Below are 365,552 nucleotides of genomic sequence, written 5' to 3' on the forward strand. Positions count from 1 at the left end.
CCGATGATCGCCGGCGTCACCGAAGCGATGTGCCTGCTACTGGTGTTCATAGCGGTCATCATCATCTGTCCTCACCTGGCATAGCGGCGATCCGCCTCCCCTTCCTATCCGACTCCCTCCCCGACCATAGTCCCATTTCAGAGGCCGCAGAGGGGACTTTGGCGGGATGAGGTGGCCGTGTTGTTCGTGAGGCAGGTCACAGCGCAGGCGCTCCCCTATGTGAAGCCCGCGTTGAAGCGCCCCGCGTGCTGCATTATCGTAATCACCGTGACAAAATCGCAAGCTGCACAGATCAAACCCATCACGGCGCATCACGCCAACCAGCTGTACCAGCACGGCACGCTGGCGCTGCTGGTGCCCGGACTGCTCGAAGGCACCACGACCATCGGCGAACTGCTCACCCACGGCGACACCGGCATCGGAACCGGCGAAGGGCTCGACGGCGAGCTCATCATCCTCGACGGAGAGCTCATCATCCTCGACGGCGTCGCCTATAAGGTCGGACAAAGCGGCGTGGCGGAACGCGTGCCGGACGATTTCACCATGCCGTTCGCGAACGTGCATCACGCCGCGTTCCAATACCAGTGCGAGCGCCGCGATATCGGCCTGGAGGATCTCAACAACCGCATCGTCGAGGCGAACGGCCGCGCCAACACGTTCTTCTCGGTCATCGTGCGAGGCACCTTCAGCTTCATCAAGACGAGGGCGGTCATCAAACAGCAGGCCCCGTACCCGACTCTGGTAGAGGTCGCCGACCGGCAGGCGATGTTCCTGCGGCACGACGTGAAGGGCACGATGCTGGGATATTTCTCGCCGGAGATGTTTCATGGAGCCGCCGTCGCCGGTTTTCACGAGCATTTTCTGTCAGACGATCGCACGTTCGGCGGTCACGTGCTCGACGCGGTGCTCGATCACGGCAAGATATACAGTCAGGTGTTCGACACGCTGGTGCAGCATCTGCCGGTGGATGATCCTGAGTATCGCAACCACGATTTCCGGCATGATCCGATAGCCGAGGCGATCACCGCCGCGGAGGGAGACAAGGCAGGTAATTGACGGATTCAGTGGGTAGTCGCGAAGAGAAGATTAGTGGAGGTAATCACTGAATCCGCGTGACCACCCACCGGCACTACGTGCCACCTCCCGCCAGCGGGAGGCAGGAATGGCCTGAAATAATTGTGGGGGCCTTCCGCATAGGAAGACCCCCACATTGGTTCAATCACCTGGGATGGGTGATGTCATGCCATCGTCAGACGCGCTCGGACGCCTCTTCGGTGGCGGCCACGCCCTCACGCTCAACGCGAATCTTGTGGCCTTCGGCCTGCGGCACGCCGTAGTATGCGGCCACGGCGATGTCCTTCATGTCCTCGATCATCGGGATGCGCGGGTTGGCCGGGGTGCACTGGTCCTCGTAAGCGCGCATGCCGATCTGGTCGAGCACGCTCCAGAAGTAGTCCTCTTCCACGCCGCAGTCCTGGAAGGACTTGTTCATGCCGAGCTTGTTGTCGCGGTAGTCCTCGACGGCCTTCGCCAGGTTCTCGACGCCTTCGGCCGGGGTCTTGCCCGGGTCGATGCCGATGATGCGGGCGATGTCCTGGTAGCGCTTGTCGGCGACGTACTTGTTGTACTTCGGCCAGCTGGTCGGCTCCTCCGGGACGGCACCGTTGTAGCGGATCACGTACGGCAGCAGGATGGAGTTGGTGCGGCCGTGGGCGATGTGGCACAGGGCGCCGATGGTGTGGGCCATGCCGTGGCACATGCCGAGGAACGCGGAGCCGAACGCCATGCCGGCCATGGTGGCGGCGTTGTGCATCTTCTCCTGCGCGTCGGTCTTGGCGAGACCCGGCTCGCCGTTGACGGACTCGGCCAGGTTGTCCCAGATGAGCTTGGCCGCGTGCAGGGCCATGCCGTCGGTGAAGTCGTTCGCGTACACGGACACGTAGGCTTCCATGGAGTGGGTCAGGGCGTCGAAGCCGGCGTCGGAGGCCAGCTTGCGCGGCTGGGTGCGGGCCAGCACCGGGTCCACGATGGCCACGGACGGGGTCAGCGCGTAGTCGGTGATCGGGTACTTGTATCCGGTCTTGTGGTCGGTGATCACGGCGAACGGCGTCACCTCCGAACCAGTGCCCGACGAGGTCGGGATGCACACGAGCTTGGCCTTCTCGCCCAGCGGCGGGATGCGGAACGCGCGCTTGCGGATGTCGAAGAACTTCTCACGCACGTCGGAGAAGGAGATTTCCGGGTGCTCGTAGAGCAGCCACATGATCTTGGCCGCGTCCATCGGGGAGCCGCCACCGACCGCGATGATCGTGTCGGGCTCGAACTCCTCGCGCATCATCTCGGCGCCGCGCTCGACGGTCTCGACGGAGGGCTCCGGCTCGACGTAGTCGATGATTCGGAAGGTGACGCGATTGTCACGGGCGCGCAGCTGGTCGATGACCTTGTCGACGATGCCGAGCTGCTCCATCACCTTGTCGCACACGATGACGGCCTTCTCGATGCCGTGCATGTCGCGCAGGTACTTGATGGCGTTCGGCTCGAAGTACGTCTTGGCCGGAATCTTGAACCACTGCATGTTATTGTTCCTCCGAGCGATGCGCTTGATGTTGATCAGGTTCACGGCCTGGACGTTGCCGGACACCGAGTTGCCGCCGTAGGAGCCGCAGCCCAGGGTCAGCGACGGGGCAATCGCGTTGTAGATGTCGCCGATGCCGCCGAGCGAGCTCGGCTGGTTCCAGATGATGCGGCAGGCGTGCATGCGCAGGCCGTACTCGCGCACCAGCGCCTCGTTGTTCGTGTGGATGGCGGCGGTGTGGCCGGCACCGAGCTTGAGCATCTTCTCGCACATCTCGAAGGCCTGCTCCTTGTCGTCGGCCTTGAGCACGGCCTGCACCGGGGCGAGCTTCTCGTGGGTCAGCGGCTCGTCGTCGGAGACCTCCTTGCATTCGGCGGCGAGGATCGTCGCGTCGGCGGGGATCTCGAAGCCGGCGGCCTTGGCGATGAACTGCGGGGACTTGCCCGGCACCACGGAGTTGAGGACCGGCTTCTGGCCGGAGCCGGCGGTGCAGCCGAACATGTACTGCTCCAGCTTCGCCTTCTCGTCCGCGTTGACGAAGTATGCCTTGCGGCGCTTGAGCTCCTTGACGAGCGGCGCGTAGACGTCCTTGTGGGCGATGATGGCCTGCTCGGTGGCGCAGATCATGCCGTAATCGAAGTGCTTGGAGAGGATCAGGTCGTTCGCCGCACGTTCGATGTCCACATCGGTATCGATGTAGGCCGGAGCGTTGCCGGCGCCGACGCCGAGGGCGGGCTTGCCGGAGGAGTACGCGGCCTTGACCATGCCGGGGCCGCCAGTGGCCAGGATGGTGGCGACGCCCGGGTGCTTCATCAGCGCGCCGGTCGCCTCGATGGACGGGTGTTCGATCCACTGCACGCAGTTCTCGGGTGCGCCTGCTTCGATCGCGGCGTCGCGGACGATCTTCGCGGCGGCCACGGACGACTTCTGGGCGCCCGGGTGGAAGCCGAACACGATCGGACAGCGGGTCTTGAGTGCCAGCAGCGACTTGAAGATGGCGGTGGAGGTCGGGTTGGTGACCGGGGTGACACCGGCGACGACGCCGACCGGCTCGGCGACCTCGTCGATGCCCATGACCTCGTCCTCGCGGATCAGGCCGACGGTCTTCTGCCCGGCCATGTAGTGGGTGACGTGCTCGCAGGCGAAGATGTTCTTGGTGGCCTTGTCTTCGACGAGACCACGGCCGGTCTCATCGACGGCCATCTTCGCGAGCACCAGATGCTTGTTCAGGGCCGCGACGGACGCCTTGGCGACGATGCGGTCGACCTGCTTCTGATCGAGCTTCTCGAACTCGTCAAGGGCCTTGAGACCCTTCTTGACAAGGGCGTCGACCTCGGCTTCGGCCGCCGCGCGCTTCTCCTCGGGGCTCGGCTTGGCGGGCGCCTCGACCTGTGTTGCTTCTGCCATGAATACTCCTCGACTAGCTGTGGTTTCATTCCGTTGTCGTTGCCGCCATCACCTGGCGGATCATCCATCCACATGCTCGCTATTGCGCATCTGTGGCCTACGTCACAATCTACGTGATACACTGCGCAAACGCACACGAACAAAAACGACGGCGTTTCGTGTTTGTTTTTGGTATTTATTTGTTGCTATTTGTTACATTTAACCTTGTTTTGCTGCCGATATTCCACGAAATGATATCTTTTGTTCGCTTTTTGCGACATCGCACACCATCAAACGAATTTCCGAGACACAACTTATATAAAGTATGTTTATAAAAGTTGCACTCGTCAACAAACTTTTATAAAATTATTTATTAAAAGCGGTGTCATGCGTCCGGCACCACACGGAATCGACCCAGCAACGAGGCTCCAATGACGACCACGGACACCGACATCGCCACAACCCGAAACATCACCAAGACGCGCAACAGGCAGGCCATCATCCGCCACCTCGCAACGCACGGCAACGTCACCAAGCGCCAGCTGCAGCTCGATCTGCAGCTGAGCCTGCCGACCATCACCGGCAACATCCGCGCGCTCGAACACGACGGCATCATCGCTTCCGGCCCCCTGACCGACTCCACGGGCGGCCGCAAATCCCAAAGCTACCGGTTCAACCCGAGTCATCGCACCGCAATCGGCGTCACCATGCACCGCAGCACCCTGCGCCTATGCGCCATCGACCTGCAGGGGTGCCCCATCGCCACCCTCTCGCGCACGCTCCCCTATGCCAACACCAACGCCTACTACCAGCGGATGGGTTCGGCGATCAACGATTTCGCCGCGGAGACCGAAAAGGCCCACGGCCCCGTGCTCGGCGTATCCTTCGCCATCCCCGGTGCCATCTCGGCCGACGGCACCGTCATCACCTTCAACGACTCGACCGGAGCGACCGGCGTCACCATCGACACCATCGCCCAGTCGGTGCGCTACCCGCGTCAACTAATCCGCGAGGCCGCGGCCATCGCCATGACCGAAACGCTGCACGACACCGCCATCAGCGACGCCATATGCCTGTACCTGAACCGCAGACCCAGCGGCGCGCTCATCATGAACGGCCGCCTGCACCGCGGCCCGAACCTGTGCGATGGCGCCATCGAACACATGACGCTCGTCCCAGGCGGCAAACCGTGCCACTGCGGCAGGCGCGGCTGCATGGCCGCCTACTGCTCTCCCGAAAACCTGCCGGAGGACTACGAGAGCATCCCCGGCTTCTTCAGCGTGCTGGAGCAAGGCGAGACCCATCACCGCGAGCGCATGAACGACTGGCTCGACCACGTGGCGCTGGCCATCGCCAACGTGCGGTGCGTCATCTGCGCCGACGTCGTCATCGGCGGGGAGGCGGCGCTGTACCTCGACCACGACAACATCGCCGACCTGCAGCGGCGGGTCACGGCCCTCAGCGTGTTCGGCACCGACCATCTCACCCTTCGGCTGAGCCGCAGCGACGAGAACAGCGGCGCCATCGGCGCGGCCATGCAGTTCACCGACCCCTACATGGACGCGCTGTGCGGCTGGAACACGGGCCCGCACCCGTCCTCGCCCGCTCCGACACGGACGAAAATCGACACCGCTACAATGGGTGTATGAAACACGCGATACCTCAGCGGTATGCAATCCCTCATCGCTATGCGACACGACCGGGCCTGTACTTCACGGAAGACGGCGGCGCCGATGTCATCGTCCGTTCCGAAACAGCCGATCAGGTGTGGCTCTGCATCTACGAGAAGGTCGATCAACCCACCGCCTTCTTCAACGACGCCATCCGCATCTTCGATGATTCAGCAACGCCGTTCATCAACGAAATACACGAGCACGCCGTCTGCACGCGCATCATCGAGCCCATGTACGTGCGCGAGACGCTGTTCCGCATGGATGGGCCGAACTACGGCCTGTGGTACGTGCATCTTCCCAAGGCGTGGGACGGCATGCGCTACGCCTACCGAGTGGACGGCGCGTGGGATCCGAGCAAGGGGCTGCGGTTCAACCCGTACAAGCTGCTGCTCGACCCGTATGGCAAGGGGATCGACGGCCGCATGAAGCTGTCGCCGGCCGCGTTCTCATACCAGTGCGACGTCAACGAGGACGGCAAGGTGCGCGGCTCCGCGTTCGGGCCGATGAGCACCGTCGACGCACTGGGCAACATGCCCGTGTCGGTGGCCATCGACGACCGGGACAAGAGCAAGCACGACGCCGACCCCTCGCACCCGCACGTGCCGTGGAGCAAGACCGTGCTGTATGAGCTGCACGTCAAGGGATTCACCGCGAACGCACCCTGGCTGCCCAAGGAACTGCGCGGCACGTACGCGGGCCTCGCCCACCCGACCACGCTCTCGTACCTGCAATCCCTGGGCGTCACCTCCATCGAGCTGCTGCCCATCCAGGCCAAGCAGGACGAGCTGTTCCTGCAGGAGCGCGGGCGGCACAACTACTGGGGGTACTCGCCACTCAGCTACTTCTCCCCCGAGCCTTCGTACGCCACTGCCGAAGCCCAGCGCAAGGGGGCCCGGGCGGTCCGCGACGAGGTCATCGGCATGGTGCGCGCGCTGCATGAGGCCGGGTTCGAGGTCATCATGGACGTGGTGTACAACCACACCTGCGAAGGCGGCGTGGAAGGGCCGACGACATGCTGGCGCGGTCTGGACGCGCTCTTGTATTACCGGCGTCAGAAGGGCAATATCGGGCGGCTTGAGGACACCACCGGCTGCGGCAACACCTTCGACTTCACCAACACGCACGTGGTGACGTTCGCCGTGGACTCGCTGCGGTATTGGGCCAAGCGCATCGGCATCGACGGGTTCCGATTCGATCTCGGCGTGTCGCTGGCGCGGCTGGACGGGGACTTCACCAAGCATCACCCGTTCCTGTATGCGTTGCGTTCCGACCTGCTGCTCGGCAACCTGAAACTCATCATGGAGCCTTGGGACCTGGGGCCGCAGGGATGGAGGACCGGCGGATTCGGCATGCCGTTCAGCGAGTGGAACGACCGGTTCCGCGACACGGTGCGCCGATTCTGGATCACCGACACCCAACCGGGGGCGCCCAGCGGTATCGGCATGCAGGAGATGGCCACGCGACTGTGCGGTTCATCCGACCTGTTCGCCACGGAGCCCGGGCGCGGATGCGTGTCCTCGATCAACTACGTCTCGTGCCACGACGGATTCACGCTCACCGACCTGACCCGATACGCGGTCAAGCACAACGAGGCCAACGGCGAGAACAATATCGACGGATCGAACGTGAACCACTCCGCGAACTTCGGTGTCGAGGGGCCGTCCGACGACCCGGCGATCATCCGCAAACGCGAGCAGGCCGCCATGAACATGCTCGGCACGCTGATGCTGTCGCTGGGCACACCGATGATGCTGGCGGGCGACGAATTCGGCAACTCGCAGAGCGGCAACAACAACGCCTATGCGCAGGACAACGACATCACCTGGCTGAACTGGGACTGGATATACCAGCCCCGCAAAACCATGCAGATGCACCGCCTGGAGACGGTGTCCCGACTGCTGTCGATACGCAAATCGCTGGGACTGTACCATCACGAGGAGTTCTTCACGCGGCTCACGCAGCTCGGCCTGTTCAAGCCGTCGAGCCGCGTGCAATGGTATCTGCCCGACGGCACCACACCGATGGATCGGGACTGGTTCGACACGACGATACGCAGCTTCGCGATGCGACTGCTCTCGCAGGATGAGGTCGATGTGCTCATCGTGATCAACGGCGTCGACGAGGTACGCCGGTTCACCCTGCCGAGCGACTGCTCCTGGCAGTGCGACTGGAGTTCCGCGACCGCGGTCGGACTGCGGCCGGCGCCGGGCGATCGGCTGCAGCGTATCGGCAAGAACCAGGCGCTGCGCAGCAACTGGATCATGTCCGTCAGCGAGAAGGACAACATCCATCAGCTGTTGAAGACCGTTCAGGCGTCGCTGGCCGAGCAGGACAAGCTGGATCTGCTTGGCGCCACCACAGAGCATGCCGATGTGCTGTTCGAGGATGACGAGCAGGCCCCGGGCGTTGGCGCGGATGTTTCGGCGACCATGTCTGCGGCCAGTACCGTGCATGGCGCTTCCGCGTCGGCCCGTGATGGCGGCAACGCTACGGTTAACGGGTCGGTGGTATGGACGATGCCCGCACTCAGCATCAGCGTGATGCGCAGGCTGCAGTAGAGGTGCTCATAACGAACGAGGCCCTTCCGGGAAACGATGTTTCCGAAAGGGCCTCGCGATAGCCAGAACTGGCGTATATTAACGCTTCGAGAACTGCGGAGCGCGACGTGCCTTGTGCAGACCAGCCTTCTTGCGTTCCACGACACGGGAGTCGCGGGTCAGCATGCCGGCCTTCTTCAGGGCGGCGCGGTTGGCGTCACGGTCGATGGCGTTCAGAGCGCGGGCAACGCCGAGACGGATGGCACCGGCCTGACCGGTGGTGCCGCCGCCGTCAACGAGGACGATCGCGTCGAACTTGCCTTCGAGCTTGAGCAGCACGATCGGGGAGTTGACCTCACGCTGCAGCAGCTTGGAGGGGAAGTACTCCTCCAGGGTGCGCTTGTTGATGGTCCACTTGCCGGTGCCGGGAACCAGACGCACGCGGGCGACGGCTTCCTTGCGGCGGCCGGTGCCGTAGCCCGGAGCAATCGCGGAAGTGCCGGTGCCGGCACCCGCGTTGGTCTCGGTGGTGTAGCTGGTGAGCTCCTCTTCGGTTGCCTGAACCGCGGAGTCGTTGGTGTTTTCAGCCATGATTCTCTATCTCCCTTCGGTTCACTTGGCCTGCTGCGAGACCTGAGCGATCTCGAAAACCTGCGGCTGCTGCGGGGTGTGCGGATGCTCGGCACCACGGAAGATGCGGAGACGGTCCAGCTGCACCTTGGACAGACGGTTCTTCGGCAGCATGCCCTTGACGGCAGCCTTGATGATGCGCTCCGGCTTGTTCGCCAGCAGCTCGGCGTAGCTATCGCGACGCAGGCCACCGGGACGACCGGAGTGCGAGTACAGTTCCTTGCCCATCTTGTTGCCGGTCAGAGCGATCTTGTCGGCATTGATGATGATCACGTGGTTACCGGAATCGGCGTGAGGCGCGTAGGTCGGCTTGTTCTTGCCGCGCAGCAGCGTGGCGACCTGAGTGGCCAGACGACCGAGCACCACGTCGGTGGCGTCGATGATGTACCAGTCATGAGTCAAATCGGCTGGTTTCGGAGTGAAAGTTTTCACTGGTGTACCTTTTCTTGCTTATTGTGTTCCGGGCTTGGACTGCCGCGCTGGTCAGGCTTGGCGGTTTCGGCCTCATTATCCGTGGGCTCCCTGAAAGTCCTCGATGGCGAGTGGGAAAGCGCTTTGAAGGACCCCTTAGGGAAACACAACAATCCTCTATGATAACGCCACCTTTGACATTTCGCAACGCCGCACGACACACTTCATCATCCGGCCGAACGACACCTCATGTACGGCCGGATGGCATGCCCATATCGCACCCTCAGCGCCCCTGCATGACCTTGGCGAGCGAGAGCAGACGCGTGTTGGAGAACAGCTCCTCCAGCGGCACGACATTGCCCTTGCCGTCGGCCAGCGGGATGCGCCAGTTCGGATATTCGTTGTTGGTGCCGGGCTGGTTCTGGGCGCGTCGCTCTCCCACGCCGTCCACGATGGACGCCGCGAGCAGCTTGCACGGGGAGCCGCGCAGACCGCGGTACAGCGCCTCGACGATCTCCTGCTCGTGGGCTTTCTCATCCTTCAGCAGGTCGGGGTCGAGATAACCGTTGACGATCAGCATGACCATCATGGCCTTGTGCTCGGCGCGCGCGTTCTGCTCGAAGTCCTCGACCGATCCTTCGATCAGTCCCAGGCGCTCGCGCAGTTCGACGTGCTCGTACGCGAGATATCCGGCTGCGGGCGGCAGGTCGTGCGTGTTCACCGAAGCGAGCGAGAACTCGCGCCAATCCTTCGGGGCGCGGAACTTGCCGTCCATCTGCTCGAACCATTCGACGGCGCAACCCAGCACCTGATGCGCGGACAGCGACGTCGAGACGTGGTCCGGCACGACGCCCAGATCCTCGCCGACGACCACGCCGTGGGCGCGCGACGCCTCAAGTGCCAGGATGCCGAGCATGATCTCGGAATCGTACTGCACATAGGCGCCGTCCTTGGGCGCGTGCCCGGAGGGGATCCACCACAGGCGGAACAGGCCGAGGATGTGGTCGATGCGCACCGCGCCTGCATGGGCGAACATGCCCTGCACCATGTGACGATACGTGAGGTAGCCGGTGTTCTCCAGCTCGATCGGGTTGAGTGGCGGCTGGCTCCAGTCCTGCCCCTGCTGGTTGAAGTAATCCGGCGGCGCGCCGACCGTGGCGCCCTTGGCGAAACGCTCCGGGTTCCACCACACGTCGGAGCCGGACGGATGCACGCCGACCGCCATGTCGGCCATGAGGCCGATCTGCATGCCGGCGTCCTTCGCGGCCTGCTGAGCGGCTTCCAGCTGCTCGTCGGCGATCCATTCCAACCAGCGGTAGAAGTCCAAGGTGTCGGGGAACTGTCGACGCAGCCCCTGCACCTCGTCGCTGTTCTTGTCGAGGCGCTTCTCCCAGCTGTCGGCTTCGCCGGTCGGCGCGCCCCACTTGTCGTAGCACAGGCACCACGTGGCGTAGGCCTCGAGCCCTTCGGCGGACGTGCTCTTGTAGTCGTCGAACGCCTTCTGACGCTCCTCGCTGCGCCCGGCCTTAAAAATCAGCCACAGGGCGTGCATCTTCACGCGCCACATCGAATCACGGTCGATAATCTGCGCGTCCCCGTTCAGCGGTTCGGCCTGCGCGTGCAGCTCGCCGATCTGCGATTTCAGGTCATCGCCGAGGCCGGCATATTCCTCGATCGCCTCGGGACGAATGTACGTGAAGTTGATGAAGCGGCGGGAAATCGGCAGGTACGGCGACGGGGTGAGCGGCGCTACCGGCTCGCACGCGTGCAGCGGGTTGACCAGCATGAAATCGGCGCCGGTCTTGCTGTGCGAATCGACCATGAGGGTCTTGAGGTCCTCGAAATCACCCACGCCCCAGGATCCGGCGGACCGGATGGAATACAGCTGGGCCATCCAGCCCCACAGCTGGTCATGTTCCATGGCCGGCAGCATCGGAATACGCTCGGGGGCGCTGATCAGCGTGGCGTCCTGCGTGCGGTCGCCCACGCTGACATGCAGCGTATGGTATCCCATCGGCAGATCCGCGGGTATGGTGATGGATGCCGTCGCCACGAACTTGCCGTCGACCTCGTACGCCTGCGATCCGTCTCCGGCTCCCGGCTCCAGCGCACCCTGGTATTCGTCGCCGTTTTCCAGCGTGATGGTTGCGGAGGGAATCTGCATGATACCGGTGTTGAGCAGCACACGATCTTCCTTGCCGACGACATGCAACACGGTCGGGGCGACGAGACGCCCGTGGCGCTCGCGAAGGATACGGACAACGGAATCATCGATGGCGTCATCGTCATGGGCGTCCACGCCCAACGCACCCAGCAACGCCTTCAGGACATCATCATCGATCTCGTGATAGTCGTCGCTCATGCCGATGTAGCTCGTGGCCAATCCAACCAGACGCGCCAGATGGATTAGCGGACGCGCGAGACGCTCCGCACTTTCTGTACTCTCTGTCATATTCCTTAGTGTAAGCCCGCTTTTGCTCGGCACGCTTACGTATACCGCGAATTGCGCCAGATTTTACCCGCGATTATCGCCTGATCCGCCGGCGGCGGACGGGTCGGAACGAAACGGGGTCAGTACGGGGGTGGCAGGAGGGAGCGCAGGGAGGGTGTCGCGCAATGATGCGTCACGAGGCGTCCGAGGTCCGGCTCGCCGCGGCTTTCGCCACTTCGGGCGAAGGGTCGTCGCGCAACCGGTCGAGCGTCTCCTGCGAAGTGCCGGGGTTCAACGCCACCGCGCGCCGCACCATCGTCGCGAGAATCGCCGGGGCACCGGATTCCTCCGATACTCCGAGCCTTGACAGCACGTCCAGGGTGTCGGCGTCAAGATCGGTGTTCTGCGCTCCCTCCAGCCGCATCTTCCATGATGTGCGCTTGTTGCGCAGCGCCGCGTCGCGCACCTCGGGGACCTCGTCCTTGGTCAGGCGCCCCACCAGCCAGTTCTTGTCGTCCTCGTTGGCCGCCACGGCCCTGCGCACGTCCGGACTCGGGTCCGTCGACAGCTTGACCAGGATGTTCGGGAACGGCATCGTCTCCGCCAGCATGATGCGATCTTCCAACGGCGTGTGCCGGTTGCCGGCGACGGCCTCCAGTAGTGCCGTCGCACGGGAGAACGCCGCCTGATCGGAACGGTCCGGCAACGGACGGCGCGCGAACTCGGACAGTTCCGCGCTATCGGTGGAGTGCCGCAGCCGCTCATACGTGGCGGTCAGAGGCTCGAAGGGCGTGGAGTCAGTGGCGCTGTCGGGCTGAGACTGCGTGTCAGGCTGAGACTGCGCTGCAGTCTGCGCCATGGCCTCGCGCACCGTGGCCTCGTCATCATGTCGTTGCATCTCGCTCATAGTCATCACCATACCCGAGGGGTCGCCGAACCGAACCATATCTTCCGCAAAGTATTGCGTTCCTGCTGACGGGTGAGCTGAGTACCACAAAAACCACCCCCAGTCATACTACGCATGACAGCCCCCGCCAGCGGGGGCGATTAGGAGGTGGACATGCTGCGCATAACATCGCACCTGTTTAGATTGCGACGGGACGGCTTATCAGTTCACCGGATTCGGGCGTCACCGTCGCGCTGAACGTCTCACGCACGCGCCGGAGAAATTCCCGCTCACGCTCCACCGGCACCACCGCGTCCAGTACGACACGGTCACTGTACCGCTCATTCTCCAGCGCGGCCCCGCAATCCGAGGCGAGTTGACGGAACACGTCAAATTGCGGGTACTGCAGCGCTGTCGTGTATCTGCGGCACGTCTCGATGGACGCCAGTCTGGCCACCTTGACGCCCAGCGAGGCGGCGGACGAATACGCGCGAATCAGCCCGCCCGACCCCAGCAGGATACCACCGAAATACCGGGTGACCGTCACTGCGCAGTTCATCAGATCTCCCTGCCGCAGCACGTCGAGAATGGGCTTGCCGGCGGTGCCGGATGGTTCGCCATCATCGCTCATCCTCTCCCGCACGCGACCATCGCCGTCGACGCATATCGCGGCGTACGCCACATGCCGGGCCTTGGGGTGCAGCTGGCGAACGGAATCGACGAACAGCAGCGCCTCGTCCAACGCATCCACATGGCACACATCGGCGATGAACTCGGACTTCTTCTCCACCAGTGCGTCATGCGCCGGCCGGTCGGACGTGTCAAGAACGGTTTTCATCGGTGATGTTCCACTCCTTCACGACGTTCTTGTCGGCGCCCATCGAATAGATGACGTTCCATATGCGCTGGCGCACCTGCGCATCCTGCGATTCGGACCAGCATGTGCCGTTGGGATGGTCGCTGGAGATCGGGCACCACTGGTATGAGCCCTGCCGCATGTTCGCGGTCGGCACCCAGTCGATGCGGCTGACGCGCCATGCCCCGGCCACGCCCTTGCGGCCGGCGAACTGGATGCGGGCGGTCACGCCCTGATTGTTGACGATTCTGCTGGCGGGGGCGCTGACCGTCACCGTGTTGCCAAGCCCGTAGATGATCCACGTGCCGTTGTAGTTCTCGATGGGCTGCGCACAATGGCATCCGGCGCCGTAGATCACGTCGAACGCGCCGGTGTCCGCGAGCTCATGCGCCTCGGAGACCTGCCACGAATCGGCGTAGTCGATGTATTCCTGCACCGAATGCATGGCCATGGCCACCACGTCGGCGCCCTGTTCACGGGCGGCCTTGGCCTTGGCGACGGCACGGTCGATGTCGGACTGATGCTGAGGGTCGCCGGCTTCGCGCAGGCGGTCGACCTGCCAGTCATGGTCGGCGGTCATGCCGTTGAGCGACACCGTGCCGGTGACCAGGCCGAGCTTGCCGCCGCCCGTGGGCGAGTCGATGACCAGCGGCTTGGTGGAGTCCTCCTCGGTCTTGTACGAACCGGTCTGCGCGATGCCCTTGGACGCGAGCGTATCCCACAGGCGGGCGATGCCGTCGGCACCCTGATCCCATGAATGGTTGGTGGCGTGCGTGCAGGCGGTGTAGCCGACCGAGGCCGCGGCATCGGCGACCTCCGGCGGCACGTTGAATACCGGATAGCCGGTGTAGGGACCGCCGCGTTTGGCGATCGGCGTCTCGAACTCGCACACGGCGATGTCGGACGCCTGGATGTATGGCTTCATGGTTTCGAACAGCGGCGTGAAATCGAACGCCGTGCCGTCGGTGGCGGCGGTGTTCGCACCGGCGAAATGCTTCCACAGGTTCGGATGGAACAGCAGGTCGCCGTTGACCAGCATGGAGATGCAGTCGGTGTCCGGGCAGTCGGGCGAATTGCCATGGTGCTCCACAACCGGTTCGGGTACGGCCTGCTTGTTGTCGAGATCGACCCGGGTCACCGTCGCGGCCTTGTCCGGTTTCGCGACGGGAGCGGCGGCCTGCATATGCCGCACGACCAGCCATCCGCCGCCGACGAGCACCGCCACGATGACCAGCACGACGACGAGCGCCCTGACGGGCGAATGCGATGCCGTCGTCCTGTGATGCCCTTTTCCCCGGATGTGCCCCATCGTACGCTCCTTGCTCATCTCGTCCTGATGGTTCTCAGTCTAACGCCCGTCAGCTACTGTCCAGTAAGCGGACACGACACGCGCGGGCGAATCTCCCATACGACACAAGCACAGACGTGCGACACGCGCGGGAAACCGGCATATGCAATCACATTGCGGCGGCATCTTTCTTACTATGTGAACGATGACATCATTATGCCACGGTAAACGAAGGGGGTAGAATGACTGCTTGGAGACGGACGGACAATGGCGTACCTCCGCCCCCCCTGCTTCGCTACAAGGGACGATACGCCTTGCCCGGATGACCGGTCGCGCGGATTATGCACAACCGGCTTTCTCATATCATGACCACACAAATCCCAGCGGACATTCAGCTTTTCGCGGCTTACCGATTCCCCACCAGTCACACAGCATCGACCCACGCGCCGGCGGCTCCAGCCTGCTGCCATAATACGGGCTGCAATAGTCGTTCTTGACGTCCCTCGAGAAAGACCCGGAAAAAGCAAAAAGCCCCGGGCAAACGTCCGGAGCCTAGTCGGCGGAGACAGAGGGATTCGAACCCTCGAGCCGCTAAACACGACTAACACCTTAGCAGGGTGCCCCTATCGGCCACTCAGGCATGTCTCCATGTTGCACATTGGCGCAACAACATGGCATCTTACCATCGTCCCCCGGACTTCAGCAACACGGTGTGCCGCACGCGGCGTCATACGGGGCCTGACGGCGGGTCAACGCGCCGGATTCGAGTCGCCCGTGAACGTGACGATCCCCGCGACGATCAGCAGCGCGACGCCAGCAATTTCGCGGCGCCCTGCGCTCCGACAGGCCAGGCCACGCGCGGGCGGCAAAGAGATTGCGACGGCCGCTCCCCAACCGGTACGGCAAGGCCCGCTCCATCCCGGCCCGGCACGGTACGATAAGGGATATGAGTACCGCACCTAGACTGGCCGCCGCCAAACGCGATTGGGGGCATGACGAGACCGGCTGCACGGTGCTGCACATCGACATGGACGCCTTCTACGCCTCGCTGGAAGTGGCACGTCATCCCGAACTCAAAGGCAAGCCGGTGATCATCGGCACCGGGACGCGCTCGGTGGTGTCGGCGGCGAGCTATGAGGCACGGCGTTACGGCGTCAATTCGGCGATGGCGAGCGCCCGTGCCCGTCAGCTGTGCCCGGACGGCGTGTTCCTGCCGGTGGACATGCACTACTACCGGATGATGTCTCGGCGCATCATCGAAGAGGTGTTCAGCCAGGTCACTGACCGGTTCGAGCAGGTTTCGGTGGATGAGGCGTATATGGACGTGTCGGGGGCGCTGCTCGCCTGGCAACGGCCGACCCGGATCGGCGCCTGGATACGGCAGGAGGTCGCCTCGCGGTTCCATGTGACCTGTTCGGTGGGCGTCGCCGCGAACAAGCTGGTCGCGAAAATGGCGTCGACGAATGCGAAGCCTGATGGCATGCTGCTGATTCCCGTCGCCCGGCACGCCGAGTTCGTACAGATGATGCCGCTGCGGGGCATACCCGGCATCGGGCCTTCGCTGGAGCGGCGGCTGGCGGAGTGGGGCGTGAAGACCGTGGCCGACCTGGCGAAGATGAGCGAGCAGACGCTGGCCACGGCCATCGGCTCGCAGACCATGGCCCACGGCCTGTGTATGGCCGCGCGTGGCATGGATGGGCGTGCGGTGACGCCGTACACTCCGGAGAAGTCGATCGGCTCCGAGAGCACGTTCCCCGAGGACACGCGCGACATGCGCCGGGTATGCGACCTGCTGCGCCGGTGCTGCGACGAAGTGGCGAGCTCGCTACGCAGACGCGGTCTGGTGGCGCGGACGGTGACGGTGAAACTGCGGTTCGCCGATCTGAGCTACAAGTCGATGTCACACACCATGGAACGCGCCGAGGACACGGCCGCCGCGCTGTATCCGCAATCCGTAGAACTACTGTGCCGGATGCTGGGGATCGAGGATGGCGTCGCCGCCATGCGGAGCCCCGACACTCCCCTGCCGCGAGACATCCGGCTCGCCGGCATGAGCGCGAGCGGACTGGCGAGGTCGGCTGGTTCGACCGTGCAGCCGACGTTGGATGACGTGCTGGAGGAGACCGAGGCACAGTCCGCCGGAACCGTCACGCGGTCGGCGCGGCAGCGCGACGCGGAGCAGGCGCTGGACGCGATACGCCGCAAATACGGCAAGGGCGCGGCGTCGCTGGGATTGTGAGCCGGTGGGTGAGCCGACCAACATCAGCGCGAGAGACGCCTCGCCGCGTCGGCGACGGCATCGTCACTCGCGGTGGCGGAGAAGCGCAGGCATTCCGGCGCTCCGTAGAACTCCCCGGGGCTCGCTATGATGCCGAGCGCGGCCAGATCGTCCATGTCGCGCCAGCAGTCGCCCGACTTCGCCCGCACCCACACGTACAGCGCCCCCTGCGGCATGCGGGCGTCGTATCCGGCGGACCGCAGCGCGCCGACCAGCGTCTTCAGACGGCGGCGATAGCGCGTCCATTGGGTTTTCGCCGCATCGAAATCACGCAATCCCGTGGCCATCGCGGACTGCACCGGACCGGGGATGATCTGCCCGATCTGCTTGCGGTACGCCGACATCTCACGCACCAGGCCGGCGTCTCCCGCGATGAACGCGGTCCGGTATCCCGCCATGTTCGACTGCTTGCTGAGCGAGTACAGCACTAGGATCCGGTCTGCGGTACCATCGCAGACGGTGGTGTTCAACGCGCACGGGGACGTCGCCAACGACACCGGCGTCGACGTGCCGGCCTCGGCACCGTCCACGTGGAAATCACGCGAATTCGACGACCAGCACATCAGGGCATAGCACTCGTCGGACAGCACCACCGCGCCGATGCGACGCGCCGCCGCGACGATATCGGACAGCCAGCCGCCGGACAGCACGCCGCCGGTGGGATTACACGGCGAATTGACCCATACCGCCTTCACACCCGGCACATGGCACCATGAGTCGACATCCGAGACGTCATCGACCTTCAGCACGCTCGCACCGGCCAGCTGCGTGCCGATCTCGTACGTGGGGTACGAGACCTTCGGCTGGACCACGACATCGCCCTCGCCGAGGTGCAACAGCGAGGCCATCAGCGCGACGGCCTCCTTGGAGCCGACCGTGGGCACAACGTCGGCGTTGATGGATTGCAGGTCCACGCCGCGCACGGCACGGAACCATTCGAAGATGGCGTCGCGCAGATCACCGGATCCGGCCGTCACCGGATAGCCGTGCGCGTTCTTCGCGTCCGAGGCCGCGGCAAGCGCCTCACGCACGGATTGCGGCACCGGGTCGACGGGAGAGCCCACCGACAGGTCGACGATGCCGCCCGGCACCTGTGCCGCCTTTGTCTTGTACGGGGCGATGCGAGACCAATCGTATGGCGATGAATAAGCGTGAAAGCCCATGCTGGTCCTTTCCTCGACGTCCTCCGGCCGGCCGTGGCGTGTCACCCGGCGAAGGAACCGTGCTCTATGAAAGCGGCCGCCGCACAAGGCGACGGCCTGCAGAATGATACCGGGCGGATCAGTCCTGATTCTGAGGCGGCAACGCGGCCACCTGCTCGGGATCGTGGCCGATCGGGCCGTGTGCGGAAGCACCGCCGAAATCACCGACCTCGGCGAAGAAACTCACCGCGGCATCCTTGTACCAAGCCCACTCGTCGGGCAGGTCATCCTCGTAGAAGATGGCTTCGGTCGGGCACACCGGCTCACACGCGCCACAATCGACGCACTCGTTCGGATTGATGTACAGGGAACGCGAACCCTCGTAGATGCAATCGACCGGGCACTCGTCCACACAAGCCTTGTCCTTGACGTCCACGCACGGCTGGGCGATAACGTATGGCATGACTCCTCCTTGGCTTAGCTTGACTTACCACAGTACGCGGCAACGGGGACGCACGGTCACGCTCCCGCCTTGCTCCACCCCGCGAAAGTCCCATTTAACGCGCACGAGATGGGACTTTGGGCGGCTAACGCAGGTCCATGCCGACGACGACCGGCTCGGGGACGAGGCGGACGCCGAACGCCGCCTCCACGCCGTCCTGCACGGCATGCGCCAGCGCCGCGATGTCGGAGGCGGCCGCATCCCCGCGGTTGGTCAGTGCCAGCGCGTGCAGCGTGGACAGGCCGGCCGGCGAGGATTCGTCGACCTTGAACCCCTTATGGAATCCTGCATGATCGATCAGCCAGGCGGCGGAGGTCTTCACGCCCGCCGTGCCATCCGGCAGCGTCGCGGGGAAACGCGGGGCGTCCTGCGGCAACCTATCGGCCGCATCGGCGGGAAGCACCGGATTCATGAAGAAGCTGCCGCAGCTGTGCCGGTCGGGATCGCGCACGACGGGCGTGTCCGCGCCTGCGGCCAGCTGGCGACGCTGCGCTTCGAGCGCGATGCGCACGTTGACGTCGCGCTTGGTGCCGGCCATCGCCGGCTGAAGATAACGCGCGGCATCCTCCAGCATCCCCTTGGCCGCACGGACCTTGAGCACGGCGTTGCGGATGGCCGCGGTCTCCATGCGGTCACAGACCTCGACTCCCAGCGCCTTGGCGAGCTGTCCGTAACCGACCGTGCCGGTGGCGCTGTGCCGCAGCGCGAATGTCACCGACAGCACCACGTATCGCGGCGTCGGGAAGAACTCGCCGGCCGGCACCGCCGGAGCCTGATACATGCTCGTCTTGAGAGCGCTCATACGGTATCCGAATCCCATGTCGGCAGCCGCGATGTTCAGCGTCCGCTTGTCCCGACGGTCCCACGCTTCCACGGATTCGACCGCGCCTGCGACTTCCTGTCCGTACGCGCCGATGTTCTGCACCACCGAGGCGCCGACTGTGCCGGGGATGCCGGACAGACCTTCCACGCCCTCCAGCCCGAGCTCGACGGTGAACGCGACGAAATCATCCCAGTTGCAGCCGGCTTCGGCGTTGACGTGCACGATTCGCTCGCCGTTCTCGACCGGCGCGGCCTCGTCGGGCACGGTGATCTGCCGGCGGGCGTCGCGCACGACGACGCCATTGAACGGCCCATCAGCGACCAGCAGATTGGATCCGCCGCCAATCACGCATAGCGGCAGCCCTTTGGAGTCCGCGTCCTCCACCGCTTCAATCACCCCGACGCGCGAGGTCGGTTCGATGAATCGGGCGATATGGCCGCCGACGCCGATAGTGGTCAGATCTGCAAAACTCGTCATGCTCTCTAGGGTACACGCGCCCGTCCCGCGAGCGGCGGCCGTGCGACGGCCGGGGCGATGAAACGACAAAAGCCCGACCGGTGAAGGTCGGGCTTTTACGACAAAGACTTGATAAAGCTCAGCGGGTCTCGCGGTGCACGGTCTGCTTGCCGCAACGCGGGCAGAACTTCTTCAGCTCAAGACGGTCGGGCGTATTACGACGGTTCTTCGTCGTGATGTAGTTACGCTCCTTGCACTCAGTGCATGCCAGCGTGATGCCCGGACGGATATCGGCGCTTTTGCTTGCCATGTGGTTCACCTCTGTGGTCGTTGTTTACCGGTGGCTTACCGGCCTTTGTAGCGAGAAAGAGACTCGAACTCTTGACCTTACGATTATGAGTCGTACGCTCTAGCCAGCTGAGCTATCCCGCCAGAGAGCCCCGAGTGAGAATTGGACTCACGACCTCTTCCTTACCAAGGAAGTGCTCTACCACTGAGCTATCGGGGCGTGGCGGATAGTGGATTCGAACCACTGAAGCACGAAGCGGCTGATTTACAGTCAGCTCCCTTTGACCGCTTGGGAAATCCGCCATGGCTGCTTGTCGAGGCTGTGGCCTCAACCGGCAACTTGGCTATCTAAACACAAGTCGCCAACTTTTGCAACTCGCGTGTCGCGCACGGCATGTCGCAAGTATTTCCAAGGTATCACGGCATCTCACCTTCGATACTCGCATCATGTTTTTCTGCGCAATGACGCCGGGAACGGCCATCTGAACATCCGCCAGACCGCATTGCCGCGTCGTTTCGCGGCGACGGCGCACCGGGCGTACAACCCGCGCAACGGTTCCGGCGACGGCGCGACGGACGTCGGACGCGCCGGCTGTCACATGGTCCGCGAGTTCGGCCAGATACGCGCCGAAATCGGACTCCCCTTCCGGCGTCACGGCTTCCAGACATTCGGCGATGCGACCGGCAATACCGCGCTCAGTGTCGACAGGCGACCATCTCACGCCCGCGCCCCATGCCGAATCGCACGCCTCGCGCCACGCCGCACGCCAAGCCCGCCCCATGCCGTTCGTCGCGTCCGGCGATCCGGTCTCTCCGACCGCCTCCATCAGGCCGAACCGCATCCGGCGTCGATGCCGGCGCACCCTCGATGGGCGAGCACCGGGACCACCACCGAGCGCACGTCATCCGCCATCACGAAATCACGACCCTGCATCAGCGCCCGCGCACGGGTCATCGCCGCCACGTTGAGGCTGCCTCGCGGCGACACTCCGAACCGCACGCCCTGCGCGTCACGGGTCGCCGCGGACAGCGTCATTACCGCGAGCTCAATCACCTCGCGGGAGCACGACAGCACACCGGCAAGCGCGTCGATGATGTCGCCGATGACCGCCGCCGACATGGCGGGAGTGTCGATCGCGATGTCTTCGTCAGCTCCGCCGTTGCTTTCGATACCTGTTGCGCGTACCACCCCAGTCGGCTCCGCCGACAGCCCCCGTCAGCGAGGTGCGGCTATTGTGCGGCGTCCCATACGGCGCGGGACAGTTCGGTGATCTGGCTTGGGGCCACGGCTGAGGAGATGTCGTTGCTCATCACCGCGAGCACATACGGATGGGTGCCGAACACGATCGCCACGTCGTTCTGAACGGCCGCCAGCTCGCCGGTCTTGTTGGCGACCTTCACACCGGACGGCACGCCCGCGGGAATCTTGGTGCGCCGCGTCTGGCCGAGCAGCAGCTGCATCATGCGTTCGCTGGCGTTTTTCGACACCAGCGTCCCGGCGTACACCTGAGAGAGGAACGAGCCGCAGTCGCGCGTCGAGGTCCAGTTCTCCACCGCGTTGCCCGAGGCCATGCCGGTCAATGTGCGCAGCTCCTCGCTGGAGGTGAAGCCGTATCGTTGCGCGATCGCGGTGACGGTGGCGATGGCGGCTTTGCCGTCGCCGTTGCCGATGCGCGACAGCAGCCCGTTCGCAGCTTCGTTCGAGCTGACGGTGATCATCTGCTTCAGCAGGGCGTCCACGTTCACGTCATCGGTGATGGTGCCATGCTCGATGCCGTCGAACACGGCCAGCATGATGTAGAGCTTGACCAGTGACGCCGCCACGAGTTTCTCGTCGTTGACTGTGACGTCGCGGCCGCTTTCCAGATCGATGTAGGTCGCCGACCATGTGCCGCCGTACTGCGCGAGCTTGGTATCGAGCACCTGTTTGACGGCAGCGACACGCGTCTCACTCGGGTCGGGTTCTTTCGGCGCTGCGGGCACGGGCACGGCCGTGACCTCCCGCGCTGATCGGCTTGCCGCAATTCGGACATACCATCATGATTGCCTGCCTCATCGGAATTCCCTTGTATCGTCTTCCCTTCCCGCGCAGTCTACCAAACGAGTGCGGCCAGACATAGGAAAACCCCGGCGCATATCATGCGATCCGGGGTTCCGTGCTGACGGCGCTGTCGTGCAGCGTTCACTCAGCCAAGAATGGCGAGCACGTCACGAGAGGAGACGATCAGGTAGTCCTCGCCCTCGTAGTGCACTTCGGTGCCACCGTACTTGGAGTACAGCACCTTGTCACCGACCTTGACGTCCATGGGGATGCGCTCGCCCTTGTCGTCACGACGGCCGGGGCCGACGGCCAGGACTTCACCCTGCTGCGGCTTCTCCTTGGCGTTGTCCGGGATGAACAGACCGGACGCGGTCTGGGTCTCGGCAGCGGCCTGCTTGACGATGATCTTGTCTTCCAACGGTGTGAGCTTGATCGACACTGTGGGTCACCTCGTATTCTTGAAATCCAATCGTATGGTCCCGCGATGGAATGCCGCCATTCAGAGGCTGACGATCACTTCGGGCATCATCCCTTCGCGCTAGCACTCATCGTAGCGCGATTGTTAGCACTCTGCCAACTCGACTGCTAACGCTCTGAGAGAAAATCACACGCAATCACGACGAGCGGCGCGCGAGAATCGCCTCAAGGCCGGTTCCCAGCGAGTCGGAGGACGCATCCGGGGCATCCACGCTTGACCGCACCTCCGTCTGATGGAACGCGTCGGTATCGTTCACCGAGGCGTCATCCATGACCGCGGCGACGGTGGCATCCGCATCCGCCTGCCCTGCATCGCCGCCGTCCACGGTGGCGGGCTGCTCGGCAACCAGTGCGGGAACGGCCTTCGCGACCTGCTTCGTCGATTTGATCTCCAGGCTCTCCGGCGCGGGCGCATGGCGGTCGACGCCATTGCGCGGCTCACCCAGCGAGAACGAAATCAGATCCTGAGACGCGGCCACTTCGAAGGCGTCCAAGGCCGCGGCCGGGTGCACCCGATCCAGTTCCGTGGTCATGTCGCCGCCCGAGGGGGCGCTCCCCTCCTCGACGACCACTTCGGCATGGGAGTCCGCGGGCTCCACGACATTCGTCGCGGACTCGTCCGCGGACGGCTGCGCGACGGCATCCTGCCGCGGCTCAGGCTGCACGGCCGACGTTACGGCCGCTTCCGGCTGTTCCGATGCCGCATCCACATCATGCCGGCCGTTTTCGGACGCAGCCATCGCATGAGCCTTCTGCCTCGCCTCACGGGCGGCCAACGCGCGATCCTGCTCGATACGTGCGCGGTGAAGCGCCTGACGAATCTCCCGGCGTTCCATCACGTCGGTCTTCACTTCGGTCTCGGCAGAGGGATTCGCGGTGGCGGTTACCTGGTCACCGGCCGTATCAGCGATTGCCTTCGCCGCAGACTTGTCTGGGGACGTGGACTTTGCCTGAGACGGGGACTTTGCTCGCGGGCGGGCACTCGCCCCGGCCCGTTTCGCCAGACGTTCCCTGCGCCGCGCCTCGGCCAGCGCATGCTCCCAGCGACGGGCCTGACTGGAGGCCCGCACGCCCAACGCCAACACGACCGCCAGCAGCACGCCCGGAATCAGCGCGAACAGGGCGCTGAAAGGCAGGACCATCGACAGCACCAGTACCAGCACCGTGATCAGCAGCAGCGATAGCGCCAATATGCGCCGACGACGGACCGCCGCACGCCGAAGCTCGCGAATATGCGCCACTTTCGCCGTGGTCGGCGTCGTGGTGCTCGTTTGCGCCCGCTGCATAATAGCCCCTTTCGGCTGCGGCGTATGCTCGTCGGAGAATCGAGTACCGCTGTCGGCATCCACCAGATGCAACGACGACGAGTACCTGTCCTGACGGTGCTCGGCCACCTTTTTCATGCTGTTGACCGTCCGCCTGGGCAGCCAGCCAACCGCGATAACCATCAGAATCACCAGCACCACCACGGTGCTCAGCGACTCATAACCCATGTCCTTAAGAATAGGAGACTCCCCTTACGATTGCACTGATTCCGGCATGGCGTGTCGAGCTATCAGACGATGGATGAACCCGTCGCCGGCGTCCTCGGCGAACAGGCTGTAGGTCTCATGATCGCGCCACTGCCCGTTGACGAACATGTACCGGGGCCGCACGCCCTCATAATGACACCCCACTTTACACGCCACCCTGCGGGAGCGCTCGTTTTCCGGCAGTAATGCGATTTCCATGCGGTGCAGCCGAGGGCCGGTCGGATCACAGAACGCCCAGTCGGCGAGCAGCGCCACCGCCATCGGTGCGAAGCCATGCCCCGCGTACCGCTGATCGACCCAATACCCGATCACACCGGTGCGCATGGATCCCAGATCTATCGCTCCCAGCGAAATCTGGCCGACGATATGCTCATGATAATCGATAGCGAACACCACTCCGCGGCCGGTCTGCTCGTTGTGACGCATCTGCTGCATCCACTGGTTGTAGGTCATCGGCGAGCCGTGCATGGGATCGCCTGACTCCCATGGATGCAACCACGCATCGTTGCGCCACCGCACCTCGTTCCACTCCTCTTCGTCGTCCGCCGTGATCGGCCGCAGCTTTATCGGGCACTGCGGAATGCCGATCCACCGCGGCACGCGGATGGATGGCGCTGCCGGCTGCCGGAACACGGCGCATATCGATTGCAAAACGGACACGCACCCATTGTGCCATCGTCGCGTCTCCGACACGGCGCACCGTCCGCCGATGACGGACATTCGTCCGTGATAGAACGTAACCATGAACCTTTGCCAACGCCGGCAGACGACCGATGCCGATATGTCGGACGATCTGCGCAAGAGACAGCTGAGACGGGACGCCATCGCGCGGCGTAAGACCGTGACGCGGCAGGAACGGGACGCGGCCGCGGCGGCACTGGCCGAACACATTGTGCCGTTGCTGGACTTGGTCGGCGTGCAGGCCGGCACGTCTGGCGTCATGTCCGCGCCACACGGCCGCGGACACCGGCCGCCGACCGTGGCCGCCTACGTGTCGATGGGCAGCGAAATCCCCATGCGGCCGCTGCTGTCCCTGCTGCTCGACCGCGGGCTGCGCGTCCTTGTGCCGCGCTTGGGCTCCGGTCTGGACGTGGGATGGGCTCTGCTGCCCGACATGGCCTCATTGCATGGCGTGACCTGCGAGGGAACCGGCATGGCACAACGGCCGGATGAGCCGGATACGCAGACGCTTGGCCCGGCGGCCCTTGGCGATGCCGACCTGATCATCGTGCCCGCGCTGGCCGTGGATGCGCATGGCGTCCGGCTTGGGCGCGGCGGCGGCTGGTATGACCGCGCGCTGACATACCGACGCGGAGGCGTGCCGGTCGTCGCCGTCTGCTGGCCGTGGGAATGCATGGCAGACGACCTGCCCCGCCAGTCTCACGATATCCCGGTCGACTGGGTGGTCACGCCGCAGGGAGCCCAACGCCTGTAGTTCGCCATCCGCGCAAGTTCGCGGAGGGAACAAAACGAGACGTCGAGCGGCGCGGTGTCCGCGTGACGACTAGGATATGAACGGACTTGATGCGTATGCCGGGCATCGCATACGTGCCGGAATCATATAATGAGCTTCGACCAGGGAGGAACCGTGCCAACCTATCATTACCGTTGTAAGAACTGCGGATACGATTTCACCGAGCAGCAGTCGTTCGAGGACGACCCGATCACCGTGTGCCCCCAGTGCGGGCAAGAGCAGGTGCGCAAGGTGTATTCCGCCGTGCCGATCGAGTTCAAGGGGCACGGCTTCTACCGCACCGACGGGCGCGGCGGCTCCGGCAAATAAGCAGCTGCCATTGGCGCGTTCGCCGTCTTCCGGCGGCCAGTGCTCGGCCCGCGCATGTGCGACACGCCCAAGATGTGGATAACTGCCGAGCCTTCGACCACATTTTCGTCACGGCTTGCGCATCGGAACAACGTTCAGTCACCATGCTTGCATGGTGACTTTTTCTATATTGGAGAAGCTGAAGCGCCCCACGTTGCGCCAACGTCGGATGCTGCGGCTCACACGGCGGCTGATGGCGGCCTGTTGCACGGCCATTGCAGCATTCGCGACACTGCAATGCGTGACGGCGAGCATCGTCACGCAACCGGTCGTGGTGGCGGCACGGCTCATCCCACGCGGCGCGCGTATCGGCGCGGAGGACGTGGAGATCCGGCAGATGCCCGTATCGGATGGTTGGGATACGGCGCTCGATGCGGCGAATCAGGCGGCGGGAGGCATCGCGCAGACGGACATCGCCGCCGGGCAGCCGCTGTTCGGCGCCATAGTTTCGCGGCGGCCGGTGGCGGAACCCGGTCAGACGGTGATCGATGTACGGGTCACCGGCACTGTGGACGGCATCGCGGCCGGTGATGTCATGGATCTGGTATCCGGCACCCCTTGCGACGCTTCGACTGGTACGACTTCATCGCGTGACGAATCCGCAGGCGGCCGGTCATGCGTTCTCGCGCGATCGGCCACGGCGATGGATGCCGCCCATGACGATGCGATGACCGGCGGCACGCTCATCACGTTCGCTTTGACTCCCGACGAAGCCATATCAATCATCAACGCACAGGAACTCGGTCCGATTATGGCCGTCACTGCGCAATAGCTGCAGTTGCTCAGCCGCAGCAGCCACCTCCAGTCTCGCTGTTCGCGCGACTGGGGTGGTCACCACACTCAACGTTTGTCGTTGAAGATGGCCCAGTGGGGTGGCAGTTCGCCGAGGATGCGTTTGTCGTCGTCGGCCTCGCGCTGCTGCTCGGTACGCATATCGCCCGGTTCGAGTTTCACGCCGTCTGCATCGAAGCGCTCGGTTCCGTGGAACACGACGCGTTTGTGCTCGCGCCGCGTACGACGCGAGGCACTGTACGGCCTTGGCTCCGAGGCATCTGCGGCCACACGATCCCCGTCACCAGTAGTATCGCCGCTCATCGCACATCCCCGTAGATCTCGCCGATGCGCGACACGATCGCATCGACCTCCTTGTCCGGGTTGACGAATGCGCCGACACTCCACACGCTCATCACCGACCAGCCCAGCGACGCAAGGTCCTGCATCAGGCCGCGATGCCGTTCACGCGTGGACTGCACGCTCATGAACTGCGCGTCGTCGGTCAGCACGGCCAGCGCGAACGGCTTGTCGGGCAACCCGACGACCATCGGAATGTGCAGGCCGCGGTCGAACCCGTAGTCGACGGCGGCGTTCAGTCCGCGGGACCGCACGCGCTCCGCCAGATCATTGAACAGCACATTGTTCGACCGGGTGATGGTCACCGGACGCACCACGTGGTCGTCCAGCTGCTCCACCCAGCGCAGCATGGCATGCAGCAGCTGCGGTCCGGGCTGGTGAAGTCGCTCATCGTCCAGATCAGACTCGTCGAACGCCGAAACGATATCGAGATGGCGGTCGCACAGCGCCAGCGCATCCAGCAGCATGGCACGTCCGCCTTCGCCCTCCAGCACGCCGAACTGCTGCAGCAGACGCCCATGCACGGTCTTCGCGTAGCACAACGACAGAATCACGTCCGTCGACTGGGCCCCGGCGATCTCCGGCAGCGCGACGATGCGCACGTGGCGCAGGAACTGCCCCATGGTCTTGTTCTTCGACGCCAGCGATTTCAGTTCCGCACCGAGTCGCGAACGGAACGCGTCGGTGAGCGTGACCACGGTCAGCGTGTAGCCGACTGGCACCACGTTGAAACTCGCCGCGCGTTCGGTGATGATGCGGACGACCTCATCGATCTCCTGCTGGCTGCTCTCGACCAATCCGGTGGCCATGACCGGCGTTCCGTTCGCCTCGACCTTGTGGAAGGCCACCCGGCCTTGCGACGGCTCGGTCGTGACGTCATAGCGCACCTCGCCATACCCCTGGGATTCCAAGAACGCGGCGAGCCTGGGCGCGCGCCGCACGGGGTGGGAGCGGACCTTCACGCTCGGCAGCAGCTCCATCAGCGCCTTCACGCTCGGCGAGGTCACGGTGGACCGGTGGGCCAGCACGGCCACCTGCTTCGCGCGGCAGACGATGGTCAGCAACTGGATGGCCGGAATGTGCGCGGCCGCGTCGATGATTGCCACGTCGGCGAGGGTCGTCGGATCGGTGAGCGCGGCAAGCGTGGCCGGGGTCGCCACGATGATGGGCTTGGCCGCGGCCAGGATCTCGGGGTGGTCACGGCGTATCCGGCTGAGCGGGATGCGGGTCTTGCCGGCCAGCACCGTGTGCAGCTGGTTGGATTCCTGCGTGCGGGAGAACAGCATTTCACACAGGCGGCGCATGGATTCCTGCGCGACCATCGGACCGACCGAACGCACGTGTTCGGTGTCCACCTGCGCGAAACGATCCGCAGCGGACTGCAACGCCGACCCATCCTGATTGGAGATGATCGCGGACGCCCGCACGATGTTCTCGAACACCGTGGTCCACCATGCCAGCTGCAGTTCGGCATCCACCGATTCCACCGGCACACGGCGCGTGTGCAGGTCCTCGACCAGTTCGGTGAGCCCGGCCGTCTGGAATTCATGTTCGAGACGGCAGCGCTCCGGCAGTGTGTCCAGCGCGAGATGGTCGTCGAACAGCGCCTTCAGACGTTCCTCGACGGCGACGAAATCCTGCGATTCCAGATCGCCGCCCTGCACGGTGGTGGACAGTACGGCGTCCAGCGCCGTCAGGTCGCGGGCCAGCTCCTCCTGCGTGGCGATGATGTCGTCGAGTTTGTTCGGCAGCACCGGCCACCCGCCGTGAGGCACGAACATGCGCCATTGCGCGGCCTGCTTGGCCACGACCTGCAGCGCATCGTGCAGGTTCTCGACCTGTGCGCCCACGCGCAGCAGGCTCTTGGCCTCCTTGATATGGCGGCGACGCTCCCAGAATCCGATAGTGGTGCCTTCGGCCTTGCGTTCGGCCTTGGACTTGCTCGACTCGATCATCGCGTCGATGTCGCGCTCGAAGATCTCCGGCTGGAACACGTCGAGCACGCGGCGCAGGTTCTTCAGCACCTGCACCTGACGGCCCCACTCCTGCTCGGTGTTCGGTATCGGGAACCCGCATGTCTGCACGGTGGACGACACCTGTTCACGGGTCAACGGCAGCAACTTGCGCAGCAGATCGACCACACGCTGGTAGACGGTCACAGCCTCGTCCTCGGACGTAATGGAGGCCTTGAACCAAGCGGTATCCTCCGGTCCGAGCGTGAATTCGCCGAGCTCGCCGGCACGCCTGAGCTTCGCCGCCCATTCGTCCAGATGACCGCCGATCTCACGCGCGGTCTCCTTGCGCAACCGCACTCGGGTGGCGGGATGCGCGGGCAACGTGGCGATTTCGGCGAGGTTCTGTATGGTCTGGTACGCGGACACGCCCCACTGCTTGTCGGTGCAGTGCAGGTCACCCAGATACCGGGTGAGACGGGAACGCACGCCGACCAGCTCATCGGCGATCTGGTCGAACCGGGAGCTGGCGACGCCGGGCTGGAATCCGACCGCGGCGATCAGCTGATGGTCGATGCTGTCATTGCAGCGCTCGTCCGAGACGTCGAGCACTTGGCCGCTGAGCTCATTGGCGCTGATGGCCTGACGGAAACGACGCTTCTGATCGGCGATGCACGGCACGTACAGTACGCTGCGGCCGTTCATCACGCAGCGCGACGCGATGGCGGCGGCGTAATCGGCGGTGTCACGCCCGTTGACGACATCGACTCCGAGTGAATGCCCGGCTGCGACCATATCGGCCGCGTACCGCACGGCGTTGTCGACATCGCCGACTTCGAACTCGTTGTGCGGATCGGCGTCGAATGGGCTGAACGCAGGTGCGCCGGAGTCCTTGAGCGCTTCGGCGGCCTCCTTGCTGCCCGCGAGCGCGTCCAGCACCGTGTTGCCGGTCGCCCCCTCGGCCAGCGTATCGATAATGTGCTGGCTTTCGGCAAGAATCAGCGAGCCGGGCGACATGAAGCAGCCCAGGATAATCTGCCGCTCGATGGTGAAATCGGGGAACACCTTCTCCGCACGCTTGGTGATCGCCGCGAACACCGCGGACGTTTCGGGCGTGCCGCTCTCGTAGTTGGCGCCGTTGAACAGCTCCCGCTCGTCAAGTTCGACGTGCTGCTCGCGCATCACCGTCACGAACGCGGGGTTGAGCCGGACATGCCCGACGAACCGGATCACCGCCACATCGCCTTCATCCTGGGCGCTTTGCACGGATACCGGATACAGCAGCACCGGCATGGCACCGTCGTCCCATGTGGCGACTCCCACGGTGAGAGACAGTTCCGCGACGCCGCTGACGCGCAGTTTCGCGGCCTTCTCGTCAAGCACCCGCTCCAGTCGGCGGTTCGCCGCACGCAGCATGCCGTTGTCGCGGAACAGCAGATCCAGCGACGCGCGGCCTCCCGCGAACAGCTGGGCGATGCCGGAGGGATGCGCATGGGTCAAATCGAGCTTCGCCCCAAGCTGGTTGATGTCCTCCAATGGGGACGGCACCAATCCGGCGCGGTACTGCTCATGCCATTGACGCATGCGTTCCAGCGATTGGGGCGCCTGTTGCATGCTTTCGCTCATGACCCGACTCACTTCCCTACCGCTTTGCGGTAACTCTTGTAGCCCTCATTGTTCTCCAGCGCGGCGTCGATGTCCGATTTGCCCTGATCTTCCAGCCAATTATAGAGGTCATCGTACAGCAATGGATTCATGGCAAGGAACGGCAGCAGCTCTTCGCAATTCGCGATGGCGAACTGCTCGGTGTAGTCTTCCGTGGTCTTCGCCTGGTCAGAGGTGTACCCGTTGACTTCGATTTTCGGTTCGGCGGCGGCAAGCCTGCCTTTCGACACGAGTTCGAACACCGATCCCGGCTCGAATGCGGGTCGGAACGAACCGGTCGAGTCCGCCTCGTCGTCGTTCGGTTGCGCGAACCGGCGGTGCTCTTCCGGAATCTCCCCGTGGGCGATGTCCGTATCGGCTTTCACGACGCCGTCGCCTGCCACGGCGCCGGCGGTGACTTCCACACCGGCCGCGTTGGCTGCGACCTCGTTCACCGCCTGACGGATGTCGTCGTGCGCCTCCTGATCGGATGACGCCTGCTGGAATCGGTCGTCGGACGGCTGTCCGTTCGCCAACTGATCCGCCTGCTCTGCGGGCGCGGTGGACTGCCCGGCCTCTTCGCTGTCCTCGGCGAGCGCGTCGGCGAACAGGTCGCGGGGCAACGCCACCACCGGCTTAGCATCGGCACCGGCCACGTTCAACGGCATGGAATCGGGCTCGCTCGGCTCATCGTTGGTCTGCGATTGGGCCGCGGTCACTACAGAATCAGATACAGCGGAATCAGCCGGTACCGTATCCGCGGCGGACTCGGATGCCACGGTTCCAGAAGTCACGGTTTCAGGCGATGCCGTATCGGATGTCGCAGTCTCAGTGGATACGGCCGCGTCCGCGGCATCAACGGCATCCGCAGGCGCCGCATTCTCGGAGGACTCGGCGGCTTCCGGAACCTTGGTCTCGGCATCGCTCTCGGCAGCGTCGGCCTCAGCCGGCGACACGGTTTCGGCCAGCACCGCGGCCTCAACGGGCATGGCAGCATCCGACGAAACGGCAAGCTCCGAATCCAGCTCAGCGGCGCCGGCCGCGGAATCCGCCGCCAATCCATCCGCCGTGGTCGTCTTCTGCGGCGGGAACGTCTGCGATGCGGCGGCATTCAGCTCACCGACACGCTTGCGCACGGTGGCAGCGCTGATCGCGGCGGTAGGTTCCCCGGCACGCAGGTCAAGAATGTCATCCACCGACATGTCGGCCACATCCGGCTCCTGCTTGACGGTCTCCAAAGCGTATCCGAACAGGTCGGGCACGACAAACGTGTCGCTCACCGGCTGCTCCACACGAATGAAATCGACGGGGACATCGCCGAATTGCAGGCGCATCGGTGAAGTCGGCAGCAGGAAATCGACGTTCGGCGGCAGACGCATGAGATCGCCATTGCCCCGCACCACATATGACCCGTTGGTCGAGCCCAGATCGCGCACGGTGCCGCCGCCGTTCTGACTCACCGCGAAGGTCGCATGGCGTTTCGACATGGACCGCGTGCCGTCCGCTATCTCCAGGCGTTCGGTGCCGTCATCGGGCAACGGCCGCAACGGCTTGCGCCCGATTTCGATGTTGTCTCCCGGCTTCACGGTTTTCTGATCGATGCCACCGATTCTCACCGTCCACTGCTGTATCGTCCGCTGATCGCCAGTCACGTGCCGCCCTTCCTTTCACGCTCGTTCGCATACTATGTGCCATTGTGTCATGTCCCGCTGTGTTTTCAGGGATTGATGACCGATGAATTGACAACATTATCGCATTGATGCCGGTATTTCGGATTGTAGCGCACACCGGTGCGGAACGCCCATGTCAGGCCGTGTCAGGCGTTCACAGAAGCGGTCTCGGCTCCGGTGCGCGGACCGCCGCATACGCGCAGACCCTGCGGCCGCATGTGCGACAGCAGGGTCTGTGAAAAGCTGCAATGTGCGGGTTTCACTCCCGCGATCATTACTTGAGCTCGACGGTGGCGCCAGCCTCTTCCAGCTGAGCCTTGGCCTTCTCGGCGTCTTCCTTCTTGGCCTTCTCCAGGATGGCCTTCGGAGCGCCATCAACCATGGCCTTGGCGTCAGCCAGGCCAGCGTTGGTGATGGCCTTGACAGCCTTGATGACCTGGATCTTCTTGTCGCCGACAGCGGTCAGGACGACATCGAACTCGGTCTTCTCTTCCTCTTCGGCGGCAGCGCCGGCAGCCGGAGCGGCAACGGCGACGGCGGCCGGAGCGGCAGCCTCGACGTCGAACTTCTCTTCGAAGGCCTTGACGAACTCGGAGAGCTCGACGAGGGTCATTTCACCGAAAGCTTCCAGCAGCTCTTCGTTGGTGTACTTAGCCATGATGGCTTCCTTTCATTCTGGCGGCGGCCTTCAGCGATTGCCGTCCGCCTGATGTGTGTTGTTTTCCGATTGTGGTTCATGCGGCAAGCCGCATGAGAATCAAGCTGCCTTTTCCTGCTTCTCGCGCAGAGCGTCGATCGTACGCACGGCCTTGGTAGGCACAGCGACGAACAGGTACGCGGCCTTGGCGGTCGTGGCCTTGAGGTCGCCTGCGAACTTGGAGAGCAGCTGCGGACGGGACATCATGTCCGCCAGCTTGGTAGCACCCTCGCCGTCGTAGACGGTGCCGTCGGCATAACCGCCCGAGATAACGAGAGCCTTGTTGGTCTTGGCAAAGTCACGCAGCGTCTTCGCAGCCTCAATGAAGTCGCCCTTCACGAAGGTGATGGCGGTCGGGCCCTTGAGCAGGTCGTCAAGACCCTCAATGCCCGCTTCCTTGGCGGCGATGCGCGCCAGCGTGTTCTTAGCCACAGTGTAGGAAGTATCGCGGCCTAGCTTTTCGCGCAGTTCGGAAACCTGCGGAACGGTAAGCCCGCGGTACTCGGTCAGGTAGACAGCGTCGGCGTTACGGAACTGTTCCGTAAGCTGAGCGACTACCGCTTCCTTTTCGGGCCTCTTCATGGCGTTCCTTCCTAGATCGGCCATTGATCCTGCGAAGTCCCGCGCACCCTGCCAGGGCAATAAAAAAGCCCTGCGCACAGGCAGAGCAACATACAACCGTTTCCGGCGAGCCGTATTACGGGCACATATTTCTCAACCTGCGCTGGCTTGGCGAACCAAACTTCGTGAGTGCTTGCACACTCCAACCAACGGTCTGTGGTTTACAAGTCATATAGAATACGGTCGCGAGCGGACACCTTCAACCCAGGCGTGTCGCGACCGTCCGCCCAGCACGAGCGCCGCTCCGGTAATGCCCGCCGACAGCATGGCTATGATGGCCACGACGGCATCGGAGCCGCGCAGGGCATCCCGTTTCCCGTTGCCATCGGACGAATCGCCGGCGTTCCCGGCGGCGGTACCCTGCGAGGTAAGGCCGAATTCCACGCCGGCTCTTTTCGTGGCGCCGTTCTCCGTCTCGTTTGCGATGACCCGCTCCCTTCCGGTGGAGCCGATGATCTGCGCCGACCGGTGCATGACGCCTGCGATCTGCTCGGCGAGGAACCGGTACCCGTCGTCGTTGAAGTGAACGCCGTCGGCGTCATACAGCTGCCGCCGGTTCGCGGTCGCCGCGTACAGGTCGATGGTGTTCCAACGCTCGTCACGGATCAGCGACTCCTGTACGGGATGTAACCTGTTCACGGAGTTGACGGAGACATATTTGGTACCGGGGGCGACCCGGTATGAGTGCGGTGAACTCGCGAAATACACGACCGGTCGGCTGGCGAGATCCCGGTACACCCTCACCAGCTCCTTCGCCTCGGTCCTGTACAGTGTCTCGTTCCAGTAGGCGTCCTTGGAATCGTTGGTGCCGAGCATGATGATGACGATATCGGGGGCGAACTCCTTGCTCTGCCGGAATTCGGCCGAATCCCAATATGACCAGCCCGTGCCCCGCAGCAGCGTGTCACCAGCGGCGCCGAAATTGCGCACGTCATAGCCACTGCCGAGGATGCGGCCGAGCCACGCCGGATATGCGGTGTCGCCTTTCTTGCCGCCACTGGATTTGGAGCCGTCCGTAAGGCTGTCGCCCACGCATGCGATCTTGATGGGCGCGGCTGCGTGCGCTTCTCCCTCGCACGGCACCATAACCGCCAATAAGGTCAACGTCAGCACGGCGAGCGCCGCGGCGAGCAGACGGAACGGCGAATCGCCGGCGCGCGAATTGCGATGAATCACACGGTTCCTCATGTCGCAGACCTCGCTATCCCTTCACGGCGTCAAGCATTATCAACGCCACGCTGCCAATACCATAAGTTTCTCACGGCAATCGTGGCCATAAGTGAGGATTTGCCAGCGAAGACCTATGCGGCTCACATCGGTCCGGAATGTTGACTAAACAGGCGGCATTCCATCGCGACACGCCCGGAGTGCTCAGCAAGATCGGCATGCCGAATTTCATGAAACGCCGCCATGGAGCCGATTCCCGCAAACGCGCGCGACGATTGTGCTACGCACTCCGGGCGTGTCGTGGTCGGAGGCTGCAAATAATCGGCCCGTCGGACGAAAAATCTCCGTCCGACGGGCCGACCGCCCCATGGCGTCTCAGCGCTTGGCCAGTGCGAGCGCCGCGCCGGCCATGAGCGTCAGGGCCGCGGCGGCGATCGGAACGATGCCGGCACCGGTGGCGCTCAGCCCGCCCTTCTCGCCGGTATCGGGCTTGGTCTCGTCGCCCTTGCCCGGCTTGCCGGGATCGGGCTTGCCGCCGTCGTCAGGCTTGCCGTCACCCGCGCCGGGCTTGCCACCATCACCCGGTCCGGGCTTGTCACCGTCATCCTTGGCCTTCAGCCCGTCGACGGCCGCATTCAGACTTGCGAGCGCAGCGTCAATCTCGGCCTGCGTCGCATCAGGATCGGCGGAGACCTTCTCGGCTGCGGCAAGCGCATCACGCACCGCCCGGACGGACTCATCCGTATACCCACCCAGATCCTTGGCCTTGACCTGCGCGATCACGGCGTTCAGCTCGTCCTTGCTCACCTTGCCGGGATCGGGATCCGGCGTCTCGGCGGGCTTCAGCCCGTCGATGGCCGCATCGATGGCGGCGACGAGCGCGTCAACCTGCGCCTGTTGCAGGGATTCGTCGGCGTCTCCGGCCTTCGCGGCCTTCACTGCGGCATCCATCTTCGCCCACGAGTCAGCCGTGTAGTCGGCCGCATTCAGCGCCTCTGCCCGCTTGATTGCCGCCTTCAGTCCGCTGCGGTCGATGAGACCGTTCGCGTATTCGACCTCGCCGAGCTTGAACTTCGCCTGCTTGATATAGCAGCGGTCGGTGGTGACGCCGCCGGGCCAGTTCTGCGAGAATTCCTTGTCCCAGTGACCGTACGTGTCCATGATGAACGTACCGTCGTCGAGCACCGCTACGCCCGCGTAGCCGGTGTCGCCCGACTTCGCGTTGTTCGCCCAGTCCTCGGCCAGCAGGATGCGGTATTCGCCGTCCTCCTGGTTAATGAGCTGGTCGTAGGTGCCGACCCAGGCCACCCAGTCGCCGGCGTTCCAGTCGCTGCCGCCGTCGAACCGGTTGTTGCCGTTGAGATCGTAGTTGATCTCGCGGAACGTGACCAGCAGACGGCCGGAAATCGGATCGTAGGCAATCTTGTGCCGTTCGCCCGCCAGCGAGCCGGGCAGATCCATTGGCTTGCTCCACGTCTCGCCTTCATCATCAGAGTAGATCAGTGTCGCCGGGTTGTTGTGCGACTGGCTGCGCGCCAAACCGATGATCCGCTTGCCGTCGGGAGAACGGAACATGCCGATCTCGCACATCTGGTATGCGCTTTCGATGCTGCGCCATTGCGCAAGATACGGCTCCGATTCGCTCCACTGCTCGTCGCCGTTCTCGTCGAAAGTGAGGTACGTCCTGAAATTGACGTACGCGTAGTTGTGGTAGACGCCCATCCATTTCTGGATGTCGTTGCCGTCGGAGTCCTTGAGCTGCACGAGGCTTGCCATGGCGACGATGGCATCGTTGTTGGCGTTGTCGTACGTGCGGTTGGACTGCCAGTGCCGGTATTCGGTCCAGGTCTCACCGTTGTCGTCGGAATACGATGTGTTCCATCCGTACCTGTTGCCGGCGGAGTCGGTGCCCCAGCCCGGGCAGGCGGTGATCATCATGATGCGTTCGGTGCCGTCGGCCAGGTTGAGCACGTACAGGGTCGGCGTCTCCTGCGAACCGGCCCACGACGCGGGGATGTCGGTCTTGCGCGTCCAGGTGGCGCCGTCGTCGTCGCTGATCTTCATGATCAACGGTCCCTTGCCGTGCCCTTGCGGGAACGAGGTGATCAGACGGCCGCTCTTCGTGCGGATCATGTCGGGCTGGCCGAAGTACTGGTTGGACGTGTCGAGTGACTTGTGCACGTCCATGACCTTCGTCTGGTCGAGCTTGTATTGCGGCAGCGTGTTCTTGATGGTGAGTTCGCGGCTCACGTTGACGGTCACCATGTCGGTGAATCCACCTCCCCGGACGGTAATGACCGCCGTTCCGCGGGACACTCCGGTAACGGTGCCGGAGGCGTCGACCTTGGCGATGGTCGGGTCGCTCGACTCGAACGTGACTGTACCATCACCGTCGCCGCCCTGCAGGTTGGCGACGATGGTGTACGTCCCGCCGATGTACATATCGGTCTCATGCTCGGCGAGGTTGAGACCGGGCAGCAGCATGCCGGCCGCGATCTCGGTGTCGGAGAGCACGCGCTTGTAGATCTTCACCTCGTCGATCAGGCCAGTGAAGCCGGGGCCGCCGATCACGTCGATCGGGGCGACGACATCGTGCATCTTCGTCCACGTGTTCGTCGCGCCGATCTTCGTGCCGTTGACGTACATGGTCAGTCCGGCTGCCTTGTCCTGAGTCCACGCGATGTAATACCACGTGCCCGGCTGGAAGTCGTACCGGAAGGTGAGCACGTCGCCGCTGGCGGTGCCGACACGGAAGCCGGATTCGCGGTCGGCGTCCATCTTGAGGTCGGCCGAGTACTTGCCGTCCGCGCTCGTCATCACGGCCGAGCGGCCGGTGAGTTCGGCGTCGGAACGCACCCAGTAGCCGATCGTCCACGGATCCGTCTTCGCGATGTCGTTGCCGCCGGCCAGGGTCACGCCTTTGCCGTCCGTGACCTTGAGCGCCTTGCCGGACTTGCCGTCAACGTATTGCGCCGTGGCGTCGGCGGTGCCGTTGCGGGTGCCCCAGGAGTCGTTGGCGTTCGAGTTGTCGAACGAGTAGTAGTGCAGCCCCTGCGCCACGACCTGTGGCGTCACGGTGAGGGTGATGCTCGCCGATTTCGTCGGGTCGGCCTTGGATGTGGCGGTGATTGTGGTGGAGCCCACGCCGGCGGCGGTCACCACGCCCTTGGCGGATACCGTGACGACGCCGGTCTTGGACGAGCGCCATGTCACGGACGCGTTCAGCAGGTTCGCCGGCTTGAGTGTCGCGGTCAGCTGCTTCGCCGTGCCCAGCATGATCTCCTGGTCGCCGCCGTCGATAGCAACGGATTCCACCGTGCTCGTGCCTTGCGCCTTGAGGGATATGTACTTGTCGGTGAGCGTGTCGAGGTCACCCTTGAATCCGCTCATCTCATTGGCAAGCTGTGTGACCTGCGCGTCGGTCAGATACGAGTGCGAGGTCGTCACCGTCGTTCTGATCTTCGCGTACATCGCGTCGGCATCGGCCTGCAACGAGGGGATCTCGGTGACCATGAGCCTGATCTTGTTCACGTCGCGCACGCCCTCGGCGATGCGCTCCAGGCGCACGGACGACTTGGACACCTTGTCTCCGCTCTTCTCGCTCGGATAAATCAGGAACGGGTCGCCGGGCTCGAAGGCGTTGTGCGTGGCGTCGTTGAGCGGGTCGGCCACCCATGCGTCGTACGCCCAGCGCAGGAAGCCGCTGGTCTGCTCGCCCGCGTTGACCACCGACCAGTAGCTTTCGACCGGGGCGGACAGCGAGAAGTTGCCGGGCTCATGCTCGGTGCAGGAGTACAGCGTGGTGCGAAGGTCCTTTGCCTCACGCGCCTCGATCAGCCGGGTGAAGTCGGTGGGATGGGCCGCCGCCGCGGTGTCGCCGACGTTCAGGTCGGTGACGCGCAGCGCCAGGTCGAACTTGTTGACGAAGCCGTCCATCGCGCCGGCGGTCTTCAACGGCACGTCGTGGATATTCCGTATCGAGTCGATCAGGTCGAACGCGTCGGCGCTGAAGCCGCGCTCGTCGATGCCGATGTACGACTCATCGAACCAGCCCTTGTCCATCAGATGCTCGATGAGCTTGCGCAGGAAGTCGGTCCACACGCTCCTCCAGCGCTCGGATCCGACCGTGTATCTCTCGGACTTCATCGTCCCGTTCTCCCAGTACGTGAAGTTGCCGTGCCAGGGCGCGATGCTGTATATCACGATCTTGTCGCCGATGCCGAGTCCCTTGTTGAACGTCACCCACTTGTCGAAGTCGGTGAAGTCGTAGGTGAACCCGCCCCCGCTCTTGGTCCACTTCACCATCGACGGGTAGTGGATGGCGTTGGCGCTGTAGGTCTGGCCGGACCATGCGTCCTCGTTGATGGTGGTTGTGATGGCGTGGCCGCCGATGGACTTGTACAGTTCCATGCTTGATCTGAGGATCTGCAGGTGCTCGTCCGAGAACGGGGTGACGCCGTAGTATTCCGCGGAGGAATACGGGTACTGCCACAGTTCCACGTCGAAGTTCTTCTCATACTCTGCCGGATCAGGCAGCGTAGCGGCCTTCACCTCGATGGTGTAGGTGAATGTGAGCGGCGTTTCCATCCCGTCTGCGGTGGCGGTCAGCGTGGTGGTGTAGGTGCCGGCCTTGGCGTCCTTCGGTATGGCGAACGATACCCAGATGTTCTGCACCTGATTGGCCTTCACCGTGATCGGGCCGCTTTGGTAGAGGATGTCGTTGCTTTCGGAGCGGTTGGTCTCGGTGGCGGCGGGCACCTCGCGGTTCGGGTCTCCGTAGCCGAGATAGCTGCCGTTGTATGCCTTGGTGGACTTGATGAACGTGGCCGTGACGTTGCTTTTGGCGATGACGTCGCCGCCCTGCGATGTCAGGTCGCTTGCGGTGACCGTCAGGTTCGAGACGGTGGTGCCGACCGCGGCGAGCGAGATCTCGCTGTTGACCTTGTCGTTCTTCCACGCTTTCAGCGCCCGGTTGTTCGTCGTGAGGGCCTTCACCTCGTCGAACCGCTTCTGCGTGTATTGCGTATCGGGGTCCACGATGCCGCCGGTCAGGTTCGGTGCCATCCTGGCGACGGTGACGTCGACGGTCTTGCTGATGCCGGCCGCAGTCGAGGCCACGGTGATGGCGGTGGCTCCCGGCGCGACCGCGGTGACCGTGCCATCTGCGCCGACTGTGGCGACACTCGTGTCGCCGCTCGTGTAGGTCATGTCATCGATGGTCGCGTAATCGGGCGCCACCGTATACGAGATCCGCTTGCTGTCGCCAACGCCCAGCGTCATCGAGGTCGTGTCGAGTGTGACGCCGGTGACCACGTACGGCTGATGGGTCACGACGACCTTGGCGCAGTCGATCAGCGCGTTCGTGGAATTCGTGTCCCGCTCGCCTGTGGCCACCGCCTTGAACACGTGCTCACCTTCGTCAAGCCCGGTGAACGACGCGATTTTCGTCTCGTTGATGTTGGAGGCGTTGTACAGGCTGTACGTGCCTTTTTCCGCTCCGTCAATATAGTATTTCACCTTGCCCATGGGCCTGTTCTTGCCTGCATAGACGTCGATTGCGCTGCCGAAGAATCGGACCGTATACCAGATGTCCTCCGCCGGGAGGCTGTCGGATGGCGCCTTGGACCACGTATGCACGTCGTTGCCCGGATCCCAGGCGTTGTCGGCGAACGTGAAGTAGTTGCCGTCGCCGGTGATCTTGGTGTGCGAGATGGTGGTGGTCTGCATGGGCTCGACGGCCTGCGCCCGCATCCCCGCGAAATGGGGGCCCATGACCGTCGCCAGCATCATGGATACCGTGGCGATCACGGCGGCGGCAGGTCTCCATGGAGAGCCACGACCGCGCAACCACATAGATATTCTTCGGTTCATTTATGGACATCCTTTCTTTCACCTTTGAAAATCGGCCACCCTATTGTGTCCCAGCCTTTATCTTTGCCAGCTGTTTCTGATTGTCCAGTATGCCAATCGCGACCTTGCGCTCAGCATCCACTCAGTCTATGTGTTATGAAAGACAACGGCCTCGATCTTATCAGGACACAAGCTTGGCGAGATCGTTGCCGTATTCGCCGAGCCTCGGCAGGTCGACCTCGCGCCCGTTGAACGGCTCCTGCTGCCATGAGCTGTAGGAGCATGTCACCGTGACGTCCTTGCCGCGCCGGTACTGGCTGTCGAGCAGCTGGCCGCTGATGTAGATCTCGCAGGCCACGATCTGATCGTCGTCTGCGGACGGATCGCCGCCCACCGTCAACACCATCGTCGCGACGGGTGGTACAGGGCAGTCCGTTCTGTCCCTTACATCCATCGTATTGCCGAGAGAGCAAACACACAAGACGGCACGATACGAATCCGGCCCCCGCTGGAAAACCAACGGGGGCCGGGATTCAAGGCAGGGCAGATGCCATTACAGCACTGCCAGCAGGATGAAGTTGAGGATGAAGAGCAGCGAGACAATCCAGATGATCGGGTGAACGCTCTTGGCTTCCTTCTTGCAGGTCTTGACGATGCAGTAGGTGATGAAGCCGGCGGCGATGCCGTAGCTGATCGAGTACGCGAGCGCCATGAACACGGCGGCGAAGAACGCCGGAATCGCCTCGGAGATGTCGCTCCACTCGATCTCCTTGAGGCTGGAGGCCATCATGCAGCCGACGATGACCAGCACGCCGGCCGTCGCTGCGGACGGCACCGCGGAGATCACCGGGGACAGGAAGATCGACAGCGCAAAGCAGATGGACACGACCACGGAGGTCAGGCCGGTGCGGCCGCCCGCCGCGATGCCCGCGGAAGACTCGACGTAGGTGGTGGTGTTCGAGGTACCGCAGATCGCGCCGATGGAGGTGGCGATCGAGTCGGCGAACAGGGCGCGATCCAGCTTGGAGGAGAAGCCCTTGCCGTCCTCCATGTGCTTCATGTCGTCATCGGAGAAGATGCCGGTGCGGCGGCCGGTGCCGATGAACGTGCCGAGCGTGTCGAACGTGTCGGACATCGAGAACGCGAAGATCGTGACCAGCACGAGCGGCAGTTTGGATACGTCGGAGAACAGCGCCGGGAAGCCATCGGCGCTGAAGATCACGCCGAAGGTCTGCGGCAGCTGGGCGAACGTGTCGGAGATGGACACGGAGTTGGACATGCTGGTCAGGCCCATCGGGATGCCGATGATCGCGGTGATGACGATGGTCAGCAGCATGCCGCCCTTGAGCTTGAGCACGGTGAACACGATGGCGAACAGCAGGCCGATCAGGAACAGCCACAGGGTCGGGGTGTTCAGCGTGGCCAGACCAGGCGTGGCGCCGGTGGCCAGGCCCTTGCCGGCGGCCTTGGTGTCCTTCGGGGTGAAGGTGACGAGGTTGACGTTGAGCATGCCGACGTAGGCGACGAATATGCCGATGCCGCCACCGATGGCGTTCTGCAGCATGGGCGGGATCGCCTCGATGATCATCTTGCGGATCTTGGTGACGGTGATGATGATGTTGATGAGGCCGCACAGGAACACCATGCACAGTGTCTCCTGCCACGTGAACTTCAGACCGAAGCACACCGTGTAGGTGAAGAACGCGTTGAGACCCATGCCGGCCGCCTGCGCGTACGGCACATTGGCGAACAGGCCCATGACGAGCGTGCCGATGATGGCCGCGATGATCGTTGCCAGGAACACGCCGCCCCACGGCATGCCGGTCTGGTGCAGGATCTGCGGATTGACGACGATGATGTAGCTCATCGCGAAGAACGTGGTGAGGCCGGCCACGATCTCCGTGGACACGGTCGTGCCGTTCTCCTTCAAATGGAAGAACTTCTCCATACTTTCTCTGCTTCCTTGAATGTGCGAGGCCATCCGGCCTCGGCGAGACAAACTGCTATTCGCCCGGTTTCCCGAACACGCCCACCATAACATCTTCATAAGTCATGGATGTTATGGTGTCGGACGGCCTGTGGATATATGTGGATAACCCGTTCTCCATCCACATATCCACAGAAATCCCGCCGTCGGTGGCGCGCGGGCCCCCGACCCGCTAGCGTTGCGCCCATGAACGATTACGAACCGATACCGGGCGAGCCGACAGCCACCATGTTCCAGTCATTGGAACAGATTAGGCGGCAGACTCTGCAACGCTGCACCGCCACGGTAGGGCAGTCCGACCGCCAGCTGCTCTTCGGCATGACCACCGCTCTGGAACTGCAAGGCGTGCCGGTGCCCTCCCACTGCAATCTCGACACGGCCGCGCTGCATGTCACGGTGCGGACGCGCTCCGGCAGGCCTCATATTCGACCGTTGAAATCCGTCCCGGTCATTGTCCACATCTGGAGCCATTGCACTCCGCAATCACTCATCCACATATCGAATGGCGTGCACGCATTGCACGTGTTTCATGTGTGGGCGCAGCTGTCCCCATATCTTTCGACAGAGGATCTTGTTGTGCTCGGAGATTCCATTCTCACGATGCTGGTACGCAATGGCGCGCCGGACGCGGACAAATTGTATCTGGAGTTGCAGCGTTTCATAAAAGAGATGCCGCCGTTCCGAGGAAAAAGCATTTGCAGGCAAGCCATGACACTGGTACGCCCCAATATACGGTCTCCCGCCGAAAGCTCGCTACGGCTGGGCGTTCAACGCCACGGAATACCGGATGGACGATGCAATGTCGTGGTTCCTGGAATCACCTTTCGTTCAGGAGCAGCCATTTCGCTGGACATCGCATGGGTCGAGTTCAAGGTCGGAGTGGAATATGACGGCGATCATCATCGAACGGATAAGGTCCAGTGGCGCCGAGACAACGAAAAAAGGGAACGGTTGCGGGCCCACGGCTGGATATTAATCATCGTGACCGCTCAAAATCTGATTGACGAGATGTCGATTGCGGAACTGGCCCTGCGTATAGCAAGACGACTCGCCGAGCGCGGAGCTTCGAGGTCATCGCAATCAGCCTAGAGGGACTGGCAAGGAAGCACGGGTATCGGTATGACCGAAGACGATAGGCGTCGAATCATGCTATGACCGGGAACAACGCGAACGTTCTCGGGTGGAGCGGAGCGTGACAATCAAGAATGTCGTTGTACAACATCTGCAAAATCGCACAACACGGCAGTTGTCCAGCATCGCCGTCGCTTCTTCTATTCCGGAGCTCCCCCTCACAAACGCGAAGACCCCGCGCGGAGGCGGGGTCTTGTGGCGATGGACGCGCGGGCGGATGCAACGCATGCGATCCGCCAGCGCGCCGCCGATCAGCCGAAACGACCGGAGATGTAGCGCTCGGCTTCGGCGTTCTGGGGGTTGTTGAACATCGTGGTGGTGTCCGCGAAGTACTCCAGGTGGCCGGGCTCGCCGACGGCCTTCAGGTTGAAGAAGGCGGTGTAATCGGCGATACGGGCGGCCTGCTGCATGTTGTGGGTCACGATCACGATCGTGTAGTCGCCCTTGAGCTCGTTGATCAGGTCCTCGACGGCCAACGTCGAGATCGGGTCGAGCGCGGAGCACGGCTCGTCCATCAGCAGCACCTGCGGGTGCACGGCCACGGCGCGGGCGATGCACAGACGCTGCTGCTGACCGCCGGACAGGCCGATGCCCGGGTTGTCGAGACGGTCCTTGACCTCTTCCCACAGGTTGGCGCCCTTGAGCGCCCACTCGACCAGGTCGTCGGCGTCGGACTTGGAGATGCGGCGGTTGTTCAGGCGCACGCCGGCGAGCACGTTCTCACGAATCGTCATCGTGGGGAACGGGTTCGGGCGCTGGAACACCATGCCGACATCGCGGCGCACGGCGACGGGGTCCACGTCCTTGGCATACAGGTTCTTGCCTTCGAGCTCGACCTCACCCTTGACGTGGGCGCCGGGGATGATCTCGTGCATGCGGTCGAGGGTGCGCAGCACCGTGGACTTGCCGCAGCCGGACGGCCCGATGAACGCGGTGACCTTGTTGGGTTCGATGTTGATGTTGACATCCTCCACGGCCAGGAAGTCGCCGTAGTAGATGTTCAGATGTTTGACGTCAATGCGTTGTCCCATATGAATTCCTTTATTGATGTATATACAGTGTACGGCGGCTTACCGTTCGGACTTCACGGCGAAGACGCGAGCCACGACACGGCCGATGAGGTTGAGGATCAGCACGATGATGATCAGCACCAGGGCGGCGGCCCAGGAGCGTTCCATCGGGATCGTGGTGACGCAGGAGGAGCCGGCGTTGGGCGGGCAGTTGGCACGCAGCTTGCTGTATTCCTGGTAGACGAACACGGGAAGCGTGGTCATCTCGCCGCTGAACAGGTTCACGTTGGTGAACGTCGCGTAGCCTGCGGTCATCAGCAGCGGCGCGGTCTCGCCGATCACTCGCGCGATGGCCAGGATGACGCCGGAGACGATGCCGGGCAGGGCGGTGCGCAGCACGATCTTGCAGATGGTGCGCTGCTTGGAAACGCCCAGCGCGTACGAGGCCTCACGCAGGTCGCCGGGCACGACCTTCAGCATCTCCTCACTGGTCTTGACGACGGTCGGGATCATCAGCAGCGAAAGCGCGACGGAGCCTTCGAAGCCGCTGATGGTGCCGGGGCCGCCGATGAGCGAGAACATCGAGTAGGCGAACAGACCGGCGACGATGGACGGGATGCCGCTCATCACGTCGACCAGCAGGCCGATGGACTTGGCGAGCTTGTTGCCGCGGGCCGCGTACTCGATCAGGTAGACCGCGCACATCAGGCCGACCGGCACGGAGATGACCATGGCGCCCAAGGTGATCTCCAACGTGCCGATGATGGCGTGCAGCACGCCGCCGTATCCGCCGGAGGGCGTCTGGCTGCCGCCGACGACGCCGGACATGTTGTACGAAAGGAAGTTGAGGTTCAGTCGCTTGATGCCGTTGGCGACGGTCGTCCACAGCACGGAGATCAGAGGGATGCACGCGATGATGAAGGCGAGGCAGATCAGGCTCTTCATGAAGACGTCCTTGCGCTTGCGGGACGCGGCGAAGGAACGGCTGGTCTTGAACCGGTCGAAGTCGATGTCGGGCAGTTGCTTGTCGTTGCGTGCGGCGGGCGTCTTCTTCACGGCGTTCGCGTCGACGCTGATGGTGCTCTTTACAGTTGCTTCACTCATCATGCGCTCGCTTTCTCGGTGATCTTACGGGCGACGAAGTTCACGAGGAACGTGATAACGAACAGCACGAGGCCGGTGCCGATCAGCACGGGCACGCCGATGTTCGGGTCGGCTTCCGGGTATTGCGCCGCGATGTTCGCCGCGATGGTCTGGTTCTGGGATGCCCGCAGCAGCTTGATCGAGTACGTCAGGCCGGGGGAAAGAATCATGAGGACGGCCATGGTCTCGCCGAGTGCGCGGCCCAGGCCGAGCATGGATGCGGAGACGATGCCGGACTTGCCGAACGGCAGCACGGCCAGCTTGATCATCTCCCACTTGGTGGCGCCCAGGCCGATGGCCGCCTCCTCCTGCAGACGCGGGGTCTGCATGAAGATGTCGCGCGACACCGAGGTGATGATCGGCAGGATCATGACGGCCAGCACGACGGCGACCGTGGCGACGGTTCGCGAGGGGCTGTCGGCGACCGACGGGTCATTGAGCGATCCATCGAAGATGTAGGTCCACCTCAGGTACTTCGCGAACCAGTTCCACACCGGCTGGATGGCCGGCACCAGAATCAGGCCGCCCCACAGGCCGTAGATGACGGACGGGATGGCGGCGAGCAGGTCGACCACGTAGCTCAGCGCGGTCGCCAGCTTCTTGGGTGCGTAATGCGAGATGAACAGGGCGATGCCGATCGAGATGAAAAACGCGATGATCAGCGACAGCGCGGAGACAAGCACCGTGCCGAACACCAGCGGGCCCACGTACTGCCAGAAGTTGTGCGCGCGGTTGCCGGTGAATGATTCGATGGTGGCGGTGTTCGCGGCCTGATCGCCTCCGATCAGCGGCCACGCCTGAAACAGCAGGAACAGGAACACCGCCGCAAGCGCGACGAGAATGAGAATGCCGGCAGCATAGGCGATCGTCTTGAACACGACATCGCCGGTCTTGCCTGTACTGGCCGGACTGTCTGCCGCTTTGTCTTGCGAACTCACAGGTTCTCCTTCGTATGCATTTTCAATGGTGGCTTCACGGCCGTGTACAACCGACAGAAGCCGCAGACACCTTTCATTGTGTCAGGTGTTCTGCGGCATCCGCCATACGGCGTGTCAGCTCACGCTGATCACTTGGTCTTGATGGCCTCGATGGACTTGGTGACCTTCTCGACGATGTTGCTCGGCAGCGGGGCGGAGCCGGCAGCGGAGGAGGCGGTCTTCTGGCCTTCGTCGCTGGTCACGTAGGTGAGCCAGCTCTTGACGAACTTGGCGGTGTTGGCGTCCTTGTAGGCGGGGCAGGCGATGTCGTAGGAGACCAGCACGATCGGGTAGGCGCCCTTGGCTTTGGTGGCGTGGTTGATCTTCACGACCACGCGGTTGTCGCCCTTGGCGGATGTGTCGATCTCGGAATCCTCGATGACCTTGGAACCGGCGTCAGCGGAGATCTCGTTGTAGTTCTCGCCGACCTTGATGGCCGCGGTGCCCAGGTCGCCGACCTGGGAGAAGTCGGCGTAGCCGATGGTGCCGTCGGCCTGCTTGACGGCGGTGACGACGCCCGAGGTGCCCTTGGCGCTCTGCTGGCCGGGGATGTCAGGCCAGTTCTCGGAGAGCTCATGGGTCCAGGAGTCGGGGGCCTGGTCCTTGAAGTAGCTCACGAAGTTCTGCGTGGTGCCGGACTTGTCGGAGCGGTGCACGACGGTGATCTGGGTGTCGGGCAAGGTCAGGTCCTTGTTCTGGTTGGCGATGGCCGGATCGTTCCACTTGACGATCTTGCCGTCGAAGATCTTGGCGGCGGTGTCGGCATCGAGGTTGATGTGCTTGCCGGCGTCGGAAACGCCCTTCAAGTTGAAGATGATGGCGATCGGGGAGATGTAGACCGGCACGTCGAACGCGGTGGTGCCGTTGGCGCACGCCTTGTCGGAGGACTGGGTGACCTCGTCATCGGAGAGGGCCTTGTCGGAGCCGGCCCACGCGGTGGCGCCGCTCAGGAAGGTGGTGACGCCCGCGCCGGAACCGGTCGGGTTGTAGGTGACGTTCGCGCCGGAGTTCGCCGCCATGTAGGCGGAGATCCAGGCTTCCTCGGCCGCCTGCTGGGAGGTGGCACCAGCGCCGGAGAAGCTGCCGGTAATCTTCTCGGTCGAGGTGGAACCGGAGTTGTTGCCGGCGGACGAAGTGTTGTCGCCACAGGCGGCGAGCGACGCCAGCATCACGATGCCGGAAACCGCCGCGATGGAACGAACGAAGAGATTCTTACGCATTGTTTCTTTCCTCTTATCAACTGTCATAGCGGCTCGTGTCATACGATTCAGAGCCGATTCCTTTTCATGACAGTTACTAGCCTATGGGCTGTTCGAGGGGTCGGAAGACAAAATCGGTAAACAGAAGATGAATAGTTGCCGACCTTGCCACGTAGTTGGAATGCGCGGTTTGCGGGATATGGTTCGGCCCGCCTGCACCGGGTGGTTCAGGCGGGCCGAGGGCGCTTTATACCGGGTGCGGGCCGGTCACTGCTGCGGGCTGTCGATCTTGTAGCCGAGGCCGCGCACGGTGGTCAGGTACTGGAGATGGGCCGGATCCTCCTCGATCTTGGAGCGCACGCGCTTGACGTGCACGTCGAGGGTCTTCGTGTCGCCGACGTAATCGGAGCCCCAGATGCGGTCGATGAGCTGGTGTCGGGTCATCACGCGCCCCTTGTTCTGCATGAGGTATTCGAGCAGTTCGAATTCCTTGAGCGGGAAGAACACGCTTTCGCCGCGCACGGTGACCTGATGCTGGCCAACCTGCATGGAGATGTCGCCGCACACCAGCGGGATGTCGTCGTCGACCACACCGCTGGCCTCGACCGCGCCCTGATTGCGCCGCAGGACCGCGCGGATGCGCGCGAGCAGCTCGCGGAACGAGTAGGGCTTGGTCACGTAATCGTCCGCGCCGATCTCCAGACCGACGACTTTGTCGATCTCGGCGCTTTTGGCGGTGAGCATGATGATCGGCACGCGGCTCTGCTCGCGGATGCGCCGGCACAGGGCCGTGCCGTCGATGCCCGGCAGCATCAGGTCGAGCAGCACCAGGTCGATGCCGCCCTTGGTGAACAGCTCCAGGCCCTCCTCACCGCTGGCTGCGGCGGAGACGTCGTAGCCCTCGCGCGTCAGCTGGTACACCAAGGGCTCACGATATGATTCCTCGTCTTCCACGATGAGAATGCGTGTCATGTTTACCTTTCACACATACTGTGTTCAATGTCCGTACCGTCACCATCGTAGCGTGTTCCGGCACCGCCCGCATTCGGCTCCGAAGACTACGTTGCTTTTCCGCGGGTTTCACGATGGGTGGCCGACGCGCCGGGGAGACCGTGGCGGCGGGTCTACTCCTGCGTCGCGGCGTCGCCGCCTCCCGGCGCGCCGACGGTCTCGCCGGGCGCTTCGCCGTCATCCGCCCGCTCGCCGTCATCGTCATCCGGTTCGGGGGCGACCGGCAGCTCGATGGTGAACGTGGAGCCTTCGCCCTCGCGCGACCATACGGAGATCGTACCGCCGCACTCCTGCACGCAATGCTTGGTGATGGCCAGGCCAAGCCCCGAGCCGCCCGTGGCCCGCGACCGCGCCGGATCGACCCGGTAGAACCGTTCGAATACGCGGTCCAGCGACGCCGAGGGGATGCCGATGCCCTGGTCGATCACGCGAATCGTCATGGAGCTTGGGTCCTTGCACAGCGAGACGCTCACGCTGACCGTCGTGTATTCGGGCGAGTAGCGGATGGCGTTTTCGACGAGGTTCTTCACGGCCATGGTGAGGGTCTCCCGGTCGACCATGATGGCGATGTCGCGCTGCGCCTCGTCGTCCGCGGCGGCGTCAGCGTCGACCGGCGCCTGCTCGCCGCGCAGCGACAGCCGTATGGCGATGTGCTTCGCACCGGCCTGCACCAGGTTCTCGCCGACGGCCGCGCGCACCACCGACATGGCGGATATGCGCTGCGCCTTGAGCATCGCCGGCGCGTCCTGCGCGCGCTGCAGTTCGATCAGGTGGGTCACCAGTTCGGTCAGCCGCGCGGACTCCTTGGTGATGCGGCCGGCGAAATACCGCACGGCGCCAGGGTCATCCGCCGCGTCGGAGACGGTTTCGGCGAGCAGCGAGATCGCGCCTGCGGGGGTCTTCAGCTCGTGGGAGACATTGGTGACGAAGTCGCGGCGCATCCGCTCGAACCGACGCTGCTCGGTCACGTCGTTGATGAACACCGCGTACAGACCGTCGCAGATATGGCCGACGCGTACGCGCAGGTAGCTGTCGGAGGGCGCAGAGCTGCCGGCGGTGACACCTCGTCCGGAAATCGCGCTCGACATGCGGGTCAGGTCGAGCGAGACGCACATCTCGCGTTCCCGCACGCCCCCGTTCTCCACCACGACGTGCAGGATGTCGAGGATCTCGTCCTTGACGATCCAGCCGTTCTCGATGACATCGACGTTCACCTGGCTTTTGCTGGAGCACCGCACGGAACCGTTGCCGTCGCAGACGATCACCTCGGACGGCATGACGTCGATGAGCCCCTGTTCCGCCTCGCGCACCGGCACGTCGGTGCCGAACAGCGAGCCGGAATCGCTCCCCTGTCCCGCCAGCGTGTCGCGTTCGCCGGACTCGCGCCCCAGCGCGTACGACCTCGATACGGCAATCACCAACACGATAATCGTCACCAGCACCGCCAACGCCACATGCACCCATGTCATCGGACCCGTCCCGCCTTTCCTCGGCCCTGCACCGCTCTCATCCACCCGCACCGATGATGCGGATGCGGATGGTTTCAGCGTAACGGCTCCGCACGTCCCGCCGCCAGCGCGACTACGTAAGTTTGCCAGTTGTTCAACTTGCCGTGTCCTTCCGCGGCACAGCCCGTCGGAGCGAGCCGCGCACGGCGTCACATGCGCCGCAGGATGTCGAGCACGATGCGGGCCGCGGTATCCGCGTATTCGGAGATGTCGAAGCCCTTGAACTCCTCGTAGTCGGTGTCGGCGTTGTCGCTCAGCGCGCGGATCACCAGCGCGGGTACTTCGTTTCGGGCGGCGACGTGCGCCACGGATGCGCCTTCCATCTCGACGGCGTCGGCGCCGGTGTCGTGGATGACCTTGGCGATCTGCGCCGGCGTATCGACGAAGTAGTTGCCGGACGCGATGATGCCGATGATGTGCGTGACGCCCATGGCCGCGAGCGCCTGGTCGGCGAGGGACAGCAGACGGTCGTCGGAGTGGAATTCCTCGACGGGCTGCTGCTCGGTGCCGGGCTTCCATTGGCCGACGAGTCGCATGTCGGTGTCGAGGTAGCGCAGTGTGCCGCCGAGCACCACGTCGTTGATGTGCAGGTTCCGGTTGAGGTTGCCGGCGATGCCGGAGAAGATCACCGCGTCGGGATGGTATGCGTCGATCAGGTGCTGGGTGGTGGCGGCGGCGTTGACCAGTCCCATGCCGCCGACGGTCGCGACGGCGGTGACGGTGCCTCCGTCGTTGGTTCCCAGCGTGCCGCGCGTCACGTCGAGGCCGGCTTGGCGGTCGTGGGTGACGTCGTTCAGTGATGCGGCGATGAGTGCGACTTCGTCGTCCAATGCGCCGATGATGGCGATGGTGGTCATGGGAATCCTTTCCGTGTGGTTGTTCGTGAAGAGTGATGGACGCCGTTTCAGCGCCAGCGCCGGGCGGACACCGCGTCGGCGAGCTCGTGCAGCAGCCGTTCCGTCTCGTCCCAGCCGATGCAGCGGTCGGTGATCGACTTGCCGTAGACCAGTTGGTCGAGCGGGGCCGCCGGCTGGTTGCCGCTTTCGATGAAGCTTTCCATCATGATGCCGGTGATGCCTTCCTCGCCATCGGCTATGCGCCGGGCGATGTCTCGCACGACCTCTGCCTGCCGGTGCTCGTCCTTGCCGGAGTTGCCGTGCGAGCAGTCGATGATGAGCCCGTGGGTGGCGGCAGATTCTGCCGGCATCATCGCGCGCACGTCGTCCATCGCACGGCGCACGGATGCGGTGTCGTAGTTCGGCCCGTGGATCGAGCCGCGCAGCACCACGTGGCAGTCCGGGTTGCCGAGCGTCTCCACCGCGCAGGCCCGGCCCATGTGGTCGATGCCGAAGAACGTGTGCTGCTGCGCGGAGGCGTAGCAGCCGTTGACGGCGGCCTTGACGGACCCGTCGGTCGCGTTCTTGAATCCGATCGGCATCGACATGCCGCTGGCGAGCTGGCGGTGGACCTGCGATTCGGTGTTGCGGGCGCCGATCGCGCCCCAGCTGACCGCGTCGGAGATGAACTGGGGGCTGGTGGGCTCCAGGAATTCCGTGGCGGCGGCGAGTCCTTCGCCCAGCACGCCGATCAGCGTCTTGCGCGCGAGCAGCAGGCCCTTGCGGATGTTGTGGCTGCCGTCGATGTCGGGGTCGTTGATCAGCCCCTTCCAGCCAACCGTCGTTCGCGGCTTCTCGAAGTACACGCGCATCACGATGAGCAGTTCGCCTTCGGTCTCCTTCATCACCTTCGACAGCCGGTGCGCGTAGTCGAGCGCGGCGTTCGGGTCGTGCACCGAGCAGGGGCCGACGATGACGAGCAGACGGTCGTCCTGCCCATACAGGCAGGCGCGTATCTCGTCGCGCGAGTAGGCGACGATCTCCTGCGCGGCGGAGTCAAGAGGCAGTTCCGCCAACACCTGGGCCGGGGTGGGCAGCGGTTCGAGCTCCAGCACACGGCGGTTGATGATACGGCTGACGCCCACCTGATCCTCCCAGCGCGGCACGCCCGTGGCGAGCAGCGGGTTCTTGCCCTCGTCCATGGCCTGCCGGATGGCCCGCAGCTCCTCCGGCGTGTTCAGCGGCTTCGGGCCGGCGTGACGCGGCGTGCCCTGCGGCGTACGCTCTCCCATGTTCTGCTGCTGCATGACGTGATGTCTCCTTGCCTTGTTCTCTCCCCCAAGGATAAGGCACGGCCCTGTACTTGGCCATACACGGGCCGCGCCAGCCCGTATCCGCCGCGCATGACGAACGTCCCCATGCCCCGCGTCGAACGGGCACGGGGACATTACGATGTTCTGGAGCGCTGCCGTCTCGCCGGCCGCGGCGTCCTTGTAGTCGCCGGCCGCGATCGCGACCACCGGCAACACCGCCAGGATCGTCTTCCAGGGAGTTTTGCGCCCTGAGTGCCGTGCCGATTCCGCCATCACGCGCCCTCCTTCACCGACGCGAACAACGTCACGCCTTCGCCCACAGTTGCCGTGCATTCATCATGATGAGCCATGCCCTTTCAGTCTTCTTTGACTTGCGCCACGCTGCGGTCGCGCACTAATACCCCCCTGCCCGCGCTGGCACCTATGCCAACACGCGCCGGTATCCGCGGTGTTTCTTGAAGGAGAGGAACCACCGCTTGAACTCTTATGCGAGCCTAACATGAAACGGGAAAAAAACGGGGGCACTTGATTTATACAAGAGTTGTTGTACAATATTTCTTGTCAATTGGATATCGCTTCATAACATGAGCGCAGCATCACACGCGACAGGTGTCATGAGGCACGGAAGGAACGGACATGGCACAGGCTTCCGACACGGCGCAACCGCAGACGCCGCCCCGCCGCGACAACCCCGCGACAGTCACCGACACGAACCGCCTGAAGGCGCTGTCGCACCCCACACGACTGCGCATACTGACCGTGATGAGCGACACCGAACCCGTCACGGTCGGCCAGATCGCCGAACAGCTCGGAGAATCGGCCGGAACGGTCAGCTATCACCTGAAACAGCTCGAAAAGGCCGGATTCGTCACGCAAACGCCATCACCCGACGGAGACAACCGCAGAAGCTGCTGGCTGGCCGCCCAACGCAGACTGGAAATCAACGCGGACGCGGCCGTCGATTCGGCAATGGCGACGACAATGGATCAGGTCAGCTCCACGCTTCGGCAAGAGGCATGGCAGCGATACAGGTCGGCCTCTGACAACCTGCCCAAACAGTGGACGGACCCAACGGTGACGAGCAGCAGCGTGCTGCGGCTGACAAGCGAGGAATACGCGCGCATGTCACAGGAGTTGCGCGAGCTCTTCAACACATGGACATCACGCGACCTCGCACACGAGGAAGGGGACGGCTCGCAACCCGTCATGCTCAACATCGACGCCTTCAGATGGCTGCCATAACGGCGGCCTGACATACCCTCTCACCCCACGCCCTGCGCCCACAATGCAATGGGCGAGCGCAAGCATACGCAATTTCACCCCTCGACGCACAACACCCCTCAACTTATTCAAAGGAAACATCATGCCCGAATCATCGCAGGCGCAAACCGCGCCACACCGCGAACGCACTTCCCCGCAACGCAGTGAATCGCTGTGGGGCAACCCCACATATCGTCAATGGTTCACTGCAGACACCGCCTCGACGATCGGAGCCGCGATGAGAGGCTTCGCGATCTCGCTGATCGCCTTCTCGCTCACCCAATCGGTGGTGCTCGCCGGATGGCTCGCCACGTTCAGCCAAATTGCCACGCATGTCAGCGACGTGTTCGGCGGCACGGTCGTGGACCGGCACAACCGCAAAGGGCTCATCATCGCCAACGCCGTGTTCGGCACGCTGCTGTGGGGAACGGTGTTCGTGCTGATCGCCCTGCATGCGATCGCATTCCCGATATTCGCCATCGTGACGGTCGCGGCGTCAGCGGTCAACGGACTACTCGCCAACGCGACCAACGCGATGCTGCGCACGATCATACCGACCCGCGAATATCCGAAGGCGCAAAGCCTCAATCAGGGGCGCGATTCCGTGGTCAGCATCGCGGGATCCCCGCTCGGCGGTGTGCTGTACGCGGTCGCGCCGTGGCTGCCGTTCGCGGTCGCCTCGCTGATGTACGCGATCAGCGGTGTCAGTGCCGCCCAGCTGCGCGTCGACGAACATGTCCGCGACATGGTGACGACAGATCGCAAGAGCAAGCGCCCCGACACCGCGTCGCAAGCGGACTGCACGTCCGATGCCGCCGTCGCGCCCGACGCCGATGCGACAGCAGAGTCGGCGCACACCTCGTTCTTCGAGGATTTCATCGAAGGATGGCGCTGGACGCTGCGCAGGCACACGCTGCTGGCGATCTGCGTAATCGCCGCGCTGGTGAATTTCGGGCTCAACGGCGTGTTCGCCGCGGTGAACCTGCAACTGGTGAGCACCCACGTGGACTCCGTGCGACTCGGTTTCGTCAACACCGTCATGGGAGTCGGCATGCTGATCGGCGCGGTGATCGCCGCACGGGTATGCGAGCGAGTGCACATGGGCACCGGTCTGGTCGTCCTGTCGGTGACGTCGCTGCTGACATTGCTGCCGATGCTGTTCAGCAACGATTACCTGGTGATACTGGCGTCATCGCTGATCGTCGGGCTGCCCATCCCCACCATCAACTCGCTGCTGATGGGATTCGTGTTTGCCAAAGTGCCGAGCGAGATGCAGGGACGTGTCGAGTCGGCGAGCGGCATGCTGTCGATGATACCCACGCTGTTCTGCTCAGCGCTCGCCGGCTCCCTGCTGCCACGCATCGGGTTCGGCGCCACGATTGGCCTGTTCCTGGCCGTGCTTGCGGTCAATGTGGTCATCGCGCTGCTGATGCCGTCGATCCGCTCGCTCCCCGCCGCCGACCACTGGGACGACGCGTCGCTGTGACGATGCATCACTGAAGCAGCGCCAATGCAAAAAAACGGTTCGGCGCGGCCTCTCGAACAGACAAGGCCACGCCGAACCTACGTATATGCTAACAGCCATGTATTGTGGCATGCCCCACCTAGCGGCCTAGGCCGGGCACCGGATCAGAGCGCGCGACGCGCGTCGATGGCGTCGGCGAGCGTGTGCAGCAGCTCCTCGGTGCGCTCCCACGGCACGCAGGAGTCGGTGACCGACTGGCCATACACCAGCTGGTCGAGCGGTGCCGGTTTCTGATGCCCGCCCTTGAGGAAGCTCTCCATCATGACGCCGAGGATGCCCGGCTCTCCATCGGCGATACGCGAGGCGATGTTCTCAATGACCTCGGCCTCGACGTTCTCATCCTTGCCGCAATTGCCGTGCGCCGCATCGATGACCAGACCGCGTTCGCTCGGACCGCTCGCCTTCGACGCGCGCAACGCCTCAAGCGCGGCCGCCACGGAAGCCGCATCGTAGTTCGGGCCGGTGTTCGACCCACGCAGGATCAGATGGCAGTCCGGGTTGCCCTTCGTTTCGGCGGAGATCACGCGGCCATCCAGGTTGATCGACAGGAAATGGTGCTCGAACCCGGCCGCGAAACACGAGTCGGCGGCCGGCTTGATCGAACCGTCGGTCGCGTTCTTGAAGCCGATCGGCATCGACATGCCGCTCGCCAGCTCACGATGCACCTGCGACTCCGTGTTGCGCGCGCCGATCGCCCCCCAACTGATCAGATCGCAGATGTACTGCGGCGTAATCGGATCCAGCCATTCGGTCGCCGTCGGCAGCCCCAGGCCAAGCACGTCGGTCAGCACCTTGCGCGCCAGCCACATGCCCTTGCGGATATCGAAGCGGCCATCCAGATCCGGGTCGTTGATCAGACCCTTCCAGCCGATCGTCGTGCGCGGCTTCTCGAAATACACGCGCATCACGATCATCAGTCGGTCCTCAAGCTCGCCCTTGAGCGCCGCAAGACGCTGCGCGTACTCGTGCGCCGCTTTCGGATCGTGAATCGAGCACGGGCCGACGATGACCAGCAGACGATCATCGCGACCGTGCAGGATGTCGCGGATCTGCTGACGCGATTGCAGCACCAGGTCGCTCATATCATCGGTGAGCGGCAGTTCCCTGAGAAAATACCGCGGTGCCGGAATCGGGTCGAGCTGGCGAATGTTCACGTCCACCGTTTCAGGGAACACGGCATTCCCGCCCAAATGCCGCTCGTCCTCGGAACTGTCCGGACCACGAAGCCCTGCCATCGCTCTGCTCTCCTTCCGCACCGCAGGCCGGCGTCTTTCGACCCGCGCCCTCACGTCGCATACCAATACCGAACACACAATAGTAGGTGCCGTCGGAATACGGAAAACAACGGCTGCAATGCGGGCACGGCGGAGCCGCGAAACCGTCACCCGGCGAAAGTCCCATTCCGGCGGCTGCGGATGGGACTTTCGCGGGATGGAGATGGGGCGCTATTCGCAGGCGACGCCGTCGCCGTCGCGATCGAGTTTGGTCGAGTAGCCGGGCTGCCCTTTGTATAGCGGCGCTTTGCCGGCTGCACGCACCGCGGCGCAGTTCTTGTAGTAGACATCGGAACTGTCGCCGTCAGACGGAGCGGCCGGCTCCACCACCGTGCCCGACTCGGACTGTTCGCCCGATGAACCGTCCTGCGATGAGCTGCCTTGCGACACGTCCTCCTGCGGCGCCACTGATTCCGCGCCGTCGCCGGTCGGAACGGTCTGGGCCGGGCAGGACGACAGCACGCGCGACATCGCATCATGCTCGGCCTGCGTCACCCACAGCGAGTACTTCGCCTTCACGCCGATCTGCCGAGCCACGTATGAGCAGCGGAACGATTTGTTGGCGGGCAGCCAGGTCGCCGCGTCGCCGTCGGACTTGCGCTGGTTCGACGGGCCGTCCACCGCGAGCAGGTTGTACGGGTCATTCGCCAGCTGCTTGCGCCGGTCGGCGATCAGCTGCTGCGCGCCCTTCTGCCATGCGTCCGACAGCGCCACCACATGATCGATCTGCACGGCCGCCGAGGTGCTTTGCCCGCGCACGAAATCAATCACCGCGGCGGTGTACGGGTCGACGAGCCGACCGCTGGTCACCACGCAATTGTGCGTACCGGCCTTGTGAGTCTTGTTGGTGAGGTCACGGTTGAGGATGTCGTTGCGCGTGTCGCACCCGTTGTGGTCGACGTCGGCCCATGCCGCGCCGAACTGGTCGCGCGAATAACCGGTTTTCGGTGCACGTCCCTTGACCGGCAACGTCTCCAGCACGCTCGTGGCGAGCTGTCCGCCGGACGCGGAAGCCGAGCTTGACGGTTCGGACGACTCAGCCGATTCGGATTGTCCGGACGACTGACGCTCAGCCGACCCCGCATCGGAGCCGGGAGTTCCGCATGCGCCGACGGTCAACACGAACGCGATCGGGATAAGACACGTCAGTATTCGATTGAATGTATTGAATGATGTGCGGCTTCCGACCAACGCTTTCTTCATCATGCAGCTTTCTCTGGGCTTATTCCGCTATGCCGCAACCGATGCGCGGTCCTCTGGCTAGAAACATCATTGTCATCCAACAATAGCGGAAGACCGCCGCCAATGACGATTCCCCACATCGAACGGCACATTCCTTTCGTAAAATGTCCATCCGACACGGGGAATCGACGAAATCGGTCATTCAGTCTCGTGCTCGACGCACGGGCCGATACCTCGCTCAGGCCAGCGCACCCATCGGATCCCATGCGGGGAGCATGGTGGCGGGCTCGGCGAGCGCGGCCTGATACTCGGCCGGGAGCATCGCCTTGGGCACGGCCACCTCGTACACGTACTCGGTGAACCAGTCGTCGCTCATCGTGAAGTAGCCCTTGTCGGCAATCTTGTCGCCCCAGGAGTTCTCCACGCGCCAGCGACGGGTCGTGGTGCCGTCATCGGCCACGTCCACGCCGACGAACGCCATCGCATGGTTCATCGCGGAGTCGCCGAAGCGTACGCGCGACTCCTTGTCCATGTCGAAGTCCACATCGTAGACGCTGCCGTACTCGAACAGGTCAGTCGCCCACGCGCCGCGCTCGCGATCCATGAACGGACCGCAGTCCGCGCCGAACCACACCGGGATGCCCTTTTCGGTCAGGATCGCGCGCACGCAATCCTTCATGAACTGGTTCGGCACGTTCAGGTACTCGGTCGGGTTGCCGCCGGCCACGTTGCCCAGGTGCTCGATGCCGATCTTCTTGCCCTTGGCGTGCTCGCGGCGCGGATCGTCCACGAGGCACACGTAATCCTCAAGGTCGGCGGTGCCCACGTACTTCTTCCAGAACTCGACGGGCGTGATTTCGCCGTCGCGGTGGAACATGCCCTCGGAGTCGGTCCACTCCCAGTCGAAGCTCTTCGGCGGCTCGCCCAGGTGAATCGTCAGGATGCGGTGGCCGGCGGCGACGGTCTTGGCGACCTCGTCGTCGATCGACGCGGGGTCGGAGTACATGTGCGCCACGGCAGTGTGCAGCAGGTGGCGCAGCTGCGTGTTCATAGCGCCCGTGTTCTTCGAGGATTCGGTCTCCGGGAACAGGTCCTTCGGCACGGCACCGTACTTCTTGTACACGTTCAGCGCCATCGTCCACTGGCCTCCGTCACCCATCACGTCGGCGAGCAGGTGCTGGATCAGGCGCGAGTCGGACGGCTCTCCGGCACGAACCAGCGCGGCGACGTCCTGCAGGAAGTAGTTGACACGCTCCAGCTTGTCGAAGTACATCGCGTAGTTCTGGGAGAACTCGAACTCCTTGACGCCGAGGTTCTTCTTGGCGACGAAACGGGCCACATTCAGCGAGCTGAACAGCCAGCAGCGACCGGAACGGTCCTGATGGGTGACCTCGCCGTTGTCGACGGTGACGGAGAAGCGGCGCTGCAGCAGACGGGAACGGTCATAGTTCAGCGCGACCTTGTCGATACCGGCGGCGGTGACGGCGTTCATGGCCAGACGGTTGGACTGGCTGGCATCGAATGATGTGACCAGATCGTTCAGCTGCTCGCCGGACAGCGGTGTGATTTCAGACGATGACGTGTTCTCGGTCATGCTGCTCCTTTGACTTGGGACGTGCGCGGCCGGTTTTGTGGCCGCAATGAAACGTGGCATCCAGCGTTTGACCGGATGCCACGACGGGTCTCTAATGAGTGTAGCGGCGACAGCGGATTCCCGCCATCGAACCGGTTCAATACCTTGATTCGGCAGGAGCTCGGCGACTTCTACAGCCGCCTGCGGGCCGGACGGCGAAGCCCGGCATCCGACGCTTCGGAATCCCGGCCGACTGCTATTCGGCGGTTTCGGCCTCGCCGGCCTCGGTGTGCTCGGCCACATGCTCGGCGACCGGCTCGGCGGCGACCGCTTCCGCATCCTGATTGTCGTCATGCTCCGCGACGGCATGCGACTCATACGCCGGTGCCGGCTCATCCTGCGCGGCGGCATTGTACAGCGGCACATCGGGCGCTCCCTGATGCGACGCGGCGCCAGGCCGCTCCGCCCCCTGCTCGTTCATGAACCCGAATCCGCTGAACGCCTTGGTAAACATCGAACGCAGCTCGGACACGCGCTGCGTGATGGCCGCCTCACGCGATTGCAGCTCGGCGATGCGCCCCTGAAGATCCTCCAGCTCGACCTGCGCGGCCTTGCGGCGATCCTCGATCTGCGACGCCGCATCCTCGCCGGCCTTTTCCAGGATCTGCGCGGCCTGATCGTCGGCCTCCTTGCGCTTGCTCGCCGCATACGTGTCGGCATCCTCGCGCACGGTCTTCGCCTGGCCGATCAGCTCGTCGGATTCCTTCTTGGCGGCCACGCGACGCTCTTCGAGGTTTTCGAGCAGCTCGCTCACCTTCTTGGTCGCTTCGTCCTGCTGGGCGGCGATGTCAGTGCGAATCTGCTCGACCTCGGCGTTGACCTGGCTCATCGTCTGCGTGTGGCGGACCTCGGCGTCGTCGCGAATCTCCTGCGCCTTCGCCTTGGCCGCATCGATAATCTCGCCCGCCCTGCGCTGCGCGTCGGCCATCATCTTGGACACCTGCTCGCGCACGTCGGACAGTTTCTTGTTCGCCTCCGCGAGCGCCGCCTGAATCTGGTCGTTGGACTCGGACTTGAGCTTGGCAATCTCCTCGTTCGCGCTCCTGCGCTGCGAGGCGATCTGCTGGGTCGCCTTCGCCTGCATCTCGGCGATCTCGCGCTCCTGCTTGGCGCGCTCCGACGCCATGCGCTTTTCATGCTCCTCGCGCGAATTGGTGAGTTCGAGATCGACGGACTGACGCTGCTCGGTCACGATCTTCGCCGTTTCGGCGCGCAGCTGGGCGGCGTCCTGCTGCGCGCTGGTCGTAATGGTCTGCGCCTGATTGGTGGCGTTGCCGGTAATCGTATCGGCCTTGGCCTGAGCGTCATCGAGAAGATGCTGCGCATCCAGCTTCGCATTGTTGATCAGCGTCTCCGCCTGAGCCTTGGCGGACGCGCGAGTCGAGGCGGCATCCTGCTTGGCACGCTCCAACAGCTCGGTGCTGGTCTGCTCCGCGGAGGCAAGCATCTGCTGGGCGTTGGCGCCCAACGAGGCGAACGTGTGGTTCTTGGACGACTGACGGTTGCGCTCCTCCTGCAGCTTCGCCTGCAACTGCAGCAGACGATCCCCGTCCTGCTTGATCTGCGCACGCAACGCGGCCAGCGTCTGCTGCGCGCTGGCAAACGCCCGGTCCACCTGCTCCTTATCGTATCCACGTATCACAATCGGGAACTGGTCCGCCATGTTCGGTTCCTTTCGCCATTACACCTGCTCGTTAGCACAACCACACACGACTGTACCGCATGGCGTCAAGCCCACGCCAGAAACGCGACGAACCATACGCGAACGTACACACATGCCAGCAAGAAACCAGCTGCATCCCAGCAAAACGTCAGGCGATGAGAATATCCCCGGACGACGGCTGCAGATAATAACGGACCGTCTCGCGCACCACATCGCGCCCGGCACGCACCTGCTGGCGCAGATCCAGGCCGTTCTGCAGCCTGCTGCCGCCATTGATCGGAGGGAAGCTGACGAAGCCGGCCAGCACACGATCCTGTGTCGCCGTCCAGTGCAGCAGCTGGTAGAACAGCGAATTGCATACGAACGTGCCCGCGTCGGAACTGAGCGTGGCGGGTATGCCGTCGCGCGCGAAATCGTTGATGATGGCCCGCAACGGCAAACGGGTCCAATATGCGGCCGGGCCGTCCTTGATGATCGGCTCGAACCGCGGCAGCGCGTTGTCGGCGTCAGGGCGGGCAGCGTTCATCAGGTTCGTGGCGCAGCGTTCCATCGCCACGCTGTGCGCCGCATGCTTGAGACCGGTCGCGATCACGATGTCCGGCCGGGTCGCGTCCAAGGTCTCCAGCAACGTGGGCCAAGCGTTGGCGAAGCTGACCGGGAGCGCCACGGTGTTGATGGACACGTTGGCGTCATGCAGCGGATCGTCCACGTCGGACGGCTCCCCGATGCCGTCGCGGACGAGCGCCTCGGGCACTTCGTACGACGGGTTGACGTCGATGTTCTCGTAGTGGTCGAACCCACAAATCACGACATTGAGCTGCTGCATGATGCCAGTGTACCCCGCGAACGCCTGCCGCTGCTATTGCTCGCGGACCTGGGCGAACACCTGATGCATCCGTTCGCGTGCGAGACGCTTGCGGATCTCCAGCGAGATCTGCTCGGCCTGGGGCAGGTCGTCGCGCGTGGTGATCTTCATGTTGGTCCGGGAGCCGGCCACGATGGCGACCGGGACGTCGGGCAGGTAGTCGACGACCACGCGCGTATCATCGGTCGGATGGAAATCGGGGTCGCGCGAGGCTAGCTCGTATGCGCGGCGGATGGTCTCGAACCGGAATGCCTGCGGAGTCTGCGCCCGGAACATGTTCGCGCGGTCCGGGACGGAGCGCACGACCTTGCGGTCGCCCAGATCCTCGGTGAGCAGCATCGTGTCGGTGGAGGCGAATGCGACCGTGGCTGCCTCGAACTCGTCCAGCGCGGTGACGCATCCGTCGATCGAGGACTGCTCGACAAACGGGCGCACCGCGTCGTGGATCAGCAGTTTCGCGCGGGGCGGGATGCCAGCTGCCCCCAGCGCCTGCAGAGCCGCCGCAGTGCTGTCGGCGCGTTCGGCGCCGCCGTCAATGATCATGCGCACCTTCGGGTAGCCGGCCTCATCGACCAGGCGTTCCACTTCATCGCGCACCTGCGGGTTGACGACGACGATGGTGTCGGTGACATGCGGGTTCTGCTCGAACGCCTCGATGGACCAGCAGACGATCGGCTTGTCGTCGACGCTCACCAGCTGCTTGGGGTTGTCCGGATCGAAGCGCGTGCCGAAGCCGGCGGCCAATACCACGGCGACGACCGGTGCTTCGGGTTCTCTGTCATCTCTCTGAGTCATACCGCCCACCGTATGACCCGCCCTGCCCGGGTGTGACGGAAGCCACACTCTTCTGCACGGAATTTTTTCTGATTCGACGACGAACAGGCCGCCGACACCGGTGTCGGCCCCGCCGCAACGGGCTATCTCGCTTTCGAGGGGTTGATTTCGGCTCGGCCGAACATCTATCTGCGTTTCAAGGGGTTGCCAAAACACGATACCGCGAGTATTAAGCGCCAAACGCCATTGGAATCATGCGGTTTAGGGCCTTGGGCTACTTGGCCATCAACCTCACGAAACGAAGATAGATGTTCCCGACCGGTGGAATCAACCTCACGAAACGAAGATAGCGGCCCGATTCGTCACAACCGAGGCAAATCGGGGTCAGCCGCGCATGATCAGGGCGAGCAGGCGTCCCTCGTGCGCCTTGCCGGCGAGCGAGGCGCGGCGGTGGGAGTACCACAGCGGGTTCTCCAGCGTGCACATGCTGTGGCGCACGGTGCTCCAGCGGTCGGCGAGCGCAGGCTCGCCTTCGCCGTCGGCGGCACACAGCGAGGCAAGCTCTTCGTCTTCATACAGGTATTGGGAGGCGGCGTTGACGCGCGGGCGCGAATCGACGATGCTGTCGGCGGGAACACCCGCCTTGGCAAGCTCCATGCGGGCGGCCTTGGCGATGTCGATGCCGGGGCCTCCGAATCGCGTCAGAGTGAACGTACCGGGGAATTGCGCGTCGAACTCGCCGGCGATGGCGTCGCCGACCTCGTAGCAGTCGCCGCAGATGCACGGTCCGAGCGTGGCCGCGATGCGCTCCGGCGCAGCGCCCTTGGCCACCATCGCATCAATCGTGGCACCGATGATGCCGCGCTGCAGGCCCTTGCGCCCGCAGTGAGCGGCGCCGATCACGCCGGCCTGGGCGTCGGCCATCAGCACCGGCAGGCAATCCGCAGCGAACATGCCCAGCGCCACACCCGCGCGATACGTGACTTGCCCGTCCGCCTCCACGACGGTCGCGGCCTGCGCCTCGCCGTCGGCGGTCACCTCACCGGGCGTGCCGGACACATCGAAGCCGAACGGGGTGTTCAGATGCCATGATGCATCCACGTCCACCGCACGCCCGGAATGCACCTGACTGACCAGCGAGAGCCCGCAGCCGACGGATTTCGCGAGCGACACGCGATTGGCGAGAATCGCCTGCAGGTCGTCGCCGCCCTTGCCGCCGAGATTGCAATCGCCGAAATCGCCGTGGCTCACCCCGCCCAGGCGCGTGGTGTAGACGACAGTGACACCAGGCGCCAGCGCGATCGGGATCGTCACTGGAACCGGGTTGCCCTCCTCGTCGGTGGGGCTGATGGCGTTGCTGTCCAGAATCTCATCATCAAACTGCGTATCGCTCATGATTCCTTATCCTATGTGATTGCATGCTCTTCGGCTCGGCGATTGGCGTCAGGCGGCTTTGAGGGTGGGGTGCTTGGTGCGGGAGCGGATCGCGGCGTTGACCGGCACCTCATGCGGGCACGGCATGGAGAACACGTGCGCCGGATTGTTGATGGCTTGCACCCAGTTGCCGTCGGCGTCGCGAAGGCCGTTTTCGGGCACGGTGTAGATGAGCGGCGCATCGCCCGGCAGCAGGAATTCGATCTCCTGGCCGGGTTCGATCTTGTTGCGGCTCATCAGCGTGACGCGACCGCCTTCGTCCGGGCTCCACGACAGCACTTCGCCGACGACCAGCCATGAGCGGAAGTAGCCGCTGCGGTTGGTGTTCTCGGTGACCTTGCGGTCCGGGTAGTAGAAGCCGGTGGAGTATTCGCGGTGAGCGACCTTGTAGGGTTCCTCTTTCAACCATTCGGGCAGTGTGACGGGCGGCGCGGGCGCGACGGCCGCATGCTGCCAGCCGTTCGTGTCGATCGGGGACTCGTCGCGCGTGTTCGATTTGCGGCGCGTGCTGCGGGCCTGTTGTTCAAGATCGGAGATACGGTCTGGGGCGGTGGGGCTCTGGCCGACTTCCAGGACGCCGTCGTCGCCGGGGACGCCGGCGAAGGCGACGTCGGCCTGTTCCATGATGTGGTCCGTGAGATCGGCACCGGACAGTTCCGCCGCGTACGGGTCATCGTTCAGCCAGACGGGGGCGGGCGCGTCGGTGCGAATCACGCGGTCGTGGAACGGGCGCAGCGTGTTGCCGTCCGCGGCCTCGAAACCGCGCTGCACCATGTATTCGTTGACGGCGGTCTTGTAGGCGTTGGTCATCGCGGCGATGTAGTACGCGCTTTTGGCCCGGCCCTCGATCTTGAGGCTGGTGGCGCCGGAGTCGATCAGGTCATCCAGGTGCTCCATCATGCACATGTCCTGCGAGTTGAACAGGTACGTGCCCTCTTTGGTCTCCTCGACCGGGAAGTACTGGCCGGGACGCTTCTCCTCGACCAGCGAGTACTTCCAGCGGCACGGCTGCGCGCATTCGCCGTGGTTGCCGTCGCGACCGGTCAGATAGTTGGAGATCAGGCAGCGTCCGGAGAACGCCATGCACATCGACCCGTGCACGAAGCATTCGACATCCATGTCGTCGGGAATGTTGGCGCGGATGTCTCGCACGGCCTGCAGATCCATCTCGCGGGCGAGCACGACGCGTCTGGCGCCGAGGTCGTACAGCGCGTTGGCGGCACCGTAGTTCGTGACGCCCGCCTGCGTGGAGACGTGCAGTTCCAGCTCGGGGGCGACGCTATGCGCGGTCATGAGCACGCCGATGTCGGTGACGATCAGCGCATCCACACCGGTGCCGGCCAGCTGGCTGATGTATTCCTGGATGGCCCTGACCTCGTTGTTGCGCGGCAACACATTGCAGGTCACATATACGCGGGCGCCCCGCGCATGGGCGTAGCGGGCGCCCTCTTCGAAGTCCTCCAGGCTCAGGTTCTTCGGAGCACTTCTCATGCCGAACGCCTTGCCGCCGCAATATACGGCGTCGGCCCCGTAATCGACCGCAGCCTTCAGCCCGCGCAGGTTGCCCGCCGGAGCCAGCACTTCCGGCTTACGCCGGGCCATTCGTTGTTGAGATTCAAGCACCCCACCAGTGTAGTGCATGGAATCTGGTGCCAATGTCGCGCCTCTGACATCAGGCGTCAAGTACACCCCCCCCCCTTAACAAAATCCGCTCGGCGAGTTCTAGTGATCGTTGCAACACCTGACCTACCGCAAGGAGGGTCAGGTGACCGGGAGCCACCGAAACGAAGACCGTGGCGGGGAACGCCGTTGGGCGTTCAACGGCGTCGAATATCCGACGAGGAAGCTGATGTGCGAGGCGAGGCGCGAGGAGTACGTGCGTCTGCCGGACGAGGAGGGCATGAACTTCACCCAAGCCGCCCATGCGGTCGGGGTCTCCAAGCGCAACGGCAAGGTATGGCGCAACGGGCGCACCCGCGCCACCGGGAGGAACAAAAAGGCAAGCATGGACTGGTATCGTTCCACCATGGACAAACCCAAACGGATCCACGCGCGCTACCTCAATCAGGAGGAGCGCATCCCGATCGCCGACCGGCTGCGCCCGGGCGATTCGATCCGCGCCATCGCCCGGCTGTCGGGACGCGACCCCGGCGCGGTCAGCCGCGAGGTCGAGCGCAACAGGAACCCCGGGACCGGCGACTGCGAGCCCTGCCGCGCCCAGCAGAAGGCGGCCGGCCGGCTCAAACGCCCCAGACCGCGCAAGGCGGCCGACGGCACGCCGTTGTGGGCGGAGATACCGGCCGGGTTGCGCAGGCATTGGAGCCCGGAGCAGATATCCAACCGGCCGAGGCGGAGGACCGGGCGGTCCCCGGCCACTGGGAGGGCGATCTCATCACCGGCAGCCGCAACAAAAGCGCGATCGGCACGCTCGTCGAGCGCACCACCAGGTTCACGATCCTGCTGCACCTGCCCGACGGGCACGACGCCGAACACGTCCAGCGGGCCATCATCGACAAAATGGCCTCGCTGCCCGAACTCCCGCGCAATTCGCTGACCTGGGACCAGGGAGCCGAGCTCGCCCTGCACAAGCGCATCACCACCGCGCCGGACATGCAGGTCTACTTCTGCGACCCGCACAGCCCGTGGCGGCGCGGGTCGAACGAGAACACCAACGGACTGCCGCGCCGGTACTTCCCCAAAGGCACCGACCTATCCGTCCACCCGGAGGACTACCTCGACGCGGTCGCCGAGGAACTCAACGACCGGCCACGCAAGACCCTCGGCTTCATGAAACCAAGCGAGAAGATCATCGAACTACTCGACGCCGCGTGATAGCCTCAACAACCGACAACGTGGCCATGGAAGGCCGCTCAAACCTCAGGCGCTGCAACCACCACTAGAATCCACCTCATGCAACGCATGACTGGGGTGGCCATGCCCTGGAGTCGCAAGACTCCAGTGAGACTACAAAAGCAGGCTCTCAAAACTCGCGGATAGACAAGGAAAACCGCTATTCCACCGGTGTATCTGCGAGTTTTGAGAGCCTGTCGCCTTAAAGCCTCACAAGCTCGTCGGGGGTGAGCTCCAAATCGCCGGCATGCAGGCTGTCGAGGATGGTCTCGGGGCGGTGGGCGCCGGGGATGACGAAGACATGGTCGCCCTTGGCGAGCTCCCACGCGAGCACGACCTGCTGGTAGGAGACGCCACGAGCCGCCGCGATCTCGCGGAACGGGTCGAACTTGGTTTCGTCCTTGGGCTTGCGGAAGCCGCCCAGCGGGCTCCAGCACACGAAGTTCAGACCGACTTTCGCCGTGTATTCCAGCGTATCGGCGGTGTCGAGGTAGATCGGCGAGTACTGGTTCTGCACGGCGATGAGCTTGTCGCCGAGGATGCCGCGCGCGATGTCGATCTGCTCGATGGAAGCGTTGGAGATGCCGGCCTCCTGCGCCACGCCCTCGTCCACCAGCTGCTTGATGGCTTCGACGGACTCGTTGTACGGCACCTTCGGGTCGGGGCGATGGAAGTAGAGCAGGTCAATCGTGTCGACGCCGAGCGCGAGCGCGCTCTCCTTGCCGCGCTTGATCAGGTTTTCAGGGCGCCCGTCCACGTCCCAGGTGGGGCGGCCGTCGGTGAAGTTGCGGAAATGACCGACCTTGGTGGCGATGGTGACCTCATCCTTCGGGCCGTTCCAAGAGGCCATGGCCTCGCGGATCAGCTTTTCGCCGGTCTGCTCTTCGCCGCCGGAGCAGTAGTAGGCCCAAGCCGTGTCGAGGTGACGGCAGCCGGCGTCGAGTGCGGCGTGGATGGTCTCGATGCCCTTATCGTGGCCGAGGTTGTTCTCGATGGTCAGCGGCATTTCGCCGAGGCCGATGGCGGTGGTGCCGAACGGACCGAGGTTGCGGTGCAGTACCATGTGCATCTCCTTGATGGTCATATAGTGTCGCCCTCCACAATACGCCGAGGCCGCGGCGGATACGACCCCGGTAGCAGCGAACGGTTCTCAATAAGAAACGTGCGAGGATTCCGCACAATTTCGCACAATCGCACAAATAGGCAAAGTCCCGGAATTCCAGGGCTCAGCCGATTTTGATGTTCATTTCGGCCGACAGCAGGCTCGCACCTTTCTTATTGAGAACCGTTCGCTGCTACAAATCCGCCCGGAGACCGCTCATGTGACTATCCCCACATTTCACACCGACACCAAAAATCCACCATCGCCCAAAATCGGCATCATCCCAACGAAACACTACATATAGTGACCACACACTGCGCGCGACACGACTTGTAGGGGTTCTTGACTGCAAATTACAACGCTGTAGTCTGAGCGAGTCAACACGTTCACCCCAGCGCATCAAGGGAGCAACATGACCGTCACCGTGTTCACCAAACCGTATTGCCCGCAGTGCGACGCCACCAAGCGCCAGCTCACCAAGCAGGGCGTGATTTTCGAGACCGTGAACCTGGAGCAGAATCCGGAGACCCTGGCACAGCTGCAGCATGCCGGCTTCCAGCAGGCTCCCGTCGTGATCACCCCCGATGCATCCTGGACCGGCTACCGCCCGGACCTGATTCGCGAGCTGGCCAAGAAACTGGCCAAGAAGACCGCGCCGGTGGCCGCATGAACGGCAGCGCCCCCGCCACCCCCGGCACGCCCCAGCCTCATCCGCGCAGCACCCCGATCGACCTGACCGCCGCGCACGCCATCCCCGCCGCCGACAGCACCACGCCCAGCACCCCCGAGCAGCCGGCCGGCAACACGGTCGAGCACATCGGCGCAGTCGTGTACTTCTCCTCCGCCTCCGAGAACACGGCCCGGTTCATCGAATCCTGCCAGCTGAGCGGCATCGGCATCGCCGTGTACCGCATCCCCCTCAAGCCGGGCTCGGCGCCGCTCAACGTGCGCGAGCCGTACGTGCTGATGGTGCCGACCTACGGCGGCGGCGACGCGAAAAAGGCCGTGCCGCCGCAAGTGAAGCGCTTCCTCAACAATCCCGCGAACCGCGCGTGGATCCGCGGCGTGGTCGCGTCCGGCAACACCAATTTCGGCACCGCATACTGCGCGGCAGGTGACATCATCGCCGCGAAATGCCGTGTGCCGTTCCTCTACCGTTTCGAGCTTATGGGCACGCGAGAAGACACGCGCAAGGTGCGCGATGGACTCGCGCGTTTCTTCCGGGACCACCGCGGCTGAACGCGCCACAATCACCGTTATTCCAGTTACTCCAAGGGAAAACTATACTCATGACTGACTTCACCGACACCGAGCTGCCGCTCGACAACACCACCGACACCACTGTCGAGCAGTACGATCCGGCGCACGACTACCATGCGCTCAACGCGATGCTGAACCTGTACGACGCCGATGGGCGCATCCAGTTCGGTAAGGACAAGGCCGCCGAACGCGAATACGTCACCGGCCACGTGGCCACGAACACGAAGCGCTTCGAATCCACCGGCGAGCGCCTGCGCTACCTGATCGACCACCAGTATTACGCCCCGGCGGTGTTCAAACGCTACTCCCCCGAGTTCCTGGACGGCTTCTACGCGCACGCCGAATCCTCCGGATTCGAGTTCGGCACGTTCCTGGGCGCGTTCAAGTTCTACACGTCATACGCGCTGAAGACGTTCGACGGCAAACTGTATCTGGAGGACTTCCCACAGCGTTGCGCGGCGGTCGCGCTCGAATTGGCGGCCGGCAACGAGCAGCGGGCCGTCGAATACCTCGACGAGATGCTCTCCGGCGCGTTCCAGCCGGCCACGCCGACGTTCCTGAACCTCGGCAAGGCGCAGCGCGGCGAGGCGGTCAGCTGCTTCCTCGTGCGCATCGAAGACAGCATGGAGTCGATCTCGCGCGGCATCAACGCGGCCCTGCAGCTGTCGAAGCGCGGCGGCGGCGTGGCGCTGCTGCTCAGCAATCTTCGCGAGCTCGGCGCCCCGATCAAGCACATCGAGAACCAGTCGAGCGGCGTGATCCCGGTCATGAAGCTGCTGGAGGACTCGTTCTCGTACGCGAACCAGCTTGGCGCGAGGCAGGGTGCCGGCGCGGTGTACCTCAATGCGCATCATCCGGACATCCTGCGCTTCCTCGACACGAAGCGCGAGAACGCCGACGAGAAGATTCGCATCAAATCACTGGCGTTGGGCGTCGTAATCCCGGACGTCACGTTCGAGCTGGCCAAGAAGAAGGCCAAGATGGCGCTGTTCAGCCCGTATGACGCGGAGCGCGTGTACGGCAAGCCGTTCGCCGACATTTCCGTCACCGAGCATTACGACGAGATGGTGGCCGACGACCGCATCAGGAAAACCTATATCGACGCGCGCGAGTTCTTCACGACGCTGGCCGAAATCCAGTTCGAATCCGGCTACCCGTACATCGTGTTCGAGGACACGGTGAACCGCGCGAACCCGATCGCCGGGCGCATCACGATGTCGAACCTGTGCTCCGAAATCCTGCAGGTGCAGGAGGCGAGCTCCTACAACGAGGACCTGACCTACTCGCACGTCGGGCGCGACGTGTCCTGCAACCTCGGCTCGCTGAACATCGCCAAGGCGATGGACGCGGGCCTGGCCGGCACCGTCGAGACGGCGATTCGCGCCCTGACGTCGGTGTCCGAACACACGCGCATCGACGCGGTGCCCTCGATCCGCCGCGCGAACGATGAAGGGCACGCGATCGGCCTGGGACAGATGAACCTGCACGGTTTCCTCGCCCGCGAGGGCATCCAGTATGGTTCCGAGGAAGCGCTCGACTTCACCGACATGTATTTCATGACGGTCGCCTACCACGCCTACCGCGCCTCGCACACGCTGGCCGTCGAGCACGGCACGGCGTTTCGCGGCTTCGCCGATTCGGCGTACGCCAAGCCGGCCGGCGAGGGCAATTATTTCGACAAGTACACCGACGGCCGCCGCTCCCTCGCCCCGCGCACCGAACTCGTGCGCGCCCTGTTCGAGCGTTTCGGCGTCGCGATCCCGACCGAGGCCGACTGGGCCGAGCTGCGCGACGACATCCTGCGCGACGGCATCTACAACCAGAACCTGCAGGCCGTGCCGCCCACCGGCTCGATCTCGTACATCAACCATTCCACCTCGTCGATCCACCCGATCGCCTCCAAGATCGAGATCCGCAAGGAAGGCAAGCTCGGGCGCGTCTACTACCCGGCCGCCTACATGACCAACGAGAACCTCGAATACTACAAGGACGCCTACGAAATCGGCTGGAAGGCCATCGTCGACACCTATGCCGAAGCCACGCAGCATGTGGACCAGGGACTCTCGCTCACGCTGTTCTTCCCCGACACCGCCACCACCCGCGACCTCAACAAGGCCCAGATCTACGCCTGGCGCAAGGGCATCAAGACCCTCTACTACATCCGCATCCGCCAGCAGGCGCTGGAAGGGACCGAGGTGCAAGGCTGCGTCTCCTGCACGCTCTGAGGAATCGGTGGATGATGTATGCGTATACCGCCTTTCTTCGGCGCTCGACGTACCTTCGTACGCCTTCGGCCTCAGACGGCGGTCTCCACACACGTCATCCACCAATTCCGCTCCACAGCCCTGCGCACGCCCGCAACTCAAGGAACCCACATGTCGCCAATGATCTACCGGCTCATACTCCGTCTGACCGCGCCGGAGGAGTTTGAAGACAAACCCGCCGACGACGAGATCGACGTCATCCGAAAGAACGTAACAGACCACCCCCAACAACGAAAGGCAGACAACCATGGCACCAAGCTCCGTACCGCGCAAACCGCTCAAGCTCATCGACCGCGTCTCCGCGATCAACTGGAACCGTCTGGAGGACGAGAAGGATCTCGAAGTATGGGACCGCCTGACCGGCAACTTCTGGCTGCCCGAGAAGGTTCCCGTCTCCAACGACATCCCCAGCTGGCAGAAGATGAGTGACGACGAGCACACGCTCACCATGCACGTGTTCACCGGACTCACGCTACTCGACACGATTCAGGGCACGGTCGGCGCGGTCTCGCTGATTCCCGACGCGCTCACCCCGCACGAGGAGGCCGTGTACACGAACATCGCGTTCATGGAGTCCGTGCACGCCAAAAGCTATTCGAGCATCTTCTCGACGCTGTGCTCCACCAAGGAGATCGACGCGGCGTTCGACTGGAGCGAGCGCAACGAGTTCCTGCAGAAGAAGGCCGAAATCGTGCTCGACTACTACGAGGGCGACAGTCCGCTGAAGCGCAAGGTCGCCTCCACGCTGCTCGAATCGTTCCTCTTCTACTCCGGCTTCTACCTGCCGATGTATTTCTCGGCGCACGCGAAGCTGACGAACACGGCCGACGTGATCCGTCTAATCATCCGCGACGAGGCCGTGCACGGGTATTACATAGGCTACAAGTATCAGCGCGGGCTTGAGCGGGTGAGCGACGCGAAGCGCGAGGAGATGCGCGAGTACACGTACAACCTGCTCAACGAGCTGTACGACAACGAGGTGGAATACACCGAGTCGCTGTACGAGCGTGTGGGACTGACCGACGACGTGGAGAAGTTCCTGCGCTACAACGGCAACAAGGCCCTGATGAACCTCGGGTATCCGGCGCTGTTCCCGGCCGAGGCGTGCGACGTGAACCCGGCGATTCTGGCGGCGCTGTCGCCGAACGCCGACGAGAACCACGACTTCTTCTCCGGCTCCGGCTCGTCCTACGTGATGGGCAAGGCCGAGGAGACCGACGACGAGGACTGGGACTTCTGACGGATGTGTGCCCTCGCACGGTGGCTGAAATTGCGTCACCGTGTGAGGCGCACAGCGTGACGGTACCCTGAAAACCGTTGCAAATACTGGGCTCTAGCAACACCGTCACTGTGAGAGGGCACACACAGTGACGGTGGCCTCACACAGTGACGCTTTGAGCGGTACCCCTGCGCCCCTCAGCGCGACGGTTCTTTGCATGAGGGGCTATCAACCGTTGGAATCGCACCGGTTACGCGCGTAGGCGTTCGCCAGCGGAGTGGCGGCGCTGACGGCCACGTTCACGACCGTGCTGAACCGCGGCGACCACGCGATCTTCTCCGACACGGCCGGCACGCTGCTGTCGGTGGACAATACGTTCATCTCGCCGTTCAACGCATGGCTCATCAACCGCGGCTTAGTCACGCTGCCGCTGCGCATGAGGCAGCACAACGCCTCGGCCCAGGCCATCGCCGAACACCTGCAATCACTGCCGCAGGTGCGGTTCGTGGCGTATCCGGGGCTCGAATCGCACCCGCATCACGCATTCGCCGCCAGCCAGCTCGCCCGCCCGGACGCCGGTTTCGGCGGGGTACTCACGTTCGGACTGAACACCGACCATGACGGACACAACCGTTTCGTCAGCAAACTCAACGTCATCACGTCGGCGGTGTCGCTCGGCCATGACGAAAGCCTCATCGTGTTACTGGGCGAAGACGACGAACGGCAGTACCTGTATCCGCCCGGGTTCCATCAGGGTTTCTTCCGTCTCGCCGTCGGTCTGGAGGATATGGACGACCTGATTCGCGACATCGACCACGCGCTTAGCTGAGGTCACGCTCTCAAAACTCGCAGATAGAGGGGCTTTTCAGTCGAGAAGCCCCTCTATCTGCGAGTTTTGAGAGCGTGACTTCAGCGGCCTCCGAAAGATCCGCCGCCAATGCCGCCGGAGGAGCCCCCGAAACCGCCACCGCCCGAGAACGAACCGCCCGAGATACCGCCGAAACCGCCACCACCGGACGTCGCCGCGTGGATGACGGAGCCGATCTCGGAGAAACCGGCATTCAGCCGCGCGCCGAAGTCACCAAAGTTCGCGCTGAACGACGCCGGGTCGAAACCACCGCCGACGCCGCCGGCACCCGCCCCGGCGGTCGGACCTCCCATATAGCCATACCCGTACGGGCGGTAGCTCCAGTACAGCAGCGAGCCGGCGCCATGCGCGTCCAGCCATTGCGGATCGGTCACCTGCGGGTACGCCTTGGCGAACTCCGCCATCACGCGGTCCGAAATGCCGAACGCCGCGGCATACACCAGATACCGGTCCCACAGCACCATGTCGGCCACCCCGCGGTCACTGAAATTGCTGAAATCCTGCAGATACCGGTACAGTCCCTGCACCTGTCCCGCATACCGTTGGCCGGAAGACGTCAGCACGCTGGACGCAGCATATGAGCACACGACGATCGACAGCATCATGATCGGTGCGGAAATGATCAGCGCCAGTGCAATATTGCCGCCGAACACCGCGATGATGCCGGAGACCAGCGCCAGTGCGGCGCCGAGGCCGCCCATCCAGCTGGCCAGCGTGCCGCCGTTGCGCGTCGCTCCAAGCATCGCGAACTCGGACGAGCACGCTTCGGTGAACAGGTTCAGCGCCTTGTACCCGTTCTTCCAGTCCTCGCAATGCCGCTTCATGCCGTCCAGATCGAACACGGGAGATCCGACGCGCTTGGAGACCTTCTGCATCAGGCTCAGCGCGGCACGCTCGCTCTGGCTCAGGTTGAGCTCCCGCTCCGCGTCCTTGTCGAATCCCGCCGGCAACAGCACTATGGTCATCGTCTTGCCCAGCGACTTCGCCTTGCCCTCGTCGGCGCCAATCATGCCGGCCAGCCGCACGTTGTCGGCATTGCTCATATCGATGCCCCGGTACAGGCTCGACGGACCCGGATAGATGGCGATCGCCTTCTTCGAGGCGAGCGACAGCATCGTCGCCGTCATCTGCAGCGAGTCGACACTGCCCTTGGACAGTCCCATGACATCCGCCATCTTCGCGGCCGAGGCAGGGCTCATGTCCGGCGGCTCACGCCAGTATTCGATGTCGCCGTGGTATTGGGATTCGCGATAGCTGCGCACCGCCGCGACCATGCCGATGACGAACAGCGCCAATCCGGCGAGGACTACTGCGATCCACAAGGCCACGCGCACGCGGGCCGGGCCGGCCTGCTGTTGCCGCCACGCGATTTCCTGCTGGTCTTCGGATTGCTTCAGCTTCGGCAGGTACGTGCGGCCGGTCTGCTGGCGCACCCACGCGGCATCGCCCTGCCGCCATCCGGACGGAGGCTTGACGGCGGAGGCGTCGTAGGCCGCCACCACGTCGAGATACTGCCCGGCGCGAACATCGGACGCACTGAAACGCAGCGAGCCGTCGTCCATCCGGGAGGTTTCGGAGACGCCGGCGTAGTGCAGCCATGCCCAGCTGCTGGAGGCGTCGATGCCGTCGGGGAAGCGCACAATTCCGGTGACCTTGCCGATGGGGATCAGGTTGCTGTCACCGAACGGCTCCCACTGCCACGATGCCACGTCCTTGTAGAGCGTGGTGCCGCCGTGGAGCGTCATCGTCACGTCGAACTTGAGACTGCTGGCTTTTTTGGTCGCGGGGATGTTCCAGCCGATCTCCACGTCTTTCGACCGCCGCGAGGTCGTGTTGTCGCTGATCTCGTACCCGTCCTTGGCGGGATCGAACGGCTGGGGGTTCTCGGCCCCGTCGGTCACGTCCGCGATGTACCAGTGCCCGGCGTATTCGCGGTCCCATGACGTATCGGAATGGTCGGCCGGCGATGCCAGCGCGCCCTGCTCATAGTTTTCGCCGGCGGTGACGTTGCGCACGCTGATGTCGGTGATGTTGGTCAGGCCGTCCTCTCGCAGCGTGTACTTCTGGTACAGCTGCCGCCATGGTGTGTCGCCGTCGCGCGTGCGGAGCTTCATGTCGATGTGCTGGGTAACCTTCAGGCTGCCGTCGGCTTGAACCGCGACGTCATAGTCCAGCGTGCGGTAGCTCAGGTCGGGCGAGCTTCCGCTCAGCATCAGGCCGGCGCCGATGACGATGGCGAAGACGACGAGTGTGCCGGCCAACGCCGTTGCCAGCGAGCGGAGCAGACGTTTCAGGTTCATGGCGATCTCCAATGATCAGCAGCGGCGATGGTTCCGGCGGTCGGTGACGTCGGGCGTCAGAAACGCACCTGCGGCACCTGGCGGGACCCCTCGTCGGCCTGGAAGTACTGTGCCTGCTCGAAGTGGAACATGCCGGCGATGATGTTGCTCGGCACCGTCTCGATCTTGGTGTTGTACTTGAGCACCACATCGTTGTAGAACTGCCGCGCGTAGGCGATCTTCGTCTCCAGGTCCTTGAGCTGCGCCTGCAGATCCATGAAGTTCTGGTTCGCCTGCAGCTGCGGGTACGCCTCCATGGTCGCCTGCAGGTTGAACAGCGCGCGGGACAGCGCGTTTTCGGCGGTGGCACGCTCGACGGTGGTCGCGTTCGGGTTCGCCGCGGCCGCAGCGGCTCCGGCGCGCGCCTGGGTCACCTGGGTCAGCACGGAGGATTCATGCCCGGCGTACCCCTTGACCGTTTCGACCAGGTTCGGTATCAGGTCGGCGCGCTGCTTGAGCTGCACGTCGATCTGTGCCCAGCCGTTCTTCACGCGATTGCGCAGCGCGACCAGCGCGTTGTAGGCACCGACCGCCCACAGCACCAGCGCGATGATGACGACGATGACTATCGCCAGAATGATCCACCCCATGTGCACTCCTTCGTATCGTTGTTGCCGCCATTGAAGCATGACTATGTGAAATGATACGTCACCGTGTCGCCGTCCATGTCCTTCACTCCGCACGGTATCATCAAAGGACGTGGCCGCCCTCGCCGGCGTCGCGCAGAGCACCGTGTCGTATGTCATGAGCGGCAACCGGCCGATCTCGCAGAAGACGCGGGACAAAGTCGAGAAGGCGATGCGGGAGCTCGGCTACGTGCCCGACGCGCACGCCCGGGCCATGATCAGCAACCGCTCGCACATCATCGGTCTGCTCACCGAAACCACGGGGACCACGCAAGGCGCGGAGCTGTTCCCATCCTGCGGGCCATCCGCGCCACCGCGAAGGAACACGGCTACGACCTCATCCTGATGTCATCGACCTGCACGACCGAAGACCTCGCCGACATGCGTCGGCTGGGCAAAGGCAACCTCGTCGACGCATTCATCATGCTGGACATCCGGCATCATGACGGGCGTCTGAAATCCGCAATGAAACTCGGCCTGCCCATCGTGCCGTACGGCGACCCCGGCGAGCCGTACCACTACCATTGCGTGGACTCCGACACGAAGGCGATCGTGGGCATGGCGTTCTGGGAGATGCACGCCATCGGCGCGAAGAAAGCGGTGATCGTCGAGGACCCGCGCGGCGACCACGAGTTTCCGTTCATCAACATCTTCGACCGGGAGAGCGTCATATGCGCCGAACGGCATGGGATACAGCTGGAGCGGTTCGAGGCGAAGGACACGCGCTGGCAATCGTTCGAGCCGCTGACAGGGAAGTTCCCGGAGTGGAAGGGCAACGGCGTATGCATTTACACCCGCTCGCCGCGGACGCTGGCGTGGATAGAGCAGATGATGCTGCTCACCGGCGTCACCCCAGGCAAGGACATCGGGCTGATCGGCGAGGGCGGTCGAAGTCGCCATCGAGCAGATCGAAGGCAAGGAATTCGAGCCCGGCGTAGAACGCACGCCGCCGAGATTCACCCGCCGCGAGACCACGATTCTCGGATTCGCGGGCTGAGGCCGCACAAGGGGCATGCGGCCTTTGCCGCAGGCCACATCCGGAAACGGTGCCATCTCACTTACCGTGGCGAATGCCCCGCCAGGCCGGATCATCCCCAAATTACGGGTTGAAATTGTCGATATCTATGATTCCCCGTGCGAAATCGCCGTTTTAGGGCCCGAAAGCGGCGATTTGACACGGGGAATTGCGAATAACGACAATTTCAACCCGTAATTTGACGTGCAGGATGGGCGCGCGGCACAGAAAACACAAAAAAGGGAGCCCCGTGATGGGGCTCCCCGTAAGTGAGGCGCAGGCTACCCGCGTTGGCTCAGAGGACGCCGGCTCTCGGACGTCGAGCCGTTAGTGCGAGCGGCCATGCCGCAAGAGATCAGTTCTCGAACGGATCGAAGTCGCGACGCACGCGGCGGCGCGGACGCTCGGAGCGCTCCACGCGGTCGGCGCGGTACTCGTCGTAGTTCTCGTCGGTCGCGTAACGCGGGTTGCGATCGTAACCGCCACGACGGCCACCACGGCGATCATCGGAACGGCCGCCACGGCGGTCGTCGCGATCGTAATCGCGGTCGTCACGGTCGGAACGGCGACGCGGACGGTCATCGCGGTCATAGCCGCGGTCGTCACGGTCGTCGTAGTCGCGGTCGGAACGACGACGGCGCGGGCGATCGTCGAAATCGTCATCGCGGTCGTCACGGCGGGAGGAGCGACGCGGACGGTCGTCGTAGTCGCGGTCGTCACGGCGGTCATCGCGGTCGGAACGGCGACGCGGGCCTCCGCGGCGGTCACCACGGTCGCCACGGTCGTCACGACGACCACGGCCGGCGTTGTTCTCCTGGTCCTCGAAACCGGGGATGGCGAGCGAGATCTTGCCGCGGTCATCCACGCCCTGCACGACGACCTCGACGGTGTCGCCTTCCTTGAGCACATCCTCGACGGCGTCGATGCGCTCGCCGTTGGCGAGGTTGCGGATCTGCGAGATGTGCAGCAGGCCGTCGGTGCCCGGGGTGAGGTTGACGAACGCGCCGAACGACGTGGTCTTGACGACCTTGCCGTTGTAGGTCTCGCCGGCTTCCGGCACGTGCGGGTTGGCGATCTGGTCGATGATGGCCTTGGCCTTCTCGGCCGCTTCGCCGCCTTCGGAGGAGATGAACACGGTACCGTCATCCTCGATGGCGATCTCGGTGCCGGTGTCCTCCTGGATCTGGTTGATCATCTTGCCCTTCGGCCCGATAATCTCGCCGATCTTGTCGACCGGAACGGTGGTGGTGATGATGCGCGGGGCGTACTCGCTCATCTCGGCCGGGCCGTCGATGCACTCGTTGATGAGGTCGAGGATCGTGGTGCGGGCCTCGTGAGCCTGCTGCAGGGCACCAGCCAGGATATCGGCCGGAATGCCGTCAAGCTTAGTGTCGAGCTGCAGGGCGGTGATGAACTCGGAGGTGCCGGCGACCTTGAAGTCCATGTCGCCGAACGCGTCCTCGGCGCCCAGGATGTCGGTGAGCGTCTTGAAGACGTGCTGGCCATCGACGTCACCGGAGACCAGACCCATCGCGATACCCGCGACCGGGGCCTTCAGCGGCACGCCGGCGGCGAGCAGCGACAGCGTGGAGGCGCACACGGAGCCCATCGAGGTGGAACCGTTGGAACCGATGGCCTCGGAGACCTGACGGATGGCGTACGGGAACTCCTCGCGGCTTGGCAGCACCGGCACGATGGCCTTCTCGGCGAGGGCGCCGTGGCCGATCTCGCGGCGCTTCGGGGAGCCGACGCGGCCGGTCTCACCGGTGGAGTACGGCGGCATCTCGTAGTTGTGCATGTAGCGCTTGGACTGCGGGCCGGAGAGCGCGTCGATCTGCTGCTCCATCTTGAGCATGTTCAGCGTGGTGACGCCCAGGATCTGGGTCTCGCCGCGCTGGAACAGGGCGGAGCCGTGCACGCGCGGCACGATGTCCACCTCGGCGGACAGGGTGCGGATGTCGCGCAGGCCACGGCCGTCGATGCGGTAGTCCTCGGTGAGGATGCGGCGGCGCACGATCTGGCGCTGCAGCTCCTTGAACGCGTTGCCGAGTTCCTTCTCCTTCTCGGCATCGTCCATGTCGGTGAACTCGTTCGCGAGCACCTCACGCACGTGCTCCTTGATCTCGTGGATGCGGTCCTGGCGCGGCAGCTTCTCCGCGATGGACAGTGCCTCGTTGAGGTCCTCGTGGGCGATCTCGTCGATGCGGGCGTACAGCTCGTCGGTGTACTCGGGGAACAGCTGGAAGTCCTTGGTCTCCTTGGCTGCCTTCTCCTTGAGCTCGTTCTGGGCTTCACAGATCACCTTGATGAACGGCTTGGCGGCTTCGAGACCCTGCGCGACGACTTCCTCGTCCGGCTTGATCTGGCCTTCGTCGTAGATGAGGTGCCAGGCGTTCTTGCCGGCACCGGCTTCGATCATGGCGATGGCGACGTCACCGTTCTCGATGACACGGCCGGCGACCACGATCTCGAACACGGCGCGCTCACGCTCGCTCCAGCGCGGGAAGGCGACCCACTGGCCGTCGATCAGCGCCAGACGCACGCCGGAGACCGGGCCTTCGAACGGCAGGCCGGAGATCATCGTCGAAGCGGAGGCCGCGTTCAGGGCGATGACGTCGTAGGCGTCGTCGGGATCGATGGACAGCACGGTCTCCACGACCTGCACTTCGTTGCGCAGCGTGTGCGGGAACAGCGGGCGCAGCGGACGGTCGATGATACGGCACGCCAGGATCGCCTCGGAGCTCGGGCGGCCTTCACGGCGGAAGAACGAGCCCGGGATCTTGCCCGCGGCGTACATCTTCTCCTCCACGTCGACGGTCAGCGGGAAGAAGTCGTAGTTCTCCTTCGGGCTGGAACCGGCGGTGGTGGTGGACAGAATCATCGAATCATCGTCAAGATAGGCTGCCACCGCGCCATCCGCCTGCTGTGCGAGACGACCCGTCTCGAAGCGCAGGGTTCGTTTTCCGAACGAACCATTGTCAATAACGGCCTCCACGGCCTTGATTTCGGGACCCTCCATAGGGTTCCTCCTTTTTTTGTTCTATTGTCTGCTGATATCTGTAATCCACATCGAGACGCCGAAATCCCGATTTGTTCAAGCTTGTCGGCTTTTCTCATTGACGCGGCCCGTCCCGGACCGCACCCGTTCATTCCAGATTCTTCTTCATCATCGGCCCTCAACCGCCGGGCCACAGTATGTCATCCGCGAATTCGCAACATCCTCATCCACATGCCGATATGCAAAACGCCCGAGCAAGGAATGCCCGGGCGAAAGTTCTCTTATCGACGGAGACCGAGACGCTCAATCAGGGAACGGTAACGGTTGATGTCGACGCGCTTGAGGTAATCAAGCATACGACGACGGTCACCGACCATGAGCAGCAGACCACGACGGGAGTGGTGATCGTGCTTGTGCTCCTTCAGGTGCTCGGTCAGGTCGGCGATACGCTTGCTCAGCAGCGCGACCTGGACCTCGGGGGAACCCGTGTCGCCTTCGTGCGTCGCGTACTTGGTGATGATTTCCTGCTTTTCTTCAGCCGTAAGTGCCACGGCATCCTCCTTATAGTTGCTGCGCGGTGCACCCGGCTTTATGCCGGTGCGCTCTCTATCCGCGGGCGAAACACGCCAATGGGATAGTATAGGCAAGGGGTCGGACTACTTCCGGCCTTTCGCGGCAGGGTCTCACACCGCCGTCAGCAATCCGCCGAACAGCACAATGAGCAGCGCCGCGGTCTCGATGGCGAAGAACAGGATGAACGAAGCCCAGCTGCGCGTCAGCACGTTCAGCGGAGAGTCCTTCTTGATGAGGATCAGCAGGCCGACCCACACGACCGCATACACCGCCACGCCGACCCCGGCCGCGATGATTCCCAGATTCGCCGCATTCGGCAGCCGCGCGGAGTCGCCGTACACCACGTACGTGGAGTACCAGAAATTCAGTTTGAGCAGGCTCAGGCCGGCGATGAACTGTTCGGCGGCCAGCCCGACCACGAACACGATGCGCCACAGCCAGTTGCGCGACTCCACCACGGCGAGACCGAGTCCGGTGAACGTTGTCAGCGTCACGGTCCACGACACGAAGGCCACGCCGCGCGGGGGGAACAGGTTCAGATGGGTGATCAGCCATTGCGTGTGGCCGACCGCCAGGGAGCGTCCGAGCCAGTACGGCGCGATGATGGCGGCCAGCACCGCCACGATGAACACCGCCCATGGCACCGGGTGCGACTGCCGCCGCTCGATATCGGCCAGAGACAGGTCGGTCACCGGGATGGATGGGTCCGGATGCTTGGAAACGTCAACGGTTTCGACGTGGTCACCGACCAGTTCCGTCGCCTCGTTGTTATTGGTTTCGTCCGCCATGTTCGCCTCGCTCGCCATATGTTCTTTACTGACTTCCATGCACGACAATACGGGCTGAAATAGACGGAATCCGGGATTCACCGTACAATATCGCCGTTTCGGCACCGCGAAACGTACCATTTCGTACGGGGAATCTTGGATTCCGGCCATTTCAGCCCGAAATTGCCAGCGTCGTCCGGGCCGATGCCCCGGCTCTCACGAGCGAGGGCGACCGCCCGGACTCATGCCGAATCAGCCGATCCGCTTGCGCAGGCCGGCCATCGTCACGCCCGCCGCGGCCAACATCGTCATTGCGGCGATGAGACCGAAGACGTCGGCGCCCGTGTTGGACAGCTTGCCGTCGGCGCCGGGCTTGTTGACACCCGGCTTCTCACCGGGCTTGTTCTCGCCGGGCTTGTTCTCGCCGGGCTTGTTCTCGCCGGGCTTCTCGCCAGGCCGCTCCGGCTCGGTGCCGTCGCTCTTGACCAGGCCCTTGATGGCCTTGTCGAGTGCAGCGCGCAGCGCGGTGTAGGTGGCGGGATCGCCCTCGCCGTTCGGGTCGGCCTTCAGCTGCTTGCTCAGGGCCTCATACGCGACGGTGAACTTGGCATAGCTGTCCTTGGTGTACTCGGAAGCCTTGCCCGCGTAAGGCTCGGCGTCGTTCAGCGCGAGCTGCGCGTAGTCGCGTGCGGACTGGTCGTAGCGCAGCGTGGACTTCGCGGCGGTGTAGGCCGCTTCCAGCGCCTCGCCGTCGGCCTTCGCCAGATCGTCGGCGTTGGCCAGCGCGGCGGCGAAGTCGTCGTACGCGGACTGGTACTTGTTGTAGCTCGCCTCGGTGTAGGTGGCATTGTCGTTGGAGACGTGCTCGGCCTTCAGCTGGTCGGCGGTCTTCGCCGTGTACCGTTCGACACCCTTCATCGCCGATTCGAGCGCGGCGACGGCGGCGTCGACCTTGGCCTGCGTGGCGTCCTGGTCGGCAGCGACGGCCTTGGCGGCGGCAATCGCGCCGGCGAGAGCCTCGCGGCTCGACTTGGTCCAGTCGGCGGAGTCGACCTTCTCGGCTTCGGCGACCTTGGCGTTCAGCGCGTCCTTGGTCACCGTACCGGGTTCGTCGATCTTGGTGGCGGACAGGTCGTACACCTTCCACCACTTGGAGGTCTGGGCCAAGTTGGTGATGCGCACGGCCTTGACGGTCGCGGCGGAGTCCAGCGTGAAGATCTGCTTCTGGTTGCCGTTCACGTCGCCGATCTTGGTCCAGTTGCCATCTGCATCCTGGTATTCGATCTTGCCGTTGACGATCGTGTCACCGCCCTTTTCCGCCTGGATGAAGCGGAACTCCTTGGCCTTGCGGGCCTCGGCGTAGGTGACGGTGAGGGCGGCGTTGGCCTTGACACAGTCGCAGCCGGCGGACTGCATCCAGAAGAACGTGCTGTCGTCACCGTCGATGACGGCCTTCGGATCGACGTTCTCATGCCATGCCGCGGCACCCACGCCGTTCGTGCTGACCGTGGCGTCGGAGGGCATCGGGGTGACGCTGCCGCTGGTCTTGGCCTTGACGAAGGAATCGAGCGCCTGCACGGTCGGGCGCATGATGACCAGGCCGCCACGGGCGGGCTTGTTGCGCTGGTAGTAATCGGCGATCGTATGCGTGTCGGACTTGGCGAAAGCGGCCTTCGCGGTTGCGTAGGTCGCCTTCGCGGCCTCGGTGTCACCCGCGAGCGCCTGCTTGGCGGCGGTGATGTAGTCGATGGCGGAGGCGGTCAGGTCGTCCCAGTAGCTGATCCACGGTTCGATCTGGTCAAACATGTTCTTGTCGCCGGGGTTCGCGCGGTAGTTCTTCGCGGCGCGCTGCAGCGTGGTGTAGACGGTGAGCGCCTGGCTGAAGTCGGCCGCGGTGGCGGTGCCGCCGTCCAGCTTGCCCTTGAGTTCGGTCAGGACGCCCTTGACGTCGAGCTTGCCGGTGTAGTCGACGGACTCATTGTTGATCCACCACTTGTTAACGGCGTCATACTCGGCATCCTTGTGCGCGCCGTCGATGCCGCCGTCGTTGAGGATGCGCATGTTCATGGCGAGGTCACGCAGGCCACGGGAGCCCTTGGACGCGATCGGCGAGTTGTGGTCGATGTAGCTGAAGGAGTCCTCCCAGGACTGTTGTCCGTCCTTTTCGCTCTGCCACAGGTTCCAGCTGTAGTCGGCGGCCATGAAGATGCCCTGCTTGCTCGGCTCGGACTGCTGCATCGGGTTGAGCATGATGCCGTCGTAGGTGCCGTATGTGGCACCGGGCTTGAGGAAGTTGTTCTGGCCTCCCATGACCAGGTACTGGTAGGCGGTGTTGCGGTTCATGTCGGAGCACGGCCAGTTGATCCACATGAACGGGGCGCGACCGGTGTTCTTGGTGAACGTGTCGGCGAAGTCCTTGCTGGCCACGCCGAAGGTGCGGCCGCCGGTCATGACGATCTGCACGTTGGATGGGATGTCCTTGTACCAGGCGTCACCGGCTCCGGTGTAGCTGTACAGGGCCGGGCAGTAGAGGATCGTGTCCTTGAGGCCCTCGTACTTCGCGGTGCCGTCGTCGTTCTTCTCCTGCTGCAGCTCGTGGATCCAGTCGGTCAGGTCCTTCAGCACGCGCACGTAGGTGTTGTCGTTGCCGTACTGCGCACCCCAGTCGGTGGAGTCGTCGGCGAGCAGTGCGATCTGGCGTACGCCGGCGTCAATGGTCTGCATGTACTTGGCCTTGAGTTCCTTGAGGTCCTTCTGGTAGTGCTCCTCGGTGTCGAAGCGGAAGTGCTTGCCCCTAGCCTCGCCGTCGTTATGGAACGGCGCGAGCGCGTAAACGAAACGCACCTTCGACTTGTTGCCGGCCTCGGCCTGCGGCTTGATCTCGTTCTCGATCTGGTCTTTGGTGTACAGGCCGCGCCAGTTGTTGCGGTGCAGCGGATCGTCCTTGGGGGCGTACACGTAGGTGTTCATCTTGTAGTAGCCGCCCCAGGTCATCAGGTTCACGCGGTCCTTGGTGCTCCACGGGCTGCCGTAATAGCCCTCGATGAAGCCGCGGGACTTGACGTCGGCCCAGTCGCTGAAGGTCAGGTTGCTGACGGCGCGGCCCGGCAGCTGCTGGAAGATCTGGTACAGGGTAGTCAGGCCGTAGAACGCGGAATCGGTGTCGCGGCCGAGCACGAGGATCGTGTCGGGCGTCTTCGCGTTGCCCTGACGGACGGCAAGCACATAGGAGTCGTTCTTGGAGAACGTGCTGTCGTCCACCTTCAGGGTGCCGTCGGCGATCAGCTGCTTGGCGTACTTGTCGACCACGCCGTTGGATCCGTTGATGCCGACCAGCACGTTGAGCTGGTACGCGGTTTCGGGCACGGCGTCGGCCGCGGTGGTCTCGATGCCCTTGAGCTTCAGGGCCTCGTTCAGACGGGCCTTGGTGGCGGAATCGATTCCCGGTTCCACGACGGTGTTCGCCTTGTCGCGCAGAATCAGACTGCCGTCGCCATACTCGGTGTTCTGCGGCTGGGGGTAGATCTTGTACTGGCCCGACTGTTGGGTCGTGCCGGAGTCGGCCGCCGTGTCGCTGTCGCTGGCCGCCATGGCCGGAACCGCGAACGCCGCGGTCATGGCGATCGACGCGATGGCCGTCACGATTTTGCCTAGAATCTCATGCGTGGAATTACCATTCGCTCGCATTTGTTTCCTTATCTGTTCTTGTGATACTGTGCACCGCCCGCGCATATGCCTCATCACATGACCAAGCCCACATCCCGGTGGGCCTGTCCTCGTCGCTACGGTATATCTGGCGTGCGGCGAAACGATTGCGTTCCCGCGGGTTTTCGCCAGATGCCGCGATCCATATTTCAGCTTCTCGTGGCAGTCGTCATCGACGACGCGTTCTCTCAACCGTTCCGATTAGTCATGCTAGTTTTACTATCGAATCACGTCAAACGCGATTGGACGGCCGGACTTGCCGGTGAAGTGGCAGTGGAGCGGATGACGGGAATCGAACCCGCGTAATCAGTTTGGAAGACTGAGGCTCTACCATTGAGCTACATCCGCGAAAATGTCGCTTTTGGCGACTTGAGCTATTATACACATCGCCGACGCTTTGGCAACTCCCGTGTCCATGCGGAACAGGACCGTCAAAACAGGACCGCCGGAACAGGCGTCACACCATGAGACCGATATCGCCGGTGCTCAGCCTCTCCGTCTCCCCTGATGCCGTGCGCACGCTGATCGAAGCGTCATCGTTGAGCGATACCACCTTGCCGGCGATCGTCCGGCCGTCGATGAGCTGCGCGTCGATCTGCCGCCCCATCATCCAGCAGACGTGGTGCATCTCGGAGCGCAACCGGGAACTCTGGATGAGCGGCATCTGCACGAACGCCTCCAGACGGGTGCGCAGTGAAGCGACCAGGCGCGCCGCGATCATGTCAATCAGTTCCGCGGTCGGCGGCAGCGGCGCGACGTGCATCCGCAGCGACGTGGATTCCGGCGTCGGCAAACGATCCGCGGGCACCGACAGGTTGACGCCCACGCTGAAGATCACGGCGACGTCACCGTGCCGGTCGGGCGGCGAGGCGACCTGGGTGAACGTGCTGCCAAGCTTGAGTCCATGGCAGTAAATGTCGTTCGGCCATTTGAGATGGAACCCGCATTCGGGGTCGAACGGGACCGCGCCGCACTCGTCCAGGGTTCCTTCGATGGCGTCCAGAGTGGCCAGGCCGGCAATCATCGACATCCAGCCGTTGACCGCGTCATCGGTCGCCACCGATTCGGGGATGGTCACGATGAACGATATGGCGAACGAGTGCCCGGGAACGCATGCCCACGGCCGGCCGAGCCGTCCTCGGGCGTCGTCCATGGCACCGGCGGCGACCACGGTGATGGCGATGCCGCCGTCATCGTTGCGCGCGAACCTCCCCCGCTCGATGAGTCGGCGTGCCTTCGCATGGGTGGAATCGATGCGTTCATAGGCGGCCACCTCGTCCGCCGCTTTTGCAGTCCGGTCAAGTCGCGGCGCTGCGACTTTGTGTAAGGCAATCATGATGATACTGTACGCCGGAAGATATGGCAGCGTCAAAACGGATGTATCGTCACACAAGCGTCGGCCGCATACGATACGACCCGCTGGTGCGTCTCCCGGGAGTCTTGCCCGAGCCTCGCACCAGCGGGCCGTAAACAGCCGACGAGCCCGATGCCGGATTCTGCCCCGACATGGATGGCGTACACTCGCCAGCCGATGCCTGCGGACGCCCCAACGGATATCCGCCTGCATACATACCTATGACGCACGCTTATTTTGAGCGTCGTCTTCAAAGAGCCTGAGAACTGTCCGTATAGCGGCGTCATGACTGCCGAAAACCGCCGTCACACGGTCAACATGGCGACGGCCGAGGCGATACCGCCATCATGGCTCAGCGAGACATGCCACCGAAAAACCAAGGAAACCGATGCGCTCGACGCCGCAGCCGGCGCGGAACCCGTGCTCACCGGAGTCACGATCGGCATCCGCATGACCGCAGGCCCCATCCTGACCAACCCGGGCGCGCCCGACATTTCATCGGAGTTTCTGGAGGCTGCGGGGGGCAGCAACGCACACAGCTTCCGCTCGACGTCCGGCCGCAACGCAACGCACGGTCGGCCGCGCGAATCATCCACGATTTCAATGCCGTTCCACGGGAAATTCTCGATGGTATACGGGTTCGGCATGTCGCCGAGCGCGTCGCACCAGGCTTTCAGCACCGCTTCCTTGCCGGCCCACTTCGCCGCCAAGTGGGTGGACTCGTCATCGTTCTTGCGTCTGGCCCGCTCGCCGGCCTGCCTCACCTCGCGCACAGAGAACAGCCCTCGCATGCGCGAACCCGGTTCCGCAAGCTGTTCGGCGAACGCCGAGACATCGACGACATCGTGCCCGAGACCGAGAACCGACATACCGCGCCACCTTTCCGAGAGACCTGTTCCAGTGTATGACGGGTCCGGGCCGCTTTGCGTCCTTAAGTGCGCGCCGAAACGACAAGTGTGCGCACTTAAGGACGCAAATGGGCTGGTTTGCGTCGCTATGTGCGCGGACACGTCGTTTCGGCGCGCACTTACGAACGCAAAATGGGCCCACACGCGGAAACGTGCGGGCCCATCATTCAGCAGTCAGACGTGACTCGGCAGATCAGGCCTCGAAGAAGCCGGACTGACCGAGGCGGGCGTCAGGCTGAGCCATCAAAACGGGGAGTCCAGTGAACTCCCCGTAGGCGAAGCGAGCGGGCGCGCTACCTGCGCCCGCGAGGGAATCCTGACGAACGACTCGGCAGATCAGGCTTCGAAGAAGCCGGACTGACCGAGGCGGGAGTCAGGATTCAACAGCATGGCCTTTTCGACTTCGTGGCCGTTGTAACGATTGCCGTCGGCGAGCTTAGTGCCGTCCTCGCGGAAGCGACGGTTGTCGATCGGCTCGTAGAGCGCCGCGCGACCCATCATGCCTTCCTCAAGGTGACGCTGGCCGGCAGCCAGACGGGCGTTCGCGCGCTCGCGCCAGGCGTTCAGTGCGTCCTCACCCGCGGTGTGTGCCACGGCCGCCTCGAAGGCGCCCGGGTTCACGATCGCGGCGAAACCACTCACGTGGCCGAAGCCGAGCGAGGTGGCGAGGCCGGCCTTGACGCGGCCGACGTGCAGCGGCTTGGTGAGCCACACCATGTGGTCGTCGCGCTCCAGCTTCGGGTCCACGCAGTCGAGCGAGGCGTTGGCCGGGATCACGCCGGACTTGAACAGCTGCGTCAGGCCGTTGACCTGGAAGATGCAGGCGCCGCCCTTCGCGTGGCCGGTGAGCGTCTTCTGGGAGATCACGAACAGCGGGTTGCCGTTCGTGCGGCCGATGGCGTGCGCCAACGTGTTGTGCAGCTCGGACTCGTTCGGGTCGTTCGCGTTGGTGGACGTGTCGTGCTTGGAGACCACGGCGATGTCGTCCGGGGTGACGCCGAGCGCGGCCAGATCGTGCACGAGCTTCGAGTCGCGGCCGCCGAGGCCAGCCGCCAGGGCGCCGAGGCCCGGGGCCGGGATCGAGGTGTGCGCGCCATCCGCGTACGAGTGGATGAAGCCGACTACGCCGGCGACCGGCAGACCCATGCGAAGCGCGATGTCACCGCGCGTCAGCAGGATCGTGCCGCCGCCCTGGGACTCCAGGAAGCCGCCGCGGCGACGGTCGTTCGCACGCGAGAAGAAGCGCGCGTCGATGCCCTTCGCGTACATCTCCTCCGAGTTGGCGGTGGCGTTCATGTTGCCGAAGCCGATCACGGATTCCACGCCGATGTCGTCAATCGCGCCGGTGACCACGAAGTCGGCCTTGCCGAGGGCGATCTTGTCGGCGCCCTCCTCCAGCGACACCGCGGCGGTGGCGCAGGCGGAGACCGGCTGGATCATGTTGCCGTAGCCGCCGACGTAGGACTGCATCACATGCGCGGCCACCACGTTCGGCAGGGCCTCCTGCAGGATATCGGTCGGGATCTCATGGTTGAGGAAGCGGTCAAGGTACAGCTTGCGCATCGACATCATGCCGCCGAAGCCGGTTCCCTGCGTGCTCGCCACCATCGAGGGATGGATGGCCTGCAGCACCTCGGTCGGCGTGAAGCCGGCGGACAGGTAGGCGTCCACGGTGGTGACGATGTTCCACAGCGCGATCTTGTCGACGTCGCCGACCATCGAGGCCGGGATGCCCCACTTGAGCGGGTCGAAGCCCTTCGGGAACTGGCCGCCGACCGTGCGCGTCATCGTGGCGCGACGCGGCACGCGAATCATCGAACCGGCGTGACGGGTGACGTTCCATTCGCCCGACTCCGGGTCGGCCGCGATGGAGGTGTGCGCCTCGTCCATCTTGACGTATTCCTTGGCGATGTCCTCGGTGGGCACGGAGAAGGTGACGCCGTGGTCGAGGAAGACCTCGGTCTCCTCTTCGTCGGCGCCGTCCTTGTAGTCGTTGCCCATGCCTTCATCGAACGGACGGATGCCGGAGCGGGCCACGACCTCGTCATGGTAGCGTTCGGCGATGTCCTCTTCGGGCACGAGGTTGCCGTCGGTGTCGTACCAACCCGGCTTCGGACTGTCCTGCCATTCGACCAGACCCATGTTCCACGCGAGTTCGAGCACCGCGCCGGCGGACAGGTCGACGCTGCCGTCGGAGTGGATTCCGAGCTCCGCCTCGAAGCGGGTGCGGCCGGAGCCCCACGGGCCCAGCTCGCCGATGGAGACGATGACGATCTCGTCCTCGGGCTTGGCGGTGACGTTCTGCCAGTCGGCCAGGTCGACCGGCGCCTGCTGCGGCACGTGCGGGCTGGGCAGCGCCTTGATGCTCAGGCCGGATGCGGCGGTCTTCGCGGAGGTGGAGTCGTCGTCCGACTGCTGTGCGGAGGCCGCGGCCTTCTCTGCGTCGGCCATCGCCTCGGCGCGCAGCGCCTTGATATCGATCGGGGCGTTGCCGAGCCCGCCGGTCAGGTCCACGTCGAGCGGATGCTCAACTGCTTCCGCGCGGGATTCCGCGGTGCACAGGTCGAGCAGCTTCACGGCGATCTGTTCGGTGGAGTACGTGTGGATGCCGTGGCGTTCGACGACCTCGACCAGCGGGTCGTTGCCGCCCATCAGGCCGGTGCCGCGCACCCAGCCAATCTTCGGGTGGGCGAAGGTGACACGGGACGACCATACCTTTTCGGCATGGGCGCGGTTGACGATCGCGTCAAACGCGCTCTTGACCTCGCCGTACGCGCCGTCGCCGCCGAAGATGCCGCGGTTCGGGGAGCCGGGCAGCACCACATGCAGCTTGTGCTGCACGTCGGTGTCGGCGCCGATGGCGGATAGGCCGGCGATCGCGCGTTCCACGCCCCACAGCATCAGTCGCGCCTGGGACTCGAACAGTTCGCCGGAGTCGGTCAACGTGCCGTGCACCGGCGGGGCGGCGAACGGGAAGAACAGCGTCGGCTCGTATGCGGGCTTCAGGATCGTGGTGGTCGCGCCGGAGGTCTTCTTCTGCACGTTGCCGATCCACTGGACCAGTTCGTCCACGTCGCGGTAGCTGGACAGGTTCGCGGGAACCAGCCACAGCTTGGCGCCGCCCACCGCGTGCTCGCGGTAGGTTTGCTTCGCCCACGCCTTGACGGACGGACGGAAGCTGTGCGAGGTGGCGATGACGGTCGCGCCGCCGGCCAGCAGGCCGTTGACGACCTGCGCGGCGATCGAGTTCGGAGCCACGCCGGTCACCACTGCGATGTCGTTCGCGAAGCGGGATGCGTCAGGCACGTCGGCGACCGATTCGAGGGCCTCGGTGGCGATGCGGTCGAAGATGTCGGCGAGCTGTCCATGGCTCTTGGACGCGAACCACTTGGCCTGGTCGGCGACGTCCTTGCCGACGCCGACAAAGCTCAGGGACTCGACAGACTGGTCGCCGTTGTAGAACAGGCGAGCCAGGTCTTCGCGCGCGGATGCCCAGCGGTCATCGAAGAGGATGGCCTTGCGGGAGTCGAAGCGCGGCTCGACCTGCTTGGGCCAGTCGGAGCCGAGCTCGGCGTCGACGGCAGCCACGACGGCCGCGTTCTCGTCCTCGCCGGGTTCGGCGGCCGGAGCCGTCACGCCCAGCTCGTTGAGCACGTAACGGGCGGTGGAGGCGAGCACGCCGTTGGCACCGGTGACCTTCTCCGCGAAGGCGTCGAGCGCCGCGGAATCCACCACGGCACCGCCGGCTGCGCCGCCGGCGCTCGGCTTGGAGACAGCCACGCCCTTGGTCTGCCCGACCAGGGTCACCGCATCGTCGATGAGCTGATCGGCGGCGGCCGCATTGGCGGCGGCGCCGGTGGGCAGCTTGGCCAGATCACCGCCACGCGAGCTGGCACCCTCGCGGGTGTCGAGCAGCAGGGTCGCGGTCACGGCGGCAACCCAGCCTTCGCCGAGCTGCCACACGTTGGTCACGCGTTCGCGGATGTGCGCGGGCTTGACGCCGGCGGCACCGAACAGCGCGCGCAGGCGGTCACGGATCGCATCAGACAGTACCGGGCCGAACGCCTTGTAGTTCGGGGCGACCTTGTTGACGAGCTGTGCAAGCTGGGTGAGCGTCGCCTCTGCGGCGCCATCCACACTGGCCACACCCAGCTCGGAGCTGATATCCATCAGCAGCTGGTTGCGGCGGGACGACACGCCATTGGTCAACGTGTCGGTCGTGTCGTTCGCGCCGATTTGGTCGAGGCGGATCTTTGTGGAGTAAGCCATGAGCACACCGATGGCGTCGGACGCCTTGAACGGCAGGTCGTCGACCGGGCCGCTGACGGCGGAACCGAGTTCGGCGACGGCGGAACCGACCTGAGCGGCGGACGGCGCGGCGGCGACTGCCGGAGCCGCGGCGGGCGCGGCGGCAGCGGGCGCAGCCGGAGCCGGGGCAGCAGCGGGCGCCGCGGTCTCGGTCTCCTCCGGCTCATCGTCCGGCACCAGCGAATCAGAGTCGGCCATGTACACACGGCCCTCATCGCGGCCGACGTTGTACACGGTCACGTCACAACCCGAGAAATCGGGCAGTCGCAGCGTCTTGGAGCCGAGATTGGCGAGCGTCGGCGAGTTGCCGAGACCGACCTCCACGTACTCCTCCACGCCGAGACCACCGCGGTTGGCGGGGTTGAACAGCAGCGCCTGGGTCTCGATCCAGCGCACGGGGGACGCGAACTGCCACGACAGCAGTTCGGTGAGCAGCAGACGGCCGAGCTTCTGGTCGTCGGCGGCGTAGGAGTCCCACACTGCCGGGTCGTCCAGAGCGGCCTTGATGCGCTCGGACGGCACGACTTCGAGGATCTTGGCGGCGAATTCCTTCGTCATCTCGAACGGGGACGCCACCAGGTTCGGGATGTAACGGTCGACCAGACGGCCACGGTAGTCGATGTACTGCGGCAGCAGCGCGTCGAGCTTATCGCGGAACTCCGGCACGCCCTTGCGAAGCAGCGTGGAGTGGAACGGCACGTCGATGCCCGGCACCAGCATGAACGGCGGCTTGCCGCCATATTCCTTGGCGCGGCGGGACGCGTCGGCCTGCAGGTACTTCAGGCCGGCGATCGTGCCGGCGATCGCGTACTGCTGGCCGGCGAGGTTGTAGTTCACGATCTCCAGAAACTCGCCGGACGCCTTGGCGACGGACTCGACGTATTCCTTGACGTGCGCGTCGTTGACGCCGAACTGGTTCGGACGCAGCGCGCCCATGCGGTAGTTCGAGCGGCCCTGGGCGTCGCGCTCGATCAGGTGGTGCATGGTGGAGCCGCGGTGGAACACCAGTTCCAGCTCGGTTTCCAGCGGGATGATGTCGGCGAACGCGGACAGCGCGTTGTACTCGCCGAGCGAGTGGCCCGCGAAGTACGCCGGCCAGATGTCGGAGCCGGCCTCGCGCAGACGCGCGGTCTGGGCGTAGGCCACCGTGGCGAGCGCCACCTGCGTGAACTGGGTGAGGTTGAGCAGGCCGTCCGGGTGACGGTAGGTCACGCCGTTGGCGGTGAGCTCCTTCGGGTTGTCGCGCACGACCGCGAGGATCGAGAAGCCCAGCTTGGAGCGGGTCAGCTTGTCGGCGCGCTCCCACACGCTGCGGGCGGCGGGCGACTTGGCACGCTCGTCAAGCACCATACCCTGTTTCTGGATGCCCTGGCCGGGGTAGACGAACGCGGACTTCGGCGCGCGGACCAGCGCAGTGCCGCGCGAGACCAGCTGACCGTCGATGCGGCAGGTCACTTCGAATGCCATGCCGCCGTGCTCGACCTTGCCGACGCGCTCGATGGAGATCTCCACCTTGTCGTCAAGCTGCACCATGCCGTACATGTTGTAGGTCCAGCCTGCGATCTCGTAGTGAGCCCCCTTGTCGTCCAGCGCCTGGACGACGTGCTGGGCGGTGGCGGACAGCCACATGCCGTGCACCAGCGGGGCGGCGAGCCCGGAGATGCGGGCGCCGCGCGTGGAGGTGTGGATCGGATTGAAGTCGCCGGAGGTACGCGCGAATGCAGTCATGTCATCGGGCGCGGTGACGGTGACGCGGCGCAGCAGACGGCGAGGCGTGGCCTGCACCGTGGCTGCGGCGGAGCCGTCCTCCTGCTTGGCTTCGAGGGCGCCACCGTATTCGGGGGCGTCGGCCGGCAGCGCGTCGGAGTAGACGCGGCCGCGAATGGCGAAGCGCTCGGTCTCGCGGGCGAGCACGGTGCCGTCGGCGGCGGTGTGCAGCACGTGGATGGTCACGACGCGGCCGGACGCGGACTCGAAGTAGTCCTCGGCCCAGCTGGTGAGCGTGATGGTCTCGTCGACGTGCTTCAGCAGCTCGTCCTCGGTCTCCTCAAGCTCGATGAGGTGGTCGAGATGCACCGCGTTGAGCAGTCCCTCGATGACCGGGTAGCCCTTGACGTACACGGAGCCGAGCGCCGCGTAGATCGCCGGCCATGCCGGGCCGACCAGCGCGTCGGGGGCGATGCGCGAGGGCGCGAGGTCCTGCGGCAGCGCGCCGCCGGTGGCCGCCTCGTGGTCGTAGCCGAGGTTGGCGGACAGCGTGTAGGTGGCCGACGCGGTGCCGAACGGGTAGGCGGCCTTGTCGTCGGACGAGGTGATCTTCGGCATGTCGGTCAGCTTGTCGCCGGTGATGGCGGTGTTGCCGATGCCTGCGGTGGCGGCGAGCATCGCGTAGACGTTGCCGACCAGGCGCTCGCGGTTGACGACCGGCAGCAGGCCGGTTTCGGTGCCGCGCAGCGTCAACGGGATGACGATGTCGCGCACGGCGTGCTTGGAGACGCCACCGCCCGGATCGTTGTCCCAGTACGTGTCGAGATGGATGTCGAGGTCGTATTCCTCGCCCTGCTCGGAAGCGCCGCGGTCGATGATCTCATAGTTGGCGTCGCCGACCTGCGTGCCGTATGCCGGGTTCGTGGTCAGGTGGCCGACCCAGGAGATGTTCGGGCAGGTGCGGATGAACGCTTCGGCGCTCTCGGCGCCGCCGAGCTCGCTGTAGGCGTCGGTGGAGGCACCGGACTGCAGTTCGCGGGTGCGCTCCAGGGCCGCGGCCTCGAAACGGCCGAGGATGTGGGCGACGGGCTCGTCGACGGTGGTGATGCCGGCCACGGAGATCGGGCCGGGAATCACGCGCACGGAATCGGCGGAATAGCGGGCGTCCTCGGACTGCCACAGCTGATCCTGGCCCCACCGGCGCAGCAGGTCATTGTCGATGACCGGCACGAACGGCATGGGCTTGGGATATTCGCTCACGAGTACCGGGAACCAAGCCACATCGGCCGGGGTCACGTGGATTTCGGCAACCTGCGGGTAGGCGGCTTCCAGCTTGGCGATGGCGGCCTTCGGATCGGAGGCGACATCGTCCACGCCGGCGAACAGCGAGGTGAACTCGCCGGATTCCTGACCGCACACACGGGCTTCGATGCGCTGCAGCAGGTGCAGGAAGCGCAGCGAATACGTCGGGTCGACCACGGGGAACACCAGGTCGACGAAACGCTCGGCCCACTCGACGTAGGTCATCGAGGCGAGGTCACCGAAGTACGGCTTGGCGGTGGCGTCGAGCGCCTTGATGATCTCGTCGCGGCGGCTTTCCAGCTCTTCGGGGTGCTTCATGACGCGCACCAGCAGACGACCGCAGGCGGCGGAGGCGTTCTCGACCTCGTAGATGTCGGCGTGAAGGTGGCTCAGGCCGGAGGAGACTCCGCCGACTGACTTGCCGGACGGCACCCACTTCTCGCCGGCGGGCGCGAACGGGTCGGCGTCGGCCGACGTGTCGGTGATGCCGGGTGTCTTGACGAGCAGCTGCTTGACCGCGGGGCTGGTGTGGGCCTCCTTGGCGGTCATGACGGCGGTGCCGATGAGCACGCCGTCGACCGGCATGTCGGGCAGGTCGTAGGCGCGCGCCCACTGGCCGGAGATGTAGTCGGCCGCGCGCTCCGGCGTACCGATGCCGCCGCCGGCGACCAGCACGAGGTTGCTGCATGCGCGCACCTCGGCGTAGGTGGAGGTCAGCAGGTCGTCCAGCGACTCCCAGGAGTGGTGGCCGCCGGCCGAACCGCCTTCGACCTGCATCAGGATCGTCGTGGGGGCCACGGCCTTGGCAATCGCCACGACCTGGCGGATCTGCGCGACGGTGCCGGGCTTGAAGCCGACGTAGGGCAGGCCGTCCGCCTGCAGGGAGGCGACGAGCGCCTTGGCCTCGTCGAGCTCGGGGATGCCGGCCGAGACGATCACGCCGTCGATCGGCGTGCCGGACGCGCGCTTCTTCGGCACGATGCCGGAGGGGCCGAACTGCAGGTTCCAAAGGTAGCGATCCATGAACATCGCGTTGAATTCGACCGTGCGGCCTTCTTCGAGCAGGTTCTCCAGCTCGGCGACATGACGGTCGAACACGTCGGCGGTCACCTGGCCGCCGCCGCCGATCTCGGCCCAATAGCCGGCGTTCGCGGCCGCGGCCACGATCTCGGGATCCACGGTGGTCGGGGTCATGCCGGGCAGCAGCACCGGCGGTTTGCCGGTCAGGTCGGTGAACTTGGTGCGGATCTTGTCGCCGGCGGGAGTGTGCAACACCTTCGGCGCGAACGTCTTCCAGTTCTGGGTGCGGACGGGCTCGTCCTCCATGGTGGACAGCGCGGAACGCTCGGCCATCGTGGTGGCTTCGACCACGCCGACGCCGGTGCCCTGGATCAGGTTGCCGATGAGCTTGCCGAGCGTGTTGCCCGGGCCGAAGTCGACGATCCACAGCTTGGACGGATCGCAGGATTCCAGCATCGCCTTGACGCGGGCCGCCCAATCGACGTGGTTGAGCAGCACTTCGGCGGCCAGCTCGCGCGTACGGGTCTCCTTGAAGCCGCAGGCGTGCGCCCAGGCCACGGCCTGCTCGACGGCATCGGCCATCAGCGGCGAGTGGAACGGCAGCGTGACCTCCAGGTATTCGAGGACGGGCCCGAACACCGCGCCGCCGCGGACCTTCTCGTCACGCAGTGTCTGCTGACGCTTGTGCTCCTTGCCGGCCTCGACCTCGAAGGCGGCAAGGTCCTCCGGGTAGCCGGAGAGCACGTGGTTGTTGCTGGAGTTGGTGACGGCGATGCTGATCGGGCCGCGCGGGTTCGGCACGCGGGATGCGAGCACCTCGACCTGGCGCTTGGTGGCGCCGCGCACAGACAGCATCGGAGTGGCGCCGGCGTGCTGCGCGGTGAGCGCGAGCTCGCGCGCCTTGCGGGTGCCGGCCACGCCGATCAGCTCGGCGATGGCCAGGATCTCGTCGATCTGCTGGCCCGCGGCCTCGATGGAGCCGGCCTTGCGGATGACGTTGACCATGTGCGCGCCAAGCACGCCCTGCGAATGGCCGAGCACGGCGACGGGGGCGGTGTTCGCCACGTCAAGGCCGAGACCGGCGGCGTCGATCAGCGCGCCGAGCTGAGTGAGTGCGATGCCTTCGACGCTGACGGTCGCCGCGGCGGCGGCACCGAGCCGTGCCGGGTTCGGCTTGAAGCCGAACAGGTCGACGGCGCGTCCGGTGGTGGCAAGCAGGTCGGCGGCCACGGGGGCGAGCATCGTGTTCGCCGCGGCGACATGGCCGCGCAGCGTGGCTTCGAGCGCCGGATCATTGGTCAGGTCAGCGAGCGCAACCGGCCAGGGTGTGGACTGTCCGCCGAAAGCGAGCGCATGAGGTTCGCCGTTGAGCCGACTGAGAAAGAAATTGGGGTCTGACATGGGTTGGTGTTCCTTCTTTTATTTGGACATTGTGCGGAGCCGCCATTGCCGGTATCGGCTCAAAATCTGTTGTGCCGCGGAGTGGCCGCCGCGGCGGGATGGACTACAGCGGCTGGTTGCCGTGATGCTTGGTGGTGCGGCGCACGCGCTTCTTGTCGGCGAGCAGTCGCAGCGATTCGGCGATGGCCTGACGGGTCTGCTCGGGATCGATCATCGCGTCGATCTCGCCCATTTCGAGCGACAGGTTCGCGTTGACGGTGGTGCGCTCGTATTCGGCGGCGAGCTTGGCCCGCAGCGCGTCGACGTCCTCGCCGGCCTCCTTGGCCTTGACGAAGTCCTTGCGGTGGATGATGTTCACCGCGCCGGTGGCGCCGAGCACCGCGATCTGCGAGCTGGGCCACGCGAAGTTCATGTCCGCGCCGATCGCCTTGGATCCCATCACGATGTACGCGCCGCCGAACGCCTTGCGCAGCACGACGGTGACCATCGGCACCTGCGCGTTCGCGTAAGCGTAGATCACCTTGGCGCCGCGGCGGATGATGCCGGCGTGCTCCTGATCGGCGCCCGGCTTGTATCCGGGGGTGTCCACGAGCGTGATGACCGGCAGGTTGAACGAGTCGCACAGACGCACGAACCGCGCCACCTTTTCGGAGGCGTCCACGTCGAGGATGCCGGCGCGAACGTTCGGCTGGTTGGCGACCACGCCGATCGGCCGGCCGTCGATGCAGGCGAATCCGACGACGGCGGACGTGGCGAACAGCTCGTGCACCTGCACGAATTCGCCGTAGTCGACGATGCAGCGGATCACGTCGAGCACGTCATACGGCTGGCGGTCGTTGTCCGGCACGATGTCGGTAAGGCGTTTCGCGGTCTCGCGGTCCGCGCGAGTCGCCGCATAGGCGTACATCGGGGGCTGGGCGTCGCTGTTCGACGGCAGGTAGGCAAGCACCGTGCGCGCGTAGTCGATCGCGTCGGCCTCGTCCTCGCCGAGGTAGTGCGCAACGCCGGATTTCGTGCTGTGCACGAGTCCGCCGCCGAGGTCGTTCATGCTGATCGTCTCACCGGTGGCCGCCTTGACGACGTCCGGGCCGGTGACGAACATGTCGGAGTTCTCCTTGGTCATGACGATCAGGTCGGTCAGCGCCGGGCAGTACACGGCGCCGCCGGCGCACGGACCCAGGATCAGCGAGATCTGCGGGACGAAGCCGCTGGCGTCGCAGGTCTTGCGGAAGATGTGGCCGTACTGCGTCAGCGCGGCGACGCCTTCCTGGATGCGGGCGCCGCCGGAGTCGACGATCGCGACGATCGGCACCTTCAGGTCCAGCGCCATGTCCATCAGGTGGCAGATCTTCTCGCCTTCGGCACGACCCAGCGTGCCTCCCCTGACGGAGAAGTCCTGCGCGTAGACGGCGATCTTGCGGCCGTACACGTCACCGAATCCGGTGATGACGGCCGAACCGGCCTTGCCGCCGTTGATGTCGCCGCCGCGGAACCGGCCGATCTCCTCGAACGAGCCGGTGTCGAGCAGCAGTCCGAGCCGCTCGCGGGCGGTCATCTTGCCCTTGGCGTGCTGGCGGGTGCGCGCGTTGGATTCAGCGTCACGCGCGAGTTCCGCCGCGCGTACCACCGCTGCGCGGATCGGCTGCTCGCCCTGCGCCTGTGCGGCGCCGTCCGCCGAGACGTGCCCAGGTTGTTTCATGACCTGTTTCACGGCCGGCGAGTTCATGATATCGGTCATCACTTGCCCTCCTTGCCGTTCTTCGCGGTGCTTGCGGACTTGCCGCCGTCATCCACCGCGCCGGACTTGTCGCGCGCCTTGGCGCCGTCGACGTCCATCGCGACCAGCGTCTCGCCGGCCTCGACGCCGGTGGCGGGCGCGACGAAGATCTTCGCGACCGTGCCGTTGACCGGCGCGTACACGTAGTTCTCCATCTTCATCGACTCCAGCACCACCAGCAGGTCGCCCTTGGTGACGGACTGGCCTTCCGCGACGTTGATGCGCGTGACCACCGCCTGCATGGGCGAGGCGATGACGCCGGACTTGCCGTCGTTGTGCTCCTTCTTCTCCGCGATGGCGTGCAGCCCCTGGCCTCGCAGCGGCTGCGACGGGCGCTTGGCTCCGCGCGAACGCCCCGCTCCCATGAGGTTGTTGACGATGTCGGTCGGCACGGTGAGCTTGACACGGCGGTCGTCGACCTCGATGACGAAGCTTTCGCTCGTCGGGGCCTTCGCGCCGGCGTCCTGGCCTTCGCCGCTGAGCGACGCCGGCTGTCCCGAGCGCACGGTCTGCGGCTCATGGTTGAGGTACTTGCGCTCCAGCCACTTCGTGCTCACGTCGAAGAGATGACCATGCTCGGCGGTGAACTCATCGTCGTTGAAGATCTGCTTGAACAGGCTGACCGGGGTCGGCACGCCCTCGATCACGAGTTCGTCGAGCGCGCGGCGCACGCGGGCGACAGCCGCCTCACGGCTCTGCGCGGTGATCACGACCTTGCCCATCATCGAATCGAACTTCGGCGAGACCGTGTCTCCCTGCTCCACGCCGGTATCGATGCGCAGGCCGGGGCCGGACGGCCAGACGATGCGCTCCAGCGTGCCGGAGGACGGCGTCAGGTTCGTCGCCGGATCCTCGCTGGTGATGCGCAGCTCGAAGCTGTGGCCGCGCGGCGCGGGGGCCGGTGTCAGGTGGCCGCCGTCGGCGATATCGATCTGCTCGCGCACCAGGTCGAGCCCGCACACCTCCTCGCTGACCGTGTGCTCGACCTGCAAACGCGGGTTGACCTCCAGGAAGTACACCTTGCGATGCGGGGTCACCATGAACTCGCACGTGCCCAGACCGATGTAGTCGACCTTGTTGAACAGGCTGCGCGAATACGTCTCCAGCTGGTTGATGACCTCGTCCGGCAGGAACGGAGCGGGGGCCTCCTCGACGAGCTTCTGGTTGCGCCGCTGCACAGAGCAGTCACGCGTCGAGTACACGGTGAAGTCGCCGAAACGGTCGCGGCCGCACTGGGTCTCCACGTGGCGGGCCTTGTCGATGAACTTCTCGATGAAGTACTCGTCCAGGTCGCCGCCCTGCATCGCGTCATGGTTCATGTAGAAGCGACGCATCTCGTCATCGTCGTGCACGACGGTGATGCCTCGGCCGCCACCGCCGTCGGTGCGCTTCATCATCACCGGGTAGCCGTACGTGTGCGAGAAGTCCAGCAGCGTGCGCAGCTCGCGCACCGGCTCGCTGATGCCCGGCACCGGCGGCACCTGCGCGGACTTCGCCACGCGACGCGCGGTGATCTTGTCGCCGAGGTCGATCAGCGCCTGCGGATGCGGCCCCACCCAGATCGCGCCCGCTTTCTCGACCTTGTCGGCGAAGCTCGGCACCTCGGAGAGGAATCCGTAGCCGGGGTGCACGGCGTTCGCGCCGGACCGGTGCAGGATGCCGATCAACAGGTCCTCGTTGAGGTATGTGCTCGCGTATGTGTCACCCGACAGCAGGTACGACTCGTCGGCCAGCTGGACGTACTGGGCGTTGCGGTCCTGTTCGGAGTACACCGCCACCGTGGAAATCCCCATCTCCCGGGCGGTTCTCACCACGCGCAGCGCGATCTCGCCGCGGTTGGCGACGAGTATTTTCTTGACGATATTTCCCATATATTCCACTATCGCCGTATGCGCGCGAGTGCGGAGTCAAGTTTTCGACAAAAACGGCGGCGATATTTTGTAGAGCGAAGACAAACGGCCACGTAAGTTCCGGCACCGTAACCGGCGAACATCCACAAAAGGCCGTCTCGACTTTTGTATGTTCCCGACAGGCCGTCTAAGGCGAGGGCTTTCTATCATTGGCGACAACGGAGGGACACTCGCCGTCCGTTCTTTCATCATCGAGAGGGGTTATTCATGTCCGAACGTACTGTTTCCACCGCCCAGCGCGGCCGTATGCTGGCTTCGACCATCGGCAAGCCGGTGCTGTTCGCCGTCCTCATGTGGCTCGCTTCGGCAGCTGGTGAGATTTCGATCCCTGGCACCCCGGTGCCGATCACGCTGCAGACCTTCGTCATGATGCTGGCAGGTCTGATGCTCAGCTGGCGTCAGGCAGGCAGCGCGGTGGTGCTGTATCTGGCCGCCGGCGCGGCCGGACTGCCGGTGTTCGCCGGCGGCGCCTCCACCGCCGCCCTGTTCGGCCCGAGCGCGGGCTTCCTGATCGGCTTCCTGCCGGCCGTAATCGTCACCGCCCTGCTACGCGGCAAGGCGCGTCTTGACTCGGCTCCGCACGCCGCGCTGACCGCCGTCCGCTACTTCGGCGCCTCACTGGCCGGCAACCTGGTGGTGCTGTACCTGTTCGGCATCACGATTCAGTCCATGGTCATGCATGTTCCGTTCACGACCGTGGCGATTGCGTCGATGGGCTTCGTGATCGGCGATGTCATCAAGGCCGTCGTCGCGTCGCTCGCGGCGACCGGTCTGGCCAAGCTGTTCTGATTCGCGTCGCTGTTGTCGCAGCGAACGGTTCTCAATAGCGTTTGTGCGAGGATTTCTAACATTCCCGCACAAACGCTCATATGGAAGAAGCCCGGAATTCCGGGCTTCTTCCATATTTTTTGTTCATTTCGGACGGATGCAGGCTCACACCTTTCTTATTGAGAACCGTTCGCTGCGACTACAGCGGCAATACGCCGACGTCGGCCGTGTGCACGACATGGTTTTCGCCCGCATCGTCACGCACGCTCAGCGACGCATCGGCGTTCAGCGCCGTCGCCGTACCGGTCAGCACCGAACCATCGGTGAAGCGCGCCTCAACACGACGTCCCAGCGTCCAGCACACGCAGGAGGTCTCCTCGCGCAGCCGCTCGGCGGCGGCATGCGGGTCTGCCACGAAACCGCTCAGTCGGGAACTCAGCGACCGCACGATATGCGCGGCGATCATATCACGCAGTGTCCGGGCATCGGGCAGCCCTTGCACATGCAGTTGCAGTGACGTGGACTGCTCCGTGGGCAACCGGTCGGCCGGTATCGCGAGGTTGATGCCGATGCCGATCACCAGCGCCGCGCTGTCATCGCGCCCGGGCAGCGGCACCATCTCGGTGAGGATGCCACCCAGCTTGCGTCCCTGGCAGAACAGGTCATTCGGCCACTTGAGCCGCAGACCGCAATCTTCACTGGCCACCCCACATTCGGCGAGCGCGCCCCGCAGCGCATCCAGCGCGGCAAACCCGGCGATCACCGTCAGCCAGCCGTTTACGCTGCCGTCGGCGATCACGCCCGCCGGCAGCGTGGCGATGTACGAGCAGGTCATCGATTCGCCGGGAGCACTCACCCATGTGCGTTCCAGCCGGCCGCGGCCCGCGCTCTGCACATCAGTGGCCACCACGGCCACACCGGCACCCCCGTCGGCCGGAGGCGCCATGGTGCCGTCGCGCAGCATCTGCCGCGCCAGCGTATTGGTCGATGCGGTTTCCACCACCGCAATCACATTGTCAGCCACCTCGGTGGTGCGTGGCATGTTTGGAATGATTCCCCTTGTTGTTTCCGACATGCCTTCAGATTATGCCCGATATCGTCCTACGGCAAATGCCGGCAATGGCACGATCGCCGCCGTTCAAGGCGCATCGGTAGAATACCATGACATGACCACAGCTCACATCACGGATCACTCCAGCGCCACCCCGGCCCGCGGCGGGCGCGGAGGCAGCGGCGGCAGGTCACGACGCGCCACCGGCATCGCCCTCGCGCGTCTCGCGGCCGTGGCGCGATGGACGCTGGCCGTCGCGGCCTGCCTGTGGATCGCCTTGTGCGTGGCGGTGGGGCCGCTCTACTGGGCAGACTCCTCGATCGCGGATTTCGGCGCGGTGAACTGGTTGTTTGCCGTTGTCGGATTCCTTGTACCATTCGCCGCCGTGGTCGCAATGACTCGCTGGGCGAACGGCATACCGGTGTTCGGCTGGTCCAGCGGCAAGAACGGCCTGCATCCACGGCGCCTGATTCCGGCGGGCGCACGTCGCGCGGCCGCGCGGCTCCTGGCATCCGCTCCCGGCTCGTGGGTCAGCCGGACCGGACGGTTCCTCGCCCGGGTATGCGTACGTGCCACCGACCGGTGGTGGAAAATCGCACTGATCCTGTTCATCGGCTGGCTTTGGGTGCCGACGACGCTGCTGTCCGCGTTCGGCGCCGACATCCGCTCTCAGGCTCGCGAGTTCAGCTGGGCCTGGAACCAATGGACCGGCCTGGATCAGCCGTATATCGGATTCTTCTCATTCGTGCCGATGGACATCTATCCGACCGCGCACTACATATGGCCGTCGAATCCGACGTACCTGACCGATCAGCACAACATCGTGCTGACGGTACTGTATGGTGCCGTGCTGTCGGTCTCCCGGTATTTCACCGATTCCAACGATGTCGGATTCGTGGTGCTGTCATCCGCGCAGTTCCTGTTCGCCGCGTTCTGCTGCGCCGCCACCGCCAACCGGTTCTTCAACTTGCCGTGGCTGCCGCGCCGCGCCGGCATTGACTTCACGCATCCCGAACGCGGGCTGATGGCACTGGTCATGCTTGATTTCACGCATCCGGAGCGCGGGTACGCCTCCCCCGGCTTCGCGGCGCGGGCATGTGCCGGGAACGGACGCCTGCCCGAAGGCGCCTCGGGATGGTTCTCGCGTCTGGTGATTATCCTGTTCTTCCTATGCTGTCCGCTCGCGGTGTTCTCGACGATCTCGCTGACGAAATCGCCTCTGTTCGCGTTCTCGTTCGTGTGGGCGTTCGGCGTGTGGTACGAGCTGTTCCGTACGTGGCGAGGCAAGGGCGACAAGGTGGTCAGGCTGCGCCGCCGCAGCCTTATCGCATTGATCCTGGCCTGCGTGGTGATGCTGGCGAGCGCGAAGTACGCTTGGTACATCATCGTGCTGCAGCTGATTCTTGCGCTGCTTTCCGACCATCGCCGCTGGAAGGCGTACGTCGTCGCGTTGCTGCTGCCGGTCATCGTGCTGCATGGCGGCGTCGTGATGCTGACCCGCACCGGTGCGATCATCAGCGGCGATCCGATCGAAAGCCACGGCGTCCAGCTGCAGCAGATCGCCCGCATCGCCAAGCGCAATCCGGGCAGCATACCGCAGTCCGCCAGGGAGGAGATCGCGCCGATCTTCAATCTCGATCAGATGGCCGACGCCTACCAGCCGCAGGATGCCGACCCGGTGAAGTCGTCCGGCATCCAGTCGAAGAAGGTAAGCTACCGCTGGCGGTCGGTCACACAGGAGGACATGGCCCGGTTCAATAGCGCCTGGTGGCAGATCGTCAAGGCCGATCCCGTCACCGCCATCGACGCGCTGCTGGCGAAGTGCTTCGGCTATTTCAACCCGATGGATCAGCCGTACGTGTCGATGGATTACTACGTGAACAGCGATTATGTGACAGACCAGACCACGTGGATCAAATACTGGTGCAGCGAGTGGCGGCAGTCCATCGCCGAGGGCGCAAAGCAGTTCGGTGAGATTCCGGTGCTGGGATGGGTGGCTCACGGCAACCTGTATGTGATGATGACGCTGCTGATCGGCGCGGCCGAAGTGGTGCTTCGCCGGTGGCGCACACTGGTCATGCATCTGCCGCTGCTGCTGCTCATGGGCGTGATGATCACCGCGCCCGCGAACAATTTCGAGCGACATATGCTGCCGGTGGCGTTCGTGTTCGGATTCGTGGTGCTCACGTTCTGGCGGGAGTCGCAGCGGGCGCGGCGCAACGCGGACATCCGGTGACGACTGGTGACGCTTGCAGACGGTTCGGCTATGCTGGACGGTATGACCGATTTCGACACGGAGCATGGTTCCGTTGACTTCCTTGACCTGCTGAGCAGTGGTTCCGCTCAGGATGACGCCGATTCCCGACTGGAATCGGTGGCGTTCGCGTGTCTGGTCAATGGGTTGGCGGATGAGCGTGCCGCGGCGATTCTGGGGATTCTTGATTTTTCGGATGATTTTCTGTGCTTTGCCATCGGTGGCAAGCCGTTGCACACGATGGCGGGCACAAGGGCCGCGATCCGCAGGACCGTGCATGATCTGGGCGGCGGGCCGTGCGTGACGGGGACGACGAACGGTCTGTGCGTGGCGCTGATCATGCCGCGTGCGGCGGCGACGCCCGATGTAACGTGTACCAATACGCTGTCGGCGTTCTCGACGAAGGCGCCGGTGTGCCTGGGACCTTTGCGCCGCGGTGTCGAGGGTGCCTGCCGCACGGTGCAGGCGGTCCGTTCGGCGATTGCGGCGGCTCCCGCATTGCCGCAGGTTCCGCGCCCGATGCGTGCCGATGACGTGCTGCCTGAGCGGGCGCTGCTGGGGGATCAGGATGCCGTGGACGAGCTGGTGAATACGGTATATGCCAGTCTGCAGACGGCGGGGCCGGACGATCCTACTTTGGAGACCGTGTCCACGTTCCTGCGCAACGGCGGCTCGTTGGAGACCACGGCCAAGGAATTGAGCGTACACCCGAACACGGTGCGGTACCGTTTGAAGCGGGCCGCCGAAACCACCGGCTGGGACGCCGCCGACGCGCGCGAGGCCTACGTGTTACGCACCGCCATCGCCCTGGGCCGCATGCATACCGCCTGAGCGCACCGCGACTGAGGAGCGATGCAGGTAACGCGCCACCACACAACACACCCCTGAACACGCCGCGATGCGCGCGGTGCCAAGACGCACCGAAGGAAGCGGTAATAAAGGTACCGCGACTGAGGAGCAACGCAGGTAACGCGCCATCGCGGTGTGTTCAGGCGTGTTCAGAAGAGGCGAAGGGAATCATCTTCCCTACCCTTCATCTCGTCATAATCGAGGATGAGGCATTCGAAACCGCGGTCCTGGGCGAGGACGCGGGCCTGAGGGGTGATGGTCTGGGCGGCGAAGATGCCGTGGACGGGGGCGAGGAGGGGGTCGCGGTTGAGGAGCTCGCAGTAGCGGGTGAGCTGCTCGACGCCGTCGATGCCGCCGTGGCGTTTGATCTCGATGGCGACGTGCTCGCCGTCGGCGTTGAGGGCCATGATGTCGACGGGGCCGATTGCGGTGGGGTATTCGCGGCGGATGAGCTTGGAACCGGGGCCGATGCGGTCGATCTGTTCGGAGAGATAACGCTGGAGGTGGTCTTCGACGCCGTCCTTGATGAGGCCGGGATCGATGCCGAGGTCATAGGTGGTGTCGGAGTAGACGTGGTACAGGGAGACTTCCAAGACGTCGCTGGTCTTGTCGGCGCAGACGCGAAGGATATGCTCGGGGGCAGGCCCGTCCGCGTCCTCAACAGAGTCCGGGGTGACGTCCTTCAAAGTGCAGGGCGCAGCCATCCAGTTGAGCGGCTTGTATGAGCCGAGTTCGGAGAAGATCAGCAGACTGTTGTCGGCCTTTATGAGCAGAACGCGCTTCGCGGGAGGAAGCGACGCACTGAGGCGACCGGAATATTCAGCAGAGCAATCAGCAACAATAACGCGCACGTCACACCAGTGTACAGTACGCGCGGAGGGGAGGGAGCGCCTCTCGGACCAGTAACAGGCATGAAACGTACGGCCGCGCCGACAGCGCGAGCGTATCGAACGCCAAAATACGGGTTGAAATCGCCGCTTTGAGCAATTCCCCGTGTGAAATCGCCGTTTCAGGATCCAAAAACGGCGATTTCACACGGGGAATTGCGGATTTCGGCTATTTCAACCCGTATTTTGGCGGGAGTGGTGGAGTGCGCCGGGCATTGACGGGGGATAACACCGAGTAGATAACACAAAAAGGGCGCCGCCTGCGGGATGCAGACGACGCCCAGTGCGAGCGCAACGGCACAGCCGCTGCCGTGCCGAAGAGCTCGCTATTCGATACCGGGTCCTTCAGTGCGGACCACGTCACGGCCGCGTTCGACGGCAACCGTGAGCTTGTTGAAATCGAAGGAGATGAATCCGTCACTGACCTCGAACGCATGGCGCTCGCCTGCGGGATCCACGACCGAAACCGTGCCTCCCTTGATCACCGTGAGCACCGGCTCGTGGTCGGCCAGAATACCCATCTCGCCTTCGGAGGCGGGGATGGTGACGGACTTCGCCGTGCCGTGCCACACCGGGTGATCGGCGGCGACGATGTTGACCTGCATCAGGGCCTTTGACGATTCAGCCATCACTCACCAAGTTCCTTCTGCAGATCGTGCCACTTCTTTTCGAGGTCGTCGATGCCGCCGATGCCGGAGAACGCCTGCTCCGGGACGTCGTCGTAAACGCCGTCGCAGATGCGGGTGAAGGCCTCGATGGTCTCGTCGGCCGGCACGTAGGAGCCCGGACGACCGGTGAATTTCTCGGCCACGTAGAAGTTCTGGCCGAGGAACTGCTCGATGCGGCGGGCGCGGTTGACGGTGGTCTTGTCCTCTTCCGAAAGCTCGTCGATACCAATCAGGGCGATGATGTCCTGCAGCTCCTTGTTACGCTGCAGAATGGCCTTGACGCGGTTGGCGCAGTCGTAGTGGGCCTGGCCGACGTAACGCGGATCAAGGATTCGCGAGGTGGAGCTCAGCGGGTCGACGGCCGGGTAGATGCCCTTGGATGCGATGTCACGAGAAAGCTCGGTGGTCGCGTCCAGGTGGGCGAAAGTCGTCGCCGGGGCCGGGTCGGTGTAATCGTCGGCGGGCACGTAGATGGCCTGCAGCGAGGTGATGGAGTGGCCTCGGGTCGAGGTGATGCGCTCCTGGAGGGAGCCCATCTCGTCGGCCAGGTTCGGCTGGTAACCCACGGCGGAGGGCATGCGGCCCAGCAGCGTGGAGACCTCGGAGCCGGCCTGCGTGAAGCGGAAGATGTTGTCGATGAACAACAGCACGTCCTGGTTCTGCACGTCGCGGAAGTACTCGGCCATGGTCAGTGCGGTCAGCGGGACGCGCAGACGGGTGCCCGGCTGCTCATCCATCTGGCCGAAGACCAGTGCGGTCTTCTCCAGAACGCCGGCCTCGCCCATCTCGCCGATGAGGTCGTTGCCCTCACGGGTACGCTCGCCGACGCCGGCGAACACGGACACGCCGCCGTGGTTCTGGGCGACGCGCTGGATCATCTCCTGGATCAGCACGGTCTTGCCGACGCCTGCACCACCGAACAGACCGATCTTGCCGCCCTGCACGTACGGGGTCAGCAGATCGATGACCTTGATGCCGGTTTCGAACATCTGGGTCTTGGACTCCAGCTGGTCGAATGCCGGCGGCTTGCGGTGGATGGGCCAGCGTTCGGTGACCTTGATGGTCTCGTCGGCCTTCTTGTTCAGCACGTGACCGGTCACGTCGAACACGTGGCCCAGGGTCACGTCGCCGACGGGCACGGAAATCGAGCTGCCTGTGTCGTGCACCGAAGCGCCGCGGACGAGGCCGTCGGTGGGCTTCAGGGCCACGGCGCGCACGGTGGAGTCGCCAAGGTGCTGCTCGACCTCAAGCGTGATCGTGTGCGCGGTCTCGCCTTCCTCGCGAGCGCCGGTGTTGGTCAGCTCGACGGTCAGGGCGTTGTAGATATCGGGCAGGTGGCCCACCGGGAATTCGACGTCGATAACCGAACCCTGGATACGCGTCACACGTCCATTGATCGGCTCTGCAGCCGTCTCGGGAGCCGCTGTGGTCTGATTGTCAGCCATATGCGTTCCTACTCTTCCTTTGTGTTCAGCGCGTCGGCGCTGCCGATGATTTCGGTAAGTTCCTGGGTGATGGACGCCTGACGGGAGGCGTTCATCTTACGGGTCAGCGAGTCGATCAGGTTACGCGCGTTCTCCGTCGCCGTGTGCATGGCGTTCTGCCTGCTCGCGGTCTCGGACGCGGCCGCCTCCAGCAGGCATTCGTGAATACGCGACTGGATGTACTTCGGCAGGATGGCATCCATCACCTTGTCCAGGCTGGGCTCGAAACGGTACAACGGGCGCACCTTGGAGCTGGCGGCGTTGTCGCCCTCGCTCTCGCGCGACATGCCCGGGCCGGATTCGACCTTGGCCTCGACCACTTCGACGGGAAGCATACGCAGCACGCGCACCTTCTGCACCACCATGTTGATGAACTCGGTGTAGACGATGTAGAGCTCGGAGACCCCGCCCTGGCTGGCCGGCTTCATGTAGGCGGTCATCAGTGCGTTGGAGATGGCCTCGGCGATTTCAACGCCCGGCTTGTCGGTATCCCCCTCCCACGTGTCGGCGATTGCGCGGTTGCGGTACTTGTAGTACGTCACGCCGCGCCGGCCATACACGTAGAGTTCCGGCTGCTTGCCGGCGTCGTCGAGTCGCGTGAGCAGTTCCTCGGTCTCACGGATGATCGACGAGGTGTATGCGCCGGCCATGCCACGATCCGCCGTCAAGGCGAGGACGGCAACCTTGGGGTTGTCCTCCTCCTTCTTGACAATCGGATGCGTGATACGGGTGTGGGCTACCACAGCCTGAACGGCATCGAAAATCGCATCGGCGTACGGCTTCGCGTTCAGGGCCACGTCACGGGCCTTGGCGATATGCGAAGACGCGATCATCTCCTGGGCGTTGAAAATCTTCTCCAGCGATCCCGTAGAGGCGATCCTGCCCTTCAATGCGAGTTGCGATCCCATGGGCTACTTCTTTTCTCCAGCCATCGGGTGCTTGGTCGGATCGTGCGCGGGCTTGTCGGCCTTGGCGATGATCTTCTCCTGCTCCACGGGCACGGGCTTGCGCGTCGAGGACTTCTTCACGACCAGCGGCTTGCCGGCCTTGGTCACGTACGTCTCGCGGAACGCTTCGACGGCCTCGTCCAAGGCGGCTTCGGTGTCAGGCGTGAAGTTCTCGGTCTCACGGATGGTCTTGAGGATGTCGGTGCTGTGCTCCAGGTAATCGAGCAGTGCGTGCTCGAACGGCAGCACGTCGCCCAGCGGCAGATCATCCATCTTGCCATGGGTGCCGGCCCACACGGAGACAACTTCCTGTTCCATCGAATACGGCGAGAACTGCGGCTGCTTGAGCAGCTCGGTCAGGTGCGAGCCACGGTTCAGCTGGTTCTTGGACGCGGCGTCCAGATCAGACGCGAACATCGCGAAGGATTCCAGCGAACGGTACTGCGCCAGCGAGATCTTCAGCGTGCCGGAGACCTTCTTCAGGGCCTTGGTCTGTGCGGCGCCACCGACTCGGGAGACCGAGATGCCGACGTCCACGGCGGGACGCTGGTTGGCGTTGAACAGATCGGACTGCAGGAAGATCTGGCCGTCGGTGATGGAGATCACGTTGGTCGGGATGTACGCGGACACGTCGTTCGCCTTGGTCTCGACGATCGGCAGGCCGGTCATGGAACCGCCGCCCAGATCGTCGGAGACCTTCGCGCAGCGTTCGAGCAGACGCGAATGCAGGTAGAAGACGTCGCCAGGGTACGCTTCACGCCCCGGCGGGCGGCGCAGCAGCAGCGAGATCGAACGGTAGGCTTCGGCCTGCTTCGACAGGTCGTCGAAGACGATGAGCACGTGCTTGCCGTGGTACATCCAGTGCTGGCCGATGGCCGAGCCGGTGTACGGCGCGATGTACTTGAAGCCTGCGGAATCGGAAGCCGGGGAGGCCACGATGGTGGTGTACTCCATGGCACCGGCCTCTTCGAGGCTCTGGCGCACGGATGCGATGGTCGAACCCTTCTGACCGATGGCCACGTAGATGCAGCGCACCTGCTTCTTCGGGTCGCCCGTCTCCCAGTTCTTCTTCTGGTTGATGATGGTGTCGATCGCGATTGCGGTCTTGCCGGTCTGGCGGTCTCCGATGATGAGCTGACGCTGGCCGCGGCCGATCGGCGTCATCGCGTCGATGGCCTTCAGGCCGGTGGACAGCGGTTCGTCGACGGGATGACGGTGCATAACGTCAGGAGCCTGGGCTTCGAGGATTCGACGCCCTTCAATGCCCTTGATTTCACCCAGACCATCGATCGGGTTGCCCAGCGGGTCCACGGTGCGGCCGAGATAGCCGTCGCCGACGGGCACGGAGAGCACTTCGCCGGTGCGTCGGACCTCCTGGCCTTCCTCGATGCCTGCGAAATCGCCGAGGATAACCACGCCGATCTCACGGGCGTCAAGATTGAACGCCAGGCCGAGCGTGCCGTCCTCGAAGGTCAGCAGCTCGTTGGCCATGCAACCAGGCAGTCCCGTCACGTGCGCAATGCCGTCGCCGGCCGTCGCGACATAGCCCACTTCCTGGGTGGGGGTGTCACTCGGCTTGTACGACTCGACGAAATCATCGAGCGCCTTGCGTATCGTGGCGGGATCAATGGTAAGTTCTGCCATGATCACTCCTTATTGTTGGAAAATTTCATGTCGGGCTCCGTCGCCGCGTGTGGCGCGGCCCGGAACCGTATCGTCAGGCTTTCGCCTTTACCGTGCGGTGCAGCTGCTGGAGCTGGGCGACCACGGTGTTGTCCGTGACCTCGTCGCCGACCTGGATGCGCATGCCGCCGAGGACCGTGGGGTCGACGACCGAGTTGATGTGCACCGGATGGTCGAGCTTCGCGGAATATACGTCGGTCAGTCGCTTGATCTGGTCGATGTTCAGCGGCGACGCGGTGGTCACGGTAATCATCGACTCGCCCATGTGGCGCGAGAACTTGTTGATCAGCCACTGGATGGTCTCCAGATAGCGCCGGTTGCGCGGGTTGCACACGGCGTGTTCCGCCAGCCGGAGCGTGACCTCGTTGAACTCGGTCTTGCCCAGCACGGCGTTCAGCAGATCGATGCGCGCCTTGGCGGGTACGCTGTCGTCATTGAGCTTCGAACGCAGAACCGGCAGGTTGAGCAGCGCGGAATGCAGCTCGGCCAGTTCCACGGACACGCGCAGGGTGACGCCCGCGGCATCCGCGTAGTACATCATGGCGTCAACGCCGAAGTCTTCGACGGCGTTGGCGATGTGCGCGGCACGGCTCCATTTGCGACCGACCAGATCGCTCATGATCTCCAGGGTCATGGGATGGGCCTGGGCACCGATGAGCTCCTTGAGCACGCCGATCTTGTCGTCGACCGGACGTGACGGATCGGTGAGAGCGCGTTCGAGCTGCACGGTGTGGTCAAGCACGTTGGTGATCGTGAACAGTTCGTTGCCGATACGCCATGCGTCCTTGCCGGTCGAGCGCAGCTTGGGCGCCAACTCGTCACGCGAAACGCGATCCGAGATGCGGGATGCCTCTCCTCGCATTGGTCACCTCCCTTTCCGGAACGCCGGAATCACTTCTTGTCGTTCGTGTCCAGGTCGTCGATCATCTTGTCGATCATCGAGGACTGCACGTCGTCGCTTTCAAGCTTGGCACCGAGAATCTTGCCGGCCAGGGCCGTGGCAAGAGTACCGACTTCGCCCTTGAGGGAGACCAGCGCCTGCTGCTGCTGCGACTCGATAGAGCGCTGCGCGTTGGCGGTGATCTGGGCGGCGTCGGACTCCGCGCGGGAGCGTGCGTCGGCGATGATGTGGGAAGCTTCGGCACGGGCGTCGTCACGAATCTTGGAGGCTTCGACGCGAGCGGTGCTCAGCTGGGCCTCGTACTTGCTCTTGGCGGCGTCGGCATCCTTCTTGGACTGCTCTGCCTTGGCGATGTTGCCTTCGATCTTCGCCGCACGCTCATCGAAGATGGCGTTGAATTTCGGCATGAAGAACTTGTGGAAGAACAGCGCGACGATGACAAGGATGATCAGGGACCACACGATGTCGTAGACCTGCGGAATGAACAGCTTGAGGCCGTCACTTGCGGCTATTGTCATCATGAAGCCCTCCTTTCAATGTCGAATAAACGTGTGAATCGTCGCCTGTCGTCTCACTTAACGATCAGGGCGGCCACGAAGCCGAGCAGACCCAGCACCTCGACCAGTGCGAGGCCGATGAACATGATCATCTGGATCTTGCCGCTCACCTCGGGCTGACGGGCGGTGGACTCCATCGCCTTGCCGAACAGGATGCCCAGGCCGAGGCCGGGGCCGAGGGTCGCGAGGCCGTAGCCGATGACGGAAAGGCTGCCGGTGACCTGAGCGAGAGTAATGATGTCCATTTCTGTTTCCTTTCTAACGTAACCGTTAAAAAAACTTGGTTAATTTCTTCAGTTGTCTCGGGAATTGCAAAGTATTCGTATTGTCCGTGGTGAGTCTCACGCGGGTGCGGCTCATTCCTCCGGGTAGCTCATGCTGATGTACACCGTCGAGAGGATGGCGAACACGTAGGCCTGCAGGAAGGCGACGAACGCCTCGAACAGGGTGAGCACCAAACCGAAGACGAACCACAGCGCGCCGACGGGGATGCCGGCAAGCTTATTGGTCGCGTCGATGACCCAGTACTGTGCAAACGCCAGGCAGGATGCCACGAGCAAGTGCCCGGAGATCATGTTGGCGAACAGACGGATGGTCAGCGATGCGGGGCGGATCAGCACCAGCTCGCACAGCTGGATCGGCGCCAGCAGGATGTACACCGGCCACGGCACCCCCTTGGGGAAGCACTCGTCGCGGATGTAGCCCCACAGGCCCTTCTCGCGTGCTGCGGTGATCCAGTACTGGATGAGCACCCAGACCGCGAACACCAGCGGCATGACCACTGTGGCGGTGGCCGCCATGTTCATGCCGGGGATGATGCCGCACAGGTTGAACACGAAGATCGTGAAGAACAACGTCGAAATCATCGGCACGTAACGCTTGCCGCGCAGCTCGCCCATGACCTGATATACGACGCTGTCGCGCACGAAGTCGATGCCCATCTCGACCACGCCTTGCCAGCGGCCGGGGATGAGCTTGGCGCGCTTCGCCGTGATACCGAGCACCACGAGAAGCACCACGGTCGCCACGATGCGGATCAATATGATGCGATTGATCGCGAAGGGGGTCCCCTGGAACAGGATCTCGGGAGGAAGAAAATCATTGACCGTTGGCAGTTCGGGACCGCTGTCGGCCGCCAATAGTGCGCCCGTACCGACCGCATCTACCATATCGCGCCTCCTGCTCTCATTATCAGCTGTCAGTTTAGCCCAACGGTTGAGGCGAATGTGACGTTTGGATATCGTCCGTCCAGCCGTTATCGAAGCTGCCCGGGCATAAGACCGACCAACCGGAGCTCCTGCCCAGACATTCCGCTCCGAATGACTAAGTGATTATCCTATGACCACCTTGGACAACACGCAACACGCCTTACTTTTCAAGGGCTGTACGGCGTTTCTTCGCCAAATTCGTGAGCGTTAACATATTGGTCATTGTCTCATTATTTGGACTGTTTTTTAAACACCGCTCATAAGGCATGGACAAAAGAGGCGGTATTCCACCTATTGAGCACGGCGATGGCCCTCTTTTGTACGCTATGTGGACACCAAACCGTGCTAATGCAACAAATCTCGAATCTCCGCCCAATTACAGCGGGATTCCGAGGTCATCTGCACCCTCCAGATCCGAAAGACCATCAACGGGAGCCGACCGGGATGGTCCCAGACCCCCGTCAAACGACCGCAGCGCAGGCGAGAACCATCATTCGCCACGTATCACGCCGTAGTCGTCATGGACGAACGGTGAGAAATCGTCCTTGCGCGGGCCGGCGGGCGCGTGGCGGAAACGATCGATGCCAAGCCGGCGCTCCGCCCGCAATCCGGGCACTTCGGTGAGATCGTACGGCGTGGTCTGATACACCCAGTTCAGCCAATTGCGCCACAGCAGATTCGCGTGCGATCGCCATGCGAACAACGGCTCAAGGTGCGGATCGTCATGCGGGAAGTAGTTGTGCGGGAACGGGACGTTGCTCATCCCCTTCGCCATGTCGCGCTCGTACTCCTCCTGGAGCGTCGTCTTGCCGTACTCCCAATGGCCGAGAGCGAACACTTCGGAGAAATCGCGAGTGGCGATCAGGCCAGGCCCGGACTGCGGACCCCAAGTGAGCACTTGCAAGTCGGGATTCGCCGCCACGTCGGCCTCGTTCACACCCGCCAGACGGGAGTGCGGCTGCAGTGCAATCTCGTCGAAACCATTGGTCAGGAAGCAGTACTCGTCCTGCAGGTACTGCGGGAACACCCCGAATATCTTCTCCGGCAGGTCAACCTTGCGCACGCCATACCGGTAGTTGAGCGCCCCCATCGCGCCCCAGCACAGGTACATGGTGGAGAACACATGGGTGCTCGCCCAGTCGAGAATCGACTTGAACTCGTCCCAGTAATCGACCTGGTCGAACGGCAGGTGCTCGACCGGGGCTCCGGTGACGACGAAACCGTCATAGTAGTTGTCGCGGAAGGCATCCAGCGTCTCATAGAACTTGACCAGATGATCGTGACTGACATGGGTCGGTTCATGGGTGGATGTCTTCATGAAGTCGATTTCGACCTGCAGCGGCGATTTGGAGATCAGGCGCAGCAGCTGCGTCTCGGTTTCGACCTTCTTGGGCATCAGATTCAGGATCACCAATTTGAGCGGTCGCACACGCTGGCGCTCCACCTCGGGCTTCTCCAGGGCGAAGATGCGTTCCGAGTCGAGGATGGCACGCGCGGGCAGGCCGCTTGGGATCTTGATAGGCATGTTCTTATTATGGCAATGGCCGGGATATTGATACGCCGTCAGGTTATCGCCATGAGTTATGACCGGTTATCAATCCCGGCATTTCACTCAGCGCAAAAATCCGACACGCCGATTTGACAATCTCGCATTCTCCCCTATCTTAGATAGAGCTGTTTGAAAACAGCCGGCGCGGGGTGGAGCAGCTCGGTAGCTCGCTGGGCTCATAACCCAGAGGTCCATGGTTCAAATCCATGCCCCGCTACCAGTGCCTCCGGTTTCACATCAAGGAAATCGGAGGCTTTTTCTATATCATCCATGTTCCATCGGGTGCGCCCACTGAACTTCTGGGATAGAGTCGGTGCGGCAATTCCCATAGCCTGCGCCAGATCCTTCTGAGAGGTCTGTCGAATGGCGATAAGAACCTTCATGTTGTATGTAACGCGATCCTGAAGGCTCAGCTCTTGCTTCTGCGCCTTTAACGCCGGCGAGACCATCACTGCAGTCATGTGAACTAGATTAGCAATGCATAGACTTACTTTCAAGTCTTGGATTAGGAATTTACAAACCATGATATTGTTACACATATCTTTTATCCATACATAAAACTGATTTGTATATAACTAATATGGAGTCGAGAATCAAAACCCTGATCGTAGTACGCGGAAGGCCGCGATCTTGTCGACCGGCTCGACGCCTCCAGTGACGCTGACCGCCCCGAATCCCGGAAACGACGATGTGCGCCACATCGTGCTCAGGATGATCGACGGCAGGCATTGGACGGCGATTACAACCAAACGCGGCAAGCGCATCCGCATCATATCCGTGCGCCGATCGCGCAAGAACAAGGAGGCATGCCATGAAAGCAAAAAATGATGCCAAGGCGATCACCAGCGACCAGCTTGAGGAGATGTTCGACAACGGCGACGACATCCTCAGCTATGTCGATCTCGGCAATCCCGTAGTCGAACATCATCCCCCGCTGGAGAAGCGAATCACGCTGACGATGCCCGCATGGACGGTCAGCGAACTGGACGAGGAAGCCGCCGAGCTGGCAATCAGCCGCAACGCCGTCGTCAATACATGGGTCGCCGACCGGTTGCGCACCATGCGACGTCGCGAAAACGCCCACGCCTGACCCATATACCATTGAGGCCCATGGTTCAAATCCATGCCAAATAGAAGGCTAGGAATTACAAGATTCCTAGCCTTCCTGTTCTATTGCGCCTTTCTCAAGTGCCTCAAACCATCCCCCGGTCTCGCTAGACAACCTTCGCCAGCGGCAGCGTCAGCGACGGGATCGGCGGCGGAAGGCCAGGGCACCGATGGCGGCCGCGGCGGCTCCGGATCCGACGACGATGATGGCGACGACCCCCGCACCGGTATGAGACAGCACCGGCTTCTCGGGCTCTGGATCCGCCTTCGGCTCAGCGGGTGGATCATCAGGCGCTTCGACGGTTACGGTCTCCCCTTCGACGCCGAGCTCATGCGAAACCAGCACATCACCGTCACGCGAGCGAAGCGACGCTCTCCAATACACCAGTCCCGCCTTCGGCGAGCGCACCTGCGGACTGACGATCGTCTGCTCGAACAGCGTATGGTCCACTTCGGCGCGGGCCTCGTCAAGCAGCACGCCGTTCATGCCGGGCACCGCCCCTTCCTCCACCGCCTCGTACGCCGTGAACGTCACATAGGCCCCTTCGGGCACATCGCCCACAATCCGCGCCGTATCGCGGAACGGCTCATCGACCCGCACAATGTCCGGCTCCACCTGCGTGGTCAGCGCCGGCTTGCGCGGCCGTGCCACATCCCATATGCGCACGCGCTCCCACGCGTCATCGTATGCGCTGGACGCCGGCATCACCCGGTCATCGCCGTCGAAGCTCCAAACGAACACGTACCATCCATGCGATTCGGCCACGATGTGCACCGGATCGCCATGAGCGTCCGGCACCCCGGCGCCCACTCGGATACGCCCGTTGACCGCCGGATAATCCCACACGCCAATCAACCGGTGATTGCTGTCCTCGGCCGGCGGCGTCTCCCCCTGAGGCCGGTACGCCTCGTCGCCGGCGGAATCATTCGGATCGCCCGCCCACCACACGCTCACCTGCGCCATCGCCCGGTCAGCGCCGATGCCAAGCTTGACATTGCCGTCAAAGGATCCGTGATCATCGGGGAATCCGTCGACCGTAATGGTGTCGCTCAGTTCGGAACCAACCACGCCGGTATGCTCCGTGACCGTAGATTCCACACTCACCCGAGCACGGTTCGAATTCGTCTCCGTGTATTCCAGGAACCCGCTGACCACATCCTTACCTATATATTGTCGCGCAGTATCGCTCAACTTCTCGACTTCGAACGCCCACACCCATGTGCCGAATCCTCCACCTCGCGGCGCCTCATACGCCGCGTCGCCGCCCGGCTCGGCCGTTGCTCTCACATCCACGCGCTGCCCGGGAGCAGTGAACGACGCCTCGCCATAAGCGGACGGCCGGAATCCCATTGTGCCCAGCCTCGCGATGAACTCCTTCGCCGTCTCGTCGGCACCAGGCATGACCGGCTCGGACAGATCGCCCACGACGAGCCCGTCGAAATACCATCCGGACGCCCGCAACTCCAATCCGGACGCCCAGGAATCGCCGTCATCCACCCCGGATGTGACGGTATCCACGACCGGCTGCCCGGCGTCGACCACCTTGGCCGCGACGGCGGTGCCCAGTGTGGGCACGAACTCCTTGCGGACCGAGAAATTCACCGCCTTGCCGCTCACCTGCGAAGAGCCGCCGTAACGCACCAGATCCTGGCCTCCCGCGACTGCGAACACGTCCACCTGCTTGCGGTCATATGCCACACTCGCCTTCACTTCACCCTCGCCGGTCGCCTTCCACGAGTACACGATCGGCTCCGCCCCGGATATCCCGGTCACCGTCGCGCTCCCGTTCGCGAACACCGCCGGACCGTTCAGCGTCGCGGCGTATCTGATCCCGGCGATCGTCTTCCCCTGCGCATTGGTCACCGACACCGTGACACGCCCGGTCCGCGTGCCTTCGGCGTATGTACGCGTCACCGTCGCATTCGCCGGGGCGTTGGATCCCGCCTCCTCCCACATCTGCTCTACCTTGCGCCGCAGCGTCGGATTGTCGCGCATGACGGACACGCGCCGGGATTTCCACGTGTCCGGCTTCAGGTCCAGCAGATCATGGGCCAGCACCGCGATTGCCGCATGCTCCGCGGCCGTCCCGTCGCGATAATGGTCCATCAGCCAGCCGAGCCGGCGCGCGGTGTCGTCGTCGCGCAGCTTGACGCTCTCCCCCAGCTGGTATTCGACGCGTTCGTCAGCCTCGATGCAGTAATAGTTGTTCGTCGAATCCTTCGCCATGACGCCGATGACCTGCTCGCCGCCATGCTCATAGCGCAGAAACGTGCCGGCATCCGCCCTGCTCAACGTCACCGCCGCGGCCGGCATGGCGGCAAACACCAGCGAGGCCACCAATGCGAGAGCCATGACGGCCGCGACCCCCAGCGCGGACTGACATCGCCTGAATACAACCATGTTCATGATATTCCCTTCCTGAAATCCCGCCGCGTCCACGATGGGCGGTTGATGACACCATGCCATGCCGGACGCCGTCGGCCACCGGATTTCAGGCAATGTGGTCGAAGGCTATCCCCCTTCGGCGTGTTGTGGATAACTCCCCACGGCAGTTATCCACATTTGGCGGTTCTCGGCATATAAGACAGAGGGTTATCCACAATCGCCCATTGGCCATCAGCCGTATACAATGGGCGGTATGGCAGAAGAAAAGAAAGGCGCGTCAGCGCTTAGCAGTAGTTCATCTCGATCAGCCACATCGCATTCGGACGACAAGACCGAAGCGAAATCCGCAACCCGTCGCACTTCGTCGGGCAAGCAGTCCACATCACGTACCACCTCGCCGCGCAAGCGCACGACGGCCAAGACGCCTCGCGCCTCCAGAACGACGAAAGCCGCCACTGCGGCCGCCGTCGCCAACGGTGAGGTCCCCGCGCAGTCCATTCCCGTCGCAGACCCGTCACAGTTCGGACGCATCGCCGTCATGGACGTGACGCCGAACGAGGAATCCGGCCGTTTCCCCGCCCGTGTCGAGCTGGGCGAACCGTTCAAGGTCACCGCGCAGGTCTTCATCGAAGGCCGCACCAAAGTCGGTGCCACCGCCATCGTGCGCAACCACCGCGGCAAGGAGATGCAGCGTCTGCCGATGACCTGCACCAACCCCGGCCTCGACCGCTGGGAGGTCATGCTCACCTGCGGCGAGCACAGCGACGTCAAGCCGTGGCAGCCCGAATTCGCCGCCATCAAGCGCCAGCTGGGCGAATGGAGCGTCACCGTCGAAGGATGGGAGGACACCTACAAGTCCTGGCTGCATGACGCGGCCATCAAAGTCAAGGTCAACGACGACGTCGAGAACGCCCTTGAATCCGGCGCGCAATTGCTGGAACGCTGGGCGAAGACCGCCGACGCCAAGCTGAGCGCCGCGCAGCGAAAGATGCTCGTCGCCGCTGCCGCCACCATGAAGGACACATCGCTTACACCCGAGGACCGTCTCGCCGCGGCGACCAGCGAACCGGTCGCCCAGCTGCATCTGACCAACCCGCTGCGCGACGGCGTCTCGCCCAGCCAGCCCCAGCGTTTCCTCGTGCAGCGTCCGGAATCCAGCTTCGCCGCATGGTACCAGTTCTTCCCGCGTTCCGAGGGCGCCTACGTCGACCCGGAGACCGGCAAGATCGTCCAGGGCACGCTCAAGACGTCGGTGTCCGGCCTGGAACGCGCCAAGGCCGAAGGCTTCGACATCGTGTACCTGCCGCCGATCTTCCCGATCGGCAAGACGAACCGCAAGGGACGCAACAACGCGCTGGAGGCCGGCCCCGACGATCCGGGCTCGCCGTTCGGCATCGGTTCCGAGCTGGGCGGGCATGACACCGTCGACCCGCTGCTCGGCAACATGGACGATTTCAAGGCGCTCGTCGCCAAGGCCCACGAGCTGGGTCTGGAAATCGCGCTCGACTTCGCGCTGCAGTGCTCGCCCGACCACCCGTGGGTCAAGCAGCACCCGGATTGGTTCCACCACAAGCCGGACGGCTCCATCGCCTTCGCGGAGAACCCGCCGAAGAAGTATCAGGACATCTACCCGATCGACTTCAACGCCGACATGCCCGGCATCGAGAAGGAAGTCGAGCGTGTTCTCGAACTGTGGATCAACGCCGGCGTGACGATCTTCCGCATCGACAACCCCCACACCAAGCCGGTGCGCTTCTGGCAGGACGTCATCGCGGCGGTCACCAAGAAGCACCCGGAGATCCTGTTCCTGGCCGAGGCGTTCACCCGCCCGGGCATGATGCGCGCGCTGAGCTACGTTGGATTCACGCAGTCGCACTGCTACTTCCCGTGGCGCAACACCAAGGAGGAGCTGGGCAAGTACCTGGAGACCACGAACGGCGACGACGGCTACTACCAGCACAACACGTTCTGGCCCACCACGCCGGACATCCTCACCGCCTACGTGCGCGACAACGGCATCGCCGGCCACGCTGTGCGCGCGGTGCTCGCCGCGATGGGCAGCCCGAGCTGGGGCATCTACAACGGCTTCGAGCTGATCGAGAACAAGCAGCGCCCCGGTTTCGAGGAGCAGATCGACAACGAGAAGTACGAGGTCAAGGTGCGCGACTGGTCGGCCGCCGACAAGTACGGCATCGCCGAGCTGCTGACCAACCTGAACCGCGTCCGCCGCGAGCATCCGAAGGTGTTCAGCTACCACAACCTGACGGTGCTGGAATCCTCCGACCCGAACATCCTCGCATTCGCCCGCCACACACCGGCCGAACTGACCGGCACCGACAAGCCGGAGACGCTGATCGTGGTGGTGAACCTGGACGGTCACGAGGCGCATCAGGCCATGGTGCATCTGGAGCTGCCCGACTATGGCATCGATCCGAAGTGGGGTGCGCACATACACGACGAGCTGACCGGCCGCGACTTCGCGTGGAGCTGGGACAACTTCGTCTCGTTGGCACCGTGGGCCGATGTGGCGCACATCTTCACCGTGGTGCATGAGGACTGAGAACGCATGAGGGACGCGCGGCCGGCAGGCTGACCGTTTCGGTGATGGGGCCCGTCGTTTCGGCGACGGGCCCCATCTGCGTTTTTGGGCGAAATCGTGGCGCTTCCGGCGTACGACGGGGTATTGTGGAGTGTGATTATGTCAATCGACTCTAAGGAGCAATATCATGGCAGAAACGTTCAACGTTCTCGTTGAAATCCCGCGTGGTTCCAAGAACAAGTACGAAGTCGACCAGGAGACCGGCCGCATCACCCTGGACCGTGAGCTGTTCACCGCCATGGGCTACCCGGACGACTACGGCTACATCGAAGGCACGCTCGGCGAGGACGGCGATCCGCTGGACGCGCTGGTGATGGTCAAGAACTCCGTGTTCCCGGGCTGCGTCATCGAGTGCCGCGCCGTCGGCCTGTACCACATGGAAGACGAAGAGGGCGGCGACGACAAGGTGCTGTGCGTGCCCGCCGACGTGCGCTACGACGACATCAAGGACGTCAACGACGTCAACGAGTACCACCTCAAGGAGATCAAGCACTTCTTCGAGCAGTACAAGGCCCTGGAACCCAACAAGGAAGTCCTCCCCGGCGACTACTGGACCGGCGCGGACGTTGCCGAGAAGGAAATCAAGGAGGCGCGCGAGCGTCTCGCGAACGCGTCGAAGTGATTTGCTTCAGGACAGCCCGGTAAGCTGTCCGGCGGCAACGTGCGAGGACGCGACAGCGACCGAGCCAACCATGAGCCGGCCGAAGGCCGTCCTCAATTGCAGGACCGTTGCCGAGAAGGAAATCAAGGAGGCGCGCGAGCGTCTCGCGAACGCGTCGAAGTGATTTGCTTCAGGACAGCCCGGTAAGCTGTCCGGCGGCAACGTGCGAGGACGCGACAGCGACCGAGCCAACCATGAGCCGGCCGAAGGCCGTCCTCAATTGCAGGACCGTTGCCGAGAAGGAAATCAAGGAGGCGCGCGAGCGTCTCGCGAACGCGTCGAAGTGATTTGCTTCGCTTCCGCCTCCGCTGGCGGGGGCTGTCAGCCATCGGCTGACTGGGGGCTTAAGTGCCACGACCACCCCCAGTCGCTCCGTGACAGCCCCCGCCAGCGGGGGCATTATATTATCTTATCGACCACAGCTTTCTGGCTCGCCTACAAACAGATTCCGCTGTTTGCTTCACGGCTCGTCCCGCCAGCGGGGCGATGTTGTGTTACAGTAGTGCCTTGTAGTTTTCACGACTTGCGAACAGCATTCGCTTGGATTCAAAGCCGGCTTGCTGGCCCGGCAGTTCTCAAAGTCCGTGCCCCCTAGGCGTAGGCGGTTTATCCGTCGAGGCCCATCCCCCGGGGAAGCCGGCGGGATGAACCTTTATGTTCCAGCTATGATTGAGATACTGCTTATTTCCGTATCCGTCGCCATGGACGCTTTCGCCGTCTCGATCGGAAAGGGGTTGACCGTCACGCGCGTGCGGCCGGTCGACGTCATCAAGACCGCATTGTGGTTCGGCGGCTTCCAGGCATTGTTCCCGCTTCTGGGCTTTTTCGCGGCCAACACGTTCAGCAAATACGTCACCGCGGTTGATCATTGGATCATTTTCGCGCTGCTCGCGTTCATCGGCGGCAACATGATCCGCGAGGCGTTCGGCGAGGAAGAGGAGAACAGCCGGGAGACGGCCCAGTTCGACTGGCGCCATATGCTGCCGCTCGCGGTGGCGTGTAGCATCGATGCGTTCGCCGTCGGCGTGAGCTTCGCATTCATGCAGGTCAACATCTGGTTTTCGGTGATCGTCATCGGCGTGGTGACCGGCGCGTTCTCCGCTGCCGGCCTGTATATCGGCCGCGTGTTTGGCGCACGCTGGCAGAAGCCGGCGCAGATCGCCGGCGGTGCCGTGCTCGTGCTCATCGGTCTTAAGGTGCTGCTTGAGCACCTTGGCTTCATAGCATGGTAACGCAACGAGACTGAAAATATGCGGCTGTCAGCGTCCGTGTTCGGGACTTTCCGTGTTTGGATATTGCCGGGACGATGAGGCCATCGTCTTGCCGGTGCGGATTTCGTCGTAGCGCCCAAGGGGACATGTCTTCCCCGCGTGTGCGTCATTGCGCGCAGCCGAGGTCCTCGACCCAGGCTCCTCCATGCGAGCCGGTCGCCGGAGGGCGGTCCGTGGCGACCGTCTCGATCAGGCCGCTCATGATGGCGACCTTTCGCCGACGAACTCCACCGACCGAAAGAAAGAAGCGCGTTGGCTGAATGACGGGTACGGACTCCCTATTGCCCTGCTTGGTTCTTGACGAAAACAAAGCCCAACAGGCGCACACCCTCTTCATACCCACATGCGGGAAAGCCCCGGCAACGATGCCGAATCCCGACTCCCCGCATCGCATACTGGCGAAGACCAATATTCCCCGCCGAAGAAAACCGTCAAATATCAGAAGATCAGCTGCATGACGAATGACGCGGCGAACACGAGCAGACCGCTGAGCATCACCGGCAGCAGCCCGATACCCAGCCACGGCGCCGGAGCGGCCGGATCCGGATCCGCCTCGCGGCTCCACGACACCGAGCATACGGCGAACAGCACCGCCACTACCACGAACGCCGCGGCCACGATGATGAATCTCGTCAGCAGCCCGTTATCCGGCGACGCGGAGCCCATGTCGATGAGATCGGGCACAAAACACCATCCCGCGGCGCTGACGGAGACCACGGCCCCCGTCATGCAGTGCGACAGCGCGCGAATCAGGTGGCTGCGCTCCGCGCGCACCATCTGCCGGCCGAACGCGATGATCGTCGCCGCGATCAGCAGTATCGCGAAGCACGCCGCCCAACGCACCAGCTGATACATCACCAGACGTCCATCATCCGCAAGACGCCCGCCCTCGTACGCGGGGTAAAACAGCTGGCTGGCCAACGACGTCCGCGCGCACAGAATCGACAGCACGCCCGCAACCGCGCCGATCAGGCGGTCGGCAATGCCGGCACGGAACGGCCACCCAACCTGGAATAGCACGAGCAGCACCACGGCGAGCGCGATCGCAACCCCTTGCGCCACACCGCCCTGGTTCCCGAACGTGAACTCCAGCACGCCCGTCACGCCGAATAGCACCACGTATGCCACCGCCTGAACCGCAAGTACGCGGCCAATCGAGCTTCCGGTACGCTGTTCGCCGTCGCCCATCGTCATCACACTCCACAAATCGCAATCCGCGGCAGCCTCGCGACCGCCATTCCACTAACTCTAGCCTAGCGTCGGCTGTCCACATTATGCGCCTACAATATGACCACTAACCATATGGGTACTACGGTTATCCATATTCAGGAAAGGGGAAGCGGTTGACTGATTTGACGCTGATGACATTCGCGAACGACCCTGCCACCGTGCTTCCCTCACTTGCACTGCTGTCCCACCGCGTGCGCGTGCTGCCGATGGACGCCGCAAGCCTGGTGAAGATGCCGGAGAACACCGTGCTCTTCCTCGACGCCCGGGATGACCTCGCCACGGCGAAGACGCTGTGCCGGCTGATTCACGCTTCCGGCCTGGCCACGCCGATCGTGCTGATCCTCACCGAGGGCGGGTTCACCGTCGTCAACTCGCAGTGGGGCATCGCCGATGTGGTGGTGGCCTCCGCTTCACCCGCCGAGGTGGAGGGGCGCCTGCGACTGGTGTCGGAACGCGGCAATGCGCCGATCACGGGCGCCAGCACCACGGACGATTCGGAGCGCACCGAGGATGGCCAGATCCGTTCCGGCGATCTCGTGGTGGATACCAACGGCTACACGGCATCGCTGCACGGCAGGCCCATCGATCTGGCGTACAAGGAATTCGAACTGCTGAAGTATCTGGTGCAGCATCCCGGCCGTGTGTTCACGCGCGCGCAGCTCCTGCAGGAGGTGTGGGGATACGACTATTACGGCGGCACCCGTACCGTCGACGTGCACATCCGTCGCCTGCGCGCCAAGCTGGGCGGCGAATACGAACATCTGATCGGTACCGTGCGCAACGTCGGCTACCGTTTCGACCCGCCCGAGGGCGAGGGAGACAAGTCACTCGCGGCTCCGGCGGCTTCCGACGACACTGACGCCGACGCCCAGTAAGACCGGCACATCATGCCACGCGAATCCAAACGGGCACGCATCCAGCGGATGCACGAGGAGTACGCATTGCTCGTCGAGGCGTTCCCGCACCCGAAATGCGCCTTGGATTTCACTTCTCCCCTGCAATTGCTGATAGCCACCGTGCTCAGCGCCCAGACGACCGACAAGCGGGTGAACACCGTCACGCCCGAGCTGTTCTCGCGTTTCCCCGATGCCGCATCCCTGGCCGCAGCGAATCCGCAGGACGTCGAAGACATCATCCACCCGCTCGGCTTCTACCGTTCCAAGACCAAGCATCTGCTGGGATTGGCCGTAGTGCTGCGTGACCGTTTCGGTGGCGAGGTCCCCGATACGATGGACTCGCTGGTGACGTTGCCTGGCGTCGGCCGCAAGACGGCCAACGTGGTGCTGGGCAACGCGTTCGGCGTGCCCGGATTCCCCGTCGATACGCATGTGATCCGCGTGACGGGACGGCTGCGCTGGCGCGGCGACTGGAACTCGTCCAGTCCCGATCCGGTGCATATCGAGCGGGAGATCTGCTCGTATTTCGAGCCGTCGCAGTGGACCGACCTGTCGCACCGGCTGATTCTGCATGGACGCGCCACCTGTCACGCGCGCAAACCCGATTGCGAGGTGTGCCCACTTCATGACACCTGCCCGAGCTCACTGATATAGACCAAGCGGACGGACCCGGCCGGTATCCCACGCATCAGGGATCCCCCGTCGACCCGTTTACCCCGGGCATTACACTCGGAGCCATGCAGCACAGCGCACGGCATACCTCCATCAGCAGTTCGGCGAAGTCCGCCATCATCTTTGTCATCGTCGCGGGGGTGCTCGGCTGCGCCGTCTGGCTGGGCTGGTCCCTGCTGCACCGCAAATACACGCTGCCCACCTTCAGCGGCCTGCAATCAAGCGTCAAAGTGAGCGTCGGCATCACCGGCGCCCCGGAATCATTGGATATCCGGACAACCGACGACGATTCGCTCGACCGCGTCCTTCTCGGCAACGTCTATGAGACGCTGCTGAAGCGCGATGACAACAACAAGATCCAGCCGTCGCTCGCCTCCTCGTGGAAGGTGTCCGAAGACGGCACCACCTACCGCTTCAACCTGCGCAGCGGCGCGACGTTCGCCGACGGCACCACGATCACCTCGTCCGACGCCGTATGGTCCCTGCAGCAGATCATCACCAAGAAGTATGTCGGCAGCGACGAACTGTCCGCGCTGTCCAACGTGGAGTCGGACGGCAACAGCACGCTGGTGCTGCGTCTTCGCGAACCCGACCCGCGGCTGCTCGCCAAGCTCACCACGCGCATCGGCATCGTCTACAACCAGCGTGAGAACATCGACTACGCAAAGCAGGCCAGCGGGTCCGGACCGTTCACCGTCTCCCAATGGCAATCCGGCAAGCAGCTGACGCTGAGCCGCAACGACCACTATTGGGGTAGCAAGTCCAAGGCCAAGACCGTCACCGTCAACTTCGCGGCCGACACCACGGAGCTGGCCAAGGCTCTGAACAACGGCCAGATCGACGCGGCCGTCGCGCTGGATCAGTCCGCCGCCGACGCGGTGAAAGATGATGGCATCGTCAAGAAGCAGGGCGTCAGCAACCGCAAGGTCGTGCTCGCCTTCAGCAACAACACGCAGTCCATCCTTTCCGACAAGCGGTTCCGGCAGGCAGTGCGCTACCTCATCGACAAGAACGCGATGACCGAGGCGCTGGGCGGCGGCACGGTCATGACCGGGCCGCTGTCACCGCTCGACGACGGATATCAGAAGACGGATGAGACGTTCGGCCACGACATCGGCAAGGGCAACGACCTGATCAAATACTTCCGTTTCCGCGTCTCCAGACGACCGCTGACCTTCGTCTATCCGAAGGAATACGGCTCCCAGATCGGCGAACAGGTCAAGCAGACGATGTACGCCGAACCCGCGTATTCGGACGTGTCCGTGTCGATGGTCGACGATGCCACATGGAGCAAGACCGTGACGCAGGACCGCCAATACGACTTCACGATCTACGAGACCGACGGCGAGGACGATCTGGACCTCCTGATGGACAGCAACTCGTACATCGGCTTCGTCAGCACCGACTCGCAGAACGCGTGGAGCAAGGCGCTGAAATCCTTCAGCAGCGACGACTACGCGAAGAACTTCCAGTCGTTCATCGGCACGCTCGACGACGATTCGCCGGTGGACTGGATCTGCACGCGCAAGCCAATCAGCGCGTACCGCAGCAACATCACCGGAGTGCCCGTCAACATGACCTACACGCAGCTGCCGCTCGCCGATATGACCACCACGGACTGATTCGGGGGTCCATGCGCCCGGACCCGCCCGCCGGCGGACGCAGCCGCGCGGCTGTTGTCACGATTGCTTTCTAGACTGTCGCTTATGACCGAAGAGCAGGATAACAGCATCATCAAGGCACACCTCACCCCGTTGCCCGACAAGGTCGGCGTCGACGGGCTCGAAGACAAGTGGCGCGGTGAATGGGACGAGGACGGAGTCTACAAGTTCCAGGGAACCCGCGACCGCAAGGCCGTCTATTCCATCGACACCCCGCCGCCCACCGTATCCGGCCATCTGCATGTCGGCCACGTGTTCAGCTACACGCACACCGACGTGATCGCGCGATTCAAGCGCATGCAAGGCTATGACGTGTTCTACCCGATGGGCTGGGACGACAATGGCCTGCCCACCGAGCGCCGCGTGCAGAACTACTACGGCGTGCGCGTGGACACGTCGCTCAAGTACGATCCTGATTTCAAGCCGCCGTTCGAGGGCACCGACGGCAAGAAGATCGACGCCAAGGATCAGGTGCCGGTCTCGCGCAAGAACTTCATCGAGCTGTGCGAGAAGCTCACCGCCCAGGACGAGAAGCAGTTCGAGGCGCTATGGCGTTCCCTCGGCCTGTCGATCGACTGGTCGCAGACCTACCACACCATCGGCGAGCACCCGCAGCGCGTGGCGCAGAAGGCGTTCCTGCGCAACCTCGCGCGCGGCGAGGCGTATCAGCAGGACGCGCCCGGCCTGTGGGACGTGACGTTCCAGACCGCCGTGGCCCAGGCCGAGCTGGAAAGCCGCGAATACCCCGGCTTCTACCACAAGGTCGCCTTCCGTTTCGAGGACGGCACGCCGATCTACATCGAGACCACCCGTCCCGAGCTGCTCGCGGCCTGCACCTCGCTGATCGCGAACCCGAACGACGAGCGTTACAAGCAGTATTTCGGCCAGTCCGTGTACTCCCCGCTGTTCAAGGTCAAGGTGCCGATTCTCGCGCACCCGGCCGCCGAGATGGACAAGGGCGCCGGCATCGCGATGTGCTGCACCTTCGGTGACGTGACCGATGTCGAGTGGTGGCGCGACCTGAAGCTGCCGACCCGCCCGATCATCCAGCGCAACGGCCGCATCGTCATGGACACCCCGGATTGGATCACCGACCCGGCCGGCCGTGAGATGTTCGCCGCGACCGCCGGCAAGACCACGTTCTCCGCCCGCAAGATCATCGTCGACGCGCTGCGCGAGGCCGGCGACCTGGACGGCGAGCCGACCCCGACCAAGCGTATGACGAACTTCTACGAGAAGGGCGACAAGCCGCTGGAGATCGTCACCTCCCGTCAGTGGTACCTGAAGAACGGTGGCACCGACGCCAAACTGAACGCCGAGCTGATCGAGCGCGGCAAGGAGCTCAACTTCCACCCCGATTTCATGCGCGTGCGCTACGAGAACTGGGTGCATGGCCTCAACGGCGACTGGCTGATCTCCCGCCAGCGCTTCTTCGGCGTGCCGTTCCCGCTGTGGTACCCGGTCAAGGCTTCCGGCGAGCCGGATTACGATCATCCGATCACTCCGAGCGAGGACCGTCTGCCGATCGACCCGACCAATGACGTGCCGGAAGGCTACGACGAGTCCCAGCGCGATGTGCCCGGCGGCTTCACCGCCGAGCCGGACATCATGGACACGTGGGCGACGTCCTCGCTCACCCCGCAGATCGTGACCCGCTGGGAGGAGCCGGACGAGGCTTCCAAGGCGCTGTTCAAGGCCACGTTCCCGATGGATCTGCGTCCGCAGGGTCAGGACATCATCCGCACCTGGCTGTTCTCGACCGTGGACCGCGCCCATCTGGAGAACAAGTGCCTGCCGTGGGCGCACGCCACGCTGTCGGGCTGGATCCTGGACCCCGACCACAAGAAGATGTCGAAGTCCAAGGGCAACGTCGTCGTGCCGAACAAGCCGATCGAGCAGTTCGGCGCCGACGCGGTGCGCTACTGGGCCGCCGCGGCCCGTCTCGGCCTCGACGCCACGTATGACGAAGGCCAGATGAAGATCGGCCGCCGTCTTGCGATCAAGCTGCTCAACGCCTCGAAGTTCGCGCTGGCCATCGGTCGCGAGGACGAGAACCATCATGTGGGCGAGACGGCCGACGCCGTCTGGAACCCGGCCGATGTGACCGAGCCGCTCGACCGCGCCGTGATGGCGAAGCTGGCGCTGGTGATCCGCCAGGCCACCGACGCGCTGAACGCCTACGAGCATTCCAAGGCGCTGGAAGTCATCGAGAGCTTCTTCTGGCAGTTCTGCGACGACTACATCGAACTGGTCAAGAACCGCGCGTACGGCACTGCCGACGCGCACGGCAAGGTGCCGAGCGACGCGGCCGTGAAGTCCGCGCGCACGACGCTGGGCCTAGGCCTGGACGCCTTCGCGCGCCTGCTGGCCCCGTACCTGCCGTTCGCCACCGAAGAGGTGTGGAGCTGGATGCACACCGGCGAGGGGTCCGTGCACCGCGCCGCCTGGCCGAAGGCCGACATCTATGCCGCAGCAGCCACCGGTGCCTCCCCGGAGACGCTGGCTTGGGCCGGCAAGGCCGTCGAGCAGCTGCGCAAGATCAAGTCCGAGGCCAAGGTCTCGATGAAGACCCCGATCCTGTCGGTGACGCTGGCCGCCGTCAAGGACGGCATCGACGCCATCAAGTCCGCTCTGGACGACGTGGCGCAGGCCGGCCGCGTGATCGGCAAGTTCGATCTCGCCGAAAAGCACGCCGAGGAGGCCGCGGCCGAAGGCGAGGGCGACGATACCGTCGTCATCGATGCCAGCGAGCTCGGTGAGCCGCCGGCGAAGAAGGCCAAGAAGTAACCTGCTTCTCACTAACGGAAACGGCCCCCTCGGATCCACGAGGGGGGCCGTTTTGCATCCACGGCATCGTGACGGCGGCATGCCGGCCGCGCGCCGTGCGCCGTATGCCGCGCACCCGTCACACGGCTGGCATGATGATCAGCAGACGCAGATCCTCGGTATGCCGGTTCCAGTCGGATAGCACGTCGTAACTGTGCCGCCCGTCGGCGATGCAGTGGTCGGAATATGCGTTGGCGCCGTCGCACGACAACCGTCTCAACGCGGCAGCGAGACGCGCGACCGGTTTGCCGGCGACGGCTGCGCTGCCGCCGCCGCTGCCGCGGCCGGCCAACGATTGCGCGGCCTGAACCAGCATGTCGGAGACGTCACCAATCGCCACTGTCTCGTCGATGAGCTCAGACGACGTGCTCTGCAACGGCGATCTGGGGTTCATGCCGGCGATGCCGTATACCGGCGAGAACTTCGGAACCGACGCCGACTTCGAACCGGATGCCGTGCCCGCCGCCGAAGACGAGCCGCTGCCGCTGGCGTTGCCATCCTTGCCGTCGCCGCTATCCTTGTTGCCGCCCTTGCCGTCGCTCTTGGCAGCGCCGCCGAGCATGCCCAGGCCGCTGGCGTTGCCCATCACATCGCCGATACTCATGCCTGACTGCGAGTCGTCATCGGTCTTGCCACTGGCCAACGCCTGCGCCTTGCGCTCGGCCTCCTCACGCTCCTGCCTGCTGACGGCGGCCAGCCGCTTGCGCTCGGCCTTCGCCGCCATCGACGTCGTGTCGGAACCGGCCCAGCCGTAACGCACCCGGTCCGCAGCCGCATCGCCACCTTGCGCATCGCCGGTGGAGGCGGTGCTGGTCAGTGCGCCGGCGAACTGTATGCTGATCTGCTGCAATGCGTTCGCCGCGCCCGTATGTTCGGATGCCGCCGCCAAGGCGTCCATCGCCGACTGCACTTTCTGATTGTCGTCCTGAAGGTCGGCGCTGGTGGAGAACTCCTCGTTGGCGGCGTCAATCGCCTGTTGCTGATACCGCGCGGCTCCCGCCGACGTGCCTCCGGTCAGCTCGCTCAGATGCTTGGTGTACACGTCGGTGTAGGCCATCGAATAGGGGATCATCGCGTTGGACAGCTGGCTCTGCCCGGCCTTGTACGCCGTCGCGCCCTCGGTGGACTCCTGGGCCATGGTCTGGCTGATCTCATCGGCGAGTCCCGACGTGCCGCGCTGACGGATGCGCTGAATCAGGTCGTCTATGGCATGTACTGCGCCGTCGTGCTCATGCGCGGCACTGACCGCGTTGACCGCGTTGGCGAGGTCGGTGACCGCCTGCGCCATCGGGGTGTCGCCGGTCAGTTCGCCGGCTGTGCCGATCAGCGCCTGCATCTGCGTGGATGAGCCGATGCTGCCGGACAGATGGGTCGTGTACGACCCCACGTAATGCGCCATATACGACGAGAACGCAGCCTTGTGCGCTGCGGTTTTCTCCTTGATCGCCTTCTCGCCGAGCTTCTGCTCGCGATCGCGCATGGCGGTCAGCTGTTCGATTAGTTTGCGGTCCGACGCGGAACCGGTGACGACCAGCGTGTTGACCAGTGCGTCAGCACGGTCGGAGACAGCCGTGACCTCGTCGACGAACGACGCCGTGTCATCGGCCTGCACGGTCACGAACGCCAGTTGGCTCATCGAGAAGTTCTTCGCGTTCATATAGCAGTCGAACACCGTGCGTTTGCCGGGCTCCCCGACGCCGCTGACAAGCATGTCGGATCCTTGCATCGTCAGCGTCATGCCGTCTCCGACGGTGATATCGTCGGAGACGGAAGACGGTACGGTGAACGCCACCACGGGAATGCTGTTCTCCGCGTAGCCGTTGGACACGGCCGCATTGGGCTCCACGGTGATACGGATATCGACCAGTCCGCTGGCACCGGCGATCTGGGACGGCTTCACCTGCGGGCCGTTCAGGCCGTAGGCGATGCTGACCGACCACGGCAACACGCGTTGCCCGGCCTTCACCCGCTCCTGTGTGGTCTTGCCGGTTTCCACAGCCTTGTATTCCGCCGCGAGCATGGAACCGTCACCGCTGTTGCCGGCCACGTAGTCGACGATGTCGCCGCCGCGGGAGACCGTGAACTGGTTGGTGACGTACAGGCGTCCCGGAACCCCGTCCGAGTTGGCGAGAGACATGACATTCTGCGTCTTGGAATACCCGGCATCTCCTTCGGCCGGATTGGCACCGGCCGTGACCGGCCCGCCCGCCGAAGGGGCCAGAGTCAGGGCCAGCGTGGCGGCAGCCGCCAGGCTTCGCGTCATCACCCCGGTCATATGCGCCATCGTCGCTCCCCCTTTCATTCATCATCACGCGGCCCGCATGCCGAATACAGGCATGCATATGCACGCCACCGACGATGCGGGCAGAGCGGCAAATCTCCGCCGATCAGGCGAACACGTCGAGCACGCCGGGATCCCCTCCCGCGTCGGCGATGCGCTGATGCCGCTTCTTGGCCTCGGCCACCACGAATTCCCGGTACATTTCCGCGATGTCGGGATCGAGCCCGGCGTCGATGGCGATGCGGTGCAGCCGTTCGATCTGGTAGTCCTCGCGCTTGTAATCCGCCGGCGCGAATCCGGCCCGCGCCTTGAGTACACCCACCTGGGACGTGTACTTGAACCGCTCCGCGAGCAAGGAGACGATGGCCGTGTCCACATTGTCGATGGACTGCCTGAGCGCCTTGATCTTGGCCACGGTGACCGCGGTCTGCGGATCATGCCGTGCGGTGTCGGCGTCGATGACGGTTTCGGATCCGCCGCCTCCCACCTCGCGGGATGACGGCTTCGCCCAATCGCTGTTCTCGGGTTCACTCATACTGCCTACCATAGCGCGTGGGCCGAACCCGGGCCGTCGGCTATTCCTCAACGATGGAACGATATGGTCAATGCCGGCCGGGATGTCTAACGCCTACGGCGAATGGCATCCGTCAGAAATACGTCTGCAGGATCACCGTGCTTTCGGTGCTGACCGGCACCGTCCGATGGATGCGGTTCAGCAGCTCCTCCAGTTTGCTGGGTGACGACACGCGAACCACCAGCATGAAGCTGGGCGCGCCGGCTATGGAGTAGCAGGACACCACGCCTTCCAGCTCATGCAGCTTGCCGGGGATATCGGCCTCCTGCGAGTAGTCCAGCGGCGTGACGGACACGAACGCGCTGATCGGCAGACCGCGCAGCTCAAAGTCGAGCACCGCGCGATACCCCTTGATGATTCCTCGCTTCTCCAGCTTCTGCACGCGGGACTGCACCGCGGACACCGACAGGCCGGACAGCCGGGACAGCTGAGCCAGCGTGGCCCGCCCGTCCTCCTCCAACGCATCGAGGATGGACTCGTCCGTGGCGTCGAGCATGGCGGAGCCCTCCGGCCTGATCTCCACCTTGCGCGATGCCGCGTCCGGTTCCTCGTCATTGCGCGTATTCGCCTGTGCCATCACGTCCTCCCGGGTCATACGGTTCGCCGCAACCTGCATGTGGAGCGGTTCCGGCGCGAACTTGTCTGATGACAGCTTATCGCGATGTCAATCCAGTATTACTCCATTGATTTCTTACTGTTATTTACGAATTATATAGTAATAATTACTGTTTTTCAATGTACTACTGTATATTTTATATTCTTGTTCATGATTGAAAGGTGACACCATGTCCATGCCCGCACTTTCGCAGCACTCGCTCAGCGTCCCCCGTTCCGGCATCCGGGACGTATTCGACCGGGTCGAGCACGTGCCTGACGCAATCTCGCTGTGCGTGGGCGAACCCAGCGCCACCGCGGCGCCGCATATCGTGGAAGCCGCATGCCGATCGATCCGCGAAGGACACACCACATACACGAACGTGCTCGGCATCGAGCCGTTCCGCGAGGCCGTGGCGGCATACTCCGAAAAGGTGAAGGGGCTGCGCTACGACGTCGACACCGAGATACAGGCGGTCGACGGCGCGACCATCGGTCTGTTCCTGGCGATGAAGGCGCTGCTTGACGCCGGCGACGAAGTGATCCTTCCGTCGCCGTACTTCACCTCGTACGATGCGGAGGCCCTGATGTGCGGCGGAGTGCCGGTGCCCGTCGCGCTCAAACCGGAACACCAGATGCGGCTGAACGCCGACGATATCGAAGCAGCAATCACGCCGCGCACGAAGGCTGTTCTTCTCAACTCCCCCGGCAACCCGTCCGGAGCCGTCACGCCGCTATCCGAGCTGGAGCGCATCGCCGACGTCTGCATCCGGCATGACATCTGGGTGATCTCCGACGAGGTGTATCACCCGTTCGTCTTCGACGGCTCCGCGTCAATCGCGCCCTCCATCGCCGCCATCGACGGCATGCACGAGCGCACGGTCGTCGTCGAAAGCCTGTCCAAGACCTTCGCCATGACCGGCTGGCGTATCGGCTACCTGCTCGGCCCCGAGCCGCTGATTGAACAGACCAGCAAGCTCGCCGAGCTGATGCACTCATCGGTCAACTCGACGGCGCAATATGCCGCCGTGGCCGCGTTGACCGGCCCGCAGGAGCATGTCACGGCCATGCGCGAGGAATACTGCGCCAAGCGGCAGATCGTGCTGGACGAGCTCGACGGCTGCACCGCGCTGCGCCTGATCGAGCCGCAGGGCGCGTTCTACGCGTTCGTGGACGTGCGAGCCTGCGGCATGGATTGCGACAGGTTCAGCCGTATGCTGCTGGACGAGGAGCACGTCGCCGTGGTGCCGGGAACGGCCTTCGGCAGTGAGGGGGCCGGATTCGTGAGGCTTTCCTACGCCGGGGACGGGCGTGAGCTGCGCGAGGGCGTGCGACGGATGCGCGTGTTCGCCGAACGTCACGTCAACCCCGCGCTGGGCCGCCATACGCCCGGATACCATCATCTGCAGATCATGGCCTGAAAGCAGGCCGGATATAGACGGGAGCCCCGCTTCAATGCCGAAGTGGGGCTCCTCTCGTTCAGGCCGTCGTGCCGGAGCCCGGCAGACGGCAGCCGGATCAGTTGCCGTTGACCGGGTTGCTGTTGCTCTGCTGGATAATGGCGGCGAGGAAATCGCGGTTCGTCGCGGTCTTCTTCAGGCGCGGCACCAGCGTCTGGTATGCCTGCTCGGGCTCCATGCCGCCGAGCAGACGGCGCAGACGATAGATAATCGGCAGTTCCTGCGGCGAGGTGATGAGCTCTTCGCGGCGGGTGTCGGAGGCGTTCACGTCGATGGCCGGGAACAGGCGCTTGTCGGCCAGCTCGCGGCTCAGACGCAGTTCCATGTTGCCGGTGCCCTTGAACTCCTCGAAGATCACCTCGTCCATCTTGGAGCCGGTCTCCACCAGCGCGGAGGAGATGATGGTCAGCGAGCCGCCGTTTTCGATGTTGCGGGCGGCGCCGAAGAACTTCTTCGGCGGGTAGAGCGCCTGGGCGTCCACGCCACCGGACAGGATGCGGCCGGAGGCCGGCGCAGCGATGTTGTAGGCGCGGGCGAGACGGGTCATCGAGTCAAGCAACACCACCACGTCCTGACCGAGCTCCACGAGTCGCTTGGCGCGCTCGATGGCGAGCTCGGCGACGGTGGTGTGGTCGGAGGCCGGGCGGTCGAAGGTCGAGGAGATGACCTCGCCGGCCACGGTGCGCTCCATGTCGGTGACTTCTTCGGGGCGTTCGTCCACCAGCACGACCATCAGGTGCACTTCGGGGTTGTTCGTGGTGATCGCGTTGGCGATGTTCTGCAGCGTGATCGTCTTGCCGGCCTTCGGCGGGGAGACGATCAGGCCGCGCTGGCCCTTGCCGATCGGGGAAACGATGTCCATGATGCGGCCGGTGAGCTTGTTCGGCGTGGTCTCCTGCTTGAGGCGCTCCTGCGGGTACAGCGGGGTGAGCTTGGCGAACTGCGGGCGGTTGGCCGCCTCTTCGACGCTCATGCCGTTGATGGTGTCGACGGACTGCAGCGGCACGAACTTCTGGCGCTGGTTGCGGCGGTCGCCCTCGCGCGGCGCGCGGATGGATCCGGTCACGGCGTCGCCCTTACGCAGGCCGTACTTCTTGACCTGACCCATCGAGATGTACACGTCATTCGGGCCGGGCAGGTAGCCGGAAGTGCGCACGAAGGCGTAGGAGTCGAGCACGTCGACGATGCCGGCGACCGGCACGAGATCGTCGCCACCGTTGTCCTGATGGTCGGAGATGCGCACTTCGCGGGTGTCGCGATCATCGTAGTCGCGGCCGCCACGGTCGCGGCCGCGCATGCGGCGCTGGCGACGGTCGTTACCGCGGTCGCCACGGTCATTGCGATCGCCGCCGCGGTCGCCGCGATCGGTGCGGTCATTGCGGTCGGAACGGTCAGCGCGGTCGCTACGGTTGCGGCGGGTGAATTCGCGCTCGTCGTCATCGCGATTATCACGGTCATCACGGGTGCCGCGGACGGCGTCCGCATTGGCGTTCTGCACCGGAAGCGTGGCGAGAATATCGTCGAGGTCGCGGACGGTGTCGTTCTGCTGGTCGCGCTCGCGTGGTTCGATGGCACGGCGACGACGACGCATCATGCCGGAATCAGCCGCATCATCGCGATGACGCGGCTGATCGTCCGCCGGCGCGATGTCAAGTTCATCAAACAGATCGGCAGCCACCTGGCCCGCCTTTGCATCGTCGCGGGTGCGACGGCGAGGAGCCGCGGCGCGGTCGTCCTTGCTGTCGGATTCGGCGGCCTTCTGGCGGGAGATACGCGGCGTGCGGGTCGAGGCTGCATCGGGCTCGGGCAGAGACGCGACCAGTCCAGCCACCGCGTCATCCGCCGCTGACGCCGGCGCACTGCCCTTGGGCTCCGCCTTGAGAGCCTGTTCCGGAGTCTGCGCGGCCTGTGCAGCGGGCTGCGTCTGCTGGGTCGGCTTGCTTGCGGCGCCCTTCACCGGTCGCACGGTAACGCCCGCCGGCGCCTCGCCGCCTGATCGTGCAGCCTGCAGGGTGGCGACCAATTCCGGCTTGCGCATCGTCGACGTACCGCGCAGACCCATTTGCTTGGCGAGCTCCTTGAGCTCGATCAGCTTCATACCTTCAAGATTCTGGCTAGTTGCCACTCGTTTGCCTTTCCTTAGCAGACCGTATTGCACCGGTCCCTGCACTAAGAATGATTGCGGTCTTGCCGCTTTGAACGCCCGACGCACTCCATGCGTTTCGGACTTTCCATACTGTATAACGGGCTGGAGACCAATGCAAAAACGGACGCCGAGTCGCAGACATAAACAAATGCCCCCGCTAGCGGGGGCGATATCTGGTGTGGGTTACTTTTGTTCGTGGTAGGACTTATCCGTGTTCACGGACCACACGTTCTGCTTCGAGGTCTTGCCGGATTTGATGTTGGCGACGGCCTCGATGGCGGTGGCCATGGAGTGGTCCATGTTGTTGTAGCGGTGCTGGCCGTTGCGGCCGACGCAGTAAAGGTTGCCGAAGGAGTCGAGGTATTCGATGAGTTCGGACATCTGGGCATAGGTGTCGAAGTAGGCGGGATACGCCTTCTTGACACGTTCGCGATGGGAGTCGAGGACATCCTGCGGGCCGTTGATGACATGCATGCGGGTCAGTTCGGAAATGGCGAACTTGGTGGCCTCGGCGTCGGTCATGTTCCAGAAATCGTCACCCTCGTTGCAGAAGTATTCGAGGCCGATCCAGACGGTATCGTCGACATCCTTGACGAGGTAGGGGCTCCAGTTGTTGAAGATCTGGAGACGACCGACCTTGTAACCGGGATCCTGCACGTAGATCCAGCAATCGGGCACGATGGGCGGGTTGCCGAGCGTGGGGATGTCGGTGGTGTTCTTGAGGCGCATGTGCTTGACGAGCAGTCCGACGGTGACGAAATCACGGTAGGGCAGGCCGTTTGCGATGTGGGTCATGTCCTGCGGGACAGGCGCCGAAGACGCTTCGGCGTCATCGTCATGAGACGCCGCGTCGATGGCGTTGACGAGGTCCTTGACGGGCATGGACGAGATGAACTGGTCGGCGTGCAGTTCGGTGCGCTTGCCGTCCGAGGACTCGTAGACCACGGATTCGATACGGCCCTGTGCCTGACGAATCTCGACGACCTTGGCATCGGTGATGACGGTGGCACCGGCGTCGACGCACCGGCGTTCCACGGTCTCCCAGAGCTGGCCGGGGCCGAGCTTGGGGTACCAGAACTCCTCGATGAGCGACGTTTCGACCTCACCCTTGCGCTTCTTGGGGCTGAGCTTGCGGAAGGCGTTCTTGAGAACGCCGAGGATGCTGAGGCCCTTGACGCGCTGGGCACCCCAATCGGCGGAGATCTGCGAGGGATGACGCCCCCACAGCTTCTCGGTGTAGCCCTCGAAGAACATGGAGTAGAGCTTGCGGCCGAACCGGTTGATGTAGAAGTTCTCCAGACTGGTCTCCGGCAGCTTATGGAACATGGACTTGAGGTAGCTGAAACCCGCGACCATGGTGAGCTTGAAGCCCATCGCCTTGAAGGTGTTGACGGACAGGGAGATCGGGTAGTCGAAGAACCGGCGGTTCCAGTAGATGCGGGAGACGCGGTGGCGCTTGAGCATCACCTGGTCGGTGGTTTCGGGGTCGGGACCGCCCGGCTCCATGTCGTGCTCACGGCCGAGTTTCTTGTCGTCATAGCTGGGGGCGCCCTGCAGCGGCAGCACGTCCTTCCACCAGTCCATGATCCGGTCGTCCTTGGAGAAGAAGCGGTGACCGCCGATATCCATGCGGTTGCCGTTGTGCTTGACGGTACGCGAGATGCCTCCGAACTCCTGCGTTTCTTCGAGTACGGTCACATCGTATGTGTCGGAGCCGCCGTTGTTGACGAACTCCCATGCTGCGGTCAGGCCAGCCGGGCCGCCGCCGATGATCACCACGGATTGCTTCTGCGTCACGTGAGGTCTCCTTATCGCTGAATCAGAGACAGTATATATGAACCGCTGGAAACGCACGCCGATTTTGTTGTTCTGCTTACAAAATCCTTCCGTCGCCATACACGAGAAGCCGCGTATCGCAACGAAAACGAGAGCGGGAAACGGCGACGTGCCGGTTTGGGGCGCACACGGCACCGGCAGATGACGGCGGACGGCCGACCGCAGTCGGCCTGTAATCAGCCGGTCCGACCGTCAGCGCCTCAATTCATATCGTCGGGGATGTCGATATCGGTTTTCTGCACTTCCTCGACATTCACGTCCTTGAACGTGACGATGCGCACGTTCTTGACGAAACGCGACGACCGGTACACATCCCACACCCATGCGTCGGTGAGCTGCACGTCGAAATACACGTCCTGACCGGCGGAACGCACATTGAAATCGACCTTGTTCGCCAGATAAAAACGCCGTTCGGTCTCCACCACGTAGGTGAACAGCTTGATGACGTCGCGATACTCCTTGTACAGGGCGAGTTCCGCGTCGGTTTCGTAATTGTCAAGATCCTCGGCACTCATTCGTCATCCTCCATATCACGTTTACGGCCACGTCCGAGGATACGCCACCAAGCTTCCTTCGAAGGTTTGCGTTCGCCCTGCCCATACGGCCAGGTGCTTTCCTCGCCCGGCGCGGCCAATTCATCGTCATTGTGCGCTTCCGGCACTCGGGCTGCGGCGACTTTCTCGATTCGGGGCGCCTGTTCGGCATCCGCACTCTCCTCGACCGCGGCGGGCTCCGGCGCGGGCTCGGCCTGCGCGGCGATGTTCTTCCTGATGGCGATCGAGTGCTCACGGGCGCTCATCGCCTCCTGCACACCGGGATTGTCCTCAATCACGTGCATGCCGAACGCGTCGAGAGAGCGGATGGGATCATACTCGTCCACCAGCGTGTCCATGACAATCAGATCCTGGTATTTGTTGTTCTCCGCATCCCACAGAGCGTCGCGCGAGGCGCCGGACGGCTCGAAGCCGAGCGACTGGTAGACGGAGCACGAACGCGAGTTCTGCTCGGGCACCGCCACCCAGATGCGGTGCATGCCCAGGCCGGCCGGTTCTGGCGCGAAACCGTACGTCATGACTCGCGGCATCAGGTCGCGCGAGTAGCCGCGCCCGCGGTAGTCACGGCCCAGCACCACCTGAATGCGGGCGGAGCGCGACCAGCCATCGATGTCGATCAGGAAAATCATGCCGATGACGTTGTCTGTCGACTGCGCGTCGATTTCGCCGTCCTCGTCATGGTCGGCGTCGGTCAGTACCGCCCATGCGATGGTGCGGCGGGACTCCGGATCGCCTACGCCCGACTCGTCGGGCTTCTGCCCGTTCGCCCACGCCACCGAGCGTCTCACCCACGTGTGTACGACGGCGCGTTCCGCCTGAGCGTCCTTGCCGGTGATCTTGGAGGCGCCATAGTAGGCGTCCAGCTCATCCATGCGCGGCAGGTCGTCGACGCTGGCCGGGCGCAGGTGCACCATCTCCCCCTTGATCGGCGGTATGGTGATCTGCGAGGGCAGCTCACGGGATACGTCCTGATCGAGCGGTAATGCGGCATTTTCAGACATTCGTTATTCCTCAACTGACGCTGGTAGAAGTCGGTACAGAAGATATCCTACCCGACTGACCGTTTGCTGTGAAGGAGTTGCCCACGTGTCTGCCGGCCGTGGGAGCGCCTGCGGCATGACGAACGGCCCTCGACACGCGGTTCAGCACCGCGGCCAAGAGCCGTTCTTCAAACCGGAATTTCAGGGTCTCGGGATTCCGGCGAACCCGTGGGGCGTCAGCCCTTGATCTTGCCCATCACGACCTTGGTGACAGCCTTCGCGTCGGCCTGGCCGCGCGTGGCCTTCATCACGGCTCCGATGATGACACCCATCGGCTTCATGTTGCCGCTCTTGAGCTTCTCGACGACATCCGGGTTGGCCTCGAACGCCGCGTCGACGGCCGCCTCGATGGCGCCGTTGTCCTCGACGATCTTGTAGCCGTGCTTCCTGACGACCTCATCCGGGGTGCCTTCGCCCTTGAGCACGCCTTCGACGGTCTGCTTGGCGAGCTTGTCGTTGAGCTTGCCGTCGGCGATGAGCTTCTCGACCTCGGCGACGTCGGCCGGGGTGATTGGCAGCTCTTCGAGCGAGACGCCCTTGGCGTTGGCCTCGCGGCTCAGCTCGCCCAGCCACCACTTGCGGGCACCGGCGGCCTTGGCGCCGGCCTTGACGGTCTCCTCGATCAGGTCGAGCGCGTCGGCGTTGAGGATGTCGCGCATCTGCAGGTCGCTCAGGCCCCATTCGGCCTTGAGACGGTTGCGGCGCTCGCGCGGCATCTCCGGCATCTGGGCCTTCATCTCCTCGATGTGCTCCTTGGTGATGTGGAGCATGACGAGGTCGGGATCCGGGAAGTAGCGGTAGTCGTCGGCGTCGGACTTGAGACGGCCGCCGGCGGTGGTCTGCGTGGCCTCATCCCAGTGGCGGGTCTCCTGCAGGATCTCCTTGCCGTCGTCCAGACGCGCCGCCTGACGGCGGATCTCGTACTGGATGGTTTTCTCGATGCCACGGAACGAGTTCACGTTCTTGGTCTCCGAACGGGTGCCGTACGGGGCGTCGGCGGAGGGGCGCAACGAGACGTTCACGTCGGCGCGCATGTTGCCCTGCTCCATGCGGGCGTGGCTGATGTTCAGCGCACGCACGATGTCGCGGATAGCGCGCATGTAAGCGCCGGCGATCTCCGGAGCGCGGTCGCCCGCACCCTCGATCGGCTTGGTGACGATCTCGATCAGCGGCACGCCGGCACGGTTGTAGTCGACCAGCGAATGGTCGGCGCCTTCGATGCGGCCGTCGGCACCGCCCACGTGGGTGTTCTTACCGGCGTCGTCCTCGATGTGGGCGCGCTCGATCGGCACGCGGAACACGGTGCCGTCCTCAAGCTCGACATCCAGGTAGCCGTTGCCGTTGGTGGGCTTGTCGTACTGCGAGATCTGGTAGTCGCGCGGCATGTCCGGGTAGAAGTAGTTCTTGCGGGCGAACTGGCTCCACTCTGCGATCTCGCAGTGCAGGGCCAGACCCAGCTTGATCGCGTAGTCGACCGCGGTCTTGTTGATGACCGGCAGGGAGCCGGGCAGACCGAGGGAGACCGGGGTCAGCTGCGTGTTCGGCTCGCCGCCGAACTCGATGTGGGCCGGGCAGAACAGCTTGGTGTTCGTGGACAGCTCCACGTGCGTTTCCAGACCGAAGACCACGTCGTATTTCTTGGTGGCATCGGCGTACTTCATCAGTTTTTCAGCCATGATGTTTGTTTTCCTTCCGATGCGTCACTTGTTCAGGCCGTCGAACCACGGGGTCTTCAGGGACTGCCAGATCGGGCCGCCCCAGCTTTCCTCAAGTGCGGCTTCGAGCGCGGCGGCGGGCTTGTACATGACCTCGTCGCGCTGCTGCGGAGCGATGAACTGGAATCCGACAGGCAGGCCGTCGTCGGACAGGCCGGCCGGAATCGACATGGCCGGGACACCGGCGAGGTTCGCCGGAATCGTGGCGATGTCGTTCATGTACATGGCCAGCGGGTCGTTCATCTTCTCGCCGAACTTGAACGCGGTGGACGGGCTGGTCGGGGAGACCAGCACGTCGGCCTTCTCGAAGGCGTTGTGGAAGTCCTGGATGATGAGCGTGCGCACCTTCTGCGCGGAACCGTACCAGGCGTCGTAGTAGCCGGCGGACAGCGCGTAGGTGCCGAGGATGATGCGGCGCTTGACCTCGTCGCCGAAGCCGGTTTCACGGGTGTAGGCCATCATGTTGGCGGCGGTCTGCGGTACACCGGTCGGCGGCATCACGCGCAGGCCGTAGCGCATGCCGTCGTAGCGGGCCAGGTTGGAGCTGACCTCGGACGGCATGATGATGTAGTACGCGCCCAGCGAGTACTCGAAGTGCGGGCAGGAGACCTCGACGACCTCGGCGCCCATCTCTTCGAGCTTCTTGACGGCCTCGTTGAAGCGGGCCTCGACGCCGGGCTGGTAGCCGTCGCCGCCGAGTTCCTTGATCAGGCCGACCTTGAGTCCCTTAAGGTCGCGCTTGAGGCCCTCGCGGGCCGCAGCGGCCATCGGACGCGGGCCTTCGGGAATCGACGTCGAATCACGCTTGTCGTGACCGCCGATGATCTCCTGCAGCAGCGCGGAGTCGAGCACGGTGCGGGAGACCGGGCCGATCTGGTCGAGCGAGGAGGCCATGGCGATGGCGCCGAAACGGCTCACGCCGCCGTAGGTGGGCTTGACGCCCACGGTGCCGGTCAGGGCGCCGGGCTGGCGGATCGAGCCACCGGTGTCGGTGCCGAGGGCGATCGGGGCTTCGAATGCCGCGACCGCGGAAGCGGAGCCACCACCGGAGCCACCGGGCACACGCTCGGTGTCCCACGGGTTGTGCGTGGTCTGGTAGGCGGAGTGCTCGGTCGAGGAGCCCTGCGCGAATTCGTCGAGGTTGGTCTTGCCGAGCAGCGGCATGCCGGCGGCCTTGAGCTTCTCGATGACGGTGGCGTCGTACGGCGGCACCCAGCCTTCGAGGATCTTCGAGGCGGCGGTGGTCTCGATGCCCTTGGTGACGATCATATCCTTGATGGCAATCGGCACGCCGGCCAGTTCGGGCAGCGCGGCCTTGTCGTCGGCGCTCTTGGCGTCGAAGGCGTCGGCCTGGTCGAGCGCCTGATCGGCGGAGACCTTCAGGAACGCCTTGATGGACGGTTCGGCGGCGTCGATGACGGCGAGGTGGGCCTCGACCAGTTCGCGGCTGGAGACCTCACCGGCCTTGACCTTGGCGGCCATTTCGGCCGCGGACAGCTTGACGAGTTCAGTGGTGTCGCTCATCGTCACTCCTCACTTCCCAGAATGCGCGGCGCGACGAACATGCCGGCTTCGGTCTTCGGGCCTCCGGCAAGCGCCTCTTCCTGCGTCAGCGGCGTTTCGGCGACGTCGGGGCGCAGGTACGCCTCCAGCGGGACGGGGTTGGCGGTCGGCGGCACGTCATCGCCGGCGACCTCCTGCACCTTGTTGATGGAATCCGCGATGACGTTCAGCTCACCCTGCAGACGGGTGATCTCCTCATCGGTGAGCGCGATACGGGCGAGATCGCCCAGGTGCTCGATTTCTTCACGTGTGAATGTAGGCATGGCCTTAACTATATGAGCCGTATGTGACACGCACCATTACATTCTCACGATGTTGCGCGGTGTCCGGCGGCCCTGCGGCAGCGGCCATATCGCGCGGCTGTGCCCGAGCGCGCGACGATATGGCCGAATGGGTGTCATTTGATGTCGGATTTCTTGAACACCAGCAGGCCGATCAATGGAATCCTCCACTCGTCGGCAGCCAGCGGCGTGACCTCGTGGCTGAGGAACACCAGTCTCGCCACGCCGAGCGACGGCACGGGCTGAGGCTACGGCGGGATATGAGGCTGCGCCATCGCGGCACCTCCTGCGTGTTCGGCTGAGTGTAGGTTGCGGCAGGCTCGCCGTATTGGGCCGGCACCTGCCCCGGTATCGCGCGGGTCTCGTACTGCGCCTGCGCGAACGCCCGCGCAGTCGGCTCCAATGCGGCACCTTCAATGCGGAACACCCGGCCTTGCTGCGGGTCGTTGGCATTGCGGGGCACCTCGCGGACGGTGACCTGCGGCGCGGTTTCGAACACCGCGTGCAGTTTGTCGGGTTCCGGCGTCGCGACACGGATCGAATGGGTGGAATGCTCTGCGACGAACGCCGCGACCGTCGTGGTCTCCAGAATGCGGCCGCGACCGATGATGACGAGATCGTCAGCGGTCAATGCGACCTCGCTCATCAGGCGCGAACTCAACAGCACCGCACGGCCCTGCCCGGCGAGAACGCTCCTGCATTGCGCTTTTCCACGCTCGCAAGGCCGGTGAATTCGATGACCTCATCGACGCGGGATCGCGGTATGCCGTTGGTAAGGGCGAGGCCACGCAGATGGGTGTAGGCGGACCGACCCTTATGCGCGGATTTGGCGTCGAGAACCGCTCCTACGGCGGTCATCGGCGATGGTGTCTTGACGAACGGCACTCCGTCAACCAGCGCACGGCCCGCATTGGGGGTGGCCAAGCCGAGGGCGGCCCGCATCGTCGTGGACTTCCCGGCGCCGTTCGACCCAAGGAAACCGGTCACCTTGTCGTCTTCGGCGGTGAAACTGGCATTATCAAGCACGGTCTTACGCCCGAAGCGTTTGGTAAGGCCTCTATCGTTATCATGATTCGAGCATACACACCCGCGTCACCCGTGCTGCGCAATCCAGCTGTGCATGGCCACTGCGGCTGCGGCGCCGGCGTTGATGGACCGCACGGAACCGAATTGCGAGATGTATACCACGTCATCAGCGAGTTCGAGAGCTTTGTTCGACAATCCGGGGCCTTCCGCGCCAAACAGCATCAGACACCGTTCCGGAAAACGGTAGGTTTCCATCGGTACGGCACCGGGAATGATATCCAATGCGATGATGCGGGACGATTCCAGCGTCCTGATGCAAGCGTCGGCCCGCGCGACCGCATCATAGCCCGAATGATCCGTTGCGGACGCGAATCGGGGGGATCCGTTGGATTCGTCATCGTCCGAGAGAAGCGCACTCGCATCGGAGTGAGCCTGATGCGCGTGCATCGCCGCGGCGGCGGCCTGTGCCTGGGCGGCGGCAATTTCTCCCGCGATGCGCAGCTTCCAGCAGGTGACGAGTTCGTCGATGCTGGGATGATACTCAACGTGCTGGTACAGCTCGGTCATCAGCGAGCCCTTGCGGTTCCATTTGTGCGGGCCAACGATGTGCACGCGATTCGCGGTGAACGCATTCGCCGTGCGCACCATGGAACCGATGTTGAAATCGTGCGTCCAGTTTTCGATGGCGACTTCGAAGCCGTGGCGACCGGCCGCGTCCAGATCGTCGCGAATGGCGTTCACGGTCCAGTACCGGTAACGGTCGAGCACGTTGCGACGATCGCCTTCATCCAGCAGCGTCGTATCGTAGCGTCGATCGTAGTTCGGCGATTTAGGGTCATCCGGGCGTGGCTCACCGGGGTGCTCCTGCGTCCATGGTCCTACGCCGACTTCACGAAATTCCGGCTCCCCCGAAGCCTTTGCCGCCAGAGAGATGGGGTTGGGCTTGTGCATGGCTATCGCAGTTCGGATTCGTGGTAGATTTCGATGAATGGCAGCTCCTGCCGTTCACCGCTCACGGGGTTGACGACCTCGATGACGGGTTCGGTCATGTCGACGCCGCCGATCAGCGATGCGATGGCAACCACTTTCGCGCCTTCATGCTCCACCACGCCGAAATCGAGGCTCAGCTCATTGCCGTTGCGCAGCGTCACTAGCGACGAGGTCTGCACATAGGATTTCTCCGAGAGCCATGAATCCAGCAATACCACGCGCTTGCCCTTGATGGACGGGCCTTTGATGGACGGGTATACGAAGTCCATGACGAATCCGTCGAGGTCTTCACCGCGCGATGCCGCCGCCTGAATCATCGCGCCGACCAGTGGAACGGCCGCGGCGGTCAACGCACCGACGGCGTCGAAATCATCGATGGAATAGCCGTTCTCCTCAAGCGCGTCCAGAAGAATGTGACCGACGATAGCCGCCCCGCGATGGTCGAAGGTGACGCCGGCGAGCTCGCAGAACGGCTTGCCTTCCATTTCCGCGGCAATCAGCCGTCGGAGCTGTTCGCGCGGCTCCAGCATGGAGAAGTCATCCGTCTGACTCGGCGATGCGTCGGAAGGAATGTTGTTCGTGCCCACAGCGGTTCCGGTCGTCCCGGTCTTGCGGAATCCTTGCTCTTCATTCATGGTTCTCAGGATATCGTTGCGTGCCGTCAAGTCACCGCCGGCAATGGCCATGCATATCCGCGCGGTTGCGTATTTGCCTCGCTGGCGGGGGCCGAGTCATGCTGGTATTCCTTTGGATGCTCTTGCGTTGGTTTTATTCGGAGGTGGTTTCCGGGGCGGTGATTTCACGGACATCGGATTTGTCCGGATCGATGATGTTCACCGACCCGATGACCGTGGCCTGATCGAGCTTCTGCAGTTTGCGCGCGGTGACCAGCACGCGGGATTCCAACGATGATGCGAATTGGTTGTACGCCGTCACGGTGCGGGTGAGCGCGGTACCGAGTTTGTTCGCACGCTCCCCCAGTACGGCGAAACGCTCGTACAGTTCCCTCGACAGGTCGAACAGGGTCTTGGCGTCATCGGTGAGGCTCTGCTGCTGCCAAGCGTATGCGACGGATTTCAGCACGGCCCACAGGGTGACCGGCGAGGTCAATGCGACCTTGCGGGCGAAGGCGTCATCCATCAATGTCGGATCGGCCTCCATTGCAGCCTGCAGCAACGCCTCGTTGGGAATGAACGCGATCACGAAATCAGGGGCCGTGTCGCATGCACTCCAATACGCCTTATCACCCAATGCCCTGACGTGTTCACGCAAAGCTTTCGCATGCGACCGCAGCAGCTCGTCACGCCGTTCCAGATCCTCAGGCCCCGCGGTTTCCGGAATCATGCAGGCCCGCTGATAATCGGCATACGGCACCTTCGCGTCGATGGGAATCGTCTTGCCTCCCGGCAGATGGACGATCATGTCAGGCCGGAGCGTCTTACCGTCGACGCCAGTCATCACCACCTGCGTATCGAAGTCGACGTGCTCCAGCAAACCGGCGGACTCCACAATGTTGCGCAGTTGCGCCTCTCCCCAAGCGCCGCGGACCTTGTTGTTGCGCAATGCCGCCGAGAGCGAGCTCGTCTCACGGTCGAGCCTCGCCTGCTGCTCACCCAGCCCTTTGAGCTGCTCGCCCAGCACGCCCATCTCGTGTTTGCGCCCCTCCTCGATGTTCGAGACCTTCTGCTGCAGCTCATCGAGATTCTTCTGCAAAGGAGCCAACGCCGACAGCACCTTGCCCTGCTCTGTCAGCGCTTTTTCCTGCTCTTCCCGGCGCCGCAGCCCATCGGCCTCGGCCCGCTCGCGCTCACGTTGCACCCGCACCTGTTCCGCCTGCTGCGCCTGAGCAAGCTGGGATTTCGCGAACGACAATTGCTGCAGAAGTCCCTCGGACTGGGCCTTGGCCTGAGCCACTTGGGCGGCAAGCCGCGCATTGTCGTCCTTCATGGCCTCGCAGGATCCCCTCAGCGCGTCCACCTCGGAGGCCTTCGCCATGCGGGCGGAGGCTTGGCCACGCATTTTGCCCAGCGCGAATCCGGCGGCCAGACCCAACAACGCCACCACCGCAACGATCACCACATCAAGCACTTCATCGAACATGTGTATTATTACACATCATCCCGCGGACGAACGAGTGCCGCACTTATGAGCGAACCAGTCGGGAAATCACCTTCTCGACCTCCGACAGTTTCTCGTCGGCCACCTCGCCGCCCTCGGCCGCCGCCTGCCGCACGCAATGGTTCAGATGGTCGTCAACCAGCATCACCGACACGGCCTTCAATGCCGAAGTCGCGGCAGAGATCTGGGTCAGCACATCGATGCAATACACATCATCCTCCACCATCTGCGCGACCGCATGGACCTGCCCCTCGACACGCCGCAGCCGCGCGAGGATCTTCGCCTTGTCTCCGTCGTAACCCTGCATAACCAACCTTCCGCCCAGCGCGAACATTCCTGACAACACGCATTATATACCCTCTAGGGGTATAGGGTATAGTTAATATCCGAGATTATGATAGAAAGGGGAAAGGAGCGGCGATGGAATTCGACATCTTCCTCGGTGTGGCGGCACTGGTGATAGCCGCCGTGCTGACATGGTGCATCCTGCGATTCTTCTTCGCGCCCAGAAGGGGAGGCGCCCGGGCGACGCTGCATGACGGCGTTCAACAGGCGACCATCACGGTCAGGGGTGGGTACTCCCCCGATATCGTCACGATGCAAGCCGGCATTCCGATCACGCTGAGGTTCGATCGGAAGGAGACCGGCGAATGCACGTCGCATGTCGTGTTCCCCGATCTCGGAACGGACACGATGCTGCCGGGCAACGAGACCACCGAGATGTCGCTTCCGCCGCTGCCGGCCGGCGACTACCCCTTTGCATGCGGTATGAACATGGTGCATGGGTTGCTTCGCGTCGAGGGGGAGACGGACTCCGCCACAAAACCGGACGACGGCACTGCATCGACCGGGACCGCCATACCGGCCGGCACGCCCAGGATGTCCGCCGCGGACGCGCTGCTGGCCGAGCGGCAGGAGGCGGAGGAACGCCGTCAGGAGATTCGCCATACCGGCATGCTGGTGGCCATCGGCACCGTTCTCACGCTCCCGGTGTTCGTCCCCATGATGCTCATGCTCGTCAGTCACTCGCTCGTTCCTTCATGGCTGATGAACCCTTGGCTGCAGGCCATACTCATCACCCCGGTCATGTTCTACTGCGGGGCGCCGATCCACCGCGTCGGATGGCCGGCACTGTGGCATCGTTCTCCGGACATGAACTCGTTGGTGGCATTGGGGACCACCGCCGCATACCTGTACAGCATCGCCTTGTGCTTCGTCTCGGAGCTGATGCCCGAGGGGTCGAGAGAGCCCTACTTCGAGTCGGTCGGCGTAGTGATCACGCTCGTTCTGGTCGGACGCCTGTTGGAGGCGAAAGCCCGTGAGGGCACCGGAAAGGCCGTGCAATCACTGATCAAGCTGCGCCCACGTGTCGCCCACATCCTCGATGTCGGAACGCCACTGGCCAAGGATCTGGCCGCCGGCAAGGCATCCGGCGACGGATGGCTCGACCCTGCCCAATCCCAAGACATCGACATCGACCGCGTGAAGACCGGCGATCTGCTGGTGATCCGCGCCGGCGAGCGCATACCGCTGGACGGCGTCGTGTTGGCCGGCGAGGCCAGCGTCGACGAGTCCATGATCACCGGCGAATCCGTTCTGGCCCGGCGTGGCGTCGGAGAGCCCCTGACGGGGGCGACCATCATGCAGCAGGGCAATGTGGTCATGAAGGTCACACGCACCGGCGAGGACACGGTGCTCTCCCAGATCATCGCTCTGGTCGCACGCGCACAGGCGACCAAAGCGCCCGTGCAGCGTCTGGCCGACAGGATCGCCCGTGTGTTCGTCCCCGCGGTGATTATCGCCGCATTGTGGACCGGTGCCATATGGATAACGTTCGGGCCGCAACCCAAACTAGCCCATGCGCTGGTGACGGCGGTCAGCGTATTGATCATCGCGTGTCCTTGCGCGCTCGGACTGGCCACGCCGCTATCGGTGACCGCGGCGACCGGCCTCGGCGCCACGAACGGCGTGCTGGTCACATCCGCCAGGGCCTTGGAGCAGGCCCGCGACATCCGAACCGTCGTGTTCGACAAGACCGGGACGATCACCGTCGGAGCCATCGATGACGACGCCGACTACGCCAAGCCGAGCTATACGAAGGACAGCGTCAAGCCGGGTTCCAAGGAGGCGATAGCAGCGCTTCGAGCCGCTGGTATCCGCACGGTGATGCTGTCGGGAGACAAGGCGGAGGTCGCCGAACGCGTCGCCGCGGAAGTCGGTATCGACACGGTGATCGCTCAGGTCAGGCCCGACGGCAAGGCCTACTGGATAAGACAGCTGCAGATATCGCGCGACGCCGCCGCGGCACAGTCGTCGGTGGCCCCCGCCATCGCCGACGTCCCCAATGGACTGGTGGCCATGGTGGGCGACGGCATCAACGACGCCCCCGCCTTGGCACAGGCAGACGTGGGCATAGCCATCGGCACCGGAACCGACATCGCCATGCAATCCGCCGACGTGACCCTCATGAGCGGCGACCTGCGAGGCGTGGTGAAAACCCTCAACCTATCCCAAGCCACGATGCGCAACATCCGGGAGAATCTCGCCTGGGCCTTCGGCTACAACATCATCGGCATCCCCATCGCCGCCGGCGTGCTGTACCCCTTCACCGGCTGGCTGCTCAGCCCGATGATCGCAGGCCTGGCGATGGCGCTCAGCTCCGTCTGCCTGGTGCTGAACGCGAACCGCATGCGGCGCGTCACACTGAGCCCCGACACCGTCTCCTTCACCGCCGCAGGCGGAAGAGACGCCGACAGGAGAGCGCCCGACCAACACGGCGCGCGCAGCATCATTCTCGACACCGGAGACCGTCCCCGTGCCGATGGCCATCACACCGATGAGGGCCATCACCATCAGCCGAACAAGGAGCAACCCATGCACATGAACCACATGCATTCCGCAGACATGAACGACGCGACGCAGACCGCGACCGACCCTGTGTGCGGCATGACCGTCGCCGTCAACAACGACGCCATCACGCGCGAGCACGACGGCACGACCTATTACTTCTGCGGGGAACACTGCGCCAACAACTTCATGAAGGCACCGCAGCTGTTCCTGGAAAACTGACCGGCCCGTAAAACTGCCCGGCCTGAAGACCGACCGGACCGTGGGGCGCAAATCATTCCGTCGAGTACTACCGGCGCTTTGATCTGCGTCCCTTGAAGTAGATGTCGAACACGATCCATGCGGAGAGGATGAACGCTATCACATATCCCATGAATCCCACGACCGGTATGCCGAAGATGATCGGCTTCATGCCCGCGTAGTACACGATCGACGATCCGACGAACAGGCCGACGACGATCAACGCCATCGTCAGACGGTTGACCATGTCCGACAGCAGGCGCATCGGTTCCTCGGAACCAACGACCTCCATGTTCATGCGCAGCTGGCCTCGGGTGAGCATGCGCATCGCGACCCTGGACTCGCTCGCCGCGGACAGCAGGCCGTGCAATGCCTGATGTCCCTCGACGCCCAGCGCCTTGATCTCGTCTTTCGCCGCTCGATCCAACGACTTGCTGCCAGCAATATGGTCGGAGATGATCTGAATCATGTTCACGTCGGGGATGAATTCATCCAGCAGGCCCTCCAACGTGACCAACGCCCTGCCGACCGTCGTCACCGTGCCCGGCACCTCGATGCCATGCCTTTGGGCCAACGACGTCAGCGACGTCAGGAACGCCGCTATGTCCAGGTCGCCCAGGTCTACCGTGCCGAACTCCTTGACGACCATGTCCAGGTCGGCCAGCAGCGCGGGGTAATCCTCAGGATTGGACTCGGTGCCCGCGAAACGCAGCAGACCGTCCGCCAGCGCGGCGGAATCCTGTTTGGCGACGGCGAAGATCATCTCCCGGAGCACGCTGCGGGCCTGGCTGTTGAGCCGCCCGGTCATGCCCAGATCGATAAGCACGATCTGGCCACCGGAGATGATGATGTTGCCGGGGTGCGGATCCGCATGGAAGAAACCGTCGTCCAGCACCTGCGTCGCATAGTTGTCGACCAGCTTGGTGCCGATTTCCTTGAGGTCATACCCGGCTTCGATCAGCTGATCGGTATGGGAGACGGCGATGCCCTCGACGTAATCCATGACGACCACGTGCTCGGTGCACAGATCCATGTACGGTTTCGGGCAGTCCATATACCGATAGGCTTCGCAGAAGCGCTTGAACTCGCTGAGGTTACGCGCCTCCACCAGAAAATCCGTCTCAGATTCGAACGTATCCCACAGTTCCTCGACCACGCCGCCAAGATCCACCACCTGCGCACTGGGCAGCATCTTCGTGGCAGTCCGGGCGATCGAACGCATGATGGACACATCCAACGCCATGATCTCGCGCACGCCAGGCCGCTGCACCTTCACGGCGACGTCTTCGCCGGTGACCAGCGTGGCGCGATGCACTTGCGCGAGGGATGCGGAACCGAGCGGCGTCGGATCGATGCGGGCGAACACCTCGCCTATGGGGCGGCCATATTCCTGCGTCAACGTGTCGACGACGATCTGATACGGCATCGGGTCGGCATCGGCGCGCAGCTTCGCGAGCTCGTCGCAGAACGACTGCGGCAGAATCTCCGACCGCATGGACAGTATCTGCCCGACCTTGACGAATGTGGGGCCCAGTGCCTCCAGCATCAGCCTCATCTTCACCGGAGTGAGGCCGTGCACCACGTCGAACTGGTTCGCAATGCGCATGATCTGTCCGAGGCGCTTGACTTTCCCGCGCCTCGTCAGGTGATATCGGCTGGAGAAGGTGTCGCGATGATTGTTGAACAGCCCGATGGTGGGAGACCCGTCCCATTCGCGGCGTTTGCCGGCACGTCGCGTCACGACGCCGTCTTTCGCCGAACCGTCCGACCCCGATGCGGATTTCCCCCGTTCCGGATCATGCCGTGGGTCGCCGGCATGGCCGCCCGCGGTATAGGACGGCATGGTGTGCTGCTCCGGCATGCTAAGCAGCGGAGCCTTCCGCCGGGGAAGGATCTTCGGCGGCGGCACCGGCATCGCTCTGCTCCTTGGCGCCCTCAGTCTTTTCCTCGGCCTTCTCCTTGGCCTCCTGCGCCTTGTGCTTGAGCTCGGTGTTCAACGCCTTGCCCTGTTCCACGGTGAGCTCGCCCTTCTTCACCAGACCGTCGACGATCTGCTGGCTCTTCTCAAAGCTCTGCTGCCCCAGCTCAACGCCGGTGGCCAATGCCCCAACGCCCGCGAGAAACACCCGGCGCAGGCCTTCACCCAAATCGAAATCAGCCATGATACCTCCTTTGGTTACTTGTGGTTCCAAGATTACCCCCACCCGTCGCATAACGCGATAGGGGTGGCGTGGTTTCCGCTATGAGATGGAAACCACGCCCCGGCAATCCGCTCATCGACCCATCAAGCTCATCGACCCGTCAAGCATCGCAGAGTCCGAGGGCGCGGAACCGTCCAATTCACCGGGGGCGGGCGGCGGCGACCTTGCGGGCCTTGTCCGCCAGAGCGTCCAACCGTGCCAGTTCGAACATCTGCTCGCTGGACTGGTCCGGCTCGAACTCCCCGTACCGTCTCGTCACTGCGGCCCGAATCAGGAAATCCGCGACCGCGGGGTTCTTCGGCAGCAGCGAGCCATGCATGTACGTGCCGATGACATTGCCGACACGAGCGCCTTCCGTATGATCCTCGCCGTTGTTGCCGGTACCGTCGTGATCGACATGCCCCAGCGGCAACGTTCCCTCGCGCAGGAACGTCTGCCCGGAATGGTTCTCATAGCCGATCACGTCGCCGAATTCGTCGCTGTGCTCGACCAGATTGCCGATCATCCGGTGGCTCTGCCCCACCGTGTACGCGCCGAGCACGTTGATGCCGTCCAACCGCTCGCCTTCCGAGGTCTCGAAGTATTCGCCGAACAGCTGGAACAGGCCGCAGATCATCAGCATCGGCGTACCGTCCGCGGCCAGGTCGCGCAGCCGGCCGGCCCGCTTGAACAGGTCGCCGGTGATTTTCTTCTGCCCGGTGTCCTGACCGCCGCCACCGAGGATCATGTCCACGCGCTCGGGCCATTCGTCGCCCTGATTGTATGCGTGCAGGCGCGGCTCATACCCGTACAGTGCCAGCCGGCGCAGAACCACCAGCACGTTGCCGGAATCCCCGTAGATGTTCATGTCCTTCGGGTAGAGGGACATCACGTCGATCACTTTTCCCATATCCGTTCGCCTTTCCCGCTCATGCTGTCAGTCGCCGCGCCGTTCATCGCCCGACGCCGGCATCGGCGACGGTGGTCAGCTTGGCGAGTTCGGCACGCACGCGGAGCATCGACGTGTACGTGCAGTAGATGTGTTTGGGCACACCGGGACGGGCGGTGACGAACTGCCGCACCGCCGCCTCCAGATCCGTGCCGGTCTGCTCCACCCTGACCTGATCGTATTCGAGCCGCAACGCCATGTCCCAGGCTCGCGTACCCGACACCATCGCGACGCCAGTCGGGCGCAGGCTGGTGAAATCGACATCCCATAGCCAGCTCATGTCGCGCCCGTCCGCGTACAGGTCGCAGATGGCAATCATCGTGTCATGCCCGTCGGGCGGGAACGAGCCGAGCGACAGCCTGAAGCCCATCGGGTTCTTGACGAGCAGCAGCTGCACGTCGCTGCCGTTGACCGCAATCGTTTCGCCGCGGCCGAACGCGGGGGTCACCTCGGCGAGCGCCGCCAGAAGCCGGTCATGGTCTACTGGGCTGTCTACTGGGCTCTCGTCAGATATCGCCGCGTCTGACGCATGCGAGGCCTGGCCGGGCATGGTTTCGGCGGGGACGATCTCGGCGACCTGCGCCGAAGCAATATCCTGCGCCATGACCGCGCGGACGGTGGCGAGCGCCGCCGCCGCGTTGAACAGGTTGTACACGCCTTCCAGCTTGACGGCGGTATGGACGGCCCGCCCGTCAATCAGGAAATCGGCCTCATGGTTGCCGACACGGGTCAGCGTGACATCGGCCGTCGCCTCGCGCCCATCGGCATCGGGGGCCTCAGCCGAAACCGATGTGCCTGCCGGCTCCTGCTGCGCGCGGTCATTTGCCGACGGCCTGCCATTGCCGGCCACGCTCGCGGCCTCTTCGGCGACGGTGGTCTGCATGTCGTCGTCGGAGGGGAAGAACCGACGCAGTTCGGGCGCCAGCCCGAAATAGCGCACTCCGGTGCCTTCCGGCACGGCCGAAGCGAAACGCGCGATTCGCGGATCCTCACGGTTGAGCACCACGGTGCCCGTCGTCGCCTCGGCGACACGCTCCAGCAGACGCGCGGTGTTGTCGATCTCGCCGAACCGGTCGAGCTGATCGCGCATCACGTTGAGCAACAGCGCGAACCGCGGTTTCACCTGCTGCACGAATTTCACCGCATACGCCTCGTCAAGCTCAAGCACGGCCACGTCGGCGTCCAGCCTGCCGCTCAACGGCACTTCGGTCAGCAGCGCCGAGACGACGCCGCGCGTGAAGTTGGAGCCGGTCGGATTGGTGAACACCTTGAGTCCCAGCGTCTCCAGCATCGAGGCGACCATGCGCGTCGTGGTGGTCTTGCCGTTCGTGCCCGACACCAGCACCACGCCATACGGCAGGTCGGCGAGCGTGCGGGCGAGGAAACCGGGGTCGATCTGTTCGACGATCTTGCCAGGGAACGCGCTGCCGCCGTGCCGCAGCAGCCGAGAGGCGCCGCGTACGGCTTTGCCGATCAGCGGCGTAGCGAACGCGGTCCATGGACGCGCCGCATCCGACTGCCCGCCCAGCGCCTCGCGCCGTGTTTCACGCGATGTTTCACGAGGCTGGGATCCGTTTTCCTCACCCATCGTCACACTCCTTGATCGCTGTTGTAGTCCTGCGGCATGTCCTTGAACTTCGAGTATGCGCCCAGAAACGCCAGATGGAACGTCTCCGTCGGACCGTTACGATGCTTCGCCATGATGATATCCGCCTCGCCGGGCCGGTCCTCCTTGTCGTAGAAATCCGGTCGATGAACCAGCAACACCACGTCGGCGTCCTGCTCGATCGAGCCGGATTCGCGCAGGTCGGACAGCTGCGGCTTCTTGTCGTTGCGCATCTCGGGCCCACGGTTCAGCTGGGACAACGCCACGACCGGCACTTCCAGCTCCTTGGCGAGCAGCTTCAGCGCTCGCGAGAACTCCGAGACCTCCTGCTGTCGGCTTTCCACCTGCTTGCCGGATGACATCAGCTGCAGGTAGTCGATAACGACGAGCTTGAGGTCGTTGGTCTGCTTGAGACGGCGGCATTTCGCACGGATCTCCATCAGCGACATGTTCGGCGAATCATCGATGAACAGCGGCGCGTTCTGCAACTTGTTCCAGAAATTGTTGAGCGTGTTCCACCGGTCGGCGGTGATGTCGTCGGCGCGGCGCATCGCCGCGAGCGGAATGTTGGTCTCGGCGGAGATGATGCGCTGCGCAAGCTCCACCTTGCTCATCTCCAGCGAGAACACGATCGACGTCATATTGTGATGCAGCGCGGCCGCACGGGCGAAATCGATGCCCAGCGTCGACTTGCCCATGGCGGGGCGCCCTGCCACGACCACCATCTGGCCGGGCTGCAGACCCTGGGTCACGTCGTCGATATCGCGGAAACCCGTCGGCACGCCGGTTTTCAGGTCGCCGTTCTGCAGCTTGTCGAGCTGTTCGAGCGCATCGTGCACCACCGGGCCGATGGCCTCGTAGTCCTGCTTGACGCGTCCGGTACTCATCTCGTAGACCTCGGCCTGCGCGAGGTTCACCACGTCTTCGGCCTGCGAGCCCTCCGCCGAGTAGCCGAGCTGCGCGATCTTGGTGCCGGCCGCGATCACGTTGCGCAATATCGCCCGCTGATGCACGATCTCGGCATAGTACGTGGCGTTTGCGGCAGTCGGCACGAACGCGACGAGCGTGTGCAGATAGTCGGCGCCGCCCACTTTGTCGAGGTTTCCGTCCTTCATCAGCTGGTTGGCGACGATCACCACATCGACGTTCTGCGAGTTCGAGAACAGGTCGATGATCGCCTCGTATATCGTCTGGTGCTTCGGCTGGTAGAAGTCGGTGACGTCGATCATCTGGCTGACCTCGCCGATGGCGTCCTTGCTCAGCAGCATGCCGCCGAGCACCGCCATCTCCGCCTCGTCGTCGTGCGGAGGCACGCGGTCGAACACGGCGTCGCGTCCCGGCGACCCCGCGTCGCCCTGCACATACGAGCCACCTGATTGTGGGCGCGGCCCTCCCCAATTCGTTTCTTCTGCTGCCATAAGACTTGAGTATATATCGGAGCTTTTCCGGTGGAAGATATCTGGCGAAAAATGCACAGGGCCATCTCTCGGACGGCATGTCGCGGTAAGCGGACGCGACATTCGTCACCGTCACGCACGGCTTGCTCGCAAGTCATATTCAGCCGGCGTTTACCTGCGCGACACGCACGGGTGACGTCATGTGGACAAAAAAGTTGAGTTATCCACATTTAGGGGATAACTCTGGGGATAACATATGCAGTTATCCACATCAGGGGGATAACTCTGTGCATAACATGGGGATAAGTCCATAAACGCCCCCACTCGATTTGCCAAACACGTCGTCATGCGATATAAGCGGCGCCCCATTCGGCTCACCGCCGCGCTTTCAGCTCTTCGATGCCGCATACGCGCCCGCCCATATGAGCTACAGTGTGCATGTGCACACCCCTGACCCACAATCATCCGATCCCGCGACCGCCGGCACGGCCCGCACCGGTAACCGAGCCGCATACGGCCGCATACTCGCGCTGGCCCTCCCCACATTCGGCCAGCTCATCGCCGAGCCGACCTTCGTGCTCATCGACACGGCCATCGTCGGGCACATCGGCGTCTCCGCCCTGGCCGGACTGTCAATCGGATCGACCATCATCCTCACCGCGGTGGGACTGTGCATCTTCCTCGCCTACTCCACCACCGCGCAGGTGGCTCACCTGCTTGGTGCGGGCCGCCGCCGAGAGGGGCTGCAGGCCGGCATAGACGGACTATGGCTGGCTCTCGGCATCGGCATCGTGCTGGCGGCGGCTCTGTTCGCAGGGGCCCGGCCGCTGTGCGTGGCGCTCAGGGGCACGGGCGAGACGCTCGACCAGGCGGTGGCGTATACGCAGACGGTGGTACTCGGCGCCCCTGGCATGCTGCTCGTGTACGCGGCGAACGGCATTTTCCGCGGTTTGCAGAAGGTACGCATCACGTTGGTGGCCGCGGTGTGCGGTGCAGTGCTCAACACCATGCTGGATGTGCTGTTCGTGTTCGGATTCGGCTGGGGCATCGCCGGATCGGGCGCGGCGACGATGATCGCACAATGGTTCATGGGGCTGTTCCTGACGGTTCCGGCGGCGCTATGGGCGAAGGCCGACGGCGCTGCGCTGCGACCACGCCTGTCGGGCATCGCCGCCGCCGGAGGGGATGGCCTGCCGCTATTCATCCGCACACTCGCCATTCGCGCCGCGATGGTGATGACGGTCGCCTCGGCGGCCCGATTGGGAACGACAGTGCTGGCGGGATTCCAGGCGGTGAACTCGTCTTGGAATTTCGCGATGAATATGCTGGATTCGGTAGGCATCGCCGGTCAGACCCTGGTGGGCGCGGCGATGGGCGCAGGAGACCGCGCACGCACACTGCGACTGACCCGGGCCACGGGACGAGCCGGATTGGCGGCCGGAGCCGCTATCGGCTGCGGATTCGCCGTGGCCGGCCTGTTCGTCGGCCGCCTGTTCTCGCCCAACCCGCACGTCCAGTTGCTGGTCGCCGCCGGCATGGTGACGATGGGTGCGTTCCTGCCACTACAGGGGTGGATGATGGCGCTGGACGGCATACTGATCGGCGCCCGCGATTTCCGCTACCTGGCGATTACCTGCACACTGACCGCGACGGTGTATATCGCATTGACCGCGATCTGCGTGGATGCGGCCGCGCCCATGCTGCCCGGCGACCTGGCCTCGACCGTGCTGCTATGGGCGATGTTCAATATCGTGCTCATGGGCGGCCGCGGCCTGTTCAATGGCCTGCGCATACGCGGCGAATCATGGCTCGGTCAGACCGCCCTCTAACGACCGGCCCGCGACAGCCCTCGCTGCGCTGCGGAACACCCACCTTGACATCGCCTTTGCCTCAGCTGAGCATCATATGATAATGGCATCGGCTCCCGAAGATGGGAGACGCCACGCGGAAGGAGATTCCGCCCCGAATCAGATGACATCCGAATACTCACAGATAAGCGAAGCATGATCGACGTGCGGGAGAAGGCCGCTAGGCAGTTCAGCGCGCGCCTGACCGGTCGCGGGTTCGAAAGCTGGGTGCGAGAGGGCAACGACACCTATGTGGTCGGCGGTCAGGAATACATGCCGCAGGACCTGGTCGTGGTACGCGCCCTCGACGCGGCGGGCAATCCCGTGTCAGCCGAAGTCAACGTCGGCATAGCCACCTTCAACCTGTACCCGGATACTCTCACGGGCGGCGCTGTACATGGCACGCACCAGACTTTCGCGCCAATGGCTCCACCCGTATCGCTTGGATATCTCCTCACCGGCCGTAGCCCCGAGCGATGACCCGTCGGCGCGGGTCAGGTCATACAGCATGTCCAGCAGCATCGGATCACGGCCCACGCAACGGGCGAGAGACTCCCCCACGGCCGGATCGTTCGGGTTCTTGCCGGTCGCGAACTCAGAGAGCGTCAGATGCTCCCGCACCAGGATGCGCACCCATCGCGCGATGTCCGCGTCGAATCCCATGCGCTTCATGATCACCGCGGCGTGACGGGCGCCCTCTGCCGCATGATCGGTCACGAACGGACGTTTGCCGACATCATGCAGCAGGCCGGCCAATAGCAGCGCCGTGTAGTGACGGTCGTCATACCGCTCGCCTCGCGCCGCCGAAACCCGCGCGAGCCGTGACGTCACCTCGACACTGTGCCGGTCGATGGTATACCGGTGCGCTGCAGACGCGCTCGGGCGATTGCGTATGCCCAGCCATTCAGGCATCCATCGACCGGGTATATCCACGAAATCCAGTTCCTCCCACACGCGCATGAGCGCCGGCCCGGAGGCCAGCAGACGCACGAACAGTTGGCGCGACTCATCATCCCACACGGAATCGCGGATCGGGCAGCGCCGCAGGTTCTGCAAGGTGACCGGGCTGATCGGCAGCTCGAACTCGGCAGCCGCCGCGGCCACGCGCAACGGCAGATACCGGTCCGACTCCGGTTCCACGCCCGGAGCCAGCACGATTTCCTGCTCGTGCTTGGCCACGCCGGGCGCGACCTGTTCGAACTTCGGGGCCTCTCGCCTGCCTCCACCGCGCGGCGACAGCATCTGGAAGAACGAGAAACGCGGGCGCTCATGCGTCAGCGAATGCTCGGCACGCGACGCCGTGGAATCCAGCGCGAACGCGATCTGTCGGCCTATGCGGGCGAGCCGGGTCTGCAAGTCCTCGATGGAACGCGCCTCCCGCTCCCCCGGCGGCAGTGTCGGGTCGGCAAGACCCCGCATCGCTGCCACCTGCGCCTGATATGGGGCGAGCAGCCGATTCGCGTCCTTGCCGGCAGCCAGATGAATGCAATCGCGCACGTCCAGCAATGCCTCGACCTCGTCGTCATACCGGCCGTGCGGTCGGTCGGCAAGCCATGACACAGTCAACGCGGAGACCAGCACCGAATCGCGCAGACCGCCTCGCGCCTCCTTGATGTCGGGCTGGTTCAGGTAGGCGAGTCGTCCGAACTCGTCCAGTCGCTTGCGCGCCGAATTCAGCAGTTCCGGCAGCCGCTTGCGGACCGCTCGACGCCAGCGTTCCAGAATCGACGTGGCCGTCGCCGAAATCAGCGCCGTATCGCCGGCGATCGGCTTGACATCCAGCCAGCCCATAGCGGCCGGCAGATCGGAATCGGTCACGGCCTCGCACTGCTGCCGCGTGCGCACCGACTGATCGAGGTCAAGGCCGCTGTCCCACAGGGGATACCACAGTTTGTTGGTCAGCTCATTGAGCTGTTGGTCGTTGATCGTATGTGGCTCATAGATGATGACCAGATCCAGGTCGGAGCTCGGGCCAATCTGCCCCCGTGCGAGCGACCCGACCGCGCCGAATCCGATGCCGGTGGACGGCACGTCGAACGGCACCGCGGCCACCGCGTCACTCCACAGGCGGCGCAGGCAATCCATGGCGAGCTCCGTTCGCGCCCGGCGCTTCGCGGAGCCACCCCGGTACACGCCGTCAGCATCCGGCTGGCTCATGTCCATGAACCGTTGCTTGAGATGATCGACCGCCGAACTCAAGACACACCACCTTCACCAAATTCCGCCCCGCAGGCGGGGGCTGTCGGTGGAGCCGACTGGAGGTGGTCAAACCCACCCGGGTGCACAAGACCACCCTCAGTCTCGCTACGCGAGCCAGCTCCCGCCAGCGGGAGCAATTTCAATCCTTGCCCTCCGTCACCGGAGGCAAGGATGTCGATATATAAAAGAGTCCCCGCATGGTCAGGTGACGGCGTGCGGGGACTTGTCTTACCGATAACCCGCGTCCGGCGGAAAGCGCCAAACCACGGGCCGCTTTCAGATCGCGGCGGAGCCGGTCTCGCCGGTACGCACGCGGGTCACGGAATCGAGCGGGGCGACCCACACCTTGCCGTCGCCGATCGTGCCGGAACCGGCAGACTTGACGATCACGCCGACCAGGGTCTCCGCGTCCGCGTCATCGGACAGCACCTCGACGCGAATCTTCGGAATCAGATCGACCGTGTATTCCGCCCCGCGGTACACCTCGGTGTGGCCACGCTGGCGGCCGTAACCGTTGGCTTCCGAGACCGTCAGGCCGTGCACGCCCGCAGCGGCGAGCGCCTCCTTGACGTCATCGAGCTTATGGGGCTGAATGATGGCAGTGATGAGCTTCATCTCACCTCACCTCCTTGAGAACCGAGCTGGCAGTACCAGCAAAATCATAGGCACGTTCGCCCTGATCGGCCAGATCGATGCCGCCGACCTCCTGGGCTTCGGTCACACGCCAGCCGATGGTCTTCTCCAGCGCGAACGCGATAATCGCGGTCACCACGCCGGAGTACAGCATCGCGCACAGGGCGATGATGACCTGCACGGCCAGCTGGCGCCAGTCGCCGCCGGCGAGCAGACCAGCGTCCTCGCCGAAGAAGCCGATGAGCACGGTACCGGTCAAACCGCCGACACCATGCACGCCCACCACGTCGAGCGAATCGTCATAGCCGAGCTTGAACTTCAGGCCGCATGCGAAGCAGCACAGAACGCCGGCGATCGCGCCGATGACCATGGCCCACAACGGTGACACCACATCGGCCGCGGGGGTGATGGCAACCAGACCGGCGACGATACCCGAGGCCGCGCCGATAGCCGTGTAATGACCGGTGCGGATCTTCTCAGTGAAGCCCCAGGCGAGCATGGCAGCCGCGGTCGCCGCGGTCGTGCTCATCCACGCATAGCCAGCGGTGCCATTGGCCGCGAACGCCGAGCCGGCGTTGAAGCCGAACCAGCCGAACCACAGCAGGAACGCGCCCAGCATGACGAACGGCACGTTGTGCGGGCGAATCGGCTGCGTGCCGAAACCCTTGCGCTTGCCTATGATCAGCACGATGATAAGGGCCGCCATTGCGGCGTTGATGTGAACGACCGTGCCTCCTGCGAAATCATGCGCCGCGGCGCCGATCGCGGTGGAGATCGGGCCCTTTGCGCTCAGAAGGCCGTTATTCCACACCATGTGCGCCATCGGCGCGTAGTCGAACGTGACCCACAGCGCCACGAACAGCATCCACGTGCTGTACTTCACGCGCTCGGCGATCGCGCCGCAGATCAGCGCCACGGTGATCATCGCGAACGTGACCTGGAACGACACGTCCACGCTGCTCGGGTACTTGTTGCCGTTCGCGGCAAGACCGGCGGCCGTGTACTGACGGGTGCCGGCGTCGAACACCATCGTGTCCTTCAGCAGGAACCCGGTCGCAGGGTCACCGAAAATGCCGCCGATGCTGCTGCCGGCGTATGCGATCGACCAGCCCCACAGCGTCCATACGACCGCGGTGACCGACAGGGCCGCCGCCGACAGCATCAGCATGTTCAGCACGGCTTTGGCGCGCACCATACCGCCATAGAAGAACGCCACGCCAGGCGTCATGAGGAAAACCAAGGCTGCGGATGTGAGCATCCATGCGGTATTACCGGAGTCCATCGTTACCTTCCTCTCTTGTTCGTTCCCGCCGCCGCGCATCTTGACCGCGCGGGAAGCGGGTCGTTACCACTTCATCTGACATCCCCTGATAGGGGGAATCAACACAACGATATGCAACGCTCGCTGAGTTTTCAACACGTTACGACACGTTACGCTCATGTAAAGCACGATGACGCGGGTCTTGGCTTTCGGCCGGATTCCGGCGCAGGCAACGGTTCCGGAATGCAAAAGCCGGCTGTCCACGTTGTGGACTGCCGGCTTGCAGGGTTCATGTCCGACGGTTTGCGAACAACCTCACGCGAGAATGCCGTCGACGAATCCTTCCGGGTCGAAGGGCGCGAGATCGTCCGGTCCTTCGCCGAGGCCGACGAGCTTGACCGGCACGCCGAGCTCCTTCTGCACGGAGATGACAATGCCGCCCTTGGCGGAGCCGTCGAGCTTGGAGAGCACGACGCCGGTGAGGCCGATCGCCTCGGCGAACACCTTCGCCTGCGCCATGCCGTTCTGGCCGGTGGTGGCGTCGAGCACGAGCAGCACTTCGTCGACGGGCAGGTTCTTTTCGGTGACACGGCGAATCTTGCCGAGCTCGTCCATCAGGTTCGACTTGTTCTGCAGGCGGCCGGCGGTGTCGATGATGAGCACGTCGGCGTCGTCCTCCTTGGCGCGGGCCGCCGCCTCGAACGCGACCGATGCCGGGTCGGCGCCGTCCTTGTCGCTGCGCACGACGGGCACGTTGACGCGGGCGCCCCAGGTTTCGAGCTGGTCGGCTGCGGCGGCACGGAACGTATCGGCCGCGCCCATGACGACCTTCTTGTCTTCGGAGACGAACAGACGGGCCAGTTTGCCGGCCGTGGTGGTCTTGCCGGTACCGTTGACACCGACCATGATGATGACGCCGGGCTTGTGCGCGTCCGGCTTGTCGACGTTCAGACGGCGGTCGGTGTCGCGGCCGACCAGGTCGAGCAGGTTGTCGCGCAGCGTGGCGCGCACCTCGTCGGGGCTTGCCTTGCCGGTGATGCGCGCATCGCGGCGCAATTCGCCGACTAGCTGCTCGCTTGCTTCGGCACCGACGTCGGCCAGCAGCAGCGTGTCCTCGACGTCCTCCCAATCGGATTCGGAGAGGTTGTCTTTGGTGAGGATGTTGAACAACGCCTTGCCGAACGGATTCGAGGACCTGGAAAGTTTCGCCTTGAGCCGCTGAATGCGCGAGCCGGATTTTTCCGGTACATCATATGCGGGAGCCGCCGGCTTGGCCGGGGCGGCCTGCGTCGGTTCGACCGGTTTACGCTCTTCCTCACTTCGAGGGGAGGCGGCTTCGCCCTCGGTTTCGGGAGCAGAGAGCTGCCTGTCAACTGTTGCGGCGACCGTCTCGGGTTCTTCACCCGCACGACCCGCCTGGCGCGGCGATGTTGCGGTTTCCGCCGGCCGGCCGACGACTTCGTTCTTACGCGACTTGCCGCGTACTACGCCCCACACAATGAGCAGGACGACAATCACCACTGCGGCGACAATGCCGATAATCAGATTCGTATCCATGGCTCCAGCCTAAAAACCGCAACGGACAGCTGCCGGAATACCACATACGTCGCATTGTTGCAGCCAAGTCGACGACTAATTGGGCTGCTGGCACAGACGCTGCCCCTGAGTCGTCCCTACATATCGAACCGGGGAAGACGCTGGTATAGGCAAATCTGCCACCAATGCATAAAGCGGCATACCAGACGGCACCGGATTGCCAGCGGTCCCATGATATTCAACATAGAACAAGTCGGGCAATGGCGCCCCACCCTCATCGTGGTAATACTCGCGACCGCCACCGAAAACACGTATCAAACAGGACACGCACGACACGATGTCATGGTTGTCGAACTCGCTCGCCATCATCGACGGGGCTACATACGTCTTCATGATCGACTCTCCTCAGCCGCACGGCCCTCGCACGACCTACCACGAAAACGTAGACCCGACAACATTTCGGGAGGTATAGGCGCTAGGCACCGCGACCACTACACTGGAGCTCATGGCCAATACTGCAAGAATGACGGCGCTGCAACGCCGCGAACAGCTCATCCGCGTGGGGCGAGCGTTGTTCGCATCCAAGGGGTTCGAGGCGGTGAGTGTCGAGGAGATCGCCGCGAACGCGAAGGTCAGCAAGCCGATCGTCTACGAGCATTTCGGCGGCAAGGAGGGACTGTACGCGGTAATCGTCGACCGTGAGATGCGCGAGCTGACCAATGCGCTCATCGAGGCGCTGTCCGACACCAAGGCGCACCCCCGCCAGATCGTGGAGCGCGCGGCACTCGCCCTGCTCACCTATATTGAGGAGAACTCCGAAGGCTTCCAGGTGCTCGTGCGCGACTCGCCGACCACCGACCCGGCCGGATCGTTCAACTCGCTGCTGGGCGACATCAGCCTGCGCGTGGAGGATCTGCTCACCGCCGCGTTCAAACGCCGGAAACTCTCCGCCAAGGGCGTGCCATACTATGCGCAGATGCTGGTCGGCATGACCGTATTCACCGGTCAATATTGGGCGGATCGGCCGAAGGTCAACAAGGAGCAGCTCGCCGCATACGTCGTCGACCTCGCATGGCACGGCCTGAGCCGGCTGGATTCCAAGCCGATCCTGCGGTTCGAGAGCCAGAAGGCGAAGCAGCTCGCAGCCAAGGAAGACAAAGAACGTCGAGACAAAGAGCGGAGCGAGACAACGGTCCCGGACGAGCCGGACGCTCCTGTCGAGACCGCCGAACCGGACGAACCGGCATACCTGCCCGCGAGCGCCGACTGATCATCAGAACCGCGCACAAGCCGGAAGCCCAAAAAACGGCGGAACGGACGACGGGACTTGCCTGAACGCCGCTTAGTGATAGCTTTGCTTGTAGAGGTTAGACTCGCTGCAACATCCGAGGCGACGTGTCGCACGTCATCCCCGCGACACCTGTATAACGAGGAACTATGGAACAATCGTCGAAAACACTCACCTTCGTGGTGCCCGCCTACAACATGGAAACGTATCTGGAGCGCTGCGTGGAGTCGCTGCTCTCCGCGACGGACAACAGCGACATCGAAGTGTTGATCGTCGATGACGGATCCTCGGACAGCACCCCGGAACTTGCCGACATGTACGAGCGGCGCTGGCCCGGCAACGTGCGGGCAATCCACCAGGTCAACAAGGGCCACGGCGGCGCGGTCAACACCGGCATCGCCAACGCGACCGGCATGTATGTCAAGGTCGTGGACGCCGACGACTGGGTGGATATGCCCTCCATCGACACGCTCATGGGCACGCTGCGGGTGCAGCGCGTCGCCACGGATCCGGTCGACATGATCGTCACCAATTACGTGTACGACAAGGTGGGCAAGCGCGTCAAGCACACAGTGAACTTCCGTCATGCGATGGCGGCCAACACCGTGCTCGGCTGGGACGATCTCGGCTGCTTCGGCGTCGCCGAATACATACTGATGCACGCTCTGATCTACCGCACCCAGGTGGTGCGCGACTCCGGCATGCAGCTGCCCGAGCACACGTTCTACGTCGATTTCATCTACGCATACCAGCCGTTCCCGTGGGTCAAGTCGATGCTGTACATGGACATCCCGTTCTACCACTACTTCATCGGGCGCGAGGGGCAGAGCGTACAGACCGACGTGATGATCCGCCGCGTCGCGCAGCTGCGGCTCGTCAACCAGCGCATGGTGGAGGCCACTCCCGAACCGGGAACCGTGCCGGACGGCCTATACCGTTATATGATTCATTTCCTCGCGATCGAAAGCTCGGTCACGTCGGTGTTCCTGATCCTGTCGAAAGACAAGGCAAACTACCGTCTCAAGGACGAACTGTGGGCGGACATCGACAAGGCGTCGCCGGCCATCGGGCGTGACGTGCGGCGCAAGCTGGTGTCGCGCGCGCTGAACCTGCGTGGGTCTGTCGGGCGCTGGGTGATCCGACGCGGCTATGTCGTCGCAGAGAAGGTCGTCGGCTTCAACTGACGTGCCGCGCGGCGGGGCTGCCAGCTGATATTCGCCCCTCTATCACCGATCAGGAGAACATCCATGATGCAATTCACCATGTCCGGAACCATGCTGCGCTTCGATGAGACGACGCTGCGGTTCTCATTCAGCCGCGACGGTGCGACCTGGAGCGGCTGCGACGGCATAGAGCCGCAGCTGACGCGCGAGGATCGTTCATTCTCGTTCGCCGGCGCCGCTACCGTCACGCATGAGCGGATCGAGACCGGCACCGGAGTCGGCGTGCGCAGCGTGTTCGCCGGGTTCGCGGGTGCGGATTACGCTTTTGAGACGTATATCTGGATCGAGCGGTCGAGCGGCGACGTGCTATGCGAATGGGTGCCACTGCGCGAGTGTGGGGCCGAGCCGCGCATCGACAGGGTGCTTTGGCCTGCGCCGCTGTCCTTCGACCATGCGGACGCGCATGACGTGACGCTCATCACCCACGAGCAGGGCGTGATGATACCGAATAACTGGCCTACCGAGGTCGGCACTGATGCGGTCTCCTTCGGCGGGCGGTTCGAGACTGCGGGCGGGTACATGCCCTGGTTCGCGCAGTTGCGCAGCGACGGGCATGCGTACATCGCCATCTGCGAGACGCCATGGAACGCAGGATATGACATCGACCATCCGGCCGGCGGACCGTACACGCACGTCGGAATGTGGTTCGAGCCAAGTCTCGGCCGCATGGATTACCGTCGTGTCGTGCGATATCGTCTCCTCGACCACGCCGACCATACCGCCGTCTGCAAGACGTACCGCGCTTACGTCAACGAACGCGGCCGGCTGCGCACGCTGGCGGAGAAGGCGGCGCGCAACCCGTCAGTGCGTGACCTGCTCGGCCGTTCATGGGTGCATGTCGGCATCAAGACGAAGGTTCAGCCGGACTCGTCGTTCTATGATCCCGCGCAGCCCGGCAAGAATGATTCGCTCGTCACGTTCGCGCAGCGCGAACGGCAGATGCGCACGCTGCACGAAATGGGTGCCGGGCGGCTGTACCTGCATCTGGACGGCTGGGCGCAGCCCGGCTACGACAACGGCCATCCCGACTATCTGCCCGCATGCCGCGAGGCCGGCGGCTGGAAGGGCATGAAATCGCTGGTCGACGCCTGTCATGAGCAGGGAGACCTGTTCGGCACGCATGACCAATACCGCGACTATTACTTCGCCGCGCGCACGTTCGACCCGCGCAATGCGATCCGACTGGCGGACGGCACGATGCCCGAGCACGCGATGTGGGCCGGCGGGCGCCAAACGTACCTGTGCGCCGAGCTTGCGCCGGATTACGTGCGCCGCAACTTCAGTGAGATCGCCACGCACGGCATCGCGCTGGACTGCGCGTATCTGGACGTGTTCACCTGCAATGAAGGCGACGAATGCTCGCATCCCGAGCACCGCATGACCCGCCGCGAATGCTACGAGCGCCGCGCCGAATGCTTCGAATACCTGCTGGCGCACGGCATTCTCACCTCGTCCGAGGAGGTGTCCGACTGGGCGATGCCGAGCCTGGTGTTCTGCCATTACGCGCCGTACGACTTCCAGATGCGCTCCCCCGACGCGCCTCGGCACGGCATCCCGGTGCCGTTGTACAACCTCGTCTACCATGACTGCGTGATCCAGCCGTGGATGATGGATCGGGTGGCCGGTGGCGACGACTACATGCTGTACGCGCTGCTCAACGGCGGTGCGCCGTACCTGATCCGTGACGCCGCATATGCCGGCATGGACGGTGATATGAATGCCGCACTGCGCGCCCGTACCGAGAACGACATCGAGCGGTGTGCTGTCGTGGCCGGGCTGCACCTGCGCGTCGGCATGCAGGAGCTCGTGCGGCATGACCTTGTCGGCGGCGACCCGCTGGTGCAGCGCTCGGTCTTCGCCGACGGCACCGCCGTGACGTGTGATTTCCACGCGCAGACGTATGAGGTAGCAGCGAACGGTTCTCATTAAGAAAGGTGCGAGGATTCCGCACATTTTCGAACAAGCGAACATTGCGCAGAAAGCCCGGAATTCCGGGCTTTCTGCTGTTTTCGTGTTCATTCCCCCGTCACACGGACTCGCACCTTTCTTATTGAGAACCGTTCGCTGCGACAAGGGAGCAAGCCCTCAGACCCACCTATCGGACATGGCGAACGAGTTGCGCATCAGGTTGCTCGACGTATACAGCACGTTATCGAGCAGCTTATGGGTCAGATCCTGCAGACGACCGGCCATCGTCTCGTTCGCAGCCATGAGCGCCGCGCGGATGTCCCCGGCTTCGGCATCGGCGAGCGCCGCATCCGTTTCTTCGACGAGCCGATGCCCGAACGCCCGCACCTGCTCGCCATAGTATTCGATCGCGTTGCGCGTCTCGTACCAGTGCGCGTCGGCAATTACGGCGATCAGACGGTTCGTCCAGTACAGGTTGTCGGTGGAGACCTCGGGCGTGGTGTCGCGCAGATACGCCGGAGTGTCGTCCACGTTCGCATAAAAAGGTGCGACCGCCGTGAACGGGCCGGAACCGAAGGCGATCCACATCACCGCCGCCGCTGCGGCCGGCACGTCGTGCCGCAGTTCGATCGCGACCATGTGACCAGTGCGGTTGATGCCGATCGGACGGTAGCGATGCCGGCTTTCCGGTGTACCGAGCGTTCCGTACGGGTCAAAAGGTGTGCCTTCGAAATGCGACGACATCAGAAAGTCGATGTCCTCGACCGTCACCTTGTTCTCCGGAGCCCGGCACCACGGGATATCGTCGGAGGTCGGCGTGTAGCGGGCCGCGGGCGAATCCCAATCCTCGCTCGGGTTCAGGTGACGTTGCATGTACCAGGCGCGCGGCGTGTTGTAGATATGGTCCTTGACGGTGCTGGTGCCGAACACCACACGCGGGTTGATGTGGTCCGGCAGCACGGCGGCGACGCCGAAACCGGCGCCCTGCGCGGGCCGCATGGCACGGCCCAGATGGTGCCGATCGATGAATTCGCGCAGGTCCGCGCTGCACATGAAGAACCGCCGCTCACCGAACGCGTCGGAGAAGTCGAAGTCGTCGATGCCCAGCTGGTTGGGGATCGTCGCATAGCAGTCGTCGGGCACACGGCGCGCAATCCAGTGGTGCCCACCGATTGTCTCGACATACCAGATCTCGTCCACGTCGGAAATGATCACGCCGTTCGACTCATAGGTGCCGTACCGTTCCAGCAGCTCGCCGAGCCGTTCCACACCCTCGCGGGCCGAAGAGACATACGGCAGCACCAGCGTGATGATGTCCTCCTCACCGATACCGCCGGGGGTCTCCGGCCGATAGCCGGCCTCTCCCGGCACGCCTTCGGCTGGCCTGAGCTCGACCAGCGGGTCGGCGGCGAGCACGCGCTCGTTCACCGCGATGGTTTCGGTGGCGCTCATCGCCACGTTGCGCTCGCTTGCGCCGGCCTCGGCGAGCACGCCTCGGTTCGGCAGCACGTTCGGCGCGATGGTGTAGCGGCACGGGTCGTCCGGCAGGTCGATCTCGACATGGCTGAGCGTGCTGCGGTAGTGGCGCGGCTGGTCCGTCGGCGCCACGGCCACGAGCCGCTTGGGATCGTAGCGGCCGGAGCCGGAATCATCGTTGCGGGCGATGATCGTCGCGCCGCTGCAGCTGGCTGATTTTCCGATAAGCAATGTGGTGCATGACATGCCGACCACTGTAGGAGCCGGCCTCACCATCGCGCATCAACGGGACGGCTGCGGCAGAAAAAATACTACGGAAGGCCAAATATTATGTCATCTCAGCCAAATACGCAGGGTTTCACACGAATTTTTCAGGTAAACCACATGACTTGCCCCGAAACATGCGTTTATATAGTAATCACGACCGCAAGGCCGCAATAACTGAACCCCTTCTTCTCTTCTCTCTCAAGCCCGGCTTCCCCGCCGGGCTTTCTCTTTTTCCGCGCCCCTCCATCGCGGTGTCGCACTTCACCAAAACACGGGTTGAAATAGCCGTTCTTGATAATTCCCCGTGTCAAATCGCCGTTTTCGGGCCACAAAACGGCGATTTGACACGGGGAATTGCGGATTTCGGCTATTTCAACCCGTATTGTGGCGCCCCGGCCCACGCATCTAGGCAAGGCATCGCAATCGGCGCAGTTTGTCTGGCGCGCCCGCCCGACCGCACAGGCGGGAAGCCCCGCCGAGGCCGGCACCGCACGCCAGAGCCGCTCCGGCAAGCTGACATCCCCGATCTGATCAACATCGGCGTGTTCTCCGCGCTGTACTTCGCGCTGGTCGCCGATCTGATTGCCAAAGCCGGCAAATACTCCAGCAAGATCGGCATCCTCATCAGCTACGTGGTGTTCGCGAACATCGACACCGACACATCATGAATTCACGGGCAACATTCGAGAGCAGCCATGCGGGGCGAACCGGCGCATATGCAGCCGGCGCAGACGGCATGAGCAGATCCAAGTCCGCTCCCGCGCCAGCGGCCGTCGTCCTCGGCCCTCGGGCGAAACTGTATCTGATGCTGCTCGCCAACACGCTGTTGTTCTTCCACGCGGATGCGCGAGCCGAAGCGCTGCTGACGGCACTGTTCCTCACGCCGCTGTTCCTTGCCGGACGCTGGCGTATGGGACTGCGGCTGACGGCCTGCTATGCGGTTCTGCTGGGGTGGGGATTGTGGTCGGACGCGGCGACGCTGGACACGGCGGGGCTTCGGGCGCCGCGTCAGCCTCCGGCTCTGACGCCGACGCCTGGATACATGTCGTCGGGCTGTTTTCCGTGGGGCTTCGCATGATGATGCCCTGTTTCATCACCGGTGCCTACGCGTTCTCCACCACGCGCGTCAGCGAATTCGTGTGCGCGCTGCGTCGTATGCGCGTGCCCGAATCGGTGGCCATCCCCTGCATGGTGGTCATCCGGTTCTTTCCGACGATCGGGCGGGACTACCGGCGAACCCGCGACGCGATGGCCCTTCGCGGTCTTGTCTCCGGCCGACTCGCGCTGCTGCGGCATCCGGCCCAGTCGCTGGAGTTCGTGCTGGTTCCGCTGTTGATGAACGCGACGATCGTCTCGCATGACCTGTCGGTCGCGGCACTTACCAAGGGATTGGGACGGCCCGGCCGGCATACCTGCATAACGGAGATTCACAGCGTTGGTTTGATTGGGCGGCGATGGCGGTCTGCACGATCCCGCTGGCACTGAGCATCGGCGGTGTACTATGAGCGATGTGATCATACGGTTGCGCGATTGCTCGTTCCGATACCGTCAGGCCGATGCGGATTCGGAGGATGGCGCCTCGCCACGGGGCGCCGCGGCAGGAGAGCGCCGGCGTCGAAACGGCGGCCGACGAGGCCGACGGATTCATCATCGACTGGCTGGTGGGACCGGATCGTTCACTGGGCCGCTACCGGTATCGGCTTGACCGGACCATCGCCAAGGGGTTGGAGGGCAAACCCTGTTATGTGTTTCATGCGACGGACGCGCCGGCAGGCTGCCCGTTCAGTGTGCTGGTGGCGATGGATCCGATGCCCGAACGGGCTGCGCTGGCGAGCGGCGGCCTGCTCAGTCATCTGCATTTTCAGTACGCCAGCGATGACGGAATGCTGTTGAGGGCGGAGTCCACATTGCGCAAACGCATGTGGTACCCGACGATGTGCGCCGACGAAGGCACGCTGCGCGACCAATGCGACATCGTGCGGGCCCTGCACAAGTTGCCTCCGCTCGACCGCGAGGCATAGGCTCATCGCCGGCATGATCGCCCGTCGATGAGCCTTGACGTGTCACGCGAACTGGCTGTTGTACAGTGCGGCGTAACGGCCGCCGCGTTCCAACAGTTCATGATGGTTGCCGTGCTCGATGATGTCACCATGTTCCATATACAGAATCAGGTCCGCGTCACGGATCGTCGACAGCCGGTGCGCGATGACGAAGCTGGTGCGTCCTGCCATCAGTCTTGTCATGGCTTTGCCGATTTCCGCCTCGGTCCGGGTATCGACGGAGCTGGTAGCCTCGTCGAGTATCAGGATCGGCGGGTCCGCAAGGAAGACGCGGGCGATGGTGAGCAGCTGGCGTTGCCCGACCGACAGGTTCCCGGCCTCGTTGTCGAGTACGGTATCGTAGCCGTGCGGCAGCGTGCGTATGAAGTAGTCGGCGCGCACGGCTTTGGCCGCCGCGATGATCTCCTCGCGGGTCGCATCGGGCCGCCCGTAGGCGAGATTCTCCGCCACGGTGCCGCCGAACAGCCACGTATCCTGCAGCACCATGCCGAATTCGCGGCGCAGATCGCCTCGCGTCATGGCGGCTGTGGATACGCCGTCAAGCGTTATCGCGCCGCCATCGATCTCGTAGAATCGCATCAGCAGGTTGATCAGCGTGGTCTTGCCCGCGCCGGTTGACCCGACGATTGCGACCTTCTGCCCTGGCTCGGCCACGAAGTTGACGTCTTTCATCAGCGGCCGTTGCGGATCGTATCCGAACCTCACGTGGTTGAACACCACACGGCCCTGCACAGGCTCCTCAGCGATCTTCGCCGCGTCAGCTGGCTGGGGGTCGGGCCGTTCCTCTTCCTCGTCCAACAGCTCGAAGGTGCGTTCGGCGGACGCGAGCGCGGACTGCAGCGAGTTGATCATGTAGCTGGCTTCGGTCAACGGTTCGGACACCTGGTTGATGTATTGGTAGAACGCCTGCGCCACGCCGACGGTCATGCGGCCGCCAAGTACCATCCAACCGGCGAGCAGCATCACCGCCATCTGCGAGAACCGCGCGATCATGCGGATCAGAGGATTGACGGATATCGTGATGAAGTCGGCGAGCTGCGCGGCTTTTCGGGTGCGTTCGGCGGCGTCCTCCATCGCTGCCGCACTGTCTTCCTCGCGATTGTATGCCTTGATGATGTTGCGGCCCTTGTAGTATTCCTCGGCCAGGCCGGTCAGCTCTCCGATGGTCTCCTGACGCAATGACGCGATCTCGAGGTTCTTGCGGGCGACCAGTTTGGTTACCCACATGCTCAATGCCATGAACACGAGGAACACGACCGTGAGCAGCCACGAGTAGTAGACCATGATGACCAGCGAGCCGGTCACCGTGGTGATGGCAGTGATGAGTCGCAGCAACCCCGTCTGCATGACTTCGCTGATACGGTCAAGATCGTTGGTGACCTTGCTCAGCACTTCTCCCGGCTTATTGCGGTCGAAGAAGCGCAGCGGAAGCCGCTGGATCTTCGCGCTGATCTGCTTGCGCAGCGTCAGGTTGAGGTTTTCGGCCACGGACGCCATCAGATAGGACTGCAGGTAGTAGAAGCCCCACTCGCCGAGATACAGGATTGCCAGAATCAGGATCGTCCAGCCGATACCGCCGGCGTTCCAGCTTACTGAGAACGGAACGCCGTCACGCCATGCGCCCTGCACGGCATCCCATATCGAGTCCACCACGACGGCGCTGTACATCGGAGCGGCGATATGGAAAAACGTGAACAGCAGAATCGACGCGGCGACCACGCACAGGCGCACCCGCTGATTGCCCAGCTGCACGAACAGCCGCCGGGCTGTGGCCATCGCGTTCTTCGGCGCTTCGAGCTCGATGTCGTCGGTCTTTACCGTGTCGCCCGCGTTCACAACGGTTTCCGTCATATCGTCATTCTGCGTTGTCATTCTCGTCACGCCTCCTCTCCCATTGCCGGCTCCTTGGTCTGCGATTCGACGATTTCGCGGTACACCTCGCAGTCCGCCATCAGTTCGTCATGTTTGCCGATGCCTGCCACTTGTCCGTCCGACAGCACGACGATCTGGTCGGCGTGCTGGACGGTGCTCACGCGCTGCGCGATGATGAGCACCGCACGCCCGTTCGTCTCTGCGGCGAGCGCATGCCGCAACGCGGCGTCGGTCTTGAAATCGAGCGCCGAGAAACTGTCATCGAACACCACCAGCTGGGTGTCTCCGGTCAGTGCGCGCGCAATCGACAGACGCTGCTTCTGCCCACCGGAGAAGTTCGTACCGCCTTGCGCGACGCGGGATTCCAGTCCTTGCGGCAGCGAATCGACGAACTCGCGGGCCTGCGCGACATCGATCGCATGATTCAGCCGCTCATCGGAGGCATCTCGGTCTCCGTACCGCAGATTGTCGGCAATCGTCCCCGAGAACAACCACGCCTGCTGCTGTACGTAGGACACGCGGCGCCGCAGATCGTGCTGCGTCATCTTGCGCACGTCCACGCCATCGAGGGTGACTTCTCCCCAATTGGCGTCATGGAACCGCAGTGCGAGCATGGCGATCGTCGATTTGCCCGAGCCCGTGCCACCGATGATCGCCGTGGTCTGGCCCGTCTTGCAGGAGAAGCTGACATGTCGCAACGTGTCCTCCTGCGCGTCCGCGAAACGGAATGTCACATCGCGGAACGCCAGCACCTCGCCGTCCGGGAGCGGACCGCGACCGCTCATATCCACCGCCGCGCCCGGCTCCGGGTCGGCGATCTGCGGACTGTGGTCCAGCACCAGCCGCACACGCTCGCAGCATTCAAGCGCCCTCGGCAAGGTGATGATCACCATCTGCGCCATCATCAGATAGAACAGCGCCATGATCGCATACTCCACGATGGCGGTGATGTCGCCGATTTGGAAGTTTCCGGCGCTGATGCGTCCTCCCGCGAGGAAATACACGACGACGATGAATGCGTTCATGCCGAAGTACGACAGGCCGTCGAGGTTCGCGAATAGCCGGTTCGCCTTGATGGACGTATCGGCGTAGTCGACGAACGTGCCGTCCATGCGCCGCCGCTCATGGGATTCCTTGTTGAAGGCGCGGATCACGCGGACGCCGGTAAGGTTTTCGAGTAGCACGGCGCCGATGCGGTCAAGCAGTTTCTGCAGTTTGCGGAACAACGGCGCCGCGGATCGCATGATGAACAGCGCCACGACGCACACGAAGGCTATCGCCACCAGCAGCCACAGAGACAGGGTCACGTCGAGCCGGAACGACAGGGTCAGCGCGATGATGAATATGATCGGCACCGGCATCAGCATGCACAGCACATTGGTCATGGCCATCTGGATGTTGACCACGTCGTTGATCGTTCGCGTGGTTATCGATGCCGTACCGAAATTGCGGAAATCATAGATCGACAGATCCATGGATTTGCGGTACAGAGCCATGCGCATGTCCTTGCCGACGCGAGAGGTCAACTGCGAGCAGCACCATCCGCCCGCCACGGCGCACATGCCGGAAATCAGCGCGGCCACGCCCATGCCGACCGCCGTGATGGTCATCTTCTTGAATGATGCGGATGTCGCGCTTTCGTTCAGCAGCTCCGCGGCGAATGTGGGAATGACCAGCGCGCCGACGACATCGACCAGCAGCAGCACCGTCGTCACCGCGCACAGCGCCCAGTATGGCTTCATGAAACGGGCAACCAGCCGCATGCTTCTTCCTTCCCCTCGCGAAATCGTCTACGCTCATATCTCAGTATTGTCCCGAAGTAGGACAATTGAGCCATACGGCGTGGCGAAGTCCGAGACGGGAAAACTACACGGAAATGTCATGCATCTGTTTGCGGAACACCCGCCCGTAGACGCCCATGCCCTTGAGCAACGCGCTGCGCAGCTCGTCAGGAAGCTCGCTCATCGCCCGATACTCCGCGGCGCGACTCGGCGCGATCAAGCTGTTGCAATATCTGCGCCCGGCAGGCGTGAAACGGACCGTTTTGACCCGACGATCGCCTTCGGCGTCCCCAAGCTCCACGAACCCATGCGCCACAAACGATGCGATGACATTGTTGACCGTCTGCCGCGGCAACAGCGTGTACTCGCAGATCGCCCGCTGCGACGCCCCATCATGGTCCTTGAGGTAGTCCAGAATGCACATCACATTATCCGACACTCCGGCTCGGCGAGCGTAATCCGAATACGCCACGTCAATGCGATGCAGTTCATCGAAGAACAAATCGATATGACTCGCGATCGATGACGCTTCAATATCCCGAGCCATGTCTCTCTCGCCGCCATGCCCCACAGCGGCATTCTCTGAATTGTCCGACATAAGGACAATCATACAGGCATTTCAGCGATTGCGCCAGAGGGAACGCCTCGCTGCCGCAACAGCGCCGGCACACGATTAAAACCCTCCATTGAAGCCACGGCTCAGGAAGCCATTGCGTTTGTTCTGTCTCAATGTCCCGGGCGACACACGCGAGATGGTTACGCCGATGACGCACACGAATGGAACAGCAAAGGATGCGACAAATGATCACGATGACCGCTACGCCGCGCCGACAGCACACGATCAGAGTGTCGGCCGAATGGGATACGGCAGGGGAATGAGATCGCCGCTAGCGTCATAGAACTCACGTAGGTTTATGGAGCGCACGCCCATCGCCTCGACCACATCGGGAATCTTAGGCTCTTTCTTCAACGGGTTGTTGGGGATGGGATGTATTGCTTGCTCATTGGTGACGACAATGATCCGGCCGGACCCACCGGGCGGCGCAGCGTTCGATGCGTTTCCTGCCGATGATCAGCGCCAGCAGTCCGGCGTTGCGGAAGATCTCGGTCACTCCCCTGCCTTTCCCGTGTTCGCGGAGGAAGTATCTTTTGAACTCGTCGGAATAGATGATGCGCGTCGGAGTGACGTTGGACACGGCCCACAGGCCGCGCAGGTACGAGGTTCGTCAGGAGTGAACTCCCTTCTCATCGCCGTTCCTTTCCGTATGAGACGCCATATACGGCAAAGGCCGGCATCCCATGGCGGTTTCCATGGGATGCCGGCCTCTCGGACGGACGTCCCCTTGAGGGAGAAGGACCCGAAGGGCCGGGGCATCCGTCAGACCGTTCAGGCGATGGTGCTCGCCTTGCGGGACTTGACGCCGACGGTCACGCCGGCGCCGATCAGGAGGGCTGCGACCACGGTGAACAGCACGGTGCCCGCGCCGCCGGTGAGCGGCAGCTGGGTGATGCTCTTCACGTTCTCCACGACCACTTCGGCGGTGCTGCCGTCGGAGACCAGTCCCCAACGATCGCTGCTGACGCCATCGGCGTCGATCGTGTAGGACGGTTTCGCGGTCTGGTCCGCGCCGGTGCCGGAGAGGTTGGCCGCGATCGTGAAGCTGAAGGACACGCCCACGTTGACGTAGCCGTTCGGGGCTGCGATCTCCTCGATGGTGTACTTGCCCTCGTCAAGGGCCGTGAAGGTCACCTTGCCGTTCGGGTCGGTGGTGAACACGCCGGAGAGGGTGCCGTCGGCGGTGGATTCCGGCTTGGTGTCGAGGGTGATCCACTTGCCGTTGCCGTCCTGGTCGCGGGTGTAGGCGAGGTACTTGCCGGCGGCATTCTTGATGGCGAACTTGGCGCCCTCGAGCGCAGCACCGGTGGTCTTGTCCTTCTTGACCAGGGTGTAGTCGAAGTTGAAGACCTTGACCGGGGTGCCCGGCACTTCCTGCTTGCTCTCGTTGTTGCTCGGATCGTTCGGATACTTGATCGTCGGGGTGTTCGCGGCGCCGGTGTTGCCGGTGCTGCCGGTCACGGTGGCCTTGTATTCGACGGTCACGTTCTTGCCGACCAGGTCGGCGTCGGTGAACTTGGAGTCATCGACGGGGGTGCCCTTGAAGCCCTTGGCCTTGATGTAGCCGCTCAGGTCGATGATGAAGGTCTTGGACGTGGCGTCGAAGCCGGCGACCGTGTAGTCGGTGCCGGCCCTCAGCTGCTTGTTATCGACCGTGACCTTCAGGGTGTCGGTCTTGTAGGACAGTGGCGCGTTGTGCGCGAACTTATCGGACACGGTGAACTGGTAACCGTTGACCTTGTAGCCCACGTAGTTCGGAACCTTGGTCGTGATCGTGTAGGAGGCATCCTGCCCGGCTGCGACGGTCTGGTCGGTCACGGTCTTGCTGACCGACGCGGTCTGGTTCTTCATGTCGATGGAACCGGAGGAGTACACCGTGTTGTTGATGGTCAGCTTGGTGCCGGCGAGGATCGGCAGGGCCTTGCTGCTCTTGCCGGTCACGACCTGGTCGACGATCAGCCACAGGCCCGGGCTGTCCAGCGTGAACGTGGCCTGCTTGTTTTCGTTGGACAGGGTCGACGTGACCGTGGTCGTGGCCTTGGACGCGAGCTTGTCGGCGAGGCCGCGGGTGGTGCCGTCGCCCAGCCACGGGCTCGTGGTGGACTTGTCGAGCTTGGCCTGGTCCTGCTGCTGCGCCCAGGCGAGCGGATCGCCGGTGCCCGTATACTTCAGGTAGTCGGCAATATCCTTCTTGAGGCCGTCCTCGGTCTTGAGGGTGACGCTCTGGTTCGGGGCGGTGCCGTACACGTCGTAGGACGCGACCTTCACGACCTTGAACGTGTGTCCAGTCAATTGGTCCGCGCTCGTGGCGTTCAACGTGATGGTCTTCTCACCGTCCGTGACGACCTGCGCGTTCGCGCTGGACGCCGCGACGGCCCCCAGTCCCGCGACGGTGGCGATGGCGGCCGCCATCGCCGTGATCTTAGTGAGTTTCATGGGGAACTCTCCTTCTTTCATGAAAGACCGTTCGGCCGGACGGTCGAACGGGCCGCGCGCCGGCGTGCATGCGGCGCGCGAAATCTGTCGCTACGCCCTGGAGCGTTTCGCTCCGAGGACGGCCAGCACGAGCGCTGCGGCGATGACGGACAGGCCGAGCATCGTGTTGTTCCGGGCCTCGGACGCACCCGTCAACGGCAGCGCGCTCTGTGCGACCCGCGTGATCGTGAACGCCGCCTTCGCGATGCCGGTGACGTCGGCCGTGTTTCCCTCGTCGTCCTTGGTCTTTGCGATGGAGGCATGGACGGTGAGGGCGCCGCTGGATGCGGTGCCGCCGGTGGCCGTGATGGTGATCCGGTATCCGGCCTTCGAGCAGGCAAGGTCGCCCGGGCAGTCCGTCCGGTCCTCGGCCGCGTAAAACGTATACGTGCCGGCCTTGGCCACGCCGTCCCGCAGACCGCCGACGGACCGTGTTTTGGATACCGTGATGGTCTTGTCCCTAACGGCCTGTCTGGTGGCCTGGTCGGATGGGATGAACGTGAACCTGAACGTCTCGCCGTTCTTCGAATCGCGGCCGGTCAGAGTTTTGGAGCCGTTCACGGTGACCGTGGCGGGTGTCGGACTGTTGACGAATCCACTGGTGAACGTCCAGTCGGGATGCGTGTTGTCGAGCGTGAACGGGTGGCTACTGTCATCCTTGTGGAACCCGGACGGGGCTTGGGAGTCGGTGAGCGTGTACGCGCCCATGTCGAGGCCTGTCACCCTGAACGATCCGTCGGTCCGGTCCTCGTCGCCGTCGCCGTTGTCCGTGATGGTCCTGGACTGGCCGTCCGGGCCGGTCAGAGTCCAGGAGGATCCGGCCAGCGGATTGTTTTCGGTGTCGGTCTTGCGCCATGAGACGGTTCCCTTGCGGGTCTTGACGTCGACCAGCCGGGTGTCGAACGTGGCGCGGCCGCATTGGTCTTTGACCGTGACCTTCACATGGCATGGGCCTTCGTTCGGGAACGTGATGGAAGTGGCCGATCCGGTCGGGTCGGAGAACGACGCGTTGCAGTCGGATTGCCACTGGTACGTGTATGGCGGCGTGCCTTTGGTGACGGTCACGGAAGCCTGCACGGTCGATCCGGCCGTGGCGTCGGACGGGATCGTGGCCTTCACGTCGAGGCTTTTCTCCACTCCGGACAGGATGAGGAAGTTCAGGAACGCTCGTATGGCGTTGCGGTCGGCGTCGGTGTTTTTTTTGAATTCGTGTCCGGCCTCGTACATGACCATGCCGTTGCCGTAGTCGCCGTATCCGGGACCCACGGCCATGAACACGGCCGGACCGGGAGACATACCGGCGAGGACTTGCCGCTGGTTCGGGTCGGTCTCCAGCACCCTGGTGGTGGCGCGCCACGCGCTGCCGGGGGCGGGCATGTAGATCTCTTCCGCTCCGTTGGCGTGCGCGGCGAACGTGTTCCCGACGAACTGCATGATCGGGTCCGACGCGGCGCCCGTCACCCGGTAGGCGCCGCTTACACCCGACGCTTTTTTATGCTTGTCTCCGATGAGCAGGCCGTTGGCGGACAGGAAGAACATGGAACCGTCATCCACGCCCTTGCCCTTGGTATTGCTTTCGAGATAGGAGACGGCGTGGCATCCGGCCCAGATGTAGCCGCCGCCCTTGTTGAAGGAGGCGAGTGGGCTATGCGTCGCGGTGGTCGGTTCGGCGTGCGGCATGACGTAGATGTCGTCGCAGGAAGAGTCCAGGTCCGCCGGAGTCGCTTTTTCTTTGTAGACGCGGTCATCGGTGGTATTCTCGTTCCGCAGGATGCCGGACTTGACGAGGTAGCCTTTGGCTATCTTGCCGTTCTGATTGTCGAGCACGACGCGGGGGACCGAGGAGATCTTCCGGCTGTTATCGACGGTGACGGCGGTGTCGGTGGGCCCGTCGATGGACACGCCGTAGCCGCGCCACTTGGACAGCATCGACCTGACGTTGTAATCGACGTCGTCGCCGGATATGACGAACGGGCCGGAGATGTAGCCCTTGCCGTTGTAGGTGAGGTCCACGCCGGTCTGGCTGGTCTTGCTCCCGTTGATGACCCAGTACACCGGGACCTTGGCGTTGAGGACGAGATCGTAGATGAGGCCGTATGGTTTGAGCTGGGCGTCGTCAGAAGAGGTGTTGCCCATGTCGACGATGTACGAGCCGACGGGGAACGTGATCTCGCCCGTCTTGCCGGCGGACTTCACCGCTGTCTCCGCCGTGGACGTGCCGGCCGGCATGTCCTCGCCGCTCGCGGTGCCGCCCACCGACAACGCGAGCACCATGGCGAGGACGACCATTATAGCCAGGAGGAACCTATACCCCCCCCCCGGTGGTTTTTCCGTTTTCTGCCATTCTCATCAGTGCTTCCTTCCAAGGACGGAATCGGATTTCACGCCCGAACTATGACGCCGCGGATCAGAATCTCTTGTGAACAACAGCGGTATGCACAACGCCGCGAGCACGTAGGCCGCCACCACGGACAGAGGAACCGGACGCGGGTCGATGACCTGTGACTCGTCTGGAACCTCCGCCGGGATCGCGGCGCGCAGTCCGGACACGAGCAGACGGTGCGTGTTCACCCCGTACGGCGTGCATGTCATCAGGGTGACACGGTCCTCGTCCTCGACGATCCTGAGTTTCGACACGTCGGACGGTTCGATCACGCTGACGCGGTCGACCTTGTAGCCCAGGGTCTCGCCCATCACCTTGATGTAGAAGGAATCGCCCTTCTTGAGCTCGTCGAGCCTGGTGAACATCAATGCCTTGACCAAGCCCCTGTGCCCGGTGATGACCGCGTGCGTGCCCTTGCCTCCGACGGGCAGGCTGCTGCCATACAGGTGGCCTGCCCCGAGCTCGAGCGTGGATTCGGATGTGCCGTGGTAGATGGGCAGGTCGACCCCAATCTTCGGGATGGTGACCGACCCCATGACGCCCCCGCCAGCGTCAAGCATGGAGAGGTATCTCTTGTCGGAGACGGAACCCTTCGTCTGCGTGAACGGGTCCTTGGCCTCGCCGAGGACGTACTGTCCATGCGAGGCGAGGTCGCGGTTGTACGCGCGCGCCTCCTTCAATTCGTTCTCCGCCCGCGGATACGGCCAGCCCGCGACCGTTTTCTCCAGACGATCAGACGTGGCGGACTGTTCCCCGGCGGACCGCGACTGCAGCATGACCGGCACGGACACCACCACCAGCCCCGACACGACGAGCGCGACGGACACGACGGACAGCAGCCTTCCCCTGAACGACGCCCGGCGGCGCGCGTCGCAAGCCTTCCGGACGTCCTCCAGGCCCAGGACGGCTCCCCAACCACGGACGATGGTCTTCGACGATGCCGGCATGCGCACCTCCCTCCGGACGGATCGGCTTGGTTCCCTCACTGTGGAAGGCAGAATAACGCGGAACGACGACGAGGGACGTCTTCCACCCGACGCGCCCCCCTCTCCGCCGTACGAAGCCGGGATTCCTTTGCCGCGGACGGCAGCCATGACATCACCCCCCCGCCCCTTTGCCCCTTCCTTTCCGACACGCCGCGTTTCTGAAGGACGCCACCCCCATATCGTCTCGGCGGTCCGTCAGGAACGACGGGCGGACGGCCGTTCCCATGAATCGTCGGGCCCGCTCCCACGCGCGGAGGCGGTTCCGTGACCGGGGTCCGGCCCCGGCCTGTCTTCCGTCGTGTTCCGACACTCCTATACGTTGCCAAACGTTTGGGCATGCTGCTTCGGGCCGGCGATGGAGCGCATCCATCGGAGCCCGTTCGCCACGAAGGACGTCGGCGAGCGGTCTCCCGTCGCCGCCGACCGGTACTTGAAAGACACTGGCCGGCACCCGGAAGACACGGAAATGGCGATCCCCTGCGTTCGGAGCCATGAAATCCTTGAAGTAACAATCGTATCTCGAAGATTCCGGCTCGCTTCGACTCCCTGATTGTTAATCGTCCGATATCTAATCAGCTCGTCTTCACGAGCTTCAGGAACCACGGAACGCATCAACGCACCAAACGGCATCTGCAACGCAGAACCAATCGTGGATAGCTTGGTAAAAGACAAGTCCAACGGAGCATCCGCATTTAGCCATTGAGGAAGCTCGGCAAGACCATCTCTATGTGCTACAGCCACCGGAGCGTGGCTGGATGTACGGTAATGGACGCCATCGCCACACTCCCCTCTGATATCGCAGATGAAAAAATCCGCCACATGTAAGAGCAGCAGTCACGGCTTCAGGCGGGTATTGGTAATTTTCATGATATCCGAATGTTGGATTTCAACACGAGCAATGAATCGACGGAAGGAAGCACCTCCCATCAGGCCCCTACTAGGGTCGAAAGTCAATGGCAAGCAAAAAGTCCCCGGAAACGCCGATTTCCAAGGACTTAACCGTGCCCCCTGTGGGATTCGAACCCACAACCCACGACTTAAAAGGACGCTGCTCTAACCGTTGAGCTAAAGGGGCAACATTACCAAGATACACGCGAACACCGGACAATGTCCAGTACGGCGTTGCGCGCAGGCGGCATCTTGCGCGCGCTGACTGACGACCACCCCCAGTCGCTACGCGACAGCCCCCGCCAGCGGGGGGGGGGCAAAAGATGGCACAGTCCCTACGCGGCAGCCCTCCGGGCCCTGCAACTACGGATGTGCTACGCACGACCATTCTGCTGCTCGCCTGTCAGCTCGACTTCGCCTACAAACAGCTCCGCTGTTTGCTTAACGGCTCAGCCCGCCAGCGGGGGGGCAAGACAGCAGTCGCCCCGCGACGCGCTGAATCAGATCAGGCCTAGGGTGACGAAGGCGTTGGCGATACCGTCGTCGTGGATGTCGGTGGTGGTCATGTCGCAGAAACACTCGATGCCATGAGTGGCGTTGCCCATCGCCACGGATGTGCCCGCGGCCTTGAGCATCGCGGTGTCGTTGTCGCTGTCGCCAATCGCGATTGTGTCGGCGATGCTGTAGCCGAGGTCCTTCGCCACATCGCACAGGGCCGTGCCCTTGTCGACGCCGTTGATGAGCAACTCGCCGTTGTTGGGCGAAATATCATCGTACGAGCCGTGAACCAGCGTGAACCACTCCCCCAAATCACGCGATACGTCATCAAAACTCACATCGGGATCCGCTCCGGAGAAATACGAGCCCTTGCTCGCATGGATGACATGCCCCAGCGTGGAACCGTCCGGCACCGCGATGTCGTCGATCAGATGCCAGTACCGCGCGAACTGACCGTTCTTCCACACGGCCGACCCCTTGGGTTCAAGATGCCGCGCATACCCGCACGAGATGTACATGCCGTCCGCGCCCTGCCACTGGTAGTTCTCGATGCCGTGCCGTTCGAAATACGCGGTTGCGGCGTCGATCGCCTCGGGCGCGATGTCATGCCGGAACAGCACCCGCCCGTTGACGTCCGCCTGCGCTCCGGCCACCGAGATCACGCCGTCGAATCCGAGATCGAGAATGCCGCGTTCGATCTTCGGCATCGAGCGTCCGGTGCAGATGAACAGCTTGTGGCCGCGCGACCGGGCCGCCTTGCATGCCTCCTGCGCGGAGATCGGCACTTCATGCCGTTCGTCGGCCAATGTGCCATCGATATCGAGAAACACCAGTTTGCTGGACATTGCCACCCTTCCCGCGCCTTCTCCAGGCGCTTCCGGTGCACCAGTGTAGGACTTCGGGCGGTCTTGCACTCCGCCCGGCCCGGCACGGCCCGGCTCGGCACAGCCCCGCCCGCGCACGGCCCACGACCTACATGCGCCCTGCCCTGGACGGGTCGATGGACATGGTCTGGAATCGGTTCGCCATGAAATCGTTGCCGAAATGGTCGGCGAAGAACTGCGTGATCGGCGAATCCAGCGCATGCCCCGCCATGCGCCCGTACCAGCAGTCGAACGCCATCAATGTCATCATGCCGTCGATGAACAGCAGCACGAACACCACGGCGGTCAGCGAATACCGTACCTTCCACGGAATCAGGTTGATGAACTTCAGCAGGTACGGCAGCACGAACTTGATCCAGGCAAGTCCCATAATCCCCCAGAACACCATGTACTTGCCGGAGGTGCGACCGCCTATCGACAGCCATTCGCCCGTGTAATCCCAGGCCTTGATACCGAACGCGACCTCCATGAACCAGCTGGAGCAGTACTCGAACACGCCGCCGATCAGAGCGCTGGAGAAGAAGATCAGCACCCAGTTCGAGCGCCACAGCCGGTTGAGCAGAATCGTCATGAATCCGGCGCCGAACCCGTAGATCGGCGAGAACGGCCCCCACAGCATGCCAGCGCGATCCTGATATTCGCCGTAGTAATACCAGTGATATATCGTCTCGACCACCAGCCCGATCATGCAGCCGATGACGAAAATCCAGAACAGGTTGAAGAAATCCAGCGAGATATAGCCCTTGCCGCTCATGTCGCGGCCAACCATGCCCTTGGCGAGCGCCGCCTCGTATTCGTCGCGCTCATCCATGCGCCTGAGCGCGCGCTGCAGCCGCCGTTCCTCCAGCAGAGTCGGGTCAAGGGTTATGGCGAGCGCGACCAGTATGGTCATCTGGATGGACGGCACGAGCAGATTCGCGCCCAACCCGTCCAATGCGAGCGACAGCAGTCCCTCGGCGAACGTCACCATCATGACGATATACGACCACCAGGCGGAATACCGCCGTCGGTTGCGGATCAGCAGCACGCCCAGCACGGTCAGGCATGCCGCGTTGGCGCTGGAGACCACCGTCTGGGCGCATGTGAGGATGAATGTCAGGTTCAGCACGTCGACGGTCACACGGCCGTCGAGAATCTCATGCACCGAATATCCCGCCATCAGCACGATGACGGGGAGAGTGATGACGCCCTGCAGCAGCACGAGCACGCCGTAGACGCGGGCGATCAGCGGCAGCCGCCTGTCCGCGGCATCCTTGCCGGAGTGGCTTTTCGCTTCTTGTTCGACGTCGGCGAGTACCGCCTGGTTGGCGAGTGCGTCGACGTCCGCGGCGAGCTCCTGCCCGTCGCGACGCTGACTGGTCGTGTCAGAGGCCATGTATCAGCGCTTCGACGAGCGTTTGCCGGCGTTCGCGGCGTTGACGGCACGCAGCAGCTGCCAATCGCGTGTCATGTACATGCCGAAGGCCACGCCGAACGCGATCAGCCCCACCATGTCAGCGGTGAACAGTGAGAAGACCATCACGAAGATCATCCAGCCGACCGTCCATTTGAACCGCGGACCGGGCTGCATGTGCTTCACGGCCATATATATGGTCACCGCGGCGACTCCCGCCGTCACGATGGCGTACAGGATGATGAGCGCCGTGTTGCTGCTGTTGCGGCTCAGCGCGGTCACGGCCTGAGCCGACGTCCGGGCGGCCTCGGACGTACTGGAAATCACGCCGAAGTACGACAGCGCGAAGAAGATGGCCATGCCGACCGAATACACGGCACCGGCGCACATGATCACACGTTCCGGCGTTCGTTTGGAGAATGGCGAGCGCGCATTGGCTTTTTCACGCTCGCGCAGATAGTTGTTCTGCTTGGATGTCATAACGGCGATACCTCCGACGTCGGTGTACGAATCATGTTCCATCGTAATACAGTCAGATGGATTACGCTCCTTGCCGGAAAGCCGTGCCGTGCGCGGGCTGGGGCTGCTACACCACGCCCAGCCGCTCGAAGGCGTGCGCGAGGCCGCTCGCGTCCACCGCATCGGCGACCCAATCGGCGGCGTCTTTGGCGCACTGCTCCCCGTTGCCCATCGCGATGCCGATGCCGGCCACCTCGTTCATGGTCAGGTCATTGTCGCTGTCGCCGATCGCCACCGTGTCGGCGAGCGGCACGCCCATGGTGGCCGCAGCGAAACGCAGTCCCCCGCCCTTGCTGCCAGGCACCAGGTCGCCGAGCGTAACGCCATCCCGCCGCGTCTGCTCGCGCGCGGCGGGATTCGGGTTTACAGCTCCTCGCCGTTGGTGGCGATGACGTGCTGGTACCAGCCGAAGGACTTCTTGCGGCTGCGCTTGTACGAGCCGTGGCCTTCATCGTCGCCGTCCACGTAGATCAGGCCGTAGCGCTTCTTCATCTCGCCGGTGGTGAAGCTCACCACGTCGATGCAGCCCCAGACCGTGTAGCCCATGACGGGCACGCCGTCCAGGTCGATGGCCTTCTTGACCTCGGCGATGTGGCTCTTGAGGTATTCGATGCGCGAGTCGTCGGCGATGTAGCCGTTCCCGTCGGGCGTCTCGTACATGCCCACGCCGTTCTCGACGATGAACAGCGGCTTGTTCCAGCGCTCGTACATCTCGCACAGCGAGTAGCGCAGGCCGACCGGATCGATCTGCCAGCCCCAGTCGGTGGCCTTGATGTACGGGTTGGGCACCAGCCCGTCGAGGCCGTGCTCCATCGCGTCGAGCGTGGAGCCCTGCGAGCTGACGGCTACGGACATGTAGTAGCTCAGGGAGATGTAGTCGACGATGCCGTCCTTGATGGCGTCGAGGTCGCCCGGCTCCATTGCGATGTCGATGCCGTCACGCTCCCACCACTTGAGCAGGTAGCGCGGATACTCGCCGTGCACGTACACGTCGCCGAACAGGTAGCGCTTGCGCATCTGCTCCTGGGCGAGCATGACGTCGTCCGGGCGGCAAGTCTCCGGATAGATCGGCACGAAGGAGAGCATGCAGCCGATCTGGAAGTCCGGGTTGATCTCGCGTCCTCGCTTGACCGCGATGGCCGCGGCGACGAACTCGTTGTGAATCGCCTGCCAGACCTTCTGCTCCACCTCGTGCGGGGTGTCGTCCGGGTTGGGGATGATGCCGGAGTTCGTGTACGGGAAGATCGGCGTGTGCATGTTCATCTGGTTGTCGACCTCGTTGAAGGTCAGCCAGTAGGTCACCAGGTCCTTGTAGCGCTCCATCACCGTGGTGGCGAAGCGCACGAAGCAGTCGACGACCTTGCGGTTGGTGAAGCCGCCCATCTTGGCCAGGTGCAGGGGCATTTCGAAGTGGGAGAGGGTGACGACCGGCTCCATGCCCTTGGCGCGGTAGTCGGAGAACAGCTCTTCGTAGAACTTGAGTCCGGCCTCGTTCGGCTCCTCTTCGTCGCCGTTCGGAAAAATGCGGGACCAGGAGATGGATGTGCGGAAGCACTTGAAGCCCATTTCCCGGAACAGCGCATCGTCCTCGCGGAAGGTGTGATAATAGTCGATGCCGCGGTGGTTCGGGTAGTTGAGCCCGTCGATCACGCCGTCGGTGATCTTGCGGGCCACGCCGGCCGCCCCGCCGGTGAGTACGTCGCAGATGCTCGGGCCGCGGCCGTCCACGTCCCATGCGCCTTCAAGCTGATGTGCGGCGACCGCGCCGCCCCAGAGGAAATTCTCGGGAAATCCCATGATGCTTGTTCCTTTACTTGTGTTTGCCGTACGTGATATGCGTGTCGTGCGCCGAAGGCCCTCAGCCGTTGAGCTTTCGATACAGGTCGATGAGCTCGGTGACCATGAGCTTCACGGTCTCGGTCGACATCATCTGGTCTTCGACGTGGGTGAGCAGCAGCGACATCGTGACCGGGTCGCCGGCCGCCTCCTGCTGCACCAGCTTCGCGTGCTGTTCGTGGCCGACCGCGTACTGCTCGTCGCCGGACTTCATCTTCGCGGCGGCGGTCTCATAGTCGCCGGCCTTGACGGCCTGCAGCGCTTCCATGTAATCGGATTTCGCGGAGCCGGCAGCGACGATCATCTGCATGCACAGCACTTCCATGTCAAGGGTTTCGGGTGCGTCCGCCATTGGACTGTCCTTTCGTCGGTGTTCGCCGCGCCGGTCACCGGCTCGCGGCGGACGGTCATTCGTGGGGTTGGGTGGTGGGGAATGAGGGAGGGAATGCCCGGCACCGTCGTATCGGGCGACGCCGGGAGAGGGAGATCACTTACCGGCGAGCTCGATCGCGTGGTTGAGCACGTTCTCGCCGCGCACCAGGCCGTAGTCCTGCGGGTTGATGGACTCGACCGGGATGTTCGGGAACAGGCCCTTGACACGGTTCAGTTCGAAGCGCACCTGCGGTCCGAGCAGGATGACGGCCGCGTCGGGAGCCTTCTCCTCGATCTCGGAGATCGGGTAGGCGTCAATCTGCACGTCGACACCGTTCTTGGCGGCGGCTTCGCGCATCTTCTTGACGAGCATGGAGGTGGACATTCCCTGGTTGCAGCAAAGGACGATATGCATGATGGTTTCCTTTCGTGGGGTGCGGCCTTGCGGCCACGCTGTTGACTTGTTGGCTTGTTGAGGGGGTTGGGTTGAAGTTGTGTCGTGCGGACCGGTCGCCGGCCGCAGTGGCCGTCCGGCGGCCTGACGGTTACTCGGCCGCGGCGTCCTGCTCCTGCTTGAGGCAGATCTTGTCCTGCATCTTGACGAACGGGAACCAGATGGCGATGGAGGCCGCGAAGATCAGCACCTGGATCACCACGCCCTGCCATCCGCCGAGCAGGAAGCCGGAGATGATCGGCGGCGTGGTCCACGGCACCTGCATGGCGCCGAAGGCGGGCAGGAAGCCGATGACCATGGCACCGTAGGTGAGGATCACGGCGACCAGCGGGGCGCAAATGAACGGGATGAGCATGATCGGGTTGTAGACGATCGGCAGGCCGAAGATCATGGGCTCGTTCACGTTGAAGATGCCGGGGACGAGCGACAGCTTGGACAGCTCGCGCACCTGGGCGGACTTGGCGACCAGCAGCGCCGCGACGATGAAGCCGAGGGTCAGGCCGACGCCGCCGAACTTGCAGAAGCAGTCGATGAGCTGCGGCACCAGATAGTGGCCGCCGTTGGCCTGCGTGGCCTTGATGCCCTGGTCCATGAGGTTCTGGTTGACCAGCGAGTTGGCGGTGAGCACCGGGTAGATGATGCCGGAGACGATGTTCGGACCGTGCAGACCGCACCAGAACAGCAGCGACATGAGCAGCACGATGATGATGGCACCGGCCCAGTTGTCGGTCAGGCCCTGCATCGGGGTCTGGATGATCTTGAAGATGAGCTCGGTCAGCGAAACGCCGCCGAAGACCTGGCACACCTGGTAGATGATCGCGGAGTAGCACATGATGAAGAAGCCGGGGATCATCGCGGAGAAGGCGTTCGATACGCCTTCGGGCACGGCGTCGGGCATCTTGATGCGCAGGTTCTTCTTGATGCAGGTGGTGTAGACCCACGAGCCGATCAGGCCCATGATGATGGCGGAGATGATGCCGTTGCCGCCCATCCACGTGTTCGGCAGGACGTTGGAGATGGTGGCGGTGTCGCCGCCCAGCGCCTTGATGGTGTCGCTGGTGACCGTCAGCGTGGAGGGCGAGACGATGAGGAACGAGACCAGCGTCAGGATGCCGCAGGAGATGCCGTCCATCTTCTCGTTGCGGGCGTAGGAGTAGCCGATGCCGACGGCGATGACCATCGCGAGCACGTTGAACGTGGAGTTGTTGATCTGGTTGAGACCCAGATTCCAATCGCTGCCGAAGATCCGGGCCATGAAATCGGTGTAGCCGGTGATCGGCAGGTTTGCGATCAGCAGGAAGATCGAGCCGACGAGCGTGATCGGCATGGACAGCACGAAGCCGTCCTTGAGCGCGGTGATGGCTTTGGTGCTCGCGAATTTCACGAACACGTCAAGCGTCTTCTGCGCGACGTTGGTGAACCTTTCCTTCATCACAGGAGTCCTTCCTTGGACATCTGCGGACTTCGTAGTCCGCATCTTCTGTTGTACTTCCAGCACGGCTTTTCAGCCTTCAGTTATTCGATATACTTTTTGTTGTTCGAATAACTTGTGCTTTTAGTATACGGATTATGGGAATCCTGTCAAATATGGTCACATCGCTGTTATTACACCGATTATCGGCATAATTCAGCCATTGTCAGCGCTCACTGGTCAAGATTGCGACACGCCGGTGGTCAAAATTTATTCGAATAAATTAATCGTTTTTACTTCGACGGCTCACATCAGGCCGAGCCGTTCGAAAGCGCGGGCGAGCCCGTCCTCCTCCACATCGCCGGCGACGATGCCGGCCATCGCCTTGATGTCCTCCGACCCGTTGCCCATCGCCACGCCGACCGCGCAGTACTCCAGCATCGGGATGTCGACGGCCGCGTCGCCGAACGCGACGGTGTCCTGCCGATTCGCGCCGAGATGCGCGAGCAGCCGGTCAATCGCATGGGCCTTGGTGATGCCCTTGACTCCGAGATCGCCGAACAGCGCCGTCGCTCCCCTACCGCCCCACGTGCCCGATTCGAGGTCGGGGAAACGCCCGCGGGTGTCGAGGAAGTCCCGGTACGAGCCGAGCACGTAGCTGATCTTGTTCACGTCGTGCCGGTACAGCTCACCGTCGAAGATCATGTCGGGGAACGCCTCGCGCACGGTCAGGCGATTGACGTTCTCCTTGCCCTTGCGGGCGGAATACTCGCGGATGGCGTCGAGCGCGCCCTCCTCGAAGCCCTCGGGCCGTTGTTGCTTTCCAGATAGAATTCAAGGCCGCGCGGATGACCCTCACGGCCGAGTCCGGCAGGTTGTTGTCGTAGTCGACCAGTGTGCCGTCCACGTCCAACAGGATGATCTTGGACATCGTCGTCCGCCTTTCGTCGATGGTCGTGGCGGCCATGCGGCCTTACGAGCGGAGCCGGCTGCCGTGCGTCAGCGCATCGAGGTCATCGTGAAGAACCTCGCGTTGACGTAATGGTATGCGATGAACGAGGAGTTGAACAGACGGCCGTTGGTCAGGAACGAGTCATCCTCCAGGTACAGCGCGGGATCACCCTCGTTCAGACCAAGCACCCGGGCCGCGTCCGCCTCCAGCTTGCCCGCGTACAGCACCTTGTCGACGAAGCCGAAATTCAGACCGAGGTCGTTGCGCGCGTACCCGAACAGCGACCCCTCGGCGATCTGCTCATTGATGAACGGCACGAATTCCTTGAGATACCACGCCGTCTCATATGCCAGCGGATTGCCGTCGACCTGCCGCAGACGCACGACACGCCACACCTGATCACCCTCGGCGCAGTGCATGCGCTTGGCCAGCACGGAGTCGGCCTGCAGCAGCGACAACTCCTGCACCACGGACGTCACCTTGCGATGCGGGTACTCCGCGGAAATGCCGCGCGTGGTGCCGATCGACAGGTAATCGCCCTCACGGTCCTCGCGCACGAACACGCCGCTGCCCCGCACCGGGAACACGTCGCCGGCCTCGGCGAGCACCGCGATGGCATTGCGCACGCGGTACCTCGTGGTCTGGTACTCCTCTATCAGCTGGTCCTCGGTGGGCAGCTTCCCGGTCTGCCGGAACTCACCGGCATCGATACGGCCTCTGAGAGTCGTGGCCAATTCGCGGTAATCCTGAGCCATCATTCCTCCTACCGTCTGATTCCGCCCGATGCAGCGGCCCCCATCACCGCCAGAGACACCGCATCCCATGACATCATGATTTTATCGCACAACACACGGTTATTCGAATAACAACATGTACAATCGTACATGATAATCGTAATATCGTGCGCCTCGGCACCCTTTATACGACAATGGCGCTTGGGCGACATGCCATGCCACCCAAGCGCCATACGAACCGACATGCGATTATTGAATCGAGGCCTCCTGCCGCGCGACCTCCAACGCCTTGTTGAAGGCGTCCGACGTCCAGCTGGCTCCGGCCACCTTGTCGACCTTCAGGTCCTTGAGCGGCTTGCCATCGACCACGCCATTGATTGCCTCGGCGAAGTCATTCTGGTGGTTCTTGGAGATCGTCGTGAACGGATGCCCCACGATCTCGACCTTCTCGACCTTCTGGTCGGCGATGGTCAGGTGCACGTCGATGGAATCCTCTCCGACCGGCCCGTACTGGCCGTTGATCGAATAGGTGCCGTCCTTGTAGTTGCCGGTGTCCTTCTTGTCGGAGGTCGTGGACTTGCGCTTGGAGGAGCTGTCGGAGCCGCTCGATGACTGGGACTCGCTCTCCTGCGACTTCTCGGTCTCGCCGGAATTGCCAGCATACTCGTCGTTCATCGGCGCGGCCTTGGGCTCGCCGCAACCGGCCAGCAACGTGGTCGCCGCGATCAGTCCCGCGGCCGCCACCGTCACGCTCTTCAGCGTGCGGGATTTCGACGGGGAACCGCCGTCCGCAAGCCCGTCATGCTGCAGAGCGCTACCGTCACTCATGGTCACCACCTGTCTTCGCCGCCTTGGTAGGATCAATGAAATCAATGGAAGAATCGCCATGCTGCGCACCTTCGGCGTCAGAACCGGTGGACGCAGGCTTGCCACCGGCCGCTACGTACGCATCACGTGCATTTTTATCATTCCACTTCTCGCCCACGAGCACGCCGTGGTTGAGCATGATTTCACGCTGGGCGCAACTCGCCACGAGAGCGTCATGGGTGACCACGATGACCGTGGTGCCCTGTTCATGCAGCTGGCGGAACAGGTCGAGGACGATCTTCTCGTTCTTCTCGTCCAGGTTGCCGGTGGGCTCATCGGCGAGAATCAGCTTCGGGTTGTTGATCAGCGCACGCGCGACGCACACGCGCTGCTGCTCGCCGCCGGACAGCTGGCTCGGCAGATGGTGGGCGCGGTCCTTCAGACCGACCTTCTTCAACGCCTCAAGGGCCTGCTTCTCGTCGACGACCGAATGGTAGTACTGCGCGACCATCACGTTCTCGACGGCCGTCAGGTGCGGCACCAGATAGAACTTCTGGAACACCAGGCCGATCAGGTTCTTGCGCACGTCGGCGAGCTGGCCGGCGTTCAGATCCTCCAGCTTGCGGCCCTCCAGCGAAACGGAGCCCTTGCTCGGCGTGTCCATGCAGCCAATCATGTTCATCAGCGTCGTCTTGCCGGAACCCGACGAGCCGACGATGGCCAGCCATTCGCCCTGCGGAACGGTCAGGCTCAGATCATCGACCGCATGCAGGTCGCCGTAGATCTTGGAAATATGATCGAGTTCAAGCAGCATATCCATGATTATTCCTTAACTATTCCAACTATTCCTCGCGCAGCACGACCGCGGGGTCGATGCGCGTGGCGCGATGCACCGGGGGGATGGATGCGACGACGGCGACCAGCGCGCTGAACACCACCGACACGACGGCGAGCCACCAGTTGAAACCGATGGAACGCTCAAACACGGTGGCGCACAGCCAGCGGGCCATGCCATAGCCTGTCACAGTGCCAAGCAGGCCGCCGAGCAGGCCATACACCGCCGATTCCACATAGAACTCGACGCCGATGGCATGCGAGCTCGCGCCGAGCGCCTTGCGCAGACCGATCTCGTTGCGCCGCTGCGAGACGATGGAGCTGATCGTGGTGCCGACGCCGACCAGCGTGAACACCAGCACAACCAGCGACACGATCCAGAACAGCGTCTGCAGCATCGTGATGACGCGCGTGTCGGAAGCGGTGATCTTGGTGACCTGCTGCGCCTTGACATGCATCGACGTCATATCGTTGATGCTGTTGACCAGCGCGGTGAGATCCGAGGCGCCCGACGAGTATTCGATGACGTCCACGCCGCGCGTGGAGCCGGTGAGCTTGTCCACGTCGCCGGCCAGCGCGTAGATGATCGAATCCTCGCTGCCGCCGGTGTCAACGATGCCGGCCACACGGAACTCGGTGCCGGACGTGTCCATGATGTCGCTGGAGACGTGGCCGTTCTGGGTCTGCTGGGCGCCGGTGGAGCCGGACGAGGTCTGGCCGTCTGACGTGCCGCCAGTGCCGGACTGCGCCGTGCCATCGGTGCCGTCAGTACCGGACTGGCTCGCCTGTCCCGAGGACGCGGCGTTGTCTGATGCGCGGTAGCCGATGGTGATGCTGCCGCCGACCTTCAAACCCATCGCATCGGCGACGTCCCGGCCGACCAGCACCTTGCCCGCGGACGGCCAGGAGCCGTCGACGACCCAATGATGGTTGAGGTTCCTGACCTGCGCGGGGTTGACGCCGGCCATCACGTACGGGGCCGCGTTGACGCGCACGTTCTCGTAACGGTACGTGGCGTGCTTTTCCGAGCCCTTGGCGCTCACCATCTCCGTGGTGTGCTCGACCATCGCGTCATCGATGCCGGACTTGCCGTTCTCCGAATCGGCGAGCGGCGTCACGATCAGGTTGGCGCCATAGGCTCGCATCTCCTGATTCATCTGCTGCGGCACGGCGATGCAGATCATCGCCAGACAGGACAGCGTAGCGGCGCCGACCAGCGACGCCACCACGGCCATGACCGCGCGAGACCGCCTGCGGAACACCGCACTCAACAGCATCCTGAAGAACATACCGGTATTGGTCATCTCAGCACACCTCCTTCATCATCGTCTTACGATCAGCGTCCATGCAGCACCTCCGCCGGCTTGAGGCTCAGAATCGAGCGAATCGACGACGCCGATGCCAGCAGCACGGTCAGCGCCAGCAGCACGAACACCAGCACGAACACCATCGGGCGCATGGTGATGCCCGAACCGAACACCACCTGCCCGATGATCTGCGCCACGCCCGAGCCCAAAGCGGCGCCGACGATGGCTCCCAGAAGCGAGATCGCCGCGGTCTCCGCCATCATCAGGCGCGACACCGCGCCATCGGTTGCACCGATCGCCTTGAGCAGGGCCAGTTCGCTCGACCGCTCGCCGATCGAGGCGACCATCAGGTTGGCCACTGCCACGGCCGCGGCGAGCAGGCTCAGCACCGTCATCAGGATCATCACGGCCTGGGTCTTCTGCAGCACGTTGCCCTGCAGCGCGGCGACCTGCCGCACCTGCTTGGCGACCGCGCCGGGAATGACCTCCTCGATCTGATAGGCGATTGAGCTGGGGTATGCCGTGCAATACCAGGTCTCCCACTCGTCTTGGCTGAGCGCGGCGGGGTTCTGGGCCGCCTTGCGCGCCAGATCGTTCTCCGGCGTTGTCAGCGCCTTCACCTCGATCTTGTCGACGGAGTCCGGCAGATCCGACAGCACCTGTGCCACCGACGAGGAGATGTAGATGGCACTGTTGTCGTCGTCGCCGGAATCGTAGACGCCGGTGATGCGAATCTTCTGTTCGTGCGTGTTCCCGGCCGCCGTGGTCTTGCGCAAGGTGACCGTATCGCCGCGTCCCACGCCGAGCTGCTGCGCGAGCGTCGTGCCGATCACACCCTGATCGGTGTCATCCTTCGGCCAGCTGCCGTCGAGCTTCCACCATGAGCGCATGCCATCGACGCCCACGACGGTGGTCTCGCCCGACGCGAGCTTCAGCGTCTTGTTGAACCACGTGCCGACTACCGCCGCCGCCGTGCCGTTCACCTGCGCGTGGACGTTGAGTTGCGGCGCGAAATTCGTGATGTTGAACGCCCAGAAAATCGTCTTGATCTTCGCCGCGTCGGACTCCTTCAGGAACGAGGTCGGATCCGCGTCGGACTGCGGGCCGCCCTCCATGTTGTACAGGTCGGACACCACCGCATCGGACTTCGGCTGCACGGTGATGTTCGAGCCATACGTGCTCAGCTCGGCGTTGAGCTTGTCGCCCACGTCGAACACGACGCCCAGCATCGACACCGACACCGTGGCCGACAGGCACACGGTCAGCGCGATCAGCAGGCGCCTGCGTAACTGGCGGGTGAACGAGCGCCTGATCATTCTCAGAAAGAACATGGTCTAAACCCCTTCCTGCCTTACTGGAAGTGGGCGCTCAGCGCGTCCAGGTCGGCGGTCTGAATGGTGATCTTGCCGCTACCGGTCTTGTACGGGAACGGGATCGGGTTGCACCCGCCCTTGAAGCCGATAGTCGCCAGGTTGATGGCCACCTCACACTTCTTACAGATGATCTTGCCGTCCTTCTCGTAGTATCCGGCGTCGCCGCAGTTCTCGCAGGCGTCGAGGCCGATGCCGTACGCGCCGCCGTTCTTCTTGATGATGATGAAGCGCATCACGGTGCCGTCCTTGGCCTTGTATTCGAAGCGGTGCAAATGGCCGTCCTCGACCTGGCTGAACGGGATCGTGGCCACGCCGTCCTTGAGCGAATACGCTTCCGGCGGCGAGAGAGTCGGCTGCTGGTTGATTGCGGCCACGCCCAAGGTCAGCGTCGCGGTAACGCCGATCATCGCCACCATGCTCCATGCGGCGGCGGCGATCGCACGGCGCCGGAACGCCTTGTGCTTGCGCACTGTGGCCGCATTGACGTCGGCCGCGAGTCGCTTCGCAGAAACCGGCATACGCAAGCCGGCCACCACCGAGGCGACGGCGGGAATCAGGAATATGAACGCTTGGGCCATAATCAAACCGGACTTGTTGTTGATCAGCCAGGCGAGCATCACGAACGCGATGTGCGGGAACCGCAGCGTGCGGGCCTGCATGATCTGCAGCAAGCCGGTCAGATGCTGCATCAGCTGGATCACCAGCACCACCAGCACCGCGGACAGGAACGCCGGACGGACCGCCGTCGAACGCATCGTGCGGAAGATCGCGGCGATGACCGCGGACGCGATGATGCCCAGCACAAAGCCGAGCGCACGCAGCAGCATATCGGACGTGAAGATCGGGTCTCCCGGCTCGACCCAGATGGTCAGCTGCAGGATCACGTCCGGCAGCGCATAGAACACGGTGAGCGCGATGCCCAACGCCGCCACCAGATTGGCGAGATGCATCACCGCGGCGTGCCGACGCCAATTGCGGGTGATCAGTCGGTTCACGAACACCAACACGATCAGCAGGAGGTCGATGACCACGCAGCACCACAGCACCGGGTAGTTGATGAATGTACGCTGGTTAATCACCGCGGATGCACGCAGTCCGGCGAACACGATCGCCGCCACCAATCCGATGAGGATTCCCCACAGACGCCATCGGGAGCTGATCGGCTTGTCACGCCCCTCGCCGACGGTCAGCATCACACTCATGCACATGACCAGCAACGCGGGCCCCAGCGTGCCCGGCATCACCGCTACGAACTGTTCGAGCATTCGCACCCTTTCCTTGTTCCGTCTATTATGTTCCGTTCATTCCGTCATAAAAACAGCGAAAGCTCCTCTCGGGCAGAGAGGAGCATTTCACTCAGGCAATGTCAATCACCACTGACGCGGGGTGTATTCCCAGTTGTCGAAGGTGACCTCGATCGGCTCGGTCCAGAAGCGACCCTTGACGCCGGTCTCGGGATCGACGTGCAGCATCCAGCCCTTCTTGGCCGGGGATTCGATCGACAGCTTCAGCTGGTAGGTGCCGGCCTTGTCGAGCTTGACGTTGGTGCCGTAGTGCGGGCCGTCGGAGGCGTTCATCTGCATGAAGGTACCGGAGGTGGCCTTGCCGCCTTCGACTTCCTTGCCGGTGGACTTGTCGATGATCGTGTAGTTCACGGTCAGCTCGGGGACGAAGTCGCCCTTGCCGTAGCCCAGCTCGGTACCCTTCTGGTTGGCGTGGATGTCGGCTTCGAGGTGGAAGCTCGAATCAGCGGCCTTCAGGCCCATGGAGGCGGGCTCCATGTCAATCGGCTGGAAGTACACGGCACCGACGGTCAGCGGGCCGGTGTCCTTGTCCTGCTCCTCGGCGGTGCCGGACGGGCCGACCGGGACCTCTTCAAAGCCTGCGCCGGAGCTGGAGTTGTCCTTCTTGTCGCTGGACTGAGAGGAGCTGCCCGAAGACTTGTTGTCGGAAGCATTGTTGGTGGAACCGCACGCGGACAGCGAGAAGGCCATGGAACCGGCCAGCAGCACGCCGAGCAGGGCGGCGATCTTCTTGTTCTTCATCATTTCTCTATTTCCTTTGTTGTGTAGTGAATGGTATTCACAGATTGTTGGGTTGATTGTTCGGGGCACCGGCCGTCACGGCAGCCTTGGCCTTCGCCTTGCGCTGCTTGATGAAGCCGACCACGAACAGGGCGATCACCGCGATGGCCGCAATCACCTGGGCGATGATGCATTCGACGTACGGGTAGAAGCCGAGCCAGTCGTTCGTCGGAACGCCTTGCAGATACGTTGCCGGGAGTGCGTCGCCCTCGATCAGCGAGTGCACGCCGCCGCCGGCGAACACGACCACCAGCACCGACATCAGGATCGACGTGACCAGGAAGAACGGTCCGATCGGAATCTTCACCGACGTGAAGCGAATCACGAAGAAGATGATCAGCAGCACCACCGCGGCGGCGACGGCACCAATCACCATGCCATGCGCATCGCGGCTCATCGTGTAAATCGACTGGTAGAAGATCACCGTCTCGGCGCCTTCACGGAACACGGCGAGGAAGCTCAGCATGGCGAGCGAGATCACCGTACGGGACGCGACCTTTTCGCCGGCATCGACCTGTGAGGAGACGGAGGCCACCGCGGCTTCGGTCTTCTCCTTGATGTACCGGTTCCATGCCTCGACGCTGGACTTGTTGAGCATCCAATTGCTGGTCCATAGCAGCATGGCCATGGCAATCAGGGCGCACACGCCTTCCATGATCTCCTGAATCGGGCCGGACCCACCGAACGCGAGCACGAAGATGACCGCGACCACGCCTGCGCCGGCAAGACCGGCGAGCACGCCCACATAGATCCACTTGGTGAAACGCTTGTTGCCGGACTTGACGAGGTACGCCACCACGGCCGCGACCACCAGCAGCGCCTCAAGACCCTCACGAATCAGAATCAGGAACGCCTGGCCGACCGAGCTGGTGATGAACTTGGTGAAGCTGCCTTCCTTGTCGGCGGCACCGCCGTCGAGCTTGCCGGCGTCCTCGACCAGCATGGCCTTCAAATCGTCGACGAGCTTCTTGGTGTCTTTGAGCGAGGCGCCTGTGTTCATCGACTTGCGGCACATCTTGAACTGGTACTCGACCTGCGAGACGCGGTCGCCGCTGATGGCGTTCATCACGTTCTTCTCGAAGCCGAGCTTCTCGTAGTACTGGTAGTAGGCGTCGTTGACGAGGGTAGCGCCCTTCGCGCCGTCGCCGCCCGCGTACGACTTGTAGGCCTTGTCGAGGATCGGCATCATCTCGTTGGCCACGTCGGTCCAGCTGCGGTCGCCCTTGCCGGGGTTCTTCTTCTGCTTGGACTGCAGAACCTTGCGCTCCTTGGCGATCTGCTCCTGCAGCGCCTTGTCGTAGTCGCGGGGATTGGCGAGCTTGGTGTTCGCGTCGAGCTGCTTGGCGGTGCTGTCGAGGTCGGAGACGAGCGCGGTCACGCTCTGTTCGATCTTCACCTCGTTGCCCGTCACATATGACAGGTCCTGAATGTCTTGGAACGCCTGCTGCTGGGAGGCCTGCTTGTCGGAGCCGATGTTGTCGGTCACGACCTGGGTGAAGTTGGACGCCACATAGATCTCGTTGTATGCGGCCATGAAGTCGGACGTGGAACCGGCGGTGTTGCCGTCCTCGTATTCCTTCTGCCCCTGCTGTAGCTGCTTGTCCATCGCGGCGGCGACGTCGGCCCATGTGTCGTAATCCGCGGAACCGTCGGCGGCCATCGCCTGCGGGGCGAACATGACGGCCATCACCGTGAACAGCGCCGCGACGACGGCCAGCGAACGACATCCAACCGCCCGAAGATGCGCTACCGCACGACATCGCATATTGGATTCCTCTCCATATCAACGCTTTCTAAACCATCTATGCAATATAGAGAAAAAAAACCTGAAAGAACAGTCTTGACTTTTGAATTTTTATGCGGTAATAGAGCGGCCCCTGAGGCCGAAATGTCTCATATTGTGGTCATCGTATGGGTGGCCCATTAGGGGCCGCTCTCAAAACTCGCAGATACAAGACGTTTTTCGGGTTTTTCCCCTTGTATCTGTGAGTTTTGAGAGCCTGCTTCAGCCATCAAGACGATTCAACACCTTCCGCTCGTTGTAGAACGCGAAGACGATGCCTCCGATGCCGCACAGCACGGCCGCGCACACCGCGGCGATGCGGTAGCCCGCGCCCGAGGCCACGCCGATCGCGGAGACGCCGGTGAACAGCAGCATCGGCCCATCTTCATCGCGAACGCCAGCCGTCTGGCCCATCATCATGTGGTGTTGAGCGACGGCAGCGTGCAACGGCTGGACACCGCATCCTCCAGCGGAACCCTTACCGTCCCATCTCACCCGGAGGCCTCAAAATCTCCGGCATCAACGTAGGCTAAGGCGACTGCCCCCGCTGGCGAAATGCTACGCTGAGGGGCATGAGCGGATTGCATGGGCGGATGCCGTATACGACTGCGTTTGAACGCGCGATGGGCACCGGAATGATCATTCAGTCGGCGACGGCCCTCGACGACGGCTTCCGCTCGAAACTCGACGCGTTCATCGACGGGTACGAGTCCGTGCTGTCGCGGTTCCGCGCCGATTCGCTGGTGACCGCAATGGGCGAATCCTCGCATGGCGGCTCGTTTGATTTTCCCGATTGGGCCTCCGGGCTGTTCGATCTGGCCGATGCGTTCTGCACCGCGACCGACGGGGCGCTTGACCCGTGTGTGGGCGAGGATCTGATCCGGCTTGGCTATGACGCACGGTATTCGATGACAATGGAACCCGATGCGGAGCATCATCTCGGTGCCGTCCACGGGCGCCCGACATGGCGCAACGATGTGGAGCGTCATGGCACAACGCTGGTGACGCAGCGCGCGGTTCACTTGGATTTCGGGGCTTTCGGCAAGGGATATTGCGCCGATCTGATCGGCGCGATATTGGACGGGCACGCGGGCGATGAAACCGTCCGGCAATCCGCCACCGGCCCCGGCTCTCACGCGCCCTACATCATCGACGCGGGCGGCGATCTGCTGATCCGCACGGGCGAGCCTGCTCAACCGGCCCCACTCGCCGAGGGGTCAGGACACGACACCGGCGACACCGTCACCATCGCCCTGGAGGATCCCGCCAACCCCGGAACCGAGGCGATCGGCATCGCAAGCATCGTTGACGGGGCGTTCTGCGCGAGCGCCCCCAGCCGACGCCATTGGGGTGAGGAGGCAGGCCGTCAGCTGCATCATCTGCTCAACGCGGTCGACGGCCGTCCCGTGCGCGATGTCGCCGCGAGTTGGGTCTATGTGCCATCGGCGGCTGGCCGACCCTACCCCACCGCGCTGGCGGATGGACTCGCCACCGCCTGCTTCGTCACCGCACCGGACGAGCTCGCCCGCGCATTCGACTTCGAATGCGCCGCGGTGCACGCCGACCGCACGGCCATCATGAGCCGTCACTTCCCCGGCAACTTCTTCACCGTATAAACAATGCGGGAGGGAGCACCTGCGTCATGCCACCGCCAGGTTTTCTTGTGCCTATTCGCCACGCTCGCACATCAGTGGCGCCGACACGTCAATCGCCGCGCCGAGCGGTGCAGCAAGCACCTTATGGATGTCCGGAGCGATATACAGGTTGCCCCTTCCGGCCGGATATGCACGGAGTATACCCACGGACACCAGACGAGACAGCGCGTGCTGTACGGCCGACGGGCTCTTGCCGAACCTTCTCCTCAACATACTCGCCGTGACGGTGGGCTGCCCGATGAGGTACATCGCCGTCTGCACGGACAGGCCGCTGTATCTGTGCTCATCCAATAGACTGCGATACCTCTGCCGCACATTGACAAGACGCTTCACGCGCAGCAGCGCGTCCTCACAGGATTCCTCGATGTCTTGGCAGAAGAACAGTATCCAGTCGTCCCAATCCCCTTTCGTGGAAACACCGAGCAATCTGTCCTGATATTCGGGTCGACGGCGCTCGAACCACGGGGATACGGACAGCAGCGGCTGGCTCAGCAGGCCTCGGCTCATCATCTGCAACAGCACCAGCAACCGCCCGATTCGCCCCGGAGGCATGGGCGCGAAACGCGCATCCTCGATGCGCCGCGTGGGTGGACCGATGAACACTTGGGTGGATCGTATATCCCAGGCCTGTGGATTGTCGGACTTCGTGCCCTTCACAAGAAGCTTCTGCAATTCGCGCACGAGAGTGCAGGCTTATGGGATGCCCGGACTGAATCTGGCCTATGCCGCATTCCGCCGCATCGAGGTAGTTCAGCACCTCGCGCATGGACTCGCTCAGTCCGCTTTTGTCCTCGCCCACCTCATAATCCTGAGCGAGAACGGTTTCGAGCGGCTCGAACGTGCCTTCCAGGGCGCTGGTGCTCTGCGCTTCGCGACGCATGGTCGGGCGACGCAGCATATCGGGGTTAGGCAGGTCCCCCCAGCTCGCCGGGCGCATCTGGCGCGAACATTTCTTTCTCCATAACACTAGCTGTACATTTTTTTAAATCATTCATACTAAGATTTGCGAAATCTTAGTATGGACAATGATTAATCACGCGCTTTACCGCACCTCATCACACCGCATATGCAAAAGCGACGCCGTACACGAGCCGGCAAAACAGCCGAATCTCGTATGGCGTCGCTCTCGTTTGAGGCAGTGGAATCACATTATGGTCTTATAGGCGTGACTCCCTCAGATGTTCCACTCGGACGGGTTGTAGAAGTCGCCGTTGAGGGCCTTGGCGGCCTTCTCCTGCGCTTCCTCAAGCGTGACGCCGGCGAGTTCGGCACGCACGTCGTCGAGCGCGACCGGGGTCATCGACAGGGAGTTGACGCCGATGCCGGTGAGCACGACGGCCAGATCCGGATCGGCGGCGGCCTCGCCGCACACACCCACCGGCATGCCGTTCGCGTTGCCCGCGTCGGCGATCAGCTTGATCGCGCGCAACACCGCCGGGTGCCATGCGGTCTGGTAGTTGGCGACCGAGCCGAGCGTACGGTCGGCGGCCAGCGTGTACTGGGTCAGGTCGTTCGTACCGATCGACACGAAGTCGGCGACCTTGGCCACCTGATCGGCCATGAGGGCGATGGACGGCACCTCGGCCATCACACCGACCTTCTTCAGGCCGAAGGACTTGCCGAGCTTGACGAAGTAGGCGGCCTCATGCGCGTCGGCGACCATCGGCGCCATGACCCACAGGTCGGCGTCGGTCTGGGCATCGGCGGCGGCAAGCGCCTTGAGCTGCCCCTCAAGCACGTTCATGTGGGTGCGCAGCGTGCGCAGGCCACGCAGGCCAAGCGCGGGGTTCGGCTCGTCTTCGGGGGTGAGGAACGGCAGCGGCTTGTCCGCGCCGGCGTCCAGCATGCGGATGACGACCTTCTTGCCGGGGAACTGGGCGAGCAGTTCGGCGTACGCCTTGGTCTGCTCCTCAACACTCGGCGGTTCGGCGTTGCCGATGAACAGGAACTCGGAACGGAACAGGCCGACGCCTTCCGCACCGTACTCCAGCGCGGTCTTGCCGTCGGAGGGCTTGCCGACGTTGGCGAGCAGCGGGATGTGATAACCGTCCTTGGTGGCGCCCGGCTTGCCGCGCAGCTCCTTGGCCTTCGCGACCTTGGCCTTCGCGGCTTCGGCGGCGGCGACCTGCTCGTCGCTCGGCTCGGTGGTGATGGTGCTTTCCGCGGCATTGACGATAACCGTCTCGCCGTTCTTCAGGTCGTCGGCGCCGGCGGCGGACACGACGGCCACGATGCCGCGGGCACGGGCCAGAATGGCCGTGTGCGAGGTCAGGCCGCCCTGCGAGGTGACGATGGCGAGGGTCTTGTCCAGGTCGAGGCCGGCGGTGTCGGCCGGGGACAGGTCTTCCGCGACCAGAACGAACGGGGTGTCGGAGACCGGGACGCCCGGCGCGGGAACGCCCATCAGGTCGGCGATGACGCGCTGGCCGACGTCGTGCAGATCCGCCGCACGCTCGCCCTGATAGCCGCCGATGGCCTTGAACATCTCTTCCACGGCGCCAAAGCCTTCCAGCACGGCGCGCTCAGCGGTCTTGCCCTGCTCGATGAGCGTGTTGATGCTCTGCGCGAGCGCCGGGTCGGAGGCGAACATGGCGATGGCCTGCAGGATCGGAGCAGCCTGCTTGGCGCCTTCGTCGCCGTTCGCGGCCTCTTCGGCACGGCGGTTCAGATCCGCGTTGACCAGCGCCAGAGACTTGGTCACGCGCTCGATCTCGGATTCGGCCGAGACACTGTCGGCGCGAGGCGCATCGGACGGTTCGGGAAGCGCAGCTGCCATACGAATGACCGGGCCGACCGCAACGCCGCGTCCGATGCCAACACCCTTGATAACCATATGTTCTCCTTATGTTATGGCCTCTCGCCGCGAATGACCGGTACTTCCCATCCGCGGACCGCCTTGTTGACCCACCAACTTCATCGCCGGTAAATCATTTTCTGTCCACGCCAGTATACACCCTCAAAAGCGCGACACGACTAGAAGTAAACGTTTTCCAGAAAATTGGAAAATCATGGTACACTGTTATGTCAGCAGCCAGAAGAACGGCCGCCCAGCAATTGGCATAGAGTAATGTTATTGCTAATCGGTATCGGCGCGGGCCAACACGGCACACGCACGCTGACGAGTGTCGATATCGACGCACGACAAACCGCACCGGAACCACCGGCGCGACGACGCAAAGGAGTGTCTCCATGGTTACCCGCACTACCACCATCACCGATCCCGTCGGCATTCACGCCCGTCCGGCCGCCAAGTTCGCTCAGGCCGCGACCGCGTCCGGCTGCACCGTGACCATCGCCAAGCAGGGCGGCAACCCCGTTCCCGCCGGCTCCATCCTGTCCATCATGGGCCTGGGCATCAAGCAGGGCGACACCGTCGAGGTCACCGTGGACGGCGACAACGCCGAGACCGTCATCGACAGCCTCATCGAGACGCTCACCGCGGCCGAGTAACCTGCGCACGCATTCGACGGCCGCCCGCACGAACCGCGTGGGCGGCCGTCAGCGTATTCCCATCCACCAGATGCGCACCGACGCGCATCGCAAGCATATGGCGGCCGCCCGCCGTCATACCGAACACTGCGAGCCCCATGAAGAGACAGCCATCCGCCGTAATGGACGCCATACCGGCATCCAAGCCAGACACGACGCCCGTCAACGACGACCCGGCGCCCGGCCCGGAACAACGCCCACAGCCGGCGACCAGTTCCATCACCAACGTGGCCGCCATGGCCCACGTCTCCATCGCCACGGTCTCCCGTGTGCTCTCCGGCAAACGCACCAAGGACGACGACATCGCACGGCGGGTCCGGGCCGCCGCCGAGGAACTCAACTATTCGGTCAACTATGCGGCGAGTTCGCTGCGCGGCGCCGCCACCAACACCATCGGACTGGTCATCCCTTCGGCGACCGACCATTTCAGCGCCGGACTGCTTGATGAGCTGGAACCGGTCATCGACATGGAAAGACAGCAACTGCTGCTCGGCATCGGCAACGAGCAGCATACGCAGGACGAACGCATCGAATCGCTGGTGGCCCGCAAGGTCGACGGCATCATCATCGTTCCTGCCGCGGGCGTCGATCTGGCCCACACGCTTGACCGCACCACCATGACGACGCCCATCGTACAGGTCGGCGGACGGCAGCGATCCTTCCGCACGTCCATGGTCGGCATCGACGAGAATGCGGCGATGGAAAGCATCGTCGCGCACCTCGCCGAGCAGGGCGTGCGTTCCGCCGCCTATCTGGCCGGCAAGGAGGTATCGTTCGAATCGGCCGAGATGTTCGCGATGTTCCATACGCAGATGCGCACGCACCGGCTCGTCACCGACACCTCATGGAACCGATTCGGCGATTCGACCGTGGAGCGCGGTTATCAGTGCGTGTGGCGCATGTTCGCCGACTCCGATGCGCGACCGCCCGAAGCGGTGATATGCGCCGATGACATGATCGCGCTGGGCGCGATGATCGCCTTGCAGACGCTGGGCATCCGCGTGCCCGACGACGTGCGCGTGGTCGGCTACGACGACTCCCCGCTTGCCTTGACGACGATGCCGACGCTGACCTCGGTCCGCCCGCCGTTCCTCCAGATCGTCACCGAGGCGCTGCGCCTGATCGGGCAGGGGCCCGATCAGGCGGCGCACATCTCGCTGCTGCCCCAATTGATTGTCCGGGGCTCCACCGTCGTGCGTTCCTGACCAGGTGCCGTCATAGCCTCCCCGGAATCAGCGCGCAGAACAGCGCCTCGAACACCAGCATCGGGTTGCCGTTGCCTAGCAACCGCTTCCTGGCCACGGTGATGGCCTCCAACCGATCGACTACTTCCTGACGGCTCAGCCGTGCCGACAGCTCGGCGATGGCCGTGCGGTTCTCCATGTTGATCAGCCCGACTGCGTCCTCGGCGTTGTTCTGCAGCACCGCTATGTCGCGGTAGATGCTGGCGGCCGAGTTGAGCGCGCGGTCAAGCACGTCGCGGCTCCGGCGCGTGGCCCGCCGCTTGATCTCGTCCTTCTTGGCGATGGCGTTGTAGGCGCCGCGCAGCTTCGGCGGGATGCGGTCCTGCTCGCCGAGGCCGTTGATGCGGCGGAAATCCGCTTCGGCGGCGGCCGTCTGCCGGTTCACGTCGGCTTCCGCCTGGCTTTTGGCGGTGTCGATGAGATCATCGGCCAGCAGCACCGCATCCGATGCCTTGCGCAGTCCCAGCAGCCCGACGATGAGCTCGTCCCGGTCCGACATGACCTGCGTGTCGGAGGCGTACAGTTTCGCTATGCCGATATGCCCTTCGGCGAGCCGCGCCGCGCGCACCGCCACATGACGGTCGAATTGGCGTTCCGCCGGCAGCGCCGGATTGACGGATGCCATCAGGTAATCCGCGACCGCTTTCGTGGACGGCACGGCAAGGTTGACGATGCGGGTACGCGAGCGGATGGTCGGCAGCACATCCTGCGCGCTGGGGGCGCACAGCAGCCATATGGTGTGCGGGCTGGGCTCCTCGATCTCCTTGAGCAGCACGTTCGTGGTGCGTTCCAGCATGCGGTCAACGTCTTCGATGATGATGATCCGCCACGGCGCCGTGCTGGGCATCTGTTCGGAGGTGAGGATCAGCTGGCGCACGTCATCGATGCCGATGGTGACCTTGTTGGTGGCCAACGTGGTCACGTCGGGATGGGTGCCGGACAGCACCTGACGGGTTATATTGGTCGGCTCGTCGGAAAGGCCCCTGTCAGGGCTTTCCAGCGCGGCCGCGAACGCGCGCGCAACATTCGAGCGTCCGGAACCGGGCGGTCCGCAGATCAGCCACGACTGGGCCAGCGCCTTCGGGTCGCCGGAGACGATGGCCTGCAGTTGGCCGACCACTGCCTGCTGGCCGACAATGGAGTCCCATACGCTCATCGCGCACCTCCAGCCGGAGTGTTACCGTCGCTTTCCTTAGTGACGGCAGCCTGAGCGGCAGCCGCCTGCGCCGCGGCCCGCTCATCCGCCGCGGCATCGGCCAGCACCGCGTCAACGTCCGCCTTGATGTGCTCCCATACGGCCTCGATCGGCCATGCGGCGTCAATCACGCGGAAACGGCCCGGCTCGTGGCCTGCCAGATCGAGGAACGCCTGCCTGGTGCGCTGCTGGAATTCGTCGCCCGCGGACTCCATGCGATCCGCGTCATGCTGCAGACGCCGGTGCGCCGCCGTCGGGTCCATGTCGAGCAGGTACGTGCGCACGGGCATCAGCCCGCCGGTCGCCCACATGCTCAGCCCGCGGACGTCGTCAGCGGTCAGTTCACGGCCTCCCGCCTGATAGGCGAGCGACGAATCAAGATACCGGTCGGTGATCACCACGGCTCCGCGTTCCAGCGCCGGACGGACCACTTCAGCCACGTGCTGCGCCCGGTCGGCGGCGAAGATCAGCGCCTCCGCGCGCGGTGCGATATCGGCGCCGTCGGCTTCCGCGGCGTCTCCCGGCTCACGCAGCAGCAGCTGACGCAAGCTGCCGCCCAATGCCGTGCCGCCCGGCTCACGCGTCACCACGACCTCGCGGCCTGCAGCCTCCAAGTAGTCACGCAGGCGCTCGACCTGCGTGGTCTTCCCTACGCCGTCAACGCCTTCGAAAGAAATGAACAATCCAGTCATATCTACCCCCTTGCCCACAGTGTACGCGATGGCGGCATGCGACGCGGCCAGGCCGCCATCGCGGCGGCTGCGACGTGACTCTACTCGGCGGTCTTCTTCGCGGCGGCGCCCGTCGTCTTGCGACGCCCGCGCTTGGACGGGCCGGCGGCACGCTTCTCGGCCAGCAGGTGGAACGCCTCGGCCGGCTCGATGGACTCGGCCGTGTACTGCTTGGGCACGGTCCGGTTCGTTTCGCCGTCGGTGATGTAGGCGCCGTAGAAGCCATCCTTGATGGTCACGTTCTTGCCGGTTTCGGGATCGGGGCCGAGCTCGCGCAGCGGCGGCTTCGCGGTGCCGCGTCCACGGCCGCGTCCGTATTTCGGCTGGGCGAACAGTTCCTTCGCCTTGTCGACGTCCACGGTGAAGATCTCATCCTCCGAGGCGAGAGACCGCGTCTCGGACTTGCCGTCGGCTCCGGTCTTGGTCAGGTAGGGGCCGTACCGGCCGTTGTTCGCCTCGACCGTGACCTCGCCAAGTTCGCCGGTCTCGGTGTTGGCCTCCTCGTAAACGCCCACGGTGCGCGGCAGCGACAACAGTTTCAGCGCATCGTCCAGCGTGATCGATTCGGGGCTCATCGTCTTGAACAGGGACGCCATCTTGGGCTTGGGCACAGTGGTCTTCTTGGACTTCGTCTCGGATGACCCGCCGTCCGTCTCAAGCGGCACCAAGGCCACATACGGGCCGAACCGGCCGTTGCGCACTTCGACCGTGCCGCCGCTTGCCGGGTCGACGCCCAGCTCGCGCGGGCCACCGGCATTGCTGTCGATGAGCTCATGGCCGACCTGCACGGTCAGCTCGTCGGGCGCCATGGTGTCGGGCAGGGAGGCCCGCTTGGGGTTGCCCGCCGCATCCACGTGGTTCATGTCTTCGAGATACGGGCCGTACCGACCGACGCGCACGTGCAGTCCGTCGCCGATGTCGATGGTGTTGATGGCGCGGGCGTCGATCTCCCCCAGCTGCGCGACCTGCTGCTGCAGGCCCGCGTGCGCTTCGTCCGCCGAAGTCGCCGCGTCGCCGCCGGAACCGAAATAGAAATGGGTCAGCCAGTCACGGCCGGTCTCCTGACCGTGCGCGATCTGGTCGAGCCCGTTCTCCATATCCGCGGTGAACTGGTAATCGACGTACTTGGGGAATTTCGTCTCCAGCAGCTTGATGACCGAGAACGCCAGCCACGATGGAATCAGGGCGCGACCGCGCTCGTAGACGTATCCACGGTCGATGATGGTGGAGATGATGCTCGCATAGGTTGAAGGACGGCCGATTCCCTTGGCCTCCAGCGTCTTCACCAGCGACGCTTCGGTGTATCGCGCCGGCGGCTGGGTCTCGTGCCCGTCAGCCTCCACCGAGGACGCGGCGAGACGGTCACCGGTCTGCATCGGCGGCAGCGATCCGTTGTCGTCGGTTTCGCGCGAGGCGCGTTTCGCCGCGGCCTCGCCGTCACCGGCACCCATCGAGGAGGCAGCGGGGGCCGCCGCACGACGGCCCTCCCCGGTGGCCTTCATGAATCCGGGGAACTCGATCACCGTGCCGGACGCCTGGAACATCGCCTCGCCGTCCTCGCCGGCAGGAGCCGACAGACGCACGGTCGCGGTGGAGCCGGTGGCGTCGGCCATCTGGGAAGCGAGCGTGCGCTGCCAGATCAGCGTGTACAGTTTCAGCTGGTCGGCGGGCACCTTGCCGGAGAGCTCCGCCGGGTCATGGAACCGCGCGCCGGCGGGTCGGATGCATTCGTGGGCCTCCTGCGCACTAGCGGTCTTCGTCACATACTGCTTGGGCCCATCGGACAGGAACGACTTTCCGAAATGATATTCGACGGCATCACGGGCGGCGGCGATGGCCTCCTGCGACAAGGTCACCGAATCGGTTCGCATATACGTGATGTAACCGTTCTCGTACAGCCCCTGCGCGGCACGCATGGTCTGACGCGAGCTCATGGACAGGCGGTTGCCGGCCGTCTGCTGCAGCGTGGATGTGGTGAACGGCGGGAGCGGGCGGCGACGGTACGGCTTGGTCTCCATCGATGCCACGGTGAAGGTCGCGTCGGCCAGGAGCTTGGCGAGGGCGTTCGCATGGGCCTCATCCAGCTGGCATACGTTGTCAGCGAAACCGGACGGCGTGAGCTTGCCGTCATCCGAAAAATCCTTGGAACCCGCAAGTCGCTTGCCTCCAAGCGACACCATGCGCGATTCGAACGACGCCGGCTCGCCCTCCGCGTCCGTCGCGCCCAGCACCGCGGTCACGTCCCAGTAGGAGGCGCGCACGAACGCCATGCGCTCGCGCTCACGCTCGACGATCAGGCGTGTGGCGACGGACTGGACGCGGCCGGCCGACAATCCCGGGCCCACCTTGCGCCACAGCACGGGCGACAGCTCGTAGCCATAGAGGCGGTCGAGGATGCGGCGGGTCTCCTGCGCGTCCACCATGTCCTCGTCCACGTTGCGGGTGTTGCCCAGCGACGTCTTGATGGCGTCCTTGGTCATCTCGTGGAACACCATGCGCTTGACGGGAACCTTCGGCTTGAGCGTCTGCACCAGATGCCAGGCGATCGCCTCCCCTTCGCGATCCTCATCAGTGGCGAGGTAGAGCTCGTCGGAGTTCTTCAGCGCTTTTTTCAGTTCGGCGACGGTCTTCTTCTTGTCACCGTCGACGATGTAGTACGGTTTGAAGCCATCGTCGACGTCCACGCCGAACTTGCCGAACCTGGCCTTGTCGTCCGCGGGAATCTGACTGGGCTGTGCAAGGTCACGGATGTGACCGACCGATGCCATGACGGTGTAGCCGCTGCCAAGATACCCACCGATTTTCTTCGCTTTGGTGGGAGACTCCACGATGACAAGCTTGTTGCCGGTGCCCATTGTCTCTCCTTACCTACAATGTCATTGGCCTTCATCATACTCACGCGGCATGGTCAAACGGCAAATCGCGCGGCTCCGCGGCGGTCACCGCTTTTTCTTCGGCGGGGCCGGCGGCGCCCCCACCAGGCCGGCTCGGCTCAACGGGGACGCCGTGATCTGGCGCATCGCCAGCAGCATCCCGAACACCAGCGACGAAACGCCGGCTATCATCGCGAAGGTGGAGACGTGGGCGCCGACGCTCGCCCAGCTCGCGCTCAGGCTCAGACCGGGCTCAATCTGCCACATGATGTATGCGGCATAGCAGCAGCACAGCACACCCGCCGTGATCATCACCGTGCCGACGATCTGCACGCTCGGCGAGGACGCGCGTTTGCCGGGCGCGTCCATGCCGGACGTGCGCGTGAATGCCATCGCCAGCAGCGCGAAGCCGCCCGCCAGCAGCAGGCTCATCACCACGTCAACCGGGCGGTGCCATGCCCCCGCGATCACCGACAGGCCGATGACCAGCGCATAGGCGGCCCCGACCAGCGCCATCCACGCACGGCATCCGCGCGGAACCGCGAACAGCAGCAGCACGCCCGCGACGACGGCCAGCATCGTATGACCGGAAGGCGCGGAATTGGCGGGCTGAGACACGGTGTTGATGATGAACGGCCGCGGCAGCACACCTTTAAGATATGTGGACGCGAAACACAGCGCGGCGAACACCGCGGACTGCCCGACCAGCCACCAACGCTTGCGTACCAGCATCACCACCGCCGCGACAACGATCAGCAGCGCGGAGACGATTACGGTGAAGTTCAACGGATGCCCGGCGATTGACGTGATATTGCGGCTGATGAACGGGGCGACCAGAGCGGACGCCCACGACGGCAGGCTGTCGTGGAAGCCGCTGAACACCATATCCTCGTACGATTGCCCGTCCTCGGTGCGCACGGCGATCCACCATGCGCCGAACGAGATCGCGATCATCAGCACGCCGAACACCGCACACAGCACACGGCTCGACACGCGCGGGCGCACGGTCAGCGGGTCGCGACGCGCCAATCCGCGCTCGATGTCCGCCGCGTGTTCGTCGGGCGCGGCGGCCTTACGTTTGCGCGCGGCCGGCGCGGGCGATCCGAGGGTGCGCAGCGGATGATCCGCGGTCGTCTCCAAAGCGGACCATGCGCTGGCCGGGGACGCCTGCGGCACCACGGGTTCTGGCTCCTGTTTCGCCGACGAGCGCGCCTGTTCTGGTGCGGGGGCTGATGCCGACGCGCCAGATGACGTCGTATCCGATGCGGCTGCGGTATCCGGCTCATTCGGCGTGTCAGCGGGCGCATCGGTCGTCTCCGTGGACGGCAGGCGTTCCGCCGACGTTGCCGCATCAGCCCGGTCGCCGCTGACTTGCACGGCGTCAGGCGGAATCGCACCGTCACGCGAGATTTCGGCGGGATCATCAACACGCTGTTCTTCACTCATAGTTCAAGACTGTAGAGCCTGTACATGTGTCAGTCGCCTCATCGCGCCCATATTCCGACAGAATAATCGAAAACCTGGCCCCGGCATATCAAAATACGGGTTGAAATCGCCGAAATCTACTATTCCCCGTGTGAAATCGCCGTTTCAAGGTCCAAAAACGGCGATTTCGCACGGGGAATTGCCAAGAACGGCGATTTCAACCTGTAATTTAAGCCTCACGGTGCCGCGACGGTCAGGGTGAGGGGCCAAGAAAAGAAAAAGAAAACCTTCACGTACCCGACAGAGGCCACTTACCCTTGCTGCATTCCTGCCCTGGGGGGATTGGGTGACATAACGCCACGTGAAGGCTGTACTAGTATACATCACCCCCGGATATCGGGTGCGCAACGACAATAATGCCCCTCCCCGCGCTCGCGGGAAAGGGCATTATCGGCTATGGGAGACTAGCGACGCACCGCGTCACGCCGGCGAATGATCACCAGCGTGGCCCCGGCGGCGAGCAGCAGCATGACTACGCCCGAGATGCCAGTGACAGCGGCACCCGTCTTGGCGACGCCGGCATTGCTGCCGTTCTGGCCACTGTTGGCGCCCGACGCACCGGGCTTCGCCGGGGCGCCAGGCTGGCTCGGCTTGCCGGGCTTCGTCGGCGTGCCGGCCTTCTTCACCAAAGCCTCTTCGGCCTTGAACAGAGCGCCGGTCGCGTTGTTGATCTCTTCCTGAGTCGCGTTGTCGTTGGCGAGCACCGCCTTGGCGGCATCAAGCGCCTTGACGAACGCAGCCCACGAATCCGCCGTGTAGTCGGATTCCTTCAGCTTGGCCGCAGCATCCACCGCCGCCTTCAGCTTGTCCTTAGACGGCTTGGCGGTCGCGTTGACGAGCCCGTTGATGGCGGTTCGCAACGCCGTGTAGGCGTCGTTGACCTGCTGCTGCGTGGCCGTGTCGGAGTCGAGCACCTTCTTCGCCGCGTCGAAGGCCTTCTTGAATGCGGCCCACGAATCCGCCGTGTAGTTGGATTCCTGGTACTTGCTAGCGGCAAAGACCAGAGTCTCCAGCAGCGCCTTGTCGATGTTCTTCACGGTGTGCGCGTCGATGACGGGCTCATCGGTCTCGATGTTCGGGAAGAAGCCGTTCTTGTGCAGCGCCAGCACCTTCGGAGCGGTCTCGGACGAATCATCCGCGGTGTGGACGGCGACCTTCGTGCCGTTCTCGTCGGGGAAGCTGACCGTGCCGTTGCCTTCGGTGGCGGAGTCGCCGAACCACAGGGCAGGGTGGTACGCGTCGAACGAGTCGTCCTTGGAACCGCCCGCAGTGTCGACGATGTACTGATCCTTCGCGCCGGCAGCGTAAATCGACTCGATCTGTGCCATGTAGGCGATCGGGGCGACCTTGGTGTCTTTGGTGAATCCAAGGGCGGACAGCTTCACGGAGAGCACGACCTGGTTGGAGTCGGAGACATATGCGGGGTCGATGGGCTCCTCGTCAACGACCTTGCCGGTTGTCGCGGAAGTCGTCGTGGCCCATGCGGTGTCGTACTGCGTGTTGCCTTCGGTGGTGCTCACCGAGATCATGTAGTCGGCCTTCATGTCGCCGTCCACGTCGAAGATCACGTCCGGAACGAAATTGTTGCCCAGGTGGGACCACGTCTTGTCGGTGATGATGCCGAAGCTCAGCAGGCCCTGCGACGGATCGGAGAGCTGAGGTGCGGTGCTGGAATAACCGATCGCGCGGATGTCACCTGCAGCAAGGCTGCGAGCGGCGTCACCGTTGCCGGTGTAGCCGTCGGCCGGATCCTCGGCACCGTACACGAACGGGACGAGCTCGGAGTGGTAGCCGGTGGCGGTGTCGCCCTGGTCAAGGCCATGGCCGGACACGGACAGCGTGCCCTTCTTGTTGTTGAAGCCGCTCAGTTCCGTGGTGGTTTCGGAGATTGCCTTCGGCACCGAAGTGACGGGCACACGCAGCGTGGTGGCGTCATCCTCCTGGGTGACCGGAGTCGCGGTGATGATGCCGCTGGCGTCGGTCACGTACTGGCGGTCCTTGCCTGCGACCTGCGCGGACTGCGTGGCGTCACGGGTGCGGGTCAGCTTGGACTGGTCGATGCTGATCTTCACGCGGAAGCTGGTGCTGGTCCCGGACTTGGCGACCACGGTGTCCCCACCGTTGTCGCCGCTCACCGAGTACGTGACGCCCGGCACCGGGGTGCGGGCCGAGTATGTGAGCTTGTACGTAATGTCATGATCGGTGTTGTTCACGAGCCGCATGGTCTGCTTGTCGGTGTAGCCGTCCTTGCCGACCGGGATGACGCCGAACTGCGCGGTGATGGCCTCGTTATCCTCTCCGGCAAGCTGCACGTTGTTGTTCACTGCGGCGAGCGCGTCGATACGACCGGAGCCCACACGCAGCGGGCCGTACGCGGTCTTGCGATCCGCGGTGAGCACGTCGTGGTTGGCGGTGTTCATCAGCTGGGCCTTGACCACGTTGGCCAGGTATTCGGGCCGGGCCTGACGGACCAGCGCGGCGACGCCGGAGGTCAACGGGGTGGCCATGGACGTACCGCTCATGATCTCGTCGCTGTTGCCGGTGCCGGCCGAAGCGGACACGATGCCCACGCCGGGGGCGGAGACATCGGGCTTGGCGGTGCCGTCATAGGAGCCGTGGATGCCACGGGAGGTGAAGGACGCGATAGTGTCTTCGCTCTCGCTGGAGTAGTCGGCGTCCTTGCTCATACGCAGCTTGGTGGACAGGGTCACCGTCAGCGTGCCGTCATCGATGGCGCTCTGCAGGTCCTTGTTCTCGGCGGCGTTCTTGACCAGCTGGAAGCCGGGGATGTCGGCGTTGCCGCCGATGCCGGACTCGGGGATGTTCGCCTGCGAGCCGAACAGGATGCCGGTCGCGCCGGCCTTCTCGGCGTTGTCGAAGCGGGTCTTGGAGCCGCAGTTCACAGCGGCGTCGTTCCATTCGACGTAGGCGATGTTGCCCTTGACGGCAGCGGCGTCATCGGCGGAGTATGCCTTGCAGCCTTCCAGGTTGTCCTTGTCCTTGACGCGCACGACCTTGCCGGTCAGGGAGAAGTCGTCGAGCTTCGCGTAGTTCACGGAGTACTGGCCGGCGAGGGTCTGGCCCTTGAGCGAGGCCGGGCCGTCGGTCACTTCGACGGCGTCCTGCAGCGCCTTGCCGGACTGGCTCGCGGCCACGGTCAGCGCACTCTTGGCGGTGCCGGGGGCACCCATGATGTCGGTGATGTCGCCGTCGTTGCCGGCCGCGATCACGGACAGCACGTTGTCTGCGGTGAGGTTATCCACGGCCACGTTCTCCGGGTCGTCGGAGGCGCCGAAACTGCCGCCGAGCGACATGGAGACGATGCTGATGCGGCTGGACTCGTCGCCGTTGACTTCCGCCTCGGTGTTGTGCTTGGCGATGCCGTCAAGCGCTTCGAGCACCAGGTCGGTGGTGCCGCCGTTGTCGCCGAACACCTTGTACGAGTAGATGCCGGCCTCGGGAGCGGCGCCGGGGCCAATCTTCCAGCTGGCGATGTCGCCGGCGGTCAGCTTCTGGTAGCCTGCGGTATCGGTCTTGCCCGAGGTGCCGTCGGCCTTGACGCCGTAGCCCAGCGCGGTGCCGGCGACGTGCGTGCCGTGGTGGCCGCCCTGGCCGTCGATCGGGTTGGCGTCCGGGGTGGGATTGTTGTTGCCGGCGTTCGGGTTATACGTGGCGCCGGCGTAATCGTAACCGCCCTTGAACTTCGTCTTGTCGAGCAGCTTGCTGACCTTCGGGTCGGTCAGCGGGTCGGCGGTGGAGTTCAGCGCGGTCTGGTAGGCCTCGGTGGTGCCTGCGCCGCCGAAGTCGGCGTGCGTGTAGTCGAGGCCGGTGTCGACGACTGCGATGTTCACGCCCTTGCCGGTCTTGCCGGTCTGTTCCCAAGTCTTGACGGCGTTGACCAGCTGGTCGTTGTTCTTGTTCGCGGGGGCTTCGCCACTGCCGTTGGTCGTGTCGAGCGCCTTCTTGGGCGTCAGGATCGTGATGTGCGCCACCGAGCCGGACTGCTCGGCGAGCTTGCGCAGCGACGCCGCGTCGGCGCGAACGGCTACGCCGGACAGCGCATACGAGGTGGAGTAGATCTTCTTGGCGCTGGAGTCCAGCGACTGCAGCTGCGAGAACACGTTCACCGAGGTCTTCTCGGCGGTCTTCGCGCTCTGCGTGGCCGCCTGGGCCGACTGCGCGCGCTGCTTCAGCGTGGGCAGCGCGGAACTCTGCCTGCTGAAGTTCTTGAGCACACTGTTCTTGCGTTCCAGCGCGGAGGGGCTGGTGGTCTGGATGAATGCGGTGACCTCGCCCTTCGCCTGCTGAAGCTGGGATGAGACCTTGCTCTTCAGATTGCCGGTCGACAGAGTCGGCGTCGTGGACGCCGCGTCACCTTGTGCCGGAGCCGCGAGCGCGGTACCGGGCAGGCTGCCTGCCATCGCCAGGGCCGCTACAGCGGCAACCCAGCGAGGCCATTGCTTATTGGCCATTATTGTTTTCCTCTCTTTGCGTGCGTCACTCACGACGACACTGTGAAAGAAACTAGACCTGGCGCTCGTCCGATATCGTTACGTTTTGTCGCATCGCGCAACGTCTCAGAAACATATTGTTAACACTCACCTCACAATGCCATATACGCCGACTCTCACGTACCGCGCATGACGCACGCCATCGTCAGACAGGCAGACCTCCATCAGACCGCGCTTTTCAGCCCCTCCCATGCGGCCACAGCATATTCGACCGGCATCCATTACGGCAGTCGAGCACGTACTTCCGGATCCCGACGCATCCACAATCCGCTTATGCCCGGCTATAAGAAAAAACTATGAAAATCTTCAGCTGACGGTCAATATATGATACACACGAACCGCCATGCTGCCTTCGGCGGCCCGGACGGCATTCGATTCACCATCAGAGAAGCATTGTCAGCGAACCATCAGCGACCTACACTAAGTTACGGTAGCGTAAGTTAGTGTAGGCCGGGCATTCCGGCCGCAGCGAGGTGATGATGATGAGCGCGTCAATCAGTGCACCATCCATACGCAAGTCCGCGGCGCAGCGAAAAACAGCGCGGCGACAGACCGCGGGCGGCGGGATGCGGGCGGCCTCCACAGCGCAGACCGCAACCGCTGCCGGCATGGCCGCGACGCAGACCGGTGCCTCGGCCACCGCGATGAACCGCGCCCTCGAGCAGTATCGCGCCGCGCGCGCACGCTATCGCCAAGCCAAGGCCACACTGAAAGCCGCCGAACGCCAGGTCACGCCGGTCGATGCATTCGGCAACCGCAAGCCTCGGCTGCGCGGATGGCAGCACCTCATCACCCTGCCGTTGTGCATCGCCGCATCCATCGTGCTGATCTGCATCGCGCCGGCCGGACCGGTCAAGGCCGCGTGCGCGATTTACGGCGCGTCGGCGATACTGCTGTTCGGCAACAGCGCCCTGCTGCACGTCGTACCGTGGCGCAGCGCCAAGGTGACGCGCGTGCTGTGCGGCATCGACTACTCCAACATCTTCCTGATCATCGCCGGCACCAATACGCCGGTGCTGTTCGCGCTCAGCCCTTCGATCCGATGGCCGTACCTGACGGTGATATGGGCGGCGGCGCTCGTCGGCACAGTGATGCATATCGTATGGCTGCGAGCGCCAAACTGGGTGTTCACCGTCGTGTACGTGGTGCTGGGGCTGGCGCCGGTCACACTGCTTCCGGTGCTGTGGACCGCGCCCGCGGTGGGTCCGGCGGCGACCGTGCTGATTGCGTGCGGCGGGGCCGCCTACATTGCGGGCGCCACATGCTTCGCGATCCGCAAACCCAATCCGATTCCGGGCTGGTTCGAGTTTCATGAGGTGTTTCACATGGGCACGGTCATCGGGTACACCTGCCACGTGGTGGCCATATATCTGGTCGTGTGCGCGCTGTAAAAGACGCCGGACTTGCCGTCACCGAACGTTCATCAAATCGTTCACAGGAATGGTTGCGCGGTCGATAATGTGCGGTATCCTTGGTCGAGCTGAGAACGAAACGCACATGACGGCCGTTCATATTCGACGCGGGGAACAGCGCGAATCATCAAATGGAAGGGTCGCGGCGCAACCGGCACCGCCGGCGCGGGCCGCAACGGAAGGAAGCTATGAACGCGGATTTGGTGATCGTCGGCGCGGGCCTGTTCGGCCTGACCATCGCACAGCAGGCGGCGGAGCGCGCGGGCGCCCGGGTCGAGATCATCGATGTGCGCAGCCACATCGGCGGCAACGTGTACAGCTATATCGACGAGGAGACCGGTGCCGAAATCCACCAATACGGTGCCCATCTGTTCCATACTTCCACCAAACGCGTCTGGGATTACGTCAACCGCTTCACCGCATTCACCGACTACGTGCATCGCGTGTACGCCACGCACGACGGCGAGGTCTACCCGCTGCCAATCAATCTCGGCACCATCAACCAGTTCTTCCGGGCGGTCTACACGCCCGCCGAGGCGAGGCAACTCATCGCCGAACAGGCCGGTGAACTGGCCGGCACCGACCCGACAAACCTCAACGACAAGGGCATCCAGCTGATCGGACGGCCGCTGTATGAGGCGTTCATCAAGAACTACACCGCCAAGCAATGGCAGACCGATCCGGCCGAACTGCCGGCGAGCATCATCAAGCGGCTGCCCGTGCGGTTCAACTACGACAACCGCTACTTCAAAGACACATGGGAGGGACTGCCGCGCGACGGCTACACCGCGTGGATGGAGCGCATGATCGATGACCCGCGCATCCATGTGACGCTCGGCACCGACTTCTTCGACGAGAGCCAGCCGCTCAACAAGAAGGCGCTGCGCGCCGCCGGCACGCCCGTGGTCTACACCGGGCCGATTGACCGGTATTTCGGCTATGAACTCGGCGACCTGAAATGGCGCACGGTGGACTTCAAGGAAGTGCGCTACGACGAGGACGACCACTTCGGCTGCCCGGTGATGAACTTCTCCGACGCGGACGTGCCCTACACCCGCGCCATCGAGTTCAAGAACTTCAACCCGGAGAGGCGTGACGCGCAGAACCACAACAGGACAGTGGTGTGGGAGGAATACTCCCGCTTCGCCGAGCGTGGCGACGAACCGTACTACCCGATCAACACGGACGCCGACAAGGCGCTCTATGAGCGGTACGCAGCCAGGGCAGCCGCCGAGCCGAACGTCGTGTTCGGCGGGTGCCTGGGCACCTACAAGTACTACGACATGCACAACGTGATCGACGCCGCCCTCACCGCATATGAGGAGCAGGTCGCGCCGATGCTGCGCGCCCGGTGACACCGACTGGCGGGCACTTCCGCCGCCGCCTTTTCTCATTTCATCCGGATCTCCCGCCCATCTCATCCGGCCACAGTCTCATACGCTCACCGGAAAGTGGGACTATGACCGGATGAGGCAACGCCGCACCGCTTTGGCCGGGCCCAAACCAGCGAAGCATTCATACAATCCCACAATGCAGAATCCGACTCACATTAAGGACGGTCATGACCGTCACCGTGCGACGGTATCGTCACCGTGTGAGCCCTCGCACAGTGACGCATCCGGCTAAAACCCTTATTTTCCAACGTTTCTCACGATACCGTCACGCCGAGAGGCTATGGTTGTGGTTTTGTTAGATATAGACAAGCACCAAGCACGATATCGACGTTTGTAAGGATTCAGAGGAAAACCGGTGAGGAAAGCGCGAAAATACGCGCAAACCGGTTCGCATCATATTGCAAGGACTACGGTAGAATCATGGCTTCACATACGCGCACTGTTAATTCCAGTTCAGGCCGACGCGCGGCAGGAACGTCCGGCCGTCGGGCGGCCGGCGCCTCAGGCCGCACCGCGACCGGCACCCAAGCGGGTGCGGCGACGGGCACGAGAACCGGCGGCACCTCCGCAACCAACGGTTACAGCGCGCAGCGCAACAGCGGCTCAAGGCGTGGCCGCGGCGCTAATCCGCCCGAAGGCACACACCGCGGCGGCGGCACCCACCGCTCCCCCGGCTCGAAAGGCCCGAAAGCCAAAGGGCGCAAGAAGCATCTGATTCTCAAGTGGACGCTCGGCATCATCGGCCTGTTCCTCGCCGTCGGCATCGGCGCGTTCGCCTACCTGTACGCCACCATCGAAATCCCCCAACCGGAGACCATCGCGCTGGCCGAGAAAACCAGCGTGTACTATGCGGACGGCAAAACGAAAATCGGCACGTTCGCCGAGCAGAACCGTGAGATCATCGACTGCTCCGTACTGCCGAAATACGTGGGCCAGGCCGTGGTCGCCTCCGAAAACCGCACGTTCTACACGGACCGCGGCATCGATCTCAAGGGCATCGCACGGGCGCTGATCAACAACGTCACCAAGGGCACCCGCCAGGGCGGATCCACCATCACCCAGCAGTACGCGGAACGGTATTACCTCGGCGAGACCACCACCTACATGGGCAAGCTCAAGGAAGCCATACTGGCGGTCAAGATCGCGCAGACGCAAGACAAAGACACCGTCCTGTGCAACTATCTCAACACCATCTATCTCGGCCGCAGCGCCTACGGCATCCAGGCCGCCGCCCAGGCGTACTTCGGCAAGGACGCGAAAGACCTGACTGTGCCCGAGGCGGCGATGCTCGCCGGCATCATCCCGTCCCCCAGCAACTGGGATCCGGCCGTCAACGCCAAGCAGGCGAAATCGCGATTCGAGCGCGTCATCAACATCATGAAAGAGGACGGCTACATCACCGCCAAACAGGCCAGTGAAGCCACGATGCCGAAAACCGTCACCAACGCACAGCAGAACATCTACGAGGGCCCCAACGGGTATCTGCTGCAGATGGTCCGCAGCGAACTCATCAACTCAAAGGCGTTCACGCAAGACGACCTCGACACCGGCGGCTACACCATCGTCACCACCATCGACAAATCCAAACAGGATCTGATGTATCAGACCGCGAGCCCCACCAAGGGCAACGCGGGCATGCCGGACGGCGTACAGACCGGCGGCCTGTCGGTCAACGTCAAAGACGGTTCAATCATCTCGCTGTACGCGGGCGAGGATTACCTGAAGAAACAGCTCAACAACGTCACCGACGCGACCTACGAAGTCGGTTCCACGATGAAACCGTTCACGCTGCTTTCGACCGTCCAGACGGGCGTCAGCCTCGATACTGTGTTCAACGGCAACTCGCCGCGCAGCTTCCCCGGGCTGAAACAGCCGATGTCGAACTCGGGCGGCGCTAGCTACGGCTACATCAACCTGTACAAGGCGACGGCGAACTCCGTCAACACGGTGTACATGGATCTGCAGCAGCATCTCGGCGCGGACACGATAATCAAGACCGCGCACACGGCCGGCATCAAAGGCAAGATCACCGATGACGGCTACGTGACGCTCGGCAACTCCGGTCTGAGCATGATCGACATGGCGCGCGGCTTCTCCACCATCGCCAACCAGGGCAAGAAGCCGACGCTGCACATCGTCGCCAGCGTGAAGAGCAGCAAGGGGCCGGAACTGTACAAGGCGCCATCCACCGCGGAGCAGGTGTTCGACGCGAACGACACCGGACTGGTGGTCAAGGCGATGGAAGGCACCATCCAATACGGTACCGGTCGTGCGGCGAGCGCGATCGGCAAGACGATGGCGGGCAAGTCCGGCACGGCAAACGACAACAAGGCCGTGAGCTTCATCGGGTTCACGCCCTCGACGCTCACCATGTTCGCCATCTGGAATCCCGGAGCGAACGGCGAGGCGCTGGAACTGCCGACCATCAACGGGTATTACAAGGGCATGGGATATCCGGCCGTGCTGTTCACCAACTACATGTCGAGGGCGCTGGAGAACGTGGCGGACGAGAAGTTCCCCGACGTGACCGACAGCGGCAAGATCGGTGGACCCGATGGCACGTGGGGCACCGGTTCGCAATACTCGTCTTGGGGCAACAGCGGCCAGTCGCAGAGCGGGAATTCGCAGGGCGGCAGCAGGAGCGACGACCAGTCGTCGCAGAGCGGCACGCAGTCTGGCGACGGGTCGGGCTCGCAGTCGACGAAGCCGCAGACCGGCAACGGTTCGAATGGTAACGGCAATGGATCGGGCGGCAACGGGTCCGATGGCAACGGCGGGAACGGCGGCAACAACGGGAATAGCGGCAACGGAGGGAACAACGGCAACAACGGCGGAGGCTCGGATTGCGCGACCGATCCCACCGCCGCCGGCTGCTCCACCGGCAATGAATCCAGCACCAACGGCATAGCGTCGCAGTGAGGGACGAGGCCGGATTCGCGGTTATTGGCGTGCGTTGACCATCCCCGCCGGCGGGGGCACGAGAGCTAGGCCCCGTGCGACTGGAGGTGGTTCCGGCCTCTCACGACCATCAAAAAAGGGTGGCTGCAGGACGAATCCTGCAGCCACCCTTTCGTTTACCGCGAAATATCAGCGCTGCGAACGGTTGATCGCGGAGATGATCGCCTTGAGCGCGCTGGTGGTAATCGAGGAGTCGATGCCGACGCCCCAGATGATCTGGGTCTCAGCGTCCTCACCCACCTGGCATTCCACGTAGGACGCGGCCATGGCGTCGGTACCGACGGACATGGTGTGCTCCACGTAATCCATCACGGACGCCTCAATGCCGAGGTTGGAAACCGCGTTGAGGAACGCCGCAATCGGGCCGTTGCCGATGCCGGAGATCTCACGCTCGTGAGGTTCGTCCACGCCCACGTTCACGCCGCGGTCGAGCACACGCGCCTTGAGCACGGTGTCTGAACCATCCTCGCCGGAACTGACGGCCACCTTGAGCAGTTTGAGGCGGCCCCACGGAGCGAGCGTCGCGTCATGCGTATCGCCGACGACCACGCCGGCGGCCGTCATGCCGGACTGCTCCACCGGCAGGTACTCGTCCTTGAAGAGACGCCAGATGTTCTCGTCCTTGACTTCCTTCTTGGTCGTGTCGGCGAAGTTTTGCACGATCTTGTCGAACTCCACCTGCAGACGCTTCGGCAGGTCGAGGTTGTGGTTGGTCTTGAGCAGGTAGGCCATGCCGCCCTTGCCGGACTGCGAGTTGACGCGGATGATCGCCTCGTAGGTGCGGCCGATGTCCTTCGGGTCGATCGGCAGGTACGGCACGAGCCACACGAACTTGTCGAGATCGGCGCCGACTCGGTCCGCAGCGGCCTCGCGGGCTTCGAGGCCTTTCTTGATGGCGTCCTGATGGGAGCCGGAGAACGCGGTGAACACGAAGTTGCCCGCGTACGGATGACGCTCGGAGATCTTGATCTGGTTGCAGTACTCGACGGTCTTGCGGATCTCGGGAACGTTCGAATAGTCGATCTGCGGATCGATGCCCTGCGTGAGCATGTTCAGACCCAGCGTGACCAGATCCACGTTGCCGGTGCGCTCGCCGTTGCCCAGCAGGCAGCCCTCCACGCGGTCGGCGCCGGCCAGCACGGCCAGCTCGGTGGCGGCCACGCCCATGCCTTCGTCGTTGTGCGGGTGCAGGGAGAGCACCACGGCGTCACGGTCGTCAAGATGCGTGGACACGTACTCCACCTCATCGGCGAACACGTTCGGCGTGGTCATCTCGACCGTGGCCGGCAGGTTGATGATCATCGGGTGCTCGGGGGTCGGCTTGATGACGCCGATGACCGCATTGCACACCTCGACCGCGTATTCCGGCTCAGTACCGGTGAACGATTCGGGGCTGTACTCGTAATACAGGTCAATGCCCTTGGCCTCGTTTTCAAGGTCCTTGCACAGCTCGGCCGCGTCGGTGGCGAGCTTCTTGATCTCTTCCTTGTTCTTGCGGAACACGACCTCGCGCTGCAGCACAGAGACCGAGTTGTAGAAGTGCACAATCGCACGCTTGGCGCCCTTGAGTGCCTCGTAAGTGCGGCGAATCAGGTGCTCACGACACTGGGTGAGCACGACGATGGTCACGTCGTCGGGGATGAGCTCGCGTTCAATAAGCATGCGGATGAAGTCGAAATCCGTCTCCGAGGCGGACGGGAAGCCCACCTCGATTTCCTTGAATCCCATGGAGACGAGCAGGTTCCAAAAGCGCAGCTTGCGCTCGGAGTCCATCGGGTTGACGAGCGCCTGGTTGCCGTCGCGAAGGTCGACAGAGCACCAGCGCGGGGCACGCTGCAGACGCTTGCCCGGCCACGTGCGCTCGGGATAGTCGAACGGCACCTGCTTGTCGTAGGCGACGTACTTGGTGTAAGGCATATCGCTCGGCTTCTGCGGCTCGCCGATGAATCGTGCGGGAGGCAGCAGCGGGTCGTTGTTCCCCCCATTGGACGCCGCGGCGACCGCCGCAAGATCAAACACTGATGATTGATCCTGACCCATATCTCCTCCTTTACTTGATGATGCCGGCGCCTGTTGCCTGCCGGCCGTATGTTGTCGTCGCACGATAGGTCATGCAATTAATCAGTCTAGCGTGAAGCGCCCCGGTAAACCGCCGAGATATCAAGAATGCGGCCAATCCATGCGGCCTTCGGAGCGTTATCTCGCTTCCGAGGGGGTGATTTCAGGCCCGCCGAACATCTATCTGCGTTTCAAGGGGTTGGCGTTGCTCGATATTCGAGGTATTGCATGATGGACGCCACTGGAATCATGCGGCTCCCATGCCATTGATACTCGGCCACCAACCCCTCGAAATGCAGATAGATGTTCCAGAGCGTCCGAGTCACCCCCTCGAAACGTAGATACCCTGCCGAGATAACGTTTCGGCCCCTCTCCGGACGCCCGTTGACTGCATGGCGGCGCCCGCTCCACGCGTGGTGGCGACTTCGCGAAGAGTATGGCGCCGCACAGGACGACTCGCTACAGTGGAGGGCATGACACTGCGTTTTCACGACGACGGCACGTTCCGCGTGCTGCAAATGGCCGACATTCAGGACGGCCCGGAAGTCAACCGCGACACGATCCGCATGATCGAGGCCGCAATCAACGAGGCGAAGCCGGATTTGGTGGTGTTCACCGGCGATCAAATCCGCGGGTACGATCCCGCGTACATCGACACGTTCCTGCGCCGGCGCGGCGAGAACCCCGGCGCACGCGTACGTCTCGTCACCGAAATCGAGGCGAAGCTACACGGCATCCACAGGCGCATCGCGGCGCGGCGCGATCCGGACCTGCCACCGCAGGACGATGTGGTCACGATGGACGACCTGATGAACGACACCCGGCAGAAAGTGCGCGACACGTTCAGCGCGTTCCTCGGACCGGTCATCAACGCGGGCGTGCCGTTCGCCGCGACCTATGGCAATCACGACTTCCAGTGCGGCATCCTGCCTGACGAGCAGGACGACATCTACCGCGAGTTCCCCGGCTGCCTGAATCCCGAGGCCGATGCTGCCGGCGGCTCGCCGTTGGCCATCGAGTCGGGCACATTCGCGCTGCCCGTGCTGTCCTCCGACGGTTCGGAGCATGTGGCGATGGGCGTGATGCTGGTCAATTCCGGCGATTATGCGGGCAAGCCGGAGGAGAATGACGCCCAGTACCCGCGGTATGTGGCGCATTCGCGCGGACTCGACCTAGCGGATTCGGACGGCTACGGCACACCGAGCGCTGAGGCGATCGCATGGCTGGGCGACGTGCAGCGCACGCTCGCCGAGCGCAACGGCGATGGCGAACCGGTGCCGTCGATCACGTTCCAGCATATTCCGCCGCAGGAATTCTATGACTGCCTGACCGAGGTCCCGGCATGGACGCCGAACGCCGTGGAGGGCGCCCGCAATTACGCCGGGCGCTGCTACGTGCTCAACGACGCCGTATGCCGGCCGGGGTCACGGCTCGGCGAGGCGATCGGCTGCGCTGACGAGAACGTCGGCGAGGTGGACGCATTGCGCGAGGCGGGCGGCTATTTCGCGTTGTACTGCGGGCACGATCACAAGAACTCGTTCGTCGGGCACGTGCATGACCTCGATCTAGGGTATGCGCCGACGTGCGGCTTCGAATGCTACGGTCCGAAGTCTCGCCTGCGCGGCATCCGCCTGTTCGAGTTCCGCGAAGACGACCCGGCCGCGTATGAGACCCGCATGCTCACGTGGGGCGACCTGGTCGGCCGTTACAGCGGCAATGAGTTGCGCGTGTTCTTCGAGGATCATTGCGTGACGGGCGCCGCGACCCTGCGCAACGAACTGCGCCGGCCGCAGGTGTTTGCCACCGTCGCCCTGACCCTATCCGCCGGCTTCGCGGCAATCGTGCGCTCCATCGCACGGCGTCTGCGACGCTAGCGCAGCGGCGGCAAACAGACGACAAAGGGCATGGTTCCGGCGGCGATATCGTCGACACCATGCCTATTCATATCCGCCGTATATCCACCCGGCTCATCCCCGGGCCGGCCCTACCTCTACTCGGTCAGGTACAGCACGTTCTCGTCAAGGGGGAACGACGTTCATGTGGTACCCCTCCATTTTCAGGAACGGCTTGGAGCTGTCAGGCTTGGCATGGCCTGACACGTCGGCAACTGGTAGCTCGCGCCGGCCAGTCCCTCCAGTTTGTCGCTGCTGATGCCGGCTGGCACATAGATGGAGTCCATCGGCTTGTTGATTTCGGCCTCGCTATACGTCGAGCTCGACCCATTGCAGGATTTGAATCCTTTCTTGCCGCCGCAGCGATAGTCGCTATCCGGCCCCATGAGCTCGATGCCGACGTCCGACGGCACCTTCCACCAATCGTCACCACCCGTGTCCGTCCGGCGTGCAGCGTGACCGACTGCGGAGCATCGGGGCTCAGCATGAGCTTGCCCGAGCCAACCGAGGTGGCCTTGCCCTTGTCGTCCAACGTCAGGCACCAACTGTCGTCTTTCAGGCAGTATTTGCCTGCTATCGGCTAGAAATCGCCTTTGCCGAGTGCGGTGCGAACATCCGTCAGGCTCATGTCCTTGGTGGGCTTGGCCGATGATGCACCGCCGTCCGCGCCGGCGCTGCCGCCCGGTTACTTGACATCGGCGTCGGGCAGCTCACCCCAATCCAGGTCGATGGAGACGGTCAGATAGTACACGGTGTCGTCGCTGGGAGCGGGCTTCATCTTGACGATGTCGCTTTTGCTGCCGACGTAGCCGTTGTACGGCATGAACGGGTTGGCGGAGTTATTGGTCATGTCCGCCGTGGTCTTGTCGTAGAGCTTCGGGTCACGGTAGATCAGGAACGGCTTGGTCGTGTTCACGGCTTTCTGCTTCTTGGCCGCGGCCAGCGCGTCCGCGTCAAAGTACCCGTCGCTTTCGAGCTTGTTCAGGTCCGCGCCGACCGGCACGACCAGATAGAAGTCCTGCATGTGATACGTCGCGCCGGAGATATTGTTGTAATCGCCGTTTTCGACCATCTTGCCGTTGTTGCAGACGATGCCGCCTGCCGTATTCGAGTCTTCCTGGCTGGTGCCGCACCAGTAGTTCGTCATACTGGATCGCGGGAACAGTTCGAACGCGCCGGTGTCACCGGTGAGCAGGTAGTCGGCTTTCGGGCTGGAGCAGTACGGCTGCTGGATGGCATCGCAGGAGCTCAGCGACTCGTACTCGCCGTATTCGGTACCGTCGCGACCTTTCGGATAGGGGATGTACGAGTTGCCTTCGCTGCCATCGCCGCCATCCTTGAACGTGATGCAGTCACCGGAGTTGTTGCACCACGTTCCCGCGGCCACACCGGAGACACCGAGCAGATTGTCGCCGCCGGTCTCCGGGGAATCGTGAACCGTGTAGGCGTCCTTGACACCGCTGGCGTCGATGCCGTAATACAGCGTGACCGCATCGCCTTCCGCTACCGTGGATCCGGGCATCGGGTCGGAACCGGACACTTTGCCGACGAACTTCTTCGAGGCGAGGCGCGGCACGAGCGTCACGTCATGTCCTTGGCTTTCCAGTTCGGATTTCACCGTGTCGACGTCCCGGCCGACGATGTCGATGCTGATGGCGCCGCCGTCGCTCTTCGTGGCGACGCCGATGTAGATGCCGTCGTCCTTGTCGCCGTCCGACAGCGCCTGTCCTTCGGCGGGGTAGGTCGCCACCACGGAACCGATTGGCTTCTTCTTGGTGTCGGACACCGGTACCTGCTTGTAATGTACCGGCACACCCATCGTCTTGAACGTGGATACGACCTTCGTGGCCTGCTTGCCCATCGTGTTCTTGGGCACACCGGGGCCACCCGACTCCTGGACGATTACCGCGGCGTCCTTCTGGACGCGGTCGCCGGGCTTCATGCCCTCGTATCCGAGGAACACGCCCTTCTTCTTGCCGGAGAAGATGATCGCCTTCGATGCCTTCACGCCCTTGGCTTTCAGCTGGGTGACCACGTCATCGGCGGTGGCTTCGCCGCCGGACGCACCGGAGATCTCTTCGGCGGTAGGCAGCGGGGTTCCGCCCCAGATGCCCGCGCGATACGTGAAGAACAGGGCAAGACCGACACCCAACGCGAGGGCGATCACCACGGCCACGATGAGGCCGATGAACTTGCCCCTGGATTTGGGCTTCGGCGTTTTCCCTGGCACGGCCGGCGTCGCCGCTGACGGCTGGGTTGCGGGCGCGGCCGGAGTCGAGACTCCGGCACCTGACGGCTGGGCGAACTGCTGGGCTTGCGGCCACGCCGGTTGGGCAACAGGCTGCTGCGGCTGAGGTTGGGACTGAGCCGGCTGCAAAGGCTGTGTTGGCTGGAGCGGCTCCTGAGGTGCAGCAGGAGCCGGCGCGAATCCGCCGCCTGGCAGTGGTACAGCTGGAGTCGCCGGCTGTTGCGCCGCAGAGGGCTGGGGCATCTGCGATACTGCGGGCTGCGACGCCGGCGCGGCCTGTGATACCTGTTGTTGCAGCGGCTGCCCGCAGTTCCCACAGAATTTGCTGTCCGGGCTTTCGTCATTCCCGCAATATGGGCACTTCATGCGTGTCCGCCTTTCTCCCCCGCCCAATGGCGTCTCTCATCATTGCCCGCCGGCGCGAAAGCGCTCGCGAACACATCAAGAACATCATAAAACCGGGCGTCGTACAACACAGTGTCACATATCAGGAAACACCAAGCATCCATCGGTCACGCCCAGATGCGTCACTGTGCGGCGGCCCAGCGAAGGCGACAGACAAGCACTCCAGCGAAATTCAGTGGAACAGACTCACGCCGCGCCGGGCCATGCAGTAGGCGTTACCCAGCCACGTGTGCCGCGAGTTCGGCCACACGGCCCCCAGACGCGGCGCGTTCTGGCTCATCCAGATGCTGGGCACGCGCCCGTCGGCGCTGCGAGAGCCGAGCAGGTTGAACCCGTTCTTGATCTCAAGCCAATCGGGGTGCTGCGTGGCAATGGCAAGACCCTCTTCAAGGGTCAGTGGCGTGCGCTCGTCGGAATCGATGAGCTTGCGCGCCACGTCCGGCTCGCGATTGATGTAGCAGGTGCCGGTATGCGGCTCGACAACCAGATAGAACGGCCCTTCCGGCGGCTCGAACCCGTCCTGCGGCAGGAAGCTTGCGATGTCGCGCGGAGGCATTGTCGTGAAACCGGCCATGCGGTTGATGCTGGTTCGGGCGATCAGCGACTCAGGCGACACCAGCTCGCGCGTGGGGATCAGCAGGATGTTCGAGCCCAGATCGGTATGCTCCAACGCATGGATCAGCGGCCGTGCGAGCGCGCGGAACGCGGCGGCGCTCATGTCCGCCACGTCTGGGTAACCCAGCGCCACGATACGATCCAGCTGCTTCTGCGCTTCCTGCGATGCTATTGACATGCTTCCAGAGTACCGCGAATCCCGGCCGCAGCACCCACCCATCGGCGAACACGGCCATCATTCGGGAAAGCGGCCCGTCTTGTTCCGCGCATTCCGTACCATTGGATAGGTGCGGCCATGTCACTGCGGCCGCTTGTATAGGAAACCGAATCAAACCCAGAGGTTGTTATGTCCGAAAAGTTGAAGGTCGGCATTCTTGGCGCCACAGGTATGGTCGGCCAGCGTTTTGTGACACTGCTGGAGAACCACCCGTGGTTTGAGGTGGTCAAACTCGCCGCGTCCGCGCACAGTGCGGGAAAGACCTATGAAGAGGCCGTCGGCCCCCGCTGGAAGATGGAAACGCCGATGCCCGAGTACGTCAAGGACATGACGGTGCATGACGTCGCCGATGTGGCCGGCATGGCCGATGGCGTCGATTTCGTCTTCTCCGCGGTGAACATGTCGAAGGACGAGATTCGCGCAATCGAAGAGGAGTACGCGAAGACCGAGACCCCGGTCGTCTCCAACAACAGCGCCCACCGTTGGACGCCGGATGTGCCGATGGTCGTGCCGGAGATCAACCCGGAGCATTTCGCGGTGATTGAGCACCAGCGCAAGCGGCTCGGCACCACGCGCGGCTTCATCGCCGTCAAGCCGAACTGCTCGATCCAGGCGTACACGCCGGCGCTGGCCGCGTGGAAGGAATTCGAGCCGCGCGAGGTCGTCGTCAGCACGTATCAGGCGATTTCCGGCGCGGGCAAGACCTTCAAGGACTGGCCTGAGATGGTGGGCAACATCATCCCGTTCATCTCCGGCGAGGAGGCGAAGAGCGAGAAGGAACCGCTCAAGGTGTTCGGTCACGTGGATGCCGGCAAGGGCGAGATCGTGCCGTTCGACGGCGGTCTCAAGATCACTTCGCAGTGCATCCGCGTGCCCGTGCTCAACGGCCACACCGCCACGGTATTCCTGAACTTCGGCAAGAAGGCCACCAAGGAAGAGCTCGTCGACCGCTTGGTGAACTACACGTCCAAGGCGTCCGAGCTGGGGCTGCCGCACGCGCCGAAGCACTTCATCCAATACCTCACCGAGGATGACCGCCCGCAGGTCAAGTTCGATGTGGACTACGAGGGCGGCATGGGCGTGTCAATCGGCCGTCTGCGCGAGGATTCGATCTTTGACTGGAAGTTCGTGGGGCTGGCTCACAACACGTTGCGCGGTGCCGCCGGCGGCGCGCTCGAATGCGCCGAAATGCTCAAGGCGCTCGGTTATATCAGCGCGAAGTGACGGCAGCCTGCCGCTGAGACTGAAATTGCGGCTGGAGACCATCGAACGGCCGGGTTGACCACGGATTGATTCCGCAGTCAACCCGGCCGTTCGGCATATCGGGTGTCGTCACCAACGCAGGTGACGTGCATTGCCGCGCGGATTACGGCGGAATCGTACCGTAACGATCACGGCGACTATGACCATGGCGAGCAGCAGTATGGCGGCGACCGTCGCTGCCACAAGGAGCCGCATAATTCCGTTGGAACGTTCCATGTGCTCCTCCTTCGGCTCAGGAGCGCGAATGAATACGGAAGGAGGAGGTAAGAACGCTCAAACCAGATAAATTGACCACCCAGCCGGCTCCTGCTGTCGGAGATATTCCGCATAGCGGGCGGGGTGGTCAATTACGCGATTGCGTCAAAAATCAGCGACCGGTGCCGCCGTAGACCACGGCTTCGACCTGATCGGCGTCGAGGCCGTAGGCGGTGTGCAGCGCGCGCACGGCGTCGTCAAGCTGGTCGAGCGGGACGAGCGCCGCGATGCGGATCTCGGATGTGGAGATCATCAGCACGTTGATGCCCTTGTCGCTCAGAGCGGTGAAGAACTTGGCCGCCAGGCCGGAATGGGTCTTCATGCCAACGCCCACGACCGCGACCTTGCCGACGCTCCTGTTGATGTCGAACGACTTGTAGCCCAGCTCGTCATGCTTGTCGATCAGCACGTTCTCGACTTCCTTGACGGTGGATTCCGGCACGGTGAAGGAGATCTCCGCGGTGCCCACGGACGCGCCGGCCTGCACGATCATGTCCACATTCACACCGGCCGTCGCCAGCTCGGTGAACACTTTCGCCGCCATGCCGGGCTCGTTCGGAACGCCGCGCACGGTGGCCAGCGCTTCGCTGCGGTCGTGCGCCACCCCGGAGATGACCGGGGCTTCCGGGCCGAGGTCGGGGAACAGGTCACCCATGGATTTGCTGTTGTTGTCGCTCATGTTCTTTCGCCTTTATATTTGTGTGAACGGTAAATCAGGTCTCGAATATGTCGTATGTCAGTGGACGACATCAGTCGATGTTGGGCAGGCTGCGCGGGTCGACTCCGTCGGGCACGATCAGCGTGCCGGGACGATGCGAGAAGGAGCTGCGCACGTGAAGCGGCATGTTGAACCGCTGCGCGTACTCCACGCAGCGCAGTGCCAGCACCTTCGAACCGCAACTGGACATCTCCAGAATCTCGTCGTAGCCGATGACCGGAATGCGACTGGCCTTTGGCACGATGCGCGGATCGGCGGTGAACACGCCATCCACGTCGGTGTAGATCTCGCAGATGTCGGCGCCGAGCGCCACGGCAAGCGCCACGGCCGACGTGTCGGAGCCGCCGCGGCCGAGCGTGGTGGCGTCTCCCTTGGCGTTGATGCCCTGGAAACCTGCGACGATGGCCACGTCTCCGAGCGACAGCGCGTTCTGCACGCGGTCGGGCTTCACGGCCTTGATGTGCGCGGCGCCGTAACGGGTGTCGGTGAAGAATCCGGCCTGCTGACCGGTGAACGAATGCGCACGGTCCCCGGCGGCGTGAATGGCCATGGCGAGAAGGCTCATGGAGATGCGCTCACCGGCGGTCATCAGCATGTCCATCTCGCGCTCGGGCGGGTTGGAGTCGATGCTCAGCGCTTGGTCGATCAGGTCGTCGGTCGTGTCTCCCATGGCGGAGACGACCACGGCCACCCTGTTGCCCTTTTTCTTGGTCTCGACGACGCGCTTGGCCACGCGCTTGATCGATTCGGTATCGGCGACCGACGAGCCGCCGTACTTCTGCACGATGAGAGCCACTGCTGTCCTATCTTCTCGCGGAATGCATCTGCGTCAATACTACGCAAGCGGCACGATTATAGGAATTTCGGCACTGCCGCGCACGCGTGCGCCGCCATGCGGACAGGAACGGCCGCGCTGCGGGCGCAGGTATCCGGGCGATGATTCGCGTCGGCGGCGCCGGGACGGGCCGACGCTGGCAGCCTCGTTTATGCTTCGCGGCGACCTGTGAGGGCCCGACCGAGCGTGACCTCGTCGGCGTATTCGAGGTCGCTGCCGACGGGCAGACCGCTGGCGAGCCGGGTGACCTTGATGCCGAGCGGGCTGAGCAGACGACTCAGGTATGTCGTCGTCGCCTCGCCTTCGATGTTGGGGTCGAGTGCGAGGATGACTTCCTTGACCTCGTCAGTCTTGAGGCGGTCGAGAAGCTTGGGGATGTTGAGGTCGGCCGGTCCGACGTTGGCCATCGGATTGATGGCGCCGCCGAGCACATGGTATTGGCCGCGGTATTCACGGGTGCGCTCGATGCTCATCACGTCCTTCGGCTCTTCGACCACGCAGATCACCCCGTGGTCGCGTCTCGGGTCGGCGCATACCGGGCACGGACTGACCTCGCACACGTTTCCGCAGATGTCGCAGAACCGCACTTTTTCCTTGACTTCCGTGATGGCGTCGACCAGCTTGCCCGTCTCCTCGTCGGAGGCCGACAGCAGATAGAAGGCGATGCGCTGCGCCCCTTTTGGGCCGATACCGGGCAGTCCGGCAAATGCGTCGATGAGTCGCTGTATCGCGCCGTCATATGCCAAAGCCATTGGTGTGCTCACTCCGAATCATGTTTGTTGACGTGCTGGATGTTCCTGGGGTTCTTGGGGTCGTCGGGGCCGTATTCCTCCACCGGCTTGACGACTTCGAAGAACTGCTTGACGTCGTCGAGACTCATCGTCTCGGGCGAGCCAAGTGAAACGTCATTCATCGAATATTCGTCGTCTTCCGGCGCCACGGTCGGCATGGGAATGTCCTCCTGCGCATACGGGTCGGCTCCGGCGAACGGATCGGTGTCGTTATACGCAGGGCGGGATGCTCTCTGACCGGCTGCGGCACCGGGAGTCTGCTGCAGATGCGTCGTTCCCGGTTCGACTCCGGGGTTTTCCGGGCGCCCGGGCGCAGCCAAGTCGTCGGAAGACCCTTGGAGAGCTGCCGGGGAGCCTGCGCTTGGCGCGGCGATGCTCGACGAAGCGGAAGCGACTGATGACGGCATGCCAGCCCAGGGGTCTTCCGCGGACATGGACTCCGGCACGGCGGTGGGGCCAGGGTTGGTGCGCTCGGAGTCCTCTCGCGACTGTGACTGCGCATGGGCAACGTTCTGAGGTGTGCCGGGCGCGTCGCCACCGCGTACACCGTCAACGGGCATACTGTTGCCGCCGTCGTTGGCCCACGGGTCGGTGTCGTCGCTCAAATCCGGCACGGCGATGTGTTTCGCGTGATGGCCCTCATCTTGCGGAGCATTCCGTGAAACATCCCGTGAAACATTGTGAGACGCATCGTCAGTCGGTGACCAAGCGTCGCCAGCCCCCGCTTCCGGGAGCGCCCACGGATCCACTGTCGACTGCGCGTCCGCACGCGAGGTATCCTGTGCGACCGCCCGGTTATTGTCGCGGTCATGAGCCACTGTCGCGTCCGGCGCGTCGTGTACGGCTCGATGGACTTCGTCCGTATCGGCCGATGCGGTGTCGCCGCTTTCGGGAGGAGTCTGCGGCTCCTTGGCATTGTTGCCGACGCTCATCGCCCCCAATGATGCGCTGAGACTCGCTTTGACGATCTGGGCACTGATGCGCTGCTGCTCGTCTGCCGGCAGCTGGCCGAACGGCGGCGCGACCTGCCCGTCGGCCATCTTCTTGGTGGGCGCGAGCTGCACTTGGTCGCCGAACGCCTTGCGGGTCTCAGCGCGCATGATCTGCACCACGTTGCGGGTTCCGCCGACTTCCTCACCAGCGACGGCCTTCGCGAAGGCATACTTGCTCAGCGCCTTGTCGAACTTGATCCACAACGTGCCTTTTCCGCCTGGCTCGTGCTGTTCCAAGTGGATGCGCGGCACCTTGCTGCGGTTCACGTACGCGGCGACGTCCGCCGGCAATCCGGCGACCAGTGCATCCCAGCGTTCGTCCGGCGTGCGGTCGTCGCCCTGCGGAGAGGATTGCGCGGCTGTCGGCTCACCGGCCGACGGTACTCGAGCGGCGGACGGTGCTTGAGCGGCGGGAGACGGGGCACCGGCTTGCGCATCCGCTGTTGCAGGCACTTCCGCCATAGTGGGCGTTTCCGTCTGGAGTGCGCGATCAGGTTGGGTGCCGGTGGTTCGGCTCGGTGACGTATTCGTCTGGCTTGTCGCCGATTGGCGAGCGTCCGTCTGCTGGTTGCGAGCGGATCCGATGAATCCTCCCCTGCGCGGAGTCGTCCCGCCTGACCGGCTCTCGGCGATGCCGCCTGTTCGCGCATTCACTCCTGCAGCTCCGCGGCCAGTACCTGCAGAGTCCGCCCCGGGCGCAGTGCCGCCCGCGGCCGACGCGACATCCAGTCCCTCTCGCCCGGCAAGTAAGCGCGCGGCGAGCAATTCGAGCCGCATGCGCGGAGAAATCGCCCCGGTCATAGACCCCAGGGTGGTATTGATGGTTTCTGCCATCGACGTCAACGCACCCAAGCCAAGCGACGACGCCTGCCTACGCAGGTCGTCCATGTCCTCGGCCTCGGCAGCATCGGAAAGCACGCTTTCTGCCTGAGCGCCGCCCAATGTCAGCACCAGCAGATCACGCACCCGCGCCAGCAGATCCTCGACGAACCGACGCGGGTCGAATCCTCCCACCACGACTTTCTGCACCACGCCATACAGCGCTTCGCCGTTACGCGCGATGACGGCGTCCACGGCCTCGCCGATCAGCGCCTCCGGCGTGAAGCCGAGCAGCGCCACGGCGGCGTCGTGGGCGATCACGCCGTCAACCGCGCCGACCATCAACTGATCGAGCACCGACAGAGTGTCACGCACCGAACCGCCGCCGGCGCGCATCGCCAGCTTGAGCACGCCGGGTTCCGGCTTGATGCTTTCCTTGGCGCAAATCTCCTCCAGATACGGTCCCATGACCTCCTGGGGAACCAGCCGGAACGGGTAATGATGGGTACGCGAACGGATGGTGCCGATCACCTTGTCGGGTTCGGTGGTCGCGAAGATGAACATCACATGGTCCGGCGGTTCCTCGACAATCTTCAGCAACGCGTTGAAACCCTGCTGGGTGACCATGTGCGCCTCGTCAAGAATGAAAATCTTATAGCGATCCCGAGCGGGGGCGAATCCGGCGCGCTCTCGCAGTTCACGGGCGTCGTCGACGCCATTGTGACTGGCCGCGTCGATTTCCACCACGTCGATGGAACCTGGACCGCCAGTGGCGAGGTCCTTGCAACTGGCGCATTCCCCGCATGGATGCGAGGTCGGCCCCTTGGCGCAGTTGATGCACCGCGCGAGGATACGCGCGGAACTGGTCTTACCGCAGCCACGCGGCCCGGAAAACAGGTACGCATGCGTGAGCTTGCCGCTGTCGAGGGCCCGCATCAGCGGAACAGTGACCTGATCCTGACCGATGACCCCCTCAAACGTGTCCGGTCGATAACGTCGATACAGTGCAAGTGCCATAAGCTCCAACCTATCGCAACCCGGCTATTTCCGGGTGTCTTTCCCTATTGTCCCCATTACTTGCGCACGCATCGGGGGCTTGCCCAGATGGTGCCGCCGCAGCGACGTTTGCGGACTCGTCAACGTCAATCGTTGGCCTGTCGACCGAAAGACGCCGGACAGGCAGGCTCCGCTCAGGCGGACTCGCCGGTCAGATGAATTCGCCGGTCACCGGGTCACGCCCGTCGCGCTCGATCGCCGCCATGATATGCTCCTCGCTCCGGCTGTCATGCCAGTGGGCGACCGCAGGCGGGACCAATACGCGCAACGCCTTGGCCTGCGCGGTGACGGTCACTGGAAGATGCCCGACGTACTCCCCATCGGCCATCAGCACCGGAGGCTCGTCTCCCTCGTGGGCGCGGGTTATCTCCACCTGGCGCACACGCTTCCAGCTGAATATCTGGCTGGCGAGCAACCTCCCGTTATAGGCGTTGGACAGCGCTTTGGCACATTGGCCGACATTCGGCTTGCAGTTCAGCCACACCAGATCCAGCATTCCGTCATCAAGCAAGGAGTACGGAGACACCTCCAGTCCGCCTCCGATGTACCGTGCATTGGCGACTGTGAGCATAGGGGCGATGATGCCGTGTTCCTCCACCGTGCCGTCCGACAGCGTGGCCTTGACGTGATAGCCGTACTGTTTCATGCGGGCGATCTCCACCAGCACCGCCGCAGCGTATCGCGCTGACCCTCCGGGAAGGCGCGAATGGTTGGCCCGATCGTTGATGCTTGCGTCAAGCCCACAATTAAGCATCCCCGCATAGTATCGGTCGATCAGCCCGTTCACCGGGCGGCCTTCCTCATCCACCACGGGCTCACCGGACTCGCCATGCACCATGCAGGCGATCTCCGTCGAGCGCACGCGTCCCATATCGACATCCAGATAAGTGCCGCATGCGATGGCGCCGACGATGCCTTCCACCGCGGTTTTGACCCGGTTGACGGGCAGTTTCAGACCTCGCGCGAAATCATTGCCCGAACCGACCGCCACAATGCCGAGCGGGATGCCACTGCCGCAGACGGCGTTGGCCCCCAAGGCGATCATGCCGTCGCCGCCTACGACCACCAAGTAGTCGTATAGGGCGCGGTTCTCGCGAGCGGCCGTCAGCGAATCATCAAAGCTGGTGCCGGTCAGATCCATTACGTCGAATCCATGCCGCTGTCCGGCTTCGGCCAGCATCGTGAATACCTGTTCGCCCACGACGGCACCCCACCCCTTGTTTGAAACGGGATTGCCGATCAACGCCACCATTGTCTTCGCTTCGCCCATACGTCAAACATAATGCATCAACGGCATTCCCCGCCAGTACAGGCTCCGCAATCGGTCTCGGCATCGGCATCAATGCTGTCCGCCCACACCCGCCGCGAGTGGCCCCATCGACTATTCACAGCTGATGGGCCCGGCGCGGGAACGCTGGCTGACACGTGACATGAATGGCAGGCGCAGCGGCACGGACACCGTCACGACGATGTCATCTCCCTCGACGGCGCACGACTCCAGTTGCGCGTCATTCTCTGCCGCGGCACGCCACCCTACGGCACACGGATCGGATGCGCCACCAGACCAGTACGCCGACGCCGCCGACAATGCCGTGGCATCGGCAGCGCTCCGCGCACGCGACCGGCAGAGCAGCGCGCCTCCGACCGACGCGACGGTCGCTATCAGTGCGGCCGCGAGCGCGATCAGCATCACGCAGGCCATCGTTCCCGACCCTTCATCGGATTGCATCAGCCGCGAGCAATAGGCTCGCACGGGCGATGGTCTCCTAGGTTGAATTCGTTGCACCATCGTGTTTTCCTTTCGTCGCTATTCCACCGCATCAGAGGCAAGCTGCGCAGGGGAAGCTTGACCACCCCAGTAGCTGCGCGACAGCCTCCGCCAGCGGGAGGGCAAGACGGCACAGTCGCTCCGCGACAGCCCTCCGGGCCCTGCAATTACAGACATGCTACGCATGCCGCCCATTGGATTCACTGACGTTCACCCCTCGCCTACAAACAGCTCTGCTGTTTGCTCACGGCTCGGCCCGCCAGCGAGGGCAAGACGGACTTAGGCATCACCGCCATCCTGTGGCCGAGCCGGTTACTTTGACGGGTAGAACGCCGAATGGATCCGGCAGCACGGGGCATTGCGCCGTCACGCGTATCGAATGGCCATCATCAGCGACCGACACCACTGCGCCTTCGCCCGCGATGCCACTCGCCACGGCGTTGACGGACATCCCCGCTCCCGATAGGCCGCCTTCCCTCGTCACCAGTTCGCGAACTACGGCCGACGCGGCATCCTGGCATCGCATGGACACCGTGACCGTTCTCGTCAGGCAGAGCAACACCATCGCCACCATGGCCACAGCGGGAAGCACCACCGCGAACTCCGCAGTGGCGGCTCCACTGTCAGCATGTGACATCGTCGCCATCGTGAATGCCCGTCATCCCACACTCAACGACTTCTTGACGATGTTGGTCAGCAACGTCTTGATGGTGTCCGATTTGAGCAAAGCGACCAGAACGGCCGCGAAGCCCGTGGCTGCGACCAGCACCACCGCGTACTCCGCGGTGGTGGCCCCTTCCTCTGGCTCCGCGCTCAACGTGCGCAGCCGTGCATCCAACAGGCAAATGCCCCGCCGCGCCGACGCCCCCATGTTGCCCACCGTACGTGTCATCGCCGCAATAGGCCCGGTACGTCCGTCAATGGCAATCATCGTCTCCTCGATATTCATGACAATCCTTTCTCGACTGGCCTTGCCCAACTACAAGGCACTTTCCACTGTGCCTCATCAGGCCCGCCCACCATCGGGTTTTCGGGCAATGTGGTCGAAGGCTGCCGAGTTATCCACAATGCGGCGTGTCATCCACACATTATGTGGATGACGGACGGCCGTGCAGCATTCTTCACCGACCATCGGGTGGCGTCGCCACCAAGTTCATCCCACGAACGCCATCACCGAGGGGAGTATGCCTAGAAACACGAACGCCGGCAGCATGCACAATCCCGTGGGCAGCAGCAGTTTCACCGACAGAGACGCCGACTCCTGCTCGATCGCGGTTCGCTCGCCTTCCATCCATTGCTCCGAAGCCGTCGTCAGAGGGCCGATCGGCGAAACACCACGAGTCCACGATGGCTCCAACACGCCACGAAGGATTGCCGAAGTCTCCGCATAATCACCGAAATCGGCGGCATTCCAAGCATCCTTCCATGACGATCCGCGGTGCAGAGCGTCCGCAACCGCACACAGCCCGCCGCCAAGAGCCCCTCCGACAGCCTCACCCACACCCTCCAGAGAACGCGTGACGGACATGCCTGACCGCAGCGACACCGACAACAGTCCAATCAGCAACGGCAACGACACAGCAGCAACCCCTTCTCCCGCAACATCGGACGGCACGCCAGTCAAGCGGCCCGACCGTGCCGAGTCCGGCCATATCATCAATGCCATCAACACCATGACGGCGCACGCCATCGCGTTCCACATCACCCCACCCCTTAATGTTCATGACGGCAATCAGACGGTATCAATGTTCGTACCGGTGTTCCGCATCATCGATGACATCCACAGCAGTCCCAGCGCGTAGCCTGCGCCGCCCACCGCCAGGCACGCATTGCCCTGCGCGGAGCCGAACAGTACCTGCACCGGGCGAGCGCCCAGCAGCTCTCCCAAACCTATGGTGACCAACGGCAACGCGCCCAACAGCGCCGCCGTCGCGCGCGGAACCGCGAAAGCACTGCGTCGGGAATCATGCAACAGCCTGGAAATCCGATGGTTCTCGCCGACCACATCCAGACAATCGGCAAGGGAGCATCCTGACCGCTCGCACATCGCACAGGCCACGGCGAGTTCGAAGGCGACATGTTCGGCCTGGGCGGCGCTCTCCCCCGGCATTCGCTGTCGCATCAGCAGCCGTTTCAACCGGCTTGCGGTCAACGGCACCCCTGCGAATCCGCTCCCGTCGACATCGGCAAGAACACCTGAGATCATGCCGCCGGCCCGAACAGACGAACTCATATGCGCGATCACGCCGGACAGCCCCATCACACGGCCATTACGGACGGCATCACCGGCACCGGTCTTTCGCCCTGCTCGCGGCACCCTCGAAGAGACCGGCAACAGGGCACGGCCGCGAGGGGCATACGGCCACAGCATCCATGCCAGCACGACCATCAGCGCGACGCATCGCGGCAACCCACCCACGCTCATATGTCTCACCTCACATGCCTCATTCACATGATCCACCTCACATGCCCCATCGCCCGGTGAAATCATGCCAGCGCGGGCATGGCATCATGGCGCCCTCACCGTCCCACAACGCCACCACGTCGCCGGACAACACTCCGTCGCGCATGCCGAGGCACCCGATCTGGGCGATTCTCCGGCGACCATGATGCCGCTCAAGATGCAGCATCACGTCGAACGCCCCCTCCGCCAGCATCGTCAACGTATGCGCGTCAAGGCCGGCCAGCATGCCCAGCGCGATCAATCGCGCCGGCACCCGGTCAATGCCATCTGCGTGCAATGTGGTCATACCGCCAAGGTGGCCCGAATTGAACGCGCGCAGCAGATCGGCGATTTCCTCGCCACGGCATTCGCCCAGTACCACCCGATCCGGTCTCATGCGCAGGGTCGCCTTGACCAGCTCCGGCAGTCCTACGGCTCCGGCGCCTTCCACATTCGCCCCTCTCACCACCATCGACACATGGTTGCCGCGTCCGAGATCCCCCAATTCCCGAACCTCCTCAACGGTGACGATACGGTCCAATGAATCGCATTCCGCAAGCAGCGCTTTCAGCAGCGTGGTTTTGCCGCTGCCCGTGCCGCCGCTAATCAGCACTCGAGCCCGGTTCTTCACCAGATTCCGCAGCAACGTCAGCCAGTCCGGCGGGAACATCCCAGCATCACGCAATCCGGTCAATCCAAGCAACCGCCGATCCGGAAAACGAATCGTCACCGCCGCGCCCTGCGCGACCAGTGGCGCGATCACCGCGTGCACGCGAATCCCGTCCTCGCTCGACGCGTCCGCAATCGGGCAGGCGTCGTCAAGACGCCGTCCCAATTGCGCACACAGCCGCACCGCATATTCACGCACTATTCGCGGCGTGCGCAACGGCATAGGCAACCGGCACTCCGTCATTCCTCCGCCTCGGTCCGCCCACACCCTTCCCTCGCAGGTGATCGCGACATCGGTGACCGTTGGATCGCGTGCCAGCGCATCCAACGGCCCAAATTCAATCATGGGACATCACCTCCCAACCCCGTCTCGATGACACCGACGACTGCATCCACCGCCTTGCGGCTGCTCTTGCCGATAGCCCGGATGCCCAGCCCCTCCAGCACATCGCCATGCAGCCCGCGGTCCGGAGCCACCACCCCGGCCAGCTCCTCATGCAGATACTCCGATGCCTCGTGCGCGTCGACCACGCCGCCGCGGCGCGACAGTCCGCGGGGCACGACACCGACCATAATCGGGCGCGACTCCCCTTGCCGTATCATCATCGCCCTCGCCGCCCGAGCACGCGCCAGACCGAGCACCGTCAGCTCGGCCAATACCACCTGACGGCACTGTCGCAGCATCGGCAGCGAATGCAACGCGCTCGGAGCCCCGATATCGACGACCACCACATCATTGGCCTGCGCCAGCGCCTCAAGTACGGCAGAGACCGTCCATGGCTCAGGATCCGAACCGTTCCAAGGTTGACTGGCGAGCACCCCCACGCGCTCCCATTGCGGCAACTCGCCATTCAGCGCCGCACCTTCCGTTTTCCCGAGTGGTATATCGACTGTTTGAAATCGCAGGCCCGGCTCGTTTTCGATGCCCAGCAGCACGTCGATGCCTCCGGCCGCGAAATCGCAGTCGACCAGTGCGCACTGCAACTTGCGCTGGGCCAAGCGCCATGCGACCATCGCCGCGAACACGCTGGTTCCCGCTCCCCCGGACGCGGAAGAGAACACCACTGTATTACGGCATCCTGCATGCGTCAGCGTGCCGATCGACTGATTGCCGTCCACGGATGAGACTGGGCTCGGGCATACGACTCGCGGCATGGTCATGGGCTTGCGCGCACGCATCCGATGGCTTGCAGCATCCGAGTCAAGCCGAGAAACCTGCGCAGCCGGCCTTCGCCAAGCATCCGGGGAGGCCCGGCGAGGCGGCATGGGAACCTGCCGCGACGCTGCTGCACCCGGCGGAGCGGCGGCGCCAATCTTCTGAACTGTAACGTTGTGTGTCATATTCCGATTGAAACGAATAGCGCCGCAGCGGCGCAACGTGAGGCGACAATGTGGTCGAAGGCCCGCGACTTATCCACATCACGGCGTGTTATCCACAGTTTTTGTGGACAGACGACGCCTAGATGGGCATATTCGCGTGATATGGAACCGTCTCCACTTAGCATCCAGTCGAAAACACCCGGCAGCGGAGTCGGGAAGAATCCGAGCCAACCTCTCTGCAACCTTCGCCCGTGCGCATCTCGCCGAACGTCGCATACCCCGCGCTCACGAACGCCCATCGCGCCTCCGATCAGCTCTGCCGGTCAGTCGGTCACGGCAAACATTGACCAGAACCCACCCGTCATAACCACCGGCGTGCCACACCAGAGGAAAAACACACAAAAATTGCATTGTGTGGCTTTTCCGCAGGCCTCACAATGAAATGTGAACCCTCACATCGCATGGTGTGGTACAGCATAAATCATGAGAACCGCCATTTTCCAACAATCCCAGAAGCACCCCAATATCCTCCCCGGCCACACCAGCCCCAAAACCGCATAAAATCACGTGGTGTGGTACAGCCCGCCGCCAACTGCCGTCCGCCACCACCATCGCCACCACAACACGGGCCGAAATCGCCGCAATCCGCGATTCGGCGAAAAATATCGTTTCGAAGGCCAAAGCCCGGTGATTGCGAGTTCGGCGCCAGAAAAGGCCGGGCCGAACGATCACGCTGCCCCATCAACACACCGGCAATACACCCGGGTAAGACACACTTTTGACCACTTAACCCAATGATTGCACACAGGAAGTCACGCGGAACAGCAGGAGCCAACAGTCCGAACCCCAACCCGAGCCAAGCCCACCCTCGCCATTAGACCGCCGCACATGGAAAAACCCGCCGGAGCGGGTTTTTCCTGCAAGTCCATCTTGAGCAGATCGCTGCACAACCTCATCGTCGTAACGGTAAGTCTTTCCATTGCCCGTTCAACGTAACAGTCCTTCGTGACCATACACTATTGTGGGCCTGCTCTTAAGTTGTCCTTGCACTTCATAATCTAGGCGCAACACCGCGATACCGCAACTCACCCAACTACGTTGTGCGATTTTTTGCGCAAGTGTTCGATACCGCTCAATTATGACGGAAAACTGTCACCTCATGTTCCTATCGGACGGGTTCGTTGTTCACTTGTGTGCGGAACCGACGACCCATCGGCGTGTCGCCGTACCATCACCCGACACCCCATCCGTACGAAAATGGTAAACAACCGCTGAATTTCTTACACGCCGCATAGGAAACTGCCATATTCTCGCATAAAGTTATATACATGGCACAAACATTTGACGCACCTTCAAAGGTTATCCTGCGCAGCCAAATCGCCGAGCACATAGCCGAGACAGACAAACCCGACAAGCGCGAGCCGCAAGCCGGCGAAGAGCCGCTGCCCGCGGATCGCTATTTCGACCGAGAACTCAGCTGGCTGAAGTTCAACCAGCGAGTCCTCGAACTCGCCGAGGACGAAGACCAGCCGCTGCTGGAACGCTGCAATTTCGCCGCGATCTTCGCCTCTAACCTCGATGAATTCTTCATGGTCCGCGTCGCCGGCCTCAAGCGCCGTATCGACACCGGCATCGCCGTCACCGCGGCCAGCGGCCTGAGCCCCCGCCAGCAGCTGCGTGCCATCAGCGAGCAGGCGCACCGCTTGCAGAACGAGCACTCGCACTACGTCACCGAGAAGCTGCTCCCCGCCCTCGCTGACGAGCACATCGTGCTGCTCAGCTGGGACCGGCTCACTACCACCGAGCAGGAACGTCTCTCGCGCTACTACCGCCAGCAGGTCTTCCCCGTGCTCACGCCGCTCGCCGTCGACCCCGCGCACCCGTTCCCCTACATTTCCGGCAACTCGCTGAACCTCGCGGTGCTGGTGGAGAACCCGAACTCCGGCAAATCCCACTTCGCCCGCGTGAAGATCCCCGGCAACATGCCCCGCCTCGTCCCCGTCGACGACCTGACCGACGAGGAGAGCCGCGAGGAGCGCTTCGGGTTCATCACGATGGAGAACCTCATCATCGCGCACCTCGAATCCCTGTTCCCCGGCATGATCATCAAGGAGGCGCGCTCGTTCCGCGTCACCCGCAACGAGGACATCGACGTCGAAGAGGATGACGCCGAGAACCTGCTCAACGCGATGGAGAAGGAGCTGCTGCGCCGCCGCTTCGGACCGCCGATCCGTCTGGAGATCTCCGACGCGACCAGCCCGTTCCTCTCCCAGCTGCTCGCCGACCAGCTCGGCGTCAACCCGGAAGAGGTCTACCGCCTGCCCGCGCCGCTCGACTTCACCGTACTGTTCGAACTGCAGTCGCTCGACCGCCCGGACCTCAAGAACCGCCCGTTCATCCCGACCACGAACCGTCAGATCGCCGAAGTCGAATCGAGTCGCGCACAGGACATCTTCGCCGCGATCCGCGAGCGCGACATCCTGCTGCACCACCCCTACGATTCGTTCTCCACGTCGGTGCAGGCGTTCCTCGCCCAAGCGGCCGCCGACCCGCGCGTGCTGGCCATCAAGCAGACGCTGTACCGCACCAGCTCCAACTCGCCGATCATCGACGCGCTGATCGACGCGGCCCACGCCGGCAAGCAGGTGCTGGCGCTGGTCGAGATCAAGGCGCGCTTCGACGAGGACGCCAACATCGCCTGGGCCCGCAAGCTCGAACGCGCCGGCGTGCACGTCGTCTACGGCATCGTCGGCCTCAAGACCCACTGCAAGCTCATCGAAGTCGTCCGCCAGGAGCAGGACGGCCTCAAGCGCTACTGCCACGTGGGCACCGGCAACTACAACCCGAAGACCGCCCGCCTGTACACGGACCTCGGCCTGCTCACCTGCGACCCGGTGGTCGGTCAGGACCTGACCCGCCTGTTCAACCAGCTGAGCGGCTACGCGCCGAAGTCCAGCTTCCACCGCCTGCTGGTCGCCCCGCGCACCGTGCGTACCGGCCTGATTCAGCGCATCCGCCGCGAGGAGGACGCCGCCAAGGCCGGCAAGGAAGCCTGGATCAAAATCAAGGTCAACTCGCTCGTCGACGAGAAGACCATCGACGCGCTGTACCGCGCCAGCCAGGCCGGCGTCAAGATCGACATCGTCGAGCGCGGCATCTGCGCGCTCAAGCCCGGCGTGCCCGGCATGTCCGACAACATCCGCGTGCGTTCGATCCTCGGCCGGTTCCTGGAGCACAGCCGCATCTACGCCTTCTGCAACTCCGACGGCCCGCAGATCGGCGAAGGCCCCATCTCCGGCCCGGAAGTGTGGATCGGCTCGGCCGACCTGATGCACCGCAACCTCGACCGCCGCGTCGAGGCGCTGGTCCGCGTCACCGCGCCCGAGCAGATCGACGAGCTGATTCGCTATGTGGACCTGCAGATGTCCGACTCCACGGCCTCCTGGCACATGCAGCCCGACGGCACGTACATCCATCATTCGCGCGACGACGAAGGCCGCCCGCTGGTGGACAGCCAGGAATATCTCATCCGCAAGCACCAGCGCCGCCCGCGCACCAACAACTGACATGGCACCCGGCCGGGCGCCCGATAAGGCATCCGGCACGAGCCTCGTGCACCGCATCTTCCGCAAGACAAGCGGCGCACGAGGTACAGTAGGTGCATAAGCCGATGGCCGACCCGCAAGGGCCGGCCATCGTCATTACAGACGAGAAACAACGTAGTCATGCAGCCGGTGAGGCATAATGGAAGGGTGAGTGGTGAGGTGAAAATCGTAGAAGCTGCAGGCGCGGTGCTGTATCGCCGCAATACTGATTTTCAAGAATGGATGAAGTTCTCGGACGACGGGCGGCAGACGTCCGCGGCGTCCCGACTGGCCGACTTCGATACGCTTGAAGTGTGCATCGTGCACCGGCCAAAATACGACGATTGGAGCTGGCCGAAAGGCAAGCTGGAGCTCAACGAGACCCACCGCCATGCGGCGGTACGCGAGGTCAGCGAAGAGACCGGAGTGCCGGTCGCGCTCGGACCGTTCCTCGGCGAAATCGAATACCCACTTGCCGAGGAAGGCAAGAAAACCCGCCGTTCCAAGGATCGAACCGTCGACACGAAGCACATTCTCTTCTGGATGGCAAGGCCGATCGACCCCGAGGACGCCGTGCGGCGGGCCGACGCGTTCGGCCCCGTGCATCGCGCTGACGTGGGCGAGATCGACAGCGTCATGTGGGTGAGCGTGCAGCGCGCGCGGCGTATGCTCACCCATTCGACCGACCGCGATATTCTCGCGTTGTTTGTCGACCGTGTGGAGGAAGGTGCGCTGGACGGCGACATGCTGCTGCTGGTGCGTCACGGCAAGGCCGAGCCCCGCAAGCAGTGGACGGGTACCGACGACAAGCGTCCCATCACGCCGCGCGGAGCGTCGATGGCGTATTCGCTCGACCGTGAGCTCGCCTGCTACAATCCCACGCGGCTGGTCACCTCGCCGTGGCTGCGCTGCCAGCAGACCATACAGATGCTGTCATGGCAGACCGGATTGCCGCTGCATACGGCCGAACCGCTCACCGAGGACGCGGTCGCCGCCGATCCGGAAGCGGCGTGGCAGTGCTTCCACAAGGAGCTGAAAAATACGTTGCAGCGTCACAGTGCGACCGCAGTCTGCATGCATCGTCCGGTCATCGGCGGTATTTTCGGGCATCTGCGCGAACTGTGCGCGACGAAATCGCTGATGAAACGGCTGATTCCGTCCTCGCCGTACATGCCGACCGGCACCGCCATCGCGCTGTTCGTGGTACCCTGCGGTGACACCGTTTCCATCATCGACATTCAGAAGGTCACGCCACTTGTCTACTAGCATGCATCTTGGTTCAGGCTCCGTCGTTCCCAGCCGCACGGAATTCACGCCGACCGGCTCGCCGCGGCCATCGCGCCCCGGGCAGATCGACCCCGGTCTCATCGAGGGCATCGCCGGAGGCGCCGATCCCAGCGTGGTCAGCGAAATGAGTCACGCATCGGCGGCCGCTCTGCTCGACCGCGTGCATCACTCCGCTGATCCGCAGGTTGTGGAACGGGTGCTGACGCTGGTCGACCGCGAAGGCGTGGACATGATCGCCGAACTGTGGAGCCGGTCGGAACCCGACTCGCTGCCGGGCATCATGTGGCGGCTGTACACGTTGCGCTCATGGATGCGGCGCGACCGCGATCTGATCTCGCGGCTGTGGCGGCTCGGCGAACCGGTGGCGACCGCCGCGTCGGCCATCGCAGGCGTCGACCAGGCACCCACCGAAGCGGACATCACACATACGGCAGATTCGATTCTCGCAGGCGCGTTCACCGGCGATTTCGCCGTGGCTCTGGAGAGGGCGAGCGCGTTCGTCGACGTGGTGGCGCAGGGATTGCGCGTCGAAGCGCGGCACATGGTGCGGCAGGCCGAGGCCAAGGCCGGCTCCGAAACCGCGACCGCCGCAGACCTGGCCGAAGCCCATGTCATGCGCTCCCGCAGCGCCAAGCTGATGCACACCGCCGGCAATCTCATCGCCACGTCCAAGGATTTCCGCCACGGAGCGCAGCTGTGGCGTCGCGGCAAACTGGACTGAGCCGGCGCAACACGCGGACAGCGTAACAGGGCAAACCCGGATATACTGATATCCGCGTCGGGCCATGCATAGCCCCGGGCTCCATTTTTTGCCGCTGCGAGCGGCCTTTGCGCCGACAGGCGCTTTCGTGGTTCGGCGCATTCTCTTTTTCTTTCTCACCCCGTTGAATCCGCAACACGCTACTGCTGATGGGACGAGACGTACAGCAGACAGCGGAAACCGTAGGCGAGTACAAGCCAACCGACGAGCCAGAAAGACCGTAGCCCGCAGGCCATCCTCAACTGCAGGCCCGGAGGGCTGTCGCGCAGAGGCTGTGCCAGCGGGTCCCGCGTTTAGTCGGCGGGGTGTATGTGGATGATGCGGGGGATGAGCCGCTCAATGATGTCGTGGTGGTGGAGAACAGCACGGTCTTTCCGGCTCCGGCGAACGAACGCAGCACATCGGCGATCACGGCGGACAGGATGTAGCCGACCACGTCCGGCAACCCCTGCAGCGAATAGTACGGCAGCAGCGCATCCCACGAGAAGCCGTGGGCGATGTACTGCGGCACATAATTCAGCCCCCGTCGCGCTCATGGAGTCCTCGGCACCCCATTCACCCTACGCATCGTCGGTGGCCAGCAGACCGATCGGCGACAGCTCGACTATACGGAACTGGGCATGTGGCGGAATTTCACCCACTGCGGCGTGCTGTACGCGCATGTGCCGGAGGTCGATCCGCTCACGTCGCCGCCTGCGCCACGGGATGCCGCAGGCGCCACGGCGGAGCCAGCAACGGCGGCTGATCCCGACATGTCGGCCGAAGCGGTGCGCACCCGCATCGAGGCCGCCCGTATCAAGGCGGAAAACGAACTCATCGACTACATCCGATCCCACGCGGACGCCATAGGTTTCCCCGGCGAGCTGGGAGTCAGCCGCGCCGTCAACGGCATCTGTCTGCGAGTGCTCACCACACGCGGTAATGGCGCCTTCGACCTGATCAAAGACGTGTCGGATTTCGTCGTCGCGTAAAATCGCGCTCTCAAAACTCGCAGATACAGCATGAATATACGCAAAAAGTGCTTGTATCCGCGAGTTTTGAGAGCGTCCCTGACGCTATTGCCGCACCAACGGCGGCATCGGCCGCCACTTCGGGTCGTGCATCAGCTTGTGCGAGTCCCGCCATCCCTTGGCGATCTGCACCAGCCCGGTGCGCACGTGCTCGCGGTCGACCGCGACCAGGCGAATAACCTCTTTCGCCACCGTGGCGGCCGTTCCCAGGGCGAACAGCACTGGCCGGTAGTCGCCGTGCACCATGAAGTACCGGGCCATGTACCCGCGGTTGCGCAGGATGTGGTACCGGTTCATGTCCGAGGTGGAGTTCAGCTGCCGCAATCCGGCGATGTCCCAGTTGCTGATGTCGCGCGTGCGCCGCATCACCACGTCGGGCACCACAATCGAGTTGGTGACCTTGCTGGCCAGATACCCGTACATCGTGTCGTCCCAGTAGATGAAGAACCGCGGGTCGGGGAGCCCGATCTTCTCCACGATGCGCCTGCGGAACAGCCCGCCCTCGAAGCACAGCGTGTTCATCACGCGGTACCCGGCGGAGCCGAATGCGGCCGGCGCGATCGGGTTCGGGATGCCCAGCGGCACGATGAAGTTGTACTGCCAGTAGAACGGCCCGCCGTCGAAATCGAGCTTGCCGCCCTGGATCACGTCATGGTCGCGACCCCATTTCGCGAGCTTCTCGATGCCGTCAGGCAGTACGGCGACGTCGTCGTCCATCACCCAGAACCATTCCGCCCCGAGATCGTACGCGACTTTTACTCCGACGGAAAACCCACCGGCACCGCCAAGATTGTCGGTTTGCGGAGCGTACACCACACGGCTCGTGCCACCTTTGCGGTCGGCGTCCGTCGTCCCCCACAGACCGTCGGCCTTCTCCCGGAATTCGTCGACCATGTCCTGCGTCTCGTCGGAGTGTTCGTTGTCGACGATGACGATGCGCCATGGCGCGACCGTCAGCTGCGCGAATGAGGCCAGGAGTTCCTCCAGCAACTGCTGGCGCTTATATGTCACCACGATGATGGCGAGCTTGTCGAACACCGCACGGGCATCACAGGTGTGCTCGACCGTGGCTTCCCCAGTTTTGTCGTTCCTGCAAGTCATACCTTTCATTGTGACACCGTTTATGTGAAGGAAAGTGATAGTCACAGGATTGCCACCAGACAACGCCATAATGTCATGCCGATGTTTCCGGCCGTGCAGCTACCGTTCAGAGAGTATGGAGGTGGGTCATGAGGGCGGCACCGCCCGGCGCGTGGTCAGTCGCCGGAGCTGCTTTCACCGGCGCTGCCGTCGCCGCTGCTCGACCCGCTGCCGTCGGACGAGTCCGGGGCCGGCTCGCCGGGCGCCTGCCCGCGCGTGACCGTCACCGTGTTCTCGGAGCCATCCCTCCACATAATCCAGTCCACGGCCGTATGGTCGTAGTCGTCCGCGTCATCGCCCGACGGGGTCAACGTGTAGCTGCCGACCGTCTCGCCCTTCTCGTCGACGATGATGTTCTCGTCCGTGGTTTTGACGTAGAACTGCTTCAGCAGATAGTTGGCTCCTTCGAACTCACCGGAGTTCAGCATCAGGCGGGCCCACCGCCCGCCGTCCAGCACCTCGGTGACCTTCAGGTCGCGCGAGAGGATAAACACACGCTTGCTGTCGCTCGACTCATCCCACTGGAAATACAGGGAACCGTCCGAGAACTGGCCGAAGTCCGTGAAGTTCACGTACTGGTCATCCTTCGTGTTGATGTTCAGCAGGTCGGTGACTTTTTTGGTCTTGCCCGTGCCTGCATCCAGAATCAGCAGCTTGTTGCCGTTATAGCTTTCAGAGGGATTGAGCACGTACTGATTCGCGCCGAACCGATACAGGCCCTGCAAGTCGCATCGGTAGGTGTCGCCAGGCGAGCAGTAGTCCGAAGGAAGCTTCACGATTTCCTTGTTGCTGTCGATGGAATACAGGTGGTATGCGCTGTCCTTGACCACATATGTGTCGAACACGTGGTAATCGTCCACATCGACTTCAGTAGTGTTCAACGACTGGTATCCGCCGCTGTCCTTGCTGATGCTCACGCTGTCCTTGAACGTCTGCAAGGTCTCGGCCTGCTTCGCGCCGCCGCTCAATCCCATGATCTGCTTGTGGCCGATTTCGACCTCACGCTGATCGTCGTTGACAGTCCTCTTCTCTGTCGTCTTCCAGCTTTTCTCGATGGCGACGCGATTGTTGGATTGCGCGAGCACATCGAATTCGTAATCCTGCTGCAGGTTGATCAGATTGTCTTCCTCGGTGCGCAGATCGATACGATCGGACAATTCGCCGGATTTCAAATCGACCTGATGGGCGAACAGGTGCACGGTTTCCGGCGTGGTGCCGACCGCCTTGGTCTTGACCGCGTAGATCACGAACACGGCCGGGTTGGGACCGTATGTGGCGGCGACGACCGGATCGGAGTACATCTTCTCCCCGGATTTCAGAGCCGAGAAGTAGATCACCTTCGATTCGTCCATTGCCGGCGTCCAGACGCCGAACGCATATTGCCCGTCATCGGCGGATTGGCTGGAACTGCCATAGTCGGAATCGCTGCTGGAGCTCGCATCGCCGTTGGCGCAGGGCATTACGTCGGAAAGCACTGCGCCGCCGTCCCACCCCCAGTCGGAGGTGTCGTAGTTGCAGACGAAGTTGGTCATGGTGACTTCGCTGACCGCTTTTTGCCTTCGATCTGCGTCGGGGATTGCTTTTGCGTTTTCTTCGGCGTTGCATCAGTCGTGTCGCTGGTCTGCACGGGGCCCGCGGCCGCGTTCTTCTTGCCGTGAAGGATGAGGAATGCGGCAACTCCGCCGACGACGATCGCCACGACGACGATGGCCGCGATGATGGCGATGATGATCTTGCGCTTCTTGCGTTGCGCGGGCGTAAGTGGTGGCTTCTTGCCGGGTTGGGATTGCGACCCGGGCTGACCTTGGGGTGCGCTGCCGCCGTTATCCGCGGGGCCCGCTGGCTGCGGGACAGGCGGCAACGTCCCCGTACCGGGTACTGTGTTCGGAGCGAAGCCGGACGCGGCTGTACCAGGTTGAGGCATCTGCGCCCCGCTACCGGGCGCTGCGGCGGCACCGCTTGCGACCGGAATGCCGCAGTATGTGCAGAACGCCGATCCCGCTGGAATTTCATTACCGCATCGAGCGCATCTGGCCATCATCATCCCCTGTCTCTTCGTTACGACAATCATAACCAATTCGAGGGATTTTGAAAGGCCGCGAAGCCCTGCGGCCGGGCGCGATGTCACGCGGTCTGGGCTATGATGAAGGCGCAACCGAACGGGAGCCGCAAGGCTGAGAGGAAGCGACGCTTCGACCGTCAACTTGATGCGGGTAATGCCGCCGTAGGGACGAGTTGTCCAGTCGCAGCGCAGCAACAATCGGCATCCGCCAACCGATGGCGGACGGTTCCCAGCCAAACGCACCGGGCATCCCGGCATATAACAGAACAGGCATAACGAAAAAACGCATGATTCGGGTCATGGAGGGGCGCACCACCTCACAGGGTACGGCTTGCTCCAGCGACCCGTTTTTCATATCGGCGGACGCCGGCGTGCCCGATCGGAGATCGACCGGCAACGGCCGGCAGTGCAATGTCGCCGATATGGGAATCACGCCAGCGACCGAGGAGGGACACATGATCATCAACGGGCAGCAGGAGGACATCGCCACGCCGCTCAGCGTCGACGAGCTCATCGCGCGCAAGGGCCTTAACGCGGGACGCGTGGCGGTCGAGGTGAACGGTGCCATCGTGCCGCGCGACAAGCGCGCACAGACCATGCTGAGCGGCACCGACACCGTCGAAATCGTCACGTTCGTGCAGGGCGGCTGAGAGCCCGGCAAACACGCGGCAAGGCATCGGCACGGGCTCATGCCGATGCCGGCCAGCGAACCGCACTCCGACCCGAATACCGCACGCATCAAGCGTCATATACCTCAAAGAAAGGTACCATCATGACCATCGCATCAACCACACCGGCCGCCCAATCGGACGACCCGGTGCTCGACGAACTCATCGGCACGGCGACGAACACCGCGCTGCTCCCCGAACCGGACGCGCACGCCTACGACGACATCGCGACCGGCGACGCCGACCCGCTGGTGCTCGGCGGGCACAAGTTCACCAGCCGCTTCATCCTCGGCTCGGGGCGCTACGACCTGAACCTCATCAAGGCGACCATAGAGAACGCCGGCACGCAGATCGTGACGATGGCGTTGCGTCGCTGCCGCACGACCGAGAACAACCTGCTCGACTACATCCCCAAGGGCATCACGATGCTGCCGAACACGTCCGGCGCGCGTAACGCGGAGGAGGCCGTGCGCATTGCGCGTCTCGCCCGCGAGGTCTGCCAGACGGACTTCGTCAAGGTCGAGATCGAGCACGAGACGAAGTACCTGCTGCCCGACAACGAGGAGACGATTCGCGCCACCGAGATGCTCGCCAAGGAGGGCTTCGTGGTGATGCCGTACATGTTCCCCGATCCGATCGCGGCCAAGCGGCTTGAGGAGGCCGGCGCCGCCTGCGTGATGCCGCTCGGCTCGCTTATCGGCTCCAACAAGGGACTGCGCATGCGCGACTTCATCGAGGTTATCATCGCGAACACGCACGTGCCGGTGATCATCGACGCGGGCATCGGGCGTCCCAGCCAGGCCGCCGAGGCCATGGAGATGGGCGCGGACGCGGTGATGGCGTACACGGCCATCGCGAGCGCCGGCAACATCCCGCTGATGGCCCGCGCGTTCAAGCACGCCATCGAATCCGGCCGCGAGGCATACCTGTCCGGCCTGGGCACGGTGACGGAGGGCCACGCCGTGCCGTCCAGCCCGACGAACGCCGCCGACTACCTGCACTGAGCCACCCGTACTGAGTCGCCTACTCACGTCGCCGCCCGGCAGCGTGCACCCATACGTGGAGCACGATGCCGGGTGTACCTTAATCTCGCGATGACGCCCAGCCCCGCGGCCCGAGACCACGCAATCACAGGTCAACGGCCATCGCCAGCTCCAGGTCGTCGTCCAGTTCCTCGACATCGAAGTCGAGCTTCCTGAGCACGTCGTCATTGGGAACATCGCCAAGGGGCGCATCATCACCGTCGCCGGGGCCCATGTCACCGGGATCGTCATCAGGGCGCATCAGCATCGATTCCACGACCTCATCATATTGATCCGGATTGCCGCGGAACAACGCCAAAGCGCACCCCCGCGCCAGGCGCTCATCCGGGAACCGTGCCAATACGATGTTCGCCAAGGACTCGCCCAAATGTGCCTTCGCGTTCATTTCCTCCTCGCTCAGCTTGTCGAGACGTTTCTGCATGCGGCGTGTGAGACGCTGTATGTCCGCATCGGACGTACTGTAAAGCGTGCCGTCCGTCGCGTAGTCGTCATCAAGTCCCCGTGAGAATTCATCGAATCCGTTCATGAACGCGATTATCGGCAATGACAGCAGACCGAACCGGACGAGCGTCTCCGTAAGCAGTTCCAGCTGCTCGACGCCTCGGTCGAACCGCTTGCGGTCTCGCCGCTCGAATCCGAGGATAAGGTCATGGGCCATCACGTCGCCCATCAGCGAGTATGCCAGATCGTTCAGGAACGCCACATCCTGCCATAGTGGTTCTCCCGGCACATCCCGATTGTGTTCCAGCGCGAGCATGCGGTCATCGACATCTATTGGTTCATCGTCCCACATCTTCTCGTATGCATCAATCAGCCGGACGACATCGTACATGTATCGCCGCTCGCATTTCAGCAGATCCAGCCTATCCTCCATGTCGATGCGGGCGCAGCTCTCGCAGTCGCACAGCGACTCGTCGCCCACCTCGGCATATCCGCGAACGCCATCTCGCTTCGACGAGCATCCGCCCGCGTCGCGATCTGCCGTCGCAATCTCTCCGACAGCCGGTTCCTCATCGTCATGACGACCCATATACTCACTCATCCACTGATTGCCATGCAGCTCGTATTCCGCATCGGCCTGCGCCCGCCGCTCGTGCAGATAGTCGACCACGCGCCGATACCGCATGTCCGGCGCCGCACCGAAGCGCAACACGTCTCCGTCCTCGCGCAGCATGCACATGCCGATGCCGGGGTACAGCAGCAGCATCCGAGCGATGTCGAGGCTGCGCCGCTCATCGGCACCCCAATTGAGCAGGGTGTATGCCGCCAGCCGGTGCATCTGCGTCGAATGCTCCTCCATGGCGAGCCCGCGCTGCTTGCGGTTGCCGAACCGCTTCCTGCCGCGAGGCCGTCGCATCAGTTCCTCGACGGTCGTCATACGAATCAGCGACGGCATGTAATCGGACGGGTCGTCGCGAAACAGAGCCAGCGTGGAATCGTTCAGCAGCTCGTACAGCCACACCGAGATGCCGTACTTGCGCACCGTTTCGGAGCAGCCGTGAAGAAACCTCCGGCACTCGCCCACCAGCCGCCCGTTGAATGACATCGCCGCCGCGCACAGGTTCGTCGTCCAGCTGCCGCACGCGAACACGTCGCGCGCCAGCGCGTACAGCCGGTGATCCCATGGCGTGGGCGTGCCGTCCCTGTCATAGTCTTCGCACACCTTGCGCATAGTCTCCGGAGAGACGAGTTCCTCGAATCGCCGCTCCAACTTGTTGATAGCCTGCAGAAATCCGATGGTATCCATCGAGAATGATGTCGCCATGATCGCTCCTTTTCGTATGCGCCATTGCCGTCACGGTCCCTCCGCGTCCTCGCGCATAGGCACACCATGGCACACCCAAGGCTCCCGGCGCCACCCACCCTCGAAAATCTGTGGATAAGTGGATAACTCACCCCTTATCCACAGTTGTCCACATTGCCGGCGGAACCGGCCAGCCCGGCCATCAGACCGGTGAAACCATACGAAAATGCCAGAATGGAACACCACGCGCATAATCGACTTCCACTATCATGGCTAGCGGAAGTCGATTACATGCCGCAGGCCGTCACACCAGATCAGGCATCAAAGGGAAGAGACAACGAACGAAAACAAACGCACCGTGACGATTCTCATACCCTGTTACAACGAGGAGGAGTCGCTGCCGATGCTGTTCGCCCGGCTCACCACGCTCTCTGAGAACGCCTAGCTGGCACCGGACGATGACGATCGCATCGACTATCGCTTCCTGTTCGTGGACGACGGGTCGAAGGATTCGACCCGCGACGAAATCCGCGAGTTCGCCAGCAACCGTCAGCCTACGTAAGGTGCCCGCGCGGACACGCACAGCTGTGCCCGCGCGGCCGTCCGTGGCTACATGAATTTCTTCAGATCCACCGGACAGCTCAGGCCATCCTTGATGCTGCTGAGCTTGTCCAGCACACCTCCATTGGAGGAGTCGGTGGAGTTCTTGTTCTCGTCGGCGGGCTTCGATGAGGTCTTGCCGGAGGATTTACCACCGTCGGTGCCGTCGGTGCCGTTCGAGCTGCCGTCACCGTTCGCGGAACCGTCGCTGCCAGTTCCCGCCCACTGGTCCTCCACCGCATCCGGCACATCAGCGCCGCACGTGTCGGTGACCTTGCCGTTGGTGCCCGTGTAGATGCCCTTCTCGTTGATAATCGGCGTGGTGACGACGTCCAGCGTCGACTTCGCCTTCTCCGCCGCCCGCACGGTGAACGCGATGGTCACCGTCTCACCCGGCTTGATGCCCTGGGTCAGACGCAGGTTGATGAACTGGCGGTCCTCCACGGTGCCGTTCGACACCATTTCGCCGGCTTCGTAGGCGAGCGACGTGATCGCGCCGCCTTCGGGCGCCATCAGGAACAGTCGCGGCTGCATCGTGCCCTTCTCCGTATTGCCGGTAATGAACGCCGGCAATGACTTCGCCTGCTCCTCGGTCATCGTGTTCTTCAACCGTACCGTCACCGTGTATTCGTCGCCGAGACCGGCGCTCGCGATGGTCATGGGGTTGGTGGCTCGGGCGGGCGCGTCCACTTCGTCGCTGATGCGGTACGAGTTCGCGGCGAAATCGCTGCCGCACGTCTTCTTGACGGTGATGCTCGGCTCAAGATACCAGCTGAGCTTGCTGGGCTTCGCCTCGGTCACGTAGACGCCGGCCTTCGGCTGTTCCACACTGCCGGGAATCATGCCCGCGACGTTCGCGTCGAAGACCTTGGTCTGGACGAGCGCCGCCAGCTCCTCCTCCTGCGCCATCCACAGCTTGAAATGGCCGTTCGCGGACGTCTGCCGCAGCGCCTTGAGCATCGGCGACAGCGTCGACGTGCCCGCGCCCGAGAACACGTGGGTCATGATCGTCTTCGACGCCTTGTTGGTGTAGGCGTTCTGCTCCTTGTAGATCGGGTGGTCCACGTACAGCTCGTTGAGGAAGAACTTGACCGTGTTCGTGCCGTCCAGTACCTTGCCGTCACTGAGCTTGACCGATCCCGTCGCACCAATCAGCGACTGCAGGAACACGGGGTCAAGCGCGAACACGCCGGCGATCTCCTGGTTCTCATTGCCCGGCTGCGCGAGCCACATGTTCTTCAATGTGACCGCAGCCCGCTGGAAGTTCGGGTTGACGGTGGTCGTCTGCGGGTATTTCCACACCTGGTCGCCGAACACCGCGGCTTCCTTGACGTTCTCGGCATCGTACGGCTGCGTGCCATAGGTGATGTCGGTGGTGGCGATGAAGTCGCCGATCGTGACCTTGCCGTGGTCGGCGGTCACCGGCGCGATGTTGCCGACCATGCCGCCGCCGGACCGCAGCTCGGCCGGATTGTAGATCGCGACCAGGTACGTGCGCTCACCGTTCTCGCCCAGCAGCTGCGGCAGCAGGTTGATCAGCTCGTCGTATTCGTCGAGCATCTTGTCCACGGATTTCAGGCCGGAGACGCCGGTCTTCACCATGGAGGCGATGCTCGAGCTCTTCGGAGGCGCCAGCTTCTCCAGCCGCCGCGTCTCGACTTTGATGTCGGCTCGGGCCTGCTTGACGATGCCCGGCATGGCCGTCACCGCGCTCAGGTCGACGGATTTGTCTTTCATGGAGAAGCCGGACAGCTGCTTGCTCAGGTCCATCAAATCGGTGAACGGCCCGTCCACCAGGTTTCCCATGGCGTCCAGCATCGTGCGCGCGGCGGTGATGTCGTTCCCGTATGCCGTATGGTCGCGCAGGAACGTCCACTGCGACTTGTCCAGTTCGTCGCGCAGCGCCCGCGTGGACGTCACCATCTCACGTGCGGACGTGCCGATGTTACCTCCGCCACCGCAGCCGAGCGCGGTGTTGGCGAGGTTTTCGGAAGCGGAGATGAAGCGGTTCGCCTCCGTGTACAGTTTGAGCGCGGAGATTCCGTAGATGCCGACGACCGACAACACGGCTCCCAGTAGCACGAACACCACATACAGCACGATGCGCCGCGGACGCAGCGCTTGAGACAGGAATTGATGTCCTTTTCGTCCGATGTGCTGGGGGGATCGGCGCATGGGTTAACCTCGTTTGCTTCGTGTTACATTCCGTTTTGTCGCGTCCGTCGTTCCACGCGACGACCATTATCGTTCCGTCGGGTTCGATGGTCTGCCGTCACACCGTCTTTTCGGGCGGACCGGCTCTCGACGCTACGTAATACAACCTCAGATGATACCGTGCGATGCTTACCGCACGCTAAGTCTTCTTTCTGAACCGTTGTATTTCGACGTTTTTTTCACCATTGCCCGGGACCGGAAGGATGGCCCGGCACAACACCCGCGACCTTGTCAGACTGCTTTCAGACTTCATTGAGGGGTATAACAGTATGGAGCAAGATAACATACACATAGCGCGACCATAGTGTTGCCTACGGGATGCCGTGCTTTACGGGGCCTTTCGGGGTTCTTCGGGTGGCGTCCCGGCCACTGTCACGAAAACGCGGGCGCACGGTTGCCATGATCGCAGCCCCCGCTGGGAAGAACTGGAGAAGTACACGCATGTTCGTTCTCAAGAACGCATGGTCATCCATAGTCCGCCGCAAATGGCGCACGCTGTTGACCATGTTCATCGCCATCATCGTCACATTCGGGACATTGTTCGGTTTCTCCGTCCTGCACGCCGATGAATCGGCCACCGATGGCTACAACCCCCAGCTGGTCAGCGCCGTCATCCGCCCGGATGCGAAGACCAAGGCAACCTACAACGGCGCCGATTCTTCCTATACGAAGAACTACCTGGCGTTCGACGCATACGACAACTACGCGTCTGCGCTGCAGGCCGCCGGCCTGACGTACAGCTATGCGCTCACCATCACCGTGCCGGTGCGGCAGAGCGGCGACGTCAAGGCCATCGCCGGCACCGACGACCAGAGCGCCGACAAGACCGGCGGCGAGATGCTGTACCGCAGCTTCTCTTCGCTGGAGGCCGCGCATGAGAACGAGCTCGGCCGGTACAAGATCGTCAAGGGCAAGCAACTGGACTACTCGAGCCAGTCGAAGACAGGCGTGCTGATTTCACAGGCGTTCGCGAAGAAGAACGGCCTGGACGTGGGCGACAAGTTCACCGTCGCGTTCCCGAACGACGCGAAGAAGACCATCGAGCAGACCGTCCGCGGCATTTACGAGTACACGGAGCCGGCCGCCGCGGGGCAGGGTTCGGACGCCAAGCTCGCCAAGGACAACCGCGACAACGTCATCTACACCGCGTACTACACCTTCGCGATGGACGGCCTGTATGCGGCCGACGGCAAAGGCTGGCTGATTCCCGACCTGAACATCTCATTCCTGCTCGACAGCATGTCGACCTATCGGAAGTTCGAGAAAGTCATCAAGAAGGCAAAGCTGCCCGCGAACCATGAGCTCACCTCGCCGACGCTAATCGAGCACGAGAAGCAGATCGCGCCGCTGCGCTCCCTGGCGAGCTCGATGAAGCCTATGCTCGCCGCCCTCTGGATTGTGGGCGCGGTACTGTTGCTGCTTTCGTGGGGATCGAGCCTGCTGGTCGGCCGTCGGCGTGAAATCGGCAACCAGATCGTCATCGGCGTCTCGCGTGGGCGTATCGCCTGGCAGTTCATGCTGGAGACGCTGTTGCTGAACCTTGTCGGATTCGCCGTAGGCATGGTCGTCGGCGCGTTCGCGGTCAAGCCGCTGGCCACGAAGCTCGCCGACGGCAATGCGGTCAGTGTGCCGGGCAACCTGATCTGGACTGTCATCTGGAGCGGTCTCGGCACGATTGTGGTCCTGATGGTGATCGCCATGATCCGCGTGCTGCTGTTCCGTGTCAGGACGCTGTTTGCGGCCCGTTCCTCGAATGAGGTCGAGGTCGTGGATGACGGCGGGACGGACGACACCGCAACAAGCGACAACGCAGCGAACGACAGTGATACGGCAGACGCCGACGATACGGCGGAATCGGCACAGGAGCAGGCATGAACGACACGAACACGAATAAGGCGGACGACATGAACGAGGACGACGTCACACTGACCGGTTCCGAAGGCGAGAACACGGCGGTCGAATCAGACGCGGCAGCCGACGCCACGGCCGACACGGCAACCGAATCCCCGGATGCCGCCGGAGCGAGCGATTCGACGACGGTACCGGACAGCGTGCAGTTCTCCATCGTCTTCGACGACGACGGTGACGACTCCGACGCCATCGTGATCGACGCTGCCGACGCGGAAATCGACACTACCGCGGAAGCCGATACGACGGTCGCGACGGATGGCTCCGCCGAGGAGGCACCGGCCGACGACGAGAAGCCCGGAGATGATACGCAGGATGCCGCCGCGCAGGAGCCGGCCAGCGCCGACAACACCGCCGATAACACCAGTGCCGATACCGGCGATGCTGATACCGGCACCACGGCGGCGGACACCGCCGACGAGAACTTGGATGTGGCAGCGGCCAACGCCAGCAAGGTCAACGAAACACTCAAGCTGAGCACCGGGGGCAAGACGGCCGGTGATGGCCAGAAGAAGACCAGGGCCGGCAGGGTCACCGTGGCATCGGCCAGCGTCGACCCTGCAATGCGTCTGTCATCGCGCATCGACAAGGAGCTCAAGCGCAGCAAGGCGGACAGCATCCGTCTCAAGTCCTACCCGACGTTCTCGATGAACAAGGTCACAGTGACCGACAAGAAGTCCGGCCGTCACGTGCTCGACCGCATGAACCAGGCGTTCTACGCCGGGCATGTGTACTCGGTGCTGCTGCCAGACAACGACCGCGTGCTGCACGAGACCCTGATGGGCGTGATGAGCGGCATCATCCGGCCGCATGACGGCAATGTGATGAACAAAAGCGCGAACCTGCTGGAGCTTGAGCCCGGCGAAGTCCGTGGACATCGACTGGGACTGGTGCCGCAGCAGTATGCGGTACGAGACGACATGAGCGCCGAACGCAACCTGGTGTATGCGATGGATGCCTCCGGGCGCACGTTCCTCAAGCCGAAGCCGGTGATCGCACGCGAGCTGCTGCACAAGGTCCATTTCGATGTGGATACCCCGAACGCTCCGGTTGGCAAGCTGGACGTGGTGGAGCAGCGTCGCGTGGCGATCGCGCGCGCCATCGCCTGCGAGGCCGAGGTGCTGATCGCCGACGAGCCCACGGGCGGGCTGAACGATGACGACAGCGTGGAGATCCTGCAGCTGCTCACGTCGCTCACCCACGGCGACCCCAAACGCTGCGTGATCATCCTCACCGAATCAGAAGCCGTTGCCAACATAGCCGAAACCATCATCAAGCTATAAACGGCCTCATCTGATACGCCCTCGCTGGGTGGGCAGTCCACCGGGCTATCCACCCAGCGGGGGCGCATTGATTCCACCTAGATCATGCGCATGCGGAACCTCGCGGCCAGGGCCGGCACGTCGGGGACACCGTACTGGTCGACCAGATCCAGCCAGCGCCGCTTGTTCGCCTCCCCATAGCGCTCCGCACGCTTGGCGTAGGCTTGCGCGGTCAGGAACTTCGGCGGTATCGACTTGCTGTTGTATTTGTCGGCGACCATCACGATTTCCTGTTCCAGATTGACCGGCATGTAATCGACCGGAGGCAGCGGCAGGTTCTGCGCGATGACCATCTGCTGGGTCAGGCCGACCCCAGTATGATTGCGCGCGAACTGGGCGATGGACTCGTCCACGCCCTGCTCCAGCAAGTACTCGTAGCCGAGCAGGCCATGCAGGATGTAACGTTTCCCGTCGAATTGCAGCGGTTCGCCATCACTGCCGTCGTGCTTGAGCACGCGATACGTGCCGATGTCGTGCAGCAGGCCGCCGATCGTCGCCAGATGCTCGTCGATCAGGCGTTTCGGCACACGGCCACCGGTGATGCCGTCTGACGGCAGGTCGGCTTGTTCAGCTGCCCCGGCGGAATCGTCAAGCGCGTTGCCGCTGCCCTGGCCCAGCTTGTTGGTGAACAGCGCGTTCTGATGGCGGGCGAGCTGGCGGGCGATGGTCGCCACGACAACACAATGCATGTGCACCAGGTCATAGGCGGCCTGGGAGGGGGCGATTTTCTGGTGCAGCTCGTCAATCTGGTCGAGTGTGGGGATATAACTGGTCATACGGCTCATTGTAGCCATCGCGACACGCCGATAACATCACACAATCGCAAGGTGCATTTCCGCAGATCAGCCATTTTCCGGCCTTCATCATAAACAGCGACGTCGATTGTGCTGCGCAATCCGGGCGTGTCGCGCCGGTGAGGAGGAAAAGAGGAGAGCGTTGCGAGCAAGTTACAGATGCCGGGTGCCATCAATCGCCCGATAGACGCCTCTCAGATGGAGCGCACGTGGTATTCGCCGGTACGGTTGGACGCCACGATCATCTGATCGTTCTTCAGCGCCTTCCAGCCATCGGACTCGTTCTGCTCGAAGCCGGAACTCGCCACGACCACACCGGACGGCTTGCCGTCACAGTCCTGCACGTCACGGTACCTCATCACACGGTAATCGTGAGCTTTCTCGCCCTTGCCGTACTCGTCGTAAATCTCGACGATGCGCGGCGACGTCTTCTCGCGGCCGGCGGCGCACAAAGCCACGAGCTGGTCCTGGCTTTGGATCATGCAGTTGTAGCTGGACTTGGGGTACGCCTGACGCAGCTGGCGTACCGCCTGCGCCACGGCCTCGTCCAGCGCGAAGCCGAACGCGATGTATTCGAGGATGACCGAGAAGAAGATCGCGGAGTCGGAACGGCCGCCGGTCGACAGGAACGCACCCTGATTGATCGGGTACGCACGATTGAGCACGATGTTGATGCCGCGGTCGTCGGAGATGTCGCCGTTGTGGATGAAGCTCAGCCCGTTCGCGAAGAACGGCTGCTGGTTCTCCAGAATCAGCGGCAGGTTGGAGCTGGCGAGACGCAGGTGCCACAGGCCACCGCGTGCGGGGTCGTCCGCAAAGTCACGGAAAATCGGGTCATGGCGGGCGGCCAGTGTGCTCTTGTACAGTTTCGTGCCGGTCTCGGGCTTGCGTACCTCGCCGGCGGCAAACGGCAGCTCAGTGGGGTTCGACAGCAACGCGACACCCCAACCGTCATTGTGGATCTCGCTGAGATCCCGGAAATCCGTCACCTCGTGCATGCCCAGGACGTCGTTGAGGCTCAGGTTGAATCCCGATGTCGCGTATCCCAGTAATCTGCACATGCTTGGTACTGTATCGTGCCGCGGCGGCTGACAAGCGGGCGTGGCTATAGGAGTTCCTTATAGCGTGCGCACGGCCGCGATGCGCACGCGGTCCGGCACCCGGCAGACACATGCCGATACGACCAATACGGCCACACAAACGGCCGATTGACGGGCAAGCGTCGTCATCAGGGAAACTGCCAGAAGAACAAGCGTCCACCTGCCCGCTCGCCAATCGCACAACAGACGAACAGGTATGAAGCAGGTGCCGCCGCGCCAACTCTCAGTCCGCACAGGCGGCCACATATCACCCCGAAGCAGCCAAGTCCGCCCACAGATAGCGCCTGCGCGACCCCGGCCGTGCCATATACCGGTATCATCACCGCACCCAGTGCCATCATTCCCGCAATCAACACCAGCAACGCCGCACGATCCATCAGCCACGTATTCCTGACGGCAGCCACATCAGCCGCAGACATGCCAGGCAGCGACCACGCAATTATCGTCGCAGGCACAAGCGCCGCCAACGTCGCAAGAGGCAGACTCACGCCGGAACCGACCAGCGCAGGCAATCCAACCGTCATGGACGCCAATGGCAGCGTAACAAGCTGCGCGGCCAAACACAGCATCGTCAGCAGTGCCATCCTCGCCGTCTTCATGCAAGCCGGCAGCGTTCGTCATCCATAATTCAGCGACCTGATAATCACGTGCCTGCGTGTCCAATATCTCGCATCCGTTCTGTGTGGTGTCATACGTCAGCAGACCGGACAGCAGGTACGAGGCAATCTCATCGCCGGACAACTGTTCACTGTCTTCAGCGCTGAACAGCCATGCAGTATGATCCGCCGGGGATTCGGACAACTTGGCAGGCGTCACATATCCATTTCGACCAAGTTTCCCAGACAAGTCGGCAGCCGGCTGACCGGCCAAACGCAGACCGTGATGCCATCTCGCCGGTCACAGACAGTAGAGGTCGTCCTTGCGATAACCGGATATGCACCGAACGGCAGTACCAGCGGGACGGCTACCGCGACGGTGGCGCATAGAGCGACTATTGCGCAAACGGGACAGCCGGCAACGGTCCTGTCATGGCTGCGCCATCCGACGACCATCGCCCGTACTGAGGCGGCTGCTGGCGCAAATACGCGGCACCCAGGCCGTAACGCATGGGCGCTTTGCCTCCGCAGTCCATCAGTCCATCAGGAGCGCACGCGAGCCGGCAGTGCGGCCCGTGTGCGTCTACTGCTTAGCGAGTTTCGCCGAATCGTCGACCTTCACGGCATCATTTTTCGTCGCGTCGACCTTCGCGCCTCCCTTGGCATCTGCGGCTGCAGGCTTCGCAGCGCCGTCCTTCGCAGCGGTGGCCTTCTGCGCCGAGCCCGCAGGCTTCGTCTTGCTTCCGTCCCTCGCCGCGGACGCAGCCTTCGTGCTGCCCGAGCCACCGTTCTTCGCGGTCGGTTTCGCAGCCGGCCGTTCTTCCGGTTTGCTGACGGTCACGATATCGTTGACGCGCGGCGTGCGCGAACGCAACGCGACGCGCTTCAGACGCGGCGGTCGGCGAGTGGAGATGAACAGCGGCTGAACCTCGACCAACGGGTTGAACGGCGCCAGGCCGAACCATTTGATCGGGGAGCCGGCGACGTGACGAATCGCGTACTTGGCCTGCAACGACATCGCGCCTCGCGTGGAGATCTTGGATTCCGGCATCAGGTCCTTGTGAATCAGCACGTAACGGATGGTGCCGATCTCCGGGTCGGCGTCCACCTTCGGGTAGACGGACTTCTGCTGCGGCAGGTCACCGGAATCCGACAGGTCGTGCATGATCTGGTGCAGGTACACCGGAATAGACTGCGACACCTTGAATCCCAGACGGATACGCACTCGGAACAGGTAGCTCGTGCCGAAATTCTGCACGGAGTACTCGCGCGTGAACGGTTCGTCGGTGGTCTGCACCGACACCGCCCACCACGCACGGGCGCGCTTGGGATGATCCGCGAAGATCGAGAAGAAGATGTCCGTATCCAGTCGTCGCATATCCGAATCGCTGGTCAGATACACGATGTTGTCGGCGAAATACGGGATGCGGAAGTCGCCGTGCAGGCGGTCAAGCGCCGGCAGGAAGTCCTTCGGCATCATGTGGCGGCGCTGCGCGCGTTCCAGACGCGTGCCCTCGTTCCACGTGTACATGATGAACAGGATCGCCAACGTCAGCAGCATCGTGAACCAGCCGCCGTGCAGGAACTTCGCCATCGACGCGATGAAGAACATCAGCTGGATGGCGAGGAACACGATGGTGAACACGACCGCCAGCACCCGCTTGCGGTCGTACCACATGTACACCGCCAGCAGGATCGTAGTGGTGATCATCGTGATCGTCAGCGCAAGGCCGTAAGCCGCCGAAATATGCTCGGAATCCCGGAATATGCCCAGCACGATGAGCGTGGCCGCGCACAGTACCCAGTTGATGACGGGAATGTACAGCTGGCCGCGGGTGCGCGCCGGATACCGCACCTGAAGATGGGGCATCCAGTTGAGGCCGGTCGCCTCTGACACCATCGTGAACGCGCCGGTGATCAGCGCCTGCGAGGCGATGATGCCGGCCGTGACCGACAGGATGACGGCCACATAGCGCACGTTCGGATCCATCATCTGGAAGAACGGGTTCAGTCCCTCCATGTGCTGGTACTCGGGATTGTTCTGGTTCTTGAGGATCCACGCGCCCTGACCGAAGTAGTTGAACACCAGGGCGACCTTGATGAACGGCCACGTGAAGTAGATGTTGCCGCGTCCCACGTGTCCCATGTCGGAGTACAGCGCCTCGGCGCCGGTGGTCGACAGGAACACGGTGCCCATGACGGCGATGCCGGCCGCATTGTGCGGGCTGAACAGGAATTTCACGCCGTACACGGGGTTGAGCGCCGCGAGCACGGACCAATCGCCGGAGAGGTTCACCGCGCCGACCACGGCGAGGAACGTGAACCACACCAGCACCACGGAGCCGAACACGCGGCCGATGCTTTCGGTGCCGCGCGATTGCACGGAGAACAGCACGACGATGATGACCACGGTGATCATCAGCGTCAGGTTGCCGTTTTCCTTGAACAGCGCCTCCAATGGCGGCAGCGTCTTCAGGCCTTCGACCGCGGAGCTGATCGACACGGCCGGGGTGAGCACGGAATCGGCGAGGAACGCCGCGCCGCCGAGCATGGCGGGGATGGCGAGCCATGCGCCATGCCTGCGAATCAGCGAATACAGGGCGAAGATGCCGCCTTCGCCCTTGTTGTCGATACGCATGGCGATGAGCACGTATTTGACGGTGGTGATCAGCGTTATCGACCAGAACACCAGCGACAGCATGCCGAGCACGGCCTCACGGTCGGTGTTGGCGATGCCGCCCTGGCCGGAAAGGAACGTCTGCGCGGTGTACAGGGGCGATGTTCCGATGTCGCCGTAGACCACGCCGAGCGCGACGATGGCCATGCCGAGCGAGATCTTGTTGGGGCCGGACTGCAATCTGCGCCACCAGCGGCCGATCGCTCCCTTGCTTGCGGTCTTGGCGAGTTTTTCCGCTTCCTTGGTTTCTGCCGCCTGCTGCTTTGCAAGCTCTTCGCGCTCCTCTTTCGTCAGTGTGCGACGGGAGACTTTCGGGACGTTGGTGAACGTGTCGGCACGTAACAACGTTTCATCGGGCTTTTGAGCCATGATGCTTCCTCCATCGACGGGGATAATCCGCACATGATATCCGCATATTCTAGGTACAGCTACTAACGGAAACCTTGGTATTTCAAATTCAAGCGGTCAGTATATGCCCCTTTTCGGTTTTTTCCAACTTGGGGAGGACGCCGGCCGCCCTTGCCGCCCCTCGTCACACCCCGTATACCGTGCGTGTCGTGCGCCGCGTCGCACGCGCGACTTCGGCGACGGGCAGGTCGAACACGTCGGCGAGCGCCGTCAGCGTGTACGGGATCATGTACGGCGCGTTGGTGCGCCCGCGGTATGGCATCGGCGTAAGATACGGCGCGTCCGTCTCGACCATGATGTGGTCCAGTCCGACCAGCCGGGCTGATTCGCGGATACCGTCGTTGCCCTTGTAGCTGACCGTGCCGGAGAAGCTCAGATACCAGCCGTTGTCGCGCGCGATCTCGCCCATTTCGGCGTCGCCGGAGTAGCTGTGGAACACGGTTCGCTCTGGGCTGCCGTCTGCGAGCAGCGTCTCGATGACCTCCCGGTGCGAGTCGCGGTCGTGGATCTGCATGGGCAGGTTCAGCTCCTTGGCGAGCGCGATATGCTCGCGGAAGGCGTCTCGCTGCAGTTCCTTCGCGCCTTCCCCGGTGCGAAACAGGTCCATGCCGGTCTCGCCGATGGCGACCACCTGATGCGGGTATGCGAGGGCCACGCGATGCACTTCGGCGAGCGCGTCGTCGAAGCTCACGTCATGGTGGGGCTTGTATTTCAGCGACAGACCGTCCGGCCCGGGGACGCCGCGGTGACCGTGGAGCACGGCTTCATTGGGGTGGATTGCGATGGCGGCATGAACGGAGTCGGGATGGTCGACGGCCATCTGGATGGCGGTCATGAGGTTCGGCAGCTCGCACCCGCAGTCGATGATGCCGGTGACGCCGACTGCCGCGGCTTGGGCGAGCAGCTGCTCCACGTCGTACACCGGTACTTCCGGCTGTCCTTTTTCGACGGCTTCGTGGCTCATGGCCCGCGCAAACGGAATGACGGATGCCACATGCGTATGGTTGTCGATGACGTGCGCGTCGTCGGGCAGCGGCGACGGCGCGGGCGCCCAGCTGCGGTCACGATGATGATGCTTGCTCATGTCTCACCAGTGTAGCGAGCGGCACGGCATTGCTGCGCGGCCGTTCATGGGTCTCGCCTCGCCGGCTACCGCCAGCAGTTCTCGTAGGGCAGACCGGTCAGTCGTTCCACCACATGACGGGTTTCGGGCGTGACGTCGGCCTTGTCGCCGCCGTTGCGCAGGCGGGTGATCTCTGTCAATACGATGCCGTCCGCACGCTTGTTGATGGCGAGATGGGCGGACACAATCCAGCAGATGACCATCGCGACGGCAAGACGGTAAACCAGCCCAGCAGCACGGCTCCCAATCCAATGCCCGCCACCGTCGTCTGCCATGCGCGCGTCGCGTCGAAGCCGACCGCGCCCAGCACCAGGCCGGCGGCAATCGTCGCTATTCCCGAGCCCAGCTGACGGAACGATGCCTGAATGCCGGAGAACGTGGCGGAACGGTACCGGCGAGTCACGATCTGGTCGATGTCCGCGATGTACGGGAACACCGTCCACCACGGTTCCGGCAGCGTGCCGACCAGCATCCACGCCGCGAACAGCCAGGCCGTACCAAGCCAGCCGATGAAATTGATCGCGTACAGTCGTTTCGGGCCTATCTTGGTCATCGCCCAGCCGAACACCGGCATCAGCGGCAGCGAGACGGCGGCGCATCCCGGCATCAGCGACGCGAACGCCGCCGTATGGTTCCAGTCGTACACCACGAAGAACACGAACGTCTGGCCGAACACGTCCATCGTCACCTGCACCAGAAGGTAGATGGCCAGATGCTTGCGGAACTCCTTGACGCGCAGCGTGCTCGCATACTCGCGCAACACCAGCCGTGCACGCCGCAGCCAGCCCGCCATGCCGACGTGCCCGTCACGCTTCTCGCCCCGCGCGTGCGCGCCGAATCCGGCAGTCTCAGGCGTCATCTCCCAGGTACACCGCCAGCAGGCGAACACGTATATGCCGAACGGCATCCCCGGAATCCACAGGAACACCCCCAGCAGGATCATCGGCGATATCATCATCAGCAGCAGACGGTGTACGGCCACCTGCCCCAGCTGGGCGCGCGGAATGCGGATCGAGGTGATCGGCGGCATGACCACCGGGGCGATCAGCGTGTTGTCGAATCCGATCACCGACACGTCACCGGGCACGTTCACGCCGTCGGCGGTGAACCGCAGCACGATGCCCACCGCGATCAGATCGTTGTAGGTGATGATGGCGGTGGTGTCCCCGCCCTCCAATGCGAGCGCGGCCTGATAGCCGCCCTCGACTGTGGGGTGCACCGGGCCTATCTGATTGACCTTGAATCCCATGCGGTTCCCGATGTCATGCACCGCGGCCACCTCGACTGATTGGCCCATGACGCGGCCGGGCCGGCGACGTACGTGACCGCGGTGTGATGGTAGCGTTTCAGCAGGCTCAGTGCGCACGGTGCCGATGCGCGGATCGGGCACAACGCTGGCCACGCCTTCGAGAGGACGGTTCAGCACGACCAGCGGCACGCGCTTCGCATAGTCGCGGATGAAACTGATGCCGGGCGCGTCGGTGGACAGGATGACGCCGTTCACCTTGTCGGCGAGATGGTCGAGCATCTGCTGTGTGCGCTGCCCGGACGACCCCGTTTCGATGACGCTCACCGCGCTGTCCGATTCCATGGCCGTGACCTGCGCCCCTTTGAGGATCTGCGACAAGACGCCGTCGGCACCACCAGCGCGATGATGCTGCCGGGGAGGCCCCGAACGGGGAGAACGGAGGCGGTGCGCTCGCACTGCCGACCGGCACAGACGACCGCGAGGCCAAGGCCGCCTACACGTTCGCGCACAGCGACGGCGTGAAGGGGAATCTTGCGCAGGAGGGCATTCCTCCGCTGAAATCGACGCTCGGCGACCCGCGGCCCAGACCGATGATTTCTTCGGAGGGCAGAAGCCCCACGCCGTCATCGCCCAGGCGTCCAAGGACGTGCGCACCGACTTCACGTATCTGTCGTACACGGCGTACGCGAACTCGATCGCCGTGGATTCCATCGGCCAGTCATACCACGGCAAACTCACCTTGCACGAGGCCCTGCAGCAGTGGGGCGAATCGCTCAAGAAATATGGAGAAGAGTAAGGCTTCACCGTACGGTAGGCCGGGTGCCGACCCGAACAATGAAAGGAACATCATGCAACTGTTGTGGTCGCGCCGCCCGCACGATCGAAATCCCTTCATAATCCGCCGTGCGCGGCAGTCCGACATCCAACCCCTGATGCGACACGCCCGGATTGCTTCGCACAATTGAAGCACGGCATTCCGGAGAATGGCGGAATGCCGCGACCCTGTGAACGCAGATAGACGATTGTGCTACGCAATCCGGGCGTGTCGCATCAGGGGTTGGATGAAAGGCCCTCACGCTCCTATCCGATAGGCGCAACCACACACCGGAAAAGAAGAACCCGGCGGGGAAGCCGCCGGGTGAGAGAAGAGAGAGAAGAAGGGGTTCAATTATGGGGTTTCAACAACCTCGCCAACGTTGTAACAACCGCTGACATGTTCTATATAACCGCATCATGCTTGGAGGAATGATGCATGTTCCTCGGAATTATCTGTGAGATGTGTGCCCGACTTGTGAGCATGTAGTCACATCCCGACACAATGTACGGAAAACCGGCCAATAGGCAAGGAACATGGCCGTTCTTCACCGGTAACAACTCTCCGTCACTTTGCGGCGGGCTGAGCAAACGGCAGAGCTGTTTGTAGACGAAGGCGATCCGACAGGCGAGCAAGTGGGCTGAGGCCGAAGGCCGTCCCCAATTGCAGGGCCCGAATGGCTGTCGCGTAGCGACGGTACCGTTTTGCCCCCGCTGGCGGGGGGCTGTCGCGTAGCGACTGGGGTGGTCACCGGTCGTCGCAATCATCCTCTGCGGACCCACCCGCATCCACATCCTCCCCAACTACCGCAGCCGGGTTCGATGGCAGCAGCGACCACGCGTACGACACCTGATACTCATAATCGCTGCCGCGCCGCTGCTCGCTCAGCCGCAAGTATTCGTCCAGCAGGCCATTGATACGCTGCTGCACGTCCATGAGCTCGTCACGGGTCAGCAGCAGCGTCCCGGTGGTCATCGGCGTGAAGGGGAATTGCCGACGTCTCTCAGCGAGGGGTATGGCCGCGCCAGCTTCCATGACACCGTTGATGCGCATGCGCAGCGCCTTGAGCACCCCGTCCATGACCCTCATGCGCATGGCGGAGTCACGTTGCTCGCTAACGGCCATGCTGAAGGATTCCGCGGCGGGCGCGAACGACTGTTTGGCACCAGAGGGTGCCACATCGGTCAGGTCGACTTGCTCGCCGGCCGTGAAACCGGTACCGGTGGCGACCGACGCAGCCGGTACTTGCATGATGCCGGTCATCGCAACACATGCGATAGCCGCCAAAGCGCGGCGTCACTTCCTTGCATGGCTGTCAGTTGAGCATAATATACGAAAAATATTTCCTATTTTCTACCGTTGCTCACGCATCGGACGAAAAATCCCCCTGACATTCATATGTCAGGGGGGATTACAACAAAGCCTCAACAGTCAACGGCCCTTGTCAGCGCCTAGATTTCACTGCTTGAGTTCGGCTTGGGCCGCGGCGAACCGCTCAGCCTCGGCCTTCTTGCGGGCGGCGAGCTCGGTGTCGAAGCGGGTGAGCTCCTCGGCCACAGCCTCAGGCGGAATTTTCGCGAAAATCGGATGCGGCTTCGGCACCGGAGTGCCGGCCACCAGACGCTCGCTCCCCCACGGGTGCACGGTCTCACCGAGCTTGTAGTCGCCGGTGATGATCGGATACGTGAAGCCCGGCTTGTCGAGGTCTTCGACCTCTTCAAGGCGCGGCAGCGGCGAGAATACGCCTGAGCCGCCCAGCGCCTCGTAGACCTTCTGCGACGCGTGCGGCAGGAACGGCGCCAGAAGGTGGTTCGCGTCGTACACCGCCTGCGCTGCCACATGCAGCACCGTGCCCAGACGAGCCTCGTCGTCCTTGATCTTCCACGGCTCCTCGGCGGAGATGTACTTGTTGATGTCGCCGACCACGCGCATCGCGGCGACCAGCGCGTTCTTCTGGTGATGCTTCTCGATCAGCGCGCCGATCTCGTCGAACGCGTCCGAGGTCTCCTTGAGCAGCGCACGGTCCTCGTTGGTCATCGAGTCCTCGTCGAGCGCCGGGATCTCGCCGAAGTTCTTGTTGATCAGGTTGGCGACGCGATTGACCAGATTGCCCCAGCTCGCGGCCAGCTCCTCGTTGTTGTGGCGTACGAACTCGGCCCACGTGAAGTCGGCGTCGGAGGTCTCCGGGCCGGCGATCGAGATGTAGTAGCGCACGGCGTCCACGGGGTAGCGAGCGAGGATGTCCTTGACGTAGATGACGATGCCGCGCGACGAGCTGAACTTCTTGCCCTCCATCGTCATGAACTCGCTGGCCACCACCTGCTCGGGCAGGTTCAGCGGGCCGAGTTCACCGGTCTCTCCGCCCTTGGAACCCTTGCCGTTGTAGGCAAGCATCTCGGAGGGCCAGATCTGGGAGTGGAAGGTGATGTTGTCCTTGCCCATGAAGTAGTAGGCCGGGCAGCTCGGGTCGTTCCACCACTCGCGCCACTTCTCCGGGTCGCCTTGGCGGCGGGCCCATTCGATGGAGGCCGACAGGTAGCCGATCACCGCGTCGAACCACACGTACAACTTCTTGTTCGGATTGTCGATCCATCCCGCCACCGGTACGGGGATGCCCCAGTCGATGTCGCGCGTGATGGCGCGGGGCTTGACTTCCTTGAACAGGCCGATGGAGAAGTTGATGACGTTGGTGCGCCAGCCCTTGCGGGTCTTGAGCCACGCGAGGTTCGCCTCGGCGAGCGCCGGCAGGTCGAGGAAGAAGTGTTCGGTCTCCTCGAAGCGCGGGGTTTCGCCGTTGATCTTGGAGACGGGGTTGATCAGCTCGTCGGGGTCGAGCTCGTTGCCGCAGGCGTCGCACTGGTCGCCGCGGGCGCCGTCGGCGTGGCAGATCGGGCATTCGCCCTCGATGTAGCGGTCCGGCAGCGTGCGTCCGGTGGACGGCGAGATCGCGACCTTCTGCGTGCCCTTATAGATGTATCCGTTCTGCAGGCACTGCTTGAACAGCTCCTGCACCACATGCTCATGGTTGCCGGTGGTGGTGCGGGTGAACAGGTCGTAGCTCAGGCCGAGGTCGCACAGGTCCTTGGCGATCACGCGGTTGTAGCGGTTCGCGAGCTCCTGGGCGGTCAGCCCCTCCTTCTCCGCCTCGACGAGAATCGGGGTGCCGTGCTCGTCGGTGCCGGACACCATCAGCACGTCGTTGCCCTTCATACGCTCATATCGGGCGTAGACGTCCGAGGGCACGCCGAAACCGGCGACATGCCCGATGTGACGGGGGCCGTTCGCGTACGGCCAAGCGACATTTACCAAAACATGACTCATAAATCCCGATTATCCGGCTCAGCGGGGACACCGCGGCGTATCCACAGCATTATCCACAATGCGGCGTCGCGGAATGTGAGTTATGCACATATCCACAGATTTCGCCGGGTCGGTGGCGGACCGCCGCATCGTATGGTTATGGTCGGCGTATGAACAGAATACTGCCTTCGGATATCAGATATGGAGTCGCGCCGGCGCCCGACCAGACGGATGTCGCTGAAGCGGCAAAAGTCGGCAAGCCGCAGCCCAACGCGACACAGCCCGACACAGGGCCGCCCAGCGCAACGCGACCCACTGCGGCGGCGCCAAGCAAGACTCAGCCCGGCGCAACGCGGCCCGGCACGGAGTCAGCCGGCACAATCAGCCACAGCGACAACGCCGTCGCAATCGTTTCCGACCTCATCGCGCGCGGCACCATGCCGCGTATCGACACCACGCCACTGCTCACCCACAAGGACCTTCCCGGTCCGCTCAGCATGGCTCGGCTGACGCATTTCGGCACCCTGCACTCGCTCGACCAAACCAACGCATACAGCGCCGAGCACGCCGACACCCTGTACGGCCGCGCGATGATCGCGCTGAAACTCATCCCGTTCGGGACGATCGCATGCGCGCTCACCGCCGCGTGGGTATGGCTCGGCGGCACGTTCCCGCGCACGGTCGATGTCATATCCAGCTCCCATTACCGGGCGGATTCGCACGGACGGAAGATTCGCGTCTTCAACCGCAAGACGGCTCCCGAGCACGTCATACAGGTCGGGAACCTGCGCATCACCACGCCGATGCGCACAGCCTGCGACATCGCGCTGCTGACGCCGGGAGAGCTGAACGAGCACGACGCGTGCGACGTGCTGTGCGCCTTGTTCGAGGAGTATCAGGTCAGTCTTGCGCAGTGCATGCAGACGCTCGATGACAACCATTTCTGGCCGAACACCCAACCGGCCAGGGAACTGTTCACATCAATGAAGCATTTCTTCTGATTGCAAGCGGTCGCGGGGCCGCATCGGCCTCCCGTCCGACTCAACCATCGACACGGCTCACCGCCACGACACATCAGCACGACGCATCAGCACGACGAAAGGAGAGCCACATGCGAATGCCATCACAGGAGAAGACATTGCAGCGACTGCAGAATCCCGCGGAGACGCTGTGCGAGCGTCCCCGCGCGGGGACGGCCAGGCGACGGCTTCGGCACAGTCAAGCCAGACGAGCCAAACGCAAGAGCATTCCCGGCAGACGGATGCATGCTCTGCAACGACGTGAACAGGCGACGGCGTCACGGCGGTCAACGCGGGCGGCTCCTCCCCCTCCGCCGCTCAGACTCTCCCCGCTGCTGGCGTGCGATCCCGCGACCGCGCCGGAAGTGCTCTGGTTCATCGCCGAGCATGAGCCGGAACTGCGGCGCTGGCTGGTCGCCAATCCCAGCGCGGACGCCGCACTTCTGGAATACGTCGCGCAGGCGGGCGGCCCCGGCGTCAACCGCGCCCTGACCATCCTGCTCGACGGTCTGCCGGCGGCATAAGTCAGGATTTCATTGCCAGAACGGCCGTATACACCTGCTTGCGGTTCGGCAACGAGCCATCCGGCAGCGGATGTTCGGCGACCACCTGCGCGATCGCGTCTTTGATGCGCACGCCATCCTCCAGGGCACGGTCGATGGCCAGCACGGCCAGATCGTCGATGCTCAACGTCGCCGGCGCGGCCGCCTCCGCCTCCTCATCCGACGCGCCACCAATCACCAGCACCATCTCGCCGCGCGGCGGATTGTCAACGACGCCTTGGCGTATCGTGCCGACCATGCCGCGACGAATCTCCTCATAATCCTTCGTCAGCTCGCGGCACAACGCCATCGCGCGGTTCGGGCCGAACGCATCGAGCAGGTCATCCATCGAATCCGCGATGCGATGGGGCGTCTCGTAGAACACGATCGTGCGGCGCTCGGACTGCAGCATGCGCAGATGCTGCACGCGTTCGGAGTGCTTGCGCGGCAGGAACCCCTCATAACAGAACCGGTCGGTCGGCAGGCCGGAGAGCGCGAGCGCGTCGAGCACGGCGCTCGGTCCGGGCGCGCACGTGACCGGCAGCCCACGCTCGATGGCCCGGCGCACGATCGCCAGTCCGGGATCGTTGATGGTCGGCATGCCCGCGTCGGATACCACCAGCACGGTGGCGCCGGTCTCCACACGGTCGAGCAGCCCGTCGGCCTTGGCTCGCTCGTTGTGGTCGTGATAGGCGATGACCGTGCCGTTCACGTGCACGCCGAGTCGGTTCGCGAGGTCATACAGTCGCCGCGTGTCCTCGGCTGCGACGATGTCGGCGTCCGCCAGCAGCGCCTTCAATCGGTCGGAGGCGTCGCCCACATTGCCGATCGGCGTGGCGGCGAGCACAACAGTGCCGCTCGGCACCATGACCGTCCGCGGGGCGGCCTTCGGCTCGGTGGCGTCCGGTACAGTGGCGTCCGGTACAGTGGCGTCCGGCGAGGCGCCCTCCAGCACGACTTGCGAATCATCTTGCACAGTATCCATGGTTCCCAGTATCCCGCACGCCAAGTACCTGACGGCCACCCGTTGCGTACCTAAGTGCGCGCCGAAACGACAAGTGCGCGAACATAAGAACGCAAATGATCCTGTTTGCGTACCTAAGTGCGCACGGTCGTCGTTTCAGCGCGCACTTAAGAACGCAAAACCGCCTATCCGCACCGCTATATACCGCGTCTCCCCTGTTACACCCCCGCTGGTATGGTTCTTAGAGTTTTCTTAATGGAATTACACCATTGATAGTGACGGGAATTTTCATGGGTTTCGTTCATTTCATCGTCAATTTGCTGAAGGACCCTCGCGGCGCAATCGCCAGCTGGATTGCCATGGGCACCGCACCTGCGCTCGGCTTCATCTTTCTCATCGTATTCATTGAGACGGGCGTGGTGTTCTTCCCGTTCCTCCCCGGCGACTCGCTGCTGTTCGCAGCCGGCTTCTTCGCCGCGCAGGGCGACAGCGGGCTGCCGTTGATGGCACTGCTGCCCATAGTGTGGATTGCTCCGATCCTGGGCGATCAGAGCAACTACTTCATCGGACACTTCTTCGGACGCCGAATCATCGCGTCAGGCAAGGTGAAGGCCATGACGCCGGAACGGCTGGCGAAAACCGAGAAGATGATCGAGAAATGGGGGCCACTGGCGGTGTTCCTCGGGCGTTTCTTCCCATTCATCCGCACGTTCATGCCGTTCATCTCCGGTATTTCCGGCATGCGCTGGAGCCGGTTCACCCCGTTCTCGGTGCTGGGCGGCCTGTGCTGGTCCACGCTGTTCACACTGCTGGGATTCTTCTTCGGCAACATCCCCGTCGTGCAGAAGCATTTCGAATTGGTCATCGTGCTGATTCTGCTGGTGTCGCTGCTGCCGACCATCATCGGACTGCTCAAGGCGAAATTCGGCAAGAAGCCCGGTACCGCGGCGAACTCATCGAGTGTGGCGGCCGGCACGCAGAACAAGTAACGCGACCGGCCACTCCTGTTGGCCGCCCGGCCTGCCTGATTACGTTCCGTTGCGTCACTGGGTGAGAGCTCACCCAGTGACGCACCCCACGCACAGTGACGCATATCAGCCCATAACCGGCACCCAATTTTCACACACGCCGGCTTGCATTTGGACATGGGTCGTATTAATGTGTATTGAGTTGTCCTGCGGAGCAAGGCAACATCCAAGGGGCTGTAGCTCAGTTGGTAGAGCGCTTCGTTCGCATCGAAGAGGTCGTGGTTTCGATTACCATCAGCTCCACGAAGGCCGATTCCATTCCACCGGGATCGGCCTTTTTCATTTTTCGCCCCCGATGACCATACGCCCCCGCTGGCGGGGGCTGCCGAGCACAGCGAGACTGGGGGGGTCTGGAGCCGATACGGTAAAGACCGCCCCCATGGTAAAGACCACCCCCAGTCGGCTTTCAGTCGACAGCCCCGCCAGCGGGAGGAAGATTCAGCGACCGCTGGTGGTTCAGGAGCCGAGGCGCTGGCGGATGAAGGCATTCAGCGCTTCGGCGGTGATGCCGGCGAAGCCGTCGATGGAGGCGCATTGCGGACCGTCGGCTTTGGCGTTGCGGTTGAAGCCGAGCTGGGCAATGGTCGTGGCTCCGGACGCGACAGCCGAGGCGATACCCGTGGCCGAGTCCTCCAAAGCGACACACCTCGCGATGCCAGGGAGTGCCGCGGCACCATCGGCTCCGGCCACGCCCGTTTCGATGCCGAGCATCTTCGCCGCCGCCAGATATGGAGCCGGATCGGGCTTATGCGGCAGGTCATCGTCACCGCAGACGAATCCGGCGAACGCGCCGGCCGGCGCATGATCAATCACGTTCTGAGCGAGCCTGCGCGGCGATGTCGTGACCAGCACGGAGGGAATCCCGGCATCGACCAGCGACCCCAGCACGTCCAGTACGCCATTCGTCCAAGGCACCCTCTCGAACTCCTTCTTGGCGACGTAATCGACCATCGCCTTGGCAATCTGCTCGGGCGGCAGATTCGTCCCGTGCTCGATCATCGTTTTCGCGCAATGGTCAAGCGGAGTGCCAGAACAGGACCACGCTAGATCCTCATCCCAATACCCGCCATGCGCCGCGGCGATCTCCATCTCGCCCTCGTGCCAGTAGGGTTCCGAATCGATCAACGTACCGTCCAGATCCCAGAACACAGCCTTCAACAACATGTCGCTCATGCACAACCCACCTTGTATTGACGCCAACTGTATGCCTGCATGCCCAGCAACCGGGCTTTCGTTTTCATTATCCCAGATGACCTCGAAGAGGGCGCCTGATTCTTGACGTCCATTACACGCTCATGACTCAGCAACGACCATACTTCGACCGAGGCAACCCGCAATCAGCGCAAACGAAAGCGGGCCGCTGGCAGGATTTCCGCCAACGGCCCTCAAGACCAGTCAACCGATTCGGTACGGGCTGCGGCAATCAGTCGAAATCGAAACGAACCGTTGACTGCCGCCGCCCAGTCGAGAGACTTACCGATTCGCGCGACGGCGCAGCGACAGCGTCACACCGCCTGCCGCGAGCAGCGCCGCCACTGCGGCAAGAAGACCGAACACATCCGCACCGGTTTTCGCCACAGCGTCCGGGGTCGGCTTCTGCACGTCGCCGGTACCGGCACCAGTGCCGTCACCGGTACCGTCACCGTCCGGCTTTTCGCTCGGGTCTGGAGTGGGATCGGGATCCGGCCCGGGCTCCGGCTCCTCGACAGCCGCCAGCGTCGCCGTATATGTCACGGTCACGGCGTCCGCGCCCTCCGGCACGTTCGCCGAACCGACCACTTCATACCGGTGCGCCGCCGTATCGTTTACGGTCACGTCGATGCCATCCGCAAGCACATCCGCAGGCTTGAGGCCGTCCGCGACCAGGGTCCGCCCGCCGTCCTCGCCGATCTCGTAGACGGCGTAGCTGTCGGCGACCACCAGCGAAGCCGCCGCACCGATCTGCATGGTGTCGATGTGTGCCCTGTCGGTGCCCTCGACGCGCCCGACCGGCAGCTCGCCACCGTTTTCACTCGCTCCGACCAAAGTAACATTGGCGGTGTCGTACGGCAGCGACGCGATGCGGCTGCTTGACACGTTGCTCGGGTACAGGTCGAGCGAGCGCATCATGAATCGCGCGTAACCGAGATGCCCGGCGTAGTTGAGCTGGCCGGCCTTGTTGAACCACGCGGTCTTGACGCTCGCGTCAGCGGCGACGACCTTGCCAATCCACGCCTGCGCGTCGATGAGCGGCAAATCGTCTTCCTTGGCCACCGTGCGCATAGCGCCTGCATACTCGTCTTCCCCGCCGCGCACGGTGACCGGCGTCACCAGCACGACCTTGGCGCCCGCCTCCTTCGCCTTGGCGGCCACGGAGCGAATATGCCCGGCGAACGCGGCGGCGTCGCTTTCCGCAAGAATCCCGTCAGCATCATACAGGTCCGGAGCCAAGAAGAGGATGTCCGGCGAATACTCGCCCACCATCGCAGCGTAGTCCTCGTCCATCTGCTTGGCAGTTAGACCGCCCTGCCCGGCCGCCACGAAGAACTTGGCACGCTGCAGTTCGCGGTCCGTGGCGCTCAGCCCGGTGACGTATTCCCAGCGCACGCGCTCGTCGAGCAGCTGCACGATGTTCTTGGCAATCAGATGATCCGTATACCCGCCTTCGATGGTCTCGCCACCCACGAACACGATATTTTTGCGAGCACCGGTATCGGAGATGACCGGCTGCAACGCGTTCACCGCCGCATCGACCTTCGTCACCGCCACGGCACTGGTTTCGGCGCTGATTCGCTTGGCTTCCGCATCGGTCAGTGTGCGGCTCCATGCGGCGACGTAATCGACAATGCCGGTGAGCTGCTGCGCGCCGCCGGCGCTGTCGGCCCCGCGGATCGCGCCGGCCGTGGCCGTGTTCACCGTGATCGCGCCCGGCACGTTCAGCTGAGTGCCCGCGCCGCCGCTGATCGCGCGCATCGCGGCTCCGTCAACATAGATCGTGAAGCCGTTCGCCACGAAGTTCACGGACACCGTATGCCATGCGCCATCCGCGAGGTCGTTCGTGCCGACCGTGTAGAAGTCGCCGGTGTTGCCGGAGTTGAGGAACTGCACCAGACCGGTCGCGCTCAGGCGCACGGTCGCGCGGGTCGCGGAGTCGGAGTCGCCCAGCGAGAACAGCGTCTGCGGCTGTCCGGTCGCCGACGCACGGAACCTGATGGTCACGTTGGACTCCCGCTTGCCGGCCACAGCGCTCACCACATCGCCGCCCAGGTCAACGTACTGTGCGCCGGAGAGGAACTTACCCACGGACTTGGCCGCGGCCGGGGCGGGTTCAAGCCCGTCCGAGCCCTTCAGCCCGTTGCCGTCGGCGTCCACCGTCACGGTCGGCTTGTCCAGTGTCGTGTCGGAGCTGCTCCACCGGGCGAGCGGGTCGTCGTTGGCGATCATATTGAGCGCTCCCAGCGTGAACTTGGCCCATTCGATGTGCCCGTTCTCGCCGGGGTGGATGTCGTTGCCGGCACCCATATACGTGCCGGATTCGCGGTTGCCGCCGCCGAGTTCCAGCCACTGCTTGTTGAAGTCCACCAGCAGCACGTTCTTGTCGAGCGCGAGTCGACGTTCCGCGTCAAAGTACGTGTCGAGGTTGGCGTTGAACGTCGCGTTGGTCGTGTAGTTCTGCGTCTGCAGCACCGGGATGGCGCCGAGGTCACGGATCTTGTCAATCAGTGTGGACAGGTTGGCGGTGTACTGGTCGACGGTGAACGCCTGGCCTGTACGCCCGTCGTTCATGCCGAACGTGAGGAACACGACGTCGGGGTGCTTGTCGGACACCCATTTCTCGAATGCGCCGTCCTTGAGCGGCCAACTGGCGTCCGCGCTGGAGATGCCGGTGTTCATGACCACATCGTTGGCGCGGGATACACCGCGCACCGGCGTGGTGTCCAGATGGTTCGCGAACAGTTCCGAATAGGTGCGGTAGCCGCGCGTGAACTGCACGCCGTGCGTGATGGAGTCGCCGGTGAACAGCCAGTTGATGCGGTCGGTCTTTGCGAGCTTTTCGGAGAGCGTCTGCCAGTCGTCGAGCGCCTCGTTGCGGGTCTTCCATGCGGCGATGTCCACCGGCAGTTCGACCGGCTGGCTCACGGTGACGGGGTCACCGGTGATGGACACTGATTCGAGCACCGTCTCGCCGCTCGCGTCTGCGGTGGCGTCGATGGTCGCGCTCGGCGTGAACGAGCCGGCTGTCGCGTCCGCTTCCGTCACCGTGTGGTAGGCGAGCCGCTTGCCGTTGCCGCTGACGCATGCACCGGTCGCTCCCGGATCCAACCTGCTCCACCGGCATACGGGCGCGGGGTTGCTCGCCGACTGCGGGGTCGTCACGCCGTCCAGATTGGATTCGCGCGGATAGACCGCGAATGACTGCGTGCCGACGTTCTCATAGGTGATCCGGTAGGTCAGCGTGTCACCGACCTTGACCGGGTCTCCGTTGTCATCGGTACGTTCGATGGTGAGTTTGAGCCGCTTGGCTGCGGGATCCGGGTCGGTGACAGTCACCGACAACTCGCCTTCGGCGAAGCTGTGCAGCGTGTCTTCGGACTGCGCGTACTTGCCGGTGATCTTCATCGTCGCTTTCGCGACGGTACCACTGACAGCCGCCGCAGGCACAGTCACCGGAACGTTCACGGTCGCGCTCTGACCGGCGGCAAGATTGCCGACGTTCACGGCTTCGGCGCTCCAATCAGACGGCAGACCTGTGGGGGTCACGGTGACGTTCGTGTAGTCGGTCAGACCGTCGTTGGTGACGGTGACCGGCGCGGTCAGCGTCCCCTCGCCTTCCTTGACGGTCGCGGTGCCGCTCGCCGTGGCGGTGAGATATCCCAGCCATTCCATCGACGCGCGCGTGTAGGTGATGCTTTCGCCTTCGTACAGCAGACCGTAACCACCGCCGGCGGCGTCGTTCAGTGCGGTGATGACCGAGTAGGCCATCGAGCCTTCCTTGAACAGCTTGCCGGCCGACCATGTGGTGCCGTCATCGAATGAAACACGCACGACACCGTTCGCACGGCCCTCGTTGCTCGCACGCGGCGCCGAATACAGCAGCACCTTCGCCTTCGCCGAACCTTCCGGAGCGTTCGGGAACGCGCGCGTGATCTGCGCATTGTTGTTCGGATCCGGCAGCTGGGTCTCCGACTTGATCGGACCATAGTTCACGCCGCCGTCCTCCGAGATCGCAACGCGACGGTATCCCGCCGCGCCCGGACGGGAATTGAGCATCACGCGACCGTCGGACAGCTCCACGACCTTGTTCTCGTCCATGTTCGCTTCGGTCACGGGGTTGCCGGCCTTCCAGGTCTTGCCATGGTCGTCGGAATACACGGACACCGCGATGTTCGTGTTGCTCGTGGTGCGCACAGCGTATTGCTGTATCAAACGGCCCTTGTACTGCCCGTACTTGAGCTGGATGCCATGGCCGGAGGATGCGAAACGGGACTTCCACTCGTCTTCGTGACCCTTGGTGATGTCTTTGGTGATGTTGCGCGGCTCGCTCCATGTTGAGCCGTTGTCGTCGGATTCCATGACGACGGCCTGCAGCACGTTGCGTGCATCTTCCACACCCAATACGGAGCCAAAGTAGCCCTGATCGTACGATTTCACGCAGAACAGGAAGATCTTGCCGGCTTCCTCGTCGACCACATAGGACGGGTCGGAGTAGCCGTATTTGTTGGTGGCGCTGCGTCCCTGCGCCACGTATGCCAGCGTCTCCCATGACTTGCCGCCGTCCTTGGAGATGCGCTGCACGATCGAGTTCGGGTTGGGCGCGTCCGCCGCCGATTTCGGCCGCAAATCCCATGCGGCGAGAATCCAGCCGTTGGGTGCCTGCGCGATGGCGGGGATGCGGTAGTAATCGGTGTCACCGATCTGCTTGTTGGTCGCCAGCAGGAGCGGTTCGCCGTCATTGCGCTCCGTCGGCGTGGACGCGGCGTCGTCGGCCGGCCCCGCGACGGTCACCGTGCCGGTGGTGAACGTCATGTCATCTTGCAGCACCTGCGTGCCGTCGCGGTCCGATGTGGCGCGGAATGTGGCTGTCGGCGTGTATCTGCGGGCCACGACGTCCTCAGCGGTGATGACGTGATAGGCGAACCCACATGATGCGGTCCGGTTGGCCTCCACTCCGGATCGGCAGCTGTTTCTCGGATAGGACACCACGTCCACGCGTTCGATGTTCGACTCGCTCGGGTAGGCATAAATCTTCTGCGCGGTTTTGTTGGTGTAGGTGAAGTTGAAGGTCAGCCGGTCGCCGATCTTCACGTTATCGCCGAGCGTATCGGTACGCTGCATGGCGACGCGCAGTGCGGAGGTCGCAGGGACGGCCGGCACCGTCTCGCCGGTGATGTCGACGCTTTGCAGAACGCCATTGGTGCCGTCCTGAGTGGTCGCCGACACGGTCGCGGTGGGCGTGAAGCCGTTTGCGACATCGTCTTCGGTCACCACATGGTAGGCGAACTCCTTGCTCGCGCTCCAAGTGCATGCAGCCGAAGCACCCGCCGCGAGATTCCCCCACCGGCACATGGGATTGGGGTTGCGCGCCGACTGCGGCGTGGCGACATTGTTGAGGTTCGACGCCGTGGGATACACAATGAAACCGGTATCGGAAACGTTTTTGTAGCCGAGACTGTAGGTGAGCTTGTCGCCGACTTCGGCCGGGGTGCCGTTGCTGTCGGTGCGGGTCAGGGTGAGTTGCAGATATTCTTGGGGTGTTTCGTCCGCCGCATTTGCGCTGATGGTGCCAGCCGGCAGCACTGCCAGCATGGCGATGGCCACCAGCAGCCCGCTGAGCTTGCGCATCAGCGTTTTTGCCGTGGCACGTCGGAATATTGTGGTCATATCGAGTCTTTCTTCTCTGCGGCAGGTCAGCTTCCGAACCGATACGGGGGTAGCAGCGTCTTCTTCGGCGCAGTCGGCTTCTTTACCGCATGATTTTTATGAACTATCGGTTATATGAGAATCACAGCGATACGCTGAAATTTCCCTCATTGTAGTCTACAGAGTGAACGAATTACAACATGAAAAAGCCCCCGTGTTTCGGGGGCTTTTCCTGTATGCCGTCACTCATCGGCCGGACGGTTTACCGCCGCGGCAGTGAGGTCTCGGTCAGATCAGTGAGCGGAGCGGCGGCGCAGCGACAACGCCGCGACACCGGACAGCGCCAACAAGACGAACACGATGGACATGCCTGCCGTGGAAGCGCCGGTCTTGGACAGGCCGGGCTGCTCGGTGGGCACGTCGACCTTCGGGCCGGCCGGCTTCTCCGGTTCGGGCTTGGGTTCGGGCTTGGGCTCAGGGTCGACGCTCTTCTCGGCCACGTCAATCGTGAACGATGCCGTCAACGGATTCGCACCCTCCACAGGCACACTCACCGTGACCGTCACCACACCAGCCGCCGCGAACGGCTCAGCCAAATCGACCGCCTTGCCGTCAGCATCCACAGCCGACAGCGAATACTCGCCGGCAGCCAGCGCCTTCGACGAACCATCACTCATCGCCGCGGTCACCGACACCTTCGACGCATCAAACACGTCACCGACCTTCACACCAGCCTGCGACGTCACCGCCGAAACACCGGTGATGGTCGGCTCCGGCTCAGGATCGGGCTCGCTCTTTTCGGTGACGTTCACCGTGATGGAGCCGTCAAAGCCGGTCGTGGCGTCGGCATTCGCAGCGGACGTGCCGGTCACGCGCAGGACGATCTTGGCGACATCGTCCTTCTTGGCAGTTGCGGGAACATTCACCGTGACGGTCACGTCCTTGGACGCGCCGCTGGCAAGAGCGCCCACGTTCACCGGAGAGGCAGACCATCCGGTCGGCAGATCGGCCGGAGTCACCGTCACGCCGGTGTAATCCACAGAACCGATGTTGCTCACCGGAACGGTCACGTCCACCGTGCTGGCACCCTCTTCAACCGAAGCGGTCACGTCGTCTGCGGTGGCGGACAGGTAGCCGAGCCAATCCATGGAAATGTGCGTGTACATGATGTCGTGGCTGTCAATGCCGCCGCCGGTGACCCAAGCGCCTTCGTACAGCAGACCATAACCACCGCCAGCGGCACCGCTCAGCGCGGTGATGACCGAGTAGGCCATCGAGCCTGCCTTGTACAGCTTTCCGGATGACCACGTGGTACCGTCATCGAGCGAGATGCGGACCACGCCGTTCGCACGGCCCTCGTTGTTCGCGCGCGGCGACGAGTACAGCAGCACCTTCGCCTTCGCCGAACCCTCGGGAGCGTTCGGGAACGCGCGCGTAATATGCGCGTTGTTGTTCGGATCCGGCAGCTGCGTCTCGTTTTTGACCGTACCGTAGTTCACGCCGCCGTCCTTCGAAATCGCCACGCGACGGTAACCGGAACCGTTACCCGGGCGGGAGTTGAGCATCACACGGCCATCAGACAGCTCCACGACCTTGTTCTCATCCATCAGCATGCCCGTCACCGGGTTGCCGGCCTGCCAGGTCTTGCCATGGTCGTCGGAGTACACGGATACCGCGGCGTTCGAACCGGTCGTACGGCCCACGGCATACTGCTGAATCAGACGACCCTTGTACTTGCCGTACTTGAGCTGGATGCCGGCACCGGAGGTGGCGAAACGGGACTTCTACTCGTTCTCGTAACCCTTGGTGATGTCAGCGGTGATGTCACGCGGCTTGCTCCACGTCTCGCCGTTGTCCTTTGAGCTGACGACGACCGCATGCAGCACATTGCGGTTGCTCTCATCGACGCCAAGCTGAGAGTCGGCGAAGCCCTTGTTGTACGAGTGAACGAAGAACAGGAAGATCTCGCCGGTCTCCTTATCGACCACATAGGATGGGTCGGAATAGCCGTAGCGTTCCGGGGCGTTCTTGCCCTGCGCGACATATTGGATCGGCGTCCACGACTTGCCGCCATCCTTGGAGATGCGCTGCACGATGGAGTTCGGCTGCGGGGCATCCCAGCACTTGACGCCGCTGCCGTTGGCCATCGCCGTATTGGGACGCTGGTCGAATGCGGCGAGGATCCAGCCGTTGGGCGCCTCGGCGAGCGCCGGAATACGGTAGCATTCGGTACCGAGGTTCTGGCGGGCGGTGGCCAGGCGCACGGCCTCGCCATCGGCACGGTCTGTGGGGATGGTGGCCGGATCGGGGCGCTTGCCTTCCTTCACGGTGACGGTATCGCCGGTGGAGACGATGTTGTCTTGCAGCACCTGAGTGCCCCCTCGGTCAGAGGTGGCCTTCCACACGGTACGCGGGGTGAAGCTGCCGGCCGTGAGATCATCCGCAGTGATGGTGTGGCTGGCCGTGGAGCAAGGGTAGGAAGCGCCTCCCGCAAGGTTCTCATAACGGCAGTTCGGCGTTCCTGTGGTCAGCACACCGCTCAGATTCGACTCGGCGGGGAATGCGGTGAATGCCGAACTCGTGTTGTTGGTGTTGGTGAAACTGTAGGTGAGCGTGTCACCGACATATACCTCGTCGCCGAGGGTGTCGGTACGCGTCATCGTGACGGTGAGCATGTCAGCATCATCGCTGGCCGCACTCGCGGTGGATACCCCTGCGGGCAGTACCACCAGCATGGCAGCGGCCGCCACCAGCGCGCCAAGACGGCGCAGCAGCGATGGCTTGGTCGAATGAACCATGTGTGTTCCTCTCCTGTGCAACGCCGGGTCACGACTTTGGGCCCCGACCGCCGTTCCACCTATGGGACGGCATGGCTTCCTCACCATCGAGCGTTATTTGTATAGTATCTTGCTATTCAATCTTCATTGGCATAGCAAAATCGCTGTCGGGTACAGTATTATAGCCTACATTGTGAACAAAATGACATACAATTGTCTGCGATTCCGTATCACCCCCCCCACTTCCCATCCAGCACCCGCCCAAAGTCCCATCCGACAGGAATAAAACGGGACGATGGCGGGATACAAGACGTCCCCATACGACAAAAGTCCCATCCAGCGGATGCCAGATGGGACTATGACGGGATGACGGCCGCCTATTCGCGACCGGATGTGATCTGCAACGGCGCGATATATGCGCGTCCGCGCCGACGCACATGATAGAACGGCGACTGCCGCACCTCGACGACTTCACCATCCATACCGGCCTCGAACACGCTATCGCCGTCCAGTCGACGGCGAAGATGCCGAATCTGCCGGCGCAGCTGCCTGTTCTCCTCCTGCAACGAAAGAATATGCGTGACGCCTGCGAGATTGATACCCTCGTCCTGGCTCAACTGCTGCGCCTGTGCAAGACGCGCCACGTCACGAAGCGTGTAGCGCCGCGCACCACCCCCCGTGCGCTGAGGCACCACCAGGCCAAGGCGGTCGTACTGGCGCAGCGTCTGGGGATGCACACCCGCGATCTGAGCCGCCTGGCTCACCGTGAACACCGGCATCTCCACGTTCAAGCCGAGCGCGTCGATTGCATCGAGATCAACGCCGCCGGAGACCAACGCCGCGGCGCAAGCAGCATACGCACGCCTGACTTCCTGTGCGATTCGCGCCATGATCATCATCTCCTTAACGTTGATTATCGGCTGCGGGGTGATGGTGCCCCCAGTCGCTCCGCGACGATGCGAGATGCCGCCGGGAGGATTACCGCTCGGCGGCAACCGCTTCGGCGTAGCCTTCGACGGACTTGTCGAATTCCTTCGCGGCGTGCTTCGCGCCCAGACCCGGCTTCGCGGGCACGCGAATCTGCACGCAACCAATCAGGTCGCCGGCAGTGGCGGACTGAACGCCCTTGCCGCCGACACGAATCTCCGCGCCACTGGACGAGCCCGCCGGCACCTTGAACGTGACGGTCTCGCCATCGATGTCATGCGCTTCCACGCGGGCACCGGCCACAGCCTCGCCTACGGTCACCGGCACATCCATGACGATGTCATGGCCGCGCATCGTGAACCGCGGATCCGGCTTCACCTGCACGGTCAGATACATGTCGCCGTTCGCGCCGCCGTTGCTGCCCGGCCTGCCCTTGCCTGCGATACGAATCTTCTGCCCGTCCTTGACCCCGGCGGGAATATGCGTCTTGAACTGCTTGCCGTCCACGCGCAGCGACACGGTAGCGCCCTTGACCGCCTGACGGAACGTCAACGTGATCTTGGACTTGCGGTCATCGCCGCGCTGCGGAGTCGGCGGCTCCTCATACGGGTTACCGTAACGCGAACCGCCATAGCTCGCACCGCCACGGCCACCGGCAGCCCCGCCGAACATCGAGAAGATGTCGTTGAGATTGCTCGGACCGCCGCCGGACGTGCTGAAGCGCACATTGCCGCCGTTGCCGCCGAACATCGAACCGAAGATATCCGAGAATCCGGAAGCGTCGAACCCACCCTGACCGGAGCCGCCAGAGAAACGCGCCCCGCCCATGCCGAACTGGCGGATCGCGTCGTACTTCTGCCGCTGCTCCTTGTTGCTGAGCACGTCGTACGCCTCGGAGATGTCCTTGAACCTCTCCTCGGCCTCCTTCGTCTTGTTCAGGTCGGGATGGTATTTGCGCGCCAGCTTGCGGTACGCTTTGGTGATGTCATCCTCGGTGGCGTCCTTGGAGACACCGAGGACTTTGTAGAAATCCTTGCTCAGCCATTCATTCTCAGCCATTCAGGTCTCCTTTCGTGTATGCGTGTATGTGTGTCGTATGTTGTTTTTCTGTTGTTGCGTATTGGCGTTCGTCACCGCGGAGGTCGGCATGTTTGCTGTGACCGGAGCGGAGACGACGGTGATGTGATCGTGTCTGCGGTCAACGTGCGACCGTGCGGAGACCGCAGACCGTGCGGAGCTGGCGGGCATGTTGTCCGACTTCGCTCCAGGCCGCTCGGGCCGAGGTTTACGGTCGGACAACATGCCCGCCCACTCCGCACTCGTTAGGTGCAGTGACTTGCGTCTGCATCTCCGAGTCGGGTGCATGTTTTGCGCGAGTGTGGTATCGCACGCTTGCTGCGGTGACAGCGAGATGAGACAGGTGGTTTGCGGAAATCTGAGGGTGGTCGGATTTCCGCAAACTCCTCTTGGGGGGTTAGTTTTGCGGGGAGGCTACTACGACGCGGGCGGCGCGGATCACGCGGTCACCGATGCGGTAGCCGGCTTCCACGACCGTGTCGACGGTCTCCTTCTCGGCCTCGGCGTCCGGCTTGTGCAGGATCGCCTCATGCTTGGTGGGGTCGAATTCCTCGCCTTTTTCGCCGAACTTCTCCACGCCGAACTTCTCGAACGCCTTGTCGATCTTCGCGGCCACGGCCTTGAAGGAGTCGTCCATCTCGCTGTGTTCGCGGATGCGATCGATGTCGTCGAGCGCCGGCAGCAACGCGGTCAGCACGTCGATGATGCCATGCTGGCGGAAACGCTCCTGCTCGCGCTGCGCACGATTGCGGTAGTTGACGAACTCGGCGCGTTCACGCTGCAACGCTTCGAGATAGTCGGCGGCATCCTTCTTGGCCTTGCCCAGCGGGGTCAGCGAGTCGTCGGCGGCCGCTCCGTCATCCGCACCCGCGGCAGCGGAGTCACCGGTCTTATCGGAAGGGCCCGCTTCGGCGGACGCCTTGTCCCCAGCCGGGCCGGCAGCGCCCTTATCAGCAGACGCATCCGCAGACTTGGCCGAGTCCGACGCCTTGCCGGCAGAACCGGCGGCAGCGCCGTCGGAAGGGCCGGCCTGCCCGGTGGCGGACAGGTTGTCCGCGTCAGGCAGGTCGTTCAGGTAATCGTCCTTGTTGAACTCGGACATGATTACTTGTTGTCCTTCTTGTCGTCATCGTCCACGACCTCGGCGTCCACCACGTCGTCATCGCCACCGTTGGAGGCGGCACCCGACGCACCGGCAGCCGCACCGGCAGCATCAGCAGCGCCCGCAGCACCCTGCTGCGCGTACAGTGCCTCGCCGATCTTCTGCGCGGAAGTCATGAGCTCGCTCTGCGCGCTCTTGATCTTCTCGATGTCCTCGCCCTTCAGGGCTTCCTTCAGGGCGTTCACCTTGTCGGTGACTTCCTTGGCGATCTCGTCGGAGATCTTATCCTTGTTGTCGTTGACCAGCTTCTCGGTCTGGTAGGCGAATGCTTCGGCCTGGTTGCGGGTCTCGGCGTCCTCCTTGCGCTTCTTGTCCTCGGCCTCGTGGGCTTCGGCCTCCTTGACCATGCGGTCGATCTCGTCCTTCGGCAGGCCCGAGCCACCGGTGATGGTCATCGACTGCTCCTTGCCGGTGCCCTTGTCCTTGGCGGACACGTGCACGATACCGTTGGCGTCGATGTCGAAGGTGACCTCGATCTGCGGGATGCCACGCGGAGCCGGCGCGATGCCGGTCAGCTCGAAGGTGCCCAGCGGCTTGTTGTCGCGAGCGAACTCACGCTCGCCCTGGTAGACCTGAATCAGCACGGACGGCTGGTTGTCTTCCGCGGTGGAGAACACCTCGGAGCGCTTGGTCGGAATGGCGGTGTTGCGGTCGATGAGCTTGGTCATGATGCCGCCCTTGGTCTCGATGCCGAGGCTCAGCGGGGTCACGTCGATCAGCAGGACGTCCTTGCGGTCGCCCTTGATGACGCCGGACTGCACAGCGGCGCCGACGGCCACGACCTCATCCGGGTTCACGGACTGGTTCGCTTCCTTGCCGCCGGTAAGCTCCTTGACGAGCTCCTTGACGGCCGGCATACGGGTGGAGCCACCGACCAGCACCACGTGGTCGATGTCGCTCACGGAGATGTTGGCATCGCGCAGCACGTTGTTGAACGGCGTGCGGCAGCGGCCCAGCAGGTCGGAGGTCATTTCCTCGAAGTGCGCACGGGTCAGGGTCTCGTCCAGGTGCACCGGGGTGCCGTCGGGCGTCATGGCCAGGTACTGCATGTTGATGGAGGTCGAAGTGGACGAAGACAGTTCCTTCTTCGCCTGCTCCGCGGCTTCCTTCAGACGCTGCAGCGCGATCTTGTCCTTGGACAGGTCGACGCCGTACTTGTTCTTGACCTCGCCGACGAGCCAGTCGATGACCTTCTGATCCCAGTCGTCGCCGCCCAGGTGGTTGTCGCCGTTGGTGGCCTTCACCTGAATGGTGGAGAAGCCGTCGTCGTCCTTGCCGATCTCCAGCAGGGACACATCGAAGGTGCCGCCGCCGAGGTCGAAGACCAGGATGCGCTCGTCTTCCTTGCCCTTCTCAAGACCGTAGGCCAGCGCGGCCGCGGTCGGCTCGTTGATGATGCGCAGGACGTTCAGGCCTGCGATCTTGCCGGCGTCCTTGGTGGCCTGACGCTGGGCGTCGTTGAAGTATGCCGGGCAGGTGATGACGGCATCGGTGACGGGCTCACCGAGGTACGCCTCGGCGTCCCTCTTCAGCTTCATCAGGATCTGCGCGGAGATCTCCTGAGGCGTCCACTTCTTGCCGTCGATCTCGACGGTCCAGTCGGTGCCCATGTGACGCTTCACGGAGCTGATGGTGCGATCGACGTTGGTCACGGCCTGACGCTTGGCGACCTCGCCGACCAGGATCTCGCCGGACTTACTGAACGCCACCACGGACGGCGTGGTGCGCGCGCCTTCGGCGTTCACGATGACGGTGGGCTCGCCACCTTCAAGGGTCGCGATGCAGGAATTCGTAGTACCCAGATCAATACCAACTGCACGTGCCATAATGTGTGCTCCTTAAATATCTTGTTCGTTTACGTTTGCTTGCTCAAGTCTTGGCCCCGCGGCCATCGGTGCTCGATCGACGCCCACGGGTCTTCGCCTCAAGGTTGCCCTCGTTTTGCCTTCCAAAACTTGAGCCTACACCACTCAACTTTCGAGCACCAGCTTTTATTCCCACTTCTTCACAAAAACTTGAGTCGATATCACTCAAGTCCGCTCTCAAAACTCGCAGATACACCGATTTCTTAGCGAAAAAGCCGCCGTATCTGCGAGTTTTGAGAGCACCCAAATGCAAAGAGCCGGCCGCAACCATCACAGGTTGCAGCCGGCTGGCGTATCAGTCACCCTAGGCGACGTCACGAATCGCGGCGAGCGTCAGCTCAGCGGCGACCCGCCTTGACGGAGCGCACGACCATCGCGCCGGCGCCCAGAGCGAGCACCATCAGCGCCAGGCCGAGCACGGTCGCGCCGGTCTTGCCCAGAGGAGCGGTCGGCTCCTTGACGGTGCCCTGAGCGACAGTGCCGCTGCCGTTGCCGCCGTTCGGCGTCTTGTCGGCGGAGCCTGAGGCGGACGGGAAGCTCACGGAGGCGGACTTGCCGGACTGGCGGCCGTTCACCGTCAGCGTGTAGGACGCGCCCTCGGCCGGAGTGAAGTCGGCGAACGAGATCGAGGTGGTGGCCGCGGTGGCGACGCGCACGCCGGAGAGCGGGGTGGACGTGTTGGACTCGGCGACGACCTTCTTGGAGGCGTTGTCGACCAGCTGGTACGACAGCACCGCGTCACCGTTGAAGCCGGTGACGGCCGCGCTGTACTTGCCGTCCTTGTCCTTGTTCACGGTGACCTTGCCGCCGTTGGACAGGTTGTTCTGCGACGTGGTGTCGGTCGCCAGGCCAAGGGCGCCGGCGATCGTGTAGAAGTTATCGGTCTGGTCGGTCAGGCCATCCACGCGGGACGCACCGGGACCCGATGCGGCGATGCGCAGCTGGGTGCCGGTGTGGCTCATGTTGCCCTGGGCCTTGCTGGAATCGGCCGCGCCTTCGGTGTCTTGGCCGTCGGAGTACAGGTTCTTCTCGGAGGTGCCGTAGGAGATGGTGGTCTTGGAGCCGTCGGCGTTCTTCAGCACGGTGCTCAGCGCGTAGTACGGCTGGGATTCGACGATCTGCGAGGTGTGGGCGTGGTCGGCGGTCACGATGATGAGGGTGTCGCTCAGGTTGACCTTCTTGAGGGCGGCGGAGATGGCCTTGTCAAGGTCGTCGGTCTCGCCGATCTGGCCGCAGGCGTTGGCGTTGTGGTCCTGCTTGTCGATGGAAGCGCCTTCGACCTGCAGGAAGAAGCCCTTCTCGGACTTCGGGTTGGCCTGCAGCAGGTCGAGCGCCTTGTCGGTGAAGTCGGCGAGGGACGCGCCCTGATTGCCAAGCCACTTGGCGTTGGTGGTGCACACGGTCGGGTTCTCGTCCTTGGCGGCGTCCTGCTTGGTGGCCACAGACGGGTTGAACTGGGTCGGCAGGTTGCCGTCGCCGAGCAGGGCGAGCACCGGCTGGCCATCCTTGTAGGTCAGGTTCTTGAAGCCGTCGACGTCACCGCTCTTGACGGTCTGGAAACCGCGGTCAGCGGCCTGCTGCCACAGGGTGTTGCCGTTCTCGTCGAGCTGGTTGAAGTACTTGGCGCCGCCGCCGATGGTCACGTCGGCGCGCGTGTCGAGCAGCTGCTCGGAGATGGAGCCGATGCCACCGTTGGCCTTGAGCTGGTCGGCGAGGCACCTGCCGATGCCGGCGAGCTCGGCGTCTTTGATATCGACCTTGCCGTCGCCGTTCTTGTCGGTGCCGTCCCACTTGCCCTGCGGGCCGTAGCAGGCGCGCTCGGAGGAGTGGGATTCCTGGACCGCCGGAGTGGCATCCTGGATCTCGGAGGTGGTCACGTTGCCGGTGGCGAGGCCGTTGGCCTTGGCGAGCTCAATGAGGTTGAGCTGCGGGTTGCCCTTGACGTCCACGGACACGGCGTTGTTGTAGGTCTTGGTGCCGGTCGCCCAGCCGGAGCCGGAGGCGGAGGAGTCGGTGACCGGGGTGATCACGCCGGCGGTCTTGGAACCGGTGAGCTGGCCCTTGGAATCCTTGGCCATCAGCGAATCGTTGGAGCTGCCGCCCAGCGAGAACGTGGTGTACTGGCCGACGCCGCTTTCGGCGGCCTTGCCGGTCGAGGTCTGGAGTGCGCCCGGCTGGCCGATCTTGTCGAGGCCCTGGAACGTGCCGTTGACGCCGTGCAGGTAGTTGCGTGCGACGGTGATCTCGGAATCTCCCATGCCGTCGCCGATGAACAGGATGACGTTCTTCGCCTTCGCGTTGCCGATCGTGGCGATGCGCTGGGCGCCGCCGTGCACCGACAGGGCGTCCACGCCCTTGCCGTTCAGATCGTAGGTGCCGCTCGCGGCGAACGCCGGAGCGGTCAGCGCGCCCAGGGCCGCAGCTGAGGTCAACGCCGCGACGGCGCCTTTGAGCATTTTGTTGATGTTCATGGATCTCTTCTTCCAATCACGAAGCCGGGCATGCCCCGGCGGTCAATCACCGGCGCCGTCGGGCACAGCAAGCCTCTCTCGGCAGCGCCGGAAGGCCTCGCGGCCCTCACCGAGCAAACTATGTCGGCCATTCAACCGTCACGCGACGAGTATCCGAACGTAACGTGAACTTCCGCGGTCATTTTCCGTAACCGAGAGAACGGTTTTCATTTTCAAAGAGCCTTACACACACCCCTTTCTCTTTGAGAACGTTTGCAGTATAATGAAACGAATATGATGTCGGCAGTCACGGCACGATGGGGAATTCAACACACAGCAAAGGAGTTGTCTACATGGATAAAGCAGGAATACGCGAAGTGGCAAAAGCGGCAGGGGTCTCCATATCCACCGTATCCCGCGCATTCGCCCACCCCGAAGTCGTGTCGGAGAAGACACGGCACAAGGTGCTGCAGGCCGCGGACCAGCTCGACTTCAACATCTCCCGCTCGGCCGCGGCCCTGAAATCCGGGCAGACGTTCCGCGTGGCGCTGCTCATGAACGAGGAGATCACCAGCTGGTTCAACACCCAGATCTTCGCCGGCATCAACTCGATCATGCACGACGCCGGCTATGACATCTCCGTCTTCCAGCACATCGACACCGCCGACATGCGCCGCAAGTTCTTCACCGACCTGCCAGTGCGACGCAACGTCGACGCGGTGTTCGTGGCGTCCTTCGCCATCGACGAGAAAGAGGTCGAACAGCTCAAGCGCATCCGCGTGCCGATCATCGGCATCAACACGCCGTCCATCGACGGATTCGACGCCTCCATCAGTATCGACGACGAAAACGGCATGTACACGGCCACCCAGCATCTGCTCAACCTCGGCCACAAGCACATCGTGTACGCCTGCTCGGCGGCGTCCGAGTCCATGGACTCCTCGATCGACGCCCGCGGCCGCGGATTCATCCGCGCCTGCGAAAACGTCGAGAAGAGGCGCGAACTCAACTGGCAGGTGGTCACCGTGCCGCGCGGACGCGCGTTCGCCGATTCGGCGCTGTCGGCGCTGCTCGCGCTGGACGAGTTCCCCGACGCCATCTGCTGCCAGATAGACATGATGGCGATTCCGCTGATGCTCAAGCTCGAACGCTACGGACACCGCACGCCACGCGACTACTCGATCATCGGCTTCGACGACAGCCCCTATGCCGACACCGTCAACCTCACCACCATGAAACAGGACCCGTTCAAGATGGGACGTTCGGCCGCCCAGAAGGCAATCAAGCTCATCAACGGAGAGGAACCCGAGAAGCCGCATGAAATCGTGCAGCCGACCCTGATGCTGCGCGAGTCAGACGCCCTGTACACGGACTGAACCCGTTTCAGACCGCCAGGGCGCAGACCACCAGCGCGATCAGAAGTCCGAATATGGGATTCATCACGCTCCAATCCCACCATCAGCCGGTCACGATCTTGTCATACGGGGCCTCTGCGGCCACCGCCGCGACCAACAGCCGCAACCCGTACCGCCACACGTCACCGGTGTGCCGCCAGTTCTTGCCCGCATCGTTGTACTTGTGACGCCAGTTTGCCGTTGATGACGGTGAGGCCTTCGGCTCCGGCGGCGTATGAGCCGTCGGGTGTGTTCGAGGAGCTCAGAGTGATGTTGCCTTCGGCGTCGACGCCGGCGGAGGGTTTCTTACCGACGTACATGGACGTCAGCAGTTCCAGCGCTCGATGACACGGTCCCCCTTGTATACGGACAGAATCGAATAATGAGCGGTATCCAGACGCAGCAGACGCGCGAAATGCGGGTCGACCCCCAGCCAACGTGCCGTAAGGATGCGCAGCACATGCGCGTGCGCGACGAACAGCACGGAATGGCCGCTCTCCATCAGCGGCACCGCCTGATCGATGGCCTGCTGCACACGGTCATAGACGTCGCTCAGCGACTCGCCCGGCCCGTTATGCACGGGAACCTGCTCGCCGTCCGGCAGCGTCTCCGTCCAGTCACCTTCCATTGTGGGGCTCAGCGCATCGGGGCCATCATTCCATAGCTCCCAAGAGCCGCCGTGCAATTGCGCGATGGTCTGACGGGTACGGCCCTCCGCCCGGCCGTAATCCCATTCCGCGAGCGCCGGCAGCGTACGCGGAGCGAACCCGGCGAGGCTTGCCGTCTGCTGGGCCCTCTTCAGCGGGCTGGCGTACACGCAGTTCTCGCCGAATCCCTGCGGAAACGCCGTCTGAATCCGGGTGCCGGCATCGCGGGCCTGTCGCTCGCCTTCGGCGGTAAGAGGAATATCGGTGCGCCCGGTATGCTGCCCGGACTCACTCCACACAGTCTGCCCGTGTCGGAGCAGAACCAGTCGCCCTGCCGTAGCCGCGTTGCCACCTGTCGTTTGAGTCATATGCAGTACTGTACTCAACCTGCAGCATATTCGCATGCCGAGGCCTATACGCGATGCGTCTCCACCTCGCAAAATAATGGTGACATGACAGAATTTCAGGATGGACCGGGCAACGGCGGATCGGGCCTCGACGGTTCAAGCACCGATCGGATCATCGAAGGCTTCGCCCGAATCAACGAGAAAGTGGATGCCATGCGTAATCAGCGTCTGAACGACCCCGACTCCCTCGGCGATAAGGCCGTCAAATTCGCGCTGCCGTCCATCGCGGGATTCGTGGCCGGCAAGCTGTTCACTCTGGCGTGGAACAAGTTCGTCGCCCGCAAGCGTCCATCCGATGGCACGGGCGAGCTGGGGGACGGAGTCGTGGACCAGCAGGAGAGCCTGTTCATGAGCATCCTGTTCGCCGCATTGTCCGCCGCCGTGGGAGCCGCGGTCTCGCAGCTCTCCGATCGCGGCTCCAAAGCCCTCGTCGCTCGCCGTCACCGTCGCCAATCCGACTGATAATCACTTGGCGTCGTCCAGCGCATTGTCGCCGTGCATCTTCTATGCGCATCAGCCCGTTTTGCGTCTTTATGTGCGCGCCGAAACGACAAGTGCGCGAACATAGGAACGCAAATGACCCTGTTTGCGTACCTAAGTGCGCACGGTCGTCGTTTCGGCGCGCACTTAAAGACGTTCTGGGGCGCCAGCATTACCGACGTGTTCCCCGTCAGCGCAAATGGGTGGCTCTTGGGGCGTCTCTTTGCGACAATGACAGCATGGTTACCAACAGCACTATCGAGACGCTGCTCAATCGCAGGTCCATCCGCAAATTCGTTGCCGAGCCCTTCGACGATGATACCGTCGCCACGCTGGAGACCGTGGCCCAGCACGCCGCTTCCAGCCAGTATCTGAACGACTGGTCGGCTGTCCGTGTCAAGGATCCGGCGCTTAAGAGGCGCATGTCCGAGATCGGCAGGCAGCCGTATATCGCCGAAGCACCGCTGCTGTATGTGTTCGTCGCGGACGAGCACCGCAATGCGATTATCGCCGAGTCGAAGGGCGTGCCCACGGATTCGGACACCTACGGTCTCGCCGGTAGCTACCGGTTCTCTCAGGCCCAGAACGATGCGGTTCTGGCTTTGCATGCGATGGAGACCGCCGCCTATTCGCTCGGCCTGGGATGCGTCATCCTCGGTTCCCTGCTCAATGATGTTCCCGGTCTGATCGAAGCGCTGCACCTGCCCCAGTACACGTATCCTGTGCTGGGATTGGCGATCGGCAAGCCCGATCAGGCTCCCGCGCTCAAGCCTCGCATGCCTCGCGAGCTGCAGTTCTTCGATGACGTGTATCCGTCGGATGATGACGCCACTGAATCCATCAAGGAGCGTATCGGCGCCTTTGACGTTTCAGTGCATGAGTACTACGATTTGCGCAACACCGATCGTCCCGTTGACGCATTCAGCGATCAGATCGCCTCGATTGCAGCCCAGCGCATGGACGCCACGCATCAGGTGATACCGAACGCCACATCGCAGGGATTCCGTCTCGACCGGTAAATGACCCCCAAACGATAATGGGCGGTGGTCGGAACCTGATATCGGGTTCCGACCACCGCCCATTGTGTTATCTGACTCGTTTGTTCGGTCCTCGCGGATTCGCCTATTCGGCGAATGACGGGAGAAGAGCGTCAACGCCACCGCGGCTTGTAGCCCTTCTTGCGGCTGTGCGGTTTTATCTGCTGGTTCAGGGGGACATACGTGTGCTCATGAGCGGGATCACGATGCGTCAGATGCCAGGTGCCGCAATATTCGCACCGATACACCCACAGCTCCGCTCCGCGTTCGATAAGGCTCTGATCGGCGGCGTGCTGCGCCTGGGCCTTGTCATGGTACATGATCTTGTTCGAGGTGGAACAGCGTTTCGGAGTGAAGTAATGCATAGCAACACCACAGTCTAGGACAGGGATTCTTCTGTTGCAACGGCTGTTGTTGTGTTTGGGTATGGGTGGGCCCCCGGGGGTTGTTGGCCTCGTCCGGGGGTCCTTGTCGTGTGGTGCGGCGGCGTGCTACTCTCCCACACCCTGTCGGGTGCAGTACCATCGCCGTGCCAGGCCTTAGCTTCCGGGTTCGGAATGGGACCGGGCGTCTCTCCTGGGCCATGGCCGCCGCAAATCTTGGGTTATCGGCCGGGAAACAGGGGTTTCCCGCCGGCGTGTGGCGGTTCGGGGACCGGACAATGGACGCGATTCGTTGCTGTTGACTGATCGTGCGCGTGTGAGGACCGTGCTCCCTGTGCGCCTTCGCGGGGCCCTGCCGGGTCCTGCGCCACACACCCTCGCGGGCGTGTGGATGTGGGTTGCCTCTCGACCATTAGTACCGGTCGGCTCCACCCCTCGCGGGGCTTCCACGTCCGGCCTATCGACCACGTGTTCTGCATGGGGTCTTCAGCGGCTCGGGGCCGCATGGAATCCTTATCTTGGAGAAGGCTTCCCGCTTAGATGCTTTCAGCGGTTATCCCTTCCGAACGTAGCCAACCGGCCGCGCCACTGGCGTGACGACCGGCATACCAGAGGTTCGTCCACCCAGGTCCTCTCGTACTATGGGCAGGCCTCCTCAAGATTCCAACGAGCGCAGAGGATAGAGACCAAACTGTCTCACGACGTTCTGAACCCAGCTCGCGTGCCGCTTTGATCGGCGAACAGCCGAACCCTTGGGACCTGCTCCAGCCCCAGGATGCGACGAGCCGACATCGAGGTGCCAAACCATCCCGTCGATATGGACTCTTGGGAATGATCAGCCTGTTATCCCCGGGGTACCTTTTATCCGTTGAGCGATGCCGCGCCCGTGCGCCGGCACCGGATCACTATCTCCGACTTTCGTCCCTGCTCGATCCGTCGATCTCGCAGTCAAGCCCGCTTGTGCGATTACACTCGACACCCGATTGCCAACCGGGCCGAGCGGACCTTTGAGCGCCTCCGTTACTCTTTGGGAGGCAACCGCCCCAGTTGAACTACCCGCCAGGCACTGTCCCTGAACAGGATGACTGTTCGAGGTTAGACATCAAACGAGAACAGAGCGGTATTTCACCTTGCGGCTCCGCGGATGCTGGCGCACCCGCCTCGAAGCCTCCCGCCTATGCTACACAATCCGCGCCTAATGCCAATACCAAGGTATAGTAAAGGTCCCGGGGTCTTTTCGTCCTTCTGCGCTTAACGAGCATCTTTACTCGTACTGCAATTTCGCCGAGCTCCTGGTCGAGACAGTGGGGAAGTCGTTACGCCATTCGTGCAGGTCGGAACTTACCCGACAAGGAATTTCGCTACCTTAGGATGGTTATAGTTACCACCGCCGTTTACCGGGGCTTGAATTCACCGCTTCGCAGAAAGCTGACGGATCCTCTTAACCTTCCGGCACCGGGCAGGCGTCAGAGCGTATACAGCGGCTTGCGCCTTCGCACGCTCCTGTGTTTTTGGTAAACAGTCGCTACCCCCTGGCCTGTGCCACCCCCCGCCGCTCATCACCGCAGGGGGTCTCCCTTATGCCGAAGGCACGGGAGCAATTTGCCGAGTTCCTTGACCAGGATTCGCTCGATCGCTTTGGTATTCTCTACCTGACCACCAGTGTCGGTTTGGGGTACGGGCGGCAACGCGCCTGACGCCGAAGCTTTTCTCGGCACCACGGATCACCGGATTCGGGCCGTAAGGCCCCCATCATCACGCCTCGCCCCGATGCCCCGCGGATTTGCCTGCGGGACGGGCTCGAACGCTTGACCACGGAAAACCACCTCCGCGGCCGGCTGCCCTGATGCGTCACTCCTGCGCTGACCTACTACGAGGGGGGATCCCAACGCGCCCGCGCCGCGACCCCCCGAAAGGGGAGACGGCACGGACCCGGAGGTTAGCGCCCCAGGCCTCGGTTGTTTCGGTTCGCTGCCGGTACGGGAATATCAGCCCGTTCATCCATTCGACTACGCCTGTCGGCCTCGCCTTAGGACCCGACTCACCCGGGGACGACGAACGTGGCCCCGGAACCCTTGGTCATCCAGCGGGCGGGATTCGCACCCGCCTCTCGCTACTCATGTCTGCATTCTCACTCCCCAACGGTCCACGGCAGGCTTGCGCCGCCGCTTCGCCCCGATGGGGACGCTCTCCTACCCAGCATCCAAACGGACGCTGCCGCGTCTTCGGTGGCGTGCTTGAGCCCCGCTACATTGTTGGCGCGGAACCACTAGACCAGTGAGCTGTTACGCACTCTTTCAAGGGTGGCTGCTTCTGAGCCAACCTCCTGGCTGTCTATGCGACTCCACATCCTTTCCCACTTAGCACGCGCTTGGGGACCTTAGACGACGATCTGGGCTGTCTCCCTTTCGACGACGGAGCTTATCCCCCGCCGACTCACTGCCGGGATACGCGTCACGGGTATTCGGAGTTTGGCTGCTGTCGGTACCCGATACGGGCCCTCAAGCATCCAGTAGCTCTACCCCCCGGACGTAATCCCCGACGCTGCACCTAAATGCATTTCGGAGAGAACCAGCTATCACGGAATTTGATTGGCCTTTCACCCCTAACCCCAAGTCATCCCCCCGGTTTTCAACCCAGGTGGGTTCGGTCCTCCACGCGGTCTTACCCGCGCTTCAACCTGCTCAGGGCTAGATCATCCCGCTTCGGGTCCAGGACACGCGACTCAAACGCCTTTTGAGACTCGCCTTCGCTACGCGTACCCCACACGGGTTACGCTCGCCACGTGCCACTGACTCGCAGACTCATTTTTCGATAGGCACGCCGTCACCCCGAAAGGCTCCGACGGTTTGTAAGCGCACGGTTTCAGAGACTGTTTCACTCCCCTCCCGGGGTGCTTTTCACCTTTCCCTCACGGTACTAGTTCGCTATCGGTCAGACAGGTATATCTAGGCTTACCCCACGGTCGGGGCGGATTCACACGGGATTCCACGAGTCCCGCGCTACTTGGGAAACACGATCCGGAGACGACGCGCGTTCGGCTACGGGGCCATCACCCTCTGCGGCCCGGCATTCAATCCGGTTCGCCTCACACGCCGTTTTATCACTCCGGCCGGGCCCGCCAGGACCCGGACACACGCTCCCTCAACACCACGCGCGCAACGGCTGGCGCCTGTCACACGCGCGCGGTTTGGCCTGATCCGCTTTCGCTCGCCACTACTCACGGAACATCCTTTCCTGCAGGTACTGAGATGTTTCACTTCCCTGCGTACCCCCCGCGCGAACGCGGTGCCGGCCCATGACGGCCGGCGGGTTCCCCCATTCGGAAATCCTCGGATCAAAGCCCTGCTGGCGGCTCCCCGAGGCATATCGCAGCCTCAAACGTCCTTCATCGGTACTGTCTGCCAAGGCATCCACCATACGCCCTTGCAAGCAACCCGCACGACCCATCCGGGAACGGCGGGAAACCGCAAGCCCACGGCAAAAACTCCGCTGGCAACACAAATCATCACACAAATGATCACACACAAAACGATCAAACACCAGACTCCGAAGAGTCCGGCGAAATCAACAGCAGAAGACACCCCCGAAAGGGCGTCCCCTGCTCGCGTCCACTATCCAGTTCTCAAACCACCACGCACCCGCACGCGAGCCCACCCACCCCACCAGGGGACGGGCGACCGGCACGGGGCACGGAACACCAGCCACGCCAAACGGCGCGGGGTGGCGGTCCGGGAACCCAAAAGCATGCCCGCACCACTCCTGGACGCACCGCACGACCGGCACGCCCGAAGGCCGACTCCACTCTTCCACACCAGCAACCCCCACACACCCGGCACATCCGGGGCAAGGGGGCACACACCGGCCACCAGACAGTGGCCTGAAATCTCCGTAGAAAGGAGGTGATCCAGCCGCACCTTCCGGTACGGCTACCTTGTTACGACTTAGTCCCAATCACGAGCCTCACCTTAGACGGCTCCATCCCACAAGGGGTTAGGCCACCGGCTTCGGGTGCTGCCCACTTTCATGACTTGACGGGCGGTGTGTACAAGGCCCGGGAACGCATTCACCGCGGCGTTGCTGATCCGCGATTACTAGCGACTCCGCCTTCACGGAGCCGGGTTGCAGGCTCCGATCCGAACTGAGACCGGTTTTCAGGGATCCGCTCCATGTCGCCATGTCGCATCCCGCTGTACCGGCCATTGTAGCATGCGTGAAGCCCTGGACGTAAGGGGCATGATGATCTGACGTCATCCCCACCTTCCTCCGAGTTAACCCCGGCGGTCCCCCGTGAGTTCCCACCATAACGTGCTGGCAACACGGGGCGAGGGTTGCGCTCGTTGCGGGACTTAACCCAACATCTCACGACACGAGCTGACGACGACCATGCACCACCTGTGAACCCGCCCCGAAGGGAAACGCCATCTCTGGCGTCGTCGGGAACATGTCAAGCCCAGGTAAGGTTCTTCGCGTTGCATCGAATTAATCCGCATGCTCCGCCGCTTGTGCGGGCCCCCGTCAATTTCTTTGAGTTTTAGCCTTGCGGCCGTACTCCCCAGGCGGGACGCTTAACGCGTTAGCTCCGACACGGAACACGTGGAACGTGCCCCACATCCAGCGTCCACCGTTTACGGCGTGGACTACCAGGGTATCTAATCCTGTTCGCTCCCCACGCTTTCGCTCCTCAGCGTCAGTGACGGCCCAGAGACCTGCCTTCGCCATCGGTGTTCTTCCCGATATCTACACATTCCACCGTTACACCGGGAATTCCAGTCTCCCCTACCGCACTCCAGCCCGCCCGTACCCGGCGCAGATCCACCGTTAAGCGATGGACTTTCACACCGGACGCGACGAGCCGCCTACGAGCCCTTTACGCCCAATAAATCCGGATAACGCTTGCGCCCTACGTATTACCGCGGCTGCTGGCACGTAGTTAGCCGGCGCTTATTCGAAAGGTACACTCACCCGAAGGCTTGCTCCCAAACAAAAGAGGTTTACAACCCGAAGGCCTCCATCCCTCACGCGGCGTCGCTGCATCAGGCTTGCGCCCATTGTGCAATATTCCCCACTGCTGCCTCCCGTAGGAGTCTGGGCCGTATCTCAGTCCCAATGTGGCCGGTCGCCCTCTCAGGCCGGCTACCCGTCGAAGCCTTGGTGAGCCGTTACCTCACCAACAAGCTGATAGGACGCGACCCCATCCCACGCCGATAGAATCTTTCCCACAATCACATGCGATCATGTGGAACATCCGGCATTACCACCCGTTTCCAGGAGCTATTCCGGAGCATGGGGCAGGTCGGTCACGCATTACTCACCCGTTCGCCACTCTCACCACCAAGCAAGCTTGATGGATCCCGTTCGACTTGCATGTGTTAAGCACGCCGCCAGCGTTCATCCTGAGCCAGAATCGAACCCTCCACAAAAAAAACGAAAGGGAACCATTGATGACCCCAAAAATTGACGCGACTTCTTAATAAGGAAAAGAAGTCCGCACGAAAAACCCCGGCCCCCATCAAGCGCCCTCGCGCACCCACGGGCAAACACCCGCAGGCGGGAACCGGACTGGCATAAAATCAACCAAAAAAGTAGTACAAACACACTCTTGAGTTCTCAAACCACCACCACTCGGCCAGCTCAGCAACCCCAGTGAAGAAGTCCATCGCTAACCGGCAGCGAGTAGATAACTTACACGAGTTGGCCGACCAACGCAAATCGACAAGCCCCAAGACACCCAAAACCGTTGAAACAACAACATTCCATCGGCGTGTCGAAAATCGTCAAAATACGCCTTCAATACCAACTTCAGACCGTCTTTCGTTTCCAAATCATTAGGAAAACGGTCCTTGTACGGCGTGTTGTGCAATGATCCCCACACGGACGGCGGCCATTCACCCACCGTTCAACGCCGGAAGGCAGACACATTCCTGTGGTAAGCCTGTAATCATGAAACACATCGCAGTATTGACGGGCGCCGGCATCTCCACGTCGGCGGGCATCCCCGACTTCCGCGGCCCGGACGGCATCTGGACCAAACACCCCGAGCAGATGAGCGTCTATGACATCGACTCCTTCCTGTCCGATAAGGAGGAGCGCGAATACTCCTGGCGCTGGCAGAAGGAATCACCGGTATGGAACGCGCAGCCCGGAGCCGCGCACAAAGCACTGGTCAAACTGGAGAAAGCCGGCATGCTCACGCTGCTCGCCACGCAGAACTTCGACGCACTGCACGAGAAGGCGGGTAACAGCCCGGACGTCATCGTCAACCTGCACGGCACCATCGGCACCTCACACTGTATGAAATGCCACGCGAAATACGACACCGCCGACATCATGGCCCGCCTGGACGAAGAGCCCGACCCGCATTGCCACCGCACGCTTCCCTATAGTGGCGGTATGCCCTGCAACGGCCTGATCAAAACCGATGTCGTCTATTTCGGAGAGGCCCTGCCGGACGGCGCAATGGAGAAATCCTATAAGCTGGCCTCGCGCGCGGACGAGCTGTGGGTCATCGGTTCGACGCTGGAAGTATATCCGGCGGCGAGCATCGTGCCCGTGGCCGCACAGGCGGGAGTGCCGATCACCATCATGAACATGGGGCGCACGCAATGCGACCGTCTCGCGTCGCGTCTGATTCGCGACGACATCGCAGTTGCGCTGCCGAAGCTGGTGGACGAGACCATCTCCGCGGCACAGTAACGGCGCAGTAGCGGCACGGCTATGCAACGGCCAGCCATGACGGCCGGCTTATACGCAGCGGGGGCGCCCGGACGAGATGGTCCGGGCGCCCCCGCATGTCATCGGCGTCAAAGCCGCACCGCTTCATTTCGCATCTGCGAAAGCCGGCGGAAACCCACGGCGTCAGTAAATGCGCTTGGGCTGGAAGCCTGCCTCCTTCAGCGCCATGAGAATATGGTCGATGTGATCCGGACCATTGGTCTCGACGGTCACACCGAGCGAAACCGCATTCGTATAGTGGCCGGACGCCTTGAACTGGTCGTGATCCAGAGCGATAACGTTCGCGCGTTCACGAGCAAGCAGCTGCGCCACCTTGACCAGCTGGCCAGGGGTGTCAGGCAGCTCCACCTCGAAGTTCATGATGCGGCCGCGGGCGATCATACCCTTCTGAATCACCGCACCCATCGTCACCGTATCGATGTTGCCGCCCGACATGATCGGCACGACCACGTGCGGGCCGGTCGCGGAGGCGAACTTGCGCGAACGCAGGTTCAGGTGTTCCAAAGCCGCCAGAGATACCGCGCCCGCAGCCTCGATGACCAGCTTGTGCTTCTCCAGCATCAGCAGGATCATCTCGTTGATATCGCGTTCGGTGACGGTGACCAGATCGTCCATGAACTCGTTGAGCAGGGCGAACGGCAGGTCGCCGGGGTGCTTGACCGCAACGCCCTCGGCGGACGTGACGACCTGATCGGCCTCGGTCACCCGTCCGGCGGCGAACGAGTTCTTCCATGCCGGGCTGCCTTCGGGGATCGCGCCAATCACGCGAGCCTCGGGCTTGAACGTCTTGATGGCGAGCGCCACGCCGGCGCCCAGGCCACCGCCGCCCAACGGCACCACCACGTCGGTGACGTTCGGCACATCCTCCAGAATCTCCAGGCCAATGGTGCCCTGACCGCAGATGACCTCGTAATCGTCAAAGGGCGGCACATAGATCATGCCTTGCGTGGAGGCCAGTTCGGCGGCATGGGCGGCCGCCTCGTCGAACACGTCGCCGTACAGCACCACATCGGCGCCGTACGCCTTGGTGGCGTCTACTTTCAGCGGGGGCGTAATCTGCGGCATGCAGATCGTCGCCTTGGCATGACGCTCGCGCGCCGCATACGCGACGCCCTGCGCATGGTTGCCGGCGGACGCGGTGACGATGCCGCGGGCGATCTGCTCCTCGGAAAGCGACGCGATCTTGTTGTACGCGCCACGAATCTTGAACGAACCGGTCACCTGCAGGTTCTCCGGCTTGAGCAGAATCTCATGCCCGGTCAGCTCAGACAGTGTGCGAGAGGGAATGATCTCAGTGTGACGCGCGGTGCCTTTCAAACGCTTGGCGGCGAGCTTCAGCTCGGCCGCGTGGTCACGCTGCAATGCCTTAAGGACGTCTTTCTGTTCCATACTGCGTATTGTATGCGTCGCCCTGCCGAACGGACGCGGCCGTCTCACCTGCGATTGCCGCAGTCGCGGCGGCCCGTCGGAGGACTGGCCGGAAAACAGTTGCACGTATTCATAAGTCGGCTTCGTTGCGAGGCTCCCTTCGTCGCCGGGCGTCTGATGTATGACGGTCTCGATGGTAGACGAAACGTAATTTATTGCCACGGTATCGCGTGTTTCTTGCGCAAGGAAAGAAATAACCCGCATACCGGTCCGGCAATTATCGTCGTGAGGCGAAGAAGCCGGTGAGCAGACGGGCGCATGCCGCTTCGCGAACGCCGCCGACGACCTGCGGCACATGCCCGACATGCGGATCGCGGGGGATGTCCCAAATCGAACCGCACGCCCCCAGCTTCGCGTCCCAGGCCCCAAAGACGATGCGTCCGATGTGCGTCTGGATGCACGCCCCGGCGCACATCGGGCATGGCTCCAATGTCACCACCAGCGTGCAGTCGGCCAGATTCCAGTCGCCGCGGGCCTGCGCGGCCTCACGCATCGCCTCGATCTCGGCATGCGCCAACGGATCGTGCCCCGCCTCGCGACGGTTGCGCCCCCGGCCGATCACCGTGCCTCGCTCGTCGAGCACCACGGCACCGACCGGCACGTCACCCTGCTTCCCGGCGCGCTCTCCCAGCGCAATCGCCTCGCACATCGCCTCGTCAAGTTCGCCCATGCGCCCAGTTTATCGAAATCGCGCTCTCAAAACTTGCAGATACAAAATCAGAACCGCCATTTTCCAATACATCGACTTTTGTATCTGCGAGTTTTGAGAGCGCGATTCATGAACAACCACCAATCAGGCACCATGCCGATGCCGTATATTGAGGCTTATGGGCGAAGAAGCAGCACACGATACGACACGACGTCTTTCCGACGTGATTCCCGGACGATTCGGCGATCCGGTCTCGGTGCAGTATGCCTGGATGTCACCCGAAAACGCCGAAGCGATGCCGACACGGCCGTTGTTCCTCGCGCTGCATGGATGGGGATCCAATGAACGCGACATCGCCGGAATCATGCAGTACATCGCCCCCTACAACGATGTGGTGTCGCTGCGAGCGCCTCTGGTCCTGCACGCGCCGGAAGGCGTATCGGCCGGCGCATACAGCTGGTTCCATGACGCTGTGCCTTCCGGAGACGACCTGGATCACGACATCGCGGCCGCCGCACGCGCGGTCGACCAGTGGGTCGACGGCCACATCCCCGCGACGCGCGACGTCGTGCCGATCGGGTTTTCGCAAGGCGGGGCCGTCGCGGTCCATCTGCTGCGCATGCACCCGGAACGCTATCGCGCCGTCATCAACCTGTCGGGATTCCTCGCGCCCGCAGGCGTGCCCGGCACCGCGCCGGCGGATGACCGGCTGACCGACTTCGAGATACCGGTATATTTCGGATACGGCAAGAACGATGCGGTCATTCCCAAATATGAGCTGTTCGCCGCGGCCGCGTGGCTGGAAGAGCACACGTGGCTGACGACGAAAAGCTACCGCGGGCTGGACCATGCGGTGAGCCTGGACGAGTTTTCGGATATCCGGCAATGGCTTGTATTGCACGACATCGCGTCCGGCGTGCTGTGACCCGCGCGACCCCATCGGCCGCGCCCACCCCGTTCAGATGCTGCTGTCGGCGTCCACACTCATGACGAACACGTTGCGGCGCAGGGCCTTCGCCTGGGCGCGTGTGATGTCGCCCGCCTCGAGCATGTCCTGGATGATGCCCAGCTCGATGCCATAGCTCTCACGCTTGATCTCTTCCGCCTGAGCGATCGCCTTCGCGCTGCCGCCCATGTTCGGCCGTGACTTCAACGCGCCCTCGGCCCGGCGATAATCGAGGATCAGCGCCGAGCAGTGCTCCGTACGGTAGGTGCCGCGTCCCATCTCCTCATACAGCCGATCCACCACGTGCTCCATCACGTCGAGCTGCAGCAGCCGGGAGTGCGCGAACATCTCGTCCTCGCTGATCAGTGGCGTGGTACGCCGGATCTTGCTGCTGATGCGCCGTCCGAGATTCTCCGCACGACGTTCGAACGCGCGCATGCGCCCGCGAATCTGAGACACCGCATGGCCCGAGGAGGAGACCGTGGACGTGTGCCGCAACGTGTTCATGATGTCATCCATCATGCGTTCGCATGCCTCCACGCGCATGTCCTGCTCCGCCGCATCATCCAGCGGGTGCATTTTCAATTCGGCGAGCAGACTCTTGAGATAGTCCTTCTCCCAGTGCAGCGCCTCGATCTGCAGCCGCTCCAATCCCTGGGGGTCGGATTCCCCGACGCGCTGCTTCAATCTCGTGATGCGCTTCGTATACGACTCGATGACCATGAGCACCGCGCGGCGGTTCTCATCGTCGACTCGCCCCGTCAGCTCCTCGACGGTCTTGCGTAGGATCTCTATGGTGATCTCCGTCATTTCGGGTGCCATGCGGTCACGGTTCGGAGCGAACAGAGGCAGCATGAAATTCGCCAATAGTAGCGTGACGACGATGACGCCGGATGCGATGAAAATCAACTCGTCGCGCATGGGGAACGGCACGCCCCAAGTGACGGTGAACGGGATGGTGAACATCAGCGACAGGGTGATCGTGCCCTTGGCGCCTCCGAAGGTCATCACCGCGGCGCTGCGCCAACGGGCCGGCGTCATCTTGCGCCGTTTGCCAGTGTTGACGTCGCGCGCCAAACGCAGCATCCCGGCCACCCACAGGAACCGCATCGTCACCACGACCAGCGACACCAGCAGAATCACGATGCTCAGGCGCACGTTGCTCACGCCGGGATCGTCCCAACTGGCGCTCATCGCCTTCGGCAGCTGCATGCCGAGCAGGATGAACACGGCACCGTTGAGGCTGAACGACAGCACACCCCATACGCTGGACGACACGATGTTGGTGCGGGCGACGTTCGGCCCGATGCCGGTCCGGTCGAACCGCACGAACAGGCCGGACGCGACCACCGCGAGAATGCCGGACACGTGCAGTTCCTCTGCGGTCAGGTACAGCATGAACGGCAGGAACAGCTCCATCAATATGCGGGTGGTGGTGGTCTCCCAACCCAGCGAGCGCACGGTTTCGAACAGCCAGTTCGCGAGCAGGCCAATCGTCAGACCGTATACGGCACCGCCGATGAACGAGAGCGCGAACTCGCCGGCAGCCCGGCCGATCGCGAACTCGCCGGTGATGGCGGCGGCGATGGCGAACTGGAAGCCGACGATGCCGGACGCGTCATTGAACAACGACTCGCCTTTGAGCACGCCCAACTGGCGCAGGCTCAGCGACGCCTCCTTGCCCAGCGAGCTGACCGCCACCGCGTCGGTCGGCCCCAGCGCCGCGCCAAGCGCCAGCGCGGCGGCGAGCGTCACGGACGGCCAGACGGCATGGACGATGACGCCGACCGCCACCATGGTGGCGATGGCCAGTCCGATTGCCAATGACAATGACAGTTTCAGCGATTTCAGCAATTCGGATTTGTCGATCTCGTGCGCTTCCAGATACAGCAGCGGCGCGATGAACAGCACCATGAACAGTTCGGGATTCAGGGAGGCGTTGGGGAATCCCGGCACCTGCGTGATGATCGCGCCCATCGCGATCTGAACCAGCGGAGTCGACACCTTGGGGATGAACCGGCTGGCGAACGACGAGAATACGACGACGCCGATAATGCACAGTATCAGCTGAAAGACTTCCAAGGCTCGCTCCGGCTCTCCGTCGGTTGTGTGGGATTACTTCACAATATAAACCGACTCCGCACCCGACACGTTAACTTCGGCGTCCGGCTTAACGGCTGCGCGCGGGCAAAAAGAAACCCCGGCGGTGTTGCCCGCCGGGGAGAGAAAGGAGAGAGAAGAAGAAAGGGGTTCAGTTATTGAGAATCGTGCTGCCGATTCCCGGTCGGCTTGTGCTGACAGTTAATAGTAAAACACCCGTTTCTTGGTGCAATGCTGAGATTGTCTGAAAGCTTCCTGTGAGTTGATGTCGCGGGCTGAATCCCATCACATGGTAATGGCTGTAGACTGTAGTGTGGCGCCGTGCGCCATACACGTGAGCGCGAAAAGGAGAATCCTCATGCTGCTGTCCGACCGCGACATTCTCGCCGCCCAGAAGGACGGTCATATTTCTCTTGACCCATGGACTCCGGAAATGGTGCAGCCCGCGTCGATTGACGTGCGCCTCGACCGTTTCTTCCGCCTGTTCAACAATCATGCCTACACATACGTGGATCCGGCCGAGAACCAGGGGGCGCTGACCGAGCAGTTCGACGTCGCTCCGGACGAGCCGTGGATCCTGCATCCGGGCGAGTTCGCGCTCGGCTCGACGTGGGAGTACGTCAAGCTCGACGCGACGGTGGCGGCACGCTTGGAAGGCAAAAGCTCGCTGGGCCGTCTGGGCATCCTCACACATTCGACGGCCGGCTTCATCGACCCCGGTTTCGAGGGGCATATCACGCTGGAGCTGAGCAACGTGTCGACGCTTCCGGTCAAGCTCTGGCCCGGCATGAAGATCGGGCAGATGTGCTTCTTCCAGCTCAGCTCTCCGGCCGAGCACCCTTACGGCTCCAAGGGCACCGGCTCCCATTATCAGGGCCAGCGCGGCCCGACCCCCAGCCGTTCCTACGTTAACTTCTACAAGGCCGACGTCAACGACTAGAGCCGATACCCAAGTTCTTTGACGCAATGTGCCGGCGACTCCATGACTGGGCCGCCGGCACATTGTTATGCTCCGTTCGATGCCGTCTGGCTTATTGGCGAATGGCGGTGAACAGCACCGACTGGGCCGGATGCAGCGATGGAGGGCGCAACCCGTAGGTCATCAGCGCCCGGCCCGTCATCAGCACGCCGTCTTTGGTCCACCAGCCCAACGGCGACTGGCCGCTGCCAAGACCAAGCCCGTCGAGATCGAGATCCAGCCACAACGGCTGTATGCGGTACGTGCCATCGGGGTCAAGACCGGGCACGCGAATCGGCGCCGCAGGGAGAGTCTGGGACGTTGTCAGTTGCGTGAACCGGTAGAACGCCGCGGAACGATCCGGCTTGACCATGCCGTCGACCCGGACGGCCGGATCGGCGATATCGGCGTGCACGCACGTGTCGATCGCGAACCATGCGCGGTGCCTCTTGTATTCGGCGACCCATTCGCCGAGCTTGTTCAACGCCTCGTCCGGCTCCTTGAGCAGATTCCATTCGACGCCCATGTGCCCGAAGAACGCCATCGCCATGCGCATCTCCTGGCTCGTGGCGCGATGCGTGGAATGTGCAGGACTCGCCCCCACATGCTCGCCCATCATGCAGGGCGGCACGAGCAGCGACGTGTACCGCTGAATATCGGCCCGCTCGACCGGGTCCACGCAGTCGGACGTCCACACGCGGCTGGCGAATTCGAGTATGCCCAGGTCGATACGGCCGCCGCCCGATGCGCAACTCTCAATCTCCAGTCCCGGATGCGCGACTTCGAGGTCACGGAACATCCGGTACACGGCGAGCGTCTGCCCGTGCACCGCCGGCCTGCCGGTACGTGGCGAGACCGCCTCGGTGACGAATTTGTTGTGGTCCCATTTGATGTAGTCGATGCCCAACTCGCCGACCAGCGCATCGATGGAATCATGGATGTATCGGTAGGCGTCGGGATTGGTCAGGTCGAGCACTTGCTGCGAGCGTCCCTGCATCGGCAGACGGTTCGCAGTCGGGCGCAGCACCCAGTCAGGGTGGGCGCGGGCCACGTCGGAATCCGGGTTGACCATCTCCGGTTCGAACCACAGGCCGAACTCCATGCCTTTTCCGTGCACGTAATCGGCGAGCGCCTTGAGGCTCTTCGGCCCGTCCGGCCACACATCCTGCGCTATTTGCCAGTCGCCGAGCCCGGATGTGGAGTCTCGGCGGGAGCCGAACCAGCCGTCATCCACCACGAACCGTTCGACACCGGAATCCCCGGCCTTATCGGCCAGAGCCTTCAACGTGTCGTAGTCATGGTCGAAATACACGGCCTCCCACGTGTTGAGAATCACCGGACGCGGCTTGACGGCGAGATCCGGGTGACAGGAGCGTACGTAATCATGGAATCTCGCAGCCACCTCGTTGAGCCCGTCACCGTACGACCCGTACAGCCACGGGGTGGTGTACGTTTCGCCGCGGGCGAGCGTGGCCTCGCCGCCGAGCAGCACCTCGCCGCCGCCAATCAGACCGGTCGTATACGGCTGACGCTCTGCCGACAGCACGGAATTGCCGCTCCAGCCCACATGCGCCGAATAGACCTCGCCATGCTCGAACCCGAAGCCGGGCTCGCCCGCGGAAAGCAACAGAGAGGCGTCAAAACCTGGGCGCCCCGCCATCGAGACCTTCTCGAAGCGTCCTTCGGTCAGCGGCTGCCGCTGCGGGCTGCGTTCGCGCAGATGATGGCCGGTGGTGGTGAGTATCTCCGTGGCAAGTGCCGGGAGCGGGAAGCCGAGTTCGACTTTACCGACTTCCAAGTCACCGGTCGGAAGATTACCGGCTGGAAGATTACGCAGCGTGGTGCGCTGTCTGATCAGTCCGCCGGGCAACAGTTCGGCCGTCCATGACAGTTCCACGCCCTGCTCGGCATCCGACGCGGTCACGGTGACGACCGGCACCTGTTGCGTGACGGTATGCGCGGCACCGTCCACGCCGTCAGACACGTCAACGCCTTGGCGTTCGTCCTGACGGATTGCGATGCCGGTCACCGTGAATGCACAGAACGGCGTTACGCCGGCGCGCCGGATATCCAGTCGCGGTGCCCCTATCCACGACTCGCTTTGCGTGGGCATGATGCTTGGCCAGGCGGTCTCGTCCAGCGCGCCGGACACGCGCTGCGGCCGCAGGGCGTCGTATGCGGCGAGTACGGTTCCCGGCACCGCGAGCGGGCGGCCCCAGTGCACGAAGCGCGGAAGACCGTGACCGGCGAAGATCAGCGCGAACGCCACATCAGCAGCCGGCTGCTCAGCATAAATAGCGGTGAGTTCCGTTCCATCGGCGGCGGCGCCATGGAATTGTTCGATGAGTGACATTGCGAATCCCTTCGGAACGTGCCATTGATATATGGTTCGCCTCCGATGCTACGACATCGTTCCGTCATGTCACCGCATATTCAGCGATTCCGGGGTATGAGAAGGGCTCCCGTTTTCCGATGTGGAGAGCGGGAGCCCTGACTGCCGGTGGAGGCTTATGGCATTGTTATGCCATGATGCCGCGCTTGCGGTCGATGGCGCGCATGATCGCCTTGTAGATTTCCGAGGCGATCAGTACGACCGCGGCGAGGCAGATGCACTCGACCCATGCCCACGGTCCGAGCGGCGTGGTGCCGAACGCGGAGTTGAGGAACGGAACGTAGATCACCACGAGCTGCAGCACGACAGACAGGCCGATCGCCCCCCACAGCCACTTGTTGGAGAACAGGCCGACGAACGCGGACTGACGTGCGGAACGCGATGCGATCGCGTTGAACAGCTGCGCGAACACGAGAATCGTGAAGCCCATTGTACGGGCCTCGATCATCTGGAATTCGTGGGTGCCGCCGATGGAGCGGTCGGTGAACAGGCCACCTTCAAGGTGCATGTCCATGCCGATCAAGGTGACGGCCGCCATGATGATGCCGATGAACGCGATATCGATCCACATGTCCCTGTCGATCACGCGGTCGGTGAGCTTGCGCGGGCTGCGTGCCATCACGTCATCGGTCTGCGGGTCGACACCCATCGCGAGCGCCGGGGCGGCGTCGGTCAGCAGGTTGATCCACAGCAGCTGCGTGGCGAGCAGCGGCACGGCGACACCGGTGGTTCCCGGCTGCGTGATGCCAAGCACGCCGGCGAGCATGACGCCGCCGAACACGGTGAACACCTCGCCCACGTTGGAGCTCAGCAGGTAGCGCAGGAACTTGCGGATGTTGTCGAAGATCACACGGCCCTCGCGCACGGCGGCGACGATGGTGGAGAAGTTGTCGTCCGCGAGAATCATCTTCGCGGATTCCTTGGTCACCTCGGTGCCGGTGATGCCCATCGCCACGCCGATGTCGGCGGACTTGACGGCCGGGGCGTCGTTGACGCCGTCGCCGGTCATGGCGGCGATGTTGCCCTGGCGCTGCAGCGACTCCACGATCTTGAGCTTGTGCTCGGGGGCCACGCGGGCGTACACGGAGACCTCAGAAGTCGCCTTGTCGAACGCCGCCTCGTCGGGCATCGCGTCGAGCTGATCGCCGGTGAGGGCCTTGCCGCCCTTTTCGATGATGCCCAGATCGGAAGCGATGCGGGCCGCGGTGAGCGGGTGGTCGCCGGTGATCATCACCGTGCGGATGCCGGCGCGATGCGCTTCGGCCACGGAATCACGCACTTCGGTACGCGGCGGGTCGATGATGCCGACCATGCCGGCCCAGATCAGGTCACGCTCGATGACGTCGCTCTGCTCGGAGATGTCGGTCACCTGGCCGGCTGCATTGGTCTTGATGCCGGGGATATCGGCCAGGGATGTGGTGCCGAGCGGGCGGTACGCCTCACCCAGCGTGCGGTATGCCTCGCCGGACAGACGCTCGACGGTCGCGAGAATCTCCTGGCGGTCGCCTTCGGTCATCGGGCGGACGGCGTCGCCAACCGCGATGCGCGTGCAGTAGCCGAGCAGCACATCGGGCGCGCCCTTTGCATATACGCTCAGGTTGCCGTTGTCGCTGCTGTCCTTGCCGATCACGGCCATACGCTTGCGCTCGGACGTGAACGGAACCTCGGCCACACGGTCGAGCTTGCCGAGGGCGCGGTCGGCCTTGATCTTGCGGGAGGCGACGACGAGCGACACCTCGGTCGGGTCGCCGACGATCTCCCACTGGCCGGCATCGTTCTGACGCAAGTCACCGTCGTTGGCAAACGCTCCGACGGCGATGGTGCGCAGGGCTTCGGCGTTGACCGGAGCGCTCTCCTCGATGGCGTCGCCACCCATGCCCAGCATCTTGCCCTTGGGCTCGTAACCGGTGCCGGTGAGCTGCACTTCACCGCTCGGGGTGACGATGCGCTCGACGGTCATCTCGTTACACGTGAGCGTACCGGTCTTGTCGGAGCAGATCACTGAAGCGGATCCCAGCGTTTCCACGGAGCTCAGCTTCTTGACGATGGCGTTGTGCTTGGCCATGCGCTGCACGCCGAGCGCGAGAACAACCGTCAGAATCGTCGCAAGACCTTCCGGCACTGCGGCGACGGCCAGCGAAACGGCCAGCAGCAGCGAGTCGATGAGATCGTCGGGCATCTTGTGGAAGCCCTGCGTGATGAACAGCGCGACGAGCACGACGGCCGCGATGATGCACACGGCAATGCCCAGGATCTTGGAGACGTGGGTCATCTCCTTCTGCAGCGGGGTATCCTCGTCATCGGTCTGCGACAGCATGTCGGCGATCTTGCCAACCTGCGTGTTCATGCCGGTTCCGGTCACGATCGCGCGGCCGGTGCCCTGGGTGACGGACGTGCCGTTGAAAATCATATTGGTGCGGTCGCCCAGCGCCTTGGCGGAGTCGAGCGTGTCGGGCTTCTTGCCCACCGGCACGGATTCGCCGGTCAGGCTCGCCTCGGCGATGCGCAGCGACGCGGCGGCGAACAGACGCCCGTCGGCGGAGACGGTATCGCCTTCGCCAAGCACCACGATGTCGCCGGGAACCACGTCGGCGGTGTTGATGTGCACGATTTTGCCGTCACGCAGCACGGAGGTCTGCGGTGCCGTCATTTGGGCGAGCGCCTCCACCGCCTGCTCGGCACGGGCCTCCTGAATATAGCCCAGCACCGCGTTGACGATCAGGATCAGGATGATGACGATGGCGTCAAACGGCAGCACTTCGCCGGCCGTTCCGTGCGAGCGCTCGATGAACCATGCGATCAGTGAGATGACAGTGGCGGCAAGCAGCAGGTACACCAGCGGATCCTGGAACTGCGCCAGGAACTTCTTCCACTTGGGTACGGGCGGCGCGCTGGCCAACTGGTTCGGGCCGAATTTCTCCAACCGGCGCTGCGCCTCGGCGGAACTCAGGCCGGTGTTGGTATCCACATCCAGCGCCTTGGCGACTTCGTTCGCCTCGGTCAAGCTGGGATCGACGTCGTGAAGCAGGCCTTCCTGCGACTGCACGCCTGTGGATTGATCATTTGTGTGATCAACCATAATGGTCTCCTTGATATAGCCGCGGAGTAGTCAGCCCTCACGATCACCGGGATCGTCCCCTCCCCCGGTCATCTCGATAAAGCTGCGCGGTTATGGGCACCGGCGCAACTGCTGCCGATGCATACTGTTGCCATTATTCCACAAACCCGTCATCGCTTGGCGAAACAGCCCTTTACGTGTTGTCCAAATATCAGCATTCCGCGAACGATTTCAGGCGACACGCTCACACAGCGCGAGCAGCCAGCGGAGCGTCGCCATGGTGTAATCGAACAGTTCGTCGTCCATGCCGAAATACCGCTCGCAGCACTCCCTGCTCACATCGACCATCGCAAGACCTTCTGGCTCTCCGGGTATGAATGACGCCGCCCGATCCTGCATTCATCATACGTGCCAAGGCAAGGAACTCCGGCGGCTTCGGAACCGGACGAGCTTCGTTCCGTTCCTAAGTGCGCGCCGAAACGACAACTCTGCGCACTTAGGAACGCAAACTATGCGATCTGCGTTCCTATGTTCGCGCACTCGGCGTTCCGGCGCGCACTTAGGAACGCAAACCGAGTCTCTCAGGAGATTGGGGCGATTCGCGCGCCGCGAATGGCTGTTTGGCGTGGGGGTCTGGGACAATGGCACGTATGGCAATCAAGAAAGGTCCGACCAAGGGGTCGGGAGGAAAACACCGCAATGCGCTACGCGGCAAGGGGCCGACGCCCAAAGCCGAGGATCGCGTGTATCACAAGGCATACAAGGCCAAGCAGGCGACGAACCGTCGCAAGATGGCAGATCCACGACTGGCAGCCCGCCGTCGCGCCGCGAAGTTCACGTCCGATTCGGACGATCTGGTCATCGGCCGCAATGCCGTGCTGGAGGCGCTGCGCGTCGGCGTCCCCAGCATGCAGCTGTATATCGCGACACGTATCGAGCATGATGACCGTACACGCGAGATCATCAAGCTCGCCGGCGCACAAAGCCTGCACCTGCTGGAGGCCGACCGTCTGGAAATGGATCGCATCGCCCGGTCGTCGAACCATCAGGGCGTCGTGCTCAAAGTGCAGCCGTACCAGTATTCGTCTCTCGCCGAGCTGGCGGATATCGCCGAGCGCAAGGCCAAGGCCATGGACGTGGTGAATTCGCCGAGTGCGCGCATCAACGCACGCCCGCTGTTCATCGCGCTCGACGGCGTGACCGACCCGCAGAACCTGGGTGCGGTGATTCGTTCGGCCGCCGCCTTCGGTGCCAACGGCGTGATTCTGCCGGAGCGTCGTTCCGCTTCGGTCACCGCTGCCGCGTGGAAGGTATCGGCCGGTGCCGCGGCGCATATCCCGGTGGCTCGCGTGGTGAACCTCACCAAGGCCATCGAAAGCATGCGCGAACGTGGATATTACACGGTCGGCCTAGACGGCGGCGGCGATAAGCTGGTCGGCGAAACCGGTTTCGAGACCGATCCGCTGATCGTCGTGCTCGGTTCAGAAGGCAAGGGACTGAGCCGACTCGTGCGCGAGTCGTGCGACGCGATCGCCGGCATTCCGATCACGTCCATGGTGGAGTCTCTGAACGCCTCGGTCGCAGCCGGTATCAGCCTGTACGCGGTCGCCCGCGCCCGTCGCGAAGCAGCGGCAGCCGCCACGAAGTAATACCCATATCTCCCCCCTGCTGCCGGCGGGGTCATCGAGCGGAACGAAAATCGGGGTGGCCGCCGCAATCGGCGCACCACCCCGTCCGGTTCCGCTCAGCAGCTCCACATATCAGTGGCTCCACACCGCGGCATCAGGATCGTCGTCGGGATTGTAATCATCATCGTCGATGGGCTTTTCGTAATTCGCCTCATCGTCGACCACGCCGGAATCCGCTTCAGCGTTGAGCTCGTTCACGGCTTTGTCATCCAGCTTGTAGTTCGGCAGCACGGATTGGATGTAGCTTTCCACAGCCTCGCCCATCGGCACGTCGTGGCCGGCCTTCTCGGCAAGGAACCAGCGGTGATCCAGCACCTCATGGAAGAACTGTGCCGGCTCGATCTGCGAACGATATTCACGTGGAATCATACGCACAGTCGGCTCATACACCTCACGCATCCAATCGGTGGCGACGATCTCCAACTCCTCGCCTTCACGCCACGTGGAGGCACGGTACGCATCCAGATCGTTGAGCAGGCGCCGCGCCTGATTCTCCTGCACATCTAAACCGGTCAGTCGCAGAAGCTTGCGCGACGCATAGCCAGCATCGACCACGCGCGGGCGGACCAGCACACGTTTGCCGTCCTCCGCGGTCTTCATCTCCAGCTCGTCCACGTCGAAGCCCAGGTCGTTGAGCTTGTTGACGCGCTGCTCGATCTTCCACATCTCATCCGGGCCGAACTTGTCGGTGTCGGTCAGCGTGCTCCACAACGAGTGGTAGCGGTCGACCAGACGGTTGCCCACCTCGATCTCGTCCACGTCGCTCGGCAGCAGACGGCCAGAAGCCAAATCCATCAATTCACCGATGATGTTGGTGCGAGCCAAGTCGATATCGTATTCACGCTGGCCATCGGTAAGCTGCACCTGCAAATCACCGGTTTCGGCGTCCACCAGGAAGGCGGAAAACGCGTCGGCATCACGCAGGAACAGGACGTTCGACAGCGACACATCGCCCCAGTAGAAGCCGGCCAAGTGCAGGCGAACCAGCAGCACGGCAAGGGCGTCGATCAAACGCTCGGCAGTATCCGGCTGGAGATTGCGGGCGAACAGCGCGCGGTACGGCAGTGAGAACTTCAGGTGACGGGTGACCAGAATCGCTTCCAGCGGTTCGCCGTTGCGGTCATGACGACCGGTGACCACGGCAATCGGGATGACGGTCGGCAACTCGAGCTTCTGCAGTCGGCGCAGAATCTCATACTCGCGCTCGGCCACCTGACGGGTGATCTCTTTCATGGCGTACACCTCGTCGCCCACGTGCACAAAACGCACCACATGGCGGGAGATGCCTCGCGGCAGGTTGGCCAGCAGGTCCTCGGGCCAGGTGGCCAGGGGCTTATGCCAGGGCAGCGTGAACATCTTCGGGTTCGAGCTGGCGGCGGTGATCTTCAATGCTTGCGGCTCAGCTGAACTGGCATGTTCGTCTTCGGCTTTGACGGACGTGGCCTTCAGCGCGCGCGGATCCATCTGAGGCAAATCGTTCAACTCCATGTGTTCGATTCTACGTGGTGCTTGGGAAGTGCAGCGAGTAGCGGCGACTTCGGCGCATTATTCTCGCATACGAATAGATCATCTGTATGGGATTTGCCGGCCGAATTGACGTCCCGTATGCGACGCCTCATGCGCAATCTGAACAAAATGAACGCAACAAGTAACATGAGCCCCGCTGCCGCGGCAATGCTGCCTACGGCGGCACCCGTACGACCGATAAGGCCAGGATTGCCCGGCTCCTCGCTCGGGTTATTTTCGGGCGGGGCAACAGGAGTTCCAGTGCTAAATTTCGGCTCTACTGTGATGTTGAGATCAGCGGATGTGCCTCCACTGCCAGGAATCGAGATGAGGAACGGATCACAGTCGTATGCCTTGTTGGCTTTCGCCGAGCTCGTGCGAGAGACCAGATATAGGCCGAGCGGCAGATTCTGGAAAGTGAGCTGACCAGCTACGTTAGTGGTGCCGGAATGCTGGTACAGCTTGTTTTTCGCCGCGTGCGCAGCGAGCTTCTTGGCAGCATCGTGATATTCACTTGATGTCAGGCGTTCCCAATCGGCAGTGAGGCCGGAAAAATCGCCGACGGTTTTATATGAGGAGACGCTACCATCATTGTTCGTTGTGACGGTGGCGACGCGCACGATGGAATAGGTATCGTCGGCAAGCAATTTGGGCGAAGCCGTGTCTCGGCCCCATACGGCATTGATGGTGAGAGCGCCGAAAGAATCAGCTTGCGCATACGGCACCATAGAGCCGAAGGCTGCAAGAACAGTGAGGACGATAGTAACGGCGGCGGCAATCATGGCAGCAATGCGCGCCGCACCATACTCGCTTCCGCTATGCAGGTCTAACATGTCTGCCCGGTCCTTTCCGCCGTGATGAATGTGATTGGTTATTTGTACTGTCTGGCTGAGGAGGCAAGTCACCGTCCGGCTCGATATCCGCAGAGTCAGAATCACCAGATGCGACCTTGGCGCTCCCACTCTGCCGGCGTCGCCGCTCATGGCGCTGCCATAAATGCCATGCGATGAGCAAGGCAATCAGTGCAAGAGACGGCAACAAGTACTGCAGCGGAATGTCCACGTGGAACGTGGATTTGGCGTCATCCTGCTGCTGCGGCGTGTATGGGATGCGATGGCCACGCACCAGCAGCCGATGCGTATTGACCGCATACGGCGTACAAGTGATGAGCGTGACCAAATCCTTGCCGGGCTCAATTGCCAGTTGTTTGGTATCGGTCGGCAGAACGGTAGTGATCTTATCGACCTGATACGCATATGTGTCTTTAAGTATTGTGATGTAGAACTTGTCGCCTTTTTTCATAAGGTTCAAGTCCGTGAACAGTTTTGCCGTGGGCAAGCCCCGGTGGCCAGACAGCGCCGCATGAGTGGACGCACCGCCAACTGGTAGTGAGGTCTGTTCGAGATGTCCGATGCCGGATTGCAGTACTTTCTCGGAAGTGCCGTGATAAATCGGCAAGGTCTCCTCGAGCTTAGGCACAGTGATGTATCCCATCATGCCGTCACCGTCAATATTGAGCAGACTGTTATATTCCTCGTCCGTGGATGCGGAATTGACGGCACTGGCAAGAGCGTCGGTCTCTCCTGCATCGTTCTGGGCGAGCTTTTCGTTATAGGCGTGCGCAGCATCCAGCACCTTCTGGTACTGTTCCTGGCTCAATGCTTCAACGCTGGCGTCGTAGTTATTTACGGCGCGGCTGGCGTTGCGCATAATGAGGAAGTTGCTGATCGTCGGATAGAACAGAATGAGCATTCCACCGAGAATGACCAGTAAGGGCAGGATGTTGCGCAGTCGTTTCATCGAGCGTTCTTTTCGCGAGGAAACCGTGTTGTGGGCGTAGCGGGTGTGTGCCCTTCACGCCCAAAACACGGCCATGCTCGTCAGGCGTTCTTGCGCTTGAGAGTCCAGGCAACGCCGAGCGCGATGACCAGCACACCAATCACCGTGAAGGCGATGGTACCCATGCCACCAGTGCCAGGCAGGGTAACACCGGACTTGTTATGGACCGGGATGACACCGTTCGATGCGGTCTGGTCGTAGTCGCTGCCATTGTTGTTGTCGTAGGTGATGGTGACGGTGGCATTCGTGGTGTCAGTGCCGTCGTTCTGGCCATCAACCCTCACGCCGATGGCGCTGGCGAGCTTGTTGTAGCCGGCCGGCGCTTTGGTCTCGGTGAGCGTGTACTCGCCGTTCTTCAGTCCCTGGAAGTCAACCTTACCGTTTGCAGGAGTGGTGATAGTCGTAGTAGTAGCTGTCTCACCAGCCTTGGCTACACGGTATACAGCGTTCGTGGTCGCATTACCGGCATTGACTTGCACGAAGCTAATAGCGGTGCTGTCGGTGTCGTTCTTAGGTGCGAGTGTGAACTCAGCACCAGCAAGTCGAGTAGCGGTATCATCATAACTGCCACCAGTGTACTTATCGACGGTGAAGCCATAAGTGAAGACGCGAACCTTGCTGGGTTCGGACTCACCGGTGCCATCGGTACTCGGGTTGTTGGAGTACTGAATCGTTGCGGAGTTGGTGTTACCATGACCGCCCACAACAGCATTCTCGTTCAGCGTGGCCGTGTAGGTGACGGTGATCTTCTTGCCGGCATTGGCCTGCTGCTTGGCTTTGAAGTCCTTCATGGCGACAGCAAGCGTATTGTCGGAGGCCGTAGGAGTGGTGACGGTGTAGTCAGTGCCCACGGTCAGTGGATCAGTCACACCTTCGACCTTAACGAATTCGACTTGTCCAAAGGTGAGGCCCTTAGACAACGTATCCTTGAAGTTGAAAGTGTAGGTGTTATAGGCGGACATGTCCGGAATGGTGGAAGTCAGGGTGAAGGTCAGGGTATCACCGATCTTCGCGTCGGTGACGTCCTTACCAGTGCTGCCTACCTGTACCTTCTTGTCGACGGTAGGCAGGTCGCCCTTGATGTCGGCAGTCACATTAGCGCGGCCAACGGAAACTAGCGTGGCGTATTGACCACTGGTGTTGGCCAAGGTCGCACCCGGCACAGCGACCACGTAGTAGCCGTAGTCGAGACCAGCGAACGTCGCAGTGTACTTATCGTTCGAGGCATCGGCAGATACCGTAGCGGTCGCGCCAGCCGCGATGTTGTTGGCCTTGTTCTGCGCCCAGTTCGATGCCTTGGTAGCGAAAGCAACCAAGTCTTCACCCTGCAGCTTGGATACGTAGTCGTTTGCTTTATCGTTGACGTTCTCGTTGGTAGCACCAGTTAGTCCGGAAGCAGTGGAGTTCTCGAAGAACGGCTTCCACTCGTCAGTCAACGTGTAGGAGACAGCCTTGCCGTCACCGCTCACGGTGGCGGAGAACATCTTGTAGGCGTTCACGGTCTTACCGGCGAACTTCGCGTCAGTAGTGCTGACCGTCAGCGTGGCATTATCCGCTGCGTTGGCCGTGGCGACTGTCGTCGCAGCCAATCCAAATACGGTGGCAATCGCCGCGGCGGCAGCGAAAACCCTTTTCATCAGTGATTTCATTACTGTTCCTTTCCCTAAATGGAAATCTTTTCTGTTTGGCAGGTACGGTTTGTCTATGTGGTCGTCACGCGGCATGGGCACCTCGCTTTCGTATACGGCTGGAGCCCGAACGGACTGTGCCGGATTGAACGCGTTGATTACGCACGTACCAGACCACGCCAGCTCCCATAAGCAGCAAGCCGAACATCAGGAACCACATCGTGCCCGCGCCTCCCATATCCGGAAGCAACGCCGCATTGGTAACAATGGCCACGCGTTCCTTGGTGTTGTAGGAGACCGATACTTGGTATCCGGCCTCCGCGGGCTTGATGGTCTTGGTGGTATCGCCGTCCTTATAGGTCACGGCGGTTTCTTCCACGGTGTACGTGTAGTAACGCACGATGTCCTTGCCGTTGGCATCCTGTACATCCACGAATGCGACCGGCAGTCCTTGAATCACCTTGCGCCAGGTGTTGCTCCAGGAAGAGGCATCGGAGGAGTCCAACGTCACCGTCCATGGATTCTTCTGCGTCACGGTTGTGCAATCCGCGCCGAAGCATTGAATCGTCTGCGGCGTCACCGTATTGCCACTGCCATCGGTATAGTGCGCGGCGATCTTCAGTTCGACCGACTGCGGCCGTTCGAGGTTGCCGTCCTTCCATACCTTCTGGACGGTCAGGTCAATGGTTCGGCAACCGTCCTTGCCGCACGGGTCCTGGCCGTCGTCCGGTTCGGGGGTGAGTCCGCCGTTGTTGTCGGTCACGGTCGCGTCGAGCATGAGCACGGCCTTGGCCGGGGACTGGTAAGCATCGAGCTTCGTCTTGGTGCTGCCGTCCGTGGAGTCGACCACGGCGTTCTTAATGCCGACCCAAGTGGTGCCGGCATCGCCGGATGCGGAGCTGTGCACAGCGCTGCTGTCGTATGTGTTGACCACGTCGAACAGCTTCACTTCCCAACGATCGAGTCCGGTGTTCAGCGCATCGTCTGCCGTGTTCTTCTGCGAGAAGATCTTGTTGCCGTCCTGTGCGGAGGTGCGGGCCTCACTAGCGTTCGCGGCCGCCTTGCGGTAAATGCGATAGGTGTTGTATGCCTTGTCGCCGTTGCCGTCATCGACCGGTCCGAGGATGTCGCTCATGGTGTTGAAGTCCCATACGGACTTGAGTTTAGTGTTCGAGAACGGGTCGACCAGTCCGCTGGCACCGCGGATCGTGTCGGCGTAGACCATGTGGTCGTCTGCCAGCACGCCCTCGTCGTTCAGTCCGGCGAAGCCGCCCGCGTAGCCGGTGGTGAGATCCTTCACACCGTCGGTATCCTGAGTTGCCCCTCCACCGAACACGTCATAGCCATTGGCGATGCCCGTTACGGTGGACTGTTCCACGCGAGTACGGTTGCCCTTGATGAGCTGGACGGTCAGGTTGCTGCCCGACCCATCCATATCAATGCCGTCTTTGCTGCAAGGCAGTTTGATGACGCTGTCGCCGATGGTGACAATCGCCACGTCGGTCTGCTGCTGGTTTTCATCATCAGCCTTGGACAGAGCAACGCTCACCTTCAGTCCGAACAGGTTCACGTACAGCACGTTGCCTTCCGAAAGCACCTTGAGATCGAATACCTTGCCGAAGATGGCCGGGAACCACTTGCCTAAATCGATGACGCCGACCTGTTCCGCCTTGTCGAGGTACAGGAGCTTGACCAGCGCGTTCACCACTTGCAGCAGCAGTTCCACAAGTACAGAGTTGACCTTCGCGTCAACCAAATAGGCACGGCTGGTTTCACCGACGAATCCGCCGGCAATCTCACCGCTAGTGACCTTCTTGAGATTGTCAGACGTGCAGCCCTTCACCCTGGCCAGATCCGCGTATCCAACAAAACCGCCTGCGACCTCACGTCCGGTAGCCTTGTCGGTGGCTTTGCCGTAATTGTCGCCATGGTGTGTGGCGGTGACGGTATAACCGTCCGGGATGCCGATGACGCGCGAATCGCCAACGTGCGAGCCCCAGATGTCAAGTACGCCGGCCGTGGCACCAAGCAGATTGAGCGCATCTGTGCCGAGTTGTGCATTGTCGGCGGCGACCGTGCCGGATTTGCCAAGATGCCCGATGAAGCCGCCCACGTAGTTCACGCCGGTCACACTGTTGAGGTTGGTGACCGCAGACTGCTTCACAGAGCCATTGATCAGTCCACCGCCGAAGCCACCGGCCGCACCGGTGTAACGCTTCGAGTCAAGCATGCCCTTCGTGGTGGAATCATGGGCGACGACTTGGATGCCGTCGTTCACGCCGTTGACCTGACCGTCATAGATGAAGGTGCGGAATGCTTCGAGCACGCCCACGTTGCCGACCTTGAGCAGTTTGAGCAGCAGGTTGGTATTCTGCTTATCGCCGGCCTCGCCGCCGCCGACGGAAGCGACGCTGGACACATCGGCAAGGCCGAAGAAGCCGCCCGCGTATTGCCCGCCTTCAACGGCGCGCAGCCCGGTGACTGTAAGTGCGGCTGGGTCATTGTTCGGATCCGCTTCACTGCCGGTGCCTTTGGCGGAATCCTTGTCACCGAGGATCGAGGCCTGCAGCGAGCCGGCGAAACCGCCGGCGTTCAGGGCATACTTGGTTGTGGTGTTACCCTTATCGTCCTTGGTCTCATATGCGCCGTCGACCGTGTATCCCCATGCCGGGTCATCCGAGCTCACATGCGCACCGCGAATCGTCGTAACCGTGGCCTGCAATACGCTGACCAGACTTGCCGGGGTCGAGACCAGCGAGTCGAGGATTCCTTGCAGGAATCCCTCGGATGCGTTGGTGTCCACATCCGCGACCGCGCCGGCAGTGGCCACGCCGATGAATCCGCCGACATTGTTGCGCCCTTCCACCTTGCGCAGGTTGGAAACATTGGCACCGGCAGCGGTGACACCCTTGACAAGCTTCTGGCCGTTCTGGTCGAGATCGCCCCAGATCTGGCCGCCGACCGCGAGACCCACGTAGCCACCGGCGTTGCCGGTGCCGTGCGTGATGTCTTCGCCGGTGGCCACGACCTTCATACCCTTGCGGTAGCCGGCCACGCTCGAGGATTTGATGACTGGCACGAATACCTGTGCCACGTCGAGCATCTGACCCAGATCAAGTTTGATGCCTTTGTCGCCGAATAGTTGGATGGAGCCGAACGAGGATGCCGAGCCGGATTCCATCGTGCCCGCGTAGCCACCTGCCGCACGCATGGCGGAGACGGTCTTGACGTCCATCGACTGGCCATCGGTGATCGTGCCGGTGCGCATCAGGCCGACGTGTCCGCCGGCGACGCCGGAATCATGCAGGTTCGCGCCGGTCCGATACTCCGCACGTCCTGCGACGACGTTGAATCCGAAGATGTAGGATTCGAGGAACTTGTCCAGGGAATCCTGATCAGTAACAGAGCCCGCACCATCGCCCGTAGCTACATCGGTGAATTCCTTGCCATACGCACCGTACTTGCCGATGTTGTCGACTCACGTCTTCCACTGGTCGTAGCTCATATTGCGCAGCGGACCGGTGACCTTCGTGTGCTCCTCGGTCGGGTAGACCACGGACAGCACGCCGGCGAGGTTGCCGGCCTTGATGAGACCGCCAAGCAAGGAGAGCGAACCGCCTTCAGCGGTATCGGCCGCTTCCATGAAGCCGGTGTAACCGCCGGCGATTTCGGCACCGTATACGCTGCGGATGCGCGCGGCGTAGGCTACGCGCCGCGGCCCGTTGTATTTGCCGTCGGTGTTCTCCTGCTTCCATGCTGCTGTGTTGTTGCCCCAGATATGACCGCCACGATTACGTCCCGCATAGCCGCCGGCCATGCCGCGGCGTGTGGTCGTATCCGATGCCGCCTGGGCACGCACCGCGCCGCCGCACACTGCGGCATCGGTCGAGCTGTTGCGAATCGTCGGTGTGAAGTCCTGCACGAGCGAGAGCAGGTTGTCGAGGTTGACAAGCTTCTTGAGCACGCTGCCGTCACCAAGCACGTTCGCCACGGCTCCCGGCTGCATGGTACCCACGTAACCGCCGGCCGAAACCTGGCCGATGATGTATACGAACTCATGAGAGCTCGAGTCCTGAATGTGGCCGCCTTCGATGTCTCCGGCGAAACCACCAGCCATACCCAGTGGATCGGGCTCATTGTTGGCATTCCTATGATCTGCGGCGCTGGCCAGAACGGAGTATCCGCCGATGCCGCCAGTCACATCGGAGTGTTCAATCGTCGAGACGACGACATCCAGCACACTGAGTACATCGTTGAGATTGACGTTCTTGCCGAGCAGGCTCAGGCCACCGCCCACGGCCGCCGCCGAGCCGATGTCCATTTTGCCGATGTAGCCGCCGGCATACCGAGCGGCGGTGACTGCATACGAGCTGTCTTTGCTCAGATAGGTGTCGTCGATGGATCCGGTGGTTTCCAGATTCTTCGGTGCCTTGACGTCGGTGTGGCGCAGTTGGGTCACGCTGGAATGGGATACCTGCACGCCGGAACCGTAGCCGATGTAGCCGCCGGCGGAACCGGATTGCGTATCGGATTGGTCAAGTCGGGTGGCGGAGACGGTGAAGCCGGGATCGTCCGGGTCGGAAATCTTGTTGCCGCTGGTGGTCTCCACGGTGGTGGCATCGGAATGCACGCCCGCGTAGGAGATGAACGGCACATAGCCCTGCACCACCTGCAGCAGGTTGGCGAGATCCACCGTACCGAATTTGCCGAGCAGGCTCAGGCCGCCGTTGCCAGCCGAAGCGAGTGCGCCGGAAACGACCTTGCCGCCGAAACCGCCTGCGTATGCGCCGCCGGTCACATGGTCGAGGTTGACAACGGCCACGGGGTTGGCTTGAACGCGGGACTGCACGTCTGCCAGCGTTGAGTCGTTCTCGAGATCGGTTTCGGAGAACTGATTGACTTTGCCGCTTTGGAAGTTTCCCGCATAGCCTCCCGCGATATCACCTTCGACGTAACCGCCGTTGACGTACGTCACGGTGGTATACGTATAGCTTGGAATCAGATACGGCATGGCACCGAGCAGGTCGTTCACGGACAGCAGTCCGCCCTTGATGAGGTTGTCCAACACGCTGGAATCATCGGCGTTGCTAAGTGCGTCAGCGAGGCCACCGGTGGTGGAGAAGCCCACGAAGCCACCCGCGATGCCATCGGATGTGCTGGTATCGGCCGCGACCGACTTGAGGTTCGTCACATGGCTTTCGCGGGTCTTGGTGCTGTTGGCCTGACCGTAGAAACCGCCCGCAGCGTAATCGGTGGTCTCGTTGTTCTCGTTCTTGCCGGTCGCCTTGACCGTGAATCCGTTGGCGATGCCGTTCACATTCGATGAAGTGACTGCAACCGAAGAATATTGGGCAACCGATAGCAGACCGGAAAGCTTGATAAGCCCAAGCACATTGAGCCCGCCGGCACCAACGGCGTCGCCTGGTCCGGAGAAGCCGATGAAACCGCCGGCTTCTCCCTTGGCCGTGACCGTGGCCAGATTGGTAAGGTTCATGTTGGTCACGTCACCACCGGTGGCGCATCCGATGGCACCGCCCGCATAGTATGAACCGGCCTTCACCGTCAAACCGGATGCCGGAGCGGTGACAGACATGTTCTCCACGGTGAACGCGGCAAACTGGTCGAACTTCTTGAGCGTGGCGATATCGCCAATTTTCACCACACTGTTGAGCAACCCAGCTACCGTTGTCGGTTGCAGATTGCCGGCGATGCCACCCGCGTAGGAGCCCGTGGCCGTGACCGATTCAAGGCCTTCTATGGTGGTGGAACGCTGCTGTGGGAAGTCACGAGGATTGTTGTACTTCCAGAATGTGAGTTTTTGAAGGCGGTTCTGCGAGGAATCACCGATCACCGTACCCGAACCTTCGCCCACAAGGCCGCCCGCGTAATCGCCACCAGCCTTAACGGTGAGGGAGCCCTTCATCTGCGTGCCGAGAATCACGGAGGGATTCACACCGACGATGGACAGCAGTTCTCCCGCACCACTACCGCTGCCGCTCAGCAATTTGGCCACAGCCTTGGTGAGTTGTTTCAGCAGCGATGCGTTCGCGGCATCGTCCGTGCCGAGTTCCAGGCCCCATCCCACGGAGGCAAATCCGGTGAATCCGCCGGCATGGGATTTATCAGTAGACACGGCAGCCGTGGCTGAAATCGTATTATTGACCGCGTAGGCATTGGCCATCGCGCCGCTAAATCCACCGGCATAGTCCGTGGCAGATACAGTGACCTTGCCATCGCCGTCGACGGTCAGGTTGCTGTTCTCGATGAGGCTCTGCGGACGCAGCGCAGACAGCAAATCAATACCAAGCGAATCGAGCAGACCGCCCACGTTGCCGTTGCGACTTACTCCGGCAAAACCACCGGCATATTGCGTTGCCCGCACGGTGAAACCATTCGTGCTCGTCACCGAAGAGTTCTCAATGATTGCACCAATCTGCGCACCGACAAAGCCGCCGGCCTGCGGGTTGTCCTTGTTGCCGATCACCACGTTCTTTTTGAACCCGTTCACCGAACTATTCGAGATAACCGGGTTGTAGTAGCCAGCCGGAATCAAGGCATTCAGCCCGAGTGTGCCGGACAGCAACCAGTCCACCAAATCGCCCAGCCCGAGGAACGGGATGACGTTCAGAATCTTCGAGAGTAACTTGGTGAGCGCTCCTACGATGCCGGAGACTGCATCGTATCGGGTTGCGCCCTCAACATATCCCACGAAACCACCGGTCATACGGCTTACGCTAGATACCGAAACATCTGCTACCTCGCAGTCCGTAACCTTGGTGTCCCCGTAGATACGGCCGGCAAATGCACCCGTGGCGAGGTTGGAAGGATTTTTTTTGTGCAGGGTGAGCAGACCTTGAAGATTGAGGTCAAGATCTACTTGTCCGAATGTCAATAGTTTTAACGCCTTCAACAGTGTGTCGAGCAGTAATCCCACTGCCGAAGTGAGCATACCGATCAAGGTCGGCGGAATATACGATTCACTCGTATGATTCGTCACCGACACATCCTGCAGCTTGAGGTTCGACACCACGGCCGTACCGACGCTGCCCAGACTGTTACTGTTCATCACGGTCTTGTTCGTGATCGAGGCGAAGAAGCCGATGCCCTGCCGCTTGCTGACATCCAGCTGGTCGCCTTTGACATTAGAGACCATATCTTTCTGATTGACGACCACATGGCTGATGACCGGCCGAGCTGCGGTAGCGTGAACCACGCTTGCGCCATCGGCACCAACAGCCTTCCACAGGCTGGCTGCGGTGTCGCCGTCATTGGAGACCGCACCGAGCATAGTGCCGGAGAACATGAGCGGAGTCCACTCGGTGTTGTTGGTATCTGCCGCGTTCTTGGACAGGTCGATGTTACGGAAGATCAGGTAGTTGGCGTCTGCGGAATAGGTCGGGCCGGTGTTGGCAGCGGAGTAGTCCGTTTGCGTGCCATCAGCACCCACGCCGTAATACTTGGTGTGGGTCTTTCCGACGTCTAACCGCGTGCTGCACTGCGGTAGACCGTGGTGGTCGGAGGCATCAGCATCGCGCAAAGTATCTGAATTGGAGAGATCGGCGTCACCGGCGTATTCGGAAGACGGCGTGCCGTCCACCCACTGATAATTGAGGGGTCCTTGTCGCGTGCAAGTCTGCGTGACCTTGTTGATGCGGCCAATAACCTTCTTGCCAGAACCAATCGCACGCAGCTGCTGCTCGTTACCAATCAGGATGTAGGTCTTGTCGTTGATCTTCTTGGTGACCTGACCCTCAAAGTCACGGCCGCCAAGCGCCGTCGCGGCGACCTGCACATTGGCCTTCGCCGGCGATTGATCCGTCGCATTTGAGGAATCGTTCTTGGCATCTTGAGAAGAAGCATCGTTTGGAGCCTGAGTTTGGGCTCCATCATTAGCGGAATTGCCAGCGGTAGCTTCTGCTGAGTCGTCCGCCTTATTGTCTGTCGCGCCATTTGAGGATTCGGAAGGTGTTGGCGCACCGTTTGATGTATTGGCCTCTTCTGACGTCTTATCGTCAACGTTGACATTGCGAGCAGAAGGAGCAGCTACGACAGTATTATCCCCCCCCCAGAAATTACGGCGTTAGGAGAGCTACTCACATCGTCTATATTCTGAGCATATGCTGCAGGCACCATGCACACGATGGACAAGGAAACAGCAATAACCGAAGCAAGGCAACGCTTCAAGGCATGGCGCTGCCTTCCAGATTCCTGTTCTGTTCCTCCGTTAAACCCGCAACGGACGAACTTCGATTTCGAGCCCATTGTTTCCCCTCATAGATTCGCAATCCCTTTTTCGGGAGGTCACTGCATACAATTATACAAGAAGTTGGCCCGTTGTCTAATTGAAAGTGCAACACCCGTTATTGGAGATTGTCCAGATAACCAGTCCGAAGGGATGTTGCACCTATGGGGAAAGTATATTCACACCTGTCGGAAGAGGAACGCCAGGTCATCCAGATCGAGGTCGGCAACGGCACGAGCGTCAGGAAGATAGCCCGTTTGCTGGGACGCGGCCCGTCCGGCATCAGCAGGGAGATCAGGCGCAACACGTGGTTCCCGTCCAACGAGAGCGAGTCCTACCGGCCGTACCGGCCGAAGCGTCTGAAGACGGGCCCGTGGACGGGCCGCTACTACATCGCCGGCCCCGCGCAGCGCAAGGCCGACCGGCGCAGGGCGAAGCCGCGCAAGCCATACCGCCTGTCATTCGGCCGCCTGTGGTCGCGGGTGGCCGAATGGCCGGGTAGAGGCTGGTCGCCGCTGCCGGTCAGCGGCATCATCCGCCGTTGCCTGCCCAAACGCACGATCATCGAACCCGGTATGACAAGAGGGCTCCAGGAGATCGTCGACGAGACCGACAACCGTCCCATGCGCGTGCTCGGCCACCGCACGCCCGCCGAGGCATTCGCCGACGAGCTGCTAAACTTGCAAGACAAACAAGGATGTTGCACTTCCAAATAGACAACGGGGACAAAAGAACAAAAAAAGCTCATTTGCGGGGGCCGGTTAGCGTATGTCTTTCTGGGCAAAAAGAAAAGCCCCGCAACTACGCGGGGCTTTTCCAACGAGGCCATAAGAGAGGAAGAGAATCGCCTCGTTTAATGGTTGGCATGACCGAAGTCATACCAAGTATCTGCTAGTTCCTCTACTAGTTCAGACGCAGCTCGGTCGACGGAGCGAACAGGTGCATCTTGGAGGGGTCGATCTTGATCTTGACGGTCTGGCCGATCTTCGGCAGCGCACGCGGGTTCACACGAATCGTGGTGAGCTTGTTCTGGTCGGACATCATCGTGGACGCCTCGGCAGCGGAGCCATCGGTGATGATGGTGCCGTAGATGTAGCCGTCGGAGCCCAGATCCTCGATGTTCTGAACCTTCAGCGAGAAGGCGTTCGGATCGTCCGGGGTGGCCAGCGTGGCATCCTCGGGACGGAAGCCGACGACAATCTTGCCGCCATCCTCAGCGGTCAGCTTGTTGACGGCCTCGGCGGGCAGGTCGACGGTGTCCTCACCGATCTTCGCCTTGCCGTTGACGACCGGGTGAGTGTTGATGTTCATCGACGGGGAGCCGATGAAGCCAGCGACGAAGACGTTGGCCGGGCGATCGTACAGCTCGGTCGGAGCGCCGACCTGCTGCAGGACGCCGAGCTTGATGACGGCGATGCGGTCGCCCATCGTCAGAGCCTCGGTCTGATCGTGGGTCACGTACAGGGTGATGACGCCGAGCTGACGCTGCAGGGCAGCGATCTGCGTACGGGTCTGCACACGGAGCTTGGCGTCGAGGTTCGACAGCGGCTCATCCATGAGGAAGACCTTCGGCTCACGAACGATTGCACGGCCCATGGCCACGCGCTGACGCTGACCACCGGACAGAGCCTTCGGCTTGCGGTCGAGGTACTCGGTCAGATCCAGGATCTCAGCGGCCTTCTCGACGCGCTTGCGAATCTCTTCCTTCGGGGTGCCGGCGATCTTCAGGGCGAAGCCCATGTTGTCGGCGACGGTCATGTGCGGGTACAGAGCGTAGTTCTGGAAGACCATTGCGATGTCGCGGTCCTTCGGCTGCATCGTGGTGACATCATTGCCACCGATGAGGATGCGGCCCTTGTTGACCTCTTCCAGGCCGGCCAGCATGCGCAGAGTCGTGGACTTACCGCAGCCAGACGGGCCAACGAGCACCAGGAACTCGCCGTCCTTAATGTCAAGGTTCAAATCATCCACAGAGGGCTTATCGTTGCCCGGGTAGATACGAGTGACGTGGTCGAATACGACTTCTGCCATGATATTCATCCTTTCAGAGGCAGGTACGTGCCTCACGATCCGTTGTAAAGGGATTACTGTGCCTTGATCATCAGTCCCTACACTGGCAACATCAAACCGCAGCGTTCTTTTTTCCTTCGGTTCATTGAAGACTCTCTTCGTTGAGCCACGTACTACTATACACGTCCGCTGGAACACGTCAACACGCGCGTCTGAAACGCGGACGTAACATCGACGGGCCTTCAACCGGCATCCCGCAGCCGGCATTATCCTTACTCCGACCTCATCTCAGTCCCCCTCCTCCCATCCATCTCCCGCCTCTCCCCTCCCCAAGTCCTCTCCTCTTTTTGCGTTCCTAAGTGCGCGCCGAAACGACGACCGTGCGCACATAGGTACGCAAACAGGGCCATTTGCGTCCGTATGTTCGCGCACTTGTCGTTCCGGCGCGAACTTAGGAACGCAACGGCGCTTCCGGCTCAATCGGCATGCTCGAATATCGGGTGCGCCCCGGCACGCGGTACACCGGCCTGCATCAGCTTCATGACGAACGGCGCGCGCTGGACCACTTCGATGTAATTCGTCCGTATCACAACGCTCACTCCGGCCTCTTTCAGATCCTGTTCGCGCTGCCTTTCGTCACGGACCACCTGCCGAACATCCCGGTTCGACGTCATCTCTGGATCGATATATTTCTGCATACCGTCAAACTCCAGCACGATGATGCGGCCATCTTCCGTATGCCAGATGAAATCGACCCGGCCCGCCTCCTTGCCGGTCACGCGGCTGTAAAACGTATGCTGCAATTGCGGAGGAACAAACCCTTCTTCGATGGATACAGCCCGGCAGAACGACTCCCCTCCGTTCTCGCTGCGAGCATCCGCATAATGCAGCAGACGAAATACCGGCCCACAATCCACTCGCAGACCATCACAGACGGCGACGATCTCCTCGCGGGTCACGAGCCCCCGGCGCAACGCGGAATCGAACATCGACAGCACGTGCTCGAACGGATACAAGAGCGCGCAGTCCACCAAGGTTCTTGCCGGACTGGTCACACGTACCTCGCCGATACATACATCGTCACGCAATGCCCGTTCGTGGGCGATCCGGTCAGCCAACTTGCTCACCTGACTCCAGGTATTCGACCCGTCCTGTGCTGCTCCATCACCGCGAGGCCGGTACAAACGGACCACATGGCAGTCCTCCCGTATATCGGATCTACGCACCGAGATGCGCCGCAGCCGGTGGTACGACCGACGTGACTTGGTGAATCCGTCAGTCGCGATGTACACGTATGGCTCGTCATGCAACGTCCATGAGTGCTCGAACCCGTAGATGACCGCCGCGCTCAGTCCGGCGAATACGCGCTCGGGATGCCGTCTCGCCATTTCGCGAATGACATGTGACGCTTGCTCAATGGGATTCAGACCATCCCAGTATTCACGACGCGCGTACACGCTGCGAAATGGCCGCACGACATCGCCGCAACGAGTTCGCCGCAGCATCGCCTGTCGTTCCGCCGGGCTGGACGCGGAACAACATCGCCCGTCCATTTCCGCCCGGTTCATCAGATCGTCTAGATGCTTGTGCTGTCTCATATGTTGATGATGACAATATGGACCGCCGCTGCGCAAGCGAATCCGGGGTATGTGGTCGAAGGCTAGGCGATTGTGGATAACTCGGCGCGCCGCGGCGGCATCAACGGCTGTGACGACACATTTGCGTTCCTAAGTGCGCGCCGAAACGACAAGTGCGCGAACTTAAGAACGCAAACCGGCCCATTTGCGTTTCTAAGTGCGCACAGTCGACGTTCCGGCGCGCACTTAGAAACGCAAACGATATCAGGGGGGGGTAGAGAGTATCGGAGAGGACAGCAGGGGAAGGAGGAATATCAGGGGTAGAGAGAACGGGCACAGGGCGGTGAGTAGGATAGGAGGGTATGAGCGATGCGTTGAATTTGGAGCCCGGAGCGTTGGTCGGCGGCTACACGCTGATGTCGCGGCTGGGATCCGGAGCCATGGGATCGGTCTGGCGCGTGCATGATGACGGTGGCGAGGAATACGCGATGAAGATATTGCGTGATTCGCTCGCCGATGACCGTTCGACGGCGTCCGCGCGCGATCAGATCACGGCACGTGAGCGGTTGCGCCGAGAGGCGATGGCGTTGAAGAAAGTCAATCATCCCGGCGTGTGCGGCATCGTGGACATGGAGTTGGATGATTCGCTGGCGTTCATCGTCACCGAGCTGATCGAGGGCAAAAACCTGCGCGACGACATCGCCGCGAATGGGCCATACGTCGCCGATGACCTGGAACGACTGGCATCCAAGCTGATGGACGCAGTCAAGGCGGTTCATGCGGCGGGAATCGTGCATCGAGACATCAAGCCGACCAATGTGATGGTTTCAGCGACCGGCCCGGTTCTGGTGGATTTCGGCATCGCCATGGGCGAAGGCGAAAGCCATGTGACGCGCACCGGCCTGGTGATGGGAACGCCGGGGTTCATCGCGCCGGAGATTATCGAGGGAACCGAATCCGATGAGATCACGGACTGGTGGTCCGTGTCGTCGGTGCTGGCATTCGCAGCAACCGGGGAGCCCGTTTTCGGCACCAAGCCGATGATGGCGGTGCTGGAACGCGAGGCGTCCGGCAACGCGAACCTCACAGGTCTTCCCGCCACCACCATGACGGCGTTCCGTGCGGCGCTGAACCCGGATCGCAGCAAGCGCTGCACTCCGGAGCAACTGCTGCAGGCGATCACCGTGGACGCGTTCAACCCCGGCGCCTGGCAGCAGTACGACGATGACGCCGCGCAATCCGGTCAGACGGATGTGATGCGCCCTTTTGACCATACCGGTCTGCGCAACCCGCGTCTGTTATGGCGCCCGCATGAGCCGGCCGAATCAGGTGAGAAGCCGACTGCAGCCGTCACCAAGGCAGAAATGCCAAGGCAAACCGCGATGCCCGGCGTTCGGCCCGCTTTGCAGCGGATCATCGGACAATCGGCGCCCTCACCGTATGCGACGGTTCCGCCGATTCCGAGGCTCCCAAACGCCGGCCAAGCCGCTGACGCTGCATCCGCCAGCCTTCGACGGATACCATCAATCGGGACAGGAGCAGATGCCGGAACCTCGGACGGAACCGTACCGCTCCGGGGAGCACCGCTACCGGGAAATATCGCGTCTTCTCAGGCACCCGGCAACGACCAGACGGCGCCGATGTCCCGCCTCACCCCACCTATGCCGCCGACCATGCCGGTCGGCACCGAAGCGACCGAATCGTTGCGCCCACAGCCGACATCGGTTCTGCCCGCCTCCACCATGCCATTCGATTCCACGGTCAGCGTCGGACGAACCATGCCCATGCAACCGCAGCCGACGACGGCCCTACCCACGGACGATGCGGACATGACCGGAGCAACGGCCGTAATCGAGCCGTCATCATCCGCCGACACCGCGGCAACCCTGGCGATGGATGATCCAGTGTGGTCGGGGCGCCAGCAAATCCCCACCATGACCATGCCGCCGCTGAGCCCCCAGCAGATCTTCGCCGACCCTGATGAAGCCGCAACGCCGACGACCGCAATGCAACCCGGCCAGCCCGCACAGCTCCAGCCAGCCGCGCAATTCCAGCCGTCCATGCAATCCATGCCGACAGCGCAGGCCATGCCGCCGATGGCCATGAACCCGGCAGACATCAAGCGCCAGACCTATCTGCGTCAAGGCACGCCGCTGCTCGCCGCATGGGCAGCGCCCATAGCCGCAATGGCCGCGAGCATGCCGTTGGCGGCAATGGTCGCAGCCACGCTGCTGTGCTGGCTGCTGCTGACGGTAGGCTATTCGACAGACGCCCAGCTGCAACGCGAATACAGACGCGGCGGCACACACAGCGCCGGCGACACCGCGATGCGCATCATCACGCTGCCATGGCACGCCCTCAGGGGGTTGCCTGCGGCAATAGGGCGCGGGCTGCTCGCCGTCGCGACGCTGGCGCTGGGATCCACCCTCGCGACGCTGATCTTCAGTCTGCCGGTCGTAAACACGCGGTTCGCCATAGGCGGCATCACCATTGTGGTACCCATCATCGCCGCCTCCCCCGTGTCCCCGTCAGGTCTGGCTCTGGCCATCTGCGCGGCGATCAGCTGGATCATCGGTATGCTGGCGCCCGCACCGACCATGCTGCGACTTGGCACCGGCACCCTGCTCGGTCTCAACCGGCCCGCGGGCTCCAGCGGCGCAGGCATGCTCCCCGAATCGTCCGACAACGAAACCGCTCCCGCGATATCCGCCCAACATTCCGGGCGTGAATTCGCCGTATGGATCGCATGGGCGGTGATTACACTCTCAGCGTGCACGCTGCTCGGTCTCGGACAGGGCATCAACTGGTGGCCGCTGCCCTCCAACGTCGCATAACATCCCCATCCCAGCTGCATGCCGAGCGACGGCAATGCCCGGTTTGTAGCCATTGTCACGTTCCATCATGCGGCAAACGGCGCAACCCGCCGCCGGAAAAGCGAACCCTTCTACTACTATGGGCAACAAACCGGCAGGAAAGGGATAACTGTGGCACAAAAGAATCAGAACGCGAAGCGCAACACCAGGGCAAGCCGTCGCGCCGCCGAAGAGAAGGCGGCGCAGGAGAAGGCGGAGCAAGCGGCCAAGGAGCGCAAGCAGCAAACCATCATCGGCGCAGTGGTCGTCGCCATCATCGTCGTGCTAGTGGCAATCGCCGGCTTCGCCATCTATGGAGCCATTCACAAGAACGACGTGGCGAAGAGCACCACCGAGGAGCAGGCATACCAGCAGCTGCAAAAGGTCGAGACCAAGCCATCGGCGGCCGACGACAAGGGCGGCATCCTCATCTCCAGCGAAGGCTATGGCAAGAAGGCGTCCGGCGCCCCCACCGTCGCCGTGTACATGGATCCGCTGTGCCCCGGCTGCGGCGAGTTCAACCGCCAGACCGATCCCACGCTGATCTCGCTGGTGGACGCGGGCCAGATCAACCTGGAGATCCACCCGATGTCGTTCATGGACGAATACTCGACCGACGAATATTCCAGCCGCGCCACCGGCGCCATCCTGTACATCGCCAGCAATGACGACAACCCCGATCACCTGCTCAAGTTCATCTCGAACATCTACGCCGAGGACTTCCAGCCCGGTGAGGCCAGCGAATACAAGTCGGTCAAGAACAAGGCGCTCAAGCAGCAGGCGATTGACGCCGGCGTACCGCAGTCCGTGGCCGACAAGGCGTTCAACGGCGAATACAGGAAATGGCTGGATGCCATCAACCTGTACACCCCGAAGCGCCCCGAACTGTGGCAGGTGTCCGGTTCGAACAAGGGTGTCATGAGCACGCCGACCATCACCATCAACGGCAATTACTGGGATCGCAACCAGCTGTCACTCGCCGGCATGAACAACAAGACCGGCATCATCGCGTCGCTGGGCCTGAAGGAAGACGAAGTCGGCCAGAAGGGCACGATGCCGTCGATCGGCGAATCGGGCAAGCCGATCTCGCTGACGACCGGCGAATGACGAATGACCCGTCATGCCCCGCAAATGAACGATGACACCCACGTAGACCCGTGTCGCGCTGTGATCTTCGACCCCGGCCGGAGGAACCGCAACACGGGTTTGCGACATTCTGAATTGACCAGCGCGGTGAAACTGGTAAGCTGGTCAATCGTTCGATGACACCTGTCCGCATTGTGCGAATGGGGTCCGCCTCCTTAGCTCAGATGGCCAGAGCGGCCGCCTTGTAAGCGGCAGGTCGTCGGTTCGATCCCGACAGGAGGCTCGCGGCACAGCATACCGCGTGTCATGTGCGATGCACGGTCGACATGTAGTAAGCTGTGTTTACATATAGTCTTACCTTGTGTAAGTGCCAGAAGCCTTCCCCCAACTTATGGCTTCTGGAAGGCAGAGCGTCCCCCAATTAGCTCTGCCCACAGGGGGGCGGGACAATCCCCTTCTCTCCCGCCCCCTTCTTCTTTATCTTGATATATGTGACCACCCCAGTAGCTCCGCGACAGCCCTTCGGGCAGGGCAAAAAAGTACCAAATGTGGGAGTATGGGTGACGGTCGTGCGATGCCCAGCGAAGCATCATCGTGATTGGTTACAATGCTAGCCGTAGCTCATGGAAGGATGACATATGGCCAGGCGGTGGACACCACGACGTTTTGTTCGATTGCGTCGCATTCGGGTGGCGATCTGCGCCGTCGCCGTGGCTCTTGCCTCAACGGTCGCATTCGGCGTCGCCGCACGCAAGACCATCGCACTCAGCATCAACGGCGACACCCAGACCGTCACCACGTATGCCATGAGCGTGACGCGCCTGCTTGAAGAGCGGGGCGTCGACGTCAAATCCCATGATCTGGTGCAATCCACCAGCGGCGACATCCTCAGCAATCATGACGTGGTCACGGTCCGCAGCGCATATCAGACGACCATCAGCATCGACGGACAGCGCGTGCCGTTCTGGACCGTGGCGACCAGCGCCTCCCAGCTGCTCGGGTTTTTCCAGCAGAACGAGAACGAGGCCGCGAAAGTCACCGTGGACATCGACAACATCTACAGCCAGCTCACCGGCGGCCTCGTCATCAACGAGTCCGGCCCGGTGACGGTCATCGCCGACGGCAAAACGTCGGTCGCGCCGAATGGCAAGCTTCCCGCCGCGTCGATTCTCGATTCCAAAGGCATCAGCCTCAACAAGGAAGACCGCGTCAGTGTCGAGAAGGACGGAGACAAGACCGTGCTGCGCGTTCAGCGCGTCACCCACGGGCAGGAGACGACGACCGTCGCCATTCCCCATGGTTCGCAGACGATTGTTGATAAGTCGTTGAAGCCAGGAACATCCGTGGTCCGCCAACAGGGGGAAGACGGCGAGAAGAAGCAGGTCTATAACGTCACGTATGTCGATGGCATCGCAGAGACGCGAACGCTGATTTCGGAGACGACCACCAAAATCTCCCTCGACACCATCGTCGCCGTAGGCCCGGAGAAGGCCGCCGAACCTTCCGACACCAGCAAGGGGCAAGCCGATAAAGGCAGTGACAACGCCGGCAAGTCAGGCAACAAGTCGAATACCGGCAAGTCGGATGGCAACTCCTCGAATGGCAGCACGTCCGGCGCAAACAAGTCGGATGATACGTCGAACAATGACAAAAACAACGACAAGAACAACGGGAATTCGGGCAACAACGGCAATTCCGGGAACTCAGGGAACTCAGGCAATAGCGGCAACTCGGGAAACTCCGGCAACTCGGGAAACTCGGGAAACTCCGGAAACAACGGCGGCAACGGCGGCAACGGCGGCAACGGCAACTCCGGCAACTCCGGCAGCAGCTCGCAGGGACGCCTATGGCACCCGACCGCCGCGCAGGCCAAAGCCTACGCATCCGGCGCGGCCGCACAGCGCGGCTGGACCAGCTACGACTGGACATGCCTCGACAAGCTGTGGACCCGCGAATCCAGATGGCTGTGGTACGCCGAGAACGCGAAGACCGGCGCCTACGGAATCCCGCAGTCGCTGCCTGCGAGCAAAATGGCCGAGTTCGGCGCAAATTACCGTGACGACGGCGCTGTGCAGATCGACTGGGGGCTGGCGTATATCGCCCAACGGTATGGCAGCCCATCCAAGGCATGGGAACGCTCCGAACAAATCGGCTGGTACTGATAGCGAGCGTTATGACTGACATGAATCCATCCCCTGCACCTTCCGGAGCATCCGCAGCCGCCGAGAAACCCGCAGCCGCCGGGCGACTGCTCGGCGCGGCCGACATCCGTCACATAGCAGCCGAAGCCGGCATCAGCCCGACCAAGAAATTCGGCCAAAACTTCGTCATCGATCCCGGAACAGTGCGCCGCATCGTGCGCGAGGCCGCGGTCACCGCCGATACGCGGGTGCTGGAAGTCGGCCCTGGATTGGGGTCGCTGACACTGGCCATCCTGGAAACCGGCGCCACGATGACCGCGGTCGAGATCGACCCGCCGGTCGCGCAACGGCTGCCGCATACCATCGACACATACATGCCGGATGCGAGGAACCGCCTCACGGTCATCAACAAGGACGCGCTGGCCCTCACGTCGGCGGACCTCCCCGAGTTCAGCGGCGACGAACCGTTCACCCTGGTGGCGAACCTTCCGTACAATGTGGCCACGCCGATCATCCTGACGCTGCTGGAACGCTTCGACATGCTGACGTCCTTCGTGGTGATGGTGCAGAAAGAAGTCGCGGACCGTCTGACCGCCACTCCCGGCTCGAAGATTTACGGCGCGCCCAGCGTGAAGCTGGCGTGGTACGGCTCGGCGGAACGCGTGGGCAACATCGGGCGTCACGTATTCTGGCCAGCGCCGAACGTGGATTCGGCCCTGGCCGGGTTCACCCGTGTCCAGTCGCATGCGGGCCCGCGCGACCCCCAGTTGCGCCAGCTGACGTTCCAGTTGGTCGACGCGGCCTTCAGCCAGCGTCGCAAAACGCTGCATGCCGCACTCAAGCGCATGGTGCCCGATGAAGTGTTCCACACGGCGGGCATCGACCCGACACGCCGCGGCGAGACGCTGACCATCGACGAATTCGCCGCTCTGGCGACGGCGCTGAGGCAATCGCAGCATGAACAGGGGCAGGCATCATCATGAGCGCCACAGCAATGGACAATGTACGGTCAGCAACACCGGGTCAGGTACGGCGTTCGCCAAGCGTCCCCGCGCATTGGCCCATCCGCCGTCATGTAGCAGCCGCGGAAACGACACCGGCCGGGCCGCTGCACTCGGTGGAGGTCACGGTTCCCGCGAAAACCAATCTGACGTTGCACGTAGGGCCCGCCCATGAGGAATGGGGCGGACGGCACGCGCTGGACACGATATATTGCGCCATCGGCGTCAACGACGTGGTGACGGCGACTGCCAAGACCCCCGGCAGCGGGTTTTCACTCGAACTGAGCGGCGAGCATCTGGGTGATCTGGCATCGAGCGGCAGCGACATGCGCCGCAACCATGCGGTGCTTGCGTTGTTCGCGATCGCCAGGGCCGCGGGGCGGGAGCCGGACGTGGCGCTGCATGTGGACAAACACATTCCCGTCGGCGCCGGATTGGGCGGCGGATCCGCCGACGCGGCGGCGACATTGCTCGCCGTGAACACCCTGTGGGGACTGCACTGGCCGATTGAACGGCTGCGTGACATCGCCGCCACGCTCGGCGTCGATATGCCCTTCTGCCTGGAGGGCGGATATGCGCATGGCACCGGTTTCGGCGAGCGGATCATCCCGCTGGAGGATGATTCATCGTGCGTTCAGACGCTGCGAGACCGCGGATTCGCCGGCCAATTGCTGGTGGGAGCGTACCATGCGCAACTGAGCACGCCGAATGTCTACTCGACCTTCGACAAGATGGGCGCGGGAGACGGCGACGACAACCATCTGCAGCGCGCCGCGGTCGCCTTGCACCCCCGCAGCGGCGAAGCCATCGAAGCCGCCCTGGCCGCCGGGGCATCCCGGTCATTCGTTTCCGGCTCCGGCCCATCGGTCATCGCGTTCGTACCGGACGATGCCGTCGCCCGCCGCGTTCGCACCGCATGGGAGCAATCCGCCACGGTGGATCGCATCATCGCTGCGCAGGCGCCGGCGAGACCGGTCATAACCATCCTGCCATCCCTGTCTTATCGCGTCAGACAGTGACGCTAATCTGTGTACCAGTCTCGTAAGAAAAGGACGGACCCATGACTCAGCCTTATGACGAACGCGCGGAACGCAAGCGTTACATTCGCCGCCGCCAGCAGATCGTATTCTCCTGTGTCGGCGCGGTGCTTGCCGTCGCCCTGGTCGTGTCGGCGCTGTTCTATTTCCATGTCGGGGGTCTGGGCATAACGGCCACGTCCGCAGTCAAGCCGAATTACGGCGTGCGCGTGCCCTGCTCGACCAAGGACGCCAACGGCAAGAACCAGACATATTCCAACTATGCGAACGTCAAGGTGCGCGTGCTGAACGGCACCAAATTCGTCGGTTTCGCGAAGGCCGTCAGCACCGCGCTGTCGAACCGCCAGTTCAAGGTCACCGGCTGGGACAATTACAAGGGCAAGAAGGTCGAGCGCACCACAATCTATTTCGGCAAGAACGCCATCAACGAGGCGTACACGCTAAACACGAACTTCACGGACGCGGTGATGGTGATGGATGACCGCGACGACAAGCTGATTGACGTGGTGCTCGGCGCCTCGTTCAACGATCTGGCCAACAAGGACAGCCTGCCGAGCGGCGACACCGCCATCGAAAACTTCGAGGGATGCGTGCCCGTCCAGTCAATGGGCACCTTGCCCAAGGCCCTCGATCATGAAAAGGTGGAATGACGGCCAGCATCGTCATGACGGCCTGAAACCCCCGATATTCGGCGGCTGCCTGCCTTACGCGGACAGCCGCCGAACCGTTTCTTGGGCACGTTTACAGCGACGCGTGCCACCGCTTGAGCTCGGCCACCGCGGTGTCATGGTCGACCGGACCGTTATCGAGCCGGTATTCCAGCATGTGCTTGTATGCGCGGCCGACCTCCGGGCCGGGAGCGATGCCGAGGATGGTCATGATCTCATTGCCGTCGATATCCGGCCGGATGGCATCGAAGTCCTCTTTCTCCTTGAGATCGCGCACGCGCTGCTCCATCTCGTCCATGGCGGACGAGAACACCATCGCCTTACGACGGTTCTGAGTGGTCGCGTCGGCGCGGGTCAGCCGGTTCAGCCGCTCATACAGCGGACCGGCGTCCTTGACGTAGCGTCGCACGGCGGAATCGGTCCATGGTTCTTCGACATACCCGTGGAACCGCAGATGCAGGTTCACTAACTCGCTGACATCCTCGACGAGATGATGGTCGAACCGCAGCGCCTTGAGCCGTTTGCGCGTCATTTTCGCGCCGACCGCATCGTGATGATGGAAGCTGACCTTGCCGCCGGGCTCGAACCGGCGTGTTTTCGGCTTGCCGATGTCATGGGTCAGCGCGGCCAGGCGAAGCGTCAGGTCGGGAGCGGGCACGGGGCCTTCCGGCCCGGTCTCCAGCGCTATGGCGCGATCGAGCACAATCATCGTGTGCTCGAACACGTCCTTGTGGCGGTGGTGCTCGTCGATTTCCAGCTGCAGGGCGGGAATTTCCGGGAATACGATATCGGCGAGACCTGATTCGACCAGCGCTTCGACACCCGCCCTCGGACGATCGGACAGCAGCAGCTTCGTGAGCTCGTCACGCACCCGTTCAGCGGATACGATGTCGATGCGATCGGTCATGTCGCTGATGGCGGCAGCCGTGTCGGGGGCGATGCTGAACCCGAGCTGTGCGACGAAACGCACGGCACGCATCATGCGCAGCGGGTCGTCGTCGAAGGACTGATACGGATCCACCGGCGTGCGCAATACGCCTTTAGCCAAATCGCTGGCGCCGCCGAACGGGTCCACGAACTCCAGCTGCGGCACGCGCAGCGCCATGGCGTTCACGGTGAAATCACGGCGGGACAGATCGCCTTCGAGCGAATCGCCGTAGCTGACTTCGGGCTTGCGGGATTCGGGATCGTACGTGTCGGACCGGTACGTAGTGATCTCCACCTTGACTTCGGTGCCGTCCTCGCGCCGGCGCATCGCACCCAAAGTGCCGAATTTGCGGCCCATATCCCAGAAACCGTCACGTCCCCAATGACGCAGGATCGGCTCGAACTCGTCGGGATGGGCCGACGTGCAGAAATCGAGGTCGTGGGAACGCCGGTGCAGCAACAGGTCACGCACGGGGCCGCCCACCAACGCCAGCTCGTACCCGCGAGCCGCGAACAGGTGTCCAAGTTCAATGGCTTCCGGCCAAACTTCGAAATTCACACGAGGCCTTTCCATAAAGTATTACCGCTTTTATGCGTATTCAAGCATACCGTTACCCCACCTGCACACGGTATTGAGTAAGGTGGAAGTCATGATTACGCCCGCAGACCTCGCGCGCATGCTTGCGCATGCTGCGGGCGACCATACCCAAAATCCGCTCGAACCCGATACGTTGCTCTATACGTCCGAGGCTCCGCGCACGCCGAAAACCGTTGTCAGGCCACCGGAACCACGCTTTCCCACACCTGCGATGATGCCGCAGCGACGGGCGGGCGACGGGCCGACCACATTCGCGTCGCTGGACGCTCAGGAGCTCCCGGTGGTGCGCGAATACTCGGCCGGCGGCCTGGTGTTCGACGAGCGCGGCCGTGTGGCCATCATCGCGCGACACTCCCGCAACGGCCATCTCGAATGGTGCCTTCCCAAGGGCCATATCGAAAAGGGCGAGACGCCGCAGCAGACCGCCGTGCGCGAGGTGCACGAGGAGACCGGCATTCTGGGTGAGGTGGTCGAGTCCATTGCCACCATCGACTATTGGTTCACCGGTACCAGCCAGCGCGTGCATAAGCTCGTGCATCATTTCGCGCTGCGCCAGATCGGCGGCGACCTGACGGTGGAGGGCGATCCGGATCATGAAGCCGAAGACGCCATCTGGGTGGATTTCGATGATTTGGATGACGTTCTCAGCTATCCTAATGAACGCAAGATCGCTTGGCTCTACGCAAGGAAAATGAAGCAGGGATGATCGCGAACAGCCCCGAGCACGGTCAGGCCGTGCCATCGTTATCTCACCGAACGACACGCCTATGGCGCTTCTTTACCATCATGTTGCTGACATGCGCGATGCTGTTCGCAGGCCGCATGGTACCGGCCGGCACGGCACATATGGCGATGGCGGATGACGAGACGGACACGGCCACGCAGACGACCGCCTTGTCGATCACCGAATCGACGCCCGTGGTCACCGACACATCCGGCTACCACATCACCATCAGCATCTCCAATCCCACGTATGCCGCGACGTCACCGGGCCTGGTGACCGTGGCCTACAACCCGTCATATACGTTCGTATCGCGCACTGACATCCAGCATTGGGCGACCGGGGACGTATCGATTCCGGTGCGCACCGTTCTCGGCACGGCCACGGTGCCGTCCATCGCGGCGAGCAAGAAGGTTTCCGTGAAGATCGACGCGGTGGCCGACAGCGATGCGTTGAAGGCGTTGCAGATGTGGGGGCCGAAACCGCTGCTGGTCACCTATCAGGCGACCCAGGCGACCGATTCTCAATCCACGGGCTCTTCTGACGGGTCATCCGGGTCGGACCGTACCGTCGATCCGAACGCCAAGCCGATTCGCCTGCACAGCTTCTTGACCAGATCATCCCAGGGATTGCGCAACGCACAGACCCCGCCGATGGCCATCACCATGGTCATGCCGTTGATGAACACCGGCCAGCAGGCCGACAAGAACGCCATCGACCAGCTGGTGGTGCATGACAACGGCGATGGATCCGACACAAAATCTACACAATCAGGTGGCGGCGGCACGGATGGCAGCACAGACGACGGCTCCGGCAACAATACCGACGGCTCCGAAAACACCGCGGCGACGCAATCATCAGTGCTCACCCCGCACGACAATGATGCACTCGCCGCCAAACTCTCCCTCATCGGCAAGCACAGCGATTTGCAGACCATAGCCGATCCGACGGCATTGGCTTCCGACACCGGGCAACGCATCGATGCCGTCATGCAGCCGGCCGGATTCGACATCACCGCCTATGCCGCGATCAACAACGTCCGGTCGTACGAACAGGCCGGCGTCGGCACCGGCGCATGGAACGCACGATCCGCACTGGCCGCGGCACCGGCATCATCCAATTCCCTGCCCATCGCCTGGCAAGGCAAGGGCGATTGGACCCGGCAGGCGCTCTCCACGGCCAGGAAGCAGGGATACCAGTACGTCATCGCCGGTCACGACTTCGACTCCAGCACCACGGCCACCGTGCACACAGGCACATACACAATCCCCACCTCGGCCGGCGACATCACGGTGCTGAGCGAGCAGAAGGAACTCGGCGACCTAGCCAAAGGCAAGCCCACCAGCAGTGATGCGGACGGCGAGACCAGTAACGCGGGACGCATCGCGCGGTTCGTCGCGCAGAGCGCCTTCTATCAGATGGAGCAGCCGTATGCGGCGATGAACCGCAACCTGCTGGTCTGCTTCGGCACTAATATGTCGGCGGCGTTCATCGACACGCTGATGACCGCGGTCGAACAGTCCTCATGGCTGCAACTCACCGACCTGAACGATCTCATTGACGCAGACGCCTATCGGACCGGCGACAAGGCGCTGCAAATCGTCCCCCAAGACAGTCATTTAAGCGAGCGGAACACCCGATCGGTCACGTCCGCGCTGGAATCGCTGGCCGAAAGCCGCAACGACATCAACCGCTTCGCCACGTCGGTCCTCACCGACCATAAGGCATCCGCGTCCTGGATCCGCAAGATCAAGGCCGCACAGAGCACGCTGGCACTGCATGCGCTCTCGTCCGCGCCGCGCAACATCGACAGTCTGGTCGACGGCGCCAAACGGCTCGGCGGAGGCATGTTCGGCGGCGTATCCATCACGCCGACCGACTCCATCACCGTCGTCAGCGAAACGGCCAAAATGCCCGTCACCGTCAGGAACAACCATCCGTATCCGGTACGGGTGAAGGTCTCATCCCTCACCGACTCCATGGAAATCGTCACATCGCGGTTCACTGAGGTCACCATACCGGCGAACAGCGAGGCGCAGGTCACGTTCGCCATCCGCGTCGCCACTTCCGGCCACGCCACAGCCCACATCACATTGCTGGACCGCAACGGCGACACGTTCGGTTCCGCACAGAACACCGACATCACCAGCGTGCTGCGCATCAGCGACATGACCGGATTCATCATCATCGGCTTCTCGCTGCTGCTCGGCCTGGTCGGCCTCTGGCGCCAATTCCATCGAAAGAAGGACCCCGACGAATGAGCACCACGGTAGGACGCAATTCGCTGATCATGGCGTGCGGCACGGCCGCGTCACGTGTGACCGGCCAGATCCGCACCATCTTCCTCGTCGGCGCACTCGGTACCACCGGTATCGCAGCCAACGCGTATCAGGCCGGCGCGCAGATACCGCAGGTGATCTTCAACCTGCTGTCCACCGGCGTGTTCAACGCGGTGCTCGTGCCGCAGATCGTGCGCACGCTCAAGCAGAAGGACGCGGATGAGCGACTCAGCAAGCTCATCACCTTGTCCATCGCGCTGCTGCTGGCCATCACACTGCTGATGGCGTCCGGCACGCCACTGCTGACGATGCTGTACCTCGACTCCAGCTGGACGCCCGCGCAAAGGGCGCTGGCGAACGCCTTCACGCTGTGGTGTATGCCCCAGATCCTGTTTTACGGCCTGTACACCGTATTGGGGCAGATCCTCGCCGCAAAGGGGCGTTTCGCGACGTATGCGTGGAGCTCCGTGGGCGCCAACGTCATCAGCTGCATCGGTTTCGGCGCGTTCATCATGCTGTTCGGCAACGCGGGACGGCAGCCGATGTCGTTCTGGACATCCGGCAAGATAGCCCTGACCGCGGGCGCCTGGACGGCCGGCGTGGCGTTCCAGGCCCTGGTGCTGTTCATTCCTTTGCTGCGTTGCGGCATCCACTACCGGCCTCGCTGGGGACTGCATGGGCTGGGATTGCGTTCCATGGGCCAGGTGGCGGTGTGGAGCATCGCCATGGTGCTGCTCAACCAGCTGATGGGCATCGTCAATTCGCGTGTTAATACCGGCGCCCCGACCGCCGGCGGCGATTTGTACGGCATCGCGGGCAACGCGAGCTATCAGTACGCGTACACGATATACGTTCTTCCCTATTCGATCATCGCCGTGTCCATCACGACCGCGGTGTTCCCGCGCATGTCCCGCGCGATCAGCGAGCATCGTATCGGGGATGCCCGCGCCGACCTCAGCTCATCCCTGCGATCCACCGGTCTTGCGATGTTCTTCTTCACCGCGGTCATGATTGCCATGCCGGTGCCGCTGGTGAAGGCGCTGATTCCGTCCACGAATGTGCATGGGGCGATTCTGATATCCGGGCCTCTGATCGGCCTGCTGGTGGGATTGGTGCCCACCAGTGCGTTCCTGCTGGTGCAGCGCGCCTTCTACGCGTATGAGGACGGCCGCAGCCCGTTCCTGTTCGCGGCGGCCGACAACGCCGTGCAGTTGCTGCTTCTGCTGACCTCGCTGCGTTTCGCGCCGCCGAAATATTGGACGCTCATGGTGGCTCTGTCGCTGAGCCTGTCATATATCATCACGTTCCCATGGGTGTTCTGGCTGTTGCGCAGACGATTCGGCGGGCGGATCGACGGCAAGCGCATCATCATCATGCATGTCAAGGCCCTGATTGCCGGTGCGGCGGCATGCGCGTGCGGACTATTCCTCAACCCGCTGGCCACGCGTTTGGTCGGCGCGAAGGTTTCCAGCGTCAACGGACATATGAGCTGGTGGCAATCCATCGTCATATGCGCGATTCTGACGATTGTGGTGACGGCCGTGTATGCCGGGCTGCTATGGCTGATGCGCATGGAGGAGTTCTCCAGCCTGATCGTCACCATGAAGGCACGGCTGTTGCGTAGGACTTCCACTGCGACATCGGTATCGACACCGGCTGAGTCGGAGGCCGAGGAAGCTCAGGCACAAAACGCGGAGGTCGAAGAGGGCACCACGGCAATTGCGGAGAATGATAATCATTACGATAATCATTCGCTGGGTGACGATGGAACCTCGGAGAATGACGGTTCCGCGGAACGGGCCGCTGAAACTGTGACCGATCTCGAACGGCCGGTTCAGGACCACCCCAGGGGGATTCCGTCCGACAACCTTCCGCCTAGCTTCGCGCCGACGGTCAACCGTAAGGGCCAACGCCCGTCCATCAAGTCCGTCGTACTGCCGAACGTCGCGGCAAACGCAGCCGGTGCAACGGCAGGTATCGCGGCCGGCAACAACGCCCAGCCGCGAATTCCCACCATACTGCCAACGCCGCATCATTCCACTCGTCAAGCCGCGTCCATCGCGGCTGCACAGCCGACCATCCCCACGGCTAGAATGTCAGCATCACCACTATCTCAGCGCATGACAGCAGAGCACGGAGAAACAACTACTATGAAGCCTCAATTGGGAGATACCGTCATCGGTCGCTACACTCTCGTTTCTTCACTGCGCGAAAGTGACGGATTGAGCGCATGGATAGCCAATGACCGCATGCTGGCGCAGTCCTGCCAGCTGTTCATCATCACCGACACATCCGTTCTGCCGCAGATCAACGAGGCGGCTTCCACGCTCGCGCTGGCCAACAGCCGGTACTGCACGCCGGTGCTGCAGCTGCAGCACGTCGGCGATGCCGCGGTGGTTATCACCGAGCCGGACTCCGGTCTGGCGCTGGCGGAATACATGCAGCGTTCGTCTTCCTCGTTCCTTAGCTACGACGCGATTCGATCGATCGTGGGACAATGCACCCAGGCGGTTCAGGAGCTGTTGGACACGGGGCTGACCCATACCGCGCTGAGCACCGATACCATTCGCGTGAGCGTCAATGGCGTGCAGTTCGCCGACACTCCCGTCGCCGCCGCATTGGCCGATATCTGCAGCGGCATCGACGGCGATGTGATGTCGTATGAGCAGATGGCGACGCGACAGCTGGCCGCACTGCTGTACGCGCTGCTGACCAAGACGCCTTCAGGCGCGAACACGACGTTCGACCTGAATATGCTGCCCGCCGACGTTCCCACGGAATTCCGCGTGATCTGCAAGCGTGGACTGGCCCTGCACACCGAAGATGGGGAAATCATCGTGCCGATGGCAACGCTGGCCGAGCTGAGCGCGCTGCTGGGCGCGTGGGAGCCATTCGGCAACCTGTCGGATCGTGACATCATATTGCCGTCGGTCAGTGGCAGCGCCTCGATCAGCATGGTGGCGTTGCGTGACACGAGCGATGACAAGATCGTGGAACTGCCGGATGGGCTGGTGACCTCGACGAAGCTGCCGGAATTGTCGATTTCCGAGGCGGGACTGGCAGCCGGCGCCGAGGCCAGGTTCGTCAACGAGCAGCGTCTCGCACAGCAGGCGTTCCTGGCTCAGCTGCCCGGAGATCCGCCCTCGGCCGATCAGCCGGTCATCCCCGAAGCGGAATTGTTCGAACCGGATACCGCCGAGCCGTCGAAGACCCTGGCCTCCCTGCAATCGAAGGTCGGTCAGCTTATGGGCTCCTTGCGCAAGGACGGGGAGCCGGAGTCGCCGGTGACGACATCCACTGCGGAAGAGACCGCGATTGAGCAGCCGATGCCGGTGTATGCACCGCTGCCGGCATCGTTCCCGCCCGCCGCCAAGCCGCGTAGGTCCGCTACTGGCGCGACGCAGGCACAGTCCAGCAACGGCGTGAACGTACCGGCAAACGCTGCTGGTGCGTCTGCTGTTGCGGGCGGTACCGGCAAACCCCGGACGATCGGTGCAACCGGCGAAATACAGAGCATCGTGGCCAATATGCCGAATGTTCCGCTGCCGGAAGAGAACGACAATGAGCGCACCCGCGCCGGCAGCATCCCGCCGTTGCCGCAGTCCGGTGAGGCGCAGGTGTCTGAAGGCAAGCAAACCGTGGCTGGAAGCCATCCCACGACCCGTGCGGCTCAGCCCATTGCCACGAACGCCATGCCGCAGCCGCGCGCGCATATGTCGGAATCATTGGCCGCTCTTGCCGCCAGATCCGCCAAGGCCGCGGCGTCGGGCGACGCCGTAATGCCCCCGTCATTCGCAGTGTCGGCATCGGCGCCCGGAGCCAATGGAGCAGCCATCCCCGGATCATCGAAGTCGCGTACGCGGATGACGGCACCAATCAGCCGCGATGCCCTGCGGAACATGTCTGGCGGCCGTCCTGCGGCGGCTCCGGGTGCGAATGTGCCGGGTGTGCAGACACCGGCGCAGCGTGCCCAATCCGACGCCTTTGACCCCACGGTCACCGTTCCGCTGCTAGGCACTGATGGTACTTCGGTAGATCAGCTGCCGCCTATGGCCCAGATCATGCCGCCGAGCTTCGCGCCCCAGCAGGTGCACGATGTCAATGCGGCGAATGTCGGACGCAATATCGAGGAGGACCTGCCTGACCAGCCACTCTGGGGGCAGCTCAAGATCAAGGTCATCGCCATCGTCGTCGCGCTGGTTCTGCTGGTGGTGGGATTGGTCGCCGCATGGTTCATCCTGAACGGAGACAACCACGGTGGCGGATCCGACAATCAGGATTGGCCGAACAAGACCGACATCGATAACGTCCCGTTCGGCAACTCGACCACACAGAACTCCACGTCAAAGAACTCCACGTCAAAGAACTCTGCGGCACAATCCGACATCGTGTACATCCGCGTTCTGTAGGCGACGCAGAAGTTCTCATGAAACACCCCTTCTACTCACGGGTAGGAGGGGTGTTTCATCGTACGCGGTGACTCACGCTGTGGACTTATGCTGTGGGCCCATATCGTGCTCGTATTAGCTCCTCCGGTTTCCATGAACGCGGCATGCCTGTTTCGGCAATCTGAAAGCGACCAATCGGCATTCGAGGCGAATCCATGTCGTTGTTCACCCACCGCTGGACGAGGTCAGGTCAACTCGCTATCGTAAGGGACATGACTGAACTTTCAACCATCATCATCGGTTCCGGCCCTGCCGGATATACGGCCGCAATCTACCTCGCACGCGCCGGGTATCGCCCGACCATTCTTGCGGGTGAGCTCACGCCGGGCGGTCAGCTGGTCAACACCACCACCGTGGAGAATTACCCCGGTTTCCCTGACGGCATTCTCGGACCGGAACTGATGGATCGCATGCGCGATCAGGCGGAGTCTTTCGGCGCATCCATCGAATATCTCGATGTGACGAGCGTCGATTTCAGCTCCTCCCCCAAGACCGTCACGTGCAGCGACGGAAGCCAATATCACGCCGATGCCGTCATCATCACCACCGGTTCGCAGTACCGCAAGCTCGGCATTCCCGGCGAGGCCGAGTATTCCGGTCACGGCGTATCGTATTGCGCCACCTGCGATGGTTTCTTCTTCAAAGACAAGCCCATCGTCGTGGTGGGCGGAGGAGACAGCGCGCTCGAAGAGGCACTGTTCCTGACTCGTTTCGGCTCTTCGGTGACCGTGTTGCACCGCCGCGACCAGTTCCGCGCCTCCAAGATCATGGTCGAGCGCGTGCTGAACAATCCCAAGATCACCGTGAAAATGAATACGGTGGCAACAGCCATTCGCGGGCAGAAAAACGCCGCCGGCGCGCAGACAGGCGCTGATGCGGTAACCGCTGCGGCACCCGCAGCGCAGAACACCGGAAATCTTCTCTCGTTGAAGACGACTCCGATGCTGAATGTCTCCGGATCGGCATTGAATGCTCCCTCTTCGACCGGCATTTCCCTGTCGGCAAAGGCTGAAACCGCAGATGATTCCGCCGGCTTTGTGGACATTCGCGACACCGTGACAGGCGAGACGGGCACGCTGCCCGCCGAGGGCATCTTCGTGGCGATCGGCCATGAACCGGCCACGCGTTTTGCGAAGGGTTCCGTGGATATGGATGACGACGGGTACATTCTGGTCTCCGGTGCCGGAACGCATACTTCCATGCCTGGAGTGTTCGCCGCCGGTGACTGCGTTGACCGGGTGTACCGTCAGGCCATCAGTGCCGCAGGCATGGGATGCCGCGCAGCGCTGGACGCACAATCCTACCTGGCCTCACTGCACTGATCCAACAGCACAGCTCGACCCGTCGGCGAAATCAAACCTCATCACAGACGATGATATTGCTTCACCGGCGGGTTGAGCTACACAAATATTGCTTGCACTGTCAGTAATCACAAACGAAACGACAGACTGACCGAAATAGCGCTGCGGACGCTTACCAGCGCCGGAGAATCGCATCAGAACGACAATCCGCTCAAATCTAGCGCATTGTACTGAACCGATTGCAACTCATATTGCTCAACAGAGTTTTCGGTAATGCTTTTTCAGGTGCATGCAATAGAACAGTCATACGGACAGTTCATTGCGTTAGTCCTCTGACTGCAAATGCCACGACAGTTGCTTTATACGCGTTCTGCCGGAGAGGCAATGAATACCTCTCGGCAGACCAGATCATACGGCTCATGAACGGCATGACCGTTATTTCCCGTTGTGTGATGATGGCGGCTCACACCGTTGTGTGGCTCACACCCTCACACCCATTTTGCCGCCGCGCCCTCGACTGCCGTGGGAATCAGCATGCTGAGGATGCGTTCCATATCCTCAGGGGAGGAAAACACGATTTCGATTCGACCGTGCTTTTGCGTACCCTTGATGGACACTTTGGTGTCAAAATGATTTTCAAGGTTGTTGACAATCGGAGAACCGGCCCAAGGATTGTTCTTCGTCGGCCTTACCTTCTTGGGCACGTTGCTTTCTGCGTTCTTCAGCGCCACGATTTCCTCGGTGCTGCGAACCGAAAGCCCCTCCCCTATGATTCGAGTGGCCAGCTTGTCGATTTCACTTTCGTCATTCAAACCAAGAAGAGCTCGCGCATGCCCTGCGGACAGTACGCCTGCGGCAACTTTCTTCTGCACGGACGCAGGAAGATGCAGCAGCCGCAATGTGTTCGCGATTTGCGGTCGAGATTTCGAGATCGACTTGGATAGTTCAGCCTGAGTCAGGCCAAAGTCATCAATCATCTGCTGATATGCCGCCGCCTCTTCCAGAGGATTCAGTGCGACGCGATGAAGGTTCTCCAGCAGTGCATCACGCAGCATCTCGTCATCTGATGTGGTTTTGACAATCGCCGGAATCGTCTTCAGTTGTGCAAGTTGTGATGCACGCCAGCGACGCTCGCCCATAATGAGCTCGTATTTCTGCGATGTTTCACGTGAAACATCACTCTTGCTGGACTCCCCAGCCTGACGCTTGCGAACCACGATCGGCTGCAATACGCCGACTTCCTTGATGGACGCGGCCAACTCATTCAGCTCCTCCTCATCAAAGACGCTGCGCGGCTGCTGCGCATTCGGAACGATGGAGCTGACAGGAATATCCAGCAGATAGCCACCCTCGACAGGCTTCAATTTTGGAGTTTCCTTATTATCCTTTTCCTTGCCGGATGCCTTTGTGCTCTCGGAACGCTGAGCCGGCTGCGTTTTCTTGGAATCGCTCGTCCCCTGTGCTGTTGCTCCGAAAAACATGTCACTGGGGTGTGCCATATCACTGATACCGGGCATGGCAACACGCTTGCCGCTCTTGGGCTTCTCCACCGTTGTGGACTTGTGTACGGCAGGAATGGAATCCTTCATGGCCGGAATGGTCTTACGCTTGATTTCGCCAAGACGAACCGGAGCGGTAGACTCACTGTGTTGTTCAGTACCGCTCTTATGGGATTCGACCTTCTCTGGCGCAGCCGCAGCTTTCTCTTGAGGGGCTTTCTTGTTGGCTGTCGTCTCCTCGGATTCGAGATCAACACCCAATTGCTGCTGTTCCGCATGAGCTGTTCTCGACTCACCGGGAAGTGCGGGGAACAGCGCACCCAATCCTTTACCCAAACGTGATTTTGAGGTCATGGGTTACTCTCCCCTCTTCGCGTCAATTGCAGCCAGCACCGAAGGCGATCGACGGGCGATTTCCAAGGCCGCTTCGCCATAGGCACTCGCTCCCATTCCACGCGGGTCATAGCTAATGACTGTCTTTCCGAAACTTGGAGCCTCAGATATTTTTACCGTACGGGGAATCGTCGTATCCAGAACGATACTCGGATAGTGACTCTTCACCTCTGAGAACACTTCCCTGCTGAGCAATGTTCGTTTATCAAACATAGTGACCAGCATAGTCGACACAGTCAAATTAGGGTTATAGTGCTCCTGCACCAATCCTATGGTATTGATAAGTTGACCAAGCCCCTCCAAGGCATAGTATTCAGCTTGGATCGGAATCAACATCTCAGACACCGCGCACATGGAGTTGATGACCAACAGGCCAAGACTCGGCGGGCAATCGACCAGAACATAGTCATAATGATTGTTCGGATCCTGCAGGAATGATTCGACGGCTTCCTTCAGCAGATTGTTGCGATTCGGCAGATCCGCCACTTCCAGTTCCGCACCCGAAAGTTCAATGGAAGCGGGAACCACATCGAGCCCTGGGATATCAGGACAGGTTTTCAGTACCTCTCCGATTGTCATTCGTCCTTCAAGAACGTCATATACCGAAGGATCGCTGGTGCCGTGAGGAACACCGCATGCCGTAGAGGCGTTCCCCTGGGGATCCATATCGATGACCAGCACGTGAGCTCCATGAGAGGCGAGAGCTGCGGCAATATTCACCGTTGTTGTTGTCTTGCCGACGCCGCCTTTCTGGTTGGCGACGGCCAGGCATCGGGTTCTCGATGGCAGGGGGAACAATGCGGCATTCAGGCGTTCATAGCGTGACGCCTCATCTGCAATCTCGGCACCCAAAGAGGAACCATCATTCCCGAAAATCCTTCTGACCGTTTCAGAAGCAGATTCCATGGCAGGAATCGCAGAGGATTCCTGTGAATCATTGGATGTCATAGTCCCTCCTAAAAAACGAACAACATCTAATTTTTCCTAGTCGTATGGACATCTCAAGTTGTGCACAGCAATGTGGATAACTGTGGATAAGTATAGTGCATTAGTGTGTGAACACTTCGATCAACACTAGATAAACCGTTTATTTCCGCCATTTTCCTAATGTGGATTACATGTCGCAAATAATGTGGATAACTTTGTGCACTGTTTGAAATTGTGGATAACTCCATTCTTGCGAAACCATCGCTTTCGTGTTTGACATCCATTGTTTCACGTGAAACAATCTTCGGACAGTCAGCGATGTCGATGAAGATATAACAGCATTGTTTATGCGATCAAAGGCAATGGATATCGTCCATCTCGCCCCGCAATCCAACCTCCGACAGCGGAAGCAGAATTACGATTCCCGTCAGCGGGGGCATGGGATTATCGTGTGACTCCCACCCATGGGAGCCACACGATAATTAGCGCTTGTCGACGAGAACGACGTGCGTGGATTCGAGACCGGGAGCTACTGGAGCTTCAACGACACGAGCACGCACTCCCCCGGCATGGGAAATTTGATGCTTCGCCTTTTCAATCTCAGCCTGCGCCGAACGGCCTTTCAATGCGACCAGTCGACCTTGAGGGCGAAGCAGAGGCAACGTCCAACCGGCAAGCTTGGTCATTGGCGCCACTGCTCGACAGGTCACTACAGAGAATGGTTTCAATTCACCTTCGTGGTGCTTGATACGATCGATGACTTCGTCGGAACGTGCGCGAATAATCGTAACATTCTGCAGGTCCATGTCATCCACGCACTCTTGCAACCATTCGACACGACGTTCCATGGGCTCAATGAGTGTAAACGCACAATCCGGCATGCATGCTGCCGCAACGATTCCGGGGAAACCGCCGCCACTGCCAACATCGGCAATGGTCTTTGCCTTGCTTCGATCGGTGACTTCCCGAATGAACGGGACGCATGCGGCGGAGTTGAGGATATGACGTTCCCAGATGATGGATATGTCGCGTGGGCCTATCAATCCACGCAGCTCACCCTCGCGGGATAGTTTCACGTGAAACACTTCGAGCTTGTCGTATGCTTCGCCCAATGCCTCACGAACTATTGCGGAATCATCCAGCTCATCACCAGATGTTTCACGTGAAACAATATCGCTCACTCTTCGCTACCTTCATCGACGTCGGATTCATCGGCGCTGCTCTTCATGTAGATGGTGACATAGCGACGCGGCTCTTCACCATGAGAACGAGACTTCAGCCCCTCCTCGCGAACCACATCATGAATGACCTTGCGCTCGAACGAATTCATCGGTTTCAAATCAACGGGCTCACCAGTGTCATGCACTTCATCAATGGCATCAAGTGCAATGTCACGAAGACGCTGACGCTTGCGCTTCAGGAACCCGTCAACATCAACAATCAGATGCGAGCGTTCGCCGGTCTTCTGCTGAACAGCAAGCCGGGTAAGCTGCTGCAAAGCATCGACCACTTCACCATTGCAACCAATGAGATGCTTGATATCTGTATCGTCATCAGCGATGATCTGCACCATCGGACGACCGTTGCGAACACCCATCTCGATATCGCCTTCGTAATCGGCGATGTCCAATAAGCCTTCCAAGTAGTCGGCGGCGATGTCAGCTTCTTCATTGAGCTGATCGATCGTCGTGGTCTCCTCCTGCGCCATATCACCACTCCTTTAAGCGAGTATTACTTCCATAGTGTAAAAAAAGGAAACCTCACGGTCAAATAGAGGTTTCCAATCGTGTCACTTTTTCTTGCGATTCTTCCGCTGGGGCTGCTTGCGCTGGTATCCCCGCTCCAGACGAACAGCGGCTTCCTGGCGCGCCTTCTCCAGTTCCTCTTCCTCAATCGAAAGCTGTCCGGCCTTGGCGCGACGAGCATTCTCCTGACGATGATCGCGAATCTCCTTTTCCTCAGCTGCACGGGAACCCGGGGTCGGGAACTTGTACACCTGGAACAAGGAACGGGCAAGGTTGCATGCATTGTTGGTCAGCCAGTACACCAGCACGGCGAACGGGAACATGATGCCGGAGAAGATGTACATGATCGGGAAGCCCCAGGTCATGGCCTGCTGCATCTTGTACGTGGATCCCTGCATCGAAGCCTTGGGGAGGTTCTTGCGCATGTTGTTGAACTGCATGTACCACATGCATGCGCACATCAACAGGATGAAGAAGCCGATGACGACCTTTCCGGAATTGTTGGCCGTACCGAAGGTATCGGTGACGCTGACACCGAAGACGCGGGTTTGCGCGAACTGCTTGGCAGTCGCCTGATCGAATGCGCCAAGCGCTCCCCTCTTGCCGGTCGCGATATACGGAATGGCGGAAAGCATGTAGAACATGCACATGAACACAGGACCCTGAATGACGGCGGTCCAGCACGACCCCATGGGGTTGGCGTCATTGTCCTGGTAGAGCTTCATCATCTCACGGCTCATGGCCTCTTTGCTGGCCTGATCCTTTTTGCCCTTGTACTTGTTCTGAATATGCTGCATCTTGGGCTGCAAGGCCTGCATCTTGCGCATCGACTTCATCTGCTTGAGATAAATCGGCAAAATACAGGCGTGCACCACGAGCACAAGGAACACGATCGCCAGCACCCAAGAGATGCCGATCGGTGCCATGCCCAGCAGGGTGAGGAACTTATGGAACAGGACCATGACCTGGGTCATGAGCCACTCAAGTGGGGTCAGCAGCTTATACAGCCAGCCCCAAATGCCTCTGTCAAGAAGAAATTCTCCGGAAGTGTTCATCAGGCCATCTCCTTAATCATCGGCCATTGGTGTGAGTCGAGGCTTCTCATATGCCTTCGACCAGCGAAATCTGTAGCACAGTGAAAAATGTTGCGGAACATCATCGATGCCGCCACGACTCCAAGGGTTGCAGCGAAGAAAACGCCAAATAAACAGCACGATTCCTCTTACCGCGCCGAAGCGCCGAACCGCAGTGATCGCGTAATGTGAGCAACTCGGATAGTACTTGCAGCATGGCGGCGTTTTCGCCGAAATGGCCCTCTGGTACCACTTGATCATGCCGATAAGCGCCGATCCGATGGCTGACATCAGTGACTCACCCTGCGTTCATGCGTAGTCGTGACTTTGGCGAAGCAACGGGAAAACTGTCGGTCAAGATCAGCGAAATCGACACGCGATGCGCTGGGTTTGGCTCTCACGACGATATCGCACTGCATCGGAAGCATATCTTCATATCGTCTTGCGAGCACACGAAATCGACGCTTCACACGATTACGCGTTACAGCGTTACCAACAGCCTTGCTGACGGCAAGTCCCATACGTCTCATGATATCCGCAGATGCCTGAACATCACGGGTATCGTCATGCACCACAAAGTGCACGACGATATCCGAATCCGTCACCTTGAAGCGACGCTTCAGCACTGCGATGAAGTCACGATGGCTTTTCAGCCGCTTCACTCGCCTTCGTCACCTACCGCAATCAGGCGGACAGAGACTTACGTCCCTTGTTACGGCGGCGGTTGATCATCGCGCGGCCGGAACGGGTGCGCATGCGCACGCGGAAACCATGCTTCATCGAGCGACGGCGGTTGTTGGGCTGGAATGTCCTCTTCATAGTTATGCTCCCGGTTTTTGCCATGCTGATGCACGGCTCTCATGAGTCAAGCTCTATAACGGTACTCTGAGCCATGCCCAAAAATCAAAATGAAAACAATTTCTTCACGATTTATCAGTGTGTCGTGCCCCTTGCAGAGCAGCGGAAAACATTGGAAACACGCCAAAACATGTAGAAAAGTTATCCACAAATTACATGAATGTTATTCACAATTGAGGCGACACAACACGCTAAGCTGTGGATAACTTGGCTAAAGTGGAGTACATATATCCTGTTGTTGTTGTACTTATTATAGCTACCGTAGCGCATCCGCTGCGGTGCGCACCGGCACACATACCTGAAGGAGGTCACA

Annotated in this window: 262 protein-coding genes, 9 tRNA genes, 3 rRNA genes, 1 other RNA gene and 10 pseudogenes (1 of these 285 cut by a window edge); 82 read left to right on the top strand and 203 right to left on the bottom strand. The window is 62.9% G+C overall.

The genetic code is table 11. The features are described 5' to 3' along the window. Both BBBF_RS07790 and budA read left to right on the top strand, forming a co-directional pair. A protein-coding gene (locus tag BBBF_RS07790) for a hypothetical protein (RefSeq protein ID WP_231855217.1) crosses the window boundary here: on the top strand, window positions 1-170 show its final stretch. 430 nt of this gene lie to the left of the window's left edge; only the last 170 of its 600 coding nucleotides appear in the window; its start codon lies beyond the left edge, outside the window; it ends in the stop codon at window positions 168-170. A gap of 97 nt (window positions 171-267) precedes the next feature. Next, window positions 268-1,056 (top strand): acetolactate decarboxylase, encoded by a 789-nt coding sequence (gene budA, locus BBBF_RS07795; RefSeq protein ID WP_179664928.1) that lies wholly within the window; start codon window positions 268-270, stop codon window positions 1,054-1,056. Window positions 1,057-1,249: 193 nt separating this feature from the next. Here the strand turns inward: budA and adhE are convergent, their stop codons facing one another. Further along, window positions 1,250-3,982, bottom strand: a complete 2,733-nt coding sequence (gene adhE / locus BBBF_RS07800) for a bifunctional acetaldehyde-CoA/alcohol dehydrogenase (RefSeq protein WP_003814487.1) — start codon at window positions 3,980-3,982, stop codon at window positions 1,250-1,252. A 410-nt stretch (window positions 3,983-4,392) separates the two neighbouring features. Between adhE and BBBF_RS07805 the strand changes: the two genes are divergently transcribed. Then, window positions 4,393-5,610 carry an ROK family protein gene (locus BBBF_RS07805; RefSeq protein ID WP_021648349.1) on the top strand — a complete coding sequence of 406 codons (1,218 nt, stop codon included), beginning with the start codon at window positions 4,393-4,395 and terminating at the stop codon, window positions 5,608-5,610. Next, window positions 5,607-8,192 carry a glycogen debranching protein GlgX gene (gene glgX / locus BBBF_RS07810; protein ID WP_021648348.1) on the top strand — a complete coding sequence of 862 codons (2,586 nt, stop codon included), beginning with the start codon at window positions 5,607-5,609 and terminating at the stop codon, window positions 8,190-8,192. The genes BBBF_RS07805 and glgX overlap by 4 nt, the downstream gene beginning before the upstream one ends. Before the next feature lie 78 nt (window positions 8,193-8,270). Here the strand turns inward: glgX and rpsI are convergent, their stop codons facing one another. From rpsI to BBBF_RS07845, 7 genes are all read right to left on the bottom strand, one after another. Next, window positions 8,271-8,762, bottom strand: a complete 492-nt coding sequence (gene rpsI / locus BBBF_RS07815) for a 30S ribosomal protein S9 (protein ID WP_003814481.1) — start codon at window positions 8,760-8,762, stop codon at window positions 8,271-8,273. Window positions 8,763-8,783: 21 nt separating this feature from the next. Beyond that, entirely contained in the window at window positions 8,784-9,233 is a 450-nt protein-coding gene (gene rplM / locus BBBF_RS07820) for a 50S ribosomal protein L13 (RefSeq protein WP_003814479.1), read from the bottom strand. Window positions 9,234-9,495: 262 nt separating this feature from the next. Continuing rightward, entirely contained in the window at window positions 9,496-11,664 is a 2,169-nt protein-coding gene (malQ, locus tag BBBF_RS07825; protein WP_021648346.1) for a 4-alpha-glucanotransferase, read from the bottom strand. A gap of 172 nt (window positions 11,665-11,836) precedes the next feature. Then, window positions 11,837-12,550 (bottom strand): AbrB family transcriptional regulator, encoded by a 714-nt coding sequence (locus BBBF_RS07830; RefSeq protein WP_080665112.1) that lies wholly within the window; start codon window positions 12,548-12,550, stop codon window positions 11,837-11,839. A gap of 178 nt (window positions 12,551-12,728) precedes the next feature. Next, window positions 12,729-13,367 carry an IMPACT family protein gene (locus BBBF_RS07835; RefSeq protein WP_013390231.1) on the bottom strand — a complete coding sequence of 213 codons (639 nt, stop codon included), beginning with the start codon at window positions 13,365-13,367 and terminating at the stop codon, window positions 12,729-12,731. After that, a complete protein-coding gene (locus BBBF_RS07840) occupies window positions 13,351-14,694 on the bottom strand; it encodes a CapA family protein (protein WP_003815644.1) in 1,344 nt (447 codons plus the stop codon). Before BBBF_RS07840 ends, BBBF_RS07835 begins: the two co-directional genes overlap by 17 nt. A gap of 539 nt (window positions 14,695-15,233) precedes the next feature. Further along, window positions 15,234-15,321 (bottom strand) — tRNA-Ser (locus BBBF_RS07845). A 298-nt stretch (window positions 15,322-15,619) separates the two neighbouring features. Here BBBF_RS07845 and dinB point away from each other — a divergent pair. Beyond that, window positions 15,620-16,912, top strand: a complete 1,293-nt coding sequence (dinB, locus tag BBBF_RS07850; RefSeq protein ID WP_013390232.1) for a DNA polymerase IV — start codon at window positions 15,620-15,622, stop codon at window positions 16,910-16,912. A gap of 23 nt (window positions 16,913-16,935) precedes the next feature. Here the strand turns inward: dinB and dapC are convergent, their stop codons facing one another. From dapC to BBBF_RS07915, 13 genes are all read right to left on the bottom strand, one after another. Next, the gene (gene dapC / locus BBBF_RS07855; RefSeq protein WP_013390233.1) at window positions 16,936-18,114 is read right to left on the bottom strand and encodes a succinyldiaminopimelate transaminase; all 1,179 of its coding nucleotides are present in this window, start codon (window positions 18,112-18,114) and stop codon (window positions 16,936-16,938) included. A gap of 118 nt (window positions 18,115-18,232) precedes the next feature. After that, window positions 18,233-18,556 (bottom strand): ferredoxin, encoded by a 324-nt coding sequence (gene fdxA / locus BBBF_RS07860; RefSeq protein ID WP_003814463.1) that lies wholly within the window; start codon window positions 18,554-18,556, stop codon window positions 18,233-18,235. A gap of 124 nt (window positions 18,557-18,680) precedes the next feature. Then, window positions 18,681-19,895 carry an FAD-binding protein gene (locus BBBF_RS07865; RefSeq protein ID WP_021648341.1) on the bottom strand — a complete coding sequence of 405 codons (1,215 nt, stop codon included), beginning with the start codon at window positions 19,893-19,895 and terminating at the stop codon, window positions 18,681-18,683. A gap of 118 nt (window positions 19,896-20,013) precedes the next feature. After that, entirely contained in the window at window positions 20,014-20,184 is a 171-nt protein-coding gene (rpmG, locus tag BBBF_RS07870) for a 50S ribosomal protein L33 (RefSeq protein ID WP_003814458.1), read from the bottom strand. Between the two features lie 48 nt (window positions 20,185-20,232). Beyond that, a tRNA-Met gene (locus tag BBBF_RS07875) sits at window positions 20,233-20,306 on the bottom strand. 4 nt (window positions 20,307-20,310) lie between these two features. After that, window positions 20,311-20,382, bottom strand: a tRNA-Thr gene (locus BBBF_RS07880). Between the two features lies 1 nt (window position 20,383). Then, window positions 20,384-20,465, bottom strand: a tRNA-Tyr gene (locus tag BBBF_RS07885). 41 nt (window positions 20,466-20,506) lie between these two features. Further along, complete coding sequence (locus tag BBBF_RS07890) at window positions 20,507-21,004, bottom strand: hypothetical protein (RefSeq protein ID WP_003814456.1); 498 nt, start codon at window positions 21,002-21,004, stop codon at window positions 20,507-20,509. After that, entirely contained in the window at window positions 20,989-21,351 is a 363-nt protein-coding gene (locus tag BBBF_RS07895; protein ID WP_003814454.1) for an AAA family ATPase, read from the bottom strand. The genes BBBF_RS07890 and BBBF_RS07895 overlap by 16 nt, the downstream gene beginning before the upstream one ends. A 41-nt stretch (window positions 21,352-21,392) precedes the next feature. Continuing rightward, a complete protein-coding gene (locus BBBF_RS07900) occupies window positions 21,393-22,151 on the bottom strand; it encodes a serine hydrolase (RefSeq protein WP_021648340.1) in 759 nt (252 codons plus the stop codon). A gap of 197 nt (window positions 22,152-22,348) precedes the next feature. Further along, complete coding sequence (groES, locus tag BBBF_RS07905; protein WP_003814450.1) at window positions 22,349-22,642, bottom strand: co-chaperone GroES; 294 nt, start codon at window positions 22,640-22,642, stop codon at window positions 22,349-22,351. A gap of 175 nt (window positions 22,643-22,817) precedes the next feature. After that, window positions 22,818-24,173 carry a prolipoprotein diacylglyceryl transferase gene (locus BBBF_RS07910; protein WP_021648339.1) on the bottom strand — a complete coding sequence of 452 codons (1,356 nt, stop codon included), beginning with the start codon at window positions 24,171-24,173 and terminating at the stop codon, window positions 22,818-22,820. Window positions 24,174-24,197: 24 nt separating this feature from the next. Then, window positions 24,198-24,932, bottom strand: a complete 735-nt coding sequence (locus tag BBBF_RS07915; RefSeq protein WP_013390238.1) for a GNAT family N-acetyltransferase — start codon at window positions 24,930-24,932, stop codon at window positions 24,198-24,200. Between the two features lie 61 nt (window positions 24,933-24,993). On the opposite strand from BBBF_RS07915, the gene BBBF_RS07920 reads away from it, so the two are divergent. The 3 genes from BBBF_RS07920 to BBBF_RS07930 all read left to right on the top strand — a co-directional run bounded on the left by BBBF_RS07920 (window position 24,994) and on the right by BBBF_RS07930 (window position 26,806). Next, on the top strand, window positions 24,994-25,647 hold the full coding sequence (locus BBBF_RS07920) for a 5-formyltetrahydrofolate cyclo-ligase (RefSeq protein WP_033509827.1): 654 nt from the start codon (window positions 24,994-24,996) through the stop codon (window positions 25,645-25,647). A gap of 153 nt (window positions 25,648-25,800) precedes the next feature. Beyond that, window positions 25,801-25,995 (top strand): FmdB family zinc ribbon protein, encoded by a 195-nt coding sequence (locus BBBF_RS07925; RefSeq protein WP_003815625.1) that lies wholly within the window; start codon window positions 25,801-25,803, stop codon window positions 25,993-25,995. Between the two features lie 232 nt (window positions 25,996-26,227). After that, window positions 26,228-26,806 carry an SAF domain-containing protein gene (locus BBBF_RS07930; protein WP_225840960.1) on the top strand — a complete coding sequence of 193 codons (579 nt, stop codon included), beginning with the start codon at window positions 26,228-26,230 and terminating at the stop codon, window positions 26,804-26,806. A gap of 68 nt (window positions 26,807-26,874) precedes the next feature. Here BBBF_RS07930 and BBBF_RS07935 read toward each other — a convergent pair whose 3' ends face one another. The 9 genes from BBBF_RS07935 to BBBF_RS07975 form a co-directional block, all read right to left on the bottom strand. Continuing rightward, window positions 26,875-27,129 carry a hypothetical protein gene (locus BBBF_RS07935; protein WP_013363879.1) on the bottom strand — a complete coding sequence of 85 codons (255 nt, stop codon included), beginning with the start codon at window positions 27,127-27,129 and terminating at the stop codon, window positions 26,875-26,877. After that, complete coding sequence (locus BBBF_RS07940; RefSeq protein WP_021648337.1) at window positions 27,126-30,743, bottom strand: hypothetical protein; 3,618 nt, start codon at window positions 30,741-30,743, stop codon at window positions 27,126-27,128. The genes BBBF_RS07935 and BBBF_RS07940 overlap by 4 nt, the downstream gene beginning before the upstream one ends. An 8-nt stretch (window positions 30,744-30,751) precedes the next feature. Next, complete coding sequence (locus BBBF_RS07945) at window positions 30,752-32,413, bottom strand: variant leucine-rich repeat-containing protein (protein ID WP_021648336.1); 1,662 nt, start codon at window positions 32,411-32,413, stop codon at window positions 30,752-30,754. 292 nt (window positions 32,414-32,705) lie between these two features. Beyond that, window positions 32,706-33,089, bottom strand: a complete 384-nt coding sequence (gene rplL, locus BBBF_RS07950; protein WP_003814432.1) for a 50S ribosomal protein L7/L12 — start codon at window positions 33,087-33,089, stop codon at window positions 32,706-32,708. Between the two features lie 99 nt (window positions 33,090-33,188). Further along, window positions 33,189-33,710 (bottom strand): 50S ribosomal protein L10, encoded by a 522-nt coding sequence (rplJ, locus tag BBBF_RS07955; protein ID WP_003814430.1) that lies wholly within the window; start codon window positions 33,708-33,710, stop codon window positions 33,189-33,191. A 207-nt stretch (window positions 33,711-33,917) separates the two neighbouring features. After that, window positions 33,918-34,937, bottom strand: a complete 1,020-nt coding sequence (locus tag BBBF_RS07960) for a GDSL-type esterase/lipase family protein (protein WP_021648333.1) — start codon at window positions 34,935-34,937, stop codon at window positions 33,918-33,920. A gap of 354 nt (window positions 34,938-35,291) precedes the next feature. Continuing rightward, on the bottom strand, window positions 35,292-40,787 hold the full coding sequence (locus BBBF_RS07965) for a glycoside hydrolase domain-containing protein (protein WP_033509829.1): 5,496 nt from the start codon (window positions 40,785-40,787) through the stop codon (window positions 35,292-35,294). Between the two features lie 160 nt (window positions 40,788-40,947). Next, window positions 40,948-41,160, bottom strand: coding sequence for a hypothetical protein (locus tag BBBF_RS07970; protein WP_230454031.1), 213 nt, complete (start codon window positions 41,158-41,160; stop codon window positions 40,948-40,950). Window positions 41,161-41,319: 159 nt separating this feature from the next. After that, complete coding sequence (locus BBBF_RS07975; RefSeq protein WP_003816557.1) at window positions 41,320-42,714, bottom strand: NCS2 family permease; 1,395 nt, start codon at window positions 42,712-42,714, stop codon at window positions 41,320-41,322. A gap of 225 nt (window positions 42,715-42,939) precedes the next feature. On the opposite strand from BBBF_RS07975, the gene BBBF_RS07980 reads away from it, so the two are divergent. Beyond that, window positions 42,940-43,842, top strand: coding sequence for a hypothetical protein (locus BBBF_RS07980; RefSeq protein WP_003821111.1), 903 nt, complete (start codon window positions 42,940-42,942; stop codon window positions 43,840-43,842). 293 nt (window positions 43,843-44,135) lie between these two features. Here the strand turns inward: BBBF_RS07980 and pstB are convergent, their stop codons facing one another. The 8 genes from pstB to BBBF_RS08020 form a co-directional block, all read right to left on the bottom strand. After that, window positions 44,136-44,915: a phosphate ABC transporter ATP-binding protein PstB gene (gene pstB / locus BBBF_RS07985; RefSeq protein ID WP_003814420.1), complete on the bottom strand. Its 780-nt coding sequence runs from the start codon at window positions 44,913-44,915 to the stop codon at window positions 44,136-44,138. 39 nt (window positions 44,916-44,954) lie between these two features. Then, on the bottom strand, window positions 44,955-46,001 hold the full coding sequence (pstA, locus tag BBBF_RS07990; RefSeq protein ID WP_003816561.1) for a phosphate ABC transporter permease PstA: 1,047 nt from the start codon (window positions 45,999-46,001) through the stop codon (window positions 44,955-44,957). Continuing rightward, the gene (pstC, locus tag BBBF_RS07995; protein WP_003814417.1) at window positions 45,998-46,975 is read right to left on the bottom strand and encodes a phosphate ABC transporter permease subunit PstC; all 978 of its coding nucleotides are present in this window, start codon (window positions 46,973-46,975) and stop codon (window positions 45,998-46,000) included. Before pstC ends, pstA begins: the two co-directional genes overlap by 4 nt. Before the next feature lie 128 nt (window positions 46,976-47,103). Continuing rightward, the gene (gene pstS, locus BBBF_RS08000; protein ID WP_013390247.1) at window positions 47,104-48,234 is read right to left on the bottom strand and encodes a phosphate ABC transporter substrate-binding protein PstS; all 1,131 of its coding nucleotides are present in this window, start codon (window positions 48,232-48,234) and stop codon (window positions 47,104-47,106) included. A 246-nt stretch (window positions 48,235-48,480) separates the two neighbouring features. Further along, window positions 48,481-49,185 (bottom strand): response regulator transcription factor, encoded by a 705-nt coding sequence (locus BBBF_RS08005; protein WP_021648330.1) that lies wholly within the window; start codon window positions 49,183-49,185, stop codon window positions 48,481-48,483. 152 nt (window positions 49,186-49,337) lie between these two features. Next, window positions 49,338-50,693, bottom strand: a complete 1,356-nt coding sequence (locus tag BBBF_RS08010) for a sensor histidine kinase (protein WP_013390249.1) — start codon at window positions 50,691-50,693, stop codon at window positions 49,338-49,340. Window positions 50,694-50,881: 188 nt separating this feature from the next. Further along, the gene (gene mtnN / locus BBBF_RS08015; RefSeq protein WP_021648329.1) at window positions 50,882-51,589 is read right to left on the bottom strand and encodes a 5'-methylthioadenosine/S-adenosylhomocysteine nucleosidase; all 708 of its coding nucleotides are present in this window, start codon (window positions 51,587-51,589) and stop codon (window positions 50,882-50,884) included. A gap of 47 nt (window positions 51,590-51,636) precedes the next feature. After that, window positions 51,637-52,875, bottom strand: a complete 1,239-nt coding sequence (locus BBBF_RS08020; RefSeq protein ID WP_003814408.1) for a 3-deoxy-7-phosphoheptulonate synthase — start codon at window positions 52,873-52,875, stop codon at window positions 51,637-51,639. 642 nt (window positions 52,876-53,517) lie between these two features. On the opposite strand from BBBF_RS08020, the gene BBBF_RS08025 reads away from it, so the two are divergent. Both BBBF_RS08025 and BBBF_RS08030 read left to right on the top strand, forming a co-directional pair. Next, the gene (locus BBBF_RS08025) at window positions 53,518-54,123 is read left to right on the top strand and encodes an ArsR/SmtB family transcription factor (protein WP_003814406.1); all 606 of its coding nucleotides are present in this window, start codon (window positions 53,518-53,520) and stop codon (window positions 54,121-54,123) included. A gap of 121 nt (window positions 54,124-54,244) precedes the next feature. After that, window positions 54,245-55,627: an MFS transporter gene (locus tag BBBF_RS08030; RefSeq protein WP_033509832.1), complete on the top strand. Its 1,383-nt coding sequence runs from the start codon at window positions 54,245-54,247 to the stop codon at window positions 55,625-55,627. Between the two features lie 143 nt (window positions 55,628-55,770). Here the strand turns inward: BBBF_RS08030 and BBBF_RS08035 are convergent, their stop codons facing one another. The 8 genes from BBBF_RS08035 to BBBF_RS08070 all read right to left on the bottom strand — a co-directional run bounded on the left by BBBF_RS08035 (window position 55,771) and on the right by BBBF_RS08070 (window position 66,093). Further along, complete coding sequence (locus BBBF_RS08035; RefSeq protein WP_013363897.1) at window positions 55,771-56,901, bottom strand: 3-deoxy-7-phosphoheptulonate synthase; 1,131 nt, start codon at window positions 56,899-56,901, stop codon at window positions 55,771-55,773. Window positions 56,902-57,111: 210 nt separating this feature from the next. Next, the gene (locus BBBF_RS08040; RefSeq protein WP_021648326.1) at window positions 57,112-58,146 is read right to left on the bottom strand and encodes a GmrSD restriction endonuclease domain-containing protein; all 1,035 of its coding nucleotides are present in this window, start codon (window positions 58,144-58,146) and stop codon (window positions 57,112-57,114) included. Window positions 58,147-58,360: 214 nt separating this feature from the next. Further along, window positions 58,361-59,716 (bottom strand): C1 family peptidase, encoded by a 1,356-nt coding sequence (locus BBBF_RS08045; RefSeq protein WP_021648324.1) that lies wholly within the window; start codon window positions 59,714-59,716, stop codon window positions 58,361-58,363. Between the two features lie 235 nt (window positions 59,717-59,951). Then, the gene (locus tag BBBF_RS08050) at window positions 59,952-61,418 is read right to left on the bottom strand and encodes a coiled-coil domain-containing protein (protein ID WP_021648323.1); all 1,467 of its coding nucleotides are present in this window, start codon (window positions 61,416-61,418) and stop codon (window positions 59,952-59,954) included. A 148-nt stretch (window positions 61,419-61,566) separates the two neighbouring features. Further along, window positions 61,567-62,244 carry a pyroglutamyl-peptidase I gene (locus BBBF_RS08055; RefSeq protein ID WP_003814393.1) on the bottom strand — a complete coding sequence of 226 codons (678 nt, stop codon included), beginning with the start codon at window positions 62,242-62,244 and terminating at the stop codon, window positions 61,567-61,569. A gap of 33 nt (window positions 62,245-62,277) precedes the next feature. Then, entirely contained in the window at window positions 62,278-63,078 is an 801-nt protein-coding gene (locus BBBF_RS08060) for an IspD/TarI family cytidylyltransferase (protein ID WP_003816580.1), read from the bottom strand. 363 nt (window positions 63,079-63,441) lie between these two features. Continuing rightward, entirely contained in the window at window positions 63,442-64,452 is a 1,011-nt protein-coding gene (locus BBBF_RS08065; protein ID WP_021648322.1) for a purine nucleoside phosphorylase YfiH/LACC1 family protein, read from the bottom strand. A gap of 48 nt (window positions 64,453-64,500) precedes the next feature. Further along, window positions 64,501-66,093 carry a peptidase U32 family protein gene (locus BBBF_RS08070; RefSeq protein ID WP_003819588.1) on the bottom strand — a complete coding sequence of 531 codons (1,593 nt, stop codon included), beginning with the start codon at window positions 66,091-66,093 and terminating at the stop codon, window positions 64,501-64,503. 163 nt (window positions 66,094-66,256) lie between these two features. Between BBBF_RS08070 and BBBF_RS08075 the strand changes: the two are divergent. After that, window positions 66,257-67,323: pseudogene (locus BBBF_RS08075) on the top strand (IS30 family transposase). A 220-nt stretch (window positions 67,324-67,543) separates the two neighbouring features. Here the strand turns inward: BBBF_RS08075 and BBBF_RS08080 are convergent. Further along, window positions 67,544-68,404, bottom strand: a complete 861-nt coding sequence (locus BBBF_RS08080; RefSeq protein ID WP_003814383.1) for an aldo/keto reductase — start codon at window positions 68,402-68,404, stop codon at window positions 67,544-67,546. A 451-nt stretch (window positions 68,405-68,855) separates the two neighbouring features. Between BBBF_RS08080 and BBBF_RS08085 the strand changes: the two genes are divergently transcribed. The 5 genes from BBBF_RS08085 (at window position 68,856) to BBBF_RS08105 (ending at window position 74,015) form a co-directional block, all read left to right on the top strand. Further along, window positions 68,856-69,113, top strand: coding sequence for a glutaredoxin family protein (locus BBBF_RS08085; RefSeq protein ID WP_021648317.1), 258 nt, complete (start codon window positions 68,856-68,858; stop codon window positions 69,111-69,113). Between the two features lie 146 nt (window positions 69,114-69,259). Further along, window positions 69,260-69,682: a class Ib ribonucleoside-diphosphate reductase assembly flavoprotein NrdI gene (gene nrdI, locus BBBF_RS08090; protein ID WP_179664924.1), complete on the top strand. Its 423-nt coding sequence runs from the start codon at window positions 69,260-69,262 to the stop codon at window positions 69,680-69,682. Between the two features lie 50 nt (window positions 69,683-69,732). Continuing rightward, complete coding sequence (nrdE, locus tag BBBF_RS08095; protein ID WP_021648315.1) at window positions 69,733-71,928, top strand: class 1b ribonucleoside-diphosphate reductase subunit alpha; 2,196 nt, start codon at window positions 69,733-69,735, stop codon at window positions 71,926-71,928. A gap of 286 nt (window positions 71,929-72,214) precedes the next feature. Beyond that, window positions 72,215-73,207 (top strand): class 1b ribonucleoside-diphosphate reductase subunit beta, encoded by a 993-nt coding sequence (nrdF, locus tag BBBF_RS08100; RefSeq protein WP_021648314.1) that lies wholly within the window; start codon window positions 72,215-72,217, stop codon window positions 73,205-73,207. A gap of 256 nt (window positions 73,208-73,463) precedes the next feature. Beyond that, window positions 73,464-74,015: a PLP-dependent transferase gene (locus tag BBBF_RS08105; RefSeq protein ID WP_021648313.1), complete on the top strand. Its 552-nt coding sequence runs from the start codon at window positions 73,464-73,466 to the stop codon at window positions 74,013-74,015. An 80-nt stretch (window positions 74,016-74,095) separates the two neighbouring features. On the opposite strand, the gene BBBF_RS08110 is transcribed toward BBBF_RS08105, so the two are convergent. After that, a complete protein-coding gene (locus BBBF_RS08110; protein WP_021648312.1) occupies window positions 74,096-76,354 on the bottom strand; it encodes a DUF2207 domain-containing protein in 2,259 nt (752 codons plus the stop codon). A 56-nt stretch (window positions 76,355-76,410) separates the two neighbouring features. Further along, the gene (locus BBBF_RS08115) at window positions 76,411-76,983 is read right to left on the bottom strand and encodes a LemA family protein (RefSeq protein ID WP_021648311.1); all 573 of its coding nucleotides are present in this window, start codon (window positions 76,981-76,983) and stop codon (window positions 76,411-76,413) included. A 109-nt stretch (window positions 76,984-77,092) separates the two neighbouring features. Between BBBF_RS08115 and BBBF_RS08120 the strand changes: the two genes are divergently transcribed. Then, a complete protein-coding gene (locus BBBF_RS08120; protein ID WP_021648310.1) occupies window positions 77,093-77,365 on the top strand; it encodes a LacI family DNA-binding transcriptional regulator in 273 nt (90 codons plus the stop codon). Then, window positions 77,365-78,129 (top strand): type 1 periplasmic-binding domain-containing protein, encoded by a 765-nt coding sequence (locus BBBF_RS08125; RefSeq protein ID WP_021648309.1) that lies wholly within the window; start codon window positions 77,365-77,367, stop codon window positions 78,127-78,129. The genes BBBF_RS08120 and BBBF_RS08125 overlap by 1 nt, the downstream gene beginning before the upstream one ends. A 260-nt stretch (window positions 78,130-78,389) precedes the next feature. On the opposite strand, the gene BBBF_RS08130 is transcribed toward BBBF_RS08125, so the two are convergent. The 11 genes and pseudogenes from BBBF_RS08130 to BBBF_RS08175 form a co-directional block, all read right to left on the bottom strand. After that, entirely contained in the window at window positions 78,390-81,053 is a 2,664-nt protein-coding gene (locus BBBF_RS08130) for a polyribonucleotide nucleotidyltransferase (protein WP_033510237.1), read from the bottom strand. Between the two features lie 260 nt (window positions 81,054-81,313). After that, window positions 81,314-81,583 (bottom strand): 30S ribosomal protein S15, encoded by a 270-nt coding sequence (rpsO, locus tag BBBF_RS08135; RefSeq protein WP_003814361.1) that lies wholly within the window; start codon window positions 81,581-81,583, stop codon window positions 81,314-81,316. 132 nt (window positions 81,584-81,715) lie between these two features. Next, complete coding sequence (locus tag BBBF_RS08140; RefSeq protein ID WP_021648307.1) at window positions 81,716-82,411, bottom strand: hypothetical protein; 696 nt, start codon at window positions 82,409-82,411, stop codon at window positions 81,716-81,718. Window positions 82,412-82,624: 213 nt separating this feature from the next. Next, window positions 82,625-86,059, bottom strand: coding sequence for a beta-N-acetylglucosaminidase domain-containing protein (locus tag BBBF_RS08145; RefSeq protein WP_035139342.1), 3,435 nt, complete (start codon window positions 86,057-86,059; stop codon window positions 82,625-82,627). Between the two features lie 292 nt (window positions 86,060-86,351). Next, window positions 86,352-86,425 (bottom strand) — tRNA-Gly (locus BBBF_RS08150). Window positions 86,426-86,534: 109 nt separating this feature from the next. Further along, a complete protein-coding gene (locus BBBF_RS08155) occupies window positions 86,535-87,413 on the bottom strand; it encodes a biotin--[acetyl-CoA-carboxylase] ligase (protein ID WP_013363915.1) in 879 nt (292 codons plus the stop codon). A 323-nt stretch (window positions 87,414-87,736) separates the two neighbouring features. Beyond that, window positions 87,737-88,300 carry a holo-ACP synthase gene (locus tag BBBF_RS08160; RefSeq protein ID WP_021648305.1) on the bottom strand — a complete coding sequence of 188 codons (564 nt, stop codon included), beginning with the start codon at window positions 88,298-88,300 and terminating at the stop codon, window positions 87,737-87,739. Between the two features lie 375 nt (window positions 88,301-88,675). Beyond that, window positions 88,676-90,790, bottom strand: coding sequence for a beta-ketoacyl synthase N-terminal-like domain-containing protein (locus tag BBBF_RS10725; RefSeq protein WP_414835661.1), 2,115 nt, complete (start codon window positions 90,788-90,790; stop codon window positions 88,676-88,678). Next, window positions 90,769-98,077: pseudogene (locus BBBF_RS08165) on the bottom strand (fatty acid synthase subunit beta domain-containing protein); the annotation flags it as partial. The pseudogene BBBF_RS08165 and the gene BBBF_RS10725, both read right to left, overlap by 22 nt. Window positions 98,078-98,180: 103 nt before the next feature. Continuing rightward, window positions 98,181-99,815, bottom strand: a complete 1,635-nt coding sequence (locus tag BBBF_RS08170) for an acyl-CoA carboxylase subunit beta (RefSeq protein ID WP_013390270.1) — start codon at window positions 99,813-99,815, stop codon at window positions 98,181-98,183. Then, window positions 99,815-101,725 carry an ATP-binding protein gene (locus BBBF_RS08175; RefSeq protein ID WP_021648152.1) on the bottom strand — a complete coding sequence of 637 codons (1,911 nt, stop codon included), beginning with the start codon at window positions 101,723-101,725 and terminating at the stop codon, window positions 99,815-99,817. The genes BBBF_RS08170 and BBBF_RS08175 overlap by 1 nt, the downstream gene beginning before the upstream one ends. A gap of 246 nt (window positions 101,726-101,971) precedes the next feature. On the opposite strand from BBBF_RS08175, the gene BBBF_RS08180 reads away from it, so the two are divergent. Next, window positions 101,972-102,553, top strand: a complete 582-nt coding sequence (locus BBBF_RS08180; protein ID WP_003814345.1) for a biotin transporter BioY — start codon at window positions 101,972-101,974, stop codon at window positions 102,551-102,553. Between the two features lie 178 nt (window positions 102,554-102,731). Here BBBF_RS08180 and BBBF_RS08185 read toward each other — a convergent pair whose 3' ends face one another. Next, window positions 102,732-103,574 (bottom strand): biotin--[acetyl-CoA-carboxylase] ligase, encoded by an 843-nt coding sequence (locus tag BBBF_RS08185; protein ID WP_021648154.1) that lies wholly within the window; start codon window positions 103,572-103,574, stop codon window positions 102,732-102,734. Window positions 103,575-103,698: 124 nt separating this feature from the next. Between BBBF_RS08185 and BBBF_RS08190 the strand changes: the two genes are divergently transcribed. Further along, window positions 103,699-105,819: a DUF6020 family protein gene (locus BBBF_RS08190; protein WP_013390273.1), complete on the top strand. Its 2,121-nt coding sequence runs from the start codon at window positions 103,699-103,701 to the stop codon at window positions 105,817-105,819. A gap of 30 nt (window positions 105,820-105,849) precedes the next feature. Further along, window positions 105,850-106,668 carry a PucR family transcriptional regulator gene (locus BBBF_RS08195; protein ID WP_003814340.1) on the top strand — a complete coding sequence of 273 codons (819 nt, stop codon included), beginning with the start codon at window positions 105,850-105,852 and terminating at the stop codon, window positions 106,666-106,668. A gap of 167 nt (window positions 106,669-106,835) precedes the next feature. On the opposite strand, the gene nucS is transcribed toward BBBF_RS08195, so the two are convergent. From nucS to BBBF_RS08245, 10 genes are all read right to left on the bottom strand, one after another. Further along, a complete protein-coding gene (nucS, locus tag BBBF_RS08200; protein WP_013363923.1) occupies window positions 106,836-107,537 on the bottom strand; it encodes an endonuclease NucS in 702 nt (233 codons plus the stop codon). A gap of 362 nt (window positions 107,538-107,899) precedes the next feature. Next, window positions 107,900-108,202, bottom strand: coding sequence for a F0F1 ATP synthase subunit epsilon (locus BBBF_RS08205; protein WP_003817785.1), 303 nt, complete (start codon window positions 108,200-108,202; stop codon window positions 107,900-107,902). After that, window positions 108,202-109,686, bottom strand: coding sequence for a F0F1 ATP synthase subunit beta (gene atpD, locus BBBF_RS08210; protein WP_021648156.1), 1,485 nt, complete (start codon window positions 109,684-109,686; stop codon window positions 108,202-108,204). The genes BBBF_RS08205 and atpD overlap by 1 nt, the downstream gene beginning before the upstream one ends. 8 nt (window positions 109,687-109,694) lie before the next feature. Next, window positions 109,695-110,633 (bottom strand): F0F1 ATP synthase subunit gamma, encoded by a 939-nt coding sequence (locus BBBF_RS08215; RefSeq protein WP_003814331.1) that lies wholly within the window; start codon window positions 110,631-110,633, stop codon window positions 109,695-109,697. Window positions 110,634-110,636: 3 nt separating this feature from the next. After that, window positions 110,637-112,316: a F0F1 ATP synthase subunit alpha gene (gene atpA / locus BBBF_RS08220; protein WP_003814328.1), complete on the bottom strand. Its 1,680-nt coding sequence runs from the start codon at window positions 112,314-112,316 to the stop codon at window positions 110,637-110,639. A 73-nt stretch (window positions 112,317-112,389) separates the two neighbouring features. After that, on the bottom strand, window positions 112,390-113,217 hold the full coding sequence (locus tag BBBF_RS08225) for a F0F1 ATP synthase subunit delta (protein WP_021648157.1): 828 nt from the start codon (window positions 113,215-113,217) through the stop codon (window positions 112,390-112,392). 29 nt (window positions 113,218-113,246) lie between these two features. Continuing rightward, on the bottom strand, window positions 113,247-113,774 hold the full coding sequence (locus BBBF_RS08230; RefSeq protein WP_003819064.1) for a F0F1 ATP synthase subunit B: 528 nt from the start codon (window positions 113,772-113,774) through the stop codon (window positions 113,247-113,249). Between the two features lie 53 nt (window positions 113,775-113,827). Further along, window positions 113,828-114,058 carry an ATP synthase F0 subunit C gene (atpE, locus tag BBBF_RS08235; RefSeq protein WP_003814320.1) on the bottom strand — a complete coding sequence of 77 codons (231 nt, stop codon included), beginning with the start codon at window positions 114,056-114,058 and terminating at the stop codon, window positions 113,828-113,830. A 111-nt stretch (window positions 114,059-114,169) separates the two neighbouring features. After that, entirely contained in the window at window positions 114,170-114,982 is an 813-nt protein-coding gene (gene atpB, locus BBBF_RS08240) for a F0F1 ATP synthase subunit A (RefSeq protein WP_003814317.1), read from the bottom strand. A gap of 529 nt (window positions 114,983-115,511) precedes the next feature. Continuing rightward, window positions 115,512-116,546: a homoserine O-succinyltransferase gene (locus BBBF_RS08245; protein WP_021648158.1), complete on the bottom strand. Its 1,035-nt coding sequence runs from the start codon at window positions 116,544-116,546 to the stop codon at window positions 115,512-115,514. Window positions 116,547-116,713: 167 nt separating this feature from the next. Between BBBF_RS08245 and BBBF_RS08250 the strand changes: the two genes are divergently transcribed. Continuing rightward, window positions 116,714-116,790 (top strand) — tRNA-Met (locus BBBF_RS08250). Here the strand turns inward: BBBF_RS08250 and BBBF_RS10645 are convergent. After that, window positions 116,747-117,109 (bottom strand): helix-turn-helix domain-containing protein, encoded by a 363-nt coding sequence (locus BBBF_RS10645; RefSeq protein ID WP_003814313.1) that lies wholly within the window; start codon window positions 117,107-117,109, stop codon window positions 116,747-116,749. The genes BBBF_RS08250 and BBBF_RS10645 overlap by 44 nt on opposite strands. A 91-nt stretch (window positions 117,110-117,200) precedes the next feature. Between BBBF_RS10645 and BBBF_RS08255 the strand changes: the two genes are divergently transcribed. After that, window positions 117,201-117,398, top strand: a complete 198-nt coding sequence (locus BBBF_RS08255) for a BrnT family toxin (protein ID WP_021648159.1) — start codon at window positions 117,201-117,203, stop codon at window positions 117,396-117,398. 34 nt (window positions 117,399-117,432) lie between these two features. Beyond that, complete coding sequence (brnA, locus tag BBBF_RS08260) at window positions 117,433-117,660, top strand: type II toxin-antitoxin system BrnA family antitoxin (RefSeq protein ID WP_033510194.1); 228 nt, start codon at window positions 117,433-117,435, stop codon at window positions 117,658-117,660. Between the two features lie 150 nt (window positions 117,661-117,810). On the opposite strand, the gene BBBF_RS08265 is transcribed toward brnA, so the two are convergent. After that, complete coding sequence (locus BBBF_RS08265; RefSeq protein ID WP_033510185.1) at window positions 117,811-120,084, bottom strand: hypothetical protein; 2,274 nt, start codon at window positions 120,082-120,084, stop codon at window positions 117,811-117,813. A 232-nt stretch (window positions 120,085-120,316) separates the two neighbouring features. On the opposite strand from BBBF_RS08265, the gene BBBF_RS08270 reads away from it, so the two are divergent. From BBBF_RS08270 to BBBF_RS08280, 3 genes are all read left to right on the top strand, one after another. Further along, window positions 120,317-122,623: an alpha-1,4-glucan--maltose-1-phosphate maltosyltransferase gene (locus BBBF_RS08270; protein WP_033510187.1), complete on the top strand. Its 2,307-nt coding sequence runs from the start codon at window positions 120,317-120,319 to the stop codon at window positions 122,621-122,623. 166 nt (window positions 122,624-122,789) lie between these two features. Then, complete coding sequence (locus BBBF_RS08275) at window positions 122,790-123,284, top strand: inorganic diphosphatase (RefSeq protein WP_003814306.1); 495 nt, start codon at window positions 122,790-122,792, stop codon at window positions 123,282-123,284. Window positions 123,285-123,988: 704 nt separating this feature from the next. Next, complete coding sequence (locus tag BBBF_RS08280; protein WP_003814304.1) at window positions 123,989-124,555, top strand: manganese efflux pump MntP; 567 nt, start codon at window positions 123,989-123,991, stop codon at window positions 124,553-124,555. A 477-nt stretch (window positions 124,556-125,032) separates the two neighbouring features. Here BBBF_RS08280 and BBBF_RS08285 read toward each other — a convergent pair whose 3' ends face one another. Further along, complete coding sequence (locus BBBF_RS08285; protein ID WP_003818411.1) at window positions 125,033-125,788, bottom strand: hypothetical protein; 756 nt, start codon at window positions 125,786-125,788, stop codon at window positions 125,033-125,035. Window positions 125,789-125,937: 149 nt separating this feature from the next. On the opposite strand from BBBF_RS08285, the gene BBBF_RS08290 reads away from it, so the two are divergent. From BBBF_RS08290 to valS, 4 genes are all read left to right on the top strand, one after another. Further along, entirely contained in the window at window positions 125,938-126,699 is a 762-nt protein-coding gene (locus BBBF_RS08290; RefSeq protein WP_003818409.1) for a winged helix-turn-helix transcriptional regulator, read from the top strand. 12 nt (window positions 126,700-126,711) lie between these two features. Then, window positions 126,712-127,374: an endonuclease III gene (nth, locus tag BBBF_RS08295; protein ID WP_033509785.1), complete on the top strand. Its 663-nt coding sequence runs from the start codon at window positions 126,712-126,714 to the stop codon at window positions 127,372-127,374. Between the two features lie 83 nt (window positions 127,375-127,457). Then, window positions 127,458-129,014 carry an ABC transporter substrate-binding protein gene (locus BBBF_RS08300; protein ID WP_003818401.1) on the top strand — a complete coding sequence of 519 codons (1,557 nt, stop codon included), beginning with the start codon at window positions 127,458-127,460 and terminating at the stop codon, window positions 129,012-129,014. An 84-nt stretch (window positions 129,015-129,098) separates the two neighbouring features. Continuing rightward, window positions 129,099-131,840: a valine--tRNA ligase gene (gene valS, locus BBBF_RS08305; protein ID WP_013363932.1), complete on the top strand. Its 2,742-nt coding sequence runs from the start codon at window positions 129,099-129,101 to the stop codon at window positions 131,838-131,840. A gap of 118 nt (window positions 131,841-131,958) precedes the next feature. On the opposite strand, the gene BBBF_RS08310 is transcribed toward valS, so the two are convergent. The 3 genes from BBBF_RS08310 to BBBF_RS08320 all read right to left on the bottom strand — a co-directional run bounded on the left by BBBF_RS08310 (window position 131,959) and on the right by BBBF_RS08320 (window position 135,230). Then, window positions 131,959-134,163, bottom strand: coding sequence for a hypothetical protein (locus tag BBBF_RS08310; protein ID WP_033509782.1), 2,205 nt, complete (start codon window positions 134,161-134,163; stop codon window positions 131,959-131,961). Between the two features lie 103 nt (window positions 134,164-134,266). Next, window positions 134,267-134,695, bottom strand: coding sequence for a chorismate mutase (locus tag BBBF_RS08315; protein WP_003814292.1), 429 nt, complete (start codon window positions 134,693-134,695; stop codon window positions 134,267-134,269). Window positions 134,696-134,807: 112 nt separating this feature from the next. Next, complete coding sequence (locus BBBF_RS08320) at window positions 134,808-135,230, bottom strand: Lrp/AsnC family transcriptional regulator (protein WP_003814289.1); 423 nt, start codon at window positions 135,228-135,230, stop codon at window positions 134,808-134,810. A gap of 289 nt (window positions 135,231-135,519) precedes the next feature. Here BBBF_RS08320 and BBBF_RS08325 point away from each other — a divergent pair, with 289 nt between their 5' ends. Further along, complete coding sequence (locus tag BBBF_RS08325; RefSeq protein WP_014760684.1) at window positions 135,520-136,749, top strand: pyridoxal phosphate-dependent aminotransferase; 1,230 nt, start codon at window positions 135,520-135,522, stop codon at window positions 136,747-136,749. A gap of 97 nt (window positions 136,750-136,846) precedes the next feature. Here BBBF_RS08325 and rho read toward each other — a convergent pair whose 3' ends face one another. From rho to BBBF_RS08390, 12 genes and pseudogenes are all read right to left on the bottom strand, one after another. Next, window positions 136,847-138,913, bottom strand: coding sequence for a transcription termination factor Rho (gene rho / locus BBBF_RS08330; protein ID WP_033509780.1), 2,067 nt, complete (start codon window positions 138,911-138,913; stop codon window positions 136,847-136,849). 204 nt (window positions 138,914-139,117) lie between these two features. Then, a complete protein-coding gene (locus BBBF_RS08335) occupies window positions 139,118-140,731 on the bottom strand; it encodes an NAD(P)/FAD-dependent oxidoreductase (RefSeq protein WP_033509778.1) in 1,614 nt (537 codons plus the stop codon). Window positions 140,732-140,970: 239 nt separating this feature from the next. Next, window positions 140,971-141,285: a DUF2469 domain-containing protein gene (locus BBBF_RS08340; RefSeq protein ID WP_003814280.1), complete on the bottom strand. Its 315-nt coding sequence runs from the start codon at window positions 141,283-141,285 to the stop codon at window positions 140,971-140,973. Then, complete coding sequence (locus BBBF_RS08345; protein WP_003814279.1) at window positions 141,282-142,325, bottom strand: GNAT family N-acetyltransferase; 1,044 nt, start codon at window positions 142,323-142,325, stop codon at window positions 141,282-141,284. Before BBBF_RS08345 ends, BBBF_RS08340 begins: the two co-directional genes overlap by 4 nt. A 215-nt stretch (window positions 142,326-142,540) precedes the next feature. Further along, window positions 142,541-144,040 carry an Asp-tRNA(Asn)/Glu-tRNA(Gln) amidotransferase subunit GatB gene (gatB, locus tag BBBF_RS08350; protein WP_003814278.1) on the bottom strand — a complete coding sequence of 500 codons (1,500 nt, stop codon included), beginning with the start codon at window positions 144,038-144,040 and terminating at the stop codon, window positions 142,541-142,543. Between the two features lie 24 nt (window positions 144,041-144,064). Beyond that, window positions 144,065-145,603, bottom strand: coding sequence for an Asp-tRNA(Asn)/Glu-tRNA(Gln) amidotransferase subunit GatA (gatA, locus tag BBBF_RS08355; protein WP_003814276.1), 1,539 nt, complete (start codon window positions 145,601-145,603; stop codon window positions 144,065-144,067). A 2-nt stretch (window positions 145,604-145,605) separates the two neighbouring features. Continuing rightward, a complete protein-coding gene (gatC, locus tag BBBF_RS08360) occupies window positions 145,606-145,905 on the bottom strand; it encodes an Asp-tRNA(Asn)/Glu-tRNA(Gln) amidotransferase subunit GatC (protein ID WP_003815962.1) in 300 nt (99 codons plus the stop codon). A gap of 172 nt (window positions 145,906-146,077) precedes the next feature. Beyond that, a pseudogene (locus tag BBBF_RS10650) lies at window positions 146,078-146,949 on the bottom strand (ATP-binding cassette domain-containing protein). Window positions 146,950-147,015: 66 nt separating this feature from the next. Then, window positions 147,016-147,900: a TrmH family RNA methyltransferase gene (locus tag BBBF_RS08375; RefSeq protein ID WP_021648177.1), complete on the bottom strand. Its 885-nt coding sequence runs from the start codon at window positions 147,898-147,900 to the stop codon at window positions 147,016-147,018. 2 nt (window positions 147,901-147,902) lie between these two features. After that, entirely contained in the window at window positions 147,903-148,574 is a 672-nt protein-coding gene (locus tag BBBF_RS08380; RefSeq protein ID WP_003819999.1) for a type I phosphoribosyltransferase, read from the bottom strand. 133 nt (window positions 148,575-148,707) lie between these two features. Then, on the bottom strand, window positions 148,708-150,039 hold the full coding sequence (locus BBBF_RS08385) for a DNA recombination protein RmuC (protein WP_013390292.1): 1,332 nt from the start codon (window positions 150,037-150,039) through the stop codon (window positions 148,708-148,710). A 43-nt stretch (window positions 150,040-150,082) separates the two neighbouring features. Further along, on the bottom strand, window positions 150,083-150,364 hold the full coding sequence (locus BBBF_RS08390; RefSeq protein ID WP_003814260.1) for a metal-sensitive transcriptional regulator: 282 nt from the start codon (window positions 150,362-150,364) through the stop codon (window positions 150,083-150,085). A gap of 113 nt (window positions 150,365-150,477) precedes the next feature. On the opposite strand from BBBF_RS08390, the gene BBBF_RS08395 reads away from it, so the two are divergent. Continuing rightward, window positions 150,478-153,126, top strand: coding sequence for an HAD-IC family P-type ATPase (locus BBBF_RS08395; protein WP_003814258.1), 2,649 nt, complete (start codon window positions 150,478-150,480; stop codon window positions 153,124-153,126). A 67-nt stretch (window positions 153,127-153,193) separates the two neighbouring features. On the opposite strand, the gene BBBF_RS08400 is transcribed toward BBBF_RS08395, so the two are convergent. From BBBF_RS08400 to dnaB, 5 genes are all read right to left on the bottom strand, one after another. Beyond that, window positions 153,194-155,059, bottom strand: a complete 1,866-nt coding sequence (locus tag BBBF_RS08400) for an ABC1 kinase family protein (protein ID WP_017143601.1) — start codon at window positions 155,057-155,059, stop codon at window positions 153,194-153,196. Then, complete coding sequence (locus BBBF_RS08405; protein WP_003815980.1) at window positions 155,007-155,306, bottom strand: hypothetical protein; 300 nt, start codon at window positions 155,304-155,306, stop codon at window positions 155,007-155,009. The genes BBBF_RS08400 and BBBF_RS08405 overlap by 53 nt, the downstream gene beginning before the upstream one ends. 178 nt (window positions 155,307-155,484) lie before the next feature. After that, a complete protein-coding gene (locus BBBF_RS08410; RefSeq protein ID WP_003815981.1) occupies window positions 155,485-156,234 on the bottom strand; it encodes a type 1 glutamine amidotransferase in 750 nt (249 codons plus the stop codon). A 43-nt stretch (window positions 156,235-156,277) separates the two neighbouring features. Then, window positions 156,278-157,861, bottom strand: coding sequence for a Mur ligase family protein (locus BBBF_RS08415; protein WP_021648178.1), 1,584 nt, complete (start codon window positions 157,859-157,861; stop codon window positions 156,278-156,280). Window positions 157,862-157,863: 2 nt separating this feature from the next. Continuing rightward, on the bottom strand, window positions 157,864-159,297 hold the full coding sequence (gene dnaB, locus BBBF_RS08420) for a replicative DNA helicase (RefSeq protein WP_171023377.1): 1,434 nt from the start codon (window positions 159,295-159,297) through the stop codon (window positions 157,864-157,866). A 401-nt stretch (window positions 159,298-159,698) separates the two neighbouring features. Here dnaB and BBBF_RS08425 point away from each other — a divergent pair, with 401 nt between their 5' ends. Continuing rightward, window positions 159,699-161,105, top strand: a complete 1,407-nt coding sequence (locus BBBF_RS08425; RefSeq protein WP_021648179.1) for an MATE family efflux transporter — start codon at window positions 159,699-159,701, stop codon at window positions 161,103-161,105. A 345-nt stretch (window positions 161,106-161,450) separates the two neighbouring features. Here BBBF_RS08425 and BBBF_RS08430 read toward each other — a convergent pair whose 3' ends face one another. The 4 genes and pseudogenes from BBBF_RS08430 to ftsY form a co-directional block, all read right to left on the bottom strand. Beyond that, the gene (locus BBBF_RS08430) at window positions 161,451-163,322 is read right to left on the bottom strand and encodes a [protein-PII] uridylyltransferase family protein (RefSeq protein ID WP_033509775.1); all 1,872 of its coding nucleotides are present in this window, start codon (window positions 163,320-163,322) and stop codon (window positions 161,451-161,453) included. 276 nt (window positions 163,323-163,598) lie between these two features. After that, a complete protein-coding gene (locus BBBF_RS08435; protein ID WP_003814240.1) occupies window positions 163,599-163,937 on the bottom strand; it encodes a P-II family nitrogen regulator in 339 nt (112 codons plus the stop codon). 1 nt (window position 163,938) lies between these two features. Beyond that, entirely contained in the window at window positions 163,939-165,237 is a 1,299-nt protein-coding gene (locus BBBF_RS08440) for an ammonium transporter (RefSeq protein WP_033509773.1), read from the bottom strand. Window positions 165,238-165,531: 294 nt separating this feature from the next. Further along, a pseudogene (gene ftsY, locus BBBF_RS08445) lies at window positions 165,532-166,461 on the bottom strand (signal recognition particle-docking protein FtsY); the annotation flags it as partial. Window positions 166,462-167,275: 814 nt separating this feature from the next. Here ftsY and BBBF_RS08450 point away from each other — a divergent pair. The 3 genes from BBBF_RS08450 (at window position 167,276) to BBBF_RS08460 (ending at window position 171,192) form a co-directional block, all read left to right on the top strand. Next, entirely contained in the window at window positions 167,276-168,022 is a 747-nt protein-coding gene (locus BBBF_RS08450) for a TetR/AcrR family transcriptional regulator (protein ID WP_003815995.1), read from the top strand. 167 nt (window positions 168,023-168,189) lie between these two features. After that, window positions 168,190-169,224, top strand: coding sequence for a glycosyltransferase family 2 protein (locus BBBF_RS08455; RefSeq protein ID WP_003814234.1), 1,035 nt, complete (start codon window positions 168,190-168,192; stop codon window positions 169,222-169,224). 66 nt (window positions 169,225-169,290) lie between these two features. Beyond that, a complete protein-coding gene (locus tag BBBF_RS08460; protein ID WP_013390300.1) occupies window positions 169,291-171,192 on the top strand; it encodes a DUF5696 domain-containing protein in 1,902 nt (633 codons plus the stop codon). 156 nt (window positions 171,193-171,348) lie between these two features. Here BBBF_RS08460 and BBBF_RS08465 read toward each other — a convergent pair whose 3' ends face one another. Further along, the gene (locus tag BBBF_RS08465) at window positions 171,349-172,893 is read right to left on the bottom strand and encodes a C69 family dipeptidase (protein ID WP_003815999.1); all 1,545 of its coding nucleotides are present in this window, start codon (window positions 172,891-172,893) and stop codon (window positions 171,349-171,351) included. A gap of 362 nt (window positions 172,894-173,255) precedes the next feature. On the opposite strand from BBBF_RS08465, the gene BBBF_RS10435 reads away from it, so the two are divergent. The 4 genes from BBBF_RS10435 to BBBF_RS08485 all read left to right on the top strand — a co-directional run bounded on the left by BBBF_RS10435 (window position 173,256) and on the right by BBBF_RS08485 (window position 174,935). After that, window positions 173,256-173,582 carry an MptD family putative ECF transporter S component gene (locus tag BBBF_RS10435; RefSeq protein WP_229032516.1) on the top strand — a complete coding sequence of 109 codons (327 nt, stop codon included), beginning with the start codon at window positions 173,256-173,258 and terminating at the stop codon, window positions 173,580-173,582. A gap of 68 nt (window positions 173,583-173,650) precedes the next feature. Beyond that, window positions 173,651-173,992, top strand: coding sequence for a hypothetical protein (locus BBBF_RS10440; RefSeq protein ID WP_003816002.1), 342 nt, complete (start codon window positions 173,651-173,653; stop codon window positions 173,990-173,992). Beyond that, window positions 173,989-174,399: an energy-coupling factor transporter transmembrane component T gene (locus BBBF_RS10445; protein ID WP_021648186.1), complete on the top strand. Its 411-nt coding sequence runs from the start codon at window positions 173,989-173,991 to the stop codon at window positions 174,397-174,399. Before BBBF_RS10440 ends, BBBF_RS10445 begins: the two co-directional genes overlap by 4 nt. Window positions 174,400-174,485: 86 nt before the next feature. After that, window positions 174,486-174,935 carry an ABC transporter ATP-binding protein gene (locus BBBF_RS08485; RefSeq protein ID WP_074740746.1) on the top strand — a complete coding sequence of 150 codons (450 nt, stop codon included), beginning with the start codon at window positions 174,486-174,488 and terminating at the stop codon, window positions 174,933-174,935. A gap of 42 nt (window positions 174,936-174,977) precedes the next feature. Here BBBF_RS08485 and BBBF_RS08490 read toward each other — a convergent pair whose 3' ends face one another. From BBBF_RS08490 to BBBF_RS08615, 26 genes and pseudogenes are all read right to left on the bottom strand, one after another. Then, entirely contained in the window at window positions 174,978-176,825 is a 1,848-nt protein-coding gene (locus BBBF_RS08490) for an ABC transporter ATP-binding protein (protein ID WP_014760712.1), read from the bottom strand. Between the two features lie 26 nt (window positions 176,826-176,851). Further along, window positions 176,852-178,609 carry an ABC transporter ATP-binding protein gene (locus tag BBBF_RS08495; RefSeq protein WP_003814218.1) on the bottom strand — a complete coding sequence of 586 codons (1,758 nt, stop codon included), beginning with the start codon at window positions 178,607-178,609 and terminating at the stop codon, window positions 176,852-176,854. Window positions 178,610-178,712: 103 nt separating this feature from the next. After that, window positions 178,713-179,174 (bottom strand): MarR family winged helix-turn-helix transcriptional regulator, encoded by a 462-nt coding sequence (locus BBBF_RS08500; RefSeq protein WP_013390305.1) that lies wholly within the window; start codon window positions 179,172-179,174, stop codon window positions 178,713-178,715. A gap of 454 nt (window positions 179,175-179,628) precedes the next feature. Beyond that, window positions 179,629-179,823, bottom strand: coding sequence for a hypothetical protein (locus tag BBBF_RS08505; RefSeq protein ID WP_003814214.1), 195 nt, complete (start codon window positions 179,821-179,823; stop codon window positions 179,629-179,631). Window positions 179,824-180,014: 191 nt separating this feature from the next. Then, entirely contained in the window at window positions 180,015-181,679 is a 1,665-nt protein-coding gene (locus tag BBBF_RS08510) for a SpaA isopeptide-forming pilin-related protein (RefSeq protein ID WP_003814213.1), read from the bottom strand. 90 nt (window positions 181,680-181,769) lie between these two features. Further along, window positions 181,770-184,007, bottom strand: a complete 2,238-nt coding sequence (locus BBBF_RS08515) for a SpaA isopeptide-forming pilin-related protein (RefSeq protein WP_021648189.1) — start codon at window positions 184,005-184,007, stop codon at window positions 181,770-181,772. A 60-nt stretch (window positions 184,008-184,067) separates the two neighbouring features. After that, the gene (locus BBBF_RS08520; RefSeq protein WP_017143610.1) at window positions 184,068-185,048 is read right to left on the bottom strand and encodes a class C sortase; all 981 of its coding nucleotides are present in this window, start codon (window positions 185,046-185,048) and stop codon (window positions 184,068-184,070) included. A 1,041-nt stretch (window positions 185,049-186,089) separates the two neighbouring features. Then, window positions 186,090-186,162 (bottom strand) — tRNA-Lys (locus tag BBBF_RS08525). 313 nt (window positions 186,163-186,475) lie between these two features. Beyond that, the gene (locus BBBF_RS08530) at window positions 186,476-187,318 is read right to left on the bottom strand and encodes a Cof-type HAD-IIB family hydrolase (RefSeq protein ID WP_021648193.1); all 843 of its coding nucleotides are present in this window, start codon (window positions 187,316-187,318) and stop codon (window positions 186,476-186,478) included. Window positions 187,319-187,445: 127 nt separating this feature from the next. Next, a complete protein-coding gene (locus tag BBBF_RS08535; protein ID WP_003814202.1) occupies window positions 187,446-188,732 on the bottom strand; it encodes a putative ABC transporter permease in 1,287 nt (428 codons plus the stop codon). Window positions 188,733-188,735: 3 nt separating this feature from the next. After that, entirely contained in the window at window positions 188,736-189,230 is a 495-nt protein-coding gene (locus tag BBBF_RS08540; protein ID WP_022174007.1) for a hypothetical protein, read from the bottom strand. Window positions 189,231-189,336: 106 nt separating this feature from the next. After that, window positions 189,337-189,573, bottom strand: coding sequence for an HAD family hydrolase (locus tag BBBF_RS08545; protein ID WP_003820345.1), 237 nt, complete (start codon window positions 189,571-189,573; stop codon window positions 189,337-189,339). A 59-nt stretch (window positions 189,574-189,632) separates the two neighbouring features. Beyond that, a complete protein-coding gene (locus tag BBBF_RS08550; RefSeq protein ID WP_003814196.1) occupies window positions 189,633-191,066 on the bottom strand; it encodes a 6-phospho-beta-glucosidase in 1,434 nt (477 codons plus the stop codon). A gap of 61 nt (window positions 191,067-191,127) precedes the next feature. Further along, window positions 191,128-191,457: a PTS lactose/cellobiose transporter subunit IIA gene (locus BBBF_RS08555; RefSeq protein WP_021648195.1), complete on the bottom strand. Its 330-nt coding sequence runs from the start codon at window positions 191,455-191,457 to the stop codon at window positions 191,128-191,130. A 135-nt stretch (window positions 191,458-191,592) separates the two neighbouring features. Then, complete coding sequence (locus tag BBBF_RS08560) at window positions 191,593-191,892, bottom strand: PTS sugar transporter subunit IIB (RefSeq protein WP_003816116.1); 300 nt, start codon at window positions 191,890-191,892, stop codon at window positions 191,593-191,595. Window positions 191,893-192,022: 130 nt separating this feature from the next. Next, window positions 192,023-193,363, bottom strand: a complete 1,341-nt coding sequence (locus BBBF_RS08565; protein ID WP_013363970.1) for a PTS sugar transporter subunit IIC — start codon at window positions 193,361-193,363, stop codon at window positions 192,023-192,025. 285 nt (window positions 193,364-193,648) lie between these two features. Beyond that, window positions 193,649-194,047 (bottom strand): HAD hydrolase family protein, encoded by a 399-nt coding sequence (locus BBBF_RS08570; protein WP_003820348.1) that lies wholly within the window; start codon window positions 194,045-194,047, stop codon window positions 193,649-193,651. Window positions 194,048-194,341: 294 nt separating this feature from the next. After that, complete coding sequence (locus BBBF_RS08575; RefSeq protein ID WP_003816112.1) at window positions 194,342-195,052, bottom strand: GntR family transcriptional regulator; 711 nt, start codon at window positions 195,050-195,052, stop codon at window positions 194,342-194,344. Between the two features lie 225 nt (window positions 195,053-195,277). Next, window positions 195,278-195,856, bottom strand: a complete 579-nt coding sequence (locus BBBF_RS08580) for an FMN-binding protein (RefSeq protein WP_013363972.1) — start codon at window positions 195,854-195,856, stop codon at window positions 195,278-195,280. After that, entirely contained in the window at window positions 195,849-196,649 is an 801-nt protein-coding gene (locus BBBF_RS08585; protein ID WP_013390316.1) for an ABC transporter ATP-binding protein, read from the bottom strand. Before BBBF_RS08585 ends, BBBF_RS08580 begins: the two co-directional genes overlap by 8 nt. Before the next feature lie 28 nt (window positions 196,650-196,677). After that, window positions 196,678-197,973, bottom strand: coding sequence for an ABC transporter permease (locus BBBF_RS08590; protein ID WP_021648200.1), 1,296 nt, complete (start codon window positions 197,971-197,973; stop codon window positions 196,678-196,680). Between the two features lie 32 nt (window positions 197,974-198,005). Continuing rightward, entirely contained in the window at window positions 198,006-199,307 is a 1,302-nt protein-coding gene (locus BBBF_RS08595) for an ABC transporter permease (RefSeq protein WP_003814180.1), read from the bottom strand. A gap of 20 nt (window positions 199,308-199,327) precedes the next feature. Next, window positions 199,328-200,614: a DUF2318 domain-containing protein gene (locus BBBF_RS08600; protein ID WP_021648201.1), complete on the bottom strand. Its 1,287-nt coding sequence runs from the start codon at window positions 200,612-200,614 to the stop codon at window positions 199,328-199,330. Between the two features lie 105 nt (window positions 200,615-200,719). Next, window positions 200,720-201,397 (bottom strand): iron transporter, encoded by a 678-nt coding sequence (locus BBBF_RS08605; protein WP_021648202.1) that lies wholly within the window; start codon window positions 201,395-201,397, stop codon window positions 200,720-200,722. Between the two features lie 34 nt (window positions 201,398-201,431). Further along, on the bottom strand, window positions 201,432-203,198 hold the full coding sequence (locus tag BBBF_RS08610) for an FTR1 family iron permease (protein ID WP_033509768.1): 1,767 nt from the start codon (window positions 203,196-203,198) through the stop codon (window positions 201,432-201,434). Window positions 203,199-203,438: 240 nt separating this feature from the next. Next, a pseudogene (locus BBBF_RS08615) lies at window positions 203,439-203,591 on the bottom strand (symporter); the annotation flags it as partial. A gap of 218 nt (window positions 203,592-203,809) precedes the next feature. On the opposite strand from BBBF_RS08615, the gene BBBF_RS08620 reads away from it, so the two are divergent. Continuing rightward, complete coding sequence (locus BBBF_RS08620; RefSeq protein ID WP_021648205.1) at window positions 203,810-204,832, top strand: FAD:protein FMN transferase; 1,023 nt, start codon at window positions 203,810-203,812, stop codon at window positions 204,830-204,832. Window positions 204,833-204,883: 51 nt separating this feature from the next. On the opposite strand, the gene BBBF_RS10450 is transcribed toward BBBF_RS08620, so the two are convergent. The 3 genes and pseudogenes from BBBF_RS10450 to ptsP all read right to left on the bottom strand — a co-directional run bounded on the left by BBBF_RS10450 (window position 204,884) and on the right by ptsP (window position 207,704). After that, a complete protein-coding gene (locus BBBF_RS10450; RefSeq protein ID WP_231855219.1) occupies window positions 204,884-205,528 on the bottom strand; it encodes a Fic family protein in 645 nt (214 codons plus the stop codon). A gap of 124 nt (window positions 205,529-205,652) precedes the next feature. Beyond that, a pseudogene (locus BBBF_RS10730) lies at window positions 205,653-205,808 on the bottom strand (Fic/DOC family N-terminal domain-containing protein); the annotation flags it as partial. Window positions 205,809-206,045: 237 nt separating this feature from the next. After that, entirely contained in the window at window positions 206,046-207,704 is a 1,659-nt protein-coding gene (gene ptsP, locus BBBF_RS08635; protein WP_021648207.1) for a phosphoenolpyruvate--protein phosphotransferase, read from the bottom strand. A gap of 356 nt (window positions 207,705-208,060) precedes the next feature. Between ptsP and BBBF_RS08640 the strand changes: the two genes are divergently transcribed. Together BBBF_RS08640 and BBBF_RS08645 are read left to right on the top strand one after the other, a co-directional pair. Next, a complete protein-coding gene (locus tag BBBF_RS08640) occupies window positions 208,061-208,321 on the top strand; it encodes an HPr family phosphocarrier protein (RefSeq protein ID WP_003814166.1) in 261 nt (86 codons plus the stop codon). 161 nt (window positions 208,322-208,482) lie between these two features. Further along, a complete protein-coding gene (locus tag BBBF_RS08645) occupies window positions 208,483-209,565 on the top strand; it encodes a LacI family DNA-binding transcriptional regulator (protein WP_003814163.1) in 1,083 nt (360 codons plus the stop codon). Between the two features lie 10 nt (window positions 209,566-209,575). Here BBBF_RS08645 and BBBF_RS08650 read toward each other — a convergent pair whose 3' ends face one another. From BBBF_RS08650 to BBBF_RS08670, 6 genes and pseudogenes are all read right to left on the bottom strand, one after another. Next, the gene (locus BBBF_RS08650) at window positions 209,576-210,760 is read right to left on the bottom strand and encodes a DNA polymerase III subunit delta' (RefSeq protein ID WP_003814162.1); all 1,185 of its coding nucleotides are present in this window, start codon (window positions 210,758-210,760) and stop codon (window positions 209,576-209,578) included. Beyond that, the gene (gene tmk, locus BBBF_RS08655) at window positions 210,757-211,491 is read right to left on the bottom strand and encodes a dTMP kinase (protein WP_003814160.1); all 735 of its coding nucleotides are present in this window, start codon (window positions 211,489-211,491) and stop codon (window positions 210,757-210,759) included. Before tmk ends, BBBF_RS08650 begins: the two co-directional genes overlap by 4 nt. An 89-nt stretch (window positions 211,492-211,580) precedes the next feature. Then, window positions 211,581-214,385, bottom strand: a pseudogene (gene topA / locus BBBF_RS08660) (type I DNA topoisomerase); the annotation flags it as partial. A gap of 84 nt (window positions 214,386-214,469) precedes the next feature. Continuing rightward, window positions 214,470-215,582, bottom strand: a complete 1,113-nt coding sequence (locus BBBF_RS08665; protein ID WP_033509793.1) for a phosphatase PAP2 family protein — start codon at window positions 215,580-215,582, stop codon at window positions 214,470-214,472. A 524-nt stretch (window positions 215,583-216,106) separates the two neighbouring features. After that, an RNA gene (gene ffs, locus BBBF_RS09325) (signal recognition particle sRNA small type) lies at window positions 216,107-216,201 on the bottom strand. A gap of 91 nt (window positions 216,202-216,292) precedes the next feature. Then, window positions 216,293-220,360 (bottom strand): S8 family serine peptidase, encoded by a 4,068-nt coding sequence (locus tag BBBF_RS08670; protein ID WP_021648212.1) that lies wholly within the window; start codon window positions 220,358-220,360, stop codon window positions 216,293-216,295. A 521-nt stretch (window positions 220,361-220,881) separates the two neighbouring features. Here BBBF_RS08670 and trhA point away from each other — a divergent pair. The 3 genes from trhA (at window position 220,882) to BBBF_RS08685 (ending at window position 226,124) form a co-directional block, all read left to right on the top strand. After that, window positions 220,882-221,790: a PAQR family membrane homeostasis protein TrhA gene (gene trhA, locus BBBF_RS08675; protein WP_080665102.1), complete on the top strand. Its 909-nt coding sequence runs from the start codon at window positions 220,882-220,884 to the stop codon at window positions 221,788-221,790. 209 nt (window positions 221,791-221,999) lie between these two features. After that, window positions 222,000-223,166, top strand: a complete 1,167-nt coding sequence (glf, locus tag BBBF_RS08680) for a UDP-galactopyranose mutase (RefSeq protein WP_021648216.1) — start codon at window positions 222,000-222,002, stop codon at window positions 223,164-223,166. 459 nt (window positions 223,167-223,625) lie between these two features. After that, window positions 223,626-226,124 carry a transglycosylase domain-containing protein gene (locus BBBF_RS08685; RefSeq protein ID WP_021648218.1) on the top strand — a complete coding sequence of 833 codons (2,499 nt, stop codon included), beginning with the start codon at window positions 223,626-223,628 and terminating at the stop codon, window positions 226,122-226,124. 168 nt (window positions 226,125-226,292) lie between these two features. On the opposite strand, the gene leuA is transcribed toward BBBF_RS08685, so the two are convergent. Beyond that, window positions 226,293-228,203 carry a 2-isopropylmalate synthase gene (leuA, locus tag BBBF_RS08690; protein ID WP_021648219.1) on the bottom strand — a complete coding sequence of 637 codons (1,911 nt, stop codon included), beginning with the start codon at window positions 228,201-228,203 and terminating at the stop codon, window positions 226,293-226,295. Between the two features lie 491 nt (window positions 228,204-228,694). Here leuA and BBBF_RS08695 point away from each other — a divergent pair, with 491 nt between their 5' ends. Next, complete coding sequence (locus BBBF_RS08695; protein ID WP_021648220.1) at window positions 228,695-230,095, top strand: metallophosphoesterase family protein; 1,401 nt, start codon at window positions 228,695-228,697, stop codon at window positions 230,093-230,095. Window positions 230,096-230,277: 182 nt separating this feature from the next. Here the strand turns inward: BBBF_RS08695 and BBBF_RS08700 are convergent, their stop codons facing one another. The 3 genes from BBBF_RS08700 to BBBF_RS08710 all read right to left on the bottom strand — a co-directional run bounded on the left by BBBF_RS08700 (window position 230,278) and on the right by BBBF_RS08710 (window position 233,559). Beyond that, complete coding sequence (locus BBBF_RS08700) at window positions 230,278-230,499, bottom strand: hypothetical protein (protein ID WP_220183523.1); 222 nt, start codon at window positions 230,497-230,499, stop codon at window positions 230,278-230,280. Between the two features lie 299 nt (window positions 230,500-230,798). Next, window positions 230,799-232,343, bottom strand: a complete 1,545-nt coding sequence (locus BBBF_RS08705) for a PASTA domain-containing protein (RefSeq protein ID WP_230454025.1) — start codon at window positions 232,341-232,343, stop codon at window positions 230,799-230,801. A gap of 595 nt (window positions 232,344-232,938) precedes the next feature. Continuing rightward, window positions 232,939-233,559 (bottom strand): DUF5701 family protein, encoded by a 621-nt coding sequence (locus BBBF_RS08710; RefSeq protein WP_003816090.1) that lies wholly within the window; start codon window positions 233,557-233,559, stop codon window positions 232,939-232,941. A gap of 168 nt (window positions 233,560-233,727) precedes the next feature. Here BBBF_RS08710 and asd point away from each other — a divergent pair, with 168 nt between their 5' ends. Continuing rightward, the gene (gene asd, locus BBBF_RS08715) at window positions 233,728-234,822 is read left to right on the top strand and encodes an aspartate-semialdehyde dehydrogenase (RefSeq protein WP_021648223.1); all 1,095 of its coding nucleotides are present in this window, start codon (window positions 233,728-233,730) and stop codon (window positions 234,820-234,822) included. A gap of 108 nt (window positions 234,823-234,930) precedes the next feature. Here the strand turns inward: asd and BBBF_RS10025 are convergent, their stop codons facing one another. The 13 genes from BBBF_RS10025 to BBBF_RS08775 form a co-directional block, all read right to left on the bottom strand. After that, a complete protein-coding gene (locus BBBF_RS10025) occupies window positions 234,931-235,077 on the bottom strand; it encodes a hypothetical protein (protein WP_021648224.1) in 147 nt (48 codons plus the stop codon). Between the two features lie 151 nt (window positions 235,078-235,228). Further along, window positions 235,229-235,795, bottom strand: a complete 567-nt coding sequence (locus BBBF_RS08720; RefSeq protein WP_003819192.1) for an ACT domain-containing protein — start codon at window positions 235,793-235,795, stop codon at window positions 235,229-235,231. Window positions 235,796-235,865: 70 nt separating this feature from the next. Next, window positions 235,866-236,630 (bottom strand): aspartate kinase, encoded by a 765-nt coding sequence (locus BBBF_RS08725; RefSeq protein ID WP_003814135.1) that lies wholly within the window; start codon window positions 236,628-236,630, stop codon window positions 235,866-235,868. Window positions 236,631-236,818: 188 nt separating this feature from the next. Beyond that, window positions 236,819-237,421, bottom strand: coding sequence for a recombination mediator RecR (gene recR, locus BBBF_RS08730; RefSeq protein WP_003814133.1), 603 nt, complete (start codon window positions 237,419-237,421; stop codon window positions 236,819-236,821). Between the two features lie 8 nt (window positions 237,422-237,429). After that, on the bottom strand, window positions 237,430-240,288 hold the full coding sequence (gene dnaX / locus BBBF_RS08735) for a DNA polymerase III subunit gamma/tau (RefSeq protein WP_021648225.1): 2,859 nt from the start codon (window positions 240,286-240,288) through the stop codon (window positions 237,430-237,432). A gap of 190 nt (window positions 240,289-240,478) precedes the next feature. Next, complete coding sequence (locus tag BBBF_RS08740) at window positions 240,479-241,597, bottom strand: diacylglycerol/lipid kinase family protein (RefSeq protein ID WP_021648226.1); 1,119 nt, start codon at window positions 241,595-241,597, stop codon at window positions 240,479-240,481. Window positions 241,598-241,708: 111 nt separating this feature from the next. Continuing rightward, window positions 241,709-242,056: an Rv3654c family TadE-like protein gene (locus BBBF_RS08745; RefSeq protein WP_021648228.1), complete on the bottom strand. Its 348-nt coding sequence runs from the start codon at window positions 242,054-242,056 to the stop codon at window positions 241,709-241,711. A gap of 325 nt (window positions 242,057-242,381) precedes the next feature. Then, complete coding sequence (locus BBBF_RS10030; RefSeq protein ID WP_003814125.1) at window positions 242,382-242,741, bottom strand: TadE family type IV pilus minor pilin; 360 nt, start codon at window positions 242,739-242,741, stop codon at window positions 242,382-242,384. A 12-nt stretch (window positions 242,742-242,753) separates the two neighbouring features. After that, window positions 242,754-242,987 (bottom strand): DUF4244 domain-containing protein, encoded by a 234-nt coding sequence (locus BBBF_RS08755; protein ID WP_371316012.1) that lies wholly within the window; start codon window positions 242,985-242,987, stop codon window positions 242,754-242,756. A gap of 261 nt (window positions 242,988-243,248) precedes the next feature. After that, window positions 243,249-243,674 carry a type II secretion system F family protein gene (locus BBBF_RS08760; protein ID WP_080545225.1) on the bottom strand — a complete coding sequence of 142 codons (426 nt, stop codon included), beginning with the start codon at window positions 243,672-243,674 and terminating at the stop codon, window positions 243,249-243,251. 153 nt (window positions 243,675-243,827) lie between these two features. Next, on the bottom strand, window positions 243,828-244,520 hold the full coding sequence (locus tag BBBF_RS08765) for a type II secretion system F family protein (protein WP_033509756.1): 693 nt from the start codon (window positions 244,518-244,520) through the stop codon (window positions 243,828-243,830). Window positions 244,521-244,557: 37 nt separating this feature from the next. Then, entirely contained in the window at window positions 244,558-245,553 is a 996-nt protein-coding gene (locus BBBF_RS08770) for a CpaF family protein (protein ID WP_013363998.1), read from the bottom strand. Beyond that, window positions 245,550-246,368: a CpaE-like family protein gene (locus BBBF_RS08775; RefSeq protein WP_230958115.1), complete on the bottom strand. Its 819-nt coding sequence runs from the start codon at window positions 246,366-246,368 to the stop codon at window positions 245,550-245,552. Before BBBF_RS08775 ends, BBBF_RS08770 begins: the two co-directional genes overlap by 4 nt. Window positions 246,369-247,855: 1,487 nt before the next feature. Between BBBF_RS08775 and BBBF_RS08785 the strand changes: the two genes are divergently transcribed. The 3 genes from BBBF_RS08785 to BBBF_RS08795 all read left to right on the top strand — a co-directional run bounded on the left by BBBF_RS08785 (window position 247,856) and on the right by BBBF_RS08795 (window position 252,119). Then, complete coding sequence (locus tag BBBF_RS08785) at window positions 247,856-250,093, top strand: RNA degradosome polyphosphate kinase (protein WP_021648234.1); 2,238 nt, start codon at window positions 247,856-247,858, stop codon at window positions 250,091-250,093. Between the two features lie 261 nt (window positions 250,094-250,354). Then, window positions 250,355-251,377 carry an NUDIX hydrolase gene (locus BBBF_RS08790; RefSeq protein WP_047937745.1) on the top strand — a complete coding sequence of 341 codons (1,023 nt, stop codon included), beginning with the start codon at window positions 250,355-250,357 and terminating at the stop codon, window positions 251,375-251,377. Window position 251,378: 1 nt separating this feature from the next. Further along, on the top strand, window positions 251,379-252,119 hold the full coding sequence (locus BBBF_RS08795) for a hypothetical protein (RefSeq protein ID WP_021648236.1): 741 nt from the start codon (window positions 251,379-251,381) through the stop codon (window positions 252,117-252,119). 277 nt (window positions 252,120-252,396) lie between these two features. On the opposite strand, the gene BBBF_RS08800 is transcribed toward BBBF_RS08795, so the two are convergent. Then, entirely contained in the window at window positions 252,397-252,669 is a 273-nt protein-coding gene (locus tag BBBF_RS08800) for a hypothetical protein (RefSeq protein ID WP_003823500.1), read from the bottom strand. Between the two features lie 109 nt (window positions 252,670-252,778). Between BBBF_RS08800 and BBBF_RS08805 the strand changes: the two genes are divergently transcribed. After that, window positions 252,779-253,129 carry a hypothetical protein gene (locus BBBF_RS08805; RefSeq protein WP_021648237.1) on the top strand — a complete coding sequence of 117 codons (351 nt, stop codon included), beginning with the start codon at window positions 252,779-252,781 and terminating at the stop codon, window positions 253,127-253,129. 84 nt (window positions 253,130-253,213) lie between these two features. Here the strand turns inward: BBBF_RS08805 and BBBF_RS08810 are convergent, their stop codons facing one another. The 4 genes and pseudogenes from BBBF_RS08810 to BBBF_RS10765 form a co-directional block, all read right to left on the bottom strand. Beyond that, window positions 253,214-254,269 (bottom strand): glycosyltransferase family 2 protein, encoded by a 1,056-nt coding sequence (locus tag BBBF_RS08810; RefSeq protein WP_033509749.1) that lies wholly within the window; start codon window positions 254,267-254,269, stop codon window positions 253,214-253,216. A 155-nt stretch (window positions 254,270-254,424) separates the two neighbouring features. Then, complete coding sequence (locus BBBF_RS08815) at window positions 254,425-255,840, bottom strand: hypothetical protein (RefSeq protein ID WP_021648239.1); 1,416 nt, start codon at window positions 255,838-255,840, stop codon at window positions 254,425-254,427. After that, window positions 255,837-256,169 carry a hypothetical protein gene (locus BBBF_RS10455; RefSeq protein WP_029414674.1) on the bottom strand — a complete coding sequence of 111 codons (333 nt, stop codon included), beginning with the start codon at window positions 256,167-256,169 and terminating at the stop codon, window positions 255,837-255,839. Before BBBF_RS10455 ends, BBBF_RS08815 begins: the two co-directional genes overlap by 4 nt. 132 nt (window positions 256,170-256,301) lie before the next feature. Continuing rightward, a pseudogene (locus BBBF_RS10765) lies at window positions 256,302-256,628 on the bottom strand (hypothetical protein); the annotation flags it as partial. Window positions 256,629-256,657: 29 nt separating this feature from the next. On the opposite strand from BBBF_RS10765, the gene thiS reads away from it, so the two are divergent. Further along, complete coding sequence (gene thiS, locus BBBF_RS10740) at window positions 256,658-257,020, top strand: sulfur carrier protein ThiS (RefSeq protein ID WP_003816070.1); 363 nt, start codon at window positions 256,658-256,660, stop codon at window positions 257,018-257,020. Window positions 257,021-257,142: 122 nt separating this feature from the next. Then, window positions 257,143-258,042: a thiazole synthase gene (locus BBBF_RS08830; protein ID WP_003820532.1), complete on the top strand. Its 900-nt coding sequence runs from the start codon at window positions 257,143-257,145 to the stop codon at window positions 258,040-258,042. Window positions 258,043-258,166: 124 nt separating this feature from the next. Here the strand turns inward: BBBF_RS08830 and BBBF_RS08835 are convergent, their stop codons facing one another. Both BBBF_RS08835 and BBBF_RS08840 read right to left on the bottom strand, forming a co-directional pair. Beyond that, complete coding sequence (locus tag BBBF_RS08835) at window positions 258,167-259,846, bottom strand: hypothetical protein (protein WP_021648241.1); 1,680 nt, start codon at window positions 259,844-259,846, stop codon at window positions 258,167-258,169. A 588-nt stretch (window positions 259,847-260,434) separates the two neighbouring features. Beyond that, entirely contained in the window at window positions 260,435-262,600 is a 2,166-nt protein-coding gene (locus BBBF_RS08840; protein ID WP_033509746.1) for a DUF4012 domain-containing protein, read from the bottom strand. A 480-nt stretch (window positions 262,601-263,080) separates the two neighbouring features. Here BBBF_RS08840 and BBBF_RS08845 point away from each other — a divergent pair, with 480 nt between their 5' ends. Next, the gene (locus tag BBBF_RS08845) at window positions 263,081-264,514 is read left to right on the top strand and encodes an ABC transporter permease (RefSeq protein WP_003816060.1); all 1,434 of its coding nucleotides are present in this window, start codon (window positions 263,081-263,083) and stop codon (window positions 264,512-264,514) included. Then, on the top strand, window positions 264,511-265,830 hold the full coding sequence (locus BBBF_RS08850; RefSeq protein ID WP_021648244.1) for an ATP-binding cassette domain-containing protein: 1,320 nt from the start codon (window positions 264,511-264,513) through the stop codon (window positions 265,828-265,830). Before BBBF_RS08845 ends, BBBF_RS08850 begins: the two co-directional genes overlap by 4 nt. Window positions 265,831-265,907: 77 nt before the next feature. Here BBBF_RS08850 and BBBF_RS08855 read toward each other — a convergent pair whose 3' ends face one another. From BBBF_RS08855 to BBBF_RS08885, 7 genes are all read right to left on the bottom strand, one after another. Then, window positions 265,908-266,645: an HD domain-containing protein gene (locus BBBF_RS08855; RefSeq protein ID WP_017143631.1), complete on the bottom strand. Its 738-nt coding sequence runs from the start codon at window positions 266,643-266,645 to the stop codon at window positions 265,908-265,910. 212 nt (window positions 266,646-266,857) lie between these two features. Then, complete coding sequence (locus tag BBBF_RS08860; RefSeq protein WP_003814086.1) at window positions 266,858-267,724, bottom strand: class II glutamine amidotransferase; 867 nt, start codon at window positions 267,722-267,724, stop codon at window positions 266,858-266,860. Between the two features lie 167 nt (window positions 267,725-267,891). Next, window positions 267,892-268,347 (bottom strand): hypothetical protein, encoded by a 456-nt coding sequence (locus BBBF_RS08865; protein ID WP_229026541.1) that lies wholly within the window; start codon window positions 268,345-268,347, stop codon window positions 267,892-267,894. 595 nt (window positions 268,348-268,942) lie between these two features. Further along, a complete protein-coding gene (locus BBBF_RS08870; RefSeq protein ID WP_021648246.1) occupies window positions 268,943-271,405 on the bottom strand; it encodes a KUP/HAK/KT family potassium transporter in 2,463 nt (820 codons plus the stop codon). A gap of 163 nt (window positions 271,406-271,568) precedes the next feature. Further along, window positions 271,569-272,528 carry a TatD family hydrolase gene (locus tag BBBF_RS08875; protein ID WP_021648247.1) on the bottom strand — a complete coding sequence of 320 codons (960 nt, stop codon included), beginning with the start codon at window positions 272,526-272,528 and terminating at the stop codon, window positions 271,569-271,571. A gap of 65 nt (window positions 272,529-272,593) precedes the next feature. Next, window positions 272,594-272,707 (bottom strand): hypothetical protein, encoded by a 114-nt coding sequence (locus tag BBBF_RS08880; RefSeq protein ID WP_003816049.1) that lies wholly within the window; start codon window positions 272,705-272,707, stop codon window positions 272,594-272,596. Continuing rightward, window positions 272,704-274,194 carry a substrate-binding domain-containing protein gene (locus tag BBBF_RS08885; protein ID WP_021648248.1) on the bottom strand — a complete coding sequence of 497 codons (1,491 nt, stop codon included), beginning with the start codon at window positions 274,192-274,194 and terminating at the stop codon, window positions 272,704-272,706. Before BBBF_RS08885 ends, BBBF_RS08880 begins: the two co-directional genes overlap by 4 nt. Window positions 274,195-274,462: 268 nt before the next feature. Here BBBF_RS08885 and BBBF_RS08890 point away from each other — a divergent pair, with 268 nt between their 5' ends. After that, the gene (locus BBBF_RS08890) at window positions 274,463-274,612 is read left to right on the top strand and encodes a hypothetical protein (protein ID WP_003814075.1); all 150 of its coding nucleotides are present in this window, start codon (window positions 274,463-274,465) and stop codon (window positions 274,610-274,612) included. Window positions 274,613-275,377: 765 nt separating this feature from the next. Here BBBF_RS08890 and BBBF_RS08895 read toward each other — a convergent pair. Continuing rightward, a complete protein-coding gene (locus BBBF_RS08895) occupies window positions 275,378-275,893 on the bottom strand; it encodes a hypothetical protein (protein ID WP_021648249.1) in 516 nt (171 codons plus the stop codon). A gap of 195 nt (window positions 275,894-276,088) precedes the next feature. Continuing rightward, window positions 276,089-277,951, bottom strand: a complete 1,863-nt coding sequence (metG, locus tag BBBF_RS08900) for a methionine--tRNA ligase (RefSeq protein WP_003814069.1) — start codon at window positions 277,949-277,951, stop codon at window positions 276,089-276,091. A 149-nt stretch (window positions 277,952-278,100) separates the two neighbouring features. On the opposite strand from metG, the gene BBBF_RS08905 reads away from it, so the two are divergent. Next, window positions 278,101-278,931, top strand: coding sequence for a hypothetical protein (locus BBBF_RS08905; RefSeq protein WP_003816042.1), 831 nt, complete (start codon window positions 278,101-278,103; stop codon window positions 278,929-278,931). A 110-nt stretch (window positions 278,932-279,041) separates the two neighbouring features. Next, window positions 279,042-279,473 (top strand): variant leucine-rich repeat-containing protein, encoded by a 432-nt coding sequence (locus BBBF_RS09330; RefSeq protein ID WP_003814064.1) that lies wholly within the window; start codon window positions 279,042-279,044, stop codon window positions 279,471-279,473. A gap of 1 nt (window position 279,474) precedes the next feature. On the opposite strand, the gene rsmI is transcribed toward BBBF_RS09330, so the two are convergent. Further along, entirely contained in the window at window positions 279,475-280,476 is a 1,002-nt protein-coding gene (gene rsmI, locus BBBF_RS08910) for a 16S rRNA (cytidine(1402)-2'-O)-methyltransferase (protein WP_017143634.1), read from the bottom strand. 269 nt (window positions 280,477-280,745) lie between these two features. On the opposite strand from rsmI, the gene BBBF_RS08915 reads away from it, so the two are divergent. Together BBBF_RS08915 and BBBF_RS08920 are read left to right on the top strand one after the other, a co-directional pair. Next, window positions 280,746-281,444, top strand: coding sequence for a DedA family protein (locus BBBF_RS08915; protein ID WP_017143635.1), 699 nt, complete (start codon window positions 280,746-280,748; stop codon window positions 281,442-281,444). Between the two features lie 209 nt (window positions 281,445-281,653). After that, window positions 281,654-281,726, top strand: a tRNA-Ala gene (locus tag BBBF_RS08920). A gap of 213 nt (window positions 281,727-281,939) precedes the next feature. On the opposite strand, the gene BBBF_RS08925 is transcribed toward BBBF_RS08920, so the two are convergent. The 8 genes and pseudogenes from BBBF_RS08925 to phoA form a co-directional block, all read right to left on the bottom strand. Further along, window positions 281,940-282,656 (bottom strand): HAD family hydrolase, encoded by a 717-nt coding sequence (locus BBBF_RS08925; protein ID WP_003816035.1) that lies wholly within the window; start codon window positions 282,654-282,656, stop codon window positions 281,940-281,942. A gap of 300 nt (window positions 282,657-282,956) precedes the next feature. Continuing rightward, the gene (locus BBBF_RS08930; protein ID WP_033509742.1) at window positions 282,957-288,344 is read right to left on the bottom strand and encodes a GDSL-type esterase/lipase family protein; all 5,388 of its coding nucleotides are present in this window, start codon (window positions 288,342-288,344) and stop codon (window positions 282,957-282,959) included. A 272-nt stretch (window positions 288,345-288,616) separates the two neighbouring features. Beyond that, window positions 288,617-291,121: pseudogene (locus tag BBBF_RS08935) on the bottom strand (sialidase family protein). 356 nt (window positions 291,122-291,477) lie between these two features. Continuing rightward, window positions 291,478-291,990, bottom strand: coding sequence for a heat shock protein transcriptional repressor HspR (locus BBBF_RS08940; protein ID WP_074740823.1), 513 nt, complete (start codon window positions 291,988-291,990; stop codon window positions 291,478-291,480). A gap of 88 nt (window positions 291,991-292,078) precedes the next feature. Beyond that, entirely contained in the window at window positions 292,079-293,086 is a 1,008-nt protein-coding gene (locus BBBF_RS08945; protein WP_021648254.1) for a DnaJ C-terminal domain-containing protein, read from the bottom strand. Window positions 293,087-293,501: 415 nt separating this feature from the next. Further along, on the bottom strand, window positions 293,502-294,206 hold the full coding sequence (grpE, locus tag BBBF_RS08950) for a nucleotide exchange factor GrpE (protein ID WP_021648256.1): 705 nt from the start codon (window positions 294,204-294,206) through the stop codon (window positions 293,502-293,504). A 2-nt stretch (window positions 294,207-294,208) separates the two neighbouring features. Beyond that, window positions 294,209-296,092, bottom strand: coding sequence for a molecular chaperone DnaK (dnaK, locus tag BBBF_RS08955; protein ID WP_003814044.1), 1,884 nt, complete (start codon window positions 296,090-296,092; stop codon window positions 294,209-294,211). Between the two features lie 377 nt (window positions 296,093-296,469). After that, a complete protein-coding gene (gene phoA / locus BBBF_RS08960; protein ID WP_013390363.1) occupies window positions 296,470-298,602 on the bottom strand; it encodes an alkaline phosphatase in 2,133 nt (710 codons plus the stop codon). Between the two features lie 332 nt (window positions 298,603-298,934). Between phoA and BBBF_RS08965 the strand changes: the two genes are divergently transcribed. Beyond that, entirely contained in the window at window positions 298,935-299,957 is a 1,023-nt protein-coding gene (locus tag BBBF_RS08965; RefSeq protein WP_021648258.1) for a LacI family DNA-binding transcriptional regulator, read from the top strand. A 161-nt stretch (window positions 299,958-300,118) separates the two neighbouring features. Here the strand turns inward: BBBF_RS08965 and BBBF_RS08970 are convergent, their stop codons facing one another. Then, window positions 300,119-300,295 (bottom strand): hypothetical protein, encoded by a 177-nt coding sequence (locus BBBF_RS08970; RefSeq protein WP_013364032.1) that lies wholly within the window; start codon window positions 300,293-300,295, stop codon window positions 300,119-300,121. 5 nt (window positions 300,296-300,300) lie between these two features. Continuing rightward, entirely contained in the window at window positions 300,301-300,990 is a 690-nt protein-coding gene (locus tag BBBF_RS08975; RefSeq protein WP_003814034.1) for a histidine phosphatase family protein, read from the bottom strand. Window positions 300,991-301,074: 84 nt separating this feature from the next. On the opposite strand from BBBF_RS08975, the gene BBBF_RS08980 reads away from it, so the two are divergent. Both BBBF_RS08980 and BBBF_RS08985 read left to right on the top strand, forming a co-directional pair. Next, the gene (locus tag BBBF_RS08980; protein ID WP_021648259.1) at window positions 301,075-301,491 is read left to right on the top strand and encodes a DUF4235 domain-containing protein; all 417 of its coding nucleotides are present in this window, start codon (window positions 301,075-301,077) and stop codon (window positions 301,489-301,491) included. 257 nt (window positions 301,492-301,748) lie between these two features. Then, on the top strand, window positions 301,749-302,528 hold the full coding sequence (locus BBBF_RS08985; protein WP_021648260.1) for a nitroreductase family protein: 780 nt from the start codon (window positions 301,749-301,751) through the stop codon (window positions 302,526-302,528). 131 nt (window positions 302,529-302,659) lie between these two features. Here the strand turns inward: BBBF_RS08985 and BBBF_RS08990 are convergent, their stop codons facing one another. From BBBF_RS08990 to BBBF_RS09005, 4 genes are all read right to left on the bottom strand, one after another. Further along, window positions 302,660-302,911 carry a hypothetical protein gene (locus BBBF_RS08990; protein ID WP_003814027.1) on the bottom strand — a complete coding sequence of 84 codons (252 nt, stop codon included), beginning with the start codon at window positions 302,909-302,911 and terminating at the stop codon, window positions 302,660-302,662. Window positions 302,912-303,024: 113 nt separating this feature from the next. Further along, window positions 303,025-303,141: ribosomal RNA gene (rrf, locus tag BBBF_RS08995) — 5S ribosomal RNA — on the bottom strand. A 180-nt stretch (window positions 303,142-303,321) separates the two neighbouring features. Then, a 23S ribosomal RNA gene (locus BBBF_RS09000) occupies window positions 303,322-306,369 on the bottom strand. Window positions 306,370-306,824: 455 nt separating this feature from the next. Beyond that, window positions 306,825-308,352, bottom strand: a 16S ribosomal RNA gene (locus tag BBBF_RS09005). Together the 16S, 23S and 5S rRNA genes form the textbook arrangement of a ribosomal RNA operon. 517 nt (window positions 308,353-308,869) lie before the next feature. Between BBBF_RS09005 and BBBF_RS09010 the strand changes: the two genes are divergently transcribed. Beyond that, the gene (locus BBBF_RS09010; RefSeq protein ID WP_033509616.1) at window positions 308,870-309,625 is read left to right on the top strand and encodes a Sir2 family NAD-dependent protein deacetylase; all 756 of its coding nucleotides are present in this window, start codon (window positions 308,870-308,872) and stop codon (window positions 309,623-309,625) included. A gap of 162 nt (window positions 309,626-309,787) precedes the next feature. On the opposite strand, the gene ilvA is transcribed toward BBBF_RS09010, so the two are convergent. Beyond that, window positions 309,788-311,053, bottom strand: a complete 1,266-nt coding sequence (ilvA, locus tag BBBF_RS09015; RefSeq protein WP_003814968.1) for a threonine ammonia-lyase — start codon at window positions 311,051-311,053, stop codon at window positions 309,788-309,790. Window positions 311,054-311,309: 256 nt separating this feature from the next. Beyond that, window positions 311,310-311,762: a nucleoside deaminase gene (locus BBBF_RS09020; protein WP_003814970.1), complete on the bottom strand. Its 453-nt coding sequence runs from the start codon at window positions 311,760-311,762 to the stop codon at window positions 311,310-311,312. Window positions 311,763-311,919: 157 nt separating this feature from the next. Here BBBF_RS09020 and BBBF_RS09025 point away from each other — a divergent pair, with 157 nt between their 5' ends. Further along, complete coding sequence (locus BBBF_RS09025; RefSeq protein WP_017143642.1) at window positions 311,920-312,666, top strand: alpha/beta hydrolase; 747 nt, start codon at window positions 311,920-311,922, stop codon at window positions 312,664-312,666. A gap of 33 nt (window positions 312,667-312,699) precedes the next feature. On the opposite strand, the gene BBBF_RS09030 is transcribed toward BBBF_RS09025, so the two are convergent. Continuing rightward, the gene (locus BBBF_RS09030) at window positions 312,700-314,769 is read right to left on the bottom strand and encodes a cation:proton antiporter (RefSeq protein ID WP_033509552.1); all 2,070 of its coding nucleotides are present in this window, start codon (window positions 314,767-314,769) and stop codon (window positions 312,700-312,702) included. 376 nt (window positions 314,770-315,145) lie between these two features. Here BBBF_RS09030 and dcd point away from each other — a divergent pair, with 376 nt between their 5' ends. Continuing rightward, a complete protein-coding gene (gene dcd / locus BBBF_RS09035; protein ID WP_003814973.1) occupies window positions 315,146-315,727 on the top strand; it encodes a dCTP deaminase in 582 nt (193 codons plus the stop codon). A 91-nt stretch (window positions 315,728-315,818) separates the two neighbouring features. Here the strand turns inward: dcd and BBBF_RS09040 are convergent, their stop codons facing one another. Together BBBF_RS09040 and BBBF_RS09045 are read right to left on the bottom strand one after the other, a co-directional pair. Beyond that, window positions 315,819-318,098, bottom strand: coding sequence for an alpha-galactosidase (locus BBBF_RS09040; protein WP_021647565.1), 2,280 nt, complete (start codon window positions 318,096-318,098; stop codon window positions 315,819-315,821). A gap of 166 nt (window positions 318,099-318,264) precedes the next feature. Beyond that, on the bottom strand, window positions 318,265-321,216 hold the full coding sequence (locus tag BBBF_RS09045) for a cation-translocating P-type ATPase (protein WP_021647564.1): 2,952 nt from the start codon (window positions 321,214-321,216) through the stop codon (window positions 318,265-318,267). 629 nt (window positions 321,217-321,845) lie between these two features. On the opposite strand from BBBF_RS09045, the gene rlmB reads away from it, so the two are divergent. Continuing rightward, complete coding sequence (gene rlmB / locus BBBF_RS09050) at window positions 321,846-322,844, top strand: 23S rRNA (guanosine(2251)-2'-O)-methyltransferase RlmB (RefSeq protein ID WP_003814978.1); 999 nt, start codon at window positions 321,846-321,848, stop codon at window positions 322,842-322,844. A gap of 111 nt (window positions 322,845-322,955) precedes the next feature. Here the strand turns inward: rlmB and BBBF_RS09055 are convergent, their stop codons facing one another. The 5 genes and pseudogenes from BBBF_RS09055 to BBBF_RS10135 form a co-directional block, all read right to left on the bottom strand. Further along, window positions 322,956-324,371 (bottom strand): DUF4032 domain-containing protein, encoded by a 1,416-nt coding sequence (locus BBBF_RS09055; RefSeq protein ID WP_003814979.1) that lies wholly within the window; start codon window positions 324,369-324,371, stop codon window positions 322,956-322,958. Further along, window positions 324,362-325,222: a hypothetical protein gene (locus BBBF_RS09060; RefSeq protein WP_021647561.1), complete on the bottom strand. Its 861-nt coding sequence runs from the start codon at window positions 325,220-325,222 to the stop codon at window positions 324,362-324,364. The genes BBBF_RS09055 and BBBF_RS09060 overlap by 10 nt, the downstream gene beginning before the upstream one ends. Next, window positions 325,206-326,189, bottom strand: a complete 984-nt coding sequence (locus BBBF_RS09065; RefSeq protein WP_003819204.1) for a class C sortase — start codon at window positions 326,187-326,189, stop codon at window positions 325,206-325,208. The genes BBBF_RS09060 and BBBF_RS09065 overlap by 17 nt, the downstream gene beginning before the upstream one ends. An 80-nt stretch (window positions 326,190-326,269) precedes the next feature. Next, the gene (locus BBBF_RS09070) at window positions 326,270-327,877 is read right to left on the bottom strand and encodes a SpaH/EbpB family LPXTG-anchored major pilin (protein ID WP_021647560.1); all 1,608 of its coding nucleotides are present in this window, start codon (window positions 327,875-327,877) and stop codon (window positions 326,270-326,272) included. 64 nt (window positions 327,878-327,941) lie between these two features. Further along, window positions 327,942-335,648, bottom strand: a pseudogene (locus tag BBBF_RS10135) (cell surface protein). 614 nt (window positions 335,649-336,262) lie between these two features. On the opposite strand from BBBF_RS10135, the gene BBBF_RS10745 reads away from it, so the two are divergent. Continuing rightward, window positions 336,263-336,814 (top strand): helix-turn-helix domain-containing protein, encoded by a 552-nt coding sequence (locus tag BBBF_RS10745; protein WP_021647556.1) that lies wholly within the window; start codon window positions 336,263-336,265, stop codon window positions 336,812-336,814. A 187-nt stretch (window positions 336,815-337,001) separates the two neighbouring features. Here BBBF_RS10745 and BBBF_RS09085 read toward each other — a convergent pair whose 3' ends face one another. Both BBBF_RS09085 and BBBF_RS09090 read right to left on the bottom strand, forming a co-directional pair. Beyond that, complete coding sequence (locus tag BBBF_RS09085; RefSeq protein ID WP_033509556.1) at window positions 337,002-338,129, bottom strand: ABC transporter ATP-binding protein; 1,128 nt, start codon at window positions 338,127-338,129, stop codon at window positions 337,002-337,004. A 455-nt stretch (window positions 338,130-338,584) separates the two neighbouring features. After that, the gene (locus tag BBBF_RS09090) at window positions 338,585-339,235 is read right to left on the bottom strand and encodes a CTP synthase (RefSeq protein ID WP_231855220.1); all 651 of its coding nucleotides are present in this window, start codon (window positions 339,233-339,235) and stop codon (window positions 338,585-338,587) included. An 812-nt stretch (window positions 339,236-340,047) separates the two neighbouring features. Between BBBF_RS09090 and BBBF_RS09095 the strand changes: the two genes are divergently transcribed. The 7 genes from BBBF_RS09095 (at window position 340,048) to BBBF_RS09125 (ending at window position 348,452) form a co-directional block, all read left to right on the top strand. Continuing rightward, complete coding sequence (locus BBBF_RS09095; protein ID WP_021647552.1) at window positions 340,048-342,519, top strand: serine/threonine-protein kinase; 2,472 nt, start codon at window positions 340,048-340,050, stop codon at window positions 342,517-342,519. Between the two features lie 150 nt (window positions 342,520-342,669). Next, on the top strand, window positions 342,670-343,644 hold the full coding sequence (locus BBBF_RS09100; RefSeq protein ID WP_033509558.1) for a DsbA family protein: 975 nt from the start codon (window positions 342,670-342,672) through the stop codon (window positions 343,642-343,644). Between the two features lie 188 nt (window positions 343,645-343,832). After that, a tRNA-Thr gene (locus BBBF_RS09105) sits at window positions 343,833-343,906 on the top strand. Window positions 343,907-344,261: 355 nt separating this feature from the next. Then, window positions 344,262-345,785: an aggregation-promoting factor C-terminal-like domain-containing protein gene (locus BBBF_RS09110; protein WP_033509561.1), complete on the top strand. Its 1,524-nt coding sequence runs from the start codon at window positions 344,262-344,264 to the stop codon at window positions 345,783-345,785. A 20-nt stretch (window positions 345,786-345,805) separates the two neighbouring features. Next, complete coding sequence (gene rsmA, locus BBBF_RS09115) at window positions 345,806-346,747, top strand: 16S rRNA (adenine(1518)-N(6)/adenine(1519)-N(6))-dimethyltransferase RsmA (protein ID WP_003814999.1); 942 nt, start codon at window positions 345,806-345,808, stop codon at window positions 346,745-346,747. After that, on the top strand, window positions 346,744-347,784 hold the full coding sequence (locus tag BBBF_RS09120; RefSeq protein ID WP_033509563.1) for a 4-(cytidine 5'-diphospho)-2-C-methyl-D-erythritol kinase: 1,041 nt from the start codon (window positions 346,744-346,746) through the stop codon (window positions 347,782-347,784). Before rsmA ends, BBBF_RS09120 begins: the two co-directional genes overlap by 4 nt. A 41-nt stretch (window positions 347,785-347,825) precedes the next feature. Next, window positions 347,826-348,452 carry a LytR C-terminal domain-containing protein gene (locus BBBF_RS09125; protein WP_003815003.1) on the top strand — a complete coding sequence of 209 codons (627 nt, stop codon included), beginning with the start codon at window positions 347,826-347,828 and terminating at the stop codon, window positions 348,450-348,452. A 91-nt stretch (window positions 348,453-348,543) separates the two neighbouring features. On the opposite strand, the gene BBBF_RS09130 is transcribed toward BBBF_RS09125, so the two are convergent. Next, entirely contained in the window at window positions 348,544-349,956 is a 1,413-nt protein-coding gene (locus BBBF_RS09130; protein ID WP_003815005.1) for a CCA tRNA nucleotidyltransferase, read from the bottom strand. A 91-nt stretch (window positions 349,957-350,047) separates the two neighbouring features. Here BBBF_RS09130 and BBBF_RS09135 point away from each other — a divergent pair, with 91 nt between their 5' ends. From BBBF_RS09135 to BBBF_RS09150, 4 genes are all read left to right on the top strand, one after another. Beyond that, window positions 350,048-350,701 carry an NUDIX hydrolase gene (locus BBBF_RS09135; protein ID WP_003815006.1) on the top strand — a complete coding sequence of 218 codons (654 nt, stop codon included), beginning with the start codon at window positions 350,048-350,050 and terminating at the stop codon, window positions 350,699-350,701. Then, window positions 350,698-352,977, top strand: a complete 2,280-nt coding sequence (locus BBBF_RS09140) for a DUF6049 family protein (protein WP_021647547.1) — start codon at window positions 350,698-350,700, stop codon at window positions 352,975-352,977. The genes BBBF_RS09135 and BBBF_RS09140 overlap by 4 nt, the downstream gene beginning before the upstream one ends. Beyond that, a complete protein-coding gene (gene murJ / locus BBBF_RS09145) occupies window positions 352,974-357,404 on the top strand; it encodes a lipid II flippase MurJ (protein ID WP_021647546.1) in 4,431 nt (1,476 codons plus the stop codon). The genes BBBF_RS09140 and murJ overlap by 4 nt, the downstream gene beginning before the upstream one ends. 251 nt (window positions 357,405-357,655) lie before the next feature. Then, window positions 357,656-358,765: an NAD(P)/FAD-dependent oxidoreductase gene (locus tag BBBF_RS09150; protein ID WP_033509565.1), complete on the top strand. Its 1,110-nt coding sequence runs from the start codon at window positions 357,656-357,658 to the stop codon at window positions 358,763-358,765. A 467-nt stretch (window positions 358,766-359,232) separates the two neighbouring features. On the opposite strand, the gene BBBF_RS09155 is transcribed toward BBBF_RS09150, so the two are convergent. The 8 genes from BBBF_RS09155 to rpmH all read right to left on the bottom strand — a co-directional run bounded on the left by BBBF_RS09155 (window position 359,233) and on the right by rpmH (window position 365,200). Then, window positions 359,233-360,597, bottom strand: coding sequence for a ParB/RepB/Spo0J family partition protein (locus BBBF_RS09155; protein WP_033509567.1), 1,365 nt, complete (start codon window positions 360,595-360,597; stop codon window positions 359,233-359,235). A gap of 3 nt (window positions 360,598-360,600) precedes the next feature. Then, the gene (locus BBBF_RS09160) at window positions 360,601-361,584 is read right to left on the bottom strand and encodes a ParA family protein (RefSeq protein WP_022173329.1); all 984 of its coding nucleotides are present in this window, start codon (window positions 361,582-361,584) and stop codon (window positions 360,601-360,603) included. A gap of 461 nt (window positions 361,585-362,045) precedes the next feature. Continuing rightward, the gene (gene rsmG, locus BBBF_RS09165) at window positions 362,046-362,744 is read right to left on the bottom strand and encodes a 16S rRNA (guanine(527)-N(7))-methyltransferase RsmG (protein ID WP_003819385.1); all 699 of its coding nucleotides are present in this window, start codon (window positions 362,742-362,744) and stop codon (window positions 362,046-362,048) included. Continuing rightward, window positions 362,741-363,271, bottom strand: a complete 531-nt coding sequence (locus BBBF_RS09170; RefSeq protein ID WP_003815919.1) for a Jag family protein — start codon at window positions 363,269-363,271, stop codon at window positions 362,741-362,743. Before BBBF_RS09170 ends, rsmG begins: the two co-directional genes overlap by 4 nt. 81 nt (window positions 363,272-363,352) lie before the next feature. Continuing rightward, a complete protein-coding gene (yidC, locus tag BBBF_RS09175; protein WP_003819388.1) occupies window positions 363,353-364,363 on the bottom strand; it encodes a membrane protein insertase YidC in 1,011 nt (336 codons plus the stop codon). Window positions 364,364-364,375: 12 nt separating this feature from the next. Continuing rightward, window positions 364,376-364,672 carry a membrane protein insertion efficiency factor YidD gene (gene yidD, locus BBBF_RS09745; RefSeq protein WP_003815922.1) on the bottom strand — a complete coding sequence of 99 codons (297 nt, stop codon included), beginning with the start codon at window positions 364,670-364,672 and terminating at the stop codon, window positions 364,376-364,378. Further along, window positions 364,672-365,043 carry a ribonuclease P protein component gene (gene rnpA / locus BBBF_RS09180; RefSeq protein ID WP_003815025.1) on the bottom strand — a complete coding sequence of 124 codons (372 nt, stop codon included), beginning with the start codon at window positions 365,041-365,043 and terminating at the stop codon, window positions 364,672-364,674. The genes yidD and rnpA overlap by 1 nt, the downstream gene beginning before the upstream one ends. A 22-nt stretch (window positions 365,044-365,065) precedes the next feature. Beyond that, window positions 365,066-365,200, bottom strand: a complete 135-nt coding sequence (gene rpmH / locus BBBF_RS09185) for a 50S ribosomal protein L34 (protein ID WP_003815925.1) — start codon at window positions 365,198-365,200, stop codon at window positions 365,066-365,068. Between the last annotated feature and the right edge of the window lie 352 nt (window positions 365,201-365,552).

Origin of the sequence: Bifidobacterium bifidum ATCC 29521 = JCM 1255 = DSM 20456, assembly GCF_001025135.1 — a bacterium.
Classification (GTDB): Bacteria; Actinomycetota; Actinomycetes; order Actinomycetales; family Bifidobacteriaceae; genus Bifidobacterium; species Bifidobacterium bifidum.

What these genes read in the sequence shown, in the direction of transcription:
- adhE (WP_003814487.1), bottom strand. Translation starts at nt 3,982, where the DNA reads ATGGCAGAAGCAACACAGGTCGAGGCGCCCGCCAAGCCGAGCCCCGAG.
- BBBF_RS07805 (WP_021648349.1), top strand. Translation starts at nt 4,393, where the DNA reads ATGACGACCACGGACACCGACATCGCCACAACCCGAAACATCACCAAG.
- glgX (WP_021648348.1), top strand. Translation starts at nt 5,607, where the DNA reads ATGAAACACGCGATACCTCAGCGGTATGCAATCCCTCATCGCTATGCG.
- rpsI (WP_003814481.1), bottom strand. Translation starts at nt 8,762, where the DNA reads ATGGCTGAAAACACCAACGACTCCGCGGTTCAGGCAACCGAAGAGGAG.
- malQ (WP_021648346.1), bottom strand. Translation starts at nt 11,664, where the DNA reads ATGACAGAGAGTACAGAAAGTGCGGAGCGTCTCGCGCGTCCGCTAATC.
- BBBF_RS07830 (WP_080665112.1), bottom strand. Translation starts at nt 12,550, where the DNA reads ATGAGCGAGATGCAACGACATGATGACGAGGCCACGGTGCGCGAGGCC.
- BBBF_RS07835 (WP_013390231.1), bottom strand. Translation starts at nt 13,367, where the DNA reads ATGAAAACCGTTCTTGACACGTCCGACCGGCCGGCGCATGACGCACTG.
- BBBF_RS07840 (WP_003815644.1), bottom strand. Translation starts at nt 14,694, where the DNA reads ATGGGGCACATCCGGGGAAAAGGGCATCACAGGACGACGGCATCGCAT.
- dinB (WP_013390232.1), top strand. Translation starts at nt 15,620, where the DNA reads ATGAGTACCGCACCTAGACTGGCCGCCGCCAAACGCGATTGGGGGCAT.
- dapC (WP_013390233.1), bottom strand. Translation starts at nt 18,114, where the DNA reads ATGGGCTTTCACGCTTATTCATCGCCATACGATTGGTCTCGCATCGCC.
- fdxA (WP_003814463.1), bottom strand. Translation starts at nt 18,556, where the DNA reads ATGCCATACGTTATCGCCCAGCCGTGCGTGGACGTCAAGGACAAGGCT.
- BBBF_RS07865 (WP_021648341.1), bottom strand. Translation starts at nt 19,895, where the DNA reads ATGACGAGTTTTGCAGATCTGACCACTATCGGCGTCGGCGGCCATATC.
- rpmG (WP_003814458.1), bottom strand. Translation starts at nt 20,184, where the DNA reads ATGGCAAGCAAAAGCGCCGATATCCGTCCGGGCATCACGCTGGCATGC.
- BBBF_RS07890 (WP_003814456.1), bottom strand. Translation starts at nt 21,004, where the DNA reads ATGCGGTTCGGCCTGATGGAGGCGGTCGGAGAGACCGGATCGCCGGAC.
- BBBF_RS07910 (WP_021648339.1), bottom strand. Translation starts at nt 24,173, where the DNA reads ATGGGTTATGAGTCGCTGAGCACCGTGGTGGTGCTGGTGATTCTGATG.
- BBBF_RS07915 (WP_013390238.1), bottom strand. Translation starts at nt 24,932, where the DNA reads ATGTCCGTCATCGGCGGACGGTGCGCCGTGTCGGAGACGCGACGATGG.
- BBBF_RS07920 (WP_033509827.1), top strand. Translation starts at nt 24,994, where the DNA reads ATGTCGGACGATCTGCGCAAGAGACAGCTGAGACGGGACGCCATCGCG.
- BBBF_RS07930 (WP_225840960.1), top strand. Translation starts at nt 26,228, where the DNA reads ATGGCGGCCTGTTGCACGGCCATTGCAGCATTCGCGACACTGCAATGC.
- BBBF_RS07935 (WP_013363879.1), bottom strand. Translation starts at nt 27,129, where the DNA reads ATGAGCGGCGATACTACTGGTGACGGGGATCGTGTGGCCGCAGATGCC.
- BBBF_RS07940 (WP_021648337.1), bottom strand. Translation starts at nt 30,743, where the DNA reads ATGAGCGAAAGCATGCAACAGGCGCCCCAATCGCTGGAACGCATGCGT.
- rplL (WP_003814432.1), bottom strand. Translation starts at nt 33,089, where the DNA reads ATGGCTAAGTACACCAACGAAGAGCTGCTGGAAGCTTTCGGTGAAATG.
- rplJ (WP_003814430.1), bottom strand. Translation starts at nt 33,710, where the DNA reads ATGAAGAGGCCCGAAAAGGAAGCGGTAGTCGCTCAGCTTACGGAACAG.
- BBBF_RS07960 (WP_021648333.1), bottom strand. Translation starts at nt 34,937, where the DNA reads ATGAGGAACCGTGTGATTCATCGCAATTCGCGCGCCGGCGATTCGCCG.
- BBBF_RS07965 (WP_033509829.1), bottom strand. Translation starts at nt 40,787, where the DNA reads ATGAACCGAAGAATATCTATGTGGTTGCGCGGTCGTGGCTCTCCATGG.
- BBBF_RS07975 (WP_003816557.1), bottom strand. Translation starts at nt 42,714, where the DNA reads ATGGAGAAGTTCTTCCATTTGAAGGAGAACGGCACGACCGTGTCCACG.
- BBBF_RS07980 (WP_003821111.1), top strand. Translation starts at nt 42,940, where the DNA reads ATGAACGATTACGAACCGATACCGGGCGAGCCGACAGCCACCATGTTC.
- pstB (WP_003814420.1), bottom strand. Translation starts at nt 44,915, where the DNA reads ATGGGACAACGCATTGACGTCAAACATCTGAACATCTACTACGGCGAC.
- pstA (WP_003816561.1), bottom strand. Translation starts at nt 46,001, where the DNA reads ATGATGAGTGAAGCAACTGTAAAGAGCACCATCAGCGTCGACGCGAAC.
- pstS (WP_013390247.1), bottom strand. Translation starts at nt 48,234, where the DNA reads ATGCGTAAGAATCTCTTCGTTCGTTCCATCGCGGCGGTTTCCGGCATC.
- BBBF_RS08005 (WP_021648330.1), bottom strand. Translation starts at nt 49,185, where the DNA reads ATGACACGCATTCTCATCGTGGAAGACGAGGAATCATATCGTGAGCCC.
- BBBF_RS08010 (WP_013390249.1), bottom strand. Translation starts at nt 50,693, where the DNA reads ATGACATGGGTGCATGTGGCGTTGGCGGTGCTGGTGACGATTATCGTG.
- mtnN (WP_021648329.1), bottom strand. Translation starts at nt 51,589, where the DNA reads ATGACCACCATCGCCATCATCGGCGCATTGGACGACGAAGTCGCACTC.
- BBBF_RS08020 (WP_003814408.1), bottom strand. Translation starts at nt 52,875, where the DNA reads ATGCAGCAGCAGAACATGGGAGAGCGTACGCCGCAGGGCACGCCGCGT.
- BBBF_RS08025 (WP_003814406.1), top strand. Translation starts at nt 53,518, where the DNA reads ATGGCACAGGCTTCCGACACGGCGCAACCGCAGACGCCGCCCCGCCGC.
- BBBF_RS08030 (WP_033509832.1), top strand. Translation starts at nt 54,245, where the DNA reads ATGCCCGAATCATCGCAGGCGCAAACCGCGCCACACCGCGAACGCACT.
- BBBF_RS08035 (WP_013363897.1), bottom strand. Translation starts at nt 56,901, where the DNA reads ATGGCAGGGCTTCGTGGTCCGGACAGTTCCGAGGACGAGCGGCATTTG.
- BBBF_RS08040 (WP_021648326.1), bottom strand. Translation starts at nt 58,146, where the DNA reads ATGATGAAGAAAGCGTTGGTCGGAAGCCGCACATCATTCAATACATTC.
- BBBF_RS08045 (WP_021648324.1), bottom strand. Translation starts at nt 59,716, where the DNA reads ATGACCGAGAACACGTCATCGTCTGAAATCACACCGCTGTCCGGCGAG.
- BBBF_RS08050 (WP_021648323.1), bottom strand. Translation starts at nt 61,418, where the DNA reads ATGGCGGACCAGTTCCCGATTGTGATACGTGGATACGATAAGGAGCAG.
- BBBF_RS08055 (WP_003814393.1), bottom strand. Translation starts at nt 62,244, where the DNA reads ATGCAGCAGCTCAATGTCGTGATTTGTGGGTTCGACCACTACGAGAAC.
- BBBF_RS08060 (WP_003816580.1), bottom strand. Translation starts at nt 63,078, where the DNA reads ATGACTCAGAGAGATGACAGAGAACCCGAAGCACCGGTCGTCGCCGTG.
- BBBF_RS08065 (WP_021648322.1), bottom strand. Translation starts at nt 64,452, where the DNA reads ATGAGCGATACGCAGTTTGATGATGAGATTCTGGACAGCAACGCCATC.
- BBBF_RS08070 (WP_003819588.1), bottom strand. Translation starts at nt 66,093, where the DNA reads ATGGCCCGGCGTAAGCCGGAAGTGCTGGCTCCGGCGGGCAACCTGCGC.
- BBBF_RS08080 (WP_003814383.1), bottom strand. Translation starts at nt 68,404, where the DNA reads ATGGTACTGCACCGCAACCTCGGTCCGTTCGGCACCACCGCCATCGGC.
- BBBF_RS08085 (WP_021648317.1), top strand. Translation starts at nt 68,856, where the DNA reads ATGACCGTCACCGTGTTCACCAAACCGTATTGCCCGCAGTGCGACGCC.
- nrdE (WP_021648315.1), top strand. Translation starts at nt 69,733, where the DNA reads ATGACTGACTTCACCGACACCGAGCTGCCGCTCGACAACACCACCGAC.
- nrdF (WP_021648314.1), top strand. Translation starts at nt 72,215, where the DNA reads ATGGCACCAAGCTCCGTACCGCGCAAACCGCTCAAGCTCATCGACCGC.
- BBBF_RS08110 (WP_021648312.1), bottom strand. Translation starts at nt 76,354, where the DNA reads ATGAACCTGAAACGTCTGCTCCGCTCGCTGGCAACGGCGTTGGCCGGC.
- BBBF_RS08115 (WP_021648311.1), bottom strand. Translation starts at nt 76,983, where the DNA reads ATGGGGTGGATCATTCTGGCGATAGTCATCGTCGTCATCATCGCGCTG.
- BBBF_RS08125 (WP_021648309.1), top strand. Translation starts at nt 77,365, where the DNA reads ATGTCATCGACCTGCACGACCGAAGACCTCGCCGACATGCGTCGGCTG.
- BBBF_RS08130 (WP_033510237.1), bottom strand. Translation starts at nt 81,053, where the DNA reads ATGGAGGGTCCCGAAATCAAGGCCGTGGAGGCCGTTATTGACAATGGT.
- BBBF_RS08140 (WP_021648307.1), bottom strand. Translation starts at nt 82,411, where the DNA reads ATGGCGAGCGAGGCGAACATGGCGGACGAAACCAATAACAACGAGGCG.
- BBBF_RS08145 (WP_035139342.1), bottom strand. Translation starts at nt 86,059, where the DNA reads ATGCGAGCGAATGGTAATTCCACGCATGAGATTCTAGGCAAAATCGTG.
- BBBF_RS08155 (WP_013363915.1), bottom strand. Translation starts at nt 87,413, where the DNA reads ATGATTGCCTTACACAAAGTCGCAGCGCCGCGACTTGACCGGACTGCA.
- BBBF_RS08160 (WP_021648305.1), bottom strand. Translation starts at nt 88,300, where the DNA reads ATGTCGGTTCTCGGTCTCGGGCACGATGTCGTCGATGTCTCGGCGTTC.
- BBBF_RS10725 (WP_414835661.1), bottom strand. Translation starts at nt 90,790, where the DNA reads ATGGCCGACGCAGAGAAGGCCGCGGCCTCCGCACAGCAGTCGGACGAC.
- BBBF_RS08170 (WP_013390270.1), bottom strand. Translation starts at nt 99,815, where the DNA reads ATGACCGATATCATGAACTCGCCGGCCGTGAAACAGGTCATGAAACAA.
- BBBF_RS08175 (WP_021648152.1), bottom strand. Translation starts at nt 101,725, where the DNA reads ATGGGAAATATCGTCAAGAAAATACTCGTCGCCAACCGCGGCGAGATC.
- BBBF_RS08180 (WP_003814345.1), top strand. Translation starts at nt 101,972, where the DNA reads ATGTCCGAACGTACTGTTTCCACCGCCCAGCGCGGCCGTATGCTGGCT.
- BBBF_RS08185 (WP_021648154.1), bottom strand. Translation starts at nt 103,574, where the DNA reads ATGCCACGCACCACCGAGGTGGCTGACAATGTGATTGCGGTGGTGGAA.
- BBBF_RS08190 (WP_013390273.1), top strand. Translation starts at nt 103,699, where the DNA reads ATGACCACAGCTCACATCACGGATCACTCCAGCGCCACCCCGGCCCGC.
- BBBF_RS08195 (WP_003814340.1), top strand. Translation starts at nt 105,850, where the DNA reads ATGCTGGACGGTATGACCGATTTCGACACGGAGCATGGTTCCGTTGAC.
- BBBF_RS08205 (WP_003817785.1), bottom strand. Translation starts at nt 108,202, where the DNA reads ATGGCTGAATCGTCAAAGGCCCTGATGCAGGTCAACATCGTCGCCGCC.
- atpD (WP_021648156.1), bottom strand. Translation starts at nt 109,686, where the DNA reads ATGGCTGACAATCAGACCACAGCGGCTCCCGAGACGGCTGCAGAGCCG.
- BBBF_RS08215 (WP_003814331.1), bottom strand. Translation starts at nt 110,633, where the DNA reads ATGGGATCGCAACTCGCATTGAAGGGCAGGATCGCCTCTACGGGATCG.
- atpA (WP_003814328.1), bottom strand. Translation starts at nt 112,316, where the DNA reads ATGGCAGAACTTACCATTGATCCCGCCACGATACGCAAGGCGCTCGAT.
- BBBF_RS08225 (WP_021648157.1), bottom strand. Translation starts at nt 113,217, where the DNA reads ATGCGAGGAGAGGCATCCCGCATCTCGGATCGCGTTTCGCGTGACGAG.
- BBBF_RS08230 (WP_003819064.1), bottom strand. Translation starts at nt 113,774, where the DNA reads ATGACAATAGCCGCAAGTGACGGCCTCAAGCTGTTCATTCCGCAGGTC.
- atpE (WP_003814320.1), bottom strand. Translation starts at nt 114,058, where the DNA reads ATGGACATCATTACTCTCGCTCAGGTCACCGGCAGCCTTTCCGTCATC.
- atpB (WP_003814317.1), bottom strand. Translation starts at nt 114,982, where the DNA reads ATGGTAGATGCGGTCGGTACGGGCGCACTATTGGCGGCCGACAGCGGT.
- BBBF_RS08245 (WP_021648158.1), bottom strand. Translation starts at nt 116,546, where the DNA reads ATGCCTATCAAGATCCCAAGCGGCCTGCCCGCGCGTGCCATCCTCGAC.
- BBBF_RS10645 (WP_003814313.1), bottom strand. Translation starts at nt 117,109, where the DNA reads ATGTGTAACAATATCATGGTTTGTAAATTCCTAATCCAAGACTTGAAA.
- brnA (WP_033510194.1), top strand. Translation starts at nt 117,433, where the DNA reads ATGTTCGACAACGGCGACGACATCCTCAGCTATGTCGATCTCGGCAAT.
- BBBF_RS08265 (WP_033510185.1), bottom strand. Translation starts at nt 120,084, where the DNA reads ATGAACATGGTTGTATTCAGGCGATGTCAGTCCGCGCTGGGGGTCGCG.
- BBBF_RS08270 (WP_033510187.1), top strand. Translation starts at nt 120,317, where the DNA reads ATGGCAGAAGAAAAGAAAGGCGCGTCAGCGCTTAGCAGTAGTTCATCT.
- BBBF_RS08275 (WP_003814306.1), top strand. Translation starts at nt 122,790, where the DNA reads ATGGCAGAAACGTTCAACGTTCTCGTTGAAATCCCGCGTGGTTCCAAG.
- BBBF_RS08280 (WP_003814304.1), top strand. Translation starts at nt 123,989, where the DNA reads ATGATTGAGATACTGCTTATTTCCGTATCCGTCGCCATGGACGCTTTC.
- BBBF_RS08285 (WP_003818411.1), bottom strand. Translation starts at nt 125,788, where the DNA reads ATGACGATGGGCGACGGCGAACAGCGTACCGGAAGCTCGATTGGCCGC.
- nth (WP_033509785.1), top strand. Translation starts at nt 126,712, where the DNA reads ATGCCACGCGAATCCAAACGGGCACGCATCCAGCGGATGCACGAGGAG.
- BBBF_RS08300 (WP_003818401.1), top strand. Translation starts at nt 127,458, where the DNA reads ATGCAGCACAGCGCACGGCATACCTCCATCAGCAGTTCGGCGAAGTCC.
- valS (WP_013363932.1), top strand. Translation starts at nt 129,099, where the DNA reads ATGACCGAAGAGCAGGATAACAGCATCATCAAGGCACACCTCACCCCG.
- BBBF_RS08310 (WP_033509782.1), bottom strand. Translation starts at nt 134,163, where the DNA reads ATGGCGCATATGACCGGGGTGATGACGCGAAGCCTGGCGGCTGCCGCC.
- BBBF_RS08315 (WP_003814292.1), bottom strand. Translation starts at nt 134,695, where the DNA reads ATGAGTGAACCCGAGAACAGCGATTGGGCGAAGCCGTCATCCCGCGAG.
- BBBF_RS08320 (WP_003814289.1), bottom strand. Translation starts at nt 135,230, where the DNA reads ATGCTCGACGCCACGGACGAGTCCATCCTCGATGCGTTGGAGGAGGAC.
- BBBF_RS08325 (WP_014760684.1), top strand. Translation starts at nt 135,520, where the DNA reads ATGTCCATGCCCGCACTTTCGCAGCACTCGCTCAGCGTCCCCCGTTCC.
- BBBF_RS08340 (WP_003814280.1), bottom strand. Translation starts at nt 141,285, where the DNA reads ATGAGTGCCGAGGATCTTGACAATTACGAAACCGACGCGGAACTCGCC.
- BBBF_RS08345 (WP_003814279.1), bottom strand. Translation starts at nt 142,325, where the DNA reads ATGTCTGAAAATGCCGCATTACCGCTCGATCAGGACGTATCCCGTGAG.
- gatB (WP_003814278.1), bottom strand. Translation starts at nt 144,040, where the DNA reads ATGGCTGAAAAACTGATGAAGTACGCCGATGCCACCAAGAAATACGAC.
- gatA (WP_003814276.1), bottom strand. Translation starts at nt 145,603, where the DNA reads ATGAGCGACACCACTGAACTCGTCAAGCTGTCCGCGGCCGAAATGGCC.
- gatC (WP_003815962.1), bottom strand. Translation starts at nt 145,905, where the DNA reads ATGCCTACATTCACACGTGAAGAAATCGAGCACCTGGGCGATCTCGCC.
- BBBF_RS08375 (WP_021648177.1), bottom strand. Translation starts at nt 147,900, where the DNA reads ATGCACAAGCCCAACCCCATCTCTCTGGCGGCAAAGGCTTCGGGGGAG.
- BBBF_RS08380 (WP_003819999.1), bottom strand. Translation starts at nt 148,574, where the DNA reads ATGAATGAAGAGCAAGGATTCCGCAAGACCGGGACGACCGGAACCGCT.
- BBBF_RS08385 (WP_013390292.1), bottom strand. Translation starts at nt 150,039, where the DNA reads ATGTTCGATGAAGTGCTTGATGTGGTGATCGTTGCGGTGGTGGCGTTG.
- BBBF_RS08390 (WP_003814260.1), bottom strand. Translation starts at nt 150,364, where the DNA reads ATGCAGGGTTACGACGGAGACAAGGCGAAGATCCTCGCGCGGCTGCGG.
- BBBF_RS08395 (WP_003814258.1), top strand. Translation starts at nt 150,478, where the DNA reads ATGGAATTCGACATCTTCCTCGGTGTGGCGGCACTGGTGATAGCCGCC.
- BBBF_RS08400 (WP_017143601.1), bottom strand. Translation starts at nt 155,059, where the DNA reads ATGCCGGTGCCGCCGCCGAAGATCCTTCCCCGGCGGAAGGCTCCGCTG.
- BBBF_RS08405 (WP_003815980.1), bottom strand. Translation starts at nt 155,306, where the DNA reads ATGGCTGATTTCGATTTGGGTGAAGGCCTGCGCCGGGTGTTTCTCGCG.
- BBBF_RS08410 (WP_003815981.1), bottom strand. Translation starts at nt 156,234, where the DNA reads ATGGGAAAAGTGATCGACGTGATGTCCCTCTACCCGAAGGACATGAAC.
- BBBF_RS08415 (WP_021648178.1), bottom strand. Translation starts at nt 157,861, where the DNA reads ATGGGTGAGGAAAACGGATCCCAGCCTCGTGAAACATCGCGTGAAACA.
- dnaB (WP_171023377.1), bottom strand. Translation starts at nt 159,297, where the DNA reads ATGGCAGCAGAAGAAACGAATTGGGGAGGGCCGCGCCCACAATCAGGT.
- BBBF_RS08425 (WP_021648179.1), top strand. Translation starts at nt 159,699, where the DNA reads ATGAGCTACAGTGTGCATGTGCACACCCCTGACCCACAATCATCCGAT.
- BBBF_RS08435 (WP_003814240.1), bottom strand. Translation starts at nt 163,937, where the DNA reads ATGAAGCTCATCACTGCCATCATTCAGCCCCATAAGCTCGATGACGTC.
- BBBF_RS08440 (WP_033509773.1), bottom strand. Translation starts at nt 165,237, where the DNA reads ATGGACTCCGGTAATACCGCATGGATGCTCACATCCGCAGCCTTGGTT.
- BBBF_RS08450 (WP_003815995.1), top strand. Translation starts at nt 167,276, where the DNA reads ATGACGGCGCTGCAACGCCGCGAACAGCTCATCCGCGTGGGGCGAGCG.
- BBBF_RS08455 (WP_003814234.1), top strand. Translation starts at nt 168,190, where the DNA reads ATGGAACAATCGTCGAAAACACTCACCTTCGTGGTGCCCGCCTACAAC.
- BBBF_RS08460 (WP_013390300.1), top strand. Translation starts at nt 169,291, where the DNA reads ATGCAATTCACCATGTCCGGAACCATGCTGCGCTTCGATGAGACGACG.
- BBBF_RS08465 (WP_003815999.1), bottom strand. Translation starts at nt 172,893, where the DNA reads ATGTCATGCACCACATTGCTTATCGGAAAATCAGCCAGCTGCAGCGGC.
- BBBF_RS10440 (WP_003816002.1), top strand. Translation starts at nt 173,651, where the DNA reads ATGAGCAGATCCAAGTCCGCTCCCGCGCCAGCGGCCGTCGTCCTCGGC.
- BBBF_RS10445 (WP_021648186.1), top strand. Translation starts at nt 173,989, where the DNA reads ATGATGATGCCCTGTTTCATCACCGGTGCCTACGCGTTCTCCACCACG.
- BBBF_RS08485 (WP_074740746.1), top strand. Translation starts at nt 174,486, where the DNA reads ATGGCGCCTCGCCACGGGGCGCCGCGGCAGGAGAGCGCCGGCGTCGAA.
- BBBF_RS08490 (WP_014760712.1), bottom strand. Translation starts at nt 176,825, where the DNA reads ATGACGGAAACCGTTGTGAACGCGGGCGACACGGTAAAGACCGACGAC.
- BBBF_RS08495 (WP_003814218.1), bottom strand. Translation starts at nt 178,609, where the DNA reads ATGCGGCTGGTTGCCCGTTTCATGAAGCCATACTGGGCGCTGTGCGCG.
- BBBF_RS08500 (WP_013390305.1), bottom strand. Translation starts at nt 179,174, where the DNA reads ATGGCTCGGGATATTGAAGCGTCATCGATCGCGAGTCATATCGATTTG.
- BBBF_RS08510 (WP_003814213.1), bottom strand. Translation starts at nt 181,679, where the DNA reads ATGAAACTCACTAAGATCACGGCGATGGCGGCCGCCATCGCCACCGTC.
- BBBF_RS08515 (WP_021648189.1), bottom strand. Translation starts at nt 184,007, where the DNA reads ATGGTCGTCCTCGCCATGGTGCTCGCGTTGTCGGTGGGCGGCACCGCG.
- BBBF_RS08520 (WP_017143610.1), bottom strand. Translation starts at nt 185,048, where the DNA reads ATGCCGGCATCGTCGAAGACCATCGTCCGTGGTTGGGGAGCCGTCCTG.
- BBBF_RS08530 (WP_021648193.1), bottom strand. Translation starts at nt 187,318, where the DNA reads ATGTCCAGCAAACTGGTGTTTCTCGATATCGATGGCACATTGGCCGAC.
- BBBF_RS08535 (WP_003814202.1), bottom strand. Translation starts at nt 188,732, where the DNA reads ATGGCCTCTGACACGACCAGTCAGCGTCGCGACGGGCAGGAGCTCGCC.
- BBBF_RS08540 (WP_022174007.1), bottom strand. Translation starts at nt 189,230, where the DNA reads ATGACATCCAAGCAGAACAACTATCTGCGCGAGCGTGAAAAAGCCAAT.
- BBBF_RS08550 (WP_003814196.1), bottom strand. Translation starts at nt 191,066, where the DNA reads ATGGGATTTCCCGAGAATTTCCTCTGGGGCGGCGCGGTCGCCGCACAT.
- BBBF_RS08555 (WP_021648195.1), bottom strand. Translation starts at nt 191,457, where the DNA reads ATGGCGGACGCACCCGAAACCCTTGACATGGAAGTGCTGTGCATGCAG.
- BBBF_RS08560 (WP_003816116.1), bottom strand. Translation starts at nt 191,892, where the DNA reads ATGCATATCGTCCTTTGCTGCAACCAGGGAATGTCCACCTCCATGCTC.
- BBBF_RS08565 (WP_013363970.1), bottom strand. Translation starts at nt 193,363, where the DNA reads ATGAAGGAAAGGTTCACCAACGTCGCGCAGAAGACGCTTGACGTGTTC.
- BBBF_RS08570 (WP_003820348.1), bottom strand. Translation starts at nt 194,047, where the DNA reads ATGATCTTCGACGGTGAGCTGTACCGGCACGACGTGAACAAGATCAGC.
- BBBF_RS08575 (WP_003816112.1), bottom strand. Translation starts at nt 195,052, where the DNA reads ATGATGGCTCAGGATTACCGCGAATTGGCCACGACTCTCAGAGGCCGT.
- BBBF_RS08580 (WP_013363972.1), bottom strand. Translation starts at nt 195,856, where the DNA reads ATGAGTGACGGTAGCGCTCTGCAGCATGACGGGCTTGCGGACGGCGGT.
- BBBF_RS08585 (WP_013390316.1), bottom strand. Translation starts at nt 196,649, where the DNA reads ATGCTGCTTGAACTCGATCATATTTCCAAGATCTACGGCGACCTGCAT.
- BBBF_RS08590 (WP_021648200.1), bottom strand. Translation starts at nt 197,973, where the DNA reads ATGACCAATACCGGTATGTTCTTCAGGATGCTGTTGAGTGCGGTGTTC.
- BBBF_RS08595 (WP_003814180.1), bottom strand. Translation starts at nt 199,307, where the DNA reads ATGTTCTTTCTGAGAATGATCAGGCGCTCGTTCACCCGCCAGTTACGC.
- BBBF_RS08600 (WP_021648201.1), bottom strand. Translation starts at nt 200,614, where the DNA reads ATGCTCGAACAGTTCGTAGCGGTGATGCCGGGCACGCTGGGGCCCGCG.
- BBBF_RS08605 (WP_021648202.1), bottom strand. Translation starts at nt 201,397, where the DNA reads ATGATGAAGAACAAGAAGATCGCCGCCCTGCTCGGCGTGCTGCTGGCC.
- BBBF_RS08610 (WP_033509768.1), bottom strand. Translation starts at nt 203,198, where the DNA reads ATGCGATGTCGTGCGGTAGCGCATCTTCGGGCGGTTGGATGTCGTTCG.
- BBBF_RS08620 (WP_021648205.1), top strand. Translation starts at nt 203,810, where the DNA reads ATGCCGTATACGACTGCGTTTGAACGCGCGATGGGCACCGGAATGATC.
- ptsP (WP_021648207.1), bottom strand. Translation starts at nt 207,704, where the DNA reads ATGGTTATCAAGGGTGTTGGCATCGGACGCGGCGTTGCGGTCGGCCCG.
- BBBF_RS08640 (WP_003814166.1), top strand. Translation starts at nt 208,061, where the DNA reads ATGGTTACCCGCACTACCACCATCACCGATCCCGTCGGCATTCACGCC.
- BBBF_RS08645 (WP_003814163.1), top strand. Translation starts at nt 208,483, where the DNA reads ATGGACGCCATACCGGCATCCAAGCCAGACACGACGCCCGTCAACGAC.
- BBBF_RS08650 (WP_003814162.1), bottom strand. Translation starts at nt 210,760, where the DNA reads ATGAGCGTATGGGACTCCATTGTCGGCCAGCAGGCAGTGGTCGGCCAA.
- tmk (WP_003814160.1), bottom strand. Translation starts at nt 211,491, where the DNA reads ATGACTGGATTGTTCATTTCTTTCGAAGGCGTTGACGGCGTAGGGAAG.
- BBBF_RS08670 (WP_021648212.1), bottom strand. Translation starts at nt 220,360, where the DNA reads ATGGCCAATAAGCAATGGCCTCGCTGGGTTGCCGCTGTAGCGGCCCTG.
- trhA (WP_080665102.1), top strand. Translation starts at nt 220,882, where the DNA reads ATGAGCGCGTCAATCAGTGCACCATCCATACGCAAGTCCGCGGCGCAG.
- glf (WP_021648216.1), top strand. Translation starts at nt 222,000, where the DNA reads ATGAACGCGGATTTGGTGATCGTCGGCGCGGGCCTGTTCGGCCTGACC.
- BBBF_RS08685 (WP_021648218.1), top strand. Translation starts at nt 223,626, where the DNA reads ATGGCTTCACATACGCGCACTGTTAATTCCAGTTCAGGCCGACGCGCG.
- leuA (WP_021648219.1), bottom strand. Translation starts at nt 228,203, where the DNA reads ATGGGTCAGGATCAATCATCAGTGTTTGATCTTGCGGCGGTCGCCGCG.
- BBBF_RS08695 (WP_021648220.1), top strand. Translation starts at nt 228,695, where the DNA reads ATGACACTGCGTTTTCACGACGACGGCACGTTCCGCGTGCTGCAAATG.
- BBBF_RS08700 (WP_220183523.1), bottom strand. Translation starts at nt 230,499, where the DNA reads ATGGGGCCGGATAGCGACTATCGCTGCGGCGGCAAGAAAGGATTCAAA.
- BBBF_RS08710 (WP_003816090.1), bottom strand. Translation starts at nt 233,559, where the DNA reads ATGTCAATAGCATCGCAGGAAGCGCAGAAGCAGCTGGATCGTATCGTG.
- asd (WP_021648223.1), top strand. Translation starts at nt 233,728, where the DNA reads ATGTCCGAAAAGTTGAAGGTCGGCATTCTTGGCGCCACAGGTATGGTC.
- BBBF_RS10025 (WP_021648224.1), bottom strand. Translation starts at nt 235,077, where the DNA reads ATGGAACGTTCCAACGGAATTATGCGGCTCCTTGTGGCAGCGACGGTC.
- BBBF_RS08720 (WP_003819192.1), bottom strand. Translation starts at nt 235,795, where the DNA reads ATGAGCGACAACAACAGCAAATCCATGGGTGACCTGTTCCCCGACCTC.
- recR (WP_003814133.1), bottom strand. Translation starts at nt 237,421, where the DNA reads ATGGCTTTGGCATATGACGGCGCGATACAGCGACTCATCGACGCATTT.
- dnaX (WP_021648225.1), bottom strand. Translation starts at nt 240,288, where the DNA reads ATGGCACTTGCACTGTATCGACGTTATCGACCGGACACGTTTGAGGGG.
- BBBF_RS08740 (WP_021648226.1), bottom strand. Translation starts at nt 241,597, where the DNA reads ATGGGCGAAGCGAAGACAATGGTGGCGTTGATCGGCAATCCCGTTTCA.
- BBBF_RS08745 (WP_021648228.1), bottom strand. Translation starts at nt 242,056, where the DNA reads ATGCAATCCGATGAAGGGTCGGGAACGATGGCCTGCGTGATGCTGATC.
- BBBF_RS10030 (WP_003814125.1), bottom strand. Translation starts at nt 242,741, where the DNA reads ATGGCGACGATGTCACATGCTGACAGTGGAGCCGCCACTGCGGAGTTC.
- BBBF_RS08755 (WP_371316012.1), bottom strand. Translation starts at nt 242,987, where the DNA reads ATGACACGTACGGTGGGCAACATGGGGGCGTCGGCGCGGCGGGGCATT.
- BBBF_RS08765 (WP_033509756.1), bottom strand. Translation starts at nt 244,520, where the DNA reads ATGAGCGTGGGTGGGTTGCCGCGATGCGTCGCGCTGATGGTCGTGCTG.
- BBBF_RS08770 (WP_013363998.1), bottom strand. Translation starts at nt 245,553, where the DNA reads ATGATTGAATTTGGGCCGTTGGATGCGCTGGCACGCGATCCAACGGTC.
- BBBF_RS08775 (WP_230958115.1), bottom strand. Translation starts at nt 246,368, where the DNA reads ATGACCATGCCGCGAGTCGTATGCCCGAGCCCAGTCTCATCCGTGGAC.
- BBBF_RS08785 (WP_021648234.1), top strand. Translation starts at nt 247,856, where the DNA reads ATGGCACAAACATTTGACGCACCTTCAAAGGTTATCCTGCGCAGCCAA.
- BBBF_RS08790 (WP_047937745.1), top strand. Translation starts at nt 250,355, where the DNA reads ATGAAGTTCTCGGACGACGGGCGGCAGACGTCCGCGGCGTCCCGACTG.
- BBBF_RS08795 (WP_021648236.1), top strand. Translation starts at nt 251,379, where the DNA reads ATGCATCTTGGTTCAGGCTCCGTCGTTCCCAGCCGCACGGAATTCACG.
- BBBF_RS08805 (WP_021648237.1), top strand. Translation starts at nt 252,779, where the DNA reads ATGTGGCGGAATTTCACCCACTGCGGCGTGCTGTACGCGCATGTGCCG.
- BBBF_RS08810 (WP_033509749.1), bottom strand. Translation starts at nt 254,269, where the DNA reads ATGACTTGCAGGAACGACAAAACTGGGGAAGCCACGGTCGAGCACACC.
- BBBF_RS08815 (WP_021648239.1), bottom strand. Translation starts at nt 255,840, where the DNA reads ATGACCAACTTCGTCTGCAACTACGACACCTCCGACTGGGGGTGGGAC.
- thiS (WP_003816070.1), top strand. Translation starts at nt 256,658, where the DNA reads ATGATTCGGGTCATGGAGGGGCGCACCACCTCACAGGGTACGGCTTGC.
- BBBF_RS08830 (WP_003820532.1), top strand. Translation starts at nt 257,143, where the DNA reads ATGACCATCGCATCAACCACACCGGCCGCCCAATCGGACGACCCGGTG.
- BBBF_RS08835 (WP_021648241.1), bottom strand. Translation starts at nt 259,846, where the DNA reads ATGGCGACATCATTCTCGATGGATACCATCGGATTTCTGCAGGCTATC.
- BBBF_RS08840 (WP_033509746.1), bottom strand. Translation starts at nt 262,600, where the DNA reads ATGCGCCGATCCCCCCAGCACATCGGACGAAAAGGACATCAATTCCTG.
- BBBF_RS08845 (WP_003816060.1), top strand. Translation starts at nt 263,081, where the DNA reads ATGTTCGTTCTCAAGAACGCATGGTCATCCATAGTCCGCCGCAAATGG.
- BBBF_RS08850 (WP_021648244.1), top strand. Translation starts at nt 264,511, where the DNA reads ATGAACGACACGAACACGAATAAGGCGGACGACATGAACGAGGACGAC.
- BBBF_RS08855 (WP_017143631.1), bottom strand. Translation starts at nt 266,645, where the DNA reads ATGACCAGTTATATCCCCACACTCGACCAGATTGACGAGCTGCACCAG.
- BBBF_RS08860 (WP_003814086.1), bottom strand. Translation starts at nt 267,724, where the DNA reads ATGTGCAGATTACTGGGATACGCGACATCGGGATTCAACCTGAGCCTC.
- BBBF_RS08865 (WP_229026541.1), bottom strand. Translation starts at nt 268,347, where the DNA reads ATGGCACTGCTGACGATGCTGTGTTTGGCCGCGCAGCTTGTTACGCTG.
- BBBF_RS08870 (WP_021648246.1), bottom strand. Translation starts at nt 271,405, where the DNA reads ATGGCTCAAAAGCCCGATGAAACGTTGTTACGTGCCGACACGTTCACC.
- BBBF_RS08875 (WP_021648247.1), bottom strand. Translation starts at nt 272,528, where the DNA reads ATGAGCAAGCATCATCATCGTGACCGCAGCTGGGCGCCCGCGCCGTCG.
- BBBF_RS08895 (WP_021648249.1), bottom strand. Translation starts at nt 275,893, where the DNA reads ATGACCGGCATCATGCAAGTACCGGCTGCGTCGGTCGCCACCGGTACC.
- metG (WP_003814069.1), bottom strand. Translation starts at nt 277,951, where the DNA reads ATGAGTCATGTTTTGGTAAATGTCGCTTGGCCGTACGCGAACGGCCCC.
- BBBF_RS08905 (WP_003816042.1), top strand. Translation starts at nt 278,101, where the DNA reads ATGAACAGAATACTGCCTTCGGATATCAGATATGGAGTCGCGCCGGCG.
- BBBF_RS09330 (WP_003814064.1), top strand. Translation starts at nt 279,042, where the DNA reads ATGCGAATGCCATCACAGGAGAAGACATTGCAGCGACTGCAGAATCCC.
- rsmI (WP_017143634.1), bottom strand. Translation starts at nt 280,476, where the DNA reads ATGGATACTGTGCAAGATGATTCGCAAGTCGTGCTGGAGGGCGCCTCG.
- BBBF_RS08915 (WP_017143635.1), top strand. Translation starts at nt 280,746, where the DNA reads ATGGGTTTCGTTCATTTCATCGTCAATTTGCTGAAGGACCCTCGCGGC.
- BBBF_RS08925 (WP_003816035.1), bottom strand. Translation starts at nt 282,656, where the DNA reads ATGAGCGACATGTTGTTGAAGGCTGTGTTCTGGGATCTGGACGGTACG.
- BBBF_RS08930 (WP_033509742.1), bottom strand. Translation starts at nt 288,344, where the DNA reads ATGACCACAATATTCCGACGTGCCACGGCAAAAACGCTGATGCGCAAG.
- BBBF_RS08940 (WP_074740823.1), bottom strand. Translation starts at nt 291,990, where the DNA reads ATGGCGCGAATCGCACAGGAAGTCAGGCGTGCGTATGCTGCTTGCGCC.
- BBBF_RS08945 (WP_021648254.1), bottom strand. Translation starts at nt 293,086, where the DNA reads ATGGCTGAGAATGAATGGCTGAGCAAGGATTTCTACAAAGTCCTCGGT.
- grpE (WP_021648256.1), bottom strand. Translation starts at nt 294,206, where the DNA reads ATGTCCGAGTTCAACAAGGACGATTACCTGAACGACCTGCCTGACGCG.
- dnaK (WP_003814044.1), bottom strand. Translation starts at nt 296,092, where the DNA reads ATGGCACGTGCAGTTGGTATTGATCTGGGTACTACGAATTCCTGCATC.
- phoA (WP_013390363.1), bottom strand. Translation starts at nt 298,602, where the DNA reads ATGAACATCAACAAAATGCTCAAAGGCGCCGTCGCGGCGTTGACCTCA.
- BBBF_RS08965 (WP_021648258.1), top strand. Translation starts at nt 298,935, where the DNA reads ATGGATAAAGCAGGAATACGCGAAGTGGCAAAAGCGGCAGGGGTCTCC.
- BBBF_RS08970 (WP_013364032.1), bottom strand. Translation starts at nt 300,295, where the DNA reads ATGTACGTCGGTAAGAAACCCTCCGCCGGCGTCGACGCCGAAGGCAAC.
- BBBF_RS08975 (WP_003814034.1), bottom strand. Translation starts at nt 300,990, where the DNA reads ATGACTCAAACGACAGGTGGCAACGCGGCTACGGCAGGGCGACTGGTT.
- BBBF_RS08980 (WP_021648259.1), top strand. Translation starts at nt 301,075, where the DNA reads ATGACAGAATTTCAGGATGGACCGGGCAACGGCGGATCGGGCCTCGAC.
- BBBF_RS08985 (WP_021648260.1), top strand. Translation starts at nt 301,749, where the DNA reads ATGGTTACCAACAGCACTATCGAGACGCTGCTCAATCGCAGGTCCATC.
- BBBF_RS08990 (WP_003814027.1), bottom strand. Translation starts at nt 302,911, where the DNA reads ATGCATTACTTCACTCCGAAACGCTGTTCCACCTCGAACAAGATCATG.
- ilvA (WP_003814968.1), bottom strand. Translation starts at nt 311,053, where the DNA reads ATGGAACAGAAAGACGTCCTTAAGGCATTGCAGCGTGACCACGCGGCC.
- BBBF_RS09020 (WP_003814970.1), bottom strand. Translation starts at nt 311,762, where the DNA reads ATGGGCGAACTTGACGAGGCGATGTGCGAGGCGATTGCGCTGGGAGAG.
- BBBF_RS09025 (WP_017143642.1), top strand. Translation starts at nt 311,920, where the DNA reads ATGGGCGAAGAAGCAGCACACGATACGACACGACGTCTTTCCGACGTG.
- dcd (WP_003814973.1), top strand. Translation starts at nt 315,146, where the DNA reads ATGCTGCTGTCCGACCGCGACATTCTCGCCGCCCAGAAGGACGGTCAT.
- BBBF_RS09040 (WP_021647565.1), bottom strand. Translation starts at nt 318,098, where the DNA reads ATGTCACTCATCGAACAATTCCATGGCGCCGCCGCCGATGGAACGGAA.
- BBBF_RS09045 (WP_021647564.1), bottom strand. Translation starts at nt 321,216, where the DNA reads ATGGTTGATCACACAAATGATCAATCCACAGGCGTGCAGTCGCAGGAA.
- rlmB (WP_003814978.1), top strand. Translation starts at nt 321,846, where the DNA reads ATGGCAATCAAGAAAGGTCCGACCAAGGGGTCGGGAGGAAAACACCGC.
- BBBF_RS09055 (WP_003814979.1), bottom strand. Translation starts at nt 324,371, where the DNA reads ATGGAGTTGAACGATTTGCCTCAGATGGATCCGCGCGCGCTGAAGGCC.
- BBBF_RS09060 (WP_021647561.1), bottom strand. Translation starts at nt 325,222, where the DNA reads ATGTTAGACCTGCATAGCGGAAGCGAGTATGGTGCGGCGCGCATTGCT.
- BBBF_RS09065 (WP_003819204.1), bottom strand. Translation starts at nt 326,189, where the DNA reads ATGAAACGACTGCGCAACATCCTGCCCTTACTGGTCATTCTCGGTGGA.
- BBBF_RS09070 (WP_021647560.1), bottom strand. Translation starts at nt 327,877, where the DNA reads ATGAAATCACTGATGAAAAGGGTTTTCGCTGCCGCCGCGGCGATTGCC.
- BBBF_RS10745 (WP_021647556.1), top strand. Translation starts at nt 336,263, where the DNA reads ATGGGGAAAGTATATTCACACCTGTCGGAAGAGGAACGCCAGGTCATC.
- BBBF_RS09085 (WP_033509556.1), bottom strand. Translation starts at nt 338,129, where the DNA reads ATGGCAGAAGTCGTATTCGACCACGTCACTCGTATCTACCCGGGCAAC.
- BBBF_RS09095 (WP_021647552.1), top strand. Translation starts at nt 340,048, where the DNA reads ATGAGCGATGCGTTGAATTTGGAGCCCGGAGCGTTGGTCGGCGGCTAC.
- BBBF_RS09110 (WP_033509561.1), top strand. Translation starts at nt 344,262, where the DNA reads ATGGCCAGGCGGTGGACACCACGACGTTTTGTTCGATTGCGTCGCATT.
- rsmA (WP_003814999.1), top strand. Translation starts at nt 345,806, where the DNA reads ATGAATCCATCCCCTGCACCTTCCGGAGCATCCGCAGCCGCCGAGAAA.
- BBBF_RS09120 (WP_033509563.1), top strand. Translation starts at nt 346,744, where the DNA reads ATGAGCGCCACAGCAATGGACAATGTACGGTCAGCAACACCGGGTCAG.
- BBBF_RS09125 (WP_003815003.1), top strand. Translation starts at nt 347,826, where the DNA reads ATGACTCAGCCTTATGACGAACGCGCGGAACGCAAGCGTTACATTCGC.
- BBBF_RS09135 (WP_003815006.1), top strand. Translation starts at nt 350,048, where the DNA reads ATGATTACGCCCGCAGACCTCGCGCGCATGCTTGCGCATGCTGCGGGC.
- BBBF_RS09140 (WP_021647547.1), top strand. Translation starts at nt 350,698, where the DNA reads ATGATCGCGAACAGCCCCGAGCACGGTCAGGCCGTGCCATCGTTATCT.
- murJ (WP_021647546.1), top strand. Translation starts at nt 352,974, where the DNA reads ATGAGCACCACGGTAGGACGCAATTCGCTGATCATGGCGTGCGGCACG.
- BBBF_RS09150 (WP_033509565.1), top strand. Translation starts at nt 357,656, where the DNA reads ATGACTGAACTTTCAACCATCATCATCGGTTCCGGCCCTGCCGGATAT.
- BBBF_RS09155 (WP_033509567.1), bottom strand. Translation starts at nt 360,597, where the DNA reads ATGACCTCAAAATCACGTTTGGGTAAAGGATTGGGTGCGCTGTTCCCC.
- BBBF_RS09160 (WP_022173329.1), bottom strand. Translation starts at nt 361,584, where the DNA reads ATGACATCCAATGATTCACAGGAATCCTCTGCGATTCCTGCCATGGAA.
- BBBF_RS09170 (WP_003815919.1), bottom strand. Translation starts at nt 363,271, where the DNA reads ATGGCGCAGGAGGAGACCACGACGATCGATCAGCTCAATGAAGAAGCT.
- yidC (WP_003819388.1), bottom strand. Translation starts at nt 364,363, where the DNA reads ATGAACACTTCCGGAGAATTTCTTCTTGACAGAGGCATTTGGGGCTGG.
- yidD (WP_003815922.1), bottom strand. Translation starts at nt 364,672, where the DNA reads ATGTCAGCCATCGGATCGGCGCTTATCGGCATGATCAAGTGGTACCAG.
- rpmH (WP_003815925.1), bottom strand. Translation starts at nt 365,200, where the DNA reads ATGAAGAGGACATTCCAGCCCAACAACCGCCGTCGCTCGATGAAGCAT.